Genomic DNA, 453,767 nt, shown 5'->3' with positions numbered 1-453,767 from the left:
GCACGGCGTATTTGATTCGGCCCGGGCAGGGCGGTTGTCCCTCGCCCGGCCTAACGGAGTGGTTATGGTAGTCAAGGTTCTGGTGGTGGACGATTCGGGTTTCTTCCGCCGCCGCGTCTCGGAAATTCTTTCAGCGGATTCCAACATCCAGGTGGTCGGAACGGCCACCAACGGCAAAGAGGCGATTGATCAGGCCCTGGCATTGAAGCCGGACGTGATCACCATGGACTACGAGATGCCGATGATGGATGGCATCACCGCCGTGCGCCACATCATGCAGCGTTGCCCGACCCCGGTCTTGATGTTCTCGTCGCTGACCCACGAAGGCGCCCGAGTGACCCTCGACGCGCTGGACGCTGGCGCCGTGGACTTCCTGCCGAAGAATTTCGAAGACATCTCGCGCAACCCGGAAAAGGTCAAGCAGATGCTCTGCGAGAAGGTGCACAGCATCTCGCGCAGCAACCGCAGCAGCTTCCGCGCGCCGGTGGCTCCCGCCCCGGTAGCGGCGCCGGCACCGACCAGCAGCAGTTTCGGGCGCCCGGCCCCAGCCCCGGTGGCACGGCCTGCCGTGGCCCCGGCGCGCACAGCGGCGCCGAGTCCGGCGTCGCCTGCGCCCAAACGCAAGGCCTACAAACTGGTGGCGATCGGGACCTCCACCGGCGGCCCGGTGGCCTTGCAGCGGGTCTTGACCCAGTTGCCGGCCAACTTCCCCGCGCCCATCGTGCTCATCCAGCACATGCCCGCCGCATTCACCAAGGCCTTTGCCGAGCGCCTGGACAAGCTGTGCCGCATCAGCGTCAAGGAAGCCGAAGACGGCGACATTCTGCGTCCGGGCCTGGCGTTGCTGGCCCCAGGTGGCAAGCAAATGATGGTCGACGGTCGCGGCGCGGTGAAAATCCTGCCGGGTGACGAGCGTCTGAACTACAAGCCGTGCGTGGATATCACCTTCGGTTCGGCGGCCAAGTCCTACGGCGACAAAGTTCTGGCGGTGGTCCTCACCGGCATGGGCGCCGACGGTCGCGAAGGCGCACGCCTGCTCAAGCAGGGCGGCAGCTCGATCTGGGCCCAGGATGAAGCCAGCTGCGTGATCTATGGCATGCCCATGGCCATCGTCAAGGCCGACCTGGCCGACGCGGTCTACAGCCTGGATGACATCGGCAAGCATCTGGTGGAGGCCTGTCACTGATGGATGTGTTGAGCCTGGTTGGGATTCTTCTGGCGTTTGTCGCCATTATTGGCGGCAACTACCTGGAAGGCGGCCATCTTGGCGCCCTGGCCAACGGCCCGGCAGCGTTGATCGTGATCGGCGGCACCGTCGGCGCGGCGCTGTTGCAATCGCCCCTGAGCTCGTTCAAGCGGGCGATGCAGATCCTGGTGTGGATCATTTTCCCGCCGCGCGTGGATTTGGCCGGCGGCATCGACCGCGTGGTCAACTGGAGCCTTACCGCGCGCAAGGAAGGCTTGCTGGGCCTTGAAGGCGTGGCCGATGCCGAGCCCGACAGCTACGCGCGCAAAGGCCTGCAACTGCTGGTCGACGGCGCGGAGCCGGAAGCCATCCGCAGCATCCTTGAAGTGGACTTCTACACCCAGGAAAGCCGTGATATCAACGCGGCCAAAGTCTTTGAAAGCATGGGCGGCTACGCGCCGACCATCGGCATCATCGGTGCGGTGATGGGCTTGATCCATGTGATGGGCAACCTGGCCGACCCCTCGCAACTGGGCAGCGGCATCGCCGTGGCGTTCGTCGCCACCATCTATGGTGTGGCCAGTGCCAACCTATTGCTGCTACCGATTGCCAGCAAGCTCAAATCCATTGCCATGCGCCAGTCCCGTTACCGGGAAATGCTGCTCGAAGGCATCCTGTCGATTGCCGAGGGCGAGAACCCGCGGTCCATCGAATTGAAGCTCCAGGGCTTCATGGATTGATGGGGGGTATTGCCTGTGAGCCGTCGCCGCCGCGAGCCTGAAGAGCACGTCAACCATGAACGCTGGCTGGTGTCCTACGCCGACTTCATCACCTTGCTGTTCGCCTTTTTCGTGGTGATGTACTCCATTTCCTCGATCAACGAAGGCAAGTACAAGGTCATCTCCGAAGCCCTGGTAGGGGTATTTACCGACTCGGACCGGGCGCTCAAGCCAATCCCCATTGGCGACGAGCGGCCCAAGACCACCACCCCGGCCAAACCGTTGGTCAAGGACAGCGACGAGACCGACGCCGGCATCAGTGGCGGCAGCGACCCGCTCAAGAGCATCGCCGACGATATCAGCGCGGCGTTTGGCGACCTGATCAGCTCCAACCAGATGACTATTCGCGGCAACGAGCTGTGGGTGGAGATCGAGCTCAATTCCAGCCTGCTGTTTGCCAGTGCCGACGCGCTGCCCAGCGATATTGCCTTCAGCATCATCGACAAGGTGGCGGCCATCTTGAAGCCCTTCGACAACCCGATCCACGTCGAAGGCTTTACCGATGACCAGCCGATCCATACCGCGCAATTTCCCACCAATTGGGAGTTGTCGTCGGCACGCTCGGCGAGCATCGTGCGCATGCTCGCCATGCAGGGGGTCAACCCTGGGCGCCTGGCGTCGGTGGGCTATGGCGAATTCCAGCCGGTGGCCAATAATGCGACGGCCGAAGGCCGCGCGCGCAATCGGCGGGTGGTGTTGGTGGTGTCGCGCAACCTCGATGTGCGGCGCAGCCTGACCGCCACCGGTGCGGCCAATGCACAACCTGATGCAGCAATGAAGCGGGCTGGCACACAAACTGCACCGACGCCCGTAAAGCCGCCGGAACGCGGGAGTGCCGTCAATTCTCCGTCACCGGCTCTATAACCTCGTGCTATTTCTCGGTCGAGCCAGTGCCTGCCGGGAGGAACAATCCGAATGAGAGTCTGGGCAGTTGCCAATCAAAAAGGTGGGGTCGGCAAGACCACCACCTCCATCGCCTTAGCCGGCCTGCTGGCCGAGGCGGGCAAGCGCGTGGTCATTGTCGACCTGGATCCCCACGGCTCGATGACCAGTTATTTCGGCTACGACCCGGATGCGCTGGAACACAGCTGCTTCGACCTGTTCCTGCACAAGGGCAGCGTCCCCACAGGCTTGCCCGGGCAACTGCTGTTGCCCACCAGCAACGAGAAGATTTCCCTGTTGCCCTCCAGCACCGCCCTGGCCACCCTCGAGCGCCAGTCGCCGGGGCAAAGTGGCCTGGGCCTGGTGATCGCCAAGAGCCTGGCGCAACTGTGGCAGGACTTCGACTACGCCATCATCGACAGCCCGCCATTGCTCGGCGTGCTGATGGTCAATGCCCTGGCGGCCAGCCAGCAACTGGTGATCCCGGTGCAAACCGAGCACCTGGCGGTCAAGGGCCTGGAGCGCATGGTCAGCACCCTGACCATGATCAACCGTTCGCGCAAACAGGCGTTGCCGTTCAGCATCGTGCCGACCCTGTTTGACCGTCGCACCCAGGCCTCCCTCGGCACCCTGCGCGTACTGCGCGATGCCTACCCCGAAACCATCTGGCAAGGCTATATCCCGGTGGACACGCGCCTGCGTGACGCCAGCCGCGCCGGCCTCGCGCCCTCGCAATTCGATGGCAAGAGCCGTGGCGTGCTGGCGTACCGCGCCTTGCTCAAGCATCTGCTGGCCCAGCAACTTGTGGCGCAGGTGGCATGAAATGACCAACTCTCTAGTTGCGTGGCTTGCCCGCGATGGGTTTTGCCTGATCTCACGGACTTTTGATTCAAGTCCGCGTGCGGGCAGGCCGATAACCTTTGAATACACGGTCAACGGTGCGTGCGCGTGGGCATACAGATGAGTCGTCCTGTCGATATCAAGACCCGGCCGCAACTGGCGCTGCAGTCCTACCTGGATGCACTGCTGCAGGATGCGACCGAGGAGCTGCTGCCCGAGCCGATCCTGGTGCTGGATGAAGTGCTGGCGGTGCCTGTGGTCGAGGCTGAGGCTGGCCTGGACGAGTTTCAACTGGCGGTCCTCGAAGAGCAGGCCCGTGATGCGTTGGTGGTGCCGGTCGTTGCCCCGGTCGTGCAAGCGCCTGCACCCTTGGCGCTGGTGCCGCCGGTGGCCGAAGTGCATCGACCGCCGAGCATTACCCCGCCACCGGTGGAAACCGATGGCCGGCCAGCGTGGGCGGCCGAGTCGTTCGAATGCCTGCTGTTCGATGTGGCCGGGTTGACGCTGGCGGTGCCGCTGGTGTGCCTGGGGTCGATCTACTCCCTGGAGGGCCAGGAATTGACGCCGTTGTTCGGCCAGCCGGAGTGGTTCCTCGGGATCCTGCCGAGCCAGGCCGGCAACCTCAAGGTGCTGGATACCGCGCGCTGGGTGATGCCCGACCGCTATCGCGATGATTTTCGCCAGGGCCTGCAATACGTGATCTCGGTGCAGGGCTACGAATGGGGGCTGGCGGTGCATCAAGTCAGCCGTTCGCTGCGCCTGGACCCCAACGAAATCAAATGGCGCAGCCACCGTGGCCAGCGGCCATGGCTGGCGGGCACCGTGATCGAACACATGTGCGCGCTGCTGGATGTCGCCGAATTGGCGGAGCTGATTGCCAGCGGTGCGGTAAAAGATCTGCCAGGTAACAAACGTACTTGATAAGAGGCGCAGCGCCACGGTGCTGCCAAAGAAGAACACACGCCGTTATCAACGGTATTTGAAGGGGTCAGGGGTATGAACAAGTCGTCAGCGTCCGCACAGGGTTTGGATGATCCGATTCTGCAATGGGTGACCTTCAAGCTGGACAACGAGTCCTACGGCATCAACGTGATGCGCGTGCAGGAAGTGCTGCGCTACACCGAAATCGCGCCAGTGCCGGGTGCGCCGAGCTACGTGCTGGGCATCATCAACCTGCGCGGCAACGTCGTGACCGTGATCGACACCCGCCAGCGCTTTGGCCTGATGCCGACTGAAGTCAACGACAACACGCGGATCGTCATCATCGAAGCCGACAAGCAAGTGGTCGGGATCATGGTCGACAGCGTGGCCGAGGTGGTTTACCTGCGCCAGTCGGAAGTCGAGACGGCGCCGAATGTCGGCAACGAAGAATCGGCCAAGTTTATCCAGGGCGTGTGCAACAAGAACGGCGAGCTGCTGATTCTGGTTGAGCTGGACAAGATGATGAGTGAAGAAGAGTGGTCGGACCTGGAGAACATCTGATTGATGCTTGAGGTAGCGGTAATCGTCCTGGCCCTGCTGTGGGTCGGGACCGTGGTGGTGCTGTTGCGCCATATGCGCCAGCAACGCGAATCGGCCCTGCAACAGGCCGAGCGCGACGCCGTGCGCGACCAGCGCCTGCGCGAGATGGCCAAGCGAGTGGACAACTACCAGCAAAGCGCGGTGCGGGTAGGGGAGGACGTGCACGAACTGCGCTCGATCGTTGCCCCCTTGCCCGACAAGCTGTCGGCGCTGGAACAGCGCGACCCGGCCAACCTGTCCTTTGCCCAGGCGGCCAAGCTGGTGGGCATGGGCGCCACGGTGGATGAACTGACCCAATCCTGCGGCCTGACCCAGGCCGAGGCACAGTTGATGAGCAAATTGCACAAAAGCTGAGCCTGTACCGATTCAAATGTGGGAGCGGGCTTGCTCGCGAAAGCGGTGGATCAGTCAATACATATACCGACTGACACACCGCCATCGCTGGCAAGCCAGCTCCTACACTTTTTTTGTCGTCCCCACTGCCAGCGTCTGGCGCAGTTCCCATGTAGGAGCGGGCTTGCCCGCGATGGCGGTGTGTCAGCCAATACATGTACCGACTGACCCACCGCTTTCGCGAGCAAGCCCGCTCCCACATTTTTTGATCTGTGTGCATCCCTGAAACGTCAGTAATCATCCCCGCGCGCCGTCACATCCCGCTCCACCGGCTCGGCATTGGGGTCATACCCCGCCGGGAATTTGCCTTTGAGCGTCCAGGCAAACGCAATAATCTCGGCGATGGTGCGGTACAACTCTTCGGGGATGCTGTCGCCCAGTTCCATGCGCGCCAGTAATTTCACCAGTTCGGCATTTTCATAAATCGGGACTTCATGTTCCCGCGCCAATTTCAGGATGGCTTCGGCCAGGGCGTCGTCACCTTTGGCGGTCAGGGCGGGGGCGGCTTTGCCGTCGTATTTGAGGGCGATGGCCTGGCGCGGTGGGTTGGGGCTCTTCATGCGGTTTCATCCACCCAGCGTTGTTCCAGCCCGGTCTTCGGCCCACGGGGTGGGGTGCCGAGGTGGCAGTCGAGGTCGCCGACGTTGAGGCCCGATGACACCAGGCGTTCGCGCAGGCTGCCCAGGTGGCTTTCGATCAGGCTGGCGGTGAACGGGCGGGTGGCCCACAACTGGCTGGACAGTTTGCCCTGGCTCAGTTGCGCCTGGACCTGCAACGGGCCCAGGGGCTCCATGTCGAAGGCCAGCTCCACGCGCCACAGCATCTTTTTCGCATCGCGTTCGATCTTGCGCTCCGGCTCGTCCTTGTCCGGCGGCGGTTCTTCGCGCTGGAACTTGACCTGCAGCGGCACGATGTCTTGCAAGGTGCGCATGGGGATTTCCAGTTGCCAGGTGGTTTGCAGGCGGCCATCGGCGGTGGTGCCGCTTTGTTCCAGGCTCGACAGTTGATGGCTCTGCAAGCGTGAGATGGCGCCGGCGGCCAGGCGCAACAGGTTTTCCAGGCTGTTTTCACCGTCCAGGCGCTGCAGCAGCCGCTCCGGCAACGGGAAGCCGCCCGGCGCGGTGCGGGCGCCCACTTGGCCGAGGGTGCCCAGCGGGCTGCGGACAAAACTGGGCAGCATCTGCGCCAGGGTATTGGCGGCCAGGATTGCATTGAGGTTGGTGCTGGCGGGCAGGGCGGGTAGCAATTCGTTGACCAGGCGCAGCAGGCTGCCCTTCATATCCAGCGGCGGCACTTGCGGGTTTTGCCCGGCCAGCAGCTTGGCTTCGAGGAATACGCCGCTGTTGTACAGCAGTTGTGCCAGCACCTTGGGATTGCTGACCTGCGCCACATCCGGCAGCCCGGCCTGCAAGCGGTCGACGGCGGCGCGCAACGGCGCCGAGGTGTCATCGGGCAGGTTCTTCAAGGCATTAAGCAGGCCCTCCAGCGAGCCCTGGCGGCTTTGCTGGGCGGCCAGTTGCTGGCTGACCGCCAGTTGATCGCGCAGCCCGCTCAGGGGCACGAAATCCAGGGTCTGCGCGCCTTGCACCACGGCACTCAACAAGCTGGCGACGCGTAGCGGCTGCGGGCTTTCCAGGGTCAGGGTGGTGCCACTCAAGGCGCTGTTGAGCACCGACACCAGCGAGCGGTACAGCGCCGGCTGCCCGGCGCCCTGGGGTAGCATCTGCGAGGTCAGCACCTTGGCTTGCAGCAAGCTGCCCACCGGCAATTGAGTGGTGTCGATGCGGGTCAGGGCCGCGACATTGGCGCTGAGCGCCTGTTGCAGGCTGATCGCCAGGTCGCCCGACGCCGTCTGGCTCACCGCCACGTTGCTGCCCAGGGGCAGCGGCTGGCTGCTGGCGGCCTGCACCAGGGTTTGCCGGCCACCTTCGAGGGTCAGCTTGAGCAATAGCTGAAAGGCTTCACCGCCTTGCTTGAGCGCCAGCACCTCGGCGTTCACGGTTTTTCCGGCGTCGATCAACCCTGCCTGAGGCTCCAGCAGTTTCAGCAGTTCACCCACCGCAGGCGCAGGCCTGGGCCCGGTGGCCGGGGCTGGGGGCAGGGTTGGAAGGTTGATGTCACCGGTCATCGTGGCCGCCGTCTCAAGGAAATTGCCCTCTTTAGAGTAGGGCATCGCATGTATAATGCCGCCCGTCTGCAAAGAGCGTGTCAAAAACATCACAACTGATTGATCCAGCTCTCTAAAACAGGCCGCCAATGCAGTTATTGTGCATCTCTTTAACGGCCGTTCCGCCGCCGACTTGAACCGTAAAGGCCCGCGATCTTGTGACCAGTCCACTACTTGAAGCCGTTGCGCTTGCCTGTGAGCGAGACCTGCGGATGCTGTTCGAACACCTCGAACTGCGTCTGGCGGGCGGCGATATGGTGCAGATCAGTGGGCCCAACGGCAGCGGCAAGACCAGTTTGCTGCGCCTGCTGGCCGGGTTGATGCAGCCGACGGCAGGCCAGGTGCGCCTCAACGGCAAGCCGCTGCACGAACAACGCACGGAGCTGGCGCGCAACCTGGTGTGGATCGGCCACGCCGCCGGGATCAAGGATGTGCTGACGGCCGAAGAAAACCTCAGTTGGCTCAGCGCCCTGCATCATCCGGCCCCACGCGCATCTATCTGGCAGGCCCTGGCCGCCGTGGGCCTCAAGGGCTTCGAAGACGTCCCCTGTCATACCCTGTCAGCCGGCCAGCAGCGCCGGGTGGCCCTGGCCCGCCTGTACCTGGAGGGCCCGCCGCTGTGGATCCTCGACGAACCCTTCACGGCCCTCGACAAACAGGGCGTAACGCAACTCGAAGAACACCTGGCCCGGCATTGCGAGCAAGGCGGCATGGTGGTCCTCACCACCCACCACACCTTGACCCGTATGCCTGCCGGTTACCGCGACCTGGACTTGGGCCGGTGGTCGGTATGAGTGTGTTTGCCCTGTTGGTCGCCCGCGAAGCCCGCTTGCTGTGTCGCCGCCCGGCTGAGTTGGCCAACCCGCTGGTGTTCTTCGCGATTGTCATCGCGTTGTTCCCTTTGGCAGTCGGCCCCGAGACTAAACTGTTGCAAACCTTGTCTCCGGGACTGGTGTGGGTCGCGGCCCTTTTGTCCGTCCTGCTCTCGCTGGACGGGCTGTTTCGCAGTGATTTCGAAGATGGTTCCCTTGAACAGTGGGTCCTTTCGTCGCACCCCCTGCCTCTTCTGGTACTGGCCAAGGTACTGGCACACTGGGCCTTCTCCGGCCTGGCGCTGGTCCTGCTCGCGCCGCTGCTGGCGATGATGTTGGGACTGCCTTCCGAATGCCTGCCCGTATTGCTGGCCTCGTTGTTGCTTGGCACCCCGGTGCTGAGCCTGCTGGGGGCGGTGGGTGCGGCACTGACCGTGGGCCTGAAACGTGGGGGGCTGTTGCTGGCCTTGCTGATTTTGCCTTTGTATATCCCGGTGTTGATCCTGGGCAGCGGCGCCTTGCAGGCCGCGCTCATGGGAATGCCGGCGACCGGTTACCTCTTGTGGCTTGGCAGCCTGACCGCCCTGGCGGTAACCCTGACACCCTTTGCTATAGCGGCCGGCCTGAAAATCAGCGTCGGCGAATAATGAGGTCTGACCCGGTGTTTTCACTGCGTCAGTAAAGACCCTAAGCTTCTTGCAACGACAAGAAGCAACCGTGATGGAAACAGCAATGAACTGGACCTGGTTTCACAAGCTCGGCTCGCCCAAGTGGTTCTATGGCATCAGCGGCAAAATGCTGCCCTGGCTCGCCGTCGCCGCCTTCCTGCTGATCGGTATCGGCCTGGTCTGGGGCCTGGCCTTCGCTCCGCCCGACTACCAGCAGGGCAACAGCTTTCGCATCATTTATATCCACGTGCCCGCCGCGCTGCTGGCCCAGTCCTGCTACGTGATGCTGGCGGTGTGCGGCATTGTCGGGCTGGTGTGGAAGATGAAGCTGGCCGACGTCGCCCTGCAATGCGCGGCGCCCATCGGTGCGTGGATGACGGCGGTTGCACTGCTGACCGGGGCGATCTGGGGCAAGCCGACCTGGGGCTCGTGGTGGGTCTGGGATGCGCGACTAACGTCCATGTTGATCCTGCTGTTTCTGTACTTCGGGCTGATTGCCCTGGGCAACGCGATCAGCAATCGTGACAGCGCGGCCAAGGCCTGCGCGGTGCTGGCGATTGTCGGCGTGATCAATATCCCGATCATCAAGTATTCGGTGGAGTGGTGGAACACCCTGCATCAGGGCGCCACTTTCACCCTCACCGAAAAACCGGCGATGCCCGTGGAAATGTGGGCGCCGCTGCTGCTGATGGTCCTGGGCTTCTACTGCTTCTTCGGCGCGGTGCTGCTGATGCGCATGCGCCTCGAAGTGCTCAAGCGTGAGGCCCGTACCAGTTGGGTCAAGGTCGAAGTGCAAAACAGCCTGGGAGCCCGTGGATGAGTTTCGCCTCTTTCAGTGATTTTCTCGCCATGGGCCACCACGGCCTGTACGTCTGGACCGCCTATGGCATCAGCCTGGCCGTCCTGGCCCTCAACGTCGTTGCGCCGATCCTGGCCCGCAAGCGTTACCTGCAACAAGAGGCGCGTCGTCTGCGCCGGGAGACCGATAAGTGAATCCGCTGCGTAGAAAGCGTCTGTTGATCATCCTTGCCATCCTGGTGGGCGTCGGCATTGCCGTGGGCCTGGCCTTGAGCGCCTTGCAGCAGAACATCAACCTGTTCTATACCCCGACCCAGATCGCCAATGGCGAGGCGCCGCAAGACACGCGGATCCGCGCCGGTGGCATGGTCGAGGCCGGCTCCCTGAAGCGCTCCGGCGACTCCCTGGACGTGACCTTCGTGGTCACCGACTTCAACAAATCCGTGACCATCTCCTACCGCGGCATCCTCCCGGACCTGTTTCGCGAAGGGCAGGGCATCGTGGCCCTGGGCAAGATCAACGCCCAGGGCGTGGTGGTAGCCGATGAAGTGCTGGCCAAGCACGATGAAAAATACATGCCGCCGGAAGTGACCAAGGCCCTCAAAGACAGCGGCCAATCCGCGCCAACCCCAGCCAAGGAGGGTTAAGCGATGACCTCTACATTGTTTATTCCCGAGTTGGGCCAGTTGGCGATGATCCTCGCCCTGTGCTTTGCCATCGTCCAGGCCATCGTGCCGCTGCTGGGCGCCTGGCGCGGCGACCGGCTGTGGATGAGCCTGGCGCAACCCGCCGCCTGGGGCCAGTTCGCGTTCCTGGCGTTCGCCTTCGGTTGCCTGACCTATGCCTTCATGACCGACGATTTTTCCGTCGCCTATGTGGCCAGTAACTCCAACAGCGCCTTGCCCTGGTACTACAAGTTCAGCGCCGTGTGGGGTGCCCACGAAGGCTCCCTGCTGCTGTGGGCGCTGATTCTCGGCGGCTGGACCTTTGCCGTGTCGGTGTTCTCCCGGCAGTTGCCGCAAGTCATGCTGGCGCGGGTGCTGGCGGTGATGGGCATGATCAGCATCGGCTTTTTGCTGTTCCTGATCATGACCTCCAACCCGTTCGAGCGGATCCTGCCGCAGATTCCCATGGACGGTCGCGACCTCAACCCGTTGCTGCAGGATATCGGCCTGATCGTCCACCCGCCGATGCTCTACATGGGCTATGTGGGCTTCTCCGTGGCCTTCGCCTTTGCCATCGCCGCCTTGCTCGGCGGGCGCCTCGACGCGGCCTGGGCGCGCTGGTCGCGGCCCTGGACCATCGTCGCCTGGGCCTTCCTCGGCATCGGCATCACCCTGGGCTCGTGGTGGGCGTATTACGAACTTGGCTGGGGCGGCTGGTGGTTCTGGGACCCGGTGGAAAACGCCTCCTTCATGCCCTGGCTGGTGGGCACGGCACTGATCCACTCCCTGGCCGTCACCGAAAAACGCGGCGTGTTCAAGAGCTGGACCGTGTTGCTGGCCATTGCCGCCTTCTCCCTGAGCCTGCTGGGCACGTTCCTCGTGCGTTCCGGCGTGCTGACCTCGGTGCACGCATTCGCTGCCGACCCTGAGCGCGGCGTGTTTATCCTGATCTTCCTGCTCTGCGTGGTGGGCGGCTCGCTGACCCTGTTCGCCCTGCGCGCACCGGTGGTCAAGAGCCACGTGGGCTTCAACCTGTGGTCGCGGGAAACCCTGCTGCTGGGCAACAACCTGGTGTTGATCGTTGCTGCCTCGATGATCCTGCTGGGTACCCTGTACCCGCTGGTACTCGATGCCCTGACCGGCGCCAAGCTGTCGGTCGGCCCGCCATACTTCAATGCGTTGTTCATCCCGCTGATGGGCCTGTTGATGGTGGTGATGGCCATTGGCGTGCTGGTGCGCTGGAAAGACACCCCGGTCAAATGGCTGCTGGGCATGTTGATCCCAGTGCTGCTGGGCAGTGCCGCCTTGTCGGTAATTGCCGGGATTGCCTACGGCGACTTCAACTGGGCAGTGCTCGCCACCTTCATGCTCGCGGCCTGGGTGTTGCTGGCCGGTGTGCGCGATATCTTCGACAAGACCCGGCACAAGGGCCTGATCAAGGGCCTGCCAACCCTGACCCGCAGTTACTGGGGCATGCAGATCGCGCACATCGGCATCGCCGTGTGCGCCCTGGGCGTGGTGTTGTCCAGCCAGAACAGCGCCGAGCGCGACCTGCGCCTGGCCCCTGGCGAGTCCATGGACCTGGCCGGTTATCAATTTGTATTTGAAGGCGCCAAGCACTTCGAAGGGCCGAACTTCACCTCCGACAAAGGCACCGTGCGTGTGCTGCGCAACGGCAAGCAGGTTTCCGTGCTGCACCCGGAAAAACGCCTGTACACCGTACAAAGCTCGATGATGACCGAAGCCGGGATCGACGCCGGGTTCACCCGTGACCTGTATGTGGCCCTGGGCGAGCCCCTGGGCGAGGGCGCCTGGGCCGTGCGGGTCCACGTCAAGCCGTTTGTGCGCTGGATCTGGTTCGGCGGCCTGCTGACCGGTTTTGGCGGGTTGCTGGCAGCGATGGACCGGCGTTACCGGGTCAAGGTCAAGAGCCGGGTGCGTGAAGCCCTCGGCATGCAGGGAGCAGCGGTATGAAGCGTTGGTTGATGGTATTGCCGCTGGCGCTGTTTCTGCTGGTCGCGGTGTTTTTGTATCGTGGCCTGTACCTGGACCCGGCCGAGCTGCCGTCGGCGATGATCGGCAAGCCGTTCCCGGCGTTCTCGCTGCCCACGGTGCAGGGCGATAAAACCCTGACCCAGGCAGACCTGATCGGCAAGCCGGCCCTGGTCAACGTGTGGGCCACCTGGTGCATCTCGTGCCGCGTAGAGCATCCGGTGCTCAACAAGCTGGCCGAGAACGGCGTGGTGATCTACGGCATCAACTACAAGGACGACAATGCGGCGGCCCTGAAGTGGCTCGCGGAGTTCCACAACCCGTACCAGTTGGACGTGCGTGATGAAGACGGCAACCTGGGCCTGAACCTCGGCGTCTACGGTGCCCCGGAAACCTTCTTTATCGACGCCAAGGGTGTGATCCGCGACAAGTTTGTCGGAGTGATCGACGAAGTGGTCTGGCGCGAACAACTGGCGGCCAAGTACCAGGCCCTGGTGGATGAGGCCAAGCCATGAAGCGCTGGTTGACCGCCGCAGTACTGGCCCTGGGCCTGGTGGGCGTGGCCCATGCCGCCATCGACACCTATGAATTTGCCCGCGATGGCGACCGCGAGCGTTTTCGCGAGCTGACCAAGGAGCTGCGCTGCCCCAAGTGCCAGAACCAGGACATCGCCGATTCCAACGCGCCGATTGCCGCCGACCTGCGCAAGGAAATCTTCCGCATGTTGGGCGAGGGCAAGGACAACCAGCAGATCATCGACTTCATGGTCGATCGCTACGGTGATTTTGTCCGCTACAAGCCGGCGCTGACCGGCAAGACCGCCTTGCTCTGGTTTGGCCCCGCCGTCCTGTTGCTGGGCGGCCTGGTGGTCATGGCCGTGATCGTCCGCCGTCGCCGTGCGGCGCCTACCGATGGTTCTGATGCGCTATCTGCCCAAGAGCGCCAACGCCTCGACCAACTGCTGGACAAAAAAACTGATGATTGATTTCTGGCTCGCAGCTGGCCTGCTGCTCCTGGTTGCCTTGAGTTTCCTGCTGATCCCGGTGTTGCGCGTACGTCGCGCCCAGCGTGAAGAAGACCGCACCGCGCTGAATGTCGCGCTGTATCAGGAACGTGTCGCCGAACTGCAAACCCAACAAAGCGAAGGCGTGCTCAACGCCGCGCAGCTCGATACCGGCCGCGCCGAAGCCGCCCGTGAATTGCTGGCCGATACCGAAGGCGTGGAAAAGCCCCGCGAATCGCGCCTGGGCAAGCCGCTGCCGTTGCTGGCCGCGGTGCTGGTGCCGGTGTTGGGCCTGGGGCTGTACCTGCATTACGGGGCCATCGACAAGGTTGAACTGACCCGCGAATTCGCCCAGCCGCCGGTGTCCCTTGCCGACATGACCCAGCGCCTGGAACGGGCGGCGGCAGCGCAACCGGATTCGGCCGAGGGCCTGTACTTCCTGGGGCGCGCCTACATGGCCCAGGATCGTTCGGCGGATGCGGCCAAGGTCTTCGAGCGCGCCGTGGCCCTGGCTGGCCGCCAGCCGGAATTGCTCGGGCAGTGGGCCCAGGCGCAGTACTTTGCCAACAACAAACAATGGTCGCCGCAGCTTCAGGCCTTGACCGACGAAGCGCTGAAGCTCGATCCGAAAGAAGTCACCAGCCTCGGCCTGCTGGGCATCGCCGCCTTTGAAGGGCAGCGTTACCAGGAAGCCATCGACTACTGGAATCGTCTGTTGGCCTTGTTGCCGGAGAAAGACAACTCCCGCGCAGCACTGCAAGGCGGCATCGACCGTGCGGCCGAGAAGTTGAAAGAGGGCGGCGCTGCCGTCGCGCCAACGGCCAAGACCGCCGTGATGAAAGTGCGCGTGGACCTGGCGGCCGACGTCAAAGCCCGCGCCCTGCCGACTGACAGCGTATTCATCTTCGCCCGCGCCGTTTCCGGTCCGCCGGCGCCACTGGCCGCCAAGCGCGTGACCGTGGCCGACCTGCCGGTGACCGTCGAACTGGGCGATGCCGATGCGATGATGCCGCAGTTGAAACTGTCCAACTTTCCCGAAGTCCAACTGGTTGCGCGCATCTCACGGGCCGGTCAACCGACTGCCGGCGAGTGGATCGGCCGCAGTCAACCCCTGGCCAGCAGCACCACCGCGACCCAGCAGTTGACCATCGACAGTCCGGATAAATAATTTCGAGGAAATCCCCATGACCGCCATCGCTCGTATCACCCTGCTCAGCCTGGTCTTGGGCTTGAGCGCTTGCGCGGTTCATCGGCCACCTCCTGCCCCTACGGGCCCGACCATTCCACCGTCGGGCCCCTCGACCCAACCGGTAACCAAACCTTCCGGCCCGGTCACCGCCCCCGCCAAGCCCTTGCCGAGCAAGTCCCCGACCTTCGCCCCACCCCCCGGCGCTGCCAGCCACTGGGACGGCAAGATGCAGGTGTACGTGCTGGACGAACAACCGGACACCTTCTACCGCCAGCGCACCTATTACCGCTGGAGCAACGGCTGGAGCCGCTCCATCAGCCCGAACGGGCCCTGGGAAGAGACGAATGTGCAGGGTGTACCGCCTGGGTTGAGCAAGCAGTACGCAAAATGATCTAAGGCGACCTTCAAACGGTCGCCTTTTTTTATGACTTGAAATCCAATCCAAATGTGGGAGCTGGCTTGCCGGGGTGCCGCATCGCAGCATAGGTATCTACACGGCTTGCTCTTTTTGGTTATTGGGTGTGAGTACATATCCGTTGCTGCGGTTACGGCGGCTATTGGTTCCGCCCTTACGGCGGGTCACTTTCGAAGAGCGCGAAAGTAACCAAAGCGCTTTTGCCCCACCACTCGGTGCCTCGCCTAGGCTCGGCATGCCCGCAGTCAGGCATTGCTCCGTGGGCCCGCCGCGATCGGCCATCCCTGGCCGTGTCGCGGCTACCCCGGCATCCATGCCGGGGTGCCCACTGCGCAATACCTGCCTGCGGCCAGCGTGGTTTGACGGGGCGCCTAAGATCAAAAGCCAGATCAAAAGCAGAGCAACAGCAAAGCCAGAGCGCGAAGCTGCATTCCCCTGTAGGAGCTGGCTTGCCTGCGATGGCGGTGTATCAGACAATACATTTATCGACTGATACACCGCCATCGCAGGCAAGCCAGCTCCTACAGGAGTCCGCGCACGCCTCGATGATCAGGTCGGCTGTCAGGCCGCCTCGCTTTGCTTGTGATTTTGATCTTAGGCACACCGAGGCTAGGCGAGGTGCCGAGTGGTGGGGCAAGAGCCCTTTGGTTACTTTGGGCTGGGCTGGCACTCCGGCTCTTTTCCAAAGTGACCCGCCGTCAGGGCGGAACCCTAAGTGGCCGTAACCGCAGCAATGGATATGTACACAGACCGAGAAGAGAGTTGTGTAGATACCTATGGCCATCGCAAGCAAGCCAGCCCCCACAGGGATTTACTTGGCCGTCAGGCCGCCGGGCATTCCCGGTGCAACGCTGCCTCGACTAACAACTGCGCCATCTCGATCAATTGCACCACCGCCATCACCTGCTTACGGCTCGAGCCTTCAAGATGCTCGGTGCAGTCGTACGCACTGACCGCCGCCGACTCGAGCATTTCACAGGCGTTGCTCAACGCCTCTTCGGTGCTGAGACCGGCTGCGAATGCAGTGCGTATTGCTTGAACGCACGTTGTGCCGCTTCGTGGAGTTTGCTGTCGTTCAGGGAGTAGCCCGGGCTAGGCGTGACTTTTTTCATACGGTTGCTCCTGGAGTTAAAGGAGCCGCCACAATCACTTCCACATGATGGGTGGCGACTGTACGCAGGTGTGGAAGACCGCACTCCAGGGCCCCGGCGCACGCGAAGGTGCCCCGCGCACAGCCGCCATATAGCTGCGTGAAAAAGGGCGACGACCGAGGAATGGAGACCCGGCAGGGCTGGACCCTCCTGCGTACAGCTCGCCCAACATGATGTGTGCCTGTTAAATGATGAACCGTAGGGAATGATCCTCATATGCATGGGAATTGTCCTTCGGCTGTTCCAACCTTTCATAAAACCTTCATCAAACCGCCCCCCTGCCGTCATGTGCAAGTCATAGCCCTGACACCTCCCGCGCCTACTGTCGTTTGAACTCAAACACAGCCCCGCAAGGCTGTTCAAACCAGACAGAGAAGCCCATGAATCCCGCTATCCATGTCGATCGCCTGAACAAGACCTTTGCGAAGAAAACCGCGTTGGTCGACCTCGAACTCACCATCGCCAGCGGCGAGATGGTCGCCCTGATCGGTGCGTCCGGCTCCGGCAAGTCCACGTTGTTGCGCCACCTCGCGGGGCTGGCCTGTTGCGACAAGGGCAACGGCGGCAGCGTCAAGGTGCTGGGCCGGGAGGTGCAGGCCAGTGGGCGGTTGAGTGGCAAGGTGCGGCGGTTGCGCGCGGATATTGGCTACATCTTCCAGCAGTTCAACCTGGTCAATCGCCTGAGTGTGATCGACAACGTGCTGCTCGGTTGCCTGGGCCGGGTCCCGCGCTGGCGCGGCAACCTCGGGTTGTTCAATACCGAGGAAAAGCAGTTTGCCATGGAATCCCTGGCACGCGTCGGCCTGGCGGACCTGGCCCAGCAGCGCGCCTCGACCCTGTCCGGTGGCCAGCAACAACGGGTGGCGATTGCCCGGGCGTTGACCCAGCGTGCCGAAGTGATCCTCGCCGACGAACCCATCGCCTCCCTGGATCCGGAGTCGGCGCGCAAGGTCATGGAGATCCTCGCCGATATCAACCGCCGTGACGGCAAGACCGTGGTGGTGACCCTGCATCAAGTCGATTACGCCATGCGTTATTGCCCGCGCGCCGTAGCGCTCAAGGGCGGGCGCATTCATTTCGATGGGCAGGGCCGCGAGATGAGCAGCCAGTTTCTCAACGACCTGTACGGTGCCGACGTCGACACTAGCCTGATGTTTTGCGAACCGCCGCGCCGTTCCGAACTGCCCCAGCGCCTGGCCCTGGCCCGCGCTTGAACCCCCACTCACGATCCCTAGGAGTCGCCTGCATGTTGAACCGTATCGGTCATGTTTTCCTGTCTGCCGTGTTGTTGGCCAGCGTCGCCATGGGCAATGCCCAGGCCGCCGACAAGGCCATCAACTTCGGCATCATGTCCACCGAGTCTTCGCAGAACCTCAAGAGCATCTGGCAGCCGTTTCTCGATGACATGCACAAGAAGACCGGCCTGACCATCAACGCCACCTTCGCCTCCGATTACGCCGGCCTGATCCAGGGCATGCGCTTTAACAAGGTCGATGTGGCCTGGCTCGGCAACAAGGCAGCGATGGAGGCGGTGGACCGCTCCAACGGCGAGATCTTCGCCCAGACCGCCGCTGCCAACGGCGCCGCCGGCTACTGGAGCCTGCTGATCGTACGCAAGGACAGCCCGCTCAACTCCGTCGAAGACATGCTCAAGAACGCCAAGAGCCTGACCTTCGGCAATGGCGACCCGAACTCCACCTCGGGCTACCTGGTGCCGGGCTACTACGTGTTCGCCAAGAACAATGTGGATGCCGCCACCGCCTTCAAGCGCACGCTCAATTCCAGCCATGAAGTCAACGCACTGAGCGTGGCCAAGGGGCAGTTGGACGTGGCCACCTTCAACACCGAAAGCTGGGACCGCCTGGAAGTGACCAAGCCGGACAAGGCCGCCCAACTCAAGGTGATCTGGAAATCGCCGCTGATCCCCGCCGACCCGCTGGTGTGGAGCAAGGCCCTGACTGACAGCGAGAAGAGCAAGATCCGCGATTTCATCTTCAGCTACGGCGACACCGATGAAGAGAAGGCGGTGCTCAAGAACATGCAGTTGGGCAAGTTCCTCGCGTCCACTGACGACCAGTTGCTGCCGATCCGCCAGCTGGAACTGTTCAAGCAACGCACCACCATCAGTGCCGACAGCAAGCTGGCCGAGGCAGATAAAGCCAAGAAGCTGGCGCAGATCGACGCCGACCTGGCCACGCTGCAACAGCGCCTGAGCGAGCTGGACAAGAAACCCGCCGCCAACGGCTAACCCCCCTGTGGGACCGGAGCCTATGTGTGAACTGAGCCTATGTGTGAACGGGCTTGTGTGGGAGCGGGCTTGCTCGCGAAAGCGGTGAGTCAGTCGCTGGATGTGTTGAATGACACACCGCTTTCGCGAGCAAGCCCGCTCCCACCCACCCACACACACACACACATAGGCCCGGCTCCAACCATTATCGAGAGTGATCCATGACGACCTTGCACGCTGAAGCCGTGGGTAAAAGAACCTGGCCGCAATACCTCGGCTGGGGCCTGTTCCTGGTGCTGCTGGCCTGGGCCTGGAAAGGCGCAGAAATGAACCCGCTGGCGCTGTACCGCGACTCGGGAAACATGGCGACCTTCGCCGCCGACTTCTTCCCGCCGGACTTCCACGAATGGCGCTCCTACCTCAAGGAAATGATCGTCACCGTGCAAATCGCCCTCTGGGGCACGGTGCTGGCGATTGTCTGCTCGGTGCCCCTGGGCATCCTCTGCGCCGACAACATCACCCCCTGGTGGATTCACCAACCCCTGCGCCGGGTGATGGATGCCTTCCGTTCGATCAACGAAATGGTGTTTGCCATGTTGTTCGTGGTGGCGGTCGGGCTTGGTCCGTTTGCCGGTGTGTTGGCCCTATGGATCAGCACCACCGGGGTGCTCGCCAAGCTGTTTGCCGAAGCCGTCGAGGCCATCGACCCAGGCCCGGTGGAAGGGGTGCGCGCCACCGGTGCCAGCGCCTTGCAAGAGGTGATCTACGGCGTGATCCCGCAAGTCATGCCGCTGTGGGTGAGCTACGCGCTGTACCGCTTCGAGGCCAATGTGCGCTCGGCGACGGTGGTGGGCATGGTCGGCGCGGGCGGCATCGGCGTGATCTTGTGGGAGAACATCCGCGCCTTCCAGTTCGTGCAGACCTGCGCGGTGCTGCTGGTGATCATCGTGGTGGTAAGCCTGATCGACGTGCTGTCCCAGCGCCTGCGCAAGCGGTTTATCTGACCTTGGAGGGGTGCCTGCGGGCGCTTTTTTTAAAGCATGCAGTTGTCTAGACAAGATGAACCGGTGTACCGCGAACTCGCCGATATCCTGCGCCGCGAACTCAGCGGCTACCAGGCCGGGGAGTTCCTGCCGGGCGAGGTGCAGTTGGCCGAACGCTTTGGCGTCAACCGCCACACCCTGCGCCGCGCCATTGATGAACTGGTGTTCGAAGGCAGCCTGCTGCGCCAGCAGGGCAAAGGCACCCAGGTGCTGGACCGGCCGCTGATCTACCCGATGGGCGCCGACACCGCCTACAGCCAATCGCTGTCGGCCCTGGGGCATGGCGTGCAGGCGCTGCTGCTCAAGCGCCGCTACTGCTACGCCAGCCGCGAAGAAGCGCAGCACCTGGGCATCGCCGAAATGGCACCGATGATCGAGCTGCAAACCCTGCGCAAGCTCAACCAGCAGCCCGTCAGCCTGATCCGCCATCGCTACTGCGCCAGCCACGCGCCGTTGCTGGCGCACTACAACGGCGGCTCCCTGCGCCAGTACCTACGCGAGCGCGACCTGCCGCTGACCCGCACCCTGAGCCTGATCGGTGCGCGCCTGCCCAACCGTGATGAAGCCGCGCTGCTGATGATGCCCCGGCACTTGCCGGCCTTGACCGTATTCACCCTTTCCCGCGATCGCGATGGCCGCCCGGTGGAGCTGGCGCAGTCCACCAGCCGTTCGGATCGCTTCCAGTACCAGGTGGTGACTTGATGGAGACCCCGATGAATCTGTCCCCGCGTCAGCATTGGATTGGCGTACTTGCCCGCGCCCAGCTCAATGAACTGCAACCCCACGAAGCGGCATTGAAGGACGCCGAGTACCAACTGATCCGCGCCCCGGAAATCGGCATGACCCTGGTGCGCGGGCGCATGGGCGGCAATGGCGCGCCGTTCAACGTCGGCGAAATGACGGTGACCCGCTGTGTGGTGCGCCTGGCCGATGGCCGCACCGGCTACAGCTACCTGGCGGGGCGCGACAAGGTCCACGCCGAACTGGCGGCCCTGGCCGATGCCCATCTGCAAAACGCGCAGCCGAGCCCTTGGCTCACGGATTTGATTAGCGCCCTGGCCCAGGCCCAGGCCCGGCGTCGCGCGCAAAAAGAAGCCGACACCGCGGCCACCAAGGTCGAGTTCTTCACCCTGGTGCGAGGAGAAAACTGATGCACGCTCAATTATTGCAACCGGCGTTTGTCGACCCTGTACTGGATGCCCAGCGCAGTTTTCGCGCGGCGCTCAAGGCCTTGGCCGAGCCGGGTTTGCTCCAGCACTTGCCGGCAGCCCCGCACCTCGATGGCCTGGCGCCCGCCACCTATGCCTTGTGCCTGGCGCTGCTGGATGTCGACACGCCGCTGTGGCTGGCACCTGGCTTCGACACGCCGCTGATCCGCGCCAACCTGGCCTTCCACTGCGGCTGCCCGTTGGTCGCGCGCCGGGAGGAGGCTGCGTTTGCCTTGCTCGGCGAGCCGGACCTGCTCGACCTCAGCGGCTTCGACCACGGCAATGATCGTTACCCCGACCAGTCCTGCACCTTGCTGGTCCAGCTTACTGACCTGGACGCCGGGCGCGCCTTGCTCTGGCGCGGCCCGGGCATCCAGGCCCAGCGCCGGGTGCAGGTGCCGGTGCCGCCGGTGTTCTGGCTGGAGCGCCAGCGCCGTGAAGCCTTCCCCCGTGGCCTGGACGTGTTGTTCAGCGCCGGCCATCACCTGCTCGGCCTGCCGCGCAGTAGCCGCATCACACAGGAGCACGCCTGATGTACGTAGCCGTCAAGGGTGGCGAACAGGCCATCGACAATGCCCACCGCCTGCTGGCGAAAAAACGCCGGGGCGACCCGGCCGTGCCGGAGCTGCGCGTCGAGCAGATCCGCCAGCAACTGCCCCTGGCCGTGGCGCGGGTGATGAGTGAAGGCTCGCTGTACGACGAAGAACTGGCCGCGCTGGCAATCAAGCAGGCGGCGGGGGACCTGGTAGAAGCGATCTTCCTGCTGCGCGCCTACCGCACCACGTTGCCGCGTTTCAGCCCGAGCCTGCCGATCGACACCGCGCAGATGTCGTTGAGCCGGCGGTTGTCGGCCACCTTCAAGGATGTGCCCGGCGGCCAGTTGCTCGGCCCGACCTTCGACTACACCCATCGCCTGCTGGATTTCGCACTGCTGGCCGAGGGTGAGTATCCAGGCCCGCAGTCCACGGCGGATGCGCAACTCGAACCGTGTCCACGGGTGCTGGGGTTGCTGGCCAAGGAAGGCCTGATCAAGCACGAAGCCGACGACCACGCCCGTGTCGCTGACATCACCCGCGACCCGCTGGAGTTCCCCGCCAGCCGTGCCGAACGCCTGCAAGCCCTGGCCCGTGGCGATGAAGGGTTTTTGTTGGCGCTGGGCTATTCGACCCAGCGTGGCTACGGGCGCAATCACCCGTTTGCCGGGGAGATTCGTATCGGTGAAGTAGAGGTATGGATCGATCCCGAAGAGCTGGGCTTTGCCATTTGCCTGGGCAGCATCGAAGTCACCGAGTGCGAGATGGTCAACCAGTTCGTCGGCTCAGCCACCGAGTTGGCGCAGTTCACCCGGGGCTATGGCCTGGCGTTCGGGCATGCCGAGCGCAAGGCCATGGGCATGGCCCTGGTGGACCGCTCGCTGCGTGCCGAGGAGTACAGCGAAGAGATCGTCTCGCCGGCCCAGCGCGAAGAGTTCGTGCTGGCCCATTGCGACAACGTCGAGGCCGCCGGTTTTGTCTCGCACCTAAAACTGCCGCACTACGTGGACTTCCAGGCCGAACTGGAACTGATCCGCAAACTGCGCCAACCGGCCGAGGGCACCCGCCATGAATGACGCCGCCTACAACTTCGCCTACCTCGACGAACAGACCAAACGCATGATCCGCCGCGCCTTGCTCAAGGCTGTGGCGATTCCCGGTTACCAAGTGCCGTTCGGTGGCCGCGAGATGCCGCTGCCCTATGGCTGGGGCACCGGCGGCATGCAATTGACGGCGGCGATCCTCGGCGCCGACGACGTGCTCAAGGTCATCGACCAGGGCGCCGACGACACCACCAACGCCGTGTCCATCCGGCGCTTTTTTGCGCGCACCGCCGGCATCGCCACCACCGAAGCCACCCCCGACGCCACAGTGATCCAGACTCGCCATCGCATCCCGGAAACCCCGCTGCAGGCCGGGCAGATCATGGTCTACCAGGTGCCGATCCCCGAGCCGCTGCGCTTTATCGAGCCTTCGGAAACCGAGACCCGCACCATGCACGCCCTCAACGATTACGGGGTGATGCACGTAAAACTCTATGAAGACATCGCCACCTTCGGCCACATCGCCACCGCCTATGCCTACCCGGTGATGGTCGACGAGCGCTATGTGATGGACCCCTCGCCGATCCCCAAATTCGACAACCCGAAACTCGACATGAGCCCGGCGCTGATGCTGTTCGGTGCCGGCCGCGAAAAGCGCCTGTACGCGGTGCCGCCGTACACCCAGGTCAACAGCCTGGACTTCGAGGACCACCCCTTTGAGGTGCAGAAATGGGAACACCACTGCGCCATCTGTGGCAGCCATGAATCGTTCCTCGACGAGCTGATTCTCGATGACGCCGGGACCCAGAGTTTTGTGTGTTCCGACACCTGGTACTGCGCCCAACGGGTCAAGGAGAACAACCAGTGAGCCAGCCGTTATTGCAAGTGCGCGACCTGTCCCTGCTGTATGGCCCGCAGAAGGGCTGCCAGGAGGTGAGTTTTGATCTGTACCCCGGCGAAGTGCTGGGGATTGTCGGCGAGTCCGGTTCGGGTAAATCCACCTTGCTCTCGCTGTTGAGCGGGCGCTTGCCGCCCCAGGCCGGCAGCGTCGGCTATCGCAGCAAGGACGGCGAATGGCTGGACCTCTATAGCGCCAGCGAAGCCGAACGCCGCACTTTGCTGCGCACCGAATGGGGTTTTGTTGAACAGAACCCCCGCGACGGCCTGCGCATGGGCGTGTCGGCCGGCGCCAACATTGGCGAGCGCCTGATGGCCCAGGGCGTGCGCAACTATCAGCAACTGCGCGGCGCCGGCCTGGATTGGCTGGGCCAGGTGGAGATCGACCCGCAGCGCATCGACGACCTGCCGCGCACTTTCTCTGGCGGCATGCAGCAGCGCCTGCAAATCGCGCGCAACCTCGTTTCCAGCCCGCGCCTGGTGTTTATGGACGAGCCCACCGGTGGCCTCGATGTGTCGGTGCAGGCGCGCCTGCTCGACCTGCTGCGCGGCCTGGTGCGCGAGCTGGACCTGGCGGTGGTGATCGTCACCCACGACCTGGCGGTGGCGCGCCTACTGGCCGATCGCCTGATCGTGATGCGCCGCTCGCGGGTGGTGGAAACCGGGCTTACGGACCAGATCCTCGACGATCCACAGCACCCTTACTCTCAACTGCTGGTGTCCTCGGTATTGCAGCCATGACAAATGCCTTGATCGAGGTCCGCGACCTCTCGAAAACCTTCACCTTGCACCAGCAGAACGGCGTGGTGCTCAACGTACTGCGCGGGGTGGCGTTCAGCGTGCAGGGCGGTGAATGCCTGGTGCTGCACGGCCAGTCCGGTGCCGGTAAAAGCACCTTGCTGCGCACCTTGTATGGCAACTACCTGCCGGCCGGAGGCAGCATCCGCGTGCGCCATGCCGGGCAATGGCTGGAACTGGTGGGCGCCGCACCCCGGGACATTCTCCAGGTACGCCAGCAGACCCTGGGCTATGTCAGCCAGTTTTTGCGGGTGATCCCCCGGGTTGCCTGCCTGGATGTGGTGATGGAGCCCGCGCTGGCCCGTGGCTGGACGAAGGCTGACGCCCAGGCCCGTGCCGAGCATTTGCTGGCGCGCCTGAATATCCCCCGACGCCTGTGGCAACTGGCGCCGGGCACGTTCTCCGGGGGCGAGCAGCAGCGGGTCAACATCGCGCGTGGGTTCATGGTGGCTTGGCCGGTGATGTTGCTGGACGAACCGACAGCCTCCCTGGATGAGCGCAACCGCCAGGTTGTCCTGGAACTGATCAACGAAGCCAAGGCCGGCGGTGCCGCACTGATCGGCATCTTCCATGACCGTGCCGCCCGTGAGGCGGTGGCCGACCGCCATTTGGACATGACGCCCGCTGTGATCACCGATGAGGACTACGCCGATGCCCGCTGAACAGATCCTCAGTAATGCCCAGTTGGTTACCGCTGATCGTGTATTTCTCGGCAGCCTGGTGCTGCGTGACGGGGTGATCGTCGACCTCGCCGAAGGCCGCAGCCAGTTGCCCCAGGCCCAGGACCTGGGCGGTGATTTCCTGCTGCCGGGGTTGGTGGAGTTGCACACCGACAACCTGGAAAAACACATGACCCCGCGGCCCGGCGTGGACTGGCCGTCGACCTCGGCGGTGCTCAGCCATGATGCGCAGATCATCGCGGCCGGTATCACCACGGTGTTTGATGCGGTGTCCATCGGCGACGTGAACCCCAAGGGCAATCGCATGCAGAAACTGCCGGCGATGCTCAATGCCATTGCCTCGGCGCAAGAGGCCGGCCTGACCCGCGCCGAACACCGCCTGCACTTGCGTTGCGAGTTGTGCCACCCGGACACCTTGAGCGTGTTCCGCGATCTGGTGGAAAACCCGCTGGTGCAATTGGTGTCGGTGATGGACCACTCGCCGGGCCAGCGCCAGTTTGTGCTGCAGTCCAAGTACCGCGAGTACTACATGGGCAAGTACCACCTGGACGAGGCAACCATGGATGCGTTCGTGGTGCTGCAAATGGCCAACTCCAAGACCTACAGCGACCGCTATCGCGCCGCCATCGTCGAGCATTGCCTGGCGCGTGGCTTGTCGGTGGCCAGCCATGACGACGCGACCCTGGCCCATGTCGAGGAGTCGGCGCGCTACGGCATGAACATCGCCGAGTTCCCCACCACCCTGGAAGCGGCGCGCGGATGCCGGCAATTGGGCATGAAAGTGCTGATGGGCGCGCCGAACGTGGTGCGTGGCGGGTCCCACTCGGGTAATGTGGCCGCCGCCGGCCTGGCCGCGGAAGGATTGCTGGATATACTTTCCAGTGACTACTACCCGGCCAGCCTGTTGCCAGCGGCCTTTGCCCTGGCGGCCCAGGACAATGACTGCGATCTGCCCCAGGCGATCCAAATGATCAGCCTGGCCCCTGCGCACGCGGCGGGCCTCAGGGATCGCGGGGAAATTGCCCTGGGCCTGCGCGCGGACCTGGTGCAAGCCAGGGCCCAGGGCGGGCTGCCGGTAGTCCAACAAGTCTGGCGACAAGCCAAGAGGGTGTTTTGATGGCGGGCAGGTTGATCTATCTCATCGGGCCATCGGGTTCGGGCAAGGACAGCCTGTTGGATGCCGCGCGCGGGCCATTGGCCGAGCGCGGTTGCCGCATTGTGCGACGGGTCATCACCCGTTCGGCCGAAGCGGTGGGCGAGGCCGCCCAGGGTGTGAGCCCCGAGCAATTCGCCGCGCTGCAGACCGAGGGCGGCTTTGCCCTCAGTTGGCATGCCAATGGCCTGTCTTATGGCATTCCACGGCAGATCGACGACTGGCTGGCGGCCGGCGACGATGTGCTGGTCAATGGCTCCCGTGGCCATCTGGCGCAAACCCGCGCGCGTTATCCGACGTTGTTGGTGGTCTTGCTGACCGTGGACCAGGCGGTATTGCGCCAACGCTTGCTGGCGCGGGGGCGCGAGTCGGTGGCAGAAATCGACGCGCGCCTGGCACGCAATGCGCAGTTTCGCGACAGCCTGCAGGCCGCGCCCGGGGTATTGCTGCTGGATAACTCCGGGCCGTTGGCGCACACCGTCGCCCGGTTGCTCAAGTGTCTGGACGAGGGGCACTCGGCATGCGCCTGACCCTGCTGGGCACCGGCGATGCCCGCCAAGTCCCGGTGTATGGCTGCGAATGCGCGGCCTGCGTCCTGGCGCGCAGCGATGAGCGTTTGCGCCGCCGCGAGTGCAGCGCGCTGATCGAATGCGGCGACCAGCGCTGGTTGATCGACAGCGGCCTGACGGACCTGACCGAGCGTTTCCCGCCCCGCAGTTTCAACGGCATTTTGCAGACCCACTACCACGCCGATCATGCCCAAGGCCTGCTGCATCTGCGCTGGGGCCAGGGCCTGATCATCCCGGTGCATGGCCCGGCAGACCCCGAGGGCCTGTCGGACCTCTACAAACACCCCGGCATCCTCGATTTCAGCCAGCCCTTTGCCGAGTTCGAGACCCGGCAATTTGGCGAGCTGGCGGTCACCGCGTTGCCCCTGCAACATTCCAAGCCGACCTTCGGCTACCTGCTGCAAGGGCAGGGGCGGCGCCTGGCCTACCTGACCGACACCACGGGGCTGCCCCCGGCGACCGTCGACTGGCTGCGGCGCGAGCCCCTGGACGTGCTGGTCATCGACTGCTCGATGCCACCGCAACCCCAGGCGCCGCGCAATCACAATGACCTGACATTGGCCCTGCAATGCATCGACGCGTGCGGCGCCGAGCTTGGCGTGCTGACCCACGTCGGGCACACCCTGGATGCCTGGCTGTTGCAGCATCGCAGTGAACTGCCGCCGCATGTGACGGTGGGTTGGGATGGGCGGGTGCTCTAGCTCAAGGGGGACCTTGGGGTTACGCTGAAAATGGCGAGCGAATATTTCTCGGGATGGAGAACATGTCCCGTAGGGCATTCGGCTTTTGCTGGCATTTTTTTAATCGCCGTCAGCCACTTGAACGGGTTTTTTCGAGGTCGATTCACGGGGCTGGAGTGTAAGAGTCCATGTGTTTTGTGAGCAAATCCCACAGCAGGCCAAAACGTTTCAATCAGACTTAAAACCCAGGTGGCAAGGCAGGTTTCCTGCATGAAAGATTAGCCGCAGATGACGGTGGTCCAGGCAGTTTTCACTGATGTTGGGCGCTGTTACTCCCGCCACTAATCGTTTCGGAGATCGCCATGTGTCAGATAGGCCACGCAGGTACTCACCCAGCTCACCATCCAGCAGAAACGGACCCGCCGTCCAAGGCGCAGTTTTACGGCCGTGGAAAACGCTCCTTGAACACCGATCAGGTCGCAAGGCACCTGACGCGCAGTGGTATGCGCTTTTACGATCGAGACCGGGACGGCAAGACCCAGGTTTCTTTCAATCTTCGCGGGTTCACCGAACCACAGAAAGGCTGTGCCCGCCGGGCCCTGGAGGCTTGGCAGGACGTGGCCGATATCAGCTTTCATGAAAATGCGCGCAAGGCAGATGGATCGATTCAAGTCACTGGTTCCAATCGCATGGAAAGTGGCGTGGCATGGGGTCCTGATCGACATAACTCCGGCGCGCGTGCCATGGTCGGGACACGCCGGGCGGCACATGCACCTCAGGAAGGGAGTTATTTCAACACCACTATGGTGCATGAGATCGGCCATTGCCTGGGGCTGGCCCACCCCGGGGAGTACAACGGCGGGGGGACGTACGAAAGGGATGCGACGTTCGCGCAGGACACCCGGGCCGGCACGGTCATGAGTTACTGGGCCGAGACCAAGCACGCCGGTCATGATTTCCGGGGGCTGATGCCCTCGGCACCGATGATGCATGACATCGCGGCGATTCAGAAAATGTATGGGGCCAACCACAAAACCCGTAGTACAGACACAACCTACGGCTTCAACTCCAATACCGGGCGTGACGTCCTGAGCCTCAAGAATGCACGCGAGGCGGCGCTGTTTTGTGTGTGGGACGGGGGCGGCAACGACACCCTGGATTTTTCCGGGTATGGGCAGAACCAGAAGATCGACCTCAATGCAGAATCATTCTCGGACGTCGGCGGCCTGCGCGGTAACGTCTCCATCGCCAAGGGCGTGACCCTGGAAAATGCCGTCGGCGGTTCTGGCAATGATGTGCTGACGGGCAATGATGCGGACAATCGCCTCAAGGGCGGCGCCGGGGCAGACAGGCTGCGCGGGGGGGAGGGCGCTGACACTTTCGTTTACGACAAGGCCAGTGACTCCACGCCGCGCAACCCTGATCGGATCGCGGATTTTACCAGTGGTACCGACAAGATCGATGTGTCCGGGGCCCTGAGAGAAGCCGGTATCAAGGGCCTCACGTTCTCCAGTCAATTCACCGGGCAGCCCGGCAATGCGGTGCTCCGCTACCAGGAGAGTACCGGGCGTGGCAGCCTGGCGATTGATATGAACGGCAATGGCAAACCTGATCTGCTGGTGATCACCACCGGCAAAATCGCACAGGCCGATATCGTGACGGGAGGGCAGGCGCCCACTCCGTCGCCGCGACCTACGCCTACGCCGGCCCCTGTACCGGAGCCAGGAACCAGCGCTTCGCTCCTTGCGACGGTAGCGAGTTTTCTCCTGCAAACCCTCACCATGTTCCAGTCGCTCTTACGCATGCTGGAGAAGAGCCACCGGTGAACCCCAGGCCGGGGCCCGAGCGTACTGGCGTCGTGTCGAACGTCAGGCGCTCACCGCCGATGCCGCCCGAGACACACTCAAGAACCGCAACAGCGCCACCAGCGGGAACAGGCTGCCCACCACGATCACCCCAAGCCAGCCGCCGTGCTCATACACGCTGCTGGCAATCGCTGAGCCGAAGGCGCCGCCGATGAAAATGCTGGTCATGTACAGCGCGTTCAGGCGGCTGCGGCTATGGGCGTCGAGGGCGTAGATGCTGCGCTGGCCAAGGACCATGTTCATCTGCACGCAGAAGTCCAGGACCACGCCGGTCACCGCCAGGCCAATCACGCTGTAGATCGGGTGGATAAACGCCGGCAGAAAACTCAGCGCGGCAAACAGCATCGCCAGCAGCGAGGCGCGGTGGGTATGGCCAGCATCGGCCAGGCGCCCGCTGATAGGGGCGGCAATGGCGCCGAGGGCACCGACCAGGGCAAACAGGGCAATTTCGCTTTGGCTCAGCCCATGGTTACGCGACAGCTCCAGGGGCACGGCGGTCCAGAACAGGCTGAAGGCCGCAAACAGGCAACCCTGGTAGAACGCCCGTTGACGAAGCAACGGTTGTTCGCGCAGCAAGGTGCCCAACGAACGCAGCAACTGGGCATAGCTGGCGCTGTGATCCGGCTGGCGCTTGGGCACGGTCAACAGCAGTACCACGCTGATCAGGACCATCATTGCCGCCGCCGCCATGAACATCGCGCGCCAGCCGAAGTGGTCAGCCACCAGGCTGGACACCGGCCGTGCCAGCAGGATGCCCAGCAACAGGCCGCCCATGATGCTGCCCACCACCCGGCCACGGGATTCGGCGGGCGCCAGGTGCGCGGCCAGGGGAATCAGAATCTGCACCGACACGGAGCTGAAGCCGATCAGCAACGACACCAGCAGGAACAGGTTCGGCTGCTCGGCAAAGGCCGCGCCCAGCAGGCTGGCAATGGCGACCACGGTGGTGATGATCATCAGCCGGCGGTTTTCCAACAGGTCGCCCAGCGGCACCAGGAAAAAAAGGCCCAGGGCGTAGCCGATCTGGGTCAGGGACACGATCAGGCTGGCCATGGCCGGCGTCAGGCCGATGTCCGGGGCAATCAGTTCAATGATCGGTTGGGCGTAGTAGATATTGGCGACGATAGCGCCGCAGCAGAACGCGAACAGCAGCACCATGCCACGGGTCATGGTGGCGGTCGCGGGCGGAGTAGCGGTCATGGTGTTCTCGTTAAAACGGGGAAGGAGGATGCGAAGGGTAAAGGGTAGGCGAGGGACGAGGTAAGTGTTACTGATGATTTCAGACATGCCTGGCATTAATGTCTTGCGCACAACCCAATGTGGGAGCGGGCTTGTCGGATCGCCGCATCGCCGCGATGGCGGCGTATCAGGTTAGAAATACCTGGCTGATACACCGCTGTCGCGAGCAAGCCCGCTCCCACATTGTTGAGCGTGTCCGGTCAGTTACTGGCCGTTGTAGATCTGGTCGAACACTCCACCATCATTGAAGTGGGTCTTCTGCACGGTGCGCCAGTCACCAAAGGTCTTCTCCACCGACAGGAAGTCGACTTTCGGGAAGCGATCGGTGTACTTGGCCAGCACCTTCGGGTCCCGTGGACGCAGGTAGTTGTTGGCTGCAATTTCCTGGCCTTCGGCCGACCACAGGTATTTCAGGTAGTCATCGGCCACTGCACGGGTGCCCTTTTTATCGACCACTTTGTCGACCACCGACACCGGCGGCTCGGCTTCGGCAGAGACGCTTGGGTAGATCACTTCGAACTGGTCGCGGCCGAATTCACGGGCAATCATTTCCGCTTCGTTTTCAAAGGTCACCAGCACGTCGCCGATCTGGTTGGTCATGAAGGTAGTGGTCGCGGCACGGCCACCGGTATCGAGCACCGGAGCTTGCTTGAACAGCTTGCCGACAAAGTCCTTGGCCTTGTTTTCATCGCCTCCGTTCTTGAGCACATAGCCCCAGGCCGACAGGTAGGTGTAGCGCCCGTTGCCGGAGGTCTTGGGGTTGGGCACGATCACCTGCACGCCATCTTTGAGCAAGTCCGGCCAGTCTTTGAGGGCCTTGGGGTTGCCCTTGCGCACGATAAACACGGTGGCGGACGTGAACGGTGCGCTGTTGTTCGGCAGGTGGGTGACCCAGTTGTCGGGCACCAGTTTGCCGTTGTCCGCCAGGGCATTGATGTCGGTGGCCATGTTCATGGTGATCACGTCAGCCGGCAGGCCGTCGATGACCGAGCGCGCCTGTTTGCTGGAACCGCCGAAGGACATCTGCAAGGTCAGCTTGTCGTTCGGGTGTTCGGCTTGCCAGTGCTTCTGGAACGCCGCGTTGTAGTCCTTGTAGAAGTCACGCATCACGTCATAGGAGACGTTGAGCAGGGTGGTCGAGGCGGCCTGGGCGCCGACAGACAGTGCGAGGCCTGCGGCCAGGAGCGAAGCGCTAACAAGTTTTTTCACTGCTCATTCCTTGTTGTTCGAGAAGGTAGTGGCTTATAGCCCACGACTATAGCCGGGGCGGCATAGACGCTTAAAGATTAAAAAGAACTTTGCTTATTCCACTTTTTTATAGAGGCCGTTGCCACAGCGTGAACAGAAGGCCGCATTGGGTTCGTGGCTGCTTTTCTGGCACACCGGGCAGTCGTGTTGCAGTTGCTCGCCGCGCATGGCGTTGGCCAGTTCGGCGGTAAAGATCCCGGTGGGCACGGCGATGATCGAGTAGCCGGTGATCATCACCAGCGAGGAGATCACCTGGCCCAGCGGGGTCTTGGGCACGATGTCGCCAAACCCCACGGTGGTCAGGGTCACGATAGCCCAGTAGATGCCCTTGGGGATGCTGGTAAAGCCGTGCTCCGGGCCTTCGATCACGTACATCAGGGTGCCGAACACCGTTACCAGGGTGCAGACGCTGACCAGGAACACCACGATCTTCTGCTTGCTGCCGCGCAGCGCCGACATCAGGTAGTTGGCCTGCTTGAGGTAGGGGCCGAGCTTGAGCACCCGGAAGATCCGCAACATGCGGATGATGCGGATAATCAGCAGGTACTGGGCGTCGCTGTAGTACAGGGCCAGGATGCCGGGGACGATGGCCAGCAAGTCCACCAGCCCGTAGAAACTAAAGGCATACCGCAACGGTTTGGGCGAGCAATACAGGCGCAGGCCGTACTCGATGAGGAAAATCAGCGTGAAGCCCCACTCGATATAGGCCAGCACATCGGCGTAGTTCTGGTGGATCTGGTCGATGCTGTCGAGCATCACGATCACCAGGCTGGCGAGGATGATCAGCAGCAAGATGCCGTCAAAACGCCGCCCGGCCACCGTGTCGCTCTGAAATACCATGACGTAGAGCCGCTGGCGCCAGTCGTTGTTGCTGTCCATGAAGTCCGCCTGAATCGTAGGTCTGCGAAGCCTAGGGGGATTCGAACGGGCTGTCCACGTTGACCCTGTGCCGCAGGCGCAACGTCGCGCGCACCAACCAGCAGGCGAGGATAAACGGTGCAGTCAGCGGCGCCAGGTGCAGGCCGGCAAAACCCGGGGCAAGCAGGCTGGCCAGGAGGATGCCGAGCAACGGCAGCCAGGGTTGGCGCCGGTAGTGGCTGAGGGCCAGGGCGGCAAGTGCCGGGTTATAGCTGTGCAGGCCGAGCAGGGCGCCGGCGGGGTCGTCGAGCAGCAGGCCGAGCACCACGCCGCTGCCGGCCCCGAGCATCGCCCACAGCGCCGCGCGAGGGCTGGCCAACAGCAGGCCAAGGGCGATCAGCAGGCCGGCCAGCGGTCGATCCAGCAGCACGACCTGGCCCAGCCCGACCAGTGGCGCGCTCAGCCAGTCCAGGGGGGTGGCGGCAATGAGGGGCAGGGTGGCCGGTGAGACCGTGCCGAGCAGCAGCCAGCCTAACCCGACGAAGGGCACCGTATAGGCGGGCAGGTCATCGCCATGGGCCATGCGCTTGACCCATTGCCGGGTCAGGATCGCACTCAGGCCGCCGCACGCCAGGATCAGCGGCGGCAGCAATGCTGACCAGGCAAAGTGCTGGCCGATCAGCAGCCCCAGTAACACACCGTTATAGCTATAGAGCCCGGCCTGGCGCTCGGCCTTGGGATAGTCGCGGCGCTGGGCCGTGAGCAGGCCGGCGACCCCGCCCAGCAGCGCACCGCCGAGCAGGGCCGGGGCGCAGGCGAGGATCGCCAGCAGGCAGAGCAGGCCACACAGCGGGTGGCGTTGCAGGAAGATCTGGCTGAAGCCGTTGAGCAGGGCTTCGGCCCAGTCGGGGCAGGTTGGGTTGGGCATGGTGGGTAAGTCAGTAAGACCGAGTTGCCCCCATCGCGAGCAAGCCCGCTCCCACATTTTGATCTGCGAACACGGTCAAATGTGGGAGCGGGCTTGCCCGCGATAAGGCCCGAACAGACGCTAGATCAACGTCTCGATACGCAGCGAGTTGGTCGACCCCGGCTGCCCAAACGGCACCCCCGCAGTGATCAACAGCGTATCCCCACGCTGCGCCATGCCTTGGGCCTGGGCGATTTCCAGCGCTGTGGAACACACCTCGTCCACCTGCCGCAAGCGGTCATTGACCACCGAATGCACGCCCCAGGCCACGCTCAAGCGGCGCGCGGTGGACAGGTTCGGCGTGAGGTTGAGGATCGGCACCGCCGGCCGCTCCCGCGCCGCGCGCAGGCTGGAGCTGCCCGACTCGCTGTAGTTCACCAGCACCGCCACCGGCAGGATGCTGCTGATCCGGCGGATCGCGCAGCTGATGGCATCGGACACGGTGGCGTCGGCCTTGGGCCGGCTTACATCCAGTTGGGTCTGGTAGTCCGGGCCGTTCTCCACCTGGCGAATGATCTTGCTCATCATCTGCACGGCTTCCAGCGGGTATTCGCCGGACGCGGTTTCGGCCGAGAGCATCACCGCATCGGTGCCCTCGGCCACGGCATTGGCCACGTCCGTGACTTCGGCGCGGGTCGGGGCCGGCGAGAAACGCATGGATTCGAGCATCTGCGTTGCCACCACCACCGGTTTGCCCAGTTGGCGGCAGGTGCTGATGATGTCTTTCTGGATTTGCGGCACGCTTTCGGCCGGCACTTCCACACCCAGATCGCCTCTGGCGACCATGATCGCATCGCTCAGCTCGGCGATTTCCTGCAGGTGGCGCACCGCCGAGGGCTTCTCGATCTTCGCCATCAAGAACGCCTTGTCGCCGATCAGTTCGCGCGCTTCACGGATGTCTTCGGGGCGTTGTACAAACGACAGCGCCACCCAGTCCACGCCCAGTTCCAGGCCGAAACTCAGGTCGCGGCGGTCCTTGGCGGTCAGTGGGCTGAGCTCCAACAAGGCTTGTGGGACGTTCACCCCTTTACGGTCGGACAGTTCGCCGCCATTCAACACCGTGGTGTCGATCGCATCGGCATGCTTGGTAATCACCCGCAGGCGCAGCTTGCCGTCATCGAGCAACAGGTCCATGCCCGGTTCCAGGGCCTTGATGATTTCCGGGTGGGGCAGGTTGACCCGTCGCTGGTCGCCCGGCGTGGGGTCGAGGTCCAGGCGCAACGCCTGGCCACGCACCAGTTGCACTTTGCCTTCGGCGAAACGCCCGACCCGCAGCTTCGGCCCTTGCAGGTCCATCAGGATCCCCAGCGGGTAATTGAGCTGGCGCTCGACCTGGCGGATCCACTGGTAGCGCTGGGCATGGTCGGCGTGATCGCCATGGCTGAAGTTCAGGCGGAAGATATTCACCCCGGCTTCCACCAGCTCGCGGATGTCATCGATACCGTCGGTGGCCGGCCCCAGGGTGGCGAGGATTTTGACTTTCTTGTCAGGCGTCATGGGCAGCAGTCTCAAGTATCAAAATGGCGCGGAAGTCGTTGACGTTGGTACGGGTCGGCTCGGTGACGATCAGCGCGTCGAGTGCCGCGAAATAGCCGTAGCCATTGTTATTGTCCAACTCATCGCTGGCCGACAGGCCCAGGGCCTCGGCGCGCGCGTAGCTGGTGGGGGTCATGATTGCCCCGGCGTTGTCTTCGGAACCGTCGATGCCGTCGGTATCACCGGCCAGGGCGTACACGCCAGGCAGGCCCTTGAGGCTGTCGGTCAGGCTCAGCAGGAACTCGGCGTTGCGTCCGCCACGGCCATTGCCGCGCACGGTCACGGTGGTCTCGCCGCCGGAGAGGATCACGCAGGGCGCCGCCAGCGGCTGGCCGTGCTGCACGATCTGCCGGGCGATGCCGGCGTGGACCTTGGCCACATCCCGCGCTTCGCCTTCCAGGTCGCCGAGGATCAGCGGGCTGAAGCCGGCCTGGCGCACTTTGACCGCCACCGCTTCCAAGGACTGTTGCGGTCGCGCGATCAATTGGAAATGGCTGCGCGCCAGGCACGGGTCACCGGGTTTGACGGTCTCTGACTCCGGGTTCTGCAACCAACTGCGCACCGAGGCTGGCACTTCGATCTGGTAACGCTTGAGGATCGCCAGGGCCTGTTGCGAGGTGCTCGGGTCGCCTACGGTCGGGCCGGAGGCAATCACCGTGGCCTGGTCGCCCGGCACATCGGAAATCGCGTAGGTGTAGACCGTGGCCGGCCAGGCGGCCTTGGCCAGTCGCCCGCCCTTGATCGCCGAGAGGTGCTTGCGCACGCAATTCATCTCGCCGATGGTCGCGCCGGATTTGAGCAGGGCTTTGTTGATGGCTTGTTTGTCGGCCAGGGTGATACCCGCCGCCGGCAACGCCAGCAGCGCCGAACCGCCGCCGGACAGGAGGAAGATCACACGGTCGTCTTCGCCAAGGTTGCTGATCAGTTCCAGCACGCGCTTGGCCACGGCCTGGCCAGCGGCATCGGGCACGGGGTGCGCGGCTTCGACCACTTCGATTTTCTGGCAGGGCGCGCCGTGACCGTAGCGTGTGACCACCAGTCCCGAAACCTCGCCCTGCCAGCTGTTTTCCACGACCAGGGCCATGGCGGCCGCAGCTTTACCCGCGCCGATCACGATCACGCGGCCGCTGCGGTCGGCGGGCAGATAAGGTTCGAGGACTTGCCGGGGGTGGGCAGCGTCGATGGCTGTGGCAAACAGCTCGCGAAGCAGGTGTTGCGGATCGACCGACATAAGCGGGCTCCCGGGTTCTTGTTATTGGGTTTGCAACGTGGAATGAGGGCCAAATGTGGGAGCTGGCTTGCTTGCGATGGCGGTGTGTCAGGCGATTAATCTGTCACTGAACGACCGCTATCGCAGGCAAGCCAGCTCCTACCAGGGATTGCATTGAAAAAGGGGCGGTTACTTATCGCGAATCGAGAAATTCGCCATATGTTCCAGGCCCTTGATCAGCGCCGAATGGTCCCAGTTGCCGCCGCCAATCGCGGTGCAGGTGCTGAACACTTGCTGGGTGCCGGCGGTATTGGGCAGGTTGATCCCTAGCTCCTTGGCGCCGGCCAGGGCCAGGTTCAGGTCCTTCTGGTGCAGGTTGATCCGGAAACCCGGGTCGAAGGTGCCCTTGATCATCCGCTCGCCATGCACTTCGAGAATCTTCGAGGAGGCGAAGCCGCCCATCAGCGCTTCGCGGACCTTGGCCGGATCGGCGCCGTTTTTCGCGGCGAACAGCAGCGCTTCGGCCACCGCCTGGATGTTCAGGGCAACGATGATCTGGTTCGCCACCTTGGCGGTCTGGCCGTCGCCATTGCCACCCACCAGGGTGATGTTCTTGCCCATGCTCTGGAACAGCGCCAGGGCGCGTTCGAAGGTCTGCGGCTCGCCACCGACCATGATGCTCAGGGTCGCGGCCTTGGCGCCGACTTCACCGCCGGACACTGGTGCGTCGAGGTACTGCGCGCCAGTGGCGTTGATCTTTGCGGCAAAGGCCTTGGTGGCGGTGGGCGAGATCGAACTCATGTCGATCACCACTTTGTTCGGCGACAGGCCAGCCGCTACGCCGTCGGCGCGGAACAGCACGTCATCGACCTGGGGGGTATCGGGCACCATGACGATGATGAATTCCGCTTCCTGGGCCACTTGCTGCGGGTTGGCCAGGGCCACGGCACCGGCGGCGACCAGCTCGGCGGGCGCCTTGCCGTGGTGCTCGGAGAGGAACAGTTGGTGACCTGCTTTCTGCAGGTTCGCGGCCATGGGTTGGCCCATGATGCCGGTGCCGATAAAGCCGATTTTAGCCATGATGAAGTCCTCTTTTTATTCGTTATGCAGGTTTTGCACTGCCCCCGTGGGAGCTGGCTTGCCTACGATGGCGCCACCTGGGTATGCCTGATACACCGAGGTGTCTGCATCGCAGGCAAGCCAGCTCCTACAGGTTTTTATGGGGTTGGTCAGATCGCGTTATGGCTCTTGAGCCAGCCAAGACCGGCCTCGGTCGTGGTCAACGGCTTGTACTCACAGCCGACCCAACCCTGATAGCCAATGCGCTCCAGATGCTCGAACAGGAACCGGTAGTTGATTTCACCGGTGCCCGGCTCGTTGCGCCCCGGGTTGTCCGCCAGCTGGATATGGTTGATCTGATCCAGGTGCGTGGCCATGGTGCGGGCCAGGTCGCCTTCCATGATTTGCATGTGATAGATGTCGTATTGCAGGAATAGGTTGGCGCTGCCCACCTGTTCGCGAATCGCCAGGGCCTGTGCGGTGTTGTTCAGGTAGAAGCCGGGAATGTCGCGGGTGTTGATCGCTTCCATCACCAGCTTGATGCCCACCGCTTGCAGCTTGTCGGCTGCGTACTTGAGGTTGGCGACGAAGGTTTTTTCCAGGGTGGCGTCGTCCACGCCGGCAGGGCGAATCCCCGCCAGGCAGTTGATCTGGGTATTGCCCAGTACCTGGGCGTAGGCGATGGCCAGGTTGACCCCAGCGCGAAACTCCTCGACCCGGTCCGGGTGGCAGGCCAGGCCGCGCTCGCCGCTGGCCCAGTCACCGGCGGGCAGGTTGAACAGCACTTGGGTCAAGCCGTGGGCGTCGAGCTGCGCCTTGATTTCGGCGGAGCTGAACTCATAGGGGAACAGGTATTCCACCCCGCTGAAACCGGCATCGGCGGCGGCTTTGAAGCGGGCGAGAAAGTCCTGTTCGGTGAACAGCATGGACAGGTTGGCGGCAAAACGCGGCATGGGGTTCTCCTTAATCGAGCAATGAAATGGCAGTCGGTGCGTCGTTGCCCACCAGTGCCAGATCTTCGAATTCATTGACGGCGTTGATCTCGGTGCCCATGGAAATATTGGTCACGCGCTCCAGGATGATCTCGACAATCACCGGCACCTTGAACTCTTCGATCATTTCCTGGGCCTTGCGCAGCGCGGGCTGGATCTGGCCCGGCTCGAACACACGCAGGGCCTTGCAACCCAGGCCTTCGGCGACGGCAACGTGGTCGACGCCATAACCGTTGAGTTCCGGGGCGTTGAGGTTGTCGAAAGACAACTGTACGCAGTAGTCCATTTCAAACCCGCGTTGGGCCTGGCGGATCAGCCCCAGGTAGGAGTTGTTCACCACCACGTGGATGTACGGCAGCTTGAACTGCGCGCCCACGGCCAGCTCTTCGATCATGAACTGGAAGTCATAGTCGCCGGACAGCGCCACTACCTTGCGGCTCGGGTCGGCCTTGACCACGCCCAGCGCAGCGGGGATGGTCCAGCCCAGCGGGCCGGCCTGGCCGCAGTTGATCCAGTGGCGTGGCTTGTAGACGTGCAGGAACTGCGCACCGGCAATCTGCGACAGGCCGATGGTGCTGACGTAGCAGGTGTCTTTGCCGAACACCTGGTTCATCTCTTCGTACACCCGTTGCGGCTTAACCGGAACGTTGTCGAAGTGGGTCTTGCGGTGCAGGGTGGCTTTGCGCTGCTGGCAATCGTGCAGCCAGGCGCTGCGGTCCTTGAGCTTGCCGGCGGCTTTCCACTCGCGGGCCACTTCGATAAACATCGTCAGCGCGGCACCGGCGTCGGACACGATGCCCAGGTCCGGGGTGAACACCCGACCGATTTGCGTCGGTTCGATGTCGACGTGAATGAACTTGCGACCCTCGGTGTACACCTCCACCGAGCCGGTGTGACGGTTGGCCCAACGGTTGCCGACACCCAGGACCACGTCGGACTTGAGCATCGTAGCGTTGCCATAACGGTGCGAGGTTTGCAGGCCGACCATGCCCACCATCAGCGGGTGATCGTCGGGAATGGTGCCCCAGCCCATCAGCGTCGGGATCACCGGGATACCGGTCAGCTCGGCGAATTCCACCAACAGTTCGCTGGCGTCGGCATTGATCACGCCGCCACCGCTGACCAGCAGCGGGCGTTCGGCCTGATCGAGCATCGCCAGGGCCTTCTCGATCTGGATCCGCGTGGCCAGTGGCTTGGCCAGGGGCAGTGGCTGGTAGGCGTCGATGTCGAACTCGATCTCGGCCATCTGCACATCGAATGGCAAGTCGATCAGCACCGGGCCGGGGCGGCCGGAGCGCATTTCATAGAAGGCTTTCTGGAACGCATACGGCACCTGGCCAGGTTCCAGCACGGTGGTTGCCCACTTGGTCACTGGCTTGACGATACTGGTGATGTCCACGGCCTGGAAGTCTTCCTTGTGCATGCGGGCACGGGGCGCTTGCCCGGTGATGCACAGGATCGGGATCGAATCGGCCGAGGCGCTGTACAGGCCGGTGACCATGTCGGTGCCCGCCGGGCCCGAAGTGCCGATGCACACGCCGATATTGCCGGCCTTGGTGCGGGTATACCCCTCGGCCATGTGCGAAGCGCCTTCCACGTGGCGAGCGAGGACGTGATCGATGCCGCCGACCTTTTGCAGGGCCGAATACAACGGGTTGATCGCAGCGCCTGGGATGCCGAAGGCGGTATCTACACCCTCACGACGCATCACCAGGACAGCGGCTTCGATTGCTCTCATTTTGCTCATGGTTTTGGTGCCTCTTGCGTTTTGTAATTGTATACAAGTGGTGTTGCTTCAAAGTGTATTCACGGCGAGCTACGCAGGTCAATCCATTTTGTTCTCGGGCCTGTGCATTCGTCGGAAGGCTTTTTAGCGGGAGTATTTCGACGTGTGGTGCGTATCTTTCGAAATATTGTATACAAAAAATAAATCTATTGTGTTCTATTTGTTGCATCCGGCTTCTGATCAATCAGAGCCCCAAGGCTTTCTCAATAACAAGATAAGGACGGCACCCATGAGCGCTCTAACCTTGAAAGTCGCAGTCAACCTGGTCAGCCAGGCCATCACCGCAGGCCGCACCATTGCCGCTGCACCGCTGACCATCGCAGTGCTCGACAGCGGCGGGCACCTGATCACCCTGCAACGGGAAGACGGCGCCAGCCTGCTGCGCCCGCAAATTGCTATCGGCAAGGCCTGGGGCGCGATTGCCCTGGGTAAGGGCTCGCGTTTGCTGGCGCTGGATGCCCAGCAACGGCCGGCATTTATCGCTGCACTGAACAGCCTGGGGCAGGGCGGCGTGGTGCCGGCGCCGGGCGGGGTGTTGATTCGGGATCAGGCGGGGGTGGTGCTGGGGGCGATCGGGATCAGTGGGGATACGTCGGATATTGATGAGCAATGCGCGATCAGCGCGATTGAAGGGGTGGGGTTGTTGGCGGATGCGGGGGTGAGTGCTTGATTTCTCCGGGCTTGTAAGAACCTCATCGCGAGCAAGCCCGCGTTTTGACCTGTGAACACGGTCAAAATGTGGGAGCGGGCTTGCTCGCGATAGGGCCGACTCGGTCTTGAATCTAAACCCAAATTGCATCCCACAACGGATAGTCGCCAATCCTCTCCACCAACCCCGCCCTCAATGGATTGGCCACCACATACCTGGCCATCTTCACTAGGTCATCTTCCCTACGCAGCGCGCGATCATGAAAGCTGGTTTGCCAAAGCCTCCCCTTGCGGGCAGTGGTGCCATTGACTGAGCGAGTGCTTTTGGATTTCACCTGGCACATCAAGTCACCCAGCGAACCTTTTTGCAGTTGGATCAACCAGTGGAAATGGTCGGGCATCACCACCCAGGCCAGAGAGTGCGCCAGCCCTTGATATTGGGCGAGCCTGAACTGCCAGACCACCAGGCGGCCGAGATGGAAATCGCTGAAGATTGGTGTGCGTTCGTGGGTGTTGGTGGTGATCAGGTAGATGTGGTTGGTTTCGCTGAACCGCCCGATGCGTAGGCGGTGTGAGGTGGCTCGATCAGGCATTCCGTTGCCTCTCTTCAGATGGGGTCTTGAGAGGCTAGATCGGGGAGCTTGAGGCTGATGGGCAGGCTTTTGGCAGGATGTGTCTGGGAGGGCACTTTCGCGAGCAAGCCCGCTCCCACATGGGATCTTTGTTGTTCATACATTTTGTGTCTGGCACAGATCTAGTGTGGGAGCGGGCTTGCTCGCGAATCTTGGCCACACCACAGTCCATCAGTCCGGCTCACACCCCTTCAACACCAACCGAATAATCGTCTGCGCCGCCGCTTCATAATCGGCCTCATCCAGCTTGGCCTTGCCGGTCACCGCCGAGATCTGCCAGTCAAAGTCCGCATAGGTCTGCGTCGCTGCCCAGATGCTGAACATCAGGTGATGAGGATCAATGGCGGCGATCAGGCCGCGATCGACCCAGCTCTGGATGCAATCGATATTGTGCTTGGCCTGGGCGTTGAGTTGCTGCACCTGCTCGGGGCTCAGGTGCGGGGCGCCGTGCATGATTTCGCTGGCGAACACTTTCGAGGCAAAGGGCAGGTCGCGGGAGATGCTGATTTTCGAGCGGATATAGCCGCTCAGCACCTGCTTGGGGTCGCCGTCCGGGTTGAAGGGAGTGGAGGCGGCCAGGATTGGCTCGATGATGCTTTCGAGCACCTCGCGGTAGAGGTTGTCCTTGGACTTGAAGTAGTAATAAACGTTGGGCTTGGGCAGCCCGGCCTTGGCGGCGATGTCGCTGGTTTTGGTCGCGGCGAAGCCCTTGTCGGCAAACTCCTCGCTGGCAGCCCGCAGGATCAGTTCTTTGTTGCGCTCGCGAATGGTGCTCATAGACCAGATGATTCCTTGCCAGGACAGGCGGTTGCGCATGGTAGCACCGGCGATCCGCGCGCCTCAAGAATCTGCCCGCGACGCTTTGTACCACGCTATGCTGCGAAATATCCCACATTTAGGACGTCCGATTCATGGCAGGAAGCAGCTTGTTGGTATTGATCGATGACATCGCCGCCGTCCTCGATGACGTGGCCTTGATGACCAAAATGGCCGCCAAGAAAACCGCCGGGGTGCTGGGGGATGACTTGGCGCTCAATGCGCAGCAGGTTTCTGGTGTACGCGCCGAGCGGGAAATCCCGGTGGTGTGGGCCGTTGCCAAGGGCTCGTTTATCAACAAGCTGATCCTGGTTCCCGCCGCGCTGTTGATCAGCGCCTTCGCGCCATGGGCGGTCACGCCACTGTTGATGCTCGGCGGTGCTTATCTGTGTTTCGAAGGCTTTGAAAAACTCGCCCATAAATTCCTGCACAGCAAGGCCGATGATCAGGCTGCACATGCCCAGTTGGTCGAAGCCGTGGCCGACCCCGCAACCGACCTGGTGGCGTTCGAGAAAGACAAGATCAAGGGCGCGATCCGCACCGACTTTATCCTCTCTGCCGAAATCATCGCCATCACCCTGGGCACCGTGGCTGATGCACCGTTGATGCAGCAAGTGATCGTGCTGTCGGGCATCGCTCTGGTCATGACCATCGGTGTGTACGGCCTGGTCGCCGGTATCGTCAAGCTCGACGACCTGGGCCTGTGGATGGCGCAAAAGCCCGGCCAACTGGTGCGCGATATCGGCAACGGGTTTGTACGAACCACACCGTACATGATGAAAAGCCTGTCGGTGATCGGCACGGCGGCGATGTTCATGGTCGGTGGCGGCATCCTGACCCACGGCGTGCCGGTGGTGCATCACTGGATTGAGAGTGTGAGTCAGAGCATCGGTGGCATCAGTTGGCTGATGCCGACCTTGCTCAATGCCATCGCGGGGATCATCGCCGGGGCGGTGGTGCTGGCGCTGGTATCGGTGGCGAGCAAGGCGTGGCGTGCCTTGAGGGGTTAGGTGCTATTGCAGCGCGCTGTAGCCTTTTTCGCTGAATGCCTTGAGCAGTTGCGCTTCCGAGCCTGCTAAAACACTGCCGAACTGGCCGAAACCCTGAACGTGCTGATCGCTCTGCTGGCTCGGGCCCTGACGCTCCAAGCCTTCGCGGCCATCAATGTAGGTTGCCACTTGCGCCAGGTTATAGGCGGCGTTGGCGCGTGAGTCGGGGTTTCGATTGGCTGCGCCCCAATCGCCGGTTTGCTGCTTGAGCTGATTGATGAAGTTGCTCGCGAAAGGACCGTCTTGCTTGAGGATGTCCTTGAGGATCGGCGTGTCCTTGAAGATTTGTCCTGCGCTGCGATCATCGCCGGCCGGTCGACCATAGGCGCCTCTGGGGGCGTCCAGAGAAGGTTTTGTTGAGGCTTGGGACTCTGTGGCGGGAGTAGCGGGGGTGCTGGGTGCCGTGATGGGGGGTTGGGAAACCGATATCGTCATGTTGAAGTTCCACTGGAAAGTTCGAGGTGGGTAGCGGGAAGTCAGCTTGTTTTGTGTCAGGCTGACCTGCGCGTGTGCCTGGGTTTTAAGTGGCAAACAGGTACGAAATGGTTCCTGGTGGTGGGGGGCGTCGCTCGGTAAGGTGCGGGGTGGATGGTATTTAAGGGGTTTCGTTCGGCGCTGTGGATGAGTTGAGTAACTCATAGCCATGCTTTAAGGTTACTTGAAGCAAATAGCTCTTATCTGCGGCGTCGTTTTGGGCCCACACCTTACCCCGATTAAAATCTGGAAGCTTTAGACTAATATCTGTAGTCGATTTGTTTAGGTTGCCAATGTAGTTGGCTATATAGGCCAGGTTGTACGCTGCATCTGCCCGTGCCTCAGGGTCTTTGTTATTTTTACTCCAGTCTCCGATATGTTTCTGAAGCTCTTTAAGGTTTTCGCCGGATTTAACCAGTGCGTTGACAATCCGATCTGCTGTAGCAAGTAATGGATTGTCCCTCAAGATATCCTCGGCGCTTCGATGATCGCCACGGGGTCGCCCCGTGGCGTGGGTTGGCCTTACATAAATCTGCTGCTCACCTTTGAACTCCAGGCTGGCGTAGCCATGTTCGATAAATTTTGTGAGCAGCGCGTGTTCGGAGTCCTTTCGGATGGATGGTTTACGAAATGGAGGGTAGATCGCTTCGTCTGGGTGTTGTTTCTTGAACGGTACAATCTGTTCGTTACCAGAATAACCACTGAGAAAACCATCGTTGTGTTGGCTTGCCAGTACGGCATGCGCGTCTTTGGAGTCAATGAAGTTGAACAGGCGCGCAGCATTGTAAGCCGCATCGGCGCGGGCTTGCGGGTCCTTGTTGGCGATTGTCCAGTCTCCGGTATGTTTGTAGATACCTTGCTTGTAGGCTTCGGGCAGGGGTCTGTGCTCTGGGCCACGTCGGTAAATACTTGGTCGCATTTCCAGGTGTTTAAGAGTGGGGTTGGCATTGATGATTTGCTCCGCCGTTCGGCGATCTCCTGCTGGTCGACCGGTTGCCGCGGTGGGGCGCGTCGCGCTGTCGAGATCTCCCAAGGCTGGCGGTAGAAGAGTCTCAGGAGTTGAACGCTCAGGACATGTTGCCTGGCTAGTGGTGGTGTTTATGTTGCAAACTTGGTTGGATAGTAATTGCTGAATAATACCGAGCCCGGTAAAAAATCTGATGTCCATAAGCGTATCCTTCTTACTGGGTTTTTAGTGCTGGAATTTAATGGTCGCAAGGCGACAGTTGTTAACTTTCTTGATTTAAGTGGTGGGCGATGTCGTGTGGTTCCACTTCTTTTATTTCAGATGTTAATCAGGTTTTGTTGTGATGATTAACTATAAAAGTAGTTTGAAGGGGGGCGATAGATAAGCGTTGGCTTAAAGGGTGAGACTCGTAGGAATAACGCGTTTAGATAAGTGGGCGGGATGCAAGGATGTTCCAACGACCCTGGGGGCAGGGCCGGGCTGCGAACAGCCGCGGCCTGCGATGGCTACAGGTTACTCGGCAATCTGCAACTTGCGCGACTCGGTATACACATACCGCACTTTTTCATACTCGAACGGCGAGTTCATCTGGCCGTAGCGAAAGCTCGTCTGGTAGCGCTTGTCCACCGCACGCAGGGCCCAGATTTCCGGGTGGTTGGAGCTGACTTCGGCGACGTTGAGGTAGTTGATCTGGGTTTCTGCGGTGTAGTCCACCAACAGGCCGCCGGTGTCGCGCAGGTTGGACGGGCCGAGGATCGGCAGGATCAGGTAGGCGCCGCCGGGAACGCCGTAGAAGCCTAGGGTCTGGCCGAAATCTTCGCTCTGGCGCGGCAGGCCCATGGCGGTGGCCGGGTCCCACAGGCCGGCGATGCCGAGGGTAGTGTTGACCAGCAGGCGGCCGGTGGTTTCCAGGGAGCGGTGGCCCTTGAGTTGCAGCAGGCTGTTCATCAGGTTGGGCACATCGCCCAGGTTGTTGAAGAAGTTGCTGACACCGGTGCGCAGGAAGCTTGGGGTGACGTAGCGATAACCGTCGACCACCGGCAGGAATACCCATTGGTCGAAGCGATAGTTGAAGTGGTACACCCGACGGTTCCACGACTCCAGCGGGTCGTAGACGTTGAGGGCGTTGAGGGTCGAGCGCTCGAACTCGCGCTGGTCCAGGCCAGGGTTGAACTTGAGTTTGCTCAAGGGCTCCTTGAAGCCATCCTGGTCGACCACGGTCGGTGCGTGAGCCTTGCTGTTGTCCGCGTGGGCAACGCCTGCGCAGAGTAAGGCCGCAAGAAGCAGGAGATGTTTAGCCACGGAAGAACTCCAGCATGGCGTCGGCGTTGACGCGGTAATTGAGGTTGCCGCAGTGGCCGCCCAGTGGGTAGACGGTCAAGCGATCGCCGAACGTCTTGCGCAGGAAGCCCAGGTCGCCGGGGCCGAGGATCACGTCGTCGGCGTTGTGCATCACAGCGATTTTCGGGCTGTCGCGCAGGTAATCCTCAAGGGCGTACAGGCTGACCTGGTCGATCAGTTGCAGCAGGCTGCCGCCGTCGGAGCGGGCGCGCCACATCGGGATCACTTGTTCGGTGAGGTAGCAGTCGAAATCACATTGCAGCGCACGCTTGAGGAACGGCGTGAGGCTGGTGCTTTCGGTAATCGGGTACTTGGGTGGGATGATCAGGCCGCGGCGGTTGATCAGGTCCGAGGTGAAGGCGATATCCGCCGCCGAGAAGCGGAACGAGGTGCCGATCAGCATCGCCATCTGCTCGTTGGTCAGGTGCTCCTTGGAACTCTGGAAGTCGTAGAGCAGGGCGTCGTTGAGGTCGATGTAGCCTTTTTGCTGGAAGTAGCGGGTCAGCTTGTTCAACACCAGTTCATAGAAGGTGGTGCTGTTGTTGATGCCCTTGACCTCGGTCTGCACCAGTTTGTCGAGGTTGGTGATGGAGGTGTAGAGGTTGACCGGCGGGTTGAGCAGCAACACTTTCTTGAAGTTGAAGCTGCGGCGGGTTTCGTCCAGCTTGCTGACGAACGCTGCGTCCAGCGCGCCCAGGCTGTAGCCGGTGAGGTAGAAGTCGGTGACGGGCAACGAGGCGTTTTGCGCGCGTACGGCCTGCATCACGCGGTACATGTCCTCGGCGTCTTCCTGGGTGATGCCGGGCGTGGCAAAGCGCGAGGCGGCGCTGATGAAGTCGAAGCTGGTGGGCGATGACAATTGGACGACATGGTAGCCGGCCTTGTAGTACAGCTTTTTCAGGTATTCGTTGAGGCTGCTGTCAAAGCGTGCACCGGTGCCGGCGATCAGGAAGATCAGCGGCGCGGCGCGGTCTTGCTTGGCAATGCGGTAGGTGAGCTTCTTCACCGGCCAGAAGTTGTCGGGCAGGCTGAATTCACGCTCCGGGCGCATGGTCAGGGTGTAGTCGGACTGGTTGATGTCATCGATGGATGGCAGATCCGGCCGCAGGTCCGGTGGTGTCGTGGCGATGGTCGCCTCGAACGGGTTGGTCAAAGGGTAGCCATAGCTGGCCGGATCTACATCGACCGCCAGTGCTGACGCACTCAAAAAAAGGCCACCCAACAGGGCAGCGCAGCGCAAGGAACGGAGCATGACTAAATCCCTAAGAGGAAAACGTGCTGAATGAAGTTCGCAGGCTATGACCACCGCGCTATCGCCGAAGTGCCAGCCATCGGCACTAAATATCGGAAATAAGCGTAGGAATCGAGCTAATAGTAGCCAGACGATACACTTTGGCACGCTTTGATGAATAGTTATCTGTGTGCAGCCCTTGCCAATGGCCCCGGGGAGATTAAGCTGGGCGCCGTTTTCGCCTATCGGAGTGCCCTTATGTCCCCTCGTTTGCCGCTGATTCTGCTGCTGTTGGCCTTGCCGTTATGGCTGGCTGCCAGTTATGGCGCCCGTTATGGGTTTATGGAAGATGGGCAGTGGGTGGGCATCTGCGCCGAGGACGCCAGCCGCTGGGAATGCCAGTTGCGGGCCAACCTGGGGCTGATGATCCACTTCAAGGTCATGGGCTGGGCGGCGCTGGTCACGTCGGTGCTCGCGTTTTTGCTGCCCGGCCGCGCGGGATGGGGCTTGGCGGTGCTGGGGCTGGCGTTCGGGATTCCGGCGCTGGCGTTGTACAACACCAATTTTGCGGTGTTTGCGCTGGTGATTGCCGGGTTGCGGTTGGTCAGGGCGGCTCGGGCTGCCTGACAGGGCCAATCGCAGGCTAGCCAGCTCCCACATTTGAATGTATTCACAGATCAAAATGTGGGAGCGGTGCGATAGCGATCTCAGGCGTTGCGAACCCGCAGGCAACGCCACAAGGCTGCAACCATCAACCCACTGACCAGCGCCCAACCCAGGGCCTGCTGGTTCATCAAGCCTTCGCGATACAGCTGCGGTGCAATGCCGGCACCGATGATGAAGGTCAGCAGGGCAATTTCCCGGCGTGGCCCGTTGACCGGGCGCAGCAGGTAAACCAGGGCTGGCAGTAGCAGGGCGGCGCTGGGGAAGCTGCGGTAACGCGGGTCGAATACCAGCGCCAGCATCATCACCGCCGTGGCGAACCCGGCAAATGCGATCAGCCAGCCGGCGCGTTGCTCCAGCCAGGCGAAAGCCCGGTCGCGCCAACCCTGGCGAGCGCTCAAGGCCAGGGCCCCATGGGCCAGCACCAACAGGTTAAGGGCCAGCAACAGCCCGGCCCAGATCCATTCATCAGTGAAACGCGCGGTCACCCGGGTCAGTTCGGCCCAACTGCCAATCGAACCCGCCGCGACCGCACCCAACAGCGGCAGCAACAGCGCGGCGCGGGTGCTGCGAACCCGTCCGCCGAGCGCCAGGGTGCCCAGCAGGACCAGCCCGCCAACGCCCAGCCATAGCGGCCAGTACGGCACGTTGGTGACTGGGCCTGCGAGGATGCCCTTGTCCTGGCGATCGGCGTCAAACAGGCCCCAGTAACCGCCAACCGCACCTTCGCTGGCGCGTTTCCACGGTTGGTCAAAGGCTTCGATCAGGTTGTAGTGCCAGCCATTGGCTTCGGCCATGGCGACAAAACCGCGAATGAACTTGGCTTCGTTGACTCTGCTCGGCACGGCGGTTTCCCGCTGGCGGCCTTCGCTGGGCCAGCCGGTTTCGCCAATCATCACGTCCTTGGGGGCGAAGCGGTTGCCGAAGGTCTGGCGGATATCACCGACATGGCGCAGGGCCTGGTCGATGCCGGCAGGGTCATCTTCCCAATACGGCAACAGGTGGATGGTCAGGAAATCCACCGCCGGGGCGATTTCCGGGTGTTGCAGCCAGAACTCCCAGACGTCGGCGTAGGTGACCGGCTGCTGGATCTGGCTTTTGACCTTTTCGATCAGCTTCACCAGTTGCGTGGCGGTGATTTCCTTGCGCAGCAGCGCTTCGTTGCCGACGATCACCGACGTGACCACGTCAGGGTTGGCGTTGGCCGAGGCGATCAGCAGGTCGACTTCCTTGGCATTGTCCACCGGGTTGCTGTTGATCCAAGCACCGATCATCAACTTCAGGCCGTGTTTGCGCGCCAGGTCCGGCAGGGCTTCGAGGCCGGTCATGGAGTAGGTGCGGATGCACTCAAAGCGCGTGGCCAGCAGTGCCAGGTCGGCGTCCATGCGCTCGGGGCGCAGTTTGAACGGCTGGTCGAACGGCGATTGGTCCTTGTCGAAGGGCGTGTAGGACGCGCATTGCAGCTTGTGGCTGGCGCTGGCCACATCCGGCAGTACCACTGGCTGGCCGAGGCCATACCAGTAGCCACCGAGTGCGAACAGGCCGAGCAGCAAGGCAAATATATAAGGCAGGAAGGGGAAACGGGCAGTCGCGGTCATGGTCAGGCCGTGTAGGAGCAAAGGCGCGCATCTTACCTGCATTTGCCGGTTTTCAGTGGGGCCGCATAATTTTGACATGCAAAGTTCGAGCGGGATTTTGACGCGAGTTCCTACAAATTGTCCTGCTGGCTTTGTGATGTCGTTTCTTGCTCCGCTGAGGTCGTAGTCAGAGCAGGTCCTCAGGGGCGGCAGGTTGATGATCCAAAGGCACCACCTGACAACAGGTTGACGTCGCTCGGCATCCGCCGGGCGCAGCACTTTCGGGGAAGCACTATGAAGATGCGACGACTCTTGGGCGCAGCTGCCACGTTGGTAGTTGCGATGGGTTCCACACTGGCCAGCGCCGACAGCAAGACCCTGAGCATCGGCTATGTGGACGGCTGGTCGGACAGTGTCGCCACCACCCACGTGGCGGCTGAAGTGATCAAGCAAAAGCTCGGCTATGACGTGAAACTGCAGGCAGTTGCCACCGGGATCATGTGGCAGGGCGTGGCCACCGGCAAGCTCGACGCCATGCTTTCGGCCTGGCTGCCGGTGACCCATGGTGAGTACTGGACCAAGAACAAGGACAAGGTGGTCGACTACGGCCCCAACTTCAAGGATGCGAAGATCGGCTTGATCGTGCCGGAGTACGTCAAGGCCAAGTCCATCGAGGACTTGAAGACCGACACCACCTTCAAAAACAAGATCGTGGGCATCGATGCCGGTTCAGGCGTGATGCTCAAGACTGACGAAGCCATCAAGCAATACGGCCTGGACTACAAGCTGCAAGCCAGTTCCGGGGCGGCAATGATCGCCGAATTGACCCGTGCCGAAGACAAGCAAGACTCCATCGCAGTGACCGGCTGGGTGCCGCACTGGATGTTCGCCAAGTGGAAACTGCGCTTTCTTGATGATCCCAAAGGCATCTATGGCGCCGCCGAGACGGTTAATAGCATCGGCAGCAAGGGCCTGGAAAAGAAAGCCCCGGAAGTCGCGGCGTTCCTGAAGAAATTCCAGTGGGCCTCCAAGGATGAAATCGGCGAAGTCATGCTGGCCATCCAGGAAGGTGCCAAGCCTGATGTGGCGGCCAAGGATTGGGTGGCCAAACACCCTGAGCGTGTGGCCGAGTGGACCGCTCCGTAACACCCCCAAAAACGGTGGGAACGCACTTTGTGTAGGAGCGGGCTTGCCCGCGATTACGGTGGGTCAGTTGATGGATACCTGACTGATTCACCGCCATCGCGGGCAAGCCCGCTGCCACATAAGCTCGCTCGCGCAATTGTTTCTGGCCCCTGCCAAACCCTCGCTACACTGGTTCTAAGACTAAGGTCGTCTGGAACCTGTCCTGCAGCCGCATACAGTGGATACGTTCCAATAATAAAAAAGCTGTGCTGCGAGGATAAAAACAATGAACGACAGCATTTACCTCTCGATTCAAAACAGCCCGCGCTTCAAGGAGCTGGTGAGAAAAAGGGAAAAGTTCGCCTGGATTCTCTCGGCGATCATGCTTGGGCTGTACTCCGGATTCATCCTGTTGATCGCCTATGGACCGCAAGTCCTGGGCGCCAAGATCAGTCCTGAATCGTCCATAACCTGGGGAATCCCTATCGGGGTCGGGCTGATTGTCTCGGCCTTCGTTCTCACAGGCATCTACGTGCGACGCGCCAATGGCGAATTCGACGACCTGAACAATGCGATTCTCAAGGAGGCTGCGCAATGATCCGTCGTCTATTGGCTGTATTCGGCGCTTCGCTTTTTGCTCCTGCCGTTTGGGCGGCGGACGCATTGACCGGTGAAGTGCACAAGCAACCGCTGAACATTGCAGCGATCCTGATGTTTGTCGCCTTTGTCGGCGCAACATTGTGCATTACCTACTGGGCGTCCAAACGTAACAACTCGGCGGCCGACTACTATGCCGCTGGTGGCAAGATCACCGGTTTCCAGAACGGCCTGGCGATCGCTGGCGACTACATGTCGGCGGCGTCCTTCCTGGGGATTTCCGCGCTGGTGTTCACCTCTGGCTACGATGGCCTGATCTACTCGATCGGCTTCCTGGTGGGCTGGCCGATCATTCTGTTCCTGATCGCCGAGCGCCTGCGTAACCTGGGCAAGTACACGTTTGCCGACGTGGCGTCCTACCGCCTCGGGCAAACCCAGATCCGCAGCCTGTCGGCTTGCGGTTCGCTGGTGGTGGTGGCGTTCTACCTGATCGCGCAGATGGTCGGCGCGGGCAAGCTGATCCAACTGCTGTTCGGCCTTGATTACCATGTGGCGGTGATCCTGGTGGGTATCTTGATGTGCCTTTATGTGTTGTTCGGCGGCATGCTGGCCACCACCTGGGTGCAGATCATCAAGGCAGTGCTGCTGCTGTCCGGTGCCTCGTTCATGGCGCTGATGGTGATGAAGCACGTCAACTTCGACTTCAACATGCTGTTCTCCGAGGCGATCAAGGTTCACCCTAAAGGTGAGGCGATCATGAGTCCTGGCGGCCTGGTGAAAGATCCGATCTCGGCGTTCTCCCTGGGCCTGGCCCTGATGTTCGGTACCGCTGGCCTGCCACATATCCTGATGCGCTTCTTCACCGTGAGTGACGCTAAAGAAGCCCGCAAGAGCGTGCTGTATGCCACAGGCTTCATCGGCTACTTCTATATCCTGACCTTTATCATCGGCTTCGGCGCGATTCTGCTGGTCAGCACCAACCCGGCGTTCAAGGATGCAGCAGGCGCTCTGTTGGGCGGTAACAACATGGCGGCGGTGCACCTGGCCAACGCGGTGGGCGGCAGTATCTTCCTGGGCTTCATCTCGGCCGTGGCGTTTGCCACCATCCTCGCGGTGGTTGCCGGTTTGACCCTGGCCGGTGCTTCGGCGGTGTCCCATGACCTGTATGCCAGCGTGATCAAGAAGGGCAAGGCCAACGAGAAGGATGAGATTCGCGTGTCGAAGATCACCACCATCGCCCTGGCAGTCCTGGCGATTGGCTTGGGTATCCTGTTCGAAAGCCAGAACATTGCGTTCATGGTCGGCCTGGCGTTCTCCATTGCTGCCAGCTGTAACTTCCCGGTGTTGCTGCTTTCCATGTACTGGAAGAACCTCACCACCCGTGGCGCGATGATTGGCGGCTGGCTGGGCCTGGTCAGCGCTGTTGGCTTGATGATCCTGGGTCCAACCATCTGGGTCTCGATCCTGCACCATGAAAAAGCGATCTTCCCGTACGAATACCCGGCGCTGTTCTCGATGATCATCGCGTTCGTGGGTATCTGGTTCTTCTCCATCACCGACAAGTCGGCGGCGGCGGTGAAAGAGCGTGCGCTGTACTTCCCGCAGTTTGTGCGTTCGCAGACTGGTCTGGGGGCGAGCGGGGCGGTTAACCACTAAGCTTGTAGCTCAATAAGAAATGCCCCGGTCGAAAGGCCGGGGTATTTTTTTGCCTGGGGTTCTGTGTTGCCTGGGCTATTGCTTTCGCGAGCAAGCCCGCTCCCACAGTTGACCGCGTTCATCCTTTGAAATGTGGTCAACTGTGGGAGCGGGCTTACTCGCGAAAGCGGCCTGTCAGGCAGCACAAACAAAAACGGCCTCCACTAAGGGAGGCCGTTCTCAATGCAGCTAAGCAGTTGAATGCTTACTTGCGGTCTTCCAGCTTGGTAATGTCACGCGACTCGTAGCCGGTGTACAGCTGGCGCGGGCGGCCAATCTTGTACGGGCTGGAGAGCATTTCTTTCCAGTGGGAGATCCAGCCCACGGTCCGCGCCAGGGCGAAGATCACGGTGAACATGCTGGTTGGAATGCCGATCGCCTTGAGGATGATCCCCGAGTAGAAGTCGACGTTCGGGTACAGCGAGCGCTCGATGAAGTACGGGTCGGTCAGCGCGATCTCTTCCAGGCGCATGGCCAGTTCGAGTTGCGGATCGTTGTTGATGCCCAGTTCCTTCAGCACTTCGTCGCAGGTCTGCTTCATGACGGTGGCGCGCGGGTCGCGGTTCTTGTAGACCCGGTGGCCGAAGCCCATCAGCTTGAACGGATCGTTCTTGTCCTTGGCCTTGGCGATGAACTTGTCGATGTTGGACACATCGCCGATTTCATCGAGCATGGTCAATACGGCTTCGTTCGCACCGCCGTGGGCAGGGCCCCACAGTGCGGCGATGCCGGCGGCGATACAGGCGAACGGATTGGCACCCGAGGAGCCTGCCAGACGCACGGTGGACGTCGAGGCGTTCTGTTCGTGGTCGGCATGGAGGATGAAGATCCGGTCCATGGCCTTGGCCAGCACCGGGCTGATCGGTTTGATCTCGCACGGGGTGTTGAACATCATGTGCAGGAAGTTTTCCGCATACGTCAGGTCGTTGCGCGGGTACATCATGGGCTGGCCCATGGAGTACTTGTAAACCATTGCGGCCAGGGTGGGCATCTTCGCAACCAGGCGGATCGCGGAGATTTCGCGATGCTGCGGGTTATTGATGTCCAGGGAGTCGTGATAGAAGGCCGACAGGGCGCCGACTACACCGCACATGACGGCCATCGGGTGGGCGTCGCGACGGAAGCCGTTGAAGAAGGTCTTCAACTGCTCGTGAACCATGGTGTGGTTCTTCACGGTGCTGACAAACTGGGCCTTTTGCTCGGCTGTTGGCAATTCGCCATTTAGCAGCAGGTAGCAGGTTTCCAGGTAGTCCGATTTCTCGGCCAGTTGTTCGATCGGGTAGCCGCGATGTAGCAAAATGCCATTATCGCCATCGATATAGGTAATCTTCGACTCGCAAGAAGCGGTCGACATGAAGCCTGGGTCGAAAGTGAAACGGCCCGTGGCCGTCAGGCCCCGTACGTCGATAACATCGGGACCAACGGTGCCGGTTAAAATGGGCAGCTCGACGGGGGCTGCGCCCTCGATGATCAACTGCGCTTTTTTGTCAGCCATGTGGCCTCCTATTTATGCTTCAAATCATCAGACAGACCCCCCACGCAGGGCCCGCACCACTATATTGATATAAATCCAGATGTCAATTTGCCTAAAGTCTTGCCCCAGAAGGCTTTAACCGTACTTTTTCCTCGAAATTGCCTGCCGTTTACGCCTTTTATCCCGTCAGCGCAATCAGCTATTAGGGTGAGGAGCGCGCGTTGTCATTAGTAGCCTAACTGTCTATACTCGGCCACCGACCGCCAAGGGCTTTTGGGCTTGCTTTCATTGGGGGTCGCACTCCCTGGGTGGTGCTTACCTGACCAGTGCACTCCCCAACAACTTTGCCCTGATTGTTAGGGGCTCTTCAGTGTGAAAAAAAGCCGTGAATAGCCAACGACCTGTAAACCTAGACCTAAGGACCATCAAACTCCCCATCACCGGCGTTACGTCGTTCCTGCACCGTGTTTCCGGCATCATCCTGTTCCTGGGCTTGGGCATCATGCTTTATGCATTGAGCAAATCCCTGGGTTCCGAGGAAGGATACGCCGAGGTGAAGGCATGCTTGACCAGCCCGCTGGCCAAGTTCGTAGCATGGGGCCTCCTGTCCGCTCTGCTGTATCACCTGGTAGCCGGTGTGCGCCACTTGATCATGGACATGGGCATCGGTGAGACGCTGGAAGGCGGCCGCCTGGGCTCGAAAATCATCATCGCCATTTCCGTGGTGCTGATCGTTCTGGCAGGAGTTTGGATATGGTAACCAGCGTTACGAACCTTTCGCGTTCGGGCCTCTATGACTGGATGGCACAACGAGTGTCTGCGGTCGTTCTCGCGGCTTATTTCATTTTCCTGATCGGGTACCTCGTTGCAAACCCTGGCATTGGCTACGCCCAATGGCACGGTCTGTTCTCCCACAACGGGATGCGTATCTTCAGTCTGCTCGCCCTTGTGGCCCTGGGCGCTCACGCCTGGGTCGGCATGTGGACCATCGCGACCGACTACCTGACGCCGATGGCGCTGGGCAAGTCCGCGACTGCAGTACGTTTCCTTTTCCAGGCAGTATGCGGCGTCGCGATGTTCGCTTACTTCGTCTGGGGTGTGCAGATTCTCTGGGGTATCTGATTCATGGCTAACATTCCAACGATTTCTTTTGACGCCATCATTATTGGTGGTGGCGGCGCCGGCATGCGCGCTGCACTGCAGCTGGCCCAGGGCGGTCACAAGACAGCCGTGATCACCAAGGTGTTCCCGACCCGTTCCCACACCGTATCGGCCCAGGGTGGCATCACCTGCGCCATCGCTTCTGCGGACCCGAACGATGACTGGCGCTGGCACATGTACGATACCGTCAAGGGCTCCGACTATATCGGTGACCAGGACGCTATCGAGTACATGTGTCAGGAAGGCCCGGCTGCGGTATTCGAGCTGGACCACATGGGTCTGCCGTTCTCCCGCACCGAACAGGGGCGTATCTACCAGCGTCCATTCGGCGGCCAGTCCAAGGATTACGGTAAAGGCGGCCAGGCTGCCCGTACTTGCGCGGCATCCGACCGTACCGGTCACGCACTGCTGCACACCCTTTATCAGGGCAACCTGAAAGCCGGCACCACGTTCCTGAACGAGTACTACGCAGTTGACCTGGTGAAGAACCAGGACGGCGCATTCGTCGGCGTGATCGCTATCTGCATCGAAACCGGTGAAACCACCTACATCCGCGCCAAGGCTACCGTTCTGGCGACTGGCGGTGCAGGTCGTATCTATGCTTCGACCACCAACGCCCTGATCAACACCGGCGACGGCGTTGGCATGGCCCTGCGTGCAGGCGTTCCGGTACAAGACATCGAAATGTGGCAGTTCCACCCAACCGGCATCGCCGGCGCCGGTGTACTGGTTACAGAAGGCTGCCGTGGTGAAGGCGGTTACCTGATCAACAAGCACGGCGAGCGTTTCATGGAGCGTTATGCTCCGAACGCCAAGGACCTTGCCGGTCGTGATGTGGTTGCCCGTTCGATGGTTAAAGAAATCATCGCCGGCAACGGTTGCGGCCCGAACGGCGACCACGTGATGCTCAAGCTTGATCACCTGGGCGAAGAAGTGCTGCACAGCCGCCTGCCAGGTATCTGCGAACTGTCCAAGACTTTCGCACACGTTGACCCGGTAGTTGCTCCAGTACCAGTAGTTCCAACTTGCCACTATATGATGGGCGGCGTGCCGACCAATATTCATGGCCAGGCGATCACCCAGAACGCCGAAGGCGTGGACGAGATCATCCATGGTCTGTTCGCTGTAGGCGAAGTGGCTTGCGTATCGGTTCACGGTGCCAACCGTCTGGGCGGCAACTCGCTGCTCGACCTGGTGGTATTCGGCCGCGCTGCCGGCCTGCACCTGGAAAAAGCCCTGACCGACGGCATCGAATACGATGACGCGACCGACGCCAATATCGAAGCTGCCCTGGCACGCCTGAACGCGCTGAACGAGCGCACTGATGGCGAAGACGTAGCAACCCTGCGTCGCGAGCTGCAAAGCTGCATGCAGAACTACTTCGGTGTATTCCGTACTGGCGAATACATGCAGAAGGGTATTGCCCAGCTGGCTGACCTGCGCAAGCGGATCGCCAACGTCAAGATCAACGATAAGAGCCAGGCGTTCAACACCGCTCGTATCGAAGCCCTTGAGCTGCAAAACCTGCTGGAAGTGGCTGAAGCGACTGCGATTGCCGCCGAGGTTCGTAAAGAATCCCGTGGTGCCCACGCTCGTGAAGACTTTGAAGATCGCGATGACGAAAACTGGTTGTGCCACACCTTGTACTTCCCGGGTGACAAGCGCGTAACCAAGCGTGCTGTGAACTTCTCGCCGAAGACGGTTCCGACGTTTGAACCGAAGATTCGGACTTACTAAGGGTGGCTGCCATGTTGAAAGTCAGTGTTTATCGCTACAACCCTGATCAGGACGCTGCGCCGTTCATGCAGGAATTTGAGGTCGATACCGGTGGTAAAGACCTGATGGTGCTGGATGTGCTGGCCCTGATCAAAGAGCAGGACGAAGGTTTCTCCTATCGTCGCTCTTGCCGTGAAGGTGTCTGCGGCTCCGACGGCATGAACATCAACGGCAAAAACGGCCTGGCTTGTGTCACGCCGCTGTCGGCCGTGGTCAAGAAGAACAAGCTTGTTGTACGTCCACTGCCAGGTTTGCCGGTTATCCGTGACCTGGTCGTCGATATGAGCATCTTCTACAAGCAATACGAGAAGGTGAAGCCATTCCTGCAGAACGACACGCCGGCTCCGGCCATCGAGCGTCTGCAGTCCCCGGAAGAGCGCGAGAAGCTCGACGGTCTGTACGAGTGCATCCTGTGCGCTTGCTGCTCGACCTCTTGCCCGTCCTTCTGGTGGAACCCGGACAAGTTCCTGGGTCCAGCTGCACTGCTGCAAGCCTATCGCTTCCTGGCAGACAGCCGTGACACCAAGACGTCCGAGCGTCTGGCTTCACTGGATGACCCGTTCAGCGTATTCCGCTGCCGCGGGATCATGAACTGCGTCAACGTATGTCCCAAAGGCCTGAACCCGACTAAGGCCATTGGTCACATCCGTAACATGCTGCTGCAAAGCGGTGTGTAAGACGTTGTAGTAAAAGCAGGACCGTTGTGCCCGTAAATGCTACGGCGCAGGCTTCAACCGGCGCCGTAGTTTTAACTTGAGCAGCGACTTACAAAGCCGCAGCTCTTATTTTGAAGAAATGAGACAAGCAGGGGCATTCGGGTTGGTACCCGAACTATCAGCGTGATCCTAAGTGGCTTGTTTTGGTCGCTGCACTTGGCCTTTTGCAAGCAAACTCGGTGTTTTCGCCGGTGGTGTCCCCAAATCGAGGGTGACCAAGCATGCAAGAAAGCGTGATGCAGCGCATGTGGAACAGCGGCTATCTTTCAGGTGGTAACGCTGCCTATGTGGAAGAGCTTTATGAGCTCTACCTGCACGACCCTAACGCTGTGCCAGAAGAATGGCGCACCAAATTTCAGACGTTGTCTTCAGACGGCAACGCTGCCACCGATGTATCGCATGCAACAATTCGCGATCAATTTGTGCTGCTGGCAAAGAACCAGCGCCGCGCCCAACCGGTTTCCGCCGGGAGCGTGAGCAGTGAGCACGAGAAGAAGCAAGTTGAAGTATTGCGACTGATCCAGGCCTACCGTATGCGTGGCCACCAGGCAGCCCAGCTTGATCCGCTGGGGCTGTGGCAGCGTCCTGCACCTGCAGACCTGTCGATCAATCACTACGGCTTGACCAATGCCGATCTTGATACGATTTTCCGTGCCGGCGACCTGTTCATCGGCAAAGAGGAAGCGAGCCTACGCGAAATTCACGAAGCGTTGCAGCAGACATATTGCCGCACCATCGGCGCTGAATTTACGCATATCACCGATTCCGAGCAGCGCCACTGGTTCCAGCATCGCCTGGAAGGCGTGCGTGGCCGTCCGGTGCTGTCTGCCGATGTGCGTGGCCACCTGCTTGAGCGCGTCACCGCTGCCGAAGGCCTTGAAAAATACCTGGGCACCAAATACCCGGGCACCAAGCGTTTCGGCCTGGAAGGCGGCGAGAGCCTGATTCCGATGCTTGACGAACTGATCCAGCGTTCCGGTTCCTACGGCACCAAGGAAATCGTGATCGGCATGGCTCACCGTGGTCGCCTGAACGTGTTGGTCAACACCTTCGGCAAGAACCCGCGCGAGCTGTTCGACGAGTTCGAAGGCAAGAAGAAGGTCGAGCTGGGTTCCGGTGACGTTAAATACCACCAGGGCTTCTCGTCCAACGTGATGACCACCGGTGGTGAAGTCCACCTGGCCATGGCGTTCAACCCATCCCACCTGGAAATCGTTTCTCCAGTGGTCGAGGGTTCGGTACGTGCTCGCCAGGATCGTCGCAACGACTCCACCGGTGAGAAGGTTCTGCCGATTTCCATCCACGGTGACGCGGCATTCGCCGGTCAAGGCGTGGTCCTGGAAACGTTCCAGATGTCGCAGACTCGCGGCTTCAAGACCGGCGGTACCATTCACATCGTCATCAACAACCAGGTGGGTTTCACCATTAGCAACCCGCTGGACGCACGCTCTACCGAGTACGCGACCGACGTTGCCAAGATGATCCAGGCGCCGATCCTCCATGTGAATGGGGATGATCCGGAAGCCGTATTGTTCGTGACCCAACTGGCCATTGACTACCGCATGCAGTTCAAGCGTGACGTGGTCATCGACCTGGTTTGCTACCGCCGTCGCGGTCACAACGAAGCGGATGAGCCTAGCGGCACCCAGCCGTTGATGTACCAGCAGATCTCCAAGCAGCGCACCACCCGTGAGCTGTACGCCGAAAGCCTGACCAAGGCCGGCGTGCTGGATGAAGCGCGTGTTCAGGCGAAAATCGATGAGTACCGCAACGCGCTGGACAACGGTCTGCATGTAGTAAAAAGCCTGGTCAAAGAGCCGAACAAAGAGCTGTTCGTGGACTGGCGTCCATACCTGGGCCACGCCTGGACTGCGCGCCACGACACTTCGTTCGATCTGAAAACCCTGCAGGAACTGTCCGCCAAGCTGCTGGAAATCCCGGAAGGCTTCGTGGTACAGCGCCAGGTTGCGAAGATCTACGAAGACCGCCAGAAGATGCAAGCCGGCGGCCTGCCGATCAACTGGGGTTACGCTGAAACCATGGCGTACGCGACCCTGGCGTTCGAAGGTCACCCGATCCGCATGACCGGCCAGGACATCGGCCGTGGTACGTTCTCGCACCGTCACGCGGTATTGCACAACCAGAAAGACGCGGGCACCTACATCCCGTTGCAGCACTTGTATGAAGGCCAGCCACGTTTCGACCTGTACGATTCGTTCCTGTCCGAAGAAGCCGTACTGGCGTTCGAATACGGTTACTCGACCACCACGCCTAACGCGCTGGTGATCTGGGAAGCCCAGTTCGGCGACTTCGCCAACGGTGCCCAGGTGGTTATCGACCAGTTCATCACCAGCGGCGAGCACAAGTGGGGCCGTCTGTGCGGTCTGACCATGTTGCTGCCACACGGTTATGAAGGTCAGGGTCCTGAGCACTCCTCGGCCCGTCTGGAGCGTTACCTGCAGTTGTGCGCCGAGCACAATATCCAGGTGTGCGTGCCGACTACCCCGGCCCAGATCTACCACTTGCTGCGTCGCCAGGTGATCCGCCCGCTGCGCAAGCCGCTGGTAGTGCTGACTCCGAAATCGCTGTTGCGTCACAAATTGGCCATCTCGACCCTGGAAGATCTGGCCGATGGTTCGTTCCAGACCGTTATTCCGGAAATCGACACCCTGGATGCAGCCAAGGTCACTCGCCTGATCCTGTGCAGCGGCAAGGTTTACTACGACTTGCTGGAAAAACGTCGTGCCGAAGGCCGCGAAGACATCGCCATCGTGCGTATCGAGCAGCTTTACCCGTTCCCGGAAGATGACCTGATGGAGGCCATTGCGCCTTACACCAACCTCACCCATGTGGTGTGGTGTCAGGAAGAACCGATGAACCAGGGCGCGTGGTACAGCAGCCAGCATCACCTGCGTCGCAGCATCGGCAACCACAACAAGGCCCTGGGCCTGGAGTATGCCGGTCGTGATGCTTCTGCTGCACCTGCGTGTGGTTATGCGTCGATGCACGCCGAGCAGCAGGAAAAACTGCTGCAAGATGCTTTCACTGTTTAACGCCTTCGCGCTGACTGAAACCGAATTTTAAGGACCCACAGATAATGGCTATCGAAATCAAAGCCCCGTCATTCCCGGAATCGGTTGCCGATGGCACCGTTGCCACCTGGCACAAGAAACCAGGCGAGGCCGTCAAGCGTGACGACCTGATCGTCGACATCGAGACTGACAAAGTCGTCCTGGAAGTGTTGGCCGAAGCCGACGGCGTCCTGGGCGCCATCGTTGCCGAAGAAGGTGCAACCGTCCTGTCCAACCAGGTACTGGGCTCGATCGAAGCGGGTAGCGCTGCCGCCGCCGCTCCAGCCGCCGCTGCTGCTGCTCCGGCTGCCGCACCTGCTGCTGCCGCTCCGGCTGCTGGTGGTGAAGATCCAATCGCTGCACCGGCTGCACGTCAGCTGGCTGAAGAAAACGGCATCAACCTGGCTTCCATCAAAGGCACTGGCAAAGACGGCCGTGTGACCAAGGAAGACGTGGTTGCTGCTGTTGAAGCCAAGAAAAACGCTCCGGCTGCCGCACCTGCCAAGGCTGCTGCCCCGGCTGCCGCAGCGCCTGTGTTCGCCGCTGGCGACCGCACCGAGAAGCGCGTACCGATGACTCGCGTACGTGCCACTGTGGCCAAGCGCCTGGTTGAAGCACAGTCGAACATGGCGATGCTGACCACTTTCAACGAAGTCGACATGACTGAAGTCATGGCCCTGCGTTCGAAGTACAAGGATCTGTTCGAGAAGTCCCACAACGGCGTGCGCCTGGGCTTCATGTCGTTCTTCGTGAAAGCGGCCACCGAAGCGCTGAAGCGTTTCCCGGCAGTCAACGCTTCCATCGACGGCAGCGACATCGTTTACCACGGTTATGCAGACGTCGGCGTTGCCGTCTCCAGCGACCGTGGCCTGGTGGTTCCGGTCCTGCGTAACGCCGAACTGATGAGCCTGGCTGAAATCGAAGGCGGCATCGCTGGCTTCGGCAAGAAAGCCCGTGACGGCAAGCTGACCATCGACGAGATGACCGGCGGTACCTTCACGATCACTAACGGTGGTACTTTCGGTTCGATGATGTCGACCCCGATCGTCAACCCGCCGCAAGCTGCGATCCTGGGCATGCACAACATCATCCAGCGTCCGATGGCCATCAACGGCCAGGTCGTGATCCGTCCGATGATGTACCTGGCGCTGTCCTACGATCACCGCCTGATCGATGGTAAGGAAGCCGTTACGTTCCTGGTGACCATCAAGAATCTGCTGGAAGACCCGGCTCGCCTGCTCCTGGATATCTGATAGAAGCAGCTTCAAGTTGCGGGCTACAAGCTGTAGGAAAAATCAGCTTGGCTTGCAGCTTGGAGCTAAAAGCTTGTCGCAAATAGAGGATCTATTTTCATGACACAGAAATTTGACGTTGTAGTGATCGGTGCGGGCCCTGGCGGCTACGTGGCCGCCATCAAGGCCGCACAACTGGGCTTCTCGACTGCGTGCATCGAAAAATACACTGACAAGGAAGGCAAACTGGCCCTGGGCGGTACCTGCCTGAACGTCGGTTGCATTCCTTCCAAGGCGCTGCTGGACAGCTCCTGGAAATTCCACGAAGCCCAGGACGGTTTTGCCATCCACGGCATCAACCACGCTGGCGTGACCATGGACGTGCCAGCAATGGTCGGCCGCAAGGCCAACATCGTCAAAGGCCTGACCTCTGGCGTTGCTACCCTGTTCAAGGCCAATGGCGTCACTTCCCTGCAAGGTCACGGCAAACTGCTGGCCGGCAAGAAAGTTGAAATCACCAAGCCAGACGGTTCGACCGAAATCATCGAAGCCGAGAACGTGATCCTGGCTCCAGGTTCGCGTCCAATCGACATTCCACCGGCTCCTGTTGATCAGAACGTGATCGTTGATTCGACCGGCGCCCTGGAATTCCAATCGGTACCGAAACGCCTGGGCGTGATTGGCGCTGGCGTAATCGGCCTGGAGCTGGGTTCGGTCTGGTCCCGCCTGGGTTCGCAAGTGACCGTGCTGGAAGCCCTGGACACGTTCCTGCTGGCTGCCGACACCGCGGTGTCCAAAGAAGCGCTGAAAACCCTGACCAAACAAGGTCTGGACATCAAGCTGGGCGCACGCGTGACCGGTTCGAAAGTCAACGGCGAAGAAGTTGTCGTGACCTACACCGACAAGGATGGCGAACAGACCATCACTTTCGACAAGCTGATCGTTGCCGTTGGTCGCCGTCCAGTGACCGCTGATCTGCTGGCCTCTGACAGCGGCGTGACCATCGACGAGCGTGGTTTTGTCCACGTCGACGATCACTGCGCTACCACCGTGCCTGGCGTCTATGCCATCGGTGACGTGGTTCGCGGCATGATGCTGGCACACAAGGCATCCGAAGAAGGCATCATGGTGGTTGAGCGCATCAAGGGTCACAAGACCCAGATGAACTACGACCTGATCCCTTCGGTTATCTACACCCACCCGGAAATTGCATGGGTCGGCAAGAACGAACAGCAGTTGAAAGCTGAAGGCGTTGAAGTTAACGTCGGCACCTTCCCGTTTGCCGCTTCTGGCCGTGCCATGGCAGCGAACGACACTGGCGGTTTTGTCAAAGTCATCGCTGATGCCAAGACTGACCGCGTACTGGGTGTCCACGTAATTGGCCCAGGCGCAGCAGAACTGGTTCAGCAGGGCGCTATCGGTATGGAATTCGGCACCAGCGCCGAAGACATCGGCATGATGGTTTTCTCCCATCCGACCCTGTCTGAAGCGCTGCACGAAGCCGCGTTGGCAGTGAATGGCCATGCCATCCACATTGCCAACAAGAAGAAGCGCTAAGCGAGATAATAAGAAACCACGGCGGTTGCCCGTCGTGAGCCTTGCGCGCAAGACTCACCGCGGAATACCCGCTGGACGCAGTCTTGCGCAGCTTTGCCGGCCTTAGGGCGGCGAAGTTGGGCAAGCAGCAGTCACAGGTGGCGCGGCACTCATAATGAGCGCAGCGCCGAATGCGCAGTACCTAACGAAGACGGTAAAAAGCATGAATCTTCACGAGTATCAGGGTAAGCAGCTGTTCGCTGAGTACGGCCTGCCAGTTTCCAAGGGCTACGCAGTAGACACCCCGGAAGCAGCAGCAGAAGCTTGCGACAAAATCGGCGGCACTGAATGGGTTGTCAAAGCCCAGGTCCACGCTGGTGGTCGCGGTAAAGCGGGCGGCGTTAAGCTGGTTCGCAGCAAAGAAGACGCCAAGGCCTTCGCACAGCAGTGGCTGGGCAAGCGTCTGGTGACTTACCAGACTGACGCCAATGGCCAGCCAGTCACCAAGATCCTGGTTGAATCGTGCACTGATATCGCTAAAGAGCTGTACCTGGGCGCTGTCGTTGACCGTTCGAGCCGTCGCATCGTGTTCATGGCTTCCACCGAAGGTGGCGTGGACATCGAGAAGATCGCTCACGAAACCCCAGAAAAAATTCTGAAAGCCACTATCGACCCACTGGTTGGCGCTCAGCCATTCCAGGGTCGCGAGCTGGCTTTCCAGCTGGGCCTGGAAGGCAAGCAAGTTGCCCAGTTCGCCAAGATCTTCGTAGGTCTGGCCAAACTGTTCCAGGATCACGATCTGGCCCTGCTGGAAGTGAACCCGCTGGTGATCAAGGCTGACGGCGATCTGCATTGCCTCGATGCCAAGATCAACATCGACGCCAACGCCATGTACCGTCAGCCTAAGCTGAAGACTTTCCACGATCCGTCGCAAGACGATCCGCGCGAAGCGCACGCTGCCAAGTTCGAACTGAACTACGTAGCCCTGGAAGGTAACATCGGTTGCATGGTCAACGGTGCTGGCCTGGCCATGGGTACCATGGACATCGTCAACCTGCATGGCGGCAAGCCAGCCAACTTCCTCGACGTAGGCGGCGGTGCCACCAAAGAACGCGTTACCGAAGCGTTCAAGATCATCCTGTCCGACTCCAACGTCGCTGCAGTACTGGTCAACATCTTCGGCGGCATCGTTCGTTGCGACATGATTGCCGAAGGCATCATCGGTGCAGTGAAAGAAGTCGGCGTGAAAATCCCGGTTGTTGTACGCCTTGAAGGTAACAACGCTGAACTGGGCGCTAAAGTACTGGCAGAAAGCGGTTTGAACATCATCGCTGCTACCAGCCTGACCGACGCTGCTCAACAAGTTGTCAAAGCTGCGGAGGGCAAATAATGAGCGTCCTGATCAATAAAGACACCAAAGTTATCTGCCAGGGTATTACCGGTTCGCAAGGTAGCTTCCACACCCAGCAAGCCCTCGAATACGGCACCAAGATGGTCGGTGGCGTCACTCCGGGCAAAGGCGGCACCGAGCACCTGGGCCTGCCAGTGTTCAACACCGTGAAAGAAGCTGTTGCTCAAACTGGCGCCACCGCCAGCGTGATCTACGTTCCAGCTCCTTTCTGCAAGGATTCCATCCTGGAAGCAGCATTCGGCGGCATCAAGCTGATCGTTTGCATCACCGAAGGCATTCCTACCCTGGACATGCTGGACGCTAAAGTTAAGTGCGACGAGCTGGGTGTTACCCTGATCGGCCCTAACTGCCCAGGCGTGATCACTCCAGGCGAATGCAAGATCGGCATCATGCCAGGTCACATTCACTTGCCAGGTAAAGTCGGTATCGTTTCCCGTTCCGGCACCCTGACCTACGAAGCTGTGAAGCAGACCACTGACGCCGGTTTCGGTCAGTCGACTTGCGTCGGCATCGGCGGTGACCCGATCCCAGGCTCGAACTTCATCGACATCCTGAAACTGTTCCAGGAAGACCCGAAGACCGAAGCGATCGTAATGATCGGTGAGATCGGCGGTTCGGCTGAAGAAGAAGCGGCTGCCTACATCAAGGCACACGTGACCAAGCCGGTTGTTTCCTACATCGCTGGTGTGACTGCCCCTGCGGGCAAGCGCATGGGCCATGCTGGCGCAATCATCTCCGGCGGCAAAGGCACTGCAGACGAGAAGTTTGCTGCCCTGGAAGACGCAGGCGTAAAAACCGTGCGTTCGCTGGCAGACATCGGCAAGGCTTTGTCCGAGCTGACTGGCTGGGCGATCAAGTAAGCCTCGCGCTTAACTGACGCTTCACCACACAAAGGCCACCTTCGGGTGGCCTTTGTGCATTCTGCAGGTTGCTGAAGATCAAAATGTGGGAGCGGGCTTGCTCGCGAATGCGGTGTATCAGTTGATACATTCGGTGCTGACCCACCGCATTCGCGAGCAAGCCCGCTCCCACATTTGTTTCTATTACCAAGTTAAGTATGAAAACGCGACATCAAAGTGTCGCTTATCGGACAGTCCGCCCTGCAACAGTGCGTTTGTCAGACAAATTCGGTACTCTTGCCGCCTCTTTATGCGCCCGCATCCCAAAAGGAAGCCGCGTGCTAGACCGGTCGGTCCCCATAAGGGCCGGCAGTATTTCCCTCATCCATAGGGAATCCCCCTCTAAATTCCGATTCAGTAGTGTGGTATTTCCTCAAATGAAAGTGTTGAAAGGCCAGGATATCCTGGCGTTGGGCTTTATGACTTTTGCGCTGTTCGTAGGCGCTGGTAACATCATCTTCCCGCCTATCGTCGGTTTGCAGTCCGGGCCCCATGTCTGGATGGCAGCGCTGGGCTTCCTGATCACTGCAGTCGGCCTGCCGGTGGTCACGGTCATCGCCCTGGCCAAGGTCGGCGGTGGCATGGACGCATTGAGCAGCCCTATCGGCAAGGTCGCCGGTGGCATCCTGGCTGCAGCGTGCTACCTGGCAGTCGGCCCACTGTTCGCCACGCCACGTACCGCAACAGTCTCCTTTGAAGTCGGCCTGGCGCCACTGACCGGCGAAAGTCCGCTGGCACTGTTCCTCTACAGCTCGGTGTACTTCCTGCTGGTGTTCTTCATCTCCCTGTATCCAGGGCGCCTGTTGGATACCGTCGGCCGTTTTCTCGCGCCACTGAAGATCATTGCGCTGGCGGTCCTGGGCATTGCGGCCTTTGCCCTGCCTGCGGGTGATATTGGCGTTGCTACGCCAGAGTACGTCGCCGCACCGTTCTCCCAGGGCTTTATCAATGGTTACCTGACCATGGATACCCTGGGCGCACTGGTGTTTGGCATCGTGATCGTCAACGCCATCCGCTCCCGTGGCGTTGAATCGCCACAGCTGATCACCCGTTACGCGATCATTGCCGGACTGATTGCCGGCCTCGGCCTGGCATTGGTGTACATCAGCCTGTTCCGCCTCGGTTCGGGCAGCCATGAAGTGGCCGCCGGTGCAGCCAACGGCGCAGCGGTACTGCACGCCTACGTACAACATACCTTCGGCTCTCTGGGCAGCGGCTTCCTCGCGGTGCTGATTTCCCTGGCGTGCCTGGTAACAGCCGTGGGCCTGACTTGTGCCTGCGCCGAGTACTTCAGCCGGGTGTTGCCACTGTCCTACAAGACGCTGGTGGTGATCCTCGCCGCATTCTCGCTGCTGGTGTCCAACCTGGGGCTGACCAAGCTGATCGCGTTCTCGATCCCGGTCCTGACCGCGATCTACCCGCCGTGCATCGTTCTGGTCGCCCTGAGTTTCTGCAAGGATTTCTGGCATGAGCATGGCCGTATCCTTGGCCCGGTGATGCTAGTTTCGTTCATCTTCGGCACCATTGACGCACTCAAGGGCGCAGGCCTGGCTGGCTGGATGCCCACTCAAATGGCGAACCTGCCATTGAGCGAACAAGGCCTGGCCTGGCTGGTGCCTTGTGTGATCACCCTGGTGGCTGCATTCGGGGTCGACCGCATGCTCGGCAAGCGCAGCGAAGCCATCGCTTAAAGCGTTCGTTACACGCTGACATCGAAATGCCCCGTATCTATCGATCCGGGGCATTTTTTATGGGCGCTCGGCGGTGTCTTTTTTTGCGGGCTAACGTCGAAGGGGTTATGAGTTTTCCAGATCAGGAACACGGTCGGGGTGGGAGCAGGCAAGCCCCACATTGTCCGAGTGAGCCAGCCCTATTGTTTAGAGGACCCGCATGTCATTTGTCGAAGCCAACCTGATCCACCTGCTTGCTGCGCTGTGGTTTGTCATCTGTTGGGGCGGATACACCCGCTACGCCAGTTGGAAAGCCCGTGACACTGCCTGCCTCGCCAGTGTGTTGCACCTGTATCGCGAAGACTGGATGCGCCGCATGCTCCTGCGCGACAACCGCATCGCCGATGCCAGCGTGATCGGCAACCTGGAGCGCAACGCCTCGTTCTTTGCCTCCAGCACCCTGATCATTCTCGCCGGTATCCTCACCGTGCTGGGGGCCTCGGAGCGCGCGGTGTCGCTGCTGGCGGACATTCCCATGGTGCAGCAGGCATCCCAGGGCATGTCGGAGATCAAGCTGCTGTGCCTGGCCCTGGTGTTTGTCTATGCCTTCTTTACCTTCAGTTGGTGCATGCGCCAGTACAACTTCGCCGCCATCCTGATTGGCTCAGCGCCGATGGTCGGTGAACGCCACGTCTCCGAGCAGGAGCGCAAGGCGTTTGCCTCGCGGGCGGCGCGGGTGATCTCCATGGCCGCCAACCAGTTCAACTTCGGCCTGCGTTCCTATTACTTCGGGATGACCATGCTCGCCTGGTTTGTCAGCCCCTGGCTGTTCATGCTGATGAGCAGCGGGGTGGTGCTGGTGTTGTATCGGCGTGAATTTCATTCCGACGTTCTGGAAGTCATGGTCTATACCCCTACAGAGGCACCGATGCCTGAAGCGAACAAGGAGGCAACATCGTGAGTATTCCGTTCTGGTGTGTGTTTATCAGCGCGTTGCTGATTTTCGTGGCGCGCATGCCGGTGGGCAAGGCCATGAAAGAGCAGGGCGGGTATGACAACCATCTGCCTCGCCATCAACAGGCACAACTGACCGGCTTTGGCGCGCGGGCGGTGGCTGCTCATCAAAACAGTTTTGAAGCGTTTATTTTGTTTGCGGTGGGGGTATTGATGGCCCATACCACCCAGACTCAGGGCTACCTGATTGACTGGCTGGCGATCATCTTTGTGATTGCGCGGGTAGTCTATCTTGCGTGTTATTGGGCGGACTTGGCGTGGCAACGCAGCCTGGTGTGGCTGGTGGGGTTGCTGTGTTCGCTGTTGTTGATGCTTAGTCCGACATTTCGCACTTTGCTGATCTGATAAAAGTCTCGCGCAAAGTAAAGCCCGCTATTAAGCGGGCTTTCTTTTGCAACATGGTATTTAAACCGCGGTATCAGGAACCGGTTGCAGGTGTAGCGGGTGCAGCTTCTTTAGCGGCGGCAGCGTCAGATTCAGCTTGGGCTTTGGCGGCTTCGGCGTTTTCTTTTGCAGCGTCGTTCACTTTATCCTGAGCTTCGCTCATTTTTTCCTGAGCTTGTTCAGCATGCTGGTTGGCATCCTGAGCTTTGTCCTCGGATTTTTTATCGCAGGCAGCGAGGCCAAGGGCGGCAGCCAACATCAAGGAAACAGCGAAAGTCTTGCGCATGGGGTGTTTCTCCTTATTGAAGATATCTACTGGCCTTTCGAGCATGGGGTGCACGCATTAGTTCCTTTAATCCCACAGATATATAAGCCGTTTTGCCAAGGAACTTTCTTCCGGGGTATTTGTTTCGCCGGATCACTACTAATAAGAGTCTTTATCCAATGACCGATAGCCCCCTTTTAGAGCGTGCCGCACGTTTTGTCTCAGCCCTGCGCCACTGTCAGGTGCTGGGGATCCAGGTACATGATGCAAACACCGAGGGCATGACCTTGTGCCTGCCCTACAGCCCGCAGATCGTCGGCGATCCGCAAACCGGGATCATCCATGGCGGCGCCTTGACCTCGCTGATGGACACCGCCTGTGGCATGGCCACCCTGTGCGTGCTGCCGGAGTTCGAGGTCTGCCCGACCCTGGATCTGCGCATTGACTACATGCACCCGGCCGAGCCGCACAAGACGGTGTTTGGCTTTGCCCAATGTTATCGGGTGACCACCGATGTGATTTTCACCCGGGGCTTTGCTTACCAGGACGATCCCCAGCAGCCGATTGCCCATGTAGTGGGCACGTTCATGCGCATGGGCAAGCGATTGAAGGGCACCAAGGGGCTGGGCAGTAGCATCAAGGGAGAACAGGCATGACCCATCAATTCAAGACCCGGATGCAGCAGGCCCACCAACGCGGCGACTATAAGGCGTTGCTCGAGTTGATTCCCTATGCCCGCCTGATCGGCGTCGAGTGCACGCGACTGGGGGATGAGTTGTTGTTCCGCATGCCGGCGAACAAGGACAATATTGGTAACCCGATATTGCCGGCCATCCATGGCGGGGTGATCGCAGGGTTTATGGAGTTGTCGGCGGCCTTTCATCTATGGGTGGCTACAGGCACCCCACGGGTTGAAACAGGCCTGCCGAAGATCGTCGATTTTTCCCTGGATTACTTGCGGGCCGGGCAGTTTCGCGACACCTACGCAACCTGCCAGGTGTGGCGCCAGGGACGGCGGGTGGCCAATGTGGCGATCACTGCCTGGCAGAGCACCCCTGCCGAGCCCATCGCTACCGCTCGCGCGCATTTCAAGATTCAGGAGCAGGGCCACCCTTGAAATCCTGGTCTTAGCCCCCAACTTTGATGACAACCCGCCGCCAACCCTCTAGGGCGCGGCCACTGCCATCCAATTGGAGTTTGATGACCATGAGTGTGGAAACTCAAAAGGAAACCCTGGGCTTCCAGACCGAGGTGAAGCAACTGCTGCACCTCATGATCCATTCGCTGTATTCCAACAAGGAAATCTTCCTTCGCGAATTGATCTCGAACGCCTCTGACGCTGTCGACAAATTACGTTTCGAAGCCCTGTCCAAGCCTGAGTTGCTGGAAGGTGGCGCAGAACTGAAAATCCGTGTGAGCTTCGACAAGGACGCCAAGACCGTCACGCTCGAAGACAACGGCATCGGCATGAGCCGTGAAGACGCGATTACCCATTTGGGCACCATCGCCAAATCCGGCACCGCCGACTTCATGAAAAACCTCTCGGGCGATCAGAAGAAAGATTCGCACCTGATCGGCCAGTTCGGCGTGGGCTTCTACTCGGCCTTTATCGTCGCCGGCAAAGTTGAAGTGTTCAGCCGCCGCGCCGGTCTCGACGCCAGCGAAGGCGTGCACTGGTCTTCCAAAGGCGAGGGCGAATTTGAAATCGCCACCGTCGACAAGGCTGATCGCGGTACCCGCATCGTGCTGCACCTGAAGTCCGGTGAAGACGAATTCGCCGATGGCTGGCGCCTGCGCAACATCATCAAGAAGTACTCCGACCACATCGCGCTGCCCATCGAACTGCCGAAAGAACAAGCGGCGGCCGAAGGCGAGGAGGCTCCTGCCCAGGAATGGGAAGTGGTCAACCGCGCCAGCGCCCTGTGGACCCGTCCGCGTACCGAGGTCAAGGACGAGGAGTACCAGGAGTTCTACAAGCACATCGCCCATGACTACGAAAATCCGCTGAGCTGGAGCCACAACAAGGTCGAAGGCAAGCTGGAATACAGCTCGCTGCTGTACGTCCCAGCCCGCGCTCCGTTCGACCTGTACCAGCGCGAAGCGCCGAAAGGCCTGAAGCTGTATGTGCAGCGCGTATTCGTGATGGATCAGGCGGAATCCTTCCTGCCGCTGTACCTGCGCTTTATCAAGGGCGTGGTTGACTCCAACGACCTGTCGCTGAACGTGTCGCGGGAAATCCTGCAGAAAGACCCGATCATCGATTCCATGAAGTCGGCGCTGACCAAGCGTGTGCTGGACATGCTGGAAAAACTGGCGAAGAACGAGCCTGAGCAATACAAGGGCTTCTGGAAAAACTTCGGCCAGGTCATGAAGGAAGGCCCGGCAGAAGATTTCGCCAACAAGGAAAAAATCGCCGGCCTGCTGCGTTTTGCCTCGACTCAAGGCGAGGACGGCGAGCAGGTGGTGTCCCTGGCCGAGTACCTGGCGCGCGCCAAGGAAGGTCAGGACAAGATCTACTACCTGACCGGCGAAACCTACGCCCAGGTCAAGAACAGCCCGCACCTGGAAGTCTTCCGCAAGAAAGGCATCGAAGTGCTGCTGCTCACCGACCGTATCGACGAGTGGCTGATGAGCTACCTCAGCGAGTTCGACGGTAAGTCCTTCGTCGACGTGGCCCGTGGTGACCTAGACCTGGGTAACCTGGACTCCGAAGAAGAGAAGAAAGAAGCCGAAGAAGTGGCCAAGGCCAAAGAAGGCCTGGTTGAGCGCATCAAGACCGCACTGGGCGATGCCGTCAGCGAAGTGCGGGTTTCCCACCGTCTGACCGACTCCCCGGCGATCCTGGCCATCGGCGAGCAGGACCTGGGCATGCAAATGCGCCAGATCCTTGAAGCCAGCGGGCAGAAGGTGCCGGATTCCAAGCCGATCTTCGAATTCAACCCGGCTCACCCGCTGATCGAGAAACTCGACGGCGAGCAGAGCGAAGAGCGTTTTGGCGACCTGTCGCACATCCTCTTCGACCAGGCGGCCCTGGCCGCAGGGGACAGCTTGAAAGACCCGGCCGCCTACGTGCGCCGACTGAACAAGCTGTTGGTTGAACTGTCGGTTTAACAACGCTGCAAGAAAACCCCGCTTCGGCGGGGTTTTTCGTTCTCGTGCATATCAACTGGAGAAGATGATGAGCCAAGTCACCGTGCGTTCCGTGGTCTATCAGATTGATGGCCAGTCTTATGAAAGCCGCCTGGCCTTCGATGCCAGCCACACGGACCCGCTGCCGGGCCTGTTGATGGCGCCGAACTGGATGGGCGTCAGCGCAGGCGCCGAAGAGATCGCCAAGGCCGTGGCCGGCAAGGGCTATGTGGTGTTGATCGCCGATCTGTACGGGCAACAGGTGCGCCCGTCCAATGGCGATGAAGCTGGCGCCGCGATGATGCCGTTGAAAAATGACCGTGGCTTGCTGAACAAGCGCATGCAGGCGGCTTTTGCGCAACTGCAAGGTCAGGCCGAAGCCGCGGTCGATACCTCGAAGCTGGCGACCTTTGGCTTCTGTTTTGGCGGTTGCTGTTCACTGGAGCTGGCACGTACCGGGGCGCCGCTGAAGGCAGCGGTGTCGTTCCATGGCACCCTCGATACGCCAAACCCGGCGGATGCCAAGCGCATCAAGGGTTCGGTGCTGGTGCTGCATGGAGCGTCTGACCCGTTGGTGCCCAGGGAGCAGTTGCCTGCCTTTGAAGATGAGATGAACGCGGCCGGGGTGGATTGGCAATTGCTGAGCTACGGTGGCGCGGTGCATTCGTTCACTGACCCGCAGGCGAATGTGCCGGGCAAGATGATGTACGACGCCAAGACTGCCGGGCGGGCGTTCCAGGCGATGCATAATTTGTTGGATGAAGTGTTCAAGGGCTGAACATTTAGCGCTTGAGTTGGCCCCATCGCGGGCAAGCCCGCTCCCACATTTTGGAATGCATGCCAGCTGTGGGAGCGGGCTTGCCCACGATAGCTATCTCAGAGGCAACTCAATTCTCCCTGTCTCCCCTGGCACCGTCGGCCAATCCCCAGCCGCCCAGCGCTGGCGAGCCTGTTCGATCAACGCCGGATCACTGGCGACAAAGTTCCAGTTGATCCGCCGAGGCCCATCCAGCGGCGCGCCGCCGAAGATCACCAGATGGCAGTCGGTTTCGGCAAACAGCGTCATGCTCTGGCCCGCCGGCAACACCACCAGGCTATGGACTGCCAAAGGTTCGCCATCCAACTGCGCATCACCGTCGAGCACATACACCGCCCGTTCCTCATGCTCATCAGGAATCAGCAGGGTGGTGGCGGTTTGCATATGAGCCTCGGCATACAGCGTCGGCGACAGCACCGGCACCGGTGATTCCAGGCAAAAGCCATTGCCGGCGATCATGCGGATCGCCACGCCGAGGTTGTCACTGACCGGCAAGCTGTTGGCAGGGTGATGGCTGTAATGCCCCGGCCCTTGCTCGTGTGCCTTGGGCGAGGCCAGCCACACCTGCAGGCCATGCAGCTCGAACCCCTTGGCCTTGAGCGCGTCGGGTGTGCGTTCGACGTGGGCAATGGCGCTGCCGGCGGTCATCCAGCTGACATCACCGGCCTGCACCACTTGATCGGAGCCGAGGCTGTCTTTGTGCAGCAGTTCGCCTTCAAACAGGTAGGTGAGAGTGGACAAGCCGATATGCGGATGCTGGCGGATATTCATGCCACTGCCGGGGGCGTAGCGGGTCTGGAGCATATGGTCGAAAAACACGAAAGGCCCGACGCTGCGGCATTCCCGCGAGGGCAGCGGGCGCAGGATCGGTTGGCCTTCGACATCTTCGGCGCGCGGGCGAATCACGGTCACGGTGGTCATGGAGCGTCCCTGTCTGAGCGGGTTTGTAGGGCTTGAGCATAACCCGCCAGACAGGGAATCGGTGTTATTGGCTGAACGCGCCTTCGGCAAGCCGGGTCTCGATGCTGATCTCGGCGGTAGTCATCAGTTTATGCACCGGGCACTTGTCGGCCACGCGATGCAGCTCGGCGCGCTGCTCATCGGTGAGCACGCCCTTGAGGGTCAGCTTGACGTTGAGCTTGTACTTGCCCTTTTGTTCCTCGGTGCTGTCGTGGGTGACTTCCACGGTCACACCGGTCAGGGGGATGTCCTTTTTCTGCGCATACAGCTTGACGGTCAGCGCCTTGCACGAGGCCAGCGCCGCGTCGAAGTAATCGTGGGGCGAGGGCGCCGAGTCGTCGCCACCCAGGGTCTTGGGCAGGTCGGTAAACAGCTCATGGTTATTGATGTTGACGCTATGGCGAAAATTCTCGGTGTTCAGCGTATTGACGATAACAGGCATGGCAAGCCTCACTAGGTGGCAGGATGAAGGTCATGCAGTTATAGAGCATGCTGGCACCTGAGTGTTCCGCGTTTTTTATCGGATGAACCCCGGCACGCCGTCGCAGGTCTACCGCACTTATCCCCTGTTGAGGTTTTACCGTGCCCTGGACCCGCCTGCCCCTCGTCCTGTTGCTTGCCGCCAGCAGCCTTGCCGTACAGGCCCGCGACTATGCCTACAGCGACGCGCACCTGCATTACGTCGACTTCTTCCAGGAGACAGCTGGCATGGACAAGCTGCTCAAGGCCATGGCCGACAGTCGCATTGAGCATGTGATGATTTCCGGCGTCCCGGTGGCGAAAAAATGGCATGAAGACGAACCCAAGCGCCCGCGCTATTACGCCGGGGATGACGCGGATGCCTACTGGTACAGCGCCACCGATGTGATCGTCGCCGCAGCGGTCAGCAAGCTGGCCCCCGAGCAGCGCCAGCATTTGCACCCGTTCCTCAGCGGCTTCAACCCCAACGACAAGAACTCCGAGGCCCATATCCAGCGCATGCTCGACCTCTATCCGGGCCTGTGGCAGGGCATCGGCGAAGTGTTCACCCGCCACGATGACCTGACCGCGCTGACCTCCGGTGATACGCCGCGGGCCAATAACGAGGCCATGACGCGCATCTATCACCTGGCCGCCGAGAATGACCTGCCAGTACTGGTGCATTCCAACATCACCTCCAAGCGCGAACGCAACCCCCTGTATCTGGCAGAAATCGAAGAACCACTGCGCAATCATCCGCACACCCGGTTTATCTGGGCCCATGCCGGCACCAGCATGGAAATCCACCGGCACCAGACGCAGTTGGATTTCCTGTTGCCGACCTTGAGCCGCATGCTTGAGGCGTATCCCAACCTGTACATCGACCTGTCCTGGAGCGTGCTCACGCCGTACTTGCTCGACGATGCGGGAAAGCCCCGGCAGGAGTGGTTGAAACTGGTGGAGCGCTTTCCGGAGCGCTTTATGCTGGGGTCTGATGTTGTAGGGCGGTTCAATAAGTTGGGTAAGGAAATGCGCAGCTTCAATCCCTTCCTCGATGCCTTGCCTGAAGACGTCGCGCGAAAAGTCGCACGGGACAATTTCCTGGCGATTTTGCCCAAGGCGCGCTGATCGGGTTTGTCATCGTCCCGTCATACCGGTGTCATAAGCTCCCGCCATCTCACTCAAGGAGCCCACTATGCACCTCACCCGTTTAAGCGCCCTGGCGGCATTGATGATGATCAGCGGCCTGGCTGGCGCCGAAGTCCGTATCGAAGGCCCGGTAGAGTTCGGCGTGTTCGAAGGCCCGAAAGCCGAGTTGCAGTCGGGCGAGCGTGTGTTGCGCCGCAGCAACGAACAGATCCAGGCCACTACCGTGGTGCCGGCCAAGCTGGGCACCAAGTTCGGCCTGCGTTATCAGTTGTTGGGCAAGGTCGCCGAAGACACGCCGCTGACCTTGCTCTATTTCACCCCAGGCATCCGCACGGCTGATGGCCAGCGGCATGACAAATTCGAAGTGACCCAGAAACTGGTGCCCGGTGCGCCTCAGGACGTGATGGCCTACGAGTTCACCGAAAGCCACGAGGTGGTGCCGGGCGAGTGGCGATTCATGGTGTTCCAGGGCGATCGCCTGCTGACCCAGAAGAGCTTTACCGTGCGCTGAATCGCTACAGTCATGGGCTAGGCAGATAAAGGCGTTTTGATATCGCGTTTTCGTCTTACGCAAAAAGTCGAAGACGCCGATACCTTTCAAGAGCAACCCGCTGCAGGTGGATGCAGCGCTCTTGGAAGGAGTCCGAGCAATGAGTATCCGAAGTCTCAATATCGCTCCACGTGCAGGCCTGGGTTTTGGATTGTTGGCGTTGATGGTGTTTGTGCTCGGCGGGTTCGCCTTGGTGCAAATGGCCAATATGCGTGCGCAGTCGGACCAGGTGGAAACCAACTGGCTGCCCAGCGTGATGGCCGTCGGCGAAATGAATCAGGACCTGCTGCGGGTACGGGCCTTGACCTTGCGACTGTTGGTCAACCGCGACCCACAGGCGGTGGCGCAGAATGAACAGAAAATCCTCGATATCAAAAAGCAGTTGCACAACGCGCAGTCGCTGTACGATGCCCTGATCGTCCTGCCCCAGGAGCGGGTGCTGTTTGACCGCTTCAAGCTCGAGGAGCAGCAATACCTGCAACGCCAGGAGCAGGTCATGGCGTTTTCCCGGCAGAACCAGGTGGAAGACGCGATCAAGGTGGTCAACGGCGAGATGAACCACCTGGCCGACGCGTTGGCCGGTACCCTCGGCGAACTGGTTACCCTCAACAAGGTCAGCGCCAACCAGGCGGCCACCCTGGCCCAGCAAGTGTTCAGTCAATCGCGAGTCTGGGTGATCGGCATGATTGCCCTGACCGCGCTGATTACCGTGGGCCTGGCGGTGTTGTTGACCCGCAGCATCGTATTGCCACTGGCGCAGTCGGTGAGGGTCGCCCAGGGGGTGGCCAGCGGCGACTTGACCGGCGAGATCACCGTCAGCGGCAAGGACGAGCCAGCGCGCCTGCAACAGGCGCTCAAGAGCATGCAGGAAAACCTGCGCGAGACGATCCTGCGTATTTCCCAATCCTCCAGCCAATTGGCCTCTGCTTCCGAGGAGCTCAGTTCGGTCACCGAAGACGCCACCCGTGGCCTGCACCAGCAAAGCCAGGAAATCGAACAGGCCGCCACGGCGGTCAATCAGATGACCGCCGCGGTGGAGGAGGTGGCCAGTAACGCGGTGGCTACCTCCCAGGCCTCGCGCGAATCCGATCGCATTGCCCAGCAGGGGCGCGAGCAGGTGCATCAGACGGTGCTGTCGATTGAGTCCCTGGCCGACGACGTGACCGCCAACGCCACCCAGGTCGAGGACCTGGCGCAGAAGGTGTACGGCATCAGCAAGGTGCTGGATGTAATCCGCGCGATTGCCGAACAGACCAATCTGCTGGCGCTGAATGCGGCAATCGAGGCGGCGCGGGCCGGCGAGGCCGGGCGTGGTTTTGCGGTGGTGGCCGATGAAGTGCGGGCCCTGGCCCATCGCACCCAGCAATCGACCCAGGAAATCGAGCAGATGATCGGTGGGATTCAGCAGGGCACCGATCAGGCGGTCAGCGCCATGCAACAGAGCAACGGTCGGGCGCGAGCGACCCTGGACATTGCCAAGTCAGCGGGCACTGCGCTGGAGGAGATTGCCTCGGCGTTTACCCTGATCAATGAGCGCAACCTGGTGATTGCCAGCGCCTCGGAGCAGCAGGCAGCGGTGGCGCGGGAGGTGGATCGCAACCTGATGAATATTCGCGACCTGGCGATGCAGACCTCGGCGGGGGCGAACCAGACCAGTGCGGCGAGTCATGAGCTGTCGCGCTTGGCGGTGGATTTGAACACCATGGTGGCGCGGTTTTCGGTGTAGGGCTTTAAACCGGGTTGGCCCCATCGCAGGCAAGCCAGCTCCCACAGTTGACTGAGTTGGAATGCGATCAATGTGGGAGCTGGCTTGCCTGCGATGAAGACGACTCGGCCTTGAATAAACCCCCGCCCAATAAAAAACGCCCCGAACCAGTCGGGGCGTTTTCATAAGCACAACCTGCGGGGTATTACTTACCCTGCCAGCGCTTGAGCACCAGGGTGGCATTGGTGCCGCCAAAGCCGAAGCTGTTGCTCATGACCGTGTTGATGGTGGCATCTTCACGGGTCTTGGTCAGGATCGGCATATCAGCCACGGCTGGGTCCAGCTCTTCGATGTTGGCCGAACCGGCCATGAAGTTGCCTTCCATCATCAGCAGGCAGTAGATCGCTTCGTGAACGCCGGCGGCGCCCAGGGAGTGACCCGACAGGCTCTTGGTGGAGCTGATGGCCGGAGCCTTGTCGCCGAATACCGCACGCACGCCTTCCATTTCCTTGGCATCGCCCACCGGAGTGGAGGTGCCATGGGTGTTCAGGTAGTCGATTGGCGTATCCACGGTGGACATGGCCATCTGCATGCAACGGATGGCACCTTCGCCGCTTGGCGCAACCATGTCGTAGCCGTCGGAAGTCGCGCCGTAGCCGACGATTTCCGCGTAGATCTTCGCGCCACGGGCCAGGGCGTGTTCCAGCTCCTCGACCACTACCATGCCGCCACCACCGGCGATGACGAAACCGTCACGCTTGGCGTCGTAGGCACGGGAGGCTTTTTCCGGGGTTTCGTTGTACTGGGTGGACAGCGCGCCCATGGCGTCGAACAGGAACGATTGGCTCCAGTGTTCTTCTTCACCGCCACCGGCGAATACGATGTCTTGCTTGCCCAGCTGGATCTGCTCGACCGCGGTGCCAATGCAGTGAGCACTGGTGGCGCAGGCGGAGGAGATCGAGTAGTTCACGCCCTTGATCTGGAATGGCGTGGCCAGGCATGCGGAAACGGTGCTGCCCATGGTCCGCGTGACGCGGTACGGGCCAACGCGCTTGACGCCTTTCTCGCGCAGGATGTCCAGCGCTTCCATCTGGTTCAAGGTCGACGCGCCACCGGAGCCTGCGATCAGGCCGGTGCGTACGTTGGACACCTGGTCGTCGCTCAGGCCGGAGTCGGCGATTGCGTCTTTCATGGCCAGGTAGGCATAAGCTGCGGCGTGGCCAACGAAGCGATAGATCTTGCGATCGATCAGTTCTTCGAGGGGGAGGTCGATGGAGCCGGAAACCTGGCTACGCAGACCCATTTCGGCATATTCCGGGTTGAAGCGGATGCCAGGGCGACTTGCACGCAGGTTAGCGGAGACGGTCTCTTTGTCATTGCCCAGGCACGAAACGATGCCCAGACCAGTGATAACGACGCGGCGCATGCGGATAACCCTTAAAAGTTGTCAGTGGAAGTGAACACGCCGACGCGAAGGCCTTCGGCGGTGTAGATCTCGCGACCGTCGACAGTCACCGAACCGTCGGCAATGGCCAGGTTCAGCTTGCCCTTGAGGACGCGCTTGATTTGAATGTTGTAGGTGACTTTCTTGGCGGTCGGCAGGACCTGGCCAAAGAACTTCACTTCGCCCGAACCCAAGGCGCGACCGCGGCCCGGCAGGCCTTGCCAGCCTAGGTAGAAACCGACCAGTTGCCACATGGCATCCAGGCCCAGGCAGCCTGGCATCACTGGGTCACCTTCGAAATGGCAGGCGAAGAACCACAGGTCCGGGGTGATATCCAGCTCGGCGACCAATTCACCTTTGCCGTACTTGCCACCCTCTTCGCTGATATGGGTGATGCGATCCACCATCAGCATGTTAGGGGCGGGCAGTTGCGCGTTACCTGGGCCGAACAGCTCACCGCGACTGCAGCGCAGCAGGTCTTCCCGGGTAAAGGCGTTTTGTTTGGTCATGCGAGCTCCTCAATAATCCCATGCGGCAGGGCCGGGTAAATCTTCCCGACCGACTGAAGCGTGCTTGCCTCACGTCGGCAGCCTACAGGTAGACTATTGCGTTGTAGTGAAAGTCACAGCATCAAGGACATGAATGTACACTTGTGCACTGAAATTTTAAACCGGACTCATTTATAGGCCCGCTCGGGTGCCTAAGACTGCCGCACTTTCGTGTTTCACGCCAGTCGCAGTTGGCTGATGGTGCTGATCTAATGCACCCAGCGCTGTAGGATTTGCTGCAAATCCGTGCGTTTGAACGGCTTGGCCAGGTAATCGTTCATTCCAGCGGCCAGGCACGCCTCGCGATCGCCCTGTAACGCATTGGCTGTCAGGGCAATGATCGGCAGGTCGGCGCAGCCGGGCAATTGGCGAATCTGGCGGGTGGCTTCATAGCCGTCGATCACCGGCAGCCGGCAATCCATCAGGATCGCCGTGAAAATCAGGCTTTCGGCACTGCGAATCGCTTCGGCGCCATCGGTGGCGATGCTCACCTCGAACCCCAGGCTGCGCAGCATGGCTTGGACCACCGTGCGGTTGACCGGGTTGTCCTCCACCAGCAACACATTGCGACCTTCACCGGCACTGGCTTTGTGCTGGGTGGCTGCGGCGATCTGCGGCAGGCTCTGTTGGTAGATCGCCAAGGGGATTTCCAGGGTGAACACCGACCCCAGGCCTTCTTCGCTCTTGGCGCGCAAGGTGCCGCCCATGCGCTCGGCCAGGGTGCGGGCAATCGGCAGGCCCAGGCCGGTGCCGCCGTAACGCCTGGAGATAGAGCTGTCCGCCTGTTGAAAAGCATCGAACATCAGTTCCAGGCGCTCGGCCGAGATGCCAATCCCGGTGTCGCGCACGGTGCAGGTGAACCACAGCAGTTCATGGTCCAGGGTCTGCCAGTTGGGCTCGACGCTGACCGTGCCCTGCTCGGTGAATTTCAGTGCATTGCCGATCAGGTTCACCAGGATCTGCCGGATCCGCGTCGGGTCGCCCTGCACGCGCAACGCCTCCATGCCCGGCGGGATCGGCAGTTCCAGGATCAGCCCGCGCTGTATGGCGCTGTGCTGGAAGGCCTGGGCGCAACTGTTGATCAGGTCCACCAGGTTGAACGGGATATGTTCAAGCTCCAGGGCCGAACGTTCGATACGCGAGAAGTCGAGGATATCGTTGATGACTTTGAGCAGGTGCTCGGTGGACTCCGAGGCCAGCGCGGCGTACTCGGTCTGCTCGTCGGTCATGGGCGTGGTTTCGAGCAGTTGCAGCATGCCCAGCACACCATTCATCGGCGTGCGCAGTTCGTGGCTCATCATCGCCAGGAAGTCGGATTTTGCGCTGTTGGCGCGCTCGGCTTCCTCGCGCGTCTGGATCAACTGGGCCATGGCCTGCTGCTGTTCGCGGCTGGCGTGGTGCAGGCCTTCGGCAAGGTTGTTGATATGCCGGGACAGATCGCCCAACTCCGAGTCGTCGACAATCGGCAGCGGGGCCCTGTAGTCACCCTGCTGGATCGCCTTGACCGCATGGCCCATGGCGCTGATCGGCTGCGACAGGCTGGCGGCCAGGCGCCGCGCCAGCAGGAAGGTAAAGAGCAGGGCAAACAGGGCGAGGATCGCGGCCTTGAAGAGGATTTCCTGCTGGCGCTGGCTGAAGGCGTCATTGGACATGCCGACGATCACCCGCCCCAGGTAGTCGGCCCGTGGCGCTTTGGATTGCGCGGTGCTGTCCTGGAAAAAATCGTTGCCCAGCTGGATATGCTGCAGACGGATCGGCGCCTGGAAGATTTTCACCGACAGCGAGCGGTCGTGCTTTTCCGATGGCTGCTCCACATACACCAGGATGTTTTCCGCGCTGTCCTGGATTTCCAGGAAGCGCACGTGCGGCGTGGCCAGGGTCGCCCGCAGCAGGCTGTCGAGCACGTCGTTGTTGCCCGAGATCACCCCGTACTCGGTGGCCGGGGCCAGTTGGTTGGCGATCAGTTGGCCGGTGTGGTCCAGTTCCTGGCGCAGATCCTGGATCCGCACGAAGGTAAAGAAGCTGATCAGCAGCAACGTCAGCAACAGGGCCGGGCCCAGGGTGATGATCTGGGTGCGGGTGTTGATATCCCAGCGGCGACGCAAGGTCATGGGTGTTTCTCCCCTTCGGCCAATCGGGTCGCGACGGCGGTCTCGTCCACCTGTTCGATCCCCAGCGAGCGCGCCACTTGCGGGTTGCCCACGACTTTGAAGTGTTCCGGGTACAGCGAGCGCGGCCAACTGGCCGGCGGGCGATCGAGCAGGCGGTCAAGTACATCCAGCCAGTCGGCCTGGTCGCTGTAGGTACTGGCCAGGCTGCCGGCCCGTACGAAGCCGGCGTTGGGCCCGATCAGCGGCAACTGCCTGGCGTAGCTGCTCAGCAGCAGGTTTTTCACGGTCTTTGGGTTGTACAACTGCGGATCATCCAGCCCCAGCAACACATCGCTGTTTTTGAACAGGTTCAGCAACGGGCGACTGTCATTAATGTTGTCCCAGTGCTGGGCGACGATTTCCAGGCCCTGGGCCGACGCATGCTGGCGCAACTCTGGCAGCAGGAATTCGCTTTCGCTGCCGTACAGCACGCCGATACGCCGGGCCTGGGGCAGGATATTGGCGATCAGACGCAACTGCCGGTCCAGGGGCGGGTCGCTCCACAGCAGGCTGATCTTGCCAGGCACATGGTTGCCCAGGCGCTCGCGGGCTTGCAGGCGACTGATACGCAGCACCAGGGTGGCCGGGCCCTGGGGATCCTGCAGGCGCCAGTCGAGGCTGGGCGGGTCCAGCAGGACCAGGCGGGTGCTGCTCGGCAGTTGGCCGGGGGCGGGCATGTTTTGCAGGGCCTTGAAGGTGACGCTATCGGCAGGGCGTTGCTCGCGCAGGGCCTGGGTGAATGCCTGCACGCCGGGGCCATCCTCGGCGGCGGTCAGCAGGATTTCGGCGCTCCACACGGGCTTGGCCAATGCCAGGCTGGCGAGCAGCAGGCAGCGGCGCCAGAACCTGGCGCCGAAGAGGGCGGTCATCCTTGACTGGGCAGGGTTCATGTCAGAACTCTAACTCCGCACTGAAGTAGAGGACGTGGCGCTGGTCGTAGTTATTGTCGACCTGGGTGGTGGGCTGGTGGTCGAGGCGTTGTTGCAGCATGCCGGCCAGCTCCAGGTTGGCCTTGCCCAGGGCGATGCGTTTGGCGACTCGCATGTCGACCCGTTCAAAGCGATATTGATTGAGTGCATCGTTGCCATAATAGAACAGCGCGCTGGACCAGCCTTGCCCCCACTCGCGCATCCAGCCGGCCGAACCGCTGTTGCGTGCGGTCTGTTGGCGGTCCAGCGCGTTGCTGGCGTCGGCATCCACGTAAGCATAGGTCAGGCGCAGGCGGTCGGCGGTACTCAAGTGCCAGTCCAGCTGGGTCTCGGTCCCGGTAAAACGCGAGCTGTTACTGTTGCTGGCGATGTACTGGTTGTTGCGCAAGGGCTCGCTGATCATGCCGGTGATTTCGTCATAGAACAGCTTGATGTCGAGGTTCAGCCCAATGTCGGCAAAAAAACCGTTGTAGCCCAGCTCCCGGGAGCGCATCAGCTCCTTGTCGAGGTCGCCCGGGCCCCGGGTCTTGACGAAATACTGCCCGGAGTTCTGCCCGTACACGGGGGAACTGAGGTTGGTGACCCGGTAGCTCCAGTTCACATTGTTCTCGAACATGTCCGGCGAGCGGATGGCCTCGGAGTACACCGCGCGCAGCCCATGGCGCGGGTTGATCAGGTAGTTGACCGCGACCCTGGGCGTGAGCGAGTTGCCGCTCAATTGGGTGCTTTCGTACATCGCCCCGCCCTGCAACAGCCAGTGTTCGCTGGCGCGCCATTCCAGATGGCCGAACAGGCGCCAGGTGGTGTCGTCCAGCCGGCCATTGAAGTAGGTGTCGGAGTCGGCGCGGTCGTAGCGGTAATTCATGCCGCTGACCAGGCGCAGGCTGTCGGACAGGCTCAGGGTGTCCTGTACTTCCAGGTCGTAGCGGCTTTCCTTGGTGCTTTGGTCGATGTTGCCGCAGACGCTTTCCTTGCCGCCTTGATTCCACTGTTCGATGACCTCTTGGGCCAGCGCCTGCTCGGCAGCGGAACCCTGCGGTGGAGTGCCGCCCTGGTAATCCTGCATGTGCCGCGCCAACTTTTCAGCGTAGTTGGGGTTCATTTGCCACAACTGTGTCAACTGCGGGCTGAACGAGACCTTGGCGTCACAGGCTTTCCACACCTGGCGGCGATCCCACTGCTGCGCCGAACCCTGGATATACAGGCTGTGGTCGGGATTGAAGTCGAAGTTCCAGCGCAGGGAGGCGGCGTAGTCCTTGGCGCTGACGTCGGAATCAGTACCACCATCGGTAATCCCGGCAAACACCGGCTTGTAGGTGTACGGCCGCTGGTTGGTCCCTTCCTTGGCGTTGATCTGCCAGTCGATGCTTTGCTGCTGGTCGAGGGTCTGGCTGACTTTCAGGCTGAAGCGGTTGAGGCGCCGGCTATCGCGGTAGTCGGCACCCACCCGGTCGCTGTCAAAACCGTCGTCTTGTTGCCCGGACAGCGACAGCCGCAGGTTGCCGGTGTCCCAGCCCAGGCCCTGGCTGGCATACCAATCATTGATGCCGCGCTCGCCCCGGGTCATTTTCATCCGGGTGCCCAGGCTGTTGGCCGGCGAGCGGGTGAGGATATTGACCACTGCCATCAGCGCATTGGCGCCGTAGCTGACGGTATTGGGCCCACGGAACACCTCGATCCGCTCGATATCCTCCATGGCCACCGGAATATCGCTCCAGTCCACCGTGGCGAGGCCGGCGCGGTACACCGAGCGGCCATCGATCAGCACCTGCATGCGCCGTGCTTCGCTGGCATTGGTGCCGTGATAGTTGACGGCAGCCTGGTTGCCCGAGGTGTAGCCCACCATCATCCCCGGCACCAGGCGCAGCAACTCGGCGATATCCCGCGCGCCGCTGGCCTTGATCAGTTCGCTGTCGATCACCGTCATGCTGCCAGGCACGGCGGCGGCCGACTGCTTGAGCCGGGTCGCCGTGAGGACCTGGGGCAGCGGTTGGTTGTCGAGGAACAGATCGTCGGCCAGCAATGGCGTACTGACCAGCAGCGCCAGAAACACAGATGAACGAGGAGGAGGGCCCAAATACACGGCACGGCCTTGATAATTGCGGATAGCCGCCCATGTTAACTGAGGCGGGCGCTTTTGCCAGTCGGCGCTATCGCAATTACTGTGGTCTATCCGGCCATTTTCCGACAATCGCGGGAAATTACGGAAGGGCTGGCCGCCATCGGGCCGGCCCGTATAATGCCGCCATCGCCACTGCTATGGATTAACGGATTGCATATGACTGAACAGCGCCCAATTGCGGTCCTGGGAGGCGGAAGTTTTGGTACCGCCGTGGCTAATCTGCTGGCCGAGAACGGCCATCAGGTGCGTCAGTGGATGCGCGATCCCGAACAGGCCGAGGCCATCCGGGTCAACCGGGAAAACCCCCGTTACCTCAAGGGCATCAAGATTCATGCGGCGGTCACGCCGGTCACGGACCTGCAGGCCACCCTGGATGACTGCGACCTGTGCTTCGTCGCGCTGCCTTCCAGCGCCCTGCGCTCGGTGCTGGCGCCCCATGCCGAGCGGCTGGCGGGCAAGATGCTGGTCAGCCTGACCAAAGGCATCGAGGCCCAGACCTTCAAGCTGATGAGCGAAATCCTCGAGGACATCGCGCCCCAGGCCCGTATTGGCGTGCTCTCCGGGCCGAACCTGGCGCGGGAAGTGGCCGAACACGCCTTGACCGCCACCGTGGTCGCCAGTGAAGACGAGGCCCTGTGCGAACAGGTGCAGGCGGTGCTGCATGGCCGCACCTTCCGTGTCTATGCCAGTGCTGATCGCTTTGGCGTGGAGCTGGGCGGTGCGTTGAAAAACGTCTACGCCATCATCGCCGGCATGGCGGTGGCCCTGGGCATGGGGGAAAACACCAAGAGCATGCTGATCACCCGCGCGCTTGCGGAAATGACCCGCTTTGCGGTCAACCAGGGCGCCAACCCCATGACGTTCCTCGGCCTGGCCGGGGTGGGCGACCTGATCGTCACTTGCTCGTCGCCGAAAAGCCGCAACTACCAAGTGGGTTTTGCCCTGGGCCAGGGCTTGAGCCTGGAAGATGCCGTCACCCGCCTGGGTGAAGTGGCCGAAGGGGTCAACACCCTGAAGGTGCTCAAGGCCAAGGCCCAGGAGACCGGGGTCTATATGCCGTTGGTCGCCGGCCTGCACGCGATCCTGTTCGAAGGGCGCACCTTGAACCAGGTCATCGAGTTGCTGATGCGTGCCGAACCCAAGACCGATGTCGACTTTATTTCCACCAGTGGTTTCAACTGAGGAACGCGCGATGAACGATCCGAAAACAGCACCCAAGTATGAATCCATTGTCCTGCGCATCCTGTGGATGCTGGTGTTTGCCCTGGTCTGGCAAGTGGCGCAGTTCATCCTCGGGGCGTTGGTGGTGGTGCAGTTGATCTACCGCCTGATCTACGGCGCACCGAACCTGGGCCTGATGAACTTTGGCGACAGCCTCAGCCAGTTCCTCGCGCAGATTGGCCGCTTTGGCAGCTTCCACAGCGAGCAGAAACCCTGGCCCTTCGCCGATTGGCCAACCCCGCGCGCTCCGGAAGGCGAGGCCGCCCACAGCGTGCCGCCAGCCCCGCACCCGGTGCGCGATGAAGAGCCCAAGCTATGAAACTGTGGATATTGCGCCACGGAGAGGCCGAGTCCCATGCGTCCAGCGACGCCCAGCGCAACCTGACCGAGCGGGGCCGCGAAGAAGTGCTGCACAGCGCCGCGCACCTGATCGGCCAACCCATCAGCGCAATCATTGCCAGCCCTTATGCGCGGGCGCAGCAGACTGCACAGTTGGTGCGTGAGGCGCTGGGGTTTGTGCCAGAAATCCGCACCGTGCCGTGGCTGACGCCGGACGGCAACCCCCTGCAAGTGCTGGAAAAACTCGACACCGATGACAGTGTGCTGCTGGTCAGCCATCAGCCATTGGTGGGCAACCTGATCAGCTTTTTGCAGCACGGCCACCAGCGCCAGCCGCAACCGATGCACACCGCCAGCCTGGCGGAGCTGGAAGGGGACTTTCCGTTGGCGGGGCTGATGAGCCTCAATAGCGTCAAAAACCCCTGATTTTTCAGGCACAACACAATCACCTGTGGGAGCGGGCTTGCCCACGAATACGGTGTATCAGTCAATGAATATATTGGCTGACACTGCGCATTCGCGAGCAAGCCCGCTCCCACACTTATTTGTGTTGTGTCAGTAAGGAACTTGCAGTGCTCCTTTGTGCATGGAATAGTCCACCAAGCAAGTGCTTGGTTGGCTACCATCGGAACACACAGGAGCGCGTCCCATGTCTGTCGCTTTTCGTTTGCCGCTGCAGGTCTTCTTTGAACGTGAGGCGCGCCATCCGCGCCAGCGCTTTCTGGTCCAGCCCCTGGGCGGCGGCGAGGTGCAGACGCTCACCTGGGGCGAAGCCGGTCACCAGGCCCGTTGTGCCGCCCATTGGCTGCGCGCGCGGGAGCTGCCCCAGGGCTCGCACATTGCCCTGATCTCGAAAAACTGCGCGCACTGGATCATCGCCGACCTGGCGATCTGGATGGCCGGGCATGTCTCGGTCCCGCTGTATCCCAACCTCACCGCCGATTCCGTGGCCCATGTGCTGGAGCACTCCGAGGCCGCGTTGGCGTTTATCGGCAAGCTTGACGACTGGCCAGCCATGGCCCCAGGCATCAAGGCCGGGCTTGCGACCATCAGCCTGCCGCTGTGCCCCGAAGGTGAGTTCGACTTCACCTGGGCCGACCTGCAAGCCTGCTCGCCGATCCAGGATGACCCCGCGCCTGCGGCCACGGACCTGGCCACCATCATTTACACCTCCGGCACCACTGGCCTGCCCAAGGGCGTAATGCATACCTTCGGCGGCCTGGCGTTCGCGGCGACCCGGGGTACCGAGCTGTTCGGCCTGGGGGAGGGCGATCGCCTGCTGTCTTACCTGCCGCTGTGCCATGTGGCCGAGCGCATGTTTGTCGAGATGGCGGCGATCTACACCGGGCAAACGGTGTTTTTTGCCGAAAGCCTCGACACCTTCCTCACCGACCTGCAACGCGCCCGGCCCACGGCCCTGTTCGGCGTGCCGCGGATCTGGACCAAATTCCAGATGGGGGTGTACGGCAAAATCCCGGAAAAACGCCTGGACCTGCTGCTGCGCCTGCCATTTATCGGAAAACGTGTCGGCCACAAGGTCCTTGCCGGCCTCGGGCTGGACGCGGTCCGGGTGGCCCTGTCCGGTGCCGCGCCGGTGCCCGAGGCGCTGCTGCGCTGGTACCAGCGCCTGGGCCTGGACGTGCTGGAGGTGTATGGCATGACCGAAAGTTGTGGTTACTCCCACGTCTGTCGCCCCGGCCAGCAGAAGATCGGCTGGATCGGCCTGCCATGCCCGGACGTGGAGGTGCGCATCGATCCGGCTGGCGAAGTCCAGGTACGCAGCGGCGCGACCATGCTCGGCTACTTCAAGGACCCGCAGAAGACCGCCGAGACCCTCACCGAGGACGGCTTCCTGCGTACCGGCGACAAGGGCGAGCAGGATGCCGAAGGCCGCTTGCGCCTGACCGGGCGCCTCAAGGAAATCTTCAAGACCAGCAAGGGCAAGTACGTGGCCCCGGCGCCCATCGAAAACCGCCTGGCGGAGCACGGGCGCATCGAGCAGGTGTGCGTGGTCGGCGATGGCCTGAGCGCGCCGATGGGCTTGTGCGTGCTGTCTGCGGTGGGTCTGCAAGAGGCGGCCAGCGAGGCCCGGCAATCCTTGCACGGCAGCCTGGAGCGCCTGCTGGAGGAGGTCAACCAGGTGCTGGATAAACATGAGCGCTTGCGTCAACTGGTGGTGGTGAAAGACAGTTGGGCCGTGGAAAACGGCTTTCTGACGCCGACCCTGAAGATCAAGCGCAACGTGATCGAGTCAACCTACGGTCCACAGTTCCAGGCCTGGAGCGCGCGCTCCGAGGCGGTGCTGTGGCAGGATTGAGCATTCAATAAAATCAATAAGGACACTGCAATGAGCCTGTGGCGCACCCTTCCCAACATCGAGCAACTCAATGCCATCCAGAAAAACACCATTGGTGAAGTGCTGGACATCCGTTTCGAGCGCTTCGACGACGAGTCCCTGACCGCCAGCATGGTGATCGACCACCGCACCCATCAACCCTATGGCCTGCTGCACGGTGGGGCCTCGGTGGTGTTGGCCGAAACAGTCGGCTCCATGGCCAGCTATTTGTGCATCGACGCCAGCAAGTTCTACTGCGTGGGCCTGGAGATCAACGCCAATCACCTGCGCGGCCTGCGGTCCGGGCGGGTGACGGCGGTGGCCCGGGCGATCCATATCGGGCGCACCACCCATGTCTGGGACATTCGCCTGACCAGTGACGAGGGCAAGGCCAGTTGCGTGTCGCGCCTGACCATGGCCGTGGTGCCGCTGGGCGAGAACCCGCCAGCGCGATAGGCGTGGCGTGAGTGTCATCATTCCTGGCAGTTACAGTCATTGCTGTAGCGACCGGGGGTGGGGACAATCGATTTCTGTTTTTGAAGATGGGCAGGCTATGTCGCAACATGTGTTTTTCACCCATGCCAATGGCTTCCCTTCGGCGACCTACGGCAAATTGTTCGCGGCCCTGGCGCCGGAGTACGCAGTGGCGCACCTGTCACAGCACGGCCACGATCCGCGGTTTCCGGTGGATGACAACTGGCAGAACCTGGTGGACGAATTGATCCACCACCTGGAACAGCAACCGGAGCCGGTGTGGGGCGTCGGCCATTCACTGGGTGGGGTATTGCATTTGCACGCGGCCTTGCGCTGCCCGCAGTTGTATCGCGGGGTGGTGATGCTCGACTCGCCGGTGCTGACCCTGGCCGACCGCTGGGTGATCCGTGCGGCCAAGCGTTTTGGCCTGATCGACCGCCTGACCCCGGCTGGCCGCACCCTGGGCCGGCGCGAAGAGTTCGCCGATCTGGAGGCGGCGCGCCAGTATTTTTCCGGCAAGACGTTGTTCCGCGGGTTTGATCCGGATTGCCTGGAGGCCTATCTGCAACACGGTTTGCACCAGGTCGGCGATCGCTTGCGCCTGCGGTTCGACCCGGCCACGGAAATCAGCATCTACCGCGGCGTGCCACACACCAGCCCTGGCCAGACTCGCCAATTGAAAGTGCCACTGGCCGTGGTACGCGGCCGGCAGAGCCGGGTGGTGATGCGCCATCACGCCAGCGGCGTCGCGCGCCTGCCCATGGGCGAGATGCTGACCATGCCCGGCGGCCACATGTTTCCCCTGGAGCGCCCGCATGATACGGCGACCTTGATCAAGAACCTGTTCACCCGTTGGCAAGCCCGCGAGCGCAGTTGCGCATGACCGTGCCTGTCGAAGAAGTGCGCCTGAGCCTGCCGCATATCGAGCTGTCGGCCCATCTGTTCGGCCCGCAAGACGGCCTGCCGGTGATCGCCCTGCATGGCTGGCTGGACAACGCCAACAGCTTCGCGCGCCTGGCACCCAAGCTGCACGGCTTGCGTATTGTCGCCCTGGACATGGCCGGCCACGGCCACTCGTCCCATCGTCCGGCCGGCGCAGGTTATGCGCTGTGGGATTACGTGTTCGATGTACTGCAAGTGGCCGAACAACTGGGCTGGAAACGTTTTGCATTACTTGGCCACTCCCTCGGTGCAGTTGTTTCCACCGTACTGGCCGGGGCCATGCCGGAGCGCGTGACGCATTTGGCATTGATCGACGGCGTGATCCCGCCGACCGCCACCGGCGAGAACGCCGCCGAGCGCCTGGGCATGGCCTTGCAGGCGCAAATCAACCTGCAAGACAAGCGCAAGCCGGTGTATGGCAGCCTCGACCGGGCGGTGGAGGCGCGGATGAAAGGTGTGGTCGCCGTCAGCCGTGAAGCCGCGGAACTCCTGGCCCAGCGCGGCTTGATGCCGGTACCGGGCGGCTACACCTGGCGCAGCGACAGCCGCCTGACACTGGCCTCGCCGATGCGCCTGACGGAAGAACAGGCCATGGCCTTCGTGCGCCGGGTAGCTTGCCCTACGCAGTTGGTGGTCGCACAAGAGGGCATGCTGGCCAAGCATCCCGAGCTGCTTTCGCAGCTGCCGTTCACCGTGACGACCCTTGCAGGTGGCCATCATTTGCACCTGAATGACGAGCCGGGGGCCGCTCTTGTTGCAGACTGTTTCAATCGGTTCTTCACCGCGCCTTGACTTGGCGGGGGCAACTGTCGAGGCTGGGCGGATTGAAAGGGAGTCAACCATGAACAATCCGAATACCGCGAAGGCATCCACCGGCCCAGGCGCACCGATCCGATGAGTAGTGCCAAGGGAATTATCCGTGTGCTTGGGCTGTGCTGCGTCAGCCCGTTGGTTTTCGCTGCTGATCTACCGGGAAGCCAGGATCTGCCCAGCGTGGCCCGTCAGGTGGATGCGCAGATTGTCGACTACCGTCCCGCCGAAGAAAAAGAACGCATCTACCCGATGGGCGCGATCCGCAAGATCAGCGGCCAGTTACGTTACGAAGGCCAGGCCACGGCGCGTGGTCAAGTGACCGCCATCACCTATGAACTGCCCGCCGAGCACAGTTCCAGCGCGGCCTTCAAATCCACGCGCGAGGCCTTGCAAGAGCAGGGCGCACAGTTGCTGTTCTGGTGCCAGGCCCGCGATTGTGGCGAAAGCAGCCTGTGGGCCAACGAGGTCCTGGGCAATGCCAAGCTGGTGGGCGCCGATGGCCAGCAGGAATTCCTCTTGCTGCGCCTGGCCGCCCCCCAGGACAACTCCCTGGTGGCGCTGTACGGCATCACTCGCGGCAATCGCCGGGCGTACCTGCATGTGGAGCAAATGGACGCCAGCGCGCCCTTGGGGCAATTGCTGCCAACCTCGGCCACGTTGTTGCGCGAACTGAAAAGCACCGACGAGCTGGATTTCCCCTCGCTGGGGGCTGAGCCCGACGCCACGTGGCTGACCCTGATTTCCCGTGGATTGAACCTCGATACCACCTTGCGGGTCAGTTTGAGCGGGCCCAACGCCGAAGCCTGGCGCCAGGGCCTGATCGACAAGGGCGTACGCGCGGCGCGGTTGGAAACCGCCACTAGCGAGGCCAAGGGCCTGCATCTGCAAGTGATCCGCTGATCGTTCCAGGGCGAACGGACCCGTGCCGTTCGCCTAAGCTCTTCCTCTACAGACTTTTTTCGAGAAACCACATGCTCAACAATGATCGCCTGCTGGTGCAGATCCTGCTCCTGGTGCTGTTTGGTGCCAGTTTCTGGGTGATGGCGCCGTTCTGGTCGGCGCTGTTCTGGGGCGCGGTGCTGGCGTTTGCCAGTTGGCCGCTGATGCGCCTGTTGACCCGCGCCCTGGGTGGCCGCGAGTCCCTGGCCGCCGGGATCCTGACCCTGGGCTGGATGCTGCTGGTGGCGGTGCCGCTGGTGTGGCTGGGCTTCAACCTGGCCGACCACGTGCGCGACGCCGTGGCGCTGATCAAGGACGTCCAGGTCGACGGCCTGCCCGAGGCGCCCACCTGGCTGGGCTCCATCCCGTTTGTGGGAGAGCGGCTGGTGGGCATGTGGGACAGCATCGACCAACAGGGCGCAGCCTTGATGGTCACGATCAAGCCGTACCTGGGGCAGGTCGGCAACTGGCTGCTGGCCCGTAGCGCGCAGATCGGCGGCGGCATTCTGGAGCTGACCCTGAGCCTGGTGTTTGTGTTCTTTTTCTACCGCGACGGGCCGCGCCTGGCGATGTTCGTCCACCGTTTGCTGGAACGCTTGATTGGTGAGCGTGCCGGGTACTACATCGACCTGGTCGCCGGTACCGTACAGCGGGTGGTCAACGGCGTGATCGGCACCGCCGCCGCCCAGGCACTGCTGGCACTGATCGGCTTCCTGATCGCCGGCGTGCCGGGGGCACTGGTGCTGGGCATCGTCACCTTCCTGCTGAGCCTGATCCCCATGGGCCCGCCGCTGGTATGGATCCCGGCCACGGCCTGGCTGGTATGGAAGGGCGATTACACCTATGCGGTGTTCCTTGGCGTCTGGGGCACATTCATCATCAGCGGCGTGGACAACGTGCTCAAGCCGTACCTGATCAGCCGCGGCGGCAACCTGCCGCTGGTGATTGTGCTGCTGGGGGTATTTGGTGGCTTGATCGCGTTTGGCTTTATCGGCTTGTTTATCGGGCCGACCTTGCTGGCAGTGGCGTATAGCCTGTTGACGGATTGGAGCGCCAGCCAGGCGCAGGTTCGTCGCGAGGACAAGACAAACTGATCTCTGCTAGGAGCCGGCAGGCCGGCTCCTACAGGGGTTCGCTTCTGGGTAGCCACATTTTTGCCGTCAACCCACCGCCTGGTGTTTCCTCCAGGCTCAATCTACCCCCCAACCGCTCCACCGCCTCCTTGGCGATGGTCATCCCCAGCCCCACGCCCCCGGAATTACGGTTGCGCGAGCCTTCCAGCCGAAAAAACGCTTCGAACACCGCTTCCCGCTGTTCGGCGGCAATCCCCGGCCCATGGTCGATCACCCGAATCACCAGCGCCTGGGGGCTATCCTGCAGTTCAATGCGCGCCGTACCGGCATAACGCAGGGCGTTGTCGATCAAGTTGTTCAGGCACGAGCGCAAGGCCATGGGTTGCACTTGCAGCGGGGCGCTTTGGCCCAGGCACTGCACGTCTGCGCCCTGGTCCTGGGCGTTTTCGCTCAAAGATTGCACCAGTGCCTGCACGTCCAGCCACTGTCGGCTTTCGCCGGTGCGTTGTTCGTGCAGGTAGCTCAAGGTGGCGTCGAGCATGCCGATCATGTCGTCCAGATCGTGGCGCATCTGGCCCTGCAAGCGCATATCGTCGATCTGCTCCAGGCGCAGCTTGAGCCGCGACAGCGGGGTGCGCAGGTCGTGGGACACTGCGCCGAGCATGCGCGCGCGCTGGCTGACTTGTTCGCGGATGCGCCGTTGCATCAGGTTGAAGGTCGAGGCAGCCTGGCGGGCTTCGCGCGGGCCGGATTCGTCCAGGGGCGGGCTGTCCAGGTCCAGGCTCAGGCGCTCGGCCGCCGCGCTCAAGCGCTGGATCGGGCGGCTGAGCAGCTTGGCGCCGAACCACGCGGCGATGATCAGCGAGATACATTGGAAGGACAGCAGCACCACCGCGCCTCTGAGTCTGGGACGGCTCTGTATCTGGGGCTCCAAGGTACCGTCCGCTTGTTCGACCAGCGTTGTGACAGGCGGTGGTGGCGGCGGGCCGTAATGCTGGAACCAAAGGATCGCCAGCACATGGGCCAGCACAATGCCCACCAGCAACACCCCGAACAGGCGGCCAAACAACGTGTTGAAGGCGTTGCGCATCAGCCAATGTCTCGCGCGTCGAACAGGTAGCCTTCACCGCGCACGGTCTTGATCAGTTGCGGGGCCTTGGGGTCGTCCCCCAGTTTCTGGCGCAGGCGCGAGACCAGCAGGTCGATGCTGCGGTCAAAGGCTTCGATCGAGCGCCCACGGGCGGCATCCAGCAACTGTTCGCGGCTGAGCACCCGGCGCGGACGTTCGATAAATACCCACAGCAAACGGAATTCGGCGTTGGACAGCGGCACCACCAGGCCGTTGTCGGCCACCAGTTGGCGCAGCACGCTGTTGAGGCGCCAGTTATCGAAGCGGATGTTGGTCCGCTGCTCGGTGCGCTCATCACGAACCCTGCGCAGGATGGTCTGGATCCGCGCCACCAGTTCCCGGGGTTCAAACGGCTTGGACATATAGTCGTCAGCCCCCAGCTCCAGGCCGATAATGCGGTCGGTGGGTTCGCAGCGGGCGGTCAGCATCAGGATCGGGATATCCGATTCGGCCCGCAGCCAGCGGCAAATCGACAAACCGTCTTCGCCCGGCAGCATCAGGTCGAGCACCACCACATCAAAGGTCTCGGCCAGCATGGCCTGGCGCATGGCGGCGCCATCGGTCACGCCGCTGGCGAGGATGTTGAAGCGGGCCAGGTAATCGATCAGCAGTTCGCGGATCGGCACATCGTCGTCGACGATCAGCGCGCGGGTGTTCCAGCGCTTGTCCTCGGTGGCGGGCTCGTGGTTCAGGGCACAAGGGGTATGCATGGTGCGATCATCTGCCTGGTTGACCGTCGGCCCAGGGGCGGCGACGGGGTAGGTGCGTTGAGCGTAGGCGCCGTGTCGGGGCATGCGGGCGAGGCTACTGGCGGGGCATGTTGCAGGCGTGTCGTGAATGTATCGACTTTGAAATATTAGCCGCTTCTCCCAGAAAAGTAGGCAGTCGGCGAGGATTTACCGATCATCGGATCCCGCAAAGCCGCTGCTTGCGCTACAATCCGCGCCGATTTCGACTTGCCTGAGAGCCCATTCCAATGTCCGTCTGCCAGACTCCTATCATCGTCGCCCTGGATTACCCCACTCGTGACGCCGCACTGAAGCTGGCTGACCAGTTGGACCCCAAGCTCTGCCGGGTCAAGGTCGGCAAGGAATTGTTCACCAGTTGCGCCGCAGAAATCGTCGGCACCCTGCGGGACAAAGGTTTTGAGGTGTTCCTCGACCTGAAATTCCACGATATCCCCAACACCACCGCAATGGCGGTCAAGGCCGCTGCCGAGATGGGCGTGTGGATGGTCAACGTTCACTGTTCCGGCGGCCTGCGCATGATGGCCGCGTGCCGTGAGGTGCTGGAGCAACGCAGCGGTCCCAAGCCGCTGCTGATCGGTGTAACCGTGCTGACCAGCATGGAGCGTGAGGACCTGGCCGGTATCGGCCTGGATATCGAGCCCCAGGAGCAAGTGCTGCGCCTGGCGGCCCTGGCGCAGAAGGCCGGCCTTGATGGCCTGGTCTGTTCGGCGCTGGAAGCCCAGGCGTTGAAGGCCGCCCATCCGGCGTTGCAGTTGGTGACTCCGGGGATTCGCCCGGCGGGCAGCGCCCAGGACGACCAGCGCCGCATCCTTACCCCGCGCCAGGCGCTGGATGCGGGTTCTGATTACCTGGTGATTGGTCGCCCGATCAGCCAGGCGGCTGATCCGGCCAAGGCCCTGGCGGCGGTGGTTGCCGAAATCGCCTGATGCCCTTGCGCTAAAAATGTGGGAGCTGGCTTGCCAGCGATGCAGGCACCTCGGTTTTTCAGTCAGTCCGAGGTGATGCTATCGCAGGCAAGCCAGCTCCTACATTTGCTTATGGTGTGTCGGCTGGCACCCAATCCCACAAGGGCTCTGTGGGGTGTCAGTTGACCTTGAGCACCAACTTGCCAAAGTTCTCGCCGTTGAACAGCTTCATCAGCGTCTCCGGGAATGTCTCCAGCCCCTCGACAATATCTTCCTTGCTCTTGAGCTTGCCCTGCGCCATCCAGCCGGCCATTTCCTGGCCGGCGGCGGCAAAGTTCGCCGCGTGGTCCATCACCACAAACCCTTCCATGCGCGCCCGATTGACCAGCAGCGACAAGTAGTTGGCCGGACCCTTCACGGCTTCCTTGTTGTTGTACTGGCTGATGGCACCGCAGATCACTACACGCGCCTTTAGCGCGAGGCGGCTGAGCACGGCATCGAGGATATCGCCGCCCACGTTGTCGAAATACACGTCCACGCCTTTCGGGCATTCGCGCTTGAGGGCCGCCGGCACGTCTTCGTGCTTGTAGTCGATGGCCGCGTCGAACCCCAGTTCATCCAGCAAAAACTTGCACTTGTCGGCGCCGCCGGCAATCCCGACCACGCGGCATCCCTTGATCTTGGCGATCTGCCCGGCAATGCTGCCCACCGCCCCGGCGGCGCCGGAAATCACCACAGTGTCGCCGGCCTTGGGCGCGCCGGTGTCGAGCAGGGCGAAGTAGGCGGTCATGCCGGTCATGCCCAGCGCCGACAGATAGCGCGGCAACGGCGCCAGTTTCGGGTCGACCTTGTAGAAACCTCGCGGCTCGCCGAGGAAGTAATCCTGCACGCCCAGGGCGCCATTCACATAATCGCCTACGGCGAATTTCGGGGTGTTCGAGGCGATGACCTGGCCTACGCCCAGGGCGCGCATGACTTCACCGATGCCTACCGGCGGGATGTAGGACTTGCCTTCATTCATCCAGCCACGCATGGCCGGGTCGAGGGACAGGTACTCATTACGCACTAGTACCTGGCCGTCCGCCAGGTTGCCCACTGGCACTTCCTGATAGGTAAAGGTGTCCCGCGTGGCCGCGCCGACCGGGCGTTTGGCAAGCAGGAATTGGCGGTTGGTCTGGGCAGTCATGGCAAGGACTCTGGGTAAATGAACCTCAAGTGATAGACCTTCCAGGCGCCAGGAGCAAGTTCGGCCGATGCCTGCGAATGCCCGTCGATAGGCTGGCTTGATAGTGGGCACGGCACACTTATCACTGCCACGCATGGGCGTTCAACCGGCCTTCTGATAGTGCTGACGCGCGGCGCCGGGCACTGGCTATGCTGGGCGAACGGGTATTCATCCAAGGATAAAAGCTATGAGCATGACGTTTTCCGGCCAGGTCGCCCTGGTCACTGGTGCCGCCAACGGCATTGGCCGCGCCACGGCACTGGCATTTGCCGAGGAAGGCTTGAAGGTGGTGGTCGCCGACCTGGATGTGACGGGCGGCGAGGGCACGGTCGCGCTGATCCGCGAGGTGGGCGGTGAGGCGGTGTTCGTGCGCTGCAACGTCACCCTGGAGGCGGACGTAAAGAACCTGATGCAGCAGGTGTTGAACAGTTATGGCCGCCTGGACTATGCGTTCAACAATGCCGGCATCGAAATCGAACAAGGCAAGTTGGCCGACGGCACCCTGGATGAGTTCGACGCGATCATGGGCGTCAACGTCAAGGGCGTGTGGTTGTGCATGAAGTACCAGTTGCCGTTGCTGCTGGCCCAGGGCGGCGGGGCGATCGTCAATACCGCGTCGGTGGCCGGGTTGGGGGCTGCGCCGAAGATGAGTATTTATGCGGCGTCCAAGCATGCGGTGATTGGCCTGACCAAGTCGGCGGCCATCGAGTACGCGAAAAAGAAAATCCGCGTCAACGCCGTGTGCCCGGCGGTGATCGATACCGACATGTTCCGCCGCGCCTATGAAGCCGATCCGCGCAAGGCCGAATTTGCCGCTGCCATGCACCCGGTCGGGCGTATTGGTACGGTCGGGGAAATCGCCAGTGCGGTCCTGTATTTGTGCAGCGATGGTGCGGCGTTCACCACCGGGCATGCATTGGCGGTGGATGGTGGGGCGACCGCTATTTAGGACCTGCTGCCGTGCACCACTGGGAAAGTGATTTGAGGCGCTGTGGGGCGTTTCCGCAGGTGGCAAGATGCCTTGGTTTATTGTGTTTCAATAGGTAAATAATTCAATAAAATCAATGATTTAATAAATTTATGAGCGGGGTGATCCGGACCTTCTGTGCTTAACTGTTTTGAGTTAAAAGCCAAACAGTTGAAGGGGGTGGCTCATGGATTTAGGGATCAATCGACAAGCCCTTGTACCGGTGGTTCAGCAAATTGTCAGCGCCATTGCCGCATGGATCCGAGAGAGCGGGGTCAGCCCTGGAACGCGCCTGCCGTCCATCCGGCAACTGGCTCATGACAACCTGCTCAGTCAATCCAATGTGATCGAGGCCCTGGAGCGCATGGTGGCCGAAGGGGTGTTGGCCTCAAGGGCCGGCTCGGGGTTTGTTATCGCCGAACAGCCTGTGGCCAGCAGTCCACTGGCAGAGTGCCAGTGGTACGAGGGCGCGGAGCGCAGGTGGGGAGCCTTTACCGATAACCAGTTGGGCGAATTGAAGCTGGGGTGCGGCTGGCTGCCGGACTCCTGGCGTGAAAGTGATGACATCAGCTACGCGATTCGCGAAATCAGCCGTACCGATACCGCAGGGGTTTTCAACTACAGCACGCCCCTGGGGTTGCCGGTGTTGCGTGAGCAATTGCACAAGCGCCTGACGCAGATCCAGGTGGCCAGCAGTACCGAGCGCATTCTCACCACCCATGGTGCCAGCCATGCCCAGGACCTGCTGATCCGCACCTTGCTCAAGGCCGGCGATACGGTGGTGGTTGAGACCCCTGGCTACGGCAACCTTTATCGTCAGTTGGCCTTCCACGGCGTCAAGTTGCTGGAGGTCCCCAGGACCCGCAGTGGCCCGGACATCCAGGCCCTGGAGGCGCTGCTGGCCAGCCACCGCCCCAAGTGCCTGTTCATCAACAGCCTCTACCACAACCCGACCGGTAGTAGCCTCTCGCGGACAGTGGCCGAGCGCCTGCTGCACCTGGCCCACGCCCGGGACTTCCTGATTGTCGAGGAGGATGTCTATGGCGACCTGCAACATGCTTCCTGTATCCGGCTGGCGGCATTGGCCCATGGTGATCGGGTCATCTATGTCTCGAGTTTTTCCAAGACCCTGAGCAGCGCCCTGCGAGTCGGCTATCTCACTGCCAGCACGGCCTTGATCGGCCAAGTGCTCAAGCTCAAGACCCTGACGGGCCTGGGCACCTCGCGCTTCGCCGAAGCGATGGTGGCGAGCCTGCTGGCCAACGGCACCTACCGCAAATGGGTGCAACGCCTGCGCCGTCGCTTGAGCACGGAGATGGCGAAGACGTTGCAGGTGCTGGAGGACGAAGAGTGGGAGGTGTTTGCGGTACCTGCAGGTGGCATGTTTGTGTGGGCGCGCCCCGGCGCAGTGGATGGCACGAGGTTGCATGCCAGGGCGCGGCAGCTTGGCGTCCTGCTGTCTTCCGGGGAGTTGTTCAGCCCGACCGGCGAGCACGCCGATTGGCTACGGATCAACGTGGCCTATGCCTGTGATCACCGGGCCCTGGCGTTGTTCAAGGCGATGGGGCCTGCAGGATCGACCTCCACCATTCTGAAAACGACGGGTATGTAGCTTTTTGCCATTATTGTGGCGCCAACGTCTTGTGTTGCGGGGGCCGGGGTTGCGAATCTCGTTGCATGGATACCGGGCTTGCTGGCATTCGCCACGCCAAGAGGATTTTGCGCAATGATTTTGGCCGTGCAACGACGATTTGCCAACCTTGGGCTGGCCAGGAAACTGGGGCTGGGGTTTGCCCTGGTATTACTGCTGACGGCCCTGGTGGCGGCGATTGGCGTGTGGTCCCTGCAAACCGTTGGCCAGCGTTTTGTGGGGCTCAAGGGCATGTCTTCGCTCAATGAAGGGCTGCTGAACGTGCGCCTGATCGAGCAGGAGTATGCGTTGCGCACCGACGCCAAGTCGGTCGAGGCCCTGCACCAGCGGGTCGATAGCCTGTTGGCCGAGGCGCTGACGCTGAACATGAGCGAGGTCGGGCAGGCCCTGGCTGCCTATCGCAAGGCGTTTGACGAGTTTGTCGAGCTGACCCAGGCCAAGGACCTGGCATTGGAAATGGCCAGTTGGTCGGTGTCCAGCGTGGCCAACAACCTTGATGTATTGCAGGCCGGCCTGGCCGACGACGGGGCCTATGGCCTCAAGGAAAGCCAGGGCAGGGAGGGCGCCGAGTTTATCGAGCAGGCCGGCCAGGTGGCGCAGGTCTCGCGCCTGATGTTGCAGGCCATGAACGAAGCGCGGGTGCGTCTAGATCAAAGCCGCAAGGGTGATGAGGACAGTGCCGGGCAAGGCCGCATCGAACAGGCTGACCAGGCCCTGGCCCAGGCCGAACAACTGAAGACCCTGGTCAAGGACCCCGGCTATCAGACGGTGCTTAATGAAGTGGTCGGGCACATCGGCGCCTTCAGCGAAAAACTCACCGAATACACCGGCCTGTTGGCCCAGGAAAAGATCGTCTACCAGCAGTTGCATGAGCGGGCGGCGCAGGTGGTGGCGCAGGTCAACCAGGCCTATGCCGCCCAGGACCAGTCGATGCAGGCGCAATTGGCCAAGAGCAGCTTGCTGATCATTGTTTCGTCGGCCCTGGCCTTGTTGGTGGGGGTGATTGCGGCGTGGCTGATTACCCGGTTGATCGTGCTGCCGCTGCGCAGCGTGATTGGCGTGGCCCGGCAGATTGCCGCCGGGGATCTCAGCGGGCGCATGGAGGTGAGCCGACAGGACGAAATGGGCCAGTTGATGCAGGCGATGCAGCAGATGGGCGGGGGCCTGAGCAGCATGGTCAGCGGGTTGCAGGCGGGCATTGCGCAATTGGCCAGCTCGGCTCAGTCGTTGTCCAGCGTGACCGAGCAGACCAATCTCGAAGTCAGCAACCAGAAAGAAGAAACCGAGCAAGTCGCCACCGCCATGAACCAGATGGCCGCCACGGTGCATGATGTGGCGCGCAATGCCGAGCAGGCCGCCCAAGCGGCGCAAACCGCCGACGACAAGGTCGACAGCGGCCAACAGGTGGTGCGCCAGAGCTTGCAGCGCATCGAGTTGCTGGCCAGTTCGGCAACATCCGCCAGTACCAGCATCGAGAGCCTGAGCGCGGAAATCCAGAACATTGGCAGCGTGCTGGAGGTGATCAAAAGCGTGGCCGAGCAGACCAACCTGCTGGCACTCAACGCGGCCATCGAGGCGGCACGCGCCGGCGAGCAAGGGCGCGGCTTCGCGGTGGTCGCCGATGAAGTGCGGGCCCTGGCTCGGCGCACCCAGCAATCCACGGAAGAAATCGAACGTCTGGTCAGCACCTTGCGCAGTGCAGCGCAGTCCTCGGTGCGGGATATCCAGCACAGTGGCGAGCTGGTGAAACTGGCCGTCAGCGATGCCCTGGAAACCGAAAGCGCCTTGGGTAGCATTGCGGCGGCGGTCTCGCTGATCCAGCAGATGAACCAGCAGATCGCGGCGGCCGCCGAACAGCAGAGCTCAGTGGCCGAAGAGATCAACCGTAGCGTCACCAGCATCCGCGCCAGTGCCGATCAATCGGCGCTGAGCATGCAGGGTAACGCCGCGTCGAGCATCGAGTTGGCGCAACTGGGGGCGGAGCTCAAGGGGATGGTGGGGCATTTCCGGCTGTAATCATATTCAGGACCGGAACGAGTTCCCTGTGGGAGCTGACACCCTGAGGTGTACATCGCGGGCAAGCCCGCTCCCACAGGGGAATGTAGCTGCGTGCGTCGGCATCTCATCCATGTTGGAGATACGCAAGGTGTGATTAGGCGTGATTAGCCAAAAAGGTCAGCAGCGCCTCATTGACGAAATCCGGGTTTTCCCGGCTGGAGATATGCCCTGCACCCGGGATCAATACCAGATCGCAGCCGATCAGCTCAGCCATCTCCTGCGCCTCTGCGGGTGGGCGCGGCTGGTCTTCGTCACCGCACATCACCAACGTAGTATCGGAGTTCAGGCGGCACAGGCCTGCCATCGCATCACCCCGACCGAAAATCAGGCGCCCCAGGGGCACAATGCTCTGTAGCAGGCGATCCTTGGGGAAGTCACGCAGGGATTGGCGGAAGTCCTGATACAGCGCAGAGTCGCGGTCGATGCCGGGGCGGAAGAAGATCGGCACGATGATATCCAATAGCGCATCTGAGATAGCCCCCGTGGCTTCAATCGCGCTGAGCAGCGCGAAATACTTTTCGCGGGTCGCCTCAGGCTCTGCGCCCAGGTAGGTGTCCATCAGCACCAGGCTATTGACCCGCTCGGGCGCCAGTAGCGCCAGCGGGGCGCCCCACATGCCGCCGACTGACAAACCCACCAGATTGACCTTGGCAAGGCCCAGGTGGTCCAGTAGCGCCAGGGCCTGGCGCGCCAGGTCGTCCAGGCTCTGGGTCGATACTGGCAGTGGGCCGGACTCACCGTGGCCCCACAGCTCTGGCACGATCACTCGGTACTGTTGCGACAGGGCGGCGATCTGCGGTGCCCACATCTGCTGGTCCCACAGGTAGCTCTGGCCGAGCAGGACAGCTGGGCCAGAACCCTGGTCCACGTAGTGCAAGGGCTGATCATCAATGATGGCGATAGGCACGGCTTGCCTCCTTGGTTAAGTGCATGAAGTGCACTTTTGTACGCGAATTATAGAAGGGGGGATAGCCGCAGGATGATGGCACCGAGTGCAGGAAATGCACCCGGTGACTTAAGTACAGGAGGGGGTCAATCGTAGATGACTTTCTTTTTCCATTCGGCATCCGCGTCATCGGCCTTTAAGCCTGCGGTCAGTTCATTGACCTCTTCTGCGGTTTGCTGGCTGTTGGTCAGCACCATGGAGTTGGCGCGCGCCAATTGTTTTTCCAGCAGTTGCAGGTGCTGGCTGTAGGTGGCCGGCTCAGGCTGCTTGCGCAGGTATTGCACGCCGCGCTCGAACGCCAGGCGCGCCTGGCCGGGTTGCGCCTGTTGCAACGCGTGCTGGCCAAGATTGTTGAAGAACTCGATGTGCAGCAGCACCAGCAGGTGACGGATCTCGCGGATCCAGTGCTTGGCCTCATTGGTCGGCAAAAAGCCGTCCTGGGCGGCGCGGGTGACCTGGCCGTGCAGGGCTTCGAGCAGAAAGCGCACATCCTTGGCCTTGGCTTCGGTCTGGATCGGTCCCGGGGGGTTGTTCACCGGGATCGATTCGCCCTGGCCTACCAGTGCTTCCAACTCGGCAATACGTGCCTTGATAGTGGCGCTGGATTTGTTCAGGTGAAGCATGCGTTGGTTGACGTTCAGTTCCAGGCGGGTCAGCAGCAGCTTGAGCTGCGGCGTCATCAGTTGGCCAGGGAACGTCTCGGTGATCTCGCCACAGCGGCGCAGCCGATCGTTGAGTTCGATCTGGGCACGGGCCTTTTCCAGTTTGTTGTTTTCCACCACGTGGTTCATGTAGCCAATGGCGATCAGTATTACGATCCCGGCTATTACCAGCAGGGTGATCATGAGTGGTGTCACCGGTGTGACCTCTTTATGGGATGTGCGTTGAAGTGTAGTGATTGGCGCATGCGGCGGATAGGACTCTTCGACGAGATGAGTCGGTGCTTTCATCTGTATATGTAGGCATCGTCTTTATAGATGCACATTGCCATCATTCGCGGGTGGGGACTATAACGCCTTGTCGGGCGCCAGAATATAGGCGCCAAAGCCTGGACGGCGAGAAACCCCGGGAGTGCCTGGAAAGCAGGGGGAAGTCATTGATTTAAATAAATTTATCCTTGGGGGTTGACGACCTTTCAATCCATCCATAGAATGCGCGCCACTTACAGCGTAAAGCACACAGCGAAACGCGGTAGGGAGTGAATGTTGTACGTGTGTCCCCTTCGTCTAGTGGCCTAGGACACCGCCCTTTCACGGCGGTAACAGGGGTTCGAGTCCCCTAGGGGACGCCATTGCGGGAATAGCTCAGTTGGTAGAGCACGACCTTGCCAAGGTCGGGGTCGCGAGTTCGAGTCTCGTTTCCCGCTCCATTTTTAAACAGTGTGGCTTTCGGGCGGCACTGAGTGAAACCAGGACCAAGTCTTCGGACAAGGCCTCTGGGCACTGGAATACACACCATGTGTTTCAGTTAGCGTGTCCCCTTCGTCTAGTGGCCTAGGACACCGCCCTTTCACGGCGGTAACAGGGGTTCGAGTCCCCTAGGGGACGCCATTTGCGGGAATAGCTCAGTTGGTAGAGCACGACCTTGCCAAGGTCGGGGTCGCGAGTTCGAGTCTCGTTTCCCGCTCCATATTCAACAAAAACGCCGCTCAGTGATGAGCGGCGTTTTTGTTTGTCCGGGATGGACCCGCTGCAAGAGCAGGTCCGAGGGTTGGCCTAGAGTTTTGGCAGTTGCCCGATACGTCCCATCATTTCTGTCACGATCTGTAGGTCCAGCAGGAACTGCTCGGTGGTCTTGAACTCGTTGTCGGTGTGGCCGGTGTACTTGGCTTCTGGTCGGGCCAGGCCGAATTGCACGCCATTTGGCAGCTCATGCACCGACGTTGCGCCGGCCGAAGTACCGAACTCGGGCTTCATGCCCAGGTTTTCGGTGGACACGGCCAGCAACGCCTTGACCCACTCGCCCTCGGGGTTGCGATACATCGGCGCGGCCACCGAGTAATCGAAGGTCGGCGCAATATGGGTGTTTTTGCTCCAGGCGCTGAGCTTGTCGGCGATTTCTTTCTTGAGTGTTTCCGGGGATTTGCCCTTCGGTACCCGCAGGTTGACTGCCAGCTTGAAGGCTTTTTCATCCATGCCGACGAAGGTCAGGGAAGTGGTCAGCGGCCCCATGAACGCATCGGAAAAGCCCACGCCCAATTTGCCGCCCAGATAATCCAGGCCCCAGTTGTCGGCGGCGTAACGCGCAGCGTCGGTGATTTCGTTGTGCTTGAGCGCAACCTTGCCATCCAGGCTATTAATGAAGACCAGCATCCGCGCGACCGGGTTAATACCGGATTCGGGCTCCGAAGAGTGGGCCGACACCCCGGTAACGGTCAGCTTGACATCATTGCCGACAACCTTGGCATCTACCGTGAAATCACCCCCATTGGCCTTGGCAAACGCAGCGCCGGCCTGCTGCAGGCTGGCCGCCAGTTCAGCGGGTTTGTCGCTGCGCAATGTGGCTACCGAGGCCGAAGGAATCTGGTTGGTCGCCAGGCCGCCGGTCATGGCGATGATCTCGGCGCCTTTGCCATCTGCCTTGCGCTTGGCAAAGGTCGCCATGACCGTGCCATAACCTTTCTCGGCGATGACCACTGGGTAGCCGCCGTCCAGCGCCAGGTTGTAGTTCGGCGTCGGGTTGTGTTCAAAGTAGTAAGGAATGGCGTCGCCAGTGGTTTCTTCGGTGGTGTCCACCAGCAGCTTGAAGTTGCGTGCCAGGGGCAGGTTTTCTTCCTTGATCACTTTCATCGCATACAGCGTTACCACGATGCCGTTCTTGTCGTCCTCGGTGCCGCGGCCGTACATGCGGTCGCCAATCAGCGTGACCTTGAATGGGTCGAGGCGGGTGCCGTCGGCCAGGACCCAGTTTTCCGGGGTCACCGGTACCACGTCGGCGTGGGCGTGAATGCCGACCACTTCATCGCCCGTGCCTTCCAGGGAAATTTCGTAGACGCGGTTGTCGACATTGCGAAAATTCAGGTTGAACGCCTGGGCCAGGCTTTTGATCTTGTCGGCGATCTTGATGAATTCAGGGTTGTCGTGCTGGGCCACGCCTTCCACCTGGAAGGTCGGTATGGCCACCAGCTCACGCAGGGTCTCGGTAGCCGCTGCGCCGTATTTCACCCGCGCGTAAATGCCCAGCAGGCGGTGAATCTCGTTTTGCTGTTCGGCGCTGAGGCTCTTGTTATCGAGAAATGCGCTGATCGCCGGGCCGAGATCGGCGGTTTTGCCCAGTTCACTTTTGGCCAGGCTGCCCAGGAAAGTGCGGAAGTCCTTGATCGACGCGTCATTGAACGTCTTGAGGATGGTCGCGCTCTGTTGCGGGGTGATGTTGGCGAAGGCGGGTGCGGTAAAGGCGGACAGGCTGGCGACCATCAGGGTGGCGGCGGCCAGGTGCTTGAGGGAGAAGTCCATTGCTGGGGGCATTCCTTTGCAGGTGGTGAGTAGGAAGTTTCCTATTTTTTTGTCGGAAACATTTTCACACACTAGCATCACCCACAAGCAGGAGGGGAGCCCCTTGCGGGGTGATGTCCGATCTCGATAAGAAAACGCCGCCTGCCATCCACCTGTCAGTCCAGGCTATAGCGCACCGACAGCGTGCCCTTTTTCTCCGACAGGCCGAGAATCGTGACCTGGCCGACTTGGGCCAGGGCTTGCACATGAGTGCCGCCGCAGGCGTAGGGCGGCAGGTCGCCAAAACCGACTTCGCGGGAGCCACTTTCCAGTGTCATGTGGCGCGGTAAATCTGCGGCGATCCACTGGTTGACCTGTTCCTGCAAGGCATCGGCTTCCATGTCTTGGGCCGATTCCCCACGGATAAAACTGATCTTGCCTTCACCGGGCCAGTGGTGGGCCTTGATCGGCATCCAGCCCAGGGTTTCACCGGCGTTGCCGATCAGATGCCCGGCCGAATGCAGGCGTGTATGCAGGGCGCGGCGCTGGCCGTCGACCCGAGCTGGCTGGAGGCCAAGTGCCACGGGCTGGTCCACGTAGTGCACGATGCGCTCGGCCTCCTGCACCACTTTCAATACGTTGCTGTCCCCCAGCCACCCCGTATCAAAGGGCTGGCCGCCACCCTGGGGATGGAAAATAGTGGACTGCAGGACTACTGCAAACTGCTGCTCATGGGGCGTGCACTCCAGCACATCAACATCGGCAACCAGGTGGTCATGGGTAAAAAACAGGCGCTGGGTCATCGTCTACATCCGCATCAGGGGTCTACGCAGCAGTATAAGTAGTGCGCAAATGGGTGATAATCCGCTGAAACTTAAATGGACTTGTGCGTCATGAGCATCAATCTTCCTTTGCCACTGCTGGGTGAAATGGCGATTTTCGTCAAGGTGGTGGAAGCCGGCAGCTTCTCTGCAGCGGCGCGCCAACTGGGCACCTCGCCATCGGCGGTGAGCCGCAGCATCTCGCGCCTGGAACAGGCCCTGGCCACGCGACTATTACAGCGCACCACGCGCAAGCTGCGCTTGAGCGAAGGTGGCGAAGAAGTCTTCAATCGCTGCCAGGAGATGGTCAACGCGGCGCGCTCGGTGATGGAAATCAGCGGCCAGTACACCCACGAGGCCGAAGGGCTGATACGGGTCAGCGTGCCCAAGGCGGTCGGGCGGTTTGTGGTGCATCCGCATATGCCGCAGTTCCTGCGGCGCTATCCCAAGGTCGATGTGCAGCTGATCCTCGAAGATCGGCAAGTGGATTTGATTGATGACAATGTCGACCTGAGCATCCGCATCACCGATAACCCGCCGCCGGGGTTGGTAGGGCGCCGGCTACTGCCGATCGAGCATTTGCTGTGTGCTACGCCGCAATATCTGGCCACCCACGGAACGCCGCTGCATCCCCATGACTTGCTGGAGCACAGCTGCATTTACCTGGGCGAAACCCCTGGGGATGCACGCTGGAAATTGCGCCAGGCTGGCAAAACAGTGACGGTGGGTGTGCGTGGTCGTTATGCGGCCAATCACACGGGGGTGCGGTTGGATGCGGTGTTGCAGGATGTGGGAATTGGCAGCCTGCCGTATTTCACTGCGCGGCATGCATTGGAGGAGGGGCGGTTGGTGCAGGTCCTGGCGCAATGGGATTTTATTGCCTCGTACCATGGGGATGCCTGGTTGCTGCATTCACCCACGCGGTACCTGCCGCCGAAACTGCGGGTGTTCATCGATTATCTGGTGGAGTGCATGGCTAAGGAGCCTACATTGCGTCGGCGGTAGGAGCACGATCGAGAATGTTGGGCGGATTAATGTGGGAGCGGGCTTGCTCGCGAAAGCAGTGGGTCAGTCAACATCAATGTTTGCTGGGCCGACGTCTTGGCGGCGATGCGGCGATCCGACAAGCCCGCTCCACATTTGGATCTTTGGTGCTTTTGAGATCAGTGCTTGGGCTGGTCGTTGGACATGGCCAGCAATTGCTTTTCCTGGTTCCAGTCGAACGGTTCGTCGTTCTGTTCGGCTTCGAAGCGCCGTTCTTCCAGGGCCTGGTACAAGTCCAGTTCATCATCGGGCATGAAGTGCAGGCAGTCACCGCCAAAGAACCACAGCAAGTCGCGCGGTACCAGATGGGCAATCTGTGGGTAGCGCAGGATGACCTGGCTCATCATGTCCTGGCCCAGGTATTGGCTTTCGATCGGGTCGATGGGCAGCATGGCCCGCAGTTCATCAAAGCGTTCCAGGAACAAAGCGTGGCTTTCCTCTGGAACCTGTTCGGCTTCGCCGACGGCAACCAGGATACTGCGCAGGTGGTCGAGCAAGACGAGATGATCGGCAACGACGTTGGACACGAGAGTAAGTCCTCAAAAGCAAAAACGGGCGCGAGAGTATATAGCTCTCGCGCCCGCTTTTATATGACCGCCGGTACTAGCGGACTCTGCCAGGCGCCTGGGCCAACTCCTCCTTGCTGAAGTCATCCACGTCGATCACCTTGCGCCGCGCCGCTTCCGCATCGCGCAGGGTCTGCGCCTCTGCCGGTTGCAGCACGCCAGCCTCGAGTGCGGCTTCGATGGCGTGTTCCCCCGCGCGTGGCTTGACCTGGCCACTCTTGAGGGCGCTGTGGAGTTTCTTTTGCAGGGGCTGGCTGGCACCCAGCAGGTCGTAGGCATGTTGCAAGGCGCCGACTGGATCTTGCGCCGACTGTGGGCGGTAGCAGCCAGCCAGCAGTTCTTCGAGGGTCGGGTCGCCCTTGGCCCGGCCAATTACTGCGGCGACTTCCGCGTCCAATGCATCGGACGGACCTTTGTGGCGGCGGCCGAACGGGAACACGATGACTCGCATCAGGCAGCCCAGCACTTTGTTGGGGAAGTTGCTGAGCAACTCATCCAGCGCGCGCTCCGACTGGCCGAGGCTTTCCTCCATGGCCCAGGCAAACAGCGGCTCCAGGTGATCCGGGGAGTCGAGGTCGTGGTAGCGCTTGAGCGCTGCCGAGGCCAGGTACATATGGCTGAGCACATCGCCGAGCCGTGCCGACAGGCGTTCACGACGCTTCAACTCGCCGCCCAGCAGCATCATGCTCAGGTCCGCCAACAGGGCGAACGCGGCAGCCTGGCGGTTGAGCGCACGGAAGTAGCCCTGGCTCAAGCGGTTGCCCGGGGCTTTTTCGAAGTGACCCAGGCCCAGGTTCAACACCAGGGTGCTGGCGGCGTTGCTCACGGCAAAGCCGATATGTTGCATCAGCAGCCCATCGAACTCCTTGAGTGCCTGGTCGCGGTCTTCACGGCCGGCCAGGGCCATTTCCTTGAGCACGAACGGGTGGCAGCGGATCGCGCCCTGGCCGAAGATCATCAGGTTGCGCGAGAGGATATTCGCCCCCTCCACGGTGATGAAGATCGGCGCCCCCTGCCAGCTGCGGCCCAGGTAGTTGTTGGGGCCCATGATGATGCCCTTGCCGCCGTGGACGTCCATGGCGTGGCTGATGCACTCGCGGCCGCGCTCGGTCAGGTGGTACTTGAGGATCGCCGAGAGCACCGAGGGTTTTTCCCCCAGGTCGACGGCATTGGCGGTGAGCATCCGCGCGCTGTCCATCAGCCAGGCGTTGCCGCCGATACGGGCCAGGGCTTCCTGGATACCTTCGAAGGCCGACAGTGGCACGTTGAACTGTTCGCGCACCTGGGCGTACTGGCCGGTCACCAGGCTGGTGAACTTGGCCGCGCCGGTGCCTACTGCTGGCAGGGAGATCGAACGGCCGACCGACAGGCAGTTCATCAGCATCATCCAGCCCTTGCCCAGCATCTCCTGGCCGCCGATCAGGAAGTCCAGGGGAATGAACACGTCTTTGCCGGAGTTGGGGCCGTTCATGAACGCAGCGCCCAGGGGCAGGTGGCGACGGCCAATTTCCACGCCGGGAGTATCGGTGGGGATCAGCGCCAGGCTGATGCCCAAGTCTTCTTCTTCCCCCAGCAGGTGGTCCGGGTCATGGGCCTTGAAGGCTAGGCCGAGCAGGGTCGCGACCGGACCCAGGGTGATATAGCGTTTTTCCCAGTTCAGGCGCAGGCCAAGGGTTTCCTTGCCTTCCCATTCGCCTTTGCAGATCACCCCGGTGTCGGGCATTGCGCCGGCATCGGAGCCGGCCAGCGGGCCGGTCAGGGCAAAGCACGGGATGTCATCGCCACGGGCCAGGCGCGGCAGGTAATGGTTGCGTTGCTCGTCGGTGCCGTAGTGCAGCAGCAGTTCGGCCGGGCCCAGGGAGTTGGGGACCATCACGGTGGAGGCGAGGTCGCCGCTGCGGGTTGCCAACTTCATCGCCACCTGGGAGTGGGCGTAGGCCGAAAAGCCCTTGCCGCCGAACTCCTTGGGAATGATCAGGGCAAAGAAGCCATGTTGCTTGATGTGGTCCCAGGCCGCTGGAGGCAGGTCCATGGCCTGGCCGATTTCCCAGTCGGTGACCATGGCGCACAGCTCTTCGGTGGGGCCGTCGATAAAGGCCTGTTCTTCTTCGGTCAACTGCGCCTTGGGGTAGGCCAGCAGTTTGTCCCAGTCGGGGCGGCCGCTGAACAGTTCTCCGTCCCACCACACGGTACCGGCGTCGATGGCATCGCGCTCGGTTTCGGACATTGGCGGCAGTACTTTCTGGAACCAGTTGAACAGCGGTGCGGTGAAGTACTGGCGACGCAGGTCGGGCAGCAGCAGCGGTGCGGCGACTACCGCCAGCAGGACCCAGAACACCAGCAGCAGCCAGCCCGGTGCATGGCTAAAGGCGCCCATCGCCAACAGATAGACGGCGACCACGCCCAGGGCGGGCAGGGGCGCGGTGCGACGGTGTGCCAGGTAGGCAATGCCGAGCACCAGAACCAGTATCCACAACAACAGCATATTCAATCCTCCGTGAAACCAGGGGCAGAAGCACCCTCAGAGCTTAGTCGGCATCCGAAAAAGCGGTGCCTGAGGGTGTTACGTGGTGTGGCGGGAAGTGCTCTCCAGTCACAGGCAGCAGGCGCCGACATTTGGCCGAATCGTCGTTATCCCTCGGTCAGACCTGTGGTTAGACTCCAGGCTCGCCTCGGAGACAATCCCCATGAATGCGTACTTGAGTCCCAGCCGCTTCATCGATAGTGACCACCCTGCGGTGGTGGAGTTCGCCGAAAAACATCGAGGTTCGAGCCTCGATCCCCGTGACCAGGCAGTCAGTCTCTATTACGCCGTGCGTGAAGCGGTGCGCTACAACCCTTACACCTTCAGTCGCGATCCGCAAACCCTGCGTGGCAGCTACGCCCTGGCAGCGGGCCAGAGCTATTGCGTGCCCAAGGCCACCCTGCTGGCGGCTTGCGCCCGGCATTGCGGCATACCGTCGCGTATTGGCCTGGCGGATGTGCGCAATCATTTATCGACGCCGCGCCTGATCGAGTTGCTCAAGAGTGATGTGTTCGCCATGCATGGCTACACGGAGCTGTACCTGGATGGGCGATGGGTCAAGGCCACACCGGCGTTCAACCAGCAATTGTGCGAGTTGTTCGATGTGCCGCCCCTGGATTTCGACGGAATCAACGACAGTGTGTTTCACCCGTTCAACCGCCAGGGCCAGCGCTCCATGGAGTATGTGGTGAACCATGGACAGTTTGCCGAGGTGCCCGAGGCATTCTTCTTTGCCCACATAAAGAAATGTTACCCGCACCTGTTTGGCGAGCAGTCGCCGCAGTTGTTGGGTGATATGCAGAGCGATTTGAGTCGCGGCTGAACCGGCGTATGCTGCTCCGGCATTCATCCACTGGGAGGCGGTCATGCTGAGGATCTGGGGTCGTAAAAATTCGTCAAACGTCAGGAAGGCACTGTGGTGCGCCGAGGAGCTCGGCCTGGACTATGAGGCAATTGATGCGGGCGGGGCCTTTGGTGTGGTCGATACGCCGCAGTACCGGGCGTTGAACCCCAATGGCCGGGTGCCGATGATCGAGGACGGCGAGTTCGTGTTGTGGGAATCCAACACCATCGTGCGCTACCTCTGCGCCAAGCAGGCCTCGAGCTGGTACCCCAAGGACCTGCAAGCGCGGGCCAATGCCGAGAAGTGGATGGACTGGACCACCTCGACCTTTGCCGAACCGTTCAAGACGGTGTTCTGGGGCATCCTGCGCACGCCGGCCGAGCGGCAGAACTGGGACAGCATCCATGCCGGGCGCAATGCCTGTATCGAGGTGTTGAAAACCGTGGACCAGGCCCTGGCCGGCCAGCCCTACCTGTCCGGCACCGAGATCGGCATGGGCGATATTCCCCTGGGCAGCTTTATCTATGCCTGGTTCGAGATGCCTATCGAGCGCCCGGCAATGCCCCACCTGGAGGCGTGGTACCAGCGCTTGCAGCAACGCCCGGCCTATCAAAAAGCGGTGATGACCGCGTTGACTTAATACTGACTATTAATACAGGTGACTGTACTTGTGCGGCGCGGGCAAGCACCATGCTCGCCGTGCGCCGCAGTTGTATTACGTAGGGCGCGCCCTTATCTATTCTTTCTATTCCCTTCCTTGGTGCGTAATCCGATATGAGTTCCGCTCTGTCCATCCGGCAGCTAACCAAAACCTACGGCAACGGTTTCCAGGCCCTGAGTGGTATCGATCTGGATGTCGCCGAAGGTGATTTTTTCGCGTTGCTCGGCCCCAACGGTGCCGGCAAATCCACCACCATCGGCATTCTGTCGACCCTGGTCAACAAGACCAGTGGCACGGTGAATATCTTTGGCCATGACCTGGATAAATCCCCGGCCGCGCTCAAGCGCAGCATTGGCGTGGTGCCCCAGGAGTTCAACTTCAACCAGTTTGAAAAGACCTTCGATATCGTGGTGACCCAGGCCGGTTACTACGGCATCCCGCCGAAGATCGCCAAGGAGCGCGCCGAGCAATACCTGACCCAGCTGGGGTTGTGGGACAAGCGCGACGTGCCATCACGCTCGCTGTCCGGCGGCATGAAGCGGCGCCTGATGATCGCCCGTGCCTTGGTGCACGAGCCACGCCTGCTGATCCTCGACGAACCGACGGCAGGGGTGGACATCGAATTGCGGCGCTCGATGTGGACCTTCCTCACCGAACTGAACCAGAAAGGCATCACCATCATCCTCACCACCCACTACCTGGAAGAGGCTGAACAGTTGTGCCGCAACATCGGCATCATTGACCACGGCACCATTGTCGAGAACACCAGCATGCGCAACCTGCTGGGCCAGTTGCATGTGGAGACGTTCCTGCTCGACCTGAAGAACAACCTGTCGGTGCCTCCGCAACTGATCGGCTACCCAACCCGCCTGGTAGACAGCCATACGCTGGAAGTCCAGGTCGATAAAGCCGTGGGCATCACCGCGCTGTTCAGCCAGTTGGCGTTGCAGAACATTGAAGTGTTGAGCCTGCGTAACAAAACCAATCGCCTTGAGGAGCTGTTCGTGTCCCTGGTGGAGAAAAATCTGGCGAAGGTGGCGGTATGAGTTCCGAGTTCCAACCCAACCTGGTAGCGCTCAACACCATCGTCTACCGCGAAGTGAAGCGCTTCATGCGCATCTGGCCGCAAACCCTGCTGCCGCCAGCGATCACCATGGTCCTGTACTTCGTGATCTTCGGGAACCTGATCGGCCGGCAGATTGGCGATATGGGCGGCTTTACCTACATGGAATACATCGTGCCGGGGTTGATCATGATGTCGGTGATCACTAACTCCTATGGCAACGTGGTGTCGAGCTTCTTTGGCAGCAAGTTCCAGCGGTCCATTGAGGAACTGATGGTGTCACCGGTGTCGCCGCACACCATCCTGATCGGCTACACCCTGGGCGGCGTACTGCGCGGCTTGATGGTCGGGGCGATCGTGACGGTGCTGTCGATGTTCTTCACCGACCTGCAGGTGCATCACCTGGGGGTGACCATCCTGGTGGTGGTGCTGACGGCGACGATCTTCTCGCTGCTGGGCTTTATCAACGCAGTGTTCGCGCGCAACTTCGATGACATCTCGATCATCCCGACCTTTGTGCTGACGCCGCTGACTTACCTGGGCGGGGTGTTTTATTCGATTACCTTGCTGCCGCCGTTCTGGCAGACCGTGTCGATGGCCAACCCGGTGCTGCATATGGTCAACGCGTTCCGCTACGGGATTCTTGGGGTGTCGGATATCAAGATCAGCGTGGCGATTACGTTCATGATCGCGGCGACGGTGGTGTTGTATATCGGGTGCGCGCGGTTGCTGGTGAGTGGGCGTGGGATGCGTACCTGAGCCAGGTCTAAATATGTGTGGGCTTGTGTAGGAGCGGGCTTGCCCGCGATAGCAGAGTGTCAGTCAATACCTCTTTAACTGACCCGCCGCTATCGCGGGCAAGCCCGCTCCCACACAAGCCCACACACACAGTTGGGTCAGGTGAGCAGCGCAATCTCGATCAGCTCATGCAGCTCCTCAACCCGCATCGGCGCAGCGCCAAACAAAATTCGAAACACCGTCGGCGCCGCCAGCAGATTGATCAACCGATCTACGCTGGGCAATGCCTGGCCGCTACCTTGGTAACGATCCAGGATTACCTGCAGTTGCCCACCCAGAATCGTCACGCAGTACCCCGGCGTCTGGCTGCACTGTACGTCGCGCATCATGTTGCGCCCCGGTTCCGAGCTCATCTCATCCAGGTATTGTTCGGCCCAGGCTTGCAGGTCGCCGCGCAGGCTGCCGGTGTCGGCCGGTTCACTGTCGGGACGCATGCGGGCCAGGGCGACGTCGGCGAGCAGGGCGGCGAGGTCGCCCCAGCGCCGGTAGATGGTCGACGGTGTGACTCCCGCGCGTGCGGCGATCTGCGGCACCGTCACGCTGGCGCGCTCTTGCTCCTGCAGTAGCTGGCGCACCGCCGAATGAACCGATTCTTGTACCCGGGCACTACGGCCCCCCGGGCGGAGGCCTTCTTTTATCGCCATGCCAAAACCTTAACACAAAGAATTTGCTTTAAGCGCGACCCAGTAGCACACTGCACAAAAGCAAAATATTAGCTTTAGCGGAGCGTGCCCATGTCCAGCGTCACTTCTCATCGTTCCAGCCTGGTGTTCCTGGCGATCACCTTGCTGACGTTTCTTGCCGCCTCCAGCGCGCCGACGCCGTTGTATCACCTTTACCAAGAGGGCCTGCACTTTTCCGCAGGCACCCTAACCCTGATCTTCGGTGTCTATGCCTTGAGCCTGCTGGCCGCGTTGTTGACCGTCGGTTCACTGTCGGATTACCTGGGGCGCAAGCCGGTGATCTTTACCGCGCTGGTGCTGAATATGCTGGCGATGCTGCTGTTTATCTACGCCGACAGTGTCGCCTGGCTGATCGCCGCCCGAACCTTGCAGGGGTTTGCCACAGGCATGGCCACCGCTGTGCTTGGCGCTGCGTTGCTCGACACCGACCGTCAGCAGGGCCCGTTGGTCAACAGTGTCGCGCCGTTGCTGGGCATGGCCTGCGGCGCCATGGGCAGCAGTTTGCTGGTGGAGTTCGCGCCGCTGCCGACTCAGTTGATCTATTGGGCCTTGTTCGCGCTGCTGCTGTTGCAGAGCCTGTATGTGTGGCGGCTGCCCGAAAGCGTCAGCCGCATGCCGGGCGCGCTGGCCTCGCTATGGCCGACCCTGCATATGCCGCCCCAGGCGCGCCGGGCCTTGTGGCTGTCGCTGCCGGTGGATATTGCCGTGTGGGCCATGAGCGGTTTCTACTTGTCGCTGGCGCCGTCGCTGGTGCGGGCGGCAACCGGATCGACTTCCAACCTGATCGGTGGCGGCCTGGTCGCGGTGTTGACCTTGAGCGGCGCGGTGATGATTTTCAGCCTGCGCAATCGCCCGGCGGACAAGGTGCTGCGCCTGGGGGCAGGCCTGTTGGCCGTGGGCGTCGCGTTGATCCTCGGTGCGGTCCACAGCGCCAGCCTGCCACTGTTTTTCCTCGCCACACTGGTGGCGGGCAGCGGATTTGGCGCGGGGTTCCTTGGCGCGGTGCGCAGTGTGGTGCCCTTGGCCTTGCCCCATGAGCGGGCCGGGTTGATGTCGGCGTTCTACGTCCTCAGTTACCTGGCGTTTTGCCTGCCGTCCCTGCTGGCGGGCAACCTGACCCGCAGCTTTGGCCTGATCGCAACCACCGACGGCTACGGTGCGGTGCTGATCGTCCTGGCGCTCGGGGCCTTGATTGGCTTGATGAGGCAAGCATCCGCCAAAGCTGTATATAGGTAAAACAGATAACAGTTAGAGATATTACCCGTTATATAGATATTCGTTGCGCTTCTATCATGGGCTCAACCTCATACGAGGAAGAGGAATAAGCCATGACGTGCCCCAATAGCATCACCCCCAGCTATAAACCGTTCAGCCATCTCGCCGCTCCCAGGGAAGTGATTCGCCAGTTCACCCCCAACTGGTTCGCCGCCACCATGGGCACCGGCGTGCTGGCGTTGGCCCTGGCGCAAGTGCCGGTGCAACTGCCGGGTGTCTATGCCATCGCCGAAGGGTTGTGGTTGCTGACAATCGTTCTGTTTGTATTGTTCAGCGGCCTATACGCCGCGCGCTGGGTGATGTTTTTTCACGAGGCGCGGCGAATTTTCGGACACTCCACGGTCTCGATGTTCTTCGGCACCATTCCCATGGGCCTGGCGACCATCATCAACGGCCTGCTGCTGTTTGGCCTGCCGCGCTGGGGCGAGGGCGTGGTGCAACTGGCTGAGGCCCTGTGGTGGCTGGACGTGGCCATGGCCCTGGCGTGCGGGGTGTTGATCCCGTTCATGATGTTTACACGCCAGGAACATAGCATCGACCAGATGACAGCCGTCTGGCTGCTGCCGGTAGTGGCGGCCGAAGTCGCCGCCGCCAGTGGTGGCCTGTTGGCGCCGCACCTGGCCGACGCTCATTCGCAACTGGTGATGCTGGTGACCAGCTACGTACTCTGGGCATTTTCCCTACCGGTTGCGTTCAGTATTCTGACAATCCTGATGCTGCGCATGGCCCTGCACAAACTGCCCCACGCCAACATGGCCGCGTCGAGCTGGCTGGCCCTTGGCCCGATCGGCACCGGCGCCCTGGGTATGTTGCTGCTTGGCCAGGACGCGCCGGCGATCTTCGCTGCCAATGGCTTTGCCGGCATCGGCGAGATTGCCGCCGGCCTGGGGCTGGTCGCCGGCATCACCCTGTGGGGCCTGGGCCTGTGGTGGATGTTGATTGCGGTGCTGATCACCCTGCGTTACCTGCGCGCAGGTATTCCATTCAACCTCGGCTGGTGGGGCTTTACCTTCCCGCTGGGGGTGTATGCCCTGACCACCTTGAAACTGGGCAGTACCTTGCACCTGGCATTTTTCAGCGTGACCGGCAGCGTGCTGGTCGCCGCCCTGGCCCTGATGTGGCTGGTGGTCAGCAAGCGCACGGTGCAGGGCGCCTATAAAGGTGAGCTTTTTGTTTCACCGTGTATTGCAGGGGTGGGGAATAAGTAAGCGGGATTAGGTAAAGTCGTGGCCTGAAAAATCAATAAAGCCTTCAGGCCACGCAGGAACACGGACGATGAGTCACCCCTCGCAATTTACCTTGCTGCGCAAACGGCGCTTTCTGCCGTTCTTCATCACCCAGTCCCTGGGGGCGTTCAACGACAATATCTTCAAGCAGTCGTTGATCCTCGCCATTCTCTACAAGCTGGCCATCGAGGGCGATCGCTCGATCTGGGTCAACCTCTGCGCCTTGTTGTTTATCCTGCCGTTCTTCCTGTTCTCGGCCCTGGCCGGGCAGTTTGGCGAGAAATTCAACAAGGATGCGCTGATCCGCGCGATCAAGATCGGCGAGATCGTGATCATGGCCATCGGCGCCGTGGGCTTTATGACCAACCACCTGGAGCTGATGTTGCTGGCGCTGTTTGCCATGGGCACCCACTCGGCGCTGTTTGGCCCGGTGAAGTACTCGATCATGCCGCAAGCGCTGCATGAAGAGGAGTTGGTGGGCGGCAACGGCCTGGTGGAAATGGGCACGTTCCTGGCAATCCTCGCCGGGACTATCGGCGCTGGGGTGATGATGTCCTCTGCGCACTACGCGCCGGTGGTGTCCACGGCGATTGTCGCGATTGCCGTGCTGGGCTACCTGGCCAGCCGGGCGATCCCGCGCGCCGCGGCGTCCAGCCCCCAGATGCGCCTGGACTGGAATATCTTCAGCCAATCCTGGGCCACCTTGCGCCTGGGCCTGGGGCAGACACCCGCGGTGTCGCGCTCGATTGTCGGCAACTCGTGGTTCTGGTTTGTCGGGGCGATCTACCTCACGCAAATCCCGGCCTACGCCAAAGAGTGGCTGTATGGCGATGAAACCGTGGTGACCCTGATCCTCACGGTGTTCTCGGTCGGTATCGCGTTGGGCTCGATGCTCTGCGAAAAACTCTCCGGGCGTAAGGTGGAAATCGGCCTGGTGCCCTTCGGGTCATTCGGCCTGACGGTGTTTGGCCTTTTGCTGTGGTGGCATTCTGGCGACTTCCCGCAGAACGTCCAGGCCAACGATTGGCTGGCGGTGTTGGGTTACGGCCAGGCCTGGTGGGTGTTGATCGATATCCTTGGCCTGGGGGTGTTTGGCGGTTTCTATATCGTGCCGCTGTATGCCTTGATCCAGTCGCGTACCGCTGAAAACGAGCGGGCACGGGTGATCGCTGCCAACAACATTCTCAATGCGCTGTTCATGGTGGTCTCGGCGATTGTCACCATCCTGCTGCTGAGCGTGGCCAAGCTGTCGATCCCCGAGCTGTTCCTGGTGGTGTCGCTGCTTAATATCGCGGTCAACACCTACATCTTCAGGATTGTTCCCGAGTTCACCATGCGCTTCATGATCTGGCTGCTCGGCCACTCCATGTACCGCGTGCAGCATCGCGACCTGCAACACATCCCGGACGAAGGCGCGGCGTTGCTGGTGTGCAACCATGTGTCGTTTGTCGATGCACTGCTGATTGGCGGCGCGGTGCGTCGGCCGATTCGCTTTGTGATGTATTACAAGATCTACCGCCTGCCGGTGCTCAACTTTATCTTCCGCACGGCCGGCACCATTCCGATTGCCGGGCGCCATGAAGACCTGGAGATCTACGAAAAGGCCTTCCAGCGTATCAGCCAATATCTGAAGGACGGCGAGCTGGTGTGCATCTTCCCGGAAGGCAAGTTGACCGGCGACGGTGAGATCAACGAATTCAAGAGTGGCGTGACGCGGATTCTCGAGGAAACGCCGGTACCGGTGATTCCCATGGCGTTGCAGGGGTTGTGGGGGAGCTTTTTCAGCCGCGATCCGAACAAGGGGGTCTTTCACCGGATCTGGTCGCGGGTGACGTTGGTGGCGGGGCCGCCGTTGGCAGTGGAGCAGGCGACGCCACAGGCTTTGCAGGAACAAGTGCTGGCACTGCGTGGTACCACCCGGTAGGAGCCCGGCTTGCCGGCGATGGCGCCCGAAAATCCATCACGGGATTCAAGGGACTCATCGCCGGCAAAAGCATCAGGCGCTAATCTTGAGCCCGATCAACCCGGCAATAATCAGCGCCACACTGGCCAAGCGAAACAGCGCCATGGACTCCCCAAACAGGATAATCCCGGCAATCACCGTGCCCACTGCACCGACCCCGGTCCAGATCGCATAGGCGGTGCCCAGCGGCAGTTCCTTCATCGCCAGCCCCAGCAGGCCGAGGCTGACGGCCATGGCGGCAATCGTCAGGGCGGTGGGCATTGGTTTGCTGAAGCCGTCGGTGTATTTCAGGCCGACGGCCCAGCCAACTTCAAACAACCCGGCGAAAAACAGAATGACCCAGGACATATTGACCTTCCTTTTAGAAGTGGGGTCGTCCCCGGATTAATGCTCGAACGAGTCGCGGGGCCGTCCCCGCGAAGATGGGTAGAGTGCCGAAAAGCCAGCACCCGATCAAGTTTCGGCAAGGGCCTTGCGATCTTCCTTCTCGCTCATCCGGCGGAAATACGTCGACAACAGCGCCCCGGAAATATTGTGCCAGACGCTGAACAGCGCACTGGGCACCGCTGCCAGTGGCGAAAAATGCGCACTGGCCAGTGCGGCGCCCAGCCCCGAGTTCTGCATGCCCACTTCCAGCGCCAACGACTTGCGCTGGGCCAGTGGCAACTTGAACACGCGGCCGGTGAAGTAACCGAGCAAGTAGCCGAAGCTGTTGTGCAGCATCACCACCGCCATGATCAGCAGACCCGATTCGGCAATCTTCGCCTGGCTCGCTGCGACCACGGCCGCGACGATAATCACGATGCTGACCACCGACACCAGTGGCAGCACATCAACGGCATGTCGCACCCGATCACCCAGCAGGCGTTGTGCCAATACCCCAAGCACGATGGGCAGCAGTACCACTTGCAGGATCGACCAGAACAGCTCCATGAACGACACCGGTAGCCACGCCGAAGCCAGCAGCCAGATCAGCGCCGGGGTGAGCAGCGGGGCGAGGAGGGTGGTGACGGCGGCGATGGCCACCGACAGCGCCAGGTCGCCCCGGGCCAGCCAGGTCATGACGTTGGACGAGGTACCGCTTGGGCAGCAGCCGACCAGGATCACGCCGACGGCGATCTCCGGTGGCAGTTGGAAGGCCTGGCACAGCAACCAGGCCACCCCGGGCATGATCACAAAGTGCGCGACCACACCCAGGGCCACGCGCCACGGATGGCGTGCGACCTCGGCGAAATCTTCAAGTTTGAGGGTCAGGCCCATGCCGAACATCACCAGGCCCAGCAGCGGCACGATGGCGCTTTTCAGGCCGATAAACCAGCTGGGCTGCAGGAACGCGACTACGGCAAAAATCAGCACCCAGTAGGCGAAGGTATTGCCGACGAAGCGGCTCAAGGCGGCGAGTGCGCGCATGGTGATGTCCTTATTATTAGAGTGCTGGAACTGGCAACCCCATCAACCGTAGGAGCTGGCTTGCCAGCGATAGCGGTATGTCAGTCATTGACTCTGTAACTGATACACCGCCATCGCAGGCAAGCCAGCTCCTACATTGAGCGTGCCTGTTTTAGATGCCTTGCGGGGTCTCTTCGCCGCCCAGTGCTTCTACCAGTGCCGGCAGGAAGTCGCCGAAGGTCAGCATCATCAGGGTAAAGCTTGCATCCAGTTGGCCCAGGGCCTCGTCGCCGCCGTCCTGTTCGGCCTGGTCTTGCAGCAGGTCCTCGAACTTCAGGCGCTTGACGGTCATTTTGTCGTCGAGCATGAACGACAGCTTGTCCTGCCAGGCCAGGGACAGTTGGGTCACGACCTTGCCGGTGGTCAGGTGCAGCTGGATTTCTTCGCCGGTCAGGTCCTGGCGCTTGCAGCGCACGATGCCACCGTCTTCGTGGGTGTCGCGCAGTTCGCATTCGTCGAGCACGAAGAAGTCAGCGGCCGGCTTCTGGGTGGTGACCCAGTCGGTCATGATTGCGGTTGGCGCGGTTTTTACGGTCAGCGGGCGTACTGGCAGGGTGCCGATCACTTCACGCAGGGTCGACAGCAGGTCTTCGGCGCGCTTGGGGCTGGCCGAGTTGACCAGGATCAGGCCCTGTTTCGGTGCGATGGCAGCAAAGGTCGACGAACGACGGATAAAGGCGCGGGGCAGGAAGGCCTGGATGATTTCATCCTTGATCTGGTCCCGTTCCTTTTTATAGACCTTGCGCATTTGCTCGGCTTCGATCTCTTCGACCTTTTCCTTGACCGCGTCACGCACCACGCTACCGGGCAGGATACGTTCTTCCTTGCGCGCAGCGATCAGCAGGAAGTCACCGCTGACGTGCACCAGGGGCGCGTCTTCGCCTTTGCCAAAAGGCGCGACGAAACCGTAAGTGGTCAACTCCTGGCTTGCACAAGGGCGCGCCGGTTTGGTGGCCATTGCAGCTTCCAACGCCTCGGCATCAACAGGCAGATCTTGGGTCAGGCGATAGATAAGCAGGTTCTTGAACCACATGGGGTGAGTCTCTCCTTTATACAAAGTGGGGCATTATTCTCTTGATAAGGCCTGAGGCCAACCCTGCCTAAGCCATTGGAAGGGCTGAAAAAAAAGATTTAAGAAAGTGCTTGCCAGACTTATGGTCGCTCCGTAGAATGCGCGCCACACCGAAACGAAGGGTGATTAGCTCAGCTGGGAGAGCATCTGCCTTACAAGCAGAGGGTCGGCGGTTCGATCCCGTCATCACCCACCATTCGCTTCATGTGTTACGCGCAGCGGTAGTTCAGTCGGTTAGAATACCGGCCTGTCACGCCGGGGGTCGCGGGTTCGAGTCCCGTCCGCTGCGCCATATTCGGTAACCTGGAACACTGAACGCCAGGTCACCACAGAAAGCCCGCTCATCGAGCGGGCTTTTTGCTGTCTGGGGTTTGCGAAAATCCCCGCTCATAAAAACGCCCCCGGTCATTTCCGATGACCGGGGGCGTTTTTTATGGGGCGCTTAGAAATCCCAGCGCGTAGTGACCATGAAGTTACGTGGTTCACCGTAGGCAGCCGAGTTATAGAAGCCGATGTTGGTGTAGTAGGACTTGTCGAAGATGTTGTTGACGTTCAGTGTCGCCGACAGATTTTTGGTGACCTGGTAACGGGTCATCAGGTCCACCAGCCAGTAGGCTTGCTGGGAAAACTCCTCATACCCGTTATGCGGGGTGTTGTAGATATCCTGCCAACCCACGCTCTGCCAGCGCACGCCGCCGCCGACGGTCAACTTGTCGAGGTCGCCCTTGAGCTTGTAGGTGGTGTACAGCTTGACCTGGTCTTCAGGCTCGAACGTGGAGATCTTCACGTCCTTGTCATCGCGCACGATCTTGTGGGTGTAGCCGGCCTGGAGCTGCCAGCCGGGGGCGATCTCGCCGGACATCTCCACTTCGTAGCCCTTGGTCACCGCCTTGCTGCTCTTATAGGCATAGTTGGATGGGATCGGCGTCTGATTGTTGTAGGCGTCATCCGACAGAGCGCGATTGGACTCATGGATTTCAAAGTACGCCGCGCTGGCGTTCACCCGGCCATCGAGGAAGTCGGCTTTCACGCCCAATTCCCAGTTCTGGCCTTCATCCGGCTCAAGCAGCTTGTTATCCCGGTCGCGGTTGTAGTTTTCCTGGGGCATGAAGATATCGGTGTAGCTGGCGTACACCGAGTAGGTGTCGTTCAAGTCATACACAGCGCCGACGTACGGCACGAATCGCCCGGACTCGCGATAGTTGGGGTTATAGCCGGTGACCTGGTAGTTGACCACTCGCCCACCCAGCAACAGCTTGAGGTCATCGGCCAGGTTCAGGCGTGTGGTCACATAGGCGCCAGTCTGGCGCACGGTGTCGTCGGTCAGGGATTGGGCATCGCCCCAGTCCGGAATAGCGGCGTGGCCGTGCCAGTTATTGAAGTCGACGATGTTAGGGCTGAGGTTCCAATAGCCTTTGCCTTTCCATTCGGAGGCGCTGATGGAGCCGCCCAGCACCAGTTCATGCTCGCGCCCGCCCAGGCTGAACGGGCCACTCACGTACAGGTCGGCGGAATCGCTGACTGTTTCCCCGGTGTACTTGCCTGAGGTGAGTTGTGCGGTGCCGTCCGGCTGCGGCTGGTCGCCCTGGATCGAACCCATCAGCGCGTGGTAACCGTTGATCTTGTGGTCCAGTTGCAACTTGGTCACCCAGCCGTTGCCCAGGTCATGCTCGAGCATGGCGAACACGGTGCGGGTGTATTGCTCCCAACTGCTCCAGTCGGCGGCGTTGTTGAACGAGCGCTTGACCTTGTTGCGCTCGCCCTTGGAGTTGATCAGCGGGAAGCTGCCTGACCAGGAAGAGCCCTTGGGCAACGTATCCTGGTAATCGCCGCCGACGGTCAGCAGGGTGTCCGGCGACAGGTCGAATTCCATGATGCCGTAGTACGTCGGGCTCTTGCGCGAGTAGTGGTCCATGAACGATTGCTTGTCCTGGTAGGCCGCGACCGCCCGGCCACGCACATTACCGCTCTCGGTCAGCGGGCCGCTGACGTCCAGTTCGCTGCGGTAGTTGTCCCAGGAACCGGCGCCGAGGGTGGCATGCCCCTTGAAATCGGCGGTGGGCTTCTTGCGCACCAGGTTGATCGTCGCGCCCAGGGAGCCGGCGCCGGTGAGCAGGCCGGTGGCGCCCTTGAGCACTTCGACGCGGTCGTAGATCGCCATGTCGCTCAGGGTATTGCCCGCCGAATAGGCAACGTTGCGCGCCGTCGAAGGAATGCCGTCGTACTGGAAGTTATTGATCGAAAAACCACGGGCGTAGTAGTTGCTGCGCTCGCTGTCGAAGGCCGACACGGTGATGCCCGGGGTATGGCGCATCACATCGTCGACGTTGTTCAGGCCAAAGTCGTCCATGTGCTGGCGGGTAACGACGCTGACGGACTGCGGGGTTTCCTTGGGCGTCAGCACCAGGCGCGTGGCGGTGGCGATGCTGCCGGGGGTGTAGGACCCGCTGTCTTCGGTGACGTTACCCAACTGGTTGCCGGTGACCTGGGTCGGGCCCAGTTCCATGCTGCCGTTGCTGGCAGTCGGCGCGGGTTGCAGCGCATACACCTGGTCGCCCTTTACCGCGACGTAGCCGCTGCCCTGCAGCAGCCGGTCGAAACCGTCCTGGATCCCGTAGTTGCCTTGCAGGCCCGGGCCATCGAGGCCTTGCAGCTCGCGGGACTGGAACACAATCGCCACGCCGGCCTGCTGGGCAAAGCGGTTGAGCGAGCTGCCCAGGGGCCCGGCAGGAATGTTGTACGCCTGGGCGGCGGTGCTGGCCGTATCCGCCTGGGCCAGGTTGAGGTGCAGGGCGCCAACGGTGGCGGCGAGCACGGCCAGGGAAAACGGTGCACTTCTCAGCAGGCCAAAGCGCCCACGCGGGTAGGAAGGGGTGTGCATGGTGAAGGCAATCCTTTAGGTGTCGAATTACCTTGCTTGACGGGCAACTGCACAAAAACCGGAAGCAAATGCGAATAATTATTTATTGGCGGTGTTGGCCGGGTTCACCACGACCAGCCAGGGGGTATAGGTTTGCACGGTTATCGGCAGGGTTTGCGCCAGCAGTTGCAGGGCGTGGTCGCTGTCATCCAGGGGGATCACGGCCGACACGCGCAGGTTTTGCAGGGCGGCGCGATCAAACTGCAGGCGGCCGGACCGATGCCGGGAGATTTCATCCAGCACCTCGGGCAATGGCCGGTTTTCCACCACCAGTTGATGGCGGCGCCAGGCTTCGTTGATGCTGGACGGGTCGATGCTGCCGGTCAGGCGTACGCTGTCTGCATTGATCAGGGCCTGGGAGCCGGCGGCGACTTCCAGGGTCTGCCGGGCATCGGCGCTGTGGGCGGCCACGCGGGATTCGAGCATGCTCAGCACGGTGCTGTCGCCCTCGCGCTTGACCACAAACCGCGTGCCCAGTGCGCGCATGCTGCCTTGGGCGGTCTGCACGATAAACGGCCGCGCCTGATCGTGGGCTACCTCCACCAGGATCTCGCCTTGCAGCAGTTCGATGCGCCGCTGCGTGGCGTCGAAATGCAGGTTGGCCGCGCTGATGCCATTGAGGCTCAGTGCCGAGCCGTCCGCCAGGCGCAGGGTCTGCCACTGGCCGGGGCCGTTGCGCACATCGGCCATCCAGCGCTGCGGATACGGGCTGACCAACAGCGCCGCCGCAGGCACTGCCAGGCTGCACAGCAGCAACAGGGTGCGCACGGTGCGTTTGCTGCGGCGCGATTGCTGGGTGGCGAACGCCGCATTCAGCGCCGCCCGTGCCGGTGCCTTTTTCCCGCGCAGGGCCTGCATCCGCGAAATCACCGCCTCCATGCGTGCGGCAGCGGCGGCGTAGTGCGGGCCTTGTTGCTTCCAGCACTCGAACGCCAGGCGCTGCGCTTCGCTCAGCTCACCTTCATGCAGGCGCAGCATCCACTCGGCGGCTTGTTCTTCGATCTGTTGGCGGGCGTCGGGCATAGGTGGCTCAGGTGTCCATACTGTGGCCGCAATGCACCAGGGCCAGGATCAGGTATTTGCGCACGGTGCGTTCCGAGAGCTTGAGTTGCCGGGCGATCTGCTGCTGAGTCAGTTCTTCGAGGTAATACAGCACAAACGCCTGGCGCGAATACTCATGCATGCCTTCAAGGATAAACGCGATCTGTTCCAGGGCTTCCAGGGTGGTGTGGATCTGCTCCGGCGACTGGAAACCTTCGAGCGCGTCCACCGTCAGGGCCAACTCTTGCAGATAGGCTTGCTCAATCTGTTTGCGCCGGGCCTGGTCGATAATCAGCCGCCGCGCGGTAGTGCTCAAGTAGGCCCGGGGTTCGCGGATCGTCGCCACCGATTCACGGGTATTGAGGATACGTGCGAACGTGTCCTGTGCCAGGTCGGCGGCATTCTGCCGGCAGCCCAGCTTGCGCCGCAGCCAGGTGAGCAGCCAGCCATGATGCTCGCTGTAGAGCTGGGTTATTTCCCGTTGGAATGGCGGTTCACCCACAGACATAGGCGTGGCTCAGGTGTTATTGAGAATGGTTTCTAATTGTGGCCCCGGGGCAGGGTAAACGCAATAGACTCGCGTTTACCCGCTAAAAGCGCAGGTTTGCGGGCTGTTGGCTGCCGGCGAAAAGATATTTCAAATAAATTGCATTTAAATCAACACATTGCGGATTTTTCGTATATGATGCGCCCCGCACCGAACGTAAAGGGTGATTAGCTCAGCTGGGAGAGCATCTGCCTTACAAGCAGAGGGTCGGCGGTTCGATCCCGTCATCACCCACCATTACGTCCAATGCTACGCGCAGCGGTAGTTCAGTCGGTTAGAATACCGGCCTGTCACGCCGGGGGTCGCGGGTTCGAGTCCCGTCCGCTGCGCCATATTCGGTTACCTGGAATGCTGAACGCCAGGTCAACCCGCAAAGCCCGCTCAATGAGCGGGCTTTTTTGTGCCCGGGATTTGCGGTTCTACAACCCCACCAACCGGTAGCCCACCTGCAGTTCGGTAATGAAGTACTGCGGCTGTGCCGGATCCACCTCCAGCTTTTGCCGCAGATGCGCCATATGCACCCGCAGATAGTGGGCGCGGTCGACGTAATCCAGGCCCCACACTTCCAGCAGCAGTTGCCGGTGCGTCAGTACGCGGTTCTGGCCGCGAACCATGGCGCAGAGCAGGCGGTACTCGATGGGCGTCAAGTGCACCGGTTGGCCTGAGCGCCACACTTGGTGGGTCGCCAGGTCCACTGCAATCTCGCCAAACGCCACCTTGCTGGTGGCCACCACCGTGCCGGTGTGCCCGTGCCGGCGCAGTTGGGCGCGGATACGCGCGAGCAACTCGGGCACGCCAAACGGCTTGGTCAGGTAGTCATCGGCGCCCGCGTCCAGGGCGGCAACTTTTTCTTCTTCACGGTCACGCGCCGACAGCACCAGGATCGGCACCGCCAGCCAGCCGCGCAGTTCGCTGATCAGTTGCTTGCCATCGCTGTCCGGCAAGCCAAGGTCGACAATCACCAGGTCCGGCTGACGGCTGGCAGCATGAATCAGCCCACGTTTGACGCTGTCGGCCTCGAACACCTGAAAGCCTTCGTCTTGCAGGGCAATGCGCACAAAGCGGCGGATATTGGCCTCGTCTTCAACAATCAGGATGCGTGCAGTGCTCATAAGGGTTCCATGGCAGGCGGGGTGCCTGCGGGTAGCGTGATGGTGAAATGCATGCCGCCCGTGCGGCCGGGGTTGGCCTGGATGCGCCCGCCGTGGGCCTCGACGATGCGCTTGACCAGCGCCAGGCCCAGGCCGATGCCGGCCACCGACGATTCCTGCTGGCCGCGCGTGAAGGGCTCGAACAGATTGGCCGGTGCGCGACCGGGGCCGGTGTCGCTGACCTCAAGCACAATCTGCTCGCCGGCCTGGCTGGCGGCCACGCTGATGGTGGTACCCGGCGGGGTGTACTTGGCGGCGTTGTCCAGCAGGTTGACCAGCACCCGCTCGATCAGCAGCCCATCGACTTCCACCAGCGGCAACTGTGCGTCGAGCGTGGTGTGTACGCGGTGGTGCGCCAGTGGTTCGCGCAATTGGCGCAGGGCGCTGCCGACGATTTCTTCCAGGGAGTGCCATTGGCGGTTCAGGCGCACACCGCGCTCTTGCAGGCGCGCCATGTCCAACAGGTTTTCGATCAGGCGCTGCATGGATATGGCCTGTTCGTGGATGCCATGCAGCAGCTCGTTCAGTGGCCCCGGCGGGGCGTGGGGCAGGGCGGTCTCGGCGGCGCCGATCAGGGTGGTCAGCGGCGTGCGCAGGTCATGGGAGATTGCCGCGAGCAGGGTGTTGCGCATTTTCTCGCCTTCCATCTGCACCAGGGTGCTTTGCGCCACTTCAACGAAATGCACGCGCTCCAGGGCAATCGCCAGTTGGCTCATGCAGGCTTCCAGCAGGCGGCGTTCTTGCGGGTCGTTCAAGCGATCGCGTTGGGCCAGTTCCAGCACCAGCACGCCGCGCACGCGCATCGGCGCCTTGAGTGGCCAGTAACAGCCCTTGGCCGCCGACAAAGTGTCGGTGCCGTGGCCAGCGGGGTGGCCGTGGTCGTATGCCCATTGCGCGATGCTGTCGTCGATCGGCAGCCCAGCGGCGCTCACGCTGTGGACGCCATCGGCGGCGTCGGGCAGGGCCAGGCCGACCCGTGCTTCGAAGACGCCACTGAAGGTGCGCAGCGCGACTTCACTGATTTGCTCCACCGTCAGCGCCGCCGACAGGTCGCGGGCCAGGCGCGCCAGGGAGGTCGCGCGGCGTTCCCGTGCGGCGGCGGTGCGCGCTTCGTGGCGCAGGCGCGCGGTGAGTTGGCCGGTGATCAGGGCGATGCCGAGCATCAAGGCAAAGGTGAAGAAGTACTGGGTGTCGTTGACCGTGAATGAGTAGCGTGGCTGGACGAAAAAGAAGTCAAAACACAGCACCGCGAGCATCGCTGCCCACACGCCGGGGCCGCGTCCAAAGCGCAGCGCTACCAGCACCACCGTGAGCAAAAACAGCATGACCACGTTGGCCAGGTCGAACACTTGCAACAGCAGTGCGGCCACGGCGCTGGCGGCGAAACAGGCCAGGCTGGCCCAGAGATAGGCCAATCGCGTACCGGGCAATGTTGCTGTTTTTTCGGGCACGGCAGGCGTGCCCGGCAGCAGGCCGTGGGCCATCACGATCTGGTCGATTTGCGGGTGGTGGCGGCTGATCCGATCGCTGACCGACTGATGCCAGAACTGCCACCGGCGGCGCGGATGATGGCCGAGTACCAGGCGATTGGCGTTGTGCTCACGGGCACAGGCCACCAGCGCTTCGGCGACGTCCATGCCCGGCAGCGTGGCGGTGTCCGCGCCGAACTCTTCGGCCAGGGCCAGGGTTTTCATCGCGCTCGAGTAGCGCCTGGCGCCGCGCCCCTGGGCCGAGGCCACGTGCACGACAATCCAGTCGGCCTCCAGTTTTTGCGCCAGGCGCGCCGCTTCACGCACCAGGCGCTCATCGCCTGCGTCCCCGGCTATGCCGACCAACAGCCGTTCGCGGGCCGGCCACAGGGTCTTGATCGACTGTTCGCGGCGGTACACGCGCATCTGCGTGTCGACCCGGTCGGCCGTGCGCCGCAGGGCCAGCTCGCGCAGCGCCAACAGGTTGCCCTTGCGGAAAAAATGCTCAGACGCGCGTGCCGCCGCCGGGCCCAGGTACACCTTGCCGTCCTTGAGGCGTTGCAGCAGATCGTCGGGCGGCAGGTCGATCACCACCACTTCGTGGGCGTTATCGAACACATGGTCGGGCACCGTTTCACGCACACGTATGCCGATGATCCCGCTGACCAGGTCATTCAGACTTTCCAGGTGCTGCACATTGAGGGTGGTCCACACGTCGATGCCGGCGCTGAGCAGTTCTTCCACGTCTTGCCAGCGTTTGGGGTGGCGTGAGCCGGGCACGTTGCTGTGGGCCAGTTCGTCCACCAGTAACACGCCAGGGTGGCGCAAGAGGGCGGCGTCGAGGTCAAATTCGCTGAGGGCGAATTCACGGTGCAGGTGCTGGGCACGGGGCAGTTGTTCGAGGCCGTGGAGCCGCTCGGCGGTGTCCTGGCGGCCGTGGGTTTCCACCACGCCGGCCAGTACGTCACGACCACGGCCAGTTTCGCGGCGCGCCGCTTCGAGCATCGCGCAGGTCTTGCCGACCCCGGCGTTGGAGCCAAAGTAGATACGCAATTTGCCGCGCAAGGCGGCCTGTTCTTCTTGTTGGACCCGAGCGAGCAGGGCGTCGGGGTCGGGGCGTGCGTTGTTTAAGGCGGGCATGTCATTCCTGGTCAATGCGGTTCAAGTGTGGGAGCGGGCTTGCCTTAATGGCAGTCAGTTAAGCGCAGATCCCCTGTGGGAGCGGGCTTGCTCGCGAAAGCAGTGGGTCAGTCAACATCAATGTCTGCTGGGCCGACGTCTTCGCGGCGATGCGGCGATCCGACAAGCCCGCTCCCACATGGGGGTTAGTCGTTACACCAAGCCCACTGCGGTCAAGAGCATGTCGATCAGCTTGATCCCGGCAAACGGCACCAACACCCCGCCCAGGCCATAGACCAGCAGGTTGCGGTTGAGCAGCGCCGCCGCACCGATTGCGCGGTAAGTCACGCCGCGCAGGGCCAGGGGAATCAGCGCGACGATGATCAGCGCGTTAAAAATCACCGCGCTGAGAATCGCCGAGTTGGGGCTGCTCAGTTGCATCACGTTCAACGCGCCGAGCTGGGGATAGGTCGCGACAAACGCCGCCGGGATGATTGCAAAGTACTTCGCCACGTCATTCGCCACGCTGAAGGTGGTGAGGGCGCCGCGGGTCATCAGCATCTGTTTGCCCACCTCGACCACTTCGATCAGCTTGGTCGGGTTGCTGTCGAGGTCGACCATGTTGCCGGCCTCCTTGGCTGCCTGGGTGCCGCTGTTCATCGCCACCGCCACGTCGGCCTGGGCCAGCGCCGGCGCGTCGTTGGTGCCGTCGCCGGTCATGGCCACCAGCTTGCCCTTGGCCTGGTAGTCGCGGATCAATTGCAGCTTGTCTTCCGGGCGGGCTTCGGCGAGGAAGTCATCCACCCCGGCCTCCACCGCAATGGCGGCGGCGGTCAGGCGGTTGTCGCCGGTGATCATCACGGTCTTGATGCCCATGCGCCGCAGTTCGGCAAAGCGCTCCTTGATGCCGCTCTTGACCACGTCCTTGAGCTCCACCACACCTAGCGCCGTGGCGCCGTCGCTGACCACCAGCGGGGTGCTGCCGCGCCGCGAGACTTCATCGACCCTGGCCTGCAAGGCTGACGGAAAACTGCCGCCCAAGGCTTCGATATGGCTGCGGATCGCGTCGGCTGCGCCCTTGCGAATCGCCCGGCCTGCGGGCAGGTCTACGCCGCTCATGCGGGTTTGCGCGGTGAAGTGCACAAAGCTGGCGCCCAGTTGGTTGATGTCCCGCGCGCGGATGTCGAACTTCTGCTTGGCCAGCACCACGATACTGCGGCCTTCCGGAGTTTCGTCGGCCAGGGAGGCCAATTGCGCGGCATCCGCCAAGTCCGCTTCCTGGATGCCCGGCGCCGGCAAAAAGCTGCTGGCCTGGCGATTGCCCAGGGTGATGGTGCCGGTCTTGTCCAGCAGCAATACGTCGACGTCACCCGCCGCCTCGACCGCCCGCCCGGAGGTGGCGATGACATTGGCTGACATCATCCGGCTCATGCCCGCCACGCCGATGGCCGAGAGCAGGCCGCCGATGGTGGTGGGGATCAGGCACACCAGCAACGCCACCAGTACCGTGGCACTGACCACGCTGCCGCTGCCGCTCATGGCCACGGCGAAGATCGAGTAAGGGCTCAGCGTGGCGATCACCAGCAGGAACAACAGCGTCAGGCCCACCAGCAGGATGGTCAGGGCCACTTCGTTCGGGGTTTTCTGGCGCTTGGCCGATTCGACCATCGAGATCATGCGGTCCAGGAACGACTCGCCGGGGTTGACGCTGATGCGCACCACCAACCAGTCCGACAGCACGCGCGTGCCGCCGGTGACCGAGGAAAAATCGCCGCCGGACTCGCGAATTACCGGCGCCGATTCGCCGGTGATCGCGCTTTCATCCACCGACGCCACGCCCTCGATCACGATGCCATCGAGCGGCACCAGGTCGCCGGCTTCGATCAGCACCACCTGGTCCTTGCGCAGCAGCGACGCTTCGGTCGGCAGCCACGCGGCGCCGTGCTTGGGCTGTTGCAGCAACTTGGCCAACGTCTGGCGTTTCATCCCGCGCAGGCTGGCGGCCTGGGCGCGGCTGCGGCCCTCGGCCAGGGCTTCGGCGAAGTTGGCGAACAGTACGGTGAACCACAGCCACAAGGTGATGCTGAGGATAAAACCGCTGGGCGCTTCACCCTGGCCGCCCAGGGACTGGAACCACAGCAGGGTGGTGAGGATGCTGCCCAGGTAGACCACGAACATCACCGGGTTTTTCCATTGCGCCTGGGGGAGCAGTTTCTTCAGCGCATCCCCACACGCGGTGAGCACGATGGCGCGATCAAACAGAGGTAAACGAGCATTTTTCATGAGGGCAATCTCTTACTCACTGGCCGCAATAGGCGGCGATGGCTGGCGGGCATCCAGCGCAAGGTTGAGTTGCAGCACATTGACCCGTGGCTCGCCGAGCAGGCCGAGGGTGCGTGCGCTGGTGTGCTGGCTGACCAGTTGCAGCAGTTCGGCTTCGGGGATCTGCCGCAGGCGCGCGACCCGTGGCAGTTGCAGGCGCGCATTGGCCACCGAGATATGCGGGTCGAGGCCCGAGGCGGACGCGGTGACCGCGTCCACCGGCACCTGGGCGTCGGCGGCCAGGCCGTTGGCCAGGCGATAGGCCTGCACGCGGGCGGCCACCTGATCCACCAGTTTCTGGCTGGTTGGGCCCAGGTTGCTGGCGCCGCTGGAACCGGCGTTATACGGCTGCGAGACGCTTTTACCTGGGTCTTGCGGGTCGGCGCCCAGGGTCATGCTCGGGCGCCCGTGGAAGTATTGCGCCCGGGTGAAGTGCTGGCCGATCAGGGTCGAGCCCATGACCAGGCCATCGCGTTCAATCAGCGAGCCGCGGGCCTGGAACGGGAATATCAGCTGTGCGGCCACGGTGGTGAACGCCGGGTAGGCGAGCCCCGTCAACAGCATGAAAAACACCGCCGAAACCAGCACCGGGCGCAACAGCCCCTTGAATATCGATTGGGTTGTCATCTACGTGTCCTCAGTTGTACGTCTGGCCGGACAGCAACTGCAGTTGCTCCACCAGCGGGCCGAGCGCGAGCGCCGGCAAAAAGGTCAGGCCGCCGACCACCAGCACCACGAACACCACCAGCAGCATGAACAGCGGGGTCGCGGTGGGAATGGTCCCGGCACCGGCCGTCACGGTTTTTTTCATCGCCAGGGAGCCGGCCACGGCCAGCATCGGCAGCATGGTGAAGAAGCGCCCGATCAACATCGCCAGGCCAATGGTGGTGTTGAAAAACGGCGTGTTGGCGTTCAAGCCGGCAAAGGCCGAGCCGTTGTTGGCGGTGCCGGAGGTGTAGGCGTACAACACCTCGCTGAACCCATGGGGGCCGATGTTGTTGAGGCTGGCCATGGTGTCGGGCCACAGGGCGGCGAGGGCGGTAAAACCGAGGATGCTGATGGGGTGCGCGAGCACCGAGAGCATCACCAGCTTGATCTCCCGCGCCTCGATTTTCTTGCCGAGGAACTCCGGGCTGCGGCCGATCATCATGCCCACCAGGAACACCGTCAGCAGGGCGTACTGGATCAGGTTGATAAAGCCCACGCCGTCGCCGCCGAACACGCAGTTGAGCATCATCTGCGCCAGGGGCACGAAGCCGCCCATGGGGGTCAGCGAGTCGTGCATGGTGTTGACTGAACCGGTGGTTGCCGCCGTGGTGGTGGCAATGAACAGGCTGCTGTCGGCGATGCCGAAGCGCAGCTCCTTGCCTTCCATGTTGCCGCCGCTGTGCTCCTGCGACAGGGTCTGGTTGGCGCCGGCCTGGGTCAGCAGCGGGTTGCCGCTTTGCTCGGCGCCGTAGACCAGGGCAAGGAAGCCGATGAACATCACCAGGAAGGTGCCGAAAAACACCCAGCCCTGGCGACGTTGCATCAGCATGCTGCCGAAGGTGTAGGTCAGTGCCGAGGGGATCAGCAACATGCTGAGGATATGCAGGATGTTGGTCAGCGGCGTCGGGTTTTCGAACGGGTGCGCGGCGTTCATGCTGAAGAAACCGCCGCCGTTGGTGCCGATGTGCTTGATCGATTCAAAGCTGGCCACTGCACCGACAATCAACTGTTGCTGCGCCCCTTCCAGGGTGGTGACCAGGGCCTGGGAGGCGAAGGTCTGCGGCATGCCCTGCCAGACGTACACCAGCGCCATGCCCACGCACAGCGGCAGCATCACGCGGTACAGCGTGCGGGTGAAGTCGACCCAGAAGTTACCGAGATCGCCCGAACTGGAACGGCTCAAGCCGCGAATGAAACCGGCCGCCGCGACCACGCCGGAGGTGGCGCCGACGCACATCAGAAAGGTGATGACCGCCATCTGGCTGAAGTTCGACAGGCTGGTCTCGCCCGAGTACGCCTGCCAGTTGGTATTGGTAATAAAGGACGCGGCGGTGTTGAACGCCAGGTCCGGCGATTGCGCGGTGAGCCCCAGCGGGTTGATCGGCATGACCGCCTGCAGGCGCAGGACCAGGTAGCCCAGCAGCATCATTGCCGCGTTCGACAACAACAGCGCCGTACCGAAGCGGGCCCAGCCCATGGTTTCTTGTGGGTCGATGCCCAGCAGGCGATAGGTATAGCGTTCCGGCAAGGCATGGTGGGTCCCGGTGAAGACCCGGGTCAGCCATTTACCCATCAGTACGGCGAGCCCCGTCATTACCCCCAGGACCAGCGTAAATTCCAGCAGCGTGCTTAACATGTCGTGGCTCCGTTCAAATCTTGCCCATGGCGACAATGGCCATGGCAGTCGCAACAAAAAACACCAGGGAAAGGCTGATAAACATCAGGTCGTACATGGCCAGCTCCCTAGAATTTTTCTGCGCGAATAAGGGCGTAGCCCAAGTAAGCGAACAGCCCCACGGCACATAAGCCGCTGGCGATATAAATGAACGTGAGTGTGAGCACGGTGTAACTCCCCTGATTGAATAAGCCGCAACTGCGGACGCGGGGAGGTTAATCTTTGGGGTATCAAGTTCGGGCACTGATTAGCGTTAGCGGTATTAAGACGGTATATAGAAAAAGTTCGGCCGGGCGCACGAAAAAAAGGGATCGCCCGCCGCCCGGGTATCCCTTTAAACACTGGGGTGCTGCTGATGTTAATGACCCGCTTATTTGGTTTTGTTTTTCTTCTCGCTGCGGGTAGCGAGGTGTTCGAAGCAAAACGCGGCAGTGCCGAAGAGCGCAATCATTGACAGGACGAGCATGCCTAAAGTTGAACTTTCCACGATGACTTCCTACGGGTGTTTGGGTAGGAAGTGACGGTAGGGCGTTTGCACTTGGTTACTCAATAGCGGCGACGTAAACGTTATGGCGAATGGGCGAACTATATGAACTCTTTACGCGGTGGTGGTCTCGACGATCCCGGCTGTCCCCCGGATTGGCCATGACCTGGCGGAATACCCTCATACCCATTGGTCGATTGCACCGCAGCCGGCACCCACGCTTATCTATAGCCACGCGAAGACTTCAAGGCGGCACAGTGCCCGCTTCTAACAATGGCCTGCAAAGGCAATAAAAATAGTCTGTCTGGGGAAGCGCACGAGATGAAATACCCATTGCGTCCTTTGGTCTTCTGGCCAACTTTTCTGATTCTGTTGGCGGCGGTAATCGCCAGCTACGTCGACCTCACCGCATTCCTTGCCGTGAGCAAACAGCTCAACACCGTGATCCTGCAAAACTTCTCCTGGCTGTTCAGTGCCGGCTCTTTCGCCATGGTGGTGCTCACGGCCATTGTGTATTTTTCGCCCCTGGGCAACGTGCGTATCGGCGGGGAGGGTGCTACGTCGCTGTTGAGCAAATGGCGCTGGTTCATGGTCGCGCTGTGTACCACCCTGGCGGTGGGCGTGCTGTTCTGGACCACGGCCGAGCCGCTCTACCACCTGTACTCGCCACCCTCCAGCCTGCCGATCGAGGCGGGCAGCGCGGCGGCCAAGAGCTTTGCCCTGTCGACGATGTTCCTGCACTGGACCCTCACGCCCTACGCGATTTACCTGGTGCCCTCCCTGGTCTTTGCCCTGGTGTTCTACAACCTGCGCAGCAACTTCTCGATTGGCGCCATGTTGCAACCCTTGCTCGGCGCCCGGCGGGTCAAGCGGTATGCCGGGTTGATCGACACCCTGGCGATGTTCGCCCTGGTGGCGGGCATGGCGTCGTCCCTGGGCACCGGCGCACTGACCCTGTCCGGCGGCCTGAGCCAGTACATTGGCGGCGAGACCACGCCCTTGCGCCTGGCCCTGATCATCGCGGTGATCGTGTTCACCTTTGTCGCCTCGGCCGCCAGTGGCTTGCAGCGCGGCATCGTCATGCTGTCGTCGTTCAACACCTGGATCATGTTGGCCCTGGGCGCGTTTGTATGGTTGTGCGGACCAACCCTGTACATCTTCAGCCTGGGCGTCGAGTCCCTGGGGGTCTACCTCGACACCTTCTTCAGCCGCAGCCTGTCCACCGGCGCCGCCAGTGGCGACAGCTGGCCGCAGAGCTGGACGGTGTTCTACTGGTCGGTATGGTTCGCCTGGGCGCCGGTGAGTGCGCTGTTCCTCGGCAAGATCGGCCGGGGCTACCGGGTGCGCGAATTTATCCAGATCAACATGCTGTACCCGGCGCTGTTCACCGCGTTGTGGATTTGCATCTTCTCCGGCAGCAGCCTGTATTTCGATGCCCTGGGCGATGGCAGCTTGAACCGCGTGCTCAACGAGCAAGGCGTGGAGCATGTGCTGTACCAGATGTTCCAGCAGTTGCCGGCCAGCGGCCTGATGATCGCGTTTTTGCTGTTTGTCGCGTTTATCTCGTTCGTCACCGCCGCCGACTCCAGTACCGACGTGATCGCCAACCTGTGCAGCAAGGGCGTCACCGCCGATTCGGACCTGGATGGCAACCCGCTGCTGAAGATTGTCTGGGGCGTGATCATCGGCACGGTGTCCTGGGTCATGGTGGCCTTTGTCGGCATCGACGGGGTGAAGATGCTCTCCAACCTCGGCGGCCTGCCGGGAATGATTCTGGTGCTGCTGGCCAGCACGTCGTTGCTCTACTGGTTGAAAAACCCCGCGCTGCTGGACGTCAAGATCCCCGCGGTCCATGTCGAACCTGGCCTGCGTGGTGCCAGCCCGGTGACGGATTTTGCCCGCTGACTTGCCTCTTTGTTGTTGGAGTTACCCATGGAAATCGTCACCGAATTTGCCTACAAGGTTCGCGAGATCGAGCACTGCCTGATCCCCATGAGCGATGGCACACAACTGGCAGCGCGTATCTGGCTGCCTGACGCCGCCGGCGCGCAGGCCTTCCCGGCGATCCTCGAATACCTGCCCTATCGCAAGCGCGATGGCACGGCGGTGCGCGATGCCCTGACCCACGCATGGATGGCGGGGCAGGGCTATGCCTGCGTGCGGGTCGATATGCGCGGCAACGGCGAATCCCAAGGCTTGATGGCCGATGAGTACCTGTTGCAGGAGCAGGATGACGCCCTCGAAGTGATCGACTGGCTGTGCCAGCAGCCCTGGTGCGACGGCAACGTGGGGATGATGGGCATCTCCTGGGGCGGCTTCAACAGCCTGCAAGTCGCTGCGCGCCAGCCCGAAGCATTGAAGGCGATCATCACCCTGTGCTCCACCGATGACCGCTTTGCCGATGACATCCATTACAAGGGCGGCAACCTGCTGCTGGAGAACTTCGGCTGGGCCGCGACCATGCTCAACTTCAGCGCGGCAGTGCCCGACCCGCTGCTGGTTGGCGATACCTGGAAAACCCTGTGGCAGCAACGCCTCGACGCCATGCCGCTGCTGGCCGAGACCTGGCTGCAACACCAGACCCGCGATGCCTACTGGCGTCACGGCTCGGTCTGCGAGGACTACTCGGCGATCAAGGCGGCGGTGTACGCCGTCGGCGGTTGGGGCGATGCCTACAAGAATGCGGTGCCGCGCCTGATGCAGCATCTGCCGGGGCCGAAAAAAGCCGTGATCGGCCCGTGGATTCACAAGTACCCGCATTTCGCCGTGCCCAACCCGGCCATTGGCTTCCTGCAGGAGGCCAAGCGCTGGTGGGACCACTGGCTTAAAGGTATCGACAATCGGGTGATGGACGACGCGGCCTGCACCTTTTACCTACAGGATGTGTTGGCGCCCAAGGGCAGTTATGCCGAACGCCCAGGCATCTGGGTGCAGACCTCGGGCTGGCCCGATCCCCAGGTGCAATGGACCGACTACAGCCTGACCGACCATGGCCTGCGCCCGGGCCAGCAGGCGCTGGGCGGCCCGCGCAGTATCTGTTCGCCACTGACCACCGGCCTGCACCAGGGCGAGTACTGCGCCATCTGGTTTGGCCCCGACGGCCCCACCGATCAGCGCCGCGACGATGCGCAGTCTTTGTGCTTCGACTCTCAGCCACTGGCCGAACCCCTGGCGCTGCTGGGGGATGTGCGCTTGCAACTGCGCCTGGCCAGCGATACCTCTTGCGGGCAACTGGTGGCGCGCCTGAATGCGGTGGCGCCCGACGGGCAAGTCACGCAGATCACCTACGGGGTGCTCAACCTTGCCTTACGTGAAGACTTCTCCCGTCTGACGCCACCTGTGCCAGGCGAACCGCTGGATGTGCAACTGAGCCTGGATCATGTCGGCACGCGGGTGCCGGCCGGCTACCGCCTGCGCCTGGCCCTGAGCACCGCGAGCTTCCCGCTACTGTGGCCCAGCCGCGAACTGACCACCCTGACCCTGCTGCCCGCCGTGCAACGTGTGCAATTGCCGATTTTCAGCGGCGCGGCCGTGCCATGCCCGTTCGAGGCCCCGCAAGCGGCTACCCCGGCGGCGCTGGAGGTGCTGCGGGCGGCTGCGCCGAAACGTACCTTGATCGAGGACGTGGGCAGTGGCGAAGTGTGCGTAAACATCGAGGACGACCTGGGCGCCGTGCGCTTCACCGACCATGGCCTGGCGGTGGACCAGCGGTGCACCGAGCAATATCGCACCATGCCCTGGGACCCGTTGTCGGCCCAGGCCGATATCCACTGGCAGTACCGTGTCGAGCGCGCGCAGTGGTCGGTGGCGGTCGACAGCCACTTGCAGGTGCACGCCGACGCCCAGTGGTTCTACATCGAGGCGCACCAGCAGGCGTGGGAAAACGGGGTGCAGGTGCATCAGCGAAGCTGGAGCAAACGAGTCGCGCGGGTCGCGTTGTGAGTGGGCAAGTGGCAGGATGCCTGCTTATCTGATCAGCCACGGATCCCTGCATGTCGCGCCGAAACGTCGACCTTCCACCGCTCAATTGTTTGCAGACGTTTGAGGCCGCCGCCCGGCATTTGAGCTTTACCCAGGCGGCCCACGAACTGAACCTGACCCAAAGCGCAGTGAGCCGGCAGATCAAGCGCCTGGAGGAAGACCTGGCGCGACCGCTGTTTTATCGGTTGGCGTTGGGGCTGAGTCTGACCCCGGCCGGCGTGCGTTACTTTCGCACCATCCAGCGCCTGCTGCGCGAGCTTGATCGCGAATCGGCGGAGCTGCGTCGACGCGGTGCCGATCGCCAGCTGACCCTGGCCAGCACGCCGACCATCAGTTCCATCTGGCTCGCCGCGCTGCTGCCGGCCTTCCAGGATGAGCACCCGGAGCTGGATATCCGCATCCTGTGCAGTGAAAGCCCGAGTCACCTGGATGTCAGCGAATATGACCTGGGCCTGTTCTATCACCTCGACGAACTGCCAGCGCCCCTTGGCCTGGAACTGACCCCGGTGTTTGCCAGTGAGCAGGTCATCGCCGTATGCAGCCCCGGCTATATCGAGCGCCATGGCGCGATCCGCGACGCCGAGCACCTGCTGCGCAGCCATACCCTGTTGATCGTAGAAGACCACTATCACGACTGGTTGACCTGGACCGACTGGTTCGCCGACATCGGTGCGCAGTACCACACGCCTCGTCACGCCTTGCGCACCAACAGCTATCAGTTGCTGATGCAGTCGGCAGTGATGGGGCATGGCGTAGCCCTGGGCTGGAAGTGCCTGCTTGAAGGCGAGCTGGCTGCCGGACGCCTGCAATTGGCCTTGCCCCATCACATGCACAGTCGTGGCCGCCTGCAACTGATGCAACCGCAGCATCGCAACCCACCCTCGGCGGCGCGCAGTTTTCAGCAATGGTTGCTGACGGCATCCGATACAACGCCGCAGGGGCTTTTCTGTGGGAGCGGGCTTGCCCGCGATGATCGTTAACGATGACGCGGTGAGGCGTTCTTGCTGACGTCAGCGCGAGCAAGCCCGCTCCCACAGGCATTATTCAGGGGGCGTTGCGGCTATGCCGATAATCACTCACCGCCTCATACACCGCCTTGCGCAGCCGATTGATCCCCCCAATCGGCCGGTGTTCCTCCACGCCAAACCATGGGTTGAACGACTGGTTGTCACAGGCCAGGTTCAAGGCCTGTGTATCGAAGTCCTGCGCCGGAATGCGAATTTTCGCCACGCTCTCGTAGGGCGCGTCGCTTTCCTTCCATTCGATGCTGGTGTCTTCGATGGGCATGTATTTCTGCGGGTTCTGGCGCTGGATCTGCAACACAAAACAAGCGTCGATGCGGTCGGTGGACAACTGCTGGCTCAAGGCGCTGCGCAGGAAGTTCGGCAAGTCCTGGTTCTGCTTGGGCAGATGGTATTGCGGGCAGCTTTGCGGGTCTGGGGCGACGCGAAACTTGGCGTTGGCGCTGCCGAACTTGTAGGGCGATACCGAAAAGTACGTGGTCTCGGTCGGGCTGGACGGTGCCGGCGCCAATGTCGCCAGGGCAATAAACAGATGGCGCACCTGCCAACTGCGAGGGTCGAGGCTGGGGAAAAATGCCATGACTTTCTTGCCGTCGGCCTGGGCCCCGACGTTCTGCGCATATTCCGCCACATCACTGACAAAGAAGTTGGGGTGGCTGAACATCACGAAGTCCTGCTCGCCGCGCGCCTGCTGGTCGGCCAGCAGTTGCTTGCCCGGCACGTCCAGCAGCTTGATCGCCATGCCGCGGGCGTCGCGGATGCTGTCGAACTGTGGATAAGCGTTGCCGTTGGACAGGCGCATCATCGCCTGCCAGGTCTTGCCCGGCTCGGCGAACACGCCCTGGCGCAGCGCCGGGTCAAGGTTTGGCAGCACGCTGACTTCGGCTTTTACGCAGCCGTGGGCCTTGGCATGGGCATCGCGCAGGTAACGGGTGCCTTCGCGATGCTGGTCGACAATGCGCACCGCCGTCTGAATGATGCCTTGGGTCATGGCCGCTTCGCCGGGCGGAATCTGTTCCTCGGCCGACACCGGGCCGCGGTGGTGCCAGGCGAACCACAGGGTCGACAACAACCAGCCGAGCAGGCCCAGGCCTACCAGCCATAACAGCGTCTTGCCGAGAAACGCGCCGAGGCGCAGCCACAGTCGAGCGAGCATGGAACGGTCCTTGTATCGAAATGGGGAAGTCATGGCAGTTGTTGCTCCAGGGGGCCGCCCAGTACTTTCAGGTATTCCAGCAGCGCCCAACGCTCCTCAGGCTCAAGGCCGCGGCCGATCACCCCATTGCCACGCTTGCCGGCGCGAAACTCGTGGCCACTGTTGTGGTTGCCAGTGATGTTGGTGTCGAACAGGAATGCATTTTTAAACGCCTCGGTGCGATAACCCAGGTGACGCGGGTTGTAGTCGAAGGTGCCTTTATAGAAGGTGCGGCTGCGCTCGTACTGGGGCGAAAGCAACTGGTAGATCGTCGGCACCGAACCGTTGTGCAGGAACGGCGGCGTGGCCCACACACCCGCCAGTGGGCGGGCCTTGTAGGCGCGCAGTTCGCGCACGCCGATGGGCAGGCCGTAGCCGTCCAGGCGCGGGCGTTCGGCCGCTGTGATGCCGGCGGCGCGGTAGGCGTGCTCTTCGACAAACGCTGTGACATAGGCCAGGCCCTTGGCCACGGACAGGCTGCGCAGATCCAGCGGTTCGGTCGGCGTGGGGTGCAGTTCGACATTCAACTGCGCCAGTTCGGCCGGGTCCCATTGCAGGGCGCTGAGGTCGTAGCGCTGGTCGGCAATGTTGCTGGCGGTGCCCGGGTCGGTGCCGATGTAGTCCACTGGCAGCATCTTCAACTGCTGCACCGGGCGCCCGTTGACTTCGCTCACGCTGGGCACATGGCAGGCCGCGCAGTTTTCCGCGAACAGCGCACGTCCTCGGGCGGCCAGGGGTTTGTCGATGGCGCCGAACAGCGCTTCAGGCCAAACCGGTGGCTTGAGCCGTTGCAGGGTTTCTTCGATCAGGTTCAGGTCACGCACGCGCACGCTGGACGGGTAGCGCGCATCGCCCTTGAGCGGCTGGCCAGCGCTGTCGAAGAACGCCAGGGTCGCGCCTACGCCCAACGCCTCGCCGATGTTGCGCGCCATGGGTTGCTGGGCCGAGCCGTTCCATTGCACCCAGTCGAAGGTCCACATGTCCCACAGCTGCGGGTAGTCCACTGGCGCGTTGGCGATACGGTAGTTTTCCGGGGAAATGGCGTCGCCAAAGCTGGCATTGGCGATGCGGCCGAAGGCGTCGGTGCGCCCGGGGCCTTCTTCGGTCGGGTAGAGGCCGCGGTGGGTATCGTTCCAGGCCACCTTGAGGAAGTTGTCCAGGGACTTTTTGAAGTCCTGGCGCAACTGATCGTACTGGGCGTCGTATTGATCCCCCAGCACGCTGTGGGCAAAGCGCCTGAACTTCAACGGGTTGTAATAGGTAGAGGCGAGGCTGGCCACCAGGGCCTGGCCAAAGCTGCCGCCGCGCAAGGTTGGCACGCTGGAGGGCAGCACATGTTGCGCAGAGCCGCCATCGATGCGCAGGGCCTGGCCATTGAAATGCAACTCGCCGGTATGGCAGGCGGCGCAGGTGATATCGAGAAACTCGTCGTTGCTGCCGGCATTCTTGTGCCGGGCGAAGCCTACGGGCAGGTTGCCGGGGTTCTGGGGTGTGGCCTGTTGTCGCGGGTCCACCAGGAAACCGAAGCGCGCGAGGTTGGCCGGCTCGGCAAAACGCTGCTCGGAAAACGGCAGCTCCAGCGCAGTGAACCAGTTATAGCGCAGGCCTTTTACCTGGGTGCCCTGGGGCGTGAAGTAGTAGGCCTGGCGGTCGGCGGCGCTCCATTGGTCCTGGTAGTGCACCTGCTGCACCGCCACGTAATCCGGGAGCCTGGGGTTGATCACGTAATAAAGGACCACCGCCAGCAGCAGTCCCATAAATGACAGGATCAGGAGTAAAACACGGGAAAAAATGCGCAAGATAACTATCCTTGTCGAGTTGTTGTGCCCTTATGCCACTGAGCGCGGTAGGCGGCAAGTAGCCATGATCCGTCTACGCAGGCGGTTTTCGCTACGCCGGCTGTCCTTCGCCGGGCTTTGGGGCAGATGAAAATGCTTTTAAACACGTGAACTTATCAGAAGTTTCCTGCTCACATGCCGGTAGCCATTGGTCGTGGCCGCCTGATAAGCTCGCGACTTTATTCGAATGCCCTTTTGGCGCATGAACAAGGAAATAGCATGAAACAGCATCGGTTGGCGGCGGCGGTGGCCCTGGTTAGCCTGGTACTTGCGGGTTGTGATTCGCAAACCAGCGTAGAGCTGAAAACCCCGGCGCAGAAAGCTTCCTACGGTATCGGCCTGAACATGGGCAAAAGCCTGGCTCAGGAAGGTATGGATGACCTGGACTCCAAGGCAGTTGCCCAAGGCATCGAAGATGCCGTCGGCAAGAAAGAACAGAAGCTGAAGGACGAAGAACTGGTCGAAGCGTTTTCCGCACTGCAAAAGCGTGCTGAAGAGCGCATGACCAAGATGAGTGAAGAGTCGGCAGCCGCCGGCAAGAAATACCTTGAAGACAACGCCAAGAAAGACGGCGTAGTCACCACCGCTTCCGGCCTGCAGTACAAGATCGTGAAGAAAGCCGAAGGCGCCCAGCCCAAGCCTACCGACGTAGTGACTGTGCACTACACCGGCAAGTTGACCAACGGCACCACCTTTGACAGCTCCGTGGATCGCGGCAGCCCGATTGACCTGCCGGTCAGCGGCGTGATCCCAGGTTGGGTCGAAGGCCTGCAACTGATGCACGTGGGCGAGAAGGTCGAGTTGTACATCCCGTCCGACCTTGCCTACGGCGCCCAGAGCCCGAGCCCGGCGATTCCAGCCAACTCCGTACTGGTCTTCGACCTGGAGCTGCTGGCAATCAAGGACCCGGCCAAGGCCGACGCTCCTGAGGCACCGGCTGCCAAGTAAGCTGTTGCTGAACACACAACGCCCCGTTTATACGGGGCGTTGTTGTTTCTGGTGTGGCAGCTGTTGACCGAGGTCGTGGAGGGGTGTGGGAAAATCAGAACGAACACCTGCGACTTAGAGCAGTCTGATGCTATACCTCGGCACGGGTAGCCGCAGATGCCCCCCAAGTCAATGAAATCTTGGGATTTTTTTATGTGCGCAAAAAACGCCCGATCTGACTGTAGGCCTTGTATTACGTGGCTTTCAGCCGCAAAAATGGGCTCTGTTCACAAGGTTATCCACAAGTTGTGTGGATAACCTTTTATCTCGCCTGGAACTGGAGTGACGATGAAAGCACCCTGGAATTTCACCCGCTTCCTGCCGTTGGCCGCACGGCTGATCGGGCGTGGACGCCTGCCGACGCTGTTGTTCGCGGTCGCTGCCAAAGGCTCCAGCCAGGGCAATCGCCTGGGCAAGCTCAAGGACGACCTCAAGCTGCTCCAGGCGCTGTGCCTGGCCTATTGGCGCGGCGAGTACCGGGCTATCAGCCCCAAGGCGCTGATCTCGGTGGTGGCGGGGCTGATGTACTTCCTCAGCCCGATTGACGCGATCCCGGACTTCCTGCCGATGTTCGGCATGCTCGATGACATCGCGGTACTGGCCTGGGTCATGAAGAGCCTGGACGGTGAGTTGAGTGCCTTCCGCGCCTGGCGTGACCGCCAGCGCCCGGAGAAGTTGGTGGTGGTTGAACGCCTGCCCGCCACGCCGCAACTACTGGAGCAGGAAAACCCGAAAAAAAACTGAACACGCGGATTATCCCCCTGCGCTCTTTGTGGCTGTTAGGATTACACTCCTAAGGAAAGTACTTACTTCGTAAGTGTTGTGATCCTACGGGGCAGTCATGGATATACAAATCATTTCACGGGATGGCGAACCCGAGTACGCGGTTCTGCCATGGGCTCAGTACCAGGCGCTGTTAACAGCCGCCGGCCTGCAGCAACCAGTCACTCCTGCTGCACAGATCCCTCCCGTCGCTACCGAGCAGGACCTACGCCCCCTGGCGCAATTGCGCAGCCTGCGCGAAGCCAAGGGCCTGGCGATCGAGACATTGGCCCGCACCGTCGGCATCAGCCCGTCCTACCTGGGGTTGATCGAAAGTGGCGAGCGCCAGCCGGATGCCGCGATCCGTCGCAGCCTGGCCTGGGAATTGGGGATTGCCGGTTGGAGGGATGAAATGTGAGTGTGCGCATCAGCCGTCAACATTGGGATGGGTTGCTCAATGAGCTCGACCAGGCCCGTCGCCAGCGACATCTATTGACCTACCGTGCGTTGCTCGAGCGTCTGCAGTTCCCGACGCCGGCGATGCAAACCCTGACCGCCGCGTTGGAACACCTGGCGGCCCTGGATGCCAAGGCGGATCAGCCACTGCGCAGCTCCCTGGTAATCAGCCAGGGCGCAAGCCGCTTGCCGCGCACCGGTTTTTTTGAATGTGTCGAGCGCCTCGGGCGCTTTTGCGGACCGTCCGATGGCGTTGCTGCAGCATCGTGGCATGCCTCGGAAGTGGTCCGTGTGTTCGAGTACGAATATCCTGAGTCAGCGGAGGCCTGAGTGTTCTGGAAGCTCAAAGCGTACGCCAGTTATTGGCTGGCACGCAGATTGTTTCATTGGTCATGGTTTGTGCGTCAGCCCCGCGGCTGGCACTGGCTGGAGGGTCAGTTTGCACGCATGGCCAACCTGGGCAATGTCGAGGCCCAAAGTTTCTATGGGCATATCCTGACCTTTCGCGGCCTGGGCATTGGCGCGCGGGAGGAGGGCGTGCGCTTGCTGCGCCTGGCGGGTCAGGCGGGGGATGGCAAGGCGGCCTATCAAGTGGGCGTGCTGAGCCTGGCAGGCAGCCTGGGCAAGGCTCCGGACCCTGTAGAAGCGGCACGCTGGTGGACTATCGCCGCCAAGGCCGGGCATCCGCTGGCGCAGATACGCCTGGAGCAGTTGTAAGGACCGGCTTGTCGGCCTTACAGGATTTCGCGGCTATCGATGAGGTGGATGCTGTAGCCGGCCACGTCCTTGGCGTGATGCTTGGCCTGGGAGGCCAGTTCCGCCAACTGGCTGGCATCCAGGTGCCCACAGCTCAATGGATGCAGATGCACCACACCGATGGACAGCGACAGCAAGGCAAACTCCTGGCGCACCCCCTGGCGATTCAGGGCGATAAAACAGCCCGCATCCAAGTGTTCACTGCGGTAGAAGCGCCGGCACTGGGTCTGGAAATCATCCACCAGTTGGTTGAGACGCTTGCGCCAGTCCTGGGCGCCCAGCACCAGTAAAAAATCATCGCCGCCAATATGCCCGACAAAATCACGGCTGGGGTCTACCCGGTCGTTCAAGCATTGCGCCAGGCACAGCAATACTTCATCGCCACGGCCATAGCCGTAGATATCGTTGAATGGCTTGAAGCTGTCGATATCCACATAGCAAATCACCGATTCGCGCTGCTGCTGCAACAGCCGTGTCAGGCACTGCTGGATCGGCACATTGCCCGGCAGCAGGGTCAGCGGGTTGGCGTAGCGCGCCTGTTGGATTTTCAGTTCGGTAATCAGCTTGAGCACGTCGATTACCCGGCCCAATCCCAGGTAGTTGCCATTCTGGGTGATGATGAAATCTTCTTCGATACGCTGCCGCGCGCGGCTGGTCAGCAGGCGGCTGACCTGTTGCAACGACTGGCTCAGTTCCACGGCCAGGAAGTCATCGCTCATCAGGCGGCTGATAGGCTTGCGCGCAAACAGATCGGTGGCAAACGGCTTGAGCAGGACGTCGGACAACGAGTGCCGATGCACGATACCAATCGGCTGGCCGCGCCCATCCAGGACCGCCAGGGAGTTGAGATTGGCCTGGCTGCGAAACGCTTCCAGCACTTTGGCCGTGGCGGTGTCCTGGGCCACGGCCGGTTGTTCGTTGAGCAGGGCGCTGAGGTCACTGGCGTCCTCGTTGAGCGAAACGCTGGTGCTGTCGGGCTTGGCCAGCATCAACCGGGCTTCGGTCGGTGGATGCTCCTGGGGACGGCACAGCAGGTAGCCCTGGATCAGGTCCACGCCCATTTCCGTGAGCACCGCCAACTCTTCCGGCAGCTCGATGCCTTCGGCAATCACCTGCGCGCGCGAAGCCCTGGCGATCTGCAGGATCGAACCGACAAACTCGCGCTTGAGCGCATCCTGGTGAATGCCATCGATAAAATGCCGGTCGATCTTCACGTAGTCCGGGCGCAATTCTGACCACAGGCGCAAGCTGGAATAACCGGCGCCCAAGTCATCCAGGGCAATCGAAAAACCCATGTCACGGTAATGGTGCAGGGCGGTTTGCAACAGCTGGAAGTCGTCGGTCGGCGCTTGCTCCGTGAGTTCGATCACGATCTGGCTGGGCGCGATTCCATACTCGCGCAGCATATGCAGGGTGCGGCCCGGTTGGTGGGTGGTTTCCAGCAGGGACTCGGGCGAGACGTTGAGAAACAGCTTGCCCGGCAGCTTCTGCTCGCTGAAGCGCCTACAGGCACTTTGCCGGCAGGCCATCTCCAGCTCATTCAGGCGCCCGGCCTGGCGCGCCACGCCAAACAAGGCAAGTGGCGAGTGCAGCGGGCTGTTGGAGGGGCCGCGGCTCAGGGCTTCATAGCCGAGGATGCGACGTTCGCAGAGGCTGACGATGGGTTGGAACAGGCTGTGCAAACTGCCCTGGGCCAGGATGGAGGCCAGGGCATTCAGCTGTTCGGTCATGGTCATGATGATCTCGGTCGAAAAAAAGGACCGGGTGCCTGGGGCGCCCGGTCCTTCATTTCACGACAGAATGATGTCTGTTTGATGACGCTCAGTGGAGCGACAACATTAAATCGCCATCATTTACTGCTTGGCCACCGTCTTACTGATTTTCAGGTAGTCCAGCAGAATCCGCCCGGTTTCGCTCAGGTAGGCATCATCTTCCGGCTTGGTCTTTTCAGGTTCGGTCGGCAGTGCATCTTCGTCTTCTTTCTTCAGCTCCTTGAGCGGGTCTTCACCCTTGGCCTTGCGGCGGATGTTTTCCAGGGCAAGTTGCTGGTTCTCGATATCGGTGTGCTGCGCGCGGCGGTCCACTTCATTGAGGCTCACGGTCTTCTCGGCCATCAGCTTCTTGGCCAGGGCCAGCTTGTCGCGGATAAACACGAACTCGGCGTCCTTGGCGGAGCGCAGGTCATGTTCGGCCTTGAGCTGGGCCAGGTAGGGCTTGAACGGGTCCGATGCAGGCTTGATGGCCGGGCGGATGGTGTCCCACGGCATGGCTTCTGGCAGGGCGCTTTCGCCGATTTCCTTGGTGTCGATGAGCGACGGGAAATCGATGTCCGGGAGTACGCCTTGGTGCTGGGTGCTCTGCCCGGAAACCCGGTAGAACTTGGCCAGGGTCAGCTTCAGCTCGCCATGGTTGAGTGGCTGGATCGTCTGCACCGTGCCTTTGCCGAAGGTCTGGCCACCGATGATCAACGCGCGGTGGTAGTCCTGCATCGCACCGGCAAAAATCTCCGAGGCCGAAGCCGAGAGACGGTTGACCAGCAATGCCATCGGGCCTTTGTAGAAGGCGCCCGGGTTTTCGTCTTCCAGCACATCCACGCGGCCGTCAGCGTTGCGCACCAATACGGTCGGGCCCTTGTCGATAAACAGGCTGGTCAGCTCGGTGGCCTCCTGCAACGAGCCGCCACCGTTGTTGCGCAGGTCGATGACCACGCCGTCGACTTTCTCTTTGGTCAGCTCGGTGAGGATTTTCTTCACGTCGCGGGTGGTGCTCTTGTAGTCCGGATCGCCAGCACGGAAGGCCTTGAAGTCCAGGTAGAACGCCGGGATCTCAATGACGCCCAGCTTGTAGTCCTTGCCATCCTGCTTGAGGTTGAGGACTTTCTTCTGCACGGCCTGGTCTTCGAGCTTCACCGCTTCGCGGGTGATCGACACGATCTTGCTGGTCTGGTCGTTCGGCGCGTTGGTGTGCGGAATCACTTCCAGGCGCACCACGCTGCCCTTGGGCCCACGGATCAGCTTGACCACTTCGTCCAGGCGCCAGCCGACCACGTCGACCATCTCTTTGTCGGCCTGGGCCACGCCAATGATCTTGTCGGCCGGAGCGACCTGCTTGGTCTTGTCCGCAGGACCCGCTGGCACCAGGCGTACGATCTTGACCTGGTCGTTGTCGCTCTGCAGCACGGCACCGATCCCTTCGAGGGACAGACTCATGTTGATATCAAAATTTTCCGCGTTATCTGGCGACAGATAATTGGTGTGCGGATCGTAGGACATCGCGAAGGTGTTGATGTAGGCCTGGAAGATATCTTCGGCGCGGGTCTGTTCCAGGCGGCTCAATTGATTCTTGTAGCGCTTGGTCAGCAGTTCCTGGATCGCCTTGGGCTCTTTGCCGGCGATCTTCAGGCGCAGGACTTCATCCTTGACGCGTTTGCGCCACAGGTCATCCAGGGCGGCGGTGCTGGTCAGCCACGGGGCCTCCTTGCGATCCACCAGCAGGGTTTCCTTCTGGGTGAAGTCGAGCTTGTCGACGCCTTTGTTCAACTCACCGAGGGCGAAGTCCAGACGCGCTTTGACACGGTCCAGGTAACGCTTGTAGATGGTGAAGCCAGGTTGCAGGTCGCCACTCTTGAGGAAGTCGTCGAACTGGGTCTTCCACTTGTCGAACTCAGCGATATCGCTGGCCAGGAAGTAGCTGCGCGAGGGATCCAGCAGCTTGAGATAGCTGTCATAGATGATCACCGAGCGCGCATCGTCCAGCGGCGGCTTGCTGTAATGGTGGCGCTTGAGCAACTCGACGACGTTAAGGCTGGCAATCACCTCATCGCGATCAGGCTGAAGTTTGTCCCAGCTGTTGGCTGCGAACGTATTGGTCGACAGCGGCAACAGGCCGAGACCAATGAAAAGAGCGAGGGCGGTGCTGGGGAACAAATGCTTCATGCTGATTCGACGCGGGGGCAATTGATAACGCATATTAGGCCGTCTTTGAAGTCGCCGGTTCCATTTGGGCCGGTCGCATAATGCAAAAAGCCCGGCGCTACAGCAACGGGCTCAGTCCAGACTCACTATGGAGGCACTGTGAAAGCATTGCAAGGCGTTGAAGGTCATGTGGAGTGGGTTGAGACCCCAAGTCCTACGTGCGATGTAGGGCAAGTTCGCATTCGGGTGGCAGCAGCCGGCCTCAATCGAGCGGATTTATTACAGCGTGCAGGGCTCTATCCTCCACCGCCCGGGGCCAGCGAAGTGCTGGGCCTGGAGTGTTCCGGGGTGATCAGCGAAGTCGGCGCTGGCTCGTCCTGGCAAGTGGGGGATCGGGTCTGTGCGCTGTTGGCGGGCGGTGGCATGGCGCAGGAAGTGGTGGTGGACGCGCGCCACGTGCTGCCGGTGCCAGAGGGTTTGTCCCTGGCCGAAGCCGCTGCGTTGCCCGAGGTGTACAGCACTGCCTGGCTCAACCTGTTCCAACTGGCGGCGCTCAAGCCCGGGGAAAAGGTGCTGTTGCATGCGGGCGCCAGTGGCGTCGGTTCGGCGGCGATCCAGCTGTGCAAGGCGTTTGGCAGCCCGTGCTGGGTCAGCGTCGGCTCGGCGGACCGCCTGGCCTACTGCGAAGACCTCGGCGCCCAGGGCGGTGTGGTACGTACCGACGGCATCGAGAGCCTGGGGGATTTTGGCCCGTTCGACGTGATTCTCGACCCGGTGGGCGGCAACTATGCAGCCATTAACCTCAAGCTGCTGGCCCGCGACGGTCGTTGGGTATTGATCGGCTTGATGGGCGGGCGTGAAGCCCAGTTGGACCTGGCGCAGGTGCTGGCCAAGCGTGTGCAAGTGCTGGGCTCGACCTTGCGCAGCCGCGATGACCAGTTCAAGGCAGACCTGTTGAGCGACCTGGGCCAGCAGGTGTGGCCGTTGTTTGGCGAAGGGCGACTGAGCCCGCAGTTGGCCAAGACCTTCCCGATCACGGACGCGGAAGCGGCGTTTGCGCAGCTTTCGACCAACCAGATTTCCGGGAAGCTGGTGCTGGTGATCGACGAAAGCCTGGCCTGAGGCCAATCCAGGGTTGAAATGCAGCCCAAGGTGGGAGCGGGGCTTGCTTGCGATAGCGGTGTGTCAGTAACAGACCTTAACCTGATACTCCGCTATCGCAGGCAAGCCAGCTCCCACATTAGCTCCCCCATTGGATTGGGTTTCAACGCCAAAAGTGGGCCTTCAGGTCCACTGGTGGATCGGCCAGCCGGCCTGTTCGGCATGGGCGCGCAACACCGGATCGGGGTTTACCACCTGCGGGAAATCGACCTTGCTCAGCAGCGGCAGGTCATTACGCGAATCCGAGTAGAAGTACGCCCCTTCCAGGCTTTCACCTTCCTGCTCAAGCCATTGCATCAAGCGGGTGATCTTGCCTTCGCGGTACGTCAGTACACCCACGGTCTTGCCGCTGTACACCCCGTGGGCCACGTCCAGTTCAATCCCCAGTACTTCATCGATGCCAATGCGCGCCGCAATCGGCGTGACCAGGTGCGTGCCCGAGGCCGAGATCACCAGGACCCGGTCACCGTTCTGGCGGTGGCGGGCGATGGTCTTGGTCGCGTCGCTGTAGATCAGCGGCTCGATAACATCTTCCACCCACGGCTCCACCAGGTGCGCGACTTCTTCCGGAGTGCGCCCGATCATCGGTTCCAGGCTGAAGTCCATGAACTCTTCCATGGCCAACTCGCCGCGGCTGTAGGCGGACATCAGTTCGTGGTTCTTGCCCATGAACGATTCGCGGTCCACCCAGCCCAGGCGGCCCATCTGCTCGCTCCACAAGGTGGCGCAATCGCCGTGGATCAGGGTGTCGTCCAGATCAAAAATTACCAAAGCCATCAGTCATGCTTCCTTAATAAACACTGCATCCTCAGGCTACCTCACACAGCGCACTGGGATCGATGGAAAGTGCCAGGCGTTGCCCGTCTGGGTGCAGATCCTGGGCCGAGCGGTTGAGTACGTCCACCACCAATTCGATGCCCCGGGCTTCGACGCGATAGCGAATCACATTGCCCAACAGGCTGTGGCTGCGCACCAGCGCATCAAGTTCGCCGCTGTGGTTCAGTTCGATGGACTCAGGACGGATCGCAATACGGCTGCTGACCGGACGTTGCAACAGCGTGCTGGCCTGCTCGGCGTCCAGCAGGTTGTAGTTGCCGATAAAACCGGCAGCGAAGGCGTCCACGGGGGCGGTGTAGAGGGTTTCGGCGTCGCCGCTCTGCACGATCTTGCCCTGGTTCATCAGGAAGATGCGGTCGGACATGACCAGGGCTTCCTCCTGGTCATGGGTCACAAAAATCGTGGTCAGCCCCAATTCCCGCTGGATCTGGCGGATCTGTTCGCGCAGGTGTTTGCGAATCCGCGCATCCAGTGCCGACAGCGGCTCATCGAGCAGCAGCAGGCGCGGCCGGGTGACCAGGGAGCGGGCGAGGGCGACGCGCTGGCACTGGCCGCCAGACATCTGGTGCGGATAGCGCCCGGCCAGGTCCTTGAGCTCGACCAGTTGCAGCACCTCCTGGACGCGCTTGTGGCTGTCATCGGCGTTGACCTTCTGCATGCGCAGGCCGAAGGCGACGTTCTGTTCCACAGTCATGTTGGGGAACAGCGCGTAGCTCTGGAACACCATGCCGATGTGACGCTTCTGCGGGCTCAGCGGCACGATATCCTGGCCGTCCAGCAGGATCTGCCCGCTGTCCACCGGCGTCAGGCCGGCGATGCAGCGCAGCAGGGTGGACTTGCCGCAACCGGACGGGCCCAGAAGGGTGACGAATTCGCCCTTGGCGATCTGGCAATTGATATCACTGAACACCGGGGTGGCGGCGTAGCTTTTTTGCAGGTGCTGGACGCTGACGAAGCTCATTGGCTTTTGTCCTTGTTCAAGAGGTTGGCGGCCCAGGTGAGCAGCAGCACGAAAAGGAAATAGGAAATGACCACGGCGCTGGTGAAATGCCCGCTGCTGTTGCGCATGTTGTTGAGGTACACCTGCAAGGTCTCGTAGCGCGTACCGACGAGGATATTGGCGAACACAAACTCGCCGAACAGGAATGAGAACGACAGCAGCAACGCGACCATCAGGCCCTTGCGCAGGTTGGGCAGCACCACCAGGATTGCCGCCTGCCAGGTGCTGGCGCCAAGCAACTGGGCGGCGTCCATCAGGTCACGCAGGTTGATCGCCTGCAGGTTGTTGGTGATCGCGCGGTACATGAACGGCAGCGCCACGGTGAAGTAGCAGCCGATCAGGATCCACGGCGTGCCGACCATCGCCAGCGGCCCCGAGCCATACAATTGCAACAGGCCTACCGATGACACCACTGGCGGCACCGCGAAGGGCAGCAGGATCAGGATGTTCATCAGCGCATCGAGCCTGGGGAAGTGGTAATGCACCACGAACAGCAGCGGCAGGATCAGCACCACCGACAGGATCAGCGCGCCGACGCATACCAGCAGCGATTGGCCAAAGGCATGCAAAAAGCGCGGGTCGCTCCACAACTGCACATACCACTTGAAGGTAAAGCCGGCGGGCAGGATGGTGGCCGACCAACTGCTGGCGAGGGAGTACACCAGGGTGCCAATCAGCGGCAGCACGAGGATCGCGAACAGCAGGTACACCACCACGCGATGATAGAGGGCGACGGGGCTGGCTTCAGCGCGAGACATGGTAGCTCCTCTTGAGCAGCAGTTGATGGACCACGGTGACCACGGTCATCAGCGCCACCAGGATCACGGCCAGGGCGCTGGCCATGTTCGGGTCCAGGGAAATATCACCGGAAACCATCGCCGCGATGCGGATCGGCAGTAAGTTGAAGTTGCCGGTGGTCAACGCATACACCGTGGCATAGGCGCCCAGGGCATTGGCCACCAGGATCACGAAGGTGCCCAGCAACGCCGGCGTCAGCACCGGCAAGCCGATGTGCCGCCAGTACTGCCAGCCATTGGCGCCCAGCAGTGCTGCGGACTCGCGCCAGTCTTCACGCAGGGCATCGAAGGCCGGGTACAGCAGCAACACGCCCAGGGGGATCTGGAAATAGGTGTACAGGATGATCAGGCCGGTCTTGGAGTACAGGTTGAAGTCCTGAATGATCCCGGCCTGCTTGAGCATGATGGTGATGCTGCCGTTGAACCCCAGCAGGATGATGAAGGCAAAGGCCAGGGGCACACCGGAGAAGTTGCTGGTCATGTTGGCGAAGGCGGTGACGAAGTTGCGCAGCGGCGAATCCACCTTGCGCAACGAGTAGCTGCCCAGCACGGCGATGATGATGCCGAAGACGCTGGAATAGAAACTCAGCTCCAGGCTGTACTGGATCGCCTGCAGGTAGAACTTCGAGCTGAAGATCTTGCTGAAGTTGGCCAGGCCCCAGCCGAACTCTTCCGATTGCAGGCTGTTGACCATCACCCAGAACAGCGGCGCGATCTGGAACACGATAAAAAACAGGGCGAAAGGCATCAGGCACAAGGCGGCCAGCCATTTACCACGGATCACTGAACTCACTTCAACAGCTCCTGGCAGACAGGTTTGTCGTGGGCAACGCCAAGCAGGGCGCAGACGGTGCCGCAGATATCGGTTTGCCTGGGCTGGGCCTCGGGCTCGAGGCTGAAGGCATCCCCGAAAACGAACAGCGGTACTTCGCGCTCCTCCGGCAGCAGGCCGTTGTGGGAGCGGTCGTTGTTCATGCCGTGGTCGGCGGTGACCAGCACCTGGTAGCCGGTGTCGAGCCAGCCTTGCAGATAGTCGGCGAGGATAATGTCCGCCGAGCGGGCGCTGTTACGGTATTGCGCGGTGTCGAGGCCGTACTTGTGGCCGGCGTCGTCGATATTCATCGGGTGTACCAGCAAAAAGTTCGGCGCGTGCTTGAGGCGCAGGCTTTCGGCATCGGCAAACAGGTGGGCGTCGGGGTAATGATCGCTCCAGTAGAAGTGCCCGTGCTGGATCGCCAGTGCCGGGTCGTCGGTATGCCGGTCGCGGGCGGCGATGAACGGCGAGCGGTTGTACAGCTCGCTGACCCAATGGTAGGCCGCCGCCGCAGTGGTCAAGCCCGCGTCGGTGGCGTAATGGAAAATGCTGCGCTGGTTGGACAGGCGCGAGACGTGGTTGTGGACGATACCGCTGTCGATCGGCGGCACTCCAGTGAGGATGCATTCGTACAGCGGGCGCGAGAGGGCGGGCAATTCGCATTCCAGCTTGTACAGCGCTGCACGCTCGGCGCCGACGTAGGCCTGCAGGTGCCCCATGGCATGCCGGGCAACCTCGTAGTTGAGGCCGTCGAGCACCACAAGGATGACGTTGTGCTTCATAGGGACAGGGGCTCCTCGGTGGTTCTGCTGGAACCAGATCAACTGTGGGAGCTGGCTTGCCTGCGATAACGGTGTATCAGCCGATGCAAGTGCTGAATGTCATACCGCTATCGCAGGCAAGCCAGCTCCCACCCTGGTCGTATTCCAGGGCTTATTGCATGTTGATGATGACTTCTTCCTGCCACTTCTGCGGCAAGCCCTTGGAGGTCTTCTCCCAGGCATCGGCGTCTTTGATCGGGGTCACGCCTTTGTACTGTTCGTTAGGCAGCAGCTTGGCCTGTACTTCGGCGGGCAGGGTCAGGTGCTCGGCACGAATCGGCCGTGCATTGCCCTTGGCCAGGTTGATCTGCCCGGCATCGCTGAAGATGTACTCGCGGGTCAGCTTGGCGGCGTTGGGGTGCTTGGCGTATTTGTTGATGATGGTGGTGTAGCCGGAAATCACCGAGCCATCCGATGGGATCAGCACCACGTAGTCATCCGGGTTGGCCATCTTGGCCTTGTAGCTCAGGCCGTTGAAGTCCCAGACCACGCCCACTTCCACTTCGCCTTTTTCCATGGTGGCAATGGTCGGGTTGGCCAGGGAGATACGCCCCTGCTTGGCGATCTCGGCAAACATCAGCAACGCCGGCTGGATGTTCTTCTCGTCGCCACCATTGGCCAGGGCTGCCGCCAGCACGCCATTGGCGGCCTGGGCGGCGGTGCTCACGTCACCAATCGAGACCTTGTACTTGCCGGTTTTCAGGTCAGACCACTTGGTCGGGACTTCGGAGCCGTGCAGCAGCTTTTTGTTGACGATAAACGCGATGGTGCCGGTGTAGGCCAGTGCCCAGTTGCCATCCTTGTCCTTGGCCCAATCCGGGATCTGCTCCCAGGTGCTGGGCTTGTAGGGTTGGGTCACACCCTGCTTGACCGCAATCGGCCCAAAGGCGGCGCCCACGTCACCGATATCGGCGCTGGCGTTGTCTTTTTCTGCGGCGAACTTGGCGATTTCCTGGGCCGAGCTCATGTCGGTGTCGATGTGCTTGAGGCCGTACTTGGCCGCCAGGTCTTCCCAGGTGCCTCTCCAGTTGGCCCAGTCATCGGGCATGCCGACGCTGTTCACAGCGCCTTCTGCCTTGGCGGCAGCTTCCAGGGTTTTCAAATCGGTGTCAGCGGCCATGGCGGCGGTGCACATGGCAATGGTCGAGCCTAACAGTGATGCCAGGAAAAGCTGTTTCATCCGAAGCTCCTTTGGGCGTTTTCAACGCTGCGATTTTTTGATGGCGCGGTTGGTTTGGTCTAGGTCAGCAATACACGAGCCAATTTAGGCGCGCTGGATGACAGTTTCATGTCGATGTCGTTTTCAAGGCACCTGGGCAGGCGCCTGCCGGGTAAGCGTAGACTAACGCGTGGCCCCCGTAATACCTGGACTTGGCCGGCGTATTGCAGGGTGTGTGAGGCAGCGGCGCAAGGCGCTGTCATCTGTCGGTCATGTGTGATGCCTAGGCTTGCACGCTATAGCCGCCGCCCATTCCAGGGGCATTTGGCGCACCCAAACAGTGCTGGCCTAGTCCAGATAGGTAACGTTGATGCGTGATGAGGCAACCAAAGCGGTGACAGCCATCGGCCTGGCGCTGCAAGAGCAGATCAGCCACGGTTTACTCAGCCCGGCGAGCAAACTGCCGGCCGAGCGCAAACTCAGTGAGTTGTTTGGTACCACCCGCATTACCGTGCGCGAAGCCTTGCTGCAACTGGAGGCCCAGGGCCAGATCTACCGCGAGGAACGCCGTGGCTGGTTCGTCTCGCCGCCCCGGCTGGCCTACAACCTGATGCAGCGCAGCCACTTCCACGCCATGGTCAGCGCCCAGGGGCGGGTGCCTTCTACCGAGGTGATTTCCGCGCGCCTGCAACCGGCTTCGGCCGCTGTTTGCGCATGGCTACAACTGCCGGCGCTGTCCAGTGTGATCCAGATCTGCCGCCGGCGGCGTATTGATGGGCGGTTGGTGTTGTATGTCGAGCACTACCTCAACCCCCAGTATTTTCCAGGGATCCTGGCGTGTGACCTGAACGAGTCGATGACCGAGTTGTACGCCCGTAAATACGACCTGCATTACGGGCGCGTACGCTTCGAAATTGTGCCGACCTCATTGCAGGTGGAAGCGGCAGCGGCCCTGAAGGTCTCGGCAGGCAGCCCCGGGCTGCGGATCGCCCGGGTCAATTACGATCAGCATCAGCGCCTGATCGATTGCGACCTGGAGTTCTGGCGCCATGATGCGATTCACGTCGGGGTCGATGTGACCTGAGCGTCCTGCGGCCCACTCGCCGCCGTCACCACCTGCACACTCAAGCGCGGCATCGCCAGGTCCATTCCGGCCTCATCCAGGTGGCGCTTGAGCGACAGGTTGAACGCCCGTGACACTTCCCACTGTTTGATCGGCGCAGTCTTGAAGCGCGCGCGCAGGATGGCGTTGCCAGATTCGAAGCTCTCCACACCCTGGAACTCCAGGGGCGACCAGATATTGCGGCGTTGCAGCGGGTCGGCGCGCATCTTTTGACCGACGTCGCGCATCAGCTTGATCGCGGTGTCGATGTCCATGCTGGCGGGCACCGCGACGCGGAAAATCGCATAGCCGAATTCCCGCGAGTAGTTCTTGATGCTCTTGATCTCGCTGAACGGGATGGTGTGCACGATGCCGTCGATATCGCGCAGGCGCACGGTGCGGATGGTCAGGCCTTCGACGGTACCGAGGTGGCCGCCGACGTCCACGTAGTCATCGATGGCCAGGGAGTCTTCGATGATGATGAACAGGCCGGTGATCAAGTCCGCCACCAGCGACTGCGCGCCAAAACCGATAGCCAGGCCGATCACACCGGCACCGGCCAGCAGCGGCGTGACGTTCATGCCCATGTTCGCCAGGGCGACGATGGCGGCGATGATAAAGATCGTCACGAACAGCACGTTGCGGATCAACGGCATCATGGTTTGCGCCCGCGCATTGGCCAGGCCTTTGCGCGAGCGGGTGAGGGCGTGGTGGATCGCGGTATCGCTAAGGATCCAGATCAGCCAGGCGAACAGCAGGGTGCCCGCGAGGCCGAACAGCTTGACGCTGATTTCATGCCCGTCGCCTTCGGTAAAGCGGATCAGCGACCAGCCCCAGACCCGCAGGCCCAGTTCGATGAACACCAGCCACACCACCAGGTGGGCGAGGGTATAGACGAAGCTTTTCAGGCGTTCGGAATACAGCGCATGGCGCTTGTGCCCGCGTTGGGGCTTGAGGGCATGGCGGCGTACCAGGCCGTTGATCACCATGCACAGCACCAGCAACACCGTGCACAGCAGTGACTGGCGCAAGGCGGTACTGGTATCGCCGGCCGACACGAAGGTGGCAAACAGCGAGATACCCACGAGCAGCAGCGCAGGCAGGTACCAGAAGGTGCCGATGATCTCGATGGTGTCGCTCAACGCGCGGCGGGTCAGGCGCCGGGACAGCGGCTGGTTGCGGATCAGATGTGCGATGGGCCGGCGAAAGCGCAGGATAAACACGCCGGTAGACAGCGCAGCCAGCACATTGGCGATGGTCGCGGCGCTGTGCGCCAGGTGGGTGCCCAGGGCTTCGGTCAGGCGCGGATCGCTCAAGGCCTCGCCGAAGGCGGCGAAGCTGCCGATCAGCCACAGCGGCCGAAATGCCTGGTGGCGCAGGATATATAGCGCCCGATGGCGGTGGGGGCCGTCGAGCACGGAAAAGGCAATGACGCAGATCGCCGAAAAGCACGTGCCGACCACCAGCGCGTACGCCAGCACCATCGCCAGGGACTTGCCCAGGGACGAGGGCAGGGCGTAACTGAGGTAGACGGTGATCACCAGGGCGATCAGCCAGGGCCCAAGTTTGCGCAGGGCAAAACGCAGCATGTCCCAGGTCTTGGGGTGTTGCGGCAATTCTTCACTGAGGCCAAAGCGCAGGCGCACCCGGTGGCTGAGCCAGATCAGCGCGGCGGCCAACAGGCTCCAGAGCATCAGCACTACGGCAAAGCCAAAGATGATCGGCAGCCATTCGCTGGCGGGCAGCATCAGTGCGCCCAGCTCGGCCTTGGCCTGGTCGAACTCGATAGACCAGCGGTTGAGCGGGCTGTCGGCGCCGGACAGTTGTTGTTCGAGGCTGGCCAGGGTGCCACCGATCAAGCCCAGCACCCCTTGCTCGGCCGCCGGCTGGGCTTTTTTCGTGGCTTCGCGCAGTTTTTTCAGGTCGGCCAGCAGCTTGGCGCGCTGCTGGTCGTTTTCCAGGTTCTTGATCACCTCGTCCAGGGACTGCCCCAGCGGTACGTCGGCTTGTGGCTGGGCTTTGCTGGTACTGCCCAGGATGCCTGGCAGGCCGACCGCCTGGGCAGGGGCGATGGGCAACAGGATCAGCAGGCAAAGGAGCAGGCAGTGTGGCAGGGCAAACAGACGGGCAAGCACGAGGCGGTCAACCTTGGAAACGACAGATCGACCGAGTGTACGAGGGCGCTATGCCCAATGCGAGTGCATTTGTTATTCGGCCAGTTTCGCGAGGATCCGGTAGACGATGGTGCCGAGGATCAGCAGCATGCCGACCCACATGCCAAACACACCAAGGTTCTTGTCGCGGAAGTTGAAGCCAACGGCCAGCAGGATCATGCCCGTGAGGATGGGGATAAGCATGGCGTGGAAGGCGGACATCGGGATCATGGTGGGGACGGCCTTGTCGTTGAGGGATGATGGTCAGTCTAGGCTGGATTGGCGCGGGGTGCCTTGATGTGTGTCAGATAGCGCCGCAGTGCGCTGGGAATCGCCATCGCGGGCAAGCCCTAATGCCGTTCAGTTAAGCGCAGATCCCCGGTGGGAGCGGGCTTGCTCGCGAAAGCGGTGGGTCAGTCAACATCAATGTTTGCTGGGCGGACGTCTTCGCGAGCAAGCCCGCTCCCACATTTGATCTTCGCTGCTTTGAGAACTGATCGGCATTAGGGCAAGCGCCGCCCCTCTCAGGGCAGGTCGCGGCTCGCATAAAACGCACTCAGCACCTTCACCAGATGCGCCAAATCGTGGCTGCCGCACAGTTCACGAATCGAATGCATGGCGAATGTCGGCAGGCCGATATCTACGGTGCGCACGCCCAGGTGGCTGGCGGTGATCGGGCCGATGGTCGAGCCACAGCCCATGTCACTGCGCACCACGAAGCTCTGTACCGGCACTTCTTCGGCCATGCACAGGTGGCGGAAGAATCCGGCGGTTTCGCTGTTGGTGGCGTAGCGCTGGTTGCTGTTGACCTTGATCACCGGGCCGGCATTGAGTTTCGGGCCATGGTTGGCGTCGTGCTTGTCGGCGTAGTTGGGGTGGATGCCGTGGGCATTGTCGGCAGACACCAGCAGCGACTTCTGAATGGCCCGTACGAACTCGTCACCTTCAGGCAGCAGACGACGCAGGGTCTGCTCCAGCATCGGCCCGTCGGCACCACAGGCCGAGCAGGAGCCGACTTCTTCGTGGTCGGTACACACCAGCACGCAGGTTTCGTCGGTTTCACTGGTGAGCAGGGCTTGCAGGCCGGCGTAGCACGACAGCAGGTTGTCCAGGCGGGCGCCGGCGATAAAGTCGCCATGCAGGCCAATCACCGCTGCGCCTTGGGTGTCGTAGAAACTCAGCTCGTAGTCGAGCACCACATCAGCATTCAACCCATGTTCGCGGGCCAGTTGGTCGGTGAGTACGGCGCGGAAGTCCACGCGCTCATCACCGGCAAACTGCGCAAGGATCGGCGGCAGCTCGGTCTGGGCATTGATCGCCCAGCCCTGATTGGCTTCACGGTTCAGGTGGATGGCCAGGTTGGGGATGATGGCAATCGGCAGCTTGAAATCGATCAACTGGCTTTCGACCTTGCCGTCACGCCGGAACGTCACGCGGCCGGCCAGGGACAGGTCACGGTCGAACCACGGTGCCAGCAGCGCGCCGCCGTAGACTTCCACGCCCAGTTGCCAGAAGCCCTGGCGTTGCAGCTCAGGTTGCGGCTTGACCCGCAGGCACGGGCTGTCGGTATGGGCGCCGACCAGGCGGATGCCGTCGTGCAAGGGCGACTGGCGGCCCATCTTGAAGGCGATGATCGAGGAGTCGTTGCGGGTCACGTAGTAGCGACCGTTGGTCTCGGTGGTCCAGGTCTCACGTTCGTCGAGGCGCTGGAAACCGGCGGCTTCCAGGCGTTGGGCCAGGGCCGCAGTGGCATGAAAGGGGGTGGGAGAGGCCTTGAGGAAGTCGATCAGGCCTTGGTTCAACGCTTCGCGCATAAGTAGCTCCAGACAGCAATGGCGCGAGTTTACCGTCCGATGTGATAAGTGCACAGAACAAATGTGGGAGCGGGCTTGCTCGCGAATGCGGTGTGTCAGTCGCGCAATAAGCTAACTGATCCACCGCATTCGCGAGCAAGCCCGCTCCCACATTTTAATTGCGTTTACCGATTAGAACGGCGCAGGGCACTCGAACCGCAAGCGCTCGCCGCTTTGCGGGTGGGTGAAGCTCAGCATGCTCGCGTGCAGGCACAGCCGTGGCCAGGCGGCCAGGGCCTGTTCGTGGGCATACAGGCCATCACCGAGCAACGGGTGGCCGATGGACAGCATATGCACCCGCAGTTGGTGCGAGCGCCCGGTAATCGGCGTCAGTTCCACCCGGCACCAATCCCCGCAACGCTCCAAGACTTTCCAGAAAGTCAGCGCATGCTTGCCGAACTCGTGGTCCACCACATGCCGCGGCTTGGTCGGTGGGTCATAGCGCAGCGGCAGGTCGATGCTGCCGCTGTCCAGTTCCGGCTGGCCCCAGCACAAGGCGGTGTAGGCCTTTTCGGTTTCGCGGTCGTGAAACTGGCGCGACAGTTCGCGGTGGCTGTCGGCATCCCTGGCCAGCAGGATGATTCCCGACGTTTCCCAGTCCAGGCGATGAACGATACGCGCCTCTGGGTAACCGTTTTCCTGCAGGCGGGTGATCAGGCAGTCCTTGTTGTCGTCGGCGCGACCTGGCACCGACAGCAACAGGGTAGGCTTGTTCACCACCAGGACAGCGTCATCCTGGTGAAGGATATGGATATTGGACAACGGCATTAAACAGCCTCGTAACAAACGCCAACGGCGGCTCGGCCACCCGGTTCCCCAAAGGGGATCAGGGTGACGGAGCCGCCGTGGCGACCGCCTGTTCGATCAACGATCAGGCAGGGTGATATTGAGTTCCAGAATCGAGCAGCTGCCGTCGTTTTCCAGGGCGACATGCACGTCATCGTTGCCGATATTGACGTACTTGCGGATCACCTCCACCAGTTCCTTCTGCAAGGCTGGCAGGTAGTCCGGGGTGCTGCGTTGGCCGCGTTCGTGCGCCACGATGATCTGTAGACGCTCTTTCGCTACCGACGCCGTGCTAGGTTTTTTGGTTGAGCGAAAGAAGTCAAAAATACTCATTGTTCAATTGCCTCCAAACAGGCGTGCCAAGAATCCTTTCTTCTCGACAGCAAGGAACCGATGGGCAACTTCTTTGCCCAGCAAGCGATCGACTGCATCGCTATAGGCTTGGCCGGCATCACTTTGGTCATCAAGAATGACCGGTACGCCTTGGTTTGAAGCTTTCAGTACCGCTTGAGACTCAGGAATCACCCCCAGCAAGCGAATGGCGAGGATTTCCTCGACGTCCTCAACGCCAAGCATTTCGCCGCTCTGGACGCGCTCGGGGTTGTAGCGGGTCAGGAGCAGGTGTTCCTTGATTGCGTCTTCGCCTTTTTCGGCGCGGCGAGACTTGCTCGACAGCAGGCCGATCATGCGGTCGGAGTCGCGTACCGACGACACCTCGGGGTTGGTCACCACAATCGCTTCATCGGCGAAGTGCATGGCCAGTTGGGCGCCTTTCTCGATACCTGCTGGAGAGTCGCAGATAACAAACTCAAATTGCTCTTTGAGGTCCATCAGGACTTTTTCAACGCCTTCCAGGGTCAAGGCGTCCTTGTCCCGGGTTTGGCTAGCGGCGAGAACATAAAGGTTCTCCAGGCGCTTGTCCTTGATCAGTGCTTGTTGCAGGGTTGCTTCGCCGTTGACCACGTTGACGAAGTCGTACACCACGCGGCGTTCGCAGCCCATGATCAGGTCGAGGTTACGCAAACCGACGTCGAAGTCGACGATGACTGTCTTGTGGCCGCGCAGAGCGAGGCCGGTACCGATAGCGGCGCTGGTGGTGGTCTTACCCACACCACCCTTGCCGGATGTAACCACGAGAATCTTGGCCAAGGTGTTTCACCCCTAAGGAAAAAGGACCTCTCAGTCCCTGAAAAACATCTCTTGAAACTCGCTGCAGGCGGACAGCCTTCGTAGGAAAAAGATGTGCTTCCCGTAGGGGAAACGCCAACTTTCAATTATTCCTACGCAAGTCTTGCCGGTTTCGCTGTGCTATCAGAGTCCAGAGATGCTTGGAAAATGCGGCAGTATCCGTTAAAGACGGATGATGTTCAACACATCGCCCGACAGGCTGACTTGTACCCCGGCCCCCCATAGCGGATCACGGCGCAAATCTTCCGAAACCTTGTACTGGCCGGCGATGGATACCAGCTCAGCGCTCAATTGCTGGCAGAAAATCCTTGCCTTGGTATCGCCCTTGACCCCAGCCAGTGCCCGACCGCGCATGGGGCCGTATACATGGATGTTGCCATCGGCGAGAAGTTCCGCGCCGGGACTGACCGGGGCGACCACTACCAGGTCGCCGCCCTGGGCGTAAATCTGCTGCCCGCCGCGTACGGGGGAGGTGATGATCCTTGTAGGCTTGATCGTCGGCTCTGGCGGTTTTTCCGGTTTTTTCTTCACTTCGCCTTCCACCGGGTCGAGCACACGCTCGCGGGCGCCGGACGGTGGCAGTACTGGCAGTTCAATGGCGATGGCTGCCGCAATGTCTTCGATACGGCTGGCGCGAATGGCCAGGGTGCGCAGGCCATGCTGGCGGCAAACACGCATCAGCCCGGGCAGGTCAACCGCGCCCTGGCCGGCCGGCAATTTGTCCAGGGCCAGCACCAGCGGCGCGTTGTTGAAGAAATTCGGGGCCAGGGCAACCTTGGCAGCGAGCTGGCGGTCCAGGGCATCAAGGTCGTTACGGGCCAGTTCCAGCACAGTAATGGCGAGCATGCTGCCTTTGAGCTGGAAGACGGGATCTTGGTCTAGCGATTCGGTTTGGCTCATGGTCGGCAAAGCGGCTTGTCACGAAAAGTGTCGAGACTTATAACGAGAACAACCGCTAGCCGCAAGCCGGGTCGAACCGTTGTAGAATGCGCGGCCCTGTCTTTACCGGAATCTGTAATGGATCGCCCGCGTTTTCGAGCTGTATTTTTTCACCCGCGTTTCTGGCTCCTGTGGCTGGGGCTCGGCCTGCTATGGCTGATCACTCAGTTGCCATACCGGGTGCTGCTGGGAATTGGTCGTGTGCTGGGTGCGTTTATGTACCGGGTGGCCGGTGAGCGCCGGCGCATTGCTGCGCGAAACCTGGAGCTGTGCTTCCCGCACCTGTCTGCCCAGGAGCGTAAACATTTGCTCAAGGAAAACTTTGCGTCCACTGGCATCGCCTTCTTTGAGATGGCCATGAGCTGGTGGTGGTCCAAACAGCGCCTGGCACGCCTGGCCCACGTCGAAGGTCTGGAGCACCTCAAGCAGGCGCAACTGGAAGGCAAGGGCGTGATCCTCATGGCCCTGCATTTCACCACCCTGGAGATCGGCGCGGCCTTGCTGGGCCAAAAGCACACCATCGATGGCATGTACCGTGAGCACGGCAACCCGTTGTTCGACTTTATCCAGCGCCGGGGCCGCGAGCGCCACAACCTTGATTCCCTGGCGGTCGAGCGCGAAGACGTGCGCGGCATGCTCAAGCTGCTGCGCGCCGGCCGGGCGATCTGGTACGCGCCGGACCAGGACTATGGCGCCAAGCAGAGCATTTTCGTGCCGTTGTTCGGCATCCAGGCCGCTACCGTTACCGCCACCAGCAAGTTCGCGCGCCTGGGCAAGGCGTTGGTGGTGCCATTTACCCAGCAGCGCCTGGCCGATGGCAGCGGCTACCGCATGGTGATTCATCCGCCGTTGCGCGACTTCCCCGGCGAATCCGACGAAGTCGATTGCCTGCGCATCAACCAATGGGTGGAAACCGCGGTACGCGAGTGCCCCGAGCAATACCTGTGGGCCCATCGCCGCTTCAAGAGCCGGCCACCGGGCGAACCCAAGTTGTACGAAAAACGCCGCTGAACAAACGGATTTCCCCGCAGCCCATGGAGTTATGCAATGCGCCCAACTGAACCGGTCACAGGCTTGATTCTTTCCGGCGGTGGGGCGCGTGCGGCGTATCAGGTGGGGGTACTGGCGGCGATTGCCGAATTGTTGCCGCCGGGGGCTGCCAATCCTTTTCCGGTGATTGTCGGCACCTCGGCCGGGGCGATCAATGCGGTGAGCCTGGCCAGTGGCGCCATGGATTTTGGCGCCGCCATCGCCCGCCTTACGGCGTTCTGGCAGGGCTTTCGCAGCCACTTGGTGTTGCGCAGCGATTGGCCGGGGGTGATTCACCAGGCCACTCGCTTCCTGGCCCGCAGCCTGCTGGGGCTGGGGGCACCGGTGCCGGTGGCGCTGCTCGACAGTTCGCCTTTGCGCGAATTGCTGCAAGAGAAGCTGCACTTCGAAGGCATCAACGAGGCCATCCGCAACAAACACCTGCATGCCGTCGCGGTAACGGCGTTTGGCTATGAGTCGGGGCAAGCGGTGACGTTCTATCAGGGCGGCGGCACCATCGACGCCTGGCTGCGCCACCGGCGCATTGGCCTGCCCACGCAGTTGACCGTGGAGCACCTGCTGGCCAGCTCGGCGATCCCGTTGCTGTTCGCACCGGTCAAACTCGACCAGGAATATTTTGGCGATGGCGCCGTCCGGCAATCGGCACCCATCAGCCCGGCGTTGCACCTGGGGGCCAGCCGGGTGCTGGTGGTGGGGGTCAGTGGCAACCCGCGCTCCATCGACCCTTCGGCGCCGCAGCAACGCACCTATACCGGCCAGGAGCCGACCCTGGCGCAGATCGGTGGGCATATGCTCAACAGCACGTTCATTGACAGCCTTGAGAGTGATATCGAGTTGCTGGAGCGCCTCAACCAGTTCGCCCATCTGCAACCGGCCGACAGCGCCGCGCGCGGGCTTTCGCCGGTCGAAGTGTTGGTGATTGCACCGAGCCAGCCCATCGACGAGATCGCCGCCCGCCATCGCCAGGAGCTGCCGGCGGCACTGCGTTTGTTTTTGCGTGGGCCAGGGGCGACCAAGACCAGCGGGGCGGGGGTGCTCAGCTATCTGTTGTTCGAGGCGGGGTATTGCAGCGAGTTGATCGAGTTGGGGCGGCGGGATGCGTTGGCCAAGCGCGAGGAGTTGCAACGGTTCCTGGGCCTGACCCCGAACTGAATCTGGGAGCAGGCTTGTGTGGGAGCGGGCTTGCCCGCGATGGCGGTGATTGAGCCGATAATTAGGCTGGCTGACACTCCGCTATCGCGGGCAAGCCCGCTCCCACAGGGGGCGTGTTGGGCCTTAGAAGTGGTACTTGACCAACAGGCTGGCCGTATCCTGGTTGGTCTCGAACGCGCCGCTGTCCTGGATCCCGTACTTGTTCTTCCAGTAGTCGTATTCAAAACCGACATACAACTGCTTGGCGCCCCAGTTCATGGCCTTGCCCAAGTCATATTTGACCTGCGGGTTGAAGTGCAAGTTGGCGTGATAAGTGCCACGGGCGTTTTTGTCGTTATCCACCACCCAGTCCATGAAGCCGTCGATCAGCACGTCGGAGTTGCCCACGGGAATGGTGTACGACCATACCGGCGTGATCTGCCATACACCGTCACCGGGGCGATTGCCTTCGGTCTGGCGCTGGTAGAAGTTCAACTGGAAGTAGTCGAAGCCCGGGATGTTCAGGTCGAATGCCGGGCCTACCAGGTAGGACTCGTTGTCGCCTTCGCCGAACTCGTAGGTGAACGCCAGTAATACATCTTTGATCGGTCCGAAGGACAAGTCTTTATCGAAGATCTTGCCAAACGACAGCCGTGGGCTGAACTCGCCGTAGTAAGTATTAGGGCCGACATTGCCGTCTTCCTTGCCGTTGTAAAAGATACGGTCGAGGAAGAAGAAGTTGTCGCCGTACTTCCACGCATCGGCATGTTCAAAGGTGACGGTTTGCTGGATCTCTGGGTTGACTTTGAAGTTCTTGCCCCACAGGTAAGTCAGGCTGTTGTTCTGCCACTGCAGCAGGTCACCCGCCATTGCCTGGCCCCCGGCCAGCAGGGATCCGGCCAACATCAGGCTGTTCACGGTACGTTTCATTCGGTTGCTCCCGAGCTAAAGTTTTATGGTTTTTCTTCTACGCAGGCGCTCTGGTGTGGCGCCTTTTGGTTCGCTGCAAAAATCGTCTGTTCGGTCAGCTTTAATGCTTTTAGCAAGAGCTGCGCCAAAGTGTTTGAAAAGCCAAAAAATCCCCGTCGGCTACATGGTATGCAGTCGGGTTCAGAGGACTTTTGCGCACTTTGGCAGCAGACATAAGGCCGGGATAAGTTGGCCTTTAAGTCAGCTTTTACATTCGCTGTTTTTTTTTGAGTCGATTCGAGCGGGCGCGGAGAATACTGGCTCCAGAGCCTGTGCTCAAGTGCGCTGTAAAAGAGCGCAGGGGGCGAGAATGGGGCACAGCGTGTGGCCGGCCCCAAGTCTGTGGTGTGCATGTTGATATTCCCTGTTCGAGTAACGAAGGAATCAATGCGTATGGGCGACTGCGGGGCGTTCTGAGCCGCCCAGAATGTTGAACAACACATTCAGCGACAACGCACTAAGCGTGGCCATGGCGATGCCGCTATGGGTAATCGGGCTCATCCACAGGGGCAACTGGGCGAAGAACTCCGGGCGTACCACCGGGATCAGGCCCATGCCGATGCTGACCGCCACCAGCAACTGGTTACGACGGTCGGCAATGTCGGCTTCCTGCAGGATCTTGATCCCGGTCGCTGCCACCATGCCGAACATCGCGATGGCCGCGCCGCCCAGCACCGCAGGAGGAATCGATGCCACCAGAAACGCCGCCTTGGGCAGCAAGCTCAGGACAACCAAAAAGGCCCCGGCCATGATCGTCACCGAACGGCAGCGCACACCGGTCATTTGCACCAGGCCGATGTTCTGGGCGAACGAGGAGTGGGTGAAGGTATTGAAGAACCCGGCAAAGAACGACGCGCCGGCATCGCACAGCAGGCCGCGACGCAGCATCTTCGGGGTGACTTCCTGGCCGGTGATCTTGCCCAGCGCGAGGAACATGCCGGTGGACTCGACAAAGATAATCACCACCACCAGGCACATCGACAGGATTGGCGCCAATTCGAACGTGGGCATGCCGAAGTGCAAAGGCGTGACCACTTGCAGCCACGGCGCCTGTTCCAGGCCGCCGAGGTCGACCATGCCGAGCAATCCACACAAGGCGTAGCCCAGGGCCATGCCGATCAATACCGAGATATTGACCCAGAAGCCGCGCATGAACCGGTTGATCAGCAAGATGGTGGCGAGTACCAGGCCGGCGATGGCCAGGTAGATCGGCGAGCCGAACTGCACGGCAGTGGCGCCGCCGCCTGCCCAGTTCACGGCTACTGGAAACAACGAAAGACCGATGGCCGTGATCACGGTACCGGTCACCAACGGTGGGAAGAAGCGCACCACCTTGGACATGAAGGGCGCGATGAGCATGCCAAAGAACCCGGCGGCGATGGTCGCGCCGAAGATCCCTTGCAGGCCGATACCCGGCATGCCCGCCATGGCGACCATGCTGCCGACGGCGGCAAAACTGGCGCCCATCATCACCGGCATGCGGATGCCCAGCGGGCCGATGCCAAAGGACTGGACCATGGTGGCGATCCCCGCCACCAGCAGGTCGGCGTTGATCAGAAAGGCGATTTCTTCACGGCTCAAGCCTGCGGCTTGCCCGATGATCAGAGGCACGGCCACGGCGCCGCCGTACATCAGTAGTACATGTTGCAGGCCTACCAGGATCAGTTGCAAAAGGGGCAGCCGCACCATGGCGGGTACGGCAGGAGTCTGCGGTTCTAACTGGGACATGCAACACCTCGGATCTTTTTTATTTTTGTGTTGTTTGGCAGTCAATTGCCAGGTGAAACCCAATCTTCAAAACACTGCACATTGCAAATGTGGGAGCTGGCTTGCCTGCGATAGCGGTGGTTCATTCACCCCTTCCGGTGCGTGATACACCGCTATCGCAGGCAAGCCAGCTCCTACAGTTTGATCTGCGCTAATCAGTTAATTGGTACGGGCTCCTTGATTGATCCAACTACCAATCAACTCCCGCTCCTGCTGGGTCATCTGGGTGATGTTGCCCAGCGGCATGATCTGGCTGGCAACCGCCTGCGCCTGGATGCGCGCCGCCTGCTGCTGGATCTGCGCCGGGGTATCGAACATCACCCCGGCCGGCGCGGCACTGAACAGCGGGCTGGTGGGCTTGGCCGAATGGCATACGGTGCAACGTTGTTCAATCACGCTGTGGACCTTGCCGAAATCCGTCGAGGCCTGGGCCGGCGCCGCTTCTGCCGCCGGTGCTGGCGCGGCGGGGGCTGCTGGCTTGAGGCCGCCACCCAGCGCCGTTTCCGGCAATGGCTGGTACTCGATGGCCGCTGGCGCCTTGGCCACGTCCGGTGCGGTAGCCACGGGTTTTGGACCTGTGACATAGGCCAGGCAGATCATCGCCAGGGCGCCGACCGGCAGGGTCCACGCGTATTTCTGGCTGTCGTGACGGGTGTTGAAGTAGTGCCGCACCAACACCGCCGCCACCGCGATCCCGGCCAGGATCAACCAGTTGTACTGGCTGCCGTAGGTGCTGGGGAAGTGGTTGCTGATCATGATGAACAGCACGGGCAGGGTGAAGTAGTTGTTGTGTCGTGAACGCAGCAGGCCCTTGGCCGGCAGTGCCGGGTCTGGCGTGCGGTTTTCTGCAATCGCTGCCACCAGCGCGCGCTGGGCCGGCATGATGATGCGGAACACGTTACCGACCATGATGGTGCCGATGATCGCCCCCACATGCAGGTACGCACCGCGCCCGCTGAACACCTTGCTGAAGCCGTAGGCCGCGCCGATCAACAGGATGAACAGGATAAAACCGAGCAGGGCAGGGCGTTTGCCCAGGGCCGAGTCGCAGAGAAAGGAGTAGATGAACCAGCCAGCGAACAGTGAGCCAATGCCCAGCAACACGCCTTCGGTGCCGCTCAGGCTGCTGCCGGGAGCCAGCAGGTAGAGCGTCGGGTTGAGATAGAACACCACGCAGAGCAGCGCGACGCCTGACATCCAGGTGAAATAGGCTTCCCATTTGAACCAGTGCAGGTTGTCCGGCATGGTCGGCGGGGCCAGTTTGTATTTTTCCAGGTGGTAGATGCCGCCACCGTGGATCGCCCATAAATCGCCAGCCAGGCCGTTTTTGGGGTTGACTCGGTTGAGGTTGTTTTCCAGCCATACAAAATAGAAAGACGCACCGATCCAGGCCACGCCAGTGATCATATGAACCCAGCGCACGCTAAGGTTCAGCCATTCCAACAGATGTGCTTCCACAGTCTTTACCTCTCGCCCGTCACCCTTGTTGTCGGGTGATCGGACCTTCTCTTATTGGTGGGGGGCGAGGATCAACCGCTCATCCTCTTTGAAAAAATGCTCATCGCAGTTATTGCCTGTGCCACTGCGATCAACCACCAGGAAGTCATCCCGCTTTTCGATCGTCAGCACCGGGTGGTGCCAGACGCCGCGATGGTAATTAATGCCCTGCCTGCCGTTGGTGACGAAGGCGCGGACCAAGCCTGATACAGGTGCATCGCCAACGGGCGCGACCACGATCAGAAAGGGGTTGCCGAGCAGCGGGATAAAGGCCTGGCTGCCCAGCGGGTGTCTCTCCAGCATGCACACGGTCAGCGGCATGTCCTGCGCGTCGGCGCGGAAGATGCTGATGATGGCGTGGTCTTCTGGCGTGGCGGTTTCTACCGTCGCCAGTTTATGAAAGCGCATGGTCGAGCCGTTGTTGATCATGAAGTGATCGCTGCCGTCGGTTTCGATAACGTCTCCGAAAGGGGCGAAGGCTTCTTTGGTCAAGGGTTCGATCATCAGTGTGCGCATGGCTGTCTTCTTATCCGAGTTCTGTGTTGTCTGGTCTATTGCTATCGCGGGCGAGCCCGCTCCCACAGGGGAATGCATTGCAAATGTGGGAGCGGGTTTGCCCGCGATTGGGTTCACCGCTTACTTAGCGACCTTGCCGAACACCCGCAGGCGGCTCACACCACCATCCGGGAATACGTTGAGGCGGATGTGGGTGATCGGGCCCAGTGCCTTGATCTGCTCGGCAAAGGTGTGTTCGGCGTGCATTTCCAGCTTCTGTGCTGGCAGCAATTCACGCCAGAACAGCGACTGGGTCTCGATCTGGCTGTCGGTACCGCCCTTGACGAACGCGCCCTGGATCGAGCAGGTGTCCGGGTAGTTGCCTTTGAAGTGCAGGGTGTCGACCACTACTTTGTCGATCTCGCCGGCATGCCCCAGCGCGACGATCACCCAATCGTTGCCTGGCGTGCGACGACGGGCAGTTTCCCAGCCATCGCCCATGTTGATGCCACGGCCCGGGTTGAGGATGTTGCCCATGCGCCCGAAGTGTTCGTCGGAACAGGCCAGCGCACGCCCGCCATTGAGGGAGGAGGCCAGGTCCACTTGTTCGTTGTCGCCCACGGCCGACCAGTCGCGGAACGGAATGCCGTACACGCGCAGACGGGCCACGCCACCATCCGGGTAGATGTTGAAGCGCAGGTGGCTGAACGCCTGGTCGTTATTGATCTCGTGGAAGTGATGGCTATTGCCCTGCAACTCAACGGCAGAGAGTACTTCGACCCACTGGGTGTTGGCATCGGGTTCGCCCGCAGCCAGGAAGCAGCCTTCCAGGGACGCCGATGGCGGGAAGTTGCCGGTGAAGAATGAAGTGTCGATGTCCACGCCCTTGATCGAGCCCGGTACGCCCAGGCGGATCACCGCGCTGTCGAAGCCTTCGAAGCGCTTGCGGCGTGACTCCCAGCCGTCCATCCACTTGCCGTTATCATCGAAAACGCCCTCCTTCCATACGGCCGGGGTCGGCTGGAACAGTCGGTTGGCGTCGGCGAACCAGTCATCGGTCACCGAGATGATCTTGGTGCCCAGGCGGGCGTCGGCCAGGTTGACGAACTTTTCGAAAGGTACGGCGTAAGCTTTCATTCTTCTTGTCTGCCTTAGATAGAGTGGCTTGGGATGCTTGCCAGGCCCTGGGCGTTGATCGATACGCTCGGGCCAGGTTTGCTAAAGGGTCAGTAATCGGAACAACGCGATCTTGTTGATCTCTGCCAGCGCACACTTGAACTCGGTGTCGACCGGGTGGTGGATGCGCGTTTCAAACGCTTTGAGGATCTGATGCCGGTTGCTGCCTTTTACCGCCATGATGAAGGGAAACTTGAACTTGGCCTTGTAGGCATCGTTCAGCTCGGTGAAGCGTGAGAACTCTTCGGCCGTGCATTGGTGAATCCCCGCGCCAGCTTGCTCATCGGTGCTGGCTTGGGTGAGTTGGCCCTGGACGGCCGCACGGCCTGCCAGGTCCGGGTGAGCGTTGATCAGGGCCAGTTGGCTTGGATGATCAGCACTCAACAGGATATCGCTCATGCGCTGGTGCAGGGTTTCGATCTGGTCGATCGAGGCATCCTGGCCCAGGTCGAAGGCCTTTTCGGCCACCCATGGCGAATGTTCGTAGATGTCGGCGAAGGCTGCGACGAATTCGTCGCGGCTCAGGGTCGACGGTTTCAAGGTCTGGAAAGCAGTCATTTGGCGGCTCCCTGGAAAGGGTGGACGTCGTGCCAGTGGCGGGCAATGTCGACACGGCGGGCGAACCACACCTGGTCATGGCCCTTGGCGTATTCGATAAAGCGCTTGAGGGCAGCCAGGCGCGCCGGGCGGCCGATCAAGCGGCAATGCAGGCCGATGGAGAGCATCTTCGGCGTCTCGGCCCCTTCGGCATACAACACGTCGAACGCGTCTTTGAGGTACTGGAAAAAGTCGTCGCCCTTGTTGAAACCCTGGACCTGGGTGAAGCGCATGTCGTTAGTGTCCAGGGTGTAGGGGATCACCAGGTGCGGCTTGCCGGTCGGGTTGTTGGGTTCCCAGTAGGGCAGGTCGTCGTCATAGGTGTCGCAGTCGTAGAGGAAGCCACCTTCCTCCATCACCAGCCGCCGCGTATTGGGGCCGGTGCGCCCGGTGTACCAGCCCAGTGGGCGCTCGCCGGTCAGCTCGGTGAGGATGCGGATGGCTTCGAGCATATGCTCGCGCTCCTGGGCCTCGTCCATGTATTGGTAGTCGATCCAGCGGTAGCCGTGGCTGCAGATCTCGTGGCCGGCGGCGACCATCGCACGGATCACGTCGGGGTGGCGCTGGGCGGCCATGGCCACGGCGAAGATGGTCAGCGGAATGTCGAATTCCTTGAACAGCTTGAGGATGCGCCACACGCCCGCACGGCTGCCGTATTCGTACAGCGACTCCATGCTCATGTTGCGTGCGCCTTGCAGCGGCTGGGCCGAGACCATTTCCGAGAGGAAGGCTTCCGACTCTTTGTCGCCGTGCAGGATATTGCGCTCACCGCCTTCTTCGTAATTGAGTACGAACGACAGGGCGATACGCGCCTTGCCTGGCCAGTGTGGATGCACAGGGTTACTGCCGTAACCGATCAGGTCGCGTGGGTAGTCAGCGCTCACTGCAGTCTTCCTTCTTGTTCGTGATCGATGGTGTGGCGGCTGTTGCGTCACAGCGATGGGCTGATTGTATACAACTTAATGGGCACTTTGTAAGCCTGTATTTCTGCATTTTTTCCAGACGGTCGCACCGGCCTATCCTTGCAAGAAACTTGCCCGACTGGTCAACTAAAATATGCGAACTCACCTGTAGGATGCGTCTTGCCAGCGATTGCATTCTTGCTGCTGCCCTATCTGCGGCTGATATACCGTCATCGTCGGCAAGCCGGCTCCGGCAGGGGGAGAGGGTGGTTGTTGAATTTATTGTGTACAATTTTTTTGAAAAGTGTCTTAATCAGCCATCGCCGGCTTTTTCAGTGCCCCACAAAGGTGCGGCCTCTTATTAATCGATGACACGGGAGCTCCGATCCATGGGACGACTGACCACACACGTACTGGACGCCGCGCACGGCTGCCCAGGCAGCGCCATCAAGGTTGAACTGTACCGCGTCGAAGGCGCGCAGCTGGAACTGGTTGCCAGCACCTTGACCAACAGCGATGGCCGTTGCGACGCGCCGCTGCTGCAAGGTGATGACTACCGCAGTGGCGTCTATCAGCTGCAATTCAGCGCCGGGGATTACTACCGCGCCCGTGGCGTGCAATTGCCCCAGCCGGCGTTCCTGGATGTGGTGGTGCTGCGTTTTGGCATCAGCGCCGAACAGGATCACTACCACGTGCCTTTGCTGATTTCGCCCTACAGCTACTCCACCTATCGCGGTAGCTGAGTCGTCACCTGGCTTCACACCCCCAAATGCTCTTCGTTGGTTTCGCCCGCTCACACTGCGGGCTTTTTTTTGCCCGCAAAAAGGCGGGTCATGAGCCAATGCCAGCGAACAAGAGGAGCCATTGTGGGAGCTCGACAGCTCCCACAGGGTTGTGTGTTAGCCCTTGAGCAGCGACGCTGCCCCGGCGCTGCCAAACAGCCCGGCACTGAAGCGATTGAACCAGCTCTGGCCCTTACCGGTGCGCAGGTAGCGCGCGGCACCATGGGCACCCAGGCCATAGGCCAGCTTGCACATCAGGTCCAGCACGGTCCAGGTGGCGATCATGATCAGCAGTTGTGGCAGGAACGGCTGCTGGCTGCTGAGAAACTGCGGCAGGAAGGCCGCAAAAAACAGAATGTCCTTGGGGTTACTGGCGCCCAGCACAAAAGCCCGGCCAAACAGTGCACGAAAACGTGGCACGGGCGCTGCCTCCGGCACCACGGCGCCCTGGGACGGCAGGCGCGATTGCTGCCAGCTCTGCCAGGCAAGGTAGAACAGGTACAGCGCACCGACGATCTTCAGCGCGCTGAACAACTGCTCCGACGCCAGCAACAGTGCGCCCAGGCCCAGGGCCGAGGCGCTCAACAGGCAGATCGAGGCAAACACCCCGCCCAGAAACGCCGGATACGAACGGCGCAGGCCGTAGTTCAGGCTGTTGCTGATCATCAGCAGCGACAGTGGCCCCGGAATCAGGATCACGATCAAAGCAGCGCCGCTGAACAGCAGCCAGGTTTCCACGCTCATTACATTCCTCCATACATGCAAAAGCCCCACCCGCAGGTGAGGCGGTTTTCGCCAGCTTGCGCGTTACAGGAACACAAACTTGGCGATAAAAATCGCGCACAGCACCCACAGGCTGATAGAAATCTGCTGGTACTTGCCCGTGCCGGCCTTGAGCGCCACGTAGGTGATAAAGCCCAGGGCGATGCCGTCGGCAACCGAGAAGGTCAGAGGCATCATGATTGCCGTGACAATCGCCGGAATGCTGTCGGTGGCGTCGTCCCACTCGATATGGGCCATGCCGCTCATCATCAGCATCGCCACATAAATCAACGCACCGGCCGTGGCATACGCAGGAATCATGCCCGCCAGCGGGGCGAAAAACATCGCCGCCACAAACAGCACGCCCACGGTCACGGCCGTCAACCCGGTGCGCCCGCCGGCCGCTACGCCGGCGGCGCTTTCCACATAACTGGTGACGGGGGGCACACCGACCACTGCGCCAAACACACTGGAGGCGCTGTCGGCTTTCAAGGCCCGGGAGAGGTTTTCGATCTTGCCGTCGGCATTCACCAGGCCTGCGCGCTGGGCGACGCCCATCAGGGTGCCGGCGGTGTCGAACATGTGCACAAACAGGAAGGCGAACACCACGCTGATCATGCTGACGTTGAACACACCCATCACGTCCATCGCCATCCAGGTCGGCGCCAGGCTCGGCGGGGCGGCAACGATGCCCTGGTAATGCACCAGGCCCAGGCCCCAGCCGGCCAGGGTGACGGCGATGATGCTGATCAGGATGGCGCCGAACACCCGGTGATAGCTGAGGATCGCGATCAGCAGGAAGCACACGGCCGCCAGCAGCGGGGCCGGTTCATGCAGGGAGCCGAGCTTGATCAGGGTCGCGGGGCTGGCAACGATGATGCCGGCGGTTTTCAGGCCGATCACCCCCAGGAACAGGCCTACCCCCGCGCCCATGGCGTGGCGCAGGCTCACCGGAATGCTATTGAGCAGCCATTCGCGGATGCGCGACAGCGTCAGGATCATGAACAGCACGCCCGAAATAAATACCGCACCCAGCGCGGTCTCCCAGGTGTAGCCCATGGTGCCGACCACGGTGTAGGTAAAGAACGCATTCAAACCCATGCCCGGCGCCAGGCCTACAGGCCAGTTGGCATACAGGCCCATCAACAGGCAACCGAGGGCTGCGGCGATGCAGGTCGCGACAAAGGCGGCGCCGTGGTCGATACCGGCGTCGGCCATGATGTTGGGGTTGACGAAGATGATGTAGGCCATGGTGATGAATGTGGTGAGGCCGGCGATCAATTCGGTCTTCACTGTGGTGCCATGCAAGCTGAGTTTGAACAGGCGCTCCAGCCAGCCCTGTTTGGTGGTTGAAAGGTCGGGCGGACTGAGGTCCAGGGTCGGGGCGTCGGATTTATGGCTTTCCACAGCAAGTACTCCTCAAGAGTTTTATTGTTATTTCCAGCGCCGGACACATGAGTGGGCAGCGGCGCTTTGAGGTACCAGCGGGCTTTGTTGACCAGTAGGTCAGGAACTCGCACGAAGCGAATTATGCTTTTGTATACAAAGAAAGCAAATAATGTTTGCGATTATGTGTGCAAAAAAGATGAAAGGCCAATTTCAGGGCAGGGTCAGGGCCTTGTTCACCGCCAGCCAGCCATTCACGGCGTCCTCGCCGGCCTCGGCAAAGGCGCGCTGCAGCAGCTTGACTTGCTCACGACGCAGGGCGTGTTCGAAGCGCTGGCCCTCTTCGGTCAAGTGCAGCAGGCGCTTACGTTTGTCGGTGGTCGAGGCCGTGCTGTCGACCAGGTGCATTTCCTGCAATTGGCGCAGCGGCATATTCAGCGCTTGCTTGCTTACCCCCAGCAACTCCAACAGTTGCTTGACGCTCAAGGCGGGGTAGCGGGCGATAAAAAACACGATGCGCTGATGCACCCGGCTCAAGCCCCGGCGTTCGAGCATTTCGTCGGCCTTGGCGGTAAAGGCCTGGTAGCCGAAGAAGAACGCTTCCATGGCGGCTTGCTGCGAGGTCTGGTTTTTAAGGTCAAGCATATTGACGTATCTACCTGGGGCGTCGTAATTTCGGTCAACCAGTTTGACGTATTTTCCCCAGCCTTTGCTACCGGTGACCTTATGGCTTTCTCTGAACGTGTTTCGCGCCTTAAAAGCTCCTTGATCCGTGAGATCCTCGCGGCGGCCCAACGCCCGCAGGTGATGTCATTTGCCGGTGGCCTGCCAGCCGAAGCCATGCTGCCGGCGCTGGATTGGCAAGGCATGCCGCCTGCCATGGGCCAGTACGGCATGAGCGAAGGCGAGCCGCAATTGCGCGAATTGCTGGCGGCCGAGGCGCGGGCGCTGGGGGTGGCCTGTGATGCCAGCCAGGTCCTGGTGGTCAGCGGTTCGCAGCAAACCCTGGACCTGGCGGCCAAGCTGTATATCGACCGAGGCACGCAGATCCTGCTGGAAGGCCCGACCTACCTGGCCGCCTTGCAGATCTTCCAGCTGTTCGGTGCCGATTGCCTGAGCGTGGAGCTGGAAGCCGACGGCCCGAACCTGGCGGCGCTGCGCAGCAGCCTGGAACGTCATCGCCCGGCGTTCATCTACCTGATCCCGACCTTCCAGAACCCCTCGGCCGTGCGCTATAGCCAAGCCAAGCGCGATGCGGTGGCGGCGCTGCTCGATGAGTTCGGCGTGACCCTGATCGAAGACGAGCCCTATCGCGAGCTGACCTTCGACGGTGGCAGCGCGCGGCCGATTGTCAGCCAGTTGCGCAAGGCCAGCTGGATCTACACCGGCACCGTATCCAAAACCCTGCTCCCGGGATTGCGGGTCGGCTATCTGATCGCCAGCCCCGACCTGTTCCCCCCTCTGCTCAAGCTCAAGCAGTCGGCGGACCTGCACACCAACCGCGTTGGCCAGTGGCAGGCCATGCAGTGGATCGGCACCGAGCGCTACCAGCAGCACCTGGGGCAACTGCGCAGTTTTTATCGTGAGCGCCGCGATGGGTTCCAACTGGCGCTGACCCGGCATTTCCAGGACTTGGCCGACTGGCAAGTGCCCCAGGGTGGATTATTCTTCTGGCTGACCTTGAAACAGCCCCTGGATACCCGCACCTTGTTGGCACAAGCGCTGGACCAGGACGTGGCGTTCATGCCCGGTGAACCGTTCTTTGCCGAGCCGGACCAGCACCACGGGCACCTGCGGCTCAATTTCAGCCACATCGACCCGGCGCGCCTGGACGAAGGTCTCAAGCGTCTCGCGGCGGTGATCCGTCAAGCACAGCGCGCGCAAGCGGCATAAGGGGAGCTTCATGTACAAGGTTTATGGCGATTACCGCTCGGGCAACTGCTACAAGGTCAAGTTGATGCTCAACCTGCTCGGCATCGCGTATGAGTGGGTGAATGTCGATATCTTGAACGGCGACACACAGACCGCCGAGTTCCTGGCGAAGAACCCCAACGGCAAGATCCCGGTCCTGGAGCTCGAAGACGGCACCTGCCTGTGGGAATCCAACGCGATCCTCAACTTCCTCGCCGACGGCAGCGAATTCCTGCCCAGTGAACCGCGCCTGCGTACCCAAGTATTGCAGTGGCAGTTTTTCGAGCAGTACAGCCACGAGCCGTACATCGCGGTGGCACGGTTTATCCAGTTTTACCTGGGGCTGCCGGAAGATCGGCTGGAGGAATACAAGACCACCCACAAAGGCGGCTACAAGGCCCTGCGGGTCATGGAAAAACAGCTGCAGGCCACGCCATACCTGGTGGGCGACCAGTATTCGATCGCCGATATTGCGCTATATGCCTACACCCACGTGGCCCATGAGGGTGGTTTTGACCTGAGCCCTTATCCGGCCGTACAAGCCTGGCTTGCCCGCGTGGCCAGCCATCCGCGGCATGTGCCGATGCTCGACTGATAGGCGCGATCTAAATGTAGGAGCGGGCTTGCCCGCGATAGCGCAGGCTCAGTTGATGAATAACTGGCTGATACACCGCTTTCGCGAGCAAGCCCGTTCCCACATTTGGACTGTGTTTGCTGTCAGATCGCGGCGAAGCGCTTGTCCAGGTAATCGATGATCACCTTGGAGTCATACATCCAGGTGGTCTGGCCGTTTTCTTCGATACGCAGGCACGGCACCTTGATCTTGCCGCCTTGGGTAAGCAGCGTCTGGCGGTCTTGCTCGTTGTTCTTCGCATCCTTGAGCGCCACCGGCACATTGAGGCGGTGCAGGGTGCGGCGGGTCTTCACGCAGAACGGACAGGCGTGGAATTGATACAGGGTCAGGCCCTTGGCCGCTTCATTGACCTGCGCCTGTTGCTCGGCGGGGCGCTGTTTTTTCCGCGGGCGGGTAAGGAAGTCGCCCGCGATGATGACGTGGCCGAGGCCCACTCGAAGTGCTTTGACGAACATGGCTGAAACCTCTTGCCCATGACAGAAGGGGCCGCAGCTTACCTGATTTCTACAGGCGAAAAAAAACCGGCGATGAATGCCGGTTTTTTCTGACGCAGCCTGTTACTTGATCAGGCTGAGGAACTCGCTGCGGGTCGCCGCGTTTTCGCGGAACTCGCCCAGCATCACCGAGGTGATCATCGACGAATTCTGTTTCTCCACACCGCGCATCATCATGCACATGTGCTTGGCCTCGATCACCACCGCAACGCCCAGGGCACCGGTCACCTGCTGGACCGCTTCGGCGATCTGGCGGCTGAGGTTTTCCTGGATCTGCAGGCGACGGGCATACATATCGACGATCCGCGCGACCTTCGACAGGCCCAGGACCTTGCCGCTGGGGATATAGGCGACATGGGCCTTGCCGATGAACGGCAGCAGGTGGTGTTCGCACAGCGAGTACAACTCGATGTCCTTGACCAGCACCATTTCACTGTTGTCGGAGCTGAACAGGGCACCGTTGGTGACCTCTTCCAGTGTCTGCTCATAGCCGCGGCAAAGGTACTGCATGGCCTTGGCGGCACGTTTTGGCGTGTCGAGCAGGCCCTCGCGGGAAACGTCCTCGCCGATTTGGCCGAGGATCGCTGTGTAATTCTGTTCCAGGGACATGAAACTACCTGTGGGATTTTCGCAAAGTGCAAGGGTACGGTGGCCGGCAGATCGCTGCAAGCTTGGGTTACTCGTCACGCCCTTCGAGCATCGTGCGCTTGAGCATCACATACACCGCCCCGGCACCGCCGTGGCGTGGTTGGCAGGAGGTGAAGCCGAGCACCTGGGGATGCTGGCGCAACCAGGTATTGACGTGGCTCTTGATCATCGGGCGCTTGCCGTCCAGGCGCACGGCTTTGCCGTGGGTCACGCGCACGCAGCGGATTTCGAATTTGGTGGCTTCGGCCAGGAAGGCCCACAGGGTTTCCCGGGCCTTTTCCACGGTCATGCCGTGCAGGTCGAGGCTGCCCTCGAAGGGGATCTGCCCGGCCTTGAGCTTGCGCACCTGGCTTTCCTGGACCCCATCGCGGGACCACATCAAATCGTCTTCGGGGCCTACGTCAATCACGAACTGGTCCGACAGACCGTCCACCGTGGTGGCGTCAGTGCGCACCGTGGCCGCCTGGCGCAGCTTGGCGATCTGCGCGCGGTCGGCCTTGGGTTTGCCGGTGTCGGCGCGGTCGTGCTTGATCGGCTTGACGCCGCGCAGCTCGTTCTTGAACAGGGAAAAATCGTCGTCTTGCATGTCAGCCTCCGCGCAGGGCGGGCAGTTTACCCAAATCGAGGCGGTTGATGCGGGACAAAACGCTATCAGTGTTCCCTCAATCGTGCTTTTTCATCAGGTGCGAAGCAATGTTCAGTGCCAGGGGCTGGCGCATACGGCGTCGGCAACGGCGCCACAACCAGACACCCAGCCACAGGATCAACAGCCCGCTGCCCAGCAGCACGGCGGCACCGCCCGGGCTGGCATTCAGTTCGCCCAGCGCGGGCGAGTGGCCCAACAGGCCGGCACCACCGGCCAACGCAAGCAGTAAGCCAAACAACGCGAGCAACGCGGCAAATGCCACGCCCAGGCGCAGACGCCAGTTGCTCGGGCCCTTGGGGCGCAAGCGACGAGCGTCAAAACCATCGGATATCTTCATTCCGACCTTTCCTCCAGGGTATCGGCCCTTCGACCGGAAGATAAACAACTTGTTCCGGGCTGGGAGGCAATTGCGGTAAATGACAGGCTTTAGCGGATGAGCGGGGCCGTTGCGGTGGCCGCGCCGCTCATCGACAGGGCGATCAGATCAGATCTTGGGTCAGGGCGAGGGTGGCGAAGTTGTCGGCCATGATGGCCATTTCGGTCTGCTGGACATGTTCGGCGCTGAGGATGCCGCCTTTGTAAGGCAGGTCACGGGTGGCGCAGGCGTCTTCGACCAGGGTGCAGCGAAAGCCCAGGTTCTTCGCCGCGCGCACGGTGGTGCTGACGCTGGAGTGGCTCATGAAGCCGCAGACGATCAGGTCCAGGGAGCCCAGGTCCTGCAGGGTTTTTTCCAGGAGCGTGCCGTGGAAAGCGCTGGGCAGCAGCTTGCCGATGATGGTTTCGTCAGCTTGCGGCTCCAGGCCGGGGATGAACTCGCCGCGCTCGCCCTGGGGGTCGAACAGGCCACCAACGGTGCCCAAGTGGCGGACATGCACGATGGGCCGCCCGGCCCTGCGTGCGGCAGCGCTCAGTTGCTTGATATTTTCTACGGCGGCGTCCATGCCTGACAGGGCGAGCGGGCCGCTCAAATATTCTTTCTGGGCATCGATGATCACAAGGGTCGCGTGGCTCAAATTGGCCGGTGCGTAACCGCGACCGCTGAGTTGAAACATCGTCTTTGGAACGGACATTCTGGGGCTCCTGTGAGTGGGGCTTTTGCGACATTGTCCTCTGGCTGAGCGGTTCTGTGAATCGCTACTAACGTAAGGTGCGCCGTTGTTGGCCTACAGCCATGTCAAGAGGGACTGCGGTGTAACAGAAAAACCTTGAATCAGGTTAAATCCGACGTGTCGCAAAGGTTTTTCATACATCGTCCGTACAGCTTAAGGCTGTTAGAATTGCCAGTCGTTTTTTCCTGGAGCTTGCCCCCGTGATCACTTCCCGCCTGCGCACCTTGCGCGACCATATCCGTTGGGCTGTCAGCCGTTTCCATGGGGAAGACCTGTTTTTTGGCCATGGTACCGACAATGCCTGGGACGAAGCCCGGCAATTGGTGTTGGGTGCGCTGCACCTGCCTTGGGAAATTGCCGACAGCTATTTGGACTGTAACCTCGAAGAAGAAGAGATTTCCCACGTACAGCGCCTGCTGCATCGGCGTATCCACGAGCGTGTGCCCACCGCCTACCTGTTGAAAGAGGCCTGGTTCTGCGGCATGTCGTTTATTGTCGACGAGCGTGTGCTGATCCCGCGCTCCCCGATTGGCGAGTTGATCGAAAACCGTTTCGAACCCTGGCTGGCCCAGCCACCGGCGCGCATCCTCGACTTGTGCACCGGTTCCGGTTGCATCGGCATCGCCTGTGCCTACGAGTTCCAGGAAGCCGAAGTGGTGCTGGGGGACTTGTCCTTCGAAGCGCTGGAAGTGGCCAACCAGAACATCGAGCGCCATGGCGTCGACGAGCGCGTGTACACCGTGCAGGGTGACGGCTTCGACGGTTTGCCCGGCCAGCGCTTCGACCTGATTGTGTCCAACCCGCCGTATGTCGATGCCGAAGACTTTGCCGACATGCCCGACGAATACCAGCACGAGCCCGAGTTGGGCCTGGCCTGCGGTGACGACGGCTTGAACCTGGTGCGCCGGATGTTGGCCGAGGCGGCCGACCATCTGAGCGAGAAGGGTTTGCTGATTGTCGAGGTGGGCAACAGCCAGGTGCACGTTGAAGCGCTGTACCCGGAAGTGGATTTTGCCTGGCTGGAGTTCCAGAACGGTGGCCATGGCGTGTTCATGCTGACGGCGCAGCAGTGCCGGGAGCATCAGGCGGTGTTTGCCTCCAGGGTCTAACCCGGTCCATGTAGGAGCTGGCTTGCCAGCGATGGCATCAACTCGGTGTAGCTGATACACCGAGTCGTCCGCATCGCAGGCAAGCCAGCTCCTACATTTGGTTTGATCAGTTAAAGCGTGTTGTCAGCGGTGCGTCGCAATCCAGATCAACAGCCCCGCCTGGAACACGGTGAACGCCACCAGGCAGGTGATGGTGAAACGCAGGCCGCTGTCCTCGCGCTTGAACTTGATGACCTTTTCTTCTTCGTGGCGCAGCTTCACTTCCTGCTCCGCCAGGTTCTGCTCAGCCTGTTGCAGCATCTGCGCGGCTTCGAGGATTTCCACGAACTGCACCTTCTCGGTGTTCCAGCTGTCCAGCACTTCGCTGACCTTGCCCGGCTGCACATGCCCCTTCAGATGCTGGACATCGGCATAGGCCACATCAAATCCCTGGATCCGCAAAAAGTGGTCGCGGCGCAGGCGGGTGGCTTCGTTCAATGCATCCTTGTTCGCCAGGTCCACGCCGTCGACGCGATAGTGCGACCACTTCTTTTTCGCCCATGCGGCACCCTGGGCCACCAGGAAGCGGCCCAGGCCTCGGTTGGCCGGCTCGATTTCCAGGCTGTTGCCCGGGCCAAAATGCACGCGGTGGGTGGCGTGGTCGACCCACACGTCCAGGTGATTCTGTTCGCGTCGCACCCGTTGGGCGGGTAATTGGATGACCATGCGCAGCAGGCTGTGGTCCTTGTTGTTGCGCTCGGCATAGCCAAATTGCACAAAGCGCAACGGTCGGGCGCCGGTGGCGCGGTCGGTGGCCAAGGGTGCCAGGCGCAGCATCTTGAAGTGTTCGGCCTCAACCTCTGCCCACGGCAGCGCAGCCGCAGCCGCCGCTTCGGTGTCGGCGGTGGTTTCGGCGGGAGGTTGTGGTACTGCTTCGGTGTTCGTCATTCGGCGCGATCCTGTCCAAGCCCAGCAAGTCGACAGGCTTTTTGCTGTCGACCCTGTGCTTATCGGCCGTTTTCTCCAGGACTGGAGGGGCAATAGTCGCTTATCGGGGGCGAAGTCCGTCGATAAAGCCAACCAGGCGCCTGCCCAGCGCATCGGCGAGGGGCAACTGCGGGTCGTTGTAGGAGCTCAATTGCTGTTTCACATCGTTGGGTACGATGCGCATCACGTGGTTCATGCCGGGGATCACCGCCAGTTCTGCGTCGGGTTTGGCCTGCTTGAGCCTTTCGGCATCGGCCACTCCCACTTGCAGGTCGGTGGTGCCCTGGACGATCAGGGCCGGCATCGTCAAGCGGGCGAACGCCGCGGCGGGGTCGGCACGAAACAGGCTGATCAGGTATGGCTGCACGCTGGGACGGAAAATCCCTTGCAGCGGGCCTGGCACATCGGCATCCACCTGGCCGGCCTTGAGTCGATCAAGGATTTGGTTGCTGCGCAGCAGCAGGGCCGGCGGCATGTGATCTGCCAGTTGCTGGCGAATCACCTGGTCTACCGGGCGGGCACTGCCGGACAGGGAGATCACCCCGGCAGGCTCGAGTTCAGGGGCGGCGAGGGCAGCCACCAAGGCGCCCTCACTGTGGCCCAGTACCACCAGGGGGCCGAAACGTGGATCGGCCTTGAGCAATTGGCCCCAGGCCACCGCGTCGGCCACATAGGCGTCCAGGGTCAGGTTGCGCTCGTCGGGTGTGGCCTTGAGGCTGGCGGCCACGCCGCGTTTGTCGTAGCGCACGCTGGCAATGTTATGCCGGGCCAGGACCCAGGCCAGGCGCTTGAGGCTGTCGTTGCGTGCGCCTTCGGCGCTGTTGCCGTTGCGGTCGGTGGGGCCGGAGCCGGCGATGATCAGCACCACGGGCACCGGTTTGTCAGATTGGGGTAGCAACAGAGAGCCAAACAACTCGCCGCTGCCGGTGTCCAGGCTGATGGGGCGTTGCAGCACCACAGGGCTGGCGGCGTGAGCGACGGTACAGAACAGGGTGAGGGTGAACAGCAAAACTCGCAGCATCATCGCGCCATCATGAGGAAGGTGCCGGTTGGACCAACGTCTACCGGGAAGGTTTCGAGGATGAACTACTGGGTGAGCCTGCGTATACTGGCGCGCTTAGTTATCACGGTTGAGTTGATTCAACTGATTTCACGGAGCGCTCTGCATGTCCGGCAATACCTACGGCAAGCTGTTCACTGTCACCACCGCGGGCGAAAGCCATGGCCCGGCGTTGGTCGCCATTGTCGACGGCTGCCCGCCCGGCCTTGAGCTGTCCCTGGACGACCTGCAGCGCGACCTCGACCGCCGCAAGCCTGGCACCAGCCGCCACACCACCCAGCGCCAGGAGCCCGACGAAGTCGAAATCCTCTCCGGCGTGTTCGAAGGCCGCACCACCGGCTGCGCCATTGGCCTGCTGATCCGCAACACCGACCAGAAGTCCAAGGACTACTCGGCAATCAAGGATCTGTTCCGCCCGGCCCACGCCGACTACACCTACCACCATAAATACGGCGAGCGCGACTACCGTGGCGGTGGCCGCAGTTCGGCGCGGGAAACCGCAATGCGCGTGGCCGCCGGGGCCATTGCCAAGAAGTACCTGGCAACCCAGGGCATTGTGATCCGTGGCTACATGAGCCAGTTGGGCCCGATCGAAATCCCGTTCAAGAGCTGGGACAGCGTGCAAGACAACGCCTTCTTCAGCCCCGACCCGGACAAGGTGCCGGAGCTGGAGGCCTATATGGACCAGCTGCGCCGTGACCAGGATTCGGTGGGCGCAAAGATCACCGTGGTCGCCGAAGGGGTGATGCCGGGCCTGGGCGAGCCGATTTTCGACCGCCTGGACGCCGAACTGGCCCACGCGCTGATGAGCATCAACGCGGTCAAGGGCGTGGAAATCGGCGCCGGTTTCGCCTGCGTGGCCCAGCGCGGCACCGAGCACCGCGATGAGCTGACCCCAGAAGGTTTTGTCAGCAACAATGCGGGCGGCATTCTTGGCGGCATCTCGTCCGGCCAGCCGATTGTGGCGCACCTGGCGCTCAAGCCGACGTCGAGCATCACCACGCCGGGGCGCTCCATTGATGTGCATGGCAACCCGGTGGACGTGATCACCAAGGGCCGCCATGACCCGTGCGTTGGCATCCGCGCCACGCCGATTGCCGAGGCAATGATGGCCATTGTGCTGATGGATCACCTGCTGCGGCACCGTGGGCAGAATGCCGATGTGCGTGTAAGTACCCCGGTACTGGGCCAGCTGTGACGGTCTGACCGTGACCGCACTCCCGTACTGGCGACTTTCCAGCTTCTATCTGTTCTATTTCGCCCTGCTGGGGGCGACGGCGCCGTTCCTGGCGCTGTACTTCCATCATCTGGGGTTCTCCAGCGCGCGTATTGGCGAGTTGGTTGCAATCCCGATGCTGATGCGCTGCGTGGCCCCCAATATCTGGGGCTGGCTGGGGGACTACACCGGTCGGCGCCTGGCCATCGTGCGTTTTGGCGCGGTGTGTACGCTGCTCAGTTTTTCGCTGATCTTTGTCAGCCAGAGCTACGCCTGGCTGGCGCTGGTGATGGCCCTGCATGCGTTCTTCTGGCACGCGGTATTGCCGCAGTTCGAGGTCATCACCCTGGCGCACCTGCAAGGCCAGACCTCTCGCTACAGCCAGGTCCGCCTGTGGGGTTCGGTGGGGTTCATCCTCGCCGTCGTCGCCCTGGGGCGGCTGTTCGAGGCCCTGAGCCTGGATATCTACCCGGTGGCGATCGTATTGATCATGGCCGGTATCATCGGTGCCAGCTGGTGGGTGCCCAATGCCCAGCCGGCTGCCACGGGCGAGCGCGGTGCCGGCGACGGCTTCCTGCGGCAACTGCGCAGCCCAGGTGTGCTGGCGTTTTATGCTTGTGTCGCCTTGATGCAAATGAGCCACGGCCCGTACTACACCTTCCTCACCCTGCACCTGGAAAGCCTCGGTTACAGCCGTGGCGTGATTGGTCTGTTGTGGGCCCTAGGCGTCGTGGCGGAAGTGCTGATGTTCATGGCCATGAGCCGGATTCTCTCGCGCTTTTCGGTGCGCCGGGTGCTGGTGGCCAGTTTCCTGTTGGCGGCGTTGCGCTGGTTGCTGCTGGGCGCGTTCGCCGAGTTCCTGTGGGTGCTGCTATTTGCCCAATTGCTGCATGCTGCAACCTTTGGCAGCTTTCATGCAGCGGCCATCCAATTTGTGCAGCGCAGCTTCGGTGCGCGCCAACAAGGTCAGGGCCAGGCCCTTTACGCCGCGCTGGCCGGTACCGGCGGCGCGCTGGGCGCCTTGTATTCCGGGTATAGCTGGAACCAGTTGGGGCCGACCCTGACCTTCAGTATCGCCAGCCTCGCAGCCCTGGCCGCTGCGTTGATCATGGCGCAGCGCTTGCCCGAGGAGCGGCCGTGAGCCCGGCCCATCATCTGCAGACTCTTACCGCCCGAGGACCCTTTTTATGAGCATTCTTTGCGTTTATCACGTTTCTACCCCGGACACCCCGAACAAGGTCCTGACCCACGCTGACGATATTGCCTCGACCCTGGCCGAGCAGGGCGTGGGTTTCGAGCGCTGGCAGGCGAGTACCCGTGTCGAGGCCGGCGCCAGTGCGGCCGAGGTGAGCGCAGCGTACCAGGCGCAAATCGACACCTGCATGACGGCACACGGTTATGCGCAGGTGCAGGTGTTGAGCGTGAGTCGCGAGCATCCGCAAAAGGATGCCGTGGCTGCAGGTTTGCGCGACGAGTATCGCCATGATGCCGACGAAATCCGCCTGTTTGCCGCCGGGCGTGGGTTGCTCGGCTTGCACATCGACGATTACGTGTACACGGTGCTCTGCGAAAAACACGACCTGCTGCGCATCCCTGCCGGCATGCCGCGCTGGTTCGACTTGGGGGAAGAGCCGCGCGTGGTCGCGATCAGCCTGTTCCAGACGGCGTCCGGGGCCGTTGCGCAAGTAAGCGGCAGTGACATCGCCCAACATTTCCCTGGGTTGGATGATTGACGTTAGTTCACTCTCCGAAAACTTATTCAATACACCTAAGTTGGAAAAGTTTGTGGGAATGGGCTCTATAGTTTGTAAGTTCCAGCTATTTGTCTGTGGGTCGATGTGTTAATCCCAGGCTTTATGTAACTCTCCCGTCGCTGTGTATTTCGTCTGTCAATAGGAGGAATCCGATTATTGGCAGTGCAAATCAATAAGAGACGGAGAGGTATGTATGAGCAGCCCAGAGGAGCCAACCCCATCCGTGGAGCCTGCGGCAGACGAAGCCTGTGTACAGGCATGCGACGGCCAGGCCGGCGGCGCGCAACTGGCGTTGCCGGATAAACCGTTGACCGCCAAGGAGTTGGAAATACTGCGCTGGGCCACGGAGGGCAAGACAGTGTGGGAAATCAGCCGGATCCGCTGTGTCTCACAGGCCACGGTGAAGTTTCATTTGCGCAATATCTACAGCAAGTTGCACGTCAATAACCGGGTCCAGGCGGCAAGCGAAGCGATCCGGCGCGGTTTATGCGGGTAAAAAAAGGGCCGTGAAGCGCAACGGCTTCACGGCCCTGGGAAACAAGCTGGTACTCAGGCCGAGTGGTAGGTCGGCAGGGCAAAGCGGTGCTGGCTTTGCAGCATCGAAATCTGTGGCAACTCGCTGGCCTGTTCTGCCAGGTCACGGCGGATCGCGCTAATGACCCAGGTCAGTTGGTCGGCGGTGTGCAGTTGCTGGTACGAGATCGAGCGCTTGATCTGCTTGCCCTCGGTGTTGCGCAGGGTCAGCAGGATGCCACCGTCGGGACGTGGCTGGGTGGTGACGTCGTAGTTGGAGAATACAGAAGCGAATTTGTCTTGGATCAGGCTCATGTCTATCGGCTCCATTGGCTCGTGTTGTGCGGCATGGAGTGATAGGTGCAGTGATTGTGCCAGTATCGCTATTTATAAAAACATCATATAAATCAGCATCTTATAAAAATTCGAAATTTTCAGATTCGTGCAATATGCATGAATGGCCATCGTGCATCCTGCATTTTGCGCTATTGGCCGCTGACGAGCGGTGCTGGCGTTCACCTCTGGGCGGGATACAAAACATTGCAAATCCTGCGTGTACAGCCAAGGAACGGCTGGCGTATTTTCCTGCAAGGCATTCAGGAACGGTCCTACGCCGCATGAAGGCCCGCGCACCCTACCAACAATAAGAAAAAGGACTTCTGTGCATGAGCAATCCGAACAGCGAGATGATCACTCTCGGCATGATGTTGCGTAAGGTGCCGACCATTGTCCGGGCCCTGCCACGGTTGGTGCGCGGGATCCGCGTCGCCAACATCACTGACCCCGACCAGCCCTGCGGTCTGGGCTGGACCTTCGAGCAGGCTACCCAGAGCAACCCCGAGGGCGCCGCGCTGCTATATGGCGACCAGGTGCTCAGTTACCGCCAGGCCAACCAGCACGCCAATCGCATCGCCCATCACTTGCAGGCCCAAGGCATTGGCAAGGGCGATGTGGTCGCCCTATTTATCGAAAACCGCCCCGAGCTGTTGCTGACTGTACTGGCGGTGGCCAAGATCGGCGGTATCTGCGCCATGCTCAACACCGCGCAAACCCAGGCGGTGCTGGTGCATAGCCTGACCCTGGTCAACCCCGTGGCGATTGTAGTCGGCGCCGAACTGGTCGAGGCCTTCGACGCGGTGCGGGGGCAGGTGGCGATTGATCCGCTGCGTACCTGGTATGTCGCCGATCAGCAGGCGGCGCCGGTGCCCCAGGGCTATATCGACCTGATGGCCGCCAGCGCGGACTGCTCGACGGATAACCCGGCCAGCAGCCAACAGATCTACTTCAACGACCCCTGCTTCTATATCTACACCTCCGGCACCACGGGCTTGCCCAAGGCCGGCATCTTCAAGCATGGCCGCTGGATGAAGTCCTCGGCCAGCTTCGGCACCATTGCCCTGGACATGGGTCCTGAAGACGTCGTCTATTGCACCCTGCCGCTGTACCACGCCACCGGGCTGTGTGTGTGCTGGGGCTCGGCGATTGCCGGCGCGTCGGGGTTTGCCATCCGGCGCAAGTTCAGCGCCAGCCAGTTCTGGGACGATGTGCGCAAATTCAACGCAACCACCCTGGGTTACGTCGGCGAGTTGTGCCGCTACCTGATCGACCAGCCGCCCAGCGAGCGCGACCGCGACAACCGCGTGGTGAAGATGATCGGCAACGGCTTGCGTCCTGGTGTGTGGGGGCCGTTCAAGGAGCGCTTTGGCGTCGATCATATCTGCGAGCTGTACGCGGCCAGCGACGGCAATATCGGCTTCACCAACGTGCTGAATTTCGACAACACCATCGGCTTTTCCCTGATGCACTGGGCGCTGGTGGACTACGCCCACGACACCTGCGAGCCGATCCGTGGCAGCAATGGGTTTATGCGTGAAGTGCAGAAGGGCGGCCAGGGCCTGCTGCTGGCCAGGATCGACGACAAAGCGCCGTTCGATGGCTACACCGACCCGGAAAAGAACCGCAAGGTGGTGTTGAGCGATGTGTTCGAGAAGGGCGATCGCTATTTCAACACCGGCGATCTGTTGCGCAGTATCGGCTTTGGCCATGCGCAGTTCGTCGACCGCCTGGGCGACACTTATCGCTGGAAGGGCGAGAACGTCTCCACAACCGAAGTGGAGAACATCTTTATGCAGCACCCGCAGATCACTGAGGCGGTGGCCTACGGGGTGGAAATCGCCAACACCAACGGTCGTGCCGGGATGGCCGCGATTACCCCGTCCGAATCCCTGGCCACCCTGGATATGCAGGCGTTGCTGCAGTTCGCCCAGAGCCAGATGCCAGCCTATGCGGTGCCGCTGTTCCTGCGGATCAAGGTGAAGATGGAAACCACCGGCACCTTCAAGTACCAGAAGGTGCGGCTCAAGGAAGAAGCGTTCGACCCGGCCCGGGTTGGCGACGATCCACTGTATGCCTGGCTGCCGGGTACGGATGCCTACGTACCGGTAACCGGCCAGGTGCTGGCGGATATCCAGGGTGGAAAGTATCGCTACTAAGGCACTTGATAGAGTCTGGCTATCGAAGCTTTCGATAGAAAAGGGGTGACAGGCGTGGCGCTGCTCGGGAAACTGACGGCCTTACGCCACACCCTCCAGGGAGCCGCTGATGTCAGATCAAGCCAAACAAATGACCGAAGAAGAAGCCGCCGAATTTGCCGAGCAGGTCTTCGACGTCGCCCGTCGAGGCGATGCCGCCATGCTGGCCGCGCTGCTGGCCAAGGGCTTGCCGGTCAATCTGCGTAACCACAATGGCGACACCTTGTTGATGTTGTCCGCCTACCACGGGCACGCCGAGGCGGTGAAGGTGCTGCTGGAGTTCAAGGCCGACCCGCAGATCGCCAACGACAAGAACCAACTGCCGATTGCCGGCGCGGCATTCAAGGGCAACCTGGCGGTGGTCAAGGCATTGATCGAAGGCGGCAGCCCGGTTGACGGCGCTTCTGCCGATGGCCGCACGGCGCTGATGATGGCGGCGATGTTCAACCGTACCGAGATGGTCGAGTACCTGCTCAGCGTCGGGGCCAACCCCAAGGCCACGGATGCCCAGGGTGTGACCGCGCTGGGTGCGGCCCAGGCCATGGGAGCAGCGGATACGACGGCGCAGTTGCAAAAACTGGTGTAGGCTTTGCGCCCTCAAAATCAGCCTCGCCACAGGATTCGCCCATGAACACCGCGCTCGTCGAACTCATCACTAAAATCAGTTCCGGTTGCCTGGGCGACGCCGAGATCGTGCGGATCGCCGATGAGGCCAGTCAGGCCTACGCCGATGCCGATGGATTCCTGGCGGCCAACCCCGATATCAACTACGACGACAGCTTCCCCATCCCCCTGGGCGAGTGGATTGTGGTGGGCAGCCTGCCGGAGACGGTGCTGTTCCAGGCCGATACCTACCAGGACCTGTTCGCCCAGATCGTCGCCTCCTTTGGCCCCGACGTAGCGTTCAACCTCAAGCCCAAGCAACTGGCCAAGACCGAAGCCCTGACGGCGCTCAATCGCATCCAGATCCAGCTCGACGCCATGAACCCGGAAAACGGCGGCTATACCCTGATGAACTTCAGCCAGTTGCTCGATGACGAGATCCAGGCGGTGTTGGTATATGGCAACGACGTGTCACGGGTGCTGGCGTTGTGTGCCGAACTCGGGATCAAAGGCGAACCGTCCCTGGAAGCCCTGCGCATCGCAGTGCATGTCTGAAATAAAACGGAACCCTCGTCAGGGCTGGCTATCCTAAACAGGCAAACCCTCACTTAGGAGCGACACCATGGGTTCCACATTTAATGGTCTGATCGGGTTGATCATCCTGGCGCTGGATATCTGGGCGATCATCAACGTGTTCAAAAGCGGCGCCAGCACCGGGGCCAAAGTGTTGTGGATCCTGTTGATCCTGCTGTTGCCGGTACTGGGCCTGATTATCTGGGCCATCGCCGGGCCACGGGGCAATGTGCGGATCTGACCCTCAGCGGGTACAAGCAGATATAAATAATGTGGGAGCGGGCTTGCTCGCGATAACGGTGTGTCAGCCAATCAATCTGGTACTGATACACCGCTATCGCGAGCAAGCCCGCTCCCACCTTTAATTACGCTGTGTTCTGTAGATTTGTGTTTCGAGATATTCGCTGCACAAAATTTTCACACTTCATCCAAGACAATTCCCCCGCTTTATTTTCCTGCCACGGTCCGTCTGTGCCGCCAGGAGCCCTGCGCAATGAGTAATCAATAGCGTTGCCGACGTTGATCGGGCACCATCTGCCCACCGCGTAATACCCTGGACCCTGCGCTTTTATTGGCGGGGCAGGACGCCGCTGCATTATTTCGCAACTTAAACTTCCAATGGGTCCTCAAACAACATGGCAAACCCGGACGCCCTGAATCAGCAGCGAGCTGCTAGTCGCCTGCTGCAACCGACCGTCAAATCCCACCTGGCCTACACGCTGCTCTGCGCCCTGGTCATGATGGTGATGCTTTCCCTGCTGCGCCTGGGACTGTTGGTGTACAACCGCGACATGATGCTCGACACCCCGGCCGCGACCTTCCTGGAAGCGTTCGCCAATGGCCTGCGCCTGGACTTGCGCCTGGTGGTGTACCTGAGCATCCCGCTGATCCTGGCCCTGTTCAGCGTGCGCGCCATGGCCGCCCGCGGGTTCTTCCGGCTGTGGCTGACCGTGGTCTCCAGCATTGCGCTGTTCCTCGGCCTGATGGAGATGGACTTCTACCGCGAGTTCCACCAGCGCCTCAACGGCCTGGTCTTCCAGTACGTCAAGGAAGATCCGAAAACCGTGATGAGCATGCTCTGGTACGGTTTCCCGGTGGTGCGCTACCTGCTGGGCTGGGCCGTGGGTACGTTTATCCTGAGCATCGCCTTCAAGGGCGCCGACCGCGCAACGCGCCCCCGTGGCCCGTTCAGCGGTGGCACCGTCGGCACCCGCCAGGTCGCGCCGTGGTACAGCCGCATCGCGGTGTTCGTGGTGTGCCTGCTGATTGCCGTGGTCGCCGCGCGCGGCACCCTGCGCCAGGGCCCGCCGCTGCGTTGGGGTGACGTGTACACCACCGACTCGAACTTCGCCAACCACCTGGGCCTCAACGGTACGTTGTCGCTGATCGGGGCGGCCAAGGCGCGGTTCTCCGAGCACCGCGAGAACGTCTGGAAAGCCACCCTGGAGCAGCCGCTGGCCACCCAGACCGTGCGCGACATGCTGGTGCTGCCTGACGAAAAACTGGTGGATACCGACACTGCCGCCGTGCGCCGTGACTTTACGCCACCGGCCGAGAAGACCCTGCCGATCAAGAACGTCGTGGTAATCCTGATGGAAAGCTTCGCCGGTCACTCGGTGGGCGCCCTGGGCAGTGGCGGCAAGATCACGCCGTACTTCGACGAGTTGACCAAGGAAGGCCTGCTGTTCGACCGCTTCTTCTCCAATGGCACCCATACCCACCAGGGCATGTTCGCCACCATGGCCTGCTTCCCGAACCTGCCAGGCTTCGAATACCTGATGCAGACCCCCGAAGGCAGCCACAAGCTGTCGGGCCTGCCGCAATTGCTCAGTGCCCGTGATTTCGACGACGTGTATGTCTACAACGGCGACTTCGCCTGGGACAACCAGTCGGGCTTCTTCAGCAACCAGGGCATGACCAACTTCATTGGCCGCAATGACTTCGTCGACCCGGTGTTCTCCGATCCGACCTGGGGCGTGTCCGACCAGGACATGTTCAATCGTGGCCTGCAGGAACTGAAGGCACGCGAAGGCGGCAAGCCGTTCTACGCCCTGCTGCAAACCCTGTCCAACCATACGCCGTACGCCTTGCCGACGCCGTTGCCGGTCGAGGCGGTGACTGACCGTGGTCGCCTCAACGAGCATTTGACGGCCATGCGCTACTCCGACTGGGCCCTGGGCCAGTTCTTCGAGAAGGCCCGCAAGGAGCCGTACTTCAAGGACACCCTGTTTGTGATCGTCGGCGACCATGGTTTTGGTAACGAGCAACAGATCACCGAAATGGACCTGGGCCGCTTCAACGTGCCGCTGCTGCTGATCGCACCGGGCGTGCAGGACAAGTTCGGTGTGCGTGACCACACCGTGGGCACGCAGATCGATATCGTGCCGACCATCATGGGCCGCCTGGGCGGGGAAACCCGCCACCAGTGCTGGGGCCGTGACCTGCTCAACCTGCCGGAAGGCGACAAGGGCTTTGGCGTGATCAAGCCCTCGGGCAGCGACCAGACCGTGGCCTTGCTCACCGCCGACCGCGTGTTGGTACTGCCCAAGGAAATGCCACCCAAGCTGTGGCAATACGAACTGGGCGCCAATCCAAGTGGCAAGGTGATCCCTGAATCGGCGGATGAGGCGCAACTCAAGCAGAAACTTGAGTCGTTCCTGCAAACCGCCACCAAGAGCCTGCTGGATAACACCGCAGGCGTAGTGGACGGCAAGCCGGACTAATCGTCCGGCAATAAAAAAGAGGCCTTTTACAAGGCCTCTTTTTTTTGCATTTTTTTAACGCTGGGGGGTTATATCTTGCCCAGCAGCAACAGAATCAACAGCACCACCAGCACCGTGCCGAGAATACCCGATGGCCCATAACCCCAGTTGCGCGAGTGCGGGAACACCGGCAGACCGCCGACCAGCAGGAGGATCAGAACAATGATAAGAATGAGGCTCATAGTGTGTTTTCCTTATTCGTCTTCTGAAAAGACCTGATTGTTAATACCAGAGCCGAACATCTAAAACGGCTGCCTTAACTGATCCGACTCCTGCACTTTGCAGAAAATTCCCTGTTTTTTTAATGCGATTTGGCCGCTGGCTTATTTCCTTTTTAATTGTTGTGCTGTGTCGCACTTAGTTTAAAAAGATTGAACTTACCCCAGGCCCCGGCATCCGACCGGGCTTTTGGTTTGCCCCGGGCATTCAGCAACTTGATGGTGCATGGGCCGGTGAATAACCTTCGCTACACTGGCGCTTACTTCCTCCCTGAACCACAAGGCTACTTCCTATGCAAAATCGCATGATGATCACCGGCGCCGGATCCGGCCTGGGTCGCGAAATCGCTCTGCGCTGGGCCCGCGAAGGCTGGCAGCTGGCCTTGTCGGATGTGAGCGAGCCGGGCTTGCAGGAAACCCTCGCGCTGGTGCGCCAGGCCGGTGGCGACGGGTTTATCCAGCGCTGTGACGTGCGTGACTACAGCCAGCTCACGGCCTTTGCCCAGGCCTGTGAGGTCAAGCTGGGCGGCATTGATGTGATCGTCAACAACGCCGGGGTCGCCTCCGGTGGGTTCTTCAGCGAACTGTCCCTGGAGGATTGGGATTGGCAGATCGCAATCAACCTGATGGGCGTGGTCAAGGGCTGCAAGGCCTTCCTGCCGCTGCTGGAAAAGAGCAAGGGCCGAATCATCAACATCGCCTCCATGGCGGCCCTGATGCAAGGCCCGGCCATGAGCAACTACAACGTGGCCAAGGCCGGTGTGGTGGCGCTCTCGGAAAGCCTGCTGGTGGAACTCAAGCAGCAGGAAGTCGGGGTGCATGTGGTGTGCCCGTCGTTCTTCCAGACCAACCTGCTGGACTCATTCCGCGGCCCGACCCCGGCGATGAAGGCCCAGGTCGGCAAATTGCTGGAAAGTTCGCCCATCACTGCAGCAGACATTGCCGATTACATCTACCAGCGTGTGGCCGTCGGTGAATTCATGATCCTGCCTCACGAACAGGGGCGGATGGCCTGGGCACTGAAGCAGAAAAATCCGCAGTTGCTGTATGACGAAATGACCAACATGTCGGAAAAAATGCGCGCCAAGGCGCAGTCGGCCAAAGGCTGAAAGATATAAACAATGGGTTTATATTTTTGCGGGATTACTGGGCTGTTTGATATTCGTCTGTCAGTAAAGACAACCATGGTTTGTAGGGTGGATCTGTTTATCTAGCAGGTTATTGATGGCTCGTAGGGGAGGGCGCATGGTCGCGGTCCGGTAACTTTCCAAAGGACAAACGCCATGCTGGTACTTAGCCGCGCGGTAGGCGAAATCATTTCCATCGGCGATCACATCACCCTGCGGATCCTGGAGGTCAACAACCTCCAGGTGAAACTCGGCGTGGAAGCGCCGGCAGGGGTCAATGTGCATCGGGCGGAGGTCTACGAAAAGATCCGCAGCCTACAGGGGCACCCGGTGCCCGTGGCCAACCCTTAGTCGAACAGGTGCTTGGGCACATCGTGCTTGAGCATCAACTGGCACTGTTCACTCTCCGGATCGAAAACGATCAGCGCCTGGCCCTTGGTCAACGCCTGGCGTACCCGCAGCACCCGGGTTTCCAGGGGCGTGTCGTCGCCGTTGTCGGTGCCGTCGCGGGTCACGAAGTCTTCGATGAGGCGGGTCAGGGTGTCGACTTCAAGTGCATCGTAGGGAATCAGCATACAAGCCTCAAATGGTGGATCCCGGCGATCCTACTGTGCCGGGATCATAGTTGCCAGCCTCAGGATTTCTGTCCGACCAGGCTGTCCACCGAGGGCACACGGGTGTCGCTCTCCATTTGTGTTTCATGTTCCAGTTGATGACTGAAGCGGTCCAGGGAGCCCTGGGCCGGTTGCGCATCGCTGGCAAATACCGGCGGGCTGAGGATGTAGGCGCCCAGCAGGCGGCTCAAGGCGGCGAGGCTGTCGATATGGGTGCGCTCGTAGCCGTGGGTTGCATCGCAGCCAAAGGCCAGCAACGCGGTGCGGATATCGTGGCCGGCGGTGACCGCCGAGTGCGCGTCGCTGAAGTAATAGCGAAACAGGTCACGGCGTACCGGCAGGTCGTTTTCCGCCGCCAGGTGCAGCAAGTGCCGGGACAGGTGATAGTCGTAGGGGCCGCCAGAGTCCTGCATCGCCACGCTTACTGCATGCTCGCTGGAATGCTGGCCGGGGGCGACCGGGGCAATGTCGATGCCGACGAATTCGCTGACATCCCAGGGTAAGGCGGCGGCCGCGCCACTGCCGGTTTCTTCGGTGATGGTGAACAGCGGGTGACAGTCGATCAGCAACGGTTCGCCACTGTCGACGATGGCCTTGAGGGCCGCGAGCAAGGCTGCGACGCCGGCTTTGTCATCCAGGTGGCGGGCGCTGATATGGCCGCTTTCGGTAAATTCCGGCAGCGGGTCGAAGGCCACGAAATCACCGACGCTGATCCCCAGGGAATCGCAATCGGCGCGGGTGGCGCAGTAGGCGTCCAGGCGCAGTTCGATATGGTCCCAACTGATTGGCATTTCATCCACTGCGGTATTGAACGCGTGCCCGGAGGCCATCAGTGGCAGGACGCTGCCACGGATCACGCCATTGTCGGTGAACAGGCTGACGCGGCTGCCCTCGGCAAAACGGCTGGACCAGCAGCCCACCGGGGCCAGGGTCAGGCGGCCATTGTCCTTGATCGCCCGCACGGCGGCGCCGATGGTGTCCAGGTGCGCGGAAACCGCGCGGTCCGGGCTGTTTTTCTGGCCCTTGAGGGTGGCGCGGATGGTGCCGCGCCGGGTCATCTCAAAGGGGATGCCCAGCTCTTCCAGGCGCTCGGCGACGTAGCGCACGATGGTGTCGGTAAACCCAGTGGGGCTGGGGATGGCGAGCATTTCCAGCAGCACTTTCTGCAGGTAGTTGAGATCCGGTTCGGGGATGGTTCGGGTCATGGAAACTCCTGATGAATTGAGGGCATCGATGGTTTCGATGAGGGGCTGGGTATGTGTTGCCTCGGCCGGCCCCATCGCAGGCAAGCCAGCTCCCACCTTTAAATGTGTTCACACATCAACCTGTGGGAGCGGGCTTGCCCGCGATGAGGCCCGTCCAGACAGCTCATGTCTCAAGCCATGGTTTGGCTGTGGGGAAACAACAAATCCACAAACCGTTCTGCCGTGGGCTGTGGTTCATGGTTGGCCAATCCTGCGCGTTCGTTGGCTTCGATAAATACGTACTCCGGCTGGTCAGCGGCCGGCACCATAAGGTCCAGGCCGACCACCGCAATATCCAGGGCGCGCGCCGCACGCACCGCTGCATCAACCAGCGTCGGATGCAGCGTCGCCGTGACATCTTCCAGGCAACCCCCGGTGTGCAGGTTGGCGGTACGCCGCACCGCCAGCACTTCGCCCGAAGGCAGGATGCTGTCGTAGTCGTAACCCGCTGCCTTTAAGGTGCGCAGGGTTTCGTCGTCCAGGGGGATCCGGCTTTCGCCATCGGTGGCCGCCTGGCGTCGGCGGCTTTGCGCCTCGATCAAGGCGCCGACGCTATGCTTGCCGTCACCGATCACCTGGGCCGGGCGGCGGATCGCGGCGGCCACCACTTCAAAGCCGATCACCAGGATGCGCAGGTCCAGGCCTTCGTGGAAACTCTCGAGCAATACCCGCGAGTCAAACTGGCGCGCCGCCTCGATGGCGCCTTGCACTTCTTCGATGGTCTGCAAGTCCACGGCCACGCCTTGGCCCTGTTCACCGTCCAGGGGCTTGACCACGATGCGCTGGTGTTCGTCGAGAAACTCCAGGTTATCGTCGGCGCTGGCCGCCAGTTGTTGCGCTGGCAATTTCAAGCCGGCGGCGCTCAATACTTTATGGGTCAGGCTTTTGTCCTGGCACAGGGTCATGCTGATCGCACTGGTCAGGTCGCTCAACGACTCACGGCAGCGCACCCGGCGCCCGCCATGACTGAGGGTGAACAACCCGGCTGCGGCATCGTCCACCTGCACATCAATCCCGCGTCGGTGCGCTTCTTCGACAATGATGCGCGCATAGGGGTTGAACCCCGCCTGCGGCCCCGGCCCGAGGAACAACGGCTGGTTGATGCCGTTCTTGCGCTTGATGGCAAACGTTGTAAGGGCACGAAAGCCGAGCTTGGCGTACAGGCTTTTTGCCTGGCGATTGTCGTGTAATACCGACAGGTCCAGGTAACTCAGGCCGCGGCTCATAAAGTGCTCGATCAGGTGGCGCACCAGCACTTCGCCGACGCCAGGCCGCGAGCATTGCGGGTCCACGGCCAGGCACCAGAGGCTGCTGCCGCTTTCCGGATCATGGAAGGCCTTTTGATGATTGAGGCCCATGACGCTGCCGATCACTGCGCCGCTGTCTTCATCCTCGGCCAGCCAGTACACCGGGCCACCCTGGTGGCGCGGGGTCAGCAGGTTGGCATCCACCGGCAACATACCGCGCCCCTGGTACAGGCGATTGACCGCCTGCCAGTCGGCTTCGCTCTGGACGCGGCGAATGCGAAAGCCGCGAAACACCCGGGTGGCCGGGCGGTAGTCGGTGAACCACAGGCGCAAGGTGTCGGAGGGGTCGAGGAACAACTGTTGCGGATCGATCCCCAGGATCTGCTGGGGCGCGGCCACATACAGGGCGATATCCCGTTCTCCCGGCTGTTCGTTGAGCAGCTCCAGGGCCAGGCTCGCCGGGTCGGGGAAGGTATGGCCGATCAACAGCCGGCCCCACCCGCAATGCACGGCAATCGGTTGCGCGCTCGGTTCGCTGCCGTCTTCGGCCAGGCGCGCTTGCAGGCGTTCGTAGGACGGCGCCTGGCCGCGCAGCAGGCGTTGGCTGTAGGCCGTGGCGTGAGGTTTCATCAATCAGATTCCTTGTTCGCTGAGCCACAGGTTCAGCGCTGCCAATTGCCACAGCTTGGAGCCGCGCAGCGGCGTCAGTTGCCCTTGGGGGTCGGTGAGCAGGCGGTCGAGCATCGCCGGGTTGAACAGGCCCCGGTCCTGGCTCGGATCCAGCAGCAGGTCACGCACCCAGTTCAAGGTATCGCCCTGCAAGTGCTTGAGGCCGGGCACCGGGAAGTAGCCCTTCTTGCGGTCGATCACCGCGCTGGGGATGACCCGGCGCGCGGCTTCCTTGAGCACTTGCTTGCCGCCGTCCGGCAGCTTGAATCGGCCCGGCACCCGCGCCGACAACTCCACCAGGCGGTAGTCGAGAAACGGCGTGCGCGCTTCCAGGCCCCAGGCCATGGTCATGTTATCCACACGCTTGACCGGGTCATCCACCAGCATCACCGTGCTGTCCAGGCGCAGGGCCTTATCCACAGGCGCCTCGGCGCCAGGTTGGGCGAAATGCTCGCGCACGAAGTCGCCGGCGGCGTCATTGGCGGTCAGCCATTGCGGGGCCACGGTGGCCGCGTAGTCGTCGTAGCTGCGGTCGAAGAAGGCCTCGCGGTAAGCCGCGTAAGGGTCGCTGGCGCCGTCCACCTGCGGGTACCAGTGGTAACCGGCGAACAGTTCATCGGCGCCCTGGCCGCTTTGCACCACCTTGCAATGCTTGGCCACTTCCCGCGACAGCAGGTAGAAGGCAATGCAGTCATGGCTGACCATCGGCTCGCTCATGGCACGGAACGCGGCCGGCAACTGCTCGATGATCTCGCTTTCGGCGATGCGCAGTTGGTGGTGTCGGGTGCCGTAATGCTTGGCGATCAGGTCGGAGTACTGGAACTCATCGCCACGCTCGCCGCCGGCATCTTCAAAACCGATGGAGAAGGTCGACAGGTCCTGCACCCCGACTTCACGCAGCAGGCCCACCAGCAGGCTCGAATCCACACCGCCTGAAAGCAACACGCCCACATCCACCGCCGCCCGTTGGCGAATGGCCACGGCTTCGCGGGTGCTGTCGAGCACGCGGTCGGTCCAGTCTTCCAGGGTCAGGTGTTTTTCATCGTCATGGGGGCCGTAGGGCAGGGTCCACCAGGTTTTCTGCTCGGTGGCACCGTTGGCCTCGATACGCATCCAGGTGGCCGGCGGCAGTTTTTCGATGCCCGCCAGCAAGGTGCGCGGTGCCGGCACCACGGCGTGGAAATTCAGGTAGTGATTGAGCGCCACCGGGTCGAGGATCGGGTTGATATCACCGCCCTTGAGCAACGCCGGCAATGCCGAGGCAAAGCGCAGGCGCTGGCCGGTGCGTGACAGGTACAACGGCTTGACGCCCAGGCGGTCGCGGGCGATGAACAGGCGCTGGCTGTCGCGCTCCCAGATGGCAAAGGCAAACATGCCATTGAGCTTGGGCAGCAAGGCTTCGCCCCAGGCGTGATAGCCCTTGAGCAGCACTTCGGTGTCACCGCCCGAATAGAAGGCGTAGCCCAGGGCTTCAAGCTCGGTACGCAACTCCGGGAAGTTGTAGATCGCGCCATTGAACGCCAGGGACAGGCCCAGTTGGGCGTCGACCATCGGTTGGGCCGAGCCGTCCGACAGGTCCATGATTTTCAGGCGACGATGGCCCAGGGCAATTGGCCCTTGGGCATGGAAGCCCCACGCGTCAGGTCCGCGTGGCGCCAAGTGATGGGTGATTCGTTCCACCGCTGCCAGGTCGGCAGGTTGATGATCGAAACGCAGTTCTCCAGCTAATCCGCACATAAAGTCCTTACCGGTTTTTCCGTTGGGGAGGGGCAAACATGCACGCGCCAAAACGGCGGGTACCCAAGGACTGACCCGTGGCTATAGGTGGAGTTTTAGATCAATAAGTTATATGGCAAACGGCCTGCTTGTGTCGCAGGCCACGCGGCGGCTTGCGGGGCGTGGGTGAAACGGGGGGTAATCAGGTCAAGCTCAGATGCAAATAATGGGGTGTTTCGCCAGGCAACTCCCCAGCTATTTGAACCTTTTCAAGGCGAGCGTGGGCTTATCGTCTGGCGTCATTGAACAATGCAATGAAGGAACGTTGTGAATCACGCAAACAGGTCATTTGAGCCAGGTTGTCGAACCTGTGACTCAGGACGAATTAATGGCAACGCTGCTGGATTTCACCGGTGACCTGGACAAGGCGCAGGTCTTGTAAGACCGGCTGCCGACCTGGCTGGTCAACGCTGATTCCCAGGTGTTCCTGGCCATTGAGCAGGCGTATGCCGAAAGTGGCGGGCCGCGAGCTTAGCCAGGTGTTTTTGCCACGTTGCTGCGAATCAACGCCCGCAGCGCAAAACGGTTGGGATGACAGGCCTCGGCCACGCTGCGGGGCAGGGGCAGCGGTTCGTTGTCCAGCCATGCCGCCAGCAGTTCACTCGACAGCGGCGCGGTGATCAGGCCCCGTGAACCGTGGCCGCTGTTGACGTACAGGCCGTCCAACCATGGGCAGGCGGTGTCTGGTGTGTGGCGGGCGTCCTTGCGCAGGGCGGCAAAGGCCAGGGCGAAGGCTTGGGGATCGGCCAGTGGCCCGACAATCGGCAGATAGTCCGGGCTGGTGCAGCGAAACGCCGCGCGGCCCTTCAGGGTGTGCGGGTCGAGCATGGCGGTGCGCAGGCGCTGGGCCAGGTCGGGGGAGATTTCCTGCAACAGTTCCAGGTTCCCCGCGTGCTCGGCGACGGTGGGGGTCAGGTCATCGCTCTTGAAATCAAAGCTGGCGCCCAGGGTATGTTCGCCCAGGCGGGCCGGTGCCACATAGCCTTCGGCGCAGACCACGGTAGCCAACGCCTGGCTGGCGGCAGTCTGTGGCAAGCGGGTGATCTGTCCGCGAATGCGCTTGAGGGGCAGCTCGGCGCTGGCGGCAAACTGCTTGACCTCGGCCGCCCCGGCCAGCACCACCACGGGGGCGCTGGCCAGCAACCGGTCGCCGTCCCAGGCCTGCCATTGATCGTTGACTTTGCGCAGCGCCAACACTTGATGATGCACATGCACCGTGATCCCCGGCTGACTTGCCTGCCACTGGCACAACGCCGGCGGATGCACCCAGCCGCCCTCGGGGAAAAACAACCCGCCATGCTCCAGGCTAATCCCGGCGCGGGCCTGGGCCTGATCCCGGTCCAGCAGGTGCAGCAAGTCAGGGGCAAATGCCTGGGCCAGTTGCGCCTGGCGTTCGGCCTCCTTGGCATTGAACGCCAGTTGCAGCACGCCACAACCGTCCCAATCCACCCCCCGTTGCAAGTGTTCCAGCAGGCGCCGGGTATGCCCGAACCCGCTGACAATCATCTGCGAAAGGGCCGTGCCATGGGCCGACAGCTTGAGGTAGAGCACCCCTTGCGGATTGCCCGAGGCCTCTTGGGCCAGGCCGGCATGCCGTTCCAGCAGGCTGACTTGCCAGCCCCGTGCGGCGAGGCTGGCCGCGCTGGCGCAACCGGCCATGCCGCCGCCGATCACCAGGGCCCGCCGTTCGCCTTTGGGGGCCGGTGGCCTGGCGAACCACGGCTTGATCGCCGCAACTGGCGCCGCGTCGGCCGGCCAGCCAAGAAACTCACCGCGCAGGATTTCCCACTTATGGCCGATGCCCGGCGTGCGTTTCATCTTGAACCCGGCGCCATTGAGCAGGCGCCGCACCCAGCCGGTGCTGGTGAAGGTGCTGATGGTCGAGCCGGGGGCAGCCAGGCGCGCCAGTTCGGCGAACAGCTCGGCGGTCCACATCTCGGGGTTTTTCGCCGGGGCAAAACCATCGAGGAACCAGGCGTCGATCTGGGCGTCGAGCTGCGGCAGTTGCTCCAGGGCATCGCCGATCAGCAGCGTCAGCGTCACCCGCCCGTTATCCAGGACCAGGCGCTGGAAACCCGGGTGGATGGCGATGTACTGCGCCAGCAATTGCTCGGCCAACGGTTTGAGCTCTGGCCAGAGGGCGAGGGCGCGTTGCAGGTCGGCGTGGCTCAGCGGGTACTTTTCCACACTGACAAAATGCAGGCGCGCCCCCGGCGTCGCGTGCTGTGCAAACAGTTGCCAGGCACACAAAAAATTCAACCCGGTGCCAAACCCCGTTTCCCCGATCACCAGGCGCCCACCCACCGGCAGCGCGGCAAAGCGCTCTTGCAGGCGGTTCTGTTCAAGGAACACGTAGCGGGTTTCTTCCAGGCCCGACTGGTCGGAAAAATACACGTCGTCGAACACCCGCGAGCGCGGGCGTCCCTGGTCGTCCCAGTCGAGCTGGGCATTGGGCTGTACGGGGTTCATGGGCAACTCGGCAAAGGCAAGGCGGCCATTCTAGTCGATCACGGGGGCCAGGGTTGGCGCGGGTGTTAGCCGGCTATTTGATCCATGCAAAAAACCTCTGCAATGGCGCGCAAGCGATCAGGAATCAGCGTTAATCGAGCATGGCGCAGCGGGTATCGTGGTGTTTTGATCCATGGCAATAAGGAACATTGCGCATGCAGGCACAGGCTGATTTGACCCACACATTCACTCAATTGACCCGGCAGCAGTTGCAAGCTGCCTTGCTGGAGATGACTGGCGACCTGGCCAAGGCCCAGGTCCTGCAACAGCGCCTGCCGGGCTGGATGATCAATTCCCCGCCAGGGTTGCTGGAGGCGCTGGAGCGGGACGCGGCGTATGTTGAAGAGGCCAAGGCTGGCGTCACGCAGCACTTGCAGGCATTGCGCAGTCTGGACGAGTTTTGCAGCGAGCAGTTGCAGGCCTACGGCCAGGCGCAGTGGCAGGTCACGCTGGAGCCAAAAAAGGACCTGTTTATCCGGGCCTTCTACGAGTATCAGGCAGATGTGTTGCCGCGCGAGTATGAGCGCACCGTGCGCCTGGAAAAACAGAGCCTGTTGCATAGGGCCATGCAGAACTTTTCGGCGGATGAGGCCCTTGCCGAGCGATATCCCGTCGAGTCGCGGCTGCAAGCGCAAGACCGCAGCGTTATCGGCGTTGCGCCCCATGAGTTTGCCGAAGGTTGCCGGGCGCTCGACCTCGGGCGTCGGTACCAGCAGCACATCAATGAGGTGTTCCACCTCGATCGCGACGAGGGCGTTGCCAGTGACGTGGCGCTGTCGATCGGCCGGATGAAAACCCTGGACGTAAAGATCGATGCCCATATCGCCCTGATGCGCGGCGATATCAGCCGCGAAACCTACGCCATGTTGTGCGCATTGCTGGAGCAGGACCTCAGCCCGGCCGCGGCGAAGAGCCAGCTGTACCAGGGGCGCCCCGTGCTCTGGCAAGGCCTCAATGCACGCGATTGCTGCCTGTGGAGCGTGCTGGTGTTTTCGGCCCGCCCGATTGGCGAATACCCCCAGCAGCCTTGTGTGGTCTACATGCCCAATGAACCACAGCGGCCGTTTTTCGAGTACCCATCCCTCAACGACTTCAAGGTTTACCTGGAACTGAAGCTGGAAGTGAGCAGCTATCGGCGCTTCTTTACCGGCTACCTGGGGGAGGTTGACCGGGTGGGGTTTTTCTCGCGATTCGACGAGCACCGCAGCCTTGGCGTGCTGGAGGCCCGGCCCGTCATGGTGAGCCTGGCCAGGCACTTTTTCAGTACTTACGTGGGCAAGTTGCAGATCGATGCGCGCACGCTGGCGGTGCCCGTGGCGGACGTGGACGAAGAGGTGCGCAAGCAGCGCCTGATGGAGTATCTGGAGGCTGGATTGACCTTGCTCAACCTCGCCGGTTTTGTCGTCCCGGCCTTGGCCCTGCTGATGACGGGCGTGGCGGTGGGGCAACTGCTCGGCGAGGTGTATGACGGCATCGAGGACTGGCGGCGGGGGGACAAGGGCGAGGCGCTCAGGCAACTGGGCGCGGTGGCGCAAAGTATCACCTCGATGGTGGTGTTCGCAGCCGGCGCCAAAGTGGTGGGCAACGTGTTGAAGCGTGCGCAGTTGAGCATGGGGCGCTTTTTTGCGGAGCTGGAAGCGGTGCGCTCGACCGATGGACATCTGCGGCTCTGGCGGCCCGATATTGCCCGGTACGCGCACCGTCAGCAGTTGCCCGAGAACGTGATGACGGACGCAGAAGGCATCTACCGGATTGGCGGCCATTGCTACGTCAAAGTGGTCGGTTTCGTTCATCGGATTGCCTTTGACGCCAAGCTGGGCCAATGGCACGCCCTCCATCCGACACGCCAGGATGCCTATCGCCCTGCGCTCCTGCACAACGGCGAGGGCGCCTGGCGCTTTGCATTCGAACAGCCTGAACGCTGGGAGGACCAGGATTACCTGTTCTCGCGCCTGGAGCCCGGCAGTCGTCACCCCCACCTGGATTCGCGCAAGCTGCGCCTGGTCAGCGACATCTTGGATATGCAGCCCCCCTGGGCGTACCACCTGGCTCGCGAGTGCTTGCCCTTTCCCGCGCGCTTTCGTGATGTGTATGAGCGGTTCCGGGTGGAGCAGTCGATTCGCGACCTGATCTGGCTGCTGGAGCGTGGTGTGTACCTCAACGCCGAACACGCGACCGCGCAGATGCAGGCCTTGGCGCTGTTGCCGGATTGGCCCGAGGGACGCTATTTCGAGGTGGTGGATGCGCAGGGCGCGGTGACGGCGCGTTACCCCGCTAGTGGCACTCATCGGCTGCCAATCACGCAGCACGCAGTGGCTGAAGGGCAAGTGTTTGATGTGCTGCTGTCGGAGCTCGACGAATCGCAAAAACTCGCCCTGTTGGGGGAGGACGTTGCTGCCGACCAGCAACATGGGGTGTTGGCGCGGCGTTTACTGGCGCACCTCAAGGCGGATCGCAAGCCGCTGTTTGAGCAGATGTACCAGGCCTATGACGGGCCAGTGCCCGAGGAGTGGGCGGTACTGCGCAGCACCTATGCGCAATTGCCGTCCAGGGTGATGCGCGAGTTGATGGCGCGCGCCTCGTCGGTGGAGCTCGAGTTGCTGCGCGAGCAGCAGCGAGTGCCCATGGGCCTGGCAGAGGCGGTGCGTGCTGCGCTGGCCGAACAACGCCTGGACCGCGCCTTGGCCGGTTTCGAACAGCCGGAATTGGCCGGCCTCGACACCCAGTGCGTGGCGGTGCGCACGCTGCCGCGCATCGAGGGTTGGGATCCCCGGCTGCACCTGGAGATGCGCGCAGATTCACCCCAGGGGGCGTTACTGGCCGTGGGCGCCGTCGAAGGTGCCAGTGTGCGGCTGGTGGTGGTGCGTACGGCTGCAGGGTTCCAGGCGTTCGATGCCAGTGGCCTGAGCCTGGGGAGTGTGCGTTCTGGAGTGGACGGGCTATTTGAGGCCATTGAAGACGCAAGCACCCTGGGCAGGCCCCAGGCGCAGGCCGAGCATGGATGGCGGTTGCGCCGCTTGATTGCCGCCAGGGCCCAGAGTGAGCGTGATCGCGCCGCCGAGGCGTTTTCCGATGGGGCACTGGAGCCCCAGGCAGTGCAAGCACCTTGCCGTGTGGCGGATTCACCCACCGGCTCTTTTACCCAAAACTCGCCCCTGGTGCGCAAGTTGCAGTGGCTTTATCCGCTGTTCACGCAGGCTCAAGCCTCTGCGTTGCTGCAGGGCCTGGGGGCCGACGAACTTGCTCGTGCCCATGCGGTAGAGCGTCTGCGCGCCGAGCTTGGGCGCCTGCGTGCGGTACTCAAACACTGGAAAAACGACATCGGCGGCTTGGAGCAGCAACCGGGCCTGAGGAACATCCGCCAGAGCCGCCAGCAAGTGGCCGAGCGTATCGAGGCCTGCTGGCGCCAGCAGAGCTTTATGCCCAATGAGCGCGAGCTGCCCGTTGCTGGCCTGTCCCTGGACGGGATGCGCGTGGGCTCGTTGCCGAACCTGCCGCCTGAAATTCGCTTCGACCATGTGCAGCGCCTGTCACTGCGCAATATGCGCCTGGGTGATGACGTGGCTTATTTCCTCAAGTGCTTCAAGGGGCTGCGCCGCCTGGACCTGGACCGTAACCGCCTGACCCGGTTGCCGGAATATCTGTCGCGCATGCCTGATCTGGGCAGCCTGTCGTTGTCCCACAATCAGTTGGCGTTGACCGAATACACCCGGCGCAAGCTCGCCGATATGAGCACGTTGCAGCTGTTGGACCTGAGCCACAACCCGGTGGAAGGGCACCTGGATGTCAGCGCCATGCGCGGCTTGCATACGCTGTTGCTACAGGACACCCGCATCGTCGACGTGCCCTCCGGGCTCGGGCGCCTGGCCTATCTGGACCAGGTGGACCTGCGCGACAACTGGATCACCCTGCTGCCCGAATGGCTGTTTAGCGCCACCCGCAGTTTCAGCCAGGCACTCAACCTGGCGGGCAACCCGTTGTCCACCTCGGCGGTGACGGCGCTCACGCGCTACCGCGAGGCGGTGGGTATTGGCATGGGCTATGTCGATGACGATCAATCGCGCTTCACCGAGTTGAAAGCCCGGGCGTTGTGGCTGCCGGATGAAGTGGCCAATCGCAATGCGATCAAGCGCGGCATCTGGGCCAACCTGCGCGATGACCCGGACTGCGCGCCGCTGTTCGAGTTGCTTGCGCAATTGTCCAGGACCGCTGACAGCCGGCACGTGCGCGAGGATTTGAGCCGGCGGGTGTGGGACGTCTTGCAGTCGAGCCATGACAGTATCGAGCTGCGCGAGCGAGTGTTTCAGCTGGCGGCGCATCCGGTGAATTGTGGCGATGGAGCCGCTGATATTTTCAGCCAGATCGAAGTCTTGATCGAGGTCGAGCAGGCGATGCTACAGGCCGGACGCAGGCAGGGCAGCCCCCGCGGATTCCTGAGCCTGGGCCGGCGTCTGTTTCGCCTGGGCGAGTTGGAAAAAATTGCCCTGGGCTATGCGGCCGAGCATGCCAGCGAGGATCCGCTGGAGGTCAGCCTGGCGTTTCGCATGGGGTTGGCCAAGGAGTTGGAACTGCCGAGGCAACCCAAATACGCGCAGTATGTGTCGATTGCCAATGTGACCCCCGAAGGGCTGGCACTCGCCCATTCCCAGGTGCGCACGGCCGAGCTGTCACCTGCACTCCTGCAGTTTTTGACGCAACTGTCATTCTGGAAAACCCATCTCAAGCAGCAATTTCCCAGCACCTTCCAGGCCGCGACTGAACCTTTTGATGTACAGCAGCAACTGCTCTTCGAGAACAGCCAGAACCTCACCGACGGCGACTACCTCAGGCAAATGCAAGACCTGCAGACCCCTCGCCGGCAGGCCATCGCCGAGGTGGTAGAGCGCCTGACCCTACAGATGCTGAAACACCAGGATCTGGGCATCTGCCATGTGCCCGAGGGCTGAGCCATTGATCCACGGCAAGTGGCCTGGAATTCCTTGCCCGCCACGCTGCCCAATCCGCTAGTCTTGATCCATCTTGGAAGGGAGTCGCCCATGTTTGAATCTGCCGAAATCGGTCACGCCGTCGATAAGGACACTTACGACGCTGAAGTCCCGGCCTTGCGGGAAGCTTTGCTGGAGGCGCAGTTCGAGTTGCACCAGCAGGGGCGCTTCCCGGTCATCGTGCTGATCAATGGCATCGAGGGCGCCGGCAAGGGTGAAACCGTCAAGCTGCTCAATGAGTGGATGGACCCGCGCCTGATCGAGGTGCGCACCTTCGACCAGCAGACCGACGAAGAACTGGCCCGCCCACCGGCCTGGCGCTACTGGCGGCAATTGCCGGCCAAGGGGCGCATGGGGGTGTTTTTCGGCAACTGGTACAGCCAGATGTTGCAGGCGCGGGTCCACGGCCAGATCAAGGATGCGCGCCTGGACCAGGCCATTGCCGGGGCCGAACGCCTGGAGCAGATGCTCTGCGATGAAGGGGCGCTGATCTTCAAGTTCTGGTTCCACCTGTCCAAGAAACAAATGAAGGCGCGGCTCAAGGCCCTGCAGGACGACCCGCTGCATAGCTGGCGCATCAGCCCGCTGGACTGGCAGCAGTCCGAGACCTACGACAAGTTCGTGCATTTCGGTGAGCGCGTGCTGCGCCGCACCAGCCGTGACTATGCGCCCTGGCATGTGATCGAAGGCGTGGACGCCAATTACCGCGGCCTGACCGTGGGCAAGATCCTCCTGGAGGGCCTGCAAAATGCCCTCAAGGTGCCCAAGGCCAGGGCCAGCGGGATCCAGCCGGCGCCATTGCCGTCGTCGGTGGACCAGATGAGCCTGCTCGACAGCCTGGACATGACCCAGCGCCTGGAAAAGGACGACTACGAAGAGCAACTGATTACCGAACAGGCACGGTTGTCGGGCCTGATGCGCGACAAGCGCATGCGCAAACATGCGCTGGTCACGGTTTTTGAAGGGAACGACGCGGCGGGCAAGGGTGGGGCGATCCGCCGGGTCGCGGCGGCGCTGGACCCACGCCAGTACCGCATCGTGCCGATTGCCGCGCCTACTGAAGACGAACGCGCCCAGCCATACCTGTGGCGCTTCTGGCGGCAGATCCCGGCGCGGGGCATGTTCACGGTGTTTGACCGCTCCTGGTACGGCCGCGTGCTGGTAGAGCGTATCGAAGGCTTTTGCACCACGGCCGACTGGATGCGCGCCTACGCCGAGATCAACGATTTCGAGGAGCAACTGCGCGATTCCGGGGTGATCGTGGTCAAGTTCTGGCTGGCCATCGATAAACAGACCCAACTGGAGCGCTTCCAGGCCCGGGAAGAAATTCCGTTCAAACGCTTCAAGATCACCGAAGACGACTGGCGCAACCGCGACAAGTGGGATGCCTACCGGGCGGCGGTGGGCGACATGGTGGATCGCACCAGCACCGAGATCGCGCCCTGGACCCTGGTGGAAGCCAATGACAAGCGCTGGGCGCGGGTCAAGGTGTTGCGCACCATCAACCTGGCGCTGGAAGAGGCGTTCGCCAAGTCCGACAAGCACGACAAAAAGAAGAAGCACAAATAGCGCCATGCTTTTGCATACGCCAGGTGAATGATCGTCGCGATCACCCGGCGCTGGATCTATCCTCGATCTGTCTCCCAACAACGACAAGATTGAGGTAGCCCATGCGTGAAGTAGTGATCGTCGACAGCGTGCGAACCGGCCTGGCCAAGTCCTTTCGCGGCAAGTTCAACCAGACCCGCCCCGATGACATGGCCGCGCATTGCGTCAATGCGCTGCTGAGCCGCAGCGGCATCGACCCGGCCAGTGTCGAGGATTGCATTGTCGGTGCCGGCTCCAACGAAGGCGCCCAGGGCTACAACATCGGTCGTAACGTGGCGGTGCTGTCGCGCCTGGGCACCGGCACCGCCGGCATGACCCTCAACCGTTTCTGCTCCTCGGGGCTACAGGCGATTGCCATTGCGGCCAACCAGATTGCCTCGGGGTGCAGCGACATCATTGTCGCCGGTGGCGTCGAGTCCATCAGCCTGACCATGAAGAGCGTGAATACCGACAACCTGATCAACCCTTTGCTCAAGGAGCAGGTGCCGGGCATCTATTTCCCCATGGGCCAGACTGCCGAGATTGTCGCTCGCCGCTATAACGTCAGCCGCGAGGAGCAGGACCTGTACGCCTTGCAAAGCCAGCAACGCACCGCCCAGGCCCAGGCCGACGGGTTGTTTGACGATGAAATCGTGGCCATGGCGGTCAAGTATAAGGTCGAGGATAAGAACACTGGCCAGGTGCAGATTCTCGATGGCGTGGTCGACCGCGACGACTGCAACCGCCCGGACACCACCCTGGCCAGCCTGAGCGGGCTCAAGCCAGTGTTTGCCGAGGACGGCTCGGTGACAGCGGGAAACTCGTCGCAATTGTCCGATGGCGCGTCGATGACCCTGGTGATGAGCCTGGAAAAAGCCCTGGAACTGGGGCTCAAGCCCAAGGCGTTTTTCCGTGGTTTTACCGTTGCCGGTTGTGAGCCGGACGAGATGGGCATCGGCCCGGTGTTCTCGGTGCCCAAATTGCTCAAGGCCCGTGGCCTGCAAGTGGCGGACATCGACCTGTGGGAACTCAACGAGGCGTTTGCTTCGCAGTGCCTGTATGCGCGCAATCGCCTGGAGATCGACAATGCCCGGTACAACGTCAATGGCGGCTCGATCTCCATCGGCCATCCGTTCGGCATGACCGGCTCGCGGCAGGTGGGGCATCTGGTACGGGAGCTGCAACGGCGCAATTTGCGCTATGGCATCGTCACCATGTGCGTCGGCGGCGGGATGGGGGCGACTGGGTTGTTTGAAGCCGTGCGCTGATCTATTAAACACCGCAGATCAAATGTGGGGGGCTTGCCTTAATGCCAGTCAGTTAAGCGCAGATCCCCTGTGGGAGCGGGCTTGCTCGCGAAAGCAGTGGGTCAGTCAACATCAATGTTTACTGGGCCGACGTCTTCGCGGCGATGCGGCGATCCGACAAGCCCGCTCCCACAGTTGGTTTGTGGTGTGCCTGATAAAAAACTTCGCCAAGGTTTACCCACATCCCCCTAGAATGCGGGTTCCTCTACCTCTGGCTCTTGGGGCACTCATGCACATCTCTTCCGGCCGCTGGGTCTACGGCTTATCCCTGACCCTGCTGACCGCGCTGCTCTGGGGCATTTTGCCGATCAAGCTCAAACAGGTACTGCAGGTGATGGACCCGATCACCGTGACCTGGTTTCGCCTGATGGTGTCCGGCAGTTGCCTGTTCGTCTACCTGGCCGCGGTCAAGCGCCTGCCCAGCCCGAAAGTCCTGGGCAAGCGCGGTGGCTGGCTGGTGGCGATGGCGGTGTGCGGCCTGGTGGGCAACTACGTGCTCTACCTGGTCGGGCTGAAGATGTTGAGCCCCGGCACGGCGCAACTGGTGGTGCAGATGGGGCCGATCTTCTTGATGATTGCCAGTGTGTTCCTGTTCAAGGAGCGTTTCAGCCTGGGGCAGGGCGTTGGCTTGCTGGTATTGATCATCGGCTTTGGACTGTTCTTCAACCAGCGCCTGGCGGAGCTGTTGACGTCCCTGGGCACCTACACCGCCGGGGTGCTGACGATTCTGCTGGCGACCACCATCTGGGTGTTCTACGCCCTGGGCCAGAAGCAGTTGCTGACGGTGTGGAATTCGTTGCAGGTGATGATGGTGATTTACCTGTGTTGCGCGTTTCTCCTGTTGCCGTGGGTGCATCCCATGGAGGCGCTGCAACTGAGCCCCTTGCAAGGCTGGCTGTTGCTGGCGTGCTGCTTCAATACGCTGATTGCCTATGGCGCATTTGCCGAGGCCCTGGCCCACTGGGAGGCGTCGCGGGTCAGTGCGACGTTGGCGATCACACCGCTGGTGACCTTTGTGGCGGTGGCGATTGCGGCGTGGTTGTGGCCCGACTATGTGCATGCCGAGCAGATCAACGGCCTGGGTTATGGCGGTGCGGTGCTGGTGGTGCTGGGATCGGCGTCAGTGGCGTTGGCCCCGTCCTTGATCGCCGGGCTCAAGGCCCGGCGCGCAAGGTTGATACAACCTCTGTAGGAGCCGGCTTGCCGGCGAAAAACCCAAGGGCAACGCGGGGCATCAGTCACCCCGCGTTATCGTTGACGTTTTTCGCCGGCAAGCCGGCTCCTACAGGAGAGGGGATCAGTGCCCGGCTTCGAGCATGTTTTCCGGGCGTACCCACTGGTCGAACTCGGCATCGGTGAGGTAGCCCAGCTCCAGCGCGGCTTCGCGCAGTGTCAGCCCTTCGGTATAGGCCTTCTTGGCAATCTGCGCCGACTTGTCATAGCCGATATGCGGGTTCAACGCCGTCACCAGCATCAAGCCACGCTCCAGGTGCGCGGCCATTTGCTCGGCGTCGGGCTCAAGGCCTGCGATGCAATGCTCCTGGAAGTTGCGGCAGCCGTCGGCCAGCAAACGGATCGACTCCAGCAGGTTGTGGATAATCACCGGCTTGTACACGTTCAACTGCAAATGCCCTTGGCTGGCGGCAATGCCGATGGTCACGTCGTTGCCCAGCACCTGGCAGGCCAGCATCGACAGGGCCTCGCACTGGGTCGGGTTGACCTTGCCGGGCATGATCGAGCTGCCCGGCTCGTTGGCTGGCAGGCGCACTTCGGCCAGCCCCGCGCGCGGGCCCGAGCCCAGCAGGCGCAGGTCGTTGGCGATTTTCATCAAGGCCACGGCCAGGGTCTTCAGGGCGCCAGACAGGGTGGTCAGCGGCTCATGGCCCGACAGTGCGGCGAACTTGTTGGGTGCGGTGACAAACGGCAACCCGGACAACGCGGCGATTTCTGCGGCAATCGCCTCGCCAAAGCCATGGGGCGAGTTCAGGCCGGTGCCGACCGCCGTGCCGCCCTGGGCCAGTTCGTAGACGGCGGGCAGGGCGCTGCGAATGGCGCGCTCGGCATAATCCAGTTGCGCGATAAACGCCGAGACCTCCTGGCCAAAGGTGATGGGCGTGGCATCCATCATATGGGTGCGACCGGTCTTGACCAGCTTCATATGGCGCGCCGACAACTCCGCCAGCCCGCCGGACAGCTCACGCAGCGCCGGCAGCAATTGCTCGTGCACCGCCTGCACGGTGGCGATGCTCATGGCGGTGGGGAAGCAGTCGTTGGAGCTCTGGGAACGGTTGACGTGATCGTTGGGGTGCACCGGGCTCTTGCCGCCACGGGCCTTGCCCGACAGCTCGTTGGCGCGGCCGGCGATCACTTCGTTGGCGTTCATGTTGCTCTGGGTGCCACTGCCGGTCTGCCAGACCACCAGCGGGAACTGGTCATCATGCTTGCCGTCGAGCACTTCGTCAGCGGCCTGTTCGATCAGCCGGGCGATGTCGGCGGGCAGGTCGCCGTTGCGGTCGTTGACCCGCGCTGCAGCTTTCTTGATCAGGACCAAGGCGTGGAGTACCGCCAGTGGCATGCGTTGCTCGCCGATGGCGAAATTGACCAGTGAACGCTGGGTCTGTGCGCCCCAGTAAGCGTCATCCGGGACTTGTACTTCGCCCAGGCTGTCGGTTTCGATACGGCTCATCGCAGGGACTCTCCTTGTAGTCGGTTTGCGCAGTTTAGGCCCTGGCGGCACGTTTGGGTTCCATAAAAGCCATTTCATCGGGCAAACCCTCGCAAAACCAGGCCCTACAAGGCGTGGGGTTGAGTGCCGGCGTTTTTTAGGCGCAGAATGGTCGCCCTTGGGGTCTTACCTCGCCTGCTAGAAAAGGAAACTCGATGACTCGTCTTCGTGCCATCTGTACCGCGGTTGCTCTGGTCTGTGCCAGCGGCCAGGTTCTTGCCGATACCGCCAGCCACAACGCCAGTGCCGAAGCCTTCCTGACCCTGGCTCACGCAGACAAGCTGGGCACCCCGGTGTACATGCAAGTGCAACAAATGTTCGCCCAGCGCTTCGAGCAGACCAAGGCGCCTGCCGCCAAGCAAACCGTTCTGGACACCTACCAGGCCAAGGCCAACGCCGCCCTGGACCAGGCCATTGGCTGGAACAAGCTCAAGCCGGACATGGTCAAGCTGTACACCAGCAACTTCAGCGAGTCCGAACTCAAAGACCTGGTTGCCTTCTACAAGTCGCCACTGGGCAAGAAAGTTTTGGAGAAAATGCCGCAACTGACCCAGCAATCGGCCCAACTGACCCAGGCCAAGCTGGAAAGCGCGGTACCTGTCGTGAACAAGCTGTTGGAAGACATGACCAACGAGCTGACCCCCAAAGCCGCACCCGCCAAGAAGAAGTAAGCAATGACCATGCAGCAGCGTATCGAATCGGCACTTGCCGCCCTGAGCCCGGAACACCTGAGTGTGCTGGACGAAAGCCATATGCACAGCCGTGGATTGCAGACGCATTTCAAGGCCGTGCTGGTCAGCCAGCAGTTCGAGGGGCTCAACCGGGTCAAGCGCCATCAGAAGGTCTACGCCACGTTGGGTGACCTGATGAGCGAGTTCCATGCGCTGGCGCTGCACACCTACACGCCTGAAGAATGGGCAAAAACCGACGCAGCCCCGGCCTCGCCGACCTGCGCTGGCGGTAGCAAACACTGATATCCGGCTGCTACAAAGGCCTATGTTTTGCTAGAATCCGCAACGCGCCGCTCAGTCGGCGCGTTTTTTTTGCATCCGGTTCACCCTTTACGAGGGTAGCCACCTGGAGAGAACACCCATGACACAACCCATCGTCGTGGCGGCACTGTATAAGTTCGTCACCCTCGAAGATTACGTGGCCCTGCGCGAGCCGCTGTTGCAGGCCATGGTCGACAACGGCATCAAGGGCACCTTGCTGATCGCCGAAGAAGGCATCAACGGTACCGTTTCCGGCAGCCGCGAAGGCATTGATGGCCTGATGGCCTGGCTGAAGAACGACCCACGCATGGTCGATATCGATCACAAAGAGTCGTACTGCGACGAGCAGCCGTTCTACCGCACCAAGGTCAAGCTGAAAAAAGAGATCGTGACCCTGGGCGTCGAAGGCGTCGACCCGAACAAGAAAGTCGGGACCTACGTTGATCCACAAGACTGGAACGCGTTAATCAGCGATCCAGAAGTGCTGTTGATCGATACCCGTAACGACTATGAAGTGTCGATCGGCACCTTTGAAGGCGCAATCGACCCGAAGACTACGAGTTTTCGCGAATTTCCCGACTACATCAAAGCCAACTTCGACCCGGCCCGGCACAAGAAAGTCGCCATGTTCTGCACCGGCGGCATTCGTTGTGAAAAAGCCTCGAGCTATATGCTCAGCGAGGGCTTCGATGAGGTGTATCACCTCAAGGGTGGCATCCTCAAATACCTCGAAGAAGTGCCCCAGGAAGAGACCAAGTGGCAGGGCGACTGCTTTGTTTTCGATAACCGCGTGACCGTGCGCCACGACTTGAGCGAAGGTGACTACGATCAATGTCATGCCTGCCGTACTCCGGTTAGCGTAGAGGACCGCGCATCCGAGCATTACGTGGCCGGCATCAGCTGCCCGCACTGCTGGGATAAGCTGTCCGAGAAGACCCGTCGCAGTGCGATCGACCGTCAGAAGCAGATCGAGCTGGCCAAGGCCCGCAACATGCCGCACCCGATTGGTTACAACTACAAGCAATCATCCACCGAGGCTTGAACCATGTCTGCGCGCCTGCTCTATGTGATGGACCCGATGTGTTCCTGGTGCTGGGGTTTTGCCCCGGTGGCCAAGGCCCTGGTTGAGCAGGCCCAGGCAGCGGGCGTGGAGTTGCACCTGGTGGTGGGCGGCTTGCGCACCGGCAGTGGCGCGGCGCTGGAGCCGGCCACCCGGCGCTATATCCTGGAGCACTGGCAGGCGGTGACTGAAGCCACTGGCCAGCCGTTCCGCCTGGAGGGCGCCTTGCCTGATGGCTTTGTGTATGACACGGAGCCGGCCTGCCGGGCCCTGGTCACCGCGCGCGGCCTGGCGCCGGATTGCGCCTGGACCTTGCTCGGGCTGATCCAGCAGGCGTTTTATGTCGAGGGCCGCGATGTGACCCGCGCCAGTGTGCTGGTGGAACTGGCCGAGACCGCCGGGGTGCCGCGTATCGAGTTTGCCGAGGCCTTTGACCGTGCCGAGCAGCATGCAGCCACGGCCGCCGATTTTACCTGGGTGCAGGATCTGGGCATTGCCGGCTTCCCCACCTTGCTGGCCGAGCGCAATGGCCAGTTGGCCTTGTTGACCAACGGCTACCAGCCGCTGTCCGAGCTCGCACCTTTGCTCGGTCGCTGGCTGGAGCGAGCTGCCTGTGCATGATCAGCCAACGCCACGGGTTGATCGGCTGACCTGGGCAGAAATCCGCCGCCTGGCCCTGCGCCATAAAAAAGCCCTGTGGATCGCCAATGGTGTCGCCGTTCTGGCGACCCTGTGCAGCGTGCCGATTCCCTTGCTCCTGCCTCTGCTGGTGGACGAGGTGCTGCTGGGCAATGGCGATGGCGCGTTGAAAGTGATGAACCATGCGTTGCCAGCAGCCTGGCAGCAGGCCGCCGGCTATATCGGCCTGATGCTGCTGATCACCCTGGTGCTGCGTTGCGCGGCCCTGGTGTTCAACGTGGTCCAGGCGCGCCTGTTTGCCGGGCTGGCCAAGGACATTGTCTATCGCATCCGTGTGCGGTTGATCGAACGGCTCAAGCGTATCTCCCTGAGCGAATACGAAAGCCTGGGCGGCGGCACCGTGACCACGCACCTGGTCACCGACCTGGACACGGTGGACAAGTTTGTCGGTGAAACCTTGAGCCGGTTCCTGGTGGCCACGTTGACCCTGGTCGGCACCTCCGGGATCCTGATGTGGATGCACTGGAAGCTGGCGCTGTTGATCCTGCTGTTCAACCCGTTGGTGATCTATGCCACGGTGCAGTTGGGCAAGCGGGTCAAGCACCTGAAGAAGCTGGAAAACGACAGCACCTCGCGGTTTACCCAGGCGCTGACGGAAACCCTGGATGCGATCCAGGAAGTGCGCGCCGGCAATCGCCAGGGCTTTTTCCTCGGGCGCCTGGGGCAGCGTGCCCAGGAAGTGCGCGACTTTGCCATCAACTCCCAATGGAAAAGCGACGCCTCCAGCCGCGCCAGTGGCCTGCTGTTCCAGTTTGGTATCGACATCTTTCGCGCGGCGGCAATGCTCACCGTGCTGTTTTCCGACCTGTCCATCGGCCAGATGCTCGCGGTGTTCAGCTACCTGTGGTTCATGATCGGCCCGGTGGAGCAACTGCTGAACCTGCAATACGCCTACTACGCTGCCGGTGGCGCGCTGACGCGCATCAACGAACTGCTGGCCCGCGCCGACGAGCCGCAATATGCCGGGGGCGAGGATCCGTTTACCGGGCACGAAACCGTGGGTATCGAGGTGCGGGGCCTGGACTTTGGCTACGGCGAAGACCTGGTGCTCAACCAACTGAACCTGGCCATCGCTCCCGGCGAGAAGGTGGCGATTGTCGGCGCCAGTGGCGGCGGTAAAAGCACCCTGGTGCAACTGCTGTTGGGGCTCTACACCCCGCAGGCGGGCACGATCCGCTTCGGCGGCGCGACCCAGCAGGCGATTGGCCTGGAAACCATCCGCGAGCATGTCGCGGTGGTGCTGCAGCACCCGGCACTGTTCAACGATACCGTGCGCGCCAACCTGACCATGGGCCGCGAACGCAGCGACCAGGCCTGTTGGCAGGCCCTAGAAATCGCCCAGCTGGAGGCTACGGTCAAAGGGTTGCCCAAGGGCCTGGACAGTATTGTCGGGCGCTCTGGCGTGCGCTTGTCCGGTGGCCAGCGCCAACGCCTGGCGATTGCCCGAATGGTACTGGCCGAGCCAAAGGTGGTGATCCTCGACGAAGCCACCTCGGCCCTGGATGCGGCCACCGAATACAACCTGCACCAGGCGCTGGCGCGGTTTCTCAGTGGGCGTACTACACTGATCATTGCTCACCGTTTGTCGGCGGTGAAGCAGGCTGATAGGGTATTGGTGTTTGACGGTGGACACATTGCCGAAGATGGCGACCACCAGCAACTGATAGCCGATGGCGGTTTGTACGCCAAGCTTTATGGACACTTGCAACAAGTTCGCTGAATCGATCCCGTATCCGATCCTGGAGGGATCGCGTTTGGCCTCGGCTGTGCTGTCAGGAGCAGTTTTTACTCGCCTGTGCTGATGCAAGGGACCTCATGAAGCAGAAGCGAACTCTCGGAACACCAAGGTTGCTGGGCATTGTCTGGCCCTTTATTGCCGTCGTCCTGTTTCAGGCACTGCTGGGCTGCGTCAGCCTCTACATGCTGTCGGCCGTGCGCGGCTATGTGGCGGGCGAGAGCCTGTGGTCCAAGGGCCAGAAAGACGCCATCTACTATCTGACGCTATACGCTGACAACCGCGACCAGGCGACTTTTCTCAAATACCAGAATGCGATTGCGGTGCCCCAGGGCGGGCACGAGTTGCGGGTTGCCCTTGATCGCCCCAGCCCTGACCTCGCGGCGGCGCGCCTGGGGATTCTCAAGGGCGGCAACCATCCAGATGATGTGTCGAGCCTGATCTGGCTCTATCTCAACTTTCGCCATTTCAGCTACCTGGAAAAAGCCATCGAACTGTGGACCATCGGTGATGGCTACCTGGTGCAACTCGATGACCTGGCGCAGGAGATGCACAGGGGGATCATTGCCAATCGGGTCAGCAGCGTCGACATCCATGCCTGGAAAGAGCGGATTATCGCCATCAACGATGGCGTGACACCGGCGGCCAAGGCCTTCAGCGATGCCCTGGGCGAAGGCTCCAGGATGATTCTGCGCCTGCTGGTGACCACCAACCTGGCCACCGCCCTCGGCCTGATAGCCCTGGCGTTGCTGCGCACCCGCAAGCTCTTGGCCCAGCGGCACGCGTTTGCCGATGCCTTGCAACTGGAGAGGGAGCGGGCGCAGATCACCCTGGAGTCCATTGGCGATGGGGTGATCACCACCGATGTCGACGGGGCGATCGCCTATATGAACCCGGCGGCGGAATCCCTGACCCACTGGAACGCGGCCCAGGCCCAGGGCTTGCCGTTGGCCGCGCTGTTCAATCTGCTGGATGAACACGCCCAGGCCGATGGGTTTACCCTGATCGATCACATTCTTGACGGCCAACTCAGTGGTGGCAGCGAGCACTCCAAGCTGATCCAGCGCCTGGATGGCAGTACCGTGTCCGTGACCCTGGTGGGCGCACCGATCCGCAGTGCTGGCAAGGTCAGCGGGGCGGTGCTGGTGTTGCACGACATGACCCAGGAGCGCCAATACATCGCCAATCTGTCCTGGCAGGCGACCCATGATGCATTGACCGGGCTGGCCAACCGGCGCGAATTTGAGTATCGCCTGGAGCAGGTGCTACACGGCATCGGGCGCCAGCAGTCGGCGCGGCATGCCTTGATGTTCCTCGACCTGGACCAGTTCAAACTGGTCAACGACACCTGTGGCCATGCGGCAGGCGATGAATTGCTGCGGCATATCTGCGCCCTGCTGCAATCGGACCTGCGCGAAGGCGATACCCTGGCCCGCCTGGGCGGTGATGAGTTTGGCATTCTGCTGGAGAACTGCCCGGCGCCGGTGGCCGAGAAAATCGCCGAGAGCCTGCGTCACACCGTGCAAAACCTGCACTTCGTCTGGAAAGGCCGACCGTTTGTCACCACGGTCAGTATCGGCCTGGTGCATATCACCCACACCCCGACCACCCTGGAAACTTCGTTGCGTGCTGCCGATATGGCCTGCTACATGGCCAAGGAGAAGGGACGCAACCGGGTGCAGGTCTATCACGCCGATGACACCGAATTGTCCCTGCGTTTTGGCGAAATGGCCTGGATCCAACGCTTGCACATGGCCCTGGAAGAGGACCGTTTTTGCCTATATGCCCAGGAAATCGCCCCCTTGGGCCAAACCGAGGCGGGCAACGGGCATATCGAGATTCTGCTGCGCCTACACGATGAGGCCGGGCGGATGATCTTGCCCGACAGCTTTATCCCGGCCGCCGAGCGTTACGGGTTGATGACCTCCCTGGACCGCTGGGTGGTGGAGAACGTGTTCAAGCTGATTGCCCGCTGCATGGTCGAGCGACCGGGCAGGCCCATGGCGATGTGTGCGATCAACCTGTCGGGCATTACCATCGGCGATGACGACTTCCTGCGCTTTTTGCGGGAGAAGTTCAGCGCCTACGGCATTCCGCCGGGGATGATCTGTTTTGAAATCACTGAAACCAGTGCAATTTCCAACCTGGGCAGCGCGATTCGTTTTATCAATGAGCTCAAGGCCTTGGGTTGTTGCTTCTCCCTGGATGACTTTTGTGCGGGGATGTCCTCATTCGCCTACCTCAAACATTTACCTGTAGACTTCCTGAAGATCGATGGAAGTTTCGTAAAGGATATGCTGGACGACCCGATTAACCGCGCCATGGTCGAAGTGATCAACCACATCGGCCATGTCATGGGTAAGCGCACTATTGCCGAGTTTGTCGAAACGCCGCACATCGAGCAGGCATTGCTCGAGATCGGCGTGGACTACGCTCAGGGCTACCTGATTGAACGCCCGCAATTGTTTACCTTCGATAGTTTGCAGTGTCGACCTGCGCGCCCGCAGCCTCTGTTGTTCAGGGCGCCCGGCACGTTCCGCTGAAACATCTGCTGGTCTGTACACATCACACATCAAAAGGAGCCCGACAGTGATCGACACATTCAGCAGAACCGGCCCGCTTATGGAAGCCTCAAGTTACCCCGCCTGGGCTCAGCAACTGATCCAGGACTGTAGCGAGAGCAAGCGCCGAGTTGTCGAACACGAACTGTACCAGCGCATGCGCGATAACAAGCTCAGTGCCAAGACCATGCGCCATTACCTGATTGGTGGCTGGCCAGTGGTGGAACAGTTCGCGTTGTACATGGCACAAAACCTGACCAAGACCAAGTTTGCCCGTCACCCTGGCGAGGATATGGCGCGACGTTGGTTGATGCGCAATATTCGCGTGGAACTGAACCATGCCGATTATTGGGTGCATTGGGCGCGCGCCCATGGTGTTGGCCTGGAAGAGTTGCAGGCGCAGAACGTACCGCCCGAGTTGCATGCACTGAGCCATTGGTGCTGGCACACCAGTTCGGCCGACTCGTTGATCGTCGCGATTGCGGCCACCAACTACGCCATCGAGGGGGCCACTGGGGAGTGGTCTGCGCTGGTGTGTTCGACGGGCGTGTATGCCGCAGCGTTCCCCGAAGAAGATCGCAAGCGCGCCATGAAGTGGCTGAAGATGCATGCCCAGTACGATGACGCCCACCCGTGGGAAGCACTGGAAATCATCTGCACCCTGGCGGGGATGAACCCGAGCAAGGCGTTGCAAGTGGAGTTGCGCCAGGCCGTGTGCAAGAGCTACGACTACATGTACCTGTTCCTGGAACGCTGCATGCAGTTGGAGAAAACCCCAGTGACCCGCGAGCGCCAGGTATTGGCGACCAGCGAAGCCTGACCCAGGCAGGGCGGGGTAGCGTTTACCCCGCCATTGCCAGGCGGTTGCGGCCTTCGCGCTTGGCCACATACAAGGCATTGTCGGCCCGGCGCAGCAGGCTCTCGGCCGACTCGCCTGCCAGCAAGGTCGCGCAACCCAGGCTCACCGTCAATTCGATACGCGTGGTGTCCGCCCAGTAGTCCTGGGCCTGTGCTGCCTGGCGCAGGCGTTCGCCCACCATGGCCGCGGCATCGCGCCCGGTGTTGGACAGCAGGATCAGGAACTCTTCCCCGCCAAACCGAAACACCATGTCCACATTGCGCAACTGGCCCTTGATCGAGGCTGCGACGGCCTTGAGCACCTTGTCGCCGGTGGCGTGGCCGTGGCTGTCGTTGATGCGCTTGAAGTGATCGATATCGAGCATCAGCAAGGACAGCGGATGCAGGTGCCGCTTGGCCATCTCGATCTCCCGGCCCAGGGTCTGGTCCATGGCGATGCGGTTGCCGGTCTCGGTCAGCGGGTCACGCAGGGCGCTGCGGGTCGCGGTGCGATACAGCAGGGCGTTGCGCATCGGGTAGAGCAGGCTGGCCAGTAGCGACTCCAGGTTGCCCTGTTCTTCTTCGCTGAAACGCTGGTTGCGGCGAAACACCAGCTCTCCCAGATGCTCGCCCTGGTGGCTGAGGCTATAGCTCACGGAGTGATGGCCGCGCTGGCCATATTCCAGGCGCAGGTCGCTGGCTTCATGGCGGTATTGCAGGGCGTCCAGGGGCACCAGGCGCTGCACTTCGCGAAAGAACAGGCCAAGGATCCGCTCGGCTTCCAGGCTGGTCTGCAATTGCAGGTTCAGTTGCTGGCGCAGTTGCGCGAGGCTGATGGGGCGCCGTGCGATAAGGGAAGGCTGGCCAAAGCCCAGGCGTTGCAATTTGGCACTATCGAAGTCAATTGCGTTGGTCTGGGTCGGTGTTTTCATAAACGGGCAGGCCTCTAAGCACAGAATGCTGTCTTACAGGCTCGATGGGAGCGGCCACTGGCGGGCGTCTTACTGTTCCTTCAGTTCCGTAAAACTTAGGTAACAGTCTAGTCCGCTTTGCCGGGGGTTATAACCCCTGATCCCATGCCGCACGTCTTGATGTCGCGCTGCCTGCTTAAGCATATTGGAGCGAAAACCGTGCCAGTTAGTGCAATTAGTTTTTAGTGCTTATAAAACAAGGGGATGGGATTTATTGAGGAAAGGGAGCGGTGGGAATTTGGCGCAGGCCCATTGAGCCCGACACTGCGCCATCGCGGGCAAGCCCGCTCCCACAATGGCGTGGTGTCATGTCCGAAGATTATTGCGCGTCGAACGCCTGCCCAGTGATCCCCGAGCTATCCGGGCCCATCAGGTACAGGTACACCGGCATGATCTCTTCCGGCAGCGGGTTGTTGGCCGGGTTTTCCCCTGGATAGGCCTGGGCGCGCATGCTGGTGCGGGTGGCGCCGGGGTTGATGCTGTTGGCACGTACTGCCGCGACGGTGTCGAGTTCGTCGGCCAGGGTTTGCATCAGGCCTTCGGTGGCAAATTTCGACACACCATAGGCGCCCCAGTAGGCCCGGCCCTTGCGCCCGACGCTGCTGGAGGTGAACACCACCGAAGCGTCCTGGGACAGCTTGAGCAGCGGCAGCAGGGTGGCGGTCAGCATAAACATGGCGTTGACGTTGATATGCATGACCCGCATGAAATTCTCGCCCGACAGCTGTTCGATCGGGGTGCGTGGGCCGATGATCGAGGCGTTGTGCAGCAGCCCGTCGAGATGACCGAATTCTTTTTCAATCATTGCCGCCAGCTCATCGTATTGATGGGGCAGGGCGGTTTCCAGGTTGAACGGGATCACCACCGGTTGCGGGTGACCGGCGGCTTCGATTTCATCGTAGACCTGGGCCAGGTTGGCTTCGGTCTTGCCCAGCAACAGTACGGTGGCACCGTGGGCGGCATAGGTCTTGGCCGCCGCTGCACCAATCCCGCGACCGGCACCGGTGACCAGGATGACCCGGTCCTTGAGCAATTCTGGGCGTGCGGAGTAATCAAACATAATCGACCTCAACAAAAATTCAGTCTGAATGTGGGGCGGGCTGGCTCGCGATAGCACAGTGTCAGTCAATAAATCGGCAACTGATTCACCGCTATCGCTGGCAAGCCAGCTCCCACATTGATCTCAGTGTTTCAGTGTCAGCAGCTGCAGAGTGCGCTATCGAGCACCTTGCGCAGTTCCAGCGGGTGATCGACCACGACGTCGGCGCCCCAGTTGCGGGCGTTGTCGTCAGGGTGGATGTAGCCGTAGGTGACGGCCGCAGTGCGGGTGCCGGCGTCGCGGCCCGACTCGATATCCCGCAGGTCGTCGCCCACGAACAGTACGCTGGCCGGGTCCAGGTCAAGCATCTTGCAGGCCAGGATCAGCGGCTCCGGGTCGGGCTTGCTGTTTTTTACGTGGTCCGGGCAGATCAGCAGCGCCGAGCGCTGGGCCAGGCCCAGTTGTTCCATGATCGGCTCGGCAAAGCGCAGGGGCTTGTTGGTGACTACGCCCCAGATCAGCTTGGAACGCTCGATGTCTTCCAGCAGTTCGGCCATGCCATCAAACAACTTGCTGTGGATTGCGCAGCCCTTGACGTAGCGTTCGAGGAACTCCAGGCGCAGCTCTTCAAAGCCTGGGGACTGCGGGTCCATGGAAAACGTCACGGCGACCATGGCCCGGGCACCGCCGGAAATTTCATCGCGGATATGCTGGTCGTTGATCGGCGCAAGCCCGCGCTCGGTGCGCATGGCCTGGCAGATGGCGATAAAGTCCGGCGCGGTATCGAGCAGCGTACCGTCCATGTCGAAAAGAACCGCTTTCAACTTCACAGGCTTATTCCTCTCGCAGGGTCTGGATCATGTAATTGACGTCGACGTCGCTGGCCAGCTTGTAGTGCTTGGTCAGTGGGTTGTAGGTCAGGCCGATGATGTCCTTGACGGTCAGCCCGGCCTGGCGGCTCCAGGCGCCCAGTTCGGAAGGGCGGATGAACTTCTTGAAGTCATGGGTGCCGCGTGGCAGCAGCTTCATGATGTATTCGGCGCCGATGATCGCGAACAGGTAGGCCTTGGGGTTGCGGTTGATGGTGGAGAAGAACACCTGGCCGCCGGGCTTGACCATGCGGAAGCAGGCGCGGATCACCGACGATGGGTCGGGCACGTGCTCCAGCATCTCCAGGCAGGTCACTACGTCAAACTGCTCGGGCATTTCCTCGGCCAGGGCTTCGGCGGTGATCTGCCGGTACTCCACGCTCACGCCCGACTCCAACTGATGCAGCTGGGCCACGGCCAGGGGCGCTTCGCCCATGTCGATGCCCATCACCGTGGCGCCGCGCTGGGCCATGGCCTCGCTGAGAATGCCGCCACCGCAGCCCACGTCGAGGACCTTCTTGCCGGCCAGGTTGACGCGCTCGTCGATCCAGTTGACCCGCAGCGGGTTGATGTCGTGCAGCGGCTTGAACTCGCTTTCGCGGTCCCACCAGCGGTGAGCCAGGGCTTCGAATTTGGCGATTTCGGCGTGGTCGACGTTACTCATGGGTAGTCCTCTAAATCCGATAAAACGGTGTGCCTGGCCCGGAAGGCTGATCCGGGGGCGGCGTTATTCTGGGTGTCCGCTGATGCGCCGGCCCCAGGCAGCGGCCGTGGCGCTCAGTTGCTGTTCATCCATGCGGGTCAGTTGCCGGTCGTCGAGCAGTTGCTTGCCGCCGACCCAAAGGTGTTTCACACAATCGCGGCCGGTGGCATATATAAGCTGCGAGACCGGATCGTAGATCGGTTGCTGGGCCAGGCCAGAAAGGTCGAAGGCTACGATATCCGCGGCCTTGCCCACTTCCAGCGAGCCGATTTCTGTTTCCAGGCCCATGGCCCGTGCACCGTTGAGGGTGGCCATGCGCAGCGCGCGATGGGCATCCAGGGCGCTGGCCGAGCCAGCAACGGCCTTGGCCAGCAGCGCGGCGGTGCGGGTTTCACCCAGCAGGTCGAGGTCATTGTTGCTTGCCGCGCCGTCGGTGCCTACTGCCACATTGACGCCGGCCTGCCACAGACGTTCCACCGGGCAGAAGCCACTGGCCAGTTTCAGGTTGGATTCCGGGCAGTGGATCACGCTGCTGTTGCTTTCTACCAGCAACGCCAGGTCGTCTTCGCTGATTTGGGTCATATGAACGGCCTGCAGCCGTGGGCCGAGCAAGCCCAGGCGTGCGAGGCGGGCCAGGGGCCGTTCGCCATACTGCTCGATGGACTGCTGCACTTCAAAGGCCGTCTCGTGGACATGCATATGAATGGCGGCGTCCAGCTCCTCGGCGATCACCCGGACTTTTTCCAGGTTCGCATCGCTGACGGTATAGGGCGCATGGGGGCCAAAGGCGATTTTGATCCGTGGGTGATGCTTGAGGTCGCCAAACAGCTCCACGCCCTGGCGGATCGCCTCATCGGCGGTGGCGGCGCCGGGGGTCGGGAAGTCGAGGATCGGCATCGCAATTTGCGCGCGCATACCGCTGTTGTGCACGCGTTCGCTGGCGACCTTGGGGAAGAAGTACATGTCTGAGAAGCAACTGATGCCGCCCTTGATCTGCTCGGCGATCGCCAGGTCAGTGCCGTCGCGCACGAAGGCTTCATCGACCCACTTGGCTTCGGCCGGCCAGATATGGTGTTGCAGCCAGGTCATCAGCGGCAGGTCGTCGGCCAGGCCGCGAAACAGACTCATCGCCGCATGGCCGTGGGCATTCACCAGGCCCGGGCTGAGCAGCACCCCCGGCAGCTCGCGTACTTCGTGGGCTGCCAGCTTCAGCGCCTGGGCGCGCGGGCCGATAAATGCGATGCGGCCATCGCGAATGCCCAGGCCATGTGCCTTGAGCACCACGCCCGCAGGCTCGACCGGTACCAGCCAGCTTGGCAGCAGCAGTAAGTCGAGCGGGGCGGCAGGTGGCGTCATAGCGGGCATCGTCCGGGGCGGTCATATAAAGAGGGCGAAGTATACCCGAGCGTCCTGGCTGGCGGATCGCTATAATCCGCGGCTTTTGTTGATGAGTACGGGGTGAGGGATGCGCGATCGACTGTTGGCGGCGGAGAAAGTGAGGGCCATCGATTGGCGTGATGGCGCACTGCACCTGCTCGATCAGCGTGCGCTGCCGTCCCGGGAAAGCTGGGTCATATGCTCGTCGGTCGACGAAGTGGCCGCAGCCATTCGTATGATGGTGGTGCGCGGCGCGCCGGCCATTGGCATCAGCGCGGCCTACGGCCTGGTGCTGGCCGCCCGTGCACGGATTGCCGAGGGCGGTGACTGGCAGGCTGCATGGGAGGAGGACTACGCGCTGCTGGCCGAATCCCGGCCCACAGCGTCAAACCTGTTCTGGGCCCTCAAGCGCATGCGCGATCGCCTCGATCGCCTCAAGAAGCACGCCGACCCGTTGGCGGTGCTGGAGGCCGAAGCTATCGCGATCCATGAAAGCGACCGTGAAGCCAACCTGACCATGGCGCAATTGGGCGTTGAATTGATCCGCAAACACCAGGGCAATGCCCAGGCCATCCTCACCCACGGCAATGCCGGGGCCTTGGCTAGCGGTGGCGTGGGCACGGCGCTGGGGGTGATCCGCGCGGCGTTTCTGGAAGGAATGGTCGAACAGGTCTATGCCAACGAAACCCGCCCCTGGCTGCAAGGCTCGCGGCTGACTGCCTGGGAGCTGGCGAGCGAGGGCATCCCGGTTACGGTGAATGCCGACTCGGCCGGCGCGCATATCCTCAAGACCAAAGGCGTGACCTGGGTAATTGTTGGCGCCGACTGCATTGCGGCCAATGGCGATGTGATCAGCAAGATTGGCACTTACCAACTGGCGGTAAGCGCCATGCACCATGGTGTGCGCTTCATGGTAGTGGCCCCCAGCTCTACGCTGGACCTGATGATGGCCACTGGCGATGACGTTGCCCTGGAAGAGCGGGATGCCGGCGAGCTGCTGGAGGTCGCCGGGCAGCGGTTTGCTGCCGATGTCGCAGCCTTTAACCCGGTGTTTGACGTCACGCCGGCGGACCTGATCGACGTGATCGTCACCGAAAAAGGCATTGTCGAGCGGCCGGACGCGGCCAAGCTGGCCCAGTTGATGTGTCGCAAGCGTCTGCATTAAGGGCTGTAATATCTGGCAGATTGCAATCGCGGGCACGCGTGGTCCCACACGTTGAATGCATTTACAAATCAACTGTGGGAGTGGGCTTGTCCGCGATGGGCTTCGAAAGCCAACAAAACCCTCGGTTCCATAGGCAAATCCAAGCCTCGATTCAGCTCTGAGCCCCTCTCGTCGCCCTCAAGCCTGTCATCGGTCAACTTACTACGCTCCATGCGCATCTGGGGGATAGGTGCGTGGCGGCGATTGTGATACCATTCGGCGGTTTCCAGGGTCACCCCAAGGGGCGGCCCTTAATGCGCAGATCCGTGTCATAACTCGTTGATTTGTCGTAAGTCGTTGCCAGGCATCATGTCGGCGGCGGCGAGCTTCGTTCGTCCCAAATGGATGTGACGAGGTTTCACCCGAAAAAGGAATCAGGCTTCTCATGGGCGAACTGGCCAAAGAAATCCTCCCGGTCAATATCGAAGACGAGCTGAAACAGTCCTACCTCGACTACGCGATGAGCGTAATTGTCGGGCGGGCACTGCCTGATGCGCGCGATGGCTTGAAGCCCGTGCACCGGCGTGTGCTGTTCGCGATGAGCGAGCTGGGTAACGACTGGAACAAGCCGTACAAGAAATCTGCCCGTGTTGTCGGTGACGTGATCGGTAAGTATCACCCTCACGGCGACACTGCGGTGTACGACACCATCGTTCGGATGGCCCAGCCGTTTTCCCTGCGCTACCTGCTGGTAGACGGCCAGGGCAACTTCGGTTCGGTGGACGGCGACAACGCGGCGGCCATGCGATACACCGAAGTGCGCATGACCAAGCTGGCACACGAGCTGCTGGCCGACCTGCACAAGGAAACCGTGGACTGGGTGCCGAACTACGACGGCACCGAAATGATCCCGGCGGTCATGCCGACCCGTATTCCCAACCTGTTGGTCAACGGCTCCAGCGGTATCGCCGTGGGCATGGCCACCAACATCCCGCCACACAACCTCGGTGAAGTCATCGACGGTTGCCTGGCCCTCATCGACAACCCTGAGCTGACCGTCGATGAGCTGATGCAGTACATCCCCGGCCCGGACTTCCCGACCGCCGCGATCATCAATGGTCGTGCCGGCATCATCGAAGCCTATCGCACCGGTCGTGGCCGCATCTACATGCGCGCGCGCTCGATGATCGAAGACATCGACAAGGTCGGTGGCCGCCAGCAGATCGTCATCACCGAACTGCCTTACCAGCTGAACAAGGCGCGTCTGATCGAGAAGATCGCCGAGCTGGTTAAAGAGAAGAAACTCGAAGGTATTACCGAGCTACGCGACGAGTCCGACAAAGACGGTATGCGCGTGGTGATCGAGCTGCGTCGTGGCGAAGTGCCTGAGGTGATCCTCAACAACCTCTACGCCCAGACCCAGCTGCAAAGCGTGTTTGGTATCAACGTCGTGGCCTTGATCGACGGTCGCCCGCGCATCCTGAACCTCAAGGATCTGCTGGAAGCCTTCGTCCGTCACCGTCGCGAAGTGGTGACCCGCCGTACCGTATTCGAGCTGCGCAAGGCCCGTGAACGTGGGCACATCCTGGAAGGCCAGGCGGTTGCGCTGTCGAACATCGACCCGGTCATCGCCCTGATCAAGGCCTCGCCGACCCCGTCGGAAGCCAAGGAAGCACTGATCAAGATGCCGTGGGAATCCAGCGCCGTCGTGGCGATGGTTGAACGTGCCGGTGCCGATTCGTGCCGTCCGGAGACCCTGGATCCGCAATACGGCCTGCGCGATGGCAAGTACTTCCTGTCGCCGGAACAGGCCCAGGCCATCCTGGAACTGCGCCTGCACCGCCTGACCGGTCTGGAGCACGAGAAGCTGCTGGCCGAGTACCAGGAGATCCTCAACCAGATCGGCGAGCTGATCCGCATCCTCAATAGCGCCGTGCGCCTGATGGAAGTGATCCGCGAAGAACTGGAAGTGATCCGCGCCGAATACGGCGACGTGCGCCGCACCGAAATTCTCGATGCACGCCTGGACCTGACCCTGGGTGACATGATCCCGGAAGAAGAGCGCGTGGTGACCATTTCCCACGGCGGCTACGCCAAGACCCAGCCTTTGGCTGCGTACCAGGCCCAGCGTCGTGGTGGTAAAGGCAAGTCGGCGACTGGCGTCAAGGATGAGGACTACATCGCTCACCTGCTGGTAGCCAACAGCCACACCACGCTGCTGCTGTTCTCCAGCAAAGGCAAGGTGTACTGGCTCAAGACCTACGAGATCCCGGAAGCGTCCCGCGCTGCCCGTGGTCGTCCGCTGGTCAACCTGTTGCCGCTGGACACCGACGAATACATCACCACCATGCTGCCGGTCGAGGAATACACCGAGGGTCACTTCATCTTCATGGCCACCGCCAAAGGCACCGTGAAGAAGACCCCGCTGGAATCCTTCAGCCGCCAGCGCAGCGTGGGCCTGATCGCCCTGGAGCTGGACGAGGGCGACGTACTGATTTCCGCCGCCATTACCGATGGCGAGCGCGAAGTCATGCTGTTCTCCGACGGTGGCAAGGTGACGCGCTTCAAGGAATCCGACGTACGTGCCATGGGTCGTACCGCCCGTGGTGTGCGCGGCATGCGCCTGCCGGAAGGGCAGAAGCTGATTTCCATGCTGATCCCGGAAGAAGGCAGCCAGATCCTTACTGCTTCGGCTCGTGGTTATGGCAAGCGCACCGCCATCAGCGAGTTCCCCGAGTACAAGCGTGGCGGCCAGGGCGTTATCGCCATGGTCAGCAACGATCGCAACGGCCGTCTGGTCGGCGCGGTGCAGGTGCTGGATGGCGAGGAAATCATGCTGATTTCCGACCAGGGCACCCTGGTGCGTACCCGGGTTGATGAAGTGTCGAGCCTGGGCCGTAACACCCAGGGCGTGACCTTGATCAAGCTGGCCAGCGACGAGACCCTGGTGGGTCTGGAGCGTGTCCAGGAGCCATCGGAAGTCGAAGGCGAGGAGCTGGAAGGCGAGGAGTTCGATGGCGAGGTGATCGCAGCCGGCGATGACAGCGTCGACGAGCCAACCCTCGATGCTGCCGCAGACGAGGAAGAACCGCAGGAATAAGCGGACAACCAAGGGGGCGGATGAAGATTCGCCCCCTTGTTATTTGTCCCTTTTGAAAATTTGCGATACTGCGCATTCCCCTGTGGGAGCGGGCTTGCTCGCGAAGGCGGCGTGTCAGTCAACACATGTGCTGGCTGAGACTCCGCCTTCGCGAGCAAGCCCGCTCCCACATGGGGTTATATGTCGAACACGAATTATGTGACTACCAGATCAGAGCGAGATTGGATGTGAGCAAGAGAGCCTATAACTTCTGTGCTGGTCCCGCGGCACTTCCTGAAGCAGTCCTGCAGCGCGCGCAGGGTGAACTCCTCGACTGGCATGGCAAAGGCCTCTCGGTCATGGAAATGAGCCATCGCAGCGATGAGTTTGTATCCATTGCCACCAAGGCCGAGCAGGATCTGCGTGACCTGCTGGATATCCCGTCGGACTACAAGGTGTTGTTCCTGCAAGGTGGCGCCAGCCAGCAATTTGCCCAATTGCCGCTGAACCTGCTGCCGGAAGATGGCACTGCCGACTATATCGATACCGGTATCTGGTCGCAAAAAGCCATTGAAGAAGCCTCGCGCTACGGCAATATCAATGTGGCCGGTACTGCCAAGCCCTACGATTATTTCGCTATCCCGGGTCAGAACGAGTGGAAGCTATCCAAGGACGCGTCCTACGTTCACTACGTGCAGAACGAAACCATCGGCGGCCTGGAGTTCGACTGGGTGCCTGAAGTCGGTGACGTCCCGTTGGTGTGCGACATGTCCTCGGACATTCTCTCGCGCCCGATGGATGTGTCGCGCTACGGCATGATCTACGCCGGCGCACAGAAGAACATTGGCCCCAGCGGCATCCTGGTCAATATCATCCGTGAAGACCTGCTCGGCCGTGCCCGTTCGGTGTGCCCGACCATGCTCAACTACAAAGTCGCGGCCGACAACGGCTCGATGTACAACACCCCGCCAGCCTTTGCCTGGTACCTGTCGGGCCTGGTGTTCGAGTGGCTCAAAGAGCAGGGCGGCGTGGCTGCCATGGGCAAGCTCAACGAAGAGAAGAAGCGCACCCTGTACGACTTCATCGACGCCAGTGGCCTGTACAGCAACCCGATCAACCTGAGCGACCGCTCGTGGATGAACGTGCCGTTCCGCCTGGCCGATGACCGCCTGGACAAGCCATTTCTGGCCGGCGCCGACGAGCGTGGCCTGCTGAACCTCAAGGGCCACCGTTCGGTAGGCGGCATGCGCGCCTCGATCTACAACGCAGTCGACATCAATGCCATCAAGGCGCTGGTGGCCTACATGGCAGAGTTCGAGAAGGAACACGGCTAATGTCTGAGCAAGAACTCAAGGCCCTGCGTGTGCGCATTGACGCCCTGGACACCAAAGTCCTGGAGCTGATCAGTGAGCGCGCGCGGTGTGCCCAGGAAGTGGCGCGGGTCAAGATGGCCTCGCTGGCTGAAGGCGAAGTGCCGGTGTTCTACCGTCCGGAGCGCGAAGCCCAGGTGCTCAAGCGGGTGATGGAGCGTAACCAGGGGCCGCTGGGCAATGAAGAGATGGCGCGGTTGTTCCGCGAGATCATGTCTTCGTGCCTGGCCCTTGAGCAGCCCTTGAAAGTGGCTTACCTCGGCCCCGAGGGGACCTTCACCCAGGCGGCGGCGATGAAGCATTTCGGCCATGCGGTGATCAGCAAGCCGATGGCAGCCATCGACGAAGTGTTCCGCGAAGTGGCGGCCGGTGCGGTGAATTTTGGCGTGGTGCCGGTGGAAAACTCCACCGAAGGCGCGGTTAACCACACCCTCGACAGCTTCCTTGAGCACGACATGGTGATCTGTGGCGAAGTCGAGCTGCGCATCCACCACCACTTGCTGGTGGGTGAAAACACCAAGACCGACAGCATCAGCCGCATTTACTCCCACGCCCAGTCCCTGGCCCAGTGCCGCAAGTGGCTGGATGCCCATTACCCGAATGTCGAGCGTGTGGCGGTGTCCAGCAACGCCGAAGCGGCCAAGCGGGTCAAGGGTGAGTGGAATTCGGCGGCGATTGCCGGGGATATGGCTGCGGGCCTGTACGGCCTGACGCGCCTGGCCGAGAAAATCGAGGATCGCCCGGATAACTCCACGCGCTTTTTGATGATCGGCAACCAGGAAGTACCGCCGACCGGCGACGACAAGACCTCGATCATTGTCTCCATGAGCAACAAGCCGGGTGCGCTGCATGAACTGCTGGTGCCGTTCCACGACAACGGGATAGACCTGACACGCATCGAGACGCGTCCTTCGCGCAGCGGTAAATGGACCTATGTGTTCTTTATCGACTTCGTCGGTCACCACCGTGATCCGCTGGTCAAGAGTGTGCTGGAGAAAATCAGTCAGGAAGCCGTGGCACTCAAGGTGCTGGGCTCCTACCCGAAAGCGGTTTTGTGAGGCTTTGACATGAGTGGCAACTTCCTCGCCCTGGCACAGCCGGGCGTGCAACAACTGTCGCCTTACGTTCCAGGCAAGCCTGTGGACGAGTTGGCGCGCGAGTTGAATCTGGATCCGGCGAAGATCGTCAAGCTGGCGAGCAATGAAAACCCCCTGGGCCCAAGTCCCAAGGTGCTGGCGGCGATCCGTGAAGAGTTGGCGGAGCTGACCCGTTACCCCGACGGCAACGGCTTTGCCCTCAAGTCCCTGTTGGCCGAGCGCTGCCGGGTCGAGTTGAGCCAGGTCACCCTGGGCAATGGTTCCAACGACATTCTGGAGCTGGTGGCGCGTGCCTACCTGGCGCCTGGCCTGAACGCGGTGTTCAGTGAGCACGCGTTTGCGGTGTATCCGATTGTCACCCAGGCCGTCGGTGCCGAGGCGCGGGTGATTGCGGCCAGGGACTGGGGGCATGACCTACCGGCCATGCTGGCGGCCATCGATGCCCAGACCCGCGTGGTGTTTATCGCCAACCCGAACAACCCGACTGGTACCTGGTTCGGTGCCGATGCGCTGAACGAGTTCCTGCAGGATGTGCCTGGGCACGTGCTGGTGGTGCTGGACGAGGCCTACATCGAATACGCCGAAGGTGGCGACTTGCCCGACGGCCTGGATTTCCTCGCGGCCTATCCGAACCTGCTGGTATCGCGCACTTTCTCCAAGGCCTATGGCCTGGCGTCGCTGCGGGTCGGCTACGGGTTGTCCACGGCGGTTGTCGCCGATGTGCTGAACCGCGTGCGCCAGCCGTTCAACGTCAACAGCCTGGCATTGGCGGCGGCTTGTGCGGCGCTCAAGGATGCCGAGTACCTGGAAGAAGGGCGACGGATCAACGAGAGCGGCATGCAGCAGCTGCAGCAAGGCTTCCGCGAACTGGGCCTGGGCTGGATTGCGTCCAAGGGCAACTTTATTTGCGTGGATCTCGCCCAAGAGGCCGCCCCGGTCTTCCAGGGTTTGCTGCGCGAAGGCGTGATCGTGCGTCCGGTGGCCAATTACGGCATGCCGAACCACTTGCGCATCACCATCGGTTTGCCGGCTGAAAACAGTCGCTTCCTTGAGGCGCTGGCCAAGGTTCTGGCCCGTGGTTGATGTGATTGCAATGCAACCTGTTGTGCCTGTGATCGGCCGTCTGGTGGTGGTCGGTCTTGGATTGATTGGCGGCTCCTTTGCCAAGGGTCTGCGGGAAAGCGGCCTGTGTGGCGAAGTGGTCGGTGTGGATCTGGACCCGCAATCGCGCCAACTGGCGGTTGAGCTGGGCGTGGTGGACCGCTGTGACGCGGACTTGGCTGTTGCCTGCGAGGGCGCCGATGTCATCCAGTTGGCGGTGCCGATCCTGGCCATGGAAAAACTGCTGGCGCTGTTGGCCGGCATGGACCTGGGCCAGGCGATTCTCACGGATGTCGGCAGCGCCAAGGGCAATGTGGTGCGTGCGGCGCGCCAGGCGTTTGGCGGCATGCCGCCGCGCTTCGTGCCAGGGCACCCGATTGCCGGCTCCGAGCAGAGTGGGGTGGAGGCGTCCAATTCCCAGCTGTTCCGTCGACACAAGGTGATCCTCACGCCGCTGGCAGAAACCGACCCGGCAGCCTTGGCCGTGGTGGACCGGTTGTGGCGCGAGCTGGGGGCGGATGTCGAGCATATGCAGGTCGAGCGCCATGACGAAGTGCTGGCGGCGACCAGCCATTTGCCGCATCTGCTGGCCTTTGGCCTGGTCGACTCCCTGGCCAAGCGCAACGAAAACCTGGAGATTTTCCGTTACGCCGCCGGTGGCTTTCGCGATTTCACGCGGATTGCCGGTAGCGACCCGGTGATGTGGCACGACATTTTTCTCGCCAATCGCGAGGCTGTGCTGCGGACCCTGGACACCTTTCGCAGTGACTTGGATGCCTTGCGCGACGCGGTTGATGCGGGGGATGGCCATCAGTTGCTGGGCGTCTTCACCCGTGCGCGGGTAGCGCGCGAGCATTTCAGTAAGATCCTGGCGCGCCGGGCCTATATGGATGCGGCCGCCACCGCTGACGATGTAGTGTTTGTCGCCAGCCCGGGTGGGCAACTGAAGGGCAAGCTCCGGGTGCCGGGGGATAAGTCGATTTCCCATCGCTCGATCATGCTCGGGTCGCTGGCGGACGGGGTTACCGAAGTCGAAGGGTTTCTCGAGGGTGAAGATGCCCTGGCGACCCTGCAGGCATTCCGCGACATGGGCGTGGTGATCGAAGGTCCGCACCATGGTCGGGTGACTATCCATGGCGTTGGCCTGCACGGCTTGAAACCAGCGCCAGGGCCGATTTATCTCGGTAACTCGGGTACTTCCATGCGTCTGTTGTCCGGTTTATTGGCGGCGCAGGGTTTTGACAGTGTCCTGACCGGTGATGCTTCGCTGTCCAAGCGGCCGATGAGTCGCGTGGCCAAACCGTTGCGAGAAATGGGTGCAGTGATAGAGACCGGGCCGGAGGGGCGGCCGCCCCTGACCATTCGTGGCGGGCAAGTGCTCAAGGGTATGAGTTACACGCTGCCGATGGCCAGTGCCCAGGTCAAGTCCAGCCTGTTGCTGGCCGGGCTGTATGCCGAGGGCCGGACAGCAGTGACCGAGCCTGCGCCTACCCGTGACCATACCGAGCGAATGCTGCGCGGTTTTGGCTGTCCGGTGCAGGTCAATGGTGCGACGGCGGCGGTAGAGTCGGGTCATGCATTGGTCGCCACGCGTATCGAGGTGCCGGGTGATATCTCTTCCTCGGCCTTCTTCCTGGTGGCCGCCTCGATCGCCGAGGGTTCCGAGTTGTTGCTGGAGCATGTGGGCGTCAATCCGACCCGCACCGGGGTGATCGATATCCTGCGCCTGATGGGTGCTGATATCGCCCTGGAAAACCCGCGTGAAGTGGGTGGCGAGCCGGTTGCAGACCTGCGTGTACGCGCGGCACCGCTCAAGGGGATCGAGATTCCCGAGGCGCTGGTGCCCTTGGCTATCGACGAGTTCCCGGTGCTGTTTGTCGCCGCCGCCTGTGCCGAAGGGCGCACGGTATTGCGGGGTGCCGAGGAGTTGCGGGTCAAGGAGTCCGACCGTATCCAGGTGATGGCCGACGGTCTGCTGGCGCTGGGTGTGAAGTGTGTGCCGACCCCTGATGGGATTATCATTGATGGTGGCGGCTTGGCTGGTGGCGAGGTGCATGCCCACGGTGATCATCGGATCGCCATGGCGTTCAGCGTCGCGGCCCTGCGTGCCACTGCGCCGATTCGTATCCATGACTGTGCCAACGTAGCTACATCTTTTCCGAATTTTCTTACACTGTCTGCCCAAGTAGGCATGCGTGTAGCCCAAGAGGCTCAATTGTGAATATCAAAGCACCGGTGATTACCATCGACGGCCCAAGCGGCTCTGGCAAAGGCACTGTCGCGGGCCTGCTGGCCAAGCGCCTGGGTTGGTGCCTGCTGGATTCCGGGGCGTTGTATCGCCTGCTGGCTTTCGCTGCGCGTAACCATGGTGTCGACTTGACCAATGAAGAGTCGTTGGTGTTGTTGGCGGCGCACCTTGACGTGCAGTTCGTCGGCGCGACCGAAGGCCACTCGCTGCGCATTATCCTGGAAGGGGATGATGTAACGGATGACCTGCGCAACGAGCAGGTCGGCTCCTGGGCCTCGCAGGTCGCCGCATTGCCGGCGGTGCGCGATGCCTTGCTCCAGCGCCAGCGGGCGTTTCAAGAGCCGCCGGGCCTGGTAGCCGATGGTCGCGACATGGGCACCGTGGTGTTCCCCGAGGCGCCGCTGAAGATTTTCCTGACGGCCAGTGCCGAGGAGCGGGCGCGCCGCCGTTACTTGCAGTTGAAGGGCAAGGTGGATGGTGTTAGTCTGTCGAGTCTGCTAGATGAGATTCGTGCGCGCGATGAGCGCGACACCCAGCGTGCGGTAGCCCCGCTTAAACCGGCGGCTGACGCCATACAGCTGGATTCCACGGAATTGTCCATCGAGCAGGTGTTGGAACGCATCTTGAGTGAAATCGCCCTGCGCGATATCGCCGGATGACTCAGAGGAAGTGCAGGGGACCAGTCCTAGACCTGCGCTTCTTCTCTTATATGAACGTAACCCACACCGTCTGGGGTGTGGCAGATGGGCGTATTCTTCGCCCTTATCAACAGGAATTAAAATGAGCGAAAGCTTTGCGGAACTCTTTGAAGAAAGCCTAAAAACCCTGAACCTTCAGGCTGGCTCCATCATCACCGGTGTTATCGTTGATATCGATTACCAAGCTCGCTGGGTAACCGTTCACGCTGGTCTGAAGTCTGAAGCACTCATCCCGCTTGAGCAGTTCTACAACGACGCTGGCGACCTGACTATCAATGTCGGTGACGAAGTTCACGTTGCTCTGGACTCGGTTGAAGACGGCTTCGGTGAAACCAAGCTCTCCCGTGAAAAAGCCAAGCGCGCTGAATGCTGGATTGTTCTGGAAGCAGCCTTCGCAGCTGAAGAAGTGGTCAAGGGCGTTATCAACGGTAAGGTTAAAGGCGGCTTCACTGTCGACGTTAACGGCATCCGTGCGTTCCTGCCAGGTTCTTTGGTCGACGTTCGTCCAGTGCGCGACACTACGCACCTGGAAGGCAAAGAGCTCGAATTCAAGGTCATCAAGCTCGACCAGAAGCGCAACAACGTTGTCGTTTCCCGTCGCAGCGTCCTGGAAGCAGAGAACTCCGCCGAGCGTGAAGCTCTGCTGGAATCCCTGCAGGAAGGCCAACAAGTCAAAGGTATCGTCAAGAACCTCACCGATTACGGCGCATTCGTCGATCTGGGTGGCGTCGATGGCCTGCTGCACATTACCGACATGGCTTGGAAGCGTATCAAGCATCCTTCCGAAATCGTCAACGTTGGCGACGAGATCGATGTCAAGGTTCTGAAATACGATCGCGAGCGCAACCGTGTTTCCCTGGGCCTGAAGCAACTGGGTGAAGATCCATGGGTTGCTATCAAAGCCCGTTACCCAGAAAGCACTCGCGTTACCGCGCGTGTTACCAACCTGACCGACTATGGCTGCTTCGCAGAGCTGGAAGAAGGCGTGGAAGGCCTGGTACACGTTTCCGAAATGGACTGGACCAACAAGAACATCCACCCTTCGAAAGTCGTACAAGTCGGCGACGAAGTGGAAGTTATGGTTCTGGACATCGACGAAGAGCGTCGTCGTATCTCCCTGGGCATCAAGCAGTGCAAATCTAACCCATGGGAAGATTTCTCTGGCCAGTTCAACAAGGGCGATAAAATCTCCGGCACCATCAAGTCGATCACCGATTTCGGTATCTTCATTGGTCTGGACGGCGGCATCGACGGCCTGGTTCACCTGTCCGACATCTCCTGGAACGAAGTTGGCGAAGAAGCTGTTCGTCGTTTCAAGAAGGGCGACGAGCTGGACACCGTTATCCTGTCGGTTGACCCAGAGCGCGAGCGCATCTCCCTGGGTATCAAGCAACTGGAAAGCGATCCGTTCTCCGAGTACGTTCAAGAGAACGACAAGGGTGCAATCGTTAAAGGCATCGTGAAGGAAGTTGACGCTAAAGGCGCCATCATCACTTTGGGTGACGATATCGAAGCGACTCTGAAAGCCTCCGAAATCAGCCGTGATCGCGTTGAAGATGCGCGTAACGTTCTGAAAGAAGGCCAGGAAGTAGAAGCCAAGATCATCAGCGTTGACCGCAAGAGCCGCGTGATCCAACTCTCCATCAAGTCCAAGGACGAGATCGAAGAGAAAGAAGCAATCCAGAGCCTGCGCGACAAGCCAGCGACCTCTGACATTGCTTCGGGTCCGACCACTCTGGGCGACCTGTTGCGTGCACAAATGGAAAAACAGAACTAAGTTCTGTTAGACCATAGAAAAAGGGCGACCTCGGTCGCCCTTTTTTGTGCCTGGGATTTGGTTTTTTTAGTAGGACAGAGCGGCTGATGTGGTGTGATCGCCCCTGGGGCTGTCTGCGGGAGGTGATCTTGTTATCCAGTCACTTCCAGCGCTTTTTCCGGGAAGCGTCTCCTGCGCTTTCCTGGGCTCGTCCCGCTCTTATCCTTGGTCTGGTGAGTGTCGCCAGAATTTGCGCAAGATAAGTCAAGCCACAGGCTGTTCAAATTCATCTGGTCATGCTAAAACCTTCGGAGCGCTTTTCCTAGCTGCTTGAAAAAGAAGGGAAAAATATGACGAAGTCGGAGTTGATCGAACGAATTGTCACCCATCAAGGGCTGCTCTCATCCAAGGATGTGGAGTTGGCCATCAAGACCATGCTTGAGCAAATGTCCCAGTGCCTGGCCACTGGTGATCGAATCGAGATCCGCGGCTTTGGTAGCTTCTCGCTGCACTACCGCGCCCCGCGCGTGGGTCGCAACCCGAAAACCGGCCAATCCGTCAGCCTCGACGGCAAATTCGTGCCCCATTTCAAGCCGGGCAAGGAATTACGGGATCGAGTGAACGAAGACGAAGACGAAAGCGTCTGAGTTTTTTTGGGGATAGGAGAAGTTTATGCGCGGTGTAAAGCGCGTCGCCCTGGTACTGATTGTGCTGATCGCTGCCTTGGCGATCCTGGCTTTCGTACTGGAAAACCAGCAAGACGTCACCCTGGCGTTTTTGGGGTGGTCTACACCACAACTGCCGGTCTCGGTGTTTGTGACGTTGGCGTTGATTGTCGGGATGTTGGTGGGGCCGTTCTTGAGTCTGCTGATGCGGCGCAAGAGGCACCCTAAACCCGTGTTGTAGGGTCAGTCTGACAGCGGAGACCGTTTGTCGCCTGTATTGCGGGTTCAAGCTATGCAGTGGGGCTTGGCTACTACGACTAGAGTGCGTTAAACGCTTCTCTGTCCTCAGGAAATAGTGGCTTTAGGGCTCCTCTGACGTGTTTTCCCTGAAAACTCTGCAATAAATAGGAATTGCCTTACAGTCATGTCAAGTCTTGCAATGTTATCGCGAGATGGCAAAATGCAACCTGTTCTCGATTCCAGTCATTTTGTGTGTCCAGGGCCTGGCAGCGACGCTGGGCTTTTTGGCCGACCCTTATAAATACAAAAAAACCACAAGATCGTCTGCATAACGAGCCCGCAGTTTCTCTTTGAAGGCAGGTTTTTGTTGTGAGTAGTAGCTTCCGCGCGCCCCCGATTCCTTCGTCCGGCGAGATTGATCTCGTTGTGCTTTTTCAGGCTATCTGGAAGCAGAAAAAGTTAGTTATGGCCGCTACCGCAGGTGCCGGGCTGATTGCTGCTATCTATGCGTTCCTCACGCCTCCTCAGTACGAAGTCAGCAGTGTGCTGCGCCCGGCCGCAATCAATGAGCTGGATGCTTTGAATCGCTCAGAGATTTATACACTTCCTCCTGGTGATGCCCTGGTCAGAGTGGGCGCATCTCTGGAGTCCTACGATACCCGCTTGGGGTTTTTCCGTTCAAACCAGAAGCTGTTCAAGGCCTTTGAGCAGCCTGGCAGGACCTTGGAGCAGAGTTTCGAAGAGTTCAACCGCAACTCTATCGAACTCAGTCTGCCCGACCCCAAAAAAGCCAACTCCCTCAGTGCCTATATCAAGCTTGAGATGAGTTATCCGAAAGGCGTGGATGGCGTCGCCATACTCAATGGCTTCATCGATTACGCGATTGCAACGGAGCGTGAGCAGATTGCGGCGGATCTGGACGTCATCGTAAAAAACCGGTTGAACGAGCTCAAGGGCAAGATTGATGCCGCCCGTTCCAGCTACGAGGTTGATAAAGAGGCGCGGATAGCATCGCTGCGAGAAACGGACAGCCTGCGACGTGCGCAGTTGCAGGATGAACTCAAAGCATTGCGAGCACAGCTGAAGACTGGGCGCACTGACCGAGTGGCGCAGTTGAACGAGGCCATCGGAATCGCCAAGTCCCTGGGAATCAGAAAACCCAGCACGCCTTCCGCTCTGGGTGAGTCAGACCGTAATGGCTCATCAAGTGTGATGCGTACCGAAATAAACAATCAGCAAATCCCTCTGTACTTCATGGGCGTCGAGGCGCTCGAGGCTGAACGCACTGCGTTGATGCAGCGTAAGTCCGATGATTTTACTGAGGGTCGTATCGCGCAGATTGCCAGGGAGCTTCAATTGCTCCAGTCAAACCGCGAGATTGAAGTGCTGAATCGTCGTGAAAACGAGGATCTATTCCTGGCCGGTGTTCAGCCGGTGCGCGCCGAAGTGGCTCGATTGCGTAACTTAAGCATTGATATGAGCCGGCTGAAGCTGGTCACTATCGATAAGCAGGCGCTGGAACCTTTGCGCCCGGTCAAGCCTCAGAAGGCCTTGATTATCCTGCTTGGCCTGGTCTTGGGTGGCTTTGTCGGGGCCTTCATTGCGGTAGTTCGTCATCTCGTCAAAACCCGCCAGCCTCAGCCCCAGTCGGTAATGTTGTCCGTGCAACCGGGCTCACCGACCATGGTGGGTAGCGATACAGGTTTGAACAGGCCGCAATAGGTATCAGCGCAATCTGCACTGTGCTCCCCGGCCAGTGCGAGATTTGATTTCATTTGGAAACTAGCTCGCAACTTGTTGTCTATAGCGCACCGGATAAGGGTTTCTCGGCTTCAGGTCTTGTGTGAGGCCTGAAGCCGGCCGGTGTGACTGGCGTTTGTGGGTCGGTCTTCCTGCTTGTCGGGTTATTTCATGTAAAAAAACGGCGGCGACCTGCGGCGGATGGCTCATAATCACGCAAGTCGATCAACCTGGCCTGGGCGGTTATTTCCCGGCGTAGACAGTTGTATGCGTTGCGCAGGAGGCTGGAGCAGGTGAGGGCTCTGCCCAGAAAAGATTAAATTTTCATATTGGCGATTTTGGATTGCCGGCCGCAGGCATTGAAATTGTGGCTCAATACCGAGAAGCTACGCGCTATTTTTCACCCGTCAACCTGCGTGTTGGCCTGGTGTAATGCAGATATTTAAGGAAGTTCTAAAGATATGACGGACATCAAACGCAAAGGCATCATCCTCGCTGGCGGCTCCGGGACGCGCTTGCACCCGCTGACCCTGGGTGTATCCAAGCAAATGTTGCCTATTTTCGACAAGCCGATGATTTTTTATCCGTTGTCGGTGTTGATGCTGGCTGGCATGCGCGAAATCTTGATCATCTCTACCCCTGAAGATCTGCCTTGCTTTAAAAAGCTCCTGGGAGACGGCAGCCAGTACGGCATCCAGCTCAGCTATGCAGAGCAACCCAGTCCGGACGGTTTGGCCCAGGCCTTCCTGATTGGCGAGGAGTTTATTGGTGACGATCCTTGCTGCCTGATCCTTGGCGACAATATTTTCTACGGTCAGCACTTTTCCGATAACTTGCGCTCCGCCATGTCCCAGGCATCAGGTGCGACAGTCTTTGGTTATCACGTATCAGATCCTGAGCGTTTTGGTGTTGTTGAGTTCGATGCCACTGGTCGAGCATTGAGCATCGAAGAAAAACCGGCGAAACCGAAGTCCAACTACGCAGTTACAGGCTTGTACTTCTACGACAATCGAGTGGTGGACATTGCCAAGAGCATCAAGCCGTCGCCGCGTGGTGAGCTTGAAATCACTGACGTCAACCGCGCCTATCTGGATGACAAGTCATTAACCGTCGAGATGCTGGGCCGTGGTTTTGCCTGGTTGGACACAGGTACTCATGAGTCGCTCCTGGAAGCGAGTCATTTCGTCCATACCATTGAGCACCGCCAGGGGTTGAAAGTCGCCTGCCTTGAAGAAATTGCATTCCATAAAGGTTGGATCACCCCAGAGCAACTGGGTGCTCAGGCGGAAAAACTGAAAAAGACAGGCTATGGCCAGTACTTGCAGAAACTTCTGGAAGAGGCCTCAAAGGCATGAAACTGATTCAGACTGCTATTCCTGACGTTGTAATCATTGAGCCAAAAATTTTTGGCGATGATCGCGGCTGGTTTATGGAAAGCTTTAACGAAGAGCGGTTTCATACAGCACTTAAAGAGCTTGAGTTGCCTATTCCGCGAGCATTTGTCCAGGACAATCATTCCTGCTCGGCAAAGGGCGTTCTAAGGGGGCTGCACTTCCAGCGCGCACCGCATGCCCAAGGCAAGCTGGTGCGTGTGGTACGCGGTGCCGCTTTTGATGTGGCAGTGGATATTCGGCCTGAGTCCAGCACTTACCTGCAATGGGTCGGCGTGGAGCTAAACACCCAAAACAACTTGATGCTATGGATTCCTGAGGGTTTTGCCCACGGTTTTGTTGCTTTGGAAGATGACACGCACTTTTTGTATAAAACGACAGATTATTACGATAAAGACTCTGAAGGGGCGCTGCACTGGAGTGACGCAAGGCTTGGGATAAATTGGCCTGCTACCGGCGGCTTTAACGTTAGTGATAAAGATGACAAGGCTCCGACATCCGATAGCCTCTCGGAGAAGCAAGCATGAGTTTGATCAAATTTCTGGACATCACCTCCAAAGGTGATGAGCGGGGCCAACTGGTTGCGCTGGAGTATGAAAATGATATTCCGTTTGAAATTAAACGTGTTTATTACCTCACTGAAACAAAAGAGGGTGTTCCAAGAGGGTTTCACGCGCACAAGGAACTGATGCAGGTAGCGGTGTGCGTGTCTGGGCGCTGCCTGATGAAACTTGATGACGGCGTGAACAAAGAGGAGGTTTGGCTGGATGCTCCTGACAAGGCTATTGTGATCGACCGTATGATCTGGCGAGAAATGCATCACTTCAGTCCAGACTGCGTACTGCTGGTGTTGGCAAGTGCCGTTTATGACGAGCGTGACTATATAAGGGATTATTCGGTGTTCAAGGGCTTGGCTCATCAATCCTGAAATATAGAGAAAACGCCGATTTTCTGTTGAGAACGACCGGCTAATTAATAAGATAGTTGAAGCGGACCCTGTCTCTGGCTCTGTCAAAGTAAACGAGTGCTTGGTAAATGATAAAGTTTCTTGATTTGAAGGCTGTAAATGACCTTTGTCGCGATGAGTTGGTAGCCGCCTGCACGCGTGTGGTTGATTCCGGTTGGTACATCGGTGGGAAAGAGCTCCAAACATTCGAGCATGAGTTTGCCCAATATTGCGGTGCTCAGCACTGTATTGGCGTTGCCAACGGACTGGACGCTCTGGTATTGGTCATTCGTGCTTGGAAAGAGCTGGGCCGCCTCAATGACGGAGATGAGGTTCTCGTTCCCTCCAATACCTACATCGCCAGTATCCTGGCCATTTCGGAAAACGGATTGGTTCCTGTATTGGTTGAGCCTGATCCGAAGACTTTTAATATTTGCCCGGAGAATGCAAAAGCTGCGATCACACCAAAAACCAGGATGATTCTACCGGTTCACCTTTATGGCAGATTGGCTGATATGCCAAGAATCATGGACCTAGCTCGTACCCATGACTTACTGGTTCTGGAAGACTCGGCGCAAGCGCATGGCGCGATGGTCGATGGGAAGAAGGCCGGTAGCTGGGGGCACGCTTCCGGATTCAGCTTCTATCCTGGAAAAAATCTCGGTGCATTGGGTGATGCCGGAGCTGTTACGACCAACGATGAAGTCTTAGCCAAGACTGTTCGTGCGCTGGGGAACTATGGTTCCCATGAAAAATATAAAAACGTCTATCGCGGCGTGAATAGCCGGCTTGATGAAATGCAGGCCGCATGTTTGTCAGTAAAGTTAAAGCACTTGGACAAGCAAACCACTTATCGTCGCGAGATCGCTGAACTATATAGCACATCGATCACCAACCCTGCGATCACGTTACCCGTAGATGCTGTATTCAAAGCATCAACTAACGAATGCCATGTATGGCATGTCTACACCGTACTCTGTGCTCAGCGGGATAGTCTTCAAGCCCACCTTTTGGCCAAAGGCATCCAGACGCTTATCCATTATCCGATCCCGCCTCATCTCCAGCAGGCGTATGCTGAACTGAAGGGTCAAGAGCTCCCGGTCTCGACACAGATACATGAGCAGATTCTGAGCTTGCCATTAGGGCCTACGCTGTCTGTAGAGGAGGCCCGCGTTGTAATAGAAGCCTGCAATAGCTTTAGACCGGATGCTGTATGAATCTTGTTCGGACCAGCCTGTTAAATGGCATTGCAGTTGCCATTAAAATGCTTACCTTGCTGGGTCTTAATAAAGTGCTGGCGATCTATGTCGGGCCTGCAGGATATGCCGCGATAGGGCAGTTTCAGAATGCGTTGCAGGTAATCACGATATTTACGGGTGGCGCGATTACCAATGGCGTAGTCAAATACACTGCGGAATATCATGAGCAGCCTGAGCAGCAGATAAAGTTATGGCGAACGGCAGGGTTTGTAGCGATTCTGGGAAGTCTGGTCGTTGCATTACTTGTCGCTTTATTTAATAAAGAGCTTGCCTCGCTATTTCTGAAGGATACCGCCCTGGGCGGTGTTTTTCTTTGGTTTTCCGCGGTCGTTGTATTTTTCTCGTTGAACATATTGTTGTTAGCGATATTGAACGGTCGAAAGGAAATCGTACTATATATCGTGGCTAACATCGCTGGTAGTTTCTTGTCATTTGGTGTGACGTTTTACTTGGCAACCAGTTTTGGTCTGTATGGAGCGCTGGTAGCGCTGGTAGTTTATCAATCTATCAGTTTTGTCGTAACATTATTGTTATGCCTGCGAACGCATTGGTTTAAGCTTTCCTTCCTGTTCGGGCGCCCGGATAAGCAGATTGCGAAAAAGTTATTCGCTTTTTTCTTGATGGCAGTTGTTTCTGCTGCATGTGCGCCGTTGGCCCAGATGCTGGTCAGGAATCATATAGGAACAGTTTACGGGTGGGAGATGGCTGGCTATTGGGAGGCTATGTGGCGTTTGAGCGCGGCGTATCTTCTATTGGTTACGACAACATTGAGCGTCTATTACCTACCCAAGCTTTCTGAGTTAAAAACGGCAACTGAAGTAAAAACAGAAATTCTACAGGGTTATAAACTGATTTTCCCTGTTGCCCTGTTAGCAGCCGCTGCAATGTACGTGCTTCGGGACTTTGTCGTAGCTTTGCTCTTTACCGCCGATTTCTACCCGGTCAGGATGTTTTTTGCCGGGCAAGTAGTGGGCGACTGCCTCAAAATATTTAGCTGGATAATGGCGTATGTCATGCTCAGTCGGGCTATGGTCAAGGTCTTTATCACTACTGAAATCATATTTTGTGTTTCCTTGTATTTACTGACCATGGCGTTCACGCAATGGTGGGGGGTCGAAGCTGCTACTTGGGCTTATGCGGTAAATTATGCGGTTTACAGTCTGGTTATGTATGTTTTTGTGTATCTAAGGCTTGATGATTATTTTCATAAGAAGCTGGAACATCACGCTTGAAAAAACTACTTAAGGATTTTGAAATTGCCATTTGCGAGACGGCTGACCTGAATCAGGCGCTCGCACTGGCGTGTGCCTACGGCAACCTTCTCTGGTTTGCGGATGTAGGGATTCACGATGCGCCGCTTATCGAAGCGGACCTCATTGAGCGCTGTCTTTCGATGGCGGATACAGGTTCTGTGGCGGCGCTAAATGAGTGTGGGGAGGTTTTGCATGTTGTGAGCGAGCCCTTCATGACCGGTGGGCATACGAGGTTGATGGAAAAGCTTGCCTCCATGCATGCCGAACCTGCCGATCTGTTGATCTCACGCCAGGCTGCACCAGATGCCAAGGCCCAGGTTTGTAGATTTTTTGATAAAACCAGAGTCGTTAGTGCTTCGTGTCCTGTCGATGCGCTGGCGGAGATGGTTGGTCTATTGTCGGGCTATAAAAAGGCCGTCCTGCATATCCATCCTGACGATATCCTGGTAGTCATCGCGTGTGGAGTAGCAAAACGCCTTTCCGGGCTTGAAGTGTTTTTTGTCAATCATGCGGACCACGTTTTCTCCTATGGGAGTTCGGTCGCGGACTATTACTTTGAGCTCAGCGGCCACGGCCGCCGTTTTGATTTAACGAAGTGTATTCAGGGGCGTAAGAGCTTCCTGGGTATCCCGCTGAACATGCCACGTGCGCAGATGGCTGGTGATTTCAAACCAACCACGCAGGCTGCGTTGCTTTTCATTTCTGCAGGCTCAGATATCAAGTACAAGCCCCGCAAAGGCTTTAGTATTTTCAAGTTAGTAGCACGTATTCTTGATGATTACCCCGCTTCCACATTCATGGTTATTGGTAGTAACGTTAAAAAAGCGTTCTGGTGGTGGCCATTAAAACTTCGATATGGCTCCAGGCTGAGTATCAGGGCACACCTTGATTTTCAGGAGTACAGTAAGTTGGTCGCTAAGGCGGACTTTTACGTTGATAGCCACCCTCTGCCAGGCGGGACTGCTTTCGCAGAGCAATTCGTCAAAGGGCAGCGGTGTGTCGGGCTGATCTCCCCGGTCCAGGGCTACTCCCCGGCGGACAGGCTCAAGCGAGCCGATATCAACGCTGTTATGGAATCTATAGCAGACTACAGATTCGACAAGGAAACTTTTTTTGCTATTGAGAAAGTTAATGCGTACGACTCGGTAAAGGAGCGCTATCTGAAGTGCCTGTACGATGGGCAGCTTTGCGCGAACCCACTGGATTCAGACGGTAATTGGGCAGGAGATACTGCTTTTTTTGAGGAGCAAAAAGGCTCTTTAAACGTGGATATCGCCTTGGATACTTTTTTATTGCTGTCCAGACTTGAGCGGAAACTGGCATGCCGCTTGTTCGCTGCGCTATCTATGGGGAAAAAATTAAAGCTGTTGGCGAAGATGATCTTGGCGAGGAAGTTTCGATGAATATTGTTTTCGTTGATCGAGCGTGGGTTTTCAATGACTAGTCGGATTGTAAGTTGGCTTTTGTTCTTTTATTGTCTGTCAACCGTGCTGGTGCCGATCTTTGTACTGAATAAATTGTTTTTCATACCGCTTTTTTTGATGGCGGTTTATGTTTTGTTGACTCGGCCACTGAGAACGATTGCGCCGATTATTGTGGTTTCGATTTTTTTATATGGTTTTCTTCTCGGGTTGGTAGGTGACACAGACACCGATTTTTCCCGGCAAATGCTATTGGGCGCGGTGTCGCTTTTTCTGATCTATTCCATCGCTGAATTCAGGGTGGATATGGGGTCAATTGTCAAATCTGTAGGTGCTATCTTCGCGCTTATCATGTGTATGTTTTCTTTTATATTGATGGTCGAGCCAGGGTCATTTCTGGCGGTGACACTGCTCGATTTTTATAATGCTAACGAGCTTGGATATTACGGTCTACGTAATTTTGGCGGGTTGGATATGTTTATGCTACATCATCGTTCTTCGCCGTTTCTATTACTACCGCTGTCGCTATTTTTTCTTGACTTTCTGCAAGTTAAACGTTTTTGGTCATTGTTTTTCGTGGCTGTTATTTTAACGGCTATTATCTGGTCCGCCTCTAGGGGGTTGATCGTAATGGCCGCGGTTTCCATGTTGGTGCTGTATTTCTACAACAAGAATTGGTCTGCACGACTGTTGATGCTATGTGTCCTGGTGCCGGTAATTATACTGGGCGTGGGCTACTTGTTGACAGAAACCAGTATGTTTAGCTCGGATGAGCAGTCAAATAACATAAAAATTGGTCATATTATATCATTTTTGAATTTGGCGGATTGGAAGATGCTGATCTTCGGTAATGGTTTGGGGTCATACTATTATACCGAAGGATATGGTGAGCTGGCTGCTCAAACTGAAATTACCTGGATGGACTCTGTTAGATATGTCGGGCTTCCGTTGTCGCTATTGTTGTTTAGTATATTGCTTTTTCCTAATCGAAAGTACGTCGCGAGTGTGCAAGTTTCTTCCAGTCGCTTAATAATATTCATGTACCTGTTGATGTCATTAAGCAATCCCGTTCTTTTCAATTCCTTCGGGTTCTTAGTGATATTGTGGTACTGGTCTGTCGTGATAAAAAATCAAGAACCTTCGGCGTTGCATGCCGAGGTCAGGAGGTAAGTTGAATACTGTTGCAGCAATAGTCGTCGGTTATAATCCCGATATTAAGATACTTGATGAACTGCTGACGTCCCTGGCAGCTCAGGTTGAGTTTCTGGTGTTGGTCGATAACGGCGGGAGCGAATCGTTTCTGGCGCAGGAGCCTGAAGTGCGTGCGCGGGTTAACTATGTCTCGCTCAATGGCAACCAGGGGTTGGGCACCGCGCTCAATACTGGCTTTGCCATGGCGATTGAAGCGGGTATGCAATACGTCGTGACGTTCGACCAGGACAGTCATGCTGAACCCGATCTGATTGCGCGGTTGTATCAGGCGATGATGAGCGCCAAGGCAAAGGACGCCAGTTGTATTGCTGTTAGCCCGGCGTTTTTTGACCGTCGTGATGGAAAGAAAATCAATTTCCCTTTTTACAGTTCAATCGACGGCGCAATCAAGCCGATTTTCAGCTCTGATGATGAGCACGGCTTGGTAAAAGCGGATGCGCTCATTACCTCGGGGATGTTCATCAGCACTCGGGCGTGGATCGAAGGTATTCGCTATGACGAAGGTATGTTCGTCGACTTTACGGATACGGAGTGGTGCTTTCGGGTCCGTGACCAGGGTTATACGTTGTATGGTTGCTTGAATGTGGAAATGGGCCATGCATTGTCTGATGCTCCTCCCGTCAAGATTTTTGGCTTGAGTTTTTTTAGATACTCCCCCGTGCGCCGTTATTTTTTCTTTCGTAATACCGTCGCTGTTTGCCGTATGCGCCATACGCCGACCTGTTGGAAAAAACGTCTGCTGTCTGCATTGGTACTGCGTTTTTTCGTTAATCTGCTGATTGACGACAATAAGCTCAAATCGCTGAGAATGATGATTCGCGGCGTAAGCCATGGCTGGCGGAAAAAGTTGGGCGGGGTGCGTTGAATGCTATTTTCAGGACGTAATTTTTCAAGGATTGTTTTTGGATCAAGTACTGAGGGTGGATTCTGATGCAGCCACGTATTCTGGTTCTGCTCGCTGCCTACAACGGTATGCGTTGGATGGCCGAACAAGTTGACTCGATCTTGGGGCAAGTGGGTGTATCCGTCTCGATTCTGATCAGTGTGGACAGCTCCAACGACGGTACCGAAGAATGGGTCGATCAACTGTGCCAGAGAGACTCAAGGGTCAAATCCCTGGCCCACGGTGAAAAATTTGGTGGTGCGGCACGAAACTTTTTCCGCCTGGTCAATGAAGCACCCACTGAAGACTTTGATTATTTTTCATTCGCCGACCAGGACGATATCTGGCTGCCAGACAAACTTGTCAGCGCCACGCAGCACATGAACGATACAGGGGCTGACGGCTACTCCGGCAATGTAACGGCATTCTGGCCTGATGGTCGTGAGTCGACCATTGTCAAATCGCAGCCTCAGGTTGCGTACGATCATTTGTTCGAGGCTGCCGGCCCTGGGTGCACTTACGTCTTTTCCCAGCGTCTGTTTGTTGAGCTTCAACAGCATATCAACAGTCGTTTTGTACAAGTACAGGGTGTGACGCTGCATGATTGGTATTGTTATGCCTATAGCCGTTCACACGGATTCAAGTGGGTGATCGATAGCCGGCCTTATATGCGCTATCGCCAGCATGGTGGTAACCAGGTCGGGGTGAATAGCGGCTCAAAGGCGTTCAAGAAACGCCTTTCCCAAGTGCTAGATGGTTGGTGGCTGAATCAGGCTGCACTGATCGCCGGCATGGTCGGTATGGCTGACGAACCTTTTGTCCGGCGCTGGATCGGGCTGGGGCGCCTGGACCTGCTGCGCTTGGCGACCAGTGCCGCGAAGTGCCGCAGACGCCCACGGGATAAGTTGGTATTCGCTGGTTTGTGTCTGGTGTTGGCGGTTTTGAGGCAAAAGAAATGAAAACCCAGTTATTGGTCACCGGCAGCAGCGGTTTTGTCGGCAGTCATCTGATTCAAAAATTGCAGGGGAGCACTGATTATCAGGTGCGTGCCCTTGTCCGTCGTTTGCCGGATGCTTCTGCTTCTGATGTCGAGTACGTCGTACTTGCCGATTTCTCGGCTGTGTCACCAGAGCACCCAGCTTTGCAGGGCGTAGATGTTGTTGTTCATCTCGCTTCACGCGTTCACGTCATGAACGACACCGAAACGGATCCTCTTGCGGCGTTTCGGCGGGTCAATGTCGGGCATACCCTTGCGTTGGCCCGTAGCGCAGCGTCCGCAGGAGCCAGGCGCTTTGTGTTCGTCAGTTCGGTGAAAGTCAACGGCGAGCAAACCGCCCCGGGCCGACCTTTTCGCGAAACAGACCCGTCGGCGCCCGTTGATCCTTATGGTGTTTCCAAGATGGAGGCGGAGGAGGCGTTGAAAGCTCTTGCGCTTGAGACCGGGCTTGAAGTGGTGATAATCCGACCGGTACTTGTGTATGGACCGGGAGTCAAAGCCAACTTTGAAAGCATGATGAAATGGCTCGTGAAGCGCGTTCCTCTGCCATTTGGTGCCATACGCAACCAAAGAAGCCTCGTTGCGCTGGACAATCTCGTGAGCCTGATCTTGACCTGTACGACTCACCCGGCTGCGTCCAATGAGACCTTCTTGGCGAGCGACGGGGATGACGTGTCGACTAGTGCGCTGCTACGTAAACTTGCAAAAGCCCTGGGCGCCCCAGCCAGGTTGATACCGGTTCCACAGTGGGTACTGGTCTGGGGGGCGACTTTGTTAGGCAAAAAAGCGCTGTCCCAACGTCTTTGCGGCTCGCTGCAAGTCGATGTCACCAAGGCGCGCCAGGTGTTGGGTTGGCAGCCGCCACTTACACTCGAGCAAGGTCTTGCTGTTACTGCGCAACACTATGTCAGCGAGCGAACTGAATGAAGTACTGGTACATCTTTCCCATTGTCGCCTTGGTTTCCCTGGCGCTAACGGCGCTCTTGCGTCAATACGCGTTGCGCCGCAGCATCATTGATATTCCCAATGCCCGCAGTTCGCACACGGTCCCCACCCCTCGCGGTGGGGGAGTGGCGATTGTACTGACGTTTGCCTTTGCACTCGTGTTGCTGGCGGGTGCCCAGTTGATAACGGTTGCTGAGAGTGCTGCTCTGCTAGGTGCAGGGTTGTTGATCGCAATCATCGGCTTTATGGACGATCATGGTCATATCGCCGCTCGTTGGCGCTTGTTGGGGCATTTTGCCGCCGCGATCTGGATGTTGTCCTGGATGCAGGGACTACCGGCAATTTCAGCTTTTGGCGTTACGTTCGATCTTGGTTGGGTAGGCCATGTCCTGGCCGTGTTTTACCTGGTCTGGATGCTGAATCTCTACAACTTCATGGACGGTATTGACGGTCTTGCCAGTCTGCAGGCTATCTGTGCCTGTCTTGCGCTGACGCTGATTTACTTTTTGAGCGGGCAGCCGTCGATGATGTGGGCACCCTTGTTGTTGAGTGTGTCTGTGGCTGGCTTCCTGTATTGGAATTTCCCGCCGGCCCGTATTTTCATGGGCGACGCAGGTAGTGGGTTTCTGGGGATCATTCTGGGAGGTCTTTCTGTTCAGGCTGCCTGGGCCGGCAGTGAGTTTTTCTTCGCTTGGCTGATCATGCTGGGTGTCTTTATCGTGGATGCGACCTTTACTCTCATCCGACGGCTTGCCCGGGGCGATAAAGTCTATGAGGCCCATCGCAGCCATGCCTACCAATTTGCCAGCCGCCAATATGGCCGCCATCTGCCCGTCACACTTGCGGTTGCCTTTATCAATGTAGTTTGGCTGTTGCCGTTGGCATTGGCGGTGGCGCTTTTTGGGCTGGATGCAGGGGTGGGGACAGTTATTGCGTATCTTCCCCTAGTATTCCTGGCTGTCAAATATAGTGCAGGGCAGAGAGAGTAGCGCCGCTGGCGTGAAGTGGGGCAAGTGAATCAATGCGGCATTTACAGTGGTTATCTCGGGAGTTCGGTTAGATGGGTGGCAGGGCAATGATCCAAGGACACAATGAGGAAGTGAAAAAAACCGACTCATTGGCATCCCATTTGAGCTACCGGCCCGATATAGATGGGTTACGTGCATTCGCGATCATTTCAGTTGTTTTGTATCACGCCTTTCCGGCCTATATGCGTGGCGGATTTATTGGTGTCGACATTTTTTTCGTTATCTCCGGTTATTTGATTTCAAGCATTATCTTTAAAGGCCTTGATGCGGGTAACTTTAGTTTTCTTGATTTTTACAAGCGCCGGGTCAATCGTATTTTTCCTGCGCTGATCATCGTTCTGCTCGCCTGTTACGCGGTAGGTTGGTTTGCGCTAATGGCGGCGGAGTTCAAGTTCCTGGGCAAGCATGTCCTGGGTGGAATCGGGTTTATACAAAACCTGGTCCTGTATAAAGAATCAGGCTATTTCGATACATCCTCAGAACTGAAAATCCTGCTTCACCTCTGGTCATTGGGCGTCGAGGAGCAGTTTTATATTCTGTTTCCCCTGGCTGGCTGGGTGCTTTGGCGGCGGCGAGCCCTAGTACTACCGCTCTTGATAGGCATGGCGGTGATTTCATTCGGCGCTGGCCTTTACAAACTGTCGGTGAATCCATCCGCAGCGTTCTACATGCCGCAATATAGGTTCTGGGAAATCCTGTCGGGTAGTTTGCTCGCGTACTTTTCGGTGTTCGGCAAGTCGGCGTCGGTAGCCGCGAAAGTTTCATTGCGCATTAATAATCTTCTCTCTGTATTGGGACTGGCCTTTTTGTTCGCCTCGGTTGTCCTGATTGATAAATACAAGGCGTTTCCCGGCTTTTGGGCGTTGATGCCGGTCTGCGGCGCCGTGATGATGATCCTCGCAGGTCCACAGGCGTGGTTGAACAACCGGCTCCTTGCCAGTAAGCCTTTGGTCTGGATTGGACTGATCAGCTACCCGCTCTACCTGTGGCATTGGCCTGTCATTACCTTCATCCGGATCATAGGAGGGGATGAATTAAATCTTCTTTCCGGCATGTTTGCGGTAGGCGTTAGTGTTTTGCTGGCTTATGTGACTTACAGGTTCCTCGAGTTACCGCTGCGGAAGATCAACCCAAAATTTCCCAAGGCTCCGGTGCTACTTGCCATTGGTGGGGCACTTGCCATACTCGGAGGCGCTACTTTTGTAAAAAACGGCTTTGCTGACCGTTTTGGGTTGCCATCCTCGCTCAAGGAGCGGGAAGGTTATGCTCAATATTTTGACAATTCCTTACCCGGCTGGGCATATTCCACCACCCACGGAATGTTTGAAAAATACAGGTTCGAATGCGACTTCTTTGACGCCGACAGTTATCGAGCGGGTAATTCGACGATGACGCCACGCCAACAGATTGATGCGAGCTGCTATACCCCTGTCAGCAATACTAAAGTAATGATCTGGGGAGACTCCCATGCCCAACAGTTTTCCTATGGCCTGAGGCAAGCATTGCCTGGAGATATTTCGCTTCTTCAGGTGGCCAGTTCGGGGTGTGAGGCAAATCTGCCTGGGCGCGCTACAGGTGGACGCGCGTATTGCGATCGATCAAACGAGTTTGCAGTGGAAGTAATGCGCAAGGAAAAGCCGGATGTGTTGGTTATCGCGCAACTTGAGGGGCATGATTCGGTCAATAACCTCAAAGAGCTTGCACACGTTGCAACAGAGTCCGGAGTCAAAAAAGTCATAGTCGTTGGGCCAGTGCCGCGCTTTGATCAAAACCTTTATCAACTGGTCGTCAGGAAGTATTGGTCCCAAACTCCACGGCGAATATCCAGCAATCTTCTGTCTGTAACACTTGAGACTGATAGGCTGTTGACGCAGCGATACGCGGATGGTGCCGGCGGCTTCGAATATCTTTCAGCGATCAATGTGTTTTGTGATCAGGACGGTTGTCTCACCTACTTGGGAGATGATCGGAAAACCGGATTGGTAACGTTCGACTATGGTCATTTGACATCCATGGCGTCGGTGTTTTTCTCCGAAAAAGCCTTGGGGCCGTTGATTCTCAAAGAACTGATTGAAACGGGATACAACTCTCGCCCGTCCAACTAGTCAGGTTCTTTGGGCAACGTATGGGCAGTCGGAATCTTCCGGCTGCCAAGGCGCAGATGGTCAAGCAGGCAGAAGCATGGGTTGTTTAGCCTGTATGATTTGTTGGCGTGAGCCTCTGATGAGGTGTGAAAGCCTCTGCAACGCGCTTGTCTTTACCCATCAGAGCCGCTGGTGGAAGCCACCAGTCGAACGTTTTTTCAATTGTATGCAGTAAGGGGTAGTCGGGAACAACATGGATAAATTACGGGCATATTTGCTGAGCCTTCCTCGCAGACGCAAACGCATCCTCCAGGTCATTGCCGACATCGTGCTGGTCTGGCTCGCCCTCTGGATGGCATTTGTGGTTCGTCTGGGGATCGACGAGTTGGTCAACCCCGTCGTGTTGCATTCATGGCTGTTCATCAGCGCGCCAATCGTCTCGATCCCGCTATTTATTCGTTTTGGCATGTATCGCGCCGTGATGCGGTACTTCGGTAACGATGCGCTTATCGCGATTATCAAGGCGGTCAGCCTGTCGGCGTTGATCTTGGGGGTTGTAGTCTATTGGTACAGCAACCACGAGAACGTCGTACCACGCTCTATCGTGTTCAACTACTGGTGGCTCAGTCTGATCATGATTGGTGGTTTGCGCCTGGCCATGCGCCAGTACTTTCTGGGGGATTGGTTTGCAGCAGCCCAGCATGTGCCGTTTACCAGTCGCGATGATGGCCTGACCAAGGTTGCGATCTACGGCGCAGGTGCTGCCGGCAATCAACTGGTGGCTGCGCTTCGCATGGGGCGGGTCATGCGTCCGGTGGCGTTTATCGACGACGACAGCAGTATTTCCGATCGCGTCATCTCCGGCCTCCAAGTGTTCAAGCCCAAGCACATTCAACAGATGATCGACGCCACGGGGGCTCAGGAAATCCTGTTGGCCATTCCGTCGTCCAATCGTGCGCGGCGGCGCGAGATTCTCGGCCTGTTGGAAGGGTTCCCGCTGCACGTACGGAGTGTGCCGGGTTTCATGGATCTTGCCAGCGGCCGGGTGAAGGTCGATGACATTCAGGAAGTAGACATTGCCGACTTGCTCGGGCGGGATGCCGTGCCTGCCCAGGGCGATTTGCTAGAGCATTGCATCAAAGGTCAGAGCGTGCTCGTCACGGGTGCGGGCGGTTCGATTGGTTCGGAGCTTTGCCGCCAGATCCTGGCATTGCGTCCAACTACCTTGTTGCTGTTCGAGCACAGTGAATTTAACCTTTACAGCATTCTGTCCGAGCTTGAGCAGCGCATCACTCGTGAGTCGCTGCCTGTTCGCTTGCTACCGATCCTAGGCTCGGTACGCAACCAGGCAAAATTGCTCGACGTGATGAAGACCTGGCATGTTGATACGGTCTACCACGCGGCAGCCTACAAACATGTACCGATGGTTGAGCACAACATTGCCGAGGGTGTCCTTAACAATGTCATTGGTACATTGAATACCGCCCAGGCGGCGCTTCAGGCGGGGGTCTCCAACTTTGTGCTGATCTCCACGGACAAGGCTGTGCGCCCGACCAATGTCATGGGCAGTACCAAGCGTTTGGCCGAGTTGACGTTGCAGGCGTTGAGCCGTGAGTTGGCCCCGGTATTGTTTGGCGACAAGGCCAATGTTTCCCGCGTCAACAAGACCCGCTTCACCATGGTCCGCTTTGGCAATGTATTGGGCTCGTCTGGCTCGGTTATTCCGTTGTTTCACAAGCAGATCAAATCTGGTGGGCCGCTTACGGTCACTCACCCCAAGATCACGCGTTACTTCATGACTATTCCCGAAGCTGCCCAGTTGGTGATCCAGGCGGGCTCTATGGGGCAGGGCGGAGATGTGTTCGTGCTCGATATGGGCGAGCCGGTAAGAATCGTCGAGCTGGCAGAGAAGATGATTCACCTGTCCGGCCTGAGTGTTCGTTCGGATAAAAACCCACATGGTGACATCGCCATCGAGTTTACAGGGCTACGTCCCGGTGAAAAGCTCTACGAGGAGTTGCTGATTGGCGACAACGTCGTGGCCACCCAGCACCCGATGATCATGAGTGCCAACGAGGATCATCTGGATTGGGAGTTACTCAAAGGGAAGCTGACAGAGCTGCTCGCCGCGGTTGATGCGGACGACTACAGCCGGGTCCGTCAACTGCTACGCGATACGGTCAGTGGGTATGCTCCGGATGGCGAGATCGTGGACTGGATCTATCAGCAGCGTCGCCTGGAGCCTTGAGATGCGGCCTGGCTCACCAGTGAAACCTATGAAAGGATTTACTGATGAGCCAGCGTCAGCGGGGCTTACGAAAATTCCTTGATCCACTCAGCGACGGCTTTCTCTGGATATCCGCGGTGGAAATGTCGACGCCATGGATAGGCGTGATTCCCTGAACCATCCTTCAATTTGATCTTCTCTGTGCCGCAAATGAACTTTGCGGGCGAGCCGGCAACCACGGCATCTGGATTGACGTCTTTGTTCACGGAGCTGTGGGCACCTACCAGTGCGCCTTTTTTAACGGTGACACCGGGCAATATGACCGACATGGTAGCGATTACCGCGAAGTCTTCGATCGTTACACCGGCCATCACCTCACTCGGTGGATGAGGGTCGTTGGTCAGTACCACATAGGGGAAGATCCAGACGTAGTTGCCCACAGTCGAGTGTTGCCCAATGTGAACATTACTATGGCATTTGACATAGTCGCCAATCTCACAGTGGCCCTGGATATCGCCCAAAGTGCCAATCTGGAAACCGTCACCGGCTGTTGTCAGCTCTCTTATAGTGACTCGATGGCCTGTAACCAGGTTTTCACCAAAAGTCGAACCTTCATAGAATACGCTGTGCGAGCGGATTACGGCGCCGTTGCCAATGATCAGCGGGCGTCCATTTGCAAGCTTCGTCGGCAAGCCTATTTCACAGTACGCACCGATCTCGGTGTTATCACCGATAACGACATTTTTATGAATAATGCTGTAAGGGCCAATACTGACATTGTTCCCAATCTTTGCACCGTCATCTATAATCGCGGTTGCATGTATCATTAAAATCTCCCTTCTGACAATGCACTTGAAAAAACAAGTGCCTTGTTTGCGAATTAGTATTTGTAAAAGCCCTGGCCTGTTTTTCTACCGAGATGATTGGCTCTAACCATTTTTCTCAGCAGGGCATGGGCGCGATATTTTGGATCGCCTGTTTCATTGTGCAGAGTTTCCATGATCGAGAGATTCACATCATTGCCGATCAGGTCCGCAAGTGCCAACGGGCCTATTGGATGGTTGGCGCCATAGCGCATCGCCTTATCAATTTCTTCGGCTGTGGCGACGCCCTCCGCGAGAATACCAATGGCCTCGTTGATCATAGGGATCAACATCCGGTTTACGATAAATCCTGGAGCTTCGTTAACAATTACGGGTTCTTTTCCCAGACCTTTGGAGAAGTTGACCGCCCAATCCAATGTGGCACTTGAGGTAGCAAGCCCCGCGATAACTTCAGTCAGTTTCATGACCGGCGCCGGATTGAAAAAGTGCAGGCCTACCACGTTTTCAGGGAAAGCGCACAGCGACGCTAGGCCAGTGATGGAGAGCGAGGAGGTATTTGACGCGAGGATCATATCGGCCGACGATATGGTCGAAAGTTCTTTGAATATTGCTTGTTTGGCATCCATGTTCTCTGCAATAGCTTCAATGATCAGCTTCGAGTCAGACAGGGATGTGTAATGCTCAACAGTAACTATTTTTTCGCGATATTGGCGGGCAAGTGATTCTTCGAGTCTGCCTTTTTTAACTTGGCGACTCCATTGGCTTTCCAATTCAACTAGAGAGTTATTAACAGAAGCCAGGCTGCGCCCTTTCCAGAATACGGTCGAGATTTGATTCGACTGCGCGAGGATCTGTACTATTCCTTTACCCATAGTGCCTGTTCCAATTACCGCTACAGAGTACAGGTCTGTCGACATTCGCATTTCGTCCCGGCTCGCTTCTTTTCGAAAAATTCCATGATATCCAATTCACCTGGCAAGATGAAGCAATCAGTGCGTGCTCTGGCACAGCGCGTTTAGATAAACGTTGATATTTTCGGGCAGGTGTTGATTGTGCCTTGCCCGCTCGGCTCCTGGCCCCGAGGGCGCTTGAGGCGGCACGCGCTTATTTTCAGCTGCCATATGTTGTAACTCACCCATTTTTGACTATCCCCCCACATCACCTAAGTTTGAAAAGCAGCTTCGCAAAGCTGCTTTTCCCACTGATGTCATGGAGCGTCTCCAATGCGTAGATCGGTTTTTTCCTCCCTGTTTTTTGCCATTCTCACCAGCCTTTCCATCACGGCCATCGCCGCCCCATCGTCCAAACCCGAGGCGCCTGTACCGCTCGCGGCCCAGTTGAGTGCAAGCGAACAAGCAACCCCCAAGGTCAACCTCAATGCAGCAGACGCTGAAACCCTGCGCCGTGATCTGTTCGGCATTGGCGCCGCCAAGGCCAAGGCGATCATTGCTTATCGCGAGTCCAATGGATCGTTCACGGCGGTGGATGAGTTGCTGGAAGTGAAGGGAATTGGCAAGTCGCTGCTGGAGAAGAATCGCGACAGGCTGGAAGTTAAGTAATCAAGGCACGAGGCCGGTCATTGACCGGCCTTTTTTATGTCTGCAGAGGCTGTATTGACCCCGGTTTTCAGGCTTTCTCGCACCACGTCGAGAATGCGTGTCGCCAGTTCCGGGTTTTCGACGCTACGCGCCAGGACCAACGCGCCCACCAGTGTGGACATCATCACCAGGCTTTGCTCGTCTGCGTTGGGGTTGCCCAATGCGGTTTCGATTTGATTGAGACGGGCGCCGAGAACTGTATCGGTGGTGGGGCTCTGTTGCCCGCGCTGTCCCAGTTCCGAGGACATGGTGGGTAACGGACAGCCTTGGTCCGGGGAGGTGTGGTGCCACTCGGACAGGTAACTGTCGATGAAGGCTTCCAGCGGTCGTTCCTGGCTGAAGAGCATCGCACAATGTGCGTCCAGCTCGGCGGAGGCCGCTTGCAGGGCCTTTTCCACCAGTTCGTCCTTGGATTTGAAGTGGGCGTAGAACCCGCCATGGGTCAGGTTCAGGGCTTTCATCAGGGGTTGCAGACCGGTGGCGCCGATGCCATCGCGACGAAACCGGACCGACGCCTCTTTAATGATGCGCTGGTGGGTTTGAGCTTTGTGATTTTGCGAGTAGCGCATAAGAAGGCCCTCTGAAACATCAGGCCATATTAACCAAGGTTTGGCGGCGTTTCTCGGTGCGATTACAAATTTGCACTACTCTAAATCGATTCGCCTGGCGTGCTGCCAGTAGCGGTCAGCACGAGGCGTTTGTTTCAGCGATCCTGCGCATCCTTGGCGTCCGCCTGAGCATTGCGCTCGGCGACGCGTTTGCGTTGTTCGTCGGTCAGTTCCACTTTGTTGGCGCTGTCACGCAGCATCATCAAGCCACCGACGATCGAACCGATAGCGACCACCATGATCAACCAGGCATACCAGGGCATAGGGCTCTCCTTGAGGCCGACTGCCATGGGGAAGATTCCCCACGGCACTATCAGCTTTGAGTGACGGCGTTCGTCAGTCGTTCCATTGTAGGCCCGTTCTGCCTCGCTGGTTTAGAGCCCGGTCAACATTGCATCTGCCGGTGCATCGGCGCGGTCTTGGGCGGTCAGTTGGAAGTAGATGAAACCTGCGGCCATGAACCCGAGGAAGATCAGGCCGATCAGGGTGTTGAACCACGCCATGGCCACCAGGCACACCAGCGCCAGGATCAGGGCGATGGCCGGCACGATAGGGTAGCCCGGCGCGCGGAAGGTGCGCTCCAGCAGCGGTTCGCTCTTACGCAGTTTGAACAGGCTGAGCATGCTCATGATGTACATGACGATGGCGCCGAACACGGCCATGGTGATCATCGCGGCGGTCAGGGTCATGCCGCCAAGGTTGATCAGGCCGTCGCTGTAGATTGCGGCGATGCCCACCACGCCGCCGGCGAGGATGGCCCGGTGGGGTGTCTGGAAGCGTGACAGTTTGGCCAGGGAGGAGGGCAGGTACCCGGCGCGGGCCAGGGCGAAGAACTGCCGCGAGTAGCCGAGGATGATGCCGTGGAAGCTGGCGACCAGGCCGAACAGGCCGATCCACACCAGCATATGCAGCCAGCCGGAGCTTTCGCCCACCACGGTTTTCATCGCCTGGGGCAGGGGGTCGTTGATGTTCGACAGGGTGCGCCAGTCGCCCACGCCGCCGGCAAAGAACATCACGCCCATGGCCAGGAACACCAGGGTCAGGATGCCGCTGATGTAAGCCCTGGGAATCGTGCGTTTCGGGTCCTTGGCTTCTTCGGCGGCCATGGCGGCGCCTTCGATGGCGAGGAAGAACCAGATGGCAAAGGGGATCGCCGCGAACATCCCGGCAACGGCCGGTGCGCCAAAGGTGTCGGCGCCCGCCCAGCCGTTGAGGGCGAAGTTGCTGAAGCTGAACGCCGGGGCGACCACGCCCATAAACACCAGCAGTTCGGCCACGGCCAGCACACACACCACCAATTCAAAGGTCGCAGCCAGTTTGACCCCGAGAATATTCAAGCCCATGAACACGAAGTAGGCCCCGACCGCTGCGTGTTTCGGGTCGAGTGCCGGGAACTGCACATTCAGGTAGGCGCCGATCGCCAGGGCAATCGCCGGGGGCGCGAAGACGAATTCGATCAAGGTGGCCAGCCCGGCAATCAACCCACCTTTCTCGCCGAACGCTCGGCGGCTGTAGGCAAACGGCCCGCCTGCGTGGGGAATCGCGGTGGTCAGTTCGGTGAAGCTGAAGATAAAGCAGGTGTACATGGCGGCGACCATCAATGACGTCACCAAAAAGCCCAGCGTCCCGGCCACGCCCCAGCCATAGCTCCAGCCGAAGTACTCGCCGGAGATCACCAGCCCGACGGCGATGCCCCACAGGTGCAAGGTGCCCAAGGTGGGCTTGAGTTGTGTGTTCATCGTGCTGCTCCCTGAACGGTTTGGAATGTTTCAGGACATTGCAGCGGCCATGCCAGCTTGGAAAAGGGCGTCGTAAAGGGCAGGAACTGTCGCCTGGGAGATAGTTTGTTGTTTGAGACTGTTATTTCGTGCACCAGGGTAGGGCGGTGGTGGATGTGCAGATGCTATCGCGGGCAAGCCCGCTCCCACATGGGCTCGGTGAACACGCTCAAGCGCAGGCGCCGGGCTTAGCCGCGATAGCCATCTCGCAGACCTAAGCCCAGCCCACTCTTTACGCCGTCTTTACGCCTCCACCACCCACTCGCCCTCGCTCCTTTACGCGCCTCCTGCGGACAATGCCCCATACGCGGCAGTCGCCGTTTGACGGAGAAACTTCCATGAGTGTTCTGGACGGGGTGTCACTGCTACTGGCCGTGGCGCTGTTCATTTATCTGCTGGTTGCGCTGTTGCGCGCGGACCGGGGCTAGGAGCGGCTATGCACAGTTATGACTATTGGCTGATCATCGCCTTCTTCGTCGTGGTGCTGGTTCCGGCGCCATTTCTGGGGCGGTTCTACTACAAGGTGATGGAAGGGCAGCGCACGTGGCTGACGCCGGTGTTCGGACCGGTGGAGCGCGTGTGTTATCGCGTGGCCGGGGTTGATGCGCAACAAGAGCAAAGTTGGCAGAAGTACACCCTGGCCCTGCTGGCCTTTAACCTGGCGGGCTTTTTGTTGTTGTTTGCAATCCTATTGTTCCAGGGTTACTTGCCGCTCAACCCGCAGCAATTGCCGGGTCAGGAGTGGACGCAGGCGTTCAACACCGCCGTCAGTTTCATGACCAACACCAACTGGCAGTCCTACAGCGGTGAAGCCACCCTCAGCTACCTGAGCCAGATGGTCGGCCTGACCGTGCAGAATTTTGTCAGTGCGGCCACTGGCCTTGCGGTGCTTGTCGCCCTGTGTCGTGGGATCGGTCGCAAGTCTGCCAGCACCCTGGGCAATTTCTGGGTGGATATGACCCGCGCCACCCTCTATGGCCTGCTGCCATTGTGCCTGGTGCTGGCGTTGTTTCTGGTCTGGCAGGGCGTGCCTCAAACCTTCGCCCACTATGTCGATGCCCTGACGATGCAAGGCGTCGATCAGGTGATCCCGCTCGGCCCGGCCGCCAGTCAGATTGCGATCAAGCAACTGGGGACCAACGGCGGCGGCTTCTTCGGGGTCAACTCGGCGCATCCGTTTGAAGACCCAACCGCCTGGGCCAACCTGTTTGAACTGGCGGCGATCATCATGATCCCGGTGGCGTTGGTGTTCACCTTTGGCCACTACGTCAAGGACCTGCGCCAGAGCCGCGCGATCCTCGGCTGCATGTTGGCGCTGTTCCTGATCGGTGGCTCGGTGTCGTTGTGGTCTGAGTACCAGCCCAACCCGACCCTGAACAACCCGGCCGTCGAGCAGGCTGCGCCGCTGGAAGGCAAGGAATCGCGCTTCGGTACCACCGGCACCGTGTTGTGGTCGGTGACCACCACGGCGGCGTCCAACGGTTCGGTCAACGGCATGCAGGACAGCCTCAACCCCCTGAGCGGGATGGTCGCGCTGGTCAATATGATGGTCGGCGAAGTGATCTTCGGTGGCGTCGGTGCCGGTATGTACGGGATGTTGCTCAACGTGCTGATCGCGGTATTCCTCGCCGGCTTGATGATCGGCCGCACCCCGGAATACCTCGGCAAGAAACTTCAGGCCCGGGAAGTGCAGTTGCTGGTGGTGACGCTGCTGGTGATGCCTGTCGGCGTACTGGTACTCGGCGCGATTGCCGCCAGCGTGCCGGCCACCGCCGCGACCATCAGCAACCCCGGCCCCCACGGCTTCAGCCAGTTGCTTTATGCCTACACCTCGGCCAGTGCCAACAACGGTTCGGCCTTCGGTGGCCTGGGCGCCAACACCCCGTTTCACAACCTGATGCTGGGCCTGGGCATGTTGATCGGCCGCTTTGGCTACATCCTCCCGGTCCTGGCCCTGGCCGGCAGCCTGGCGATGAAGAAAAGCGCACCGATTGGCCAAAACAGCTTCCCGACCCACGGCCCGTTGTTCGTGACGCTGCTGACCGTGACCATTTTGCTGGTGGGCGGCCTGACGTTCCTGCCGACGCTGGCACTGGGCCCTATTGCTGAACACCTGAGCATGGGCTTCTAAGGGGTATGAACATGAATATGCCTGTAAACAATACCGCTGCGGTCAAGACCCAGGAGTCGGCCAAGACCGCGATCTCGGCCCTGTGGCGCCCGGCGCTGATCCAGGCGTTCGTCAAGCTGGACCCGCGCCAGCTGAAGCGTTCGCCGGTGATGCTGGTGGTCGAGCTGACCGCGATCCTCACCACCGTGTTGTGCCTGGTGCCGGACAGCAGCGTGCCGACCTTTGTCGCGGTGCAGATCGCCCTGTGGCTGTGGTTCACCGTGTTGTTCGCCAACTTCGCCGAAGCCTTGGCCGAAGGCCGTGGCAAGGCCCGCGCCGATAGCCTCAAGGCTGGCAGCGAAGGCCTGAGTGCGCGGCGCCAGGAGGCCGATGGCAGCTTCACGGTAGTGCCTGCCACCAGCCTGCGCAAAGGCGATGTGGTGCGGGTCGCGGCCGGGGAAATGATCCCTGGCGACGGCGAAGTCATCGAAGGCATCGCGGCGGTCAACGAGGCGGCGATCACTGGTGAGTCCGCGCCGGTCATCCGCGAGTCCGGCGGCGACCGCTCGGCCGTCACCGGCAATACCCGGCTGGTCTCGGACTGGCTGCTGATTCGCATCACCGCCAACCCCGGTGAGTCGACGCTGGACCGCATGATCGCCCTGGTCGAAGGTGCCAAGCGCCAGAAAACCCCCAACGAAGTGGCGCTGGATATCCTGCTGATCGGCCTGACCCTGATCTTCCTTTTGGTCGTGGTGACCTTGCAGCCCTTCGCCCATTTCGCCAATGGCAGCCTGCCGCTGGTGTTTTTGGTGGCACTGCTGGTGACGTTGATTCCCACCACCATCGGCGGCCTGTTATCGGCCATCGGCATCGCCGGCATGGATCGCCTGGTGCGCCTCAATGTGATCGCCAAGTCCGGGCGCGCCGTGGAGGCGGCGGGGGACGTGCATGTGCTGCTGCTGGACAAGACCGGCACCATCACCTTCGGTAACCGTCGCTGTGCAGGCATTTATGCCGCGCCTGGCGTCAACGGCAAGGAACTGGCCGAAGGCGCGCTGCTGGCCTCGCTGGCCGACGATACGGCGGAAGGCAAATCCATCGTCGAATACCTGCGCGCCCTGCATCCGTACAACGAGCCCTCCGTGCAAGAGCTGACAGGCGTGCCGTTCAGCGCCGAAACGCGTTTGTCCGGTGTGGACTATCAGGGCCGGGTCTACCGTAAAGGTGCGGTCGATTCGCTGCTGGCGTTTATCGGCCTGCAACGCCAAGACCTGTTGCCCGCGCTGTCCCGGGAAATCGACAAGATCGCCCAGAGCGGCGGCACCCCGTTGCTGGTGTGTGCCGACGGTAAATTGCTTGGCGCAATCCACCTCAAGGACGTGGTCAAGCCGGGTATCCGTGAGCGCTTTGCCGAGCTGCGCAAGCTGGGGATCCGCACGGTGATGGTGACCGGCGACAACCCATTGACCGCCGCCGCGATTGCCGCTGAAGCCGGCGTGGATGATGTGCTGGCAGAAGCCACGCCGGAGAAAAAACTGGCGCGCATCCGCCATGAGCAGAACGACGGGCGCCTGGTGGCCATGTGTGGCGACGGTGCCAACGACGCCCCGGCCCTGGCCCAGGCGGATGTGGGCATGGCCATGAATGACGGGACCCAGGCGGCCCGCGAGGCGGCGAACATGGTCGACCTCGACAGCGACCCGACCAAGCTGCTGGACGTGGTGCAGATCGGCAAGGAATTGCTGGTGACCCGGGGCGCGTTGACCACCTTTTCCATTGCCAACGACGTGGCCAAGTACTTCGCGATCCTGCCGGCGCTGTTTGCCTCGATCTACCCGCAACTGGGCGTGCTTAACGTGATGCACCTGAACAGCCCGCAGAGCGCGATCCTTTCGGCGATTGTGTTCAACGCGCTGATCATCGTGGTGCTGATCCCCCTGGCCCTGCGCGGTGTGCGGGTGCAGGCGGCGAGTGCGGCGGCGCTGCTGCGACGCAACCTGTTGATCTATGGCGTGGGCGGGCTTGTGGTGCCGTTCGCCGGGATCAAGGCGATCGACATGCTTTTGACCGCGCTGCACCTGGTCTGACCCAACCCTGTAGGAGCCGGCTTGCCGGCGATCCGCTTGACGCGGTGTAACTGACACACCGCTGTCGCCGGCAAGCCGGCTCCTACAGGTCCCGAATCAATTGAGGAAGATGAAATGTCCAGCATGATCCGTCCGGCCTTGAGCCTGTTGGTATTGATGACCCTGATCACGGGCGTGGCCTATCCGTTGGTAGTGACCGGTGTCGCCCAGGTGGCCTTTCCCGACCAGGCCAACGGCAGCCTGGTGCGTGACGACCAAGGCAAGGTGCGCGGTTCCAGCCTGATTGCCCAGGAATTTACCGGCGAGCGCTGGTTCCACTCGCGGCCTTCGGCGGGTGCGTTTGCCACCGTGTCCAGCAGCGCCAGCAACCTCGGCCCGAGCAACCCGGCGCTGGCGACGCGGGTGTTTGACGACGCCGCGAAAATCCAGGGCCCCGGCCAGGGCCCGGTGCCCCTGGCGCTATTGACTACCTCCGGCAGCGGTCTTGATCCACACTTGCCACCGCAGGCGATTGCCTATCAACTGGCGCGGGTAGCAGCGGCACGCCAGTTGCCGGTGTCGACCCTGGAGCGCTTGATGGACGAGCATATCGAACAGCCGCTGGTGGGGCCGCCGGTGGTGAATGTACTGGCGCTGAATATGGCGCTGGAAAAGTTGTAGACCGTTGCGCCGCCATCGAGGGCTTGCCCTGGTGCCGATCAGTTAAGCGAACGCAATGCTCAAAGCAGTGAAGATCAAATGTGGGAGCGGGCTTGTCGGATCGCCGCATCGCCGCGAAGACGTCGGCCCATGACCCACTGCTTTCGCGAGCAAGCCCGCTCCCACAGGGGATCTGCGCTTAACTGACTGGCATTAGGGCAAGCCCGCGATGGCGCCAACCTGTTCCCAACATCCCTAACTGAAAGAAGACTGCCCCATGAGTGACTCCGGCCGCGCCGACGCCCTTCTAGCCGACCTACCCAAGCACGGCCGTGGCCGGCTCAAAGTGTTCCTCGGTGCCGCCCCTGGCGTGGGCAAGACCTACGCCATGCTCCAGGCCGCCCACACCCAACTGCGCCAGGGCGTCAAACTGGTGGCCGGCGTCGTGGAAACCCACGGCCGCGCCGAGACCGAGGCCTTGCTCAGTGGCTTGCCCCAGCAGCCGCTGCTGCGCTCCGAATACCGTGGGGTGATGCTCGAAGAAATGGACCTCGACGGCTTGCTCGCCACCAAGCCCAAGCTGGTGCTGGTGGACGAGCTGGCCCACAGCAACGCCCCCGGCAGCCGCCACGAAAAGCGCTGGCAAGACATCCAGGAGCTGCTCTCTGCCGGGATCAACGTGTTCACCACGGTCAACGTCCAGCACCTGGAAAGCCTCAATGATCAGGTACGTGGCATCACCGGCGTGCAGGTGCGTGAAACCCTGCCGGACTGGGTATTGCAGGAAGCCGATGAATTATTGCTGATCGACCTGCCATCCCGCGAGCTGCTGGAGCGCCTGCGTGACGGCAAGGTCTACGTGCCGGAGCAGGCGCGCGCGGCCATCGATGCGTTCTTTACCCAGACCAACCTCATGGCCCTGCGCGAGCTGGCAATGCAGACCGCCGCCGCGCACGTCGATGACGATCTGGCCCAGGGCTACCGGCAACTGGGCCAGGCCGCGCCCACCGTGCGCGGGCGCTTGCTGGTGGGGGTGGATGGCGATGCCGAGGCCGAACGCCTGGTGCGCCACGCCAGCCGTGTGGCCCAGCGCCGGCATTTGCCCTGGAGCCTGGTGCATGTGGACAACGGTCGGGTACGTGACGAACAGTCGCGGCTGCGCCTGCAAAACGCCCAGCAACTGGCCGAGCGCCTGGGCGGCGAAGTGGTGTTGCTGCGGGCCGGCGAAGTGGCCAAGACCCTGATCCAGCACGCGGCCGAACGCCGTGCCAGCCTGGTGCTGGTGGGGCAGTCACGCCCACGCTGGCGCCGCCGGCTGTTCGGCGGTGGCTTGGCGGCGCGCCTGTTGCGCAATGCCCGGGGCCTGGAGATCAACGTCCTCGATAGCGATGAAACGCCGGTGCCGCCGCGCTTGCCCGATGTACGTGGTCTGGTGTGGTTCGACTACGCCCTGGCGCTGCTGGCAACCGTGCTGGCCAGTGCATTGGCATGGGGCGTGTCGAGTGTCCTGCCGCTGCCCAATATCTCCCTGGTGTTCCTCGCGGCGGTGCTGCTGGTGGCGGTGCGCAGCAGCCTGGGGCCGGCATTGGCGTGTGCGGCGTTGTCGTTCATGACCTATGACTTTTTGTTTATCCCGCCGAATTTCTCCTTCGCCATCCAGCGTGAAGAGGATGTGCTGACCTTGCTGTTCTTTCTGCTGATGGCGGCGCTGACTGGCAACCTGGCTGCGCGCCAGCGTCGGCAGTTGCAGGCCCTGCGCGACACCCAGGAAGAAACCAGTGAACTGCTCGACCTGTCGCGCAAACTCACCGCCGCCACTGATCGCCAGGCGGTGGTCAGCGCTGCGGCCCATCATCTGCAGGGCTGGAGCGACTTGCAGCTGTGCCTGGTCAATCGCGACGGGCCCAGTGACTGGAAGGTCGAGACCGGTGGGCCGATCACCTTTACCGAGGCTGAACGTGCCGCCGCAGACTGGGCCTGGCAGCACGATCAGCCAGCGGGCATGGGCACCGGCACCTTGCCGTTTGGGCGTTGGTGGTGGTGGCCGTTGTCTGCTGAAAACGGTCCACTGGGACTGCTCGGCGTCAGCCCCAAGGCCGGCCTGGAACTCAGTGGCCAACGCCGGCGCTTGCTCACGGCCTTGAGCCAGCCGTTGGCCCAGGCACTGGCCCGCGCGCAACTGGCCCAGAACCTGGAGGCCGCCCGTTTGCACGGCGAGACCGAACAACTGCGCAGCGCCTTGCTGGCCTCGGTGTCCCATGACTTGCGCACGCCGCTGACCTCCATGCGCGGCAGCATCGACAGCCTGCTGGCGCTGGGAGAAGCGATTCCCCTGGAAGATCGGCGGGAGTTGCTGGAAGGCACCCGCGATGAAGCCGAGCGCCTGGACCGCTACATCCAGAACCTGCTGGACATGACCCGCCTGGGCCATGGCGCCTTGAAGCTGGCGCGGGACTGGGTGTCGCCCGGCGATATCGTCGGCAGTTCCCTCGCCCGTTTGCGCGCGGTGCTGGCGCCGTTGCAGGTGAGCACCGATGTGCCGCCCGAGTTGCCGCTGCTTTATGTACATGCCGCGTTGATCGAGCAGGCACTGGTGAATGTGCTGGAAAACGCCGCACGCTTTTCACCGCCCCATGGCCGCTTGCAACTGCGCGCCGGCGTGGCGGAGCAGGCGCTGTTTTTCTCGGTCAGTGACGAAGGGCCGGGGATTCCCGAAGACGAACGGGCGAAGATTTTCGATATGTTCTACACCGCCGCACGGGGCGACCGGGGCGGGCAGGGCACCGGGCTCGGCCTGGCAATCTGCCAGGGCATGGTTGGCGCCCACGGCGGGCATATCAGCGTGGCCGAGGGCATCGAGGGGCGGGGCACTTGCATCACCTTGTTCCTGCCGTTGCAGGCGCAGCCGAGCCTGGAGAGTGAAGCGTGATACCCGCTGCGCTACTCTTATCTTTTTTCAGCGATTGTGATGGAACACCATGAGCCAGACTGCGACGATTTTGGTCATTGACGACGAGCCGCAGATCCGCAAGTTCTTGCGCATCAGCCTGGCCTCCCAGGGCTACAAAGTGATTGAGGCCGGGACCGGCGCCGAAGGGCTGGCCCAGGCGGCCTTGAGCAAGCCGGACCTTGTGGTGCTGGACCTGGGCCTGCCGGACATGGACGGCCAACAGGTGCTGTGCGAGCTGCGCGAATGGTCGAGCGCCCCGGTGCTGGTGTTGTCGGTGCGTGCCAGCGAAGGGCAGAAGGTCCAGGCCCTGGATGGGGGCGCCAACGACTATGTGACCAAGCCATTTGGCATCCAGGAGTTCCTCGCCCGGGTGCGTGCGCTGCTGCGCCAGGCGCCCACCGGCGAAGCGCAGCAAGCCGCTCTGCAGTTTGGCCCGCTGACGGTCGACCTGGCGTATCGGCGGGTGCTGTTGGACGGTGTCGATGTGGCCCTGACCCGCAAGGAATACGCGGTCCTGGCGCAACTGGCGCGTCATCCGGGCCGGGTGATCACCCAGCAGCAACTACTCAAGGATATCTGGGGCCCGACCCATACCGAAGACAGCCACTACCTGCGGATTGTGGTGGGGCACTTGCGCCAAAAGCTGGCGGATGACCCGACCCAGCCGCGTTTTATCGTGACCGAGGCGGGGGTGGGGTATCGGTTGTTGGGGGGGGAGGGCTGAAAGATTGTGGTTGCTGGGCCGGCCTCATCGCGGGCAAGCCCGCTCCCACATTTAGCTGTGTGAATACATGCAAAAGGTGGGGTATCGGTTGTTGGGGGCTGCTGAGGGATTGTGGTTGCTGGGCCGGCCTCATCGCGGGCAAGCCCGCTCCCACATTTAGGTGTGTGAATACATGCAAAAGGTGGGAGCGGGCTTGCCCGCGATGAGGCCATAAAACCCGCCGCAGAGCTCAACTCTGCTCACTCTCATACCGATCCAACGTATCACTGGCAATCTCCCGCCCCAACGCGATCAGTTCCGGCGCCTTGTAGAACTCAAAGAAGCGGCACACGCGCTTGGGCACGTTGATCAGCACATCCGGTGGGTAGCCGGCAATTTTGTACTGGGCCAGCGACGTCTGCATCACCTCGAAACTCTGGTTGATCAAGTCCAGCAGCGATGCCGGCCCCACGTTGTCGATGATGAACGAACCGGTGGCCGACTTGGGGGCGCCGGGCGTTTCCGGGGCCGCAGCCGGTTGCTGGGATTCGGGCTCGGCGCCTTCGAGCCAAGGGTTGATATCGGCGGCTTGCGCTTGCAGCGCTTCTTGTTCCAGCAACAATAATTGCTCGGCCTGCTTGCGCCGAAACGGCAGGTGCGAGCCCAGTGAGCGCACCAGGTTATCGAAGCGGCTCTTGAACGCCGGCGGGCGCTGGATCACCGGCAGGGTGTAGTGTTTCTGGTTGGTGGCGTTGAGGTTGACCGCAATGATCAGGTCGCAATGGCTCGACACCACCGGCACGATAGGCAGCGGGTTGAGCAGGCCGCCGTCCACCAGCATGCGGTTGCCTTGCATCACCGGGGTAAACAGGCTGGGGATCGCTGCCGAGGCACGCATGGCCTGGTGCAGGCAGCCTTCCTGGAACCAGATTTCCTGCTGGTTGGTCAGGTCGGTGGCCACCGCGGTGTAGGGAATGCGCAGGTCTTCGATATTGATCTCGCCGACGATCTTGCGGATCTGCCCGAAGACCTTCTCGCCGCGTATCGCCCCCAGGCGAAAGCTCACATCCACCAGGCGCAGCACATCCAGGTAATCCAGGCTTTCGATCCAGTTCCGGTAGTCCTGCAGCTTGCCCGCCGCATAGATCCCGCCTACCACCGCGCCCATGGAACAGCCGGCGATACAGGCGATTTCATAGCCTCGTTTTTCGATCTCTTCGATCACCCCGATATGGGCATAACCCCTTGCTCCGCCGGAGCCCAGGACCAATGCAACGCGTTTTTTCATGACCGGATCCTTCGCAAAACAGCTGTCCACAATGCACCTAACCAGGGGGCTGCTTCAATCCTAGTTGACCGGAGCGATAAATTTCGTAAACCGACCTATTTGCGCGGGTATGCTTTGGCTATCAGTACTGGGCATTTCAGGCTGTGTGACAAGGCACTTTTCGATGTAGGCAGCGTCTACATCCCACGACTGTTTTCTTTTCTTGAGGTGTCATTGATGAAAGCCTGGATGTGTTTGCCTGTGATTGTGTTGGCCCTGGCCGGTTGTGCCGGCAAAACGGCCTATCGCGATAGCTGTGGCAGCCAGTTGGATGCTGCGTGGCACGAACTGGACCTGGCCAAGGCCGAAGGGTTTGCCGGCACGGTCAGCTATTCCAAGGCCCTGTCGTTGCTGACCGGCGCCAAGACCCAGCAGCAATTCGAAGCGTTTGAAGGCTGTGCCAGCAAAGCCGAAAAAGCCCGTTTCTATATCCGTGAGTCGCGCGCCGGGCGTTGATCCGAGTCAGCGCAACCCGCGGGGGGAATGGTTAAGGTGGTTCCAGACACCTGTTTTGCGCAGGTGCATGGACGTTGTTTAACAGGGGAAGCAGCATGTCGGCGTTGGTGGATCAGTTAGTCGCCCAGGTCATTGGCCTGGAAGTCGGATTGTTGAGTTGCCAGGCGCGCCTGGCGGCGGTTACCGATGACGAAGCGTTGCACGACCTGCGCACCACCGTGCGCCGTCTGCGCAGCTTGTTGCGGCCCTTGCGCGGGCTGCCCGGCGTCGAGCAACTGGAGACGGCCGCCAGCGCAGTCGGCCAATTGACCACGCCGCTGCGCGATCGCGAGGTGTTGGCGGCGTATCTGCAGCAGCACGGTTATCACCAAGCAGCCGCCCGGCGCCTGCGCCTGCAGTCGCAGACCTATCAACAGGTGGCGAAAAGCCCGGAGTTGGCGCGACTGCTGCTGATCCTCGAAGCCTTTCCACGATTTATCCGCGCATCCCAGCAGCAAAAACTGCTCAAGGGCCTGCGCACGCGCATCGAAAAGCGCCTGGCCAAGCAATGGCAGGCACTGGAAGTGGCACTGCACGATCCCGATCACGACCGCCATCGCCTGCGCTTGTTGATCAAGCGCGTGCGCTACGCGGCCGAGGCCTACCCGCAATTGGGCCAGGTGCCGGCCAAGGCCATGTCCCGCCTCAAGTCTGCCCAGGGCGCGCTGGGGGATTGGCATGACTGCTGGCAATGGCTGGCGCAAGCCGCGCAGCAGGCCGATCTACAGCCCTGTGTCGCGGTCTGGCAGCGCACCATGGCTCAGGCCGAGGGCAAGGCGGACCGGGTCCTCGACAAGCTGGCGGCGGACTGTTTCTGAGTCTGCGGCTTATCTGTCTGGGTATTTGGCCGGAATAAGTGCTGTACCGGGCTGGCGCGCTGGTTAAGATCGCTCATCGGTTTTCTTGATGTGAGGTCGCCATGCGCTTTAGTGATTTGCTCGACGCTGCCCGTAACAACCCGTTGGACGTGTCTATTCCGGCCGAGTGGGCCCAGGGTCGCGCCACGTTTGGCGGGCTGGTTGCCGCCTTGCAATACGAAGCGTTGCGCGCCCAGGTGCCGGCTGATCGCCCATTGCGTTCGTTGGCCGTGACCTTTGTCGGGCCAGTGGCGCCAGATCTATCGGCGAGCTATCAAGTGGAAGTGTTGCGCGAAGGCAAGGCGGTCAGCCAGTTGCTGGGGCGGGTGGTGCAGGGCGGTGAAGTGATGACCCTGGCCCAGGCCAGCTTCGGCGCATCGCGGCCTTCAGAGATCGACGTGCCGGCCTTGCCCGCGCCGGCCTTCAAGCATTGGGACGAGTGCCAGGAACTGCCCTATATCAAAGGCGTGACGCCTGAGTTCATGCGCCACCTGGCGATGCGCTGGAGTGTCGGTGGCTTGCCGTTCACCGGCAACAAATCCCGGGACATGGGCGGCTGGGTGCGCTTGCGGGGGGATGTGAAAGAAGAGCCTCTGACCGAAGCCCATATCCTCGCCCTGGTGGATGCCTGGCCGCCGGCGCTCTTACCGCACCTGAAGAAGCCGGCACCCGGCAGCACCCTGACCTGGACCATCGAATTCATCCAGCCCCTGGCGCAGTTGACGACGCTGGACTGGTGCCAGTACCACGTCCAGATCGAGCATGCCCGCGACGGTTACGGCCATGCTGCGGCGATGTTGTGGGGGCCTGACGGCCAATTGATCGCCATCAGCCGCCAGACCGTGGTGGTCTTCGCCTGAGCCATCCTCAGTGGCGGTGGCGCTGACGCCAGGCCTGCCACCAGCCACCGCTGAGGACAAAGCGCGGGAAGGTCACGAACTGCTCGACCACCAGGCGCTGCACTGCATCTTTACGATCACTGAACGGCTCGCTGGCCTGGGCTTCCAGGCTATGGCCGTGGCGTTGCAGCGCCAGGCCGGCCATTACGCCGACCACACCGATGGCGAAACTGGCCAGGCTCAGGCTGAACACGCCGGACACAATCAGCAGGAACCCGACGATGAACAACGGCACGGCAATCAGGTGCAATACCAGGTTGGTCGGGTGCTGATGGTTTTGCGGGTAGGCGCGCCATTGCCAGGCCGGGAGATTGGGGTGACGTTTGCCCATGATGATAAATCCTCTGTCCATTGATACTTGATGAACAGAGTTTAGGTCGGGCGGGCAGGGGCGGCGAATTGGGGTTGGCTATGGGGGTTATAGCGTTTTGATGGAGCAAGCCAGCGGCGTGCGCTGGCTGATCGGTGGGCAAACGTTACAGTTTGAGCTGGCCGATAGCCTTGCTCAACTCGCCGGCCAGGGTCGCCAGTTCGTTGCTGGTGGTGGCCGAATCCACAGTCTGTTGCACGGTGTTTTCCGTGACATCGCGAATGCTCACCACCGCGCGGTTCATCTCTTCGGCCACATGGCTCTGCTGCTCGGCGGCAACGGCAATTTGCGTGTTGCTCTCGCGCATCTGCGCCACGGCGCTGGTGATTTCGGCGAGTGAAGCGCCGGCTTCCTGGGCCTGCTGCACGCAGTCGTCGGCCTTGAACGAGCTTTCCTGCATAAAGTCCACCGCATCCCGGGTACCGGCCTGCAGGGCAGAGACCATGCGGGTGATCTCATCGGTGGAGCTTTGCACGCGCTTGGCCAGGTTGCGTACTTCATCGGCCACCACCGCAAAGCCGCGGCCCATTTCCCCGGCGCGCGCGGCTTCGATGGCGGCGTTGAGGGCCAGCAGGTTGGTTTGTTCGGCGATGCTGTGGATCACGCCGACCACGCCATTGATTTTCTGGCTGTCCTCGGCCAGCTTCTGGATCATCTCGGCGGTTTGCTGCACTCCGGTGGACAACCCGGCAATCGAGCGCTGGACCCGGCTCACCACTTCCTGGCCGCTGCCGGCCAGGGTGTCGGCGGTCTGGGACAAGTCGCGGGTGGCACCGGCGTGTTGGGCGATGTGATACACGGTGGCGGTCATTTCATTGATCGCGGTGGCCGCCTGGTCGGTCTCGCTTTGCTGGCCGAGCATGCCGTGCTGGACCTCATTCATGCTGCTGGCCAGGCGCGCGGCGCCATCGTCCAACAGCTTGGCGGTGCGTGCCACGGTGCTGACCACCCGCTGGTACCCGGCCTGCATGGCGTTGAAGGCACTGGCCATCTGCCCGACTTCGTCCTTGCACGCCAGGGGCACGCGGGCCGAGAGGTCGCCGGTTTTCTCGACGTGCAGCATTACGTCTTTCAAGGTGTTGAGTTGGGCCAGCAAAAAGCGGATCAGTAACTGCGAGGCGCAGAGCATGGCGAGCATCAGGATCAGCACCGCCACCGCGTAGTTGGTGAAACGTTCGGTAAACACCTGGCTCAGGCTCGGTGCATAGGCCAATACGGCGACTTGCTGGCCATCGGCGCGGGAGACGACTTCGGCGCCCATCAACGGGTTCTCGCCGAACAGCGGCATGTGATTGAACTCGACCCAGCCGCTGGCTTCGCTGAGGGCGGACAAGTCCTGGTCCGCCAACTCGGGAACCTGGCCCCGGGCAAATGTCAGCCAGTGCTCGCCTGTGGGCAGCGCTTGCCCGGCCGGCCAGGCACCGAGCAAGCGGCCCTGGGCTTGTGCCGAGGCTTGGGAGGCATGGCTGCGGGCCTGTTGTTCAAGCTGCACGGCATACAGCACCAGCAGCAGTGTGGTGATGAACGCGACCGCATTCACGGCCCAGAATTTGTACTTCAGCGAGATATTGCTAAGCCAGGCACCCATGGAAGGTTTTCTCTGATAGCGGAAACAGTATTGGCAAGGTGCCATTATTGTGCCGCTATCCGGGAAATGGGTGTTGATATGGGTCAATGCACCGCGTCAATCCAACGCAGGCAGGCCGAAAAAGGCGCGGGCGCAGGCGGTGCTGTGTTGGGCCAGGTCTTCCAGGCTTTCTTCGCGGTGCAGGGCGACTTCGCGCAAGACTTCCGGCAGATAGGCCGGCTCATTGCGCCCGTTCTTCGGTTTGGGGCGCAGGGTGCGTGGCAGCAGGTAGGGCGCGTCGCTTTCCAGCATCAGGCGGCCCCGAGGGATTTCCCTTACAAGCGGGTGCAAGTGCATTCCACGGCGTTCGTCACAGATCCAGCCGGTGATACCGATATGCAGGTCCAGATCGAGGTAGCTGAACAGCGCGCGTTGCTCGCCGGTGAAGCAGTGCACCACGGCGGCGGGCAGTTGATCACGGTAGTCGCGCAGGATCTCCAGCAGGCGCTGGTTGGCGTCCCGTTCATGGAGAAACACCGGCAACTGCAATTCGACGGCCAATGCCAGGTGGGCTTCGAGGACTTTTTCCTGCTGGGGGCGGGGTGAGAAGTCACGGTTGAAGTCCAGCCCGCATTCACCCACCGCGCGTACTCGATCCTGGCTGAGCAGATCACGCAGTTGCCGGGCGCTGTCGGCGTGCCAGTCGCTGGCACTGTGGGGATGAATGCCCGCAGTGGAGAACAGTCGCCGGGCGCTTTCATCCCAACGCCGGCACAGTTCCAGGGCCTGCTCGCTGCCTTGCACACTGGTGCCGGTGACGACCAATTGGCCCACGCCAGCGGCATAGGCGCGGTCGAGCACGGCCTGGTGCTTGTCGTCGAAACTGGGGTTGGTCAGGTTGACGCCAATATCAATGAGTTGCATGGTGCTATCTCCGCCTGCGGCCGGAAAGTCTATCAGAGCTGTAGATTTATAAGAAAAACCAAGAACTACAACGAGTTATCGCTGTCTTTGAACGTCGCAAGTAACACCGTGGTTGGCCGATGGCCTGCTGCTGTGACACCCTTGCGTGCAAAGTCTGCGCCTCTGGCGCTCTGTTTCTGTCCCCCAATGCGGCGTTTTTCGCGGTGCATGGGGCCTTGTTCTTTCCGGAGAGCGGATGATCCGACCCTCGGCAATGCTCATGGTGTGCCTGACCCTGCTGCTGCCCACGGCGGCGGTTGCGCGTCTGGACGGGCCGCTGGAAGTGACCAAGCCGAGCAAAGTCCGGGACCTGGCAGAAATCCGCAGCAGCCGCACCTTGCGGGTGCTGGTCAACCAGAGCCGTAACAGTTCCGGTGAGGTCCAGGGCCAGTCCATTGGCGTTGAGTATCACCGCCTGCGCGCCTTCGAACACTACCTCAATGGCCGTGCCCGCGATGGCCAGGAAATCAACCTCAAAATCATCCCCAAGGCCAAGGATCAGTTGCTGGGCGCGTTGGCCCGTGGTGAAGGTGACCTGGTGGCGCCCGGTGAACTGCTGGATGCGACCGCGGCCCACAAGATCAGCAGCAGTGACCCGATTGCCAGCGATGTGCCGCTGTGGCTGGTGGGCCTCAAGGGCGAGCGACGGTTTACCCGCTTGGAGCAGTTGTCGGGGCGCACCCTGGCCCTGACGACGGGGAGTGCAGCGGGGGAGGCGGTCAACCAGATCAACCAGAAACTGGCGCTGCGCAAACTGCCGCCGGTCAAGGTGGAATGGGTGGACCCCAGCCTGGCGGTGGAAGATGTATTGGAGATGGTCCAGGCGGGGATCTTCCACCTGACCATTGTCGAGCGGCCGATTGCCGAGCGTTGGTCGAAGATCCTGCCCAAGTTGCGTTTTGACAAGCAAGTAGCGATCAGTGAGCCGGGGGAGGAGTACTGGTTCGTACGTCAGGATGCCTCGATGCTGCGGGCGAGCATCGATCGCTTCCTGAAAACCTACAAGACTCCGTCAGACCAGGATGTGGCCTTCCAGCGTATTTATCGCCGCCTCTATCAGGTGCGTTACCCCTTGGCACGGGCGGATCGACAGCGCCTGGAGAAACTGCGCCCGGTCCTGCAAAAGCATGCACGTGAGCAAGGCATGGACTGGCTGAACCTGGCGGCCCTGGCATTCAAGGAATCGTCCCTCAATCCCGGCGCGAAAAGCGGCAGCGGGCCAACCGGCCTGATGCAGATCACTCCGTCGGCCGCCCAGCGGGTAGGGGTCAACAATATCCAGACCCTGGACAGCAATGTGCAGGCGGGTGCGCGCTATCTGGCGTTGATTCGGCGCAAGTTCTTCGCCAGCCCCAAGCTCAATGAGCGCGAGCGCATGGCGTTCGTCCTGGCGGCCTACAACATGGGCCCGGAACGGGTGCAGGGCATGCGCGCCGAGGCGCGACGCCGGGGCTTGAACCCCAATCAGTGGTTCTTCCAGGTCGAGCGCATCGCCATGGAGCAGGTCGGAATGGGCGGCGTCAGCTATGTTAATAGCGTGAACAAGTACTACTTGGCCTTTGATCGGGAGCGGGACTCCCTGGAGCCGGTGGGGGCCAAGATCGTCTCACGCAAATAATCTAATTTATCGATATTGATTAGCGCTTTTTTCGGCTTTTATCATTATTTAAACTGATTAATATAGCGGCCAACCAACCCCTACTTCGAAAAGGATTATCACTATGAGCCCAATGATCAAAAACCTTCTGTCCACCCGCGCAGGCTACGGCCTGACAGTCCTGCGGATTTTCGTCGGTATCATTTTTGCCGCCCACGGTTCGCAAAAACTTTTCGGCTGGTTTGGCGGCGGCGGCCTGGCAGGCACGGCGCAGTGGATGGAGAGCATCGGCCTGGCCCCGGGTACCCTGATGGCACTGTTGTCGGGCGGTACTGAGTTCTTTGCCGGGCTGGCGCTGATCATTGGCTTGCTGGCACGTCCAGCGGCGCTGGGCTTGACCATTGTCTCGCTGGTGGCGATCTTCTCGGTGCATATCAGCAACGGTTTGTTCATGGCCAACAACGGCTATGAGTTCGCCCTGGCATTGCTGGGTGGCACAGTGGCGGTGCTGTTCGAAGGTGCTGGCAAACTGTCTGCTGACCGCGCCATCGCCAATTGATCGCGCTGCACACGTGTTAAAGGCCCGCCCCGTGCGGGCCTTTTTCGTTGTACGGGATTCTTGACACCGCCCCACCGGCTTCTCTAGGATGCTGCATGCGCCGATTTAAACAGCTAATTGCGGGGCGCCACAGGGACTCGCTGCAGTTCCGACAGAAGCCTGCTCCAGGTTTCGAAATACCGCTAAAGCGCTGGTTCGGTGTTGCCTCTCACCTGCCCGCAGACTTTTGAGGCAGAGACACGACACGATGAATGCACTACGACCTCTTGTACGCCTGGCCCCGATCACTGCGGGCCTGACTCAGCGCAACCCGAAAATCCTCCTTGGCGGCAAGCACCAGCCGACGCTATTGCGTTACCTGGATGGCTGGCCCCGCCGCACTGGCCGTCCTTCGGCGTTCCTGATCCAGTTTGTCGAGGACGGCGAGTCCCTGGCGCGCTTTGCCACCAACAGCTTTGACCTGGCGGTGATCCAGGCGCCGAACGCCGAGGATGCCAGCGAGTTCATCCGCCACCTGACCCGCGTGGCGCGCCAGGGTTTGATTACCCGGCGTTAAGCCGCGACGCTCAGTAGAACGCTGCGGCAGGCGGGTGTTGGCGACGGCGACGCGAGACGAAGATCCCCAAGCCCAACAGGCTTACGATCAGCGCAACGGTGATGCTGGTGAGCACCACCACGCTGAGCTCCAACTGGCGGACGCTCTTGTAGGCCGTATTTTCCAAGGTGTGAAGCTCCATGCGTAATCGCAGGCGTTCTTTGTTCAGCGCCTGCAACAGCGCGCTCGAAGGGACAGCCTGCCCCCCCAGCATTGATGGCGGCGTGTTCAGTAATTGCCATTCCTTTTCTGCCTGGTCCAGGCGTTGTTCCAGCAGGGCCGCCTTTTTTCGGTAGGTTTGTGCAGCCTCGTTGCGCAGCCGGTCCAGCAACCCGGGTGGTTGCTGGTCACTCGCACGCGGGCTGATCGCGCGCAGCATGTCGGGTGCTGCGAGGTTGTCCAGGGTATTCAAGACAAACCTGGCATTGCCTGGACGCGGCGCTTTTTGCCCGTTGGCATTGCGTGGGGCCAGCCAGACGCGATCGCTGAGCAGGTCAATGTCGGCAACCACAACTACTTGGATATTCGTGGCCTTTTGCAGCGTAGCTTTCTGGCCGTTGATACCGTCCGCAAACGCGGAATAGGCGGGCCCTTCGATACGGGCGGCGATTACATTCCTCCGACCACGATTGGCCGCCTCGCCGAGCATGGCGTCGAAAGCGTCCTTTTGAGTGAAACGTGCCCCATCGAACGTGCTGGCTTGCTCGGAACTTTGCAGCAGCGGGGTGAAGGTGGTGCGGCTTTTTTTCAGTGGTATGAGTGTGCCGGGATTTAACAGCGTCACACTGTCGACGCCCCAGCTACTGATATCGTGCTGCGCCATCGCCTCTCTGGGCAGGGTAATTGCCCCGGGGTGGCGTACAGGCGGCTGGCCGCTGGTCATGACTACCGGGGTTGCATAGAGGCTGTCCGCCAATACCATATTCGCCGGCATCTGCACGCCCCAAGCCGCGAGCAGGCTTTGCAGGATGGCGGTGTGGGCGGTCGAGTCCAGATCGTTCAGCGGGTCGATAAACATCATCAACCTGCCCCCTGCCAGGACAAATTGGTCAATGGCAAAAAGTGTCTGTTGCGCGAGTCGAGCGGGTTGGACGACCATCAAGGTCTTGATGTGTTCGGGGATGCGCGGGATGTCGTTGCCCAGGCTCATCAGGTTGAAATGGCTGCGCAACTCCTTGAGCAACTGCCACGGCGGCGCGGTGGCCTGATTGAGCTCGTCCCGGCTGCCATCTATGGGTAATCCGGAGATCAGCCCGATAGTCGGTTGCTCCTGGCGGGCGACGTTGTGGATCAGGCGGCTGATCTCATATTCCAGGAAGTCCGCTTGGCTGGGGTCGAACCTTTCGATTTTCTGCGGCTCCTGGTTTGCACGGATGCCGATCAGGCCAAACAGTCCTTGTTTACTGTCCAGTCCCAATACCTGCGCCTTATATTCATCTTCGGAAAAGGGCCGGGGGGCGATCAGGTGCAGATTGATGTTGCCGTTTGCCGCGCTCTCATAAGCCTTGAGCAGCATTGCGATGTGTTCGCCATGATTGTTCAAAACTTCACTTTTACGGGGGTGGCTGGCGTTGAAAAAGTACAGGTCCATGGGCATTTCAAGTGTCGCGAGCAGGGCATCGGTGGAGGGAGACAGGGTATGGATTTGGTGCCCGGAAAGGTCCAGGCGATAGTTGGGCAGTTTCAGGACCCAGACCAGATTAAAGGCGAGAAAAAGCAGGGCGATGACGACCAACGTCACGCCAAAGTTTATAAGGTTCCTCATGGGATATCCGTTCTCAGCCTTTTCTGAAATTTAAAGTGAGGGTGGTTGCAGTGAGGAAAGCGATGATCATGCTGACGAAGTACGAGGTGTCCTGCAGCGTCAACAGGCCGCTGTCGATGGCGCTGAAACGTAGCCGTGGATTGAGTGAGATCAAACTGTCAATAATCCAGATCGGTGTCTGATGGGCCAGCATATCCAGCACGGATGATAAAGTGCTGGTTATCAATAGCAACGTAAGGGTGAGGCTGAAGATAATCAGTCGGTTACAGGCCAGTACGCAGATAAGACCGGAGAACGAAAGATAGGCCCCAGCCAGCAGCCAACTCCCGATACATTGCGCGAGGATCGTTGAGTTGTCCGCCGGGGCCAGATAGTTGATGGCAATAATCAGCGGAAAGTTTAACAGCAGGGGCAGGGCACACAGGACCCATGCGGCGAAAAATTTGCCCAATGTCAGTTCTAATGCGGAAACTGGCAGGGTGTTGGTAAAGACCAGTGCAGTGTCTTTATGCTCGTCCAGCCAGAGTAATGTGGAAATAAATGGAATGAAAATTAGATAGAGCCAGGGATGGAACTGAAAAAAAGCATGTAAATTAGTCGGGGCTTTATCTAAGAAGTGTCCTACATAAAAACCCAGCGCAGCATTGGCCACCAGGAAGAGTGCGATGCCGAAGTAAGTGGCTGGGCTCGACAAGTAACTGCTGAGTTGGCGCTTGAATATCACGGGTAGACGTTTCAATTGGGTGCCTCCTGGCTCATATGGTGGATGACATCGCTTAGGCGTCCCGGCTCAATGCTCAAGGCGTTGATCTTCCAACGACGATTGGCGACCAGGGCATTGACGTGGGGATAAATGATTTGCCCCGGCATCGCGAGTACCGTCACGCTGCCGTCGGCGTGCCGGTCTTCTTCAATGCCGGCCACCCCAGGAAGTACGGCCAGCGCCAGCAGGTCCAGGGGAGCATCGGCGGCCAGGGTGATTGCCTGGTAATGACGCGAGCTGCGCAGCAGTTGCGTGACCGGGGCATCAGCCAGTAGGCGGCCTTCGGCCAGGACCAGCGCCCGCTGGCAGATCGAGGAAAACTCCTCGGGGTTACGCGAGGCGATCATCACGGTCATGTCTTCGGTCAGTGACTGGATGAGCATCCCGACCTTATGTTTTTGCAGGGCGTCCAGGCCTTCGGTGGGTTCATCGAGCAGCAGCAGCTTGGGGTCATGCACAATGGCCTGGGCCAGTGCCACTTTGCGTCGGTGCCCCGCAGGCAAGGCGGCGACGGGTGAGTTGAGTACCCGCCATAGCTCCAGGCGGGTAATGGCGCGATCCACCATCTTGCGTTTTTCCAGGCCCCGGAACCCACGAACTTCAGCCATGAAACCCAGAAAGCTCTTAACCTTCATGCTGCCATGGCTGAGTGCGGATTCAGGCTGGTAACCTATTATCTTTCTGGTCTTTATAGGGTGTGTGGATATAGCCAGGTCGTATATTTTTATATTTCCGGAAGTTGCCGGAATGCCACCTGAAAGTAGTTTTAGTAGGGTGCTTTTGCCGGCGCCATCATGTCCGAACAATCCTATGCATTCCCGGGGCTGAGCGCTGAATGTCAAGTTGTCGAGGATCGTAGTGCGTCCGGCTTTCTTTGTTAGATTTGTTATTTCGATCATTATTCTTTTCTGCTTGGTTGTTTGCCAGGACGCGCCAGGTTGGACACGGCCTCAATTAACCTGTGTCTTCAGGCTGCGAGTTGCCAAAGGTTTAAGATGAAAAGTATTGATCTGCGGCATTGTTAAAAAATGGTACGTTCAATGGGGGCGCTTGGAAACGCTAGGACGCGCGAATAAGGTAAGTCCTACATGTGCCCCAATCACTCGCTGAAACAATTGCATTGCTCTTGGTGTGGTGTTGATTTTTGATTTTATAGATGGCGTGTATATGAAGTACTACCGTAATGGAGTTCGACACTCATGATGCTTCTACGTACTCTTGTTCTTGAACACTCTGGTCATGATTCCCCGGTTAACGGTGCATTGCTCTGTTGTTTTGCGGTACCGCAAATCGCATCGAACTTTCTTGTCTATAGCCTGGATGAAGAGGTCGAGCCCGGAAGCTCCCGGGTCTATCTCGCCGCCTTGCGCAAAAAAGCCGAGCGGTATTTTCTTGGAGGCATCGAGTCCAAGGAGAGCCTGCAACTGGCAATGAGCGTCCTCAAGCAGATCATCACCCTGGCCACGGCATCTGGCGCTAAGGATGGCAACGCCTCAGAGACGCAGGTGCCTTATCACTTCATCGACCTGAGGGGCAGCAAGCTGCCGACGGCTCGGCCGGAGGATCACCATTCGCTGATGATCAAGAAAGCATTGGTGATGAAGGTGATCACCCTTGGGACGTCAGTCATTGGCTTGCCCGCGATTGAGAGCACCGAGTTGATTGTGCCGTCTATTCGCTTCTCATCAAAAATGGTGTCGCCACCCGGTACAGCAAGTCATGCGGAGGACTTGCCGCCTGAGTCCCAGGAAGAACCGCCGGTGGTGGTGCCCGCCATACGGGCCGTTGAGTCCTTGCCATTGCCGACGCCAACCGCCCCCGTTCAGCAGGTGCAGGAGCGGCCACCTGTAGTCGCGGATCAGTCGACCCTGGTTGAAGTAGACACCACCCTGACCAATCTGGCCCGAGTGGCACATGAGTTGACGCAGCAAAAGCGCGCGGTGCTCCAGCAACAGGAGGAGTTGGAGGAACAGCGCAGCCAGTTGCTCCAGGAAAAAGCAACATTGGAGCGGGCTCACCAACAAGTCAGCGCCCAGGAAGTTACCTTGCAACAGCGTACAGAAGCCTTGGATAGCCGCGAGGCAAATCTGGTCCGGGATACGCAGTTGCAGGAGGCGGAACAACGGCGCCTGGAAGATTGGGCGCGACAGCTGGAAGATGAGTCGTTCAGGCTACAGGCCCATGACAGGGCATCCCAACAGCAGGCTGAACAGTTGGCGAATGGCCTGGGGCAATTGTCGGGATTCAGGGGGGATCTAAAGGCGTTGCTCTATCGCCTGGATGGAACCTTGTTTCCTGTGGGAAAGGTCGAGCAGGAGCCGGGCAACGTGCCTAGGGCCGACTGACCTGAGGGAATCAGGCCTGGCTACTTTTTGGCGTTCATTTATTATCAAACCCGACCGGTTGCCGGCAGCCAGCCAGTGCATCCGTGGCTGATGCAAGGCTGGTTTGAACCAATGGATATTTCCTGGGGATGTGACGCTTTTGAGTACCAAGCTGATTACCAAAGAAGGTCATGAGGCGCTGAAGAAAGAGCTGGATTACCTGTGGCGAGAAAAGCGTCCGGATACTACGCGCAAGGTGACCTGGGCCGCTTCGCTGGGAGACCGCAGCGAGAACGCCGACTACCAGTACAACAAGAAGCTGCTGCGCGAAATCGATCGCCGGGTGCGTTACCTACGCAAGCGCCTGGAAGACATGCGGGTGGTGGAGTACATGCCCGAGCAGGAGGGCAAGGTGTTCTTCGGGGCCTGGGTGGATATCGAGAACGAGCAGGGCGAGACCAAGCGTTTCCGGATCGTGGGTTATGACGAGATCTATGAGCGCATGGACTACATCTCCATTGACTCACCCATGGCCAGGGCCCTGTTGCGCAAGGAGGTGGACGATGAGGCCATTGTGCAGACGCCAGGCGGCGAAGTGTGCTGGTGGATCACCGGCATCGAGTACATCACGTAGGAGCCGGCTTGCCGGCGATGGCGCCTGCAAGATTGCCGTCCCGGCTCCCAGAGGGGAGCCGGTTTTTGCCTCAGCCTTCGCGCAGTACCGCCAGCGGGCTGGCGTTCAACGCGCGGCGGGTGCCGAATACCCCGGCACCGCCGATCAGCACGGCGCCGATCAGCGGAAGCACCAGCAGCCACGGGTGTGGGTGCCAGACCAGGTCGAAGGCATAGCGATACAGCACCAGGGTCACCAACTCGGTACCCAGCGCCGCCAGTAGTCCGCTGACCGCCCCCAGCAGCCCGAACTCGATACGCCGGGCCTTGACCAGCAACTTGCGCTCCGCCCCCAGGGCGCGCAACAGGGCACCCTGGCGAATGCGCTCGTCCAGGGTGGCCTGCAGGCCGGAGAACAGCACCGCCATGCCCGCAGCCAGGACGAACAGCAGTACGTATTCCACAGCCAGCGTGACCTGGGCCAGGATGCTACGCAGTTGGGCCAGCAGTGCCTCGACCTGCAGGATGGTCACTGCCGGGAAAGCCCGGGACAGATCGACGATCTGCTGGTCATGCCCGGCGGCCAGGTAGAAGCTGGTCAGGTACGTGGCCGGCAGGTCCTTCAGGGTGCCCGGTTGGAAAATCATGAAGAAATTGGGTTGGAAGTTATCCCAGTTGATTTCCCGCAGGCTGGTGACCCGAGCCTCACGGTTTTCCCCACCAACGGTGAAGATCAGGTGGTCGTTGAGCTTGAGCTTGAGGCTTTCGGCGACCTTGGCTTCTACCGAGACTCCAGGTATTTCATCGCCCGGCTGATTCGCCCACCAGGCGCCCGATGTCAGGGTGTTACCAGGGGGCAGGTCCGCCGCCCAGGTCAGGCTCAGGTCCCGTTGTATCGCACGATCGCCACTGGAATCCTTGCTGACAATTTCCTGCACCGGCTCACCGTTGATGCTGATCAGGCGCCCCGGCACCACCGGATACAAGGGCGCGGCCTGGGCCTGCAGTGCAAGCAGGCGAGCACCGAAGGCATCCTTGTCGGCCGGCAGGATGTTGAGGGCGAAATAGTTGGGTGCATCCTTGGGCAACTGGTTCTGCCAGGTGTCGAGCAACTCGCCACGCAGCAGGGCGATCAAGCCCATCGACAGCAGGATCAGGCCAAATGCCAGGGACTGGCCCGCCGCCGCCAGCGGGTGACGCAACAACTGGCCCAGCCCCAGGCGCCAGGGCAGGGCGGCGCGCGCCAGCAGGCGGCGCAGGCTTTGCAGCAGCAACAGCAGCAGGCCACCGAGGATCAGCGCGGCGATCACCCCACCGCCCAGCAGGGCGAAGGTCAGCACCAGGTCCAGGCTCAAGCGCCACATGATCAGGCCCAGGGCAAACAATGCCGCGCCATACACCATCCAGGTACTGGAGGGGATCGGCAGCAAGTCGCGACGCAGAACCCGCAGCGGCGGCACTCGGCCCAGGGCGGCCAATGGCGGCAAAGCGAAGCCGGCCAGGGCCACCAGCCCGGTACCGATCCCGGCGACGGCGGGCAGCAATCCGCCGGGTGGTACGTCTGCCGGCAACAGGTCGTGCAACAGGTAAAACAGGCCCAGTTGCGCGAGCCAACCCAGCGCCGCACCGGCGAGGCTGGCCAGCAAGCCCAGGACGGTCAGTTGCAGGCTGAACAGCAGCATGGTTTCCCGGCGCGACAGACCCAGGCAGCGCAACAGCGCACTGGCGTCGAAGCGGCGGCTGGCAAAGCGGTTTGCCGACAAGGCCACAGCCACCCCGGACAACAGCACAGCGACCAGGCTGGCCATGTTCAGGTAGCGCTCGGCCTTGCCCAGGGCGCCGCCGATCTGTTGGTTGCCGTCCCGTGCGTCTTGCAGGCGCTGGTTGGCGGCCAGCCCCGGGGTGATCTGATCGCGGTAGGTTTGCAGGGCGGTGCTGGCTTGTGGCGCGCGCCACAGTTCGCGGTAGCTGACCCGGCTGCCCGGCTGGACTACGCCGGTGGCCTCAAGGTCGGCCAGGTTGATCATCACCCGTGGGGTGAGGCTATAGAAGTTGCCGGCCCGGTCTGGCTCATAGGTGAGCACCCGGGCCAGGCGCAGGGTTTTCATGCCGACATCGATACTGTCGCCGACTTTCAGGTCCAGTGCCGTCAGCAGGCGTGCCTCGACCCAGGCCTCGCCGGCTTTCGGCCCGCCGCCCGAGGTTTCTTCGGCGAAGGGTTCGGCCGCGCTTTTCAGTTGGCCGCGCAGCGGGTACTGCTCGTTGACCGCCTTGATACTCGATAACTGAATGCCGTTGTCAGTGGCGATAACGCTGGAGAATTCCACCACTCTGGCGTGCGTCAGGCCCAGTTGTGTGCCGCTGGTTATCTGCTCGGGGCGAGCCGGCGAGCTGCCCTCCAGCACCAGGTCGGCACCGAGGAATTCGGTGGCGCGCAGCAGCATCGCACCGTTGAGCCGTGCACCGAAGTAGCCGATGGCAGTGCTGGCGGCCACCGCCACCAGCAGGGCGAAGAACAGCACACGCAATTCACCGGCGCGGGCATCGCGCAGTAATTGGCGTAGGGCAAGGCTGAACAGACGCAACAGCGGCAATCGTGCCATCAAGGCTCCAGGGGCTCGACCATCAGGCCGGCTTCAAGGCGGATCAGGCGTCGGCAGCGATGGGCCAGGCGCTCGTCGTGGGTCACCAGCACCAGGGTGGTGCCGTTCTCTTTATTGAGCTCGAACAGCAGGTCGCTGATGCGCTCGCCGGTATGGCTGTCGAGGTTGCCGGTGGGTTCATCGGCAAACAGTACGTCCGGCTCCGCCGCGAACGCCCGGGCAATCGCGACCCGCTGTTGTTCGCCACCGGAAAGCTGGCGGGGCGAATGGGTCAGGCGCTGGCCCAGGCCGACCCGCTCGAGCAAGTGCCGGGCGCGTTCGCGGGCATCCTTGCGACCGTCCAGCTCCAGGGGCAGCATGACGTTTTCCAGGGCATTGAGGCTGTCGAGCAATTGGAATGACTGGAACACAAAGCCGACGTGTTCGGCACGGATACGTGCCCGTTGGTCCTCATCGAGGACGCTCAGGGCCTGGCCGGCGAGGGTTACTTCACCGCTGCTGGGCAGGTCGAGCCCGGCCAGCAGCCCAAGGAGCGTGGATTTTCCGGAACCGGAGCTGCCGACGATAGCCAGGCTATCGCCCTTGTTCAGTTCCAGGCTCAGTTCGTGCAGGATGGTCAGTTCACCTTCCGCGCTGGGAACCACTTTGCTAAGGTTCTGCGCGGTGAGAATGCATGCGCCCATGGAGAATCCGATGCGAATATGGTTTTTGAGTGCTGGCCTGGCCCTGATGTGCATGGCCCAGAACGCAGCGGCGGGTACTGTCCTGATCGTTGGCGATAGTATCAGTGCCGGTTTCGGCCTGGATACCAGCAAAGGGTGGGTAGCACTGCTGGAGCAACGGCTCAAGAAGGAGGGTTTCGACGATAAGGTGGTCAATGCCTCCATCAGCGGCGACACCAGCGCCGGAGGCTTGGCGCGGCTGCCGGCGGCGCTTGCAGAGCATAAGCCGGACGTGGTGGTGATCGAGTTGGGCGGCAACGACGGCTTGCGCGGGCAGCCTCCAGCGCAATTGCAACAAAATCTTGCGTCGATGATTGACCAGTCCAAGGCCGGTGGCGCCAAGGTGTTGCTGCTGGGGATGCAGTTGCCGCCCAATTATGGCCCGCGATACACCACGGCATTTGCCGAGGTCTATGGTGTGCTGGCCAAGGAAAAAAACGTCCCGCTGGTGCCGTTTTTCCTGGAGGGCGTGGGTGGCCATCCGGACATGATGCAGGCTGATCAGCTGCACCCGGCAGTCGGTGCCCAGGCCAAGTTGCTGGAAAATGTCTGGCCGACGCTAAAACCGCTGTTATGACGCTTTTCTAGCAGCGGTCTTTCGGCTAAGGTGGCGCCCCCGATTTGGAGCCCCCGATGTCGTCGCGTCCCGCCTGGTCCCTGTTTGCCTACCAACTGATCGAGCCCGACGAGCAGTTGGATCTGTTCGCCTGCCAGGAAGTGAAGGTACACCTGGTGACGCGCCAGCTGGAACTGGGCGGTACCATCGACCGGACGCTCTGCGGCACATTGCTGCCAGCCCAGCCACGCTGGTCCTCGGTGGATCGCTCGATCTTCCAGGACCAGCGCCTGTGCCCCTTGTGCCGGGCGATTCTCGAATCGCAAAAACGTGGTACGCCGCCTATCTGGCCTGAGCTGCGCTTCGAGCTTTAAGGGCAGGTACACGCTACAATCGCCATTTTACCCCCCGTCGATCTGCGAAGGATTTTCCGGATGTTGTCGCGCTTGCCTGTCGTCACCCGTTGCCTGTCTCTCGCTGCCTTGTGTGCAGCCGGTCCTGTCGCGGCCCTGCAACTGCCCCTGCCGCCGCCGGGTGAAGACATTGTCGGCCAGGTCCAGGTGATCAAGGCCAAGTACGAAGACACCTTTGCCGACCTGGGTGCTACCTATGACCTGGGCTATTCGGAGATGGTCGCGGCCAACCCCGGCGTGGATGCCTGGTTGCCGGGGGCTGGGGCGGAGATTGTGCTGCCGACCCGTTTCATTTTGCCACCGGGCCCCCGGGAAGGCATCGTGATCAACCTGGCCGAGTACCGTCTGTACTACTACCCCAAGGGCCAGGACGTGGTGTACACCTTTCCGTTGGGGATCGGTCGTGAAGGCTGGGGCTCGCCGATTGCCCATACCAGCATCATTGCCAAGACCCCCAACCCGACCTGGACCCCGCCCGCGTCGATCAAGGCCGAGCACGCGGCAGACGGCGACCCGCTGCCCAACGTGGTACCGGCCGGTCCCGACAACCCCCTGGGTCCGTTCAAGTTCACCCTGGGGACGCCGGGCTACCTGATTCATGGCTCCAACAAGAAGTTCGGCATCGGCACCCGTACCAGCCATGGCTGCTTCCGCATGTTCAACAGCAACGTGCTGGAGATGGCCAAGATGGTTCCGGTGGGCACGCCTGTGCGGATCATCAATGATGCCTACAAGTTCGGTATCAGCGGCGGCAAGGTCTACCTGGAGGCGCACGCGCCCTTGAATGACGACGGTACGCCGTCGGTGGTCGACAAGCACACCGCTGTGATCAACGCCATGCTCAAGCGTGAAGACCTGGCCAATAACCTGCGGGTCAACTGGGATGAGGTGCGTGATGTGGTGGCGGCCGAAGATGGCTTGCCCGCGCAAATCGGCGAGCCGGGCACGGCGCCGATGGTCAGTAGCATGCCGGTCGATCTGCAGCAGTAGTGACTGGTGCCAGACGAAGCCCGCCACGGATTGCCCCTGGCGGGCTTTTTATTGCCTGGAATCTGAAGCCCAATCCCGGGCAATAAAAAGCCGATCCAAAAATGGATCGGCTTGATAACAACCCCGAAGGATTATTACTTGCGGCTAGCTTTTTCAAGCATGCGCAGAGCGCGCTCGTTAGCTTCGTCAGCAGTCTGTTGTGCTTTTTGAGCAGCAGCCAGAGCTTCATCAGCTTTACGGTAGGCTTCGTCTGCACGAGCCTGGGAGCGAGCTGCTGCGTCTTCAGTTGCAGTCAGACGAGCTTCGGTTTCTTTGGAGACGCTGCTGCAACCGGTAGCCAGAACTGCGGCCAGAGCCAGAGCAGAGAATTTCAGAACGTTGTTCATCGTGTTCCCCTTCAAGGACTTTCTATTTAATGGCTAGTATCTCAGAGTGAGCTAATAGCCGGCGTACATACTACCCATTACTTGTAGTAAGTAAACTGACGTAGCGCAAGAAGCAAAAAAAATTCTTGTGCCGAATCTATTTTGGCTAATCTTTAGCGAGTTTGTATAAAAATTATCCAGTTTGTGCTGCGCGGTCAAAGATTGGATCCAGGCTGAAAGCGCCGCCTGGCAAGTGTTAAACGTTGTAAGTCGATGTCAATTTATATATCTGCGCCAATACTATTGTTCAGATTGTCCAGACGCTGATGGGCATCTTTCGCGCATGTAGAGGTGACTTTAAAAGCGGTGGTTCGTCTCAAGCTTCAACTGTCGGCAATGTTCAGGCTATCGACCACAGGATGTTCGATCAGCCCTTTCTATGTCCGCCAGCCCGATGGATGACGAGCGTCTCTTGAGCAATGACAGGATTGGTGCCTACTATTCCTTGGTGCGGGGCGTGAGTGCTGTAGGGCTTTTCTCGTTGTCGAAACCGGCACGGGGTGGCGTAGATGTTCCTTCGCCGGAAAAACATCGGTAAGGTAGGGGTCAGAAACCAAGACCCGCGAGGAGTAGTGATGAGCGAGGCGTTGTCCATCCACCATGACCAGGCTGGTCATCAGTTCGAGACCAATGTGGACGGTCATCGTGCCTATCTGACCTACATGGACCTGGGGAAGCAGACCCTGGATATCTACCGCACGTTTGTGCCCAATGCCCTACGTGGGCGTGGCATTGCCGCTGCGTTGACCGAAGAGGCGCTGCAATACGCCGAGAGCATGGGCTATACGGTAATCCCGTCCTGCTCCTACGTGGAGCGCTACATGGAGCGCCACCAGCGCCACGCCGCGAAGCTGTAAAAGCCAGCATGCAGGCATAAAAAAACGCCGGGCTTAGCCCGGCGTTTTTGTGTGCGTCAGGTGCGTTTGCGCTTGGGCAATACGTCCTTGAGCTTGGCGTGCATGCTGCGCAGGGTGGTCTCGGTGGCGGACCAGTCGATGCAGGCATCGGTGATCGATACGCCGTATTGCAGGTCGGCCAGATCCTTTGGAATCGCCTGGCAGCCCCAGTTCAGGTGACTCTCGACCATCAGGCCGATAATCGACTGGTTGCCTTCCAGGATCTGGTTGGCCACGTTCTCCATCACCAGCGGCTGCAGGGCCGGGTCCTTGTTGGAGTTGGCGTGGCTGCAATCGACCATGATGTTCGGCTTGATCTTCGCCTTGCTCAGGGCCTGTTCGCACAGGGCCACGCTGACCGAATCATAGTTGGGCTTGCCATTGCCGCCACGCAGTACCACGTGGCCATAGGCGTTGCCCTTGGTGGTGACGATGGACACGCCACCTTCCTGGTTGATCCCCAGGAAACGGTGCGGGCTGGAAACCGACTGCAGCGCGTTGATCGCCACGGTCAGGCCGCCATCGGTCCCGTTCTTGAAGCCCACGGCTGAGGACAGGCCAGAGGCCATTTCGCGGTGGGTTTGCGATTCGGTGGTACGCGCACCGATCGCCGACCAACTGATCAGGTCCTGCAGGTATTGCGGGGAAATCGGGTCCAGGGCTTCGGTGGCCGTTGGCAGGCCCATTTCAGCCAGGTCCAGCAGCAGCTTGCGACCGATGTGCAAGCCGTCCTGGATTTTGAACGAGTCGTCCAGGTACGGATCGTTGATCAGGCCTTTCCAGCCGACGGTAGTGCGCGGCTTCTCGAAATACACGCGCATCACCAGGTACAGGGTGTCGGACACCTCCGCCGCCAGCACTTTGAGGCGCTCGGCGTACTCGTGGGCAGCCTTGAGGTCGTGGATCGAGCAAGGGCCGATCACCACGAACAGGCGGTGGTCAGTGCCGTCGAGGATGTCACGAATGACTTCGCGGCCCTTGGTGACGGTCTGCAGGGCAGCGTCGCTCAAAGGGATTTCGCGCTTGAGCTGATCGGGCGTGATCAGGGTCTCGTTGGATTCGACGTTTAGGTCGTTGATCGGTAAATCAGCCATCGTGTTACTCGTCAGGGTCACGGGTGCCGGCCGCCAGCGAACCCCGTGCGGCGGAGCACAGCATGATTTAAATGCAGCGGGGAGCCGAACCTTAGCGCGTACAAGCCTGCTCGACAATGGGCAATTGCGCGCGTTGTCGTGCGGCCTGATAGTGTGTTGCCTGGTTGAAGGTCGTGGTGCAGATCGAGTGAAAGCGTTTGAATTGACGGATTTGGATATCGACCAGCAGTTGTTGGCGCTACCTGGCGCTTCGCTGCTGGTATTTACCGGCGCTGGCTGTGCCAGTTGCCGCTGGGCACGCCAACAGATGCCGGGGTGGAACCTGCCGGTTGCGCGCATCTGCTGGGTCGACGCTGGGCATAATGGTGGCGCAGTGCAGCGTTACGGGATCTTTCATTTGCCGGCCATATTTGTAGTGTGCGAGGGTCAACTGCACGGTGCGCTACAGGTTGGCCTGAACGCCGGCGAGCTCAGTGCCGCTATAGATGAGGCGCTCAAACAGGAACCAGAGGAGTTGCCATGACGAATGCAGTTGAGCCAGGGCCACGCATTGGGATTATCGGCACCGGTGCCATCGGTGGTTTTTACGGGTTGATGCTGGCGCGCGCCGGGTTCGACGTACATTTCCTGCTGCGCAGTGAGTTCGCAGCGGTCAGTGAGCGCGGCTTGCAACTTAATAGCGCGGTGCATGGCGCCTTGAGCCTGCACCCGGTCCAGGCCTACGCCAATGCGGCCGACATGCCGCCTTGCGACTGGCTATTGGTGGGCACCAAGACCACCGGCAACGTTGAACTGGCGCCAACCATTGCCCAGGTGGCGGCGCCCGATGCCAAGGTTGTCCTGTTGCAAAATGGCCTGGGTGTCGAAGATGGCCTGCGCGAGCATCTGCCGCCGTCCCTGCATTTGCTTGGCGGTCTTTGTTACATCTGCGTGCACCGTTCCGGGCCGGGGATCGTCGAGCACCAGGCCATGGGCCGGGTCAGCCTTGGCTATCACAGCGGCAACGCGACGGATGATGCTGTACGCCGCCAGGCGATTGTCGAGGAGGGCGCGGGCCTGTTCCGCCAGGCCGGGATCGACTCCCAGGCCATGCCAGACCTGGACCAGGCGCGCTGGCATAAACTGGTGTGGAATGTGCCGTACAACGGCCTGTCGGTGTTGCTCGGTGCCAATACCTCGCAGTTGATGGCCGACGAATCCAGTCGGGAGTTGATCCAGGGCCTGATGGCCGAAGTGGTGCAGGGCGCCCACGCGTGCGGCCATGAGATCGCGCCGGGGTACGCTGAGCAGATGTTCAGCATGACCGAGCGTTTGACGGATTACTGGCCCAGCATGTATCACGATCACCTGCACCAGCGCCCCCTGGAACTGGCCGCGATCTACGCCCGCCCGCTGGCCGCCGCCCGGGCCGCCGGCTGCCAATTGCCGCGGATGCAGGCGCTGTATCAGGCCTTGGGCTTTATTGATCGACGCAAGAGCTGAGGAGCAGACATGGCCAAAGGCATGAGCGACAAACTGGTACTGGCGATTTCCTCGCGGGCCCTGTTCGACCTGGGCGAAAGCCATAAGGTTTACCTGGCCCAGGGCGTCGAGGCCTACCGCAAATACCAGATCGACCACGAGGAAGAAATCCTTGAGCCGGGGGATGCGTTCCCCTTGGTCAAGAAACTCCTGACCCTCAATGCCAGCCTCGGCCGTGCGCGGGTCGAAGTGGTGCTGGTGTCGCGCAACAGTGCCGATACCGGCCTGCGCGTGTTCAATTCGATCCAGCACTACGGCCTGGATATTTCCCGCGCAGCCTTTGTCGGTGGGCGTAACCCCCACCCTTATCTGGCGGCGTTTGGCAGCCACCTGTTTCTCTCGACTCACGCCGAAGATGTGCGCAGCGCGCTGGATGCCGGTTTTGCGGCAGCGACCATTTTGTCCGGCGGCGCCCGCCGCGCGTCCAGTGCCGAGCTGCGGATTGCCTTTGACGGTGACGCGGTGCTGTTCTCCGACGAGTCCGAGCGCGTCTACCAAAGTGGCGGCCTGGAAGCCTTCCAGGCCAGCGAGCGGCAAGCGGCCCGCGAACCGCTACGGGGTGGGCCATTCAAGGGATTCCTGGCGGCCCTCAATCTGTTGCAGCGCGAGTTCCCCGATGAGTCATGCCCGATCCGCACGGCGCTGGTGACGGCACGTTCGGCGCCGTCCCACGAGCGGGTGATCCGCACCTTGCGTGAGTGGGATATCCGCCTGGACGAGTCGCTGTTTCTCGGCGGCCTGGAAAAATCAGCGTTCCTTGAAGCGTTCGCTGCCGATGTTTTTTTTGACGACCAGGCCGGCCATTGCGAAAAAGCCAGGGAGGTCGTGGCCACCGGACATGTGCCCCATGGCGTGAGCAATGAGCCCAAAGTCCAGGTCCAGAGCTAAGTTCATCGCAGTCGCGGAGGCGCTGCTAAGCTGAAACAATCCCCGCCATCCTGGCAGTCCAGGAGGTTCTATGATTCGGTCGATGTTGTATGCCTCAGACCTGGGTGTGTATGCGCCTTACGTGATGCAACATGCGCTGGCGATGGCGCGTACGTTCAAGGCGGACCTGTATGTGATTCATGTGGTGGAGCCGATCGGACTGTTCGCAGAATCGGTGCTGCAAACCTATCTTGATGAGCAGGCCTTGAGCGAATGGCAGAGCCAGGGGCTGAACACGGTAATGGCGAACATCGAACAGCGGGTGCTGGACAGTTTTCGTGAAGAGTTGCAGGACGGCGAGCAGGACTTGCAGGCGATTCGTTCGGTGCGGGTGATCCAGGGGGACCCCGCCCAAGTGATTCTCGACCAGGCGCAGAAACTCTCGGTGGATTTGTTGATCGTAGGAAGTCATAGCCAGGGCGCAGGAATCTCGACCCCGTTGGGGCGGACGGCGGCGCGGGTGTTGCAGTTGTCCCAGGTGCCGGTGTATCTGGTGCCTTTGTTGCAGCGTCGACGCAGTGAAGATGTGTGATGGGGCGTAAACGATAAAAAGTTCTAGATTTATCAATCCAACCTTTAATATAGTTATATACCGTCGCTGATATCCGTGGCGTCTATCTGCTTTGAGGGACACATATGAAGCTTCAACAACTGCGCTACATCTGGGAAGTGGCGCACCACGACCTCAACGTTTCCGCCACGGCTCAAAGCCTCTACACCTCGCAACCGGGTATCAGTAAACAGATCCGCCTGCTCGAAGATGAATTGGGCGTCGAAGTGTTCGCTCGCAGCGGCAAGCACCTGACCCGCGTCACGCCTGCCGGTGAGCGCATCATCACCACTGCCGGCGAAATCCTGCGCAAGGTCGAAAGCATCAAGCAGATCGCCCAGGAGTTTTCCAACGAGAAAAAAGGCACCCTGTCGATTGCCACCACCCACACCCAGGCTCGTTACGCGCTGCCGCCGGTGATCAGTTCGTTCATCAAGCAGTACCCGGACGTGGCCTTGCACATGCACCAGGGGTCGCCGATGCAGATCGCCGAGATGGCGGCTGATGGCACCGTCGACTTCGCCATCGCCACCGAAGCCCTGGAGCTGTTCGGTGACCTGGTGATGATGCCGTGCTATCGCTGGAACCGCTGCGTCGTGGTGCCCCAGGGCCACCCACTGGCCAAACTGCCGAAGCTGACCCTCGAAGCGCTGGCGGAATACCCGATTGTGACCTACGTGTTCGGCTTCACCGGCCGCTCCAAACTCGACGAAGCCTTCAGCCATCGCGGCCTCACGCCCAAAGTGGTGTTCACTGCGGCTGATGCCGACGTGATCAAGACCTACGTGCGCCTGGGCCTGGGCGTCGGCATCGTGGCCAAGATGGCCGTCGACACCAAGCTCGACAGCGACCTGGTGGTGCTGGATGCCAGCGAACTGTTCGAGTCCAGCGTGACCAAGATCGGCTTCCGTCGGGGCACGTTCCTGCGCGGCTTCATGTGCGATTTTATCGAGAAGTTCGCCCCGCACCTGACCCGTGAAGTCATGGCCAAGGCGATCCAGTGCCATAACAAGCAGGAACTCGAAGAACTGTTCGACGGCGTTGAACTGCCGGTTCACTGATCGGCCTAGCGGGCCTCGGTCACCACGAATTGTTGCCGGGCGCCTGCCACCAGAATCTCCACCTCATCGCCCTCGAACTTGCCCAGCAGGCTTTTGCCCAGCGGCGAGCGAGGGGTGATGACGGTCACCAACTGCCCCACTACATAGACTTTCAGGCCTGCCGCGTCCGGCGCGAGGAACAGCCATTGCTGACGGCCGTTGTCATCTTCCAGGCCGAGCAGGGCGCCCACCTCGATCCCCCGTTGTTCCTCGTAGGGCCGCAGGTTGAGGTTCTGGCACACCACCAGTGACTGTTTGATTTCCTCGACGCGCTTGGCTTGCCCGGCGGCCAGGTAAGAGGCTTCCAGGCCCAGGGTGTCGTACTTGTTCTCGGCGATGTTTTCTTCGTGGGTTGCGGTTTCATAGGCGGTTTGCGCGGCGCGTTGCGCCACATCCAGGTCGGCGGCGAGTTTTTCCAGGATCAACTGGAGGACGGCGTGTTTATTCATGGGGGCTTACAGCTCAATCACAAAATTGCAGGACGTTGGCCCGGCTCTTGTCGTTGGGGGCGTTCTGGTCCTGCTGGAGCCAGAACTGGCATTTGGGGTTGGCCAGGTTGCGCGGGTTGTCCCGGGCCTGATCCAGCGCCTGTTGTTGTTCCTGCTTGTGCAGGTTTTGCTGGTATTGCTCGAACATCCGGTTTGGCGGCTCTGGGATTGCGGCTGGCGGCTTGCCCAGTTGTTGAACGGCCTGGGTGACGGCGGCCACGGGTTGTTCAAGCAGATAGCGCGAGGCCAGCCAGCCTGTCAGCGCGATGGCGACAAAGCCCAGCCACAGGCCCAGGGCCACGGCAATACTGAGTTTGAACATCGACAACGGACGATCGGACATGACGGCCTCCTGGCGGGCAGTTGCGGCAAGCTTTGGATTGTCGCACAGCCGGTGTGCAGAATAATCGCGATCAACCCTTCTGCCTGGCGGCATTTATGCGGACAATCGAGCCTTTGACTGATGGAGCCCGGAATGAAAGCCCGCTGGGATATTTTTTGCAGCGTCGTCGACAACTACGGCGACATTGGCGTGACCTGGCGCCTGGCCCGGCAACTGGTGGCAGAACAGGGCTGTGCGGTGCGACTGTGGGTCGATGATCTGCGGGCATTCGAGCGCATGTGCCCCGAGGTGGATGTGCAGTTGGCGCAGCAGTGGCGCGAGGGTGTGGATGTGCGCCACTGGCCCGCAGACTGGCCGGCCACGCCGACGGCGGACGTGGTGATCGCTGCCTTCGCCTGCCAATTGCCACCGGACTACATGGAGGCCATGGCAGCCCTCGAGCGCATGCCGTTGTGGATGAACCTGGATTACCTGAGTGCCGAGGAGTGGGTGGTAGGCTGTCACGGTCTGCCATCGGTCAAGTTCAAGGGCGTGCAAAAGTACTTCTTCTTTCCAGGCTTCCGTCCGGGCACAGGCGGCTTGCTGCGTGAGGCCGGGTTGATCGAGCGGCGTCAGGCGTTTCAGGGTGATCCCCAGGCCCAGCAACAGTTCCTACAGTGCTTGGGTGTTTTTCCGGCGGTGGGCGCGCGGTTGATCTCGCTGTTTGCCTACGAAAATGCCGGCCTGGCCAGTTGGCTGCAGGTATTGACAGCGGACGGGCAAGCCACCCATCTGCTCGTGCCGGAAGGGCGCATCCTCGGCGATGTGCAGCGCTGGCTGGGAGTGGAGGCATTGGCGGCAGGGGATATTCATGTGCGCGGTATGCTGACGGTGCAGGTGCTGCCGTTCGTGCGCCAGGAGCAGTACGACCGCTTGCTGTGGTGCTGCGACTTCAATGCCGTGCGCGGTGAAGACTCCTTTGTGCGCGCGCAATGGGCTGGGCGCCCGTTGCTATGGCATATCTACCGCCAGGATGAAGACATTCACCTGGACAAGCTCGATGCGTTCCTCGCGCTGTACACCCAGGACCTGTCTGCACCCGCGAAAACTGCGCTGATTGCCCTATGGCAGGCCTGGAACACGGATAGCGACATGGCCTCAAGCTGGGAAACCGTGCTTGAACATTGGCCGGAACTGACCGTGCATGCCGAGAAATGGTGTCTGGAACAGGCCTCGCAGGCTGATCTTGCGACGGCGCTGGTACAGTTTTATGAAAATTGGATATGATACGCCACCTTGATTTTTGTCAATCCCATCCAAATTTCGGATATATGCAATGAAAACTGGTAAAGAACTGAAACCCGGTACCGTAATTAAGATCGACAACGATCCATGGTTGGTTCAAAAAGCTGAGTTCACCAAATCGGGCCGTAACAGCGCGATCATGAAGACCAAGCTGAAGAACCTGCTGACCGGTTACAAGACCGAAACCGTTTACAGTGCCGATGACAAGCTGGAAGACGTGATCCTCGACCGCAAGGAAGCGACCCTGTCCTTCATCAGCGGCGACACCTACACGTTCATGGACACCACCGACTACACCATGTACGAACTGAACGCTGAAGATATCGAAGGCGTTCTGCCGTTTATCGAAGAAGGCATGACCGACGTCTGCGAAGCTATTTTCTTCGAAGAGCGTCTGGTTTCCGTAGAGCTGCCGACCACCATCGTGCGTAAGGTTGCCTACACCGAAGGTTCCGCTCGCGGTGACACTTCGGGCAAAGTGATGAAGCCTGCCAAGCTGGCTAACGGTACCGAACTGCAAGTTGCTGATTTCATCGAAATCGACGACATGATCGAGATCGACACCCGTGAAGGTGGTTCGTACAAAGGTCGCGCCAAGAAGTAATTCTGGCGTCACTGATAAAAAACCCGGCCAAGAGTCGGGTTTTTTTATGCCTGCTGGCCAGTCACACGGTGATATGCAAACGCACATCGACATTGCCACGGGTCGCGTTGGAGTACGGGCAGACCTGATGCGCGGCGTCCACCAGGCTTTGCGCTTCGTTTTACTCCCGTCCGTGGAGGGATACGTAAAGGTCGATATCCAGGCCAAAACCACCGGGAATCTGGCCGATGCCTACATGAGCGGCGAACAGTTGCTCCGGGTTGGTTGCTACAGCAGCAGTCAGCCCCAGCCACTTTGCAACGCCAGATCCCACGGTGGGACGGGGCTGAAACGGCTCTTGAGGTACTCCAGCAGCAGTCGGCTGCGTGCGTTGGCCTGCTGCTCCAGGCGCAGGGCGTAGATGCCGGCACTTTCTGCGGTCGGTAGGCCATTTTCGCAGAATAACGGCACCAGTTCTCCGCGAACCAGGTATTCGCTGGCCAGCCAGGTAGGCAGGTGAGCGATGCCCAGCCCGGCCAGGGCACCGGACAGCAAGGCTTCGGCATTGTTGGCACTCATGCGGATACGCTGCGGACGGTAAATGTTCTTGCGCCCATCAAGTTCAAAGCGCCAGGCGAACATCGGCGCCAGGCCTTCCCAATCCAGGCCGTCGTGTTCGTTGAGCTGGCTGGGATGGGTCGGTGTACCACGGTTTTTCAGGTAGGTCGGGCTGGCACAGGCGATTCGCACAATGCTGGCCAAGGGTGTGGCGATCAACCGCGTGTCGACGATATGCCCCGCGCGCAGCACCAGGTCCACCTTGCCCAGGTGCTCGCCCTGCATGTCGACAAAGCTGTCGATCAGATGCAGGTGTACGTCCAGGCCCGGGTAGACCGTCAGGAAGTCCGCAATTGCCGGCGCCAGGTGTCGCCGGCCAAACGCGGCGGGTGCGTCCACGCGAATCAGGCCTTCGGGCGCATGGCTCAGCGACACGGCCTCGGCCCGAGCCAATTGCAGCTCCCGCACAATCCGCCGCGCGCGCTCGGCAAACGCGAGCCCGGCAGGGGTGGGCAATACCGCATGAGTACTGCGCAGGAACAGTTGGCTGCCCAAGGTGCTTTCCAGGCTGTCGATGCGCCGGGCCACGGCGGAGGGGGTCAGCGGATGGCGTCGCGCCGCTGCGGAAAAACTGCCGGCCTCCAGCACATCGAGAAACAGGCCCAGTTGATCGGTCAGGGTAGTGGGGCTCATAGGGCGCTCGCTTGTGCGGATTTGGCATAGCCATTGTGCGTTGCTATGCGTATCCATGCCAGAGTGGACTGCGTAGCATGCAGGGCTTGAGACAATGCAGGGGTGTGGTTGTGGTGGATATGGCGATGTATGTGGTGCTGGGTATAGCCCTGGGTACCGTGGGCGGGCTATTTGGCATTGGTGGCGGGCTGATCGCGATTCCGGTGCTGGGCGTGCTGTTTGGCCTGGATCAGCAGATTGCCCAAGGCACGGCGCTGGTGATGGTCGTACCCAATGTGATGCTGGCGCTGTGGCGTTATCACCAGCGCAATCGCATTGAGCTGCGCCATGCCTTGCCGCTTGGAATCACGGGTTTTTGCTTTGCCTGGCTGGGGTCGATCTGGGCGGTGGGCATCGATGCGGGCGTGATGCGCATTGGCTTTATCGCATTTTTGCTGGCCCTGTCGGCATACAACCTGTTGCGCATGGTCACCAGCAATGCGCCACCTTCTGCGCAGATGCGCTATTCCTGGCCATGGCTGGGTGTGTTGGGCGCGGCGTCGGGATCCATGGGAGGCCTGTTCGGTGTCGGCGGCGCGGTGGTTGCAACGCCGGTCTTGACCAGTGTGTTCGGCACCACCCAGGTGGTTGCCCAGGGCCTGTCCCTGGCACTGGCCTTGCCCAGTACCGGGGTGACCCTGGTGACCTACGCATGGCACCAGGAAGTGGACTGGCTGATCGGCGTGCCCCTGGCGGTCGGTGGGCTGCTGAGTATCAGTTGGGGGGTGAAAATCGCCCACGCATTGCCAGAGCGCCTGCTGCGCGGTCTGTTCTGCGGCTTCCTGGTGGTGTGCGCGGTGATGTTGACCTTTAAAGTCTGAAGCCGTCGAGGATGTACTCGGCCAGGCATTCGGTGATGGGCGAGGTCATGTTCGGGTTGCGCAGCAGGCGCAGGTTGACCGTATGCAGCGGGCCGAAACCTTCGTCGCTGCCAAGTATGCGCAGGTCTTCGGTGACCAGGCTTTCCATCATGACCGTCACCGCCAGCCCGGCTCCGACCACTGCCTGGATCGCCGCGCCGTTGGAGCTGTGATAGGCCAGGCGGTACTCGCGCCCCACGGCGTCCAGCGAGGCGCGGGCCCATTGCGTGCAAAAGCTGTCCAGGCCGGCGATCGCCAGGGGTAGGGTCTCGTGTTCATCCACGCAGAAGCACGGTGACGCTACCCAGACCATGCGCTCGTTGCGCAGCAGTTCGCCGATTTCATTTCCCGGTTCGCGGCTGACCACCGTCAACGCCAGGTCACGTCGCTGCATCAACACTGGCGTGCCTTCGCAGTGCATCTCGATCTGGATCAGCGGGTAGGCCTTGGAAAAGCGCTTGAGGATACCGGGCAGGTAGCGCATCACGTAGTCGTCCGGCGTGCCGATGCGCACCAGCCCGACCATATGCGGCTCGCGCAAGGTATTGAACACCTCGCTGTGCAGCTTCAGGATGCGCCGCGCATACCCCAGCAACACCTGGCCCTCGGGCGTGAGCCGGACCTGCCGGCCGTCGCGCTCAAACAGCTTGCGTTGCAGCACGTCCTCCTCCAGGCGCTTCATTTGCATACTCACCGCCGACTGGGTGCGATTGACTTTCTCGCCGGCGCGGGTGAAGCCACCTTGGTCGGCGATGGCGACGAAGGTGCGCAGCACGTCGGTATCGATGCTCGGGTAGTGGTTCAATTGATCAATCTCAGAGATGTATTGCATAAGAAACATTCGTTGGATTGATCATAGTCCTGGGCACAGACTTTAGTCATCCCCACTGGAGGGCGAGATGATGAAAGGCCAAAAAGGTTATGTGTTGCTGGTGAGACGTCCATTCGCCGGGCTGTTTCAAAGGGTATTTCGTTGGTACGCCATGCAGCGCGAGCGTCAGGTGCTGGCGCAAATGAGCGATGACTCACTCAAGGATATTGGCTTGACCCGGGCCGATGTCGAGCAGGAACGCCACCGCCATTTCTGGAACGACCCGTTGGGTAAATGACCGGCATCGCGCTACAGTTCGCGGGCGCAATCAGGAGATGCACATGCCCGCAGAACTGAGTTTTTCCCTCAAGCAGGCGCGCCGCCTGGCACTGGCGGCCCAAGGCTTTTCCGGGCGCCAGCCGCCCGCGCAGATCAAGGCCGCCCAGGTTAACCGTGTGATCGAGCGCCTGGGCGTGTTGCAGATTGATTCGGTCAATGCCGTGGTGCGCTCCCACTACCTGCCGCTGTTTTCCCGCCTGGGCAGTTACTCGCCGTTGTTGCTCGAGCAGGCGGCCTGGAGCCAGGGGCGCCAGCGCACGTTGTTTGAGTATTGGGGGCATGAAGCCTCGCTGCTGCCCATGGCCCTTTATCCACTGATGCGCTGGCGCATGCAGCGCGCATCCGAGGGGCAGGGGATCTATCAGCAGATGGCGCGTTTTGGTCGCGAGCAACAGGCCACTATCCGACGCGTGCTGGCCATCGTCGAGCAGCAGGGCGCGTTGGGCGCGGGCAGCCTGTCGACCCGTGAAGAGCGCGCCGGGCCATGGTGGGATTGGAGTGATGAAAAGCACGCGCTGGAATGGCTGTTTGCCGCAGGCCTGGTGACGGTGGCCGGGCGCCGTGGTTTCGAGCGCCTGTACGACCTGCCGGAGCGCGTCATCCCGGCGGCGATTCTGCAACAGGCGCCCTTGAGTGAACACAGCGCCCAGCGTGGCCTGCTGCGGCATGCCGCGACGGCGCTGGGTATTGCTATGGAAAAGGACCTGCGCGATTACTTTCGCCTGGACCCAGCAGACAGTCGTGGGCGCCTCGCCGAATTGGTCGAGGACGGGCAATTGCAGGTGTGCCAGGTCCAGGGCTGGAAACAGCCAGCGTATTGCCTGCCCGAGCCAACCGTCCCGCGCAAGGTCGCGGCCAGTGCCTTGCTGTCGCCCTTTGATTCATTGATCTGGGAGCGTAGCCGTACCGAGCGCCTGTTCGACTTTCGCTATCGCCTGGAAATCTACACCCCGCAGGACAAGCGGGTGTACGGCTATTACGTGCTGCCGTTCCTGCATAACGAACGGATCGCCGCACGGGTGGACTTGCGCGCCGAGCGAGCCAATGGCCGGCTGGCGGTGCATGCCGTGCACGAGCACGAGCCGGGGTTGGACGAGGCGGGGATGTTGGCGCTGGCATTGAGCTTGCGGCAGATGGCGGATTGGCTGGGGTTGGAGCAGGTGCAGATCAATTGTCAGCGGCATAGCGCGACCCGGTTGCGGGTGGCGATGCTGGCAATGGAGGCTGGCAGATAGGGCGCTATCGCGGGCACGCCCGGCTCCCACATTGACCACGGTGGGAGTCGAGTTTGCCCGCGATAGCGGTGGATCAGGCCACGCCTGCCCTAGCGTTTGACCTGCTTGAGCGTCTCGGCAATCAAGAACGCCAGCTCCAGCGACTGATCGGCATTCATCCGCGGGTCACAATGGGTGTGGTAGCGGTCCGACAAGCCATCCTCGGTAATCGGCCGCGCGCCACCGATGCACTCGGTGACATTCTGCCCGGTCATTTCGATATGAATCCCACCGGCATAAGTGCCTTCGGCTTCATGGACCTGGAAGAATTCCTTCACTTCGCTAAGGATCTGCGCGAAGTCCCGGGTCTTGTAGCCGCTGCTGGCCTTGATGGTGTTGCCATGCATCGGGTCGCTGCTCCACAACACCTGCTTGCCTTCGCGCTGCACGGCGCGGATCAGGTCGGGCAGGTGATCGCCGACCTTGTTGGCGCCCATGCGCGCGATCAGGTTCAGGCGGCCGGGGTCGTTATCCGGGTTGAGGATGTCGATCAGGCGAATCAGGTCGTCGGGGTTCATGCTCGGGCCGACCTTGACCCCGATCGGGTTGTTCACCCCGCGCAGGAACTCGACGTGCGCGCCATCGAGTTGGCGCGTGCGGTCGCCGATCCACAGCATATGGGCCGAACAGTCGTAGTAATCGTTGGTCAGGCTGTCACGACGCACGAAGGCTTGCTCGTAATTGAGCAGCAGTGCTTCGTGGGCGGTGAAGAAGCTGGTCTCGCGCAATTGTGGCGAGCTGTCCATGCCGCAGGCGCGCATGAAGGCCAGGGTCTCGTCGATACGGTCTGCCAGTTGGCTGTACTTGTCGGCCAGGGCGGAGTTGGCGATAAAGTCCAGGTTCCACTTGTGCACCTGGTGCAGGTCGGCAAAACCGCCCTGGGCGAAGGCGCGCAGCAGGTTCAGGGTGGCGGTGGACTGGTGATAGGACTGCAACAGGCGGTCGGGGTCCGGGACGCGGCTTTTCTCGTCGAAACCAATACCGTTGACGATGTCGCCACGGTAGGCAGGCAGGGTGATGCCATCGATGGTTTCATCGTTGGCCGAGCGCGGCTTGGCGAACTGGCCGGCCATGCGCCCGACTTTGACCACCGGACAGCCTGCGGCGAAGGTCATGACAATGGCCATCTGCAGCAACACTTTGAAGGTGTCGCGGATTTTCGCGGCAGAGAACTCGGCAAAGCTCTCGGCACAGTCGCCACCTTGCAGCAGGAACGCGCGACCCTGGGTCACCTCGGCAAACTGGCGGCGCAGCTCCCGGGCTTCGCCGGCGAACACCAGCGGCGGGTAGCTGGCCAGGCTCTGCTCGACCTGCAGCAAGTGCGCGGCGTCGGGGTAGCGGGGTTGTTGCTGGATCGGCAGGGCGCGCCAGCTGTCGGGGCTCCAGGGTTGGCTCATCGTGAACTCGAATGAATGTCGGGAGCGTGCATGTTATCAGCAATTAGTGCGTGACCTGCTGGCGCCGCTTGGCCGACAATCGCGCCTTTCCCGCTTGCTACCAGGCGGCTTGAACCCGTGCCCGGGCCCATTAGGAGATGAAATGACTGAGGAGCGCGTCGAGCGCCTGTTGGCTGAGGTCCATGATGACTTCGGCTTGATCCGTGTGCTGGAAGTGGCTGACTACCGCTTTCTCGAGTTTGGCGATGCCATCGAACAGAGCTGTGTGTTCACTGCCGACCCCAGCTGGCTGGAGTACGACTACACCCGCGCCATGTTGATTGGCGCCTTGTGCCATGAGCAGCCCGAAAGTGCGCTGTTTCTTGGCCTGGGGGCTGGGACGCTGACCCAGGCCTGCCTCAAGTTCCTGCCGCTGGAAGACGTCGAGGCCATTGAGCTGCGCCCGGATGTGCCGCGCCTGGCCATTGAATACCTGGGGCTGGATGATGATCCACGGCTGTACATCCGTGTTGGCGATGCCCTGGAATTGCTGGAGACAGCGGAGCCGGCGGACCTGATTTTCGTCGACTTGTATACCGATGTCGGGCCGGGGGTTGGTCACCTGGCCTGGACTTTCCTGGAAAACTGCCAGAAGAAGCTCAATCCGGGTGGCTGGCTGGTGATCAACCAGTGGGCCACCGATGATGGCAAGCCCCTGGGCGCTGCGTTGTTGCGTGGGCTTTATCATCGACATTACTGGGAGTTGCCGGTGAAGGAGGGCAATGTGATCCTGATCGTGCCGGCGGACCTGGACCAGACGCTGGACCTGGCGGCGGTTTCTGCGCGGGCCGAGGCGCTGGCGCCGCGCCTGGGGTATTCGTTGCAGGCGTTGATCAAGGCGGTTCGGCCGGCGACTTAGGTGCCTGCACTGGCCTCATCGCGGGCAAGCCCGCTCCCACATTTGTTCTGTGGCTATTCTGCATGGCCAAGATCTCCCCCTGTGGGAGCGGGCTTGCCGGCGATGAGGCCATCACTGTCTGTTCACAACCCCTTGAACACCCCCGGCCGCTTCTCCAGCATCGCCCGTACCCCTTCCTTGGCATCCTCGCTGCCCAGCAGTTTCTCCACCAGCGCCGGCAACCCGGCCGCCGCAGCGGTCTCGCCCTCATCCCGCGCCTGGCGTGCCGATGTCAACGTCGCCTGCACGCCCAACGGCGCCTGGCTGGCAATCCGGTTGGCCAGCGCCAGCGCCCGGGGCAGCAGGTCTTCGCTGGCCATGACCTCCTGCACCAACCCCAGGCGCAGGGCCTCATGGGCATCGAACTCGTCACCCGTGAGCAGCCAGCGCATGGCGTTGCCCCAGCCGGCAATCTGGTGCAGGCGCAGGGTGGCGCCACCAAAAGGAAAGATCCCACGTTGTACTTCCATCTGCGCAAAGCGCGTATTGCTGGCACACAGGTTGATGTCTGCTGCGAGCATCAATTCGATACCGATGGTCAGGCAGTAGCCCTGGGCGGCCACGATCACCGGTTTGCTGACCCTGGGCCCGGCGAACACACCCCACGGATCGCAGCCGCCTAGCGGCGGTTGCCAGCCTTGGGCCATGGTGTGCGCGACGTTGATCAGGTCCAGCCCGGCGGTGAAGTGGTCGCCATGCCCGAACACCACGGCCACCCGCGCTTCTTCGTTGCGGTCGAATTCGCCATAGGCCAGGCTCAGTTCGTTGAGCAGGTCGAGATCAAAGGCGTTGCGCTTGGCTACCCGATCGAGCCCAAGCAGCAGGACATGCCCTTGTAGTTCACGGCTGACGCGGCTGCTGCTGGCTTGACTCATGGCTGGATCCTCGGGCGCGAAAGGCAGTTTCGGACCGAAGGGCCCGCTGCAAAAGGTGAAGCGTTTAAGCGCAATGACCAACAGGGCCGGGCCTTTGAAAAATAGACGCTCCTGCGAGGAAGCGCAAAGCCTGTGACGCAGAGCAGTTGAATGGTCTTTTCCGATAAAAAAAGCTCCCTTTTTCAGGGATTTCCGGTATAGTGCGCGCCGGCCTTTAACCGGGCCGCGTTTAGGTAGCGCAATTCCCCGAAGTCAGCTTCGGCTGCACGTCCGCACAGCGGACTCTCCCTTGACGAATCTTTTTCATTCATTCGTTTTCGCAAATCCCCGCCGACAAAGCAGCCAGGGCGACTCTTGAGTCTCAACACGGCATGCGCAGCTTTGGAGCATGGGTCTTTGCGGATGCACTTAGAGGCAGACCCATGACCCAGGAAACCGGCGGCTTCGCCGCTTTTAATCTTAACCCGAACATTCTTGCTGCCGTCATTGCGACCGGCTACGAAGAACCTTCGGCTATTCAGCAGCAATCGATCCCGATCATCATGGCCGGCCAAGACATGATTGGCCAGGCGCAAACCGGTACCGGTAAAACCGCCGCGTTCGCCCTGCCTATCCTGCACTGCATCGATCCTGCCAAGCGCGAGCCGCAAGCCCTGATCCTGGCGCCAACCCGTGAGTTGGCGCTGCAAGTAGCAACCGCTTTCGAAACCTACGCCAAGCAAATGCCAGGCGTTACCGTTGTGGCCGTTTACGGCGGCGCGCCTATGGGCCCACAACTGAAAGCAATCCGTAATGGCGCACAGATCGTTGTCGCCACCCCGGGCCGTCTGTGCGACCACCTGCGCCGTGACGAAAAAGTACTGTCGACCGTGAACCACCTGGTTCTCGACGAAGCTGACGAAATGTTGAAGCTGGGCTTCATGGATGACCTGGAAGTCATCTTCAAGGCACTGCCACCGACCCGTCAGACCGTACTGTTCTCGGCCACCCTGCCACAGTCTATCCGTGCCATTGCCGAACGCCATCTGCGCGATCCGCAACACGTGAAGATCCAGACCAAGACCCAGACCGTTACCGCGATCGAACAGGCTCACCTGTTGGTTCACGCTGACCAGAAGACCTCGGCTGTATTGAGCCTGCTGGAAGTCGAAGACTTCGACGCCCTGATCATGTTCGTGCGCACCAAGCAAGCGACTCTGGACCTGGCCAGTGCCCTGGAAGCCAAAGGCTACAAAGCCGCTGCGCTGAACGGTGACATTGCCCAGAACCAACGTGAGCGCGTGATCGACTCCCTCAAGGATGGCCGTCTGGACATCGTTGTGGCGACCGACGTAGCGGCTCGTGGTCTCGACGTTCCGCGTATCACCCACGTGTTCAACGTGGACATGCCGTACGATCCAGAGTCCTACGTTCACCGTATCGGCCGTACTGGCCGTGCCGGTCGCGAAGGCCGTGCACTGCTGCTGGTGACTCCACGTGAGCGCCGCATGCTGCAAGTGATCGAGCGTGTAACCGGTCAGAAAGTTGCCGAAGTCCGTCTGCCGGATGCCCAGGCTGTTCTCGATGCGCGCATCAAGAAACTGACCAACAGCCTGTCGCCGCTGGTGGCTGACGCTGAATCGACCCACGGCGACCTGCTGGACCGCCTGACCGCCGATATCGGTTGCACCCCGCGTGCCCTGGCTGCGGCCCTGCTGCGCAAGGCTACCAACGGTCAGGCCCTGACTCTGGCAGCGATCGAGAAAGAACGTCCACTGGTGCCGAACAACGCTCCGCGCGGTGATCGTCCAGAGCGTACCGGTGATCGTCCAGACCGTGGTGATCGTGAGCGTCGTGCTCCGGTTCCATTGGCCGAAGGCCGTGCTCGCTGCCGTACCGCGCTGGGCGCGCGTGATGGCATCGCTGCCAAGAACCTGCTGGGCGCTATCCTCAACGAGGGTGGCCTGGCACGTGAAGCGATCGGTCGCATCCAGGTGCGTGACAGCTTCTCCCTGGTGGAGCTGCCGGAAGATGGCCTGGAGAAATTGCTGGCCAAGCTGAAGGACACCCGTGTTGCTGGCAAGCAGCTCAAGCTGCGTCGCTATCGCGAAGATTGATCGACCCTTGGGTTGATTGATCGAACATAAAAAATCCCCGACTGGTTCGGGGATTTTTTTTGCCTGGGTTTTACCGGGCCCCTACAAAAAGCTGCGGCTAATCAAAGCGATAGATATCCATCCCCAACGCGCCCAGGGTGAACCCCTGATGGGCCACATTAAACTGCCCACCCGCGCCGCGGGCGAAGTACAGCGGCAATAAGTGCTCATCGCTGGGATGGCTGCGCACCGCGTGGGGCGCCTGGTGGCGGTAGTCGTGCAAGGCGGCTTCATCCTGGGTGTCGAGTTTGTCGACGACCCAGTCGCGGAACTCTCGTGCCCAGGGCTCGATGCTTTCCGGGCCGGCCCGCCAGTCCAGCTCACCGAGGTTATGGGTGATGCTGCCCGAGCCGATCAACAACACGCCTTGTTCGCGCAAGCTGCGCAATGCCTGGCCGATTCGGGTTTGCAGCGTCGGACCCATGTGGCTGGGCAGGGAGACCTGCACCACAGGGATATCGGCCGTCGGGTACATCAAAGACAGCGGCACCCAGGTGCCATGGTCGAACGGGCGCTGGTGGTCTAGGCGGGCGGGCAGGCCATCGGCGGCGAGCAGCTCGACGATCTGTTGCGCCAGTGCCGGATCGCCGGGCGCTGGATACTGCACCGCAAACAGCTCGCGAGGGAAACCACCGAAGTCGTGCCAGGTCTCTGGGGCAGGGCTGGCGCTGACCAGCAGTTCACGGCTTTCCCAATGTGCGGACATCACCACGATCGCCTTGGGGCGGGGCAGGGTGGCGGCCAGGCGTGCAAGAACCGGCCCGCTGGCGCCAGGTTGTAGGGCAAGCATGGGCGAGCCGTGGGAAATAAACAGGCTGGGCAGCATGAGCAGGGTCCTCAAGGTTAAGATGGGACCATCTTTAATCAGATCATTGATCTAAATCTAATATAAGTTTTAGCGCCATTTGATCGAATTTTCTGGGCTATTCATGGAATCCACCTTTTGGCATGACCGCTGGGCACGTAATCAGATCGGCTTTCACCTGCCTGAGGTCAATCCCTATTTGCAGCGACACTGGCCGGGGCTGGGGTTGGTCGGCGGGGCCCGGGTGCTCGTGCCGCTGTGCGGCAAAAGCCTGGACCTGATGTGGCTGGCGCAGCAGGGCTGCCAGGTCCTGGGTGTGGAACTGTCGGAAAAGGCCGTGGAGGAGTTTTTCCAGGAGCAGTGCCTGGCTGCACAAGTCAGCCAGCGGGGCAGTTTCAAGGTTTATCAGGCTGGCACTATCGAGCTGTGGTGCGGCGATTTCTTCGAATTGAGCCGTGAAGATGTGGCAGGGTGCGCCGCCCTGTATGACCGTGCGGCGCTGATTGCCTTGCCGCCGTTGGTGCGTGAGCGCTATGCCGCGCATTTGCAGGCGATTGCGCCCCAGGTGCAAAGTGGCCTGTTGATCAGCCTGGATTATGAGCAGGCCCTGAAGGCCGGGCCGCCGTTTGCGGTCAGTGATGAGGAAGTCCGGAGGCTGCTGGCAGGACGCTGGCGCCTGAGCGTCCTGGAGCAGCGGGATATCCTGGCCGAGAGCCCGAAGTTCGCCCAGGGCGGTGTCACGCGCCTTGAGGAGCGGGTTTACCAGTTGGCGCAGCGGTAAAACACGCACCCACAAAAAAGGGGCGATTCAGTCGCCCCTTTTTCTACCCTTTGGCTGTCAGCCGCGACGACGCAGTGCGTCGATCCGCTCTTCCAGTGGCGGGTGGCTCATGAACATCCGCGCCAGGCCTTGCTTGACGCCACCGTTGATGCCGAAGGCATTCAGGGTGTCAGGCATGTGCACTGGCAGGCCCTGTTCGGAGCGCAGGCGTTGCAGGGCACCGATCATCGCGGCAGTACCGGCCAGTTGGGCACCGGCTTCGTCGGCGCGGAACTCGCGTTTGCGCGAGAACCACATCACGATGGAGCTGGCGAGGAAGCCCAGTACCAGTTCAGCAAAGATGGTCGCCACGTAGTAGGCGATACCCTGGCCGCCTTCGTTCTTGAAGATCACCTTGTCGACAAAGTTGCCGATGATCCGCGCAAAGAACATCACAAAGGTGTTCACCACGCCCTGCACCAGTGCCAGGGTAACCATGTCACCGTTGGCGACGTGGCCGATCTCGTGGGCCAGCACGGCCTTCACTTCGTCGGGCGAGAAACGCTCGAGCAAACCCTGGCTGACGGCAACAAGAGCATCGTTCTTGTTCCAGCCAGTGGCAAAGGCGTTGGCCTCGTAGGCCGGGAAGATCCCTACTTCAGGCATCTTGATCCCGGCTTCGCGGGACAGTTGCTCGACGGTTTGCAGCAGCCATTGCTCATGCCGGGTGCGCGGCTGGGTGATGATCTGGGTGCTGGTGCTCATCTTCGCCATCCACTTGGAGATGAACAGCGAGAAGATCGAGCCGGCAAAACCAAAGACGGCACAGAAAACCAGCAGCTGATTGAGGTTCAGATCAACCCCGTTGGCCGCCATGAACCCGTTGAAGCCGAAAAGGCTCAGGGTGATGCTGGCAATCAGCACGACCGCCAGGTTAGTGGCCAAGAACAGCAGGATGCGCATCATGGTTGTAGAATTCTCCTCATGCTTAATATGTCGCGTACTGCGGGGTATATAAGGTGCGGCAGTGGGCTATTCAACCGGGCGACTATTTCAAACTGTGTCCTACAGCGCGAATGTAGAACCTTGCAGGGATTTTCCGAGGCTTTATGCCCATGGAAATTCCCCTCCGTAAGCCGTTGGGCCCCGTGATTACTGGAAAGTGCAGGATAGAAGGGAAGAGAGTGAAGCCAACGGGTGTTTCTGCCAGTGTGGCGCGTAGATGTGTTGCCAGATACTCGCTGTACGACCTCTTGTGGGTCGTACAGCGAAAGCGAGGTCACTGGCGATAGGACTTCAGGAAGTTGCCGATGCGGCCGATGGCCATGTCCAGGTCATCCACACGGGGCAAGGTCACCACGCGGAAGTGATCAGGCCACGGCCAGTTGAACGCCGTGCCCTGGACCACCAGCAGCTTTTCCGAGAGCAGCAGGTCGAGGACGAACTTCTCGTCGTTGTGGATCGGGCAGACTTTCGGGTCGATCCGCGGGAACGCATACAAGGCGCCCATGGGTTTGACGCAACTGACGCCGGGAATATCGTTGAGCAGCTCCCAGGTGCGGTTGCGCTGCTCCAGCAGGCGGCCGGCGGGCAGCACCAGGTCGTTGATGCTCTGGTAGCCGCCCAGGGCGGTCTGGATCGCGTGCTGGCTCGGCACGTTGGCACACAGGCGCATATTGGCCAGCATGTCGATGCCTTCGATGTAGCTCTGGGCATTGTGCTTGGGCCCGGAGATGGCGACCCAGCCGGAACGGAAGCCCGCGACCCGGTAGGACTTGGACAGGCCGTTGAAGGTCAGGCATAGCAGGTCCGGGGCCAGGGAGGCGGTGCAGATGTGCACGGCGTCGTCGTAGAGGATCTTGTCGTAGATCTCGTCGGAGAACACCACCAGGTTGTGCTGGCGCGCCAGTTCGAGCATGCCCAGCAGCACTTCCTTGGAGTACACCGCGCCCGTCGGGTTGTTCGGGTTGATGATCACCAGCGCCTTGGTGTTGGGCGTGATCTTGGCCTTGATATCGGCCAGGTCCGGCCACCAGTTGGCTTGCTCGTCACACAGGTAATGCACCGGATGGCCACCGGCCAGGGTCACGGCAGCGGTCCACAGCGGGTAGTCAGGCGCCGGCACCAGCACTTCGTCGCCGTTGTTGAGCAAGGCCTGCATGGCCATCACGATCAGCTCGGAGACACCATTGCCGAGGTAGATATCTTCAATACCAACCCCTTCTACCTGCTTTTGCTGGTAGTACTGCATGACTGCCTTGCGCGCGCTGAACAACCCCTTGGAGTCGCTGTAGCCCTGGGCGGTGGGCAGGTTGCGGATCACGTCCTGGAGGATTTCGTCCGGTGCTTCGAAACCAAAGGGCGCCGGGTTGCCAATGTTCAGCTTGAGGATGCGATGGCCTTCCTCTTCCAGGCGCTTGGCGTGCTTGAGCACTGGGCCGCGAATGTCGTAGCAGACGTTGGCGAGCTTGTTCGATTTGCTGACCTGCATGGCGATGTGATCCCGAAAATGAACGATCCAGACGATGTGAAGACTACCGTGCTGGGAATCCTGCGTGTGGCCTGACCCATAAATACGTTTGAATGCCGATAACGCGGGTGCCAGACTGGCGCTTTGAAGAGGCGCAATCATACGTGCCGCCTGATCCATGGAAAAGACACAGATCAGGCTTTTTCAGTTGTCGAGGTGCATTGATGGAAAAGTTGGATAAAACCCTGGATGAATGGCGGGAAATGCTCGACCCGGCGCAGTATCAGGTGTGCCGTCTCAAGGGCACCGAGCGGCCGTTTTCTGGCAAGTACAACGCCACTACGACCGATGGCGTGTATCACTGCATTTGCTGCAATGAGCCGCTGTTCGACTCGAAGACCAAGTTCGATGCCGGTTGTGGCTGGCCCAGTTTTTATGAGCCGATTGCTGATAGCGCGATGATTGAGATTCGTGACGTGAGCCACGGGATGATCCGTACGGAAGTGACCTGTGCCAAGTGCGATGCGCATTTGGGCCATGTGTTCCCTGATGGCCCGCCGCCTACAGGCCTGCGCTATTGCATCAACTCGGTGTGCCTGGACCTGGTTCCGCGCTGACACCATGCCCCTCGTAGGAGCCGGCAAGCCGGTTCCTGCGGGGTGATGTCGAGTCATTAGTCTGGTCAATTAAATTGCATACAATTCAATTGCACACTATGTTTCATGTTCTTCTTTGTGTCCGAGGCGATCCCATGAGCGATAACCTGCTGTCCATCCCTTGCACCACCATCAAGGGCGAGCAAAAGACCCTGGCGGATTTCGCCGGCAAGGCGATCCTGGTGGTCAACACCGCCAGCAAGTGCGGCTTCACTCCACAGTACAAAGGCCTGGAGCAGCTCTGGCAGCAGTACAAGGACCAGGGCCTGGTGGTGCTGGGCTTCCCGTGCAACCAGTTCGGCAAGCAGGAGCCGGGTGACGAGGGGGCTATTTCCGAGTTTTGCGAGCTGAATTTCGGCGTCAGTTTCCCCCTGTTCAAGAAGGTCGATGTCAACGGGGGCGAGGCCCATCCGCTGTTTGTGCAACTCAAACAGCGCGCGCCGGGCCTGCTGGGTTCCAAGGGCATCAAGTGGAACTTCACCAAGTTCTTGATCGGCCGCGACGGCCAGGTGGTCCAGCGTTTTGCCCCGACCACCAAACCCCAGGAATTGACCCAAGAGATCGAAGCGCTGCTCAAATGACTGACTTGCCTGCCGTATCCCTGGCCCTGGATGACCAGCTGTGCTTCAAGCTGTACGCCGCCTCCCGGGCGGTGACACGAGCCTATAAGCCAATGCTCGACCAGTTGGGCCTGACGTATCCGCAATATCTGGTGATGTTGGTGTTGTGGGAGTGGCATGCCGCTGCCCCGCCGCAGCCGACGGTCAAGGCGCTGGGGGAACGGCTGTTGCTCGATTCCGGGACGCTGACGCCGCTGCTCAAACGCCTGGAGCAACTGACGTTGATCACGCGCCGGCGCAGTACCCATGATGAGCGTGAAGTGCACTTGAGCCTTGCCGAAGCGGGCCAGGCGCTGCGTGAGCGCGTCCAGCCGCTGAAGGCTCGCTTGTTGTGCGACAGCGGCGTGGACCTGAGCCAGGCGGACACCCTGCGCCATGGCCTGGACCAGTTGCTCCGGCAGATCACAGATTTGTCGTAGTCGGCACCCAGAGGTCGAGTAGGGCGTTGAGTTCTTCGCGGCGAAAGGGTTTGGCCAGGTAGTCGTTCATGCCGGCGGCCCGGCACCGTTCGCGTTCCTCGGCCAGGGCATTGGCGGTCAGCGCGACGATCGGCAGCTGCGGCCAGCGCCCGCTGCGGCGAATCTGCCGGCTCGCCTCGTAGCCATCCATGACCGGCATGTTGCAGTCCATCAGCACCATATCGAAACGTTGTTCTTCCAGCTGCTTCAGCGCCTCGCCGCCATGGGCCGCGACCACCACCTCGCAGCCCAGCTTGCCGAGCATGCCCTTGGCCACCAGTTGATTGACCGGGTTGTCCTCCACCAAGAGGATACGCGCCCGATGGGCAACCGGGCTGGTCTCCAATTGGGCCAGGTCGAGGACGATTTCGCTGTCGGCGCGCAGGGTACGGTGCAAGACCTGATACAGCGCCGTGCGACTCAGCGGGCGCGCCTGCTGTTGCAGCGGCGCCAGGGCGGCCACTTCTTCGCTGGGCATGAAATTGCCGTAGGCGGTGACCAGCAGGATCGGAGCGCTGACGGTCGGCCGCAGGCGGAACAGGCATTCGGGGCAGTCGGTGATCAGGATGTCCGGTGCCAGGCCCGTCAAGTCATCGTCGATGGTGTAGCAGTGCGGCGTCAGCCCCCAGTGCGGCAACAGGGTGTGCAGCAGTTCTGCCAGCCCGCTGCTGGCCCCGGTAATCACCGCGACTTCACCGCTCAATGGCGCCAGTCGTGTCGCTGGGGTGTGTGCAGGAAGTGGCAGTTCGGCGCAGAACTGGCTGCCGAAGCCGGTTTCCGAACTGATGGTCAGCCGACCGCGCATGGCTTCGCAAAGATTGTGGGTCAGCGCCAACCCCAGGCCGGTCCCGCCAAACTGGCGGGTAATGCCGGCGCCCGCCTGGGTGAAGGGTTTGAAGATCCGCGCCTGGGCTTCCTGCGCAATGCCGATGCCGGTGTCGCACACTTCGATGCGCACGCCGTCGGGTTGCGCACTGAGGCGCACATCGACGCGCCCGAACCGGGTGAACTTCAAGGCATTGGACAGCAGGTTACTGACAATCTGCCGGACCCGCGTCGGATCACCCACGACCTGGGCAGGAAACTGCGGATCGATCAGGCAGGTCAACTCCACGCTGGGCGCAGCGTTCTGCGACAGCAGGTTGGCGGTGTCTTCCACCAGCGAGCCGAGGTCGAAGGGGATGCTTTCGAGTTCCAGTTGCCCGGCGTCAAACTTGGACAGGTCGAGAATATCGTTAAGCAGTTCTACCAAAACCTTGCCGGAGTCATGGGCGATCGACAATTGTTGGCGCTGCTCGGCGTTCAGCGCGCTGTCCAGAGACAGCGCGATCATGCCAAGCAGCCCATTGAGCGGGGTGCGGATTTCATGGCTCATGTTGGCAAGGAACGCCGCGCGCGCCTGGGCCATGCCCAGGGCGTTGATTTTCGAGGCCTCCAGCTCTTCGTTGGATTGGCTTAGCCGGTGGTTGATCGCCTTGAGTTCGGTGGTACGCGCCGAAACAATGTCTTCCAACTGGCCAAGGTACTCGGTCAGGCGGTCCTCGGCGTGGCGCCGCTGCTGGATTTCGGTCTCCATGTTCTCGAACTGTTGGTTGGCGACGTTGACCAGCACGCCGATCTCATCATGTTCGTGCCCCGGCGGGCAATCCAGGCGAGCCAGGGGCGCGCTGCCGGGGCTGCGGGTGCTCAACTCACGGATGATCCGCACCAGGGGCTGGGTCAGCATCACGTAGAACAGGCCTAGGAGGATGCCGGTCAGGATCAGGCTACGGGCAAAGCCATTGAGTAGGGTGATCTCTGCTCGACGTAGGAATCGGCTGCCGAATGCGTAGGTGTCGACGTCAAGGCGTAACACGCCGAGGGACTCGCCGGGCATATGGGTGAGGTACAGGCGGTCTTCGAACTGGCGGTTGGCGCCGAACAAAAAGTCGCTGATAGGACGGTAGCTGCTCTCCTTGCGGGGCCGATCAACGTCAGCCAGCACCAGGCCATTGTTGTCGACCAACTGTGCCCGCGTGATGGCGGGGGAGTGCAGCAGGCCCAGGGTCAACTCCTGGGCCAGTTCGGCGTCGATGTTGTAGGCAATACGTGAGGCGGGGTTGTGACTGATTTCAAGCAGCGCGTGTATTTCACGGTTGATGGACGCGTCTTCGCTGGCATAATCAATGCCGATTTGGATCAGGCTGAGTAAGGTTCCCAACACGAAACCAACCAGCACAGTCAGTCTGGCTTGTTTATAAGACAAGCGGTGGGCGAACTTGATATCCATTGGGTGCTGAGCCACTTCACGTTTCCCTTCGCCCGGCAAGCATAGCTGAACATCCTCAGCGCCAGCCTTGCCCGGTATGAATCGTTTTTTAAGGTGCAGCCGTCTGGCAACTGCGTCAGGGTTGCCAATACGCCATCTTTTTCAAGAACTTGCCACAGGAATAGTCATGGATTCTCGATTGAATGCCTTTCTTGAGCGGGCCGATGCGGTGCTTGCTCGTCTGGAACCCCTGTTGCCCGCACCTCGCGTGGCGGTTGACTGGAACCACTGCCTGGCGGCCCGCTGGCAGCGCGAGGGGCGCAGCGGCTTTTTGCTGCCCCTGGAAGTCAGCCTGGATATGCGCCTGTCCGACCTGATCGGTGTCGACAAACAGCGCGAGCAATTGGCGCGCAATACCCAGCAGTTTCTCGACGGCCTGCCCGCCAACCATGCGTTGCTCTGGGGGTCGCGTGGCACGGGCAAATCGTCGATGGTCCGCGCCTTGCTGGCCCAGCATGCCAAGGCCGGCTTGCGCCTGATCGAAATCGAGCGTGACCACCTGGCCGATCTGCCGCGTGTGGTCGAGCAACTGCTCAAGCTGCCGCAGCGTTTTATCCTGTTCTGCGATGACCTCTCGTTCGAGGCTGGCGAAGGCGACTACCGTGTGCTCAAGAGCGTGCTCGACGGCTCGCTGGAACAGGCCCCGGAAAACGTGTTGCTGTACGCGACCTCCAACCGTCGTCACCTGGTGCCGGAAAACCAGAGCGACAACGACAACTGGAAACGTGTGGATGGTGAGTTGCATCCCAGTGAGGCGGTGGAAGACAAGATCGCCTTGTCCGACCGTTTTGGCCTGTGGTTGTCGTTCTACCCGTTCACCCAGGAACACTTCCTGGACGTGGTGGAGCACTGGGTCGGCGAGCTGGCGAACAAGGCAGGTTTGCAGTGGCAGCGCGATGAAGCCCTCGACATCCTTGCGGTGCGCTGGGCCACGGGTCGCGGCAATCGCAACGGCCGGTGCGCCTACCAATTCGCCCGGTACTGGGTGGGCCTTAAATTGCTGGAGCGCCAGCCATGATCGATTTACAGAAGGCGGGCAGCGGCCTTGATGGCTACGCCATGCTTTGTGCGCAACTGGAATCGCTGCTGGCCGATGAGCGTGACTTTATCGCCAACGCGGCGCAGTTTTCGGCGTTCCTGTTCAACCAGCTAGATGACTTGAACTGGGCGGGCTTTTATCTCAACCGTGATGAGGAACTAGTCCTCGGGCCTTTCCAGGGGCAGATCGCCTGTGTGCGGATTCCGTTTGGTCGAGGGGTGTGTGGTGCGGCGGCGGCTTCACGGCAAACCCAGCGGGTGGAGGATGTACATGCGTTTGCTGGGCATATTGCCTGCGACAGTGCGTCCAACAGCGAGTTGGTGGTGCCCTTGGTCAAGGATGGGAGGTTGATTGGGGTGCTGGACCTGGACAGTCCGAAACTGGCGCGTTTCAGGCCAGAGGATCAGGCGGGCATTGAGCGGCTGGCGGCAATTTTTCTGCGGTTGACTGCCTGCTGAATGAGCTGCATTGCCTGTGGGAGCTGGCTTGCCTGCGATGGCGTGGGGGCGTCAGGTGCCCCACGTCTTCGTTAGCGACCATCGCCGGCAAACCGGCTCCTACAGGGTGAGGGTATCCAGTTGCTCTTGCAGCACTTGCTCAAGATCGAACATGGCGTTTTCGATGGCCTTGACCCAGATGGCCAGTTGGGCCCGATCCGCATCCTCGCCAGCCTGCTCCAGCATCTCGCATTGCTCGGCCAGCGTGCGGGCCTGGACGATCCTGGCGGCGCCCTTGATCTTATGGGCCTGGTCGATCAGGTCCTGGTGAGCGCCTTGTGCGAGCAATGCCATCAGTTCCTCGCGATCACGACGGCTGCTGCTCAACAGTTCTTCCAGCAGGCGCCGGCTTAACAACGGATCTCCGCCAGTCAGGGCGTTCAGGCTATCGAGGTCGAAGATCCGCGCTGGCGCCAGCGGGGTGATCTCGGCCAGGTGGCGCTCCAGTGTCGTAAGGCTGATGGGCTTGAACAGGCAGTCACTCATCCCCGCATCCCGGCAGCGCTGTTTTTCCTCCGGCTGAGCATTGGCGGTGAAGCCCAGGATGATGCAGGGCGGCATGTTTTCCCGTTGTTCATGTTCACGGATCGCACGGGCCAGTTCATAGCCGTTCATGACCGGCATGTTGCAGTCGGCGATGATCAGGTCGAAGTGTTCCTGGCGCCAGGCCTGGAACCCCGCCGCGCCGTGCTGGACCGCGGTGAACCGGTGCCCGAGGAAGCCCAGTTGCTGGCACATGAGCAGGCGGTTGGCCGGATGGTCGTCCACCACCAGCACATTCAGGATTGCCGCCGCATCCTGGGGCGCAGGCTTGAGCTCGATCAGCGGGTAGGCAGGTGCCAGGCTGGTCATCTGCAGCGAGACAAATACCTGGGTGCCGACACTGGGCACGCTGCTCAAGGCCAGTTGCCCGCCCATCATCTCGCACAGGCTGCGACAGATCACCAGTCCAAGACCCGCGCCGCTCCTGGCCAGGTGCCCGGAATTGTCGGCCTGGGAAAAAGGTTCGAACAGGCGTTGCTGGTCGTCGCGGCTGATACCGATGCCGGTGTCCTCGACCACCAGTTTCATCTGGATTTGCTGCGGCTGCCCGGTGGCCTGGATATCCACCTTGATCTTTACCTCGCCCTGTTCGGTGAACTTGATGGCATTGCTCACCAGGTTGGAGAGGATCTGCTTGAAGCGCAGCGGATCGATCTGTACGTCACGCTCGTCGACGCCGGGATTGAACGCCAACAGCAGGTTGAGATTCTTCTGGCGTGCCAGGCCATCGAACACTCGCACTACCGACTCGATCAGTTCGCGCAGGTTGACGCGCTCCGGCGCCAGGCTCAGGCGGCCCGACTCGATGCGCGCGATGTCGAGAATATCGCCAATCAATTCCAGCAAGTCCTTGGCCGAGTTGTAGGCCACCTCGATGGCCGGGCGATCCAGGTGCCCGTGGTCGGCACGCTTGAGGGTCAACTCCAGCATGCCGATCACCGCGTTCATGGGGGTGCGGATCTCATGGCTCATGGTTGCCAGGAACGTGCTTTTCGCGCGATTGGCCTCATCGGCGCGGTCCTTGGCTGCGCGCAGGTCATCGAACAATTGGCGACGTTCGCTGATGTCGATCCAGCCGCCGATGATGCCCTGGACCTCACCAACGGAGTTACGGTAAGGCAGGATCCAGTGGTAGATCGTCAGGTGTTGCCCGCGAATATGCAGCGGGCGGTCAACGATCAGCGGCTTGCCTTCGGCCACCACCCGCAGATAGTCGGCATGATACTGGTTGGCTTGCGCCTCGCTGGCCAGGCTGCTCTGCATGACACTCTTGCCGATGACCTCCTCGCGCTTGACGCCGAAGACCTGCAGGTAACTGTCATTGCAGGTCTGCAGCAAACCGTTGCGATCGCGCACGTAGATCGGGTGCGGGGTTTCATTGACCAGGGCACGCATGAACTCGTATTGATCGCTCAGGGCCCGCTCTGCCATCTGCCGGTGCTTGATTTGCCGGCGCATATAGCCGTTCCAGGCCAGGGATGTAAGCAGCAGCAGCCCGGCGGCGCTGATGATCTGGATAATCAAGCGGTGGTAGTTGCGCCAGTAGCTGTCGGATGCGGCTGTGTAGCCACGCCAGCGGTTGTTGATCACCCCAAGTTCATCCGGCGCGATGCTCAGCAGTGCCTTGTCGAGGATCGAGGCCAGTTCGGTGGCGCTGCGTGAGGTGGCCAGGGAGAACGAGGCCAGTTGTGTACCGATACTCGAACTGATCTGCAATTGGCCCTGGAAGAAATGGGATGAGAGGAAGTAGTTGGCGACAACCAACGAGTTGACGGCCCCATCCACATGCCCCTGGGCCAGCATTTCCGAGGCCTTGAAGGTATCGCTGGCCTCCACCAGGGTGATCTGCGAATACTCCCGGCGCAGATAGTCCACCAACGGGTTGCCTTCGGTGATCGCGAGTTTTTTTCCCGCTAGTTGCTCAAGAGTCGAGGGCGCTCCAGGCTCCTTGCGTGTCAGTAGAACGTAGGAGTTCTGCAGGTAGGGACGGCTGAAGTCGAGCTTGGCTTCGCGTTCGCGGCTGGGACTGATGGCGGCAATAATATCGGCGTTGCCGTTTTCGACCTGCTCGATCATTTGGTTGACGTTACGGGTGTTCTGGAACTCCAGGTGCAAGCCCGTGCGTAGCCGTATCAACTCCAGCAGGTCAGCGGTCATGCCACGCAACTGGCCGTCGGAATCGATGAACGTCAGTGGCGCGAGGGTTCCGTTGATGACCACTTTTACCACCGGGTGGTCCTTAAGCCAGCGCTCTTCACGTTGGCTCAACTGCAGCTTGTGGTCGGTCAACAGGATATCGCTACCCGCACTCCAGCGTTTGGCGATGTTTTCCCGCTCGTAGGTCCCTACGCCTGCCAGGACCGCATCGACGATGCCCAGCAGGGTTTGCTGGTTGCGGTGTATGGCAAAGCTGAAGCCGTAGGCTTCGTGCTTGCCGAAAGTGGCCATGCGGATGTTCTTCAGGTAGCCCTTGTTGATCATGTAATGGGTGGAAATAGTATCGCCGAGGAACACGTCGGCCTGGTCGAAGGCCACGGCGTTCAGCGCATTCAAATAAGACGGATAGACCTGGATGATCGCATTCGGGTACAGCGCTTCGACGTCCTTTAGCGGCAGGTAGTGGTAGACAAGGCTCAAGCGCATGCCCGCCAGCCCGTCATTGAGCGGGCGGGTTTCTGCGTCACGGGTGACCAGTACCGGCTGGTCGACCGCGTAGGGCGTTGACAGGACAATGTCGGCGTTGCTCGCTTCAAATCCGTTGGCGCTGCCCAGCAAGTCGATTTTCCCGTCTTCCAGCGCCTGGATGGCCGCCTCCCGCGAGGGGTAGCGCAACACCGTGACGGGCAATGCCAGGGCTTTGGCCAGGATCCCCGCGTAGTCGGCAGTAATACCTTCGTAATCGTGGCCGCTGGCGGTTATGTCGAAGGGCGGGTAGTCGGGTGTCGAGGTTCCCAGCACCAACTCACGTTTGTTTTGTAGCCATTGGCGCTGCGTGGGGTTCAGTTGGGTGTCCAACTGAACGGTACCGGCACGACTCAGCAATGAGTAGCGTTCTGGAGCGGTTTGAGTGGCTGACACGGCTGTACTCAAGCACAGCCCGGCACTCAAAATGATTAGATAGTCCTTTAAACGCCTTGGCATCCTGTTTCTCACACTAACGCGTTGCGTTTTGCCATCTCGATAAGTTCTACCAAGGACTTGGCCTTGAGTTTTTGCATTAGTCGTTTTTTATAAGTGCTGACCGTTTTATTGCTGAGGAACATACCTTTGGCAATCTCCTTGTTTGTACGGCCTTGTGCAAAAAGTTGTAAGACCATAAGTTCTCGGTCATTGACTGACTTGAAAAGATTCAGTTCTTCATTTTCGCCGAGTTCGGCGCCGGTGGTGTTCAATGCTTGACTTGGGAAATAGTTGTAACCTGAAAGTACAGCCCTGATGGCACTTAGTAGTTCACTCAGATCACCTTCTTTGCAGACATAACCATCGGCTCCTGAACGCATGCAGCGTGTGGCAAAAAGTGTCGGGGACTGGGCGGTCAGAATCAACGTTTTCATTGGAGTACTCATTGCATTGAACCTGCAGAGAACCTCCAGTCCGTCGAGCTTGGGGATGCTGATATCAAGTATGATGAGGTCTGGCAGACATTCGCGGACCATTTGTATTGCATCACAACCGTTATCTGTTTCGCCGACAACTTTGTAACCTTCATGTTCCAGCAACATTCGGATTGCAAGTCGAATAACCGGGTGGTCGTCAATAATAAAGACTGTATTCATGAGCCAATTCCATACTAGTGCAAATAAGCGCGCACATTAGCTCAGAAGGTAGGGTAGGAGCATGAAGGGAAGGCTGAGCAGATATAAAACAGGAAAATTCCTACCATAAAAAAGGTATTGGACTACAACGCGCTAAGGCTTTGTTGGCCGTGTTGTAAGAGTTTCCTAGGTGAAAGGTTTGAAAGCTGTGCAGTGTTATTTGTAAGAGGGATGGGGGCGATATTTCATTTGTGAATGCGTTTAATGTCCTACGTTAAATTTTGAAAAGTTACTTTGGCAGCTCTCGGTATGTTGATGCAGTAGGGTACTTCAGCTTTGCCGGGTGATTTGGGGGTAAATACCAGATGGGGACTCGTTAGTCGTGGGCTAGCGCTGATTGGTTGATCAATTCGATCCAGGCTTCTTTGTTCAAGGGCTTAGCCAAATATCCAAGCAGGCGCAAGTCACGTTGTATTGCCAGGGTTTTCAAATATTCCAGTTCGAGGGCGGGCAGGCCACTTAGCAATACAGCACTTTTGACAAAGCCTGCATGGCTGGCTATCTCCACCAGCTCCAACCCGGTGAGGTCGGGCAGGCATTGGTCACATAACATCACGTCGAAGGGGACCTCGGTTGTACGCATCAACTTGATTGCCTGCTCGGCATTTGCGGCGGGTGTCAGTTGGTCGTAGCCGAAACTCTTGAGCAGGCACTGAATGGCCAGGAGTTGAAACGGGTGATCTTCCACCAGCAGGATGCGCAATTGTCGTTCGGGCATAGGAAGTTCCGTGGAAGTAGCTGTAGGTGCAAAGATGCCAGCCAGTGCCTGTGTCTGTTTGCCCTGTGAGCAAGACGTCGGGCTATCTTGGGTTTGCGTGAATGTAGGAGCTGAGCGCTGGGGTGGATAAGAGAGGGGTGATTATTCATCGGGTGTTGGGGCAAATTCGATCAGGCTGCTCTGGTGCTTGCGTAGGTCGATTCTTCGAGGCAAGCGCCCAGGCAGGAAAACCTGCCTGGGCCATGGCTCATTGAGGGTAGGAGCGCCCGGTCATTTCCCGGGCCATCTCACTGGCGTAGCTATCGGTCATGCCGGCGATGAAGTCGATCATGCGCAGGAATGAGCGATGCAGCGGCCAGTCAGGATGGGGCGCGCTGTTGCCCAGCAAATCCAGGACGCGTCGATTCTTGAAGGATGGAGTACGGCCGCCATGCTGTTCCAGGGCCGCGCCGCAGAAGGTGTTCAGCAGGATCTCCAGGGTGGTATAGGCGCCGATCTCATGCAGGGTCTTGCGCTTGTCCTGGAAGATTTTTTTGCGTGCCATGTCCTTGGCATTCAGTACACAACGTTTGGCCGGGCCATGCATATGTTCCACCAGGTCGCCTTGCAGGGTCCCGGCCAGCAGCGCCTGCTGTTGCTCGACGAACGCCCGCGCGGCGGCGTTGGTCAGGTGCTCGATGGCCTTGCCCCGCAGGATCGCGAGTTTGCGTCGCCTGGAGTCCTGGGGCCCCAGTTGCCGGTAGGTTTCCGGCAGGTCATCGCCCACCAGGTTCAGCAGCAGCGACTCGACCTCGGCGTACTCCAGCAAGTCCATCTCCAGGCCGTCTTCCAGGTCGATCAAGGCGTAGCAGATGTCGTCGGCGGCCTCCATCAGGTACACCAGTGGGTGGCGTGCCCAGCGTTGTTCCTCGAGTTGCGGCAGGCCGAGTTTCTGGGCGATCTGTTCAAGGATCGGCAATTCACTCTGGTAGCAGCCGAACTTGTGTTTCTTGTAGCCCAGGGAGTCGGCGTGGCGGGCGGTCCATGGGTATTTGAGGTAGGTGCCCAGGGTGGCGTAGGTCAGGCGCGTACCGCCGTCGAACTGGTGATATTCCAATTGCGTCAGCACGCGGAACCCTTGCGCGTTGCCTTCGAAATTGAGGAAGTCATTGCGCTCGGCGCTGCTCATGTCGTCCAGCCAGCCACGGCCGGCTGCCTGCTGGAACCAATGGCGGATCGCATCTTCGCCGGAATGGCCGAACGGCGGGTTGCCGATGTCATGGGCCAGGCAGGCCGATTGCACCACCATGCCCAGGTCGCTGGGGTCGCACCAGTCAGGCAGGGCGCTGCGAATGGTTTCGCCGACGCGCATGCCCAGGGAGCGCCCCACGCAACTGACTTCCAGCGAATGGGTCAGCCGGGTGTGGATATGATCGTTGCTGGTCACCGGATGGACCTGGGTCTTGCGGCCCAGGCGCCTAAAGGCCCCGGAGAAGATGATCCGGTCATGGTCTTTGTGAAACGGGCTGCGGCCCAGCTCTTCTGGGCTGTGCAGCGGTTTTCCAAGGCGTTCGCGGGTAAGCAGGGTAGGCCAATCCAAGGCGAGGGCTCTCCGTGGGATGAATGTCGACCCCCAGCTTCCCGGTTCGGCGGGCCTGGAGCAAGCGAAAAACTACAGGCCGGCGGCGTCAATATCGATTAACAGCAGGCGCTGACCGTTATCGAAGAATTGTCCTGCTGTCAGGCAGTATTGATTGGTCGTGGCATCGCGGTAGGTACTGGACAGAATCAAGCGGCGTTCCTCCCAGCCTTCGGCCAGCAGGTGATAGAAGTAAGGGCGCCATGACCAGTTGTGGCCCAGGTAGTGGCTGTCGGCTTGCCAGGCATCCTGGCGCCACTCGAAGTTGGGGGTCAGTTGGGTGCCGTGGCGATCGCACTGATAAAACCGCAGCAGCCGGGGAAAGCCCGGCAGCCAGGGCAATTGACTGAGAGGCTCCTGGGCCAGCGCCCAGCCCTGCAGGATCTGCATCAGTTCGATCAGTTGCTGGCGCAGCAGCATGATCCGCCCGCGCTCGGCCAGTTTGTGCTGCACGTAAGCCTGGCGCAGCACGGCGAAACGCGGGACGAATGCGTCGGCGGCGAACCACTCCAGTTGCGCCTGGGCAAACAGGTAGCCCTGGACATACCGCGCGCCACATTCAAGGGCAAAGCGCAGTTGCGCTTCGGTTTCCACGCCTTCGGCAATGATCCAGCATCCGGTTTTTTCCGCCATTTGCGCCAGGGCGCGCACCACCTCACCGCTGGGTCCGCCGAGGGCCGCTGCCTGGAAAAGGCGCATATCCAGCTTGAGGATATCCGGGCGCAGGGCAAGGACCCGATCCAGTTGGGAATACCCGGCACCAAAGTCATCAATGGCAATCCGCGCTCCCGCCTCGCGGTAGCGGGCGACGACCTCGGCCAGGCGCTGGCTGTCGCCTCCCAGTTCAGTGATCTCAAACACGATGCGCTTTGGATCGACGTCATGGGCGTGTAGCTGTTTCAGGCTGGGCAGGGCTTGACCCGGTCGCAGCAGGGTGATCCAGCGTGGCGAGATATTGAGGCTCATGAACCAGTCTTCAGGCGCCTCATGCAGGCGGCTCAGGGCGTTGTCGCGGATCTTGCGATCCAGGCGCCGCAGCGCCGAAGTGGGCGTGCGGGCATCGGCGAACAGGGGGCCGACCGAGTGCAGTTGGCCATCTGCCTGGCGCAGGCGGCCCAGTGCTTCCACCCCGGCAATGCGCCCGGTGGCGGTGTCGATAAATGGTTGGAAACAGGCGAGCGGTTGCCCGTCAATCACAGAGCCTCCTTAGGGTGCTTCGGCATGAAAAAAGCCCGGTACCTGTAGGGAGGGAACCGGGCCTGATCCGTTTGCAAGAATGCAGCCAATTGTCTCAGGACTTGCGGGAGGCACCCTGCATCGCGAGCTTGATCAAGGGGATCAGCCCCGCACCGAGCCTTACCAGGCGGGTCATGGTGCCGATGCTGCCACCCTTGGCGCCTTTGCCGGTGAAGAATCCCAGCAGGGTCACAGCGGCGACGCCCCACAGCGGCGCATGCTTGATCCCGAACCCGTCCTGCCAGCTTTGGCCCAGGTTGCGCACCTTTTGCAAGGGCAGCAGCAATTGCTGGGACTCGTGGCGAATTTCCTGGCGGTGCATTTCCATGCGCAGGCGGATCAAGGCCTTGCGCATTTCCCGCCGGGAATTGGTTTGCGGCAGTTCAGTCAGGCTCATGGCAGCAGGCGCTCCCGGTCATTGGCCAACTCTTCGAGGGTGGCGTGGAAAGGCGTGGATTCATCGAACACCGCGGCCTTCAAGCGCAACCCGCAGAACGCTGCGGCGAGTACGTAAAACACGCATAGGCTGATGATTCCGGTCAGGCGATAGGTATCCCAGACCAGGATCATGACCAGCGCCGACAACCCCACCAGCAGCAACAGGGCGAACACCAGTGCCAGTCCGGCAAACAGCAGCAGGCTGACGGTGCGTGCCTTCTGTTCCTGCAACTCGATGCCGAACAGCTCGACATGGCTGTGCAGCAAGCCCAGGACAGCCGCGCCGAGGCGCCGCGATGAGGAACTTGGGCCCGTGGACGAGCCGGTTTCGCCGATAGACATGATTAGCGCCTTGTAGCCAGCAGGCCGATCAGAAAGCCCACGCCGGCAGCGATGCCAACGGATTGCCAAGGGTTGGCCTGTACATAATCCTCGGTGGCGGTGACCGCCGCCTTGCCGCGTTCGCGCAGGGAGTCTTCGGTCAATTTCAGGGTTTCCCGGGCCTGCAGCAGGCTGTCGTGGATCTTCGAGCGCAGTTCATCAGCCTGGTCACCGGCCAGAATCGCGGTGTCATCCAGCAGCTTTTCGGTATCGCTGACCAGGGTCTGGAAATCTTCCATCAGTATTTCTTGAGCAGTCTTCGCCGTTTTTCTGGCCATGGTTATCTCCGTGAGTGGCTGTCTGGTGCTTGAGCGGGGTTTTGCTTGAGAGTCGCCGGCATTGCTGAAGGTTCACTGCAATTGTCTGGTACAGCTTTTGCTTTGCCATGGTGCGCCAGCCCAAAGGTTTGCGCGCAATGTGGGCGGTTTCGGCCAAAGCCTTGAAAAACCTTACCCTAAATCACTAAAACCCGTGGAAAAACCCGCAAGTCATTGCTGTCTTCAACAGTCGTCGCGCCAAAGCGGTTCATATCCTCTGTAGAAGGGTAGAGCACGCAGTGCCAATTTAGTGCGCGATCGTAGGGCGATGAACTGCTTTGGTGCTTTTTCCTCAACTGCAGGCCTGCCAATCCCCATGGAAAATGTGCAAAGCGCGGTGGACACCTTGGTCCACAGCTCCAATACGCTGTTTATTCTGATCGGCGCGGTGATGGTCCTGGCGATGCATGCCGGCTTCGCGTTCCTGGAAGTCGGGACGGTACGGCAGAAGAACCAGGTCAACGCGTTGTCGAAAATCCTCAGTGACTTTGCGGTCTCGACCCTGGCCTATTTCTTTATAGGCTATTGGATCTCTTATGGGGTCAGCTTTATGCAGCCGGCCGCGGTGCTCAGTGCCGACCATGGCTACGGCCTGGTGAAGTTCTTCTTCCTGCTGACCTTCGCAGCGGCCATCCCGGCGATCATCTCCGGGGGGATTGCCGAGCGGGCGCGCTTTGTTCCACAGCTGTGTGCCACGGCGTTGATCGTGGCGTTCATCTACCCGTTTTTCGAGGGCATGGTGTGGAATGGCAACTTCGGCCTGCAAGCCTGGTTGCTGGCGACCTTTGGTGCGACGTTCCACGACTTTGCCGGTTCCGTGGTGGTGCACGCCATGGGTGGCTGGCTGGCGCTGGCAGCGGTGTTGCTGCTGGGCCCACGCCAGGGCCGCTATCGCGATGGGCGCCTGGTGGCGTTCGCGCCTTCGAGCATCCCGTTCCTGGCGCTGGGTTCGTGGATATTGATCGTCGGCTGGTTCGGTTTCAACGTCATGAGCGCGCAGACCTTGTCCGGGGTGAGCGGGTTGGTGGCGGTCAATTCGCTGATGGCCATGGTGGGCGGCACCGTGGCGGCACTGGTGATCGGGCGTAATGACCCGGGCTTCCTGCACAACGGCCCGTTGGCCGGGCTGGTGGCAATCTGCGCGGGCTCCGACCTGATGCATCCGGTGGGCGCGCTGGTTACCGGTGTGGTGGCTGGCGGCTTGTTCGTCTGGTGCTTTATCGCGGCCCAGGACCGGTGGAAGATCGATGATGTGCTGGGTGTCTGGCCGCTGCATGGCCTGTGTGGCGTGTGGGGCGGGATTGCCTGCGGGATTTTCGGCCAGAGCGCCTTGGGTGGGTTGGGCGGCGTAAGCCTGATCAGCCAGTTGATCGGCACCGCCCTGGGAGTGGTGTTGGCCCTGGCTGGCGGGTTGCTGGTGTACGGCGTGCTCAAGCGTATCTGCGGCCTGCGCTTGAGCCAGGAAGAGGAGTACTACGGCGCGGACTTGTCGATCCATAAGATTGGCGCCGTCAGTCAGGATTGATCGGGGCTGCACGGTTGTCGTCGGTGTGCTGGTAGAAACCGTGGAGCAAGCGGTAGCGGTTGCGCCGCACTTCGTCGACCCGGTCGCGCACCTGCTGGTCGGGCAGGCCGAGCATGATCATCGCGTGCGAGGCGAGCATCAGGCTTGACTCCAGTAGCTCGGGCACCACTTCACTGGCCCCGGCGGCTTTCAGTTCAGTCAGCTGGCTGTCGTCGCGGGTGCGCACCAGGATCGGCACTTTATGGTTGATCCGCCGTGCTTCCTTGAGCACCGCCAGGGCCACGTCGCTATTGTCCACGGCAATCACCACCAGGCGCGCGCGCTCCAGGCCGACGGCGCTGAGCAGGGCACCGCGCCGGCAATCACCATAATGCACGCTGCTGTCCTCGGTGGCGGCTTCCTGCACGCGCTCGGGGTCATCGTCCAGGGCAATGAACGCTTGTTGTTCACGGCGCAGGAAACGCCCGATGGATTGACCGACCCGGCCATAGCCGCAGATCACCACATGCCCGCGTAGCTCGGCATTGAGCGCGGTGATGGCCTCCAGTTGCACTTGCTGGTTGGGTTTGCGATGCAGGCGCAGCGCGATCGCGGGCGCGGCCCGCAGCAGCAGGGGCGTGAGCAGCATGGAGCAGAACGTCGCTGCCAGTAGCAGGCTGCTGATTTCGCCGGGCAGCATATTGCTCAATTGCATCTGCGCCATCAGCGCAAAGCAGAACTCGCCGCCCTGGGCCAGCGCCAGGCCACTGCGCCAGGCGGTTTCGCTGTCGCTGCCGCGCAGCTTGACCAGCGCGGCGACGATGCAGCCCTTGATCAACATCAGCGCCAGGGTCAGCCCGAGGATCTGCAGGCTGTGGCTGATGAACAGCTGCAAGTCGATCAGCATGCCGATACTGACAAAGAACAGCCCCAGGAGAATGTCGCGAAACGGTCGGATATCCGCTTCGATCTGGTGCCGGTAATGGCTTTCCCCCAGCAGCATGCCCGCCAGGAACGCGCCGAGGGCCGGCGACAGGCCCAGCAGGTGCGTGAGCCAGGCCGTGAGTAGCACGATCACCAGGGCCAGCAGTACGAACAGCTCCGCCGAATGCGAGGCGGCCACTTCGTGGAACAGGCGCGGCAGCAGCCAACGGCTTGCAAGCAGCAGGCCGAGGAACAGCACCACGGTCTTGCCCAGGGTCAGCGGCAGAGCCCAATACCAGGCCTGCTCGCTGCTGCCGGCGAACACCGGCACCAGGGTCAGCAACAGCACCGCGACCACGTCCTGGAACAACAGCACGCCTATTGCGTTTTGCCCATGGCTACTGAAAATCTCCCCCAGGCTGGTCAGCTCCTTGCTCACAATCGCGGTGGATGACAGCGCGAGCCCTGCCCCCAGCAGCAATGCGGCCACCGGCGACATGCCCATCAACAGCAGCAAGGCGCCCAGCACCACGGCGCAGCACAACACTTGCAGGCTGCCGAGGCCAAACACCACCCGGCGCAGGCTGAGCATCTTGGACAGGGAAAACTCCAGGCCCAGGGAAAACAGCAGGAACACCACGCCCAGTTCGGCGAGGTCTGGCAGGTCTTCGCTGTCATTGACCCAGTCCAGGGCGGTTGGCCCGACGGCCAGGCCCACGCACAGGTAGCCGAGCACCGGCGGCAGTTGCAGCCGGCGGAACAGTGCAATGACGACCAGGGATGAGGCAAGAATGATCAGCAGGTTGGCAAACACAGACATCTCCGTCGGGGTGTTGCAGGAAAAAAGCCGCGAGAATCGCTGAATCAGTTATAGGCCATGGTGATCTGGATCAGGTCTTTGGCATGACTCGACGAGGTTTTTCCCGCGGCCTAGAATGAGGACCTGTTTCTTATCGGGTCTGTACATCATGCCTCCTGAATGCCAGTTGTTCGGCACCCTGGGCTGCCATCTGTGTGAGCTTGCCGAAGATGAAATCATGCCGTTGGTCGAACATGGGCTGTTGGTCGAGTTGGTGGATATCGCTGATTCCGAAGCACTGTTCGAAGCCTACGGCCTAAGTATTCCGGTGCTGCGCCGGGTGGATACCGGGGCGGAACTGGGTTGGCCGTTCGACACTAAACAGGTGGTCGCCTTTCTAATCTAGCGCCATCCCCATGGCAGGTTGCTGATTATTCGGTTACTGTATGTTTGTACAGCGATTGAGTGAGAGGGAACGCCCGTGGTGAATGTCGAACAACTGAAAAGCAGCGTCAACCGCATGTCTGTCGACGTCGTGCGCGATGCGGTGAATGAACTGCGGCTCGATGGCCTGGTCACGGAAGGCAAGACGCCGTTCAACAAAGTGCATTTCAATACCTGCTTTGCCGAAATCGAAGCATTGTTTCAGCGCGCCGGTTATCACAAGCAACTGGACGTGGTGGGATACCAGGGATTGCTGTATGCCTTGTACGACCCTGGCCGCTGGGAGGCGGTGGACGTGCTGCGCTGGCTCAAGGAATTCACCGAGGCTGCCAGTGCTTCGCCGGTGTTGCGGGCCGAATTGGTCAGGGCTTGAGCTTCTGGGGGATAATGCCCCCTTTGTTTCCAGGCCTTGAGCGTACGCATGTCCGATACCGGTTTTTCCGCTGCCCAGAACCAAGCCAGTACCTTGTACCTGCCGCCTGGCCCCTGGGTGACGGTACTCGATTGCCTGTGCGAGCATTTTCGCGCCATCGGCCGCGAGCAATGGCTGGACCGCATCGCCCGTGGTCGGGTGCTGGATGGCAACGGCCAGCCCATCGCCGTGGATCTGGCCTACAAGGAAGGCTTGCGCATCCACTACTTTCGCGAAGTGCCGGATGAAAAACCGATCCCGGTGCAGGAAACCATCCTGTACGCCGATGAGCATCTGGTGGTGGCTGACAAACCACACTTCCTGCCAGTGACGCCCGCCGGCGAATATGTCGAGCAGACTTTACTGCGCCGCCTGATCCGTAGCCTGGATAACCCTTCGCTGGTGCCGCTGCATCGCATTGATCGCCATACCGCAGGGCTGGTGTTGTTCTCGGCCAACCCGCAAAGCCGCTCGGCGTATCAGCAACTGTTCCCTACCCGCCAGATCGATAAAATCTACGAAGCCATTGCCCCGGCCTTGCCTGCGCTGACATTCCCGCTGGTGCACAAGAGTCGCCTGGTGGAGGGCGAACCGTTCTTCCGCATGCAGGAAAGGCCCGGTGCAAGCAACACGGAAACGGCGGTGCAGGTGCGCGAAGAAAACGGCGACCTGTGGCGCTATGGCCTGTTTCCGGTGACCGGCAAGAAACATCAACTGCGCGTGCATATGACGGCGCTGGGCGCGAGCATCTGCAACGACCCGTTTTATCCCGAGGTCATCAAGGATGCCGTGGATGACTACGCCAACCCGCTCAAGTTGCTGGCCCAGGGTGTACGGTTTATCGACCCGGTAACCGGCGAGCAGCGCAGTTTCAGCAGCAGAATCGTGCTGGACTGGTGATATTTCCCACGCGCCAGATACAACAAAGCCCGCTCAAAAGCGGGCTTTGTTGTATCTGGCGTTAAGACTTACAGGTCTTTAACGGTGCGAACCTGATCCTTGTTGATGCGGGTACGCTTGCCATCCAGTTGTTCGAATTCGTAGAAGCCCGAATCCTGATCGAATTTAGGGGTGTCGACAGCCTGGATTTCGCGACCGTCATTCAGGGTGATCACTGTTGGCGAGGCGCAACCGGCGAGGGTGGCAAGGCCCAGTGCAAGCATGAGAGCGGCGATGGTCCGTTGAGTCATGAGTCTTCTCCGAGAGTAATGCTGTGTTGAGTTCTGACCTTGTGACGTGTGCAACGTCGGCAAAGTTCCTTGTTCTAGCACTCATTCTGACACGCCGGGGCGTGGGTGCAACAACTCTGGTGTATTGAGGTTGGCCAGGCGCGGATCGTTTTCGGCGCATTCGAGCGCCTTTGCCCCCAGTTTCAGCAGGATCTGGCGCGGGCTGCGCTCTGCAGCCTGCCAGGCGCGCTCCACATCACCGCGCAGGCGCGTCGGTATGACGCAGAGCAAAGGCTCCCAGAACTCGCCATGGCGGATCATCACCGGCACCTGTGGGTGTTGCCGTGCGGTGTCGAGCAGGTCTGCCAGCAACTGCCCATCGATGTGCGGCACATCACAGGGCAAGATCAATAGATGTTCATGGCGCGCGGCGGCCAGCCCGGCGCGGATACCGGCCAAGGGGCCCGGGAAGTCCGGACTGTCGTCGCTTACCAACTGGTCGGCATAGGCGGCGTACTGCACCTGGTTGCGGTTGCAGGAGATGATCAAGTCATCGGTCAACGGCCGCACCAACTGGTGCAGGTGAGCAATCAGCGGTTGCCCGTGCCAGTCGAGCAGGCCCTTGTCCTGGCCGCCCATGCGCTGGCCGCGACCGCCGGCCAGCAACAGGATCGAGCAGGGCAGGGGCGAAGAATTGAATGGCATGACGGCTCCGCGCAGGCAGTGAAATAGGGGCCTGTGATATAACATCGGGCTGTTTCTTAGACAACCGGACCGAGCCATGAAAGCCAAGGCTGATGCGCCTTTCGTACCTCTTAACATCGCTGTACTGACCGTCAGCGATACCCGCACCCTGGAAACCGATACCTCCGGGCAAGTCTTCGTTGACCGCCTGCTCGCGGCCGGCCACCGCCTGGCCGAGCGGGTACTGCTCAAAGATGACCTCTACAAAATCCGTGCGCAAGTGGCGCACTGGATCGCCGAGGACGTGGTGCAAGTGGTGTTGATCACCGGCGGTACCGGCTTTACCGGCCGCGACAGCACCCCGGAAGCTGTCAGTTGCCTGCTGGACAAGCAGGTGGATGGGTTTGGCGAGCTGTTCCGGCAGATCTCGGTGGCTGATATCGGCACCTCCACCGTGCAGTCCCGCGCCCTGGCCGGCCTGGCCAATGGCACCCTGGTGTGCTGCCTGCCGGGCTCCACCAACGCGGTGCGTACCGGTTGGGACGGGATTCTCGCCGAACAACTGGATGCCCGCCATCGCCCGTGCAATTTTGTGCCGCACCTCAAGCTGGCCGAACCGTGTGAATCCCGTGGATAAGCCGGGCAAGACCGGCGCGTTGATGCCGGTAGAAGAAGCACTTGAGCGCTTGTTGAACATGGCCGAGGCCGCGCCAATCCGTGAGCAGCAATACCTGCCATTGGCTGAGTGCGACGGGCGCGTATTGGCTGAGGCGCTGGTCTCCACCCTTGACCTGCCGCCCTGGCCCAACAGTGCGATGGACGGCTACGCCTTGCGCACTGCCGATTGGACGGGTGAGCCGCTGCCGGTGAGCCAGCGTATTTTCGCCGGGCAAGCCCCGGAGCCCCTGGCGGCGGGGACCTGCGCGCGGATCTTCACCGGCGCCCCGGTCCCGCAAGGCGCCGACTGCGTAGAAATGCAGGAAAACGCCGAGGTGCAAGCCGACCAGCGCGTGGGCTTCACCCAGGCGCTGCACGTAGGGCAAAACATCCGGCCCAAGGGCCAGGAGACTACGGTCGGCGAAGAAGTCCTGACGGCGGGTACGCGGCTCGGCCCGATTGAACTGGGCCTGGCGGCCTCCCTGGGGCGCGACCGCCTGGCGGTGGTGCGGCGCGTGCGTGTGGCGGTGCTGTCGACGGGCGACGAATTGATCGAGCCCGGCCTGCCGCTGGGGCCGGGGCAGATCTACAACAGCAACCGGCGGGTGTTGTGCAGCTGGTTGCAACGCCTGGGTTGCGAGGTGATCGACGCGGGTATCCTGCCCGATGACCTGGAACTGACCCGTACCCGCCTCGGCGCACTGGGTTCGGTGGACCTGATTTTGTCCACCGGCGGGGTCTCGGTGGGAGAGGCGGATTTCCTCGGTATCGCACTGCGCGAGGAGGGCGAACTGGCCTTGTGGAAGCTGGCGATCAAGCCTGGCAAACCGCTGACTTTCGGCCACTTTCGCGGCGTGCCGGTGATCGGTCTGCCGGGGAACCCGGCGTCCACTCTGGTCACGTTCGCCCTGTTGGCACGGCCATACCTGTTGCGCCGCCAGGGGGTCGAGGTGGTGCAGCCCCTGCGTTTCGAGGTGCCGGTGGGGTTCGTCTGGGCCAAGCCGGGCAACCGTCGCGAATACCTGCGCGGGCGCCTTGAGCAAGGGCGGGCGGTGATCTACCAGAACCAGAGTTCCGGCGTATTGCGCAGTGCCGCCTGGGCCGAGGGTTTGGTGGAAGTACGCGAAGGCAGCACCTTGGCCATCGGTGACCGGGTGAACTTCATTCCCCTGAGTGAAGTATTGGGCTGAAGAATTAATTTACAGCCCAATGGCTTTTTTCTGACTGCAGAAGGTCAACATCCCTCAGGTCCCCTCCAACGATAGGAGCTTCACCCCATGAGCAAGCCCAAGGCACTGTTGATTCTGCACGGCAAGCAAGCCCTCAACGAAGACGTGCGGGCGGCAGTGCAAGGCAAGCGCGAGCAGGGGTGGGAGCTGGCGGTGCGTGTCACTTGGGAGGGCGGCGATGCCCAGCGCCTGGTAGGTGAAGCCCTGGATGCCGGCTACACCCGCCTGATCGCGGGTGGTGGTGACGGCACGTTGCGCGACGTGGCCGAGGCCATGGCACGCGCCAAGACTGACGCCAGCCTGGTGCTGATGCCCCTGGGCACCGCCAATGACTTCGCCCGGGCGGCCGGGGTGCCGCTGGAGCCGCGCCTGGCGCTGGAGCTGCTGGACGTGGCGCCGCAAGCCATCGACCTGGGGGAGGTGGGCGGGCAGGTTTTCCTCAATATGGCCACCGGCGGCTTTGGCAGCCAGGTCACCGCCAACACCTCCGAAGACCTGAAAAAGGTATTGGGTGGCGCGGCCTATCTGTTCACCGGCCTGTCGCGTTTCAGCGAGCTGCGGGCCGCCTATGGGGAACTGGTGGGCCCGGACTTCCATTGGCGCGGCGAGTTGCTGGCCCTGGGCATCGGCAACGGTCGCCAGGCCGGGGGCGGGCATGAGCTGTGCCCGGGCGCCCTGGCCGATGATGGCCTGCTGGATATCAGCATCCTGCCCGCGCCCCAGGAAGTGGTCGGCACCTTGCGCAGCCTGATGACCGACGGCTGGGGCCTGGACAACCTGTTCGTACGGGCACGCCTGCCGTGGGTGGAGATCAAGGTGGCCGAAGGGTTGGACATCAACCTCGATGGCGAGCCGCTCAAAGGCGATGACCTGCGTTTTTGCGCCTTGCCCAAGGCCTTGCAGGTGCACTTGCCGGTGGATTCGCCGTTGCTGGCTAATCGTCCAGGCTGATGATTTGTTCGCGCACGGCAAACAGCACCAGGCCGGCCACATCGAAAATCTGCAAGCGCTTCATGATCTGCGAGCGGTGGGCTTCCACGGTCTTGATGCTCAGGCCCAGGCCGTGGGCGATTTCCCGGGTGGACTTGCCGCGCACGATCAGGCGCAGGATTTCCAGCTGGCGTGCCGTCAGGTTGTGGCGCTGTGTAGGAGGTGCCGGGTGTGACTGGCTGTGGATCAAGGCCTGGTTGATCACCGTGTGGGCGATCGCCGGGCTCAGGTAGCGCTCGTTGTTGCGCAGTGCCAGCAGCGCGTGTTCCAGCTCATTGGCGGTGGTGTCCTTGAGCAGGTAGCCGTGGGCACCGGCCTCCAGGGCCCGCATGATCAATTGCGGGTCGGTGTGCATCGAAAGGATCAGCACCTTGCTCTTGGGGTAGGCGTGCTTGAGTTGCTGCAGCGCATCCAGGCCGCTGGTGTGCTTCATCGACAAATCCAGCAGGACGATATCGGGCTGCAAGGCGTCGAATTGTGCGAGCACTTGCGCGCCGTCGTTGGCTTCGCCAATCACCGCATAGCCGGGGATATCGAGGATCAGCGCGCGCACGCCGGCGCGGATCAGTGCGTGGTCATCTACCAGGAGTAAATTGCAGGTCACTCTAGAACCTTAGGGGGACTGGCCCGCTCGAGGGTGCGCGGCGCCCAGGGGAACAGCGCTTCGATCCGCGTGCCAAAGCCGGGTTGGCTATTGACCGTCAGCAGGCCGCCCAGTTGATCAATGCGCTCGGACATGCCCGCCATCCCGCTTTGCCCTGCAAGGCCTGGGTCGGTGGCGGGCGAGAAGCCCTGGCCGTCATCGCTGATAAACAGCGAGAGCCCCTGGGGCAAGCGTCGCAGGCGCACCAGCAGGTTGCGCGCCTGGGCGTGGCGCAGCATGTTGGTCACGGCCTCCTGGGTAATACGGAAGGCTGCCACGGCCATCTCTTCCGGAATCCCGGTCAGGCGTTGCTGGCATTCCAGGCTCCAGTGCACCGGGGTGTTTTCCAGGGTCTTGAGCAGGTGCGCGCGCAGGCTCGCTTCCAGGCCCAGGCTGGTGAGTTGCCGTGGGTTGAGAATGGCCGACACGTCGCGCACTTTGGCCAGGGTTTCGTTGAGGGTGTTGCACAGTACGCCGCACTGTTCCTGCAATTCTGTCGGGAGGCGGCGCTGCAGCCAATCGCTTTGCAGCTTGGCGGCGGTCAGCAATTGGCCGATATCGTCGTGCAATTCGCGGCTGAGGCGATGACGCTCGTTTTCCTGGACCTGCAACAGGCGGTCGGCCAACTCCTGGGGCTGGAACTTGATCGATTTACGCGAGCGCCATCGCTGCAGGCCCGCTGCGGCCAGGGCGGCGAGGTTGAGCAGCAGCAAAAATATCGGCAGCGGCGCTTCGTGGGCATACACCCACAGGCTGACCAGGGTCGCGCACAGGCACAGGCCAAGCGTGACCCAACGGGTAGTGCCCGGGGAGACGAACCTGGCGATAAGTGACTTGGGGCTGGCGTACATAGCAGATGGAGCCGATGGAGGTTCGCTGCGGGTAGACCGGTCATGACCGCTGGCCGGGCTCTGTTTGGAAAGCGAGTGAGTTGGGTGTTGGTTCGAGGGGCTTCTCGGATTTTCTTACATCTGGGGCAGCCACGTCGAGCGCGGTAATAGTACCACCAACAATTACCGTTGGTCGCCTGTGCAGTACTTAGTTCAGCGAGCCCAAGTTGTACTATTAAACGAGACTTGCATCGTTATTACCAATACAGGCTTATTGATAGTTGGCTGGCTAAATACCTTCCGCAGACTTAGTTGGTCGCCCGCTGGCGGCCTGGCTTAATCGCACGAAAGGTTTAGGAGGCGCAGTGCAAGGATTGGCGAAAGTGCGTGCCAGCGTCCTTCTGGGGAATCTGCTGGGCAACGGTTTCAATCAAGATGGTTTGCTCGGCGTCATCCAGGCTGAGTTTACCGGTCTTGATATCGATCAATTCCAACTGCCAGGCCAGTAGCGTCAGGCAGTCATGCAGGGCGGCAAGTGCCGCGTCGTGGAGTTGCATCGGGCTTTGGGCGTTGCTGATCAGGTCCTGGATGTGCCGGGAAAAATTGCCAATGGCTGGCAGCGCCATGGCATCGGCTTTTTCGGCAAGTTTGACCAAGCTGCTTTTCATGCAATCGATGGCGTCGTTATCGTTGCGGATCAAATGCAGGTGGCTCAGGCATTCCTCTGACTTGGCCAGCAGCATTTCTGCCTCCAGGAGGAACTCGGGAAGTGCGTCTTGCCACTCTTTACCGTCGTTCATCATGAAAGTCTCCACAACATACGGTCAGATAATGAGATGTAGCACCGTAGCAACGGCTTCAAACTAGCGCCGAAATATGACCGGAATCTGTAGTTCGTTTCTGAATTTTGAGTAGTACTTTTATTTGAGTGATCAGCGTCGCGATGGCTGGCGCTGCGTGCAGTGGAAACAACCAGGGGTGTTCGCATGACTTCGATTGCCCAGGCGATAACGCCTGGAAGGCCCTTGGGCCGCGGGCTTGCGATAGCAAACAAAAGCCTGACTCCATTCATGCAATGAGAATGGCGTCACATTAATGGCTATTGGATATTGCGAATATCAGGTTGGACCTGATTGCGACTAGGGGAATCCCCTATATGACGGAACCTTGTGACCGTTTGAGGGTCTGGCGGCGCCGCTTGACTCCCGGATGGGAGGTGATGCCAGTAAAGCATGATGTCAGTGTGACATCAATGCATTTACGTGGCATTTTACCCAGGGTCAAGGTCTGGCGCCGTCTGCCGATAACCTTCTCCAGTAGGCAGCAAATCTTTCAGCACACCCAGGAGTCTTCAATGGCTGGCATTCTCGACACGGTAGATCAACGCACGCAATTGGTGGGTGAGAATCGCCTGGAGATCCTCATGTTTCGCCTGGCCGGGCGTCAGTTGTTCGCGATCAACGTGTTCAAGGTGCAGGAAGTCCTGCAGTTGCCCAAGCTGACCCTGATGCCACAGCGCCACCCGTTTGTCTGCGGCGTGGTCAACCTGCGCGGCCAGACCCTGCCGGTGATCGACCTGTCCCAGGCCATCGGCATGCGTCCGCTGGTGCCGGGGCCCAACAGCACCATTATCGTTACCGAATACAACCGCTCGGTGCAGGCCTTCCTGGTGGGCGGCGTCGACCGCATCGTCAACATGACCTGGGAGTCGATCCTGCCTCCGCCGGCCAGCGCCGGTCGCCAGCACTACCTCACGGCCATCAGCAAGGTGGATGAGCAGTTGGTAGAAATCATCGACGTGGAAAAAGTCCTCGCCGAGATCGTGCCCTACAACGCCAAGGTCTCCCGGGAAAAACTCGAGGACCCGGTCCTCGAACGTGCCCGTGGCCGCGAAGTGTTGCTGGTGGATGACTCCAACGTGGCCCTGTCGCAACTGCGTGACACCCTGGGTCAACTGGGGGTGAAGATGCATATCGCCAGTGATGGCCTCAAGGCCTTGAACATGCTCAAGGCGTGGGCGGACAGCGGCCAGGTAATGACCGACAAGTTGCTGATGATCTTCACCGACGCCGAAATGCCCGAGATGGACGGCTACCGCCTGACCACCGAGATCCGCAACGACCCGCGCCTGCGTGGCCTCTATGTGGTGTTGCATACCTCGTTGTCCGGCAGCTTCAACGATTCGATGGTGAAGAAGGTCGGTTGCGACAACTTCCTCTCCAAATTCCAGCCCGACAAGTTGGTGGATGTGGTGCGCCAGCGCCTGATGCTGGACGAAGTCCCAGCCTGATACCTTCTGGCCACGTTGCCGACCGGGGAAGTTTTGATTCTGGCAGCGTGCTCGTATAGGGTGACGTTTTTGTTCACAGGAACCCAGGCTCATGCTTCGTCTCAGCGCGTTGTATCGGTACCCCTTGAAGTCGGGCAAGGCAGAGACCTTGGCGCATATCGGCCTGGATAAACTGGGGCTGGACGGGGATCGACGCTGGATGTTGGTGGACGAGGCCAGCGGGCGCTTCCTGACCCAGCGCGCAGTAGCGCAGATGAGTCAGTTGTCGGCCCTCTGGAACGGCGCTGGAGGCCTGACCTTGAGTGCTGCTGGCCAGCCCACGCTGGACGTGGCATTGCCCGGCGCTGACGCCGAGTTGCGCGGTGTGACCATCTGGCGCGACACCCTGCGGGTTCCCGATGCCGGCGATGAAGCCGCGCGTTGGGTCAGCGACTTTGTCGGCAAACCGACCCGCCTGGTGCAGGTGCCCCTGGAGCGCGCGCGCACCACGGCGGCCGGCTATGGCAAGGATGATGACCAGGTGGCATTCGCCGACGGTTTCCCGCTATTGCTGATCGGCCAGGCGTCCCTCGACGACTTGTCGCAGCGCATCGGCCGGCCCATGGAAATGCTGCGCTTTCGCCCCAACCTGGTGATCGAAGGCAGTGAGGCCTTTGCCGAGGACGGCTGGAAGCGCCTGCGCATCGGGGAGGTAGAGTTCCGGGTGGTCAAGTCCTGCTCGCGGTGCATCCTCACCACCATCGACCCGGCAACGGGTGAGCGCAGCGCCGACCGCCAGCCGCTGGCGACCCTGGAAACCTACCGCAAGGAGCCCGATGGCGTGATGTTCGGCCAGAACCTGGTCAATGACGGGGTGGGCCACCTGGAAGTCGGTATGCCGGTGACGATCCTCGAGTAACCCAGTCCCCATGAAAAATGCCCGTCTCAGCGAGACGGGCATTTTTTGTGCGCGGGAAAGGCTTAGCCGCGGTATTCGCACAGGTAGGCGGTGTCTACAGCCACCTTGAGCTGGAACTTGCTGTCGGCAGGCACATTGAACTGGCTGCCGGCGGCGAAGGTTTCCCAGCTGTCGCTGCCTGGCAGCTTGACGGTCAGCGCGCCCGAGACCACGTGCATGATTTCACGCTGGGCGGTGCCGAACTCGTATTCACCCGGGGCCATGACGCCGATGGTCGCCGGACCTTCAGGGGTGCCGAAGGCGATCGACTTGACGGTGCCGTCGAAGTACTCATTGACTTTGAACATGGGTGAATCCTCGAAAAAAGGGGCAAGAAAGGTCGGCCAGTATGCCTTCTACACGGGCAAAATCAACGGCAGCAAACGCGCCGTATTGCGCGCATCTTCCAGTGCCCGGTGTTGCTGGCCGTTGAACTGCATGCCCGCCAGTTGCAAGGCGCCATTGAGCCCCAATGGCTTGTCCAGGCGCCGGGCCTTGGCGAAGCGTTGCTTGAGGTTCACATGGGGCGTCTGGGCCAGCACGCTGGCCAGGCCATGGCGCTGCCACTCCAGTTCCAGTTGCTGGCGATCATAGTCGCCCCAACTGGCCCAGCTTTCCAGGCGCGGATGATGCTGGCCCAGCCAGCGCTCAAACAGTGGCCAGACCTCGGTCAAGGGCGCCGCGCTGTCGATATTGGCCTGGCTGATGTGCGTCAACTGGCGGCAGAAGGGTGTCAACAACGGCCGGCGCAAGGGCCGCACGAAGCGCTGGAAATGGTCCAGCTCGCGGCCCTGGCGGTTGACCAGGCTCACGCCGATCTCGATGATTTCCATCTCCGACACGGGCCAGCCGCCGTCATCCGTTGTGGCTTCAAGATCAATAATCAGCCAATCAGGCATCGCAGGTTCCCGTACTCATCCCTTTCTGATGGGGATAGAGCGTAGCCAAGCCTGGTAGTTCCGCCCAGGGCTACTCGATCTGCAGCAATACCTGGCGATTACGCACTTGATCGCCGGCGGTGACTGCAATGGCCTTGACCACCCCATCGATCCCTGCCTTGAGCGGGTGCTCCATTTTCATCGCTTCAAGCACCAGCAACAGTTGGCCCTTGCTCACCACATCCCCCTCCTGCACCTGCAGCAGGGTGATGGCACCGTCCATCGGCGCCTTGACCGTGCCGCTGCTGGCGGCCGCTTCCCGACTGGCCACGGTTTGCGTCTGGTTGCTCACGCACAGGCTGTGACCTGAGTACAACAGCCAGAGCTGGGAGCCTTGCAGGTGATAGGCAAGCCGCCGCCGGATGCCGTTGATGACCAGGCTGGCCCAACGCCCGTCGCTGCCCTTGATGTGGATATCGACAGCGCCGACTTGCACGTGATCGTCCGCCAATACCCGCACGCTGACCTCATGACGCTGCTCATCAACACCCAGGCGATAGGTCCAGGGCACGCTGGCATTGTTGCGCCAGCCCGCCAGGGCAGGGTGATGCGCTGCCGCGCTGTGCCGATAGAACAGTGCGGCGGCCACTGCCAGTTGTTCGTCGCTGATGGCGGGGCGGGCAATGGCGCTGAAGTGTTCGGCGATGAACCCGGTGCTGAAATCCACCGCGACAAACTGCGGATGCTCGAGCAAGTCCACCAGTAAGCGCTGATTGCTGGCGATCCCCAGCAGAACGCAGTCCTGCACCGCGCGCAGCAGCTTGCGCCGGGCCTCTTCGCGGGTGGCGCCGTGGGCGATGATCTTGCCCAGCATCGGGTCATAAAACGGGCTGATGCGCTGGGAGGCCAGCAAGCCATGATCGACCCGCACCCCGGCAGCCGGCTCCCAGCGCAGCACCTCGCCGGTTTGTGGCAGGAAACCCTGGGCCGGGTCCTCGGCGTACAGGCGCACCTCCATGGCGTGCCCGCTCAGCGTCACTTGCTCCTGGCGCAAGGGCAGGGGCTGGCCGGCGGCGATTTGCAGTTGCCAGTCCACCAGGTCCAGGCCGGTGATCAGTTCGGTGACCGGGTGTTCCACCTGCAGGCGGGTGTTCATCTCCAGGAAATAGAAGCGTCCGTCCCGGTCCAGCAGGAACTCCACGGTGCCGGCGCCGACATACTCCACGGCGCGCCCGGCCTTGAGCGCCGCTTCGCCCATGGCCTGGCGCAGCTCGCTGGTCATGACTGGGCAGGGCGCTTCTTCGATGACCTTCTGATGGCGGCGCTGCACCGAACAATCACGCTCGCCCAGGTAGATCAGGTTGCCGTGGGCGTCGCCGAACAGCTGGATTTCCACATGGCGCGGCGCGATCAGTGCCTGCTCCAGAATCAACTCGTCGCTGCCAAAGGCATTGAGGGCTTCGGAGCGTGCGGTGTGCAGTTGTTCGAGCAACTGCGCAGCCGTGTGCACCAGGCGCATGCCGCGTCCGCCGCCGCCGGCACTGGCCTTGATCATCAGTGGGTAACCGATGCGCTCGGCTTCGCTTTGCAGGGTGGCGTCGTCCTGCGCGCTGCCCTGGTAGCCAGCAATACACGGCACACCAGCGGCGAGCATGGCGATTTTCGACAGGCGCTTGCTGCCCATCAACTCGATGGCGTGGGCACTGGGCCCGATGAACACCAGGCCGGCGGCGAGGCAGGCCTTGGCGAACTCCGGGTTTTCCGAGAGAAAGCCATAGCCTGGGTGCACCGCGTCCGCGCCGGTGAGGCGTGCGGCCTCGAGGATGGCCGGGATGTTCAGGTACGACTGCTGCACCGGGGCTGGGCCGATGTTCACGGCTTCGTCGGCCATGTGTACGTGCAGGGCGTCGGCGTCGGCCTCGCTATAGACCGCCACGGTGCGGTAGCCCAGGGCTTGGGCGGTGCGCTGGATCCGGCAGGCGATTTCGCCGCGGTTGGCGATCAGTATTTTATTGAAACTGGGCATTTTCGGTCCCTGTTTGATTGGTTGCGCAGGTGCTGGCTTGTGGGGGAGCTGGCTGCCCGCGATTGCATCATCTCGGTATCCCTGACAGACCGAGGTGCCCGCATCGCAGGCAAGCCAGCTCCCACAGGGAATGTGGTGTTTTCAAGATCAACTCACCCACCTGGCCTTGCGCTTCTCAACAAACGCCCGCGTCCCCTCGATTCCTTCTTCCCCGGTCACCGCCTCAGCAAACCAATCGGCAGCCTGGTCCAGCAGCAGTTCCAACGGTTGATCCAGGCTCTGGAGCAACAGCGCCTTGGTCCGCGCATTGGCGCGCGGTGCACAACGCAATACCTGCCCCAACACCTCATCCAGGCGCTGCGCCAACCCTTGGGGGTCATGCTCGACAAAATGCACCAGCCCCAGGCGCTGCGCCTCGACCCCGTCAAACCGCGCCGCAGTCAGCGCCAGGCGCCGGGCCTGGGTCAGGCCGATGCGCCGCACCACAAACGGCGCAATCTGCGCCGGCAGCACGCCCAAACTGGTTTCCGGCAAGCCGAACTGCGCCTGGTGATCGGTGATGGCGATGTCACTGACACACGCCAGGCCAAACCCACCGCCCAGCACCGCGCCCTGCAACACCACAATCACCACCTGCGGCAGCGCTTCGACTTCCTGCAACAGCGCGCCAAACACCCGGTTCAGATCACGCAAGCCTTCACGGCTGCCCGCACCGCTCATGTCCTTGATATCGCCGCCTGCACAGAAGTGCCCGCCGGCACCACTGATCACCAATGCCCGCACCTGCTCGTCAGGCGCGACATCCGCCAGTACTGCGCGCAGTTCGCTGACCATCTGCACGCTCATGGCATTGCGGCTCTGCGGGCGGTTGAGGGTGATGTGCAGCACGCCGTTGTGCGGTTCCAGCACCAGGGTTTCACAGGCCTTCACGACTTTTTCCCCGGCAGCGTGCCCATCAGTTTGCAGATGATCCCCAGCATGATCTCGTCGGCGCCGCCACCAATCGACACCAGGCGCACATCGCGATAGGCGCGGGCCACCGGGTTGTCCCACATAAAGCCCATGCCGCCCCAGTATTGCAGGCAGCTGTCGCTGACTTCGCGGCCCAGGCGCCCGGCCTTGAGCTTGGCCATCGAGGCCAGCCGCGTCACGTCCTGGCCCTTGATGTATTGCTCGGTGGCCTGGTAGACCAGCGCGCGCAGGCATTCGATCTCGGTGGACAGCTCGGCCAGGCGAAAGTGGATCACCTGGTTGTCGATCAGGGCCTTGCCGAAGGTCTGGCGTTCCTTGCAGTAGGCGATGGTGCTGTCGACGCAGGCCTCCAGGCCCTTGATCATATTGGCCGCGCCAAACAGCCGTTCCTCCTGAAATTGCAGCATTTGCATCATGAACCCCGCGCCTTCATGGCCGATGCGGTTGCGCTGGGGCACGCGCACATCATCGAAAAACACCTGGGCGGTTTCCGAGCTGTGCATGCCGAGTTTTTCCAGGGGCGGGCTGACGCTGATCCCGGGGGTGTTCATCGGCACCATGATCAGCGACTTGTTGATATGGGGCTTGCCGTCCGAGGTATTGGCCAGCAGGCAGATAAAGTCGGCGCTGGGGGAGTTGGTGATCCACATCTTGCTGCCGTTGATCACGTAGTCGTCGCCGTCCTTGCGGGCGTGAGTTTTCAAGCCGGCCACGTCGGAGCCGGCACCGGTTTCGGAGACGCCGATGCAGCCCACTTGTTCGCCGCTGATGGCCGGGCGCAGGAACTCATCGCGCAGCTCATCGGAGCCAAAACGTGCGAGGGCCGGGGTGCACATATCGGTCTGCACGCCGATGGACATGGGGATACCGCCACAGCGGATGGTGCCGAACTCTTCGGCGGCGACAATCGAGTAGCTGTAGTCCAGGCCCATGCCGCCGAACTTCTCAGGCTTGGAAATGCCCAGCAGGCCGAGGTCGCCGGCCTTGCGGAAAATCTCGTGGATGGGAAAGCGCCCGGCTTTTTCCCAGTCGTCGACGTGGGGGTTGATCTCGCGTTCGACAAAACCCCGTACGGTACGGCGCAGCTCTTCGTGTTCCTGGGTGAAGATCATTTTTATTGTTCTCCTGATCGTTAAAAGCGCGCGGCGCCGAAGCTGTTGGGTTGCAATTGGCGCACCTGGGCTTGCTGGCAGATATCCAGCAGGTAGCCCAGCAGCGTGCGGGTGTCCCGCGGGTCAATCAGCCCGTCGTCCCACAGGTTGGCGCTGCCATACAGGGCCGTGGATTGGCTATCGAGTTTCTGCGCGGTGACCTGTTCGAGCATGTCGAGCACCTTGGGGTCGGGCACCAGGCCGTCTTTCAACTGCTTGGCCTCGGTGACAATGCGCAGCACCTTGCCGGCCTGGGCGCCGCCCATCACGGCGGTGCGGCTGTTGGGCCAGGCGAAGATAAAGCGTGGGTCCAGGCCACGGCCGCACATCGCATAGTTGCCGGCGCCGTAGGAACCGCCGACCACCACCGTGAGCTTGGGCACGCGGGCATTGGCCACCGCCTGGATCATCTTCGCGCCGTGCTTGATCACGCCTTGCTGTTCGGATTCGGTGCCCACCATAAAACCGGTGGTGTTGTGGAAAAACAGCAGCGGCGTCTGGCTCTGGTCGCACAGCTGGATAAATTGCGCGGCCTTGCTCGCGCCCTTGGGCGTGATCGGGCCGTTGTTGCCGATAAACCCGCAGGCCCGGCCCTGGATCTGCAAGTGACCGCAGACGGTGTGGGCATCGAACTCGCCCTTGAACTCCAGGAAGTTGGAGGCGTCGGCGATACGCGCGATGATTTCCCGTACGTCGTAGGGTTTTTTCGGGTCCTCGGGGATCAAGCCCAGCAGTTCCTCAATCGCATACAGCGGCTCGGCATAGGCCCGCGCCGGCTGGGGCGGCAGCCGGTCGTCCCAGGGCAGCAGGCTGACAATCTCGCGCACGATACGCACCCCATCGGCGTCGTTTTGTGCCAGGTATTCGGCGGTGCCGGCGGTTTGCGCATGCATCAGGGCGCCGCCCAGTTCCTCGTCGGTGGCCACTTCGCCGGTGGCGGCCTTGAGCAGCGGCGGGCCGGCCAGGAACAGCTTGGCCTTGCCGCGCACCACCACCACGTAATCCGAAAGCCCCGGCTGATAGGCCCCGCCGGCCGTAGCCGAGCCGTGCACCACGGTGATCTGCGGCAGGCCCATGGCCGACATCCGCGCCTGGTTGGCAAAGCTGCGCGCGCCTTCGACGAAAATCTCCGCTGCGTAATTCAGGTTGGCGCCGCCGCTTTCGGCCAGGGTCACCACCGGCAGTTTGTTCTCCATGGCGATCTGTTGCAGGCGCAGGGATTTCTTCAGGCCGCTGGGGGATATCGTCCCGCCCTTGATTGCGCTGTTATTGGCCACCACCAGCAGGCGCACGCCGCTGACATAACCGATACCGGCAATCAGCCCACCACCGGCGGCGCTGCCGTCCTTGTCGTCGTGCAGCTTATAGCCGGCCAGGCTCGCCAGTTCGAGGAAGGGCGCGCCGGGGTCGAGCAACAGGTTGAGGCGCTCACGGGGCAGCAGTTGACCGCGCTTGTCGAACTTGCCCTTGGCCTCGGCGGCCTTGTCCAACAGGTTCTGTTCCAGTTGGCGCAGGTGGTTGATGGCGCTGAGCATGGCCTCGCGGTTCTGGGCGAACTGCGGGCTGTGGGTGTCGAGTTGGGAGTCGATGACCGGCATGGTTTATTGGCCCTCCTTGAGCACATCCGGCAGGTAGGCGCGGTGAAAACCATTGAACGACGGGCTCGGCGGCTGGGCCTTGTGCAGCGGCCAGGCGCGGCTGCCGAGGCTGGCCGCACCGTCGATGCGCAGCGTGCTGCCGCTGACGAACGCTGCGGCGGGGCTGAGCAAAAACACAATCGCCGCGCTGACTTCCGATTCGGTGCCAATGCGCTTGAGTGGCACATGTTCGCGCAGGGTCGGGATCACTGCCTTGAATGCGCCTTCGTAGGTGTCCATGCCGCTGGAGGCGATCCAGCCCGGCGCCACTGCGTTGACCCGCACCCCGGCGTAACCCCACTCGAACGCGGCGGTCTTGGTGAAGTTGTCCATCCCCGCGCGCGCCGCGCCCGAGTGGCCCATACCGGGCATGCCGCCCCACATGTCGGCGAGCATGTTGACGATGGCACCGCCGTGTTTGCTCATCGACTGATTGAACACTTCCCGCGCCATCAGGAAACCGCCCACCAGATTGGTGCGCAACACGGTTTCAAAACCTTTTTGATTGATCGACGCCAGGGGCGAGGGGTATTGGCCGCCCGCATTGTTCACCAGGCCGTGGATCGGCCCGTGCGCTTCGATGACCTGGCTGACCAGTGCCTTCACTGCCTCTTCATCGCGAATATCACAGGCCTGCCAACTGGCGCGGCCACCGTCCTCGCTGATTTCCTGGGTGACCTGTTGCAGTTTTTCCGGCTTGCGCCCCACCAGCACCATATGGGCGCCGAGTGCCGCCAGCTCATGGGCGGTGCAACGGCCAATCCCGCTGCCGCCGCCGGTGACGATAATGGTTTGCCCCTGGAACAGGTCGGCTTTGAAGATCGAGTCGAAGGCCACGGCAGGAGTTCCTTAGGTGAGTTGATCGGCGAGGTGACGGGGCACGGCAATCGGGATTTCCAGCAGTTGCTGGGCAAAGGCCTTGCCTTGCGGGTCGATGCGCAGGCTGGCGATACCGCCGCCGCCCAGGGCGTTTTCCAGGAGGAAGTTGAGGCTGTGGCTGCCGGGCAGGTACCAGCGCTCGACGCGCCCGTGCAGCGGGTCGAGCACATGGCTCATCCAGTCGACGATCACCTCCGGGGTCAATGCTTCGGCGATCCACGGCAGGTATTCGGGCCGCCGCGCAATCACGCCAATATTGCTGTGATTGCCCTTGTCACCGGAGCGCGCCACGGCCAGTTTGACCAGGGGCACGCTGGCATCGGCGCGGCCTTCGGGCTTGGGCGGGTCGAGGGGCGCGCGGGGCGTACCCAGGGCCGCGCTGGCAGGCAGTTCGCAGGGGTGGGACTGGCCCTGGAAGTCGACGCTCAGACGGCACGCGCTCTTGTCGATCAGGAATGAAAACAGGCGGATCAGTGGGTACACCGTGGGCCTGCCGCCGACAATGCCGGTCAGGCCCGGCGCCATGCCGGTGGCTGCCTGGGCGATTTCCCGGGCGAACAGCACCAGCGCCTGTTTGCTGGGGTGGCGCACCGCCAGCTTGAGCACCACTTCGCGGCAGTCCTGGCGCCGGGCGTGGGCGCCGTAGGTGGCTTCGCTGCCGAGCAATTCAATGTTGACCTCGCTGTAGGGCGCCCAGCCGCGTTGGCTGAACAGCTGCGAGGTCTTGTTGATGATCGCCTGGCTGACCCGCTCGGCCTTGGCCACCGCATCGATGCCGGCCAGCAGGCAACTGGCGGTGCAGCGAAAACCGTCGGGGTAGGTGGCGCTGACTTTGTACTGGTCGGTGGGTGCCAGGCCCTTGGCGCCGCGCAGGCGCACGCGGTTTTCGCCTTGTTGTTCCAGGGTGACCTGGCTGAAGTCGCAGATCACATCCGGCAGCAGATAGGCGCGCGGGTCGCCGATTTCATACAGCAGTTGTTCGGCGACGCTCAGTTGGCTGATCAGGCCGCCTGTGCCCGGCACTTTGCTGACGGTGAACTGGCCGTCGGCGCTGACTTCGACAATCGGGAAACCGATGTGCTCGTAGTCCGGCACCTGGCGCCAATCGGTGAAGTTGCCGCCGGTGCACTGCGCGCCACATTCAATGATATGCCCGGCCAGCGCGGCCTGGGCCAGGTGGTCGTAGTCCTGCCACGCCCAGTTGAATTCATGCACCAGGGCCGCGCTGACCACCGCGCTGTCCACCACGCGCCCGGTGATGACGACATCGGCGCCCAGTTGCAGGGCCTGGACGATGCCCGGCGCGCCAAGGTAGGCGTTGGTCGACACGCACATCGCCGGCAACGGCGCGCCGCTGAACATATCCTCGATGCCCTGCAGTTGCTTGAACTGCGGTTGCAGGTCGTCGCCCAGCACCACGGCGATTTTCAGCGGCACCCGGGCCTGGTCGCAGGCGGCCTGCAAGGCGGCGGCGCAGGCCTGGGGGTGGATGCCACCGGCGTTGCTGATCACCCGGATGCCCTGGCGCTGGATATCGCCGAGCAAGGGCGCCAGCACTTCGATGAAATCCGTGGCGTAGCCGGCCTGGGGGTCTTTGATCCGCGCCCCGGCGAGGATCGACATCGTCACTTCCGCCAGGTAGTCGAACACCAGGTAGTCCAGCGCGCCGCCTTGCACCAACTGCGCGGCGGCGGTACTGGTGTCGCCCCAGAATGCACTGGCGCAGCCGATACGAACGGTCTTGTCCATGGGAAGTCCTTCTCTGGAAAATCGCTGGGTCGAGACTACCAAGCAAGCGCTTGGTTTGTAAACTGGGAGCACAACTTCTGCCCAAGCGCTTGCTTGGGTGGCTGTCACGGCCTAAATTGCCGGCCATGACGCAATCAAAGTAGTTGAGGAGAGCAGCATGGACGAGCAAAAAGCCCTGGAGGTAATGCGCAGCATGGTGGACGGCGGGCAACTGACCGACCCCGACAGCGCCCGGGGCAAGCTGCTGCAGACCGCGGCTCACCTGTTTCGCAACAAGGGTTTTGAACGCACCACCGTGCGTGACCTGGCCAGTGCGGTGGGGATCCAGTCCGGCAGCATCTTTCACCACTTCAAGAGCAAGGACGAAATCCTGCGGGCGGTGATGGAGGAAACCATCCACTACAACACCGCGATGATGCGCGCCTCCCTGGCCCAAGCGAGCAATGTGCGCGAGCGGGTGCTGGCGCTGATTCGCTGCGAGTTGCAGTCGATCATGGGGGGCAGCGGCGAAGCCATGGCGGTGCTGGTGTACGAATGGCGTTCGCTGTCGGCAGAAGGGCAGGCCCAGGTGCTGGCGTTGCGCGATGTCTACGAAGACATCTGGCTGCAAGTGCTGGGCGAGGCCAAGCAGGCGGGTTATATCAAGGGCGACGTGTTTATCACCCGGCGTTTCCTGACCGGGGCGTTGTCCTGGACCACGACCTGGTTCCGCGCCCAGGGCAGCATGACCCTCGAACAATTGGCCGACGAGGCGTTGCTGCTGGTGCTCCAGGCCGATTAAGCGGGGAGCGCAGGTCATTAATTGTCGGGTAGAAAGTTGTCTCTACAGGCAAAAACGCCTAGCTTAGCGAGATTCAGATTTGAACGGTGCGTGCCTGATGTTTTCGCCATGGCGGCTGGCTGCAGGACTTACAGTGTTGGCGATGGGCACCTTGTGGCAGACGCAGGTTTGGGCGGCCCAATTGGTACGGATCGGTGCCGCGCATTTTCCGCCGTATACCGTGCGCCCGGAGCAGGGTGCCGACACCGGGTTGCTGCCGCAACTGCTGGAGGCACTGAACCGTGCGCAGAGTGACTACCAGTTTGTACTGGTACCCACTTCCATCCCCCGGCGCTTTCGTGATTTCGAGCAGGGTCGGGTCGACATGGCCATCTTCGAGAACCCGCAGTGGGGATGGCAGGATATTGCCCATACCAGCGTTGACATGGGCCTGGAGGACGCCGAGATTTTCGTCGCCCAGCGCCAGTCCGGTCGTGACCAGGCGTATTTCGCCGACCTCAGGGGCAAGCGCCTGGCGGTGTTCAGCGGTTATCACTACGCCTTTGCCAACTTCAACCCCGACCCCAAGGCCATGGCCGCGCAGTTCAACGCCACGTTGACCTATTCCCATGACAGCAACTTGCTGATGGTCACCCGTGGCCGCGCGGATATCGCCCTAGTGACGCGCTCCTACCTCAGCGACTTCATGGTGCGCAATGTCGACACCGCCGGGCAGTTCCTGGTGTCGGAGCGCATTGATCAGGTCTACCACCACTATGCATTGCTGCGGCCCAAGGCGGCGATCAGCGGCCCGGCGTTTGCCGCGTTGCTCAAGGGCCTGCGCGACAGCGGCGAACTGGTGAAGATCTTCGAACCGTACCGCATCGATGTGCTGCCGGTGGCTGACGCGCCCTGATCGCGACACCTGCGCCTTAAATTTTTGCGGCTGGTTCACGTCACTTCGTCTAACTGTCGACGATTACCGTGAGCCCCTTCCATGCCCAATCCCCAAGATTTGTCAGCCCTGCCACTGCCGGCAGGGCCCGCCCTGAATGCAGATGAAAGCGATAGCCGCCTGACCCTGACCCTTGCAGGCCAGCCCCTGGTGCGCCTGCGCCTGGAGCGCGGCGACGCGTTGCACCTGCATTTGCAAAACCCCGCTGAGGTGCCGTCGGTACAGGCCGTGTGGGCCGCGTGTTACTGGCTGTTTGCACGGGAGCCTGGGCGCCAGCAACTCTTCTGGCACCTCGAACACGCCCCGGATGAGGCCCTGCGCAGCGGCCTGCTGCTGGCCACGGACGTGGCGGGGCAGTTGCGTTGCGAGCGCACGCTGTTCTGGCAATTGCCACAGCCCTGGCTGGGCCAGCCGTCGAGCGGTGCCTATCCACAGCAGATGATCTTCAGCACGGGCAAGCGCCACCCGCTGCGTGCGCCCAAGCCGCAGGGTGAAGTCTACCGACGTTTTGACGCACGCCTGGGCGCGTGGATCTCACTGCGCACGCTGGAGATCGATGTGGACCTGGCTCGCTTCAATCGCTGGCAGAACAGCGCGCGGGTCGCCAACTTCTGGCAGGAAAGCGGCAGCCTGGAGCAACACCGTGACTATCTGCACAAGCTTGCCGCCGACCCGCATACCCTGACCCTGATCGGCTGTTTCGACGATGAGCCCTTTGCCTATTTCGAGGCGTATTGGGCCAAGGAAGATCGCATCGCGCCGTTCTATGACGTAGACGACTACGACCGCGGTATCCACATGCTGGTGGGTGAGGAGCATCATCGCGGGCCGCACAAGGTTGCCAGTTGGCTGTCGGCGCTGGTGCACTACCTGTTTCTCGACGACCCGCGCACCCAGCGCGTGGTAGCCGAGCCCAGGGCCGACAATGGGAAGATGATCGGGCATATGCAGAACCAGTGCTTCCACTGCGAGAAGGAATTCGATTTCCCCCACAAGCGCGCGGCGCTGATGATTCTGGGGCGGGAGCGGTTTTTTGAGCGGTGTGGGTTGGCCTGAGATCTTCGGGGCAATGAAGATCAAATGTGGAGGCGGGCTTGTCGGATCGCCGCATCGCCGCGAAGACGTCGGCCCAGCAAACATTGATGTTGCCTGACCCACTGCTTTCGCGGCGATGCGGCGATCCGACAAGCCCGCTCCCACACAAGCTCACCCCTCATTGCATTTGCCCGGTGGTTAGACCCGTCGGGCAAAGGTATCGCTATGGGTTCCCGACACCTTGCGGCAGTGCACCAGCGCATCGCGGATCATAAAGTTGACCAGGGTCGGCGACACGCCCAGTTCCTTGGCAATGTCCTTCTGCGGCACGCCATGCAGGCGGTACATCTCGAACGCGTAGCGCGTGCGCTGGGGCAGTTCGGTCAGGGCGTCGGCGATGTTTTCCAGGGTGGAAAAATTGATGTGCGAGGTTTCCGGTGAAGCGCCATGAATAACCACATTCAAGCCTTCCTCTTCCGTCCCGGAATATTTCAGTTCCAGGGCCTGTTTACGGTAGTGGTCGATAGCCAGGTTGCGCACGATCTGGAACAGATAACTCAGCTGCGCCTTGAACGATGAGGTGATCTGCGGCGCCGATTGCAGTCTGAAGTAGGCGTCCTGCACTACGTCTTCGGCGCGGGAACGGCAGCCGGTAATGCGCGCCGCGATCTTGACCAGGATCAGCCGGTTATCGACAAACGCCTGGAGTAACGGTGAATCGCACCTGCTTGTGGATACTTGTTCCGTCATGGAAATCACCTTGCTGCAAATGAGGTTAGTGGAGGGCATCCCTGCTGAGGCCTCCTACACATCGGGCAACAAATTATTCTTAATGATAATGATTGTCAAATGAGAAGTGGAACTAATCTTATACCGAAATGCAAACTGTGAGGTGCATCTCTTTGTGTGCGGGCCCCGGCCTGCAGACTAATTATTTTGCCGTGCCATCCGTTCTCATTGGTGACAGGCCAGCCAACACGCCGGCCATGGATTTGCACCCGGAGGACGACGACATGCGTTTGTATCGCGAGAACCCAGCGTTCCAGGCAGGGGTGGTCTGAGATGAGCACGTCGACCCGCTTGCGCCTGTTTTGCCTGCCCTATTCGGGCGCCAGCGCCATGTTCTACAGCCGCTGGCGCCGGGCGTTGCCCGAGTGGTTGCAGGTGTGCCCGCTGGAGTTGCCAGGGCGTGGCATGCGCATGGACGAACCCTTGCAGCGCGATATCAAGGCGCTCGCCGCGCAATTGGCCGGCGAGATCAGCGCCGAACTCGATGGCCCCTATGCCTTGTTCGGCCACAGCCTCGGTGGCCTGCTGGCGTTCGAACTGGCCCACGCCCTGCGCGAACGCGGCCTGCCTGCGCCGCTGGCGTTGTTTGCCTCGGCCACCGCCGGCCCGGCGCGCCGGGATGTCAGTGAATATGCCGAGGAAAAAGACGACACCCAACTGATCGAGCGCCTGCGCACGCTCAAGGGCACCCCCGAGGACGCCCTGGCCAACCGCGAGTTGATGCAGCTGACATTGCCGATCCTGCGCGCCGACTTCCTCTTGTGCGGCAGCTTCCAGTACGGCGAGCGCGAGCCGCTGTCGATGCCGATCCATGTATTTGGTGGCAAGCAGGATGACGTGCGCGCCGACGAATTGCTCGACTGGCAGGAAGACACTGCCAGCGGTTTCTCCCTGGACATGTTCGAGGGGCACCACTTCTTCCTGGTGCAGCAGCAAAGCTCGCTGCTGCGCTGCGTGCGGCGCTACGCCGACGAACATTTGACCCGCTGGCGCCATGGCGCTGCACGGCGGGCGGCCCTGGCGACCGGCTGAACACGCCGCCACACGCCCACGCCCTCTATCCCCGATTTCCCCGTAAGCCGATTTCAGGCAGGAACCCCTCATGATGGACGCCTTCGAACTTCCCCGTACCCTGGTCCAGTCCCTCCAGCGCCGTGCCGCGCAGACGCCGGACCAGGTGGCCCTGCGCTTCCTGGCCGAGTCCGCCGACGACACCGTGGTGCTCAGCTACCGTGACCTGGACCTGCGCGCCCGCACCATCGCCGCCGCCTTGCAGGCCTCGGCCGGCCCGGGCGAGCGTGCGGTGCTGCTGTTCCCCAGCGGCCCGGACTATGTCGCGGCGTTCTTTGGTTGCCTGTACGCCGGGGTGATCGCGGTGCCGGCTTATCCGCCGGAGTCCACCCGCCGTCATCACCAGGAGCGGTTGCTGTCGATCATCGCCGATGCCGAGCCAACCCTGTTGCTGACCAGCAGCGGCTTGCGCGACGCCCTGGGGCAGATCCAGGCAGCGCCGCCGTTGCTCTGCGTGGATGAACTGCACAGCGAACTCGCTGCCGATTGGGTTGCGCCACACCTGCAGGACGACGATATCGCCTTCCTGCAATACACCTCCGGCTCCACCGCCTTGCCCAAAGGCGTGCAAGTCAGCCACGGCAACCTGGTGGCCAACGAAGTACTGATCCGTCGCGGCTTTGGCATCGACCTCAACCCCGATGACGTGATTGTCAGCTGGCTGCCGCTGTACCACGACATGGGCTTGATTGGCGGCCTGTTGCAACCGATCTTCAGTGGCGTGCCGTGTGTGTTGATGTCGCCCGCATACTTCCTTGGCCGGCCCTTGCGCTGGCTGGAAGCGATCAGCCAATACCGCGGGACCATCAGCGGCGGCCCGGATTTCGCCTACCGCCTGTGCAGCGAGCGGGTCAGCGACTCGGCCCTCGAGCGCCTCGACCTGAGCCATTGGCGCGTGGCCTATTCCGGTTCCGAGCCGATCCGCCTGGACACCCTGGAACGCTTCGCCGAGAAATTCGCCCGGTGTGGCTTTACCCCCAGCAACTTCTTTGCCTCCTATGGCCTGGCCGAGGCGACTCTGTTTGTCGCCGGTGGTACCCGTGGCCATGGCATCCCGGCCTTGCGCCTGGACGAACAGGCGCTGGCCGCCAACCGGGCGGAGCCTGGGCAGGGCAGTGCGATCATGAGCTGCGGCAGCAGCCAGCCCGAACATGGGGTGCTGATCGTCGAGCCCCATACCCTGGCCGAACTGGCCGACAACTGCGTCGGCGAAATCTGGGCCACCGGCCCGAGCATTGCCCACGGTTACTGGCGCAACCCCGAAGCCACCGCCAAGACGTTCGTGCAGCACGCCGGTCGCACCTGGTTGCGTACCGGTGACCTGGGCTTTATGCGCGGCGGCGAGGTGTTTATCACCGGGCGCCTGAAAGACCTGCTGATCGTGCGCGGGCACAACCTGTACCCCCAGGACATCGAGCAAACCGTCGAGCGCGAAGTGGAAGTGGTGCGTAAGGGCCGTGTCGCCGCGTTTGCGGTGAATGACCAGGGCCTGGAAGGCATCGGCATCGCCGCAGAAATCAGCCGCAGCGTGCAGAAAATCCTGCCGCCCGAGGCCCTGGTCAAAGCCATTCGCCAGGCCGTGGCCGAGGCCTATCAAGAAGCGCCGTGCGTGGTGGTGCTGCTCAATCCCGGCGCTTTGCCGAAAACCTCCAGTGGCAAGGTCCAGCGCTCGGCCTGCCGCACCCGCTTGGCCGATGGCAGCCTCGACAGCTACGCGCAGTTCCCTGGCCAGGCCGTGCAGGCGGGTGATGAGGCGCTTGCGTCGGGGTTGCAACAGCAGATCGCCGCGATCTGGTGCGAACAGTTGCAGGTCGCACAAGTGGCGGCCGATGATCACTTCTTCTTGCTCGGCGGTAACTCCATCAGCGCCACCCAGGTAGTCGCCCGCCTGCGCGAGACCCTGGGCCTGGAACTCAATTTGCGCCTGCTGTTCGAGGCGCCGGTGCTGGCTGATTTCGCCGCCAGCGTCGGCCAATTGCAACAGGACGGTGGCGTGGCCCAAGGCGCAATCAGCGCTTTGTCACGCCAGCAGGATATGCCGCAATCCCTGGCGCAGAACCGCCTGTGGATCACCTGGCAATTGGACCCGCACAGCAGCGCCTACACCATCCCCGGTGCCCTGCGCCTGCGCGGCGAGCTGGACGAAGACGCGCTGCACGCAAGCTTCGCGCAATTGATCCAGCGCCATGAGGCGCTGCGCACACGTTTCTATGAGCGCGACGGCCAGGCCATGCAGTGTGTCGATGCCCAGCGCGAGTTTGCCGTGCAAGTCATCGACCTGCGCGACTTGCCCGTGGCCGAGCGTGAAGCCCGCGCCGCGCAGATCCGCGAGGACGAGGCGCGCACCCAGTTCGACCTGGAACAGGGTCCGCTGCTGTGGGTCACCCTGTTGCGCCTGGACGATGAAGATCACCAGTTGCTGGTGACCCTGCACCACATCATTGCGGACGGCTGGTCGCTGAATGTACTGCTCGACGAATTCTCGCGCCTCTACGCCGCCGCGTCCCAGGGCCAGGCCCTCGAGCTGCCGGCCCTGGCCGTGCAGTACGCCGACTACGGCAGCTGGCAGCGCCAATGGCTGGCCGAAGGCGAGGGCCAGCGACAGTTGGCCTACTGGCAGCAGCAACTGTCGCACGACCATCCCACCCTGAGCCTGGCCACCGACCACCCGCGCTCGGCCCAGCACCGACGCAGCGCTTCACGCTACAGCGTGCGCCTGGACGCGAGCCTCGGCGCAGCCATCCGCCAGACCGCCCAGGCCCACCAGGCCACGCCATTCGTGCTGTTGCTGGCGGCGTTCCAGAGCCTGTTGCACCGCTACAGCGGCCAGCGCGATATCCGTATCGGCGTGCCCAACGCCAACCGGGGGCGCCATGAAACCCAGGGCCTGATCGGCTTCTTTATCAATACCCTGGTGATGCGCGCCGAAGTGGATGGGCGCCTGCCGTTCAGCGAGCTGCTGGCGGCCACCCGCCTGGCAGCCACCGAGGCCCAGGCCCATCAGGACTTGCCCTTCGAACAACTGCTGGAAGCCTTCCCGCAAGCCCGTGAGCAAGGCCTGTTCCAGGTGATGTTCAACCATCAGCAGCGTGATCTCGGCGCCTTGCGCCGCCTGCCGGGCCTGCTGGCCGAAGAACTGCCATGGCACAGCCGCGAAGCCAAGTTCGACCTGCAACTGCACAGCGAAGAAGACCGCAATGGGCGCCTGAGCCTGTCGTTCGACTACGCTGACGAACTGTTCGACGCCAGCACCATCGCGCGTCTGGCCACGCATTTCGTCAACCTGTTGCAGGCGGTCTGCGCGCAACCGCAGCAGGCCGTGGGCGACCTGGCACTGTTGCAGGCCGACGAACACGCCGAGCAACGCCATTGGAGCGAGGCACCCTGCGCGCCGGCGCAGTGCCTGGTGCCGGAGCAATTCAACCAGCACACCGACGAGCGCACCGCCCTGGTCTGGCACGGCGCCAGCCTGACCTTTGGCCAACTGCACACCCAGGCCAACCGCCTGGCCCATTACCTGCGTGACAAAGGCGTCGGCCCGGACGTGTGCGTGGCGATTGCCGCCGAGCGCTCGCCGCAATTGCTGATTGGCTTGCTGGCGATCCTCAAGGCCGGCGGCGCCTATGTGCCGCTGGACCCGGACTACCCAGCCGACCGCCTGGCCTACATGCTGGCCGACAGCGGCGTGCAATTGCTGCTGACCCAGACCCACCTGCTGCACCAGTTGCCGGTGGCCGCGGGCGTGTCGGTGATCGCCATGGACAGCCTCAAGCTCGACAGTTGGCCGACCCAGGCGCCGGGCCTGCATCTCAATGCCGACAACCTCGCCTATGTGATCTACACCTCCGGCTCCACCGGCCAGCCCAAGGGCGTGGGCAATACCCATGGGGCCCTGGCGGAGCGTTTGCAGTGGATGCAGGCCACCTACCAGTTGGATGAACGCGATGTGCTGATGCAAAAGGCGCCGATCAGTTTCGACGTGTCGGTATGGGAATGCTTCTGGCCGCTGATCATTGGTTGCCGCCTGGTCCTGGCCGGCCCCGGCGAACATCGTGACCCCCATCGGATTGCGCAACTGGTCCAGGAACATGGGGTGACTACCCTGCATTTTGTGCCGCCCCTGTTGCAGCTGTTTGTCGATGAGCCGCTGGCGGCCGAGTGCACCAGCCTGCGCCGGGTATTCTCCGGTGGCGAAGCCTTGCCCGCCCAATTGCGCAATCGCCTCCTGGCGCTACTGCCGGCGGTGCAGTTGCACAACCGCTATGGGCCTACCGAAACCGCGATCAACGTCACCCATTGGCACTGCCAGCGTGCCGATGGCGAACGCTCGCCGATTGGCCGCCCCTTGGGCAATGTGATTTGCCGGGTGCTGGACGAGCAATTCAACCTGCTGCCCGCAGGTGTGCCGGGTGAGCTGTGCATTGGCGGCATCGGCCTGGCGCGCGGTTATCTGGGGCGTGCAGGGCTGACCGCCGAACGGTTTGTCGCCGACCCACTGGGCGCGGCCGGCGCACGTCTGTACCGCACCGGCGACCGCGTGCGCTGGGCGGCCGACGGGGTACTGGAGTACCTCGGGCGCCTGGATCAGCAGGTCAAGCTGCGCGGGTTTCGGGTCGAACCGGAAGAAATCGAGGCGCGGTTGCTGGCCCAGGACGGTATCGCCCAGGCGCTGGTGCTGATCCGCGACACCGCCGGCGGTGCGCAGTTGATCGGTTACTACACGGCCAGCGGCGAGTTGGATGAGCCGGACGTGAAAGCCGCCCTGGCCGCCGAATTGCCGGAGTACATGGTGCCGGCGCAACTGATCCGCCTCGACGTCATGCCCCTGAGCCCCAGCGGTAAAGTGGACCGCCGTGCCTTGCCGGAACCGGTGTGGCAGGTGCGTGAACATGTGGAGCCGCAAACCGCCCTGGAACAGCAGATCGCTGCGATCTGGCGCCAGGTCCTGGGCCTGCCGCGCATCGGCCTGCGCGACGACTTCTTTGCCCTTGGCGGCCATTCGCTGCTGGCCACGCAGATCATCTCCCGCACACGCCAGGCCTGTGATGTGGAGCTGGCGCTGCGCACCTTGTTCGAAGCCAGTGAGCTGGGGGATTTTGTCGAGCAGGTGCGGCTGATCCAGGCCAGCGGCCAACGCAACCAGCAGACCGCGATTGGCAAGGTGGACCGCCGCCAGGCGGTGCCGTTGTCCTATTCCCAGCAGCGCATGTGGTTCCTCTGGCAAATGGAGCCGGAAAGCCCGGCCTATAACGTCGGCGGCATGGCGCGTTTGCGCGGGGTGCTGGATGTGGGGCGTTTCGAGGCGGCGTTGCAAGCCCTGATCATGCGCCACGAAACCCTGCGCACGACCTTCCCAAGTGTCAATGGCGTGGCCCAGCAGAAAGTCGCCGCGCAAAGCAGCGTGCGCATGAGCTGGCAGGACTTTTCGGCACTGCACGAGGCTGAGCGTCAACAGCGCTTGCAGCAACTGGCCGATCAGGAAGCTCACAGCCCATTCAACCTGGAAACCGGGCCGTTGTTGCGCGCCTGCCTGGTCAAGGCGGGCGAGCAGGAGCACTACCTGGTGCTGACCCTGCACCATATCGTCACCGAAGGCTGGGCCATGGACATCTTTGCCCGTGAACTCAGCGCGCTCTACGAAGCCTTTATCGATGAGCGCGAATCGCCCCTTGAGCCGTTGCCGGTGCAGTACCTGGACTACAGCGTGTGGCAGCGCCAATGGCTGGAGGCCGGCGAGCGCCAGCGCCAGCTCGATTACTGGACCACGCAGTTGGGCAACGAGCATCCGCTACTGGAACTGCCCGCCGACCGGCCACGCCCGGCGGTGCAAAGTCACCAGGGCGAGCTGTACCGCTTTGACCTTGGCGATGAACTCGCCGCCAAGGTGCGCGCCTTCAATGCCGAGCATGGCCTGACCCTGTTCATGACCATGACCGCGACCCTGGCGACGCTGCTTTACCGCTACAGTGGCCAGACCGACTTGCGCATCGGTGCGCCGGTGGCCAACCGCATCCGCCCGGAAAGCGAAGGGCTGATCGGTGCGTTCCTCAACACCCAGGTACTGCGTTGCCAGCTCGACGGGCAGATGCGTGTCGCTGAGTTGTTTGAGCACGTGCGTCACACCGTGATCGAAGGCCAGTCCCATCAGGACCTGCCGTTCGACCACCTGGTGGAAGCCCTGCAACCGCCGCGCAGTGCTGCGTATAACCCGCTGTTCCAGGTGATGTGCAACGTGCAGCGCTGGGAGTTCCAGCAAAGCCGGCAATTGGCCGGGATGACGGTCGAATACCTGGCCAACGACGCGCGTGCCACCAAGTTCGACCTCAACCTGGAAGTCACCGACCTCGACCATCGCCTGGGTTGCTGCCTGACCTACAGCACCGACCTGTTCGACGAGCCGCGCATTGCGCGCATGGCCGCCCATTGGTGCAACCTGCTGGAGGCGCTGATCGCCGATCCGCAACAGCGCCTGAGCGAGCTACCGCTGCTGCAAGTCGATGAACAGCGCGCCCTGCAAGACAGCCTCGGCATCGAGGCCGGCGAGCATCGTCTCGACCAGTGCATCCATCATCTGTTCAGCGCCCAGGTGCAAGCCCGTCCGGATGCGCCTGCGCTGACGTTCGCCGGCCACACCCTCAGCTACCGCGAGCTGGACAGCCGCGCCAATCGCCTGGCCTGGATGCTGCGCGAGCGTGGGGTGGGCCCGCAGGTGCGGGTCGGCCTGGCGCTGCCGCGGTCCCTGGAAATGGTCATTGGCCTGCTGGCGATCCTCAAGGCTGGTGGCGCCTATGTGCCGCTGGACCCGGAATACCCGCTGGACCGCCTGCACTACATGATCGAAGACAGCGGCATCGGCCTGTTGCTCAGCGATGCGGCGATGTTCGAGGCCCTCGGCGAGTTGCCCGCCAGCGTCAGTTGCTGGTGCCTGGAAGATGACCTGCCGGTGCTCGCCAACTACCCGGCCAGCGACCTGCCGGCGATCAGCCTGGCGCAGCATCAGGCGTACCTGATCTACACCTCCGGTTCCACCGGCAAGCCCAAGGGCGTGGTGGTGTCCCACGGTGAAATCGCCATGCATTGCCAGGCGGTGATCGAGCGCTTTGGCATGCGCCCCGACGATTGCGAGCTGCACTTCTATTCGATCAACTTCGACGCCGCCACCGAGCGCCTGCTGGTGCCGTTGCTCAGTGGCGCGCAGGTGGTGTTGCGCGCCCAGGGTCAATGGGATGCCGAAGAAATCTGCGGGCTGATCCGTGAGCATCGCATCAATATCCTCGGCTTCACCCCAAGCTATGGCAGCCAGTTGGCGCAGTGGCTGGCCACGCAAAACCAGACGCTACCGGTGCGCATGTGCATCACCGGCGGCGAGGCGCTGACTGGCGAACACCTGCAGCGCATCCGCGCGGCGTTCCAGCCGGCGCTGTTCTTCAATGCCTATGGGCCGACCGAAACGGTGGTCATGCCCCTGGCCAGCCTGGCCCCCGAGGTGCTGGAGGAGGGCGCCGCCAGTGTGCCGATCGGCAGCATCATCGGCGCGCGGGTTGCCTACATCCTGGATGCCGACCTGGCGCTGGTGCCCCAAGGCGCGACTGGCGAGCTGTACGTGGGCGGCGCTGGCCTGGCCCAGGGTTATCACCAGCGTGCGGGCATGACCGCCGAACGTTTTGTGGCCGACCCGTATGCCGATGGCGGGCGGCTCTACCGCACGGGCGACCTGGTGCGCCAACGCGCCGATGGCCTGGTGGAGTACCTGGGGCGGATCGACCATCAGGTGAAAATCCGTGGTTTTCGCATCGAGCTGGGCGAAATCGAAACCCGCCTGCTTGAGCATGAAGCGGTCCGTGAGGCGGTGGTCCTGGCCCTGGATGCGCCGAGTGGCAAGCAACTGGCGGCGTACCTGATCAGCGATGCCAGCGACCACACCGCCTTGCGCGAGGCACTCAAGACCCACCTCAAGGCGCAACTGCCGGACTACATGGTGCCCGCGCACCTGATGGTGCTCGACAGCATGCCGCTGACCGCCAACGGCAAGCTCGACCGCCGCGCCTTGCCGCAACCGGACCCCGAGGCCAATCGGCAAGCGTACGTGGCGCCGAGTAGTGAGCTGGAGCTGAGCCTCGCCGCGATCTGGTGTGCGGTGCTCAACGTGCAGCAGGTCGGGCTGCACGATAACTTCTTCGAGCTGGGTGGCGATTCGATCCTGTCGATCCAGGTGGTCAGCCGGGCGCGGCAGGCGGGGATTCACTTCAGCCCCCGCGACCTGTTCCAGCACCAGACCGTGCAGGCCCTGGCCGCAGTGGCCACGCGCAGTGAGCAGATCACTGCCGAGCAAGGTGTGTTGACTGGCCCCTCGGGCATGACGCCGATCCAGCAGTGGTTCTTTGACAGCGAGATCCCGGCGCGTCATCACTGGAACCAGGCCTTGGTGCTGGCGCCGGTGCAGGCCCTCGATCCCCGTCGCCTGGAGCAGGCACTGTTGGCCGTGCTGGAACACCACGACGCCTTGCGCCTGAGTTTCACCCAACGCGACGCGCAATGGCATGCCGAGCATCTGGCCGTGCCGCAAGGCGGCGTGTTGTGGCTGGCCCAGGTGACGGATATGCAGCAGTGCGAGGCGCTGTTCGCCGATGCCCAGCGCAGCCTCGATCTGGAGCATGGCCCGCTGCTGCGCGCCTTGCTGGTGGACGGGCCGATTGGTCAGCAACGCTTGCTGATCGCGATCCATCACCTGGTGGTGGACGGCGTGTCCTGGCGCGTCTTGCTTGAAGACCTGCAAAACGTCTATCGCCAATTGGGCGACGGCCAGGCGGTCAGCCTGCCGGCCAAGACCAGTGCCGTGCGCGACTGGGCCGCCCGTTTGCAGGCCTATGCCAGCAGCGAATCCCTGCGCGAAGAACTGAGCCTATGGCAGCAACAGTTGGCCGGCCCGCCGGTTGCGTTGCCGGTGGACCGGGCGCACGGCAGCCTGCGCAATCGCGACGCCGAGACGGTCAGCGTGCGCCTGGATGCCGAGCGCACCCGGCAGTTGCTGCAGCAGGCGCCGAGCGCCTATCGCACCCAGGTCAACGACCTGCTGCTGACGGCATTGGCCCGCGTGCTGTGCCGCTGGAGCGGGCATGCATCGACCCTGATCCAGCTGGAAGGCCATGGCCGCGAAGCGCTGTTCGACGAAATCGACCTGACCCGCAGTGTGGGTTGGTTCACCAGCGCTTACCCGCTGCGCCTGACCCCAGTGGATATCGAGGAGGCCAGCGGGCAGGGTGCGTCGATCAAGGCGATCAAGGAGCAACTGCGTGCGGTGCCCCACAAGGGCCTGGGCTATGGCGTGCTGCGCTACCTGGCCGACAGCACTTGTCGCCAGGCCATGGCGGCGTTGCCGAGCGCTTCGATTACGTTCAACTACCTCGGGCAGTTCGACCAGAGCTTCGACAGCCAGGCGCTGTTCCACCCGCTGGACGTATCTGCCGGCCCGGCCCATGACCCGGCCGCACCGCTGCCCAACGCCTTGAGTGTGGACAGCCAGGTGTACGGCGGCGAACTGGTGCTGCGCTGGACCTTCAGCCGCGAGCGCCACGACCACCAGACCATCAGCGAACTGGCCGATGCCTACCTGGGCGAGTTGCACAGCCTGATCGCCCATTGCCTGCGTGACGATGCCGGTGGCCTGACGCCGTCCGACTTCCCCCTGGCGCACCTGACCCAGGCGCAGCTGGATGCGTTGCCGGTGCCGGCCAGCGCCATCGAGGACGTGTACCCGCTGACGCCCATGCAGGAAGGCCTGCTGTTGCATACCCTGCTGGAGCCGGGCACCGGCCTCTATTACATGCAGGATCGCTACCGCATCAACAGCGAGCTCAACCCCGAGCGTTTTGCCCTGGCCTGGAAGGCCGTGATCGCCCGGCATGAAGCCTTGCGTGCGTCGTTCTGCTGGAACGTCGGCGAAGATATGTTGCAGGTGATCCACAAGCCCGGCAGCACGCCGATCGAGTACCTGGACTGGACCGGCACCCCGGCCGAGCAACAGGAGCCACGCCTGCAAGCCCTGCTGAAAAGCGAGCGCGAGGCCGGTTTCGATCTGCTCAACCAGGCGCCGTTCCACCTGCGCCTGATCCGCGTCGGCGAGGCTCGCTACTGGTTCATGATGAGCAACCACCACATCCTGATCGATGCCTGGTGCCGCTCGTTGCTGATGAACGACTTCTTCGATATCTACACCGCCCTGGGTGAGGGCCGCGAGGCACAACTGGCCGCGCCGCCGCGCTATCGCGACTATATTGCCTGGCTGCAACGCCAGAACCTGGCCGAGGCGCGGCAGTGGTGGCAGCAGAACCTGCAAGGGTTTGAGCGCACCACACCGATCCCCAGCGACCGGCCATTCTTGCGGGAACACGCCGGCCATAGCGGCGGCATGGTGGTGGGGGACTGCTATACCCGCCTGGATGAGCGCGATGGGGCGCAATTGCGCGAGTTGGCCCAGGCTCATCAACTGACCGTCAATACCTTCGCCCAGGCGGCGTGGGCCTTGGTGCTGCGGCGCTTGAGCGGCGAGCGTGACGTGCTGTTCGGCGTCACCGTGGCCGGGCGCCCGGTGGACATGCCGCACATGCAGCGCACGGTTGGCCTGTTTATCAACAGCATCGCCCTGCGGGTCAAGTTGCCCGAGGACGATCAGCCGTGCAGCGTGCGCCAGTGGTTGAGTGGCTTGCTCGACAGCAATATGCAACTGCGCGAATACGAGTACCTGCCGCTGGTGACTATCCAGGAGCACAGCGAACTGCCCAAGGGCCAGCCGCTGTTCGACAGCCTGTTCGTGTTTGAAAACGCTCCGGTGGAAGTCTCGGTGCTGGACCGCGCGCAAAGCCTCAACGCGACCTCGGACTCGGGCCGCACCCACACCAACTTCCCGCTGACGGCGGTGTGCTACCCGGGCGATGACCTGGGCTTGCACTTGTCCTATGACCAGCGTTATTTCGATCAAAGCACCGTGCAAGGCATGCTCGCCGAGTTCAAGCGCCTGCTGCTGGCGTTGGTGCAGGGCTTCCATGGCGATATGGCCGACCTGCCGCTGATTGGCGCGCAGGAGCGTGAGTTCCTGGTGGACGCTTGCAACCAGAGCGCCCATGACTACCCGCTTGAGCGCAGCTACGTCGAACTGTTCGAGGCGCAGGTGGCGCAGCATCCGCAGCGCATTGCCGCCAGTTGCCTGGACCGGCAGTGGACCTATGCCGAGCTGAACCAGCGCAGCAATCGCCTGGGCCATGCCCTGGTCGCGGCGGGTGTCGGCCTCGACCAGCCGGTGGCGCTGCTGGCCGAGCGTGGCCTGGATCTGTTGGGCATGATCATCGGCAGCTTCAAGGCCGGTGCCGGTTACTTGCCGCTGGATCCCGGGCTGCCGAGCCAGCGCTTGAGCCGGATCATCGACCTGAGCCGCACGCCGTTGCTGGTGTGTACTGCGGCCTGCCGCGAGCAGGCGCAGGCGTTGCTCGAGGATTTTGCCTGTGGTGCGCGGCCGAAGTTGCTGGTGTGGGAGGAGTTGGCAGGTGTCGACAGCAATCCTGGGATCTACAGCGCCCCGGACAACCTCGCCTACGTGATCTACACCTCCGGCTCCACCGGGCTGCCCAAGGGCGTGATGGTCGAGCAGCGCGGCATGCTCAACAACCAATTGAGCAAGGTGCCGTACCTGCATCTGAGCGAGCAGGATGTGATCGCCCAGACCGCCTCGCAAAGCTTTGATATCTCCGTGTGGCAGTTCCTTGCCGCGCCCTTGTTTGGCGCGCGGGTGGATATCGTGCCCAACACCATTGCCCATGACCCGCAGGGCTTGCTGGCGCATGTGCAGGCCCAGGGCATCACGGTGCTGGAAAGCGTGCCGTCGCTGATTCAGGGCATGCTCGCCCAGGACCACATCAGCCTGGACGGCCTGCGCTGGATGCTGCCGACCGGCGAGGCGATGTTGCCGGCGCTGGCGCACCAATGGCTGCTGCGTTATCCGGACATCGGCCTGGTCAACGCCTACGGCCCGGCGGAATGCTCGGATGACGTAGCGTTCTTCCATGTCGACCTGGCCTCGACCCGTGGCACCTACCTGCCGATTGGCACGCCGACCGACAACAACCGTTTGTACTTGCTCGACGGCGCGCTGGAGCTGGTGCCGCAAGGGGCGGTGGGCGAGCTGTGCGTGGCGGGCACCGGGGTCGGGCGCGGTTATGTCAGCGATCCGCTGCGCACCGCCCAAGTGTTTGTGCCGGATCCGTTTGGCGCGCCGGGGGAACGGCTGTACCGCAGCGGCGACCTGGCGCGGCGGCGCAGCGATGGGGTGCTGGAGTACGTCGGGCGTATCGACCATCAGGTGAAGATTCGCGGCTACCGCATCGAACTGGGTGAAATCGAGGCGCGCCTGCATGAGCAGCCCGAGGTGCGCGATGCGGCGGTGGGCGTGCAGGAGGGGGTCAATGGCAAACACCTGGTGGGTTACCTGGTGGCGAGTGATGCCAGCCTTAACCCTGGCGAGCGCCTGGACCGCATCAAGCAGCGCCTGCGCAGCGAACTGCCGGAGTACATGGTGCCGTTGCACTGGCTATGGCTGGAGCGCCTGCCCCTGAACGCTAACGGCAAGCTCGACCGCAAGGCCCTGCCGGCCCTGGAGATTGGCCAGTTGCACAGCCAGGACTACCTCGCGCCGCGCAGCGAACTGGAGCAGACCCTGGCCACGATCTGGGCCCAGGTGCTGAAGGTCGAGCAGGTGGGCGTGCTGGATAACTTCTTCGAGCTGGGTGGGCACTCGCTGCTGGCCACGCAAATCGCCTCGCGGGTGCAGAAGAGCCTGCAACGGGATGTACCGCTGCGGGCGATGTTCGAATGCAGCACGGTGGCAGAACTGGCGACGTACATCGAGGGTTTGGCGGCCCATGACATCAGCGCCGGCACAGTGGACCGGCTGAGTGATTTGATGGCTGAGCTGGAGGGGCTTTAAGCCGGCAAAGGCGGCGCCCGCAGATGCAGCGGGCGGTCCGCCGTTGGTCGGTTATGCGCATTGTCGGTGTGTGAACTGTCAATTCTGACAGTAGGCAAGGCTTGTATTCCAAGCGTTAGATAACAGCAGTTTTTGGCCTGGCGGTCAGGCCTGCTGGTTAACTTTCCCTGGACTGGAGGTCCTGTCATGGTTAAAAAAACTGCGCCCCAAAGTTCGTCACCGGCCGCTGCCCAGCCCCTTGTTGAAGCCACCGTCGAATTACCCTATCCGCAGATTCAATACGCCGCCAACAACAACATCCTGTATCCCATCGACGCCATCGACGGCACGCGCGCAACTATTGCATTTGCCGGGATGGGCGCGACACCGGTGACGTTGTACTGGGCCATCCGGGATCAGGACGAGCCGGTGTTCGAGCCGATTGTGCGAACAGGCAGTACCACTGGCAGCATTGACATTCCCATTCCATGGCAGTGGGTCAGTACCTGCATCGGGCATACCGTGTTGATCTGGTACACAGCGTCTGTGGGCGGTCAACTCAAGCAGTCGCTGGTGCTGGAACTGGAGGTCCAACAGATCCGCGAGCAGGACCTCCAGGCATCGCTGCCGGTGTTTGCCCATGCGCAATACATCCATAGCACCTGGCAACTGGATATGAAGGCATTCAGCGGCGATGAGACCATCAGGGTCAAGGCGTGGCCGATGATCCAGGCCGGGCAGCGGCTGTTTATCAATGTGGCAGGCGATCAGCACAAGCCGCCGTTCGCGTTTAGCTGGGTCGCTCGGGACCATGTGGTGACGGCCGCCGAGGCCATTGCCGGGCATATCTTTGAGTTCAAGCTCGCGCGCAGTTGGATGGCACGGCGCGAGGACTACTCGGCCCTGACCATCCACATGGCCGTGATCTTTGATGGCACCTCACCCCAGCCGCCGGTGCCGGTTGATCCGATCTACGAAACCCAGCTTCCGGAAAACGCCCACGAGTTTCATCCCCGTACAACCGTGCTGTTGTTTGTGGATGCGTCGTTGCACTTGCCCGAACCGAAATTGGTCGAGGCGCAAGGCCAGGCTGAGGTGGACCCGCTCAAATTGCTGGAGGGCGCAACGGTACGTGTCTGTTACGAGGATATGCGCAGCACTGACAGTATCTCCCTGTGCTGGGAATCGACCCACGGCGATTGTGCCCCTATCCCCCCACAGAACGGTATGGACGAAGGCTGTATCGACTTCCATATCCCGCCGCAGTTCGTGGGTATGCGCCTGGATAACTTCGCGAATTTCAGCTACACCGTGACCCGTGATGGCGGCGAGCAAGCGTCGCCTGATGGCGTGGTCTGGATCCCGCTGCCGTCCAACCTGCCCCGGCCGCAGATCCTCGAAGCCCCGTTCAACAGCCTGGACCTTGGGCAGATGTGCTGTGATGACCCGGTCACGATCCATGTTGCGCCTTGGCCATTTATCGGCACCACGCAACGTGTGCAGCTGTATATCGGTGGTGTCTACCCGGATGGCTCAAAAGCCCGGCTGTACCTTTTTGATGGGGAGCCGGTCAGTGAAGAGGATATTCGCAACGGTTGGACCCGGACCTTGCCCCGGGCCGAACTGGCGGCGCTCAAGCATGACAGCGAGTTGTACATCCTGTTCAGCGTTGAGTTTCTGCCACCCAGGGATTCGCGGCCGGTCTATCGTGCGTTTCCTTCGCTGCTGGTGAACCTGCTCACCGAACCGCACCTGGAGTTGCCCAAGCCCCATCTTGTCGAGGCGGTGGACTGCGGCGCCGACGGCTGGATCGTCAACCCGGTGAACACGCAGGACGGCGCGCATATCCAGGTGGCGTACGAGCGTATGTGCCCGGGGGATATGGTTTGCCCCACGTTCATCGGCACGCCTGGGCCTGGGTCGCCGGGGCTGGAGTGTCGCGTTGTGGCGCAGGGGGAGCAGAGCCTGGTATTCGCCGTTGCGCCGTCGGCGATCAGCGCCAACCTGCGCCAGCAGATATTGCTGGGCTACAGCGTGTCACGTGTGTGTGGCGGCGAATGGGAGTCGCCGCCACAAAAGGTGCATGTCCTGGATATCAGCGGCCTGCCCAACCTGGCGGTGGAACAGGCGACGGGCAGCACCCTGGACCTCAGTACATTCGGCGGCGATGCTAGCGCAACGGTGGTTGCCTGGCCTTACATTGCCCTGGGCCAGCCCTGCTGGTTGTGGGTGACCGGAGAGTTGGAAGACGGCAGCCCATACAGCTTTGAGGTGCTGGAGGGGGTACCGGTCACCGAACAGTGGTTGAACGGTGTCGAGGCGCCGTTACCGCGCCACGAGCTGCAAAAACTGGCGGATTGCAGCGCCTTTGAAGTGCATTTTGCGGTGAATTTCAACGGCCAGCTGGACAAGGACAGTGCCCACAGATTCCCGGTATTGCCTCTGGACATCGCACAGGAGGGGCTGGAGCTCAAGGCGCCCACGGTGTGCGAAGCGGTGGGCACCCAGCTCACGGTTTACAACGGCCGGGATGGCGTGACGGTGCGCGTGGCCTACGCGCTGATCAACCCTAGTCATACAATCAGTGTGTGCTGGACGCGCACAGACGGTACTTGCCTACCACTGATGTCGAAGCCTGGCAGCAGTGATCCAGGCTACGTGGATTTCCATATTCCCCGGGAAGCAGTGATCCATGGGATCGGCAAGACGGTGAAGATCAACTACACCGTCACCAGTCTGTGCAAAGTGGCAACTTCCCCGGACCTCGACCTGCAGATTAGTGTGCCCGTACGTTTGCCGACGCCGGTGGTGCCGCAGGCTACCAACAACATTCTGGATTTGCGCACTTTCAGCGCCGATGCGGACATTACCGTGCAACCCTGGTGGTTTATCTTGCCGAACCAGAGAGTCTGGCTGCGCGGGATTGGGACCAGGGAGGATGGCAGCCCGTACATTTTTAATGTTTACCTGGGCAAGGTCGTGACGGAGGCAGAAGTCAGCGTCGGGCTCAAGCAAGCGTTGAGGCGAATCGAGCTTGAGCTTTTGAAGGATCTCAGCACCTTGACGTTCACCTGCAAAGTCACTGCTGATGGAAGCAGTCAGGAAAGTACGGCGGTGGTGTTTCCGGCGTTGCAGCTGCTGTTAAGTAAGGCATTCTCCGACCACACCGACTTCGATCCTGCCGGCAAAGGCTGGAATGGCTGGAACAGAGGACCCGGTGCCACCAATCCTGGCGATCTGGTGCTCAAGCTAGGTGCTGTGCCTGGAGCGGCGAACGGGTATTTCTTGCAGGACTGGGGGTACACCGATACCAGCGATCCAGCCACGCAGCGTGTGAAACTGTTCAAGGACTTCAGCGGGCTGCAGGTGGGGCGTTCCTATCGGTTCAGTGCGTGGATCCGTGATATTCCGCTGTTAGTGAACAGGCCGCGCTTGATCCTCACGGCCCAGGGGGTGCCAATCTCAGCGGAAATGTTACCTCCTGCCACCTGGTACTTGCTCCAGGGCGTGTTCCAGGCCAAGGCCGCTACGGTGCGGCTCACCTTGGACAACCTGCAGATGGGGGGGGGGCCGGGCAATGACTACGACGTGACTGGCTTGACTGTGACAGAGATGTAAGCTGCGCAACAAGGCCTCCAACCGTTGGAGGCCTTGTCCGGCCAGCGTCGAGCGATTATTTCGGGCCGAGGATTTTCCCCAGTTTATCCGGCGACGGCGCCCCTTGCTGTTGCTGCAACTGGCCCTTGTCATCCAGGTAGAAAATCGCCGGGGTGGCCGACAATTCCAGCTCTTCCATCAACTTCATATTGGCATCGAGCTTGGCCTGGATCTCGGCCGGGATCTTGGCCAGGGCCTTGAGCTTGCTGGCTTTGCCCGCAGACTCATGTTCTTGCAGGGCCTGGGCCGTGTCTTTACTGGCCAGCAGCGCCGCCGATTTGCCGGGGCTGTCCTCGCGGATGATCCCGACCATGATGTGGCGCAACTGCACCTTGCCGGCCTTGACCCAGGGCCGCGCCTGTTCCCAGAACATGTTGCAGTACGGGCAGTTGGGGTCGCTGAACAGGTAGACGGTGCGCGGCGCGTTTTTATCGCCATCCTGGATCCAGCTGCTCTGTTCCATCTTGGCCCAGATTTCCTTGGCCATCGGCGCGTAGACCAGTTTTTCCAGGGGCGCGGTGCTCAGGTCATTGCCCTTGGCGTCGTACAGGTTGCCGGCCAGCACGTGCTGGCCGTCGGCGGTCAGGTACAGCGCCATGCCACGGTTCTGGTACTGCGCGGCATAGCCCTTGAGCCCGCCCGGTGCATCGAAGCTGCCGATGATCTTGGCGCCCTTGGCTTCGATCTGTTTGATCGGCGCCGGCCATTCTTCGGCGTGGGCGAGGTTGGCGGCGAGTGCCAGGGGCAGCAGGGTCAGCAGGTGGCGGAGGCGGGGCATAAGGGTTTCCTTGAAGGGGCCGTCTTGGCGGCGGTCGAGTCCGTGGGGTCGAAATATTCCATGGCGCGGGCCAGGCTGGCCTGGGACAGCTCGCCCAGGTGGCTGTTGATCAGCCGGCCATCGGCTTGATAGAAGAGCGTGGTCGGCAGCGCCATCGAACCCACGGCTTGGCCCAGGCGGCCACTGGCGTCGAACAGGACGTTGTCCAGGTTCAGGCCCTGGGTGGCCAGGTAGGTGCTGACGCTTTGCATGCTTTCGGCCTGGTTGACGAACAGGAAGGTCACGTCAGGCCGTTGTTTCTGGGCGTTTTCCAGCACCGGCATTTCCCGCCGGCAGGGCGGGCACCAGGTGGCCCACAGGTTGATCACCAACGGGCCGCCCTGGTAGTCGGCCAGTTGCACGGTTTCGCCATCGGCGTTGCGCAGGGCGATATCCGGCAGGCGCGTGCCTTTTTCATAGATGTTCAACGAGAAACTGGCCAGCGCCCAGAACGCCAGGCCACTGACCACGCCGGCGGTCAGCGGCTTGCGCAGGGCCGGGCGGCGCCAGCTCCAGAGCAGGGCGGCGATGATCAGCACGATCACCCCCGGCCAGACGAGAAAGCCGCCGTCGCGCAGGTCGACAATTTGTAGCGGGTCATCGCGGTAGTACGACCAGTACATCAATACAAAACCGATGCGCGCGCTGAGCATGCCCAGCAGGAACAGGCTGAACAGCACCGACTCGGGGTTCTCGCCGCCACGCTTGGCCACGCGCCAGCCCACCACTGTGGCGAGGACCAGCGCACTGATCAGCAGCAGATGGTTCAAGGCAATGGCAAAGGTGCCGATGGTCAAGGTCAGCATCAGGGTGCGTCCCGGGTCTGGGTCCAGCGTTGCAGGAAGGCTGCGGCGTCCACTTCGCCAGTGATGCGCTGGGCGCGGCGCTCTGCACCGTCCGGGCCGATCCATACAAAGCTCGGTGGGCCGGGGACTTTGTAGCGGCCCAGCAGCTCACGGCTGGCGGCGTTGTCGGCGGTGACGTCCAGGCGCAGCAGGCGCACATTTTTCAGGGCCTCCATGACTTCGGGTTTGCCGAACACCTGTTTTTCCATGATCTTGCACGACACACACCAGTCGGCGTAGTAGTCCAGCAGCACCCACTGGCCCTGGGCCTTGGCGCTGTCGAGCTGGGTTTGCAGGGCTGACGGGTCGTTGATGGTGGTAAAGCTGTCATGGGCGGTCGGCGCGCCGGCCACCGGCGAGCCACCGAACACCTTGAGCGGTTGCCACAGGTCATCGCTGCCACCGGCTGCGCCGATCACCAGGATCGCGCCCCACAGGCCCAGGACCAGGGAAACTGCGCCCAGTGCCTTGGCGACCAGCCCGTACTCGCGGGCCAGGCTCCAGCCGCAGTAGGCCATCACCAGTGCCAGCACGCCCCACAGGCCGAGCCACAGGCTTTCGTCGACGACCGGGCGGATCATCAACACGGCGGTCGCGAGGAACAGGAAGCCAAACACGCCCTTGAGCACATTCATCCAGGTGCCTGGCTTGGGCAGGAAGCGATTGCCCACCGTCACCAGCAACAGCAAGGGCACGCCGATACCAATGCCCATGGCAAACAGGATCAGGCCGCCGTGCAGGGCATTGCCGCTTTGTGCGATGTAGAGCAGGGCGCCGGCCAGGGGCGCGGTCATGCACGGGCCTACCAGCAGGCCGGACAAGGCCCCGAGCACGCCGGCGCCGACCAGGCTGCCGCCGTTTTGCCGACGGCTGGCGTTGTCCAGGCGATCGCGCAGGAAGGCCGGCAGTTGCAGTTCAAAGAAGCCGAACATTGGCAGGGCGAGGATCACAAACAGCGCGGCGAAACTGCCGAGGATCCACGGGGTTTGCAGCAGCGCAGCCAGGTTGCTGCCGGCCAGCGCGGCCAGTACGCCGAGGGCGGCATACACCAGCGCCATGCACACCACATAACTGGTGGCCAGGGCAAAACCACGGCGTGGGCTGGCACCGCTGCCCACTACCAGGCCGGCGAGGATCGGCAGCATCGGCAGCGAACACGGGGCAAACGCCAGCAGCAGGCCCAGGCCGAAGAACACCAGCAGGCTCCAGCCCAGGCTGCGTTGTTGCAGGCCGCTGGCCAGGCTTTCATCCTGGGCCTCGGCGGTGGCGGCCACGGCGGGGTTGCCGCCCAGGTCGACGGTGAGCGATTGCGGCGGGTAGCACAGGCCGGCATCGGCGCAGCCCTGCCAGCCCAGCTTGACCTTACCGGTGGCACCGGCCGGGAGTTTCACTTCCAGGCCCTGGCGGTACACCTGTTGCTCGCCGAAGAACTCGTCGCTATGGGCCTCGCCCTGGGGCAGCACGGGCTGTTCGGCCAGGCCTTCGAATTTCATGCGTTGCTGGTACAGGTAATAACCGTCGGCAATCTGCCAATACAGCTGGGTTTCACCGGACTCCAGGCGCTCGGAGGTAAAGGTAAAGGCCTTGCCTACCGGGAGGAACTCGGCTTTGGTCTCGAACGGATTGTTGCCAGGCGCGGCCTGGGCCAATCCGGTGAACAACACCAACAGGAAGATAAACAGATGCCGCATGGTCAAGCCTTAGTTCGATGCAAGTGGGCACACAATGTGTGGCGCTGATTAACCGATGATTAACCGGGCTATTCTAGAGTGTAGGGATTTTCAAGGCGCGCATCTTTTGCCGGCATAATGCGTGCTTAATCCGCCCTCCTTTAAATCAGCATTTTTGCAAAGGGTTCAGCATGCACGTACTGGTCTGTGAAGACGATGACCTGATTGCCAGTGGCATCGTTGCCGGTCTCGGCGCCCAGGGCTTTACGGTCGAGCGCGTAGCCACGGCCGCGGCGGCGCGGGCGATGCTCAAGGCGGCGGAGTTCGACATCATGGTGCTCGACCTCGGCCTGCCGGATGAAGACGGTCTCAAACTGCTGCAGCAACAGCGCAGTGCGGGGCTGGAGATCCCGGTGCTGATCCTCACCGCGCGCGACTCGGTGACCAACCGCGTCGACGGCCTGCAAGCCGGTGCCGACGATTACCTGCTCAAGCCCTTCGACCTGCGCGAGCTGGCTGCACGCTTGCAAACCCTGTTGCGCCGGGTGGCCGGGCGCAGCGTCAACCTGATCGAGCATGGCCGGCTGAGCTACAACCCCAGCAGCCGCGAAACCTTGCTCGGCGGCCAGCCGGTGGACTTGTCTCGCCGCGAACAGGCCCTGTTGCAGGCATTGCTGCACAACCGTGGCCGGGTGCTGTCCAGCGAGCAGCTCAAGGACAGCGTCTACGGGTTCAACGATGAACTGGAAAGCAACGCCCTCAACGTGCATATCCACCACCTGCGCCGCAAGTTGGGCAACGGTATTGTCGAGACCGTGCGCGGTCTGGGCTACCGCCTGGGCCCGGCGGATACTGGAGACGACGCCTCGTGATGAGCCTGCGCCTGCGTCTGACCTTCAAGCTGGGCGCCGCTTTTGTGCTGATCTGGGCGCTGGCGGCGGCCTGGATGCTCAACGACCTGCGCAACCAGATGATGTTTTCCCTGGACCAGCGCCTGGTGGCCTCGGCGCGCATGGTGGCCGGGCTGATGGAGCAGATGCCGGGCCTGGCCAGCGTGGGCGAGGGCAAGCGTTTTGGCGCCGAACAACTGAATGTGCCCGGTGGCATGGCGTGCCAGGTCAGCTCGTTGCGGGGTGAAGTGCTGGCCCGCAGCCACACCACGCCGGATCAGGGGTTGGAATCGCGGCAAAGTGGCTTTCGCGACCAGATCATCGACGGCGCTGCCTGGCGCAGCTTTACCCTGGCCCGGGGTGATTTGTTCATCACCACCGCCGACCGTCAGGTGGAGCGCGAGGCGCTGAACATGTCGATCCTGCTGGCGGCCTCAGTGCCGGTGGGCGTGGCCTTGCTGGGTTGCCTGTGCCTGTTGTGGCTGGGGATCGGCCAGAGCCTGGTGCCGCTCAACCGCATGCGCGATGCCTTGATGCGGCGCAGTGCCGACTCCCTTGAGCCGTTGCAGATTCACCCGTTGCCCAGCGAGCTCAAGCCGCTGCTCGACACCCAGAACCAACTGTTGCAACGCATCGCCAAGACCATCGAGCGCGAGCGCCGGCTGACCGGCGATGCCGCTCACGAGCTGCGCAGCCCGCTTACGGCCATCAAGACCCACCTGCAAGTGGCACGCATGACCGACGGCGCCGCCCGCGATCAATCCCTGGCCCATGCCGAGGAGGGCGCCGACCGCCTGCATCGCACCCTTGAGCAGTTGCTGCTGTTGGCGCGGGTCGAGGGCAGCCTGTCGTTTGATGACGGTTTGCAGTCCAGTGCCGAACAGGTGGCGCGCCTGGCGATCCAGGACGCCAACGCCGGCGACAACCGCCGCATCGACCTGATCCTGCCGGACAACCTGCCCCAGGATCCGGTGGAAATGCCCGTGGGCCTGGCGGTGGCGGCCTTGCGTAACCTGCTGGATAACGCCCTGCGCCATACCCCGGCCGATACGCGGGTGGAGTTGAGCGTGTTCACCCAGGGCAATCAAGTGGTGTTTCGCGTGCGCGACCATGGCGCGCCGATCTCCAGCGAAGACCTGCAACACCTGACCCAGCGTTTCTGGCGCAATGGCAACAGCGGCGGTTGTGGCCTGGGCCTGGCCATCGTGCAGGCGATTGTCCAGCGATGCTCTTGTTCCCTGGCCTTCGACAGCCAGCCCGACGGCCTGCGGGTCGACCTGGGGATGCCGCTGCGGCGCTGATCCTTGCTTGCATACACATAACTACCGCCATCCTGGGGCCCGACGCTTCAGGATGGCGGCAATTTTTGTGTTTGCAGGTTTGCCGGCTGAATGACTCAGCCTGTATTGAAAAGGACAGCGCCTATGTTGGTCATCGATTCCACTTATCCAGCCAAAGATTTTAATCAACGCAATGGTGAAGCCGTGCGCCAGGTGGTGGTGCATTACACCGCCGCGCCCTTTGCCTCCTCCCTGCGCACCCTGACGCAGCAGGGTGTCAGTGCCCATTACCTGTTACCCGCCCCCCATGAGGCCAGCTATCGAAGTGCCGGCTACGACGAATTGCGGGTGTTCCAACTGGTGGATGAACGCCAGCGCGCCTGGCATGCAGGCGCCAGTCATTGGGCGGGTCGCGATAACGTCAACAGTCGCTCCATCGGCATCGAGATCGTCAACCTGGCCCGCGATGAGGGTGGGGTGTTTACCTTTCCTGCCTATGATCCGCAGCAGATCGCCGTGCTGATCGCGCTGCTGCGCGACATTTGCGCCCGTCATCCGCAGATCGGCGCCACCGATATCGTCGGCCATTCGGATGTGGCGTTCTGGCGCAAGAGTGACCCGGGGCCACGCTTGCCCTGGCACGGTTTGTTCGAAGCGGGCATTGGCGCCTGGTTCGATGCACAGGCCAAAAGTGCCTATGAGCGGCGCTTTCGCATGGGGTTGCCCCAGGAGGTGGAGGTCGAACGGGCCTTCCAGCGCTACGGCTACGCCCCGGCGAAAAACCGCCAGGCGTTCCAGCAGCGCCTGCGTGCGTTCCAGATGCACTTCCGGCCCGCCGATTATCGTGGGCAACTGGATATCGAGACCTGCGCGATTCTGTATGCACTGAATGAAAAGTACACCAGTGCCGGCGAGTGACCGGCCATTTGCCGGTTTTTCACTGAGCCGGGTGTAAATCCTCACGCCGCTGAAGCGTTTCCAGAACAGGAAATCCGTGCGCACGCCCTTTGGGGGCCAGACGTCAACGGGTTGGCAGTTTGGTCACCATCATCAGCGTATTGAGGGATCTAGAGATGTCAGTCGCTACCAGTCGCATTGAAGATTTGCAGGTGTCGGCCAGCCCGACGCCTGCGGAAGCGCTTTACCAGTTCGATGAATCGCCGCTGCTGGCCCGCCAGCGCCAGCAGGAATCCAATGCCCGCAGCTACCCACGGCGCATTCCCCTGGCGCTCAAGCGGGCCAAGGGTATTTATGTCGAGGACGTTGAAGGTCGCAGCTTCATCGACTGCCTGGCCGGAGCCGGCACGTTGGCGCTGGGGCACAACCACCCGGTGGTGATCGAAGCGATCCAGCAGGTGCTGCTCGACGAGTTGCCGCTGCATACCCTGGACTTGACCACGCCGGTCAAGGACCAGTTTGTGCAGGACCTGTTCGGCCTGCTGCCAGCGGAACTGGCGCGGGAGGCGAAGATCCAGTTTTGCGGCCCCACCGGCACCGACGCGGTGGAAGCCGCGCTGAAACTGGTGCGTACCGCCACGGGGCGCAGCACGGTGTTGTCGTTCCAGGGCGGTTATCACGGCATGAGCCAGGGCGCATTGAGCCTGATGGGCAGCCTGGGGCCGAAAAAGCCGTTGGGTGCCTTGCTGGCCAATGGCGTGCAATTCTTGCCATTCCCTTATGACTACCGCTGCCCGTTCGGCCTGGGTGGGGCAGAGGGAGTCAAGGTCAACCTGCACTACCTGGAAAACCTGCTCAACGACCCGGAGGCCGGCGTTTTGCTGCCGGCGGCGGTGATCGTCGAAGTGGTGCAGGGCGAAGGCGGCGTGATCCCGGCCGACCTCGACTGGCTGCGTGGCCTGCGCCGCATTACCGAGCAGGCCGGCGTGGCGTTGATCGTCGACGAGATCCAGAGCGGGTTCGCTCGCACCGGCAAGATGTTTGCCTTTGAACATGCCGGCATTGTTCCGGATGTGGTGGTGTTGTCCAAAGCCATTGGTGGCAGCTTGCCGCTGGCGGTGGTGGTGTATCGCGAGTGGCTCGACACCTGGCTGCCGGGCGCCCATGCCGGGACCTTCCGCGGCAATCAGATGGCCATGGCGGCCGGCTCGGCGGTGATGCGCTACCTCAAGCAACATAACGTCGCCGACCACGCGGCGGCCATGGGCGAGCGCCTGGCTGAACACCTGCGCATCCTGCAGCGGGACTTCCCGCAACTGGGGGATATCCGCGGGCGCGGCCTGATGCTCGGGGTAGAGCTGGTCAACCCCAACGGCACGCCCGACGTCCAGGGCCACCCGCCGGTCCATCGGCAATTGGCGCCGCTGGTGCAACGCGAATGCCTCAAGCGCGGGTTGATCCTGGAGCTGGGCGGGCGCCATGGCGGCGTGGTGCGTTTCCTGCCGCCGCTGGTCATCACCGGGGCAGAAATCGACCGCGTGGCAGAGATCTTCGGTCGGGCTTTGGCAGCGGCTGTGGCGAGCCTCTAATTTTCCTGCACCGCTATACGTTCCTACATACATCAGCCACGCGCAGTGCGTGGCAGCCTTTAAGTGACGGAGAACCGCAATGACCTCAGTATTTGACCGCGAAGACATCCTGTTCCAGGTGGTGGTCAACCATGAAGAACAGTACTCCATCTGGCCCGACTACAAGGCCGTGCCAGAAGGCTGGCGCACCGTGGGTAAAAGCGGGATGAAGAAAGAGTGCCTGGCCTATATCGAAGAAGTCTGGACTGATATGCGCCCGCTGAGCTTGCGCCAGAAGATGGATGCGCAGGTTGTTGCTGGCTGAACACAAGCAAATGTGGGAGCTGGCTTGCCTGCGATGGTCGTTAACGATGACGAATGAATACCAGATACTCTGATGTGTTCTTTCGGGCGTCATCGCAGGCAAGCCAGCTCCTACAGGGGAAAGCAGCTTCGCGCTCTGGCTTTGCTGTTGCTCTGCTTTTGATCTGGCTTTTGATCTTAGGCGCCCCGTTAAACCACGCTGGCCGCAGGCAGGTATTGCGTAGTGGGCACCCCGGCAGGATGCCGGGGTAGCCGCGACACGGCCATGGATGGCCGATCGCGGCGGGCCCACGGAGCAATGCCTGACTGCGGGCATGCCGAGCCTAGGCGAGGCACCGAGTGGTGGGGCAAGAGTGTTTTGCTTACTTTTGCGCTTTACAAAAGTGAGCCGCCGTAAGGGCGGAACCCTAAGCCGCCGTGACCGCAGCAACGGATATGTACACAAACCCAATAAGCACTAGATAAAAGAGTTGTGTAGATACCTATGCCGCGATGGCTGAGTGTCAGTCGATACATTAGTTGACTGATACACCGCCATCGCGGGCAAGCCCGCTCCCACACAACCCCGCTCCCACATAAGCTCGCACACACAGGGGTATTGCGTTGCTTTCAGGGCACCAAGGCCTTGATCACCTGATCCACATTCCCTTCCAATTCCGCTACCGGGTCCGCGCCGTCAGTAGCCAGCACCAGCAACTTCGCCCCCCCTGCACTGATCGCGGCTTTTACCGCCTCAGCCGGTTGACGATGGTGCAGCACTAACGCCACGTCGTTGTCCTTCAGGCTGGTCGTCAGCGTTTGTAGCGCCTGCGCAGACCACTCGGCATCCGGCCGTGGATCGGTGCTGAGCAACTCCAGGTTCAACCCACTCACCAGATAAGCAAAATGATCGCTCAGGCTGACCACGCTCAGGTTGTCGGCCTGGGCCAGGCGCGCCTCGCTGTCAGCCGTCAGCTTGAGCAGGCGTTGCTTGAGGCTGGCCAGGTTGCTGTCGATTTGGGCCTTGGCGCCGGGCGCCAGGCGGCTCAGGTCGGCGGCCATGACATCGGCCATGCGCCCCAGGTTGTTGCTCGATTGCCACGGCTGGCTATTGAGGCCATCCACCGTCCCCGGTTGCAGGGCCACGCCCGGCAAACCGCCGTCTACCGGGCGGGCGGCGTCCACTTCGACGATGCGGATATTGCTGCGCCGGGCCACCGGGTACAGCGGGTCGTCCGGCCACAGCGAACGCAGGCCGATGGCCGCGTCGGCATCCAGCGCCAGGGTATGCAAGGCCGGCGCGCCACGCCCGGTAAAGTACGAGGTCTGGCGCGAGCCCGGCAGGTTGGCCGGTGCCGCGCGTTCAAGCTTGACCTGGGTGCCCTTGAGCAGGGTTTCGGCCAGCCCGAAGGTCACGGGCAGGGCCGCCAGGACTTTGACCGGCTTGGCGGATTGAGCTGCCACCGGCAGCGGTTTGGCGGTGCCGGCCGCCAGCAGCGGGGTGCTGATCAGGCAGGCGATGGCCAGGGCGAGGGGGCGTAGAACAGGGCGCATTATCCGAGATTCCCTTTCAGGCTGGGGACCGTGCCGCGCGCGATGGCGGCCAGGGCGAAGGCGATGCCGGCGACGAGGATGATCGCGGCGCCGGACGGGATGGGCAGGTCGAAGATGATCGGCAGCAGAATCCCGCACAGGGTGCTGAGTGTGGCGATCACCACCGAGATCCAGAAAAAACCCTTGAGCGACTGGCTCAACAGGCGGGCCGCAGCGGCCGGGATCACCAGCAGGGCACCCACCAGGATCGCGCCGATGACCTTGACCGCCGCCACGGTGATCAGGGTGACGAGGATCACGAACAGGTAGTCCAGGGTCTTCACCGCCACGCCACGCACGGCGGCCAGTTGCGGGTTGAAGCTGGCGAGCATGATGCGGTTGTACAGCGGCAAGGCCAGGGCCATCACCAATGAGCCGACAACGGCCAGCACCAGCAGGTCATTGCCGTTGACGGTCAGGACCGAACCAAACAGCACGTTTTCCAGGATGTGCACGTTGATCTTGCCCGCCAGGATCAGCAACAGGCTCGCGCCCAGCGCCAGGGACACCGAGAGGAACACGCCGATCAGCGTGTCCGGGGCCAGGCCGGTGCGATTGCGCAGGTAGTTGAGCAGGATGCCGAACAACAGGCAGTAGCCGAACAGGCTGCCATAAGGCCCGGTGTAGGGTTCCCCCAGCAGAATGCCCACGGCCACGCCGGTGAGTGCGGCGTGGCCGACAGCTTCGGAGAAGAACGCAAAGCGCTTGACCACCACCAGTGTGCCCAGGCCCCCCAGTACCGGGCCGATCAGCAGGCCGGCGAGCAGGGCGTTGACCACAAACCCATAGGCCAGGGCTTCCGGCAGGTAGCCGGACGAGGCCCAGCCCTGGACCATCAAGCGAAAGGCTTCGTAGCTCATTGGGCTGCGCTCCGTGGGTGGGTGGAAAACAGCGTCAGCAGGCGCTCCGGGGTCAGTGCCTCCTTGGGCGTGGCGTCGAACAGCAAGCGGCGGTTCAGGCCGGTGACGCGATCTGCCAGGCGGCCCACGGCCTCCAGGTCGTGTTCGATCCACAGCACGGTAATCCCCGCCTGGCGCCAGTCGCCCAGCAGGCGTTCGAACACCTGGATCCCGGCTTCGTCGAGGGCCGACATCGGTTCATCGAGCACCAGCAGTTGCGGCGCTGGGATCAGGCCCTGGGCCAGCAGCACACGCTGGCGCTCGCCGCCGGACAGCGCGCCCATCCGGCGCTTGCGTTTGTCTTGCATGCCCACGCGCTCCAGCGCCTCGCCAATCGCCCCGGCGTAATGCCGGGACACACCGAGAAACGCCGGGCGCCGCTGGCACATGGCAGCCATGAAGTCGTCAACGGTCATCGGCAGGCCACGGTCGAACTCCAGGGCCTGGGGCACGTAGCCGATGGTGCCGGGAGTGTTCGGCCAGTGCAGGCTCAGTTGGCCCTGGTGTGGCGTCTGCCCCAGCAGGGTCTTGATCAGCGAGCTCTTGCCGCCGCCGTTGGGGCCGACCAGGGCGTGGATACTGCCCGGTCGCACCTGGAAGCTGACGTTATCGAGGATCGCGGTACGGCCCAGGGTCAGCGAGACGTTATCGAATTCAAGCGTCGGGCCGATGCTGGCCACGCTCAGGTGTTCAGCCGCCGTCATGCCCCCGACTCCTGGATGGCCCGGACCACGGTGTTGAGGTTGCCGGTCATTTCCACTTCGTACTTCTCGGCGCTGTATTCACCGTAGGAAATATGCGACAGCGGGTACAGCTTGACCCCCGACTCACGCTGGATGGTATCGACGTAGGAGGACGGGAAATCCATCTCCGAGAAAATCACTTTCACGTCCAGTTCACGCAGTTGGTCGATGGTCTTCTTCAGTTGGCTCGGGCTTGGCTCAATGCCATGGGCCGGTTCGACCACGGCGGTCACTTCCAGGCCGAATTCACGCAGCAGGTAGTCGTAGGCGGCATGCACCGTGGCCACGCGCAGGTCGGCGTTGGGTGCGCTGGTGAGCTTGGCCAGGGCATCGGCACGCATCTGGCGCAGGCGCTTGCCATAGGCGCGGGCGTTCTGGGTGTAGGTCTTGGCGTTGTCCGGGTCGAGCTTGCCCAGTTCCCGGGCGATGTTGTTGACCTGGGCGATAGACGCGCTGATGGACAGGAAGGTGTGCGGGTTGACCACCTTGCCGGCGCCGCGGGCCGCGTTGCCGGTGGCGGCCAGCAACGGCACGTTGGCGTTGGCTTCGATCACCGGGATGTCCGGGCGCTCGCTGGTGGCGATCATGCGGTCGGCAAAGTCGTCGTGGCCGACGCCATTGAGCACGATCACGTCCAGGGTGCCAATGCGCTTGATGTCTTCGGCGCGCGGCTCGTAGGCGTGGGGGTTGAAGCCGGCCGGAATCAGCGGCACCACTTCGGCCTTGTCGCCGACGATATTGGCCACGTAGCTGTAATAAGGATGCAGGGTGATACCGATACGCAGGCGCTTGGCCGCCTCGGCATTGGCCAGGGGTGTCAGCAGGACGCTGAACAAGCCCACCAGCAGCAGGCGGAGCAAGGGAGATGACATAGACATGGGTAATCGATCTTCTCTCGGAAACAGCGTGAATTCAGTGGCGATGCTGGCGGGTGACGCCAGCGTCGAATTGCGCAACGACCTGCTGCCAGCCAGCGGCGATCAACCCCTGGTCGCTCAGGTCGGTGGGGGCAGCCAGGTTGGCGCTGCGGTTGAGCCAGATATCCGGCTCGGCTCCGTTGACGCGCATCAGCAGCGAACCGCTGGTGTCATTGGCCTGGCTCAAGCCCAGGTACGCCGAAGGCGCCAGCAACTGCCAGCGATGGTCGCCACGGCTGACCGAACTGGCGTCCTGGGCGAAGGGCGCGAAGCCTTCTTCGGCCAGTTGCGCGGGCGTCGGCAGGGCGCTGTGTTCCTGCTCCAGCAACTGGATTTCATCCAGGGTCACCCGCAGGTCGGCGTAGATACCTTGCTCGGCGGCGCTCAGGTCACGGCGCGCGTCCAGTTGGTGGCTGGCCACGGCCTCGACGGTCTGGGTTTCGCCATGCAGGGACACCACGGTGCCGGCGACGGCCAGGATGATCAGGCACAGCAGCAGGACGTAGAGGGTTTCATGGCCGGCGCCGGCGGGCCGGACCACCTGGGTGCTGCCTGGGCTCGTGCCGGTCATGGTGCCTGGATATCCGCTTGGTCGATCTCGACAACATGGCCGGGACCGGCGTCAAACAGCACGTAGAACTCGCTGGCAGGTTTCTTGAAGGTCAGCGTCGAGTCGGCCCCCAGCTTGCCGGGCACCAGGATGGTCTCGTCGTAGCCGATCACATCCAGGGTCACGCCGGGCGCGCCGCTGCCGTCGGAAAAACCGCCGGTGCATTGGATCTGCTCGCCGGGGATTTCCTTGCATTCGCACATCGGGTTGTGGGCCAGGGCGTAGTTGCTCGCACCCAGGCTGAGGATCAGCGCGGCGCAGGCGCGGGTCAGGCGCAGTAAAGTCATGGTTTAACTCCTTGCTTGTTCAACCAGGCGACGGTGGCAGGCGATGCCTGACTCAAGGGAATGGAGGCCTGCTGCATGCTGCCGTCCCAGCCTTCCATGGTGATCCACAGTTCGGCGTCGGGCGGGGTGCGTTCAGGGATGGGCAGGGCGGCGCCCATGCGGTACGGGGTGCCGAAGAAAATCACCCCGGCGGCCCGCAGGCTGCGAGGCTTGCCGATGCGCAGGTAGGTGGCCTTGACCTGCTCGCCACAGGTGGCGCACAGGGCGGCATTGAAGGATTTCATCGGCCCGGCCGGATTGGGGCGGGGCGCTTCATTACGCAGCTCGGCCAGGGTGATGCTCCACGGGCCGACCTGCACTTCGCCGACCTCGCGCTCACCCAGGCCACTGTCGCCGCGAAACAGCGCGGCGTCGGCAAAGTACTTGGGCATAAAGCCCAGGGGTACCAGCAACAGCAGGATATTGATGTGGAAGCGCCATTTGAGCCAGAAGGCGCGCAGCGGCGAGGGCGCCTGAACGGTGGTGGCCTTGCTCATTATTTGCCCTCCGAGGTTTCAGCCTGCATGGCGCCGACAGGATTGGCCGGCGCCGTGTTGCGCGGGGCCTTGGCGCTGCGCTTGAGAGCGTGCAACGTGGCCAGGGCGGTGCGCTTGCTCCAGATCAACAGACCGCTGAGCACCATCATGCTCAGCAACAGGCCGAAGAAGAACCACACCAGCTTGATCCAGATCCCGCCGAAGTCGCCGGTGTGCAGCGGGCGCATGGATTCGGTGACGAACTCCAGGCCCGAGCGGTCCGACAGCAGGTGCGTGGCGGCGATTTCACCGTTGTAGGGGTTGATGTCGGCGGTCTGGAACATCAGCGGGTACCAGCCGCGGCCGCCGATGCTCAAGTGGCTGTAGGCATTGCTCGGCAGGCCGACGAAGCTGACTTCGAACCCTGGGATGCGTTGGGTGGCGATGTTGATGGCATCGTCCAGGGCAATCATGGGCGGCGGTACGCCTGGGGCCGACAGCGGCACCTTGTCCCGGGAAATCACCGGCACGATGGCCTCGCTGGAGATGGTGATCTGGTTGTCCGAAAGAATCGCCTGGATCATGAACCAGGTGCCGGTGATGGAAATCACCGCGATAAACCAGATCGACCAGATGCCGCTCAGGCGGTGGAAATCGCCCCAGAAAATCCGCGCCCCATGCTTGAAGCGCAGGGTCGGCTTGAAGAAACCCTTCCAGAACCGTTTGTAGACCACCAGGCCCGTGACCAGCGACGCGAGCATGGGCAGCCCGAGGAACGACACCAGGTACCAGCCCCAGCTAAAGCCATTGGTGAACGGCACCAGCCACCAGCCATGCAGGGCGCGGGTGAACTGGCGGAAGTTGAACGATGGGCTGATGCCCTGGATAACCCCCGTGTACGGGTTGACGTAGACCGCTACGGAGCGGCCGTCGGGGTAACTGATGTCGACGTCGAGGGCAAAGTGCGACTCATCCGGGCGGACGATGGACTCGACAATGGCCTTGGGCTCGGCCTGCTTGATCGCGGCGAGGATCTGGTCGTAGGTGAGCAGTTCGGCATCGTCCGACGGCTTGCTGGCGCGCATTTCCGGGTTGACCAGCCAGACGATTTCCTGGCTGACCACCGCCAGGGTCCCGGTAACGCATACGATCAGTACGAAGAACCAGATGGGCAACGCCAGCCAGCTGTGTACGAGAAACCAGAGTTTGGAGCGTGACTTCTTCGACATGTCTATGGGGGTCTTGATCGGAGGGGGGCAGAGGAGGCCCGGGAAAGGCCGGTCGTAGCTTTTGCTTACGCGACGGGCTGTATCTAAGTTAAGACGGATGAGAATCGCAAAACCCTAAGACGCAAATGAAAGCAAATGTTTCCGATGCGCAACAAGCGCCCTGTAGGCGCTGGTTTGCCAGGGAAAAACTCCAGCGATAACGCTGGGTATTGGCTGCCCCGCGTTGTTCCCGGGTTTTTCGCCGGCAAGCCGGCTTCTACAGGTGATGGGGGTTATGCGAACAGATCCTTGGCGCGCTGGCGAATCTGTTCCTCGGTCAACTCCTCTATATGGGTGGCGAGGAACCAGACATGCCCGAACGGGTCCTTGAGTGTCCCAGAGCGGTCGCCGTAGAACTGATCCTTGGGTTCGGAAATCGCAATGGCGCCTGCCGCGATCGCCTGTTTGTACTGGGCGTCGACGTCCTTCACATACAGGTGCAGGCCAACGCTGGTGGGGTGCGCTCCTGGGCTGGCGAAGGCCATTTCATCGCAGGGCGAGGCCAGCATTATCGGTGAATCGCCGATGCGCAGCTCGGCATGGCCGACCTTGCCGTCGGGCATGTCCAGGCGCATGAAAACAGTGGCATCGAAGGCTTTTTTGTAGAACTCGATGGCTTGCGCGGCCTTGTCGATGCCCAGGTAGGGCGTGATGCTGTGATAGCCCTCGGGGATAGGTTTGACGCTCATGTCGCTCTCCTTGAAGGTTGCCAGGGGCCGGTTTTTCCGGTCTTTTCACTATAGGCCAGGTCTTTCGTGGCCTCTGGCTAGCCGACGACTGTCACGGCTCCCTGAACATTTCATCAAGCAGCGGCGCGCACGATTGCACCGAGCGCAGCGCCAACCTATATCGATAGGTGCAACATGCGTTCGCCCTGCAGGTTTGCCCCAGGGCGGCGCTTGTTGACTGCCAGTTCGCCGATTTTGATCAGGCGGGTGCGTGTGATATTGCGGCTCAGGCCCAGCAGGTTGGCGGTGTGTACCTGGTTGTAGTGGCTGAAGCGATAGGCTGCACGCAGCAATGCGTCTTCGACCTTCTCATGCAGGGCGCCGGCCTGTTCGTCGAACAGCTTCTGGAAGGCCCGCTCCAACAAGGCTTCGGCGCTGTTGTCGACACCGTGCTGGCTATCGTCCTGGCGCTCGATGCGCATGTTCGACAGGCGCAGGTCATCGCGCTCGATCACGCCATTGCGGCATATCAGCAAGGTGTGATGAATGACGTTTTCCAGTTCGCGAATGTTGCCCGGCCAACTGTAGCTCTTGAGCTTTTGCTCGGCCTCGGGGCTGATGGTGATGGGGCCGTAGCCCAGGCGCTGGCTGTAGGCGTCGATAAAGTGCCGGGTCAGGGGCAGGATATCGCCGGGGCGTTCGCGCAACGGGCTCAGTTCCAGGCTGACCACGTCCAGGCGGTAATACAGGTCCTCGCGGAAATGCCCGGCGTTGATGGCCTTTTCCAATTGCACGTTAGTCGCCGCCAGCACTCGCACATCGATGGCAATGCTCTTGCGTGAGCCCAGGCGCACCACTTCGCGCTCTTGCAAAACGCGCAGCAGCTTGACCTGGATGGCCATGGGCAGGTCACCGATCTCATCGAGGAACAGGGTGCCGCCGTCGGCCTCTTCGAACCAGCCGGCCTTGGCGCTGAGGGCACCGGTGAACGCGCCTTTTTCATGGCCGAACAACTCCGCTTCCACCAGGGATTCGGAAAACGCCCCGCAATTGACCGCCACGAAGGGCCGGTTGCGCCGGGCGCTGAGGTTGTGGATATGGCGGGCCACCAGCTCTTTGCCGGTGCCGGTCTCGCCGATGATCAGCACGCTGGCTTCGCTGGGGGCCACTTGCTGGATATGCGCGAGCAAGGCCTGGGATTTCGGGTCTTCGAAGACTTGCGCGGTGGCGCGAATCGACGTGGCGAGGGCGGGCGAGGGCGGGAGGGTCAAAAGCTGCATGGGCACCTCTAGGAATAGAACGTTGGCGTGGGCAGGGACTGGTTCAAGGCCCAGTCGCCCAGTTCGTGGAGTTTGTAGTCCACCGGGTCGTGCAGGCTTTGGGTGCGCAGGTTGCGCCAATGGCGATCCAGGCGCAGCGAGGCATGGGTGGAGCGGGCGCCGGTGACTTCAAACAGGCGGCTGCACAGCTCCAGGCCGTTGCGGGTGGCGGCGACCTTGGCCGTGGCGATGGCAATCGCCAGTTGCCCGCGCTCCTGTTCATTCAAGGCCGGGCCCTTGTCCCAGGCCTGGTCCAGCAGCTCGGCGGCCCGCTGCACCAGCAGGCGCACGCCTTCCAGCGCGACCCAGAACTCGCCGTAGTGGTTGAGCACATATGGGTCCTGACGCACATCCTGGACGGTGGATTTGTGCCAGGGCCGGGTCTCGGCGAGGGTGTAGTTGCGCGCTTCTTCAAACGCGCCTTCGGCAATCCCGAGGAACATATGGGTGAACGTCAATTGCGCAATCAACGGGCGTAGGCAGGCAAAGGGCGTGCTCAGGGGGCCGGGGTCGAGCAGCAGTTCAGATTCTTCGACCCGCACGCGTTCGAAGCTGGCGCTGCCGCTGTCGGTCTGGCGTTGGCCGATACTGTTCCAATCGTTGTGCACGGTGATGCCACTGCGCCCGCTAGGGATGGCGGCGATCAACAGCTTGCCGCCGGCGCTTTCATCCACCGCCGAGGCGATCAACATTTGTGAATCGCTGGCGCCGGAGCAGAAGCTTTTTTTGCCGGAGAATTCGCGCCAGCCGCCAAAGTCCTTGACCACCGTACGGGTGTCCAGCGGGTTGAGGGCGTTGCCCCAGAACCAGTGCTTGCGGGCGGTCTGCTCGAACCAGGGTTGCCATTGTTCCGGGCGGGAAAACAGGCGCACGGTGGCCAGCATCAGGTGATGAAAGCCGAAGACATGGGCGATGGAGCTGTCGACCTTGGCGAACTCGCGCACGATCTCCAGGGTTTCGCTCCAGCGTGCGCCAAGGCCGCCGTACTGGGTGGGAATGCTCAGGGCCAGCAGGCCACTGTGGCGCAGGGCATCGCGCTCAGCCTTGGGCGTGCCGCCGCGCTCGTCACGCTCCACGGCGCTGAGCGCGAACTCGGCGGCCAGCAGCTTGGCGGTCTGCAAGGGGGACGGCAGGACGCTATGGGGTTTGGCTGTCACGCGCAGCTCCTGAAAAAATCAAATGCACTGAGGACCCACTGTAGGGGCCGGCTTGCCGGCGATAGCGGCGTAACTGACAAATCGCCATCGCCGGCAAGCCGGCTCCTACAAAGGTTGGTTCAGGCTTTGGCGGTGGCAGGCAGTACATCGTTGGCAATCATTTCGCCGAACGGCCCGGTGAGGTTGGTGATGCCGCGTCCGGCCAGGCTGGCGTAGGGTTCGGGCAGCAGCGGGAACACCAGTTCGGCAAAGCGATAGGCCTCTTCCAGGTGCGGGTAGCCGGAGAAGATAAAGCTCTCGATGCCCAGGTCGGCGTATTCCTTGATCCGTTCGGCCACTTGCTGCGGGTTGCCCACCAGGGCGGTGCCGGCACCACCGCGTACCAGGCCGACGCCGGCCCACAGGTTGGGGGCGATTTCCAGGTTGTCGCGCCGCCCATCGTGCAGGGCGGCCATACGGCGCTGGCCTTCGGAGTCAAAGCGCGAGAAGGATTTTTGCGCGGCGGCAATGGTTTCGTCGCTGATGTGCTCGATCAGCCTGGCTGCCGCTTTCCAGGCCTCGTCTTCGGTTTCGCGCACGATCACATGCAGGCGAATGCCGAATTTGACGGTGCGCCCATGGCGCGCCGCGCGTTCACGTACATCGGCGAGTTTTTCCGCGACAGCTGCCGGTGGTTCACCCCAGGTCAGGTACACGTCCACCTGTTCGGCGGCGAGGTCGTGGGCGGCATCGGACGAACCACCGAAATACAGTGGCGGGTAGGGTTTCTGGACCGGCGGATAAAGGGCCTTGGCGTTCTGCACCTTCAGGTGTTTGCCTTCAAAGTCGACGGATTCGCCCTGCAATACCCGACGCCAGATTTTGAGGAACTCATCGGTCACCTCGTAACGTTCGCTGTGGTCGAGGAAGCTGCCGTCGCCACGGTTTTCATCGGGGTCGCCGCCGGTCACCACATTGATCAGCAGGCGGCCATTGGACAGGCGGTCAAGGGTGGCGGCCATGCGCGCGGACACGGTGGGCGAGATGATCCCAGGGCGGATCGCCACCAGGTAACGCAGGCGTTCGGTCAGGGGCACCAGCGCCGAGGCAATCACCCAGGAGTCCTCGCAGGAACGGCCAGTGGGAATCAGCACGCCGTGGTAACCGAGGTTGTCGGCGGCCTGGGCTACTTGTTTCAGATAGTTGAGGGTGACCGGGCGAGCGCCTTGGGTGGTACCGAGGAAATGGCCGTCGCCATGGGTCGGAAGGAACCAGAAAACATCCATGACAAGTCCTTGAGCGATGTTCAACAGAGAGTGTCGCCTGGCCAACAGTTGTGTAAACAACAGTTGCGGCGTTGGGGGACCGTTATAGAGCGTCTTGTTTATTCCGTAAACGAACGTATTTCTCTATTTATAGACCTGTAAAGAATATGCGGGATTGGCTGATAGCGACTATCACAGCGGATGATTTTTCCCTGGGAGGGGGCAGGAGTAGCCTGTGTTCATTGCCTTGACGCCCCATTCGCCGGACCTTTGCCATGAACCACACCCTCTCTGTTGCCTTGTTACTGGTTGCCTCTTTCCTTGCCGGTTGTGCCGCCCAGCCAGGCCCCGAACTGCGCCCGTATACCGCCGAGGAAACCAGGCAGTTGGCGATGGAGGGACTCAATCGTCGTGGTCTGTCGTTTGACGAATATCAACAGAAGAAAGCCGAGCTGGCTGGCCGGTCGCAGAAGCCGTTTGGCTTTGATCGCCAGGGCGAAATGAATGCCGAACGCAACGTGATGTTGCATGACCGCCCCAGCTAAAAGCATTGGCTGTGGTCCCGAGCCCGAGGTTCCCCGCAGGAACTTCGGGCTTTTTGTTTTCCATCCTTTTCATCGAGCCTGTTAAGCTCAATTTCAGGAGCGTTCCTACGCACTTTTAAATTCTTTAACGGCATCCGATCGGGTTAACCTGACGATCTCTGTACTGATCGCTGCCCCTGGGACGCTGCTCTCGGGAACATGCTCTGCGGGTCTTTAACGTCATGAATAAACGTCCTTTGTATTTCGACTACGCCGCCACCACACCGGTGGATGAGCGGGTCATCCAGGTCATGATCGAGTGCCTGGGTTTCAACGCCAACTTTGGTAACCCTGCGTCCAGCTCCCATGCCTTTGGCCAACAGGCCCGGCACACGGTCGAGCAGGCGCGCCGGCAGGTGGCGGAACTGGTTGGGGCCCAGGCCGAACAGATCGTCTGGACTTCAGGCGCTACCGAATCCAACAACCTTGCGCTCAAGGGTGTGGCCCAGGCGCGGGGTGTGGCCGGTGGCCATATCATCACCAGCCAGATCGAGCACAAGGCGACCCTGGATACCGCGCGCCAGTTGCAGGAAGCCGGGATTGCCGTGACCTACCTGGTGCCGGACACCGAGGGCCTGATCACCGCCGAGGCCGTCAGCCAGGCACTGCGGGAAGACACGTTCCTGGTGTCGTTGATGTTGGTCAACAATGAATTGGGTACGCTCAACGACATCCCGGCCATTGGCGCGCGGGTGCGTGAGCATGGGGCGCTGTTGCATGTGGATGCGGCGCAGGGCGCCGGCAAGGTCGAGATCGACCTGGCGCGCTGGCCGGTCGACCTGATGTCGTTTTCTGCACACAAGTTGTATGGCCCCAAGGGTATCGGCGCGTTGTATGTCGGGCCGCGGGCGCAGCAGAACGTCACGGCGCAGATCCACGGCGGCGGCCATGAAGGCGGGTTGCGTTCGGGCACCCTGGCAACACACCAGATCGCCGGCATGGGCAGCGCCTTCGCGTTGGCGGGGCAATTTTTTGCCGAAGAGTCGGCGGGTATTGTCGCCCTGCGCCAGCGTCTGCTTGAACAATTGCTGAGCATTCCCGGTGTGCGCCTGAACGGCAGCGCCACCCAGCGCATTCCTCACACCTTGAGCCTGACGTTCAGCGAAGGTGAGTTCAACTCGGCGGCCTTGAGCGCCGGTATCGCGTTTTCGGCGACCTCTGCCTGCAATTCGGCAAGCAATGCGCCGTCCCATGTTCTGCTTGCCCTCGGGCATGATGCGCGCAGCGCCGGTCGCACCATTCGCCTGAGCCTTGGGCGGTTTACCACCGCGCAGGATATCGATCAGGCGGTGCAATTGATCAAGCGCTCGCTGGCCAGCGCACCGGCCTTCTGGGCAGTTTGAAACACATAACAATTATGAGTGGTTAGCAGGAGACATGATGACTACGCAGCCTTTGACCCATGGAACGGTTCCCCAGCGCCTGGCGCATACCCGCGAGTTGATGAAACGGGAGGGCATCGATGCCTTGCTGGTGCCATCGGCCGACCCGCACCTGTCCGAATACTTGCCGGGCTACTGGCAGGGGCGGCAGTGGTTGTCGGGGTTTCATGGGTCGGTCGGTACGCTGATCGTCACGCCTGATTTTGCCGGGGTCTGGGCTGACAGCCGTTACTGGGAGCAGGCGAGCAAGGAGCTCAACGGCAGCGGCATCGAGTTGGTGAAGCTGCAACCAGGGCAGCCCGGCCCGCTGGAATGGCTGGGTGAGCAAACCCCGGAAGGCGGCGTAGTGGCGGTGGACGGCGCGGTGATGGCCGTTGCGTCCGCCCGCACCCTGGGCGGCAAACTGGCTGAGCGGGGGGCGCGCCTGCGGACCGATATCGATCTGTTGAACGAGGTCTGGACCGACCGTCCGGCCCTGCCAAACCAGCCGATCTATCAGCACCTGCCACCCCAGGCCACGGTCAGCCGTGGCGAAAAGCTCGCGGCACTGCGCGCCAGCCTCAAAGAAAAGAACGCGGATTGGCATTTCATTGCCACCCTGGACGACATCGCCTGGCTGTTCAACCTGCGCGGTGCAGATGTTTCGTTCAACCCGGTGTTTGTGTCATTTGCCCTGATCAACCAGCAGCAGGCCACCCTGTTTGTGGCCCTCGGCAAGGTCGATGCCCAGTTGCGTGGGGTGCTGGAGCGCGATGGCGTGACGCTGCGTGACTACAGCGAAGTGTCCGCGGCCCTGGGGGAGGTGCCGAGCGGTGCCAGCCTGCAGGTTGATCCGGCACGCGTGACCGCAGGGTTGCTGGATAACCTGGCCAGTGGGGTCAAGCTGGTGGAAGGGCTCAACCCGACCACGCTGGCCAAGTCCCGTAAAAGCCTGGCGGACGCCGAGCATATTCGCCGGGCCATGGAGCAGGATGGCGCGGCCTTGTGCGAGTTTTTCGCCTGGCTGGACTCGGCCCTGGGCCGCGAGCGCATCACCGAGTTGACGATTGACGAACACCTGACGGCCGCGCGTACGCGGCGCCCGGATTACGTGTCGTTGAGCTTCAATACCATCGCCGCCTTCAACAGTAATGGCGCGATGCCGCACTATCACGCCACCGAAGAAGAGCATGCAGTCATCGAAGGTGATGGCCTGTTGTTGATCGATTCGGGCGGCCAGTACCTGGGTGGTACCACTGATATCACGCGGATGGTGCCCATCGGTACGCCGAGCGAGGAGCAAAAGCGCGATTGCACGCGGGTGCTCAAGGGGGTGATTGCCCTGTCGCGTGCGCAATTCCCCAAGGGCATCCTCTCGCCTTTGCTGGACGCCATCGCTCGCGCGCCGCTCTGGGCCGAAGGCGTGGATTATGGTCATGGCACCGGGCACGGGGTGGGTTACTTCCTCAATGTCCATGAAGGCCCGCAGGTGATTGCGTACCAAGCCGCAGCCGCGCCGCAAACCGCAATGCAGCCGGGCATGATCACCTCCATTGAACCGGGTACCTACCGCCCGGGCCGTTGGGGCGTACGTATCGAGAACCTGGTGCTCAACCGAGAGGCGGGCAAGACCGAGTTTGGCGAGTTCCTCAAGTTCGAAACCCTGACGCTGTGCCCAATCGATACCCGTTGCCTGGTGCCGTCGTTGCTGACGACCGAGGAGCGGCAGTGGTTCAACGACTACCATGGCGAGGTGCGTCAACGCCTGAGCCCGTTGCTCAGTGGCGCTGCGCTGGAATGGTTGCAGCTGCGCACGGCCGCTATATAAGGCCCGGCCGCTCGCAGGCGTGGCCTGCGAGCGGCTTGCAGATTTTAACTCAAGGCTTCGCGGACAAAGTCCAGGCGATCCTGGCCAAAGAACAGTTGTTGATCGACAAACAGGCTCGGCGCACCAAACACGCCACGGGCAATCGCCTCTTCGGTCTTGCGCTTGAGGGCGTCCTTTACGTCCTCATCCTGAGTCAGCTCCAATACCTTTGCCGGATCGAAGCCGTGTTCCGTCAGGACTTGCGCGACGACTGCCGGATCACCGAGGTTGCGCCCCTCCACCCATAACGCCTGGAACAGGCAGTCGATGAAGTCGACAAAGCGCTCTGGCTGGCGTAGCTGAATGCCGGTGACGGCGCGCATCAGCGTCAAGGTGTTGATGGGGAAGTGCGGGTTGAACTTGAGGGGCACATCGTAGCGCCTGGCGTAGCGTGCCAGGTCTTGCAGCATGTAGCGACCCTTGGCCGGGATGGTGATGGGCGAGGCGTTGCCGGTGGCCTTGAAAATGCCGCCCAGGAGGATGGGCTGGTACACCAGTTGGCTGCCGGTTTCGCCACAGATTCCGGGCAGTTGGGTGTACGCCAGGTAGGTGGTGGGGCTGCCGAGGTCGAAGAAGAATTCCAGGGTTTTGCTCATGTCGGATGCTCGCTGCTTATTGTTATGTAGGCGTGCTTACCAGGTTTCGTTCCAGGGGCGCAGGTCCAGCTCGAAGGTCCAGGCATCCCGTGGCTGGCTGTGCAGGTGCCAATAGTTATCGGCGATATGCGCGGGATCAAGGATGCCGTCCTGGTCCTTGAGGGCGTATTTGCTGGGGAAGTTGTCGCGGATGAAGTCAGTGTCGATGGCGCCATCCACCACCACGTGGGCCACATGGATGTTCATCGGGCCCAGTTCGCGCGCCATGCTTTGGGCCAGGGCGCGGATGCCGTGCTTGGCCCCGGCGAAGGCGGCAAATCCCGCTGCGCCGCGCAGCCCGGCGGTGGCACCGGTAAACAGGATCGTCCCGCGCCGGCGCGTCACCATGCGCTTGGCCACTTCCCGGGCATTGAGGAAACCTGAGAAGCAGGCCATCTCCCAGATCTTGAAATATTTGCGCGCAGTTTCTTCGAGGATGCTGCACGGCACGTTGGCGCCGATGTTGAACACGAAGGCCTCAATCGGACCCAGCTCGTGTTCGATCTGCTCGATCAGCGCGATCACCTCGTCCTCCTTGCGTGCATCGCAGGCAAAGCCATGGGCTTCGCCGCCGGACGCCTGGATGCTGTCCACCAGGGGTTGCAGCTTGTCGGCACTGCGTCGGGTGACGCAGGCGACATAACCTTCACGGGCAAAACGCTTGGCGATGGCGCCGCCTGTAGCATCGCCTGCGCCGACGACCAGTACGATTTTCTTATTCTCAGTCATGGTAGATCCTTGGGTAAACGATCGTTAACTAAACGAACGTTATGCTACGATTCGACAGGCGTCAAGGTCATGTATTTTGGGGGGAGAGGCAATGCGCTATTCAGTCAGTCACAAGCAGCAAACCAGAGACAAGCTTCTGCAGAGCAGCGCGGCACTGGCCAAGAAAGAAGGGTTTGCCAGCGTTGGTGTAGACGGCTTGATGAAAGCCATTGGCTTGAGTGGGGGCGCGTTCTATAGCCACTTTTCCTCAAAGGATGCGCTGTTCGGTTCAATCGTCGAGCGCGAATTGAGCCAAAGCCTTGAGCGTTTGGGGGCGGGGGAAGTGCAGAGTCGGGAGCGCCTGGGGCGGTGCCTGAAGATCTATTTGAGCATGGCCCACGTAGAGCAGGTGCAGGACGGGTGTGCGTTGCCAAGCATGGGGGCGGATATTGCGCGTGCGGATATAGCTGTACGCCAGCAGGCGCAAGCGTGGATCTGTCGGCTGCAGGCCAACTGGGCGCGGACGTTGGAAAGTGACAGCCTGGCCTGGGCCATTTTGTCCCAGTGTGTGGGGGCGCTGGTGGTTGCCAGGATGATGGTTGACCCGCACGTTCAAGCGCAGGTGCTTTCATCGAGCTATAAAGAGCTCAGCCAGAGAATCACCCAGCAATGAGCTCTTACTTGCAGAGCACTATCATGCTGCGGCTGGTATAGCCGGCAGGGTTGATACCGAAGGGATAATCACCCGGCTCTTCCGTGTTGTCGCCGGACTTGGCGATGACCCGGTAGCCCTTCTTGCCGCACGAATTGGCTGCGCTGGTGTAGCACTGGTCCCAGGAGGAGGACAGGCCAGAGCAGTTGATATGCAACCCTTTCTTTCCGCGTTTGACTTCTGTCTTGGTGGTCGCGGCACACCCAGCCAGGGCGATCACGACAAACACTATCAAAATTCGCTTCATTACCATCCTTAATAGCCGCGCCGTTGGAATGCCCGATGCTGGCTTTGCTCGCTCTCAAGTGTAGCGTCCGTGGATGTCCCTATTCGAAAATCTCCATGACTGACACTGAGTTACAGACTAAACATGGCCTAATTGAGCGGCAAATACCAGAGCTTCGTTAAATCCTGTCTCAATCTGCCGCGACGATTGGCTTCGACTGGCTGCGCATGGTCAGGGTAGCGCCGACGGAGGCCATGATAATGCAGGCGATCGCCAGCCATTGCGCCAGGGACAGGTATTCCTGGAGGAAAAACAGCCCCGAAAGCGCGCCGAATGCGGGCTCGATACTCATCAGGGTGCCGAAGGTGCGTGCGGGCAGTCGGGTCAGGGCGACCATCTCCAGGGTGTAAGGGAGGGCGGTGGAAAGAATCGCCACGCCAATGGCGATTGGAATCAGCGAGGGGGTCAGCAGTGCGCTACCGGCGTGAACGATCCCGATAGGGGCCACGAACAGCGCGGCGATCATCACGCCGAGGGCGGCGGTCTGGACGCCGTTGTCTGCGCCGGCCTTCTGCCCGAACAAAATATAGAGGGCCCAGCAGATGCCCGCGCCCAGTGCGTAGGCGGCGCCGGTCAGGTCGATGCCTTGGCTGGCTTCACCAACCGGTATTAATAGCAGCAGGCCCACGATGGCCAGGGCTATCCACAGGAAGTCGACAGCGCGGCGCGAAGCATAGATGGCTACGGCCAGTGGGCCGGTGAATTCCAGGGCTACCGCGATACCCAGGGGAACGGTGCGCAATGACATATAGAAGAGGAAGTTCATGCCGCCCAGCGCCATCCCATACACGATGACGGTGCGCAGTGATTTGGCGGTGAGTTTTGCGCGCCAGGGACGAAGCAACAGCAGCATGATGATGCTGGCAAAAACCAGGCGCAGCGTGGTGGTGCCTTGGGCGCCGACAATCGGGAACATACTCTTGGCCAGTGAGGCGCCCGACTGGATCGAGGCCATGGCAATCAGCAGCAGGCCGACGGGGAATAGTGCCGAGCCCAGGCTGCGGGATGAAGTGGTCATTGGGGGTGTTCGTCCAGGTTCATATAGAGGCAGAAGGCACTATGATGATCAACTGCCACTAATTGAGCAATATATTGCTCAATTAGTGGGTTCTTCTCTCTATAAAGAGAGGGTTCTGAGGGGGTTCGGGGTCTTCGATAGATAAATTGAATTAATGGTTGACGGCAGATTCTAGAAGTCTATAATTCGCCCCACTTCCGGCGCAGTCGAAACGGAAAACTCCTTGGTAAACAAAGAGTTATGTGGTTTTCGGCAGCAGGTTGCTTCAGCTCATCGAAGCCAAAAGGAAGTTGAAAAAGAGGTGTTGACAGCAGCGTGTAACGCTGTAGAATTCGCCTCCCGCTGACGAGAGATCGAAAGCGCAAGTGGTTGAAGTTGTTGAGGAAAATCTCGAAGCTTCTGAAAATAATCACTTGACAGCAAATGAGGCTGCTGTAGAATGCGCGCCTCGGTTGAGACGAAAGATCTTAACCAACCGCTCTTTAACAACTGAATCAAGCAATTCGTGTGGGTGCTTGTGGAGTCAGACTGATAGTCAACAAGATTATCAGCATCACAAGTTACTCCGCGAGAAATCAAAGATGTAACCAACGATTGCTGAGCCAAGTTTAGGGTTTCTTAAAAACCCAAAGATGTTTGAACTGAAGAGTTTGATCATGGCTCAGATTGAACGCTGGCGGCAGGCCTAACACATGCAAGTCGAGCGGTAGAGAGAAGCTTGCTTCTCTTGAGAGCGGCGGACGGGTGAGTAATGCCTAGGAATCTGCCTGGTAGTGGGGGATAACGTTCGGAAACGGACGCTAATACCGCATACGTCCTACGGGAGAAAGCAGGGGACCTTCGGGCCTTGCGCTATCAGATGAGCCTAGGTCGGATTAGCTAGTTGGTGGGGTAATGGCTCACCAAGGCGACGATCCGTAACTGGTCTGAGAGGATGATCAGTCACACTGGAACTGAGACACGGTCCAGACTCCTACGGGAGGCAGCAGTGGGGAATATTGGACAATGGGCGAAAGCCTGATCCAGCCATGCCGCGTGTGTGAAGAAGGTCTTCGGATTGTAAAGCACTTTAAGTTGGGAGGAAGGGTTGTAGATTAATACTCTGCAATTTTGACGTTACCGACAGAATAAGCACCGGCTAACTCTGTGCCAGCAGCCGCGGTAATACAGAGGGTGCAAGCGTTAATCGGAATTACTGGGCGTAAAGCGCGCGTAGGTGGTTAGTTAAGTTGGATGTGAAATCCCCGGGCTCAACCTGGGAACTGCATTCAAAACTGACTGACTAGAGTATGGTAGAGGGTGGTGGAATTTCCTGTGTAGCGGTGAAATGCGTAGATATAGGAAGGAACACCAGTGGCGAAGGCGACCACCTGGACTGATACTGACACTGAGGTGCGAAAGCGTGGGGAGCAAACAGGATTAGATACCCTGGTAGTCCACGCCGTAAACGATGTCAACTAGCCGTTGGGAGCCTTGAGCTCTTAGTGGCGCAGCTAACGCATTAAGTTGACCGCCTGGGGAGTACGGCCGCAAGGTTAAAACTCAAATGAATTGACGGGGGCCCGCACAAGCGGTGGAGCATGTGGTTTAATTCGAAGCAACGCGAAGAACCTTACCAGGCCTTGACATCCAATGAACTTTCTAGAGATAGATTGGTGCCTTCGGGAACATTGAGACAGGTGCTGCATGGCTGTCGTCAGCTCGTGTCGTGAGATGTTGGGTTAAGTCCCGTAACGAGCGCAACCCTTGTCCTTAGTTACCAGCACGTTATGGTGGGCACTCTAAGGAGACTGCCGGTGACAAACCGGAGGAAGGTGGGGATGACGTCAAGTCATCATGGCCCTTACGGCCTGGGCTACACACGTGCTACAATGGTCGGTACAGAGGGTTGCCAAGCCGCGAGGTGGAGCTAATCCCACAAAACCGATCGTAGTCCGGATCGCAGTCTGCAACTCGACTGCGTGAAGTCGGAATCGCTAGTAATCGCGAATCAGAATGTCGCGGTGAATACGTTCCCGGGCCTTGTACACACCGCCCGTCACACCATGGGAGTGGGTTGCACCAGAAGTAGCTAGTCTAACCTTCGGGAGGACGGTTACCACGGTGTGATTCATGACTGGGGTGAAGTCGTAACAAGGTAGCCGTAGGGGAACCTGCGGCTGGATCACCTCCTTAATCGACGACATCAGCTGCTCCATAAGTTCCCACACGAATTGCTTGATTCATTGAAGAAGACGAAAAGAAGCAGCCCGAAATTGGGTCTGTAGCTCAGTTGGTTAGAGCGCACCCCTGATAAGGGTGAGGTCGGCAGTTCGAATCTGCCCAGACCCACCAATTTTGTGTGGGAAACGCCTGTAGAAATACGGGGCCATAGCTCAGCTGGGAGAGCGCCTGCCTTGCACGCAGGAGGTCAACGGTTCGATCCCGTTTGGCTCCACCACTACTGCTTCTGTTTGTATAAAGCTTAGAAATGAGCATTCCATCATTGTGATGGTGAATGTTGATTTCTAGTCTTTGACTAGTTCGTTCTTTAAAAATTTGGGTATGTGATAGAAGATAGACTGAACGTTACTTTCACTGGTAACGGATCAGGCTAAGGTAAAATTTGTGAGTTACTCAAATTGAGTATTATCGAATTTTCGGCGAATGTCGTCTTCACAGTATAACCAGATTGCTTGGGGTTATATGGTCAAGTGAAGAAGCGCATACGGTGGATGCCTTGGCAGTCAGAGGCGATGAAAGACGTGGTAGCCTGCGAAAAGCTTCGGGGAGTCGGCAAACAGACTTTGATCCGGAGATGTCTGAATGGGGGAACCCAGCCATCATAAGATGGTTATCTTAAGCTGAATACATAGGCTTAAGAGGCGAACCAGGGGAACTGAAACATCTAAGTACCCTGAGGAAAAGAAATCAACCGAGATTCCCTTAGTAGTGGCGAGCGAACGGGGACTAGCCCTTAAGTGGCTTTGAGATTAGCGGAACGCTCTGGAAAGTGCGGCCATAGTGGGTGATAGCCCTGTACGCGAAAATCTCTTAGTCATGAAATCGAGTAGGACGGAGCACGAGAAACTTTGTCTGAATATGGGGGGACCATCCTCCAAGGCTAAATACTACTGACTGACCGATAGTGAACTAGTACCGTGAGGGAAAGGCGAAAAGAACCCCGGAGAGGGGAGTGAAATAGATCCTGAAACCGTATGCGTACAAGCAGTGGGAGCCCACTTTGTTGGGTGACTGCGTACCTTTTGTATAATGGGTCAGCGACTTATTTTCAGTGGCGAGCTTAACCGAATAGGGGAGGCGTAGCGAAAGCGAGTCTTAATAGGGCGTCTAGTCGCTGGGAATAGACCCGAAACCGGGCGATCTATCCATGGGCAGGTTGAAGGTTGGGTAACACTAACTGGAGGACCGAACCGACTACCGTTGAAAAGTTAGCGGATGACCTGTGGATCGGAGTGAAAGGCTAATCAAGCTCGGAGATAGCTGGTTCTCCTCGAAAGCTATTTAGGTAGCGCCTCATGTATCACTGTAGGGGGTAGAGCACTGTTTCGGCTAGGGGGTCATCCCGACTTACCAAACCGATGCAAACTCCGAATACCTACAAGTGCCGAGCATGGGAGACACACGGCGGGTGCTAACGTCCGTCGTGAAAAGGGAAACAACCCAGACCGTCAGCTAAGGTCCCAAAGTTATGGTTAAGTGGGAAACGATGTGGGAAGGCTTAGACAGCTAGGAGGTTGGCTTAGAAGCAGCCACCCTTTAAAGAAAGCGTAATAGCTCACTAGTCGAGTCGGCCTGCGCGGAAGATGTAACGGGGCTCAAACCATACACCGAAGCTACGGGTATCACCCTCGGGTGATGCGGTAGAGGAGCGTTCTGTAAGCCTGTGAAGGTGAGTTGAGAAGCTTGCTGGAGGTATCAGAAGTGCGAATGCTGACATGAGTAACGACAATGGGTGTGAAAAACACCCACGCCGAAAGACCAAGGTTTCCTGCGCAACGTTAATCGACGCAGGGTTAGTCGGTCCCTAAGGCGAGGCTGAAAAGCGTAGTCGATGGAAAACAGGTTAATATTCCTGTACTTCTGGTTATTGCGATGGAGGGACGGAGAAGGCTAGGCCAGCTTGGCGTTGGTTGTCCAAGTTTAAGGTGGTAGGCTGGAATCTTAGGTAAATCCGGGATTCTAAGGCCGAGAGCTGATGACGAGTTACCCTTTGGGTGACGAAGTGGTTGATGCCATGCTTCCAAGAAAAGCTTCTAAGCTTCAGGTAACCAGGAACCGTACCCCAAACCGACACAGGTGGTTGGGTAGAGAATACCAAGGCGCTTGAGAGAACTCGGGTGAAGGAACTAGGCAAAATGGCACCGTAACTTCGGGAGAAGGTGCGCCGGTGAGGGTGAAGGACTTGCTCCGTAAGCTCATGCCGGTCGAAGATACCAGGCCGCTGCGACTGTTTATTAAAAACACAGCACTCTGCAAACACGAAAGTGGACGTATAGGGTGTGACGCCTGCCCGGTGCCGGAAGGTTAATTGATGGGGTTAGCTAACGCGAAGCTCTTGATCGAAGCCCCGGTAAACGGCGGCCGTAACTATAACGGTCCTAAGGTAGCGAAATTCCTTGTCGGGTAAGTTCCGACCTGCACGAATGGCGTAACGATGGCGGCGCTGTCTCCACCCGAGACTCAGTGAAATTGAAATCGCTGTGAAGATGCAGTGTATCCGCGGCTAGACGGAAAGACCCCGTGAACCTTTACTATAGCTTTGCACTGGACTTTGAATTTGCTTGTGTAGGATAGGTGGGAGGCTTTGAAGCGTGGACGCCAGTTCGCGTGGAGCCAACCTTGAAATACCACCCTGGCAACTTTGAGGTTCTAACTCAGGTCCGTTATCCGGATCGAGGACAGTGTATGGTGGGTAGTTTGACTGGGGCGGTCTCCTCCTAAAGAGTAACGGAGGAGTACGAAGGTGCGCTCAGACCGGTCGGAAATCGGTCGTAGAGTATAAAGGCAAAAGCGCGCTTGACTGCGAGACAGACACGTCGAGCAGGTACGAAAGTAGGTCTTAGTGATCCGGTGGTTCTGTATGGAAGGGCCATCGCTCAACGGATAAAAGGTACTCCGGGGATAACAGGCTGATACCGCCCAAGAGTTCATATCGACGGCGGTGTTTGGCACCTCGATGTCGGCTCATCACATCCTGGGGCTGAAGCCGGTCCCAAGGGTATGGCTGTTCGCCATTTAAAGTGGTACGCGAGCTGGGTTTAGAACGTCGTGAGACAGTTCGGTCCCTATCTGCCGTGGACGTTTGAGATTTGAGAGGGGCTGCTCCTAGTACGAGAGGACCGGAGTGGACGAACCTCTGGTGTTCCGGTTGTCACGCCAGTGGCATTGCCGGGTAGCTATGTTCGGAATAGATAACCGCTGAAAGCATCTAAGCGGGAAACTAGCCTCAAGATGAGATCTCACTGGAACCTTGAGTTCCCTGAAGGGCCGTCGAAGACTACGACGTTGATAGGTTGGGTGTGTAAGCGCTGTGAGGCGTTGAGCTAACCAATACTAATTGCCCGTGAGGCTTGACCATATAACACCCAAGCAATTTGTTTCTCGAAAGAGCATCAGATTGCGGTGTGTGAAGACGAAATGAACCGAAAGTTCGAATCTCACAAAACACCGAAAGCTGTCACATACCCAATTTGCTGAAGCGAGGCACTTGCCGCGACTCAGTACCCGAATTTCTTGACGACCATAGAGCATTGGAACCACCTGATCCCATCCCGAACTCAGCAGTGAAACGATGCATCGCCGATGGTAGTGTGGGGTTTCCCCATGTGAGAGTAGGTCATCGTCAAGATTAAATTCCAAAACCCCAATTGCGAAAGCAGTTGGGGTTTTGTTTTGGGCGGTCGAAAAGGCGCGCGCAAAGACTAGCCCGCAGCTTCGCTGCTATCCACCCCCCAACCACCCTTCGGTCAATTCAATACAAAGTGTTTCGGTATTTTTGGTAAGGTGCAGCAGCTTTTTCAGGGACGGCCTTTCAACCGCAGGATGCGGCATCACCCTTATTCAACGAGATGCTGTAGAAATGCCCGAAGCCATACCGATCAAAGACCACGAAAAAGAGCACCGCCTGGTCAACAAGCGCCTGTTGGCCTGCGCAATACTGGTGCTTGGCATCACCTGCGCCCTGGTCGCCCGCATGTATTTCCTGCAAGTGGTGGAGTTCGACTATCACTCCACCATCTCCGAAAACAACCGTGTCCACGTCCTGCCCATCACCCCGACCCGCGGCCTGATCTATGACCGTAACGGTGTGGTTCTGGCCGATAACCGTCCCAGTTACAACCTGACCATCACCCGCGAACGGGCTACCGACCTGAAAGGGGAGCTGGACTCGATCATCGCTCTGCTGCACCTGCCCCCCGAAGACCGCGCCGTATTCGACAAGGCCCTGAAGCAAGCCCGCCACCCGTTCGTGCCCGTGACGTTGTTCTATGAGTTGACTGAAGAACAGATCGCCATATTGGCCGTCAACGAATTCCGCCTGCCAGGCGTGGATGTCGAGCCGCAGTTCGTGCGGCACTACCCGCTGGGTGCACACTTTGCGCATTCCATTGGTTACGTGGGGCGCATCAACGAGAAAGAGTCCAAGGAGCTGGATTCGGTCGAATACCGTGGCACGCAATCGATTGGTAAAACCGGCATCGAGCGCTTCTATGAGTCGCAGTTGCACGGCCATGTGGGTTATGAAGAGGTCGAGACCAATGCCCAGGGTCGGGTCTTGCGGGTGCTCAAGCATACCGATCCGGTTCCCGGCAAAAATATCGTCCTGAGCCTGGATATCAAGCTCCAGGAAGCCGCCGAAGAAGCCCTGGGCGATCGTCGCGGGTCAGTAGTAGCCCTCGACCCGCAAACCGGCGAAGTCCTGGCGATGGTCAGCAAACCCAGCTTTGACCCCAACTCGTTCGTCACCGGCATTAGTTTCAAGGAATATGCCGCGCTCCATGACTCCCTCGACCGGCCCTTGTTCAACCGCGTGTTGCGCGGGCTGTATGCGCCAGGCTCGACGATCAAGCCGGAAGTGGCCATCGCCGGTCTCGACAGTGGCGTGGTCACCGCGCAAACCCGGGTCTTCGACCCCGGCTACTACCAACTGCCGGACTTTGATCACAAGTACCGCAACTGGAACCACAGCGGTGATGGCTGGGTAGATATGGACGCCGCCATCATGCGTTCCAACGACACCTACTTCTACGACCTGGCCCACAAGCTGGGGATCGATCGCCTGCACGACTACATGGCCGAATTCGGTCTTGGCCAGAAAGTCTCCCTGGACATGTTCGAAGAGTCGGCCGGCCTGATGCCATCCCAGGCCTGGAAGCGTGCCACCCGGCGCCAGCCCTGGTTCCCGGGCGAAACCGTGATCCTCGGCATCGGCCAAGGCTATATGCAGGTCACCCCGTTGCAATTGGCCCAGGCCACCGCGCTGATCGCCAACAAGGGCGTGTGGAATCGTCCGCACCTGGCCAAGACCATCGACGGTGTGCCACCCGTGGACGAGAACCCGATGCCCAATGTCGTGCTCAAGAACCCCCGCGACTGGGATCAGGTCAACCACGGCATGCAAATGGTGATGCACGACCCGCGCGGGATTGCCCGGGCGTCGGCCGCCGGTGCGCAGTATCGGATCGCGGGCAAGAGTGGCACCGCGCAGGTGGTGGCAATCAAGCAGGGCGAGCGCTACAACCGCCTGAAGACTCGCGAGCGCAACCGCGACAACGCATTGTTCGTCGGCTTCGCCCCGGCTGAACACCCCAGGATCGTGATTTCAGTGATGATTGAAAACGGCGAGGCGGGCGGCCGGGTGGCAGGCCCGGTGGTGCGCCAGATCATGGATGCCTGGTTGCTCGATCAGCAAGGCCACCTGAAACCGCAGTACGCCACGCCGGCCAAGACATCGGGCGACCCTCGTGTCTAGCGCCAGTATCGTCAAGCCGTCTTGAGCGAGGTTCCACTGGGTAGATAAGCGATTGCATTTAGCCACAGCCTGCGCAGATAATGAGATGAATTATCATTAACGTGCTTGGCTGCCCGCGTGTCTACTCCTACCGATCCCAAGGTCCTTCTGGCAACGCTTTATGACGACAACCATCGCTGGTTGCGCGCCTGGTTGTATCGTCAGCTCAAGTGCCCGCAAGATGCCGCGGACCTGACACAGGACACGTTTATCCGCATTCTGGATGCGCGCCAGCTCCATCAACTCGATGAGCCCCGCGCGTTTCTCAGCACCGTGGCGCGCCGCTTGTTGTTCAGCTTCTGGCGACGCAAACGGTTGGAGCAGACCTACCTCGACAGCCTGGCGCAGTTGCCGCACGCCTACACCCCTTCGGAAGAAGACCTGGCCCTGGTGCGCGAAGCGCTGGAAAGCATCGATCGCCTGCTCAATGGCCTACCGCCGCGTGTCCGGCAGATCTTTATGCTCAATCGCCTCGAGGGCTTGTCGCAGCCCGTCATCGCCCAGCAGTTGAGCGTGTCGCTGGCCACGGTAGAGCGTGATCTGCGCCGGGCTTTCCTGCATTGCCTGGCCGAGTCGGCGGACCTGACATGAGCCACCCCAAGGTGGACGCCACCACCCGCGCCGCCGTGGATTGGTTGCTACGCCTGGAGGCCGGGGCTGACGACCCCGCGCTGCGTCAAGCCTTCGAAGCCTGGCTGCGGGCCAACCCCCAGCACACCGTCGCCTGGCAGCGTGTGGGCAGTTTGCTGCAGCAGCCGATTGCTGATTTGCAGCGCGTCGAGGCCCGTAGCCCCGGCCAATTGCGCGCCGTTACCCAGGCCCTGGCGACGCCGGATTCCGAAGCGCGGCGCAAGGTACTGCGCGGTGGCCTGGCCCTGATGTTGTTCGGTGTCAGCGGTGCGGCGATCTTTGACCGCGCCCAACCGCTCAATGGCCTGTGGGCCGACCGCCACACCGCCACCGGTGAGCGCAAGACTTTCGCTTTGGCCGATGGCAGCCGCCTGAGCCTCAATGCCCGCAGTTCGGTGGACATCCACTTCAGTGACAGCCGTCGCCTGGTGCGCCTGCGTGAGGGCCAAGTGTTCGTGGACGTCGCCGCCGACCCGCGCCGGCCGTTTGTGATCGCCACCGACCAGGGCGAAGTCCAGGCCCTGGGCACGCAATTTATGGTGCGCCAGGAGGCCACCGGCAGCCTGACCTCGGTGCAGCTGCACAGCGTCCAGGTCACCACGCTCGGCGGCAGCCAGCGCCGTGTAGAGGCGGGGGAGGCGGCGTGGTTCAGCGATGTCGATGTGCGCCCGGTACCGCTCTCGGTACGCAGCCGCGCGGACTGGCGTGACGGCCGCGTGGATATCCGCGATGAGCCCCTGGGCCTGTTGATCGACGCCCTGCGGCCGTATCGCCGGGGCGTGTTGCGGGTCAGTGAGCAAGCCGCAAAAGTACGCGTCTATGGCGTGTACCCACTGGATGATCCGGCGCAAACCCTGGAGTCGCTGGCCCAGACCTTCCCCCTGCGCATCAGTCACTACGGCCCCTGGTTGACCCTGATAGACGTGCGTTGAGCCGACAATGGGAATTATTTTCACTGAGCGTGAGGGGGTCGCCGATCTCGCGAGTCAAGGTTAGGGAACGCCAACCTGACAATGAGCATCCTCACCCTATGGCACCCTTGATGATCCGTCCCTGCCTGTTGACCCTGGCCGTAACCCTGGCGGTGGTCGGCCACCCCGTGGCCGCCCTGGCCGATACGGCCGCCAGCACCCAGCAATATTTCAATCTGCCCGCTGCAGACCTCGGCGATAGCCTGAGCCGGCTGTCGCGGGAAAGCGGGCGCACGCTGTCGGTCAGCCCGGCCTTGCTGCAAGGCCGCCGCGCGCCGGCGCTGCAGGGCCAATACAGCCCTGAACAGGCCGCGCAACACTTGCTGGCCGGCAGCGGCCTGGGCCTGACCGTCACCGACAATGGCACCTGGAGCCTGTACCTGCTGCCCGAAGGCGGCGCCTTGAACCTTGGCGCCACCACCGTCACCGGCCTGGTAGCAGAAAATGCCTGGGGCCCGGTGGATGGCTATGTGGCCACCCGCAGCGCCACGGCCACCAAGACCGATACACCGATCCTGGAAATCCCGCAGACCGTCAACGTGGTCACCGCCGACCAGGTCAAGGTCCAGGGCGCACGCAACCTGACCCAGTCCTTGCGCTACACCCCAGGCGTCGATACCAACGGCTATACCGATCGCAACACCATCGCCGACGAGCTGACCAGCCGTGGCTTCGCGCCCACCTTGTTGTATCTCGATGGCGCCTATCTGCCTTACGCCGGCAGCCTCGGTGGCGCGCCACAGATCGATCCCTACACCCTGGAACGCATTGAAGTGCTCAAGGGCCCGGCCTCAGTGCTGTTCGGGCAGAACCAGCCGGGCGGCATGATCAACCTGGTGTCCAAGCGGCCCACCACTGAGGCCCGGCACCAGGTCAAGTTTGGCCTGGGCAGTTACGACCGGGTCAATGGCGCCCTGGATTTCAGCGGCCCCCTCGATGAGGCAAAAACCTTGAGCTACCGCCTGATCGGCCTGGTCCGCGACGGTAACGAGATGGTCGACCATGCCACCGACAGCCGCACCTTGCTGGCCCCCAGCCTGACCTGGGCGCCCACGGATGACACTGCCCTGACGATCTATGCGCAGATCCAGCGTGACAAATCCCTGGCCGACTACCAGGCGTTGCCGGCCATTGGCACCCTGTACCGCAACTCCAAGGGCCAGCACATCGACCGCGACACCTTCCTCGGCGACTCCGACTGGAACAACTACATTCGCGATCAGTACGTGCTGGGCTATGACTTCTCCCATGCCTTCAACGACAACCTGGAATATCGCCAGACCGCACGGTTTACCGACGTCAACGACCGCTACAAAGGTTTCTACCTGAACCGCTTCGTCGAACTGCCCGATGGCAGCACCGACGACACCCGCGCCAGCCGCACCAAGCTCGACTGGCGCCAACACAACAGCGCCTACACCCTCGATAACAACCTGCAGGCCAAGTTCGCCACCGGTGCCCTGGAACACACCTTGCTGGTGGGCTTCGATCACCGCGAGTTCACCCGTAAATATCAGGGCTACAACCTCTCCGGCGCAGAAATCATCGACCTCTACAAACCGTCCAACTACCACACCTTTGGCCAGCCGCAACTGACCACCAAGTGGAACAACACGGTCAAGCAGACCGGTCTGTATGCCCAGGACCAGATCAAGTTCGACCGTTTCATCCTCACCATGGGCCTGCGTGAAGACTGGGCCGAAGTGATCAATCGCGACCTGCTGGACCACAGCACGGTGTCGCAGAAAGACAAGCAACTCACGCGTCGCGTCGGCCTGACTTACCTCACCGACTTTGGCCTGGCGCCCTACGTCAGTTATGCCGAGTCGTTTCTGCCCAGCGTCGGCCGGCTGGCCCCGGAGCGTGGCGGCGGCGCCTATAAACCGGTGGAAGGCGAGCAGTATGAGGCGGGCCTCAAATACCAGCCCAACGACCAGTCGCTGCTGACCTTGTCGGTGTTCCAGATCAAACAGAAAAACGTCCTGACCGGCGATCTGGTCTATCGCGAATACCAGTTGCAGGAAGGCGAAGTGCGCTCGCGGGGCGTGGAATTTGAAGGCAAGGCCCGGTTTGGCCAGGTGGAGTTGATCAGTGCGCTGTCGTACCTGGACGTGATCTATACCAAGAGCAACTACGGCGAAGAGGGTAACCGCAGCGAGGCGCAGGCGCCTTGGAGCGCCAGTACCTGGGTCGACTACCACTTTGCCGGCGATACCCTGGCCGGCCTGACCGTAGGCGGTGGTGCGCGGTATACCGGGAAGAAGTACGGCGACTCGGCCAACACCTTCAAGACCCCGTCGTTCGTGGTCTTTGACGCCACCGTCAGCTACGACCTGAGCCGCGTCAGCCCCACATTCAAGGGCGCCGAAGCCAGCCTCAACGTGCAGAACCTGTTTGACCGCGAGTACGTCTCGTCCTGCAACTACTCCTTTGGTTGCTATTACGGCCAGGAGCGCACTGCGTCCCTGGCCGTGTCCTACGATTGGTGAGCTACTTGATCACCACCGGGTTCACCGGCGCGCCGCTGCCACCGACAATCTTCAACGGCGCGGCGGTGTAGAGGAACTTCCACTGGCCGTCGTCGGCACAATCGGCGGCCAGATCCTCCAGCAGCACGATCTCGGTAAAGGCGATGCCGAGGTTGCGCATCAGCGCGCAATGCAACGGAATCTGCACCCCCGACACCGGGTCGGTGATCACTTCGTTAGCGATGGTATCGGTCACCAGGTTGGGGATTTCCATGGCGTGGAACCACTCCACCAGTTCCCGGCTGTAGGTCAGGCCGGGCTCCACCAGGTCCTTGAAAAACTCGGTCTTGCCATACTCGTAGAAGGCGCCCATGGAGCCGGTACGGATGATCAGGATGTCGCGCTTTTCGATGGTCACCCCCTGGGCCTTGGCGGCGGCCAGCAAGTCCAGGTGGTTGAAGGTTTCGCCACGGCCCAGGTATTTCTTGCCGCGATGGCGGGCCATGTCGATCAGCACCGCGCGCCCGACCACGCCGCGCTCGGCAATCGCCAGCACACTGGCCTTGGCCATGCCGCCGACGGTGCTCATGGCGTCGTAGCCGTTCCACAGTTGATTGTCGTACCAGGCATGCCCGAGGGCGTCGTACTGGGTCGAGCCTTGCAGCTGCATGAAGATCACATCGTCGCAATACGCCGCGCCGCCGGTCATTTCGGGTTGCTTGCCGAAGTGGTAGTGGCTGTGATCCAGGGTGTTGAAGCGCATCGACGGGTTGCGCGCCGGCCACATCGGGTCGCCGCCCGGATGGCCGATCTGCACTTGCAGGGTGAAGGTCTTGCCCTGGCGCACCGCGGCCACGCCGCGCAGCACTTCGGTTTCGGTCAGGTAATTGAGGGCGCCGACTTCATCGTCCGGTCCCCATTTACCCCAGTTCTTTGGCAGGCCTTCGAGTAGCTGCTTGGTGCTCGGTTCGTTCTTGTTATGTAAGTCGCACATATCGACTCCGATCCCTTTGGTCGTTGAGTTACACGCAGCGCCCACCGTCGACTTCAAGGCAGGTGCCGGTGATAAAGGCCGCTTCGTCCGAGGCCAGGTACAGGCAGGCATTGGCCACGTCTTGCGGGGTGGAAAAACGTCCCAGGGGGATGGTTGCCATGAACTTCTGACGGTTTTGCGGGGTGTCCGGCACGCCCATGAACTCACTGAGCAACGCGGTTGCGCCGACCACCGGGTTCACGCAATTGACGCGGATATTGTCCGGCCCCAGCTCCGCCGCCATGGTCTTGCTCATGACCACCACCGCGCCCTTGCTGCCGTTATACCAGACCAGTCCCGGGCGTGGGCGGATCGCGGCGGTCGAGGCAATATTGACGAACACGCCGGCGCCCTGGCCGCGAAAGTGCGGCACAAAATGCCTGGCGCTGAGGTAGATGCTTTTGACGTTGACCGCAAACACCCGGTCGAACTCGGCCTCGTCCACCTCCAGCATTGGCCGGTTGCGGTGGGTGGTGCCGGCGTTGTTGATGACGATATCCAGCCCGCCGAATTGCTCCAGGGTCGCGCGCAGCAGCGCGCCCACGCTTTCGTCGTTGGCCACATTGACCTCGACGAAATGGGCATGGCCGCCGGTGGCGGCGATCTCATTGACCACCCGCTGGCCGCCGGTGGCGTTCATGTCGGCGACGATAACCCGCGCACCCTGTTGGGCGAAGGTCTTGGCGATCCCTTCACCAAAGCCGGAACCGGCACCAGTGACGATGGCAACTTTGTTTGCTAGACGCATGGAGTGTGCTCCTTTCTTGTTGTTGTAATGGCTTAGCCGTGTTTGATCGCGATGGTCTTCAAGGTGGTAAAGCCCAGCAGGGCCTCGAAGCCTTTTTCCCGGCCATAACCGCTGGCCTTGACGCCGCCGAAGGGCAGTTCAACCCCGCCGCCGGCCCCGTAGTTATTGATAAATACCTGGCCACAGCGCAGCTTGCGCGCCAGGCGCATTTGCCGTGCGCCGTCGCGGGTCCATACGCCGGCGACCAGGCCGAACTCGGTGCCATTGGCCAGGCGGATCGCCTCGGCTTCGTCGTCGAAAGGCATCACGGCCAACACCGGGCCGAAGACTTCCTCCCGGGCCAGGCGGCTGTCGGGCGGCACGTCGCGAAACAGCACCGCTTCCTGGAAGTAACCACCACTGCCGGCCTCGGCCACCACCTGGCCGCGCGCGGCCACCGTGATGCCGGCCTGTTCGGCCTCGCGCACGAACTCACGTACCTGGCGTTGCTGCTTCTGGTTGATCAGTGGGCCCATGTCCAGGTCCAGCGCCGAAGGCCCGGTGCGCAGTTCGCGAAAACGCTGGCTGAGTTGCTCCACCAGCGCTTCATAAATGCTGCGCTCCACCAGCAGCCGGCTGCCCGCCGAACAGGTCTGCCCGCAGTTCTGCACAATGGCGTTGACCAGCACCGGCAAGGCTTGCTCCAGGTCGGCATCGGCGAATACCAGCTGCGGTGATTTCCCGCCCAGTTCCAGGGTCACCGGGCAGTGCCGTTCAGCGGCGGCCTTGGACACCGCCGTGCCGGTCAGGGTGGAACCGGTAAACGAGATGTGATCGATACCCGGGTGGCTGCACAACGCCGCGCCAGCCTCGTAGCCATAGCCGGTCACCACATTGATCGCACCGGCCGGGAAGCCCACTTCGGCGGCAATCTGCGCCAGGCGCAGCAACGACAGGCTGGCATCCTCGGCCGGCTTGACCACACAGGCATTGCCCGCCGCCAGGGAGGCGCCGACGCTGCGGCCGAAGATCTGCATCGGGTAGTTCCACGGGATGATATGCCCGGTTACCCCATGGGGCTCGCGCACCGTCAGCACCGTGTAGCCGTTCTGATAAGGCAGGGTCTCGCCGTGCAACTTGTCGGCCGCGCCAGCGTAGTACTCGAAATAACGGGCGAGGGCGGTGGCATCGGCCCGCGCGACTTTCAGCGCCTTGCCAGTGTCCCGCGCCTCGATCTGCGCCAGTTCTTCGTGATGCTCCAGCACCGCCGCGCCAAGCCTGGCCAGCAGGCGGCTGCGCTCCAGGGCCGACAACGTGCCCCACGGGCCATCGAAGGTTTCGCCTACGGCCAGGCGCGCGGCGCGGACGGCGGCGTCCACATCGGCAGCGGTGCCCCGGGCGATGCTGGAGTAGGTTTCGCCGCTGCTGGGATCGATCACCGGGATGTCTTCCAGGGACGTCGAGGCTTGCCATTGGTTGGCGATGTAATGTGCGTTGATCATGTTCAGCTCCTGTTCCCGGCGATGCATTCGGCGATGGCCACGCCCACTTCGATCGTACTGGCGCTGCCGCCCATTTCCCGGGTGCGCGGGCCTTGCGCAAGCACCGTCTCGATGGCCGAGACAATCGCTGCTGCGGCCTGCTGGTACAGCGGGTCGCCATTGCCCAGGTGCTCGATCATCAACGCAGCCGACCAGATCTGCCCGATGGGGTTGGCCACGCCCAGCCCGGCAATGTCCGGCGCCGAACCGTGTACCGGCTCGAACAGCGACGGGTAGCGCCGCTCGGGGTTGAGGTTGGCCGAGGGGGCAATGCCGATGGTGCCGGTGCAGGCCGGGCCGAGGTCGGAGAGGATGTCGCCAAACAGGTTGGAGGCCACCACCACATCGAACCAGTCCGGGTGCTGCACAAAGTGTGCGCACAGTATGTCGATGTGGAATTTGGCGCTCTTGACGTCCGGGTAGCGCTGGGCGATCAGGTTCACCCGCTCGTCCCAGAACGGCATGGTGATGGAAATGCCGTTGGATTTGGTGGCGGCCACCAGGTGCTTGCGTGGTCGCTGCTGGGCGAGTTTGAAGGCGTAGTCCACCACCCGGTCCACGCCTTCGCGGGAGAAGATCGACTCCTGCACCGCGATCTCGCGCGGCGTGCCTTCCCACATCCGCCCGCCGACGCTGGAGTACTCGCCCTCGGTGTTTTCGCGCACCACGATAAAGTCGATATCCCCCGGCACACGGCCGGCAAGCGGGCAGGGCACGCCGGGCATCAGGCGTACCGGGCGGATGTTGACGTACTGGTCGAACTGGCGGCGGATCTTGAGCAGTGACTCCCACACCGCCGTATGGTCGGCGATGATGTCCGGGGCACCCACGGCGCCGAAGAAGATCGCATCATGGCTGCCGATCTGCTCGGCCCAATCGTCCGGCATCATGGTGCCGTGGGCCAGGTAGTGCTCGCTGCACCAGGCAAAGTGATCGAACTCAAACGCAATCCCGAAGCGCCGGCTGACGGCCTCCAGTACGCGCAGGCCTTCGGGCACCACCTCGCGGCCGATACCGTCGCCGGGAATCACCGCAATACGATGGCGGGTGCTGGTCGTGGAATTGGACACGCCGTATCTCCTGTTTTTGTTGTTGTCAGTGAGGCGGGGACATTCTTGGCACAGGTGCAGCGGTGGGGGAATTGCTGATTACGGAAGCGGTCTTCGCAAAAATCGAAGGCCAGTGATCAGTCGCAGTGGCAGGCAACCAGGTAGTCGAATAATGCCAGGCTCGTCGGAGACGGCTGTTGCTGGCGCATGCAGAGGTACATCTGGCGATCGGCCCAAGGGTCGTCGATTTCGATAAAGCGCAAGGCCATCTCCTTGCGAAAGATCTGCACCGCGCCCTGGGGCAGCACGCCAACCCCTTGCCCGGCGGCAATCAGCCGGCACACCGCTTCAAAGCTGCGTACCTGCACCCGCAGGCGCAGCGGCATGCCAATCGCGGCGGCGGCTTCGGTGATCAGCGCGGTGATGGCGGCGTTATCCTCCAGGCCCACAAAGTCATAGCCCAGCAAATCGGCAAAGCGCGCATGGCGCATCTTGAACGGATGATCATCGGGCACCAGCAGGCACAGGCGGTCCTGGCAGTACGGGGCAAAGCGCAAGTCCTCGCCGCCCGGCTGGGTGGTGACGATGCCCACATCGGCCACGCCATCGCGCACCGCCTGCAGGATTTCGCGGCTGCGCTCTTCGCGGATATCCAGGCGGATGCCGGGGTGCAGAGCGTTCCACTGGGTCAGTTGGCGGGGCAGTTGCTGGCTCATCGCCGAACTGTTGGCATACAGGCACACGCGGCCGGTGGCGCCCTTGGCGTAGTCGGCGAGGTCAGCGTGCATCACATCCACTGCGCGCAAAATCGCCAACCCATGCTCGGCCAACACCTCGCCGGCCGCCGTGGGCGAGACGCCGGTGGAGGAGCGGTGTAACAGGGCGACCTTGAAATGCTGCTCGAGCAACGATAGGCGCCGGCTGGCCGCTGACAGCGAGAGGTGCGACTGCTCGGCCGCCCGGGACAGGCTGCCGAGCTTGACCGTCTTGAGGAACAGTTCGATGGAGGTGAGATCGGGGGCCATGCCAGAGTCCTTGTGCGCGGTCTGTGAAAACTACGCAGTTGGGACAGGACTGTCCAATCGTCTGCCCCCTGTTGATACAACGTTGGAGGCGCCGCCGATCCCTTGTGGGAGCAGTCGAGCCCCGGCGAGGCTGCGATGGCGGCGGCATTGCCAGCATTGATGGTGACTGACCCACCGCCATCGCAGCCTCGCCGGGGCTCGACAGCTCCCAGCTTTAAACTTTGCTGCCTTGAGTAAAGTGCCGGTTAGAACTCGATGCTCGCCGACAGCTTGGCCACCCGTGGGTCGCCCTGGGTCAGGTAGCCGCCCATTGCCGACTCCCAGTATTTGGTATTGGCCACATTGTCCACGTTCAGCCCCAGGGTGACGTCGCGCTGGTCCACTTTGAAGTTGTAGCGTGCGCCCAGGTCAAAGCGGTTCCAGGCCGGCAGGCTGAGGTTGTTGGCGGCATCCACGTACTGCCCGCCGGTACGCAACATGCGCCCGCTGAGGGTCACGCCTTGCAGGCCCGGCACATCCCATTCCACCCCGGCATTGAGCTGGAACGACGGCACGCCAATCGCGCGGTTGCCGTCGTTGGCGCCGTTCTGGGTGCCCTTGAGCTCGGTTTTCATCACCGTCGCACCGCCGAGCAAGCGCAGGCCGGCCAGCGGTTCGCCGAACACGTTGAGCTCTACGCCTTTGTTGATTTGCTCGCCTTCACGCACGAAGCGTGCGGTGGTGGCATCGATGATCTGGGTGTAGCCGGCGCCGGGCTGCTCGATGCGATACACGCCCAGGGTCGCGCCGTACGTGCCCATGTCAACCTTGACCCCGGCCTCGATCTGCTTGGAGCGTGCCGGCGCGAACGCCTGGCCACCGCCAATCACCGTACGCCCAGAGGAGTTAACCGGCGAAACAGGCCCCTTGGCCAAACCTTCAATCCGATTGGCATACAGCGACACATGCTCCCAAGGCTTGAACACAATGCCGTACACCGGTGTGGTGATCGACTGATCGTAGTTGGCCGTGCGGCTGCCGCTCATATAGTTGTAGCCCTGCACCACCATTTGCTGATGGCGCAGGCCCAGGGTGACCAACAAGCGATCATCGATAAAACCAACGGTGTCGGACACCGCCGCGCTGCGCATGAAGGTCTTGGCGGTGATGGTCGGGTCGCTGAAGTCGGTGCCAGGGGTATTGCGCGGGCTGTTCAGGCGCGGTTCGGCGCCGGTTACCGGGTTGTAGATATTGGTGCTGGTCTTGGCGCTGTCGAACACATAGGCGTTGCGCGCCTCGGTCCAGATCCCGGCCAGGCCGAAATTCAGGCGGTGGCTCACCGGCCCGGTCTGGAAATTGCCCTTCAAGCCGGCCATGGCGCTGCTGTTGTCTTCTTCGTGGGCGATGGTCGAGGCGCTGGTCTGGGCATTGCCCAGGTTGTCGTTGACGGTCACCGAGGAATACCGGCCCATCTCCCGGGTATGCTTGGCACCGCCCGCCGCGTAGGCGGTCCAGTTGTCGTTCAGGTCGTACTCGGCGCGCAGCATGCCCAGGGTGTCTTCAATATTGGTTGCGCTCCAGCGCGGCGCGTAGTTGGTGTCGGCGGAAGGGGCGTCGGGTACGTGGGTCACCAGGGGGCCGAGGAACACCGAGTTGCGCCCGCCATTGACGCGCTGCTTCTGATACGCGAAATCCCCCGACAGGCGCAATGCATCACCACGGTAATCCAGGCCGACGGCAAACAGCTTGGAGCGCTGGTTCTCATTGTCGGTGGCGGTATCGCCTTCACGCTGGGACAGGTTCACCCGCGCCCCAAAACGATTGTCTTCGCCAAAACGCTGGCCGAGATCCAGGTGCTGGCCAATCCGGCCTTCGCTACTGATATCGGTGCTGAAGCGGCGCAGCGGCACGTCGTCGGCGCGCTTGGGTTGCAGGTTCACGCCGCCGCCGATACCGGAGCCGGAGGGCGTTACCCCGTTGATAAAGGCGTTGGGGCCCTTGAACACTTCCACCCGTTCCAGGGCGTCGGTGGACATGATCTGCCTGGGCAGGATGCCGTACAGACCGTTGTAGGAAATGTCGTCGCCATTCAGTGGCAGGCCACGAATCACGAACAATTGCGACTGGTTGGCGTAACCCGAGGCCTGGCGCACGGACGAGTCGTTGAGCAGTACATCGCCCACCGTCTCGGCCTGTTGGTCGCGAATCAGTTGTTCGGTGTAGGAGGCCATGCTGAACGGCACGTCCATGATGTCCTGGTTGCCCAAGACCCCCAACTGCCCGCCGCGTGCGACCTGGCCGCCGGCGTACACCGGGGGCAGGGCGCCGGGGATGATGGATTCGGCGCTGATGCTGGTTGCCCCCAGTTCCAGGGCCTGGCCATTGCTCGCATCCTGCGGGGTTTGTTGGGGGGCGCTGTGGACAGCAAAGCTCAGGGAGCAGCACAGGGCGAGCAGGGTCGGGCGAAACGGCACGGCGAGTCGGGTACAAGTGGGCATGGTCGATCCGGACGGCGAAGCGTCAATGTGAGGAAGGGGGCAACAACGTTGCGCTTCCTCGCTGCGCGAATACGACTCCGGTGCAAATGATAATAAATGCTAAATGATATTTCACAAACTGATTTGTGATGTATGACTTTTCTGAAGGGCAAAAAATTTCTATTAAGGCCTGATGGCGGATGCCGAGTAGAATCGCGCCCTGAAAGCGATTCCTGAGGTGCGGCAAGGTGGATTTACAGCAGGGTTTTGTCCTGACCCGGCATTGGCACGACACCCCGGCGGGCACGCAGGTCAGCTTCTGGCTGGCGACCGACCAGGGGCCGCGGTATATCCGTCTACCGGTGCAGCCTTCGGTGATGTTTATTCCGCTGGCCCATCGCGAGCACGCGCAACGGGTGCTCAAGGGCGAGCGCGACGTGGAACTGCGCCCGCTGCAACTGTGTGACTTCCACCACCGCCCGGTCCTGGGCCTCTACACCCGCCAGCATCGCCAAGCGATGGACCTGGAAAAACGCCTGCGCCAGGCCGGCGTGGATGTCTACGAAGGCGATGTGCGCCCGCCCGAGCGCTATATGATGGAGCGCTTCATCACCGCACCGGTGGCATTTGGCGGCACGCCCGGCGAGGGCGGGATGTTGCTGGAGGCGCAGATGAAGCCTGCGCCCGACTACCGCCCGGCGTTGAAGCTGGTGTCGCTGGATATCGAAACCACCGCGCGCGGCGAGCTGTATTCCATCGCCCTGGAAGGCTGCGGCGAGCGCCAGGTGTATATGCTCGGCCCGCCGAACAAAACCTGCGCGGTGGATTTCAAGCTCGAATACTGCGACAGCCGCGCCCAACTGCTGGAGCGCCTCAACCAGTGGCTGGCGCAATACGACCCCGACGCGATCATCGGCTGGAACCTGGTGCAGTTCGACCTGCGGGTCCTCCACGAGCATGCCCAACGCCTTAACGTGCCATTGCTGCTTGGCCGTGGCGGCGAGGCCATGGCCTGGCGCGAGCACGGCAGCCGCCACCATTTCTTCGCCGCCGCTGCCGGGCGGTTGATCATCGATGGCATCGAGGCCTTGCGCTCGGCGACCTGGACTTTTGAGTCATTCAGCCTGGAAAACGTCGCCCAGACCCTGCTGGGCGAAGGCAAGTCGATCGCAACGCCGTATCAGCGCATGGACGAGATCAACCGCATGTTCGCCGAGGACAAGCCCGCCCTGGCGCGCTACAACCTCAAGGACTGCGAGTTGGTGACGCGGATTTTCGAGAAAACCGAGTTGCTCAAGTTCCTTCTGGAACGGGCCAGCGTTACCGGCCTGCCGGCAGATCGCAACGGTGGTTCGGTGGCGGCGTTCACCCATTTGTACATGCCGCTGATGCATCGCCAGGGCTTTGTCGCGCCCAACCTGGGGGACAAACCGCCCCAGGCCAGCCCCGGCGGTTTTGTCATGGACTCGCGGCCGGGGCTGTACGAGTCGGTGCTGGTGCTGGACTACAAAAGCCTTTATCCGTCGATCATTCGCAGCTTCCTGATCGACCCCGTGGGCCTGATCGAAGGCCTGCGCCATCCTGACGACAGCGAGTCGGTGGAAGGCTTTCGCGGCGCGCGCTTTTCCCGCACCCGGCATTGCCTGCCGGCCATTGTGGCGCGGGTCTCCGAAGGCCGCGAAGTGGCCAAGCGCGAGCATAACGCGCCGTTGTCCCAGGCCCTGAAGATCATCATGAATGCCTTCTACGGCGTGCTCGGCTCCAGCGGCTGTCGGTTCTTCGACACGCGGCTGGCGTCGTCGATCACCCTGCGCGGCCACCAGATCATGCGCCAGACCCGCGAACTGGTCGAAGCCCAGGGTTATGAGGTGATCTATGGCGACACTGACTCCACCTTTGTCTGGCTCGGCAGTGCCCATTCCCAGGAGGACGCCGCGCGCATCGGCCAGGACCTGGTGCAACACGTCAACCAATGGTGGCGCGAGCGCCTGCACAGCGAATTCGGCCTGCAAAGCGCCCTCGAACTGCAATACGAAACCCACTTCAGCCGCTTCCTGATGCCGACCATCCGCGGTGCGGAAGAGGGCAGCAAGAAGCGCTATGCAGGCCTTGTGACCCGCGCCGATGGCAGTGAAGAAATGATCTACAAAGGCCTGGAAACCGTGCGCAGCGACTGGTCGCCCCTGGCCCGCCAGTTCCAGCAGGAGCTGTACCAGCGCATCTTCCATCGCCAGCCCCATCAGGATTACGTGCGTGACTACGTGCGCCGCACCATCAGCGGCGAGTTCGATGAGCTGCTGATCTACCGCAAGCGCCTGCGCCGGCAACTGGGCGACTACGAACGCAACGTGCCGCCCCATGTACGGGCCGCGCGCCTGGCGGATGAATACAACGACCGCCAGGGCCGCCCGCGCCAGTACCAGAACGGTGGCTGGATTCGCTACGTGATCACCGTCAACGGCCCCGAGCCCCTGGAAGTACGCCAGGCGCCGATTGACTACGACCACTACGTCACCCGGCAATTGCAGCCGGTGGCCGATGCGATCCTGCCGTTTGTCGATGATGATTTCAGCACCCTGGTCGGTGGTCAGATGGGCTTGTTTTAACCCCTGGAACACGTTTCACTCTGGACGCTGAATCTCCAGGAGGAAGGCCCATGTACACGCTCTACGGTACGCAAAGCTCTGGCTCATGCATCGTCGAAATCGCCTTGCAACGTTGCGGCGTGCCGTGGCAGCAGGTCGATGCCAGCCCCTGGGGCGATGCGGCGGGGATGGAGGCCCTCGGGCAGATCAACCCGCTGCGGCAAATCCCCACCCTGCAACTGCCCGACGGCAGCGTGTTGACGGAGAGCGCGGCGATCCTGATCCACCTGGGCCTGGCGTATCCGGCCAGCGGATTGCTGTCCGGCAACCGTGCGCAGATCATTCGCGGCCTGGTGTATATCGCCGCCAACTGCTACTCGGCAATCACCATCATCGACTACCCCCAGCGCTTTCTCGACGACGCCGACGAGGCGGTACAGGCGCAACTGATTGCAGGTACCCAGCAGAAACTGCACCGCACCTGGCAGTTGTTTGCCGAGCAATTTGCCGGGCAACTTTTTACCCCGCAGGGCCTGCCCAATGCCTTGGGCATCATGGCGGCGGCCGTGTCCCGCTGGGAGGGTGCGCGCGACGTCCTGCAACACTCCCACCCCGCGTGCGCCCAGGCCCTGGCGCAGGTGGATGCCGACCCGCAGGTGGCCCCGGTGTTCGCCTGGCACTGGCCGGATTGGCCCGGGCAGTGAGCCTTGGCAATCAGAAGAAACAATGAGCCTCGAAGCGCCTCAAGCCCTTGCGTCGCGGGCGTCCTGGCCTACTCTTTCTGATAGTCGCGTAGGAATCATCCTTGAAATTGACTGTCGCAGACATGAAACTCAAAAACTCTGCATGGAATTGGAAGGAGGTACGCATGCTCGTCCGGTCGCTGACCCTGGCTACCTTGATGGCGTTTACGGGGCCGTTGTTGGCTGCGGATAACCGAGGCCCGCTGGAACAGGATCAAGGCAAATTCCGCCCGCTGATCGTGATTGCACCCAGCTCCATTGACCCGACTCAGGTCCAGCTCAAGAAAGACCTTGAACAGCCTGAGAACAAACAGAAGTTCACCGAGCGCAACATGGTGCTCTACACCGTGAACTACACGAGCATCGGCACCGTCGGCCAGCGTGACGGCAAGGACCTCGGCGCCCAGGACACCAACGCGCTGATCCGCGCCCTGAAGCTTGGCGCCAGTGCCGGCACCAAAGTGATCCTGGTGGGCAAGGATGGCGAGAAGAAAGTCGAAAAGACCGTGCCCCCCGATACCCTTGACCTTGCAGAGTTCTTTGCGGCTGTCGACAAGATGCCCATGGCAGAAAAAGAAGCCGCCGCCCCCGCCGAGCCGGAACCCGCCGCCCCGGCAGCGGGCAAACCTGGCGCCAAAGCCAAGCCTGGCAAGCACGCGCCGCAACCACTGGAAGATTGATGCTCCTCGCTGGCGCCTACAGGGGAGGTGCCAGCGAACCCTACAAGCTGTATGCCACTTGCAGGCATTGCGCCATGAAGCATATGATAACCGTTATCATTTACGGCTTACCTTCTGCGCGCACCCTCCATGCCCCCGAACCCTGCGACAAGCCCTACTGACCTGGCCACCCTGTATCAGCAGCAACACCGCTGGCTGCAGCACTGGCTGTGGCGTCGCCTGAACTGCTCGCAGAGCGCCGCCGACCTGGCCCAGGATACATTCCTGCGCCTGCTGGCCAAGAACCAACCCCTGGAAGTCCAGGCGCCTCGCAGCTTTCTGGCGAAGGTCGCACAGAGCGTGTTGTCCAATCACTTTCGTCGGCAGAAGCTGGAAAAGGCCTACCTGCAAGCCCTGGCGCTGTTGCCCGAAGAGGTCGCCCCCAGCGCCGAGACGCAATGGCTACTCCTGGAAACCCTGATGGCTCTCGACGAAGTGCTCAGCCGCCTGGCTTTGCCGGTGCGCCAGGCCTTCCTCTGGTCGCAGCTCGACGGCTTGAGCCACGGCGAGATTGCCGAGCGCCTGGGCACCAGCATCACCACGGTCAAGCGCTACATCGTCAAGGCCGGTGCGCAGTGCATTGTGCTCGACAGCCAGCGCCCATGAATCCCTCGCCCCTGACCCTGGACGCCGCCGAGCAGGCCATGCACTGGCAGTTGGAGTTACAGGCGCCGGATGTCACCGAACAGACCCGCGCGCAATGGCTGGCGTGGCGCCAGCAAGACCCGCTCAACGAGCAGGCATGGCAGTATTCCCAGCGATTTTTCCAGCGTATGCACGAGGTGCGCGACCCGGCGCACCAGGCGCTGGTCAGCGCCACCCTGTTGCCGGCGATGTCCCGGCGCCGGGTGCTGAAAAATCTGGCCCTGTTGCTGGCGGCCGGCAGTGTGGCGTGGACCGCCCGGGACGCCGGCCTGCTGCAACCCTGGACCAGCGATTTCAGCACCTCGGTCGGTGAGCAATGGCGCATCGACCTGGCAGACAACAGCCAAATCCAGCTCAACACCGACACCGCTGTCGATGTGAACTACGGCCCCGACCAGCGCCAGATTCATCTGCTGCGCGGGGAGATCCTGGTGCTGCCCAACCCGCTGGACAGCCGCCCGCTGTGGGTGAAAACCGCCGAAGGCCTGACCCAGGCCACGGGCGGGCGCTTCAGCGTGCGCCAGCGCGATGGTTTTACTCAGTTGGGGGCCGACCAGCAGCCACTGGCGGCGCAGATTCCATCGCGCAACCTGAGCCTGTCGCCCGGCGAAATCATCAGCTTTGACCCGCAGACCCTGCTGGCGCGGCGCTCCCAGCGCGCCGGCGAACTGGCCTGGAGCCGCGGCATGATCGTCGCCGACGGCCTGCGCCTGGAAGACTTCCTCAATGAATTGAGCCGCTACCGGCGCGGGCATCTGGACTGTGATCCGAGCGTGCGCGAACTGCGCGTGTCTGGCACCTATCCACTGGCCGACACCGACCGCATCCTGGTGGCGCTGCAACAGACCCTCAAGCTGGATGTGCAGCATTTCACGCGGTACTGGGTCACGCTGAAACCGCGTCGGGCACAGGTATGAATTTATTTTGCATGCCTGTGGTCCGTTTCCCAATCTCACGAGACTTATATCCCCAGACACTCACTTATCTGGGGAACAGGGCATGCACCCGCAACGCACCATCCGGGCAACACTGAAAAAATCACTGGCCGTGGCCGTCGTCCGTGGCATCGCCAGCTTCGGCGTGGCTGCGCCGTTGTTGCTGGCGCCGGCCTGGGCAATGGCCGCGTCACAGCAGGAATTCGATATCGCCCCAGGCTCACTGGCCGGCGCGTTGAACCAGTTTGGCCAGGCCACGCAGATCCTGCTGTCCTACCCGGCCGCCCTCACGCAAGGGCAGACCAGCCCGGGCCTGCAAGGGCGGCATGACCTCGACAGCGGCCTGGCGATCCTGCTCAGCAACAGCTCGCTGCAAGCGGTGCGTGGCAGTGGCGATAACTACTCCCTGGAGTCCCGGCCTACCGACGGCGCATTGCAACTGGGCACCGTGTCGATCTCCGGCAAGGCGCCGGGGTCGACCACCGAAGGCACCGGTTCCTACACCACGCAGTCGTCCAGCAGCTCCACGCGCCTGAACCTGACGCCCAGGGAAACCCCGCAATCGCTGACCGTCATGACCCGCCAGCGCCTGGATGACCAGCGCCTGACCAACCTGTCCGATACCCTGGATGCCACCCCCGGCATCACCGTATTGCGTGATGGCCTGGGTTCGGAAAGCGATAGCTATTTCTCCCGGGGTTTCCAGATCCAGAACTTCGAAATCGACGGCGTGCCCACCGTCACGCGCATGGACAACTACACCCAGAGCATGGCGATGTACGACCGGGTGGAAGTGGTGCGCGGCGCCACCGGCTTGATCAGCGGCATGGGCAACCCCTCGGCCACCATCAACCTGATCCGCAAGCGCCCGACGGCCGAGGCGCGGGCCAGCGTCACCGCTGAAGCGGGCAACTGGGACCGCTACGGCAGTGGCCTGGACGTGTCCGGCCCGCTGACCGAAACCGGCAATGTGCGCGGGCGCCTGGTGGCCGACTACAAGAGCGAACATGCCTGGGTCGACCGCTACAAGCAGCAAACCCAGTTGCTGTACGGCATCACGGAATTCGACTTGAGCGAAGACACCTTGCTGACCCTGGGTTTCAGCTACCTGCGTACCGACGTGGATGCCCCGGCGCGTTCCGGTTTGCCCACGCGCTTTACCGACGGTTCGCGCAGCAACCTCAGCCGTTCCCTGAATACCGCACCGGCCTGGTCCTATAACGACCATGAACAGACCAGTTTCTTTACCTCCATCGAACAGAAGTTCGACAGTGGCTGGAGCGCCAAGGCCGAGTTCACCCATTCGCAAAACAAGTTCGATGAGGTGTTCAACTACGTCAATGGCAGCCTCAACAGCGATGGCAGCGGCACCACGCAGTTGCCGGTGCGCTTCTCCGGTACGCCGCGCCAGGACAACCTCGACCTGTACGCCACCGGCCCGTTCAGCCTGCTGGGCCGCGAGCACGAGTTGATCGCCGGCGTGACCCTGTCCAAGTACAAGGAAAACGTGCCCAGCCATGGCGGCTGGGACTACGCGTATTCCGGTTCCCCGGCGGGCGCCATCGACAACCTGTTCAACTGGGACGGGCACTCGACCAAGCCGGACTTCCCGGTGACCGGCAAATCCTCGGTGGATGAAAGCCAGTACGCCGCCTACCTGAGCACGCGCCTGCGCATGACCGACGACCTGAGCGTGATCCTCGGCAGCCGGGTCATCGACTGGAAGCGCGAAACCGCAGACAGCCCCTATGGCGGCGTCGCCACCCGCACCGATGAATCGGAGACCGGCGTGTACATTCCCTACGCCGGTGTGGTCTACGACCTGACCGACAACTGGTCGGCCTACGCCAGCTACACCAAGATCTTCAATCCCCAGGCCAGTTGGGTGCGCGATATCAACAACAAGGCCCTGGAACCTATGGAAGGCAAGGGCTATGAGCTTGGCTTGAAGGGCAGCTTCTTCGACGAGCAGTTGAACACCAGCCTGGCGCTGTTCAAGCTGGAGCAGGACAACCTGGCGATCTGGATCGACACCCCGGGCGGCAACACCTACCGCAACGAGAAGGGCACCACCACCGAGGGCGTCGAGCTGGAACTCAACGGTCAATTGGCGGAAGGCTGGCAAGCCTCTGCGGGCTATGCCTATGCGGTCAGTACCGATGCCGACGACAAACGCATCGTCACCACCTTGCCCCGCCAGAGCCTGAAGACCTTCACCACCTACCGCCTGCCGGGCGCGTTGAACAAAGTGACCGTGGGGGGCGGGGTGAACTGGCAGAGCAAAGTCGGTGAAGACCTGCACACGTTCAGCCAGGGCAGCTACGCCATCACCAACCTGCTACTGCGCTATGACGTGACACCGCAGTTGAGCACCTCGGTCAACCTCAACAACCTGTTTGACCGCGAGTACTTCAGCTATGCCGGCAACCACGGGATGTACGGCGCACCGCGCAACCTGATGACCAGCGTCAAATACGACTTCTAGACCCACCCATGACCCCCTGTGGGAGCTGGTTCAGGCACCATTTCCGCTAGCTGACACACCGCCATCGCAGGCAAGCCAGCTCCCACATTTGATCTGCGGTGTGGTAAAAATCCTAAGCCCAATAGAGCCCCACTGTGGGAGCGGGCTTGCCCGCGATAGCGGTAGTTCAGGCGCCATTTCCGCTAGCTGACACACCGCCCTCGCAGCTCACGCCTTCCACGGCTTGAACCACAGCCCCAACCCTGTCAATACCACGATGCCCGCCAAGGTACTCAACCCCAACTGCCAGCCATCGTTATGCAGCGGGTGCAGCACCAGTGCCGCGACTCCCAGCAACACCACACTCAAGCCCCACTGCAACGGCCAGCTCAGTTGCCCGAGCAGGTGTTGGCGTTGCATCAGCAGCAGGTTGGTGACGATCACCCCACCCAAGGCCGCCAAGGCAATACCTGGCAGGCCGAAGAAGTACGGCAGCAAGACCAGCAGGCCGGCATTGACCAGGCTGCCCAGCAGTTCACAGTTGAGCGGCAGGCGCGTGTCGCCGCTGGCGTAGGCATAGCGCGCGAGCATGGCGTTCCAGGCGCCGAATACCAGGGGCGTAGCGAACCAGGCGAGCAGGGCGGGTAGCGGGCCGTCGGCGCTTTGCGCGGGCATCAGCAGGTGAATCAGCACTGGGCTTGCGCCAATCAGGCCGAGGGCGGCGGGCAGGCTCAGCAAGGTGGCGGCGTCCAGGCCACGGCGCAGGAGTGCCAGGCGTTGTTGGCCTTGCTCACCGCTCATCATCCCCAGCAATACCTGGTTAAGGCTCATCAGCGCGATCAGCGGCAGGTTGATCAGCTTGCGCGCCAGGTTGACCCAGGTCACCGCGCCTTCGCCCAGGTAGCTGGCGATCAACCGTTCGAGCAACGCCAGGCCCTGGCTGGCGACATTGCTCGCCAACAGCGGGCCGATACGCCCCAGCAGTTCGCGGCCGGCCTGGGCATCGCCCCGGACCTGCCAGGGGCGCCAGCCGAATGACCAGACCGGCGCCAGCAGCGGCAGGCACATCAATACGCTGCCGGCAAAAAAACACATCGCCAGTTCCGCGCTGTCGCTGGCCGTGCCGCGGATAAACAGGTACAGCACCGGCGGCAGGTTGAACAGCAGCGAGCCCAGCCCCGGCAGCACAAAGCGCTGGCGCGCCTGCAACGGAATACTGAACAGGCCATGCATCACCAAGCCCGGCGCACAGGCGGCCAGCCAGCGCAGATTGGCGGCAGCCTGGTCGTGGGCGGCGGCGTCCAGCCCCGGGCCGATCAGCCGTACCCACAGTGGCGCGCCGAGTGCCAGCAGGGCGAACAGGCCCAGGCCGACGCCGAGCAGGCGCGGCGACAGGCTGGCCAGCCAGGCTTGCTGGCGTTGCGCATCACGCTGTTGATAGAGGGGCAGGGCAGCGGCGGCGAGCAAGCCGGCGGCCAGGGTCATGCGCAGCGCCTCGGGCAAAAACACCGCCACCAGGAACCCGTCGCTGCGGCTGCCCGCACCCCAGGCGGCCACCAGCAGCCATTCCCGGGCAAAGCCGGCCACCAGCCCGGCCAGCGTCGCCAGGGTCAGCCACAGGGTGCTGCCGAACATCAGTGGAACAGGGTGAACAGGCCCTTGCCACCCACCTTGTAGTTCAGCCCGCGAACGCGTTCGCCCATGACTTTGGCACCGGTGCCGCCGACAATTTTGTACGGCGCGACGGTTTTCGCCACCACGGTATTGGCAGTCACCACCGAGCCTTCGCACAGATGGGTGCCAAAACCGATCAGCGCACGGCTGCCGATCCACACATAGTCGTCGATATAAATCGCCCCGGAAATCGACCAGAACTCCGGTGCCTGCAAGTCATGGCTGCCGGCGATGATCAGCACATGGGAGGCAATCGCCACATGGTTGCCGATCACCAGGCCAGAGCGTGCATCCACCTGGCAATGCCAGCCGATCACCGTGTCGTCGCCGACTCTCAGGTTGTGGATGCCCAGCACCTCGGTGTTGCGCCACAGGCTCGAACCCTTGCCGATTTTCGCGCCGCCCAGGCGCAGCCAGCCGATACGGATGTGGTGACTGGGGATCTTGTTGATCAGGATGTTGTAGGCCATGTCCCAGGCGCTGCGCCAGCGGTCCTTGAGGGTCGGCCAGTTCTTGCCATAGATCGGCAGGAACTGTGCCGGAATGTCCTGTTTCATGCGATGGAACAGCCGACGTGCCACCGGATGCTCGATGGTCGGCTCCACATCGAAGGACGTCATCCAGAAGCGCTTGTTCTCGCCTTCGCCCTCTTCAAAAACCACCTCGTTGGCCAGGCACCAGGCCAGGCCGTCCTGCAGGTCTTGCAGGCTCACGCCGAGTTCGCTGGCCAGGGCGGGCAGGCGGTCACGCAGGTCGGGGGAGTGAATAGTGCGATGTTTCATGGTCGGTCATCCTTTGGTACGCAAACAGGAGCGGTAATGGTCGGGCTCAGGCGCACCTGTTGCAGGCTGATGCCCATCAACAGCCAGAACAGCGCGATCAATACGAAGGTGAAGCTGAAGTAGTGGTCGAAAATCCCCGTCAGCAGCGCCGCCAGCACACCGCATACGCAGCCCAGCCACAGGGCGTTGTCGGCGGTGACCTTGCGCACCATGCCCAGCGGTCGCACTTCGCGCCACCACAATACGGTGATGGCGATGAACAACAGCATCCCCGGAACGCCGATCTTGTAGATGAAGTTCAGCCACAGGTTGGAAATCCCCAGCAGGTTGCTGCCCGGCACCGGCGGGTCGATCTTGAAGCCGATGCCCAGCGGGTACTTGGCCATGACATCGGGGAACCCGGCGTACTCGTCGAAGCGGATCTCGGTACTGGCGTTGGTGGTCGAGAACATCGTCATCAAGCGGTCCTGCAATGGCGGATAGAACAGCACCAGGGCGATCACAAAGGCCACGCCGATGCCGATGATCCGCCCGCTGTGAGGCACGCGCTTGTAGGTCAGCCAGATCAGGATCAGCGCCAGGGCCACAATCGCGCCCCGGGAGATACTCAACAGCAGGCCGGCGCAACCCAGTACCGCCACTGCCAGGCCCAGGGCGCGGCGCCAGCCGGTGCGGGTCCAGCCGTAGAACAGCGCCAGCGGGATAAACAGCACCAGCACGCCACCGGTCAGGTTCGGGTGAACCCAGGGCGAGGCCATGCGCTTGTAGTTAGCCGAGAAGATGTCCTTCACCGCCTCGGGGTGGGCGTATTTGAGGTCGGTGAGAATATCGATCATCGACATCGCGTTGCGCGTCTTGAGGAACATGAAGATCGACAGCGACAGCATCGCCAGGTTGCCCAGCAGCAGGGCGACCACCACTTTGTCGCGGTCGGCATCGGTACGCAGCAGCAGCGGCACGATAAACAGCAGCGACAGGTTCATCAGCCAGCGCACCCAGTTCACCGGGCCGTTGCCCTCGGCGTGGATGATGAGCATGCCCCAGATAAACGGGATGGTGCTGAACAGCATCAGCCACATCAACGCCCGCTCCGTGGGGCGCCAGACCATGAAACCACGGGTCTTGCCGATAAACGATTGCCAGAACACCCCGGCCCAGGTCAGGCCCAGCACCGCTTCGCTGATGGTGGTGCGGATCCCCAGTTGCAGGGTGGTGTAGGGAATACTGGTGGCCAAGACGGCAAAGATCAGCAAGCCCCACAACGGTTTGCGGATCAGGGTCAGCGCCACGCCCACGCCGACCACGATCATGAAGACCTTCATCGGCGGCAGTGCCAACAGCAAGCCCCCGAAGACCAGGCCCAGGAGCAGACTAACGAGTTTTCCTGGCAGCATTAGCGGTTCAATTCCTTGAGCAGTTTATCCAGGCGCAGGCGATAGGCCGGTTCGGCAAATTGCCGGGCCCATGTGCGTTGCAATTGGGGGTCGACCGTGGCCCCAGGTGCAGCCAGTGACACCATCAATGTTTGCAGTTGCAAGGCGTCGTCGGGTGCAAAGCGCGGCGCCGTGGGCGGCGCCACTTCATCCAGGGCCGAACCACGGGCCACCGCAACCTGTGTGCCGACACTCAGCGCTTCCACCACCGGCAAGCCAAACCCTTCGGCATAGGAAGGCTGCCACAGGTACGCGGCATGCCGGTAGAGCGCCTGCAACTGGCCATCGGACAGCCCGTTGCGCCAATGCAGGCCAGGCAACTCGCCGAGGGCCGCCGGCACATCGCTGGCGTGGCCGACCAGCACCAGGTCCGGCACGCTCGGGTCCTGGGCGCGGCTGGCTTGCCATTGCTCCAGGAAAAACGCCATGTTCTTGCGTGGCTCGCGGGTGCCCACCACCAGCCAGTAGCGCGCCGGAATGCCTGCGGGCAGCGGCTCGGGTGCATCGGTGAACTCCGGCACCAGGTTATTCAACACGCGGAACTTGGCCCGCGCCCAGGGAAACAGGCGCGCGGCTTCATCGCACGAGAACTGCGACGGGCACCACACCCGGTCCGCCTGCCACACCGACCAGGCAATCGACGCGCCGTCGATCAGGCGGTAGGCCAGGGCCTTGAGGCGGGAGCGATGGAAGTTGCGGTGGGTCAGTTGAAACAGGTCGTGCAGCACCAGCACATAGCGGGTGCCGGCGGGTTTGCGGCACAGGGGCAGGCCCATGTTGGCCGTGGCGATGTACAGGTCGATCCGCTGTTGGTGGATTTCCCGGGGCAAAAAACCGCGCTCAAAGCGCAGTCGTACCTGGGGCCGTTGCAGGCCTTCCAGGGGGCTGGCCCACGCCGGGCACACCGCGGTGGCGCGCTGGGGATGATCCAGGGGCGCCTCGGTAAACAGCACCACTTCAGTGTTGTCCCGTGCGCGCAAGGCTTGCTCCAGGGCCAGCACCTGGCGGGCAATGCCCGACGAAGGTGCGACCGTGGCGGGGCGGTAATCCAGGGCTACGCGCATGCTTGGGGCTCCTGATGGGTTGGCAAGGTGCGGTAGATCTGCTCCAGTTCGTTACCGGCGACCGCCCAGTCGTGATAGTTGCGCGCGTAATCCCGCGCGGCATCCGCCAGTTGGCTGGCCAGTGCCGGTTCGTCCAGCAGGCGCACAATCCCATCGGCCAGGGCCTCGGCACTTTCGCCGGCCAGGTAGTGTGCCTGGGCCTCGACCGCCAGCCCGGACACGCCCTGGGCGGTACTCACCAGCGGCAGGCCGGCGGCCATCGCTTCCAGCACTTTGAGCTTGGAGCCGCCACCATGGCGCAGCGCGGCGACAAAACCTGCACAGCGGCGTTGCAAGGCCGTCAGGTCGGGGACAAAACCCTGCCACTCAATACGTTCGTCCGGCCAGCGCTCGCGCCAGTGTTCGGGCAAGCCGAAGCCGGCCACCGCCAAGCGGGCGTTGGGGCATTGCAACCAGACCCGGGGGAAGATGTCGTCGAGCAACCACTGCACTGCGTCGAGGTTCGGCGCGTATTCGTAGTTGCCGACAAACAACAGGCGCTGGCTCTGCGGGTCGGCGCTGACATCGCTGAAGGCCCGGCTGTCGACCCCGTTGACCACCACGCTCACCGGTGTAGCGGTCAGTTGGCCGATGGCCTGGGCATCGGCCTGGGTCACGGCCACCACATGGCAGGCTGCATCAAACGCCTTGCGTTCCCACTGCTGGCAACGCCATTGGTCGTAGCGCACGAACGGTGCGGCCCATTTTGGAAAGCGGTCATAGGTGGCGCCGCCCAGGCTCGATTCCAGGTTGTGTTCGGTGAGCACAAAATCCCGCGCTTGCTGCTGCAAGAGCGTGAAGTACGGTTGCAGGCTGTAGCTGTGCTCGACCTGGATCACATCCCAGGTTTCGTCCAGCAGTTCGCGAAAGCGCGCCTGCAACACCGGCGACAGGCCGTTGACCGTGGTCAGCAGTGGCCAGGGCGCAAATACCCCGGCGAGCAGGGTCATGGGGTGTTTCAGCGGCCGGCGCGGCACCACGATCAGGCGTTCGAGCAAAGGCTCAAGGGCGGCGTGCACGGCGGCGTCGGCCGGGGTTTTCGATTGCACCAGCAAAGTGATGCGATGCCCGCGCTCACTCAAGGTGCGCAGCAAATGGTACTGCCGGGTCTTGCCGCCGCTGGTCATCGGCCACGGCAGATAGGGCACAATCCACAGGATTCTCACGTGCAGCTCTCCATGCCTGGGCGTGCTACCACACCAATATCTGCAACGACGGTTTCACCACGGGGCGAATGCCGTTGTAATCGTTAAGGGTCTGCCGGGCGCCGGTCAGCGGGTCCAGCAGCTCGGCGTGCTGTACGTTGGGCAAGGTGATGCTGGTGCCTTGCGCGCTCCAGTACATCAACAGGTGTTTGCCGTCTTCGCGGGTCCAGGCCACGCTGTAAAAAGTCTTGGGTACGTCCGCAAGCGCGGGGGTGACCCCAGGCTTGAGCGTCGGCCCGGTGATCTCGAGGAAGCGGGCGAGGGCGCTGTAGACCGGCTTGGGTTCGCCGTTGAGATCCAGCAGGCCGTAGTGCTGGTCACGCACGGAGGCCCGTTCATCCAGGTCGGACAGGGCAAACAGGAAAATCTTCTGGTAGTCCTGGGACGCCATCAACGCCAGGCGGCGCAAGGTGAAATCGGCCTGGCCGTCGACGCCGATCAGGTCCTGCATCTCCTTGGGCCCGGCATAGCTGGACCAGCCCCACTCGGTGGCCCACACATCCTTGACCCCGGCACCGTGCAGCACGGCGTTGAGTTGGTCGCCGCGCAGCAGTACTTCGTTCTTGCCCGGTTCGTCGGTTTCCGGGGTCATCGAGTACGGGTGATACGCCGCGACCATGCCCAGGGTTTGTACGCCCAGCGCGCCGAGGGCTTCGAACATCAGGGTCTTGCCACGCGGCGGCATCTGGCTGTAGTAGGCCATGCCGCCCATCACCTGGATCTTGTCTGGTGCGGCGATATTCAGGGCCTGGTGACTGGCCAGCAGTAAGCGCGCGTATTCCTCGGCATTCACTTGCGGGCGCCAGTTGTTCGGCAGGTTCTGTTCGTTCCACACCTGCCAGGCGTTGATATTCGGGTAGCGCTTGGCCAACAGGGCCAGGCGCAGGGCATACACGCTGGCATCCCGCGGGCGGTATTGGTCCTGGAATTCTGCGCCTTTGGGGGCGGTGGTGATGAACGGCGCCGACCCCACCAGGTAGAACACCGAGCGGATCTTCTCGGCCGTCAGGGTGCGGTCCAGTTCGTCGAAAGTGCTCAGTTGATAATCTTCTTCCTTGGGCTCCAGGCGGTCCCAGTGCAGGTCGACGCGCACCCAGTCCAGCCCCAGCTTCTGGTATTGGCGAATCTGCTTCTGGTACTGCTCGGGCTTGAACCACAGAAAATGCGCGTTCACCCCCAAGAACTCGCGCCACTCCACAGTGCGCTGGGGCGCCAGGTTCACGGGCTCCGCGTCGACCTTTTCACTGAGCAGCAGTGCGCCGCCCACGGCCATTGCAATGACCAGTGGCAGGTAGCGCCACATCCGGCGAGTAGACGAAGTGTTCATCACAAAGGCTCCTTGACTGCGGCCTGGAACATCTCGGCAAAGCGTTGGGCGGTGCTGGCCCACTGGCGCTGCCGGCCGATCTCGGCAGCGTGGTCGGCCCACTGGCGGGCCTGTTGCGGGTCGAGGATCAGGCGGTTCAGGGCATCGCTCAACGAGGCGATATCACCCTGTTGATAGGTGATGCCATTGCCCCCGGCGACTTCTTCGGCGAAGGCGCGGGCATTGGAGGTAATCACCCCGCGCCCGCAGGCGTTGGCCCAGGACAGCGCGCCGCTGGTGCCGCGCATCTGCCCCAGGAATCCGAGTTTTTTCGATTCGCGGTACGGCAGCACCATCACATGGTGGGCCTGGATGGTGTGGGGAATGTCGGCCGAGGGCAGGTCCAGTTGCCAGTCCACCACATCGCCCAGTTGCAGGCTGGCGATCAGTTGGCGCAGGCCATCGAGGTAGTTGCCGGCCGGGTCGAAGGTCATTTCCGGCGCGGTGCCCCCGGCCAGGGTCAGGCGCACCTGGCCCCGGCATTGCGGGTGGGCGGCCAGGGAACGGGCCAGGGCCTGCAGCAGGTCCTCGATGCCCTTGCCCCGGTAGATAAAGCCGAAATACAGCAGGCGCAACGGTTGCAACGGCGGCAAGGCCACGGGGTCGATAGGCAGGTTGCCGTGGGCAATCACTGCCATTTGCTCAGGTCTTAGCCCCATGCGCTGGCGCAGGCAGTCGCCCCCCAGGCGCGTGAGGGTGATCAGGCGACGCATGCTTTTGGCCAGGCGCCGCTCTTCGTATAGGGTCAATGGGTCGGCGAGCAGCGCCGCGGCCTGGGGCAGCGGGTGGGGCAGGCGTTCGAGCAGGGTCAGCGGGAAAAACAGCCTGGCCCGGCGCCAGATCAGGCGTTCCGGGTCGTGTACGGTGGCGGTCAGCGGCAGTTGCGGCTGGGCCCGGCGCAAGTAATCCAGGGCCTGGAACTCGGCAAAGCGCCCGCCGCCCAGCTCGGCATGGACCAGGTCCACGCCGCGCCAGTCAAAGGCTTGCAGGCGCTGCAACTGTTGTGTCAGGTCCAGGCAGCCTTCCAGAGGCGTCAGCACCTCCAGGCCCTGGTCGCACAACGCGCTGCGCAAGTGCGCAGCGTAGTCGGCGATCCCGGTCTGCTCCGGCGGCAGCGGCGCCAGCAGCGCAATGCGCATCAGGCCGCACCGCGCCAGCTGTTGATCCGCGCCAGGACATTGGCCGGCACTTCAAAACGGCGGCGGTTGAGGATCATCCCGTCGACTTTGCCGAACGCAGTGGTCAGCAGCGACAGGGCGTTCTCGATGGTCGGCACGGTGCTGGTGCGGGCTTCGATCACCAGCACAATCTGCTCGGCGCGGCGCAGGGTGAGGAACGCCTGCGGGTTGGACGACAGGGCCGAGGCGTCCAGCAGCAGCACTTCACCGGGCTTCGGCGCTTCGGTGCCGTTGACCGAGACCCGGTGGCCGCGCTCTTCGAGCAGGCGCTTGAGTTGCTCGATGATAAAGCTCACGCCTTCGCCATGCCGTGCCGAGGTCAGGCCCAGGGCAAAGCCCTCGCTGGCGATGCGCTCGGCGGGTAGCAGGCTGTAGAGGCGATAGATGCTGGCGGTGAGGGCTGCCGGCGTCGCGTGTTGCACATCGGGAATGCTGCTCCACAGCGGTACACCGAACACTTCCTGCAAGCGCGCACCATCGTGGATGCGCTGGTCCAGCAGGTACAGCACGTAGATGGTCAGCAAGCCGACGGCCAGGCCGGCAGGAATGGTGAACAACAGAATCAGCAGGCTCTTGGGAAACACGCGCGCCGGGTTGAGGGTGGCGTGCTCGATCAGGGCGATGTTGCTGATCTGGCTGCTGTCCAGCTCGTGGTCGATGCGCGCCTGTTCGAGGTTTTCCGAGTACAGCGCGTAGCTTTTCTCGGCGGTGCGCAGTTGCTGGGTGAGCTTGTTCAGCTCAGGTTCATCGGTCATCGCCTGGTCACGCTGGGCGCGCAGTTCGGCGAGGGTCTTCTCGTAGTTCTCGATTTCCCCGGCCAGTTTGCGCTCCTGCAACTGGGCATCGATGATCTGTTGCTTGACGTTGATCACCAGGCTGTTGGGCGCGGTGTTTTGCGAGCGTTCCAGGCGTGTCGCTTCCTGGGCGCTGAGGTCTTGCATGTCGCGGATGTTCTGCTCGATCTGGTTGACCTGCGGCGTGCCCGGCAGGTAGGTGCGCAGCAGGCGCGCGCGTTCCACTTGCAGGGCATTGAGCTGGCGCTTGAGGTCAAGCTGGGTCGGGTTGAGGCTGGTTTCCCGGGCCGTCACCACTTCCGCTGGCTGGTTCTTGATCTGCTGGCTGGCGTTGGCCAGGAAGCTGCGGATCCCCGCGATCTGGTTTTGTGCGGTGACCTTGGCGTCGGTGACGCGGTCGATCTGGTTGGTCAGGTTTTTCAGGCGCGCGTCTACGCTGATCGAGTCGATCTGCTTCAAGCGGCCCTGCAGTTGATCCTTGAGCCCCTGGATATTGGTGGCGACCTTGGTGCGCTCGGCTTCATAGAAGGTGTGCAGGCTCTTGCGCCCAAGAATCCGTGCGCGTTCTTCGAGGTAGGCATCGACCCAGGTCTCGACTACTTTCTGCGCGATGACCGGATCATCCCAGGTGAAGGAAATCTCGATCACCGAGGAGCCCGGTTCGTGGCCGGCTTCGAAGTTCTTCTCCAGCTTGGTCGCCAGGCGTTCCAGCGGGCTTTGCTTCTCGGCCAGGCCGACGAATTGCAGGACGCTGCGCACCGCATCCAGTACTTCACCGGCGGCTTTCTTGACGTAGAACTTGGTGACTTTCCAGAAGCCCTGTGGCGGCTCGGACGTCATTGCCAGGTAGCGCTCGGCAACGATATGCACGATGGGCCGGCCGGTGAGCATCTTCTCCTCATCGACGATCGGGTCGTGCTGGGTGCTGGGCGCAATCAGCGTCTGGCGGTTGGCGGCTTCGATCGGCAACGTGGTGTTGTCCCGTCCTGGCTTGACCAGCAAGCGCGCGTCGGACTCGTAGCGAGCCGGCAACAGGAAGGCACCCAACACGGCCACCACAATCGTGGTGATCACGGCCAGTTTGAATTCGCGGCGGAAGATGAAAAACAGCCGCAAAAGGTCGCGTAGAGAGCGGATTTCGATCACAGGATCACTCCATTGAATATGTGGTGTACGCCAGACGGGAACAGTCGGTTCGAGTGATACGAAGCCTGGTCCATAATCATTGGCCTGCGTTGATGACTGGGTTGTTGTAGATGGTGTTGCCGCTGTTCTTCACGCCACTGTCGTTGAGGTCGTAGTTCAAGCCCACACCAATGCCCTTGTTGATCGGGAACAGGCGGGTGAAGTACATGTCCACCGCTTCCACGGTGGCGCCGATGCCCGACTGCGGCACGTAGATCAGGTCGCCACGTTGCAGGGCCACCCGAGGGTGATTGGGATCGGTCAGCATGCTGTTCAAGCTGATGAAGTAAGTCTTGTACTTGCCATCCGGGCCGGTACGCATCAGGGCCACGTTGGAGGCGTCCGCCGAGGCCAGCACGCCGCCGGAGCTGAGCAAGGCCTGCTCCACACTGACATTACCCGCCAGGTCGAAAAACGCCGGGTTCGGCACCGCACCGCCGATAAACACCTTGTTGCTCGGGGCGCTGGCGATGTTTACCGTCACTGCCGGTTCACGGTAGATGCGCTTGTACTTGTCGGTGATTTCCTTGCCCAGGTCTTCCGGCGTGCGCAATGCCGCCTTGACTCGACCGATGTTGGGGATGGAGATCACGCCGTCGGGGCGCACGACAAATACCGTCATGTCGTCGGCCGCCGCTGGCTCCTGGGCATCGCGCACGATGCGCAACAGGTCGCCACTCTGGATCAGCACCTGCGGGGGCGGCAGGTCGGCCAAGGTCAGCGCCGCCTGGTGGCCGGCCTTGAGCGTGTTGTTGTCAGGAAGCGGCACCCGCGCAGGGGTCGAACAACCAGCCAGCCAGATCGAGGCACTCAACAGGCTGAACAGGGTAAGACGGGAACGTCGGTTGGTAGTCTTCATGACGGCTCAAGTCCAGTAGGTGGAAAACATGCCCAGGCGCTGCTTGAGCGATTTGGGCAGGTAGCGTTCAAGGTGGCCGAGGCGATAGCCCAGCAATTTAAAGGCACTGCGCACCACCACTTCGGGGGCGCGGTGCAAGGCGTTGGCCTCGCGCAAGGCACGTAATTCGGCCAGTACATAGCGTTTACCTTCACCGCCGGCGTCGCCAAACGCCTGGCGAATCCACGGCTCGCGGCCGTAGAACACACCAATGTCGAAGTAGCGGTGAAATTCATCCATGAGTCGGTAATCGTGGGAGTGATAAACCCGCGCGCTGGCGGCGTACTGCACCTTCCAGCCCGCCAGCAGCAGGCGCGCGGCGACGTAGGCGTCTTCGCTGCCGATCACATCGGCAGGAAAGCCGCCCACGGCCTCTAGGGCGCTGCGCCGGTACACGGAAAACGAATCGGAGCTAAAGCAGGTCTTGATCCCCAACTGCGGCGCATCGGCCAGGCTTTTGCTGCGGCTGTGGGCCGGGTAGTTGAAGTGCCGCGACTGCGCGCCCAGCACTCCCGCACCGGGGTGCGGCAGCTGCCGGCCATAGGCGACGCCGTTGAGTGGGTCCAGTTGCAGCTCGGCGAGCAGGTTGGCGAAGGTCTCGGGCTCGGCCGGGATCGCATCCTGGGTCATCACGATCAGCGCATCGCCACCCACCTGCTCGCTGGCCCAGCGCCGGGTGCCGCCGTGGTTGAAGTCGCGGGCGGCGATCACTTCGACACGCGCGCCAAACTCGCGAAAGCGCGCCACCGTGTCATCGCTCGAGGCGCTGTCCACTACCAGCATTGCGTCGGGTTGCAGGGTCTGCATGCGCAGCGCCGGCAGCAGCCGGTCGAGGTGGCCGGCGGCGTTGCGGGTCGGGATGATCAGGGACGTACGCATCAGGGCTTGGGCTCGCTGGCGGGCGCACGGCCGTAGATGTCGTCGAAGCGCACAATGTCGTCTTCGCCCAGGTATTCGCCGCTCTGCACCTCGATCATCACCAGGTCGATGATGCCGGGGTTGGTCAGGCGGTGTTTGTGCCCGGCGGGAATATAGGTGGACTCGTTCATGTTGAGCAGGATCTCGCGCTCGCCATTGGTGATCATTGCCGCGCCGCTGACCACTACCCAGTGTTCGCTGCGGTGATGGTGCATTTGCAACGACAGCGAGCCCTTGGGCTTGACCACGATGCGCTTGATCTTGAAGCGCGTGCTTTCCTCCAGCACCGTGTACGTGCCCCAGGGCCGGGTGACGGTGCGGTGCAGGCTGAACGCGGGATGATTCTGGCGCTTGAGCTCGGCAACGATATGGCGCACATCCTGGCTGCGGTTGGCGTCGGCAATCAGAAGGGCGTCGGGGGTGTCGACGATGATCAGGTCACGCACCCCGACCGCGCCCAATACGCGCTTGGGCGAGTCGATATAGCAGTTGTGCACGTCGTGCAGGATCGCTTCGCCATTGATCTGGTTGCCGTTGTCGTCGCTGGGGGTCAGCTGGCGCAGGGCTTCCCAGGAGCCGATATCGCTCCAGCCGATGTCACACGGCACTACGGCAACCTGGGCGGATTTCTCCATCAGGGCCACGTCGATGGAGATGTCCGGCGCGGTGCCAAAGCCTTGCGGGTTCAGTTCGCGCTGGCGGCTGCTGCTGTTTTGCAGGCTGGTGCTGTGTTCCAGCGCCGCCTTGGCTGCGTCCAGCACGGCCGGGGCGTGGGTCGCCAGCTCTTCGAGCAGGGTGGCGGCCTTGAAGCAGAACATCCCGGCATTCCATAGGTGCTTGCCGCCGTCGAGGTAGCCTTGGGCGGTGGCCAGGTCGGGTTTTTCGACGAAGCGCTGGACACGGAAACCCTGGGCCAGCGCCGGGCCTTGTTCGATATAGCCAAAGCCGGTCTCGGGGCGGTCGGGCTGGATGCCGAAGGTCACCAGGTAACCCGCTTCGGCCAATTCGCGGGCCTGGGCCACGGCCTTGGCGAAGGCGTTTTCATCGAGGATCAGGTGGTCGGCCGGCATCACCAGCAATTGCGCATCGGCGCCGAAAAACTCCTGCACATGCAGGGCAGCGACCGCGATGGCCGCAGCCGTGTTGCGGCCGAACGGTTCCAGCAGCAAATCCAGGCCCAGGTGGGCGGTGTTGACTGCGCGGTAATCGTCGAGGGTGCGAAACAGCAGGTCGCGGTTGGTCACCGTCAGCACGCTGTCGACCCCCAGCAGGCGGCTGGCGCGCAGGAAAGTTTTCTGCAACAGGCTCTGGTCGTCGCGCATGCGCATGAACGGCTTGGGCATGTTCTGCCGCGAAACCGGCCACAGCCGCGTGCCCGAGCCACCGGAGATGATGCAGGGAATCAATCCGTTGAGGGTGTTCATCAATAGACTTCCTTGGTGGAAAGGACGGCCGGGACCGTCATGAAAACGATGTACAGGTCAAACCACACCGACCATTTGGCGATGTATTCCAGGTCGTATTCGACCCGTTTCTGGATCTTGAACAGGGTGTCGGTTTCACCCCGGTAGCCATTGATCTGCGCCCAGCCGGTGATGCCCGGCTTGACCCGGTGCCGCGAGCTGTATTCGCTGACGGCTTCCTCGAACGGAATCCCGGCGGCCTTGGTGGCGGTGGCATGGGGGCGCGGACCGACCATCGACATATTGCCCAGCAGCACATTGAACAGTTGCGGCAGCTCGTCGATGCTGGTCTTGCGAATGATTCGCCCGACACGGGTGATACGTGGGTCGCGGCGGGTGGTCTGGCACTCGGCGTTGAAATCGCTCTGGTCGACGTACATCGAGCGGAACTTGAACACCCGGATCAGGTTGTCGTTATAGCCGTAGCGCTTCTGGCGAAACAGCACCGGGCCCTTGGAGTCGAGCTTGATGGCAATGGCGGTCACCACCATGATCGGCGACAACAGCAGCAGGCCTGCGCTGGCCAACAGCAGGTCTTCACAGCGCTTGATAAAGGGTGACCAACCGCGCAACGGCAGTTGCGAGGTGTTGAACATCAGGATGCCGCCGACATCGGTGATGCGGTTATGGCCATAGCGCAGGGCGGCCATGTCCGGCACCAGCATGACGTTGACCGACATCTGCCGCAGGCGCTTGACCAGCCCGTTGATGCGCTGCTCGGCGGCCCAGGGCAGGGTGATCATCACCTGGTTGACCTGTTCGGACCTGATCAGTTTTTCCAGGTCGCGGGTGTTGCCCAGCAACGGCAGGTTGCTCAATTCCTTGGGGATGCGTTCGGTGCGGTCGTCGATAAAACCGATCAGGCCGGAGCGGATGTCACTGTTGCGCGACAGGTGTTCGGCCACATGGATGGCGGTGTCGGTAAAGCCGAGGATCACCGTGCGCTGCAGGAACTTGCCGTTCTTCATCAGGTTGCGATACAGGCGTAGCATCAGGATGCGTTCCACGCCAAACAGGATCAGGCTCAGGCTGAACCAGAACATCAGGTTGCGCGGGCTCAACTGTGGGAACAGCAGCAGGATCTGGTACATGAACAGCAGGATGCAAAACGCCGAGATCCACGCGACCAACATCACGCGAAAACGCAGGCGGTTGCTGAACAGGTCCTCGGAGTACACCCCCAGGGCCTGGAACAGAATAATGGTCAGGATCGCAAAAAACAGCAGCAGGCCCAGGTAGTGGCCACGCATTTGCGGGTCGACCGGATCCGGGTAGAACAACAGGATCATCGCCGGCAGGACTGCCGTCAGGCCGTGGATTAATTTGACGAAAACCACAAAGAATTCAACAAAACCGGTACGAGTCAGAAACAGGCTGTCGACTGACGACTTCTCACGCATAAATCATCCCTCAATACACCACCAGGACTTCCCTGTTCGTTTGCTCATCCATAAGGCAGGTCTGCTTTATAAGTGGTGCAAGGCGAACGACTGCTTTCACTGGGTAACGCGCAATTGCCTGTCTGGGCGCAGGCTGTTGCGAAGTAATGTCTAAATGATGGCTCCTTTTGATTTTCTCGTCAAGGTTTTGACTTTTTCCATGGGTCTAGCCGTCTAGTGTCATAAGATACTCTTGTGATGACGGTTTGTTGACATATTTTGCGGTATTCTCAGATTAATCGAGAATAAGTGATGGCTTTTTGGAGTGTAGAAACAAAAGCGGGAATTATCCTGCCGGGCAGGAAAAGCTTTTTTGACGGGCTGCACCGGCATCTGTAGGAACTCTCTGGCGGCTGCTGGCATCTGGCCCAGGGGTGAGACTAATCTACGGTTTTCCCTGGCGGATGAGCTAAGCATGATCGATCTCCCAACCCTGGCGGTTTTCTCTGGCTCCGTGCTGCTGTTGCTGCTGTCGCCCGGGCCGAATATGGCCTTTGTCATCAGTCATGGCGTGAGCTATGGCTGGCGCGGTGGGGCGGCGGCGGGGTTGGGGATCGGGGTGGCCGACCTGCTACTGACCGCACTCACCGCTACCGGTGTCACCGCGTTGGTGGCCAGTTGGCCCCCGGCGTTTGACCTGATTCGTTATGCCGGGGTGGTCTACCTGCTGTGGCTGGCGTTCAAGACCTTGCAGAAAAAACCGTCCCTGGATACCGCCCAAGTTGTGCGGGTACGCCTGGGCGGGGTGTTTATGCGGGCCATGCTCAACAGCCTGCTCAACCCCAAGGCGCTGCTGTTTTTCATGGTGTTCCTGCCGCAGTTCGTCAAACCCGAGGCCGGCCCCATTGCCCTGCAATTGGTGCAGTTGGGTGCGGTCCTGACGCTGATTGCGGGCGTATTTCACGCGGTACTGGGGGTTTTTGGCGGGGCGATCAGCCGGTTTTTCGCCGGTAGTAAAAGAACCGCCGGCCTGCAGAAATGGGGGCTGGCCACGGTGCTGACGGTGTTGGCCGTGCGCCTGGCGGTGATGCCGCGCAGCTTGTAAATGGCAGATGCCTCTCCTTGTGGGAGCGGGCTTGCTCGCGATAGCGGCGGTTCAGCCACTATTTTTGGCGGCTGGTGTACCGCCATCGCAGGCAAGCCAGCTCCTACCTTTGATTTGTGGTGTGGCCCAAACTACTGCCCCGACGCACATCCCCTGTGGGAGCGGGCTTGCCCGCGATAGCGGCAGTTCAGCCATTATTTTTGGCGGCTGGTATACCGCCATCGCAGGCAAGCCAGCTCCTACCTTTGATTTGTGGTGTGGCCCAAACTTCTGCCTCGACGCACATCCCCTGTGGGAGCGGGCTTGCTCGCGAAAGCAGTGGGTCAGTCAACATCAATGTTTGCTGGGCCGACGTCCTCGCGAGCAAGCCCGCTCCCACAAGGGGAAAAGCGTCCGGCCTTCAGCCCAGCCGCGCCGCCGCCCGTGCGGCAATTTCGCCCCGGGTCTTGCGTGATTCAGCGGTACGCTTATTCGCCTCGTCCAGCACCGGCCGTGGCGCGGTGTCCGGGCGGCCGGCATTGAAGGGCGGGGCTGGCGCATATTCAAGCTGCAATTGCACCAACTGCGCCGCCGCCTCGCCGTACAGCTCGGCGGCCAGGGTCAGGGCAAAGTCGATCCCCGCCGTGATGCCGCCCCCGGTGAACAGATTGCCGTCGCGTACCACACGCTCCTGCACCGCAGTCGCGCCCAAAGTGGCCAGCATCTCGTGATAGGCCCAATGCGTGGTGGCTCGCCGCCCGCGCAGCAAACCCGCCGCTCCCAGCACCAGCGAGCCGGTACACACCGACGTCACATAGCGCGCGGTCTGGGATTGTGCCCGCAGAAAGTCCAGGGTCGGCTCATCTTCCATCAGCGGCCCAACCCCCGAGCCGCCCGGTACGCAGATCACGTCCAGCGTCGGGCAATGGTCGTAGGTGATGGTCGGCGACAGCACCAACCCGCTGCTGGAAGTGATCGGCGCCAAGTCTTTCCAGATCAGGTGCAACTTTACGTCCGGCAATGACGCCAGTACGTCGTAGGGGCCGGTGAGGTCCAGTTGCTGGATGCCGGGGAACAACACAAAGCCGATCTGCAAGGTCATGGTGAAACTCCAGGAGAGGGGATGGACGGCTTCACTCTAGTGGCCTAGGCTTTGGCGTATACGCCATTGAGCCCACGAATCACGCCAATCATGCCGAAAATCATCCATGTGCTGGCCTTTGCCAACGTGCAGGTACTCGACGTCACCGGGCCGTTGCAAGTGTTTGCCTCGGCCAACGACCTGGCCCGCCAGCAAGGTTTGCCGTTGCCCTATGCGGTCAACGTGGTTGCCGCCCAGGCCGAGCCGGTGATGACCTCTGCCGGCCTGGCCCTGGTGGCCGAGCCGTTGCCTGCCGCCGATACGCCTTGCGACACCCTGGTGATCGCTGGTGGCTGGGGCGTGTATGGGGCGGCCGATGATCCGCAACTGGTGGAGTGGGTGCGGCAAAAAGCCAAGCAGTCGCGGCGCATCACCTCGGTGTGTACCGGTGCCTTCCTGTTGGCCGCCAGTGGCCTGCTGGACGGCTGCCGTGTCGCCACCCACTGGACGCGCTGCGAGGAACTGGCGCTTAAATACCCCAGGCTGCGGGTCGAGGCCAACCCGATCTTTATCCAGCAGGGCTCGCTCTGGACTTCGGCGGGGGTCACGGCTGGTATCGATTTGTGCCTGGCCCTGGTGGAACAGGACCTGGGCCGCGCGGTGGCCCTGGAAGTAGCGCGGCACCTGGTGGTGTTTCTCAAACGACCCGGTGGGCAGTCGCAGTTCAGCGTCACCCTGTCCCTGCAAAAGGGCGGCAGCCGCTTCAGTCAATTGCATGCGTGGATTGCCGAGCACCTGCACCTTAACTTGAACATCCCGACCCTGGCGGCTGCGTGTGGCATGAGCGAACGCAGCTTCGTACGCCATTACCGCGCCGAAACCGGCCAGACCCCGGCCCGGGCGGTGGAACTGATCCGCGTGGAAACCGCACGCCGGCAACTGGCCGACAGCACCGTGGCAATCAAGCGCATCGCGGCGCAATGCGGCTTTGGCAGCGAAGAAACCATGCGCCGCAGTTTTATCCGCGCGTTGTCGATCACCCCGCAGCTTTATCGCGAGCGGTTTGCGGCGCCGGCGTGAGTCTGCTCCAGCAGTTCAAACAATGCATCGAGGGTGGCCTGCGGTGCTTCCTGGGGAATATTGTGGCCCACCCCGGCGAGCACCCGGCGTCGATAGAGTCCGCTGAAATTGCCCACGTCGTCATCCACCTCGGGAGCCGGGCCGACACCGTCGTCGGCGCCGCACAGCGAAATGCTTGGCACCGAAATCGGCGGCGGCTGCACCAGCGCCTGTTCAATCCCTTCCAGCGCCGGATCACCCTCGGCATACATGAAACGATGGCGATAGGAGTGGATCACCACCTCCACAAAGTCCGGGTTATCAAACGAGGGCGCCGTCTGCGGGTAAAGGCTCGGCCCCTCGGCCCAGGAGGGCGACCAGAGTGACCACAGCAGTTCACACAGCTCGCCGCGGTTGGCGGTCAGGCCATCGACACCCCGTTGGGTGTGGAAATAGAACTGGTACCACAACCGATGCTCCGTGACCGGCGCGCGTGGCTGGACGGACTTGGCAATGTCCTGAATGTTGTAGCCATCACCTGTGACCAGGCAGCGTACGCGCGTGGGCCAAAGCGCCGCGACAATGCACGCGGCGCGCCCGCCCCAGTCATAACCAGCAAGGGCTGCCTGGTCGATGGACAGGGCGTCCATGAAATCCAGCAGGTCCTTGGCCAGCGCCGCCTGTTGGCCGGAGCGCATTACCTGGGCGTGGGCAAAACGGGTCGGGCCGTAGCCGCGCAGGTAAGGCACCAGCACGCGATAGCCAGCCTCGGCCAACACCGGCGCGATGGCATCGTAGCCGCGAGGGTCATAGGGAAAACCGTGCAGCAGAATCACCACTTCGCCGTCGGCCGGGCCATGGGCTTCGTAGGCGATATCGAGCATGGGAGTGCGGATATACAGCAGCGCGATCGAGGGGCTCATTGGGACTCCGTTAGGGTCACAGCAGGGAGCCTGGACTTTAGCGCGAAACCTTTGCGTGTTCATGGGCCAGCAGCGAAAACACTTGCAGGTCCTGATAACGCCCCGCCCAAAACCCGGCCTCGCGCAGCACGCCTTCGCGGCTAAAACCCAGGCGCCCCAGCAGCGCCTGGGACGGCAGGTTGCGCGGATGAACCAGCGCTTCGACACGATGCAGTTGCATCTGCGCAAAGCCCCAATCGAGCACGCTGCCCAGGGCCTCGTTCATCAAGCCTTTGCCCCTGGCCGCCGGTGCCAGCTCGCAGGCCAGGGCGCAGCTGTTCCACTGGCGATTCCATTTGAACAGCCCACAGGTGCCAATCAACCTGCCTTCACATTCCAGACCCCAGCGCGTGCCCGGATTGGCCTGGGTCCGCCATTGAGCGAAGGTGGCGATCAGGGCGTGGGCCTGGGATACATCGGTCATGGGATCAATGCCAAACCAGGGCATGGCCTCGGCGTCGCGATAGATCGCGAACAGCGCCGGGGCGTCGTGGGGGGTCAACTCCCGCAGGTGCAAACGTTCAGTGTGCAGGGTGGGGAACGCATCCCTGTGGTGTGGCGCGGTTGGCGTGGGTATCGACTGAACATTGTCGGGCGCCAGGGGCGGGTTCATATTCGTTCCTTGAATACAGGAGGGGGCAGGCAGATAGCTTGCTCAAGGTAGCAAAGATCAAAGGTGGAGCGGTCGAGCTTTAGCGAGGCAGCGATGGCGTCGGTGCAGCCAATGTGGAGGTTGCCTGATAGCTTCTACAAGGGTTTCACTTCGCTGCTCGATTCTCAAGGTTGCCACACGGTTTTTTCCCCACTCAACTTGCGATCCAGAAACGTCGCCGCGCTGATCAGCGCCAAATGGCTCAAGGCCTGGGGCGTGTTGCCTAGATGCCGTGCCTGGCTGTCGAACTCTTCGGCATACAGCCCCAGCGGGTTGGCATAGCGCAGCAGTTGCTCGAACTCCAGGTGGGCCTTTTCCACTTGCCCCGCGCGGGCCAGGCATTCGACGTACCAGAATGAACAGGCGGTAAACGCCCCCTCTGTGCCTTGCAAGCCGTCAATCTGGCTGTCGTCATTGCGGTAGCGGTACACCATGCCGTCGCGCACCAGGCTTTTCTGGATGGCCTCCAGGGTCGACAGCCAGCGCGGGTCGGTAGCCGCCACGAAGCGCACCAGTGGCATCAACAGCATCGACCCATCCAGTGCAGTGCTGCCGATGTGCTGCACGAAATGCCCGCGTTCGGCGTTCCAGAAGTTGCTCCAGATATCTTCATAAATCGCCTGGCGGGTCTGGTCCCAGCGGGCGAACGGGGCTGGCAGCGAGCGTTTGGAGGCCAGGCGTATCGCCCGGTCGAGCGCCACCCAGCACATCAGCCGCGAGTGCAGGAAGTGATGCTGCTCGCCACGCATCTCCCAGATGCCGACGTCTTTCTGGTTCCAGGTTTCGCACACCTGGTCCACCACTTCCAGGGTGTGTTTCCAGCCTTCATGGGAGATGGCCTCGCCGTACTTGTTGACCAGGTACACCGCGTCCATCAGTTCGCCAAAGATATCCAGTTGCACCTGGTCAAAGGCCTCGTTGCCAATGCGCACCGGTTGCGCGCCGCCGTGGCCGCTGAGGTGGGTCAACTCGGTTTCCGGCAGCTGTTGGCGGCCGTCGATGCCATACAGGATATTGATTTTCATCGGCTGCCCGCAGCAGTCGCTGACGCGCCCGCGCAGCCAGCGCATGTAGTCATTGGCTTCCTGGACAAACCCCAGGCGCATAAAGGCATAGACGGTGAACGAGGCGTCGCGGATCCAGGTGTAGCGGTAGTCCCAATTGCGCTCGCCGCCGGGGCTTTCGGGCAGGCCGAAGGTGGCCGCTGCGAGGATCGCTCCGTGTTTGCGCGAGGTCAAAAGCTTCAGGGCCAGGGCCGAGCGGTTGACCATTTCCCGCCAGCGGCCACGGTAGTTGGACTGCGCCAGCCAGCCGCGCCAGAACTGCAGGGTGCGTTGCAGGCACAGGTCGGTGCCGCCACTGTCGACACGCACATCGTCGAGGCCGCCAAGGACAAATTCGGCGCCCTGGTCCTGGTCCAGGGTAAAGCAGGCGACCGCGGCATCGTCCTCGATCTGTACCGGTAGGCTGCTGGCCAGGCGCAGGCCGGGCAGGCCCGGGGCTTGGAAACATACATCGGTCTTATCCGCCGTAGCCCGGGTGGGCGCCCGGGCATAGTCATGGCGTACCGCGCAGCGCATATGCAGGGTGGCCTTGCCGCTCACCACCCGCACGCGGCGGATCAGCAGGGGCAGGTCGTCGACGTCGTCGCTGATGCTCAGCAGGTCGGTGATTTCCACCACCGCCTCATCGCTCAGCCAGCGGGTTTGCAGGACGTTGGTGTCCGGCAGGTAGATTTGTTCGCGGCGCGCCTCGGGCAGGTCTGGGGTGAGCTGGAAGATCCCGGCGGCGGGGGAGTCGAGCAGTGAGCAGAAGATCGACGGGCTGTCGAATTCCGGCCAGCAGAAAAAATCGATGCTGCCCTGGTCGTTGATCAGCGCTGCACTGCGCATGTCGCCGATGATGCCGTGGGCGTCGATGGCGCTTTGCGCTTCGTTTTTCAGATCAACCATTGTCTTTGAACTCCGGATAAAGGCTCATGCCGCCGTCGATAAACAAGGTGCTGCCCACCACATAGTCGGACGCATCACTGGCCAGCCAGACCACGGCGTTGGCCACATCCTCCACGTCGCCAACGCGGCCATAGGGGATCAGTTTGAGCAACTGCTGCTCGGCATCGCCCTCGGTGGCGGCGCGGTTGATGGCCGTGCGGATCGCCCCCGGCGCGATGCCGTTGATGCGGATCCGTTGGTGGCTGACTTCCTGGGCGAGGCTGCGCATCAGCATCTCGACGCCGCCCTTGGAGGCCGCGTAATTGACGTGGCCGGCCCAGGGGATCAACTGGTGCACCGAACTCATATGGATGATCTTGCCGGCGGCCCGCGATACGCCGACTCGCACACCCTGGCGGTTGAAAATGCGCAAGGCGGCGCGGGCGCAGAGGAACTGGCCGGTGAGGTTGACGCCAATCACCGCGTTCCATTGCTCAAGGGTCATGTCGCTGATGGCGGCGTCTTTCTGCAGGCCCGAGTTGGCCACCAGGATGTCCAGGTGGCCGAAGGCGTCGAGGGTTTGCGCAAACAGGCGCTCGACATCGGCCTCCCTGGACACGTCGGCACCGATCGCCAGGGCCCGGCCACCGGCCTGGTTGATCTGCGCGGCCAGGGCCTGGGCGGGTTCTGCCTGGCTGTTGTAGTTCACCACCACCGCCGCGCCGGCGGCGGCCAACGCTTTGGCGGCGCCCGCGCCAATGCCGGAGCTGGCCCCGGTGACCACGGCCACTTGTTGTTCCAACGAGATGCGCATTGTCCACCCAACCTTTCTTCAGGAGTCCATTGAGCTGACTGATGGTGCGCGGCACAAGTTCAGCGGCTTGTCTGAAATGCGACGATGGCTGTCTATATCTATCGTTTTCGCCAGCGGGCTTTTGGTTAGAATCAGCGGCTTGATGACGTGAGACGCTGCCCATGACAACTGCGCACCGGCCTTGGCTTGAGGCTTATGCCGACAACTACCGCAACGACGAAGTGGTCCACCCCCATTGTCATACCCAGGCGCAACTGATTCACGGGGTCACCGGAGTGATGGTGGTCAGCACCGCCCAGGGCAGTTGGCTGGTGCCGTCCGGGCATGCGTTGTGGGTGCCCGCCGGGACGCCCCACGAGATCCGTATGGCCGGCGAGGTGCACATGCGCACCTTGTTCCTGATACCTGAGGTGGAGCCAAGCCTGGGCCGGACCTGCCAGGTGATCGAGGTCTCGGCCCTGCTGCGCGAGCTGATCGTGGCCGCCACACAGATCGCCGGCCAGAACAGCCCACGCTTGCAGGCCATGGTGGAGCTGATCCGCATGGAGCTGCTGGCTGCACCGGTGGTGGCCATGCATGTGCCGGTTCCCGGCGAAGCGCGCTTGGCCCGGCTATGTAACCGGTTTATCCGCAACCCATCCGATGACAGCAGCCTGGAGTCCTGGGCCGAGACCCTGAACATGAGCGCGCGCACCCTGAGCCGGATTTTCCAGCGGGAACTGGGCATGAGCTTTGGCGAGTGGCGCAAGCGTGCGCGCCTGGCCCTGA

Annotated in this window: 404 protein-coding genes, 10 tRNA genes, 3 rRNA genes and 3 pseudogenes (2 of these 420 running past the window's edge); 229 read left to right on the top strand and 191 right to left on the bottom strand. The window is 61.2% G+C overall.

What is annotated here, in order from left to right; translation table 11 throughout:
• The 8 genes from ACO77H_RS19795 to ACO77H_RS19760 form a co-directional block, all read left to right on the top strand.
• On the top strand, window positions 1-15 hold the 3' end of the coding sequence (locus tag ACO77H_RS19795; protein WP_432754475.1) for a chemotaxis protein CheA. The gene continues 2,211 nt to the left of window position 1, outside the view; only the last 15 of its 2,226 coding nucleotides appear in the window; its start codon lies off the left edge, out of view; it ends in the stop codon at window positions 13-15.
• A 49-nt stretch (window positions 16-64) separates the two neighbouring features.
• On the top strand, window positions 65-1,186 hold the full coding sequence (locus ACO77H_RS19790) for a protein-glutamate methylesterase/protein-glutamine glutaminase (protein ID WP_169955948.1): 1,122 nt from the start codon (window positions 65-67) through the stop codon (window positions 1,184-1,186).
• Window positions 1,186-1,926 (top strand): flagellar motor protein, encoded by a 741-nt coding sequence (locus tag ACO77H_RS19785; RefSeq protein ID WP_029292570.1) that lies wholly within the window; start codon window positions 1,186-1,188, stop codon window positions 1,924-1,926. The genes ACO77H_RS19790 and ACO77H_RS19785 overlap by 1 nt, the downstream gene beginning before the upstream one ends.
• Window positions 1,927-1,941: 15 nt before the next feature.
• Entirely contained in the window at window positions 1,942-2,829 is an 888-nt protein-coding gene (gene motD, locus ACO77H_RS19780; RefSeq protein ID WP_169955950.1) for a flagellar motor protein MotD, read from the top strand.
• 51 nt (window positions 2,830-2,880) lie between these two features.
• A complete protein-coding gene (locus ACO77H_RS19775) occupies window positions 2,881-3,669 on the top strand; it encodes a ParA family protein (RefSeq protein WP_133714231.1) in 789 nt (262 codons plus the stop codon).
• Between the two features lie 138 nt (window positions 3,670-3,807).
• Complete coding sequence (locus ACO77H_RS19770) at window positions 3,808-4,608, top strand: CheW domain-containing protein (protein ID WP_432754474.1); 801 nt, start codon at window positions 3,808-3,810, stop codon at window positions 4,606-4,608.
• A gap of 75 nt (window positions 4,609-4,683) precedes the next feature.
• Window positions 4,684-5,169: a chemotaxis protein CheW gene (locus tag ACO77H_RS19765; protein ID WP_029292578.1), complete on the top strand. Its 486-nt coding sequence runs from the start codon at window positions 4,684-4,686 to the stop codon at window positions 5,167-5,169.
• Window positions 5,170-5,562 (top strand): DUF2802 domain-containing protein, encoded by a 393-nt coding sequence (locus tag ACO77H_RS19760; RefSeq protein WP_169955954.1) that lies wholly within the window; start codon window positions 5,170-5,172, stop codon window positions 5,560-5,562.
• A gap of 269 nt (window positions 5,563-5,831) precedes the next feature.
• Here ACO77H_RS19760 and ACO77H_RS19755 read toward each other — a convergent pair whose 3' ends face one another.
• Complete coding sequence (locus ACO77H_RS19755) at window positions 5,832-6,161, bottom strand: EscU/YscU/HrcU family type III secretion system export apparatus switch protein (RefSeq protein WP_170056962.1); 330 nt, start codon at window positions 6,159-6,161, stop codon at window positions 5,832-5,834.
• Complete coding sequence (locus ACO77H_RS19750; RefSeq protein ID WP_432754473.1) at window positions 6,158-7,729, bottom strand: flagellar hook-length control protein FliK; 1,572 nt, start codon at window positions 7,727-7,729, stop codon at window positions 6,158-6,160. Before ACO77H_RS19750 ends, ACO77H_RS19755 begins: the two co-directional genes overlap by 4 nt.
• A 251-nt stretch (window positions 7,730-7,980) precedes the next feature.
• Here ACO77H_RS19750 and ccmA point away from each other — a divergent pair, with 251 nt between their 5' ends.
• The 10 genes from ccmA (at window position 7,981) to ACO77H_RS19700 (ending at window position 15,286) form a co-directional block, all read left to right on the top strand.
• Window positions 7,981-8,562 (top strand): cytochrome c biogenesis heme-transporting ATPase CcmA, encoded by a 582-nt coding sequence (ccmA, locus tag ACO77H_RS19745; RefSeq protein ID WP_432754472.1) that lies wholly within the window; start codon window positions 7,981-7,983, stop codon window positions 8,560-8,562.
• The gene (gene ccmB / locus ACO77H_RS19740) at window positions 8,559-9,227 is read left to right on the top strand and encodes a heme exporter protein CcmB (RefSeq protein WP_029292588.1); all 669 of its coding nucleotides are present in this window, start codon (window positions 8,559-8,561) and stop codon (window positions 9,225-9,227) included. Before ccmA ends, ccmB begins: the two co-directional genes overlap by 4 nt.
• Window positions 9,228-9,312: 85 nt before the next feature.
• The gene (locus ACO77H_RS19735; RefSeq protein ID WP_057438825.1) at window positions 9,313-10,068 is read left to right on the top strand and encodes a heme ABC transporter permease; all 756 of its coding nucleotides are present in this window, start codon (window positions 9,313-9,315) and stop codon (window positions 10,066-10,068) included.
• Window positions 10,065-10,241, top strand: a complete 177-nt coding sequence (gene ccmD, locus ACO77H_RS19730; protein WP_029292593.1) for a heme exporter protein CcmD — start codon at window positions 10,065-10,067, stop codon at window positions 10,239-10,241. Before ACO77H_RS19735 ends, ccmD begins: the two co-directional genes overlap by 4 nt.
• The gene (ccmE, locus tag ACO77H_RS19725; RefSeq protein ID WP_169955959.1) at window positions 10,238-10,693 is read left to right on the top strand and encodes a cytochrome c maturation protein CcmE; all 456 of its coding nucleotides are present in this window, start codon (window positions 10,238-10,240) and stop codon (window positions 10,691-10,693) included. The genes ccmD and ccmE overlap by 4 nt, the downstream gene beginning before the upstream one ends.
• 3 nt (window positions 10,694-10,696) lie before the next feature.
• On the top strand, window positions 10,697-12,685 hold the full coding sequence (locus ACO77H_RS19720; protein WP_169955961.1) for a heme lyase CcmF/NrfE family subunit: 1,989 nt from the start codon (window positions 10,697-10,699) through the stop codon (window positions 12,683-12,685).
• Complete coding sequence (locus tag ACO77H_RS19715) at window positions 12,682-13,218, top strand: DsbE family thiol:disulfide interchange protein (protein ID WP_169955962.1); 537 nt, start codon at window positions 12,682-12,684, stop codon at window positions 13,216-13,218. Before ACO77H_RS19720 ends, ACO77H_RS19715 begins: the two co-directional genes overlap by 4 nt.
• Window positions 13,215-13,688, top strand: coding sequence for a cytochrome c-type biogenesis protein (locus ACO77H_RS19710; protein ID WP_170056964.1), 474 nt, complete (start codon window positions 13,215-13,217; stop codon window positions 13,686-13,688). Before ACO77H_RS19715 ends, ACO77H_RS19710 begins: the two co-directional genes overlap by 4 nt.
• Entirely contained in the window at window positions 13,681-14,874 is a 1,194-nt protein-coding gene (ccmI, locus tag ACO77H_RS19705) for a c-type cytochrome biogenesis protein CcmI (protein WP_170042624.1), read from the top strand. The genes ACO77H_RS19710 and ccmI overlap by 8 nt, the downstream gene beginning before the upstream one ends.
• A 16-nt stretch (window positions 14,875-14,890) precedes the next feature.
• Window positions 14,891-15,286, top strand: coding sequence for a hypothetical protein (locus ACO77H_RS19700; protein ID WP_115127676.1), 396 nt, complete (start codon window positions 14,891-14,893; stop codon window positions 15,284-15,286).
• A gap of 846 nt (window positions 15,287-16,132) precedes the next feature.
• Here the strand turns inward: ACO77H_RS19700 and ACO77H_RS19695 are convergent.
• Window positions 16,133-16,300: a DUF6124 family protein gene (locus ACO77H_RS19695; protein ID WP_170042572.1), complete on the bottom strand. Its 168-nt coding sequence runs from the start codon at window positions 16,298-16,300 to the stop codon at window positions 16,133-16,135.
• Window positions 16,297-16,422, bottom strand: coding sequence for a hypothetical protein (locus ACO77H_RS19690; protein WP_432754471.1), 126 nt, complete (start codon window positions 16,420-16,422; stop codon window positions 16,297-16,299). The genes ACO77H_RS19695 and ACO77H_RS19690 overlap by 4 nt, the downstream gene beginning before the upstream one ends.
• Before the next feature lie 419 nt (window positions 16,423-16,841).
• Between ACO77H_RS19690 and phnC the strand changes: the two genes are divergently transcribed.
• The 14 genes from phnC to ACO77H_RS19620 all read left to right on the top strand — a co-directional run bounded on the left by phnC (window position 16,842) and on the right by ACO77H_RS19620 (window position 29,118).
• Window positions 16,842-17,675 (top strand): phosphonate ABC transporter ATP-binding protein, encoded by an 834-nt coding sequence (gene phnC / locus ACO77H_RS19685; protein ID WP_432754470.1) that lies wholly within the window; start codon window positions 16,842-16,844, stop codon window positions 17,673-17,675.
• Between the two features lie 32 nt (window positions 17,676-17,707).
• Window positions 17,708-18,709 (top strand): phosphonate ABC transporter substrate-binding protein, encoded by a 1,002-nt coding sequence (gene phnD, locus ACO77H_RS19680; RefSeq protein ID WP_432754469.1) that lies wholly within the window; start codon window positions 17,708-17,710, stop codon window positions 18,707-18,709.
• A 200-nt stretch (window positions 18,710-18,909) separates the two neighbouring features.
• Window positions 18,910-19,692 (top strand): phosphonate ABC transporter, permease protein PhnE, encoded by a 783-nt coding sequence (gene phnE, locus ACO77H_RS19675; protein ID WP_032859104.1) that lies wholly within the window; start codon window positions 18,910-18,912, stop codon window positions 19,690-19,692.
• A gap of 36 nt (window positions 19,693-19,728) precedes the next feature.
• Window positions 19,729-20,433 carry a phosphonate metabolism transcriptional regulator PhnF gene (phnF, locus tag ACO77H_RS19670; protein ID WP_432754468.1) on the top strand — a complete coding sequence of 235 codons (705 nt, stop codon included), beginning with the start codon at window positions 19,729-19,731 and terminating at the stop codon, window positions 20,431-20,433.
• Window positions 20,434-20,444: 11 nt separating this feature from the next.
• On the top strand, window positions 20,445-20,882 hold the full coding sequence (gene phnG / locus ACO77H_RS19665; RefSeq protein ID WP_169956419.1) for a phosphonate C-P lyase system protein PhnG: 438 nt from the start codon (window positions 20,445-20,447) through the stop codon (window positions 20,880-20,882).
• Window positions 20,882-21,472, top strand: coding sequence for a phosphonate C-P lyase system protein PhnH (gene phnH / locus ACO77H_RS19660; protein ID WP_170042627.1), 591 nt, complete (start codon window positions 20,882-20,884; stop codon window positions 21,470-21,472). The genes phnG and phnH overlap by 1 nt, the downstream gene beginning before the upstream one ends.
• Entirely contained in the window at window positions 21,472-22,548 is a 1,077-nt protein-coding gene (locus tag ACO77H_RS19655; RefSeq protein ID WP_432754467.1) for a carbon-phosphorus lyase complex subunit PhnI, read from the top strand. The genes phnH and ACO77H_RS19655 overlap by 1 nt, the downstream gene beginning before the upstream one ends.
• Entirely contained in the window at window positions 22,541-23,383 is an 843-nt protein-coding gene (locus ACO77H_RS19650; protein ID WP_432754466.1) for an alpha-D-ribose 1-methylphosphonate 5-phosphate C-P-lyase PhnJ, read from the top strand. Before ACO77H_RS19655 ends, ACO77H_RS19650 begins: the two co-directional genes overlap by 8 nt.
• Complete coding sequence (gene phnK / locus ACO77H_RS19645) at window positions 23,344-24,153, top strand: phosphonate C-P lyase system protein PhnK (protein ID WP_169956506.1); 810 nt, start codon at window positions 23,344-23,346, stop codon at window positions 24,151-24,153. The genes ACO77H_RS19650 and phnK overlap by 40 nt, the downstream gene beginning before the upstream one ends.
• Window positions 24,150-24,872, top strand: a complete 723-nt coding sequence (gene phnL / locus ACO77H_RS19640; RefSeq protein WP_432754465.1) for a phosphonate C-P lyase system protein PhnL — start codon at window positions 24,150-24,152, stop codon at window positions 24,870-24,872. Before phnK ends, phnL begins: the two co-directional genes overlap by 4 nt.
• Window positions 24,862-26,007 (top strand): alpha-D-ribose 1-methylphosphonate 5-triphosphate diphosphatase, encoded by a 1,146-nt coding sequence (locus ACO77H_RS19635; protein WP_432754464.1) that lies wholly within the window; start codon window positions 24,862-24,864, stop codon window positions 26,005-26,007. Before phnL ends, ACO77H_RS19635 begins: the two co-directional genes overlap by 11 nt.
• A complete protein-coding gene (phnN, locus tag ACO77H_RS19630; RefSeq protein ID WP_432754463.1) occupies window positions 26,007-26,573 on the top strand; it encodes a phosphonate metabolism protein/1,5-bisphosphokinase (PRPP-forming) PhnN in 567 nt (188 codons plus the stop codon). Before ACO77H_RS19635 ends, phnN begins: the two co-directional genes overlap by 1 nt.
• Window positions 26,564-27,313 carry a phosphonate metabolism protein PhnP gene (gene phnP / locus ACO77H_RS19625; RefSeq protein WP_170056971.1) on the top strand — a complete coding sequence of 250 codons (750 nt, stop codon included), beginning with the start codon at window positions 26,564-26,566 and terminating at the stop codon, window positions 27,311-27,313. Before phnN ends, phnP begins: the two co-directional genes overlap by 10 nt.
• A 440-nt stretch (window positions 27,314-27,753) precedes the next feature.
• A complete protein-coding gene (locus ACO77H_RS19620) occupies window positions 27,754-29,118 on the top strand; it encodes a M10 family metallopeptidase C-terminal domain-containing protein (protein WP_432754462.1) in 1,365 nt (454 codons plus the stop codon).
• Window positions 29,119-29,160: 42 nt separating this feature from the next.
• Here ACO77H_RS19620 and ACO77H_RS19615 read toward each other — a convergent pair whose 3' ends face one another.
• The 9 genes from ACO77H_RS19615 to gcl form a co-directional block, all read right to left on the bottom strand.
• Window positions 29,161-30,357: an MFS transporter gene (locus ACO77H_RS19615; RefSeq protein ID WP_170042633.1), complete on the bottom strand. Its 1,197-nt coding sequence runs from the start codon at window positions 30,355-30,357 to the stop codon at window positions 29,161-29,163.
• A 243-nt stretch (window positions 30,358-30,600) separates the two neighbouring features.
• On the bottom strand, window positions 30,601-31,605 hold the full coding sequence (locus tag ACO77H_RS19610; RefSeq protein WP_432754461.1) for a sulfate ABC transporter substrate-binding protein: 1,005 nt from the start codon (window positions 31,603-31,605) through the stop codon (window positions 30,601-30,603).
• A gap of 93 nt (window positions 31,606-31,698) precedes the next feature.
• Window positions 31,699-32,523: an ion transporter gene (locus tag ACO77H_RS19605; protein ID WP_169956441.1), complete on the bottom strand. Its 825-nt coding sequence runs from the start codon at window positions 32,521-32,523 to the stop codon at window positions 31,699-31,701.
• Between the two features lie 31 nt (window positions 32,524-32,554).
• Window positions 32,555-33,430 carry an urea transporter gene (locus ACO77H_RS19600; RefSeq protein ID WP_169956443.1) on the bottom strand — a complete coding sequence of 292 codons (876 nt, stop codon included), beginning with the start codon at window positions 33,428-33,430 and terminating at the stop codon, window positions 32,555-32,557.
• A gap of 120 nt (window positions 33,431-33,550) precedes the next feature.
• Window positions 33,551-34,966 carry a pyruvate kinase gene (pyk, locus tag ACO77H_RS19595; RefSeq protein WP_169956445.1) on the bottom strand — a complete coding sequence of 472 codons (1,416 nt, stop codon included), beginning with the start codon at window positions 34,964-34,966 and terminating at the stop codon, window positions 33,551-33,553.
• Window positions 34,956-36,236, bottom strand: coding sequence for a glycerate kinase type-2 family protein (locus tag ACO77H_RS19590; protein ID WP_169956447.1), 1,281 nt, complete (start codon window positions 36,234-36,236; stop codon window positions 34,956-34,958). The genes pyk and ACO77H_RS19590 overlap by 11 nt, the downstream gene beginning before the upstream one ends.
• 168 nt (window positions 36,237-36,404) lie before the next feature.
• Window positions 36,405-37,295, bottom strand: coding sequence for a 2-hydroxy-3-oxopropionate reductase (locus ACO77H_RS19585; protein ID WP_169956449.1), 891 nt, complete (start codon window positions 37,293-37,295; stop codon window positions 36,405-36,407).
• A gap of 149 nt (window positions 37,296-37,444) precedes the next feature.
• Window positions 37,445-38,227, bottom strand: a complete 783-nt coding sequence (hyi, locus tag ACO77H_RS19580) for a hydroxypyruvate isomerase (protein ID WP_169956451.1) — start codon at window positions 38,225-38,227, stop codon at window positions 37,445-37,447.
• Window positions 38,228-38,237: 10 nt separating this feature from the next.
• Window positions 38,238-40,013, bottom strand: a complete 1,776-nt coding sequence (gene gcl / locus ACO77H_RS19575) for a glyoxylate carboligase (RefSeq protein ID WP_432754460.1) — start codon at window positions 40,011-40,013, stop codon at window positions 38,238-38,240.
• 268 nt (window positions 40,014-40,281) lie between these two features.
• On the opposite strand from gcl, the gene ACO77H_RS19570 reads away from it, so the two are divergent.
• Window positions 40,282-40,722, top strand: a complete 441-nt coding sequence (locus ACO77H_RS19570; protein WP_170056975.1) for a GlcG/HbpS family heme-binding protein — start codon at window positions 40,282-40,284, stop codon at window positions 40,720-40,722.
• Between the two features lie 112 nt (window positions 40,723-40,834).
• On the opposite strand, the gene ACO77H_RS19565 is transcribed toward ACO77H_RS19570, so the two are convergent.
• Together ACO77H_RS19565 and ACO77H_RS19560 are read right to left on the bottom strand one after the other, a co-directional pair.
• Window positions 40,835-41,293: an REP-associated tyrosine transposase gene (locus tag ACO77H_RS19565; RefSeq protein ID WP_170056976.1), complete on the bottom strand. Its 459-nt coding sequence runs from the start codon at window positions 41,291-41,293 to the stop codon at window positions 40,835-40,837.
• Window positions 41,294-41,503: 210 nt separating this feature from the next.
• Entirely contained in the window at window positions 41,504-42,109 is a 606-nt protein-coding gene (locus ACO77H_RS19560) for a TetR/AcrR family transcriptional regulator (RefSeq protein WP_029292641.1), read from the bottom strand.
• 134 nt (window positions 42,110-42,243) lie between these two features.
• Between ACO77H_RS19560 and ACO77H_RS19555 the strand changes: the two genes are divergently transcribed.
• Window positions 42,244-43,158, top strand: a complete 915-nt coding sequence (locus tag ACO77H_RS19555; RefSeq protein WP_169956457.1) for a DUF808 domain-containing protein — start codon at window positions 42,244-42,246, stop codon at window positions 43,156-43,158.
• A 3-nt stretch (window positions 43,159-43,161) separates the two neighbouring features.
• Here the strand turns inward: ACO77H_RS19555 and ACO77H_RS19550 are convergent, their stop codons facing one another.
• From ACO77H_RS19550 to ACO77H_RS19535, 4 genes are all read right to left on the bottom strand, one after another.
• Window positions 43,162-43,632: a hypothetical protein gene (locus tag ACO77H_RS19550; RefSeq protein WP_432754459.1), complete on the bottom strand. Its 471-nt coding sequence runs from the start codon at window positions 43,630-43,632 to the stop codon at window positions 43,162-43,164.
• A gap of 160 nt (window positions 43,633-43,792) precedes the next feature.
• Complete coding sequence (locus ACO77H_RS19545; protein ID WP_432754458.1) at window positions 43,793-44,839, bottom strand: hypothetical protein; 1,047 nt, start codon at window positions 44,837-44,839, stop codon at window positions 43,793-43,795.
• A gap of 312 nt (window positions 44,840-45,151) precedes the next feature.
• Window positions 45,152-45,940, bottom strand: coding sequence for an MlaA family lipoprotein (locus ACO77H_RS19540; RefSeq protein ID WP_169956463.1), 789 nt, complete (start codon window positions 45,938-45,940; stop codon window positions 45,152-45,154).
• Window positions 45,933-47,231 carry a serine/threonine protein kinase gene (locus tag ACO77H_RS19535; RefSeq protein ID WP_170042640.1) on the bottom strand — a complete coding sequence of 433 codons (1,299 nt, stop codon included), beginning with the start codon at window positions 47,229-47,231 and terminating at the stop codon, window positions 45,933-45,935. Before ACO77H_RS19535 ends, ACO77H_RS19540 begins: the two co-directional genes overlap by 8 nt.
• Window positions 47,232-47,468: 237 nt before the next feature.
• On the opposite strand from ACO77H_RS19535, the gene ACO77H_RS19530 reads away from it, so the two are divergent.
• The gene (locus ACO77H_RS19530) at window positions 47,469-47,837 is read left to right on the top strand and encodes a hypothetical protein (RefSeq protein ID WP_432754457.1); all 369 of its coding nucleotides are present in this window, start codon (window positions 47,469-47,471) and stop codon (window positions 47,835-47,837) included.
• An 80-nt stretch (window positions 47,838-47,917) separates the two neighbouring features.
• Here the strand turns inward: ACO77H_RS19530 and ACO77H_RS19525 are convergent, their stop codons facing one another.
• A complete protein-coding gene (locus tag ACO77H_RS19525; protein WP_432754456.1) occupies window positions 47,918-49,471 on the bottom strand; it encodes a glycosyl hydrolase family 17 protein in 1,554 nt (517 codons plus the stop codon).
• 273 nt (window positions 49,472-49,744) lie between these two features.
• Between ACO77H_RS19525 and ACO77H_RS19520 the strand changes: the two genes are divergently transcribed.
• The 3 genes from ACO77H_RS19520 (at window position 49,745) to ACO77H_RS19510 (ending at window position 52,828) form a co-directional block, all read left to right on the top strand.
• Window positions 49,745-50,596 (top strand): glycine betaine ABC transporter substrate-binding protein, encoded by an 852-nt coding sequence (locus ACO77H_RS19520; protein WP_169956470.1) that lies wholly within the window; start codon window positions 49,745-49,747, stop codon window positions 50,594-50,596.
• Between the two features lie 265 nt (window positions 50,597-50,861).
• Window positions 50,862-51,173, top strand: coding sequence for a DUF485 domain-containing protein (locus ACO77H_RS19515; protein WP_029292656.1), 312 nt, complete (start codon window positions 50,862-50,864; stop codon window positions 51,171-51,173).
• Window positions 51,170-52,828, top strand: coding sequence for a cation acetate symporter (locus tag ACO77H_RS19510; protein WP_133714242.1), 1,659 nt, complete (start codon window positions 51,170-51,172; stop codon window positions 52,826-52,828). Before ACO77H_RS19515 ends, ACO77H_RS19510 begins: the two co-directional genes overlap by 4 nt.
• Window positions 52,829-53,072: 244 nt before the next feature.
• Here the strand turns inward: ACO77H_RS19510 and gltA are convergent, their stop codons facing one another.
• Window positions 53,073-54,362: a citrate synthase gene (gltA, locus tag ACO77H_RS19505; RefSeq protein ID WP_003222994.1), complete on the bottom strand. Its 1,290-nt coding sequence runs from the start codon at window positions 54,360-54,362 to the stop codon at window positions 53,073-53,075.
• Window positions 54,363-54,726: 364 nt separating this feature from the next.
• On the opposite strand from gltA, the gene sdhC reads away from it, so the two are divergent.
• The 12 genes from sdhC (at window position 54,727) to ACO77H_RS19445 (ending at window position 69,172) form a co-directional block, all read left to right on the top strand.
• Window positions 54,727-55,101, top strand: a complete 375-nt coding sequence (gene sdhC / locus ACO77H_RS19500; protein WP_003172804.1) for a succinate dehydrogenase, cytochrome b556 subunit — start codon at window positions 54,727-54,729, stop codon at window positions 55,099-55,101.
• Entirely contained in the window at window positions 55,095-55,463 is a 369-nt protein-coding gene (gene sdhD / locus ACO77H_RS19495) for a succinate dehydrogenase, hydrophobic membrane anchor protein (RefSeq protein WP_029292670.1), read from the top strand. The genes sdhC and sdhD overlap by 7 nt, the downstream gene beginning before the upstream one ends.
• A gap of 3 nt (window positions 55,464-55,466) precedes the next feature.
• Window positions 55,467-57,239, top strand: a complete 1,773-nt coding sequence (gene sdhA, locus ACO77H_RS19490) for a succinate dehydrogenase flavoprotein subunit (RefSeq protein ID WP_076963916.1) — start codon at window positions 55,467-55,469, stop codon at window positions 57,237-57,239.
• Window positions 57,240-57,250: 11 nt separating this feature from the next.
• A complete protein-coding gene (locus tag ACO77H_RS19485; protein ID WP_169956472.1) occupies window positions 57,251-57,955 on the top strand; it encodes a succinate dehydrogenase iron-sulfur subunit in 705 nt (234 codons plus the stop codon).
• A 260-nt stretch (window positions 57,956-58,215) separates the two neighbouring features.
• Window positions 58,216-61,047, top strand: a complete 2,832-nt coding sequence (locus tag ACO77H_RS19480; RefSeq protein WP_169956474.1) for a 2-oxoglutarate dehydrogenase E1 component — start codon at window positions 58,216-58,218, stop codon at window positions 61,045-61,047.
• 44 nt (window positions 61,048-61,091) lie between these two features.
• On the top strand, window positions 61,092-62,318 hold the full coding sequence (gene odhB / locus ACO77H_RS19475; RefSeq protein WP_170056980.1) for a 2-oxoglutarate dehydrogenase complex dihydrolipoyllysine-residue succinyltransferase: 1,227 nt from the start codon (window positions 61,092-61,094) through the stop codon (window positions 62,316-62,318).
• Between the two features lie 99 nt (window positions 62,319-62,417).
• Window positions 62,418-63,854 carry a dihydrolipoyl dehydrogenase gene (gene lpdA, locus ACO77H_RS19470; RefSeq protein WP_169956478.1) on the top strand — a complete coding sequence of 479 codons (1,437 nt, stop codon included), beginning with the start codon at window positions 62,418-62,420 and terminating at the stop codon, window positions 63,852-63,854.
• 202 nt (window positions 63,855-64,056) lie between these two features.
• The gene (gene sucC, locus ACO77H_RS19465; RefSeq protein WP_003233235.1) at window positions 64,057-65,223 is read left to right on the top strand and encodes an ADP-forming succinate--CoA ligase subunit beta; all 1,167 of its coding nucleotides are present in this window, start codon (window positions 64,057-64,059) and stop codon (window positions 65,221-65,223) included.
• Complete coding sequence (gene sucD, locus ACO77H_RS19460; protein ID WP_057438865.1) at window positions 65,223-66,104, top strand: succinate--CoA ligase subunit alpha; 882 nt, start codon at window positions 65,223-65,225, stop codon at window positions 66,102-66,104. The genes sucC and sucD overlap by 1 nt, the downstream gene beginning before the upstream one ends.
• A gap of 416 nt (window positions 66,105-66,520) precedes the next feature.
• Entirely contained in the window at window positions 66,521-67,834 is a 1,314-nt protein-coding gene (brnQ, locus tag ACO77H_RS19455) for a branched-chain amino acid transport system II carrier protein (protein WP_169956480.1), read from the top strand.
• A 199-nt stretch (window positions 67,835-68,033) separates the two neighbouring features.
• Window positions 68,034-68,774 (top strand): DUF599 domain-containing protein, encoded by a 741-nt coding sequence (locus ACO77H_RS19450; protein WP_169956482.1) that lies wholly within the window; start codon window positions 68,034-68,036, stop codon window positions 68,772-68,774.
• A complete protein-coding gene (locus ACO77H_RS19445) occupies window positions 68,771-69,172 on the top strand; it encodes an MAPEG family protein (protein ID WP_169956484.1) in 402 nt (133 codons plus the stop codon). The genes ACO77H_RS19450 and ACO77H_RS19445 overlap by 4 nt, the downstream gene beginning before the upstream one ends.
• 73 nt (window positions 69,173-69,245) lie before the next feature.
• Here the strand turns inward: ACO77H_RS19445 and ACO77H_RS19440 are convergent, their stop codons facing one another.
• On the bottom strand, window positions 69,246-69,497 hold the full coding sequence (locus ACO77H_RS19440) for a hypothetical protein (protein WP_029292691.1): 252 nt from the start codon (window positions 69,495-69,497) through the stop codon (window positions 69,246-69,248).
• A 158-nt stretch (window positions 69,498-69,655) separates the two neighbouring features.
• Here ACO77H_RS19440 and ACO77H_RS19435 point away from each other — a divergent pair, with 158 nt between their 5' ends.
• The 4 genes from ACO77H_RS19435 (at window position 69,656) to ACO77H_RS19420 (ending at window position 73,383) form a co-directional block, all read left to right on the top strand.
• The gene (locus ACO77H_RS19435) at window positions 69,656-70,132 is read left to right on the top strand and encodes a PaaI family thioesterase (RefSeq protein WP_172312808.1); all 477 of its coding nucleotides are present in this window, start codon (window positions 69,656-69,658) and stop codon (window positions 70,130-70,132) included.
• The gene (locus ACO77H_RS19430) at window positions 70,129-70,593 is read left to right on the top strand and encodes a PaaI family thioesterase (protein ID WP_169956488.1); all 465 of its coding nucleotides are present in this window, start codon (window positions 70,129-70,131) and stop codon (window positions 70,591-70,593) included. Before ACO77H_RS19435 ends, ACO77H_RS19430 begins: the two co-directional genes overlap by 4 nt.
• A gap of 89 nt (window positions 70,594-70,682) precedes the next feature.
• Window positions 70,683-72,587 carry a molecular chaperone HtpG gene (gene htpG / locus ACO77H_RS19425; RefSeq protein ID WP_432754455.1) on the top strand — a complete coding sequence of 635 codons (1,905 nt, stop codon included), beginning with the start codon at window positions 70,683-70,685 and terminating at the stop codon, window positions 72,585-72,587.
• 67 nt (window positions 72,588-72,654) lie between these two features.
• Window positions 72,655-73,383: a dienelactone hydrolase family protein gene (locus ACO77H_RS19420; protein WP_169956492.1), complete on the top strand. Its 729-nt coding sequence runs from the start codon at window positions 72,655-72,657 to the stop codon at window positions 73,381-73,383.
• A 93-nt stretch (window positions 73,384-73,476) separates the two neighbouring features.
• Here ACO77H_RS19420 and ACO77H_RS19415 read toward each other — a convergent pair whose 3' ends face one another.
• Entirely contained in the window at window positions 73,477-74,343 is an 867-nt protein-coding gene (locus ACO77H_RS19415; protein WP_432754454.1) for a pirin family protein, read from the bottom strand.
• 64 nt (window positions 74,344-74,407) lie between these two features.
• Entirely contained in the window at window positions 74,408-74,824 is a 417-nt protein-coding gene (locus ACO77H_RS19410; RefSeq protein ID WP_170042647.1) for an OsmC family protein, read from the bottom strand.
• A 140-nt stretch (window positions 74,825-74,964) separates the two neighbouring features.
• On the opposite strand from ACO77H_RS19410, the gene ACO77H_RS19405 reads away from it, so the two are divergent.
• From ACO77H_RS19405 to ACO77H_RS19390, 4 genes and pseudogenes are all read left to right on the top strand, one after another.
• Window positions 74,965-75,969 carry an amidohydrolase family protein gene (locus ACO77H_RS19405; protein ID WP_432754453.1) on the top strand — a complete coding sequence of 335 codons (1,005 nt, stop codon included), beginning with the start codon at window positions 74,965-74,967 and terminating at the stop codon, window positions 75,967-75,969.
• Between the two features lie 67 nt (window positions 75,970-76,036).
• A complete protein-coding gene (locus tag ACO77H_RS19400; RefSeq protein ID WP_169956500.1) occupies window positions 76,037-76,501 on the top strand; it encodes a DUF3859 domain-containing protein in 465 nt (154 codons plus the stop codon).
• A gap of 139 nt (window positions 76,502-76,640) precedes the next feature.
• Window positions 76,641-77,363: pseudogene (locus ACO77H_RS19395) on the top strand (MCP four helix bundle domain-containing protein); the annotation flags it as partial.
• A gap of 39 nt (window positions 77,364-77,402) precedes the next feature.
• The gene (locus tag ACO77H_RS19390; protein WP_432755773.1) at window positions 77,403-78,266 is read left to right on the top strand and encodes a methyl-accepting chemotaxis protein; all 864 of its coding nucleotides are present in this window, start codon (window positions 77,403-77,405) and stop codon (window positions 78,264-78,266) included.
• Window positions 78,267-78,450: 184 nt separating this feature from the next.
• On the opposite strand, the gene fabB is transcribed toward ACO77H_RS19390, so the two are convergent.
• The 5 genes from fabB to ACO77H_RS19365 all read right to left on the bottom strand — a co-directional run bounded on the left by fabB (window position 78,451) and on the right by ACO77H_RS19365 (window position 85,399).
• Entirely contained in the window at window positions 78,451-79,671 is a 1,221-nt protein-coding gene (fabB, locus tag ACO77H_RS19385; RefSeq protein ID WP_170042649.1) for a beta-ketoacyl-ACP synthase I, read from the bottom strand.
• An 11-nt stretch (window positions 79,672-79,682) separates the two neighbouring features.
• Window positions 79,683-80,198, bottom strand: coding sequence for a 3-hydroxyacyl-[acyl-carrier-protein] dehydratase FabA (fabA, locus tag ACO77H_RS19380; RefSeq protein ID WP_003210552.1), 516 nt, complete (start codon window positions 80,196-80,198; stop codon window positions 79,683-79,685).
• 248 nt (window positions 80,199-80,446) lie between these two features.
• Window positions 80,447-82,348 (bottom strand): ATP-binding protein, encoded by a 1,902-nt coding sequence (locus ACO77H_RS19375; RefSeq protein WP_432754452.1) that lies wholly within the window; start codon window positions 82,346-82,348, stop codon window positions 80,447-80,449.
• Window positions 82,345-83,277, bottom strand: coding sequence for an ABC transporter substrate-binding protein (locus ACO77H_RS19370; protein ID WP_432754451.1), 933 nt, complete (start codon window positions 83,275-83,277; stop codon window positions 82,345-82,347). The genes ACO77H_RS19375 and ACO77H_RS19370 overlap by 4 nt, the downstream gene beginning before the upstream one ends.
• Window position 83,278: 1 nt before the next feature.
• A complete protein-coding gene (locus tag ACO77H_RS19365) occupies window positions 83,279-85,399 on the bottom strand; it encodes a TonB-dependent receptor plug domain-containing protein (RefSeq protein ID WP_432754450.1) in 2,121 nt (706 codons plus the stop codon).
• 195 nt (window positions 85,400-85,594) lie between these two features.
• On the opposite strand from ACO77H_RS19365, the gene ACO77H_RS19360 reads away from it, so the two are divergent.
• The 9 genes from ACO77H_RS19360 to ACO77H_RS19320 all read left to right on the top strand — a co-directional run bounded on the left by ACO77H_RS19360 (window position 85,595) and on the right by ACO77H_RS19320 (window position 93,595).
• Window positions 85,595-86,620, top strand: coding sequence for an NAD(P)H-dependent glycerol-3-phosphate dehydrogenase (locus ACO77H_RS19360; protein ID WP_169956803.1), 1,026 nt, complete (start codon window positions 85,595-85,597; stop codon window positions 86,618-86,620).
• Window positions 86,621-86,630: 10 nt separating this feature from the next.
• Complete coding sequence (locus tag ACO77H_RS19355) at window positions 86,631-86,978, top strand: DUF4389 domain-containing protein (RefSeq protein ID WP_038447121.1); 348 nt, start codon at window positions 86,631-86,633, stop codon at window positions 86,976-86,978.
• Window positions 86,975-87,424, top strand: coding sequence for a phosphohistidine phosphatase SixA (gene sixA, locus ACO77H_RS19350; RefSeq protein ID WP_172312806.1), 450 nt, complete (start codon window positions 86,975-86,977; stop codon window positions 87,422-87,424). Before ACO77H_RS19355 ends, sixA begins: the two co-directional genes overlap by 4 nt.
• Window positions 87,425-87,647: 223 nt before the next feature.
• Window positions 87,648-89,315, top strand: a complete 1,668-nt coding sequence (locus tag ACO77H_RS19345; RefSeq protein WP_169956806.1) for an AMP-binding protein — start codon at window positions 87,648-87,650, stop codon at window positions 89,313-89,315.
• Between the two features lie 30 nt (window positions 89,316-89,345).
• Window positions 89,346-89,789 (top strand): hotdog fold thioesterase, encoded by a 444-nt coding sequence (locus ACO77H_RS19340; protein WP_169956808.1) that lies wholly within the window; start codon window positions 89,346-89,348, stop codon window positions 89,787-89,789.
• Window positions 89,790-89,886: 97 nt separating this feature from the next.
• Window positions 89,887-90,690: an alpha/beta fold hydrolase gene (locus ACO77H_RS19335; protein ID WP_432754449.1), complete on the top strand. Its 804-nt coding sequence runs from the start codon at window positions 89,887-89,889 to the stop codon at window positions 90,688-90,690.
• A complete protein-coding gene (locus ACO77H_RS19330) occupies window positions 90,687-91,541 on the top strand; it encodes an alpha/beta hydrolase (protein WP_432754448.1) in 855 nt (284 codons plus the stop codon). Before ACO77H_RS19335 ends, ACO77H_RS19330 begins: the two co-directional genes overlap by 4 nt.
• A gap of 102 nt (window positions 91,542-91,643) precedes the next feature.
• Window positions 91,644-92,462 (top strand): DUF4892 domain-containing protein, encoded by an 819-nt coding sequence (locus tag ACO77H_RS19325; protein WP_169956814.1) that lies wholly within the window; start codon window positions 91,644-91,646, stop codon window positions 92,460-92,462.
• Between the two features lie 71 nt (window positions 92,463-92,533).
• Window positions 92,534-93,595, top strand: coding sequence for an AI-2E family transporter (locus ACO77H_RS19320; RefSeq protein WP_169956816.1), 1,062 nt, complete (start codon window positions 92,534-92,536; stop codon window positions 93,593-93,595).
• 28 nt (window positions 93,596-93,623) lie between these two features.
• Here the strand turns inward: ACO77H_RS19320 and ACO77H_RS19315 are convergent, their stop codons facing one another.
• A complete protein-coding gene (locus tag ACO77H_RS19315) occupies window positions 93,624-94,664 on the bottom strand; it encodes a sensor histidine kinase (protein WP_432754447.1) in 1,041 nt (346 codons plus the stop codon).
• Window positions 94,664-95,413: a response regulator gene (locus ACO77H_RS19310; protein WP_169956845.1), complete on the bottom strand. Its 750-nt coding sequence runs from the start codon at window positions 95,411-95,413 to the stop codon at window positions 94,664-94,666. The genes ACO77H_RS19315 and ACO77H_RS19310 overlap by 1 nt, the downstream gene beginning before the upstream one ends.
• A 266-nt stretch (window positions 95,414-95,679) precedes the next feature.
• Here ACO77H_RS19310 and pyrF point away from each other — a divergent pair, with 266 nt between their 5' ends.
• Complete coding sequence (gene pyrF / locus ACO77H_RS19305) at window positions 95,680-96,378, top strand: orotidine-5'-phosphate decarboxylase (RefSeq protein WP_029292743.1); 699 nt, start codon at window positions 95,680-95,682, stop codon at window positions 96,376-96,378.
• A gap of 157 nt (window positions 96,379-96,535) precedes the next feature.
• Here pyrF and ACO77H_RS19300 read toward each other — a convergent pair whose 3' ends face one another.
• Window positions 96,536-97,543, bottom strand: a complete 1,008-nt coding sequence (locus tag ACO77H_RS19300) for an NADP-dependent oxidoreductase (protein ID WP_170056987.1) — start codon at window positions 97,541-97,543, stop codon at window positions 96,536-96,538.
• A gap of 226 nt (window positions 97,544-97,769) precedes the next feature.
• Between ACO77H_RS19300 and ACO77H_RS19295 the strand changes: the two genes are divergently transcribed.
• The 4 genes and pseudogenes from ACO77H_RS19295 (at window position 97,770) to ACO77H_RS19280 (ending at window position 102,216) form a co-directional block, all read left to right on the top strand.
• Window positions 97,770-98,531 (top strand): SDR family oxidoreductase, encoded by a 762-nt coding sequence (locus ACO77H_RS19295; protein ID WP_170056988.1) that lies wholly within the window; start codon window positions 97,770-97,772, stop codon window positions 98,529-98,531.
• 205 nt (window positions 98,532-98,736) lie between these two features.
• The gene (locus ACO77H_RS19290; RefSeq protein WP_170056989.1) at window positions 98,737-100,161 is read left to right on the top strand and encodes a PLP-dependent aminotransferase family protein; all 1,425 of its coding nucleotides are present in this window, start codon (window positions 98,737-98,739) and stop codon (window positions 100,159-100,161) included.
• Window positions 100,162-100,275: 114 nt separating this feature from the next.
• A pseudogene (locus ACO77H_RS19285) lies at window positions 100,276-101,307 on the top strand (methyl-accepting chemotaxis protein); the annotation flags it as partial.
• Window positions 101,299-102,216 carry a methyl-accepting chemotaxis protein gene (locus tag ACO77H_RS19280; RefSeq protein WP_432755772.1) on the top strand — a complete coding sequence of 306 codons (918 nt, stop codon included), beginning with the start codon at window positions 101,299-101,301 and terminating at the stop codon, window positions 102,214-102,216. The pseudogene ACO77H_RS19285 and the gene ACO77H_RS19280, both read left to right, overlap by 9 nt.
• Window positions 102,217-102,352: 136 nt before the next feature.
• Here the strand turns inward: ACO77H_RS19280 and ACO77H_RS19275 are convergent, their stop codons facing one another.
• Together ACO77H_RS19275 and ACO77H_RS19270 are read right to left on the bottom strand one after the other, a co-directional pair.
• Window positions 102,353-103,165, bottom strand: a complete 813-nt coding sequence (locus ACO77H_RS19275; protein WP_432754446.1) for an alpha/beta fold hydrolase — start codon at window positions 103,163-103,165, stop codon at window positions 102,353-102,355.
• Window positions 103,166-103,290: 125 nt separating this feature from the next.
• Window positions 103,291-104,061, bottom strand: a complete 771-nt coding sequence (locus ACO77H_RS19270) for a hypothetical protein (RefSeq protein WP_092234781.1) — start codon at window positions 104,059-104,061, stop codon at window positions 103,291-103,293.
• Window positions 104,062-104,419: 358 nt separating this feature from the next.
• On the opposite strand from ACO77H_RS19270, the gene ACO77H_RS19265 reads away from it, so the two are divergent.
• The 4 genes from ACO77H_RS19265 (at window position 104,420) to ACO77H_RS19250 (ending at window position 104,833) form a co-directional block, all read left to right on the top strand.
• Window positions 104,420-104,495: transfer RNA gene (locus ACO77H_RS19265), tRNA-Glu, on the top strand.
• 2 nt (window positions 104,496-104,497) lie between these two features.
• A tRNA-Gly gene (locus ACO77H_RS19260) sits at window positions 104,498-104,573 on the top strand.
• A gap of 105 nt (window positions 104,574-104,678) precedes the next feature.
• Window positions 104,679-104,754: transfer RNA gene (locus ACO77H_RS19255), tRNA-Glu, on the top strand.
• 3 nt (window positions 104,755-104,757) lie between these two features.
• A tRNA-Gly gene (locus tag ACO77H_RS19250) sits at window positions 104,758-104,833 on the top strand.
• Window positions 104,834-104,919: 86 nt separating this feature from the next.
• On the opposite strand, the gene ACO77H_RS19245 is transcribed toward ACO77H_RS19250, so the two are convergent.
• Both ACO77H_RS19245 and ACO77H_RS19240 read right to left on the bottom strand, forming a co-directional pair.
• Entirely contained in the window at window positions 104,920-106,659 is a 1,740-nt protein-coding gene (locus ACO77H_RS19245; protein ID WP_170056991.1) for a dipeptidase, read from the bottom strand.
• Between the two features lie 155 nt (window positions 106,660-106,814).
• Complete coding sequence (locus ACO77H_RS19240) at window positions 106,815-107,441, bottom strand: alanyl-tRNA editing protein (protein ID WP_169956829.1); 627 nt, start codon at window positions 107,439-107,441, stop codon at window positions 106,815-106,817.
• A gap of 90 nt (window positions 107,442-107,531) precedes the next feature.
• Between ACO77H_RS19240 and ACO77H_RS19235 the strand changes: the two genes are divergently transcribed.
• Window positions 107,532-108,464, top strand: coding sequence for a LysR family transcriptional regulator (locus ACO77H_RS19235; RefSeq protein WP_170042662.1), 933 nt, complete (start codon window positions 107,532-107,534; stop codon window positions 108,462-108,464).
• Window positions 108,465-108,622: 158 nt separating this feature from the next.
• On the opposite strand, the gene ACO77H_RS19230 is transcribed toward ACO77H_RS19235, so the two are convergent.
• The gene (locus tag ACO77H_RS19230) at window positions 108,623-109,030 is read right to left on the bottom strand and encodes a PA2817 family protein (protein ID WP_099168779.1); all 408 of its coding nucleotides are present in this window, start codon (window positions 109,028-109,030) and stop codon (window positions 108,623-108,625) included.
• A gap of 76 nt (window positions 109,031-109,106) precedes the next feature.
• Window positions 109,107-111,554 (bottom strand): acyl-CoA dehydrogenase, encoded by a 2,448-nt coding sequence (locus ACO77H_RS19225; RefSeq protein WP_432754445.1) that lies wholly within the window; start codon window positions 111,552-111,554, stop codon window positions 109,107-109,109.
• 202 nt (window positions 111,555-111,756) lie between these two features.
• Between ACO77H_RS19225 and ACO77H_RS19220 the strand changes: the two genes are divergently transcribed.
• The 4 genes from ACO77H_RS19220 to ACO77H_RS19205 all read left to right on the top strand — a co-directional run bounded on the left by ACO77H_RS19220 (window position 111,757) and on the right by ACO77H_RS19205 (window position 114,920).
• Window positions 111,757-112,416 (top strand): transglutaminase-like domain-containing protein, encoded by a 660-nt coding sequence (locus tag ACO77H_RS19220; protein WP_432754444.1) that lies wholly within the window; start codon window positions 111,757-111,759, stop codon window positions 112,414-112,416.
• 43 nt (window positions 112,417-112,459) lie between these two features.
• Window positions 112,460-113,077 (top strand): glutathione S-transferase family protein, encoded by a 618-nt coding sequence (locus tag ACO77H_RS19215; protein ID WP_170056995.1) that lies wholly within the window; start codon window positions 112,460-112,462, stop codon window positions 113,075-113,077.
• A 134-nt stretch (window positions 113,078-113,211) separates the two neighbouring features.
• Entirely contained in the window at window positions 113,212-114,144 is a 933-nt protein-coding gene (locus ACO77H_RS19210) for an ABC transporter ATP-binding protein (protein ID WP_169956834.1), read from the top strand.
• Window positions 114,141-114,920, top strand: coding sequence for an ABC transporter permease (locus ACO77H_RS19205; RefSeq protein ID WP_169956835.1), 780 nt, complete (start codon window positions 114,141-114,143; stop codon window positions 114,918-114,920). The genes ACO77H_RS19210 and ACO77H_RS19205 overlap by 4 nt, the downstream gene beginning before the upstream one ends.
• A 137-nt stretch (window positions 114,921-115,057) precedes the next feature.
• On the opposite strand, the gene ACO77H_RS19200 is transcribed toward ACO77H_RS19205, so the two are convergent.
• The gene (locus ACO77H_RS19200) at window positions 115,058-115,603 is read right to left on the bottom strand and encodes a TetR/AcrR family transcriptional regulator (RefSeq protein ID WP_170042664.1); all 546 of its coding nucleotides are present in this window, start codon (window positions 115,601-115,603) and stop codon (window positions 115,058-115,060) included.
• 90 nt (window positions 115,604-115,693) lie between these two features.
• Here ACO77H_RS19200 and ACO77H_RS19195 point away from each other — a divergent pair, with 90 nt between their 5' ends.
• The 3 genes from ACO77H_RS19195 to ACO77H_RS19185 all read left to right on the top strand — a co-directional run bounded on the left by ACO77H_RS19195 (window position 115,694) and on the right by ACO77H_RS19185 (window position 120,067).
• Window positions 115,694-116,878: an MFS transporter gene (locus ACO77H_RS19195; RefSeq protein ID WP_432754443.1), complete on the top strand. Its 1,185-nt coding sequence runs from the start codon at window positions 115,694-115,696 to the stop codon at window positions 116,876-116,878.
• A gap of 92 nt (window positions 116,879-116,970) precedes the next feature.
• Window positions 116,971-118,125: a TDT family transporter gene (locus tag ACO77H_RS19190; protein ID WP_170042666.1), complete on the top strand. Its 1,155-nt coding sequence runs from the start codon at window positions 116,971-116,973 to the stop codon at window positions 118,123-118,125.
• A 67-nt stretch (window positions 118,126-118,192) separates the two neighbouring features.
• Complete coding sequence (locus tag ACO77H_RS19185) at window positions 118,193-120,067, top strand: MFS transporter (RefSeq protein ID WP_432754442.1); 1,875 nt, start codon at window positions 118,193-118,195, stop codon at window positions 120,065-120,067.
• Between the two features lie 72 nt (window positions 120,068-120,139).
• Here ACO77H_RS19185 and sugE read toward each other — a convergent pair whose 3' ends face one another.
• The 3 genes from sugE to rdgC form a co-directional block, all read right to left on the bottom strand.
• Window positions 120,140-120,454, bottom strand: a complete 315-nt coding sequence (gene sugE / locus ACO77H_RS19180; RefSeq protein WP_057438900.1) for a quaternary ammonium compound efflux SMR transporter SugE — start codon at window positions 120,452-120,454, stop codon at window positions 120,140-120,142.
• A 105-nt stretch (window positions 120,455-120,559) separates the two neighbouring features.
• Complete coding sequence (locus tag ACO77H_RS19175; RefSeq protein WP_170042667.1) at window positions 120,560-121,516, bottom strand: bile acid:sodium symporter family protein; 957 nt, start codon at window positions 121,514-121,516, stop codon at window positions 120,560-120,562.
• 151 nt (window positions 121,517-121,667) lie between these two features.
• Complete coding sequence (rdgC, locus tag ACO77H_RS19170) at window positions 121,668-122,588, bottom strand: recombination-associated protein RdgC (protein WP_169956841.1); 921 nt, start codon at window positions 122,586-122,588, stop codon at window positions 121,668-121,670.
• A gap of 159 nt (window positions 122,589-122,747) precedes the next feature.
• On the opposite strand from rdgC, the gene ACO77H_RS19165 reads away from it, so the two are divergent.
• Both ACO77H_RS19165 and ACO77H_RS19160 read left to right on the top strand, forming a co-directional pair.
• Window positions 122,748-122,823: transfer RNA gene (locus ACO77H_RS19165), tRNA-Val, on the top strand.
• Window positions 122,824-122,842: 19 nt separating this feature from the next.
• A tRNA-Asp gene (locus tag ACO77H_RS19160) sits at window positions 122,843-122,919 on the top strand.
• Between the two features lie 150 nt (window positions 122,920-123,069).
• Here the strand turns inward: ACO77H_RS19160 and ACO77H_RS19155 are convergent.
• From ACO77H_RS19155 to ACO77H_RS19145, 3 genes are all read right to left on the bottom strand, one after another.
• The gene (locus ACO77H_RS19155; protein WP_432754441.1) at window positions 123,070-125,508 is read right to left on the bottom strand and encodes a TonB-dependent siderophore receptor; all 2,439 of its coding nucleotides are present in this window, start codon (window positions 125,506-125,508) and stop codon (window positions 123,070-123,072) included.
• Window positions 125,509-125,586: 78 nt separating this feature from the next.
• Window positions 125,587-126,570: a FecR family protein gene (locus tag ACO77H_RS19150; RefSeq protein ID WP_432754440.1), complete on the bottom strand. Its 984-nt coding sequence runs from the start codon at window positions 126,568-126,570 to the stop codon at window positions 125,587-125,589.
• Window positions 126,571-126,577: 7 nt separating this feature from the next.
• Window positions 126,578-127,096 carry a sigma-70 family RNA polymerase sigma factor gene (locus tag ACO77H_RS19145; protein WP_170042669.1) on the bottom strand — a complete coding sequence of 173 codons (519 nt, stop codon included), beginning with the start codon at window positions 127,094-127,096 and terminating at the stop codon, window positions 126,578-126,580.
• A 200-nt stretch (window positions 127,097-127,296) separates the two neighbouring features.
• Here ACO77H_RS19145 and ACO77H_RS19140 point away from each other — a divergent pair.
• Window positions 127,297-127,372: transfer RNA gene (locus ACO77H_RS19140), tRNA-Val, on the top strand.
• Between the two features lie 18 nt (window positions 127,373-127,390).
• Window positions 127,391-127,467: transfer RNA gene (locus tag ACO77H_RS19135), tRNA-Asp, on the top strand.
• 87 nt (window positions 127,468-127,554) lie between these two features.
• Here ACO77H_RS19135 and ACO77H_RS19130 read toward each other — a convergent pair.
• The 6 genes from ACO77H_RS19130 to kdpF (ACO77H_RS19105) form a co-directional block, all read right to left on the bottom strand.
• Entirely contained in the window at window positions 127,555-128,247 is a 693-nt protein-coding gene (locus ACO77H_RS19130) for a response regulator (RefSeq protein ID WP_169957394.1), read from the bottom strand.
• Window positions 128,244-130,895 carry a DUF4118 domain-containing protein gene (locus ACO77H_RS19125; RefSeq protein WP_432754439.1) on the bottom strand — a complete coding sequence of 884 codons (2,652 nt, stop codon included), beginning with the start codon at window positions 130,893-130,895 and terminating at the stop codon, window positions 128,244-128,246. Before ACO77H_RS19125 ends, ACO77H_RS19130 begins: the two co-directional genes overlap by 4 nt.
• A 192-nt stretch (window positions 130,896-131,087) precedes the next feature.
• A complete protein-coding gene (gene kdpB / locus ACO77H_RS19120; RefSeq protein ID WP_169957213.1) occupies window positions 131,088-133,157 on the bottom strand; it encodes a potassium-transporting ATPase subunit KdpB in 2,070 nt (689 codons plus the stop codon).
• A gap of 12 nt (window positions 133,158-133,169) precedes the next feature.
• The gene (gene kdpC, locus ACO77H_RS19115; protein ID WP_432754438.1) at window positions 133,170-133,823 is read right to left on the bottom strand and encodes a K(+)-transporting ATPase subunit C; all 654 of its coding nucleotides are present in this window, start codon (window positions 133,821-133,823) and stop codon (window positions 133,170-133,172) included.
• 10 nt (window positions 133,824-133,833) lie between these two features.
• Window positions 133,834-135,540, bottom strand: a complete 1,707-nt coding sequence (kdpA, locus tag ACO77H_RS19110; RefSeq protein WP_432754437.1) for a potassium-transporting ATPase subunit KdpA — start codon at window positions 135,538-135,540, stop codon at window positions 133,834-133,836.
• A 107-nt stretch (window positions 135,541-135,647) separates the two neighbouring features.
• Window positions 135,648-135,701: a K(+)-transporting ATPase subunit F gene (gene kdpF / locus ACO77H_RS19105; protein WP_231590042.1), complete on the bottom strand. Its 54-nt coding sequence runs from the start codon at window positions 135,699-135,701 to the stop codon at window positions 135,648-135,650.
• Between the two features lie 683 nt (window positions 135,702-136,384).
• Here kdpF (ACO77H_RS19105) and ACO77H_RS19100 point away from each other — a divergent pair.
• The 3 genes from ACO77H_RS19100 to ACO77H_RS19090 are packed head-to-tail and all read left to right on the top strand — an operon-like array spanning window position 136,385 to window position 141,024.
• A complete protein-coding gene (locus ACO77H_RS19100) occupies window positions 136,385-137,968 on the top strand; it encodes a BCCT family transporter (protein WP_432754436.1) in 1,584 nt (527 codons plus the stop codon).
• 27 nt (window positions 137,969-137,995) lie between these two features.
• Window positions 137,996-140,005, top strand: a complete 2,010-nt coding sequence (locus ACO77H_RS19095) for a CocE/NonD family hydrolase (protein ID WP_432754435.1) — start codon at window positions 137,996-137,998, stop codon at window positions 140,003-140,005.
• Between the two features lie 50 nt (window positions 140,006-140,055).
• Window positions 140,056-141,024, top strand: coding sequence for a LysR substrate-binding domain-containing protein (locus ACO77H_RS19090; RefSeq protein ID WP_169957204.1), 969 nt, complete (start codon window positions 140,056-140,058; stop codon window positions 141,022-141,024).
• Between the two features lie 64 nt (window positions 141,025-141,088).
• On the opposite strand, the gene ACO77H_RS19085 is transcribed toward ACO77H_RS19090, so the two are convergent.
• Together ACO77H_RS19085 and ACO77H_RS19080 are read right to left on the bottom strand one after the other, a co-directional pair.
• Complete coding sequence (locus ACO77H_RS19085; protein WP_432754434.1) at window positions 141,089-142,222, bottom strand: catalase family protein; 1,134 nt, start codon at window positions 142,220-142,222, stop codon at window positions 141,089-141,091.
• Window positions 142,223-142,251: 29 nt separating this feature from the next.
• Window positions 142,252-144,060: a di-heme-cytochrome C peroxidase gene (locus ACO77H_RS19080; protein ID WP_432754433.1), complete on the bottom strand. Its 1,809-nt coding sequence runs from the start codon at window positions 144,058-144,060 to the stop codon at window positions 142,252-142,254.
• 258 nt (window positions 144,061-144,318) lie between these two features.
• Here ACO77H_RS19080 and ACO77H_RS19075 point away from each other — a divergent pair, with 258 nt between their 5' ends.
• From ACO77H_RS19075 to ACO77H_RS19055, 5 genes are all read left to right on the top strand, one after another.
• Window positions 144,319-145,047 carry an FKBP-type peptidyl-prolyl cis-trans isomerase gene (locus ACO77H_RS19075; protein WP_029292800.1) on the top strand — a complete coding sequence of 243 codons (729 nt, stop codon included), beginning with the start codon at window positions 144,319-144,321 and terminating at the stop codon, window positions 145,045-145,047.
• 327 nt (window positions 145,048-145,374) lie between these two features.
• A complete protein-coding gene (locus ACO77H_RS19070) occupies window positions 145,375-145,830 on the top strand; it encodes a YkvA family protein (protein WP_169957200.1) in 456 nt (151 codons plus the stop codon).
• Window positions 145,831-145,927: 97 nt separating this feature from the next.
• Entirely contained in the window at window positions 145,928-146,266 is a 339-nt protein-coding gene (locus tag ACO77H_RS19065; RefSeq protein WP_169957198.1) for a helix-turn-helix domain-containing protein, read from the top strand.
• Complete coding sequence (locus tag ACO77H_RS19060) at window positions 146,263-146,634, top strand: hypothetical protein (protein ID WP_057440671.1); 372 nt, start codon at window positions 146,263-146,265, stop codon at window positions 146,632-146,634. Before ACO77H_RS19065 ends, ACO77H_RS19060 begins: the two co-directional genes overlap by 4 nt.
• Complete coding sequence (locus ACO77H_RS19055; RefSeq protein WP_169957197.1) at window positions 146,635-147,021, top strand: SEL1-like repeat protein; 387 nt, start codon at window positions 146,635-146,637, stop codon at window positions 147,019-147,021.
• A gap of 17 nt (window positions 147,022-147,038) precedes the next feature.
• On the opposite strand, the gene ACO77H_RS19050 is transcribed toward ACO77H_RS19055, so the two are convergent.
• Window positions 147,039-148,796: a bifunctional diguanylate cyclase/phosphodiesterase gene (locus ACO77H_RS19050; RefSeq protein ID WP_169957195.1), complete on the bottom strand. Its 1,758-nt coding sequence runs from the start codon at window positions 148,794-148,796 to the stop codon at window positions 147,039-147,041.
• Window positions 148,797-148,913: 117 nt separating this feature from the next.
• The gene (locus ACO77H_RS19045; RefSeq protein ID WP_432754432.1) at window positions 148,914-150,995 is read right to left on the bottom strand and encodes a carboxy terminal-processing peptidase; all 2,082 of its coding nucleotides are present in this window, start codon (window positions 150,993-150,995) and stop codon (window positions 148,914-148,916) included.
• Between the two features lie 138 nt (window positions 150,996-151,133).
• Between ACO77H_RS19045 and ACO77H_RS19040 the strand changes: the two genes are divergently transcribed.
• Window positions 151,134-152,096 carry a zinc-binding dehydrogenase gene (locus ACO77H_RS19040; protein ID WP_170057010.1) on the top strand — a complete coding sequence of 321 codons (963 nt, stop codon included), beginning with the start codon at window positions 151,134-151,136 and terminating at the stop codon, window positions 152,094-152,096.
• A gap of 162 nt (window positions 152,097-152,258) precedes the next feature.
• Here ACO77H_RS19040 and ACO77H_RS19035 read toward each other — a convergent pair whose 3' ends face one another.
• The 6 genes from ACO77H_RS19035 to ACO77H_RS19010 form a co-directional block, all read right to left on the bottom strand.
• A complete protein-coding gene (locus tag ACO77H_RS19035) occupies window positions 152,259-152,912 on the bottom strand; it encodes an HAD family hydrolase (protein ID WP_432754431.1) in 654 nt (217 codons plus the stop codon).
• 31 nt (window positions 152,913-152,943) lie between these two features.
• A complete protein-coding gene (locus ACO77H_RS19030) occupies window positions 152,944-153,933 on the bottom strand; it encodes an ABC transporter ATP-binding protein (RefSeq protein ID WP_169952851.1) in 990 nt (329 codons plus the stop codon).
• The gene (locus tag ACO77H_RS19025) at window positions 153,930-154,730 is read right to left on the bottom strand and encodes an ABC transporter permease (protein WP_029292823.1); all 801 of its coding nucleotides are present in this window, start codon (window positions 154,728-154,730) and stop codon (window positions 153,930-153,932) included. Before ACO77H_RS19025 ends, ACO77H_RS19030 begins: the two co-directional genes overlap by 4 nt.
• Entirely contained in the window at window positions 154,717-155,517 is an 801-nt protein-coding gene (locus tag ACO77H_RS19020) for an ABC transporter permease (protein ID WP_432755771.1), read from the bottom strand. The genes ACO77H_RS19025 and ACO77H_RS19020 overlap by 14 nt, the downstream gene beginning before the upstream one ends.
• A gap of 41 nt (window positions 155,518-155,558) precedes the next feature.
• The gene (locus tag ACO77H_RS19015) at window positions 155,559-156,365 is read right to left on the bottom strand and encodes an alkaline phosphatase family protein (RefSeq protein WP_169952847.1); all 807 of its coding nucleotides are present in this window, start codon (window positions 156,363-156,365) and stop codon (window positions 155,559-155,561) included.
• A gap of 151 nt (window positions 156,366-156,516) precedes the next feature.
• Complete coding sequence (locus tag ACO77H_RS19010; RefSeq protein ID WP_170057012.1) at window positions 156,517-157,584, bottom strand: ABC transporter substrate-binding protein; 1,068 nt, start codon at window positions 157,582-157,584, stop codon at window positions 156,517-156,519.
• A 349-nt stretch (window positions 157,585-157,933) separates the two neighbouring features.
• Here ACO77H_RS19010 and ACO77H_RS19005 point away from each other — a divergent pair, with 349 nt between their 5' ends.
• The gene (locus ACO77H_RS19005; protein WP_169952843.1) at window positions 157,934-158,647 is read left to right on the top strand and encodes a UTRA domain-containing protein; all 714 of its coding nucleotides are present in this window, start codon (window positions 157,934-157,936) and stop codon (window positions 158,645-158,647) included.
• Here ACO77H_RS19005 and ACO77H_RS19000 read toward each other — a convergent pair.
• From ACO77H_RS19000 to minC, 7 genes are all read right to left on the bottom strand, one after another.
• A complete protein-coding gene (locus ACO77H_RS19000) occupies window positions 158,623-160,800 on the bottom strand; it encodes a mechanosensitive ion channel domain-containing protein (RefSeq protein ID WP_170057013.1) in 2,178 nt (725 codons plus the stop codon). The genes ACO77H_RS19005 and ACO77H_RS19000 overlap by 25 nt on opposite strands.
• A 72-nt stretch (window positions 160,801-160,872) precedes the next feature.
• The gene (locus tag ACO77H_RS18995; RefSeq protein ID WP_166647837.1) at window positions 160,873-161,049 is read right to left on the bottom strand and encodes a hypothetical protein; all 177 of its coding nucleotides are present in this window, start codon (window positions 161,047-161,049) and stop codon (window positions 160,873-160,875) included.
• A 293-nt stretch (window positions 161,050-161,342) separates the two neighbouring features.
• Entirely contained in the window at window positions 161,343-162,632 is a 1,290-nt protein-coding gene (locus ACO77H_RS18990; protein ID WP_170057014.1) for a M18 family aminopeptidase, read from the bottom strand.
• Window positions 162,633-162,803: 171 nt separating this feature from the next.
• The gene (locus ACO77H_RS18985; protein WP_169952839.1) at window positions 162,804-163,439 is read right to left on the bottom strand and encodes an RluA family pseudouridine synthase; all 636 of its coding nucleotides are present in this window, start codon (window positions 163,437-163,439) and stop codon (window positions 162,804-162,806) included.
• Between the two features lie 96 nt (window positions 163,440-163,535).
• Complete coding sequence (minE, locus tag ACO77H_RS18980) at window positions 163,536-163,790, bottom strand: cell division topological specificity factor MinE (RefSeq protein WP_169952837.1); 255 nt, start codon at window positions 163,788-163,790, stop codon at window positions 163,536-163,538.
• A 3-nt stretch (window positions 163,791-163,793) separates the two neighbouring features.
• On the bottom strand, window positions 163,794-164,606 hold the full coding sequence (minD, locus tag ACO77H_RS18975) for a septum site-determining protein MinD (RefSeq protein WP_169952835.1): 813 nt from the start codon (window positions 164,604-164,606) through the stop codon (window positions 163,794-163,796).
• 201 nt (window positions 164,607-164,807) lie between these two features.
• The gene (gene minC / locus ACO77H_RS18970; protein ID WP_038447253.1) at window positions 164,808-165,545 is read right to left on the bottom strand and encodes a septum site-determining protein MinC; all 738 of its coding nucleotides are present in this window, start codon (window positions 165,543-165,545) and stop codon (window positions 164,808-164,810) included.
• Between the two features lie 117 nt (window positions 165,546-165,662).
• On the opposite strand from minC, the gene ACO77H_RS18965 reads away from it, so the two are divergent.
• Both ACO77H_RS18965 and ACO77H_RS18960 read left to right on the top strand, forming a co-directional pair.
• Window positions 165,663-166,595, top strand: a complete 933-nt coding sequence (locus ACO77H_RS18965; RefSeq protein WP_169952832.1) for a lipid A biosynthesis lauroyl acyltransferase — start codon at window positions 165,663-165,665, stop codon at window positions 166,593-166,595.
• 36 nt (window positions 166,596-166,631) lie between these two features.
• Window positions 166,632-167,786: a patatin-like phospholipase family protein gene (locus ACO77H_RS18960; RefSeq protein ID WP_169952830.1), complete on the top strand. Its 1,155-nt coding sequence runs from the start codon at window positions 166,632-166,634 to the stop codon at window positions 167,784-167,786.
• A 123-nt stretch (window positions 167,787-167,909) separates the two neighbouring features.
• On the opposite strand, the gene ACO77H_RS18955 is transcribed toward ACO77H_RS18960, so the two are convergent.
• The 8 genes from ACO77H_RS18955 to puuE form a co-directional block, all read right to left on the bottom strand.
• A complete protein-coding gene (locus ACO77H_RS18955; RefSeq protein ID WP_169952827.1) occupies window positions 167,910-168,695 on the bottom strand; it encodes an outer membrane protein OmpK in 786 nt (261 codons plus the stop codon).
• 23 nt (window positions 168,696-168,718) lie between these two features.
• Window positions 168,719-169,087: a hypothetical protein gene (locus ACO77H_RS18950; protein WP_169952826.1), complete on the bottom strand. Its 369-nt coding sequence runs from the start codon at window positions 169,085-169,087 to the stop codon at window positions 168,719-168,721.
• 31 nt (window positions 169,088-169,118) lie between these two features.
• Window positions 169,119-170,462: a nucleobase:cation symporter-2 family protein gene (locus ACO77H_RS18945; RefSeq protein WP_170057015.1), complete on the bottom strand. Its 1,344-nt coding sequence runs from the start codon at window positions 170,460-170,462 to the stop codon at window positions 169,119-169,121.
• Window positions 170,463-170,660: 198 nt separating this feature from the next.
• Window positions 170,661-171,959 carry a urate hydroxylase PuuD gene (locus ACO77H_RS18940; protein WP_170057016.1) on the bottom strand — a complete coding sequence of 433 codons (1,299 nt, stop codon included), beginning with the start codon at window positions 171,957-171,959 and terminating at the stop codon, window positions 170,661-170,663.
• A 51-nt stretch (window positions 171,960-172,010) separates the two neighbouring features.
• Window positions 172,011-172,514, bottom strand: a complete 504-nt coding sequence (locus ACO77H_RS18935) for an ureidoglycolate lyase (protein ID WP_099168728.1) — start codon at window positions 172,512-172,514, stop codon at window positions 172,011-172,013.
• A gap of 120 nt (window positions 172,515-172,634) precedes the next feature.
• Complete coding sequence (gene alc / locus ACO77H_RS18930; RefSeq protein WP_170042683.1) at window positions 172,635-173,630, bottom strand: allantoicase; 996 nt, start codon at window positions 173,628-173,630, stop codon at window positions 172,635-172,637.
• An 81-nt stretch (window positions 173,631-173,711) separates the two neighbouring features.
• Window positions 173,712-174,227 carry a 2-oxo-4-hydroxy-4-carboxy-5-ureidoimidazoline decarboxylase gene (uraD, locus tag ACO77H_RS18925; protein WP_169952822.1) on the bottom strand — a complete coding sequence of 172 codons (516 nt, stop codon included), beginning with the start codon at window positions 174,225-174,227 and terminating at the stop codon, window positions 173,712-173,714.
• Window positions 174,224-175,150, bottom strand: coding sequence for an allantoinase PuuE (gene puuE / locus ACO77H_RS18920; protein WP_432754430.1), 927 nt, complete (start codon window positions 175,148-175,150; stop codon window positions 174,224-174,226). The genes uraD and puuE overlap by 4 nt, the downstream gene beginning before the upstream one ends.
• Before the next feature lie 407 nt (window positions 175,151-175,557).
• Between puuE and uraH the strand changes: the two genes are divergently transcribed.
• Window positions 175,558-175,911 (top strand): hydroxyisourate hydrolase, encoded by a 354-nt coding sequence (gene uraH, locus ACO77H_RS18915; protein ID WP_057440709.1) that lies wholly within the window; start codon window positions 175,558-175,560, stop codon window positions 175,909-175,911.
• Window positions 175,912-176,067: 156 nt separating this feature from the next.
• Here the strand turns inward: uraH and ACO77H_RS18910 are convergent, their stop codons facing one another.
• The 3 genes from ACO77H_RS18910 to ACO77H_RS18900 form a co-directional block, all read right to left on the bottom strand.
• A complete protein-coding gene (locus ACO77H_RS18910; RefSeq protein ID WP_432754429.1) occupies window positions 176,068-176,694 on the bottom strand; it encodes a LysE family translocator in 627 nt (208 codons plus the stop codon).
• A gap of 63 nt (window positions 176,695-176,757) precedes the next feature.
• Window positions 176,758-178,089, bottom strand: a complete 1,332-nt coding sequence (locus ACO77H_RS18905) for an NCS2 family permease (RefSeq protein WP_432755770.1) — start codon at window positions 178,087-178,089, stop codon at window positions 176,758-176,760.
• 222 nt (window positions 178,090-178,311) lie between these two features.
• Window positions 178,312-178,743 (bottom strand): MarR family winged helix-turn-helix transcriptional regulator, encoded by a 432-nt coding sequence (locus ACO77H_RS18900; protein ID WP_169952812.1) that lies wholly within the window; start codon window positions 178,741-178,743, stop codon window positions 178,312-178,314.
• Window positions 178,744-178,824: 81 nt separating this feature from the next.
• Here ACO77H_RS18900 and ACO77H_RS18895 point away from each other — a divergent pair, with 81 nt between their 5' ends.
• Both ACO77H_RS18895 and ACO77H_RS18890 read left to right on the top strand, forming a co-directional pair.
• Window positions 178,825-179,991, top strand: coding sequence for a PLP-dependent aminotransferase family protein (locus ACO77H_RS18895; RefSeq protein ID WP_169952810.1), 1,167 nt, complete (start codon window positions 178,825-178,827; stop codon window positions 179,989-179,991).
• Window positions 179,992-180,001: 10 nt separating this feature from the next.
• Window positions 180,002-180,604, top strand: coding sequence for a glutathione S-transferase family protein (locus ACO77H_RS18890; protein WP_038447277.1), 603 nt, complete (start codon window positions 180,002-180,004; stop codon window positions 180,602-180,604).
• Between the two features lie 122 nt (window positions 180,605-180,726).
• Here ACO77H_RS18890 and ACO77H_RS18885 read toward each other — a convergent pair whose 3' ends face one another.
• From ACO77H_RS18885 to ACO77H_RS18865, 5 genes are all read right to left on the bottom strand, one after another.
• Window positions 180,727-181,098, bottom strand: coding sequence for a glutathione S-transferase N-terminal domain-containing protein (locus ACO77H_RS18885; protein ID WP_029300369.1), 372 nt, complete (start codon window positions 181,096-181,098; stop codon window positions 180,727-180,729).
• Between the two features lie 102 nt (window positions 181,099-181,200).
• On the bottom strand, window positions 181,201-181,746 hold the full coding sequence (gene folE, locus ACO77H_RS18880) for a GTP cyclohydrolase I FolE (RefSeq protein ID WP_057440723.1): 546 nt from the start codon (window positions 181,744-181,746) through the stop codon (window positions 181,201-181,203).
• 67 nt (window positions 181,747-181,813) lie between these two features.
• Window positions 181,814-182,371: a Smr/MutS family protein gene (locus tag ACO77H_RS18875; RefSeq protein WP_169952807.1), complete on the bottom strand. Its 558-nt coding sequence runs from the start codon at window positions 182,369-182,371 to the stop codon at window positions 181,814-181,816.
• 76 nt (window positions 182,372-182,447) lie between these two features.
• Window positions 182,448-182,768, bottom strand: coding sequence for a hypothetical protein (locus ACO77H_RS18870; RefSeq protein WP_169952804.1), 321 nt, complete (start codon window positions 182,766-182,768; stop codon window positions 182,448-182,450).
• Window positions 182,769-182,910: 142 nt separating this feature from the next.
• Complete coding sequence (locus tag ACO77H_RS18865; RefSeq protein WP_172314028.1) at window positions 182,911-183,501, bottom strand: cysteine hydrolase family protein; 591 nt, start codon at window positions 183,499-183,501, stop codon at window positions 182,911-182,913.
• A gap of 239 nt (window positions 183,502-183,740) precedes the next feature.
• On the opposite strand from ACO77H_RS18865, the gene prmB reads away from it, so the two are divergent.
• Window positions 183,741-184,649: a 50S ribosomal protein L3 N(5)-glutamine methyltransferase gene (gene prmB, locus ACO77H_RS18860; protein WP_169952800.1), complete on the top strand. Its 909-nt coding sequence runs from the start codon at window positions 183,741-183,743 to the stop codon at window positions 184,647-184,649.
• A 123-nt stretch (window positions 184,650-184,772) separates the two neighbouring features.
• On the opposite strand, the gene ACO77H_RS18855 is transcribed toward prmB, so the two are convergent.
• Both ACO77H_RS18855 and ACO77H_RS18850 read right to left on the bottom strand, forming a co-directional pair.
• Window positions 184,773-185,576 (bottom strand): hypothetical protein, encoded by an 804-nt coding sequence (locus tag ACO77H_RS18855; protein ID WP_169952798.1) that lies wholly within the window; start codon window positions 185,574-185,576, stop codon window positions 184,773-184,775.
• A 100-nt stretch (window positions 185,577-185,676) separates the two neighbouring features.
• Window positions 185,677-186,639 carry an alpha/beta hydrolase gene (locus tag ACO77H_RS18850; RefSeq protein ID WP_170057021.1) on the bottom strand — a complete coding sequence of 321 codons (963 nt, stop codon included), beginning with the start codon at window positions 186,637-186,639 and terminating at the stop codon, window positions 185,677-185,679.
• A 142-nt stretch (window positions 186,640-186,781) separates the two neighbouring features.
• Here ACO77H_RS18850 and aroC point away from each other — a divergent pair, with 142 nt between their 5' ends.
• From aroC to ACO77H_RS18830, 4 genes are all read left to right on the top strand, one after another.
• Window positions 186,782-187,873 carry a chorismate synthase gene (gene aroC / locus ACO77H_RS18845; RefSeq protein ID WP_170042763.1) on the top strand — a complete coding sequence of 364 codons (1,092 nt, stop codon included), beginning with the start codon at window positions 186,782-186,784 and terminating at the stop codon, window positions 187,871-187,873.
• Between the two features lie 10 nt (window positions 187,874-187,883).
• Window positions 187,884-189,032 (top strand): MFS transporter, encoded by a 1,149-nt coding sequence (locus ACO77H_RS18840; RefSeq protein ID WP_169952792.1) that lies wholly within the window; start codon window positions 187,884-187,886, stop codon window positions 189,030-189,032.
• 46 nt (window positions 189,033-189,078) lie between these two features.
• The gene (locus tag ACO77H_RS18835) at window positions 189,079-189,624 is read left to right on the top strand and encodes a 1,2-dihydroxy-3-keto-5-methylthiopentene dioxygenase (RefSeq protein WP_169952790.1); all 546 of its coding nucleotides are present in this window, start codon (window positions 189,079-189,081) and stop codon (window positions 189,622-189,624) included.
• 214 nt (window positions 189,625-189,838) lie between these two features.
• On the top strand, window positions 189,839-190,141 hold the full coding sequence (locus ACO77H_RS18830; RefSeq protein WP_169952788.1) for a response regulator transcription factor: 303 nt from the start codon (window positions 189,839-189,841) through the stop codon (window positions 190,139-190,141).
• A gap of 53 nt (window positions 190,142-190,194) precedes the next feature.
• Here the strand turns inward: ACO77H_RS18830 and ACO77H_RS18825 are convergent, their stop codons facing one another.
• The gene (locus ACO77H_RS18825) at window positions 190,195-190,473 is read right to left on the bottom strand and encodes a DUF3509 domain-containing protein (RefSeq protein WP_038447301.1); all 279 of its coding nucleotides are present in this window, start codon (window positions 190,471-190,473) and stop codon (window positions 190,195-190,197) included.
• A gap of 350 nt (window positions 190,474-190,823) precedes the next feature.
• Here ACO77H_RS18825 and ACO77H_RS18820 point away from each other — a divergent pair, with 350 nt between their 5' ends.
• The 5 genes from ACO77H_RS18820 to ACO77H_RS18800 all read left to right on the top strand — a co-directional run bounded on the left by ACO77H_RS18820 (window position 190,824) and on the right by ACO77H_RS18800 (window position 196,588).
• Window positions 190,824-192,650: a long-chain-acyl-CoA synthetase gene (locus ACO77H_RS18820; protein WP_432754428.1), complete on the top strand. Its 1,827-nt coding sequence runs from the start codon at window positions 190,824-190,826 to the stop codon at window positions 192,648-192,650.
• Between the two features lie 109 nt (window positions 192,651-192,759).
• Entirely contained in the window at window positions 192,760-193,275 is a 516-nt protein-coding gene (locus ACO77H_RS18815; protein ID WP_170057023.1) for an ankyrin repeat domain-containing protein, read from the top strand.
• A gap of 41 nt (window positions 193,276-193,316) precedes the next feature.
• Complete coding sequence (locus tag ACO77H_RS18810; RefSeq protein WP_170057024.1) at window positions 193,317-193,847, top strand: hypothetical protein; 531 nt, start codon at window positions 193,317-193,319, stop codon at window positions 193,845-193,847.
• Between the two features lie 67 nt (window positions 193,848-193,914).
• Window positions 193,915-194,106 carry a PLDc N-terminal domain-containing protein gene (locus tag ACO77H_RS18805; RefSeq protein ID WP_003172956.1) on the top strand — a complete coding sequence of 64 codons (192 nt, stop codon included), beginning with the start codon at window positions 193,915-193,917 and terminating at the stop codon, window positions 194,104-194,106.
• 394 nt (window positions 194,107-194,500) lie between these two features.
• Entirely contained in the window at window positions 194,501-196,588 is a 2,088-nt protein-coding gene (locus ACO77H_RS18800) for an LTA synthase family protein (RefSeq protein WP_170057025.1), read from the top strand.
• Between the two features lie 68 nt (window positions 196,589-196,656).
• Here ACO77H_RS18800 and ACO77H_RS18795 read toward each other — a convergent pair whose 3' ends face one another.
• Complete coding sequence (locus ACO77H_RS18795; RefSeq protein ID WP_032863216.1) at window positions 196,657-196,809, bottom strand: DUF3309 family protein; 153 nt, start codon at window positions 196,807-196,809, stop codon at window positions 196,657-196,659.
• Window positions 196,810-197,138: 329 nt separating this feature from the next.
• On the opposite strand from ACO77H_RS18795, the gene ACO77H_RS18790 reads away from it, so the two are divergent.
• Entirely contained in the window at window positions 197,139-197,954 is an 816-nt protein-coding gene (locus ACO77H_RS18790) for an SDR family oxidoreductase (protein ID WP_169952778.1), read from the top strand.
• A 174-nt stretch (window positions 197,955-198,128) separates the two neighbouring features.
• Window positions 198,129-198,323 (top strand): carbon storage regulator CsrA, encoded by a 195-nt coding sequence (gene csrA, locus ACO77H_RS18785; RefSeq protein ID WP_170057027.1) that lies wholly within the window; start codon window positions 198,129-198,131, stop codon window positions 198,321-198,323.
• Here csrA and ACO77H_RS18780 read toward each other — a convergent pair.
• The 5 genes from ACO77H_RS18780 to mnmC form a co-directional block, all read right to left on the bottom strand.
• On the bottom strand, window positions 198,320-198,547 hold the full coding sequence (locus ACO77H_RS18780) for a YheU family protein (protein WP_003192759.1): 228 nt from the start codon (window positions 198,545-198,547) through the stop codon (window positions 198,320-198,322). The two genes, csrA and ACO77H_RS18780, sit on opposite strands and share 4 nt — an antisense overlap.
• A gap of 59 nt (window positions 198,548-198,606) precedes the next feature.
• Complete coding sequence (locus tag ACO77H_RS18775; protein ID WP_115127811.1) at window positions 198,607-199,791, bottom strand: osmoprotectant NAGGN system M42 family peptidase; 1,185 nt, start codon at window positions 199,789-199,791, stop codon at window positions 198,607-198,609.
• A gap of 170 nt (window positions 199,792-199,961) precedes the next feature.
• Complete coding sequence (gene ngg / locus ACO77H_RS18770; RefSeq protein WP_170042767.1) at window positions 199,962-201,707, bottom strand: N-acetylglutaminylglutamine synthetase; 1,746 nt, start codon at window positions 201,705-201,707, stop codon at window positions 199,962-199,964.
• Window positions 201,708-201,710: 3 nt separating this feature from the next.
• Window positions 201,711-203,483: an N-acetylglutaminylglutamine amidotransferase gene (locus tag ACO77H_RS18765; RefSeq protein WP_169952772.1), complete on the bottom strand. Its 1,773-nt coding sequence runs from the start codon at window positions 203,481-203,483 to the stop codon at window positions 201,711-201,713.
• A gap of 510 nt (window positions 203,484-203,993) precedes the next feature.
• Window positions 203,994-205,991 (bottom strand): bifunctional tRNA (5-methylaminomethyl-2-thiouridine)(34)-methyltransferase MnmD/FAD-dependent 5-carboxymethylaminomethyl-2-thiouridine(34) oxidoreductase MnmC, encoded by a 1,998-nt coding sequence (mnmC, locus tag ACO77H_RS18760; protein WP_432754427.1) that lies wholly within the window; start codon window positions 205,989-205,991, stop codon window positions 203,994-203,996.
• Window positions 205,992-206,185: 194 nt separating this feature from the next.
• Between mnmC and ACO77H_RS18755 the strand changes: the two genes are divergently transcribed.
• From ACO77H_RS18755 to ACO77H_RS18740, 4 genes are all read left to right on the top strand, one after another.
• Complete coding sequence (locus tag ACO77H_RS18755; protein WP_432754426.1) at window positions 206,186-210,976, top strand: NEL-type E3 ubiquitin ligase domain-containing protein; 4,791 nt, start codon at window positions 206,186-206,188, stop codon at window positions 210,974-210,976.
• Between the two features lie 90 nt (window positions 210,977-211,066).
• The gene (gene pap / locus ACO77H_RS18750; protein WP_169952768.1) at window positions 211,067-212,584 is read left to right on the top strand and encodes a polyphosphate:AMP phosphotransferase; all 1,518 of its coding nucleotides are present in this window, start codon (window positions 211,067-211,069) and stop codon (window positions 212,582-212,584) included.
• A 101-nt stretch (window positions 212,585-212,685) separates the two neighbouring features.
• Window positions 212,686-213,870, top strand: a complete 1,185-nt coding sequence (locus tag ACO77H_RS18745) for a thiolase family protein (protein ID WP_169952767.1) — start codon at window positions 212,686-212,688, stop codon at window positions 213,868-213,870.
• Window positions 213,871-214,138: 268 nt separating this feature from the next.
• Window positions 214,139-215,101 carry a DMT family transporter gene (locus tag ACO77H_RS18740; protein ID WP_170042771.1) on the top strand — a complete coding sequence of 321 codons (963 nt, stop codon included), beginning with the start codon at window positions 214,139-214,141 and terminating at the stop codon, window positions 215,099-215,101.
• A gap of 105 nt (window positions 215,102-215,206) precedes the next feature.
• Here the strand turns inward: ACO77H_RS18740 and ACO77H_RS18735 are convergent, their stop codons facing one another.
• A complete protein-coding gene (locus ACO77H_RS18735) occupies window positions 215,207-216,595 on the bottom strand; it encodes a class II fumarate hydratase (RefSeq protein ID WP_169952765.1) in 1,389 nt (462 codons plus the stop codon).
• A gap of 194 nt (window positions 216,596-216,789) precedes the next feature.
• Between ACO77H_RS18735 and ACO77H_RS18730 the strand changes: the two genes are divergently transcribed.
• The 7 genes from ACO77H_RS18730 to ACO77H_RS18700 all read left to right on the top strand — a co-directional run bounded on the left by ACO77H_RS18730 (window position 216,790) and on the right by ACO77H_RS18700 (window position 224,501).
• Window positions 216,790-217,305 carry a DUF2059 domain-containing protein gene (locus tag ACO77H_RS18730; protein ID WP_115127820.1) on the top strand — a complete coding sequence of 172 codons (516 nt, stop codon included), beginning with the start codon at window positions 216,790-216,792 and terminating at the stop codon, window positions 217,303-217,305.
• Window positions 217,306-217,308: 3 nt separating this feature from the next.
• Complete coding sequence (locus tag ACO77H_RS18725; protein WP_115127821.1) at window positions 217,309-217,608, top strand: BolA family protein; 300 nt, start codon at window positions 217,309-217,311, stop codon at window positions 217,606-217,608.
• A gap of 118 nt (window positions 217,609-217,726) precedes the next feature.
• The gene (locus ACO77H_RS18720) at window positions 217,727-218,668 is read left to right on the top strand and encodes a rhodanese-related sulfurtransferase (protein ID WP_170057031.1); all 942 of its coding nucleotides are present in this window, start codon (window positions 217,727-217,729) and stop codon (window positions 218,666-218,668) included.
• 36 nt (window positions 218,669-218,704) lie between these two features.
• Window positions 218,705-219,307 (top strand): DsbA family protein, encoded by a 603-nt coding sequence (locus tag ACO77H_RS18715; RefSeq protein WP_169952869.1) that lies wholly within the window; start codon window positions 218,705-218,707, stop codon window positions 219,305-219,307.
• The gene (locus ACO77H_RS18710; RefSeq protein WP_432754425.1) at window positions 219,300-221,105 is read left to right on the top strand and encodes an ABC transporter ATP-binding protein; all 1,806 of its coding nucleotides are present in this window, start codon (window positions 219,300-219,302) and stop codon (window positions 221,103-221,105) included. Before ACO77H_RS18715 ends, ACO77H_RS18710 begins: the two co-directional genes overlap by 8 nt.
• A gap of 95 nt (window positions 221,106-221,200) precedes the next feature.
• Window positions 221,201-223,663 (top strand): EAL domain-containing protein, encoded by a 2,463-nt coding sequence (locus tag ACO77H_RS18705; RefSeq protein ID WP_432754424.1) that lies wholly within the window; start codon window positions 221,201-221,203, stop codon window positions 223,661-223,663.
• 79 nt (window positions 223,664-223,742) lie between these two features.
• A complete protein-coding gene (locus ACO77H_RS18700; RefSeq protein WP_178123756.1) occupies window positions 223,743-224,501 on the top strand; it encodes a TenA family transcriptional regulator in 759 nt (252 codons plus the stop codon).
• Between the two features lie 22 nt (window positions 224,502-224,523).
• Here the strand turns inward: ACO77H_RS18700 and ACO77H_RS18695 are convergent, their stop codons facing one another.
• The 5 genes from ACO77H_RS18695 to ACO77H_RS18675 all read right to left on the bottom strand — a co-directional run bounded on the left by ACO77H_RS18695 (window position 224,524) and on the right by ACO77H_RS18675 (window position 229,456).
• The gene (locus tag ACO77H_RS18695; protein WP_169952758.1) at window positions 224,524-225,450 is read right to left on the bottom strand and encodes a GGDEF domain-containing protein; all 927 of its coding nucleotides are present in this window, start codon (window positions 225,448-225,450) and stop codon (window positions 224,524-224,526) included.
• Between the two features lie 358 nt (window positions 225,451-225,808).
• On the bottom strand, window positions 225,809-226,549 hold the full coding sequence (locus tag ACO77H_RS18690; protein ID WP_170042777.1) for a YciK family oxidoreductase: 741 nt from the start codon (window positions 226,547-226,549) through the stop codon (window positions 225,809-225,811).
• Between the two features lie 137 nt (window positions 226,550-226,686).
• Complete coding sequence (gene mupP / locus ACO77H_RS18685; protein WP_169952756.1) at window positions 226,687-227,358, bottom strand: N-acetylmuramic acid 6-phosphate phosphatase MupP; 672 nt, start codon at window positions 227,356-227,358, stop codon at window positions 226,687-226,689.
• Window positions 227,359-227,362: 4 nt separating this feature from the next.
• Complete coding sequence (gene ubiG / locus ACO77H_RS18680; RefSeq protein WP_003172645.1) at window positions 227,363-228,061, bottom strand: bifunctional 2-polyprenyl-6-hydroxyphenol methylase/3-demethylubiquinol 3-O-methyltransferase UbiG; 699 nt, start codon at window positions 228,059-228,061, stop codon at window positions 227,363-227,365.
• A 63-nt stretch (window positions 228,062-228,124) separates the two neighbouring features.
• A complete protein-coding gene (locus ACO77H_RS18675) occupies window positions 228,125-229,456 on the bottom strand; it encodes a TRZ/ATZ family hydrolase (protein ID WP_172313999.1) in 1,332 nt (443 codons plus the stop codon).
• Window positions 229,457-229,565: 109 nt separating this feature from the next.
• On the opposite strand from ACO77H_RS18675, the gene mtnA reads away from it, so the two are divergent.
• The 24 genes from mtnA to ACO77H_RS18555 all read left to right on the top strand — a co-directional run bounded on the left by mtnA (window position 229,566) and on the right by ACO77H_RS18555 (window position 260,282).
• Complete coding sequence (mtnA, locus tag ACO77H_RS18670) at window positions 229,566-230,642, top strand: S-methyl-5-thioribose-1-phosphate isomerase (protein WP_169952752.1); 1,077 nt, start codon at window positions 229,566-229,568, stop codon at window positions 230,640-230,642.
• Between the two features lie 424 nt (window positions 230,643-231,066).
• Window positions 231,067-233,721: a DNA gyrase subunit A gene (gene gyrA / locus ACO77H_RS18665; protein WP_029298707.1), complete on the top strand. Its 2,655-nt coding sequence runs from the start codon at window positions 231,067-231,069 to the stop codon at window positions 233,719-233,721.
• A gap of 227 nt (window positions 233,722-233,948) precedes the next feature.
• A complete protein-coding gene (gene serC, locus ACO77H_RS18660; RefSeq protein ID WP_169952750.1) occupies window positions 233,949-235,034 on the top strand; it encodes a 3-phosphoserine/phosphohydroxythreonine transaminase in 1,086 nt (361 codons plus the stop codon).
• On the top strand, window positions 235,034-236,128 hold the full coding sequence (gene pheA / locus ACO77H_RS18655) for a prephenate dehydratase (RefSeq protein ID WP_025113086.1): 1,095 nt from the start codon (window positions 235,034-235,036) through the stop codon (window positions 236,126-236,128). Before serC ends, pheA begins: the two co-directional genes overlap by 1 nt.
• A 9-nt stretch (window positions 236,129-236,137) precedes the next feature.
• Entirely contained in the window at window positions 236,138-237,250 is a 1,113-nt protein-coding gene (hisC, locus tag ACO77H_RS18650) for a histidinol-phosphate transaminase (RefSeq protein ID WP_169952748.1), read from the top strand.
• A gap of 28 nt (window positions 237,251-237,278) precedes the next feature.
• Window positions 237,279-239,489 (top strand): bifunctional prephenate dehydrogenase/3-phosphoshikimate 1-carboxyvinyltransferase, encoded by a 2,211-nt coding sequence (locus ACO77H_RS18645; protein ID WP_432755769.1) that lies wholly within the window; start codon window positions 237,279-237,281, stop codon window positions 239,487-239,489.
• Window positions 239,486-240,175, top strand: coding sequence for a (d)CMP kinase (gene cmk, locus ACO77H_RS18640; protein WP_032863151.1), 690 nt, complete (start codon window positions 239,486-239,488; stop codon window positions 240,173-240,175). The genes ACO77H_RS18645 and cmk overlap by 4 nt, the downstream gene beginning before the upstream one ends.
• A gap of 121 nt (window positions 240,176-240,296) precedes the next feature.
• Window positions 240,297-241,991 carry a 30S ribosomal protein S1 gene (gene rpsA / locus ACO77H_RS18635; RefSeq protein ID WP_029298694.1) on the top strand — a complete coding sequence of 565 codons (1,695 nt, stop codon included), beginning with the start codon at window positions 240,297-240,299 and terminating at the stop codon, window positions 241,989-241,991.
• A gap of 329 nt (window positions 241,992-242,320) precedes the next feature.
• Window positions 242,321-242,617: an integration host factor subunit beta gene (gene ihfB, locus ACO77H_RS18630; protein ID WP_169952746.1), complete on the top strand. Its 297-nt coding sequence runs from the start codon at window positions 242,321-242,323 to the stop codon at window positions 242,615-242,617.
• Window positions 242,618-242,642: 25 nt separating this feature from the next.
• Complete coding sequence (locus ACO77H_RS18625) at window positions 242,643-242,876, top strand: lipopolysaccharide assembly protein LapA domain-containing protein (RefSeq protein ID WP_170042780.1); 234 nt, start codon at window positions 242,643-242,645, stop codon at window positions 242,874-242,876.
• 368 nt (window positions 242,877-243,244) lie between these two features.
• Window positions 243,245-244,597: a Wzz/FepE/Etk N-terminal domain-containing protein gene (locus ACO77H_RS18620; protein WP_432754423.1), complete on the top strand. Its 1,353-nt coding sequence runs from the start codon at window positions 243,245-243,247 to the stop codon at window positions 244,595-244,597.
• Window positions 244,598-245,076: 479 nt separating this feature from the next.
• Window positions 245,077-245,970, top strand: coding sequence for a glucose-1-phosphate thymidylyltransferase RfbA (gene rfbA / locus ACO77H_RS18615; protein ID WP_170042782.1), 894 nt, complete (start codon window positions 245,077-245,079; stop codon window positions 245,968-245,970).
• The gene (gene rfbC, locus ACO77H_RS18610) at window positions 245,967-246,533 is read left to right on the top strand and encodes a dTDP-4-dehydrorhamnose 3,5-epimerase (RefSeq protein ID WP_170042783.1); all 567 of its coding nucleotides are present in this window, start codon (window positions 245,967-245,969) and stop codon (window positions 246,531-246,533) included. The genes rfbA and rfbC overlap by 4 nt, the downstream gene beginning before the upstream one ends.
• A complete protein-coding gene (locus tag ACO77H_RS18605) occupies window positions 246,530-246,934 on the top strand; it encodes a sugar 3,4-ketoisomerase (RefSeq protein WP_170042784.1) in 405 nt (134 codons plus the stop codon). Before rfbC ends, ACO77H_RS18605 begins: the two co-directional genes overlap by 4 nt.
• Before the next feature lie 107 nt (window positions 246,935-247,041).
• Window positions 247,042-248,169: a DegT/DnrJ/EryC1/StrS family aminotransferase gene (locus ACO77H_RS18600; protein ID WP_170057040.1), complete on the top strand. Its 1,128-nt coding sequence runs from the start codon at window positions 247,042-247,044 to the stop codon at window positions 248,167-248,169.
• A complete protein-coding gene (locus tag ACO77H_RS18595) occupies window positions 248,166-249,443 on the top strand; it encodes an O-antigen translocase (RefSeq protein ID WP_170057041.1) in 1,278 nt (425 codons plus the stop codon). The genes ACO77H_RS18600 and ACO77H_RS18595 overlap by 4 nt, the downstream gene beginning before the upstream one ends.
• Window positions 249,440-250,867 (top strand): group 1 glycosyl transferase, encoded by a 1,428-nt coding sequence (locus ACO77H_RS18590; protein WP_170057042.1) that lies wholly within the window; start codon window positions 249,440-249,442, stop codon window positions 250,865-250,867. Before ACO77H_RS18595 ends, ACO77H_RS18590 begins: the two co-directional genes overlap by 4 nt.
• A gap of 33 nt (window positions 250,868-250,900) precedes the next feature.
• Window positions 250,901-252,055 carry a hypothetical protein gene (locus ACO77H_RS18585; protein WP_432754422.1) on the top strand — a complete coding sequence of 385 codons (1,155 nt, stop codon included), beginning with the start codon at window positions 250,901-250,903 and terminating at the stop codon, window positions 252,053-252,055.
• A 1-nt stretch (window position 252,056) separates the two neighbouring features.
• On the top strand, window positions 252,057-252,962 hold the full coding sequence (locus tag ACO77H_RS18580; RefSeq protein ID WP_432754421.1) for a glycosyltransferase family 2 protein: 906 nt from the start codon (window positions 252,057-252,059) through the stop codon (window positions 252,960-252,962).
• 65 nt (window positions 252,963-253,027) lie between these two features.
• Window positions 253,028-253,939: a glycosyltransferase gene (locus ACO77H_RS18575; protein WP_170042790.1), complete on the top strand. Its 912-nt coding sequence runs from the start codon at window positions 253,028-253,030 to the stop codon at window positions 253,937-253,939.
• Entirely contained in the window at window positions 253,936-254,904 is a 969-nt protein-coding gene (locus tag ACO77H_RS18570) for a UDP-glucose 4-epimerase family protein (protein WP_432754420.1), read from the top strand. Before ACO77H_RS18575 ends, ACO77H_RS18570 begins: the two co-directional genes overlap by 4 nt.
• A complete protein-coding gene (locus ACO77H_RS18565) occupies window positions 254,901-255,911 on the top strand; it encodes an MraY family glycosyltransferase (protein ID WP_432754419.1) in 1,011 nt (336 codons plus the stop codon). Before ACO77H_RS18570 ends, ACO77H_RS18565 begins: the two co-directional genes overlap by 4 nt.
• 86 nt (window positions 255,912-255,997) lie before the next feature.
• A complete protein-coding gene (locus ACO77H_RS18560; protein ID WP_170057045.1) occupies window positions 255,998-258,055 on the top strand; it encodes an acyltransferase family protein in 2,058 nt (685 codons plus the stop codon).
• A 232-nt stretch (window positions 258,056-258,287) separates the two neighbouring features.
• Window positions 258,288-260,282: a polysaccharide biosynthesis protein gene (locus tag ACO77H_RS18555; RefSeq protein WP_432754418.1), complete on the top strand. Its 1,995-nt coding sequence runs from the start codon at window positions 258,288-258,290 to the stop codon at window positions 260,280-260,282.
• 65 nt (window positions 260,283-260,347) lie between these two features.
• Here the strand turns inward: ACO77H_RS18555 and ACO77H_RS18550 are convergent, their stop codons facing one another.
• Both ACO77H_RS18550 and ACO77H_RS18545 read right to left on the bottom strand, forming a co-directional pair.
• Window positions 260,348-261,088 (bottom strand): acyltransferase, encoded by a 741-nt coding sequence (locus ACO77H_RS18550; protein WP_170042794.1) that lies wholly within the window; start codon window positions 261,086-261,088, stop codon window positions 260,348-260,350.
• Between the two features lie 53 nt (window positions 261,089-261,141).
• Window positions 261,142-262,002, bottom strand: a complete 861-nt coding sequence (locus ACO77H_RS18545; protein ID WP_432754417.1) for a 3-hydroxyacyl-CoA dehydrogenase family protein — start codon at window positions 262,000-262,002, stop codon at window positions 261,142-261,144.
• A gap of 306 nt (window positions 262,003-262,308) precedes the next feature.
• Here ACO77H_RS18545 and ACO77H_RS18540 point away from each other — a divergent pair, with 306 nt between their 5' ends.
• Window positions 262,309-262,644 (top strand): ComEA family DNA-binding protein, encoded by a 336-nt coding sequence (locus ACO77H_RS18540; protein ID WP_170042796.1) that lies wholly within the window; start codon window positions 262,309-262,311, stop codon window positions 262,642-262,644.
• A 17-nt stretch (window positions 262,645-262,661) separates the two neighbouring features.
• Here ACO77H_RS18540 and ACO77H_RS18535 read toward each other — a convergent pair whose 3' ends face one another.
• The 3 genes from ACO77H_RS18535 to eat form a co-directional block, all read right to left on the bottom strand.
• Complete coding sequence (locus ACO77H_RS18535; protein WP_169952712.1) at window positions 262,662-263,252, bottom strand: TetR/AcrR family transcriptional regulator; 591 nt, start codon at window positions 263,250-263,252, stop codon at window positions 262,662-262,664.
• 134 nt (window positions 263,253-263,386) lie between these two features.
• On the bottom strand, window positions 263,387-263,554 hold the full coding sequence (locus tag ACO77H_RS18530) for a DUF2897 family protein (protein WP_003172675.1): 168 nt from the start codon (window positions 263,552-263,554) through the stop codon (window positions 263,387-263,389).
• Window positions 263,555-263,665: 111 nt separating this feature from the next.
• Entirely contained in the window at window positions 263,666-265,030 is a 1,365-nt protein-coding gene (gene eat / locus ACO77H_RS18525; RefSeq protein ID WP_170042797.1) for an ethanolamine permease, read from the bottom strand.
• 377 nt (window positions 265,031-265,407) lie between these two features.
• On the opposite strand from eat, the gene kdpF (ACO77H_RS18520) reads away from it, so the two are divergent.
• From kdpF (ACO77H_RS18520) to ACO77H_RS18495, 6 genes are all read left to right on the top strand, one after another.
• Window positions 265,408-265,497, top strand: a complete 90-nt coding sequence (gene kdpF, locus ACO77H_RS18520) for a K(+)-transporting ATPase subunit F (protein ID WP_032863112.1) — start codon at window positions 265,408-265,410, stop codon at window positions 265,495-265,497.
• Between the two features lie 8 nt (window positions 265,498-265,505).
• The gene (kdpA, locus tag ACO77H_RS18515; protein ID WP_432754416.1) at window positions 265,506-267,200 is read left to right on the top strand and encodes a potassium-transporting ATPase subunit KdpA; all 1,695 of its coding nucleotides are present in this window, start codon (window positions 265,506-265,508) and stop codon (window positions 267,198-267,200) included.
• Between the two features lie 5 nt (window positions 267,201-267,205).
• Window positions 267,206-269,269: a potassium-transporting ATPase subunit KdpB gene (kdpB, locus tag ACO77H_RS18510; protein WP_407073412.1), complete on the top strand. Its 2,064-nt coding sequence runs from the start codon at window positions 267,206-267,208 to the stop codon at window positions 269,267-269,269.
• Between the two features lie 114 nt (window positions 269,270-269,383).
• On the top strand, window positions 269,384-269,929 hold the full coding sequence (kdpC, locus tag ACO77H_RS18505) for a potassium-transporting ATPase subunit KdpC (protein ID WP_170042799.1): 546 nt from the start codon (window positions 269,384-269,386) through the stop codon (window positions 269,927-269,929).
• Between the two features lie 256 nt (window positions 269,930-270,185).
• Window positions 270,186-272,837, top strand: coding sequence for a DUF4118 domain-containing protein (locus ACO77H_RS18500; RefSeq protein ID WP_432754415.1), 2,652 nt, complete (start codon window positions 270,186-270,188; stop codon window positions 272,835-272,837).
• A gap of 49 nt (window positions 272,838-272,886) precedes the next feature.
• A complete protein-coding gene (locus tag ACO77H_RS18495; RefSeq protein ID WP_169952701.1) occupies window positions 272,887-273,582 on the top strand; it encodes a response regulator in 696 nt (231 codons plus the stop codon).
• 229 nt (window positions 273,583-273,811) lie between these two features.
• Here ACO77H_RS18495 and ACO77H_RS18490 read toward each other — a convergent pair whose 3' ends face one another.
• A complete protein-coding gene (locus tag ACO77H_RS18490) occupies window positions 273,812-274,849 on the bottom strand; it encodes a patatin-like phospholipase family protein (protein ID WP_169952699.1) in 1,038 nt (345 codons plus the stop codon).
• Window positions 274,850-275,065: 216 nt separating this feature from the next.
• Here ACO77H_RS18490 and ACO77H_RS18485 point away from each other — a divergent pair, with 216 nt between their 5' ends.
• The 3 genes from ACO77H_RS18485 to ACO77H_RS18475 all read left to right on the top strand — a co-directional run bounded on the left by ACO77H_RS18485 (window position 275,066) and on the right by ACO77H_RS18475 (window position 277,100).
• Window positions 275,066-275,344: a hypothetical protein gene (locus ACO77H_RS18485; RefSeq protein ID WP_029300795.1), complete on the top strand. Its 279-nt coding sequence runs from the start codon at window positions 275,066-275,068 to the stop codon at window positions 275,342-275,344.
• A 95-nt stretch (window positions 275,345-275,439) separates the two neighbouring features.
• The gene (locus tag ACO77H_RS18480) at window positions 275,440-276,201 is read left to right on the top strand and encodes a CHAD domain-containing protein (RefSeq protein WP_170042802.1); all 762 of its coding nucleotides are present in this window, start codon (window positions 275,440-275,442) and stop codon (window positions 276,199-276,201) included.
• Between the two features lie 101 nt (window positions 276,202-276,302).
• On the top strand, window positions 276,303-277,100 hold the full coding sequence (locus ACO77H_RS18475; RefSeq protein WP_432754414.1) for an acyl-CoA thioesterase: 798 nt from the start codon (window positions 276,303-276,305) through the stop codon (window positions 277,098-277,100).
• A gap of 7 nt (window positions 277,101-277,107) precedes the next feature.
• On the opposite strand, the gene ACO77H_RS18470 is transcribed toward ACO77H_RS18475, so the two are convergent.
• From ACO77H_RS18470 to ACO77H_RS18460, 3 genes are all read right to left on the bottom strand, one after another.
• Window positions 277,108-277,470: an Mpo1-like protein gene (locus ACO77H_RS18470; protein ID WP_170042804.1), complete on the bottom strand. Its 363-nt coding sequence runs from the start codon at window positions 277,468-277,470 to the stop codon at window positions 277,108-277,110.
• Window positions 277,471-277,615: 145 nt separating this feature from the next.
• Window positions 277,616-279,097, bottom strand: a complete 1,482-nt coding sequence (locus ACO77H_RS18465; RefSeq protein WP_169952692.1) for a methyl-accepting chemotaxis protein — start codon at window positions 279,095-279,097, stop codon at window positions 277,616-277,618.
• A gap of 96 nt (window positions 279,098-279,193) precedes the next feature.
• On the bottom strand, window positions 279,194-280,000 hold the full coding sequence (locus ACO77H_RS18460; protein WP_432754413.1) for a TatD family hydrolase: 807 nt from the start codon (window positions 279,998-280,000) through the stop codon (window positions 279,194-279,196).
• Window positions 280,001-280,235: 235 nt separating this feature from the next.
• Here ACO77H_RS18460 and ACO77H_RS18455 point away from each other — a divergent pair, with 235 nt between their 5' ends.
• From ACO77H_RS18455 to ACO77H_RS18445, 3 genes are all read left to right on the top strand, one after another.
• Complete coding sequence (locus ACO77H_RS18455; protein ID WP_172313974.1) at window positions 280,236-281,657, top strand: transglycosylase SLT domain-containing protein; 1,422 nt, start codon at window positions 280,236-280,238, stop codon at window positions 281,655-281,657.
• 103 nt (window positions 281,658-281,760) lie between these two features.
• Window positions 281,761-282,195, top strand: a complete 435-nt coding sequence (locus ACO77H_RS18450; protein WP_057439195.1) for a DoxX family protein — start codon at window positions 281,761-281,763, stop codon at window positions 282,193-282,195.
• A gap of 247 nt (window positions 282,196-282,442) precedes the next feature.
• The gene (locus tag ACO77H_RS18445; RefSeq protein WP_169952685.1) at window positions 282,443-282,751 is read left to right on the top strand and encodes a class I SAM-dependent methyltransferase; all 309 of its coding nucleotides are present in this window, start codon (window positions 282,443-282,445) and stop codon (window positions 282,749-282,751) included.
• 10 nt (window positions 282,752-282,761) lie between these two features.
• Here ACO77H_RS18445 and ACO77H_RS18440 read toward each other — a convergent pair whose 3' ends face one another.
• Genes ACO77H_RS18440 through ACO77H_RS18430 form a run of 3 tightly spaced genes read right to left on the bottom strand, consistent with a single transcriptional unit; the run spans window position 282,762 to window position 286,217 of the window.
• Window positions 282,762-284,531, bottom strand: coding sequence for a Gldg family protein (locus ACO77H_RS18440; protein WP_432755768.1), 1,770 nt, complete (start codon window positions 284,529-284,531; stop codon window positions 282,762-282,764).
• A 37-nt stretch (window positions 284,532-284,568) separates the two neighbouring features.
• Window positions 284,569-285,294 (bottom strand): ABC transporter permease, encoded by a 726-nt coding sequence (locus tag ACO77H_RS18435; protein WP_432754412.1) that lies wholly within the window; start codon window positions 285,292-285,294, stop codon window positions 284,569-284,571.
• The gene (locus ACO77H_RS18430; RefSeq protein WP_170042808.1) at window positions 285,291-286,217 is read right to left on the bottom strand and encodes an ABC transporter ATP-binding protein; all 927 of its coding nucleotides are present in this window, start codon (window positions 286,215-286,217) and stop codon (window positions 285,291-285,293) included. Before ACO77H_RS18430 ends, ACO77H_RS18435 begins: the two co-directional genes overlap by 4 nt.
• Before the next feature lie 300 nt (window positions 286,218-286,517).
• On the opposite strand from ACO77H_RS18430, the gene ACO77H_RS18425 reads away from it, so the two are divergent.
• Entirely contained in the window at window positions 286,518-287,663 is a 1,146-nt protein-coding gene (locus ACO77H_RS18425) for a hypothetical protein (RefSeq protein ID WP_432754411.1), read from the top strand.
• Between the two features lie 139 nt (window positions 287,664-287,802).
• The gene (greB, locus tag ACO77H_RS18420; protein ID WP_169952677.1) at window positions 287,803-288,276 is read left to right on the top strand and encodes a transcription elongation factor GreB; all 474 of its coding nucleotides are present in this window, start codon (window positions 287,803-287,805) and stop codon (window positions 288,274-288,276) included.
• A gap of 70 nt (window positions 288,277-288,346) precedes the next feature.
• Here greB and ACO77H_RS18415 read toward each other — a convergent pair whose 3' ends face one another.
• Window positions 288,347-290,857 carry an ABC transporter permease gene (locus tag ACO77H_RS18415; protein WP_432754410.1) on the bottom strand — a complete coding sequence of 837 codons (2,511 nt, stop codon included), beginning with the start codon at window positions 290,855-290,857 and terminating at the stop codon, window positions 288,347-288,349.
• The gene (locus ACO77H_RS18410) at window positions 290,857-291,540 is read right to left on the bottom strand and encodes an ABC transporter ATP-binding protein (protein WP_029297972.1); all 684 of its coding nucleotides are present in this window, start codon (window positions 291,538-291,540) and stop codon (window positions 290,857-290,859) included. The genes ACO77H_RS18415 and ACO77H_RS18410 overlap by 1 nt, the downstream gene beginning before the upstream one ends.
• A gap of 10 nt (window positions 291,541-291,550) precedes the next feature.
• On the opposite strand from ACO77H_RS18410, the gene ACO77H_RS18405 reads away from it, so the two are divergent.
• Genes ACO77H_RS18405 through ACO77H_RS18395 form a run of 3 tightly spaced genes read left to right on the top strand, consistent with a single transcriptional unit; the run spans window position 291,551 to window position 293,538 of the window.
• Window positions 291,551-292,156, top strand: coding sequence for an arylesterase (locus ACO77H_RS18405; RefSeq protein ID WP_169952673.1), 606 nt, complete (start codon window positions 291,551-291,553; stop codon window positions 292,154-292,156).
• 56 nt (window positions 292,157-292,212) lie between these two features.
• On the top strand, window positions 292,213-292,509 hold the full coding sequence (locus tag ACO77H_RS18400) for a hypothetical protein (RefSeq protein WP_029297976.1): 297 nt from the start codon (window positions 292,213-292,215) through the stop codon (window positions 292,507-292,509).
• 60 nt (window positions 292,510-292,569) lie between these two features.
• The gene (locus ACO77H_RS18395; protein WP_169952671.1) at window positions 292,570-293,538 is read left to right on the top strand and encodes a L,D-transpeptidase family protein; all 969 of its coding nucleotides are present in this window, start codon (window positions 292,570-292,572) and stop codon (window positions 293,536-293,538) included.
• 134 nt (window positions 293,539-293,672) lie between these two features.
• Here ACO77H_RS18395 and oprI read toward each other — a convergent pair whose 3' ends face one another.
• Window positions 293,673-293,924 (bottom strand): outer membrane lipoprotei OprI, encoded by a 252-nt coding sequence (gene oprI, locus ACO77H_RS18390; protein WP_003172710.1) that lies wholly within the window; start codon window positions 293,922-293,924, stop codon window positions 293,673-293,675.
• Between the two features lie 614 nt (window positions 293,925-294,538).
• Here oprI and ACO77H_RS18385 point away from each other — a divergent pair.
• Window positions 294,539-294,820, top strand: a complete 282-nt coding sequence (locus ACO77H_RS18385; RefSeq protein WP_029297992.1) for a GNAT family N-acetyltransferase — start codon at window positions 294,539-294,541, stop codon at window positions 294,818-294,820.
• Window positions 294,821-294,876: 56 nt separating this feature from the next.
• On the opposite strand, the gene ACO77H_RS18380 is transcribed toward ACO77H_RS18385, so the two are convergent.
• On the bottom strand, window positions 294,877-295,953 hold the full coding sequence (locus tag ACO77H_RS18380; RefSeq protein ID WP_099169512.1) for a 3-deoxy-7-phosphoheptulonate synthase: 1,077 nt from the start codon (window positions 295,951-295,953) through the stop codon (window positions 294,877-294,879).
• Between the two features lie 187 nt (window positions 295,954-296,140).
• On the opposite strand from ACO77H_RS18380, the gene ACO77H_RS18375 reads away from it, so the two are divergent.
• The 5 genes from ACO77H_RS18375 (at window position 296,141) to cysB (ending at window position 300,012) form a co-directional block, all read left to right on the top strand.
• Window positions 296,141-296,476 carry a thioredoxin gene (locus tag ACO77H_RS18375; protein ID WP_346266478.1) on the top strand — a complete coding sequence of 112 codons (336 nt, stop codon included), beginning with the start codon at window positions 296,141-296,143 and terminating at the stop codon, window positions 296,474-296,476.
• Complete coding sequence (locus ACO77H_RS18370; protein ID WP_170057056.1) at window positions 296,473-297,435, top strand: putative 2-dehydropantoate 2-reductase; 963 nt, start codon at window positions 296,473-296,475, stop codon at window positions 297,433-297,435. Before ACO77H_RS18375 ends, ACO77H_RS18370 begins: the two co-directional genes overlap by 4 nt.
• 9 nt (window positions 297,436-297,444) lie before the next feature.
• Entirely contained in the window at window positions 297,445-298,362 is a 918-nt protein-coding gene (locus tag ACO77H_RS18365) for a 5'-nucleotidase (RefSeq protein ID WP_169952665.1), read from the top strand.
• Window positions 298,363-298,432: 70 nt separating this feature from the next.
• Window positions 298,433-298,933, top strand: coding sequence for a universal stress protein (locus ACO77H_RS18360; protein ID WP_169952663.1), 501 nt, complete (start codon window positions 298,433-298,435; stop codon window positions 298,931-298,933).
• Window positions 298,934-299,037: 104 nt separating this feature from the next.
• Window positions 299,038-300,012, top strand: a complete 975-nt coding sequence (cysB, locus tag ACO77H_RS18355) for an HTH-type transcriptional regulator CysB (protein ID WP_010176165.1) — start codon at window positions 299,038-299,040, stop codon at window positions 300,010-300,012.
• Window positions 300,013-300,017: 5 nt separating this feature from the next.
• Here cysB and ACO77H_RS18350 read toward each other — a convergent pair whose 3' ends face one another.
• Window positions 300,018-300,500: a GreA/GreB family elongation factor gene (locus ACO77H_RS18350; protein ID WP_170042812.1), complete on the bottom strand. Its 483-nt coding sequence runs from the start codon at window positions 300,498-300,500 to the stop codon at window positions 300,018-300,020.
• 13 nt (window positions 300,501-300,513) lie between these two features.
• Window positions 300,514-300,882, bottom strand: a complete 369-nt coding sequence (locus tag ACO77H_RS18345; RefSeq protein ID WP_432754409.1) for a hypothetical protein — start codon at window positions 300,880-300,882, stop codon at window positions 300,514-300,516.
• Window positions 300,883-301,014: 132 nt separating this feature from the next.
• On the opposite strand from ACO77H_RS18345, the gene earP reads away from it, so the two are divergent.
• Both earP and ACO77H_RS18335 read left to right on the top strand, forming a co-directional pair.
• On the top strand, window positions 301,015-302,148 hold the full coding sequence (earP, locus tag ACO77H_RS18340; RefSeq protein WP_432754408.1) for an elongation factor P maturation arginine rhamnosyltransferase EarP: 1,134 nt from the start codon (window positions 301,015-301,017) through the stop codon (window positions 302,146-302,148).
• 49 nt (window positions 302,149-302,197) lie between these two features.
• Window positions 302,198-302,770: an elongation factor P gene (locus ACO77H_RS18335; protein WP_170042815.1), complete on the top strand. Its 573-nt coding sequence runs from the start codon at window positions 302,198-302,200 to the stop codon at window positions 302,768-302,770.
• 61 nt (window positions 302,771-302,831) lie between these two features.
• On the opposite strand, the pseudogene ACO77H_RS18330 reads toward ACO77H_RS18335, so the two are convergent.
• Both ACO77H_RS18330 and ACO77H_RS18325 read right to left on the bottom strand, forming a co-directional pair.
• A pseudogene (locus tag ACO77H_RS18330) lies at window positions 302,832-303,065 on the bottom strand (organic hydroperoxide resistance protein); the annotation flags it as partial.
• Window positions 303,050-304,000: a LysR family transcriptional regulator gene (locus ACO77H_RS18325; protein WP_170057059.1), complete on the bottom strand. Its 951-nt coding sequence runs from the start codon at window positions 303,998-304,000 to the stop codon at window positions 303,050-303,052. The pseudogene ACO77H_RS18330 and the gene ACO77H_RS18325, both read right to left, overlap by 16 nt.
• A gap of 110 nt (window positions 304,001-304,110) precedes the next feature.
• Between ACO77H_RS18325 and ACO77H_RS18320 the strand changes: the two genes are divergently transcribed.
• On the top strand, window positions 304,111-304,860 hold the full coding sequence (locus ACO77H_RS18320) for a TSUP family transporter (protein WP_169952650.1): 750 nt from the start codon (window positions 304,111-304,113) through the stop codon (window positions 304,858-304,860).
• Here ACO77H_RS18320 and ACO77H_RS18315 read toward each other — a convergent pair.
• On the bottom strand, window positions 304,850-305,731 hold the full coding sequence (locus ACO77H_RS18315) for a LysR family transcriptional regulator (RefSeq protein ID WP_169952647.1): 882 nt from the start codon (window positions 305,729-305,731) through the stop codon (window positions 304,850-304,852). The genes ACO77H_RS18320 and ACO77H_RS18315 overlap by 11 nt on opposite strands.
• Before the next feature lie 70 nt (window positions 305,732-305,801).
• On the opposite strand from ACO77H_RS18315, the gene ACO77H_RS18310 reads away from it, so the two are divergent.
• Together ACO77H_RS18310 and ACO77H_RS18305 are read left to right on the top strand one after the other, a co-directional pair.
• On the top strand, window positions 305,802-306,008 hold the full coding sequence (locus tag ACO77H_RS18310) for a DUF1127 domain-containing protein (RefSeq protein ID WP_169952645.1): 207 nt from the start codon (window positions 305,802-305,804) through the stop codon (window positions 306,006-306,008).
• Between the two features lie 43 nt (window positions 306,009-306,051).
• Complete coding sequence (locus tag ACO77H_RS18305) at window positions 306,052-307,284, top strand: winged helix-turn-helix domain-containing protein (protein ID WP_432754407.1); 1,233 nt, start codon at window positions 306,052-306,054, stop codon at window positions 307,282-307,284.
• 89 nt (window positions 307,285-307,373) lie between these two features.
• On the opposite strand, the gene ACO77H_RS18300 is transcribed toward ACO77H_RS18305, so the two are convergent.
• On the bottom strand, window positions 307,374-308,720 hold the full coding sequence (locus tag ACO77H_RS18300) for a class II 3-deoxy-7-phosphoheptulonate synthase (protein WP_169952641.1): 1,347 nt from the start codon (window positions 308,718-308,720) through the stop codon (window positions 307,374-307,376).
• Window positions 308,721-308,862: 142 nt separating this feature from the next.
• Between ACO77H_RS18300 and ACO77H_RS18295 the strand changes: the two genes are divergently transcribed.
• Window positions 308,863-309,618 carry a spermidine synthase gene (locus tag ACO77H_RS18295; RefSeq protein WP_169952639.1) on the top strand — a complete coding sequence of 252 codons (756 nt, stop codon included), beginning with the start codon at window positions 308,863-308,865 and terminating at the stop codon, window positions 309,616-309,618.
• 122 nt (window positions 309,619-309,740) lie between these two features.
• Here ACO77H_RS18295 and ACO77H_RS18290 read toward each other — a convergent pair whose 3' ends face one another.
• On the bottom strand, window positions 309,741-310,532 hold the full coding sequence (locus tag ACO77H_RS18290; protein WP_169952637.1) for a crotonase/enoyl-CoA hydratase family protein: 792 nt from the start codon (window positions 310,530-310,532) through the stop codon (window positions 309,741-309,743).
• A 422-nt stretch (window positions 310,533-310,954) separates the two neighbouring features.
• Here ACO77H_RS18290 and ACO77H_RS18285 point away from each other — a divergent pair, with 422 nt between their 5' ends.
• The gene (locus ACO77H_RS18285) at window positions 310,955-312,628 is read left to right on the top strand and encodes a DEAD/DEAH box helicase (protein ID WP_017136163.1); all 1,674 of its coding nucleotides are present in this window, start codon (window positions 310,955-310,957) and stop codon (window positions 312,626-312,628) included.
• Window positions 312,629-312,725: 97 nt separating this feature from the next.
• Here the strand turns inward: ACO77H_RS18285 and ACO77H_RS18280 are convergent, their stop codons facing one another.
• Complete coding sequence (locus ACO77H_RS18280; RefSeq protein WP_432754406.1) at window positions 312,726-313,493, bottom strand: DODA-type extradiol aromatic ring-opening family dioxygenase; 768 nt, start codon at window positions 313,491-313,493, stop codon at window positions 312,726-312,728.
• Window positions 313,494-313,596: 103 nt separating this feature from the next.
• On the opposite strand from ACO77H_RS18280, the gene ACO77H_RS18275 reads away from it, so the two are divergent.
• Window positions 313,597-314,253: a thiopurine S-methyltransferase gene (locus tag ACO77H_RS18275; protein ID WP_432754405.1), complete on the top strand. Its 657-nt coding sequence runs from the start codon at window positions 313,597-313,599 to the stop codon at window positions 314,251-314,253.
• 57 nt (window positions 314,254-314,310) lie between these two features.
• Here ACO77H_RS18275 and htpX read toward each other — a convergent pair whose 3' ends face one another.
• Together htpX and ACO77H_RS18265 are read right to left on the bottom strand one after the other, a co-directional pair.
• The gene (htpX, locus tag ACO77H_RS18270; protein WP_029298042.1) at window positions 314,311-315,198 is read right to left on the bottom strand and encodes a protease HtpX; all 888 of its coding nucleotides are present in this window, start codon (window positions 315,196-315,198) and stop codon (window positions 314,311-314,313) included.
• Window positions 315,199-315,511: 313 nt separating this feature from the next.
• The gene (locus ACO77H_RS18265; RefSeq protein ID WP_029298044.1) at window positions 315,512-316,723 is read right to left on the bottom strand and encodes a pyridoxal phosphate-dependent aminotransferase; all 1,212 of its coding nucleotides are present in this window, start codon (window positions 316,721-316,723) and stop codon (window positions 315,512-315,514) included.
• A 203-nt stretch (window positions 316,724-316,926) separates the two neighbouring features.
• Between ACO77H_RS18265 and msrB the strand changes: the two genes are divergently transcribed.
• The 3 genes from msrB (at window position 316,927) to ACO77H_RS18250 (ending at window position 318,397) form a co-directional block, all read left to right on the top strand.
• Entirely contained in the window at window positions 316,927-317,319 is a 393-nt protein-coding gene (msrB, locus tag ACO77H_RS18260; protein WP_029298046.1) for a peptide-methionine (R)-S-oxide reductase MsrB, read from the top strand.
• Window positions 317,320-317,453: 134 nt separating this feature from the next.
• Window positions 317,454-317,939, top strand: a complete 486-nt coding sequence (locus tag ACO77H_RS18255; RefSeq protein ID WP_169952630.1) for a glutathione peroxidase — start codon at window positions 317,454-317,456, stop codon at window positions 317,937-317,939.
• On the top strand, window positions 317,936-318,397 hold the full coding sequence (locus ACO77H_RS18250; RefSeq protein ID WP_169952628.1) for a MarR family winged helix-turn-helix transcriptional regulator: 462 nt from the start codon (window positions 317,936-317,938) through the stop codon (window positions 318,395-318,397). Before ACO77H_RS18255 ends, ACO77H_RS18250 begins: the two co-directional genes overlap by 4 nt.
• Here the strand turns inward: ACO77H_RS18250 and ACO77H_RS18245 are convergent.
• Window positions 318,381-320,705 carry a hybrid sensor histidine kinase/response regulator gene (locus ACO77H_RS18245; RefSeq protein ID WP_169952863.1) on the bottom strand — a complete coding sequence of 775 codons (2,325 nt, stop codon included), beginning with the start codon at window positions 320,703-320,705 and terminating at the stop codon, window positions 318,381-318,383. The two genes, ACO77H_RS18250 and ACO77H_RS18245, sit on opposite strands and share 17 nt — an antisense overlap.
• A gap of 166 nt (window positions 320,706-320,871) precedes the next feature.
• Between ACO77H_RS18245 and ACO77H_RS18240 the strand changes: the two genes are divergently transcribed.
• Complete coding sequence (locus tag ACO77H_RS18240; RefSeq protein WP_432754404.1) at window positions 320,872-321,762, top strand: ATP-binding protein; 891 nt, start codon at window positions 320,872-320,874, stop codon at window positions 321,760-321,762.
• Window positions 321,759-322,241, top strand: a complete 483-nt coding sequence (locus tag ACO77H_RS18235) for a GAF domain-containing protein (RefSeq protein WP_169952624.1) — start codon at window positions 321,759-321,761, stop codon at window positions 322,239-322,241. Before ACO77H_RS18240 ends, ACO77H_RS18235 begins: the two co-directional genes overlap by 4 nt.
• 99 nt (window positions 322,242-322,340) lie before the next feature.
• Here ACO77H_RS18235 and ACO77H_RS18230 read toward each other — a convergent pair whose 3' ends face one another.
• The 8 genes from ACO77H_RS18230 to ACO77H_RS18195 form a co-directional block, all read right to left on the bottom strand.
• On the bottom strand, window positions 322,341-325,964 hold the full coding sequence (locus ACO77H_RS18230) for a transporter substrate-binding domain-containing protein (protein WP_432754403.1): 3,624 nt from the start codon (window positions 325,962-325,964) through the stop codon (window positions 322,341-322,343).
• Window positions 325,965-325,972: 8 nt separating this feature from the next.
• Window positions 325,973-326,599 (bottom strand): response regulator transcription factor, encoded by a 627-nt coding sequence (locus ACO77H_RS18225; protein WP_169952620.1) that lies wholly within the window; start codon window positions 326,597-326,599, stop codon window positions 325,973-325,975.
• 355 nt (window positions 326,600-326,954) lie between these two features.
• The gene (locus tag ACO77H_RS18220) at window positions 326,955-327,356 is read right to left on the bottom strand and encodes a response regulator (protein WP_169952618.1); all 402 of its coding nucleotides are present in this window, start codon (window positions 327,354-327,356) and stop codon (window positions 326,955-326,957) included.
• 247 nt (window positions 327,357-327,603) lie between these two features.
• Window positions 327,604-328,935, bottom strand: coding sequence for a deoxyguanosinetriphosphate triphosphohydrolase (locus ACO77H_RS18215; protein WP_169952616.1), 1,332 nt, complete (start codon window positions 328,933-328,935; stop codon window positions 327,604-327,606).
• 72 nt (window positions 328,936-329,007) lie between these two features.
• Entirely contained in the window at window positions 329,008-330,171 is a 1,164-nt protein-coding gene (locus ACO77H_RS18210; protein WP_432754402.1) for an EAL domain-containing protein, read from the bottom strand.
• A gap of 94 nt (window positions 330,172-330,265) precedes the next feature.
• Window positions 330,266-330,607: a hypothetical protein gene (locus tag ACO77H_RS18205; protein ID WP_170042825.1), complete on the bottom strand. Its 342-nt coding sequence runs from the start codon at window positions 330,605-330,607 to the stop codon at window positions 330,266-330,268.
• Window positions 330,604-330,990, bottom strand: coding sequence for a phage holin family protein (locus tag ACO77H_RS18200; RefSeq protein ID WP_169952610.1), 387 nt, complete (start codon window positions 330,988-330,990; stop codon window positions 330,604-330,606). The genes ACO77H_RS18205 and ACO77H_RS18200 overlap by 4 nt, the downstream gene beginning before the upstream one ends.
• 2 nt (window positions 330,991-330,992) lie before the next feature.
• Window positions 330,993-331,307: a DUF883 family protein gene (locus ACO77H_RS18195; RefSeq protein ID WP_029298079.1), complete on the bottom strand. Its 315-nt coding sequence runs from the start codon at window positions 331,305-331,307 to the stop codon at window positions 330,993-330,995.
• 355 nt (window positions 331,308-331,662) lie between these two features.
• Between ACO77H_RS18195 and ACO77H_RS18190 the strand changes: the two genes are divergently transcribed.
• Window positions 331,663-332,871: an ammonium transporter gene (locus ACO77H_RS18190; RefSeq protein ID WP_172313948.1), complete on the top strand. Its 1,209-nt coding sequence runs from the start codon at window positions 331,663-331,665 to the stop codon at window positions 332,869-332,871.
• Here ACO77H_RS18190 and ACO77H_RS18185 read toward each other — a convergent pair.
• Window positions 332,858-334,594: a cation:proton antiporter gene (locus tag ACO77H_RS18185; RefSeq protein WP_172313946.1), complete on the bottom strand. Its 1,737-nt coding sequence runs from the start codon at window positions 334,592-334,594 to the stop codon at window positions 332,858-332,860. The two genes, ACO77H_RS18190 and ACO77H_RS18185, sit on opposite strands and share 14 nt — an antisense overlap.
• A 148-nt stretch (window positions 334,595-334,742) precedes the next feature.
• On the opposite strand from ACO77H_RS18185, the gene ACO77H_RS18180 reads away from it, so the two are divergent.
• The 3 genes from ACO77H_RS18180 (at window position 334,743) to ACO77H_RS18170 (ending at window position 336,329) form a co-directional block, all read left to right on the top strand.
• Entirely contained in the window at window positions 334,743-334,979 is a 237-nt protein-coding gene (locus ACO77H_RS18180; protein WP_170057066.1) for a glutaredoxin family protein, read from the top strand.
• Between the two features lie 75 nt (window positions 334,980-335,054).
• On the top strand, window positions 335,055-335,390 hold the full coding sequence (locus tag ACO77H_RS18175) for a transcriptional regulator (RefSeq protein ID WP_169952600.1): 336 nt from the start codon (window positions 335,055-335,057) through the stop codon (window positions 335,388-335,390).
• Window positions 335,391-335,438: 48 nt separating this feature from the next.
• A complete protein-coding gene (locus ACO77H_RS18170) occupies window positions 335,439-336,329 on the top strand; it encodes a pseudouridine synthase (RefSeq protein ID WP_432754401.1) in 891 nt (296 codons plus the stop codon).
• Between the two features lie 68 nt (window positions 336,330-336,397).
• On the opposite strand, the gene ACO77H_RS18165 is transcribed toward ACO77H_RS18170, so the two are convergent.
• Window positions 336,398-336,619, bottom strand: coding sequence for a YgdI/YgdR family lipoprotein (locus tag ACO77H_RS18165; protein ID WP_029298091.1), 222 nt, complete (start codon window positions 336,617-336,619; stop codon window positions 336,398-336,400).
• 81 nt (window positions 336,620-336,700) lie between these two features.
• Complete coding sequence (gene mobA / locus ACO77H_RS18160) at window positions 336,701-337,303, bottom strand: molybdenum cofactor guanylyltransferase MobA (RefSeq protein ID WP_432754400.1); 603 nt, start codon at window positions 337,301-337,303, stop codon at window positions 336,701-336,703.
• Window positions 337,304-337,379: 76 nt separating this feature from the next.
• On the opposite strand from mobA, the gene moaB reads away from it, so the two are divergent.
• The 3 genes from moaB (at window position 337,380) to yegS (ending at window position 340,119) form a co-directional block, all read left to right on the top strand.
• On the top strand, window positions 337,380-337,919 hold the full coding sequence (moaB, locus tag ACO77H_RS18155) for a molybdenum cofactor biosynthesis protein B (RefSeq protein WP_029298095.1): 540 nt from the start codon (window positions 337,380-337,382) through the stop codon (window positions 337,917-337,919).
• Window positions 337,903-339,129, top strand: coding sequence for a molybdopterin molybdotransferase MoeA (locus tag ACO77H_RS18150; RefSeq protein WP_432754399.1), 1,227 nt, complete (start codon window positions 337,903-337,905; stop codon window positions 339,127-339,129). The genes moaB and ACO77H_RS18150 overlap by 17 nt, the downstream gene beginning before the upstream one ends.
• Before the next feature lie 87 nt (window positions 339,130-339,216).
• The gene (yegS, locus tag ACO77H_RS18145) at window positions 339,217-340,119 is read left to right on the top strand and encodes a lipid kinase YegS (RefSeq protein WP_169952589.1); all 903 of its coding nucleotides are present in this window, start codon (window positions 339,217-339,219) and stop codon (window positions 340,117-340,119) included.
• Here yegS and ACO77H_RS18140 read toward each other — a convergent pair.
• The 3 genes from ACO77H_RS18140 to ACO77H_RS18130 all read right to left on the bottom strand — a co-directional run bounded on the left by ACO77H_RS18140 (window position 340,103) and on the right by ACO77H_RS18130 (window position 342,434).
• A complete protein-coding gene (locus tag ACO77H_RS18140) occupies window positions 340,103-340,762 on the bottom strand; it encodes a response regulator (protein WP_169952586.1) in 660 nt (219 codons plus the stop codon). The genes yegS and ACO77H_RS18140 overlap by 17 nt on opposite strands.
• Window positions 340,759-341,652, bottom strand: coding sequence for a sensor histidine kinase (locus tag ACO77H_RS18135; RefSeq protein WP_170042827.1), 894 nt, complete (start codon window positions 341,650-341,652; stop codon window positions 340,759-340,761). Before ACO77H_RS18135 ends, ACO77H_RS18140 begins: the two co-directional genes overlap by 4 nt.
• 332 nt (window positions 341,653-341,984) lie before the next feature.
• Complete coding sequence (locus tag ACO77H_RS18130; RefSeq protein WP_169952581.1) at window positions 341,985-342,434, bottom strand: hypothetical protein; 450 nt, start codon at window positions 342,432-342,434, stop codon at window positions 341,985-341,987.
• 551 nt (window positions 342,435-342,985) lie between these two features.
• On the opposite strand from ACO77H_RS18130, the gene ACO77H_RS18125 reads away from it, so the two are divergent.
• Complete coding sequence (locus tag ACO77H_RS18125; RefSeq protein ID WP_057960227.1) at window positions 342,986-343,921, top strand: chemotaxis protein CheV; 936 nt, start codon at window positions 342,986-342,988, stop codon at window positions 343,919-343,921.
• A gap of 91 nt (window positions 343,922-344,012) precedes the next feature.
• Window positions 344,013-344,819 (top strand): MOSC domain-containing protein, encoded by an 807-nt coding sequence (locus ACO77H_RS18120; RefSeq protein ID WP_432754398.1) that lies wholly within the window; start codon window positions 344,013-344,015, stop codon window positions 344,817-344,819.
• 62 nt (window positions 344,820-344,881) lie between these two features.
• Here the strand turns inward: ACO77H_RS18120 and ACO77H_RS18115 are convergent, their stop codons facing one another.
• The 8 genes from ACO77H_RS18115 to ACO77H_RS18080 all read right to left on the bottom strand — a co-directional run bounded on the left by ACO77H_RS18115 (window position 344,882) and on the right by ACO77H_RS18080 (window position 354,150).
• A complete protein-coding gene (locus ACO77H_RS18115) occupies window positions 344,882-345,166 on the bottom strand; it encodes a pyrimidine/purine nucleoside phosphorylase (protein ID WP_169952573.1) in 285 nt (94 codons plus the stop codon).
• Window positions 345,167-345,214: 48 nt separating this feature from the next.
• Entirely contained in the window at window positions 345,215-345,757 is a 543-nt protein-coding gene (locus ACO77H_RS18110) for an exonuclease domain-containing protein (protein WP_169952571.1), read from the bottom strand.
• Window positions 345,758-345,827: 70 nt separating this feature from the next.
• Window positions 345,828-347,762 (bottom strand): acetyl/propionyl/methylcrotonyl-CoA carboxylase subunit alpha, encoded by a 1,935-nt coding sequence (locus tag ACO77H_RS18105; protein WP_432754397.1) that lies wholly within the window; start codon window positions 347,760-347,762, stop codon window positions 345,828-345,830.
• Window positions 347,763-347,909: 147 nt separating this feature from the next.
• The gene (locus ACO77H_RS18100) at window positions 347,910-348,692 is read right to left on the bottom strand and encodes an enoyl-CoA hydratase/isomerase family protein (protein WP_432754396.1); all 783 of its coding nucleotides are present in this window, start codon (window positions 348,690-348,692) and stop codon (window positions 347,910-347,912) included.
• Window positions 348,689-349,846, bottom strand: a complete 1,158-nt coding sequence (gene atuD / locus ACO77H_RS18095; protein WP_169952565.1) for a citronellyl-CoA dehydrogenase — start codon at window positions 349,844-349,846, stop codon at window positions 348,689-348,691. The genes ACO77H_RS18100 and atuD overlap by 4 nt, the downstream gene beginning before the upstream one ends.
• A gap of 20 nt (window positions 349,847-349,866) precedes the next feature.
• On the bottom strand, window positions 349,867-351,483 hold the full coding sequence (gene atuC, locus ACO77H_RS18090) for a geranyl-CoA carboxylase subunit beta (RefSeq protein ID WP_432754395.1): 1,617 nt from the start codon (window positions 351,481-351,483) through the stop codon (window positions 349,867-349,869).
• A 3-nt stretch (window positions 351,484-351,486) separates the two neighbouring features.
• A complete protein-coding gene (locus ACO77H_RS18085) occupies window positions 351,487-352,359 on the bottom strand; it encodes an SDR family oxidoreductase (RefSeq protein ID WP_432754394.1) in 873 nt (290 codons plus the stop codon).
• A gap of 12 nt (window positions 352,360-352,371) precedes the next feature.
• Complete coding sequence (locus tag ACO77H_RS18080; RefSeq protein WP_432754393.1) at window positions 352,372-354,150, bottom strand: acyclic terpene utilization AtuA family protein; 1,779 nt, start codon at window positions 354,148-354,150, stop codon at window positions 352,372-352,374.
• 157 nt (window positions 354,151-354,307) lie between these two features.
• Here ACO77H_RS18080 and ACO77H_RS18075 point away from each other — a divergent pair, with 157 nt between their 5' ends.
• The 3 genes from ACO77H_RS18075 (at window position 354,308) to ACO77H_RS18065 (ending at window position 356,921) form a co-directional block, all read left to right on the top strand.
• A complete protein-coding gene (locus tag ACO77H_RS18075) occupies window positions 354,308-354,931 on the top strand; it encodes a TetR/AcrR family transcriptional regulator (RefSeq protein WP_432754392.1) in 624 nt (207 codons plus the stop codon).
• Between the two features lie 97 nt (window positions 354,932-355,028).
• Window positions 355,029-355,826: a substrate-binding periplasmic protein gene (locus ACO77H_RS18070; protein ID WP_169952554.1), complete on the top strand. Its 798-nt coding sequence runs from the start codon at window positions 355,029-355,031 to the stop codon at window positions 355,824-355,826.
• Between the two features lie 81 nt (window positions 355,827-355,907).
• Entirely contained in the window at window positions 355,908-356,921 is a 1,014-nt protein-coding gene (locus ACO77H_RS18065; RefSeq protein WP_432754391.1) for a GNAT family N-acetyltransferase, read from the top strand.
• Between the two features lie 177 nt (window positions 356,922-357,098).
• Here the strand turns inward: ACO77H_RS18065 and ACO77H_RS18060 are convergent, their stop codons facing one another.
• Window positions 357,099-357,650 (bottom strand): RNA polymerase factor sigma-70, encoded by a 552-nt coding sequence (locus ACO77H_RS18060; RefSeq protein ID WP_029298131.1) that lies wholly within the window; start codon window positions 357,648-357,650, stop codon window positions 357,099-357,101.
• A 312-nt stretch (window positions 357,651-357,962) separates the two neighbouring features.
• On the opposite strand from ACO77H_RS18060, the gene ACO77H_RS18055 reads away from it, so the two are divergent.
• From ACO77H_RS18055 to ACO77H_RS18045, 3 genes are all read left to right on the top strand, one after another.
• Window positions 357,963-358,721, top strand: a complete 759-nt coding sequence (locus ACO77H_RS18055) for a thioesterase II family protein (RefSeq protein ID WP_169952550.1) — start codon at window positions 357,963-357,965, stop codon at window positions 358,719-358,721.
• Window positions 358,722-358,791: 70 nt separating this feature from the next.
• Complete coding sequence (locus tag ACO77H_RS18050) at window positions 358,792-371,736, top strand: non-ribosomal peptide synthetase (RefSeq protein WP_432754390.1); 12,945 nt, start codon at window positions 358,792-358,794, stop codon at window positions 371,734-371,736.
• 186 nt (window positions 371,737-371,922) lie between these two features.
• The gene (locus ACO77H_RS18045) at window positions 371,923-375,333 is read left to right on the top strand and encodes a hypothetical protein (protein ID WP_432754389.1); all 3,411 of its coding nucleotides are present in this window, start codon (window positions 371,923-371,925) and stop codon (window positions 375,331-375,333) included.
• Between the two features lie 55 nt (window positions 375,334-375,388).
• Here the strand turns inward: ACO77H_RS18045 and dsbG are convergent, their stop codons facing one another.
• Genes dsbG through dsbD form a run of 3 tightly spaced genes read right to left on the bottom strand, consistent with a single transcriptional unit; the run spans window position 375,389 to window position 378,725 of the window.
• On the bottom strand, window positions 375,389-376,150 hold the full coding sequence (gene dsbG, locus ACO77H_RS18040) for a thiol:disulfide interchange protein DsbG (RefSeq protein ID WP_169952544.1): 762 nt from the start codon (window positions 376,148-376,150) through the stop codon (window positions 375,389-375,391).
• A complete protein-coding gene (locus ACO77H_RS18035; RefSeq protein WP_170042838.1) occupies window positions 376,126-376,995 on the bottom strand; it encodes a TlpA disulfide reductase family protein in 870 nt (289 codons plus the stop codon). The genes dsbG and ACO77H_RS18035 overlap by 25 nt, the downstream gene beginning before the upstream one ends.
• A complete protein-coding gene (gene dsbD / locus ACO77H_RS18030; RefSeq protein WP_432754388.1) occupies window positions 376,995-378,725 on the bottom strand; it encodes a protein-disulfide reductase DsbD in 1,731 nt (576 codons plus the stop codon). Before dsbD ends, ACO77H_RS18035 begins: the two co-directional genes overlap by 1 nt.
• A gap of 170 nt (window positions 378,726-378,895) precedes the next feature.
• Here dsbD and ACO77H_RS18025 point away from each other — a divergent pair, with 170 nt between their 5' ends.
• From ACO77H_RS18025 to ACO77H_RS18005, 5 genes are all read left to right on the top strand, one after another.
• Window positions 378,896-379,576, top strand: coding sequence for a response regulator (locus ACO77H_RS18025; protein WP_169952538.1), 681 nt, complete (start codon window positions 378,896-378,898; stop codon window positions 379,574-379,576).
• Window positions 379,576-380,895, top strand: a complete 1,320-nt coding sequence (locus tag ACO77H_RS18020; protein WP_169952536.1) for an ATP-binding protein — start codon at window positions 379,576-379,578, stop codon at window positions 380,893-380,895. The genes ACO77H_RS18025 and ACO77H_RS18020 overlap by 1 nt, the downstream gene beginning before the upstream one ends.
• Before the next feature lie 123 nt (window positions 380,896-381,018).
• Window positions 381,019-381,792, top strand: a complete 774-nt coding sequence (locus tag ACO77H_RS18015) for an N-acetylmuramoyl-L-alanine amidase (protein WP_169952534.1) — start codon at window positions 381,019-381,021, stop codon at window positions 381,790-381,792.
• Window positions 381,793-381,947: 155 nt separating this feature from the next.
• A complete protein-coding gene (locus tag ACO77H_RS18010; protein ID WP_170042841.1) occupies window positions 381,948-383,360 on the top strand; it encodes an aspartate aminotransferase family protein in 1,413 nt (470 codons plus the stop codon).
• 79 nt (window positions 383,361-383,439) lie between these two features.
• Window positions 383,440-383,664: an MbtH family protein gene (locus tag ACO77H_RS18005; protein WP_032862749.1), complete on the top strand. Its 225-nt coding sequence runs from the start codon at window positions 383,440-383,442 to the stop codon at window positions 383,662-383,664.
• A 608-nt stretch (window positions 383,665-384,272) separates the two neighbouring features.
• Here ACO77H_RS18005 and ACO77H_RS18000 read toward each other — a convergent pair.
• The 12 genes from ACO77H_RS18000 to ssuD all read right to left on the bottom strand — a co-directional run bounded on the left by ACO77H_RS18000 (window position 384,273) and on the right by ssuD (window position 394,883).
• Complete coding sequence (locus ACO77H_RS18000; RefSeq protein WP_432754387.1) at window positions 384,273-385,196, bottom strand: metal ABC transporter solute-binding protein, Zn/Mn family; 924 nt, start codon at window positions 385,194-385,196, stop codon at window positions 384,273-384,275.
• Window positions 385,196-386,095 (bottom strand): metal ABC transporter permease, encoded by a 900-nt coding sequence (locus ACO77H_RS17995; protein ID WP_169957238.1) that lies wholly within the window; start codon window positions 386,093-386,095, stop codon window positions 385,196-385,198. The genes ACO77H_RS18000 and ACO77H_RS17995 overlap by 1 nt, the downstream gene beginning before the upstream one ends.
• Entirely contained in the window at window positions 386,092-386,838 is a 747-nt protein-coding gene (locus ACO77H_RS17990; RefSeq protein ID WP_170042844.1) for a metal ABC transporter ATP-binding protein, read from the bottom strand. Before ACO77H_RS17990 ends, ACO77H_RS17995 begins: the two co-directional genes overlap by 4 nt.
• The gene (locus tag ACO77H_RS17985) at window positions 386,835-387,755 is read right to left on the bottom strand and encodes a metal ABC transporter substrate-binding protein (RefSeq protein WP_029300635.1); all 921 of its coding nucleotides are present in this window, start codon (window positions 387,753-387,755) and stop codon (window positions 386,835-386,837) included. Before ACO77H_RS17985 ends, ACO77H_RS17990 begins: the two co-directional genes overlap by 4 nt.
• A gap of 34 nt (window positions 387,756-387,789) precedes the next feature.
• Window positions 387,790-388,365 (bottom strand): DUF6162 family protein, encoded by a 576-nt coding sequence (locus ACO77H_RS17980; RefSeq protein WP_170042845.1) that lies wholly within the window; start codon window positions 388,363-388,365, stop codon window positions 387,790-387,792.
• The gene (locus ACO77H_RS17975; protein WP_169957232.1) at window positions 388,362-388,691 is read right to left on the bottom strand and encodes a hypothetical protein; all 330 of its coding nucleotides are present in this window, start codon (window positions 388,689-388,691) and stop codon (window positions 388,362-388,364) included. The genes ACO77H_RS17980 and ACO77H_RS17975 overlap by 4 nt, the downstream gene beginning before the upstream one ends.
• On the bottom strand, window positions 388,688-389,227 hold the full coding sequence (locus ACO77H_RS17970) for a thiamine pyrophosphate-binding protein (RefSeq protein ID WP_169957231.1): 540 nt from the start codon (window positions 389,225-389,227) through the stop codon (window positions 388,688-388,690). Before ACO77H_RS17970 ends, ACO77H_RS17975 begins: the two co-directional genes overlap by 4 nt.
• Window positions 389,227-390,435 (bottom strand): PepSY-associated TM helix domain-containing protein, encoded by a 1,209-nt coding sequence (locus tag ACO77H_RS17965; RefSeq protein WP_169957229.1) that lies wholly within the window; start codon window positions 390,433-390,435, stop codon window positions 389,227-389,229. The genes ACO77H_RS17970 and ACO77H_RS17965 overlap by 1 nt, the downstream gene beginning before the upstream one ends.
• A gap of 272 nt (window positions 390,436-390,707) precedes the next feature.
• Window positions 390,708-391,163: a VOC family protein gene (locus ACO77H_RS17960; protein WP_169957228.1), complete on the bottom strand. Its 456-nt coding sequence runs from the start codon at window positions 391,161-391,163 to the stop codon at window positions 390,708-390,710.
• A gap of 155 nt (window positions 391,164-391,318) precedes the next feature.
• Complete coding sequence (locus ACO77H_RS17955) at window positions 391,319-392,422, bottom strand: sigma-54 interaction domain-containing protein (protein WP_170042846.1); 1,104 nt, start codon at window positions 392,420-392,422, stop codon at window positions 391,319-391,321.
• A gap of 8 nt (window positions 392,423-392,430) precedes the next feature.
• Entirely contained in the window at window positions 392,431-393,618 is a 1,188-nt protein-coding gene (locus ACO77H_RS17950) for an acyl-CoA dehydrogenase family protein (protein ID WP_170042847.1), read from the bottom strand.
• A gap of 119 nt (window positions 393,619-393,737) precedes the next feature.
• A complete protein-coding gene (gene ssuD / locus ACO77H_RS17945; RefSeq protein WP_170057079.1) occupies window positions 393,738-394,883 on the bottom strand; it encodes an FMNH2-dependent alkanesulfonate monooxygenase in 1,146 nt (381 codons plus the stop codon).
• Window positions 394,884-395,137: 254 nt separating this feature from the next.
• Between ssuD and ACO77H_RS17940 the strand changes: the two genes are divergently transcribed.
• The 3 genes from ACO77H_RS17940 to ACO77H_RS17930 all read left to right on the top strand — a co-directional run bounded on the left by ACO77H_RS17940 (window position 395,138) and on the right by ACO77H_RS17930 (window position 398,635).
• Window positions 395,138-395,407: a hypothetical protein gene (locus ACO77H_RS17940; RefSeq protein ID WP_170057080.1), complete on the top strand. Its 270-nt coding sequence runs from the start codon at window positions 395,138-395,140 to the stop codon at window positions 395,405-395,407.
• Window positions 395,408-395,628: 221 nt separating this feature from the next.
• Window positions 395,629-396,789 (top strand): cysteine desulfurase family protein, encoded by a 1,161-nt coding sequence (locus ACO77H_RS17935; RefSeq protein ID WP_170057081.1) that lies wholly within the window; start codon window positions 395,629-395,631, stop codon window positions 396,787-396,789.
• Between the two features lie 37 nt (window positions 396,790-396,826).
• Window positions 396,827-398,635 (top strand): aminopeptidase P family protein, encoded by a 1,809-nt coding sequence (locus tag ACO77H_RS17930; RefSeq protein ID WP_170057082.1) that lies wholly within the window; start codon window positions 396,827-396,829, stop codon window positions 398,633-398,635.
• A gap of 44 nt (window positions 398,636-398,679) precedes the next feature.
• Here the strand turns inward: ACO77H_RS17930 and ACO77H_RS17925 are convergent, their stop codons facing one another.
• Window positions 398,680-399,270 carry a 2-hydroxychromene-2-carboxylate isomerase gene (locus ACO77H_RS17925; RefSeq protein WP_169957220.1) on the bottom strand — a complete coding sequence of 197 codons (591 nt, stop codon included), beginning with the start codon at window positions 399,268-399,270 and terminating at the stop codon, window positions 398,680-398,682.
• Between the two features lie 36 nt (window positions 399,271-399,306).
• Window positions 399,307-400,038, bottom strand: coding sequence for an SDR family oxidoreductase (locus ACO77H_RS17920; RefSeq protein ID WP_170042852.1), 732 nt, complete (start codon window positions 400,036-400,038; stop codon window positions 399,307-399,309).
• A gap of 91 nt (window positions 400,039-400,129) precedes the next feature.
• Here ACO77H_RS17920 and ACO77H_RS17915 point away from each other — a divergent pair, with 91 nt between their 5' ends.
• Complete coding sequence (locus ACO77H_RS17915; RefSeq protein ID WP_170042867.1) at window positions 400,130-400,690, top strand: TetR/AcrR family transcriptional regulator; 561 nt, start codon at window positions 400,130-400,132, stop codon at window positions 400,688-400,690.
• 4 nt (window positions 400,691-400,694) lie between these two features.
• Here the strand turns inward: ACO77H_RS17915 and ACO77H_RS17910 are convergent, their stop codons facing one another.
• Window positions 400,695-400,976, bottom strand: coding sequence for a hypothetical protein (locus ACO77H_RS17910; protein WP_169957217.1), 282 nt, complete (start codon window positions 400,974-400,976; stop codon window positions 400,695-400,697).
• Between the two features lie 169 nt (window positions 400,977-401,145).
• Window positions 401,146-402,033 carry a threonine/homoserine exporter RhtA gene (gene rhtA / locus ACO77H_RS17905; RefSeq protein ID WP_170042854.1) on the bottom strand — a complete coding sequence of 296 codons (888 nt, stop codon included), beginning with the start codon at window positions 402,031-402,033 and terminating at the stop codon, window positions 401,146-401,148.
• A 638-nt stretch (window positions 402,034-402,671) separates the two neighbouring features.
• Between rhtA and ACO77H_RS17900 the strand changes: the two genes are divergently transcribed.
• The 9 genes from ACO77H_RS17900 (at window position 402,672) to ACO77H_RS17860 (ending at window position 414,137) form a co-directional block, all read left to right on the top strand.
• A 16S ribosomal RNA gene (locus ACO77H_RS17900) occupies window positions 402,672-404,208 on the top strand.
• 82 nt (window positions 404,209-404,290) lie between these two features.
• Window positions 404,291-404,367 (top strand) — tRNA-Ile (locus ACO77H_RS17895).
• Window positions 404,368-404,397: 30 nt separating this feature from the next.
• Window positions 404,398-404,473 (top strand) — tRNA-Ala (locus ACO77H_RS17890).
• A 247-nt stretch (window positions 404,474-404,720) separates the two neighbouring features.
• Window positions 404,721-407,614: ribosomal RNA gene (locus ACO77H_RS17885) — 23S ribosomal RNA — on the top strand.
• Window positions 407,615-407,768: 154 nt separating this feature from the next.
• A 5S ribosomal RNA gene (rrf, locus tag ACO77H_RS17880) occupies window positions 407,769-407,884 on the top strand.
• Together the 16S, 23S and 5S rRNA genes with 2 tRNA genes alongside form the textbook arrangement of a ribosomal RNA operon.
• A gap of 231 nt (window positions 407,885-408,115) precedes the next feature.
• A complete protein-coding gene (gene mrdA / locus ACO77H_RS17875) occupies window positions 408,116-410,008 on the top strand; it encodes a penicillin-binding protein 2 (protein ID WP_169957315.1) in 1,893 nt (630 codons plus the stop codon).
• Window positions 410,009-410,125: 117 nt separating this feature from the next.
• Complete coding sequence (locus ACO77H_RS17870; protein ID WP_057439140.1) at window positions 410,126-410,638, top strand: sigma-70 family RNA polymerase sigma factor; 513 nt, start codon at window positions 410,126-410,128, stop codon at window positions 410,636-410,638.
• A complete protein-coding gene (locus tag ACO77H_RS17865) occupies window positions 410,635-411,609 on the top strand; it encodes a FecR family protein (RefSeq protein ID WP_172314992.1) in 975 nt (324 codons plus the stop codon). Before ACO77H_RS17870 ends, ACO77H_RS17865 begins: the two co-directional genes overlap by 4 nt.
• 110 nt (window positions 411,610-411,719) lie before the next feature.
• A complete protein-coding gene (locus tag ACO77H_RS17860) occupies window positions 411,720-414,137 on the top strand; it encodes a TonB-dependent siderophore receptor (RefSeq protein ID WP_432754386.1) in 2,418 nt (805 codons plus the stop codon).
• A 1-nt stretch (window position 414,138) separates the two neighbouring features.
• Here ACO77H_RS17860 and ACO77H_RS17855 read toward each other — a convergent pair whose 3' ends face one another.
• The 6 genes from ACO77H_RS17855 to ACO77H_RS17830 all read right to left on the bottom strand — a co-directional run bounded on the left by ACO77H_RS17855 (window position 414,139) and on the right by ACO77H_RS17830 (window position 421,968).
• Window positions 414,139-415,110 (bottom strand): cyclase family protein, encoded by a 972-nt coding sequence (locus tag ACO77H_RS17855; RefSeq protein WP_169957320.1) that lies wholly within the window; start codon window positions 415,108-415,110, stop codon window positions 414,139-414,141.
• A 28-nt stretch (window positions 415,111-415,138) separates the two neighbouring features.
• The gene (locus ACO77H_RS17850) at window positions 415,139-415,897 is read right to left on the bottom strand and encodes an SDR family oxidoreductase (protein ID WP_169957322.1); all 759 of its coding nucleotides are present in this window, start codon (window positions 415,895-415,897) and stop codon (window positions 415,139-415,141) included.
• 32 nt (window positions 415,898-415,929) lie between these two features.
• Entirely contained in the window at window positions 415,930-417,378 is a 1,449-nt protein-coding gene (locus ACO77H_RS17845) for an aldehyde dehydrogenase family protein (RefSeq protein ID WP_169957323.1), read from the bottom strand.
• A 2-nt stretch (window positions 417,379-417,380) separates the two neighbouring features.
• Window positions 417,381-418,487: a tartrate dehydrogenase gene (locus ACO77H_RS17840; protein ID WP_169957325.1), complete on the bottom strand. Its 1,107-nt coding sequence runs from the start codon at window positions 418,485-418,487 to the stop codon at window positions 417,381-417,383.
• 116 nt (window positions 418,488-418,603) lie between these two features.
• Window positions 418,604-419,491, bottom strand: coding sequence for a LysR family transcriptional regulator (locus ACO77H_RS17835; protein WP_169957327.1), 888 nt, complete (start codon window positions 419,489-419,491; stop codon window positions 418,604-418,606).
• Between the two features lie 245 nt (window positions 419,492-419,736).
• The gene (locus ACO77H_RS17830; protein WP_432754385.1) at window positions 419,737-421,968 is read right to left on the bottom strand and encodes a TonB-dependent receptor; all 2,232 of its coding nucleotides are present in this window, start codon (window positions 421,966-421,968) and stop codon (window positions 419,737-419,739) included.
• A gap of 227 nt (window positions 421,969-422,195) precedes the next feature.
• Between ACO77H_RS17830 and ACO77H_RS17825 the strand changes: the two genes are divergently transcribed.
• The 6 genes from ACO77H_RS17825 to ACO77H_RS17800 all read left to right on the top strand — a co-directional run bounded on the left by ACO77H_RS17825 (window position 422,196) and on the right by ACO77H_RS17800 (window position 430,059).
• A complete protein-coding gene (locus ACO77H_RS17825; protein ID WP_169954795.1) occupies window positions 422,196-424,553 on the top strand; it encodes a DNA polymerase II in 2,358 nt (785 codons plus the stop codon).
• 50 nt (window positions 424,554-424,603) lie between these two features.
• Window positions 424,604-425,236 carry a glutathione S-transferase N-terminal domain-containing protein gene (locus ACO77H_RS17820; RefSeq protein WP_169954794.1) on the top strand — a complete coding sequence of 211 codons (633 nt, stop codon included), beginning with the start codon at window positions 424,604-424,606 and terminating at the stop codon, window positions 425,234-425,236.
• A 164-nt stretch (window positions 425,237-425,400) separates the two neighbouring features.
• On the top strand, window positions 425,401-425,955 hold the full coding sequence (locus tag ACO77H_RS17815; RefSeq protein WP_032862995.1) for a DUF4174 domain-containing protein: 555 nt from the start codon (window positions 425,401-425,403) through the stop codon (window positions 425,953-425,955).
• Window positions 425,956-426,084: 129 nt separating this feature from the next.
• Complete coding sequence (locus ACO77H_RS17810) at window positions 426,085-426,600, top strand: sigma-70 family RNA polymerase sigma factor (RefSeq protein WP_169954793.1); 516 nt, start codon at window positions 426,085-426,087, stop codon at window positions 426,598-426,600.
• Complete coding sequence (locus ACO77H_RS17805; RefSeq protein WP_432754384.1) at window positions 426,597-427,556, top strand: FecR domain-containing protein; 960 nt, start codon at window positions 426,597-426,599, stop codon at window positions 427,554-427,556. Before ACO77H_RS17810 ends, ACO77H_RS17805 begins: the two co-directional genes overlap by 4 nt.
• Window positions 427,557-427,638: 82 nt before the next feature.
• Window positions 427,639-430,059 (top strand): TonB-dependent siderophore receptor, encoded by a 2,421-nt coding sequence (locus ACO77H_RS17800; RefSeq protein ID WP_432754383.1) that lies wholly within the window; start codon window positions 427,639-427,641, stop codon window positions 430,057-430,059.
• Window positions 430,060-430,266: 207 nt separating this feature from the next.
• On the opposite strand, the gene ACO77H_RS17795 is transcribed toward ACO77H_RS17800, so the two are convergent.
• The 12 genes from ACO77H_RS17795 to ACO77H_RS17740 all read right to left on the bottom strand — a co-directional run bounded on the left by ACO77H_RS17795 (window position 430,267) and on the right by ACO77H_RS17740 (window position 445,437).
• On the bottom strand, window positions 430,267-431,673 hold the full coding sequence (locus tag ACO77H_RS17795) for a lipid II flippase MurJ (protein ID WP_432754382.1): 1,407 nt from the start codon (window positions 431,671-431,673) through the stop codon (window positions 430,267-430,269).
• Window positions 431,673-432,494, bottom strand: a complete 822-nt coding sequence (locus ACO77H_RS17790) for an acyltransferase (RefSeq protein WP_170043690.1) — start codon at window positions 432,492-432,494, stop codon at window positions 431,673-431,675. Before ACO77H_RS17790 ends, ACO77H_RS17795 begins: the two co-directional genes overlap by 1 nt.
• Window positions 432,491-433,888 carry an O-antigen ligase family protein gene (locus tag ACO77H_RS17785; RefSeq protein ID WP_170043691.1) on the bottom strand — a complete coding sequence of 466 codons (1,398 nt, stop codon included), beginning with the start codon at window positions 433,886-433,888 and terminating at the stop codon, window positions 432,491-432,493. The genes ACO77H_RS17790 and ACO77H_RS17785 overlap by 4 nt, the downstream gene beginning before the upstream one ends.
• Window positions 433,888-434,991 (bottom strand): glycosyltransferase family 4 protein, encoded by a 1,104-nt coding sequence (locus tag ACO77H_RS17780; protein ID WP_170043692.1) that lies wholly within the window; start codon window positions 434,989-434,991, stop codon window positions 433,888-433,890. The genes ACO77H_RS17785 and ACO77H_RS17780 overlap by 1 nt, the downstream gene beginning before the upstream one ends.
• Window positions 434,982-436,196, bottom strand: coding sequence for a glycosyltransferase (locus ACO77H_RS17775; RefSeq protein WP_170043693.1), 1,215 nt, complete (start codon window positions 436,194-436,196; stop codon window positions 434,982-434,984). The genes ACO77H_RS17780 and ACO77H_RS17775 overlap by 10 nt, the downstream gene beginning before the upstream one ends.
• 25 nt (window positions 436,197-436,221) lie before the next feature.
• A complete protein-coding gene (locus tag ACO77H_RS17770; protein ID WP_170058393.1) occupies window positions 436,222-437,562 on the bottom strand; it encodes a beta-xylosidase in 1,341 nt (446 codons plus the stop codon).
• Window positions 437,562-438,740, bottom strand: a complete 1,179-nt coding sequence (locus ACO77H_RS17765) for a glycosyltransferase (RefSeq protein ID WP_432754381.1) — start codon at window positions 438,738-438,740, stop codon at window positions 437,562-437,564. Before ACO77H_RS17765 ends, ACO77H_RS17770 begins: the two co-directional genes overlap by 1 nt.
• Window positions 438,740-440,719, bottom strand: a complete 1,980-nt coding sequence (locus ACO77H_RS17760) for an exopolysaccharide transport family protein (RefSeq protein ID WP_170058395.1) — start codon at window positions 440,717-440,719, stop codon at window positions 438,740-438,742. Before ACO77H_RS17760 ends, ACO77H_RS17765 begins: the two co-directional genes overlap by 1 nt.
• 76 nt (window positions 440,720-440,795) lie before the next feature.
• A complete protein-coding gene (locus ACO77H_RS17755; RefSeq protein ID WP_170043697.1) occupies window positions 440,796-441,617 on the bottom strand; it encodes a polysaccharide biosynthesis/export family protein in 822 nt (273 codons plus the stop codon).
• A gap of 6 nt (window positions 441,618-441,623) precedes the next feature.
• The gene (locus ACO77H_RS17750) at window positions 441,624-442,535 is read right to left on the bottom strand and encodes a glycosyltransferase family 2 protein (RefSeq protein ID WP_432754380.1); all 912 of its coding nucleotides are present in this window, start codon (window positions 442,533-442,535) and stop codon (window positions 441,624-441,626) included.
• The gene (locus ACO77H_RS17745; RefSeq protein ID WP_432754379.1) at window positions 442,535-443,998 is read right to left on the bottom strand and encodes a mannose-1-phosphate guanylyltransferase/mannose-6-phosphate isomerase; all 1,464 of its coding nucleotides are present in this window, start codon (window positions 443,996-443,998) and stop codon (window positions 442,535-442,537) included. The genes ACO77H_RS17750 and ACO77H_RS17745 overlap by 1 nt, the downstream gene beginning before the upstream one ends.
• Window positions 443,998-445,437, bottom strand: coding sequence for an undecaprenyl-phosphate glucose phosphotransferase (locus ACO77H_RS17740; protein WP_170043700.1), 1,440 nt, complete (start codon window positions 445,435-445,437; stop codon window positions 443,998-444,000). Before ACO77H_RS17740 ends, ACO77H_RS17745 begins: the two co-directional genes overlap by 1 nt.
• A gap of 454 nt (window positions 445,438-445,891) precedes the next feature.
• On the opposite strand from ACO77H_RS17740, the gene ACO77H_RS17735 reads away from it, so the two are divergent.
• Window positions 445,892-446,521, top strand: a complete 630-nt coding sequence (locus ACO77H_RS17735; RefSeq protein ID WP_432754378.1) for a LysE family translocator — start codon at window positions 445,892-445,894, stop codon at window positions 446,519-446,521.
• Window positions 446,522-446,921: 400 nt separating this feature from the next.
• On the opposite strand, the gene inhA is transcribed toward ACO77H_RS17735, so the two are convergent.
• Window positions 446,922-447,602 carry an isonitrile hydratase gene (gene inhA / locus ACO77H_RS17730; protein ID WP_169954790.1) on the bottom strand — a complete coding sequence of 227 codons (681 nt, stop codon included), beginning with the start codon at window positions 447,600-447,602 and terminating at the stop codon, window positions 446,922-446,924.
• 90 nt (window positions 447,603-447,692) lie between these two features.
• Between inhA and ACO77H_RS17725 the strand changes: the two genes are divergently transcribed.
• A complete protein-coding gene (locus ACO77H_RS17725; RefSeq protein ID WP_172314455.1) occupies window positions 447,693-448,661 on the top strand; it encodes a GlxA family transcriptional regulator in 969 nt (322 codons plus the stop codon).
• Here the strand turns inward: ACO77H_RS17725 and ACO77H_RS17720 are convergent.
• The 4 genes from ACO77H_RS17720 to ACO77H_RS17705 form a co-directional block, all read right to left on the bottom strand.
• Window positions 448,631-449,563, bottom strand: coding sequence for an alpha/beta fold hydrolase (locus tag ACO77H_RS17720; protein ID WP_172314457.1), 933 nt, complete (start codon window positions 449,561-449,563; stop codon window positions 448,631-448,633). The two genes, ACO77H_RS17725 and ACO77H_RS17720, sit on opposite strands and share 31 nt — an antisense overlap.
• 37 nt (window positions 449,564-449,600) lie before the next feature.
• Complete coding sequence (locus tag ACO77H_RS17715) at window positions 449,601-450,215, bottom strand: GNAT family N-acetyltransferase (RefSeq protein WP_170058400.1); 615 nt, start codon at window positions 450,213-450,215, stop codon at window positions 449,601-449,603.
• Between the two features lie 164 nt (window positions 450,216-450,379).
• Window positions 450,380-452,206, bottom strand: a complete 1,827-nt coding sequence (locus tag ACO77H_RS17710; RefSeq protein ID WP_169954787.1) for a glycoside hydrolase family 15 protein — start codon at window positions 452,204-452,206, stop codon at window positions 450,380-450,382.
• On the bottom strand, window positions 452,199-452,999 hold the full coding sequence (locus ACO77H_RS17705) for a glucose 1-dehydrogenase (RefSeq protein WP_169954786.1): 801 nt from the start codon (window positions 452,997-452,999) through the stop codon (window positions 452,199-452,201). Before ACO77H_RS17705 ends, ACO77H_RS17710 begins: the two co-directional genes overlap by 8 nt.
• 161 nt (window positions 453,000-453,160) lie before the next feature.
• On the opposite strand from ACO77H_RS17705, the gene ACO77H_RS17700 reads away from it, so the two are divergent.
• Window positions 453,161-453,767: the 5' portion of an AraC family transcriptional regulator gene (locus tag ACO77H_RS17700; RefSeq protein ID WP_170043706.1), read on the top strand. The gene runs 137 nt beyond the window's last position; 607 of the gene's 744 nt are visible here — the first part of the coding sequence; it begins with the start codon at window positions 453,161-453,163; the stop codon falls past the right edge of the window.

Origin of the sequence: Pseudomonas sp. WMBT8 (assembly GCF_050916005.1) — a bacterium.
In the GTDB taxonomy this organism is placed as follows: Bacteria; Pseudomonadota; Gammaproteobacteria; order Pseudomonadales; family Pseudomonadaceae; genus Aquipseudomonas.
The sequence above is the reverse complement of the archived record's forward strand: the minus strand, read 5'-3'. Positions and strand labels throughout refer to the sequence as shown.

What these genes read in the sequence shown, in the direction of transcription:
- ACO77H_RS19790 (WP_169955948.1), top strand. Translation starts at nt 65, where the DNA reads ATGGTAGTCAAGGTTCTGGTGGTGGACGATTCGGGTTTCTTCCGCCGC.
- ACO77H_RS19785 (WP_029292570.1), top strand. Translation starts at nt 1,186, where the DNA reads ATGGATGTGTTGAGCCTGGTTGGGATTCTTCTGGCGTTTGTCGCCATT.
- ACO77H_RS19775 (WP_133714231.1), top strand. Translation starts at nt 2,881, where the DNA reads ATGAGAGTCTGGGCAGTTGCCAATCAAAAAGGTGGGGTCGGCAAGACC.
- ACO77H_RS19770 (WP_432754474.1), top strand. Translation starts at nt 3,808, where the DNA reads ATGAGTCGTCCTGTCGATATCAAGACCCGGCCGCAACTGGCGCTGCAG.
- ACO77H_RS19765 (WP_029292578.1), top strand. Translation starts at nt 4,684, where the DNA reads ATGAACAAGTCGTCAGCGTCCGCACAGGGTTTGGATGATCCGATTCTG.
- ACO77H_RS19755 (WP_170056962.1), bottom strand. Translation starts at nt 6,161, where the DNA reads ATGAAGAGCCCCAACCCACCGCGCCAGGCCATCGCCCTCAAATACGAC.
- ACO77H_RS19750 (WP_432754473.1), bottom strand. Translation starts at nt 7,729, where the DNA reads ATGACCGGTGACATCAACCTTCCAACCCTGCCCCCAGCCCCGGCCACC.
- ccmA (WP_432754472.1), top strand. Translation starts at nt 7,981, where the DNA reads ATGCTGTTCGAACACCTCGAACTGCGTCTGGCGGGCGGCGATATGGTG.
- ccmB (WP_029292588.1), top strand. Translation starts at nt 8,559, where the DNA reads ATGAGTGTGTTTGCCCTGTTGGTCGCCCGCGAAGCCCGCTTGCTGTGT.
- ACO77H_RS19735 (WP_057438825.1), top strand. Translation starts at nt 9,313, where the DNA reads ATGAACTGGACCTGGTTTCACAAGCTCGGCTCGCCCAAGTGGTTCTAT.
- ccmD (WP_029292593.1), top strand. Translation starts at nt 10,065, where the DNA reads ATGAGTTTCGCCTCTTTCAGTGATTTTCTCGCCATGGGCCACCACGGC.
- ACO77H_RS19720 (WP_169955961.1), top strand. Translation starts at nt 10,697, where the DNA reads ATGACCTCTACATTGTTTATTCCCGAGTTGGGCCAGTTGGCGATGATC.
- ACO77H_RS19715 (WP_169955962.1), top strand. Translation starts at nt 12,682, where the DNA reads ATGAAGCGTTGGTTGATGGTATTGCCGCTGGCGCTGTTTCTGCTGGTC.
- ACO77H_RS19710 (WP_170056964.1), top strand. Translation starts at nt 13,215, where the DNA reads ATGAAGCGCTGGTTGACCGCCGCAGTACTGGCCCTGGGCCTGGTGGGC.
- ccmI (WP_170042624.1), top strand. Translation starts at nt 13,681, where the DNA reads ATGATTGATTTCTGGCTCGCAGCTGGCCTGCTGCTCCTGGTTGCCTTG.
- ACO77H_RS19700 (WP_115127676.1), top strand. Translation starts at nt 14,891, where the DNA reads ATGACCGCCATCGCTCGTATCACCCTGCTCAGCCTGGTCTTGGGCTTG.
- ACO77H_RS19690 (WP_432754471.1), bottom strand. Translation starts at nt 16,422, where the DNA reads ATGAAAAAAGTCACGCCTAGCCCGGGCTACTCCCTGAACGACAGCAAA.
- phnC (WP_432754470.1), top strand. Translation starts at nt 16,842, where the DNA reads ATGAATCCCGCTATCCATGTCGATCGCCTGAACAAGACCTTTGCGAAG.
- phnD (WP_432754469.1), top strand. Translation starts at nt 17,708, where the DNA reads ATGTTGAACCGTATCGGTCATGTTTTCCTGTCTGCCGTGTTGTTGGCC.
- phnE (WP_032859104.1), top strand. Translation starts at nt 18,910, where the DNA reads ATGACGACCTTGCACGCTGAAGCCGTGGGTAAAAGAACCTGGCCGCAA.
- phnF (WP_432754468.1), top strand. Translation starts at nt 19,729, where the DNA reads ATGCAGTTGTCTAGACAAGATGAACCGGTGTACCGCGAACTCGCCGAT.
- phnG (WP_169956419.1), top strand. Translation starts at nt 20,445, where the DNA reads ATGAATCTGTCCCCGCGTCAGCATTGGATTGGCGTACTTGCCCGCGCC.
- phnH (WP_170042627.1), top strand. Translation starts at nt 20,882, where the DNA reads ATGCACGCTCAATTATTGCAACCGGCGTTTGTCGACCCTGTACTGGAT.
- ACO77H_RS19655 (WP_432754467.1), top strand. Translation starts at nt 21,472, where the DNA reads ATGTACGTAGCCGTCAAGGGTGGCGAACAGGCCATCGACAATGCCCAC.
- ACO77H_RS19650 (WP_432754466.1), top strand. Translation starts at nt 22,541, where the DNA reads ATGAATGACGCCGCCTACAACTTCGCCTACCTCGACGAACAGACCAAA.
- phnL (WP_432754465.1), top strand. Translation starts at nt 24,150, where the DNA reads ATGACAAATGCCTTGATCGAGGTCCGCGACCTCTCGAAAACCTTCACC.
- ACO77H_RS19635 (WP_432754464.1), top strand. Translation starts at nt 24,862, where the DNA reads ATGCCCGCTGAACAGATCCTCAGTAATGCCCAGTTGGTTACCGCTGAT.
- phnN (WP_432754463.1), top strand. Translation starts at nt 26,007, where the DNA reads ATGGCGGGCAGGTTGATCTATCTCATCGGGCCATCGGGTTCGGGCAAG.
- phnP (WP_170056971.1), top strand. Translation starts at nt 26,564, where the DNA reads ATGCGCCTGACCCTGCTGGGCACCGGCGATGCCCGCCAAGTCCCGGTG.
- ACO77H_RS19615 (WP_170042633.1), bottom strand. Translation starts at nt 30,357, where the DNA reads ATGACCGCTACTCCGCCCGCGACCGCCACCATGACCCGTGGCATGGTG.
- ACO77H_RS19605 (WP_169956441.1), bottom strand. Translation starts at nt 32,523, where the DNA reads ATGGACAGCAACAACGACTGGCGCCAGCGGCTCTACGTCATGGTATTT.
- ACO77H_RS19600 (WP_169956443.1), bottom strand. Translation starts at nt 33,430, where the DNA reads ATGCCCAACCCAACCTGCCCCGACTGGGCCGAAGCCCTGCTCAACGGC.
- pyk (WP_169956445.1), bottom strand. Translation starts at nt 34,966, where the DNA reads ATGACGCCTGACAAGAAAGTCAAAATCCTCGCCACCCTGGGGCCGGCC.
- ACO77H_RS19590 (WP_169956447.1), bottom strand. Translation starts at nt 36,236, where the DNA reads ATGTCGGTCGATCCGCAACACCTGCTTCGCGAGCTGTTTGCCACAGCC.
- ACO77H_RS19585 (WP_169956449.1), bottom strand. Translation starts at nt 37,295, where the DNA reads ATGGCTAAAATCGGCTTTATCGGCACCGGCATCATGGGCCAACCCATG.
- hyi (WP_169956451.1), bottom strand. Translation starts at nt 38,227, where the DNA reads ATGCCGCGTTTTGCCGCCAACCTGTCCATGCTGTTCACCGAACAGGAC.
- gcl (WP_432754460.1), bottom strand. Translation starts at nt 40,013, where the DNA reads ATGAGCAAAATGAGAGCAATCGAAGCCGCTGTCCTGGTGATGCGTCGT.
- ACO77H_RS19570 (WP_170056975.1), top strand. Translation starts at nt 40,282, where the DNA reads ATGAGCGCTCTAACCTTGAAAGTCGCAGTCAACCTGGTCAGCCAGGCC.
- ACO77H_RS19565 (WP_170056976.1), bottom strand. Translation starts at nt 41,293, where the DNA reads ATGCCTGATCGAGCCACCTCACACCGCCTACGCATCGGGCGGTTCAGC.
- ACO77H_RS19560 (WP_029292641.1), bottom strand. Translation starts at nt 42,109, where the DNA reads ATGAGCACCATTCGCGAGCGCAACAAAGAACTGATCCTGCGGGCTGCC.
- ACO77H_RS19555 (WP_169956457.1), top strand. Translation starts at nt 42,244, where the DNA reads ATGGCAGGAAGCAGCTTGTTGGTATTGATCGATGACATCGCCGCCGTC.
- ACO77H_RS19550 (WP_432754459.1), bottom strand. Translation starts at nt 43,632, where the DNA reads ATGACGATATCGGTTTCCCAACCCCCCATCACGGCACCCAGCACCCCC.
- ACO77H_RS19545 (WP_432754458.1), bottom strand. Translation starts at nt 44,839, where the DNA reads ATGGACATCAGATTTTTTACCGGGCTCGGTATTATTCAGCAATTACTA.
- ACO77H_RS19535 (WP_170042640.1), bottom strand. Translation starts at nt 47,231, where the DNA reads ATGCTCCGTTCCTTGCGCTGCGCTGCCCTGTTGGGTGGCCTTTTTTTG.
- ACO77H_RS19530 (WP_432754457.1), top strand. Translation starts at nt 47,469, where the DNA reads ATGTCCCCTCGTTTGCCGCTGATTCTGCTGCTGTTGGCCTTGCCGTTA.
- ACO77H_RS19525 (WP_432754456.1), bottom strand. Translation starts at nt 49,471, where the DNA reads ATGACCGCGACTGCCCGTTTCCCCTTCCTGCCTTATATATTTGCCTTG.
- ACO77H_RS19520 (WP_169956470.1), top strand. Translation starts at nt 49,745, where the DNA reads ATGAAGATGCGACGACTCTTGGGCGCAGCTGCCACGTTGGTAGTTGCG.
- ACO77H_RS19515 (WP_029292656.1), top strand. Translation starts at nt 50,862, where the DNA reads ATGAACGACAGCATTTACCTCTCGATTCAAAACAGCCCGCGCTTCAAG.
- ACO77H_RS19510 (WP_133714242.1), top strand. Translation starts at nt 51,170, where the DNA reads ATGATCCGTCGTCTATTGGCTGTATTCGGCGCTTCGCTTTTTGCTCCT.
- gltA (WP_003222994.1), bottom strand. Translation starts at nt 54,362, where the DNA reads ATGGCTGACAAAAAAGCGCAGTTGATCATCGAGGGCGCAGCCCCCGTC.
- sdhD (WP_029292670.1), top strand. Translation starts at nt 55,095, where the DNA reads ATGGTAACCAGCGTTACGAACCTTTCGCGTTCGGGCCTCTATGACTGG.
- sdhA (WP_076963916.1), top strand. Translation starts at nt 55,467, where the DNA reads ATGGCTAACATTCCAACGATTTCTTTTGACGCCATCATTATTGGTGGT.
- ACO77H_RS19485 (WP_169956472.1), top strand. Translation starts at nt 57,251, where the DNA reads ATGTTGAAAGTCAGTGTTTATCGCTACAACCCTGATCAGGACGCTGCG.
- ACO77H_RS19480 (WP_169956474.1), top strand. Translation starts at nt 58,216, where the DNA reads ATGCAAGAAAGCGTGATGCAGCGCATGTGGAACAGCGGCTATCTTTCA.
- odhB (WP_170056980.1), top strand. Translation starts at nt 61,092, where the DNA reads ATGGCTATCGAAATCAAAGCCCCGTCATTCCCGGAATCGGTTGCCGAT.
- lpdA (WP_169956478.1), top strand. Translation starts at nt 62,418, where the DNA reads ATGACACAGAAATTTGACGTTGTAGTGATCGGTGCGGGCCCTGGCGGC.
- sucC (WP_003233235.1), top strand. Translation starts at nt 64,057, where the DNA reads ATGAATCTTCACGAGTATCAGGGTAAGCAGCTGTTCGCTGAGTACGGC.
- sucD (WP_057438865.1), top strand. Translation starts at nt 65,223, where the DNA reads ATGAGCGTCCTGATCAATAAAGACACCAAAGTTATCTGCCAGGGTATT.
- brnQ (WP_169956480.1), top strand. Translation starts at nt 66,521, where the DNA reads ATGAAAGTGTTGAAAGGCCAGGATATCCTGGCGTTGGGCTTTATGACT.
- ACO77H_RS19450 (WP_169956482.1), top strand. Translation starts at nt 68,034, where the DNA reads ATGTCATTTGTCGAAGCCAACCTGATCCACCTGCTTGCTGCGCTGTGG.
- ACO77H_RS19440 (WP_029292691.1), bottom strand. Translation starts at nt 69,497, where the DNA reads ATGCGCAAGACTTTCGCTGTTTCCTTGATGTTGGCTGCCGCCCTTGGC.
- ACO77H_RS19435 (WP_172312808.1), top strand. Translation starts at nt 69,656, where the DNA reads ATGACCGATAGCCCCCTTTTAGAGCGTGCCGCACGTTTTGTCTCAGCC.
- ACO77H_RS19430 (WP_169956488.1), top strand. Translation starts at nt 70,129, where the DNA reads ATGACCCATCAATTCAAGACCCGGATGCAGCAGGCCCACCAACGCGGC.
- htpG (WP_432754455.1), top strand. Translation starts at nt 70,683, where the DNA reads ATGAGTGTGGAAACTCAAAAGGAAACCCTGGGCTTCCAGACCGAGGTG.
- ACO77H_RS19420 (WP_169956492.1), top strand. Translation starts at nt 72,655, where the DNA reads ATGAGCCAAGTCACCGTGCGTTCCGTGGTCTATCAGATTGATGGCCAG.
- ACO77H_RS19415 (WP_432754454.1), bottom strand. Translation starts at nt 74,343, where the DNA reads ATGACCACCGTGACCGTGATTCGCCCGCGCGCCGAAGATGTCGAAGGC.
- ACO77H_RS19410 (WP_170042647.1), bottom strand. Translation starts at nt 74,824, where the DNA reads ATGCCTGTTATCGTCAATACGCTGAACACCGAGAATTTTCGCCATAGC.
- ACO77H_RS19400 (WP_169956500.1), top strand. Translation starts at nt 76,037, where the DNA reads ATGCACCTCACCCGTTTAAGCGCCCTGGCGGCATTGATGATGATCAGC.
- ACO77H_RS19390 (WP_432755773.1), top strand. Translation starts at nt 77,403, where the DNA reads ATGCAGGAAAACCTGCGCGAGACGATCCTGCGTATTTCCCAATCCTCC.
- fabB (WP_170042649.1), bottom strand. Translation starts at nt 79,671, where the DNA reads ATGCGCCGCGTCGTTATCACTGGTCTGGGCATCGTTTCGTGCCTGGGC.
- fabA (WP_003210552.1), bottom strand. Translation starts at nt 80,198, where the DNA reads ATGACCAAACAAAACGCCTTTACCCGGGAAGACCTGCTGCGCTGCAGT.
- ACO77H_RS19375 (WP_432754452.1), bottom strand. Translation starts at nt 82,348, where the DNA reads ATGACCTTGCGTCGCCGCTGGGATATCAACACCCGCACCCAGATCATC.
- ACO77H_RS19370 (WP_432754451.1), bottom strand. Translation starts at nt 83,277, where the DNA reads ATGAACCCTGCCCAGTCAAGGATGACCGCCCTCTTCGGCGCCAGGTTC.
- ACO77H_RS19360 (WP_169956803.1), top strand. Translation starts at nt 85,595, where the DNA reads ATGACTGAACAGCGCCCAATTGCGGTCCTGGGAGGCGGAAGTTTTGGT.
- ACO77H_RS19355 (WP_038447121.1), top strand. Translation starts at nt 86,631, where the DNA reads ATGAACGATCCGAAAACAGCACCCAAGTATGAATCCATTGTCCTGCGC.
- sixA (WP_172312806.1), top strand. Translation starts at nt 86,975, where the DNA reads ATGAAACTGTGGATATTGCGCCACGGAGAGGCCGAGTCCCATGCGTCC.
- ACO77H_RS19345 (WP_169956806.1), top strand. Translation starts at nt 87,648, where the DNA reads ATGTCTGTCGCTTTTCGTTTGCCGCTGCAGGTCTTCTTTGAACGTGAG.
- ACO77H_RS19340 (WP_169956808.1), top strand. Translation starts at nt 89,346, where the DNA reads ATGAGCCTGTGGCGCACCCTTCCCAACATCGAGCAACTCAATGCCATC.
- ACO77H_RS19335 (WP_432754449.1), top strand. Translation starts at nt 89,887, where the DNA reads ATGTCGCAACATGTGTTTTTCACCCATGCCAATGGCTTCCCTTCGGCG.
- ACO77H_RS19330 (WP_432754448.1), top strand. Translation starts at nt 90,687, where the DNA reads ATGACCGTGCCTGTCGAAGAAGTGCGCCTGAGCCTGCCGCATATCGAG.
- ACO77H_RS19325 (WP_169956814.1), top strand. Translation starts at nt 91,644, where the DNA reads ATGAGTAGTGCCAAGGGAATTATCCGTGTGCTTGGGCTGTGCTGCGTC.
- ACO77H_RS19320 (WP_169956816.1), top strand. Translation starts at nt 92,534, where the DNA reads ATGCTCAACAATGATCGCCTGCTGGTGCAGATCCTGCTCCTGGTGCTG.
- ACO77H_RS19315 (WP_432754447.1), bottom strand. Translation starts at nt 94,664, where the DNA reads ATGCGCAACGCCTTCAACACGTTGTTTGGCCGCCTGTTCGGGGTGTTG.
- ACO77H_RS19310 (WP_169956845.1), bottom strand. Translation starts at nt 95,413, where the DNA reads ATGCATACCCCTTGTGCCCTGAACCACGAGCCCGCCACCGAGGACAAG.
- pyrF (WP_029292743.1), top strand. Translation starts at nt 95,680, where the DNA reads ATGTCCGTCTGCCAGACTCCTATCATCGTCGCCCTGGATTACCCCACT.
- ACO77H_RS19300 (WP_170056987.1), bottom strand. Translation starts at nt 97,543, where the DNA reads ATGACTGCCCAGACCAACCGCCAATTCCTGCTTGCCAAACGCCCGGTC.
- ACO77H_RS19295 (WP_170056988.1), top strand. Translation starts at nt 97,770, where the DNA reads ATGAGCATGACGTTTTCCGGCCAGGTCGCCCTGGTCACTGGTGCCGCC.
- ACO77H_RS19290 (WP_170056989.1), top strand. Translation starts at nt 98,737, where the DNA reads ATGGATTTAGGGATCAATCGACAAGCCCTTGTACCGGTGGTTCAGCAA.
- ACO77H_RS19280 (WP_432755772.1), top strand. Translation starts at nt 101,299, where the DNA reads ATGGAGGTGAGCCGACAGGACGAAATGGGCCAGTTGATGCAGGCGATG.
- ACO77H_RS19245 (WP_170056991.1), bottom strand. Translation starts at nt 106,659, where the DNA reads ATGGACTTCTCCCTCAAGCACCTGGCCGCCGCCACCCTGATGGTCGCC.
- ACO77H_RS19240 (WP_169956829.1), bottom strand. Translation starts at nt 107,441, where the DNA reads ATGACCCAGCGCCTGTTTTTTACCCATGACCACCTGGTTGCCGATGTT.
- ACO77H_RS19235 (WP_170042662.1), top strand. Translation starts at nt 107,532, where the DNA reads ATGAGCATCAATCTTCCTTTGCCACTGCTGGGTGAAATGGCGATTTTC.
- ACO77H_RS19225 (WP_432754445.1), bottom strand. Translation starts at nt 111,554, where the DNA reads ATGCTGTTGTTGTGGATACTGGTTCTGGTGCTCGGCATTGCCTACCTG.
- ACO77H_RS19220 (WP_432754444.1), top strand. Translation starts at nt 111,757, where the DNA reads ATGAATGCGTACTTGAGTCCCAGCCGCTTCATCGATAGTGACCACCCT.
- ACO77H_RS19215 (WP_170056995.1), top strand. Translation starts at nt 112,460, where the DNA reads ATGCTGAGGATCTGGGGTCGTAAAAATTCGTCAAACGTCAGGAAGGCA.
- ACO77H_RS19210 (WP_169956834.1), top strand. Translation starts at nt 113,212, where the DNA reads ATGAGTTCCGCTCTGTCCATCCGGCAGCTAACCAAAACCTACGGCAAC.
- ACO77H_RS19205 (WP_169956835.1), top strand. Translation starts at nt 114,141, where the DNA reads ATGAGTTCCGAGTTCCAACCCAACCTGGTAGCGCTCAACACCATCGTC.
- ACO77H_RS19200 (WP_170042664.1), bottom strand. Translation starts at nt 115,603, where the DNA reads ATGGCGATAAAAGAAGGCCTCCGCCCGGGGGGCCGTAGTGCCCGGGTA.
- ACO77H_RS19195 (WP_432754443.1), top strand. Translation starts at nt 115,694, where the DNA reads ATGTCCAGCGTCACTTCTCATCGTTCCAGCCTGGTGTTCCTGGCGATC.
- ACO77H_RS19190 (WP_170042666.1), top strand. Translation starts at nt 116,971, where the DNA reads ATGACGTGCCCCAATAGCATCACCCCCAGCTATAAACCGTTCAGCCAT.
- ACO77H_RS19185 (WP_432754442.1), top strand. Translation starts at nt 118,193, where the DNA reads ATGAGTCACCCCTCGCAATTTACCTTGCTGCGCAAACGGCGCTTTCTG.
- sugE (WP_057438900.1), bottom strand. Translation starts at nt 120,454, where the DNA reads ATGTCCTGGGTCATTCTGTTTTTCGCCGGGTTGTTTGAAGTTGGCTGG.
- ACO77H_RS19175 (WP_170042667.1), bottom strand. Translation starts at nt 121,516, where the DNA reads ATGCGCGCACTCGCCGCCTTGAGCCGCTTCGTCGGCAATACCTTCGCC.
- rdgC (WP_169956841.1), bottom strand. Translation starts at nt 122,588, where the DNA reads ATGTGGTTCAAGAACCTGCTTATCTATCGCCTGACCCAAGATCTGCCT.
- ACO77H_RS19155 (WP_432754441.1), bottom strand. Translation starts at nt 125,508, where the DNA reads ATGCACACCCCTTCCTACCCGCGTGGGCGCTTTGGCCTGCTGAGAAGT.
- ACO77H_RS19150 (WP_432754440.1), bottom strand. Translation starts at nt 126,570, where the DNA reads ATGCCCGACGCCCGCCAACAGATCGAAGAACAAGCCGCCGAGTGGATG.
- ACO77H_RS19145 (WP_170042669.1), bottom strand. Translation starts at nt 127,096, where the DNA reads ATGTCTGTGGGTGAACCGCCATTCCAACGGGAAATAACCCAGCTCTAC.
- ACO77H_RS19130 (WP_169957394.1), bottom strand. Translation starts at nt 128,247, where the DNA reads ATGAGCACTGCACGCATCCTGATTGTTGAAGACGAGGCCAATATCCGC.
- ACO77H_RS19125 (WP_432754439.1), bottom strand. Translation starts at nt 130,895, where the DNA reads ATGCCCGCCTTAAACAACGCACGCCCCGACCCCGACGCCCTGCTCGCT.
- kdpB (WP_169957213.1), bottom strand. Translation starts at nt 133,157, where the DNA reads ATGAAAAATGCTCGTTTACCTCTGTTTGATCGCGCCATCGTGCTCACC.
- kdpC (WP_432754438.1), bottom strand. Translation starts at nt 133,823, where the DNA reads ATGACAACCCAATCGATATTCAAGGGGCTGTTGCGCCCGGTGCTGGTT.
- kdpA (WP_432754437.1), bottom strand. Translation starts at nt 135,540, where the DNA reads ATGTTAAGCACGCTGCTGGAATTTACGCTGGTCCTGGGGGTAATGACG.
- ACO77H_RS19100 (WP_432754436.1), top strand. Translation starts at nt 136,385, where the DNA reads ATGAAATACCCATTGCGTCCTTTGGTCTTCTGGCCAACTTTTCTGATT.
- ACO77H_RS19095 (WP_432754435.1), top strand. Translation starts at nt 137,996, where the DNA reads ATGGAAATCGTCACCGAATTTGCCTACAAGGTTCGCGAGATCGAGCAC.
- ACO77H_RS19090 (WP_169957204.1), top strand. Translation starts at nt 140,056, where the DNA reads ATGTCGCGCCGAAACGTCGACCTTCCACCGCTCAATTGTTTGCAGACG.
- ACO77H_RS19085 (WP_432754434.1), bottom strand. Translation starts at nt 142,222, where the DNA reads ATGCTCGCTCGACTGTGGCTGCGCCTCGGCGCGTTTCTCGGCAAGACG.
- ACO77H_RS19075 (WP_029292800.1), top strand. Translation starts at nt 144,319, where the DNA reads ATGAAACAGCATCGGTTGGCGGCGGCGGTGGCCCTGGTTAGCCTGGTA.
- ACO77H_RS19070 (WP_169957200.1), top strand. Translation starts at nt 145,375, where the DNA reads ATGAAAGCACCCTGGAATTTCACCCGCTTCCTGCCGTTGGCCGCACGG.
- ACO77H_RS19065 (WP_169957198.1), top strand. Translation starts at nt 145,928, where the DNA reads ATGGATATACAAATCATTTCACGGGATGGCGAACCCGAGTACGCGGTT.
- ACO77H_RS19050 (WP_169957195.1), bottom strand. Translation starts at nt 148,796, where the DNA reads ATGACCATGACCGAACAGCTGAATGCCCTGGCCTCCATCCTGGCCCAG.
- ACO77H_RS19045 (WP_432754432.1), bottom strand. Translation starts at nt 150,995, where the DNA reads ATGAAGCATTTGTTCCCCAGCACCGCCCTCGCTCTTTTCATTGGTCTC.
- ACO77H_RS19035 (WP_432754431.1), bottom strand. Translation starts at nt 152,912, where the DNA reads ATGGCTTTGGTAATTTTTGATCTGGACGACACCCTGATCCACGGCGAT.
- ACO77H_RS19030 (WP_169952851.1), bottom strand. Translation starts at nt 153,933, where the DNA reads ATGAGCTTCGTCAGCGTCCAGCACCTGCAAAAAAGCTACGCCGCCACC.
- ACO77H_RS19025 (WP_029292823.1), bottom strand. Translation starts at nt 154,730, where the DNA reads ATGTCTCGCGCTGAAGCCAGCCCCGTCGCCCTCTATCATCGCGTGGTG.
- ACO77H_RS19020 (WP_432755771.1), bottom strand. Translation starts at nt 155,517, where the DNA reads ATGCCTTTCGCCCTGTTTTTTATCGTGTTCCAGATCGCGCCGCTGTTC.
- ACO77H_RS19015 (WP_169952847.1), bottom strand. Translation starts at nt 156,365, where the DNA reads ATGAAGCACAACGTCATCCTTGTGGTGCTCGACGGCCTCAACTACGAG.
- ACO77H_RS19010 (WP_170057012.1), bottom strand. Translation starts at nt 157,584, where the DNA reads ATGAAACAGCTTTTCCTGGCATCACTGTTAGGCTCGACCATTGCCATG.
- ACO77H_RS19005 (WP_169952843.1), top strand. Translation starts at nt 157,934, where the DNA reads ATGCGTGATGAGGCAACCAAAGCGGTGACAGCCATCGGCCTGGCGCTG.
- ACO77H_RS18995 (WP_166647837.1), bottom strand. Translation starts at nt 161,049, where the DNA reads ATGATCCCGATGTCCGCCTTCCACGCCATGCTTATCCCCATCCTCACG.
- ACO77H_RS18990 (WP_170057014.1), bottom strand. Translation starts at nt 162,632, where the DNA reads ATGCGCGAAGCGTTGAACCAAGGCCTGATCGACTTCCTCAAGGCCTCT.
- ACO77H_RS18985 (WP_169952839.1), bottom strand. Translation starts at nt 163,439, where the DNA reads ATGCCGTTGTCCAATATCCATATCCTTCACCAGGATGACGCTGTCCTG.
- minE (WP_169952837.1), bottom strand. Translation starts at nt 163,790, where the DNA reads ATGAGTATTTTTGACTTCTTTCGCTCAACCAAAAAACCTAGCACGGCG.
- minC (WP_038447253.1), bottom strand. Translation starts at nt 165,545, where the DNA reads ATGAGCCAAACCGAATCGCTAGACCAAGATCCCGTCTTCCAGCTCAAA.
- ACO77H_RS18965 (WP_169952832.1), top strand. Translation starts at nt 165,663, where the DNA reads ATGGATCGCCCGCGTTTTCGAGCTGTATTTTTTCACCCGCGTTTCTGG.
- ACO77H_RS18960 (WP_169952830.1), top strand. Translation starts at nt 166,632, where the DNA reads ATGCGCCCAACTGAACCGGTCACAGGCTTGATTCTTTCCGGCGGTGGG.
- ACO77H_RS18955 (WP_169952827.1), bottom strand. Translation starts at nt 168,695, where the DNA reads ATGAAACGTACCGTGAACAGCCTGATGTTGGCCGGATCCCTGCTGGCC.
- ACO77H_RS18950 (WP_169952826.1), bottom strand. Translation starts at nt 169,087, where the DNA reads ATGCACACCACAGACTTGGGGCCGGCCACACGCTGTGCCCCATTCTCG.
- ACO77H_RS18945 (WP_170057015.1), bottom strand. Translation starts at nt 170,462, where the DNA reads ATGTCCCAGTTAGAACCGCAGACTCCTGCCGTACCCGCCATGGTGCGG.
- ACO77H_RS18935 (WP_099168728.1), bottom strand. Translation starts at nt 172,514, where the DNA reads ATGCGCACACTGATGATCGAACCCTTGACCAAAGAAGCCTTCGCCCCT.
- alc (WP_170042683.1), bottom strand. Translation starts at nt 173,630, where the DNA reads ATGAAAGCTTACGCCGTACCTTTCGAAAAGTTCGTCAACCTGGCCGAC.
- uraD (WP_169952822.1), bottom strand. Translation starts at nt 174,227, where the DNA reads ATGACTGCTTTCCAGACCTTGAAACCGTCGACCCTGAGCCGCGACGAA.
- uraH (WP_057440709.1), top strand. Translation starts at nt 175,558, where the DNA reads ATGGGACGACTGACCACACACGTACTGGACGCCGCGCACGGCTGCCCA.
- ACO77H_RS18910 (WP_432754429.1), bottom strand. Translation starts at nt 176,694, where the DNA reads ATGAGCGTGGAAACCTGGCTGCTGTTCAGCGGCGCTGCTTTGATCGTG.
- ACO77H_RS18900 (WP_169952812.1), bottom strand. Translation starts at nt 178,743, where the DNA reads ATGCTTGACCTTAAAAACCAGACCTCGCAGCAAGCCGCCATGGAAGCG.
- ACO77H_RS18895 (WP_169952810.1), top strand. Translation starts at nt 178,825, where the DNA reads ATGGCTTTCTCTGAACGTGTTTCGCGCCTTAAAAGCTCCTTGATCCGT.
- ACO77H_RS18890 (WP_038447277.1), top strand. Translation starts at nt 180,002, where the DNA reads ATGTACAAGGTTTATGGCGATTACCGCTCGGGCAACTGCTACAAGGTC.
- ACO77H_RS18885 (WP_029300369.1), bottom strand. Translation starts at nt 181,098, where the DNA reads ATGTTCGTCAAAGCACTTCGAGTGGGCCTCGGCCACGTCATCATCGCG.
- folE (WP_057440723.1), bottom strand. Translation starts at nt 181,746, where the DNA reads ATGTCCCTGGAACAGAATTACACAGCGATCCTCGGCCAAATCGGCGAG.
- ACO77H_RS18875 (WP_169952807.1), bottom strand. Translation starts at nt 182,371, where the DNA reads ATGCAAGACGACGATTTTTCCCTGTTCAAGAACGAGCTGCGCGGCGTC.
- ACO77H_RS18870 (WP_169952804.1), bottom strand. Translation starts at nt 182,768, where the DNA reads ATGAAGATATCCGATGGTTTTGACGCTCGTCGCTTGCGCCCCAAGGGC.
- ACO77H_RS18865 (WP_172314028.1), bottom strand. Translation starts at nt 183,501, where the DNA reads ATGTCCGTTCCAAAGACGATGTTTCAACTCAGCGGTCGCGGTTACGCA.
- ACO77H_RS18855 (WP_169952798.1), bottom strand. Translation starts at nt 185,576, where the DNA reads ATGACGAACACCGAAGCAGTACCACAACCTCCCGCCGAAACCACCGCC.
- ACO77H_RS18850 (WP_170057021.1), bottom strand. Translation starts at nt 186,639, where the DNA reads ATGATGCTGCGAGTTTTGCTGTTCACCCTCACCCTGTTCTGTACCGTC.
- aroC (WP_170042763.1), top strand. Translation starts at nt 186,782, where the DNA reads ATGTCCGGCAATACCTACGGCAAGCTGTTCACTGTCACCACCGCGGGC.
- ACO77H_RS18835 (WP_169952790.1), top strand. Translation starts at nt 189,079, where the DNA reads ATGAGCATTCTTTGCGTTTATCACGTTTCTACCCCGGACACCCCGAAC.
- ACO77H_RS18830 (WP_169952788.1), top strand. Translation starts at nt 189,839, where the DNA reads ATGAGCAGCCCAGAGGAGCCAACCCCATCCGTGGAGCCTGCGGCAGAC.
- ACO77H_RS18825 (WP_038447301.1), bottom strand. Translation starts at nt 190,473, where the DNA reads ATGAGCCTGATCCAAGACAAATTCGCTTCTGTATTCTCCAACTACGAC.
- ACO77H_RS18820 (WP_432754428.1), top strand. Translation starts at nt 190,824, where the DNA reads ATGAGCAATCCGAACAGCGAGATGATCACTCTCGGCATGATGTTGCGT.
- ACO77H_RS18815 (WP_170057023.1), top strand. Translation starts at nt 192,760, where the DNA reads ATGTCAGATCAAGCCAAACAAATGACCGAAGAAGAAGCCGCCGAATTT.
- ACO77H_RS18810 (WP_170057024.1), top strand. Translation starts at nt 193,317, where the DNA reads ATGAACACCGCGCTCGTCGAACTCATCACTAAAATCAGTTCCGGTTGC.
- ACO77H_RS18805 (WP_003172956.1), top strand. Translation starts at nt 193,915, where the DNA reads ATGGGTTCCACATTTAATGGTCTGATCGGGTTGATCATCCTGGCGCTG.
- ACO77H_RS18800 (WP_170057025.1), top strand. Translation starts at nt 194,501, where the DNA reads ATGGCAAACCCGGACGCCCTGAATCAGCAGCGAGCTGCTAGTCGCCTG.
- ACO77H_RS18795 (WP_032863216.1), bottom strand. Translation starts at nt 196,809, where the DNA reads ATGAGCCTCATTCTTATCATTGTTCTGATCCTCCTGCTGGTCGGCGGT.
- ACO77H_RS18790 (WP_169952778.1), top strand. Translation starts at nt 197,139, where the DNA reads ATGCAAAATCGCATGATGATCACCGGCGCCGGATCCGGCCTGGGTCGC.
- csrA (WP_170057027.1), top strand. Translation starts at nt 198,129, where the DNA reads ATGCTGGTACTTAGCCGCGCGGTAGGCGAAATCATTTCCATCGGCGAT.
- ACO77H_RS18780 (WP_003192759.1), bottom strand. Translation starts at nt 198,547, where the DNA reads ATGCTGATTCCCTACGATGCACTTGAAGTCGACACCCTGACCCGCCTC.
- ACO77H_RS18775 (WP_115127811.1), bottom strand. Translation starts at nt 199,791, where the DNA reads ATGACCCGAACCATCCCCGAACCGGATCTCAACTACCTGCAGAAAGTG.
- ngg (WP_170042767.1), bottom strand. Translation starts at nt 201,707, where the DNA reads ATGAAACCTCACGCCACGGCCTACAGCCAACGCCTGCTGCGCGGCCAG.
- ACO77H_RS18765 (WP_169952772.1), bottom strand. Translation starts at nt 203,483, where the DNA reads ATGTGCGGATTAGCTGGAGAACTGCGTTTCGATCATCAACCTGCCGAC.
- mnmC (WP_432754427.1), bottom strand. Translation starts at nt 205,991, where the DNA reads ATGAACCCCGTACAGCCCAATGCCCAGCTCGACTGGGACGACCAGGGA.
- ACO77H_RS18755 (WP_432754426.1), top strand. Translation starts at nt 206,186, where the DNA reads ATGCAGGCACAGGCTGATTTGACCCACACATTCACTCAATTGACCCGG.
- pap (WP_169952768.1), top strand. Translation starts at nt 211,067, where the DNA reads ATGTTTGAATCTGCCGAAATCGGTCACGCCGTCGATAAGGACACTTAC.
- ACO77H_RS18745 (WP_169952767.1), top strand. Translation starts at nt 212,686, where the DNA reads ATGCGTGAAGTAGTGATCGTCGACAGCGTGCGAACCGGCCTGGCCAAG.
- ACO77H_RS18740 (WP_170042771.1), top strand. Translation starts at nt 214,139, where the DNA reads ATGCACATCTCTTCCGGCCGCTGGGTCTACGGCTTATCCCTGACCCTG.
- ACO77H_RS18735 (WP_169952765.1), bottom strand. Translation starts at nt 216,595, where the DNA reads ATGAGCCGTATCGAAACCGACAGCCTGGGCGAAGTACAAGTCCCGGAT.
- ACO77H_RS18730 (WP_115127820.1), top strand. Translation starts at nt 216,790, where the DNA reads ATGACTCGTCTTCGTGCCATCTGTACCGCGGTTGCTCTGGTCTGTGCC.
- ACO77H_RS18725 (WP_115127821.1), top strand. Translation starts at nt 217,309, where the DNA reads ATGACCATGCAGCAGCGTATCGAATCGGCACTTGCCGCCCTGAGCCCG.
- ACO77H_RS18720 (WP_170057031.1), top strand. Translation starts at nt 217,727, where the DNA reads ATGACACAACCCATCGTCGTGGCGGCACTGTATAAGTTCGTCACCCTC.
- ACO77H_RS18715 (WP_169952869.1), top strand. Translation starts at nt 218,705, where the DNA reads ATGTGTTCCTGGTGCTGGGGTTTTGCCCCGGTGGCCAAGGCCCTGGTT.
- ACO77H_RS18705 (WP_432754424.1), top strand. Translation starts at nt 221,201, where the DNA reads ATGAAGCAGAAGCGAACTCTCGGAACACCAAGGTTGCTGGGCATTGTC.
- ACO77H_RS18700 (WP_178123756.1), top strand. Translation starts at nt 223,743, where the DNA reads ATGGAAGCCTCAAGTTACCCCGCCTGGGCTCAGCAACTGATCCAGGAC.
- ACO77H_RS18695 (WP_169952758.1), bottom strand. Translation starts at nt 225,450, where the DNA reads ATGAAAACACCGACCCAGACCAACGCAATTGACTTCGATAGTGCCAAA.
- ACO77H_RS18690 (WP_170042777.1), bottom strand. Translation starts at nt 226,549, where the DNA reads ATGTTTGATTACTCCGCACGCCCAGAATTGCTCAAGGACCGGGTCATC.
- ubiG (WP_003172645.1), bottom strand. Translation starts at nt 228,061, where the DNA reads ATGAGTAACGTCGACCACGCCGAAATCGCCAAATTCGAAGCCCTGGCT.
- ACO77H_RS18675 (WP_172313999.1), bottom strand. Translation starts at nt 229,456, where the DNA reads ATGACGCCACCTGCCGCCCCGCTCGACTTACTGCTGCTGCCAAGCTGG.
- mtnA (WP_169952752.1), top strand. Translation starts at nt 229,566, where the DNA reads ATGCGCGATCGACTGTTGGCGGCGGAGAAAGTGAGGGCCATCGATTGG.
- gyrA (WP_029298707.1), top strand. Translation starts at nt 231,067, where the DNA reads ATGGGCGAACTGGCCAAAGAAATCCTCCCGGTCAATATCGAAGACGAG.
- pheA (WP_025113086.1), top strand. Translation starts at nt 235,034, where the DNA reads ATGTCTGAGCAAGAACTCAAGGCCCTGCGTGTGCGCATTGACGCCCTG.
- hisC (WP_169952748.1), top strand. Translation starts at nt 236,138, where the DNA reads ATGAGTGGCAACTTCCTCGCCCTGGCACAGCCGGGCGTGCAACAACTG.
- rpsA (WP_029298694.1), top strand. Translation starts at nt 240,297, where the DNA reads ATGAGCGAAAGCTTTGCGGAACTCTTTGAAGAAAGCCTAAAAACCCTG.
- ihfB (WP_169952746.1), top strand. Translation starts at nt 242,321, where the DNA reads ATGACGAAGTCGGAGTTGATCGAACGAATTGTCACCCATCAAGGGCTG.
- ACO77H_RS18625 (WP_170042780.1), top strand. Translation starts at nt 242,643, where the DNA reads ATGCGCGGTGTAAAGCGCGTCGCCCTGGTACTGATTGTGCTGATCGCT.
- rfbA (WP_170042782.1), top strand. Translation starts at nt 245,077, where the DNA reads ATGACGGACATCAAACGCAAAGGCATCATCCTCGCTGGCGGCTCCGGG.
- rfbC (WP_170042783.1), top strand. Translation starts at nt 245,967, where the DNA reads ATGAAACTGATTCAGACTGCTATTCCTGACGTTGTAATCATTGAGCCA.
- ACO77H_RS18605 (WP_170042784.1), top strand. Translation starts at nt 246,530, where the DNA reads ATGAGTTTGATCAAATTTCTGGACATCACCTCCAAAGGTGATGAGCGG.
- ACO77H_RS18600 (WP_170057040.1), top strand. Translation starts at nt 247,042, where the DNA reads ATGATAAAGTTTCTTGATTTGAAGGCTGTAAATGACCTTTGTCGCGAT.
- ACO77H_RS18595 (WP_170057041.1), top strand. Translation starts at nt 248,166, where the DNA reads ATGAATCTTGTTCGGACCAGCCTGTTAAATGGCATTGCAGTTGCCATT.
- ACO77H_RS18585 (WP_432754422.1), top strand. Translation starts at nt 250,901, where the DNA reads ATGACTAGTCGGATTGTAAGTTGGCTTTTGTTCTTTTATTGTCTGTCA.
- ACO77H_RS18575 (WP_170042790.1), top strand. Translation starts at nt 253,028, where the DNA reads ATGCAGCCACGTATTCTGGTTCTGCTCGCTGCCTACAACGGTATGCGT.
- ACO77H_RS18570 (WP_432754420.1), top strand. Translation starts at nt 253,936, where the DNA reads ATGAAAACCCAGTTATTGGTCACCGGCAGCAGCGGTTTTGTCGGCAGT.
- ACO77H_RS18565 (WP_432754419.1), top strand. Translation starts at nt 254,901, where the DNA reads ATGAAGTACTGGTACATCTTTCCCATTGTCGCCTTGGTTTCCCTGGCG.
- ACO77H_RS18560 (WP_170057045.1), top strand. Translation starts at nt 255,998, where the DNA reads ATGATCCAAGGACACAATGAGGAAGTGAAAAAAACCGACTCATTGGCA.
- ACO77H_RS18555 (WP_432754418.1), top strand. Translation starts at nt 258,288, where the DNA reads ATGGATAAATTACGGGCATATTTGCTGAGCCTTCCTCGCAGACGCAAA.
- ACO77H_RS18550 (WP_170042794.1), bottom strand. Translation starts at nt 261,088, where the DNA reads ATGATACATGCAACCGCGATTATAGATGACGGTGCAAAGATTGGGAAC.
- ACO77H_RS18545 (WP_432754417.1), bottom strand. Translation starts at nt 262,002, where the DNA reads ATGTCGACAGACCTGTACTCTGTAGCGGTAATTGGAACAGGCACTATG.
- ACO77H_RS18540 (WP_170042796.1), top strand. Translation starts at nt 262,309, where the DNA reads ATGCGTAGATCGGTTTTTTCCTCCCTGTTTTTTGCCATTCTCACCAGC.
- ACO77H_RS18535 (WP_169952712.1), bottom strand. Translation starts at nt 263,252, where the DNA reads ATGCGCTACTCGCAAAATCACAAAGCTCAAACCCACCAGCGCATCATT.
- ACO77H_RS18530 (WP_003172675.1), bottom strand. Translation starts at nt 263,554, where the DNA reads ATGCCCTGGTATGCCTGGTTGATCATGGTGGTCGCTATCGGTTCGATC.
- eat (WP_170042797.1), bottom strand. Translation starts at nt 265,030, where the DNA reads ATGAACACACAACTCAAGCCCACCTTGGGCACCTTGCACCTGTGGGGC.
- kdpF (WP_032863112.1), top strand. Translation starts at nt 265,408, where the DNA reads ATGAGTGTTCTGGACGGGGTGTCACTGCTACTGGCCGTGGCGCTGTTC.
- kdpA (WP_432754416.1), top strand. Translation starts at nt 265,506, where the DNA reads ATGCACAGTTATGACTATTGGCTGATCATCGCCTTCTTCGTCGTGGTG.
- kdpB (WP_407073412.1), top strand. Translation starts at nt 267,206, where the DNA reads ATGAACATGAATATGCCTGTAAACAATACCGCTGCGGTCAAGACCCAG.
- kdpC (WP_170042799.1), top strand. Translation starts at nt 269,384, where the DNA reads ATGTCCAGCATGATCCGTCCGGCCTTGAGCCTGTTGGTATTGATGACC.
- ACO77H_RS18500 (WP_432754415.1), top strand. Translation starts at nt 270,186, where the DNA reads ATGAGTGACTCCGGCCGCGCCGACGCCCTTCTAGCCGACCTACCCAAG.
- ACO77H_RS18495 (WP_169952701.1), top strand. Translation starts at nt 272,887, where the DNA reads ATGAGCCAGACTGCGACGATTTTGGTCATTGACGACGAGCCGCAGATC.
- ACO77H_RS18490 (WP_169952699.1), bottom strand. Translation starts at nt 274,849, where the DNA reads ATGAAAAAACGCGTTGCATTGGTCCTGGGCTCCGGCGGAGCAAGGGGT.
- ACO77H_RS18485 (WP_029300795.1), top strand. Translation starts at nt 275,066, where the DNA reads ATGAAAGCCTGGATGTGTTTGCCTGTGATTGTGTTGGCCCTGGCCGGT.
- ACO77H_RS18480 (WP_170042802.1), top strand. Translation starts at nt 275,440, where the DNA reads ATGTCGGCGTTGGTGGATCAGTTAGTCGCCCAGGTCATTGGCCTGGAA.
- ACO77H_RS18475 (WP_432754414.1), top strand. Translation starts at nt 276,303, where the DNA reads ATGCGCTTTAGTGATTTGCTCGACGCTGCCCGTAACAACCCGTTGGAC.
- ACO77H_RS18470 (WP_170042804.1), bottom strand. Translation starts at nt 277,470, where the DNA reads ATGGGCAAACGTCACCCCAATCTCCCGGCCTGGCAATGGCGCGCCTAC.
- ACO77H_RS18465 (WP_169952692.1), bottom strand. Translation starts at nt 279,097, where the DNA reads ATGGGTGCCTGGCTTAGCAATATCTCGCTGAAGTACAAATTCTGGGCC.
- ACO77H_RS18460 (WP_432754413.1), bottom strand. Translation starts at nt 280,000, where the DNA reads ATGCAACTCATTGATATTGGCGTCAACCTGACCAACCCCAGTTTCGAC.
- ACO77H_RS18455 (WP_172313974.1), top strand. Translation starts at nt 280,236, where the DNA reads ATGATCCGACCCTCGGCAATGCTCATGGTGTGCCTGACCCTGCTGCTG.
- ACO77H_RS18450 (WP_057439195.1), top strand. Translation starts at nt 281,761, where the DNA reads ATGAGCCCAATGATCAAAAACCTTCTGTCCACCCGCGCAGGCTACGGC.
- ACO77H_RS18445 (WP_169952685.1), top strand. Translation starts at nt 282,443, where the DNA reads ATGAATGCACTACGACCTCTTGTACGCCTGGCCCCGATCACTGCGGGC.
- ACO77H_RS18430 (WP_170042808.1), bottom strand. Translation starts at nt 286,217, where the DNA reads ATGATCGAAATAACAAATCTAACAAAGAAAGCCGGACGCACTACGATC.
- ACO77H_RS18425 (WP_432754411.1), top strand. Translation starts at nt 286,518, where the DNA reads ATGATGCTTCTACGTACTCTTGTTCTTGAACACTCTGGTCATGATTCC.
- ACO77H_RS18415 (WP_432754410.1), bottom strand. Translation starts at nt 290,857, where the DNA reads ATGGCACGATTGCCGCTGTTGCGTCTGTTCAGCCTTGCCCTACGCCAA.
- ACO77H_RS18410 (WP_029297972.1), bottom strand. Translation starts at nt 291,540, where the DNA reads ATGGGCGCATGCATTCTCACCGCGCAGAACCTTAGCAAAGTGGTTCCC.
- ACO77H_RS18405 (WP_169952673.1), top strand. Translation starts at nt 291,551, where the DNA reads ATGCGAATATGGTTTTTGAGTGCTGGCCTGGCCCTGATGTGCATGGCC.
- ACO77H_RS18400 (WP_029297976.1), top strand. Translation starts at nt 292,213, where the DNA reads ATGTCGTCGCGTCCCGCCTGGTCCCTGTTTGCCTACCAACTGATCGAG.
- ACO77H_RS18395 (WP_169952671.1), top strand. Translation starts at nt 292,570, where the DNA reads ATGTTGTCGCGCTTGCCTGTCGTCACCCGTTGCCTGTCTCTCGCTGCC.
- oprI (WP_003172710.1), bottom strand. Translation starts at nt 293,924, where the DNA reads ATGAACAACGTTCTGAAATTCTCTGCTCTGGCTCTGGCCGCAGTTCTG.
- ACO77H_RS18385 (WP_029297992.1), top strand. Translation starts at nt 294,539, where the DNA reads ATGAGCGAGGCGTTGTCCATCCACCATGACCAGGCTGGTCATCAGTTC.
- ACO77H_RS18380 (WP_099169512.1), bottom strand. Translation starts at nt 295,953, where the DNA reads ATGGCTGATTTACCGATCAACGACCTAAACGTCGAATCCAACGAGACC.
- ACO77H_RS18370 (WP_170057056.1), top strand. Translation starts at nt 296,473, where the DNA reads ATGACGAATGCAGTTGAGCCAGGGCCACGCATTGGGATTATCGGCACC.
- ACO77H_RS18365 (WP_169952665.1), top strand. Translation starts at nt 297,445, where the DNA reads ATGGCCAAAGGCATGAGCGACAAACTGGTACTGGCGATTTCCTCGCGG.
- ACO77H_RS18360 (WP_169952663.1), top strand. Translation starts at nt 298,433, where the DNA reads ATGATTCGGTCGATGTTGTATGCCTCAGACCTGGGTGTGTATGCGCCT.
- cysB (WP_010176165.1), top strand. Translation starts at nt 299,038, where the DNA reads ATGAAGCTTCAACAACTGCGCTACATCTGGGAAGTGGCGCACCACGAC.
- ACO77H_RS18350 (WP_170042812.1), bottom strand. Translation starts at nt 300,500, where the DNA reads ATGAATAAACACGCCGTCCTCCAGTTGATCCTGGAAAAACTCGCCGCC.
- ACO77H_RS18345 (WP_432754409.1), bottom strand. Translation starts at nt 300,882, where the DNA reads ATGTCCGATCGTCCGTTGTCGATGTTCAAACTCAGTATTGCCGTGGCC.
- earP (WP_432754408.1), top strand. Translation starts at nt 301,015, where the DNA reads ATGAAAGCCCGCTGGGATATTTTTTGCAGCGTCGTCGACAACTACGGC.
- ACO77H_RS18335 (WP_170042815.1), top strand. Translation starts at nt 302,198, where the DNA reads ATGAAAACTGGTAAAGAACTGAAACCCGGTACCGTAATTAAGATCGAC.
- ACO77H_RS18325 (WP_170057059.1), bottom strand. Translation starts at nt 304,000, where the DNA reads ATGAGCCCCACTACCCTGACCGATCAACTGGGCCTGTTTCTCGATGTG.
- ACO77H_RS18315 (WP_169952647.1), bottom strand. Translation starts at nt 305,731, where the DNA reads ATGCAATACATCTCTGAGATTGATCAATTGAACCACTACCCGAGCATC.
- ACO77H_RS18310 (WP_169952645.1), top strand. Translation starts at nt 305,802, where the DNA reads ATGAAAGGCCAAAAAGGTTATGTGTTGCTGGTGAGACGTCCATTCGCC.
- ACO77H_RS18305 (WP_432754407.1), top strand. Translation starts at nt 306,052, where the DNA reads ATGCCCGCAGAACTGAGTTTTTCCCTCAAGCAGGCGCGCCGCCTGGCA.
- ACO77H_RS18300 (WP_169952641.1), bottom strand. Translation starts at nt 308,720, where the DNA reads ATGAGCCAACCCTGGAGCCCCGACAGCTGGCGCGCCCTGCCGATCCAG.
- ACO77H_RS18295 (WP_169952639.1), top strand. Translation starts at nt 308,863, where the DNA reads ATGACTGAGGAGCGCGTCGAGCGCCTGTTGGCTGAGGTCCATGATGAC.
- ACO77H_RS18290 (WP_169952637.1), bottom strand. Translation starts at nt 310,532, where the DNA reads ATGAGTCAAGCCAGCAGCAGCCGCGTCAGCCGTGAACTACAAGGGCAT.
- ACO77H_RS18285 (WP_017136163.1), top strand. Translation starts at nt 310,955, where the DNA reads ATGACCCAGGAAACCGGCGGCTTCGCCGCTTTTAATCTTAACCCGAAC.
- ACO77H_RS18280 (WP_432754406.1), bottom strand. Translation starts at nt 313,493, where the DNA reads ATGCTGCCCAGCCTGTTTATTTCCCACGGCTCGCCCATGCTTGCCCTA.
- ACO77H_RS18275 (WP_432754405.1), top strand. Translation starts at nt 313,597, where the DNA reads ATGGAATCCACCTTTTGGCATGACCGCTGGGCACGTAATCAGATCGGC.
- htpX (WP_029298042.1), bottom strand. Translation starts at nt 315,198, where the DNA reads ATGATGCGCATCCTGCTGTTCTTGGCCACTAACCTGGCGGTCGTGCTG.
- ACO77H_RS18265 (WP_029298044.1), bottom strand. Translation starts at nt 316,723, where the DNA reads ATGCAGGTCAGCAAATCGAACAAGCTCGCCAACGTCTGCTACGACATT.
- msrB (WP_029298046.1), top strand. Translation starts at nt 316,927, where the DNA reads ATGGAAAAGTTGGATAAAACCCTGGATGAATGGCGGGAAATGCTCGAC.
- ACO77H_RS18255 (WP_169952630.1), top strand. Translation starts at nt 317,454, where the DNA reads ATGAGCGATAACCTGCTGTCCATCCCTTGCACCACCATCAAGGGCGAG.
- ACO77H_RS18250 (WP_169952628.1), top strand. Translation starts at nt 317,936, where the DNA reads ATGACTGACTTGCCTGCCGTATCCCTGGCCCTGGATGACCAGCTGTGC.
- ACO77H_RS18245 (WP_169952863.1), bottom strand. Translation starts at nt 320,705, where the DNA reads ATGGATATCAAGTTCGCCCACCGCTTGTCTTATAAACAAGCCAGACTG.
- ACO77H_RS18240 (WP_432754404.1), top strand. Translation starts at nt 320,872, where the DNA reads ATGGATTCTCGATTGAATGCCTTTCTTGAGCGGGCCGATGCGGTGCTT.
- ACO77H_RS18235 (WP_169952624.1), top strand. Translation starts at nt 321,759, where the DNA reads ATGATCGATTTACAGAAGGCGGGCAGCGGCCTTGATGGCTACGCCATG.
- ACO77H_RS18230 (WP_432754403.1), bottom strand. Translation starts at nt 325,964, where the DNA reads ATGCCAAGGCGTTTAAAGGACTATCTAATCATTTTGAGTGCCGGGCTG.
- ACO77H_RS18225 (WP_169952620.1), bottom strand. Translation starts at nt 326,599, where the DNA reads ATGAATACAGTCTTTATTATTGACGACCACCCGGTTATTCGACTTGCA.
- ACO77H_RS18220 (WP_169952618.1), bottom strand. Translation starts at nt 327,356, where the DNA reads ATGCCCGAACGACAATTGCGCATCCTGCTGGTGGAAGATCACCCGTTT.
- ACO77H_RS18205 (WP_170042825.1), bottom strand. Translation starts at nt 330,607, where the DNA reads ATGAGCCTGACTGAACTGCCGCAAACCAATTCCCGGCGGGAAATGCGC.
- ACO77H_RS18200 (WP_169952610.1), bottom strand. Translation starts at nt 330,990, where the DNA reads ATGTCTATCGGCGAAACCGGCTCGTCCACGGGCCCAAGTTCCTCATCG.
- ACO77H_RS18195 (WP_029298079.1), bottom strand. Translation starts at nt 331,307, where the DNA reads ATGGCCAGAAAAACGGCGAAGACTGCTCAAGAAATACTGATGGAAGAT.
- ACO77H_RS18190 (WP_172313948.1), top strand. Translation starts at nt 331,663, where the DNA reads ATGGAAAATGTGCAAAGCGCGGTGGACACCTTGGTCCACAGCTCCAAT.
- ACO77H_RS18185 (WP_172313946.1), bottom strand. Translation starts at nt 334,594, where the DNA reads ATGTCTGTGTTTGCCAACCTGCTGATCATTCTTGCCTCATCCCTGGTC.
- ACO77H_RS18180 (WP_170057066.1), top strand. Translation starts at nt 334,743, where the DNA reads ATGCCTCCTGAATGCCAGTTGTTCGGCACCCTGGGCTGCCATCTGTGT.
- ACO77H_RS18170 (WP_432754401.1), top strand. Translation starts at nt 335,439, where the DNA reads ATGTCCGATACCGGTTTTTCCGCTGCCCAGAACCAAGCCAGTACCTTG.
- ACO77H_RS18165 (WP_029298091.1), bottom strand. Translation starts at nt 336,619, where the DNA reads ATGACTCAACGGACCATCGCCGCTCTCATGCTTGCACTGGGCCTTGCC.
- mobA (WP_432754400.1), bottom strand. Translation starts at nt 337,303, where the DNA reads ATGCCATTCAATTCTTCGCCCCTGCCCTGCTCGATCCTGTTGCTGGCC.
- moaB (WP_029298095.1), top strand. Translation starts at nt 337,380, where the DNA reads ATGAAAGCCAAGGCTGATGCGCCTTTCGTACCTCTTAACATCGCTGTA.
- yegS (WP_169952589.1), top strand. Translation starts at nt 339,217, where the DNA reads ATGAGCAAGCCCAAGGCACTGTTGATTCTGCACGGCAAGCAAGCCCTC.
- ACO77H_RS18135 (WP_170042827.1), bottom strand. Translation starts at nt 341,652, where the DNA reads ATGTACGCCAGCCCCAAGTCACTTATCGCCAGGTTCGTCTCCCCGGGC.
- ACO77H_RS18130 (WP_169952581.1), bottom strand. Translation starts at nt 342,434, where the DNA reads ATGATGAACGACGGTAAAGAGTGGCAAGACGCACTTCCCGAGTTCCTC.
- ACO77H_RS18125 (WP_057960227.1), top strand. Translation starts at nt 342,986, where the DNA reads ATGGCTGGCATTCTCGACACGGTAGATCAACGCACGCAATTGGTGGGT.
- ACO77H_RS18120 (WP_432754398.1), top strand. Translation starts at nt 344,013, where the DNA reads ATGCTTCGTCTCAGCGCGTTGTATCGGTACCCCTTGAAGTCGGGCAAG.
- ACO77H_RS18115 (WP_169952573.1), bottom strand. Translation starts at nt 345,166, where the DNA reads ATGTTCAAAGTCAATGAGTACTTCGACGGCACCGTCAAGTCGATCGCC.
- ACO77H_RS18110 (WP_169952571.1), bottom strand. Translation starts at nt 345,757, where the DNA reads ATGCCTGATTGGCTGATTATTGATCTTGAAGCCACAACGGATGACGGC.
- ACO77H_RS18105 (WP_432754397.1), bottom strand. Translation starts at nt 347,762, where the DNA reads ATGCCCAGTTTCAATAAAATACTGATCGCCAACCGCGGCGAAATCGCC.
- atuD (WP_169952565.1), bottom strand. Translation starts at nt 349,846, where the DNA reads ATGATCTTCACCCAGGAACACGAAGAGCTGCGCCGTACCGTACGGGGT.
- atuC (WP_432754395.1), bottom strand. Translation starts at nt 351,483, where the DNA reads ATGCCGGTCATCGACTCCCAACTCGACACCCACAGCCCGCAGTTCGCC.
- ACO77H_RS18080 (WP_432754393.1), bottom strand. Translation starts at nt 354,150, where the DNA reads ATGGACAAGACCGTTCGTATCGGCTGCGCCAGTGCATTCTGGGGCGAC.
- ACO77H_RS18075 (WP_432754392.1), top strand. Translation starts at nt 354,308, where the DNA reads ATGGACGAGCAAAAAGCCCTGGAGGTAATGCGCAGCATGGTGGACGGC.
- ACO77H_RS18070 (WP_169952554.1), top strand. Translation starts at nt 355,029, where the DNA reads ATGTTTTCGCCATGGCGGCTGGCTGCAGGACTTACAGTGTTGGCGATG.
- ACO77H_RS18065 (WP_432754391.1), top strand. Translation starts at nt 355,908, where the DNA reads ATGCCCAATCCCCAAGATTTGTCAGCCCTGCCACTGCCGGCAGGGCCC.
- ACO77H_RS18060 (WP_029298131.1), bottom strand. Translation starts at nt 357,650, where the DNA reads ATGACGGAACAAGTATCCACAAGCAGGTGCGATTCACCGTTACTCCAG.
- ACO77H_RS18055 (WP_169952550.1), top strand. Translation starts at nt 357,963, where the DNA reads ATGAGCACGTCGACCCGCTTGCGCCTGTTTTGCCTGCCCTATTCGGGC.
- ACO77H_RS18050 (WP_432754390.1), top strand. Translation starts at nt 358,792, where the DNA reads ATGATGGACGCCTTCGAACTTCCCCGTACCCTGGTCCAGTCCCTCCAG.
- ACO77H_RS18045 (WP_432754389.1), top strand. Translation starts at nt 371,923, where the DNA reads ATGGTTAAAAAAACTGCGCCCCAAAGTTCGTCACCGGCCGCTGCCCAG.
- dsbG (WP_169952544.1), bottom strand. Translation starts at nt 376,150, where the DNA reads ATGCCCCGCCTCCGCCACCTGCTGACCCTGCTGCCCCTGGCACTCGCC.
- ACO77H_RS18035 (WP_170042838.1), bottom strand. Translation starts at nt 376,995, where the DNA reads ATGCTGACCTTGACCATCGGCACCTTTGCCATTGCCTTGAACCATCTG.
- dsbD (WP_432754388.1), bottom strand. Translation starts at nt 378,725, where the DNA reads ATGCGGCATCTGTTTATCTTCCTGTTGGTGTTGTTCACCGGATTGGCC.
- ACO77H_RS18025 (WP_169952538.1), top strand. Translation starts at nt 378,896, where the DNA reads ATGCACGTACTGGTCTGTGAAGACGATGACCTGATTGCCAGTGGCATC.
- ACO77H_RS18020 (WP_169952536.1), top strand. Translation starts at nt 379,576, where the DNA reads ATGAGCCTGCGCCTGCGTCTGACCTTCAAGCTGGGCGCCGCTTTTGTG.
- ACO77H_RS18015 (WP_169952534.1), top strand. Translation starts at nt 381,019, where the DNA reads ATGTTGGTCATCGATTCCACTTATCCAGCCAAAGATTTTAATCAACGC.
- ACO77H_RS18010 (WP_170042841.1), top strand. Translation starts at nt 381,948, where the DNA reads ATGTCAGTCGCTACCAGTCGCATTGAAGATTTGCAGGTGTCGGCCAGC.
- ACO77H_RS18005 (WP_032862749.1), top strand. Translation starts at nt 383,440, where the DNA reads ATGACCTCAGTATTTGACCGCGAAGACATCCTGTTCCAGGTGGTGGTC.
- ACO77H_RS18000 (WP_432754387.1), bottom strand. Translation starts at nt 385,196, where the DNA reads ATGCGCCCTGTTCTACGCCCCCTCGCCCTGGCCATCGCCTGCCTGATC.
- ACO77H_RS17995 (WP_169957238.1), bottom strand. Translation starts at nt 386,095, where the DNA reads ATGAGCTACGAAGCCTTTCGCTTGATGGTCCAGGGCTGGGCCTCGTCC.
- ACO77H_RS17990 (WP_170042844.1), bottom strand. Translation starts at nt 386,838, where the DNA reads ATGACGGCGGCTGAACACCTGAGCGTGGCCAGCATCGGCCCGACGCTT.
- ACO77H_RS17985 (WP_029300635.1), bottom strand. Translation starts at nt 387,755, where the DNA reads ATGTCTATGTCATCTCCCTTGCTCCGCCTGCTGCTGGTGGGCTTGTTC.
- ACO77H_RS17980 (WP_170042845.1), bottom strand. Translation starts at nt 388,365, where the DNA reads ATGACCGGCACGAGCCCAGGCAGCACCCAGGTGGTCCGGCCCGCCGGC.
- ACO77H_RS17975 (WP_169957232.1), bottom strand. Translation starts at nt 388,691, where the DNA reads ATGACTTTACTGCGCCTGACCCGCGCCTGCGCCGCGCTGATCCTCAGC.
- ACO77H_RS17970 (WP_169957231.1), bottom strand. Translation starts at nt 389,227, where the DNA reads ATGAGCAAGGCCACCACCGTTCAGGCGCCCTCGCCGCTGCGCGCCTTC.
- ACO77H_RS17965 (WP_169957229.1), bottom strand. Translation starts at nt 390,435, where the DNA reads ATGTCGAAGAAGTCACGCTCCAAACTCTGGTTTCTCGTACACAGCTGG.
- ACO77H_RS17960 (WP_169957228.1), bottom strand. Translation starts at nt 391,163, where the DNA reads ATGAGCGTCAAACCTATCCCCGAGGGCTATCACAGCATCACGCCCTAC.
- ACO77H_RS17955 (WP_170042846.1), bottom strand. Translation starts at nt 392,422, where the DNA reads ATGCAGCTTTTGACCCTCCCGCCCTCGCCCGCCCTCGCCACGTCGATT.
- ssuD (WP_170057079.1), bottom strand. Translation starts at nt 394,883, where the DNA reads ATGGATGTTTTCTGGTTCCTTCCGACCCATGGCGACGGCCATTTCCTC.
- ACO77H_RS17940 (WP_170057080.1), top strand. Translation starts at nt 395,138, where the DNA reads ATGAACCACACCCTCTCTGTTGCCTTGTTACTGGTTGCCTCTTTCCTT.
- ACO77H_RS17935 (WP_170057081.1), top strand. Translation starts at nt 395,629, where the DNA reads ATGAATAAACGTCCTTTGTATTTCGACTACGCCGCCACCACACCGGTG.
- ACO77H_RS17930 (WP_170057082.1), top strand. Translation starts at nt 396,827, where the DNA reads ATGACTACGCAGCCTTTGACCCATGGAACGGTTCCCCAGCGCCTGGCG.
- ACO77H_RS17925 (WP_169957220.1), bottom strand. Translation starts at nt 399,270, where the DNA reads ATGAGCAAAACCCTGGAATTCTTCTTCGACCTCGGCAGCCCCACCACC.
- ACO77H_RS17920 (WP_170042852.1), bottom strand. Translation starts at nt 400,038, where the DNA reads ATGACTGAGAATAAGAAAATCGTACTGGTCGTCGGCGCAGGCGATGCT.
- ACO77H_RS17915 (WP_170042867.1), top strand. Translation starts at nt 400,130, where the DNA reads ATGCGCTATTCAGTCAGTCACAAGCAGCAAACCAGAGACAAGCTTCTG.
- ACO77H_RS17910 (WP_169957217.1), bottom strand. Translation starts at nt 400,976, where the DNA reads ATGAAGCGAATTTTGATAGTGTTTGTCGTGATCGCCCTGGCTGGGTGT.
- rhtA (WP_170042854.1), bottom strand. Translation starts at nt 402,033, where the DNA reads ATGACCACTTCATCCCGCAGCCTGGGCTCGGCACTATTCCCCGTCGGC.
- mrdA (WP_169957315.1), top strand. Translation starts at nt 408,116, where the DNA reads ATGCCCGAAGCCATACCGATCAAAGACCACGAAAAAGAGCACCGCCTG.
- ACO77H_RS17865 (WP_172314992.1), top strand. Translation starts at nt 410,635, where the DNA reads ATGAGCCACCCCAAGGTGGACGCCACCACCCGCGCCGCCGTGGATTGG.
- ACO77H_RS17860 (WP_432754386.1), top strand. Translation starts at nt 411,720, where the DNA reads ATGATCCGTCCCTGCCTGTTGACCCTGGCCGTAACCCTGGCGGTGGTC.
- ACO77H_RS17855 (WP_169957320.1), bottom strand. Translation starts at nt 415,110, where the DNA reads ATGTGCGACTTACATAACAAGAACGAACCGAGCACCAAGCAGCTACTC.
- ACO77H_RS17850 (WP_169957322.1), bottom strand. Translation starts at nt 415,897, where the DNA reads ATGCGTCTAGCAAACAAAGTTGCCATCGTCACTGGTGCCGGTTCCGGC.
- ACO77H_RS17845 (WP_169957323.1), bottom strand. Translation starts at nt 417,378, where the DNA reads ATGATCAACGCACATTACATCGCCAACCAATGGCAAGCCTCGACGTCC.
- ACO77H_RS17835 (WP_169957327.1), bottom strand. Translation starts at nt 419,491, where the DNA reads ATGGCCCCCGATCTCACCTCCATCGAACTGTTCCTCAAGACGGTCAAG.
- ACO77H_RS17830 (WP_432754385.1), bottom strand. Translation starts at nt 421,968, where the DNA reads ATGCCCACTTGTACCCGACTCGCCGTGCCGTTTCGCCCGACCCTGCTC.
- ACO77H_RS17820 (WP_169954794.1), top strand. Translation starts at nt 424,604, where the DNA reads ATGTACACGCTCTACGGTACGCAAAGCTCTGGCTCATGCATCGTCGAA.
- ACO77H_RS17815 (WP_032862995.1), top strand. Translation starts at nt 425,401, where the DNA reads ATGCTCGTCCGGTCGCTGACCCTGGCTACCTTGATGGCGTTTACGGGG.
- ACO77H_RS17810 (WP_169954793.1), top strand. Translation starts at nt 426,085, where the DNA reads ATGCCCCCGAACCCTGCGACAAGCCCTACTGACCTGGCCACCCTGTAT.
- ACO77H_RS17805 (WP_432754384.1), top strand. Translation starts at nt 426,597, where the DNA reads ATGAATCCCTCGCCCCTGACCCTGGACGCCGCCGAGCAGGCCATGCAC.
- ACO77H_RS17800 (WP_432754383.1), top strand. Translation starts at nt 427,639, where the DNA reads ATGCACCCGCAACGCACCATCCGGGCAACACTGAAAAAATCACTGGCC.
- ACO77H_RS17795 (WP_432754382.1), bottom strand. Translation starts at nt 431,673, where the DNA reads ATGTTCGGCAGCACCCTGTGGCTGACCCTGGCGACGCTGGCCGGGCTG.
- ACO77H_RS17790 (WP_170043690.1), bottom strand. Translation starts at nt 432,494, where the DNA reads ATGAAACATCGCACTATTCACTCCCCCGACCTGCGTGACCGCCTGCCC.
- ACO77H_RS17785 (WP_170043691.1), bottom strand. Translation starts at nt 433,888, where the DNA reads ATGCTGCCAGGAAAACTCGTTAGTCTGCTCCTGGGCCTGGTCTTCGGG.
- ACO77H_RS17780 (WP_170043692.1), bottom strand. Translation starts at nt 434,991, where the DNA reads ATGCGCGTAGCCCTGGATTACCGCCCCGCCACGGTCGCACCTTCGTCG.
- ACO77H_RS17770 (WP_170058393.1), bottom strand. Translation starts at nt 437,562, where the DNA reads ATGAACACTTCGTCTACTCGCCGGATGTGGCGCTACCTGCCACTGGTC.
- ACO77H_RS17765 (WP_432754381.1), bottom strand. Translation starts at nt 438,740, where the DNA reads ATGCGCATTGCGCTGCTGGCGCCGCTGCCGCCGGAGCAGACCGGGATC.
- ACO77H_RS17755 (WP_170043697.1), bottom strand. Translation starts at nt 441,617, where the DNA reads ATGAAGACTACCAACCGACGTTCCCGTCTTACCCTGTTCAGCCTGTTG.
- ACO77H_RS17750 (WP_432754380.1), bottom strand. Translation starts at nt 442,535, where the DNA reads ATGCGTACGTCCCTGATCATCCCGACCCGCAACGCCGCCGGCCACCTC.
- ACO77H_RS17745 (WP_432754379.1), bottom strand. Translation starts at nt 443,998, where the DNA reads ATGAACACCCTCAACGGATTGATTCCCTGCATCATCTCCGGTGGCTCG.
- ACO77H_RS17740 (WP_170043700.1), bottom strand. Translation starts at nt 445,437, where the DNA reads ATGCGTGAGAAGTCGTCAGTCGACAGCCTGTTTCTGACTCGTACCGGT.
- ACO77H_RS17735 (WP_432754378.1), top strand. Translation starts at nt 445,892, where the DNA reads ATGATCGATCTCCCAACCCTGGCGGTTTTCTCTGGCTCCGTGCTGCTG.
- inhA (WP_169954790.1), bottom strand. Translation starts at nt 447,602, where the DNA reads ATGACCTTGCAGATCGGCTTTGTGTTGTTCCCCGGCATCCAGCAACTG.
- ACO77H_RS17725 (WP_172314455.1), top strand. Translation starts at nt 447,693, where the DNA reads ATGCCGAAAATCATCCATGTGCTGGCCTTTGCCAACGTGCAGGTACTC.
- ACO77H_RS17720 (WP_172314457.1), bottom strand. Translation starts at nt 449,563, where the DNA reads ATGAGCCCCTCGATCGCGCTGCTGTATATCCGCACTCCCATGCTCGAT.
- ACO77H_RS17715 (WP_170058400.1), bottom strand. Translation starts at nt 450,215, where the DNA reads ATGAACCCGCCCCTGGCGCCCGACAATGTTCAGTCGATACCCACGCCA.
- ACO77H_RS17710 (WP_169954787.1), bottom strand. Translation starts at nt 452,206, where the DNA reads ATGGTTGATCTGAAAAACGAAGCGCAAAGCGCCATCGACGCCCACGGC.
- ACO77H_RS17705 (WP_169954786.1), bottom strand. Translation starts at nt 452,999, where the DNA reads ATGCGCATCTCGTTGGAACAACAAGTGGCCGTGGTCACCGGGGCCAGC.